Here is a 331889-nt window from a genome sequence, read left to right on the forward strand (position 1 = left end):
TGCATCATCAAACACGGGAATCCTTGTGGATTCGCCATCAAAGAGAATCTCCTCTCCTCCTATCAGGCCGCATTGGCTTGCGATCCTATCTCAGCCTACGGGGGCGTGGTCGCGATCAATGGGGTGCTAGATGAGAGGCTCGCTCTAGAGATCAACCAAATCTTCATCGAAGTGATTGTCGCTGGACGCATCACCCCCGAAGCCTTGGCTGTCTTTGAAACCAAGAAGCGAATCAAGCTCTTTGAGTGCGGCGCAGACCGCCTCAACTTCCCTAGAGATGAGATCGACTTCAAGCATATCGAGGGGGGCTTTGTCTTTCAAGAGGCCGATAGAGTCAAAGATGAGGAGATCCAAGGCGCCAAGCTCATGGGGCAAATCGAGGCGACCCCCGCCCAAAAGCGTGATCTAGAGATCGCTTACAAGGTGGCCGCTTTGGTTAAATCCAACTGCGTGGTCTATGTCAAAGATAGCGCGATGGTGGCCGTGGGCATGGGAATGACCAGCCGCGTGGACGCCTCCAAGGCTGCTCTAGCCAAGGCTAAAGAATCAGGCTTAGAGGTGAAGGGAGCCGTGCTCGCTAGCGAGGCCTTCTTCCCCTTCAAAGATAGCATCGAAGCCGCCCACGAGGCAGGAGTAAGTGCGGTGATTGAGCCAGGGGGGAGCATCCGAGATGATGAGGTGATCCAAGCGGCCAATGAGTTTGGTATGGCGCTCTACTTCACAGGCGTTCGCCACTTTCTACACTAAAGGAGCCAATGATGGAAAGAATCAATAGCATCAACGATTTCAATGAGGCCAAGCAGGTGATTCCCGGCGGAGTCAATTCACCCGTGCGAGCCTTTAGAGCCGTGGGAGGCACTCCCCCCTTCATCAAAGAGGCCAAAGGCTCCTATCTTGTGGATGAAGATGGGAATCGCTACATCGACTTTGTCCAAAGCTGGGGCCCGCTCCTCTTTGGGCACGCCGATTTGGATATCCAAAAGGCCGTGGAGGAGGCCATAAAGCGAGGCCTTAGCTTCGGTGCTCCCACCACCTCTGAGACCCTCCTTGCCAAAGAGATCATCGCGCTTTATGAAGGAATCGAGAAGATTCGCTTCACCAGCAGCGGCACCGAGGCGACCATGAGCGCCATTCGACTGGCTAGAGGCTACACGGGGAGAGATGATATCATCAAGTTTGAGGGGTGCTACCACGGTCATAGTGATGCCCTTTTGGTGCAGGCAGGAAGTGGCCTGGCTACTTTTGGGAATCCAAGCTCTCCGGGCGTGCCTCAAAGCTTCACCAAGCACACCCTCCTAGCCCGTTACAACGACCTAGAGAGCGTAAGGGAGTGCTTCAAAAAGAGCTCTGGTGTGGCTTGTGTGATCCTAGAGCCTATCGCGGGCAATATGGGGCTCGTCCCTGCAACCCAGGAGTTCATCCAAGGCCTTCGCAAGCTTTGTGATGAGCAGGGAAGCGTGCTCATCTTTGATGAGGTGATGAGTGGCTTTCGCGCCTCTTTTGGAGGGGCTCAAGCTCTTTATGGCGTGATTCCCGATATGGCGACCTTTGGAAAAGTGATCGGCGGAGGAATGCCCGTGGGCGCTTTTGGAGGGCGAAGCGACATCATGGCGTGCCTAAGCCCCGAAGGAGCGGTCTATCAAGCTGGAACACTAAGCGGAAACCCTGTTGCCATGGCAGCAGGAATCGCCTCGATTCGCAAGATCAAGCAAGGAGGAGAGGCGCTCTTTTCGCGACTAGAGAGTCTGGCGCTTCGCCTCATGGAGGGCTTTAAAAAGTGTGCCCAAAAACATCAGATTCCCCTCCAAACAACCGTGAGGGGGAGTATGTTTGGCTTCTTTTTCAATCACGCTCCCGTGAGCAACTTTGAAGAGGCGCTCCAATCTGACACCGCACTCTTTGCGAAGTTTCATCAAGCGATGCTAGAGAGAGGCGTCTATCTGGCTTGCTCCCAATTTGAGACGGGCTTTATCTGCGCGAGCATGGACGAATCCCTTGTGGATGAGGTGATCGCTAAAATCGATGAGGCCTTAGAGGAGATTGGGCGTGGCTGAAGAGAAAAAACCTCACGAACCCAAATACAAAGAGGCGGTGATGGGCTTTAGCCAGCTCGCCTTGGGCTTCTCCGTGGTTATCGCCATCGCCATTGGGGTGGGTGTTGGCCTGCTTTTGAGGAAGTGGTTTGGCTATGAGTGGCTCTTGTGGCTTGGAGTTTTTTGGGGGGTGAGCGCGGGAGGACTCAATATCTACAAAGCCTACAAACAGCAATTTAGAGAGATGGAAAAGCTCAAAGACGATCCCAAATATAGCTACAAGAATCCCAAGGATTCCACCCCCTCATGAGAGAGAAACTCCCCCCTCTTCTCCTCTCCCTAAGCGCTAGCTATCTTTTTGGATTGGGCGTGGCACTTTGGGCGTTTAACCTCTCGCCATGGCTCAATTTTAGCATTGGATTCTTTGGCTCACTCCTTGTAATGGTCGCCACCTTTTTGAGTCACTATAGGCGTGTTTTGGAGGCTTCCAAAGAGGAGGAGCTAGTGGCTTTAGAGGAGGCTAAAATAAAGAGGCGTGAAGATCCTTATGATCTCTTTGAAGAGGAGGAATCGCCCCTCCCTCTAGAGAATGAAGAGATCAGCCGCGAGAAACTCAAAGAGTGGGCACCCCCCAAGAGGCGATTCTCCTTGGAGGGGTTTTGGATGGGAACGCGGCTCTCGCTCTCGCTCTATCGCCTTTTAGCCTATTTGATCTTTGTCGCGGGAATCTTTTTCTTGATTCGACATGAGATCCTCAACCCCTTCTCGCTTGCCCTTGGGGTCTTTTGTGTCACCTTGGGATTGGTCGGGGGCGCTCTTTTGGGAGCGAGCGATAAGAAGCTTTTTTAAACCCTCTAGCCGCTAAAGGCCATCGAAAGGGAAAAGACCAACCCCTTTTCTCGCACTTCGATCCCCGCCACGGCACTTCGCTTGATAAACTCCAACGCCTCTTTGTCGGGTCGAAAATCCTCTCCGCTGAGCTCAAGGCGCAAGATGGGATATCGTGCCTCATTCACCACCACAAACTCTCCCACCGCCACTGAGACCTTAGTGGTGATGCGAGAGGAGAAGAGCAGCATCTCATACCCCTTGCGAACCACCTTTAAGAATCCATCCACATCCACATAAAAATCGGGAACGCTGGGATCAAACTCACGGGAAAATTTGGCTTTAGTTTTAGCTGAGATAGAAGAGAGGATGAGGTCAATGAGCACATAGATATTCACCAGCTTTTTTTGTGCCCCTTGCGCAAGCGGAATGCTCTTATGAGCCTCGCGATAGAGCCTGATTCCAATCTCTTCATCGCTCTCATATCCGATGCTCATCCCAAAGAATCGAAAACGCCCCAAGTCGATCTCCATGAGATGGGTGCAAAATCCAGGAGTTTTAGAGGCATAGTCAACCGCTAGGTCAAAGATCGCCTTAGGAGGGATCTTGGTGATCACCTTCTGCCCCTCTTGGTTGGCCATCTTCACATGACCCGCGCTATCAAAGAGAACGAAAGGGTTGTAGTCGTGCTCGATCCAGCGCTCTAAAAAGGTCATCGATCAATCTTCGATGTAGTTCTTGAGCTTTCGTCCCACTTTGGGGTGCTTGAGCTTTTTGATGGCGCTACTCTCAATCTGTCTGACGCGCTCTCTAGTGACATTGAGCTCTTTGCCAATCTCTTCTAGAGTGCGATCGGATTCATCTTCAAGCAATCCAAATCGCATCCGAATGACTGCCTTCTCACGCTCATTGAGCTGATCTAGCACCTCATCAATCTGCGTCTTAAGATCCTCTTTGAGAATATGATCCATGGGACCAACAGAGCTCTTGTCCTCGACAAAATCCCCAAACTTCCCATCTTCATCACTCCCGATGGGTGCCTCAAGGCTGATGGGTTCCTTGGTGATTTTGATCACATTCTTCACCTTATCCACAGGCAAACCTACCTCTTCGGAGATGGTCTCCACATCAGGCTCTTTGCCCTCCTCTTGGAGGTATTTGCGGATGATTTTATTGATTCGGTTGATCGTCTCAATCATATGGATAGGAATCCGAATGGTGCGCGCCTGATCGGCAATGGCTCGTGAAATCGCTTGGCGAATCCACCAAGTTGCATAGGTCGAGAACTTATAGCCTTTTTTATACTCGAACTTATCGACTGCCTTCATGAGGCCAATGTTGCCCTCTTGAATAAGATCAAGAAACGGTAGGCCGCGGTTGGTGTATCGCTTGGCAATGGAGACCACTAGACGAAGGTTGGACTTGGCCATCTTGGTCTTGGCTTTGTCGGCAATATCCTTACCTCGCTTGATCTGTTCCAATATCTCTTTGAGCTTTTCAGGCTCTAAATCAAAGCTCTCTTCACTTGCCTGCTTGGTCTGAAAGAGCTTCTTGATCTCCATATAGGTGGAGACCATGGTCGCTTCAGGCACAGCGCTAGCAATGTCATTTTTGCTCATTTCAGTGATGTTTTCTAGAATCTTTTGGTGATTCTCTAAAAGGGTCTCATTAAAGAGGGGGAGCTTGTATTCAAGACGCTTTAACTCTCGATCAAAGCCCTCATCATTGCGAAGGGTGTTTTCCATCGCCTTGACGAGCTCATTGATCAGTTTGCTGGTGGGTCCAAGATCAAGGAGTCGCTCTTTGAGAGTCTGCTTTTTATAGGCGAGCGTGAGCAGGTGCAAGAGCTCTACAAACTCTCCCTCCTCCTCTTGCGCAGCCCCTCCTTCTAGGGTTTTGAGCCAATCTTTTTTAGCCTTCTCTAGCGCCTTGAAACTCACGAGCACTTTTTCCACGCGCTTTTGATCTTTTTTGCTGATGGGCTTTTTGCTCTCCTCGCCCTCTTCATCAGCCTCTTCTTCGACCTCTTCATCTTCCTCTTCTTCACCGCCCTCTTCATCTTCAAAACTCTTAAAGAGCTCTTTGACGCGGCGTTCACGATTGATAAGCGCCTCTTTGTAGTCCAAAATAAAGTCAATTAGGTAGGGGACAGAGCAGATCGCATCCAGGATGATGTTTTCGCCCAGCTCAATATTCTTGGAGAGCTCAATCTCCTCATCCTTGGTGAGAAGAGGGATTTGTCCCATTTCGCGCAGATACATCCGCACAGGGCTATCACTCCGACTCCACTCTAAAAGCTCGCGCTCCTTCATGAAGTCAAACTCATCCTCTAGCTCCTCATCTAGGAGCCGTTTCTTCTCATCTTCAATTTTCTTCTCTTCTTCGCGATTGAGAAGCTTAGCGACCTCTGAGGCACTAAGGAGCATCTTGTCATATTTGACAGAGAGCTCATGCACCTTCTTGGCTTGCGCGGCCGTCGGTGGCTTGGGGAAGGTCTGGACAATTTTTTCATAGGAAACGTATTTGGCTTCCGATTTCTTGAACAGATTCTCAAGCTCTTGGGTTAAATTTTTGGCGGACATGCGGCAAAACTCCTATCTAGAAGCATGGGTATATTCATTGATAAAGCAATCGGTTTTCATGAAGATCATAGGCCTATCAAAAGGGTTGCATTATACCCATGATTTTATTAATATTTAATTATTTTTATGGTCGTTATCGAAAAGCCCAGCTCCGCCGAATCTCCTCTAAATAGCCTTGATCCAGCTCTCCAAGCAAAAGCTCCTCTTTCTCTCCTAGGCTATCCTCAATTTCGCCATTGGGCTTCACCCAAAGGGTGTCCCCGTAGAATTTCCAAGTGGAGCTCTCCATCTGATACTCACCCACCCTATTGGCGCGCAAAATATAACAACTATTCAAAAAAGCGCGTGTTTTGAGCATCTCTCGCCAACGATTGAGCGAATCAAAAGTAGAGGCAGAGGGGATGAGGGCAAGATCAACATCAAGGCGCTTGAATTTGAGCCAAAACTCATCAAAGTGAGCTTCATAGCCAAAAAGGGGTGCAATCTTGATTCCATCGATCTCAAAAACGGGAGGATTTTTCGGGCTTTTGGGCAGGCTATTGGCAAAAAAGCGTGCCTCATTCCAGTGATCAAAAGGAATCAGTCGTTGCTGATGATAAAACTGCACCTCCCCCTTAGAGGCGATCACTAGGCTCTTATAAAGCTTGCCTTTTTTAAAAATCACCAGAGGTGCGATGAGAATCGTGGAGTAGATTTTAGAAAACTCGCGGATGCTCTCTAGATGGCGCTCGCTCTGCTCTGCCACCATATTAGAGGGGAGATTCTCAATCTCTTTGAAAAAAAGATTGAGCACATACTCGCCCAAAAGAAGAATCTTCACTCCTTTGGAGGCGCATATTCTCCAATAATAGTCAAGTTTGGCATCTCCCAAGGCCATAGAGCCTAGCTGAAGCGCGGCGACTTTCATGAGGGCTCCTCTTGGGTGTTCTTCTCTTGCATCTCCTCATAAAGAAGCTTCGCCTCTTCGAGCATCTTTTGCGCCTCCTTGAGGCTTCCCGCCCCCTCTTTGTAGAGCTTCAAGCTCTCCTCTAGGCTCACATCAGGCTCCAAGAGACGCTCCAAGATGGCTTTGGCCTTTTCTATCTTGGTCTCAAATTTCTCCATCCACTCTCCTTTAGCTCAAGATTTCTCGAACATAATCGCCATACTTTTCCACTTCAACCAAAAAACTGTCATGCCCGTAGTCACTCTCCACCTCATACAAGGAGCACAAATGACCTTTTCCCGCTTCTCTCATGGCCTGCTCAATCTCCCCCATCTCTTCGGAAAAAAACATCCTATCTCCACTAAAAGGGATGAGATGGAGATGGCTCTTGACCCGCTCTAACGCCTCTGCCAAGGAATCAAACCCGAAAGAGAGATCAAAAATACTGATGGCTTTAATGATATAAAGATAGCTCAACGGGTCAAAATATTTGGGAAAATTGTAGCCATTATATTCCAAATAGCGCTCCACTTCAAAACGCCCAAAAAGCTCGTAAAGACCGTCATTTTGGACATAGTTACGCCCAAACTTCTGCTCCATTGCCCTAGGGGAGAGGTAGTGCATGAAGCCAAGCATCCTAGCCACCGAGAGCCCTGCGCACCCCTCTTCTTGAATTTTTCGGGGATCATAATTACCCTCTCTAAAAGCAGGGTCGCTCCGAATCGCCTCTGACATGATTTTGTTCGCAGCAATCACGGCAGGCCTAGTGGCGTGCGTGGTCGCCATGGGGATGATGTGCTCCGCAAAGTTGGGGTAATCGACGGCAAAGACTAACGCCTGCATTCCTCCCATACTCCCCCCGATGATCGCCTTAACACGATCAATCCCTAGCATCCCAAAGAGAATCTTTTGCGCCCGAACCATGTCTCGAATCGTCACCACGGGGAATCGGAATCGATAGGGATTAAGACTTGGATACATCGGAGACATAGGGCCTGTAGAGCCAAAACAACTCCCAATCACATTGACACAGATGACAAAGTATCGGCTTGTATCCACGCTTTTACCCTCGCCAATGAGACTATCCCACCAACCAGGCTTCTTATCCCCCTCATAAAACCCCGCCGCATGGTGCGAGCCTGAGAGGGCATGGGTGATGACGACCACATTGCTCTTCTGTTCATTAAGCTCCCCATAGGTCTCATAAATGAGCTCATAAGGCTCAATGATTCGCCCACTCTCCAGATAGAGAGGGTTGGTGAAGCGCTGGGTTTGGGTTGAGATTTCCACTATTTTTTGCTCTCTCCTTGGCTATCCATCAATGGCCTGTGCCAAATCCTCAATCAAATCTCGATAATCCTCTAGTCCAATACTAAGACGCACAAGCCCCGGTGTCACGCCTGCTTTTTTAAGTCCCTCCGCGGAGACTTGGCGATGAGTGGTGCTGGCTGAGTGGGTGATGATCGATTTGGTGTCACCGATATTGGTGGCAAGCGTGAAGATTTTCACGCTATCAGCGATCTTTTGGGCGAGTTCAAAATCTCCCACTTCAAAGCTTAGCAATCCGCTAAACATCCCCTCATCAAAATATTTCACCGCATTGGCGTGATTCTTGTCGCTCTCTAGGCCGGGATAATAGACCGCTTGAACTTTGGGGTGATTTTGGAGGTAGTGTGCGATCTTCATGGCGCTCAAAGAGTGTTCTCTCATGCGCACGCTCAAGGTCTCGATTCCTTGGATGAAGAGCCAAGAATCAAAAGGAGAGAGCGTCGCACCAATATCTCGAAGAAGTGCGAGCCTCGCCCTTAACACAAAAGGAGGTAGAGGAGCGCTTGCATAAACTAGTCCATGATAGCTAGGATCGGGAGTATTGAAGTGCGGATAGCGAGGATTCCCTCGTAGCTTCTCCGCGACTCTGGCGCTCTCCACCAAAACTCCTCCGATGGCTAGCCCTTGCCCGCCCATATATTTAGAGGCGGAGTGCACCACCACATCCACCCCATGCTCAATGGGTCGGCAGATCGCGGGAGTGGCCACGGTGTTATCCACAATTGAGACGATTCCATACTCATCCGCGATTTTTGCCAGAGTGTCAATCTCGGGCACATCAATGCTTGGGTTGGTGAGCGATTCAAAAAAGAGGGCGCGGCTCTTTGAATCAATCAGCGCTCGCGCCTCTTGGGGGTGATTCCCATCAAAGAAGCGCACCTCGATTCCAAAGCGGGAGAGCGTGTGGGTAAATTGATTGAGCGTTCCGCCATAGAGCTGAGTGGTGGCGATGATATTCTCTCCGCTTTGGGCGAGATTCGCTACTGCATAAAAGATCGACGCCATCCCGCTCGCACTTGCCAAAGCCGCCACTCCGCCCTCAAGAAGCGCCACGCGCTTCTCTAGAACATCTGTAGTGGGATTCATGATGCGAGTGTAGATGTTGCCAAGCTCTTTGAGGTCAAAGAGATTCGCCCCATGCTCGGTGTCATCAAACTTATAGGCGGTGGTTTGATAGATCGGCACTGCGATGCTCTTCTCCCCTTTTCCCTTCTCATATCCCGCCTGAATCGCGAGCGTCTTTGGATGCATCTCTTCCCTCCTTACAGTGATGGATTAAACGTGATAATTGGGGGCTTCTTGAGTGATCACCACATCATGGACGTGCGATTCTCTAAGGCCTGCTGAGGTGATCTCTACAAACTCTGCCTGCTCCCAAAGCGTGGGAATATCTTTGGCTCCAAGGTAGCCCATGGAGGCACGAAGCCCCCCTAGCATCTGATGAATCACATCTCCCATTTTGCCCCGATAAGGAACTCTTCCCTCGATTCCCTCTGGCACAAGCTTATCCGCCGCGGTTCCCTCTTGGAAGTAGCGATCCGTGCTCCCTTTGTTCATCGCGCCAATGCTTCCCATGCCTCGATAGGATTTGTACTGTCGCCCTTGGAAGATCACCATGTCACCAGGAGATTCTTCAGTCCCTGCAAGCAAGCTCCCAATCATCACCGAGCTCGCTCCCACCGCCAAGGCCTTGGCCACATCACCGGAGTATTTGATTCCCCCATCGGCGCACACGGGCACGCCATGTTTTTTGGCCACCTGCGCCACCTCATCAATCGCGCTCACCTGAGGAACACCTACGCCTGCAACGATTCTCGTGGTGCAGATACTTCCTGGCCCAATCCCTACCTTGATGCCATCCGCACCCGCCGCAATAAGCGCCTCTGCAGCCTCAGCTGTAGCGATGTTGCCCGCGATAATATCCACGACCAACTGCTCCTTGACCTTCTTCACGGTTTCGATGATTCCCTTGGAGTGTCCATGCGCACTATCTAGCACTAGCACATCCACACCCGCATCCACAAGCGCCTTGGCGCGATCAAGCTGATTCACCCCAATCGCTGCGGCCACACGAAGACGACCAAAATCATCTTTATTGGAGTTGGGGTATTCGATCCTCTTTTGAATATCTTTAATTGTGATAAGTCCTTTGAGGATTCCCTTTTCATTCACGATGGGAAGCTTTTCGATTTTATGCTGGTGCATGATCTCTCGTGCCTCTTCAAGGCTTGTGCCCACTTTGCCTACAATCAGAGGAGCTTTGGTCATCACTTCGCCCACCAAGCGGCTTAAGTCCGTCTCGAATCGAACATCTCGATTGGTGAGGATTCCAATCAGTATCCCCTCCTTGTCCACCACGGGAACACCTGAGATTTTGTAGTTATCCGTGAGGGCTTTAGCTTGGGCGAGGGTGTTTTCAGGGCTGATATAGATAGGGTCGATAATCACTCCGCTCTCACTCTTTTTAACCTTTTTCACCTGCTCCACCTGAGCCTCAATATCCATATTTTTGTGGATCACACCAATCCCCCCAAGACGCGCCATGGCAATGGCGGCACGATACTCCGTGACTGTGTCCATCGCGGCGGAGATAATGGGAGCGTTGAGGTCAATATGTCGGGTGAGCTTGGAGGAGAGGTTCACCTCCTTGGGTAAAACTTCGGAATACTTAGGTATCAACAGTACATCTTCAAATGTTAGGGCTCTTTTTCTAATCTTCATCGCCGCGTTCCTCCTTTAAGGTTAAATTAAATTGATACTTTTACAGCGCAAAGCCGATGGCTCGCTCCAATGAGAGGGCTCCATCTAGCACGCTCTGCTCACCAAATGCCTTTCCAATGAGTTGCATCCCTACAGGTAGCCCCTCCTCACTCTTGCCCACAGGCAAAGAGAGCGCGGGAAGACCTGCGAGGTTGATGCTAATAGTGTAGATGTCGCCCAAATACATCTCCAAAGGCGTGCTTGTGCTTCCAAACTTTGGCGCAACCGTGGGGGCAACAGGGCTTAGCACAAGATCGCAATCTTTGAAAATCTCATCATATTGATTCTTGATGAGGTGCCGCACCTTTTGGGCTTTGAGATAGTAGGCATCATAGTAGCCACTGCTAAGAACAAAGCTTCCCAGCAGGATTCGCCGCTTCACCTCTTCGCCAAAGCCCTCGGTGCGGCTTTTGATGTAGAGCTCTTTAAGGTTTTGTGCCTCAGCCCTCCGACCATAGCGCACCCCATCAAAACGCGCCAAGTTAGAGCTTGCCTCAGCGGTGCATAGCACATAATAGGCGGAGATGTGATAGGCAGTGTTGAGCATACTCTTTTCAACGATTTTATGCCCCTCGCTCTCTAAAATCTTCACCGTCTCAAAATAGGCCTCTTGAATGGGCTTGGAGGCCTCTTTAAGAAGGTCTGGTAAGATGGCGATGGTCTGTTTTTTGTTAGCGTCTAGCGCCTTGTGCGTCTGGGTGGGTGCCAAGGAGGCACTCGTGCTATCACGCCCATCATGTCCTGAAATTGCATCAAAGAGAATCGCCGCATCTTCGACATTTTGGGTGATGGGTCCAATCTGATCCAAGCTAGAGGCATAGGCCACCAAGCCATATCGACTCACGCGTCCATAGGTGGGCTTGAGCCCCACGCATCCACAAAAAGCGGCTGGCTGGCGGATGGAGCCGCCCGTATCACTTCCCAAAGCAGCGATCGCCAATCCACCTGCCACCGCACTCGCGCTCCCTCCGCTACTACCCCCAGGCACCCTAGAGGAATCAACGGGGTTGAGTGTCTTGCCATGCGCACTGCTCTCCGTGGTGCTCCCCATGGCAAACTCGTCCATATTGGAGCGACCAAAGGCACTCATCCCTTGGGCGTGGAGTTTCTCGATGACCGTGGCGTTGTAGGGGGCGACATAACCCTCTAAGATTTTGCTTCCGCAAGTGAGCTCGCTCCCTTTGACATTGATATTGTCTTTCACAAGGATGGGAATCCCGCCCTCTAGGCTATCTCGAATCTCACCCACATAGGCATTCAAGCTACTTTCGCTCACCTTTTTTCTAATCTCTGTTTTGATTTCGCTAAGTGCCTGAGGAGCTAGCTCCATCGCTTGTTTGAGTGTTATCATCTATCTTCCCTTTCCATAAAATTCTTTCACATCTTGTAGGCGGTTCCCCAGCCTAAGCAGAGCCATATCCGCCAACACAAGCGCCACGAGCGCCTCGCACACCACGCCTCCGCGAATCGCCACGCAAGGATCATGTCGCCCTTTGAGCGCACAGATCACCTCATCGCCCTCTTCATTGAGGGTCTCTTGGGGCAAAAAGATCGAGGGGGTAGGCTTGAAATAGACTCGTGCCACCAGCTCTGATCCATTGCTGATTCCTCCCAAAATCCCTCCAGCGTGATTGCTCTTAAAGCCTTCAAGACGAAGAGGATCGTTGTTCTCGCTCCCCTTAAGCCTAGCTGCACTCAAACCCTCGCCAATCTCCACCGCCTTGACCGCATTAAGCCCCATCAAAGCGCCTCCAAGCGCCCCATCAAGCTTGTGATAGAGCGGCTCCCCAAGACCAATAGGCATCCCCTTGGCCCTCACCTCAATCGCTCCGCCAATAGAATCATGCGCTCCTCTGGCCTTCTCTATCTCCTCTTTGAAAAGCTCCTCCATGAGGGGATCTAAGGCGTTCACTACGCTCTTTCTCGCATGGGCAAAGTCACGCACATCGCTTGTGTGCTCTCCTACCTGAAAAACCCCCGAAAAGATGGAGATTCCAAGCTCCTTCAAAAACATCTTCGCCACCGCTCCACCCGCCACTCTTGCGGCGGTCTCTCGCGCACTGCTTCTTCCGCCTCCGCGATGATCTCTCAGCCCATATTTGTAGTGATAGGTAAAATCGGCATGCCCAGGGCGAAAGATCGAGCGAATCGATTCATAGTCACTGCTCTTTTGATTTTCATTAGGAATAAACATCGCCAGTGGCGTTCCTGTGGTGAATCCCTCCATCACTCCACTTAGAATCTCCACCCTATCGGATTCTTTTCTCGGCGTGGAGTAGAGACTCTGTCCGGGTCGGCGGCGGGAGAGTTCGAGGTTCAAAAACTCCTCATCCACTCTAAGCCCCGCAGGCACGCCATCTAGCACGCACCCAATCCCCGCACCATGCGACTCTCCAAAGGTGGTTAGCACCCAAAGCTCGCCCAGCCGATTCATTCACTCTTTCCTTTCAAGGCGCTCTCTTTGGCCTCTTTCTCTTTGCGATGGAAAATCTCTAAGGCAATTCTTGCCGCCTCTTGCTGTGCCTCTTTTTTGCTGCTCCCGCATGCTCTGGCGTATTCGCTCCCTAGCACACAGACCGCCACTTCAAACTCTTTTTTGTGATCAGGCCCGCTAGAGCCAAGAATCACATACTCTGGAGTCTCGCCAAATTTGGCCTGAGTGAGCTCTTGGAGGGCGGTTTTGTAATCCCTAAAAAGCGAACCAAGATCAATTTTTGGATAAACCTCATCCAAGAGGCGATGGACGACCTCGCGCACCACAGAGAGTCCCGTCTCAAGATAGATTGCCCCCATAGTCGCCTCAAAGGCATTGGAGAGCAAAGAGGGCTTCTCACGCCCCTTGTTATTCTCTTCGGCGTTGGAGATAAAGATATGACGCCCCAAAGAGACTCGCTCTGCAAGCTTAGCAAAGCCCTTCTCATTCACCAGCGAGGCGCGCATTTTGGAGAGCTCTCCCTCATCGGCTTTGGGAAATTTCAAAAACAAAAACTCGCCAATCACCAAATCCAAGACCGCATCCCCCAAGAACTCTAGGCGTTCGTTGTTGTAGGGTTTTTTATAGCTTTTGTGGGTCAGGGCTTCAATGAGCAGATTTTTGTTTTGGAAACGATATCCCAATCTCTTCTCAAACTCTTCAATACTCTCCACGGATGTCCTTATCGTTGCTTTTGGGCTTCACTCTTAGCGATCTCATCGCACCTCTCGTTCTCTTCGTGTCCATTGTGCCCGCGCACCCAAATCGCTTTGACCTGGTGAGGCTTGGAGACCTCCAGATATTCGCGCCAAAGGTCAGGATTTTTCACCTTGGCAAACTCCTTTTTCACCCAGCCCAAGAGCCACTCATTAATCCCCCTTACCACATAAGAAGAATCGCTCACCAACTCCACCACACAAGGCTCCTTGAGTACCTTAAGCGATTCAATGACTGCTTTTAATTCCATGCGATTGTTGGTGGTCTCCCTCTCCCCTCCTTTGATGATTCTCTCCTTCTCTCCATAGCGAAGGATTCCGCAATAGCCGCCTGGTCCTGGATTCCCCAATGAGGAACCATCACAGAAAAGAGAGATTCGTTTCATTTCGACTCTTGCGAATTTTAAGGATAAGGCTCCCGCTCAAAAGCTCACCACAAGAGGGGCAACGCTCAAACTCCACAGGGAAAAGACTCTTGCAGGCGTGGCAGCGATACTCAAAGCTAAGATCGGCCTTCTTGGAGGAGTGAAGATTCATCACCCTTAACACCTCCAACTCAAACTTCTCACACGCCTCCGCGTCCTTTACATAGCCCTTGGCACGATAGATATCCATGAGATTCTTGTCCTTTGAAATTATATCAAAAGGGATGCTCTCCCAAGGGATATTCCAGAGCCAATCCATCACCTCCAAAGAGTAGTCGCTCCCCACAATCTTCTTCCAAAAGAGCGGCAACTCAAAACTCTTTAGATGCCCAAGCACCACACGAAAGAGACGAGGCTCATTTTGGAGAAGCTCAAGCAGCTCTTCGCGCTTGCTCTCCAGAGGAAGAAAAGGGTCAGCCAGCACTCTTTTAGCGCTCAAATAGGCGTGATTGAATTTCACGCGCTCACTCTTCTCTCCTAGCTCCAAGAGGCAATCTAGTGCCTCTAGTGCCTCATCAAATTGCCCTAGATTCTCGCAGGCCTGCATGAGCCAAAAAAGCGCCTTGGGATTTCGGGGGGCGTTTTTGAGCACCTCAAGGAATATCTTCTTGGCGCGCTCCAAGAATCCCGCCTTAAAGTAGGTCTCCCCCAGCGATTCCAAAAGAAGCAGCTTCTCGCCGCTTTCTTGGGTCTGCTCTAGCATCGCGAGGTAGATTTTAATCGCCTTGTCATACTCGCCTGCCTTGCTATAGGTCTCGGCTAGAAATCCAAGCGTAGCACCAAAGTCTGCCCCTCTCTCAAAGAGCGCCTTAGCATCCTTATCCACACTAGAATGGTCAAAAAGTTGGGAGAATTTTTTGAGGGACTGTTCTCTTCTTCTTTGGGCACGAAGATTCCAAAAGTAGGTCACCAAAAAGATCACGGCGATGAGCAGTATGAGGATGATGATGCCAAAGAGGGGGTCACGATGTTCGATGAATAGTTCGCCCATAGGTTTGCTTCTTCTTGGGTTTTCGAGGAATTATAGCAAGAGGATGATAAAAGCTGGGTAATAGAGAGGATAGAGTAGAATCCTCCCCATGATTACCGAAGAATCCATTGAACGACTCAAGCAGATGATCGACATCGCTGATGTGGTCGGCTCCTATCTAGAGCTCACCAAAAGCGGCGCAAGCTTCAAGGCTCTATGCCCTTTTCATGGCGAAAAAACCCCTAGTCTCATCATCCATCCGCAGAAGGGATTCTACCACTGTTTTGGATGTGGAGCCAGCGGTGATGCGATCAAGTTTGTCATGGAGTATGAGAAGCTCACCTACCCCGAAGCCATTGAGAAGATCGCTGGACTCTACAATGTCTCCCTCTCCTACACCGATGTCGCCTCCAATGCCCCTAAAAGCTCCCTCCTAGAGAAGCTCTCTAGCTTCTATCAAAAACGCCTAGAGAGCGAACCAAACGCTCTAGAGTATCTGAAAAGCCGAAGCGTACACACCAACATGATCGAGAGATTCGAAATTGGCTACGCTCCCGCCTCGTCGGAGACCTTGCGATTCTTAGAAGGGGGATTCTTCTCTCAAAACGAAGCTCTAGAGCTGGGGGCGCTCGCCGAGGAGAATGGTCGGCTCTATGCCCGATTCATCGATCGACTCACTTTTCCCATCTATGCTCCTAACCGCAAATTGGTGGGCTTTGGCGGTCGAACCATGGGAAATCATCCCGCCAAATACATCAACTCCCCCCAAACCAAGCTCTTCAACAAATCCAAGCTCCTCTATGGCTATCCCCTCGCCAAAGAGGCGATTCTCAAAGAGGGCAAAATCATCGTCACTGAAGGCTATCTAGATGTGATTTTGCTCCATCAGGCGGGATTCTCCTATGCGGTGGCAACCCTTGGCACGGCTCTCACGCTTGATCATCTCCCCCTCCTCTCCAAGGGCGAACCCAAGATTCTCCTCTCCTATGATGGCGACAAAGCAGGAATCGCCGCTGCGCTCAAAGCCTCTCGCCTGCTCGCAAACCACGGGAAAGAGGGGGGAGTGGTGCTCTTTAGCGGGGGGCTTGATCCAGCGGATATGGTCGCCCAAAAGAGAATCGAGGAGCTCAATCGCCTCTTTTTACGCCCCACTCCTTTTGTCGAATTCGTGCTCCAAAAGAGTGTTGAATCGTATGACCTCAGCTCACCCCTCCAAAAAGAGGCTGCGCTCAAGGAGTGCGGAGGGTTTTTGCGCACCCTCTCCCCCCTCCTCCAAGAGGAGTATAAGCCCCTTCTTGCTTCGTTGCTTAAGATTCCTGCTTCGCTCATTCGCACGGTCAAATCTCCTCGCCACCCCCTCGCACCCCCCAAAGAGGGAATCGGCGCAGGAGGCAGCGAGCTGGCAGAGGCGAGCCTTATTAAGACCATTTTGGAGCAGCCAAGGCTTTTGGAGTTTGTCTTGGAATATCTTGATAGCGAGGTCTTTGGCGTCCATCAGGCGGAGTTTGAGCTTTTAAAGCTGGGAGAGTTTGAACACCCCAAACTCCTTCGAATCCTCCTTCAAGAGCGAATCCACCCCTTAGAAGAATCGGTGCTCAAGGAGCAATTGCGCCTCATGTTGCGCCACTTCTATAGCAAAAAACTCAAAGAGATCGCCGCCAACAAGAGCCTTGATTTCAAGATTCGCGCCTTTTGGCTTGGCAAAATCCGCGTCCACTTAGAAAAACTCGAAAAAGGAGGGTTGGTCCCTTATGAAAGCTTTGGCGCTCTTTAGCGGCGGTTTGGATAGTCTTTTGAGCATGAAGCTCATCCAAGAGATGGGAATTGAGGTGGTGGCACTCCACTTCAACATCGGCTTTGGCGCCAATCGCGACAAGCTCGAATACCTCCAAAACGCCACTGCACAGATTGGCGTAGAGCTTAGAGTGCTGGACATCCAAGAGCAGTTCTTCAATGAAGTGCTTTTTAATCCCGTGCATGGTTATGGCAAATACTTCAATCCCTGTATCGACTGTCACGCCAATATGTTTCGCCATGCCCTAAGACTCCTGGAGGGCGAGGGGGCGAGCTTTATTATCAGCGGCGAGGTGATTGGCCAGCGCCCCAAAAGCCAGCGCCGCGAGGCTCTCCACCAAGTGGAAAATCTCACTCAAACCAAAGGGCTCATCCTCCGTCCCCTCTCCGCCAAGCTTCTTCCACCCACCCTTGCAGAGGAGAGGGGATGGGTGGATCGCGAAAAACTCCTTGATATTCACGGGCGAGGCAGGGATCGCCAGCTAGCGATGGCCAAAAGCTACGGGTGGGTCTATTTTGAGAAGCCCGGAGGTGGATGCCTGCTCACCGATAGCCATGTCGCCCTCAAACTCAAAGATATCACCCAAAGACGAAAACCCGTGATGGAGGATATTGCTTTAGTCAAAAATGGGCGCTATCTCATCCTGCCCGAGGGAGCCAGACTGGTGATCTCACGAAACCAAGAGGAGAATCGCAAGCTAGAACGCCCCCATCCCCTCATGGATTTCATCCATCCCAAAGATTGGGTGGGGCCCATCGCGCTTCTGGACAAAGAGGCCAGCCTCCCTGATAGAGCGCTAGCGGGGTCGCTCACGCTCGCTTATGGGAAACATGAGCCTAACCAAGAGTATGAGGTGATGATCGGAAAAGAGAGGCTCACCCTCCGCCCCTTCCCCTCCAAGTCCGAGGCACAGAGATTCATCTTAGGAATTGCCCAAGATCTCCCTAAAAACCCCTGATTTTGGGATAAAAGCGAAAACTTGGGGGCCTTTGGGGGCTTCTTAGGGTTTTGTCTCTTTTGTCCTAAACCCTCCTTTAAATCCGCCGATAGTAGTTTCGTTTAACCACCACAAAAATAAGGAAAAACTATGGAGAGTTTGAACGCAGTGCAGACCTCCGCTTGGTCTACCCTCCAAGCGATGCTGCAAAAGCCCGTGCAAGGACGCACCCCTACTAGCCCCGAGTCACCCGCCCCTTCACCCAAAGCCACCCAGAGCGCCACCAGCACCTCTAAAGTCGAGCAGGGAGGCACCCTCAATGTCGAAAAGACGATTCTTAGCGCCGTTTTGGGTCGAATCTCTCAGGTGAGAGATGAGATTTTAAAAGAGTTTGATTCTCTCTTTAAAGCCCCCACTCAAGGCACCTCGCAAAGCTCCTCTTTTGAGGCAACCCTAAGCACTTCACAGAGCTCTTACCGAGGTCTCTCCCTCACCCAAGGCGAGGATGGCGCCACCCTCTCTTTAGCCTCCATAGAGAATCGCTCCCTCTCCTTTTCGCTCTCAGGCGTCCTCAAAGATGGCAACAAAGAGGTCTCGGTGAATATCGAGGTGACCCTCCAGGAGAGCTTCATCCAAACCCTGCAACTCAACCAAAACACCTCCACCCGACCCGATTCCATCGGAGTAGCCCCCTCAGAGAAGGTCAAGATGATTGATCCTTTGGTGATTGACTATCTTGGAGTGGGCACGGAGCTCTCAGACAAGAGTTTCTCTTTTGATCTTGATTCGGATGGCACTCCTGATCAGATCTCCACGCTCAAGCGAGGTTCGGGATTCTTGGCCTTGGATAAGAACAACGATGGAGTGATCAACGATGGCAACGAGCTCTTTGGCACTCAAAGTGGTGATGGATTCGCCGATTTGGCGCTTTATGACCTCAATGGAGATGGCAAGATCGACAAAAACGACCCCATCTACGCCAGCCTTCGTATCTGGACACCCAAAGAGGATGGCACCTCCAGGCTAATGGGTCTGGGAGAAGCAGGGATTGGCGCGATCTATCTAAACGCTAAAGAGAGCAAAAAATTGATGCAAGGAAGTTCTGGCAATATCCTTGGTATCCAGCGAAAAAGTGCTGGATTTGAGCGGCTAGATGGCACAGAGGGCGAGATTCACCATATCGACTTTGCCAAGCTAAGCGCCACCCAAGCCAACCAAAATCAAGCCCTCAAAAATCATAATCTCTCCACCTACGCCCACTCCATTCCTCTTGGGCAAAGCGTAAACACAGAAGAGGAAGAGAAGGAGATTTTTTCACTACAACTAGCTGAGCTTTGGCTCTCGCTTGATCGAAGCTTCTCCTCAAGCAAAGAGCTCTCCGCCTATAATCTCCTCAATGAGACGATATTCAAAGGCCAGCTCCTTGAAATGAGCGAGGCCAATTTCATCCAAGGCTCGCTCACTCGCGCCCAAAGCCTACTTCGCTAGATTCTCTTGAGGGCTCTTTTAAGAGTGCTTTTTCTTGGCGTACCACGCGCCAAGAAGAGGCCTTGAGAAGAAAAAGAGATTCTTCGCTAGCCAAAATGCCCCCTTCTTCGCGGCGATTCGCTTGATCGCATCCGTCTTGTTATCAGGGAGATTCACCCCGCGCTCCGTGGTGTAGAGGATCTCATAACCCATCGCTTTGGCGGTACGAATGAGCCCTTGGGTGTATTTACCCCTAGGCCAGCAGAGATGGTGGCTCTCTATTCCAAGCCGCTCTTTGAGGAGATTCTTGGAAATTTCAAAATCCTCATGCCACTCCACGTCAGGAAAGTAGTTGTCGCGATGCGTGTGTGTGTGGGAGTGAATATCAAAAACATCACTCATCTGTTTGAGCTCCTCCCAGTTGAGCATCACCCCTCTAGGATTGGTTGAGATAGCCTCTTTGCACTCATTGTGAGAAAGAGCAGCGAACTCCGCCTCCACGCGGCTCGCCTCCTCCACCCACTCCGTGACCACAAAAAGGGTGGCGCGCAATCCATACTTCTTCAAAATCGCATAGGCATAGACATAGTTATCCCGCCATCCATCATCAAACGTGATCAAGACTGAGCGCTTGGGCGGTTCATAATTCCCCCGCTTGAAAGCCAGAAACTCTTCTGAGGTGAGCGTTTTGTAGCCCTTCTTGGCAAGATAGGCCATCTGTGCCTCAAACTCTTTCGTGCTAGAGGTGATAAAACCACCCTCTGGCAACACATGATGATACATAATCACTGGCACACTTCTCACACTAATCCTTTGCATAACCCCTCTAAAGCCCGATTGTTGGGCTTTGAGGAGTGGATAAAATCACTAACGACACTCCAAGCACTCTCTAGAGGAATCTCTAAAAGACACTCACTCCGCTTGCTCCCCCCACAGCCATCTTGACCGCAAGGAACACACTCTCTAGAATCTTGATAGACTCGATGTTTTCCCATGGTTTGTATCCCAGAGCGGCGCTGATACCCGCTCTCTAGGCACTCATTATCCCAGGGCCCCCAATGAAACGCCCCGCTAGGGCCAAAAAAGGCAAGGGTGGGCGTCCCATTGGCCGCGCTTAAGTGCATGATGGCCGTATCCACTCCAATAAAGAATCGAGCCTTTTGGTTGAGGGCAGCGATCTTGGGCAGAGAGAGTCCTCCAAGAATAAGCAAAGGCTCGCTATGGGCGAATGAGGCAATTCTTTCACATCGCCTCTTCTCCTCCTCATCATCGCTACAGGTGATCACCGATCTCAATCCCCGCTCGTTCCAAAGCCGATCGATGATCTGCGCCACCAAAGAGTCATCCAAGCATTTAAAAAGCCAGCGACTCACGGGGTGGATATGGACAAACTCACTCGGAAGCTCTGGCAATCCCTCCTCTTGAAGGGCTCCTAGGCTCACCCTCTTGCTTTTAATCTCCACCCCTAGCACCCTAAGCGCCTCCAAATTGGAATCGACCGTGTGCTTCATCCCTTGCTTGGGGATGTAGTCATGATAGATTCGCTTCACCCAGCCCTTTTTGGGTTCAAAGCCAACCCTTCTCTTCGCTCCACTTAAAAGGGCCAAAAAAGCACTCCGCTCCCCCTCTGTCAAAGAGATGACTATATCATATCGATGCGCCCTGATCTCTCGAACCAAAGCCACCTCCGCCCGAATCCTCCCCCACAAACCAAGAGAGGCAAGAGCCGCTCTTGGGTAGAGATGATAAAAAGAGAGGAGAGGATGGTCTTGGATGATTCCCTCGCATCCTTGGTTGATCAGCACTCCAATCTCACAATCCTCTCCATAGTGCGCCTTGAGATTCTCAAAAAGCGGCGTGATAAGCAGGACATCTCCGATATGACGAAGCTTGGTGAGCAAGATTCTCATACGCGATTAGCCTCATAGAGTTTGATATATTTCCAAAAGACGCTCTGCGCATTGTAAGCAGAGATGAGAAACCCTGCATACCCATCAAGGAATCCCCTCTTTAAAAGATAGCTCCTCGTAAAACTCCAAAGCGAATGTCCTAGTGCCTTGAGAGGCGAGGAGGATTGGCGAGCTTTGTGCTGTTTGGCATAGAGGTCAGAGTAGGATTGAATCTTTTGGAGAAAGTCTCGCGCCCCCGCAAAAGGATGGTGAGAGATGTGGCCATGAAGCTTCACCTCTTCTAACCTCCCCCCCTCTAGCTTCACCACCTTCTCGTGCACCTCGCTTTCATCAAAGTCGGCCACCCTTTTGTGATAAACCCCAAGGAATCGATCCTCTCCCCATCCACATCCACGAATTCGCCTCCCCTGATAGTGGTTGTGCACATCATAGGAGTAGCCTTTTTGCGGATCCAAAGGCGTGCTCAAAAGCTCATCGACAAGCTCTTTAGAGGCGATTTCATCACTATCAATGGAGAGAATCCAATCATTTCTCGCTAGCTTAGCCCCCAGTCTTTTCATCGGACCAAAGCCTATAAAAGGATGGAAATGGAGCGAAACATTAGAAAAAGAGCGGGCGATCTCTAGCGTCCTATCCACCGAGCCATTATCCAGCACCACCACCTCATCCAGTCGCTCTAGCGCTTTAAGCACGCTTTCTAAAAGTCGCTCCGAATCTTTGACAAGAATCACGGCCGAAATCTTATTCATGGCGATAGATCTCCTCATATTGATTCTTGAAGCGCCGATGAAACCAGAACCAATCATCAGGCTTCTCGCGGATAATTTTCTCAGTAGCCTGAGCTTGGCGTTGGGTGGCCTCTAGAATATCTCGCTCCATATCCTCGCTCCTCTCCACTAAAAAGGGCTCGTCAAAACAGATGGTGTGACGCGTGTAATCTCCGCTGCTCTTCACAAACGCTGGCAAGATATACGCCCCAAATCGCCGCGCCAAAATTGAGGCCGAAGGGGTGTGGCGCACGCGCTTGCCAAAGAAATCAACCAAGATTCCCTCTTGATCGCTCGTATTTTGATCGACTACGATTCCTAGATTCTTCCCTGCTTTGAGCGCACGCACCAGCTCCCTCATGGCGCCATTTTTATTCACCAGCGTGATTCCAAAGCGCTCTCTAGTCTTAAAGATCATCTCATCAATCACCGCATCATCAAAGAGTCTCCCCACGATTGCAAGTGGGAGATAGCGCAGACCAATAAAAAGTGAAGCGAGCTCCCAGCTCCCATAATGAGCCGTGACAATAATCACGGGTCGCCCCTCTTGGAGCACTCTTTGAATCGGCTCTTCACTCTCCACTTCAAGGCTAGAGAGAAGCTCCTCTTGGCTCATCACTCCTAGGCGCAGAAAATCAAAAACATTATAGACGAGGCTCACATAGCAGCGCTTGATGATTCGCTCCTTCTCCTCTTGACTTAGGCTCTCTCCATAAGCAAAATTGAGATTGGCCATGGCATCCTTGCCGCGCTTGTTGTCCAGCCTCGCCAAGAGCGCGCCTATGGCTTTGGCCAACCCCAAAAGCACCTTTGGCGGGAGAAGGTGAAAGAGGCGTGAGGCGAGGAAGAAAAGCCTCTTTAACATCCAATCCCTCATAAAACCTCCTCGATTCTCTCTCTCACCTCTAAAGGGGATATCTTCGCGATGGAGAAGTCTCCCTTGTCATAATCGCTCGCCCCCTCGGCTCGAAGGGCTCGATTCCGCTCCCCCTCTAGGGCGAATCGCTCCAAGGGAGTGTTGCCAAAGAGCGTCACCGAGGCTCTCTCCATCGCCCAAGCCAGATGAGTGACCCCCGTATCGCCTCCCACCACTCCATCCATAAGGCTCACCAGTGCCTTCACCTCATCCAAATTAAGCTTAGGCAACAAGATCGCATCAGAGTGATTGCAGGCGATAAACTCCGCACTCAAAGGGTCATTATGCCACAAAAGATAGACCTCCTCAGGGCATAGCCTTGCAAGCTCCAAGAATCGCTCTTTGGGGTAGATTTTGTTGCTCTTAGAGGCCTCCAAGACCAAAAGAATCTTCTTTTTTGGGCTCACCTTTAATAGCACACGCACACGCTCTAACGCCTCTTTAGAGTATCCAAAAGCCTCTTTGAGGCGCAGAGGCTTGGAGATAGAAATGCCCAAAGATTCGCCCAGTAGTTTGGCGTTGCGCTTTAGGATGTGCTCCTTGTAGGAGATGTTCACTCCATGGTGATAAAAGAGCGCCCCCAAGCCCTCTTTGGCCGAAGCGCGATCAAATCCCCATCGCTCTTTGGCTGGAATAAGTGAGGCAATCAAGGCGGATTTGAGCAGCCCTTGCGCATCGATCACTCTATCAAAGCGCTCCAAGCGCCCTAGAGCTCTAGCCATCTCAAGGAGCGAGCGAACATCTCGGCTCTTCCATGCCCGCTTCAGGGGGAGCGGATAGAGCGTATCAATCCAAGGAGAATTCTCAAGCAAGGGGGCAAAAGCCTCATCCACCACCCAAGTGATAGAGAGCTCGGGCAGAAGCTCTTTTAAAAGCGGGAGAAAAACCCCTAGATGGATGAGATCACCCATCGCGGAAAGTTTGACGATTGCAATTTTCACGGGATTAGGACTTCTCGAAAATCACAGCGATGGGGGCTGGTTTGGCGAGCTTCTTTGCCTCTTCTTTGGCAAGATAGAGGTCATGAGGCGAAGAGACCGTGAGCACCCCATTTTTGTAGCCAAATGCAAACCCCTCTGCGTCATTCCCCAAGCTCAAGCATTCCGCCAACCCAAGAATAAAACTAAGCCACTGAAGCGTGAGCAAAGAGGGCATGAGCGTCTGCACATGGGCAATGGCTGAATCTTTAGGAATTTTCTTGTTGTGATATTCAACCAGTAACGCGATGATGGCGCGATCTTTGTGGGAGAATCCATAGGTGAGGCTGTGGAGCAAAAAGTAGCTGCCGTGATGGTGATGATCGTAGTAGCTAAGTGCTGTGCCAATATCGGCCAAGCGCGCCGCGATTCCTAGATGATATTTGTAGCCCTCATCGATTCGGTGGCGCTCCAAAAGGGCGTCAAAAAGCTCTAGGGCGTTTTTCTTGATACGCTTTCCACGATTCTCATTAAGACAGAATCGATCAATCAGGCTTCGCACGCTGGGATTAAAATTGACGGGAAAGATGAAGTTATGCCCCCGCAACAGGTCGCTTAAAAAAACCCCCTCGCGCACGCCCACGCCACTAGTGACCACCTCTTTGGCGCCAAAAAGCTTCAAAAGAGCGGTGAAGATGAGCGCTCCTCCGCGAATCGTATCGAATCGATCCTCTTTGATGCCAAACTGTTTAAGTTTAAGCACCTCTGAGGAGTAGATCTTGGTGAAGGTCTCCAGATGGGACAAGGTAGGGTATTCAAATCCATGAATCGTATCAATGGGATAGCTAGTGCTCTTCATGATCGCCTTAGAGAGCGCCCTAATCGTGCCCCCAATACCAAAAACCCTCTCGCTTCGGAAGTTCTCAGGAATCTTCTCTAGCTCCTTTTTGACAAAAGCGACCGCCTCTTTGAGTGAACCTTTTTTGTCAAAAAAGAGCTCTTTGAGGCGAATCGTGCCAATGTCTAGGGAGATGAGCTCTTTGATCTTCCCCCCTTTAATCACCGCACACTCCGTGGAGCCTCCGCCGATATCGATGGTGATCCCCTCTCTATAGGGCAGGAGGTTGAGCGTAGCAATGGCCCCATAAAAGGCCTCTTTCTCCCCCTCAATCACCTTGATGGAGACCCCCGCCTCAGCTCTAGCGCGTGCTAGAAACTCCCCCGCATTGGGCGCATCTCTGAGTGCGCTGGTGGCCACACAAAAGATCTTCCTCGCCCCTCGCAGACGCGCGATGGCCATAAACTCCTTAAGCGCTTTAATGGCGCGATCCATCGGAGCGCCTTGGAGCATTCCCCCGCTCTCATAGCTCTCTTCGGAGATTCTCACGCGACTCTTAATCTCCTCCACTAGATGGAATCCAAAGCGACTCGTGCGCTGGAAAATGGCCATCCTCGCGGAGTTAGAGCCTATGTCGATAACGGCGGTGATCTTAGCCATCACTCTTCGTTTTGCAACTGCTCAAACTTATACTTCAGCTCTTCAACACTCTCGACATTGTCGGGATCAGGGATGATCGCATCCACAGGACAAGCCCCCACACAAGAGGGCTCATCATAGTATCCCACACACTCCGTGCATCGATCAGGGTCGATCATATAGGTAGGATCACCCTCATCAATCGCCTCATTGGGGCACTCTTCCCGACACGCATCACAGGCGATGCACTCTTCGGTAATCATCAACGACATATTCGCCCTTTACGCAAAATTTCAAAAGCCATCTTTTAGCCAAAAAATTCTTATTTTTTATTTAAAGGATAGATATCTAAAAGCGCCTGCGTCACATCTTTTTGACGCATGAAGTGCTCCCCGATCAAAAAGGCATCCACTCCAATCCCATGAAGCTCTTCTAGGGTCTTGGGGGAGGAGAGTCCACTCTCAGCGACAATGATCTTGCCTTGAGGGATGAGCGGGATGAGCTCATGGCAGAGATTCATATGCATCTCAAAGGTTTGGAGGTCTCTATGGTTGATGCCAACAATATCCGCTCCAGCCCAGATCGCCTTGGTGAGATCCTCTTTGTTGTGAACCTCTACCAACACCTCAAGCCCCAAGTGTCGGGCGTATTCGAGCAACTCCTTGAGCTCACTAGCTTTGAGCGCGGCAGCGATGAGGAGGATGAAATCCGCCCCATAAACCAAAGCTTCAAGAATCTGATAGGAATCGATGATGAAATCCTTGCGCAAAAGAGGCATAGGAACATAGCGTCGCACCTGCGTGATGTATTCTAGATTCCCTTTGAAGTAATGAGGCTCTGTGAGAATTGAGAGAGCGTCCGCCCCTCCTAGCTCATAGGCCTTGGCAATACTCACGGGCTCAAAATCTTCACGGATGATTCCCTTGCTGGGGCTTGCTTTTTTGACCTCAGCGATGATTCTATAGGGGCGCTCTGGCGTGCTTTGGAGCGCTTTTTTCACATCGCGGGGCATATAGGGGTTATAGGCGAGCGAGCGCCCCAGCCACTCCAGAGGATACTCTTTTTTGCGATTTTCTAGCTCTTCTCTGGTCTTTTGAACAATCTCATCTAATATCATTCATGCCTCTCTATTTGGAACTTTTCTTGGCGCATTTTTGAATCAATCGGTAGTGCTCTAACATCTCCTCTTCGGCCTCAATCTCACTCAAAGGAATCTTCTCCATCTCGCTTAGCGCACGCTTGCACTCTCCTAGACGATAGTAGCCCCAAGCCAAAGAATCTCGATAATGAGGAGAATCGGGAAGTTGCTCTAGCGCCTCTTCTACGAGTTTAATGCCCTCTTCCACCTTCACATTGTGATCGATGAGAAGGTAGCCAAGGAAGTTGAGATAGACATGATCTTGGCGCTCCTGCAGGTAGATTCGGAGCTTTGATTCAATCGCTTCAAGGAGCTTGGGATCATTTTGATTCTTGGCGTTTTCATACTGAAGCATCGCCTCCAACCCCAAAAAAGTGACATCATGCTTGATGGCGTAGAGATGCTCGGCTTGTTTTTGGGCTTTTTGGAGGGAGCCTGTGAAGCGATAGAGGTCTAGGAGAACCTCTGGCTCCACCCCACTCCTCTCTAAGAACAAAATCGCCTTATCATACTCTTTGCGATAGAGGAGAACCTCTAAAAGTGCTTTGGCGTAGCGCTCTTCGCCAAACTCTTCATAGAGCTTCTTGTAGGTCTCCTCTAGTCGTGCCAAGTCCTGCTTTTCACGATAGAGACTCGCGAGTTTTTCGCAGACCATCTCGCTGCAGCCTTTGATTCGAGAGTGAGATTCGAGATAGGCGATGGCTTTGTCTCGATTTTTCAAAAAGAGCACCTGAGTGGAGGTGAGCCGATCTAAAATCGCCTCGTCTTGGTGGAGTGAATAGGCGCTCTCCAAATATTTTTCTGCCTCCACATAATCCTGCTTCACAAAGTAGAGTGAGGCCATAAGCTCATAGTTCTCTTCGCTCTTCTCCACGCCAAGCAATCTCCTTGCCTCCGCCAAAGCCTCAGGAAGCCGATTGAGCGAGGCAAAAACCCCGATGAGTGCTCGCCTCACCTCCATGTCTTTAGGCTCCACCTCCAAATAGATTAGAGCGTCTTCGCGCGCTTTGAGATAATCCCCAATCGCCACATTAAGTGCGATGGCCTCCTTGAGATACTCTAGGCTTCCTAATCTCTTGTAGAGCATCTCAAAAATCTCCACCGCGCGTCTTGGGTCGTTACGATCAAGCGCATCAAAAGCGAGAAGAATATAGCCATCCTCTTCAAAGGTTTGGATCGCCACGGGAGTTTTGGGGTTGCTCTCCAGCGCCACGCCCGCACACCCCCAAAAGAGGGTCAAAACAAGAATTATAAAGGTTCTAAAAAAGGGCATTGCTGGATCACCTCATCAAGATTTTGGCCTCGGTTGGATTCCCAAAAGGGAAAATCGCGGCACTGTTTAGGTCTATGTTCGTATATCATACACTCTTTTGCCTCTTCATCAAAAAAGATACAGGCATACCCCTTGCCCCCCTTCTCTCTCTTCTCAATAAGCGAGTAGCGAGTGCCCACTTTTTTGAGATATAAAGCGCCAAAACGCTCTAGCTCCATTCCCAAAAAGGCGGCGATTCCCTCCATCTCTTGAGGGGTTAGAAAGATATAGCCACTCTCGCCACAGCAGCAAAAGCCGCCACATTTTTGACAAGCCTCAGGGGCAAAAGCAAAAAGAAATCCCTCTTGGATGATTAGAGTTGACATTTGATACTGTGCGTCCTTGCCGCTTTGAAGATCGATTTTGCCTCGCTAGAATAATCCTCGCCCTCATAGACCACTAGGGGTGGGAGAACTTTGAGCGGACTTTTGGAGGAGAGTCTGGCTTGCACCATAATAAGCGTCGCCTCCTTAGTGATTCTAGGGTGAACAAAGCGCACCGTTTCAGGATTAAAACCCTTCTCTTTGAGCTCAAAAAAGACACGATCACTCTGCTTGGCGTCAAAACAGAAGATGAAACTTCCCCTTGGTTTTAAGAAGCGCTTCAACTGCAAAAGGCACTCTTTAAGGGGGAGATTCTCCTCATATCGTGCCGCCAAAATGGAGGGGTTTTGACTCTTTAAAACATTGCGATGGTAAAAGGGGGGATTGGAGAGCGCGAGATCAAAAGGAGCCAACTCCCCTATTTGGAGTGAGAGAAAATCGCGCTCCATCACCTTGGCTTCAATCGCGTTGATTCGAGCGTTCTGCTCAGAGTAGATCGCCATCTCCCTTTCTCGCTCCACCATCACAAGCTCCAAGCCCCTGTCTCTAGCGCACAGAAGTCCAAGGATTCCGCTCCCTGAACCAATTTCAAGCGCCCTGCTCCTCTCCTTGATCAGAGGAAGAGCAAAATGATACAAAAAGAGCGTATCGCTATTGTAAGCGTATCCACAGAGTGGCTGGTAGATCTGCATGCCTAAAGGCGCACTCCCTTCACAAAGAGCTTTTTAGGGGCGTATTGTATCCTATTTCTTGGCAAGGCCCCAAAGGGGGCTCACCCTCTTGAATCGATTCTAAAGCGCTTCTTGCGCGTGCTCTCCAAAGAGAGTTTGGCGACCTGCTCCACCTCATTGGCGATTTGATCGGTGCTCATGGCAACCTGAGCGTTTTGCTCTGTCACCTTCTCTAGCTCTCCTACAGCCTCATTAATCTGTGTGATTCCTTGCACTTGGGAGTTGATGGATTCACTGATCTCGTTCATCGACTGCACTAACACATTGACATTAGCGTTGATCTCGCTGAGGCTCTTTTGGGTGCGCTCAGCGAGCTTTCTCACCTCATCAGCCACCACCGCAAAGCCTCGGCCATGTTCACCCGCTCTAGCGGCTTCGATGGCGGCATTGAGCGCAAGAAGATTCGTCTGATCGGCAATATCTCGGATGATAGTGATGACGCTTTTAATCTCTTCAGACTGCTTGGCAACCTCTTGGGTTTTGTCGGTGACCGAGCCCACCGTCTCATGAATCTCCTCCGTGGAGGCGACGGTTTGCTTGAGGCTTGAAGCCTGTTCATTGACACTGCGGCTTAGTTGGTACATCGATTCTTTGAGAGCCAAAGCACGAGCCATAATCTGTTCGGCCTGAGAGAGCGATTCTCTCAACATCAAAGAGACATCTTCGCCCAACTGATTGACCATCTTCTCTAAACGACCCGAACAAGAGGGAAGAAGGAGGCTAAAATCAAGACGCGAAAAGCCCTCCAACACCCTCAGGATCTCCTCAAGATTGGGACCAATTTGACGCTCTAGCGTCCCTAGGAAGCCATTGAGAAGCTCCATGGCCTTGATGAGTTCTGGGGTGGAACTAAAGGCTTGGATTCGCTCGCTAAAATTCCCCTCGCCCGCCTTTTGCAAAACCTCATTGATATGCTCAAATTGTCGTTTGTCTTGCTCTAGTCGCTCGGAGATGAGGGCGATATTTTGATTGATGATTTTACACATTCCTCCAAACTCATCTCTAGATTCCCAATCAATTAAAGTCGCTGAATCGCTCTCTTTGTTTAAAAAAGAGAAGAAGCCTAGGAGCCCTTTTTGAGTCGCCTCTAGCGGAGCAACCACGCTTCGCACCACCCAAATGCTAAGCGGCAAAACAAGCAAAAGAAAGCTCGCTAGCACCGCCCCCAAAACTCCTTTAGAGATCTGCATCGCCAAGTGATCCGCACGCCCGCCAATCTCCCCTTGAATCTTGGCGATATTGTCAATATAGACCCCCGTCCCAATCCACATTCCACTATCACCAATGGGTGCGGCATAGGAGATTTTAGGCTGAAGCCCCGCTCCGGGTTTCTCCCAAATATAGGAGACAAACCCGCCCCCTTTTTGAGCCGCCTTGTAGAGGTCTTTGATAAGCTCCACACCTTGGCTATCTTTCACGCTCGCCCAATCCGTATTGTTGCGGCTTTTGGCGATAGGGTGGGAGATGGCCGTGGTTCCTTTAAAAACAAAGAAGTAGCCCGATCCATCCTCTTCATAGCGAATCGCATCGGTGGCGGCATGAATGAGCCTCTCCTGCTCGGATGGCTCTAGAGAGCTCAAAGCAAGGGCGAGCGTTTTGGATTTGGCCTCTGTAGAAACCTTGAGCTTCTCTTTGACCTGTGCCTCCAAATAGCGCCCAAAGTCCTCATTTTGACGATCTTTGAGCTTCTCTAGGGAGAACCAAAGCGCTAAAATCAGCACCGCAAGCATCCCCAAAATTAGGGGAATAAAAAAATAGACCCTCGTCTTGATCGAAATATTTTTGAGCATGAGAGCGATTCCTTACGCATGGATTAAATTTTATTCCCAACCTTCTTGGCTAAGTATATCAATTATTTAAGCCTAGAAGCAATTTAGGGTATAATGAGCCCCCAAAGAGCGTTTCAAGCGAACTTCAAAGGAACTTTTTCATGATTTTAATTCCTGCCCGATTGGCTTCCACCCGCTTTCCTCGCAAAATCGTCCAAGAGATTCTAGGCATTCCCATGATTGTACGAGTGGCCAAAAGAGCGATGGAGGTCGATTCCACGGTGGTGGCAAGCGATTCGCTAGAGGTGGTAGAGATCTGTCGGCACCATGGAATCGAAGCGATTCTCACCTCCAAAGACCACGCCAGCGGCACCGACCGAATCGCCGAGGCGGCAAGAATCTTGGAGCTCCCTCCCCATGAGGTGATTCTTAACGTCCAAGGGGATGAGCCCTTTTTGGAGCCCGAAGTGATCGCCTCCCTCAAAGAGAAGATGCAAGAGGCCTCCCTAGGTGATTCACCCCCCTTCATGGCAAGCGCCTACAAAAAAGTCTCCCAAGAGGAGGCAAGCGATCCTAACCTTGTCAAAGTCGTTCTGGATAATCACTCCTGTGCACTCTACTTCTCTCGCTCCCCTATCCCCTTTTGGCGCGATTGCACCGAATCGACTCCCCTTTTTTATCGGGGTCACTTGGGACTCTACGCCTACACAGGTTCAAGCCTCCAAGCCTTTTGCGCGCTTCCCTCTAGCCCTTTAGAAGAGATTGAGAAGCTAGAACAGCTACGCGCCCTCTCCCATGGTCACAAGATTCTCATGATTGAGGTGGAGACTCGATCTTTTGGGATCGACACGCCCCAGGATTTGAATCGCGCCCTTAAAATTTTTGGAGATTCCTAAAGCGCCATCATGAAGGGAATCATCACCGCCATTGACGACCTCAAGCAAGAAGCACTCATCAAAGTAGAGCGCTCCTCGGCCCCCTTTGCTTTCGGCTTTGAGCGCTTTGAAGGGGCGAGGGATGATCTTTTTGTGGGTCTAGAGGTGGAGGTGGTGCTCTCAGCCAAAAAAGAGATCGCCAAAGTCATTCCCGACAAAAACGCCAAAAAACCTGAAAATCTCAAATATCTTGAGCTGACCAAAAGCGTCGAAGATTGCGTGGTGAGCTATTTCAATGATATTAGGGAGCTGCTCTCGCGCTACAAAAGCATCGATGATTCGGCTCCTCAGATCGATTTTTTAAGAATCCGCCGTTTTCTCTTCACTGCCTATAATGACCTCTATGACCTAGACAACTCCGTCTACAACCCAAAACTAGAGCACTTGCGTATCGAGCTGGGGAAGATTCAAAAGGAGTTTGAGCTTTTCAGGAAAAAGACGGGCTACCCCATTAAATACTCGTATGACAAGGTCTTTTTACGACAACAAGGCAACTACCTCAAACTTGAAGAGAAGATTGAAGCCACGCAAGGATTCATCCGAAGCGCTACGCTTAAAGAGCGTCCCTTGGCCGATCGCCTCAAAGAGAAAGAGAAGAAGCTCCTCGCCATTGAGGACAAAAAGAGTCAAGCCTACTTTGACTTTGAAAAGGAGGTGAAAGAGCTTCGCAAGCGCTATGTTGATCTTCTTCACTTCATCTCTCTCCAGCGCGACCTCCTTGCAGAGCTAAGCGCCCTCTCCAAAATGTTTGTCGAGCGCTACTTTCAAGAGTTTGTCGATCTCTACCAGCCTCTCTCTATGGAGCTGGAGCGCAAGCTTTTGTGGCTACTCAACACCAAAGCCTACGAGCTTGATTCCAATCTTTGGGATAGAGCCAAGCAGAGCAAGCTGATTCGCCAATTCTTCATGGATTCTGGAATCACAGGCACCTACAGCTCCAAAACCTTCCTCAAATACTACCTGCGGAGCCTTGACAAAGATAAGTTGCGCAACGAAAACAAAGAGCTCTTTTCCCTGCTTGCCTACCTCGAATCCATCAGCAAAAAGAGCATTTTTGTGATTCGCCATCGCTTTGAGGCGGCGGTGAGATGCAAATATCTTTTAGAAAACTTCGACAAAGAGCTTCAGGTCTCCATCATCAAAGACCCCTTGGATGCCCTCAAAGTCAATGATTCGGTGCGTCCTGATATTATTCTTTTGGATATGGAGCTCGCTGGAATCAACCCTTTTGAGCTAGCCCAAAAGTATCGCCAAATGTTTGACGCCGAAGGAAAAAGCACGCTCTTTTGCCTCTTTGTCAATGACCTCACCAGCGATCTTTTCACTCATGCCAAAAAGGTTGGAATCAAGCACTTCCTCCGCAATCAAGCCACCGATGATGAGTTTATCGATTCGATGAGGACCATTTTATAAAATCACCCCTATAGACTTCTAGCAATCGTCAAAAACTCGCAAGCCATCTTACTCAAATGCTTATCCTTTCGGTAAGCCAAGACCACTGTCCTAGCCAGCAGGGGCTCATCCACATGGAAAAGCACTACTTTGTCCTGCTTATCCTCTTTGATAAATTGAGGAAGCGTAAAACAGGCTCCAACACCTGACGCAACAATCGCATTGGCGATATCAAAAGTCTCCGTCTCACAAAAAATCTTTGGTTCAAAGCCTGCTTTCCTGAAAATCTCATCAAAAATTGGCCGACTTCTTTGAGTGCTCTTGGGCAGAATGAAACGCTCCTCTTTTAGCTCCTCCAAAGAGACGCTAGGAGAATCTTGAGCCTCTCGAATAGCTTTTTGAGAAAGAGGATGCGTGATGGGAAGCGCCAAAAAGGCTTGATTTTCTTTGATGATTTTATAATCAATTTCAGGTGAACTGAGGGGCAAAACGAGCGTCGCAATATCAATATCGCCCTCGCTTAGCATTTTCTCCAGCTTGAGCGTGGAAAAGACTTGCACCACCCTAAGATCGGCACAGGGGAATCTTTTACAAAATTTGGCTAGAGCCGTGGGGATGAATTGATAGCCCGTCTGAGAGAATCCAAGCCGCAATGGCCCCTTGTCCGAGCCTATCACATCGCACATTTGCGTATTGAGATCTTTATAAAGCTCTATAATGGCGTTAGCCTTGGCGACATACACCTCCCCCGCATGAGTCAGCGTGATGGGAAAAGTGCTCCTATCAAATAGTGGCACACCCACTTGCTTTTCCACCGCTTGAATGCTTTGGCTTAAGGATGGTTGAGCCACCTTTAGCTTAGCGGCTGCCTTTGTGAAGCTCCGCAGCTTTGCAACCGCCACCACACACTCCATCTGCTTAAGACTCACGGTATCTTCTCCTTCGCCGTAAATTATGAAAATTATACCATTGATTAATATATACAAAAACCTATGAAATTATACAAAAAGCAAATATAGATTATTAAAGTAAAAATATAATTTTACTATTTTGATAAATTTATATTAATATAATATAAATTTTTATATTTAGTTTTTTATAATAATAGTTAATAAATTTTATTCATTAATTTTTACCATTTTTTAAGCAATAAAATTCAAATTAATTCAAAATTTCCCTATTTTACGAGTAATTATCTTCTATCTTGAAAGATGATACTTTATTACTTTTTACTTAGTCCATGATCTTACTATGGTATTTTCATATTATATTTATGTATAGTGCAGAAACTATATTTATATATATAAAATGTAATTTTACATATTTATAAAAATTAAATAGTATTTTTCGTCATTTAAGACCTATGGCTTTCAGCCCTCTAGAAGCCAAAGCAGAAGTTTAATGGCATGGGGCGATTGTGATGCATGTTCTTTTTGGGGAGTCATGCGCCTATCCTCTGTTGAAGTCGCAAAGGCGATCTTTTAAATGCTGCACAATGTCCGTCATTTCAGCATATCTACCAAATATTGGAGAAAATTTATGAGTGAACAATTTACCCGAAGGGAGTTTCTTCAGTCTGCCTGTATAACCATGGGTGCACTGGCTGTGAGCACAAGTGGGGTTGATAGGGCTTTTGCCTCCTCTTCCCTCCCCATCAATACCTCTGGCATCCCCTCCTGTGATGTCCTTATTATTGGATCTGGCGCCGCTGGCCTCAGAGCTGCTGTCGCAGCAAGAAAAAAAGACCCTAGTTTAAATGTCATCGTGGTGAGCAAGGTTATGCCCACCCGAAGCGCCACCACAATGGCTGAAGGTGGAATCAACGGAGTCATTGATTTTAGCGAGGGGGACTCTTTTGCCCTGCATGCCTATGACACCGTCAAAGGGGGTGACTTTCTTGTTGATCAAGACACCGCAATGAAGTTTGCTGAACATGCTGGAGAGGCTATCCACGAGCTTGACTATATTGGAATGCCTTTCTCTCGTGATAAAAATGGCAAAGTGGACAAGCGATACGCAGGGGGTGCCTCCAAGATTCGCTGTAACTTCTCAGCCGATAAAACAGGTCACATCCTAACTCACACTTGCCTCGATGACGCTCTCAAAAATGGAGTCAAATTCCTCATGGACCATCAACTTCTTGATATCGGCGTCGATAATGGTCGCTGTGAAGGGGTGGTCTTGCGTGATATTCGAACGGGCACTATCGCTCCTGTTCGAGCCAAATCCGTTGTCCTAGCCACGGGCGGCTATACGCGCGTCTTTTGGAATCGAACTTCAACCCCCTATATTGCCACAGGGGATGGGGCGGCTTCAGCCATGAGGGCAGGGGTTGCTTTTAAAGATCCAGAAATGTTGCAATTCCACCCCACAGGCGTTTGTCATGGAGGTGTTTTGATCACCGAGGCGGCCCGTGGTGAAGGGGGTATTCTACTCAACAACCAAGGCGAGCGATTCATGAAAAACTACGCCAAAAAAATGGAACTCGCTCCTCGAGATATTGTCTCTAGATCCATCGAGACAGAGATTCGCGAAGGTCGAGCCTTTGGTAAGGGAATGGAAGCCTATGTATTGCTAGATGTCACCCATCTTGGCAAAGAAAAAATCATGCGAAATCTACCACAGATTCGACACATTGGGCTCCTCTTTGAAAACATGGACCTTGTCGAAAAACCCATTGCCATTCGACCCACGGCACACTATTCCATGGGAGGAATTGATGTGATGGGACTAGAGAGTATGTCAACAGCAATTCCTGGGCTATTTGCCGCAGGAGAAGCGGCTTGCGTCTCCATTCATGGAGCCAACCGCCTAGGCGGAAACTCTCTATGCGACACAGTGGTCACGGGAAAAATCGCTGGCACGAACGCCGCAAGCTTTGCAAGTTCAGCAGGTTTTGGAAGCGGAACACACCTCCATGATCTCACCCTCAAATGGATGAGTCGCTTCAAAGAGGTGGCCAACGGAAAAGGCGAAGTCAATGAGATGTACGCCATTCGCGAAGAGCTTGGAGCAGTCAACTGGGATAACATGGGCGTCTTCCGCACCGAATCAAGATTAGTGGCCTTGGAGGATAAGCACAACGAGCTTCAAGCCCGCTATGATGCCTTACGAATCCCCAACACCAACCCCGTGTTCAATACCGCCTTCACTGAATATGTAGAGCTTGGAAACATCTTGCTTGCCTCTCGCGCCGCCAGAATGGGAGCTGAAGCACGCAAAGAATCACGAGGCTCTCACTACAGGGAAGACTACATAAAGCGTGATGATGCAAACTTTTTGAAGCATAGCATGGTCACCATGGATTCCAATGGCAAGCTACATCTAGGCTGGAAAGATGTGGTGGTCACCCAATTCAAAATTGAGGAGAGGAAATACTAATGAAATTCATCATTGATCGCTTTGATGGCAAGAAAAATTATGAACAAATCTACACGCTAGCCAAAGAGGATATTGAAGCCAAAACCCTGCTTGGTGTCTTACTTTTAATTAAGCAAACCCAAGACATCACGCTCAACTTCACCGCCTCTTGTCGTATGGCTATCTGTGGTGCCTGTGCCGTACGAGTCAATGGGCACTCCTACCTCGCCTGTGACACAAAGATGACGGAGCTTTTTGAAGAATACAAAAATAGCGACACCTTCCGAATCTCTCCTTTGGGAAATCACAGGGTGATCTCTGACCTTGTTGTAGACTGGGAGCCCGCCATTGAGAATCTTCGCAAAATCAAGCCAGGATTGGTGGCCAAGTCCGAATTTTCTGCGAAAGAGGGTTGCCAACAAAACCAAGAAGAGTTTGATCGAATCATCAAGCAGTGGGACTGCATCCTCTGCGGAAGTTGCGTCTCTGAGTGCAATAAATTCTCTGCCGATCAGTCTGATTACATGGAGCCTTTTGTCTTCACCCAGGCTTGGCGTCTTGCCAATGATTCTCGCTCCAAAGATCCCATGATTCATGTAAAACCCGCCGTGGCCAATGGACTATGGAACTGTGTCCACTGCCATGAATGCACCAATCGATGCCCTAAGCACATCAGTGCCGCAGAAGATATCGCCAATCTACGGGTCATGGCCATGAAAAAAGGTCTCAATACAGGCGTTGGTCCTGCTCACGCCAAGGCATTCCATACCGATTTGGTCGAAGGCTCTGGACGCCTCAATGAGATTCGCCTAGCCCTCCGTATCGAAGGGGTTGCCACTGTAGCTAGAACGGGCATGGCAATCACGCTAATGCGCGCAGGAAAGATGAATCCTCTCGAAATTTTTGGTGGACACACCATCAAAGGACACGAGGATTTAGTCAAGATGATTGATGCGGCCAAAGCTGCAACCAAGGAGTAGTTCCATGCAAAAAGAGTTTGCTTTTTTTCCTGGCTGCGTATTATCGCAAGCCGCCATTGAATCCAAAAAATCGATCGAGGCAATCGCCCCTGTGCTTGGAATCAAGCTAAGAGAGATTGAAGGCTGGAGCTGCTGCGGCGCCTCTCAAGCTCAGTGTGTTGATCCTCTTGCCACCCTAGTTGCCAACGCCCGCAATCTCGCTCTAGCCGAGCAGATGAATCTTCCCGTGCTGACCACCTGTAGCACATGCTTATTGATGCTAACTCGTGCCAAAGCCGAGCTAGATCGGGGGGCAAAGGATCAAATCAACTCCTTTCTCGCCAAGGGCAACATGAGTTATCAAGGTACGAGCGAAGTCACCAGCCTTCTTTGGGTGTTAGCCCAAAATGTTGAGGAGCTCAAATCCAAAGTGAAAAAACCCCTTTCCAACCTCAAAGTGGCTGTTTTTTATGGTTGCCACAGTCTAAGACCCGAGAAAGATCTTGGATTTGAGAGCTCCACCAACCCCACTAGTTTTGAAACCATTGTCAAAGCTCTAGGCGCTCAAGTGGTGCCTTTTGAGAAACGCCTCAACTGCTGCGGATTCCACGCTGTCTATCCAGCCGAGAGCTCCGCCATGAAAATGACAAGCGGAATCATCAATACCGCCGCCAAAAGCGAAGCTCATTGTGTCGTCACCCCTTGCCCTCTCTGCCAAATGCAGCTGGACATTTATCAGGAGGACGCACAAAAAATCGCCAAATCCAAAGAGCGCGTGCCCGTACTTCACCTCTCTCAGCTTGTTGGTCTAGCGCTTGGAATTCCAGCCAAAGAGCTCGGCCTTAATCACAATGTAATTGACGCCACCAAATTAGGCTAACCCCTCTCGTCTAAGCCACAAGCCTCTACTTTGTGGCTTAGATAAATCGCCCGCCACAAGGAGGAGGATAAAATGTCTATTTCAAAACAGCTTTTGGTCTTGCTAATCTCTGCTATTTTAGGCTCTTCTATTGTCTTTGGAATCGGGCTGGCAAAAATCAACCAAACCTACTCCATCATGTCTGAAAGCCAAAATAAATCATTGCCAAGCATCCTTTTGCTTGATGACATGCAGAGAGGATTCTATAGAATAAGACTCCTTCTATGGGAACACCTCTTTTTTGATGAGCAAGGTGAGATGCAAAAATTAAATAAAAAATATCGCGACTACAGAGAAGAATTTGAAGAAAATCTAAAGAACTACGCTTCTCTTGTTTTTCTTGAAGAGGAGTCGCAAATCTACGAAAAAGAGAAGGCGCTCTATGCGGTCTATATTGCCATGGCTGATGAGGTTCTCCGACTCTCCTGGGAAGGGAAAAAGCTAGAAGGCAAGGAGTATATGCTAACCAATCGACTCATGTCTAGGCGCTTAACCGATGCTATTGATGAGCACATCACCTACAATGAAAATCTCGCCGAAAAAAACGCCATTCTCGCCGCCAACCTCAAAAAAGAGGCTATCTTGCAGATGAGCCTCGTGATTCTCATCATTTCAAGCTCTATGCTTATCCTTAGTCTTTTGATTCGAAACAGCATCATGCAGGGCGTGCATACACTGCGTGAAAACATCTCTAAGTTTGTGGCCCACAAAGAGCTCAATCTAAGAATCGTCTACTCTAAAAACAATGAAATCAAAGAGATCGTAGAGAGCTTTAATGAGCTGATCTCAACACTAGAACACACCATTGCCGACGCCAAGAATTCATCCCATGAGAACGCGGCTGTCTCCAACGAGCTGAGCGCCACAAGTGTCCAAATGAGACACAATGCCGAACAAAGTCTCACGATTGTCAGGAACTCTTTGGCTGAAATCACCCAAATCAAAAACTTTATTGATGAGACACTCACCTTTTCTGATAGAGCCAAAGACGAACTCTCCAGCGCTGGAAAAAGGCTAGAAGGTGCCCAAAAAGATATGATCATGCTACGCGATGATATCGCCCAAGCCAGCCAAGCTGAAAGCGCACTTGCCAAAGAGCTAGAACAAATGAGCAGAAACGCAGATCAAATCAAGCAGGTCTTGAATGTCATTGCCGATGTAGCAGACCAAACCAATCTTTTGGCTCTCAATGCCGCCATTGAAGCCGCTAGAGCAGGAGAGCATGGTCGAGGATTTGCCGTGGTGGCTGATGAGGTAAGGAAGCTTGCAGAGAGATCTCAAAACTCACTCACAGAAATTAACTCCACCATCAATATCATCATCGAATCGATCTTGAATGCCTCCACCCAAATGAACCGAAATGCCAAAAACATTCAAAAACTCTCGGATGTTTCATCAGAGACAGAGCGTGTCATCACCGAGACAACGCAGACAATGAGCACTAGCATTGACCTTGTTAGCACCAATGCCACCAAATCACAAAAAATATCTCATGACGCCCATAAAATCTTTGAGATGGGTGAAAACATCAATAACCTTGTCTCTCAAAATACTCAAAGCATCCAAGAGATTGTCATTGCCGCTGATCATTTGGCCAAGCTTTCAGAACATCTCAGCCAAAAGCTCAATCAATTCCACTAAAGAAGGGGCTCTCTTCTCTCTATCGTATCAAAAGTTCATTCGAGTGAAACATTTTTGTAAAATCACTCCCCGTTTTATCAATTAGATTTACAAAAATGTATATAATGATCCCTTTGAACTATCCCACCCACTTCAAAGGAGAATCCCTCGATGCCCTATATCCAGCAGACCCTAGAACAACTCCAAAAAACTTTCCCCGCCCAAAAAGAGTTCCACCAAGCCGTCCACGAAGTCCTTGATAGTCTCCGCCCTCTTTTGGCCAAAGAGTCCAAATATGAGCGCTACAACATTCTTCAACGCATCGTTATCCCCGAGCGCCAAATCGGCTTTCGTGTCACATGGATGGATGACGCAGGCCGCATTCAAGTCAACCAAGGCTACCGCATCCAATACAACTCCACTCTTGGGCCCTACAAAGGGGGAATCAGACTCCATCCCAGCGTGAACGAGGGAATCATCAAATTCCTTGGCTTCGAGCAGATTTTTAAAAATGCCCTCACAGGACTAGCGATGGGGGGCGCCAAAGGAGGCTCTGACTTTGATCCCAAGGGCAAAAGTGAGGCTGAAGTGATGCGATTCGCTCAAGCTTTTATGAGCGAGCTCTATCGCCATATTGGCCCTCTCACAGATGTTCCTGCGGGAGATATTGGCACAGGCGCGCGCGAGATTGGCTATCTATTTGGTCAATACAAGAAACTAGTCAATCGCTATGAAGGCGTCCTCACGGGCAAATCCTTGCTATGGGGCGGCTCGCTCGCTCGCAAGGAGGCGACAGGCTTTGGCTCCGTCTATTTTGCCGAAGAGATGCTAAGAGAAAGAGGGGAGAGCCTAGAGGGCAAAACCTGCCTCGTCTCTGGATCGGGCAATGTCGCCATCTATACCGTGCAAAAACTTCTCGAACTAGGGGCAAAACCCATCACTGTGAGCGATTCAACGGGCATGATTCATGATGCCTCAGGAATTGATCTAGATCTCCTCAAAGAGATCAAGGAGAATCGCCGCGAAAGTCTCACCTCCTATGCCAAAGAGCATCCCGGCTCACGCTTTATTTCTGTGGGTGAATACCCCAAAGATCACAACCCTCTATGGGCAATTCCCTGCTTTGCAGCCTTCCCCAGTGCCACCCAAAACGAGCTCAACGAAAAAGACGCCAAGCACCTCCTCCAAAATGGCTGCATCTGCGTCTCTGAAGGGGCCAATATGCCCTCCACTCCTAGTGCCGTGGAGAAGTTTTTGGCCGCGAAAATCTGCTATGGCCCAGGCAAGGCCGCCAATGCAGGAGGAGTGGCGACTAGTGGTCTAGAGATGAGCCAAAATGCTTCGATGACTTCGTGGAGTTTTGAAGAGGTGGATATGAAGCTTCATGGAATCATGAGGGGAATCTATCGTGCCGCCAAAGAGACCGCCAAAGAGTTTGGCGAACCCCACAATCTCGTCTTGGGCGCCAATATTGCTGGATTCCGCAAGGTCGCTGATGCGATGATCGAGCAGGGGATTTAATCTCCCTCTAAAAGCGCTCGCTCCAATCTCCTCAGAGTTGCCTCATCGCTATAGCGTTTGGCAAACTCTAGGGGAGTATAGCTAAAAGCCTCATAACGGCGCAGCCCTAGGGGCTTTTCGAGCTCTTCGATTCGCTCATGGATAAACGCTTCACTTCCCTTGGCGGTCAAGATTCGCTCTAGCAATTCCAAACAACGATTCTTAATCGCGCTCGCATAGAGTGTCTTTAGCTCATCCAAACTCCAATCCATCGAAGCCAGATGAGCGCTTGAGAGCCCCTCAAGGATTCTCGTTTTCTGGTGCAACGCCTCAAGAATCTTCTCTCGCTCCTCGCCTTGGAAATTCCTCTCTAAAAAGGCCACACCCCTCCTAGCCTCTTGCGTATCTCCCAAAGAGATGCACCTTTGCTCCATGAGCTCATCTAGCCGCCCCTCAATCCGCTCTATGGATTCCATGGAGCGAATCTCCTCACCCCACTTCGCCTCCTGCTCCTCCTCTATCGCGCTCATGAGGCGATCCGCATCTTGGATAAGGCGCTCTTGGCGCACCTTGGTCATCACGATTCGATGAGTCTCTTCTTCGAGTGCCTGCGAAGCGAGCTTGATAAAAAGCACTCGCGCCAAAGCCTCCTCTCCTTTGGCCGCCTCTTGAGGGGGGATGGATTCGGAGATAATGGGGCCTGGGAGGGCTTTTCACGAGGAAGAAAAAGGGTCATTAGAAGTTATTTTATTTTTACTAGTAAAAGTATATATAAATAGTAAAAATATAAAACTATTTATGCTATAATTACCTTAATAAGTAAATGAGGCAAAAATGGCAAAAGCTATAGGGTATATTCGAGTAAGCACTGACCAACAAGATTTACAAAATCAACAGCACTCAATTTTAAACTATGCAAATAAAAATGCACTTGGCAAAGTTGAATTTATTGAAGTGAAGATGAGTAGTCGCAAAAAAGATGAAGATAGAAAGATAGATGAACTTTTTGAAACCTTACAAGCTGGTGAACATCTAATCGTATCTGAACTTAGTCGTATAGGAAGAAGTGTTGTAAATGTTGTCACAATTGTCAATCAACTCATAGCTCTTGGCGTAAATCTTCATATCTTAAAAGAACAGCTTTTTATAAAACCAAATGAACAAAATCCATTTACAGATTTTCAAATAAATATTTTTTTAGCTTTTGCACAACTTGAAAGAGATCTTATTAGCAAAAGAACAAAAGAAGCACTACAAGCAAGAAAAGCAAAGGGGATAAAACTTGGCAAACCAGTTGGAACTATTCAAGGAAGCATTTACGATAAAGACAAAGAAAAAATCAAAGAGCTTCATAGTCTTGGTGTAACTCTTACAAATATTTCAAAAAAACACTTAGGTTATGGAACTATTAAAAGTCTAAGTGAATATGTAAAAAATAAACTTGATAAGGAGAAGTAGCAATGGAGCAAAAAGTATTTAGCGTGATGTCAGAAGAATTTACAAAAAACTATGATTTTTACAAAGATTATGATGATATGGTAATCCATAAAGAAACAGAGCAAATATTTAAAAGCAACTTCATAAACGGCATGGTTTAACTAGTACCAGTGAGCAATCAAACAGCTATGGAAAAGATCGAGCAAGAGCTTAGTGAGTTTGCTAAAGAGTTAAAGAGACAGGGGTTTTAAAAGTAAAAAATAACTTTTTTATACAAAATGTGATAATATAAAAAACAATAATATATTAAGAGTATTTAAAGAAGCATTTGAAAAATAAAAAGGGCAAAAAATGGAACAAAACAAGTTAAGAGAAGAGTTAAAACATATACTTGAAAATGAACCTGAAAATTACTCAAAAATTTTAAAATTATCATCTGAGTTATCCAAATATGATCAAGATAGTGTTCGCTTTTCTATAGATGCTGGAATAATAGATCGGCTTGGTAAAGAACTTGTGGCAAGACATGAAACTGCCGTATCTGAATTAGTTAAAAATGCTTATGATGCTGATGCGAAGAAAGTAAAACTAACATTTATTGATTCGTCTGAGATTGGTGGAATTATTGTCATTAATGATGATGGTGTTGGTATGACGAAGGAGCAATTAGTAAATGGTTTTATGAGGTTGGCTTCAAGTGACAAAATTCATTTTCCTTTTTCTCCAATTTATAACAGAAAACGAGCTGGTAAAAAAGGGATTGGTCGTTTCGCGGCTCAAAGGCTTGGAAAACAATTAACTATTACAACTCAGACAGAAGATTCTGAACAAGCCCTTGAGATAACTATAAACTGGAATGATTTCAAAAACGATCAAGATTTAATGTTTATTGACAATAAAATAGAATACAAAAATCGAATGCCTAAGAAAAGAAGTGGTACGAGATTAGTTATAAGAGATTTAAGAGATAAATGGACAGAAGCACAGATCAAAAGGGTTTATCGATATGCATCTGAAATTTTACAGCCGTTTCCACTCGCAAAAGTAAAGCTAAAAACAGAAGATCCAGGTTTTAAACTTATTTGTAAAAGAAAAGATGGTGATTTTAGCGAAATAATTGCAAACGATAATACTATGTTCTTTGAACATGCATTAGCTGAAATAAAAGGTAATGTGGATGATGAAGGTTTTATGAGAATTAGCATCAACAGTCAAAAATTGAATTATAAAATCAAAGATGTATTATTAAATCGAGGTAAACCGTATAAACAAATAAGAAATGTCAATCTAAGAGCTTATTATTTTGTTTATGAAAGTTCTTACTTATCTCCTCAAATCAAATCATTTATCAATGAGAAAGCAAAAGAACAAGGTGGAATAAGACTATATCGAAATGGCTTTAGGGTTCTACCTTATGGAGAAACTCATCAAGAAGTGCCAAATGATTGGTTAGGTCTAGATGCTTCCGTAAGACGAAGAACAGTGTTACCTGTTCATGCAAATATTAACTTTTTTGGTTTTATAGAGATAGATGGACAAGATGATAAATTTGAAGAACTTTCAAGTAGAGAGGGATTATTAGAAAATGATGCATTTAAAGAACTAACCGATTTTGGCTATAAAGTTTTAACAGATGCGGTAACTAAAGTTGGTTCTGAAAGAGGTGTTAAAACTAGAACAAATGAAAAAAACTGGAAAAAAGAGCCAGAAGAAAAAATCGCTGAAATAATCGAAGAATTAGAAAGCATGACATCTTCTAAGGAAGATGAACAAAGCTTTGATCATGAAGAGGACAATGAAGATGTAAAAGAGAAGTTAGGTAGTATCACTCAAAAACTAAAAGAAGCTCAGGAAGAACAAAAGCAGAAACAACAAGAGTTACTCGAAGAAAAAAACTTATTAAGAATATTAGCTGGGCTAGGGCTTACAATAGGAGAATTCATACATGAAATCAAACAGTTTCAAGGAGCACTGTCAGCTGATATTGAAAATATTAGAAACATAGCAAAGAGTCAAGATGAATTGTCGATCATTAGTAGATTAGATCAAAATGTTCAAAGTATAAATGCTTACACTTCTTATTTTGATGAAGCGATTTCTGAAAATATTCAAAGAGAATTAGCTCCTATTGAACTTCGTAGTGTGGTCGAATCTTTAAAAGATAGTATTTTAAATGACTTGCAAAGAAGAAATTTTGAGTTTAATGAAAAGTTTATTGGATACAATTTATTTACATGTCCAATGCATAAATCAGAATGGGCTTCAATATTATTTAATCTCTATACTAATGCAAGAAAGGCAATTAAAAAAACGACTGTACAAAAGGGAAAAATACTTGTGGAAGTGGGGAAAAGTAGGAATATTGTGTATCTTGAATTTTCTGATAATGGAGTAGGAATTCCTCTTGAAAATAGAGAAAAAATATTTACAGCTTTTTTTACTACAAGCGAACCAGTTGGAAAAATTACAAAGAACTATGAAGAAATGACGGGAACTGGATTAGGGTTAAAAATAGTTAAAGATATTATTACAGGATATGGCGGTCTGATTTATGTAAAAGAACCAAATGAAGGTTATAGTACAACTATTAGAATTGAATTACCACATGATAAAAAGGGATATAAAGATGACATATAAATACTTATATATTGATGATGAAGAGAAAAATGTTAGAGAGCCTTTTGCACAGCAGTTATCAGATCAAAATATACAGGTAGATACAAAGCATGTATCTGAAATTGAACTGTCTGATACTCAAGAGATTATTAGGCTTATAAAATACTATGATGGATTATTATTAGATTTAAGACTTGACCAAGTAGCTAGTGAAGATGAAAAGAAAATTAAAGTTCCTTTTACAGCTACAGTTTATGCTCAACACATACGAACCTTAGTAACAAATGGAAATATTGATAAAGATATTCCAATAGTTTTATTTTCTACTGATGATAAATTGAAAAAAGTTTATTTTGTTGATTTGACAAGTCAAGACCTATTTGATCGATATATAGAAAAAACTAGAATTCCAACAAATGCAAAGTTAAAATTAATATCTCTTGCAAATGGCTATAAAATAATAAATGAAGAAAAAGATATTGCAAAATTAATCGGATTAGATTCTCTTATTGAACTAGATGAAAGAATATTTGCACGATATGATGATTCAACAATACCAACACATGAATATGCACAGACAATTTTAAAAGATTTGATTTATGTATCAGGTGTTTTAATAAATGAACTAATGCTGGCGTCAAGATTTGGAATTGATATAGAAAAATCAGATGATTGGGAAGAACTAAAAGAGTATTTTAAAGATACAAAATATACTGGTGTATTTTCGGATGGCTGGGATAGGTGGTGGATGCATTTAATTGATGATATGTTCTCTGCAAAAACTGAAACTTATTTATCATATTTGGATGCTAATGAAAGAGTTGAGCTTTTAAAAAAAATCACAAGTTTAGAAGATCTTGTTGCTGCTGAACCCATTGAAGAAAATAATAGTAATAGATTTTGGACATACTGTAAAGTATTGGAAAAACCTTTAGACCCTCTTGAAGGATTTAAGATCAACACTCCTATAGAGCCAAAACCATGGCAGGAATATGATTATTGTTCATTGTATTCTATATTAACGCAAAAACATAAGTCAAAAGGTGTCACTATACATCCGAGCGATAGAGAAAGACTAGAAATTATAAGAAGTGAATATTAAAATGTTTGATAATTTTAATGAGAAAACATTTATTTTAAATATGGCTAGTGATTTAAATACTTTAAGTCAAATTTTAAGTAAAGAATACACAGTTTGTCTTTCTACGAAACAAATTACAGATATAGCTACACATATTAAAAAAAATGGTTCTTTTGATTATGAATTAAAACCTTTAGAATTTAAATTTGTAGACTATCCTTCTCATTTGTCTCATGAAAATATAGATAATTTAAGATTATTGTTTAGTATGAAGATCAAGGGAGAACATCAAAATATTCCTGAGCTAAAAGATTCATTGAGTCATTTGGAATTTAATATATGGATAACAGGAATAAATCGAAATAATCGAAGTTCTAATCCTTTTTATTCAATACATTTTGACCGACACCAAGAAGGTGAAAATCCTTCAAGTGAAATTCATCCAATTTATCATTTTCAATTTGGTGGAAGAAAAATTAAAGATAAAGGTATTGATCTAGGACAGGTACTATTTATGGATACACCAAGAATAATGCATCACCCTATGGATATATTTTTAGGAATTGATTTTGTCTTATCTAATTTTTTCCCAAAAGTTTGGGAAAGGTTCAAAAAGAATGGTACATATACTAATTTAATAAAAAAATATCAAACATATTTTATTTATCCATATTTTAGAACTATTACAAAACATTTTGAAGAGTCTATTAAACAACCATGGTGCTCGAAAGATATTTATCCTCAATTAATTGAGGTGAAATATTGAATCAAAAAATTTTTAATTATCTAAAAAAATACAATAAAGAAGTCTTTCCTATGAATAGGCTTCTTGTATCTACATACATATATTTAAATAAACTAGAAGTAAAAAAAAATAAAAAAATACTAGACTTACTGATATATGAACAAAATGAAGAAGAATATAAATCTTTAAATGAGTTTATGCTTCTTGTAAAGGAGATTGAGCGTGATTTTACCTACGAAGATCTTCTTGAGCTGTTTGAGTTTGTAATTTCTCCATCAGATAAGCTGGTAAATGGGGCAATTTATACGCCTAAAGATATTCGAGAGTTTATAACACATCAAGCATTTGAACAGCATAGGAATAATCAAAATATATATGATTTTAAAATAGCGGATATATCGTGTGGATGTGGAGGGTTTTTAATAGATGCCACAAAAGTTCTAAAGGAGAAAACAAATAAATCGTATAAGCAAATTTATAAAGAGAATATTTTTGGTGTGGATATACAACCTTATAGTATAGAAAGAACAGAGGTATTACTCACATTACTCGCTATAGAATATGGTGAAGATGAAGAAATATTTGATTTTCATTTATACGATGCTGACTCTTTAGAATTTGATTGGTATAAAGAAAATAGTCAAATAGAAGTGAGTAATGGTTTTGACATCATACTGGGTAATCCTCCTTATGTGTGTTCTAGGAACATGGATGAAAAGACAAAAATTTTAATGTCAAAATGGGACACTTGTGCTACAGGACACCCTGACCTATATATACCATTTTTCCAAATTGGATTTGAACTTTTAAGAGCACAAGGAATATTAGGATACATAACAGTAAACTCATTTACAAAAAGTCTTAATGGTCGAGGAATCAGAAACTATTTTCATGAAAAACAAGTGGAATTAAAAATAATTGACTTTGAAGATGAACAGATCTTTAACTCAAGGATGACCTATACGGCGATATGCTTTTTATCTAACAATCAATCAGATATAGTAAGATATTCTCCATTGAGAAAAGCTCAGTTGAGAGATAATTTTAAATACCAAGAATACCCATATAGCGAATTGTCAATTCAAAATGGTTGGTATCTCAAAAATAAAGATTTAGTTCAGAAAGTTGAAAATATTGGTACTCCATTAGGAAATATATATAACACGAAAAGCGGTATAGCTACTTTAAAAAATAGCATTTACATTTTTACACCAGTAAAGGAATCTACAAAATATTATTATATTGATGAAGATACAAAAGTAGAGAAAGGAATTTGCAAAAATATTGTAAACTCGAATCTTTTAATTAAAAATGACCAAATTGATAGTTTTATTGAAAAGATTATTTTCCCTTATGACTATGATGAAAACAATCAATTTTTTGTAATTCCCGAAGAAAAACTAGCAAAAAAACATCCTATGGCATATGAGTATTTATTAAAAAATAAAGCTGAACTTGCTTTAAGAGATAAAGGGAAAGGGAAAGATTACCCTTATTGGTATGCATTTGGTAGAAATCAATCACTAGAAAAAAGCAAATATAAACTTTTATTTCCACAGTTAGCAAGAAAAGATTTTAAAAGTTGTATTTCTGATGATGAAAATTTATATTTTTATAACGGAATGGCTGCATTGTCTGACAACCTAGAAGAGTTACAGATTTTAAACAAACTGTTTATGACGGAGATTTTTTGGAAGTATGTCTCAAGTATAAGTAAAAATTACGCATCAAACTATTTTTCACTTGGAAGAAACTACATAAAAAACTTTGGAATCTATGATTTTACTCAAGAGGAGAAAGATTATATCATCGGTGAAGAAGATATTGATAAATTAAATGATTTTTTTAATAAAGTATATAAATAATGAAAAATTTTAAAAAGTTTGAAAGTTTGTCAATGGTATGGGACAAGTGCTATTTACTTAAGCAAAATATAAAAAAACATACTTTAGAATTTTGATATTTATTGACATATGATGCTCAATAACGACATGAGGTGAAAGAGCCGTGTACCCCTCCCCAATTTTTAGACCAAGGTCAAGCTGATAATTTCTTGTCCTGATTATGCTTTTGTAAATATTTGATAGGGCTTAAATTTTCCAATGCCTCATGTGGTCTGTGATGATTATAGTCATATTTCCACTCTTTAACTTTTTCCCTCACTTCACTGAGTGATCCAAACACATAGCAGTTGAGCAATTCTCTTCTAAAGCTACCATTAAATCTTTCAACTCTAGCATTCTCGATAGGTTTTCCGGGTCTGATAAAATCTAGTGTGATATTGTGCTTATTACACCATAATTCAAGCTGTGTAGAGATAAACTCTGGACCATTATCAACACGGATGGTATTTGGATACCCTCTATATTCACAAACACGCTCTAGCGCTCTGATTACTCTATGTGCAGGGAGTGATGTATCTATCTCTACATCTAAAAATTCTCTGTTGTACTCATCGATGATATTTAGTAGGCGGTAGCGTTTGCCATACCAAAGAGTATCAGACATAAAATCCATAGACCAAACATCATTGATACACTCCAACTCTTGCAGTGGTGTCTGCACACGTTCTGGCAGGCAGTGCTTTGTTTTAGGGCGCATATTAAGTCCTAAAGACTTGTAAACTCTATATACTCGTTTATGATTCCAATCATATCCTGCATTACGAATTCGAAGATAGAGCTTTTTAAAACCATTACGGATGTGCTTAGTAGCAAAGTGATTGAGCGCATCAATCACCTCTCTATCCTCTTTTGGTGTAGCTTGATAATAAAAACTGCTACGATTTAGTCCAACTATTTTACATGCCTGACGAAGAGAAAGCTCATGTTCTTTATGAAGATGCTCTACAGCTTCTCGTTTACCGTCAGGCGTTAGAGCTTTTTTTCTAAAAGATCCTTTAGTGCGTGATTTTCAAGTGCCATATCTGCAAACATCTTTTTAAGCTTAGCGTTCTCATTCTCTAGCTCTTTGAGACGTTTTATGTCCGAGACGCTCATACCTCCATACTTACTTTTCTACACATAAAAGGTTTGATTACTAACACCATGTTTACGACACACATCAGAAACTCTCATCCCAGCTTCTACTTCATTTAAAATGCCCACAATTTGGCTCTCTGTAAATCTACTCTTCTTCATTCCTAACTCCTGCAATTATTTTAGCAGAAGTTATCAACTCATATTCGGTCTAGTTTTTGGGGAAGGGTACAATAAAAGTATTAAATAGGCTTCTTGATATTGGAAGTGAAAACTTTAAAGGCGATCTTACAAAAAAGAAATATGTAAAAATTGCTGATACTGCTGAAACCAATGCTTCAAGAGATATTGCAGATTTACTTCAAAAGGATTGCATCAAAAAAGTTGAGGGTACGACAGGAAGAGCAACTAGATATACTATTAATCATATAATTTAGCTCTCTTGCTAGTGGCATTAAATTATTTAGTTTTTACTTCTTAATGTTCAAAAACGCCACAAATAAAAAGATGGCAAGTGCAACTTTAGAGATTCCTTGCTTCATGCGCAACCATCAAAAAAGGGGCTCAAAACCTCACCTTCACCCCTAGTGTTCCATTAATCGCTCGTTCCCGCTCTCTCACCTGCCCCTCGGCCGTGGCAAAAAGCTCGGTGAGCCTGAGCACTTTATAGTTCACTCCCAAGTTGGCTTTACAGATTAGGCTTCCTCGATCGAGTGTCGTGCTTCGCCAGCTTCCCGCCTCTGGAGCACTAGAGAATCGCATCACAAGCGGAGTCTCTAAATCACCCCACTCCTTGAAGAATCCTACGCCAATATCCCAAGAGCCTCGATTCTCATAAAAAGACTGGATAAATTTCGCTCCCATGCCCGCTCCATAAAGCTTTGAGCGAAATCCATCGACAGCAAGGCCTGCTCCCCCTGCTCCCCCCTCGCTATAGCTATCTTGCTTGTAGCGATCATAGCGTAGCTCCACATAGGGCTCAATCGCCGAGCCCTGATCTAGCTTGTACGTGTAGGCTCCGCTGATCCAAATCCCCATCGCCTTCGCATCATACTGGGAATCAGCCCCACCTAGAAGCGTCTCCCTCTCGCTATCGGCTTCAATAAAAGCATAATCAATAGCCGAATCGATTCGGAAGTCACCCGCACACCTAGAACCATACACTCCCACTACCTGACTCTTCACCGTGGAGCTCAGCTGGCCATCGTTGGTCTTAAATCGACTCTGCAAAGAGGCAAAGGAGGCTCCATAGACGCTATCATTATCGCTTTTGTCGATTCCTATCTGGGTGCCATAAACATGGGTGTGAGAGGAGGCGATATTTTGAGCGCTATCGCTAGAGCTAGTGATTCTTCCTCCTAGCGCCTTTGCCCACATCGTGTAGTCGTAGGCATAAGGATCAACAATCCCCTTCTCCGTCCAAATTCCCTCCTCTTTAAGAATCTGAGCCAAGAGCATCCCATCTCCCGCATCGGCAAAATAGAGCCCGCCAAGACCTATCCCCGCCCTCGCCTGACTTAAATTCCCCAATCGAGTAGCGATGAGCGTCCCAAAAGGCAAATAGGAAGAGCGAGAGGAAGAACTCAAAGAGGCAAGATCATCTCCTCTTAGACTCAAAAAGGCACTTTGGGCTTGAGAGGCGCCCATGCTATCAATTCGGCTCAAGAGGGGTTGCATGGCGCTATTTGAGCCTACGCCATCCAGCACTGATGCAACCAAGACACCTCCGCCTGTAGCAATATCTCCATAGGTGACGGCGTTTTTAGCGAGTGTCAAATAGGCATGAGTGCTATCGTATGTAACACTTGGAGTCAAAAAAGCAAGATTGGTCGCCACATCCCCAAAAGTCCCACTAAGGCTAGTCGCACTCAAAATGGTGTAGAGGGTGGAGGTGTTCCAACTTCCAGCACTATCGGCCACAACAACGAGTTTGGCACCCCCAAGAGAAGCATTGCCATTCACATCCACCCTCCCCGAAGTGCCATTGGCATAGGCGTTGAGCCGATAGGTGCCGCCACTTGCAAAGTTCAGATTCCCCTCAACCCTCAAAGTGCTCGCCATGGGATAAAGTATGCCCCCATCATTGACGATGAGAGTGTTCACTGTGCCGCCGCCATTGAGAGAGGCTCCATCTTGTATTGTAAAGTTTTCAAAATTGATGATTTGAGAGAGTGAAAAATTGTTTGCGTAACCAAGCACTATAGAGTCCGTGCCACTCCCCCCATCTATGGTGCCATTGACGGTTCCGCCTAAAAGTTGCACGGTATCATCTCCGCTTCCCATATCTATTGCCATGCCATTTTGGCCCGTGATGGTGCCATGGTTAACAAGCGTATCCTCTCCAGCGCCCATCTGTATAGCCGCTGCCGCTGTTGTGCTGCCCACTTCATCAACTTTCACACTGCCACTTCCACCCGTGATCGTTCCGCTTGCATAGTTGGTGATTGTATCATCATAATTTCCTACAAGTCCAATAGCCGCCTTTGTCACCCCAATGATTGTCCCCCTATTTCCAATGATCTGCGCTCCACCCGCCGCTGTTGTCGTGCCTCTACCTGATGCCACAGCCGTTCCGTTTGATCCATCGTCTATGAGTATGCCAATGGATTGACCATAGATGGTGGCTCCTTCATAGTTGAAGAGGCTGCCACCCCCAGCAGCGATGCCCTCTGCACCATTTGGCAAACCCCCAGAGTCCACTCCGCCCGCTCCAAGCCCTTGTATGGTTCCATAATTTCTTATAATAGCCACCCCATCTATATCCACACCATCCCCATCTCCGTTGTTTGCAGTTGATGTGCCTCCATTGGAGGCTGAATGGTCATAAACATTGCCTTCTCCCGCATACGCCCCAGTGATCGTCCCGTAGTTGATGACCGTTCCCGTTCCATCGCTTCCCACGCCTGAGCCGTTATTGCCGATGATGGTCGCTCCCGCTTGATTGACAACATATATCTCCTCATCAGCCGTTATGGCGTGCCTAGAGCCACTAATGATTCCATAATTATCTATTTGAACCCCTGTTTTATCGCCCACATCTATTCCATCATGCGCTTTTGGATCTCCACTGCAAGTGCCCACACACTTTGTGTTAACGGGACCCGTGCTGATAATCGTCCCATAATTTACAATGCTCATATTGTGGCTAGGTCTAATAGCATCATCGCCCTCAGATTTGATCAAAGCGCTAGTGTTGGAGACTGAACCATTGATGATTGTATTCCCCATGGTTGCATTTGAATTTCTGAAATCAAGGGCTTGTCCGCTATCAGCCATCGAACCTTGTTTGATTATGGTTCCTTGGTTGTTGATGATTATGGTTGCTGTGCTATCAGCAATTTTGACTGTATCATCGCCTACAGAAGATAGGGTTCCATTGTTGTTGATAACGATTCGGGATGTTTTGTTGCTTGTATTGTTTCTGACCGCTCTGCCCGTTCCCGTTTGAGAGATAGTTCCATTATTGGTCAGCGTGATTATCGAATTGGTCGTAGTGGTAGGCGTAATCATCACACCAGCCGTGGATCCCGAAGTAGTGACACTCCCCTCGCTTGTCACGACTCCCGTGTTGCCATCATTCAATGTTTGCCCCGAGGTCACTGCCGTATTGACTGTAAAATCAGCCCCCCAAAGAGGAGAGGTGCTTGATAGGGTTGCTGCGAATATCGCCCCATGTATGGTTTTCATTCAAAACATCCTCATAATTTTTGTTGTTATTGTGATAAACATAATTTTTAATTATAAGCCTGCTCTGTTACAAAAAAATTTCCACTCGACTCGCCCTCAAAAGGCTCACCAAAAAATAGAGAATCTCCGCAATACGATATAATGCTTTCGTCACACAAAATCGCACAAGGTCTCATCTGCACATGTTCAAAGAACTGCAAACCCTACTCAAAAGTCGACACACCCTAGCGCACGCGCTGACCAAAAAGCATCTCTATGCGCTTGGATTGCTGCTCATCCTCCTTTTTGTCTCCTACGCGATTCTTCAAAGTGCCATCGCCCAGCAAAGAGATGATGCCTATCTTGTGAATATCAGCGGAAAACAGCGAATGCTCGCCCAGCGGATCGTCTCCCTCTCTCAAAATATCGCCTCAAGAAAATTTCTAGGGCGCGACTATCTTGAAGCGAGCGAGGAGCTTAAGCTCAGCCTCCAAGAGCTTGATTTCATCCACAAAAGCCTCCGCCAAAAGGCGCTTCACACCGAGGGATTCTCGCTCAATCGCCGCTCTCCTCTCTATGAGGTCTATTTTGGTTCATGGAATCTAGCGATTAAGCTGGAGAGTTTTTTGGGCGAGGGGGTGAGACTATTAGAGAGCGAGGAGACTGAAGAGACACTCTTTTTGAGTCAGAATCTCTTGGAGATGTGGGAGGGGGATCAGGGACTTTTGGGGGTGCTAGAGCTTGGCACGCTCACCTTTCAGCTAGAGAGCGAACACCGAATCGACACACTCCAAAAAACCGCGCTAGGAATCATCCTCCTTATCGTCGTGGTTCTTTTTTTGGAGGCACTCTTTGTGATTCGCCCTGCCATCTTGGAGCTCGCCCTTATTGAAGAGAAGTGCAAAAAATGTCTAAACAAGAGAGAATCGACCGAGGATTCCTAGGAGAATCATCGCCGCTAGCCCTGCAAAGAATCCCGCCAAAGCGTCATCTCCCACCACGCCAAGCCCTCCTTTGACCTTTTGGTCGATTTTTCCGATGAGCGAGGGTTTCCAAATATCAAAAAGACGGAAAAAGAGCACCGCCAAAACCACGCCAAGCCCATGAAATCCCACCATAGAGAGCGCGATCCATGTGCCTACAAGCTCATCCACAACAATCTCTTGGGAATCGTGGCTAGCGCCCTCTTGCTCCTCTTTGTCGATCTCACGCACCGCGATCGCCCCCACCAATAGAGCGAGCATCAACACCGTGGAAGCGGGAAGAAGATAGAGAAGTGGGAGGGCTAAAATCGCTGAAACTACCGTCCCAACCGTACCCGGAGCCCTCTTTGAGAGTCCAGCTCCGCCAAGTGTGAGAAAAATTCGTCTTGCATTCATGGATTAAGATTCCTTAGGGTTTAGGTGAGGGAAGAGGTTTGGTACAAATCCATGAGCTTGAGGTAGAACTCCTCATCACTCCGCTCTTCCAGCAAGCCCTCAGAGGGCATCATGTCATAATAGAGTCGCTCTAGATTCTTGAAACGATTGGGGAAGAGCTCGCTTAAAATGATCGCAGAGATCTCTTTGCGCACCAACACCGCTGGAGGCAATAGTCCAAGTCGGAAAAACTCAAAGATCGAATCGGAGTGGTAGGTGATGTGATGGTGGTGTCCATGGGGGCAAGTTTTGGTGCTCACCAGCGTGCGACACATATTGCAATAGACAAACTCGCTCATGATTTTGATGTCGATATCAATCCCTTTGAGCGTGTCAAAAATAGAGCGCATCTGGTTGCGATCATAATACATTGAAAGTCCTGCGTGGTTGGCTCCGGTGACTAGCTTGTCACATCCAAGATTCTGCGCAACAATCGCATCCAAAATCATCTCATTTCCGCCCGCAAAGAGATAGGTGTCCTCTAGGGGCACAATGAGCACGCGGCTTTTGGGGAGGTAGTTTTCCACCAAATACTCTAGCGTCTTGTGGCGCAATGAGTAGTCCATAATATCCGTACGATAGGGCTTGAGCAAAAAGAGCACCAAAAGATCGGTCTCATCGAGCGTGAGGCGGATGATTCGTTCATGCCCTCGATGCAGGGGCTTCGCCGAGAGCATGAGCGCTGCGGTGTGTTTCGCTCCGATGGCCTCTTGCGCCTCTTTAATCTTGCGCTTCACCTCTTTGACATCTTCAAATTCACTCACTACATAGTCACCACAAACCGCATAATTCCCAAGCCGTTTATAGATGGCGTGTGCCTTGGGGGAGGAGAGATCGCCCCCCATGATCTTTTTGAATCGATGCTCCCTGTCAATAGGAAAAACCTCATCCACGACAATCTTCCCATAGACCTTTTTGTCGCAAATCAACTCCAAAACCTCACCTTTGTGAGCGTTTTTGAGCACTTGCTCATTTTTTTGCCCGCTAGGGGAGAGGAGAAAAGGCACGGGGAAGGTCTTGCCCTGATAGATTCCACTCCTATCAACCTCTTGCATCTCTTTAGCATTCATAAGCCCCTTCACAGGAGCAAGCAGCCCCTCTTGGCAGAGCGCAAGGACAGAGAGCGCCTCCTTGTCGATATAAAGAGCCCTATTTTTTCTTGCTGATTCCATATTTTTTCCTCTTTTCCCAAAGGCTCTTTCTGGACATTCCAAGCCGTCTAGAGAGCTCGGTGTCAGGGTATTTATTTTCGTATCGAACGATGATATTTTTGATGTAATCATCCAAAGAGAGAATCTCTCCCCCCAGATCAAGATTTTTCACGCCACTGCTAATATCCACCACCGAGGGGAACTCAATCTCCTCCGAAGAGACAAAAGAAAGAATCACGCAAGACTTGGCAACAATCTCCAAAAGCTCCTTGCGCTCGCTCTTTTTAAGCTCCTCTAAGCCCACGATATATTTGATCTCTCGACATGGAAGCGCCCGTTTGAGTTTGTCACGCCAATGGAATCCCTCTTTGATAGAGAGGAAATCTAGAGGAATGTCTTTATGCTTGGCGTAGGCGATCGCGTAGGCATCAGCGCTCTTTTGGGTGCTGCTTTTAATCACAAAGGGGGTTGTGAGCTTTTGATTGAGGGAGGAGGGAAAGTCCGATAGGGCAAAATCGAGATAGCGGCGGTAGAATTGCACCTCTTTTTTAAGCTTTTGAAAGGTGCGATAGTGCTCTATTTTGCGGATGAGCTCATCAATCATAAAAGGCTTTAGGATGTAGTCCTTGGCCCCCGCTTTGAGCGGCTTACTCACCGTGTCATCGCTCACATAGGAGATCATGAGGATGATAATCGAATCTTTATGCTTTTCGATGATGGGGTAGTAGTTTTGACCTGAAACATTCGTAGAGAGGAGCACCACATCATACTCCTGCTCCCTCAAAGCTTCATTCACCAAAGAGACGATCTCACACTCAAAGCCAAAATCACTCAACTTCGCCGCAATGCTTTGCGCCAAATAGATCTCATTTTCAACGATTAAAACACGCATGCTTTGTCCAATCCAACAGTTTTAAAACCACCTGAGCGCTCACAGCGACCCCCTCTTTTCTTCCAACAAACCCCAGCGATTCTGTAGTAGTGGCCTTCACCGAGATTCTCTGCCTTGAGACCTCCATGACCTCGCCTAGCCTTCGCTCCATTGCCTCTTTATAAGGAGAGAGCTTAGGGGCTTGCGCCATGATGGTGAGATCCGCGTTGATGAGCTCAAAACCTATTCCGCGGATAAACTTTATCACCTCTTGAAGCAGAAGCGTCGAATCGACCCCCTTGTAGGCCAAGTCGCTATCAGGGAACCACTCCCCAATATCGCCCGCCCCCGCCGCACCCAAAAGCGCGTCAATGAGCGCATGGATGGCCACATCTCCATCGCTATGAGCCTTGAAAGTCACGGGAGCGGGAATATTCACTCCAGCCAATCTGAGTCCCTCCCCCTCCATGAAGGCGTGCACATCAAAGCCACTCCCCCCATAACACCCCCCAAAAGGAGGTTCAAACCCCTGAAGAAGCGTGAGCTCGTGGGGATGGGTGAGCTTTTTGAGTCGCTCGCTCCCCTCGACCAAAAGCACCCGCCCGCCACTCTTAGCGATCGCGCTGCTCTCATCAGTGAAATCCCCCTGCCTAAAGGCCAAAAGAAGCGATTCGACATGGCTGAGCTGAGGAGTTTGAATGAGCTTCACTTCACTCCTAGAGAGGTATTCTCCCTGATAGCTCACGGTGTCGCTCACTCCAATGGCAGGAGCCACGCACTCCGCCTCGCCAAGGCGCCCTATCACCCTAGAGATCACCTCCGAAGGCACATCAAAGCGCGCCACATCACTGACTAAAACCCAAGGGGTTTTCACGCTCGCAAGCGCATTTTGGAGCGATTCTTGGCGCGTCCCTCCGCCCTCAATCACCTCAAAATCAACCTGCTTTTGCATATACTTCACCTCTTTAGGCGAAGCGGTGATGATCACCTGATCAAAGCAGGCTTGCTTGGATAGATGCAAAGCGACATGCTTCCAAAGGGGAGTCTCGCCGAGGCGAAGCCACTGTTTCTTGATCGAAAGCCCCTGACGAAAGCGGCTCGATTCCCCTGCCCCCATAACGACTAAAGAGACTTGGCTCAAAAAGCCCTCCTTATAACCCTCTCAATGCTTCAAAGCTAATTCACTCAATGTGTTACGAAATTATACACATCAAAAGCTTGGTTTTATCTTTTTTTGGATAATTTTGCCTTTCCCAAAAAGACCATAAATCACGAGGAAGCGATGCGCCAAAGCTGGATAGAGAAGCGAAAAAACGACTCGGTGAGGACTCAGCTCCACTACGCTAGAGCGGGAATCATCACCGAAGAGATGCAAGCCGTTGCCAATGTCGAAGGGTTAAGCGAAGAGCTTATCCGTAGCGAAGTGGCTAGGGGTCGCCTTGTCATTCCCGCCAACATCCATCACCTCTCCCTCTCCCCTATGGGAATCGGAGTCGCGGCGAGAACCAAAATCAATGCCAACATCGGCAGCTCCTCTTTAGCGAGCTGTATCGAAGAGGAGATCGAAAAGACGCTCGTCTCCATTAAATATGGAGCGGACACCATCATGGACCTAAGCACAGGAGGCGATTTAGACGCGATTCGATGCGCGGTGATCGAGCACTCCAGCGTCCCTATTGGAACGGTGCCCATCTATCAGATTCTTCATGATGTTCAGGGCGATATCAAAAACCTCACCATCGATTCGATGCTGGAGGTGATGGAGCGCCAAGCACGCCAAGGGGTGAGCTACTTCACGATTCACTGTGGATTCCTCCTAGAGCACCTTCCCAAAGTCGCCAAGCGCAAAATGGGAATCGTGAGTCGTGGCGGCAGTCTCATGGCCTCCTACATGATGCACTATCACAAGCAAAATCCTTTTTATGAGGCGTTTGATGAGATATTAGCCATCTGCAGGGAGTATGATGTGACGCTCAGCCTTGGAGATTCGCTTCGCCCGGGCTGCCTAGCCGATGCCAGCGATGAGGCTCAGCTAGCTGAGCTCAAAGTCTTGGGCGAGCTCACTTTGAGGGCCTGGGAGAAGGATGTGCAGGTGATGATTGAAGGACCCGGCCATGTTCCCATGAATCAGATCGAGCGCAATGTGAAGCTTCAAAAAGAGCTCTGCCATGAGGCGCCTTTTTATGTGCTTGGCCCGCTAGTGACGGATATCGCCGCAGGGTATGACCATATCGCCTCCGCCATTGGTGCAGCCATTGCTGCATGGAAAGGGGTCGCGATGCTCTGCTATGTCACCCCCAAGGAGCACCTAGGACTCCCCAATGCCAAAGATGTTCGCGAGGGAATCCTTGCCTACAAGATCGCTGCCCACGCGGCGGATATTGCTAGGGGGAGAATCGGGGCGAGGGATAGAGACGATGCGATGAGCGATGCGCGCTACGCCTTTGACTGGAATCGCCAATTCGAGCTCGCCCTAGACCCCGATCGCGCGAAAGAGTATCATGATGAATCACTTCCTCAAGAGGTTTTCAAGGAGGCAAAATTTTGCTCCATGTGCGGGCCAAAGTTTTGCAGTTATAAAATCAGTCAAGAGATTGTCTCAAAACATGCATCAGGAGAATCACTCACATGAAAAATGAAGCTATTTTAGACCTCCTCAAAGAGGTCACCTACCCCGGATTTGAAAAAGATATTGTCACCTTTGGCTTTGTCCAAAAGGCTCTTTTAGAGAATGATACTCTCCATGTGGCCATCAAGATTCCCTCTGGTGTGCCTGAGGTAGAGCAGAAGCTCCGCGCTGAGATCACCCAAAAACTCGCCCCTCTTGGAGCCAAAAATATTGACCTCGTGATTGAACAACCCCAAGCCCAAGAGGAGCCCAAACCCCAAGGCCCCAAAAACATTGCCCCCCATATCAAAAATTTTGTCATGGTGAGCAGCGGCAAAGGGGGCGTGGGCAAGAGCACCAGTAGCGTCAACCTCGCTATCGCCCTAGCCCAACAGGGCAAGCGCGTGGGACTTTTGGATGCGGACATCTATGGTCCTAATATCCCTCGAATGCTCGGCCTCACCAAAGAGCGCCCCGATGTGAACGCCGAACAGAAAAAACTGATTCCTTTGAGCGCCTATGGCGTGGAGATGATGAGTATGGGCGTGCTCTATGAAGAGGGTCAATCCCTCATTTGGCGAGGGCCTATGATCATCCGAGCCATCGAGCAGATGCTCAAAGATGTGCTTTGGAGCGATCTAGATGTGCTCGTGATTGATATGCCTCCTGGCACAGGCGATGCTCAGCTCACCCTAGCCCAAAGCGTCCCCGTCACCGCTGGAGTGACGGTCACTACACCCCAGCGTGTGGCTTTGGATGATTCGGAGCGAAGCCTGGATATGTTCAAAAAGCTCAAGATTCCCATCGCAGGAATCATCGAGAATATGAGTGGATTCATCTGCCCTGATAGTGGCAAAGAGTATGACATTTTTGGCAAAGGCACCAGCCAAGCGGTCGCTGAGGATTTCAAAACTCAGGTGCTCGCCCAAGTGCCCATTGAGCCTGCCGTGCGAGAGGGAGGAGATGCGGGCAAGCCCATCGTCTTTTTTAGACCTGAGAGCCAAAGCGCTAAAGAGTATATGAAAGCCGCTTCGATTCTTTGGAGCTTCATTGAGCAAGCCAATAGCCAAAAGATCGTTGACAATAGCGAGATTCAGCCTGTGGACGCGGGTAAATCCGCCTGCTCCTCTTAAAAAGGAGCCCTCCTGTCTCCCTCGCACATTCGCTTTAACAACCTCTCCAAGCGCTATGGCGAAGCGCTGGTGCTAGATCAAATCTCTCTTGAGATTCCCAAGGGAACCATCTATGGACTCGTGGGCCATAGCGGTGCGGGCAAATCGACTCTATTGCGTACTATAAACGGACTAGAGGGATTTGATGAGGGAGAGCTTTGGGTGGATGGCGTCGATCTCCAATCACTTCAAGGCGATGCTTTGAGGGTATTTCGTAAAAACATTGGCATGATTTTCCAACATTTTTCCCTCATGGCACGCCAAAATGTCTTTGAAAATGTCGCTCTGCCTTTGCGTTGCTGGAAATACCCTGAGGCAGAGATCCAAAAACGTGTCTTTAATCTCCTCTCTCTTGTGGGCTTAGAATCCAAAAGCGATTCCTATCCAAGCGCGCTGAGCGGTGGACAAAAACAGCGAGTCGCTATCGCTAGGGCGCTCACGCTAGAGCCTCAAATTCTTCTCTCTGATGAGGCAACAAGCGCCCTTGACCCCTCCATGACCCAATCGATTCTAGACCTTTTGCAGACCATCAATCAGGAGCTTGGGGTCACGGTTGTCCTCGTGACGCATGAGATGGAGGTGGTGAAGAAGCTCTGCCACCACGCCGCCTTTTTGGAGGGAGGAAAACTCCTAAGAAGCGGCAACATTGAAGAGCTATTCTTGCAACCCGACCCCAAAATGCGCCATTTCCTTGGAGAGAGTGAAGTGCTTCCCAAGGAGGGGGTCAATATCCGACTCTACTTCCCCAAAGAGGTCGCACAAAATCCTATCATCACGCAGATGGCACGCCAGCTGTCGCTTGATTTCTCGATTGTTTGGGGCAAGCTAGAGCGTTTTGGCGAGGATGTACTTGGATCGCTAGTGATCAATATCCCTGAAGCAAGACAGGAAGAGGCGGAGCGATTTTTAGAATCTAGCGGCGTGCGCTGGGAGGTGTTGTGATGGAAAATTTGTGGTTTAAGATTTTGCTCCCCGCGACTTGGGAGACCCTCTATATGAGCCTAGTCGCCACACTCATCGCCCTAGGGCTTGGAATCTTTCCAGCGATTTTGCTCACCCTCTCTGACCCTAGGGGTCTCCGCCCCAACCCCAAACTCTACCAAGGGCTTGATCTCCTCATCAACACCCTCCGCTCTTTCCCGTTTTTGATTCTCATGATCGTGCTCTTTCCCCTCACTAAATTCCTCCTAGGCAAGACCATCGGCACGACGGCCGCGATCGTTCCACTGAGCATCGGGGCTGCTCCTTTTGTCGCGAGGATTCTTGAAGGAGCGCTCAAAGAGGTGGATAAAGGAGTGATTGAAGCGGCCAAGAGCTTTGGCGCGGGCGACTATCAGATTATCTTTAAAATCATGTTCTCCGAAGCCCTCCCCTCAATCGTCTCAGGACTCACGCTCACACTCATCACTGTGATTGGATTCTCAGCCATGGCGGGAGCCATCGGTGGGGGCGGGTTGGGAGATGTGGCGATCAAATATGGCTACTATCGATTCCAGACCGAAGTGATGGTCTATACGGTGATTCTGCTCATTGTACTGGTGCAGATCATCCAAGCACTAGGTGATTTTCTCTACCGCAAAATCAAACATTAATTTTTTAAAGACTACAATTCGCCCAAGGGAATTTATTCCCAATAAATTCAATAGAAATAGTAAGGAATCAACATGAGGAATCACAAACCCCTCCTTTCTGCCCTCTTCCTTGGCTCTCTTTTGCTCTTTAGCGGATGCTCCGAAGGAAAAAAAGAGGAAGCCTCCAAGTCTCCCGAGGTTCAATCCAAACCTCTCAAACTCGTAGTCGGTGCGACTCCAGAGCCACACGCTACGATTCTTGCTCAGGTGGTTGCGCCTTTAAAAGAGAAGGGAATCACGCTAGAAGTCAAAGAGTTCACTGATTATGTGACCCCCAATATGTCCCTAGAGGATGGCTCGCTCGATGCCAACTTCTTCCAGCACGCCCCCTATCTTGACCAATTCAACAAAGAAAAAGGCACTCACCTGCTTAGCATAGGCAATGTCCACCTAGAGCCCATGGGAATCTACTCCTCTAAAATCACTAAGCTAGAAGAGCTCAAAGAGGGTGATAGCGTGGCGATCCCCAATGACCCAACTAATGGCTCAAGAGCGCTTCGGATTCTTGAAAAAGAGGGACTCATCAAGCTCGCTAGCAAACCCCTCCTCTCCGCTCTAGATGTGGTGGAGAACCCTAAAAAACTTCAATTCAAAGAGCTCGATGCGCCCCAGCTCACCCGCACCCTAGGCGAAGTGGCTATTGCAGTGATCAACACCAACTACGCCCTCATGGCCAACCTCAACCCTCTCAAAAATGCACTTGCGCTCGAATCTAAAGATTCTCCCTACGCGAACATCCTCGTGGTCAAAAGCGGCAAAGAGAATGATGAGCGAATCAAGGCTCTCGTGCAAGCCCTCCAGAGCGAATCGATTAAAAGCTTTATCCTAGAAAAGTATCAAGGGGCAATTCTTCCTGCCTTCTAAAGCCCAGACAGCCCCTTCTCTTGGGGGCTTGTCCATTTTCTCTTGATTCCGCTACAATAAGGTCTGAAAAACCAAGCTTGGAGCGGCAACCATGCAAAACCAAACCCTCTCTCTTTTAAACGATTATATGCCTGAAGTCTCCCAATACAAGTCCCGCTTTGAATCGCTCAATACCCTGCTGAACAAAACCACCCTCACGGGCAAAATCAGCTCCCTTGATATTGCAGAGAATCTCTTCGCTTACATGGAGGAGACCCAGCAGAAATTCTCCCAGCTCCAAGAGCGACTCATCGACACACTCATCGAGCAAAACTTCCTCACTATCCTCTCTGAGGCTGAGCTCAACGCTCAGTCCAACATCGATGTGCTCAACCGCAACCTCTTTGAACGAACCGCTGATATCGCCTTTTTGGCCAAAAGCGAAATGATGAATAATTTTATCACTCATCAATCTGATGCCCTCACCAAAGAAGCTATTGAGACAAGAATGCACGAGTACACGCGCAAATACTCTGTCTATGAGGATATGATCCTCTTTGACAGAGAGGGGCGTATCCTTGCACGACTCAACTCCTCCAATCCCGCGACCCAAACCTCTGAGCCCATGATCGCCCAAGCCCTCTCTCTTCAGGGTGAGTACCTAGAGGTCTTTGGCACGGCTGACTTCATCAACAAGCCCACTCCTTCCCTCCTCTATCTCGCCCCTGTGCAGAGAATCGGCGAGAATGAGCGCGTGGGCGTGGTCGCTCTGGTCTTCAAATTTGAAGATGAGATGGAGCGAATCTTCAAGCGCTTCAGCGATTCCACCCCAGGAAGTCTCATCATGCTTCTTGACGCCAAGAATCGCCTCATCGCCTCAGGTAACCCTAAAGAGTTCCCTCTTGGCTCCACTCTCTCCATCCAAAAAATAGGCGATCACCACTTTGCCCAGACCAACAAGCGCACCTACCTCGTGGCCAAAGCCCAAACCCAAGGCTATTTTGGCTACACAGGCCCCCACTGGAGCACCGCCTTGCTCCTCCCCCTCCGAAGTGCGTTTGATTCCAAGCGTCTTGAGCTAGGCAAGATCCCCCCTGAACTTCTTGAAGAATCCTCTCTCATGACCAATGAGCTAAGGCGCGTGATTGCCGAGGCAGAAAACATCAACGAAGACCTGGGGGATGTGGTGATCAATGGAGAGATCATTGCCTCCAAGAGCCACTCCTACGCACTCAACCCGATTCTCAATAACATCCGTCTCCTCAGCGAAGAGATCAACCATGTCTGCGTCGATTCCATTCGCGGATTGCAGAAGAGTATCCTCGCTTCGGCTCTCAAAGGGGTGAGTTTCTATGCCAGAGTGGCGATTGATCTCATGGATCGCAACCTCTATGAGCGAGCCAATGATTGCCGCTGGTGGGCGCTCACTCATCGCTTCATCACCAATATGCACAAGAGCCAAGAGAACAGTGTTCGGGAGATTTTGATGGGAATTCTCCATAAAATCAACGCTCTCTACCCCATGTATCACAACCTTTTCCTCTTCGATGCGATGGGAAAAATTGTCGCCCTCTCCAATAAAGAGGAGATGAAATTCATCGATGAGCCCATCTCTTCAGAGGATTTCTCTCGAGTAAGGTCCATCCGAGACACCCAAAAATATTATGTCTCCGCGTTTGAACCCACCCCTTTTTATCGCCACAAGCCCACCTACATCTTCTACGCGCCCATCCTCTCGCCTGATGAGAACAAAAGCTTCCTAGGAGGGATTGGAATCGTCTTTGATGCAGAATCCCAGCTCTCCACTATGCTCCATGAAGCCCTTCCTAAGCGCTCTGAAGTGCTCTCCAGTCAGGGCGAGCTCTTTGGCCTTCTAGTGGAACGAAATGGCAAGATTATCGCCTCCACGAATGAAAAGCTCAAAGTGGGCGAGATCCTAGAGATTGATTCAAGATTCCTAGAGATTCGAGGCAATGAAGCCATCGATGAGGTGATCACTTTTCAAGAGAAGCGCTATATGCTAGGCGTCCAAACCTCTGTAGGTTATAGAGAGTTCAAAGTGAGCGATGGCTATAACTGCCCCGTCCTTTGCCTGATGTTTATCGAAGTGTAACTACCCGATCTTGGGTAGTTGCCATCCCCGAAAGTAGCCAAGGAGTCTGAGCGCCAACCCCGCTCCAGCCACTAAAAGAATAGCCCAAAGGGGCAAACTTCCCAGCCACATCTTCGCCAAAGCTAAAAGCACCGCACAAAGAATCGCCACCGTTCCATAAAATTCACTCACCAGCACAAAAGGGATCTCATTCACCATCACATCGCGGATGATTCCACCCCCCACTGCCGTGATAAAAGAGAGCAATATGATTCCAAAAAAGTTAAAACCATAGTCGATTCCCACCATTGCACCTGCAATGGAGAAGGCGACTAGACCGATGGCATCCATCACGATAAAGATGATTCGGCGTTCGATTTGGTCACGCTTGTGCAGTCGAAAAAGAATCGAAAAGGCAAGCGCCACCAAAATCGTGATCACCGGGTAATACTCTTGGAAAACAAACGGGATTCTTCCCGAGATGGCATCGCGAACGATTCCTCCGCCAATAGCCGTGGCAAATCCAGCGATCATCACTCCAAGCACATCCAAGTTGCGCCTCACCCCCGCGAGGAATCCGCTAATGGCAAAGGCGATCAACCCAATCACATCAAAAATCCAAAAGTAGTCCAAAGCCTCTACGCCTCCACTCTTGGGTAACGATTCTGATACTCTACATAGCGCAAAGCACTTGCTTTGATCTCCTCCACCTCGGCATCACTTAGCTCCCTCACCCGCTTTGCAGGCGAGCCAAGGATAAGGCTCCTAGGAGGAAATCGCTTCCCTTTGGTCACGAGCGCTCCTGCCCCTACGATGCTATCCTCGCCAATCTCCACGCCATCCATCACAATCGCTCCCATGCCAATGAGGCAACGATTAGCAATGGTGCATCCATGCAGAATCACCTTGTGCCCCACCGTCACCTCATCCCCGATCAAAAGAGGGTGTCCATCGCTTCGATCGGGCAAATTGTAGTGCTCCACATGAAGCACGCTCCCCTCTTGGATGCTGGTGCGGCAGCCGATGCGAATAAAGTGCACATCTCCACGGATCACCGCCCCAAACCAGACCGAGCTCTCCTCGCCAATCACCACATCGCCAATGATGTAGCTCCCCTCGCACACAAGGACGCTAGGATCGATTTGAGGAATCACACCAAGAAGAGGAATCACCATCCTAGCTCTCCTTGAACATTCGCTTGGCCAAGCGCTTGGCTTTGATATCCTCTTCGTCCTTCTTGAGTGAGGCATAGAGCGTGCTTACATACTCTTCAAAGATTTTTTGACTACTCACATTCTTGCCCTCACCCACGATTCTCTCGTAGCTTCCATCCTCTTTGAGCTCGTAGGATTGGACATTATCTTCGAGCTGGAGTTTGAGGATCCCCAAAAACTTCTCAGCAATTCCCTCATCAAAGACAGGGGTCATAAGCTCCACGCGACGCTCTAGATTCCTTGGCATCAAATCCGCGCTTGAGAAATAGACGCTTGGAGTGCTGTTTTTGAAATAGTAGATTCTCGCGTGCTCCAAATAGCGCCCCACAATGGAGATGACACGGATATTCTCGCTCACCCCCTCCACTTTAGGCCTAAGGCAGCAGATTCCCCGCACGATCATATCGATCTTCACGCCCGCTTGAGAGGCTTTGTAGAGTGCTTTGATCACATCAGTATCCACAACAGAGTTAGCCTTAAGGATGATTCGCCCCTCTGCGCCCCTCTTGGTCTCGTTCTCAATGAGGGCAAGAATCTTGGGCTTGATCTGCAAAGGCGCGACAAAGATAGTGTCAAGGCGCGAACGATGGGAGAAGCCTGAGAGATTATGGAAAAATTTGGTCGCATCTTGCGTGAATTCGCGCTTGGAGCTCATGAAGCTAATGTCGGTGTAGATTTTAGCGGTGGCGGGGTTATAGTTGCCCGTAGAGAGGTGAACATACTCTCTTAGCTCCTTGCCCACCTTTTTAATCACGAGTGCGATTTTGGCATGCACCTTGAGCCCTGGAACTCCATAGATGACATGAGCACCCGCTGACTCCAAGGCTTTTGCCCAGTGGAGGTTGTTCTCCTCATCAAAGCGCGCCTTGAGCTCCACAAGCGCAGTCACCTGCTTGTTATTCTCCGCCGCCTCCATGAGCGCCTTGACGATGGGAGAGTTTTTGCCCACGCGATAGAGCGTCATGCGAATCGAATAGACATCGGGGTCTTTAGCGGCGTTTTGGATGAAAGTGACCACGGGATCAAAGCTCTCATAGGGGTGAAACATCGCCACATCGTGCTGATCAAGCACCGAAAAAATATTCACATTTTTATCCAAAGGAGGAAGCGTACGGGGATTGTAGAGAGGATAGGTGAGAGGGGCAAAGTTTTTGTTGCCCACGATCTGCCACAGGGCATTAAGGTTGAGCGGGATCGCGTACTCATAGATATCTTCAGGCTGAACCTTGAGGTGGAGATTGAGGAATCCAAAAAGCTCTTCATCCGAGCCTCTGCCCACTTCAAGGCGGACGATCTCCCCTTTTTTACGAAGCTTCAATCCCTCCTCCATGAGCTCCATGAAGTCATCCGCCTCCTCCTCTTCAATTTCCATATCGGCATTTCGTGTCACCCTAAAGGGGGCATACTCGAGCGCCTCATAGCCTGAGAAGACCTCTCCGATGAACTCTCCCACCACCGTCTCAATAGGAACATAGGTGTTGTCGCTCATCTCAACAAATCGTGGCAACATTCGAGGAATCCTCACCATGCCAAATTTAATCTCTTGGGGATTCTCACTACTTTGGAGCTTCACCACGATCGCGAAGCTAAGATTATTGAGGTGAGGGAAGGGGTGAGTCGCGTCCACCGCGATAGGGATAATGATAGGATAGAGGTAGGAATCAAAATAGTCTTTTAGCTCCTGTTTTTTTTCATTATCCAATTCTATAAACTCTTTGATAAAGAGTCCTTCTTTTTCTAGCTCGCCTTTGACTTCAAAAAAAAGCGCCTCAAGCTCTTTTTTCTCCTCATGGAGCGAGTCACGAATAGAGGTGAGCTGCTGCAAAGGGGTGAGGCGATCCGCACCACTCTCGCTAATCCCCGCGGTATAGAGGCGTTTGAGTCCCGCCACACGAATCATATAAAACTCATCTAAGTTGGTGCCATAAATCGCGATGAACTTCAGGCGCTCCAGCAAGGGATTTTTCTTGTTATGCGCCTCTTTGAGCACACGAGTATTGAACTGCAACCAAGAGAGCTCTCGATTGAAGTAGAGTTTTGGATCATTTAGGTTCATGCTCTGCCCTTGTGAAGTGAATTATCTATCCCTAATTGTATCCAAAAGAGGGCAACAAAACCATGCCAATTAAGCTACGAATCACTCCTATTATCTTAAATATGGCTTTCTTGATAATATTGAGTGATTTTCTTCAAAAATCAAGAATCATTGTATAATGTTTTTTGTATATCAGTTTTATTTATGTTTTGTTTATATTTCCACCACGCCAAAAAGGATAGCCCATGGGTATCATCGCCAATCTCTCCACCAAGGCCAAACTCGGCCTTCTGCTTCTTCTGCTTCTTCTAGGAATCCTCCTCACAGGAATCTTGGGAATCAGAGCCGCCAACACCATCAATGACAACAACACAAGGCTATACGCGCAAGCCACTGTTCCTTTGGGCTACATTGGTAAGCTCAACGGGAGTCTAGAGGAGGTGAGGGGCTACTTCTATCGCTATGTCTCCGGAGCGATCACCTACGACAAACTCAAGAGTCATGTAAGCAACTGGTTTGCCAAGGATTATGAGGAATTTAAAAAAGCATACGCCAAAGCCATCTCCACCCCCGAAGACAAAGCGCTTTTTGAAGAGATTGTGCGTGAGTTTGAGACCTACAAGAGCCTCAGTCTTAAGCGTTTTGAGCTCCTAGAGGCAGGCAAAACTGAAGAGGCAAAGACTTTTGCTTCACAGGTGGCTGTTCAAGGGCGCAAGTGCGGAGATCTCCTCAATAAGTTTATGGAATTCAATGTTAAATTGGCCGAAACCATCTCCGCCGAAAACGATCAAGTCGCTGCATTGGAAACAAAACTCCTCATCGCTCTTGTCTCTGTCTGTTCTATTCTTGGACTTTTGATCGGATTCCTCATCATCCGCAACATCACCTCCTCCCTCACCTCTATAGAGGAGGGACTTGACTCTTTCTTTGCCTTCCTCTCAAGAGAATCTAGAGAAGCCAAGAAGATCACTTTGAACTCTAGTGATGAGTTTGGAAAGATGGCAGGAGCGATCAATGAGAATGTAGAGAGAATCGAAAAAGAGATTCGCAGTGATAGCGAGCTGATTGAAGAGGCTAAAGGGGTAGCTAGGCGAGTCCAGCATGGCTGGTATAGTCAATACATTGAAAAGAAAACCACCAACCCCTCCCTAGAAGAGTTCAAAAATAGTGTCAACGAAATGATCAAAGCCACTAAAGCTCACTTTACCAATATGAATGTGGTTCTGGAGCAGTATGCCAAATACGATTATCGGGAAGAGCTCCGACTAGAAGGAATTGAGAAAGGAGGAGTATTTGAGATCCTTGTCAATGACATCAACACTCTAAGAAATGCTATTGTTCAAAGCCTAAGAGATTCTCTCCAAGCAGGAGAACGCCTAGAGGAGCAGAGCCGACTCCTCAATGATTCCATGCAGACTCTAAGCCAAGGCACTAATGAACAAGCCGCCAGCCTAGAAGAGAGTGCCGCCGCTATTGAAGAGATGAGCAGCTCTATGCATAGCGTCAATGATAGAACCTCTGAGGTGATCAAACAGTCTGAAGAGATTAAAGGGGTGATTGGAATCATTAGAGACATTGCCGATCAAACCAACCTACTGGCTTTAAATGCTGCCATTGAAGCTGCAAGAGCGGGAGAGCATGGAAGAGGATTTGCAGTCGTTGCCGATGAAGTGAGAAAGCTAGCCGAGAGGACTCAGAAGTCTTTAGGAGAGATAGAGGCTAATACCAATGTTCTAGTTCAATCGATTAATGAGATGGGAGAGAGTATTAAAGAGCAAGCTCAAGGAATCACTCAGATCAATGAGGCTATTGCCCAACTTGACACTGTAACCCAACAAAATGCAGGAGTAGCGGATAAGACGGATGGGATTGCTAGTATGGTGGCAAGCATGGCTGAGGGAATTGTGAAGGAGGTGAGAGGGAAGAGGTTTTAAGGAGCGTCCCACTCCTTAGGATTCTCCCCCTCTTTTCTTGGATCAAGCTCAGGCAGGCGATCTCCCGCGCTGCCTGGAACACTCACATAAACACTTCTTTGCTCTTTGGGCACGATCTCTCTGGTGCTCGCATAGAGCCAAAGAGCGAGAGAAAAGAAGAGATAAACTCCGATAAAACCGCTACTTCCAGCCCACTCCATAGCACCGCCTAAGAGCAGGGGAGCCGCCATCGACCCCACCCCATAGCTAAAGAGCAGACTTCGACTCACCTCGACCACATTGGAGCGATCTGAGATTCGATCGTTCGCACGCGCCAAGCTCAATGAATAGAGGGTGAATATCCCACACCCAAGGACAAAAGCCGATCCATAGAGCACTTCGATTCTCTCATAAAAGAAAAAGGCGAGAAGCGAGGAGAAAAAGGCGAGCGCAGAGGCGAGCATGATCGCTCTTTTTCGTCCATAGGAATCGGAGAATTTCCCCATTGGAATCTGCACCAAAAATCCGCCCGCCATGGCAATCCCCATGAAAGTGGAGACCTCTTTGACCTCCATGCCTCGTTCCAAGATAAACACAGGTGCCATCGTGAAAAATCCCCCCACCAAAACGCCCGCCACAAGACTCCCCACCAGGGCCAAGGGAGCAATGTCGAAGAGGTGAGGCAGAGAGAGTCTAGAAGGCGGAGGGAGGAGTGGCTCTTTGATCTTAGTGAGCGAGACAGGAATGAGGGAGAGGCTTAGGAGAATCGCACTGATAATAAAGAGCTTCTCATGCTCCTTTTCCATCCCCAAAATCAACAATCCAAAACAAAAGGCCACATAAAAGAGCGCGGTGTAAAAGGCTAAGATTCTAGATCGAATCGAAGAATCGCTCTTCTCATTGAGCCAGCTCTCCACCACCATCAAAAGCCCATAATAGGAGAATCCAACCATCACCCGTAGTGCGATCCACGCCTCCACCCAAGGGATAAAGGTGTGAAGCAACACGCCTAGAAGGAGGCTTGAGCCAAAAACGCTGAAGCTTCGAATGTGCCCGACTCTAGAGATGACTTTGTGCGCAGCGATGGCGCTTAAAATCGCACCGAAAAAAAATCCCGCATTGACCACCCCAATGGTGATCTTATCTACGCCTTGAGATTCAAGCATCACGCCTGCGGAGCTGATGAGTAGACTATTGCCGACAAAAAGAAAGAAGATAGAGAAGAATAGCGAGGAGAGCGTAAAGAGGCGCTTCATCTTCTGCTCCTCACGCCCCACTTGGCGATAGGCATCATCGCTCCTTTATCAGGGAGTTTTACGCCCTCATGATAGTCAAAGATTCTTTAAGAGAGTCTACGCCTCGCCACACAAAAGGAGAATCTCCCCCGCCTCCTAGCCAAAGCAGAGGAGAGCGGAAGATTAGAACATATAAGAGAGAGTGAACTTCACATTTCGGCCTGGCTCATAATCCGTGCCATCCGCCGATTGAACCTTGCCATTGACGGAGGCGTGAGAGGCGTAATACTCATCAAAGAGATTGTAAATTCCCAAGATCGCCGTGAGGCCATCATACGCCCCTTTGGGCTTCCACTGAACACTCACATCGTGGACATTGTAGGATTTTTTATCAAAGTTCACTTTGAGGTAGGGGTTGAAGGCCTCAACCTCTTTGACAAAGGTCGATTCCCAGCCAAAACGCAAATTGTAGGGCGCCCAAGAATATCCGAGTCTCAATCCGATGCTATCACCCACATCTTTTCCGATAGCCGATCCCCCCGTGATTCCTTGCGAAATGGCATAGGTGCTTAGATCATCAATCTTGGAGCGTGAACGAGCGTAGGAGACGCCCGTGTCAAAATCTCCCAGACGAGCATTTGCACTCACTTCAAAGCCTTTGATGGTGAGCTCGCCGAGGTTTTGATTGTTGCTAAAATAGTCATCGATATAGTTGTCAATCGTGGTTTTAAAAAGGTTTCCATTCAGCACCAGCTCATCGATTCCTGAGATCGCCTTGGTGCGATAGACAAACCCAACCTCTTGGTTGTTACCCGTTTGGGCTTTGAGATCTGGATTGTAGGTCGAGCTATGAATCACCGTGGAGAATATCTCACTTAGCTGAGGTCCTCTAAAAAGCTCCGTGTAGCTCGCTTTGAGCGTGAGATTCTCGGTCGCCTTCACCTCTCCAGCTAGTGCATAAGTCCACTCAGTCCAGCTTTGAGTCGGTTTGCTTTGGAGTGTGCGCTCATAATCATTGTAGCGCGCCCCAGGAATCAAAGCAAATCGCCCATACTCGATTCGATCTTCAAGATAGAAAGTCTTTAAGAGTCGCTTCTCTTTGGAGTATTGATAGGTCGCAGTGGTTGAAGAGGGTCTAGGCTTGGTCGCCTGCTCTGCCTCCTGCTTTTGATACTCAACCCCATAGGTGAGCCCGTGGGTGAATGCGCCTGTCTCTAGGGTCGATTTAGCCAAAAGGGTCACCCCTTTATTGAGCCCCTCCCCCTCAATATCTGCATCGCGTCTAGCGGCCATCCAAGTCACCCCATTAGAGTTTCCTTCCCATCGAGAGATCTCATTTTTAGAGTGATACAATGTCGTCTCTAGCACCAAGGCTTTGCCCAAATCAAGCTCATGGGAGAGCGTCACCCCTTCTCGGTTATACTCCGTAGGAAAGATAGAATCTCTATTGGAGCCCGTCGCCCAGCCTTGGCTGAAATTAGGCCTAGCGGCATAATCACCCTCATCATGAAATCGATCATAGGTGAGCTCAAGTCGCTGGCTATCCGTGAGATTCGCTCCAAACTTCACCAAAATATTGTCCACATCTCCCTCGTTGGTGGCAAGCTTGTTGCCTTTGCCATCTTTAGGAGTCTCTTGGTTGATATAGTTGCCATAGAGCAAAAAGTCAAACATCTCATTGAATCGACCATAGCCTGCCAAAGAGGCGGATTTAGAGGAGTTGCTGGCGTAAGTGGTGCTCACGCGAGCGCCCGCGCTCTGCCCCGCCCTCAAAAGGTCGTTCGCGCCCATTGTCTTGAAGCGCACCCCTCCTCCTAGGCCATTGTTCACAATCGAATTGTTCCCCACTTGGATGTTTGCCTCTTTGAGAATATCCGCATTAATTCTTAAATCACCAAAATGGTGAAAGAGGTGAATGTCTTGCGGGGCACCATCAAGTCGTACATCTAACGCATCTCCACTAAGCCCCCGAATGTTGATATTTTGATTGAGCGAGTGAGTGCCCGCCACATCCACCCCAGGAATGTCCCTCAAAAGATCACTCAAGTGGCCTGCTTGCTTCACTTCAATCTGATTCTCCCCCAAAGAGACCGAGGAGCTATTAATCGCCGTCCCCCACATCTCTACCCTATCCAGTGAATACCCTGCCCCCTCGGAAGCAAGAAGATTCCCCGCCAAAAGAGAGGCTAGCACGAGCGAACGTGCTAGTTTATTTCTCATAGAGCCACTGTTTGATCTGATCATTTTTCCCAATCCTTTCATTTCGTTTTAAAATGATATTCGTTATCATAATTGTAAGAAATCTCACCCAAATCTCAAATAAGGATTTTTTTGACATCCGAGCACCCCCTTAAGGTTTTAGTCGTTGAAGATGAGACGATCCTAGCCCTCCAACTCAAGCTCTCTCTTCAACGCTTTGGATTCTCTATCAGCGGAATCAAAGCCAAAGGAGAGGAGGCGATTCTTCACGCCAAAGAGCACTCTCCCGACTTGATTCTCATGGATATTCACCTCCAAGGCAATCTCCAAGGCACTCAAGCAGGCGCACTCATCTGGGAGAGGTATCGCATCCCCATCATCTTTTTGACCTCTTATTGCGATGACAAGACGCTCAAAGAGGCGATGGCGTGCGAACCTTACGGCTATCTAATCAAACCCTTTAGAGAGGGGGAGCTCAAAGCCACGCTTCAAGCCGCTTGGAATAAACACTGCCGCCTCCTGCAACACTCCAAAGAATCCACCAAGGCACCGACTGCGCTAGGATTTGGCTATGCCTTTGATTCTCTAGGGGCTCAACTCCTTTGGGAAGGAAAGGCGATCAAGCTCACAGGAAATGAGATTCGCTTTTTTGAGATTCTGAGCGAGCGTCCTGGGCATACTGTGAGCTTTGAGGTTTTGCTTGATCTCATTTGGGGAGAATCGCATGCCGATCCCACAAGACTCAGGAATCTCGTCTATCGTCTGCGCCAAAAGCTCCATCCCGCCCTCATCGAAAATGTTTTTGAAGCAGGTTATCGACTCCATGTTTAAGCGCCCCCCTTCTCTGCCTCTTGGGGTCAAATTCACTTTAGCACTTCTAGGAATCTGCCTCGTTTTGCTCCTTTTGGTGGTGGGAATTCTCGCCCCCAAAATGAAAGAGGAGCAATTCAAAACAGAGACTCACACGATCGAGCGTCTCCTCTCCAAGATGGAACACCAAGTGCGCCTAGCCATCAAGGTCAATCAATTTCATAGCTCCTCCCAAAAAACCAATAACGATTTACGCCTTCAAAATCACCTCCAAAACCTCCACCTTCATGCCCTCTCCCACCCCAGCGCTTCGCTTGAGCAGTGGATCGCAACACTAGATCAAGAGTTTCAAGGGGAGGCCTGCCGCGCCCTTCTTATCAAAGAGAATCAAATTCTTCACTCCACCAAGCCTCTTCCAAGTGCCTCTCCTCTCCTCTCTTCACTCACAGCACTCCCCCAAGGGGAGTGGCACTCCTATCTCCACCCCCGACCCCAAGGCGCCTGCCCCACCAGCGACAAAGAGACGCTCCTATTCAAGCCTCTTGGCACGACGGGCTATCGAGTCGGGGTTCATTGTCAAAGCCAAGACTTCATCTCAGAGAGGCGCGCTTTTGAGAGCGAAATTGGCGTTATCCTCAAAGAGAGCTTTCAATCCATCAAAGAGGGAAATCCTGGATTCGCCTACATGATGTGGGTCGATGGCAGCGAGAGAACCTGCGATCACAACGCCACGCTTCGCACCTCTTTAGAGAGCGAGGCCTCCCTCTACAATCGCGTCTGTTGCGTGAGCGAGACCTCGCCCACCGATCAGCCACTCACAGGCGACCTCAAAGCAGCAGACTATCTGCGCGCCAGCACCACCCAAGAGCCCCTCCGCCATTGGCTCGACAAAGAGGATGATCGGGGAAATCTCATCCATCCCGCCATCACATGGGCAAGAAAATTTGAAACCCCTGCCTATCCACTCATCCTCGCCGTGACGCTTTATGAAGAGGAGATTTACGATTCGCTTGGCTCCGTGCTCCTCAAGCTTCTTCCAGCCATCCTCGCTGCCCTTCTTGGTTCGCTCTTCTTGGGGATTCTTCTTTTTCGCCGATTCACCCAAAGGCTCACCCTCCTCTCTCAAACCGCCAAAACAGTTAAAAGCGGCGATTTGAGTGCCAGAAGCCATATTCGCGGGGAAGATGAGATTGGAGTGCTAGGAGAGACGCTCGATTCGATGATTGAAACCCTTGAGCAGGATATTCAAACGCTTGATTCCAAAGTCTTGGAGCGTACCCAAGCCCTAGAATCGCTTCTAGAAGAGAAGGAGGCGCTTCTTAAAGAGGTGCACCATCGCGTCAAAAATAACCTTGCGGTGATTATCGCGCTTATCGCGCTCAAAACCCCTAAGGCAACGAGCGAAGAATCGAAAACGCTTCTTGTTGAGCTAGAAGAGAGAATCTACACCATCGAGCTCCTCCATCGCAAGCTTTACCAATCCAAAAACCTCAAGCGAATCGAGATGAAAGAGTACATCCAAGAGATTGTCCATCGAATCGGCGAGCTCCATGAGACTGAGCGCCTTGGAATCAGAATCGCACTTCGTATCGAGCCTCTAGAGCTGGATGTGAGTCAGGCTCTAGCCTGCGGCCTGCTCGTCAATGAAGCCCTCACCAACTCTCTCAAACACGCCTTCAAAAAGAGAGGGGGCGAGATCTTGATCCTGTTCAACCCTCGCTCAAAAGAGTGCCATTTGAGGATCGAAGATGATGGAGTGGGATTCCCCAAGGCGTTCTTTTTGGGCCGCGAGGAGACGCTTGGAATGCAACTCATGCAAGGAATCGCCAAGAATCAACTCCAAGGCCGCATGGAGTGTTCAAATCCACCCCAAAGAGGTGCCAGAGTCGATTTTTATTTCCCTCTTTAGGGGGGGTATTATCCTGTAAAACTTAGATTTGAAATTCAGAGTGGAGAACAAAAAGTGACTTTTCTGCCAACACTGTTCACCTTAATGCTTAGTCTGTCCCTTAAGCTTGAATCGATTAAGCAGACTTTGTAGCTGAATGGCTTGAGTGGACAGCACTTCTGACGCACTCGCACTCTCTTCGGCATTGACTGTATTTTGTTGGGTAACACGGTCAATCTGAGCAAGTTCTTGATTTACTTGAGAAAAACCAACGGCCTGTTCATGAGAAGCCGAAGCGATTTCTTTGACCAGATCTGACACCTTTCCCGCATTGTTAAGAATTTCACCAAGTGCGCCTGCCGTTTTTTCAGCGATCTTTGTACCATTTCTAGTCTTTGCTACTGAACTTTCAATAAGATCTGATGTCTCTTTGGCTGCTTCAGCGCTACGAGAGGCCAATATCCTAACCTCTTCGGCGACAATATACTGCCACTAAAATTCAAGACAATAAATTGAAAGGTTTATCTTCCTAAATGGTAGAATTTTCTAAAGATTTAGGAGAGGAAAAAATGAGTAGAAAAAGAAAAAGCTATAGTGCAGAATTTAAAACTAGAGTTGTCTTAGAATTACTAGGTGGCGAAGAGACTGTAGCACAGATTGCCAGTAAATATGAGATTACACCAAAAAGTCTCATTGATTGGAAAAAGCAGTTTTTAGAGAATGCATCACTAGTATTTGATGTAGGTTCGGCTACTAAAGCCTATAAAGATGAGATAGAAGAGCTAAAAACAGAGAATGATGCTCTAGCAAAGAAATTAGGAAAAACAACCATAGAGAGGGATTGGGCAGTGGGAAAGCTAAAGAGCTTGGGCTTATCAAATAAAAAAGATCTTGTCACACCCAAGCTAAAGAATCTCTCCATGGCAAGACAATGTGAAATAATAGATTTAAATCGCTCAACCCTTTATTATGAACCTAAACCCATATCAGACAATGATTTAAAAATCATGAAAAGGATAGATGAGATATATACTGATATATCCTCAACCTATGGCTATCGGTTTATGCATAGGCAGCTTTTGGAAGATGGATTTTCAATTGGTGTAAATAAAGTCAATAAGCTAATGAACACTATGGGGATACAGGCAATCTTTCCAAAAAAGAAACGACACACATCCATTAAAAACTATAAACATAAAATCTATCCATATCTACTACGAGAGCTTGAAATTAACAGAGCCAATCAGGTTTGGAGTGGAGATATTACCTATATCCCAATCAAGGGTGGTTTCGTGTATTTGTGCGCCATTATTGATTGGCACAGTAAAACGATACTCTCATGGAAAATATCAACAACTATGGATACATCTCTTGTAACAGATGTTTTAAAAGAAGCCATTGAAAAATATGACATTCCTGTAATATTCAACTCCGACCAAGGTAGCCAATATACCAGCCATGAACATACAGAACTTCTCAAGAAACACAACATTCAAATCTCTATGAACGGTAAAGGCAGATCCATTGATAATATTGCCATTGAGAGATTTTTTAGGACTTTAAAATATGATGAAATCTATATCAATGAGTATAGCTCTATTTCAGATCTCAGATTTAAGGTTTCAAGATATATCAATTTTTACAATCACAATAGATTTCATTCAGCACTAAATTATCAAAAGCCCATGAATGTTTATCTAGAAGGGTTGAAAAACGTTGCTTAAATTAAAGGCTAGAGGCTGGAAGATGAATTCTCAAAAAGTTGTCTTGACAAATGGTGGCAGTATATTCCGTTAATTTTGGCTCTTATTCTTGGATCTGTTTACTCCATCTATCACACGAAAAGTTCCACTGTTCGTGCCTACAATATCGCAAGCTCTGAGGCAACTCTTCTTATGGAGGAGTTCTTAAAGCTTCGGATTCTTCGTTACCAAGATCAGCTTAGTGGCGGAAAGACAGAGGCGATTCGTCTAGTCATGAAAAAAATCCACCATGATACGGCAGCCCTCCATAAGAAGGTGCAAATCCCTGCCAATAAGGCTCGCCTAGAAGAAAATCTTCAGCTTTTCGCCCGTTATGCTGAACTCTATGAGTTGAGACTTCAAATCCTAGCTGATGGATCGCTAAGCGAAGAGGAAAAAAAGAGAAGAATTGCTGAGACCACCAAGGAGGGAGCCTCAGTGAGTGAGAAGCTCCAAAGCAATCTGGAGCAAACCCTAAAGAGCGCTTCTGAAGCCACTCTAGAGCAATCAGATCTCATCGAAAAAACGATAGCCATCGCTTTTATTCTCGCCTTTGGAGTCTTCTTGGGTTTTTCAATCCTGATCATCAAAAACATCATCTCCTCTCTCTCCTCCATCCAATCCGGCCTCCTCTCCTTCTTCTCTTTCCTCTCAAGAGAATCCAAAGAGGCACAGCTCATCAATCTCTCCTCTAAAGATGAGTTTGGAGAGATGGCTGGAGCGATCAATGAAAACATCAAGCGTATCCAAAAAGGGTTGCTAGAGGACACAGAGACCGTCCAAGAGACTCTTATGGTGGTCAATAGAATCAAAGAGGGTCATCTCAACCAAGCCATCCACTCCCTCCCTGATAATCCTCAGCTCCTCAAACTCAAAGAGCTTCTTAATGAGATGCTTGCCTCTTTGAATCAAAACTTCCAAGGAGTCCTCTCTCTTCTAAAGAGCTACGCTGAGAATGACTTTAGGGAGAGGATGGAAAAAGGAGGACTCAAAGGAGAAGTCGCCTCTTTGATTGAAGGGGTCAACTATCTAGGAGGAGAGATCACTAAGATGCTCCAAAGCTCTCTTGATTCAGGACACTCCATGGAGAAACAGGCCAGACTCCTGCAAGAATCAATGGAGGTTCTCTCTCAGGGAGCCAACGAACAAGCCGCCAGCCTAGAAGAGAGTGCCGCCGCTATTGAAGAGATGAGTAGCTCTATGGGAGGAATCAGCCATAGAGCTGAAGAGGTCTCTAAACAGACTGAAGAGATTCGTAATGTCATCATGATCATTAGAGACATTGCCGATCAAACCAATCTACTGGCTCTAAATGCTGCCATTGAAGCCGCAAGAGCAGGAGAGCATGGAAGAGGATTTGCAGTCGTTGCCGATGAAGTGAGAAAGCTAGCGGAGAGAACTCAGAAGTCTTTAGGAGAGATAGAGGCCAATACCAATGTCCTAGTTCAATCTGTCAATGAGATGAGTGATAGTATTAAAGAGCAAGCTCAAGGAATCACTCAGATCAATGAAGCCATTGCCCAACTTGATACTGTAACCCAACAAAATGCAGGAGTAGCGGATAAGACGGATGGGATAGCTAGAGAGGTCTCTAAGATGGCAGAGGGGATGGTTGAAGAGGTGAGGAAGAAGAGGTTTTAGAAGGTGAAGACTCTCCCCTGGCGGCCTAAAAAGATTCTTCTGTTTGGATTTTCCCCCTGCGATAAGGGGCGACTCTGGCTCTCTCTAATCCATCAAGGCTACCTTCTTTTGGATGCCTTCTCCCTCTCCGAGGCTAAATCCCTCTACTACCAAGAGGGATTTGATGGGGTCATCGCAGACTGCTCCTTGATTCCCAAGGAAGAATCGCTCCTTTTGGAGCTGCACGTTCTCTTTGGGGTGAGAGTGATCCTCCTCCTCTCTCCTCAAGGCTTCAAAAAGCAGGAACGCCTTCTTTTAGGAGGGGCGATTGCTTGCATCCTCAAAGAGGAGCGCTCGGCTTGGATGAGGGAGCTTCTTGGTTTCTTGGCTCACCTCAAAAGTAGCACCCCCAGAGAGATTCTTCTCCTCTCTCCATCCACTTTTTTAGCCAAAAGGGTGCGGGAAGCGCTCCTGCCTAGAGGCTACCATCTGCATACAGAAAAAAGGAGCGAAGAAGCCTTGGCGGTGGCTAGCCAAGGGGGCTTAAGGGTGTTGATTTTAGATTCTGGAGTGGAGGAGGAGAATCCCCAAGAGCTCCTTTGGGACATCAAGGAGACCCACTCCTCCCCTCTACCTTGCCTGATCCTCTCCTCCCATCTTGATCGTTCCCAAGTGGAGAGGCGATTTGGCTCTAGTGGCTATGAGCGCCTCGTGGAGCCTTATGGGTATGGAGAGATGATCAAAAAGATAGAGGAGATGTCCAAAGACTAGAGGGCGCGGATTTTGGCAATCTCATCCCTCAATCTTGCCGCCTCCTCAAAATCAAGAAGCTTGGCCGCTTCATGCATCTTTTTGGTCATCTCTTTGATGATTTTCTCTCGCTCTGCTTTAGGAATTTTCTCCTTCTTTGAGGCCTTTGCGTAGAGATCGCCCACCCCTTCAAGACGCAGCTCTTCATCCAATTTTCTCGTGACGCTTTTGGGGGTGATTCCATGTTTTTGGTTGAATTCCTGCTGTTTGGAGCGGCGATAGTCGGTCACCTCCATGGCTCTCTTCATCGAAGGAGTGATCTTTTGAGCAAAGAGCAAAACGCGTCCATTGAGATTCCTCGCCGCACGTCCCATGGTCTGAATGAGGCTTGTCTCACTCCGCAAGAAGCCCTCCTTATCCGCATCCAGAATCGCCACCAGCGAGACCTCAGGAAGATCCAGTCCCTCTCGCAAAAGATTGATTCCCACCAGCACATCAAACTCTCCCGTGCGTAACCCTCGAATAATCTGATTGCGCTCAATCGCATCGATCTCTGAGTGCATATAGCGCACCTTGATTCCCAAATCGGCATAATACTTGGTCAGCTCTTCGGCCATCTTTTTCGTGAGGGCGGTGATGAGCACACGCTCGCCTCGCGCCACCACCGCTTTGATCTCATCAAAGAGTGCGGCGACTTGATTTTGACTATCGCGCACCTCATAGAGAGGATCCAAAAGTCCCGTGGGGCGCACGATCTGCTCAGCGATCTGCGCTTGGCTTAGCTCAAGCTCCCTTGGCGCAGGGGTTGCCGAGACAAAGAGGTAGTGCGGCGCCTTGGTGATGAACTCCTCATAGGTGAGCGGACGGTTGTCCAGTGCACTAGGCAAGCGGAATCCATGCTCCACCAGTACCTCTTTACGACTTCGATCCCCTGCATACATCCCCCCAAACTGAGGCAAAGAGACATGTGATTCATCCACGATGATGAGATAGGGTTTGCCCTTAAATTCAAAGTAATCCAGCAGAGAGTAAGGAGTTTCACCTACTTTTTTACCCGTGAGATGGCGTGAGTAGTTTTCGATTCCCTTGCAAATTCCTGTCGCTCCAATCATCTCCAAGTCAAATTCGGTGCGCTGTTTGAGCCTAGCGTGCTCGACCATTCGCCCCTCTTTTTGGTAAAACGCCAACCGCTCTTCTAGCTCCGATTCGATGGTTTTGAGCGCCTCGTGAAGTCGATTCTGCCCTACGATAAACTGATTGGCCGCATAGAGAATATAGCTTGGCAGCTCCCCCAAAGCCTGCCTATCCACGCTATCTAGGAGGGCAATGCGTTCAATCTCATCCCCAAAAAACTCCACGCGCACCACTTCATCTTCGCTGTAGGCAGGATAGATATCAATCACCTCGCCATTGACACGAAAATCTCCACGATCAAAAAAGTTGTCGTTGCGCTTATAGCCCATCTCCACCAATCGCAGCAAAAGCTCGCGCTGATGCAGCCGCTCCCCTACCTCTAGCTTTTGGATCATCTGAACATACTCTGCAGGGCTTCCAAGACCATAGTTGGCCGAGACTGAAGCCACCACAATTACATCCTCATGCGCCAGGAGCGAAGTGGTCGCTGAGAGCCTGAGGCGCTCCAGCTCCTCATTGATGGAGCTGTCCTTTTCAATGAAGAGGTCTTGGCGCGGAATATAGGCTTCGGGCTGGTAGTAGTCAAAGTGGGAGATGAAATATTCCACATGATTCTTAGGGAAAAAGCCGCGAAACTCACTGTAGAGCTGAGCGGCGAGGGTTTTATTGTGAGTCATGATGAGCGTAGGAATCTGAAGCTTCTCAATGATCTTAGCCATCGTGTAGGTCTTGCCGCTTCCCGTGACGCCTACAAGCGTCTGATAGCGATGCTGGGTCTGAATGCTTTGGGCGAGCTTCTCAATCGCTTGAGGCTGATCACCTGCAGGCTCATAGGGAGAGTGCACTTTGAAAGGCTGCATGGAGGCTCCGTTGTAAAATGTTCAAAAAATGCTACAATTATACCCAACTTTAAATATTGATAAAAACGCCTTAGAATCGCTCTTTTGTCGATATTTTATCCCCCAAAAGCAAGGAGAAACCCATGGAAGCCCCCCTCACCTTACTAGAGAGACTCAACGAGAAGATTGATACACTCCTCTCTAGGCTTGCCTCTTCCGAGGAGACCCTTGAGATTCTCCGTAAAGAAAACATCATGCTCCGCGCTGAAAACGAAGCCAAAAGTAGCGAAATCTCCAGCCTCTATGAAGAAGTTTCTCTTAAAGAGCGCGAGCTAGAGGGTATGCTCAAAAAGATAGAATCGGCGCTCGTTCGATAGATCATGCCTGAGAAACTCTCGCTCTCCCTTCTTGGCAAGCGCTACGAAATCTCACTAGAGGGGGTGCATCCCCGCACCCATAAGGAGTTTGCTTGGCTTAGCGAGAGGAGTACTCTTGATGTCAAAGAGCTCCTCAAAGCCTATCTAGAAAAGTGCCAAGAGTGTGCCGAGATGCAAGAGGCGCTAGAAAAAATTTGTGACAAGCTTGATCAGCACTAAATCCCCTTGAATCACTACCTCCTCGCCATCCTAGGCTCCAGCGCTCCCACTCTCACCTACGCCTCCCCCAAAGCCATCGAATCAGGCGAAGTGGTGGAGGTGGAGCTCAAAAGCCGCCTCAAAAAAGCGGTCGTCTTGGAAAAGATCGATCCCCCAAGTTTTGATTGCAAAGAGATTCTCCGCCCTCTAGAGGCGCGATTCTCTCCCTTGCAACAAAAGATTGCCCGATTCATCTCCACCTACTACTGCGCCTCTTTAGGCGAGAGCTTTGGACTTTTCATCCCTTTTGAATCGACCCCACCCCCACCCAAAGAAGCACCCCCTCCTCCCCTTCTGCCCCTCTCTTCTCTCCAGCAAGAGGCGTTAGAGTTTTTGCAAGCCAAGCCAAGCGCGCTCCTTTTTGGCGACACAGGAAGCGGCAAAACAGAAATCTACGCTCACCTTATCGCCACCCATCTCTCCAAAGGAAAGAGTGTTCTTTTTTTGATGCCAGAGATCAGTCTCACCCCCCAAATGGAGAGGCGGCTCTGCGGCTATTTCGGGGATTGGGTCGCACTGTGGCACTCTAAAATCTCAGCCAAAAAAAAGCAAGAAACCCTAGAAGGGATCGCTAGCGGCCAGATTCGTCTCATCGCTGGCGCGCGCTCTTCACTCTTTTTGCCCCTCCCAAACCTTGGGCTCATCATCGTGGATGAAGAGCATGATGATGCCTACAAATCCCAAAATCGTCCCCGCTACAACGCGCGTGACCTAGCTCTCCTAGCGGGAGATCGCGGAGGAATCCAGGTGATTCTTGGAAGCGCCACCCCTCTAGCTAGCACCTATTATCGATTCTCCCAAAAAGAGGCGATGTTCCGCCTCAAAGGGCGCCACTTCCAAACCCAAAAGAGCCTCCTTTTCACTCCAGGGCTTGACACCCTCACGCCTCCCCTCCTTCAAGAAATCTCCAAAACCCTCAAGCGAGGCAAGCAGGCGATCATCTTCCTCCCCACTCGCGCCAACTTTAAGCACCTATTATGCACCCAGTGCGGAGAGAGCCTACAATGCCCCCATTGTAGCGTGAGCCTCAGTCTGCACAAAAAAGAGCGAGCGCTCATCTGCCACCACTGCCGCTACAGCTGCCCCATCCCCTCACTCTGCCCCAAGTGTGGTGCTGAGCTAAAGAGTGAGCGCCTTGGCACCGCACAGATTGCCGAGGAGCTCTCCCTCCTCTTTCCTGAGGCTAACATCGAGCGCTTTGATCGTGACCTCATCACCACACAAAGTCGCCTCAAAAAGACCCTAGAGCGCTTCAACCAAGGAAAAATCGATCTTCTCGTGGGCACTCAAATGCTCTCCAAAGGGCACGACTACCACAATGTCGAACTAGCCGCGATTTTGGGAATCGACTACCTTCTTAAGAGCGATGATTATCGGGCTCACGAGAGAGCGATCTCAACCCTCTTGCAGCTATGCGGGCGAAGCGGGCGAAAGGAATCGGGTGGCGTACTCATCCAAAGTTTCCACACCGCCTTTTTAAAAGATCGCCTGGGCGATTATGAGGAGTTTCTCAAAGAGGAGTTGAGACTGCGCCAAGGCCTCTATCCTCCCTTTAGCAAATTGGCGATGATCTGGTTCTCTCACACCGACCCCTCCAAAGCCCAAAGAGCCTGCCAAGAGACCCTAGAGCGCCTCCAAAAAACCCCCGTAGAGATCATCGGTCATGGTCCCGCCCCCATCGAGAAGATCGCCAAGAAGTGGCGCTACTGCATCTTTGTGCGCTCTAAAAGCTCCAAAACCCTCCTCTCTTCGCTCGCCAAAGCCAAGGGCGAGCTTGATGAGATCGACATCGATCCTCTCTCGTTCGTGTAAGCGAGGATGGGCTAAAATAGCGCTAAAATTCGCCAAAGGTCGCCCATGAAGCTAGCCATCATCTGCGATTCTCCTCTTCTTGACCGATGCTTGGAGTACTATTTGAGAGAGCATGTCACCAGCTATCGCCAGTGCGACTTTGTCGTCTCCGATAAGCCCCTAAAGGTGGACAAACCCCTCTGCCTCATCTCCACCAGCCAAGAGGCCTACATCCCCAAGCCCTTCACGCGCACCCAGCTAATTTTGGGTCTGGAGGCCTTTTTCAAATCCCTCAAACTCCGTCCGCCCTTTGATGAAATCTCCGAAGGGCATCAAGACTTCGCCCTCAAAAAGAGAATCGAAGAGGCCACTTCGCGCTTTTCCCAAGAGCTCTACTGGATGATCACGGAGCATCATGAAGGCAAACGGTAAAAAATTGACCCTAAGAGTCATCGCGGGCTCTCTCAAGGGTCGCCCCATCGCGATGGTGCCAAGCGATACCACACGAAGCACCAAATCCATCCTCAAAGAGTCATTTTTTAACACCCTAGGGATAGAAGTGGAAGGGACGCTTTTTGTCGAGGTCTTTGCGGGCACGGGTTCCATGGGGATTGAGGCGCTCTCTAGGGGAGCAAGGCGGGCGATCTTTTTTGAGTATTCTAACGAAGCCTATAAAATCTTGCAAAAAAATCTCCAAACCCTCTCCCTCCAAGAGGCGAGTGAGAGCTTTTTGGGGAATAGCTTTGATCTCTTTCCTCAAATCATGCGATCTCAGAGCCAAAAGGAGAAGATGATCGTCTATCTTGATCCTCCTTTTGCGATTCGAGAGAATCAAGCCGAGGTTTATGAGCGCTGCTATGCTCTCATCCAAACCCTCTCTCCTCAAAACACTCTCTATATTGCGCTAGAGCATATGAGCCAGCTTGAGCCTCCAAGCCAAATTGGGGCGTTTGAGCGCCTCAAGACCAAAAAATTTGGCAAGAGCGCTCTTAGCTACTACGCTACTCTCGCCCACGATTAACGCACCGAATCTCTTACCAAAAATTCCAGACATAGTAAGCCGCCAGCGTCTCTTTGTCATAGGTGAAGGGGCCGTGATTAGAACGATGATGGATATTAGCGTAACTCAATCCAATGAGGGATTTTTGGCTGATCTCATAGGTGAGCCCTAGCTCGTAACGATTCTCCGAATCGTCCCTTTTGGACAAAAAGAGCGTGTCATAGTCTTGATAGCGGCTCTCTTTGCGAACATAACCGACACTCGCGCGAGTCTTTGCCCATAGCTCCTTGGAGAGCTCCGCCTTATAGCTCCACTCATTGAGGTTGACATCGGTGCGAATATTTTCTTTAGCGTTCACATCTCGGTAGCTCACATAGAGGGAGAAGAGCCACGGATTCTTCTCTCCAAGGGCGATTTTTGAGCCAAGATAGGTGAAAATCTCTTTAGAATCTCTCGTGCGATATTTGGAAACATAGTCATTCGCGCGCCCCAAGATTCCCGCTTCGCCCATCCAAGAGGCGCTAAAGGCCTGCTTGTATTTCACGCCTCCTGAGAGGACATCCACATAGCCTTCGCTCCCTAGATAGATTTTATCAAAGCTCACAGGAAAGGAGAGCTTATGCGAACCATGCGCATAAGCGGGCCCTGTGGTGAGTGAGGCGAGTGAGAGATTGTTGGCACTTTGGTCAAAGTAAGATTTGTTAAACGCGCTCAACCCACTCTCCCAAGCCCAGCCCCCTCGCTCTCCGATGTCGTAGGCGTGATTGAGAATCACCCCTTGATAGGAGTTGTAGTCGCTCTTTTGAGTGTTCCCCTCTAGGGGGAGCTGGAGCGAAGGGAGGATGAAGCTTTTGCCGCCAATGTCATTATTAACATTACTGTCATGCTCGATTCCCACAAGCAGTGCCGCACTCCATGTGTGGCGGCTCATGCCCTTTTCGATTCGATCGCGGAAGCTCTGCACGCTCTCTCGTACATTCACGGGAAGCTTCCCTGAGAGAACCAAATCAAGCTCCTTGAGGGCGAGCTCGAAATAACCCCTCTCAAAGTAGACTCTCGCCACCTCCAAACGAGTCCTAGCGTGTGCTGGATCGACCATGAGTACTCGATCAAACGCCGCTATGGCGGTATCATAATCTTTCACCTCCAGCGCACTGCGCCCCAGGTAGAAGTTGAGCTCAGGGTCTTGGGGGTTGGCTCTAGAGAGCTCCAAAAAGCGCTCTTTGGCCTCTTGGAACTGTCCCAAATTATAGAAGCTCATCGCCTCAGCTTTGGCTTTTGGGCTCGCCTCTAGAGAGCTTGCTGCCAAGATTCCTGCCAAAAGAATCGACTTAAAAGTTTTAGATAGACAACGCACTAGGACTCCTTAGGGCTGCTGGTAGAGGGCTTTGAAGACCCCCACGGCTTCATGTTCGTAACCACTCACAGTGCCCTTTGCGCTAAAAGCTCCCGCTACGGCTTCAGCATTACTGCCAAAGAAACTCCCCTTCATCGAGCCCGAATCAATACTGTTACCGCCCACCGTGCCATCCAAAGAGCTAAAGAAAGTTCCGTTACTCACTGGCGCATCACTAGAAGGATTCAACATCCAAGAGTTTCCTCCTGCACTAAAGGCGATCTTGCTTGAATCCAGCAGGGAATTCGCCCCACCCCCAAAATCAAATCTGAGTGTGACGGTTCCATTTAAAATCGGCGAGACCTCCCCCCAGCCATTGGTAACTTGCCCCAAAATGATTCCCTTGTATGTGTAGGAGTTCATATCGACTGAGGCAATCAGGCTATCAATATAACTAGCCGCTAGATCTTTGTCCTTTCCTGCCACCCAATAGTTGACGCTGGGCTTGGTGACATCCCCTGCGTCATACGCACCCCAATACCCCCAAGAGACATAATCCCCCCAAGAGTCATATCCAGTTAATTCTGCGTTACTAGGAATCGCCACGATCCACTTCTCGCTCCCTGAAGTGGTGTCAAGGATGGCAAAATATTCATCCGTGATATAGGCACGATGGGTCGCTGAAGAGAAATTCACACTAGAGAGCTCACTACTCCTGCCACCCATGAGGTCGATATTCGTCCCTGCAGTGCTCCCACCCGAAGATCGCGCCAAGGAAATAGTCACTTCATCTGATATACCCCATCTTAGACCGCTTCCAGGATTATAAAAAGAGACCCCATAACCCTGAAGCTCTAGCTTTCCTGTCGTAGGGACGTTTAGGTAGGGATTTTGATAGGCTCTAGCAGCGTAACTCTCCACACTAACCCCTCCCATTGAATTCATCTGAGACAAGGCTCCCAAGATGTAGTTATTCTCCTCTCCATAGAGTCGCCCTGAGACCGAGGTGCTCTCTTCGGGAAAAAAGAAGTCGGTGTTCACTACCCACGAGAGGCTCTGTCCTACCCGCTTGGTCGAAGAGGCAATCGAGCCATTGGCTCCTATTTTCCCCACCAAGAGCGTTATTCCCCCCCATTCATCCATCGTCACCTCAAGAAGCTCTTTATTGTCATAATTGATCGCTAGATTGGAGCTGAGTCCTACCATATCAGAGCAGTCCCCTCCGTAATAGCAACTATCTTCAGGGTTAAAAAATTGCGCCACCCCCGAGAGAGAAGCGACCTGTGAGGTGGAGAGAGGTGTGCCGCCTGCGACTAGCGAGTCGGTGTGCGCGCGATAGAGCATGAAGTAGCGAAGCACATCATCATTCACATAGCTCTCTTGCCAATCTGGCGAAGAGGCCAAGTCATCGCTAGAGAGTGTCTCGGTGATCTTCCCCCCGTTTCCATCATCATGGCTATAGGTGACATCGATTCGATCAGCGACACTAGCGCCACTGGTCAAGCTCGCCTCGACCTGCTCAATATCAGCCGCTACACCATTCACGGAGGTTTTAGTCAAATAAGAAAAAGTGAGATTGGGCTCGGGTGGATTGATCAAATCAGCGAGCTGCGCCATCCTATCGCCTTGCATGGACTGCAGAGCCATAGACTGCATCAGCCCCGCCTGAGAACCCACTCCTTCAAATCCCGATCCTGCGCCACCCAAAAGGCCAAGAGAGGAGAGGGGAGAAGGGGAGAGTCCTCCCATCCCTCCGCCTGTCTCTAATCCTCTAGATGCTCCTAGCCCCCCACCAAGAGAAGAGTTGAATTGATTCATCTGCTGGGGTGAAATCGGAGCAGGAGGGGAGGGGGGAGAGGCAAAAGCGAGCCTCGTCATCTCTCCGGGATTGAGCACCACCACAGAGGATGATATGCCTGCTGTAGGATGAAGCGAAGCGACTACGATCGAACCATCAAAGCAGTAGAGTGTATCTAGCGGCTCTCCATTAGGAGTGCTCCCTATCTCACCTCCAAGAATCGTCCCCCGTATCCCAATGGTCGCCGTCTTCGTCTCCAGATTGAAATTTTGTGGGGCGACCTTGCCTATCTGCCCTGTGATCGCCTTGAAAGCACCTTGGGTGATAGAGAACTTCGCCTTGGGCGAGGAGGAATCGCTCAGATACTCTTGAATCAAAAAAAGAGAATCGGGTCCTAGCGTGATGACCGTCTTGTCTTTAAAGGTGAGCTGGACTTTAGAGCTAGCCGCGGTGCGGATCGTGTCCTTCTCCTCTAACACCGTGCCCGTAGAGGCTTGGAGTCTCTCTGCTCCCCGCTCTATCTCTGCACTTCCCACAAGCAGGGTGATATTCCCTATCTCCGCCCCTAGCGCACTGAATAAAAATAGGCACGCCATTATGATGCGTGCGATGACCCTCTGCCCCTCCATGAGCTACCCCTTGTTGTTTTGTATGGACGTGGTGATAATGAAACGATTGATTGAGTAGATATTATTGGAGAAATTATTTCAGAGTTTCTTCAAAAAGTCAAAGGAGGCCTCACCATGCGCCCTAAGAGCCCTCCCCTCACCAGTCCATCGCCAAGAAAAAGGCAGAGAGCAGATAATTAGCCCCAAAAATGGTCACTGCGCTAAAGACCACCGCACTAGTGGTGGAGCGCCCCACCCCTCTAGCGCCTCCGCGAGTGTTGTATCCGATATAAGTTCCCACCAAGCTCACCAGATAGCCAAAGACGAATGCCTTCACTAAAGAAATCACCAAGTCGCTCAATTCCAAGTATTGCCTCACAATACTCCTATAACTCTCCTCATTCACTCCCAAGACGTGAATGGAGATAAAATAGGCGGAGAGATTCCCAATAAAGTTAAAAAGAATCACTAACAAAGGGAGTGATAGCGTGGAGGCGAGAATCCTTGGAACAATCAAATAACGCTTCGAATCGATGGCCAATGTGTCGATTGCATCAATTTGCTCAGTCACTCGCATAGTCCCAAGCTCAGCCGCCATCGCTGAAATCGCACGACTCGTGAGCATGAGCGCGGCAAAGACTGGGCCTAATTCACGCGTGATGGCAAGAAAGATGGGATAGCTCATAAAATTTTCGGCACCAAACTGGTGGAATCCCTGATAAAACTGGATCGCCAAAACCATGCCCGTGAATACCGAAGTGAGCACAATCACCCAAAAAGAGCCCACCCCAATACTCTCCATCTGAATAAAAAGCTCTCTTGCTCGAAAAGGAGGCGTGAAATAGGCAGGGATGAGGCGCAGATGGAACATCAAGAACTCCCCAAACTTCTCCAAGCTCTTCCATAGAAGAAGGACGGGTCTTCCAAGGGCTCCAAAAAATGCAGTGACCATTTTTGATCTCACCTATCGTTGGTTTTTCTTTATTTTAGCAAACATTGTATAATAACTGCCTACAACACTCCATCCAAAGGTAGTCGCATGGCAGATGAGAACAAAGAGACCGCACAGGCCGAGGGCAAAAAGAACAAACTGATTATCTTCATCATTGCGGGTGTTATCGCCCTATTGCTCATCATTGGCGGCGTGGTCGTCTATTTCATGCTAAGCAGCAACCCTGAGCCTCAAGCAGCCAGCGCCCAAGCCTCCCAAAGCACCTCAGGCGGAGCCAAGGCGGGTGGAGCCTCTAGAAGCGGCGGGGGTAATTTCCTTAGCGTAGGGCCTATGTATGCACTTGACCAATTCATCGTCAACCTCACCACCCAAAGCGGTCGCCGCTACCTCAAGACCTCCATCAATGTGGAGCTCAGTCAGCCCAATCTCACCGCTGAGCTAGACACCAAAAGAGCCGTGATTCGTGACACAGTGATTTCGATTCTCTCCTCTAAAAGCATCGAAGAGATCTCCACCATGAAGGGCAAGGAAAAGCTTAAAGAAGAGTTGATCGAGCGATTGAATGAGTTTTTAGTGGATGGTCGTATCGTCAATCTCTTCTTTACCGATTTTGTGGTTCAGTAGGGATGATTGGAATTGATTTAGTCTCCATCGAGCGCATCGAAGCCTTTATTGCCAAACATGGACAGAGGGGGCTGGAGCGCTTTCTTTTGCCTGAGGAGATTCTACTGGCGAATAAACCTGAGACAATCGCTGGATTCTGGGCGGCTAAAGAGGCTTGTTCAAAAGCATTAGGCACAGGAATTGGAGCGGAGGTGGGATTTCATGATATTCGACTTTTTAAAAACCCAAAGGGTGCCCCTCTTTTGGAGCTCTCACCCAGAGTTAAAGATCGCTTTGAAATCGATTCTTGCGCGCTCTCCATCACCCACGACAAGGGATTTGCCATCGCTGTAGTGGCAATGGAGAAGAGAAGGGCTTAGGTCTTTTTAGATCAAGACCTCTTTGAGCACCTCTTCGATTCGCGTCACAGGCACAATCTCCAATGCCTCTTTCACCTCATCAGGAATCTCATCCAGGTCTCGCTCGAAGTTCTTCTTGGGGATGAGTGCACGCTTGATTCCTGCTTTGTGGGCGGCGATAAGCTTCTCTTTGAGCCCTCCAATCTGAAGCACTTTGCCCGTAAGGGTGAGCTCTCCCGTCATCGCCACACTAGAGCGCACCTTTTTATCCGAAAGAATAGATGCAATGACGCTCGCCATCGCGATTCCAGCGCTTGGACCATCTTTAGGGGTGGCGCCCTCAGGGACATGGAGGTGGAGATCGTAGCAGTTGTAAATCGCGTTTGACTCCTCCTCTTCGCCCTCCTTGCTTTTGGCTTTTTTGGGAAGCTTCGAGGAATCGATTCGGATTTTCCCCTCATCGATGAGCACTTTCACCACAGAGAGGGCGATTTTGGCCGATTCTTTCATCACATCGCCTAGGCTTCCTGTGAGCTGAAGCGCGCCCTTGCCTTTGATTTTGACCGCCTCAATCTTGAGCACATCGCCCCCCACACTCGTCCACGCCAAGCCATTGACCACACCCACACGATCTTTTTTATCCGCCTCGTCAATCTCAAAGACAATTTTGTCCAAAAACTCAGGAAGGTTTTTGGGCGTGATGCTCACCTTATCTCGCCCCTCTTGAAGGATGAGCCTAGCGCATTTGCGCAAGATTTGAGCGATTCTCCTTCTCAGGTTTCGCACGCCCGCCTCACGGGTGTATTTCTCGATCATCTCCCTTAATGCAGGAAGCGAGAGGCTCACTTCCGCATTTTGGAGTCCATGTTTTTTCATCTCTTGGGGGATGAGATATTTTTTGGCGATCTCTAGCTTCTCTTGAGGAGTGTAGCTACTCACCTGAATAAACTCCATCCGATCGCGCAAGGGAGCGGGAATCTGTCCGATATCATTGGCCGTGGCGATGAAAATCACCTGCGAGAGATCGATATTGAAGTTCGCATAATAATCTCTAAACTCACTGTTTTGCTCTGGATCAAGAATCTCTAGGAGGACCGAAGTAGGATCGCCTCGATGGGAGCGCCCAACCTTATCAATCTCATCCAATACCATGACGGGATTCATCTCTTTGGCATCAATTAGGCCTTGGACGATTCGACCCGGCATCGCTCCGATGTAGGTTCGTCGGTGTCCGCGAAGCTCATTGACATCCTCCAAGCCTCCAAGCGCAATCCTCACCAGCGGTCGTTTAAGCGCCGTAGCAATGGAGTTGGCTAGCGAGGTTTTGCCCACTCCGGGAGGGCCAAAAAAGCAGAGAATCGTCCCTTTAGAATCTTTTTGATCCTTGCCCCTTAATGAGAGGAGCTCGCGCACAGCAAAATACTCAGCGATTCGCTCTTTGGGCTTTTTGAGCGAATAGTGGTCATGATCGAGCTGCTTTTTCACCTCATCGATGGAGAGTTTTTTCGTGGAGATCTTCCCAAAGGGAATCTCTAGCATCCACTCGACATAGTTTTGGAGAAGGTTGGCATCCGCGCTATCAGGGTGCATCCGAGAGAGACGGTCGATCTGCTTTTTGATCTCTTTGTAGGCATCTTTGGGCATTGCCTCTTTGAGCGATTCGAGCTTCTCGTAATACTCTTCAATCTCTTCATCGCGCTGGTTGTCCACCCCTAGCTCTTTTTGAATCTGCTTGAGCTGCTCTTTGAGGAAATACTCCTTGTTGATCTGCTCCATCTTGTTGTGGACTTTGCTCTTGATCTCTTTTTGGAGCTTGAGCGCCTCCACCTCTTCGATGATGTAGTCAATCAAAAGAAGCAGCCTCTCCTCAGCATCCGCCTCAATGAAAAGCCTATAGGCCTGCTCTTTGCGAAGCTTGATGGTGCTGGCGATAAGGTCGATGATTCGATGAGGATCATGATTCTCTTCAATGGTGCGCAAAAGATCGGGAGGGAATTGCGGATTGACACTGGAGAGGGTTTTAATCTTATCTCGCAGAATCGCCAAGACCGCATTGATTCGATTCTCTTCATAGGGGAGGCTCTTGATGAGATCCACCTCCACCATGAGGGGATTCTCTTGGGTCACCTCCAGCACTTTTCCTCGCGCTAATCCCTGGAAAAGGAGCTTCACCCTTCCATCAGGGAGCGCCACTTTACGCATGATACTCCCCACCACGCCCGCTGGATAGAAGCTCTCCTTGGTGCGATTCTCCTCTTCGCCCACCTTGGCGGTGGCAATGAAGATCAACTCGTTGTGATCCATGGCATGGTTGATGGCCTTGATGTTGGCCTCGTCATTGACAAAAATAGGCACGATCATAAAGGGGTAGAGGAAGAGGTCGTCCTCCACTACAACGGGAATATTCATCGGGAATGACCCGTAGTTGCTAAGTTGCATGTTTCTCCTCTAAAAATTTACCAGTTGAAAAGCTGTCGATACCAAGGCATATCAGGCTCCTTGGAGACGATCTCTTTAAGCCAGTGGTGCTTAAAGCGTTCCCTGTAGTTCTCAGCGGCCTCTTCCTTGCCTTGGATGGTGTAGATTCGAGCAATCTCTTTGTTGAGATGGAGATTGGCAAGATGGAGCTTTAAGAGCATCGTATCGGCGTAGGGCTTGTAGCGAGAGTAGGGGTATTTCTTAATATACTCCTCCACCTCATCAATCGAATCAAGAAGCAGTTGCTGATTGAGCGTTTCCCTAGAGAAGGCAAAAAAATTGGCTTGAAGCTTAAGATAGCCGATAAAATCAGCGTTTTCACTCGTTCCAAAACGCTTCAAATACTCCTCGAAGTAGAACTCCGCCAAAACATACTCTCGATCATCCATGTGCGCTCGACCCAAGATGAGCATCGCCTCAGGAACCAAAGGAGAGTTGATGTGCTCGCTCTGCAAAGAGGCAAACATATCATCCGCCTTCTCCAGATCGCTCGCCCTAATCTCACGGAGCATCCTCTGATACCAGTAGTCGGCTGGCTTGTTATACTCCTTGGCCTCATCGCTCTTTTGAGAGCAACCCCAAAAGGTGAGCGCCAAGGCTAGGGCGAGGGATAGATTGACGAGCGGCTTCATCGGACTCCTTTGTTATTGGTTCTATAATAGGGGTGGATTATAGCCTCTCGATTGTTATGCTTTCATAAATTCCGACCTTAGGAAAAATTGCTTTTTATAGCGTAATTCGATAAAATGACCCGATGACTCAGGCAGTTTTGCCGCTGACCCCTGCGCTTTGGAAGGAATGATTGATGGAGTTTGAAGTAAAATCTCCCATACTCGGTTTTGAGTCGGTTAGAGGGATGAGGCTGGAAAAGATTGACGATCTCTTTATGAAGCTCAAAAATGCCGAGGCCGATTCTCCCGTATTCACCTTGGTGAATCCCTTCCTGCTGCGGGAGTATGATTTTGAGATTCCCTTGGCGATGAAGGTGCTTCTTGACCTCAAGGAGAACACCAATCTCTTAGTCCTTAATATCATGATCATTCACACGCCCCTAGAGAGCTCGACCGTCAATTTCCTAGCTCCCGTCATCTTCAACTTTGATAACCACACCATGGGTCAGCTCGTCTTAGAGAGCCATCGATATCCTGCCTATGGACTCGCTGAGACCATCTCTTCCTTTTTCAACTCCGATTCCACGCCCACACAAGAGGCCTAGATGCCCCCCACCTTGACCCTTTATGGCTATGGCAAAATGGCCTTGGCCATCGCTAAAGGTCTAAGCGGCCGCTTCCCCCTAGAGATCACGGGGCGCAACCCCCAAAAAATCGAGGAATTGATTGCCCTGCATGGCCTTAACGCCTCCCCTCTCTTTCCCCACGATTCACCCCTAGATATCACCGATAGACACTTGCTATTATGCGTCAAACCCTACGCCCTAAGCGAGCTCTCTTTTAGCGGAGAAGCCAAGGGCGTCTACTCCATTTTGGCAGGAGTCTCCATAGAGCGCCTGCGCGAGAAGATACCCGCCCAAAGCTACATTCGCGCAATGCCCAATATGGCCGCCTCTTTGGGAAGTTCCTGCACCGCTCTTTGTGGCGATGAGAGCCTCAAAGCCTTGGCGAGTGAGATTTTTGCGCCTCTTGGCACCTCTTTGTGGCTAGACAAAGAATCTAAAATTGACGCCGCGACTGCTTTAGCGGGAAGCGGTCCTGCCTATTTGGCCTTGATGGCGGAGGCTTTGATGGATGCAGGGGTGCGAGAGGGACTCTCCAGAGAAGAATCCAAAGCGCTCACCCAAGGGCTTTTTTCAGGCTTTGCCGACCTTTTGGAAGATCGCCATCCTGCCCTCATTAAGGAGGAGGTCACCTCTCCAGGAGGCACGACCGCCGAGGCGCTCGCGCTCTTAGAATCTAAAGGGCTTCGAGGTATCCTCATTGAGGCGGTTCGCGCCGCCCTGCTCAAAGCCAAAAAACTCTAAACCGTGAAAATTTTTGCCATTTTAGGCGCGAGTGCTTCGGGTAAAAGCGCTCTTGGATTGAGACTTGCCAAAGAGCTTGAGTGCTTCATCCTCTCCCTTGATTCCCTCTCCATCTATCAAGAGATCAATATCGCCTCAGCCAAGCCTTCCAAAGAAGAGCTTTTGTCCATTCGTCACTTTGGAATTGATCTTTTGACCCCCAATGAGCCAAGCAATGCTGCCCTCTTTGCCCACCTTTTTGAAGAGGCGTTAGAGGCGTCCAATCAAGCAGGCAAAAAAGCCCTCCTCCTAGTCGGAGGAACGGGCTTTTTCCTCAAGCGAATTATTGAGGGGCTCTCCCCCGCTCCCACGCTTGATCCCTCTGCCAAGGAGTGGCTCAAAGAGGTCTTGGAAAATCGAAGGGAAGCCTTCAAAGAGCTTGAGAAGATCGATCCTCTCTACACTTCTCGCATCACCCCCAGCGACCTCCATCGATTAAGGCGAGGATGGGAGATCTACCTAGGGAGCGGCCTCTCTCCTTCGCTCTTTTTTGAGACTCATCCCCCCAAGCCCCTAGGCCATGATCTCAAAATCTATGAGCTCACCCTAGAGAGAGAGCTTTTACGTCAAAGAATCACAGAGCGAACGGAACAGATGTTAGAATCGGGGCTCATTGATGAAGTCTGTCAACTCGAATCGCGCTACACTCGCGAGCCTCAGGCGATGAAGAGCATAGGAATCGCTGAAACACTCGCCTATTTAGATGGTGAGATTTCCAAAGAAGAGCTCACCCCCCTCATCTCCACCCACACCGCCCAGCTCGCCAAGCGTCAAACCACCTTCAACAAAACCCAATTCACCTCCATCAGGCACCTAGAAGCCCCTAGGCTCTTTGAGGAGATTTGTCATACAATAACAAAATCGTAATCGCTCTATGCTAGAGTGGTGATAGAACTACTGGGAGTTTTGCATGATCGATCTTGAGAGTGCCCTCAAAGGGGCTTATCCTAAATTTTTCGCTAGTTACCCTCGATTCTTCACGGGAGCCTTCGTTTCACTTTTTAAGAAGCTTTTTTATCAAGATCGCCTCAATGAATTCATCGCCAAAAATTCGCACCTCGAAGGGGTGAGCTTCGCCAATGCGGTACTAGAGCACTTCAATTTCCGCTACCATGTGGACAATGAAGGCCTCCAAAACATCCCCGAGAGTGGCAAAGTGGTCTTTATATCCAACCATCCCCTTGGAGCACTTGATTCTCTTTCACTCATCAGCCTCATTGGGAGCGTGCGCCCCGATGTGAAAATCTTGGCCAATGAACTCCTCTTTAAAATTGAGCCACTTAAAAACACGCTTCTCCCCATTGACAATGTCACCAACAAAAGCGCCAAAGAATCGGTGAAGCTGATCATGCAATCCCTCAAAAACGAAGAGGCGATCATCATCTTTCCTGCAGGCGAAGTCTCTAGGATTCGCCCCTCAGGAATCAAGGATGTAAAATGGAAAGAGGGTTTCTTGCGATTTGCCAAAAAGGCTCAAGCCCCCATTCTTCCTCTCTACATCCACGGGCGCAACTCTTGGCTCTTCTACGCCATCTCCATGATCTACAAACCCTTAGCGGCGCTTCTTTTGGCCTATGAGATGTTTAACAAACGGGACAAAAGCATCCGAATCAAAGTGGGCGAGATGATTCCCTACGAAAACCTCATCCTCCCTGAGATCAAAGCCAAAAATGAGCTCAACCTCCTCAAAAAGCACCTCTATGCCATTGGCAAAGGCAAAAAGGGGGTCTTCAACACCCAAAAATGTCTCATCCGCGCCCAAGACCGCCTTGAGGTGGAAAAAGAGCTCCATCGCTCGCTGCGCCTTGGAAAAACACGCGATTCTAAGAGCATCTATTTAGCCGACTGCAAGAGTGAAACCCCTCTACTTCGAGAGATTGGGCGCTTAAGAGAGCTCTCTTTCCGCAAAGTCGGAGAGGGAACGGGCAAGCGGCTTGATATCGATTCGTTTGATTTTCACTACCGTCATCTCGTTCTTTGGGATGAGAAAGAGCGTGAGATTGTGGGGGCTTATCGCGTGGGCGAGAGCGACTATCTCAAAACCCTCCCCCAAAGAGAGCGCTTCTACACCGAGACACTTTTTGATTATCAAGAGGGTTCGGGCTACCTTTTTGATCAATCTATTGAGCTTGGAAGAAGCTTTGTGCAACCAAAATTTTGGGGAACTCGCGCCCTAGATTATCTTTGGTTTGGAATTGGAGCCTATTTGAGAGAGTATCCCAACACTCGCTATCTCTTTGGCCCCGTGAGTCTGAGCGCAAGCTATCCAAGGGTCGCTAGAGAGATGATTATCTTTTTTTATAAGCGCTATTTTGGTTGCCCACGAGGACTCGTCCTCTCCAAGAATCGCTATCTTCTCACCCGGCAAGAGGAGAGCGAATATGAGGCGATGTTTAGCGGAGGGAGCTATGAGGAGGATTTCAAAATCCTCAAGGAGAATCTCTCCCACTTCAATCTCTCCATCCCCACGCTCTACAAGCAATATAGTGAACTATGCGAAGAGGGCGGGGTGAAATTTTTTGACTTTGGGGTGGATCCTGACTTTGAAAATTGCATCGATGGCTTCATTGTGATTGAGGTGTCCAAGATCAAAGAGAGCAAAAAAAAGCGATACATTTACGGAGAATCAGCCCCTGAAGAGGCTAAAGCCTAGGGAGCGCCTCTAAGAGATAAAGAGTCGCTTTGGCATCTTTGCCAAGCAAACTCCCCCATGGTCTCAAGAGCCAAAGGAGTGGATAGTATTTTTTAGCATACCCAAGAATCTCCCTCCAAAGGGCTGGCTTCGCCCTTTGAGCGTAGGCTCTAGCCGCCAATTCTGCATCCGAGGCTCGCTTAAGAGAGCGAAAAAGAGAGTGCAGGTAGAGGATTGCATCCCTCACGATGGCTTTATGCGCCTCCATCGCTCCCTCTAAATCCTCTTCAAAATCAAGCAGATAGACCCTCCCCTCTTTAAGTGTCATATCCTTAATGGCTGGCCTAGAGTGATAGAGCCCTTGGTTGTGCAAATCGGCTAGTTGCCTTGAGGCCTGCTCCAAAATAGTGGCTCTCTCTGCTTTGGTGATTCCATCAGACTCAAGAGCCCCTAGAAGAGCTTGCCCGCTATCCTCAAGGACGATCGCCTCCTCGCTCTCCCAAAGCACTCTAGGAACATTCACCCCTAGAGCCGCCCACTCCTTAAGACGGTGCACCTCGTGCGCCAAGGAGGCTTTGGGGTCTCTCACCACCGTGGGAGCCAACAGAGGATTTCCCGTCAAAAGATGCAAGAGGGCAAGCAGCGCATGCCAAGAGCTAATCTCCCCCAAGGCTGCCTGTTTAATCCAAATTTTTCTCCCTTGATATTCAAAGGAGAAGATGCGCTTACCCTTTTTTTCTTGGAGCTCGCGCAGAATCGCTTTTTGTAGCGCTTCTATAGCTTGCCTTTCTAGGTTTTTTCTCTTTTTCTTCGCTCTTTTGAAGCTCTTTCATGAATGCGTGAAGCTTGTTGTATTCGCTGCGATTGAGATAGCGATTTTTCCCATCAGGCAGCGCATTGAGCGAGACCCACCCATAGCTCACTCGCTTCAAATCAAGCACCTTGGCTCCAAAATGGGCAAAGAATCGGCGAAGCTCCCGATTCTTCCCCTCTTTGATAGCCACCTTGATCTTGGAGTGAGTTGGGCTATCTTTGGCGACCTCAAAGCCTGCAAAAGGTGAAAAACTCATGCTTTTAATCTCACTCTTCTCATGCCCCCCCGCACTCGCATCCTCCAAAACCAGCCCCTCTTCCATCGCTTTGATCATCTCAGGGCTCACGCGCTTGTCGATCTTGAGGTGATAGACGCGCTCTAATTCACTCTCCATGAGCGCCTTGGCGACTTTTGGAGAATCGGTGAGCAAGAGCAATCCTTCACTAGCAAAATCGAGCCTCCCTACAGGAATGAAATGTTTAAATCCACTGGGTAGAGAATCATAGATCGTCTTTCGCCCTCGATCGTCGCTCTTGGTCACTAGCTCTCCTTTGGGCTTGTGATAGACAATCACCGTGTAATTCTCCTCGCTCTTCTCTTTGAGGAATTTGCCATCGATAAAGACACGCTCGTCCTCTTTGACTTGTGTAGCGAGATTCTCGATCTTTCGCTTTTCGATATTGACGCGCCCCGCCTTGATCAGCTCATCGGCCTCACGGCGAGAGTACTTAGAGTGGTGGGAGATGTATTGGTTGAGTCGCATAGTTGGCTCCTTTGGGTCGATTCTACCCATTTTATCCTTGGAAAAGCGCTTCATGGCTAGAATTCCCCAGTCCAAAGGCTCCCCTAAGGAAGGCTCATGCCCAACTCTCTTGATATAAAAACTCTTCTCTCGCTCCTAAGGCCCCATCGCCGCTCAATTTTGGCGGGCTATTTGGTGGCTCTGCTTGCGCTTGCGCTCTCCATTCCCACGCCCCTTTTTGTCCCCCTCTTGGTGGATGAGGTGATTTTGGGACAAAAAGGATGGCTTACAAATCTTCTCTCTCCACTCTACGCCGATGCGCCGATTCTCTTTTATGTGGGGATGGTGCTTTTGATCGTCACCTTTTTGCGCCTTGCCTATTTCGGTCTTCATATTTGGCAATACAAGATCTTCACCCACCTCTCCAAAGAGGTGACCTTAAAGCTTCGAGAAAAAGTGCTAGAGAAGCTCCAGAGAAGCTCTATTTTTGAGTTTGAGCGCCTTGGAGGAGGGAATATCTCCTCGCGCCTCATTAATGACCTAGAGACGATTGATAGCTTCATTGCTATCACTAGCGGTCGATTCCTGCTCGCGCTACTCTCTCTCTTGGGTATTGGCGTGGTGCTCCTTTTTATTCATGTTTGGCTGGGGCTCTTTATCCTGCTCCTTAACCCCCTAGTGGTGCTGGCGAGTCGACGCATCGGGCAGAGGGTGGGGCTCATCAAAAAAGAAGAGAATCGCGCCATCGAGTCATTTCAGGCACAGATTGAAGAGGTATTCCTCCTGCTCGCCCCTATTCGCGTGAACAACCTGAGTGAGCGATTCTTTGGAAAGATCAAAGAGGAGGCGCATCGAGTTCGCCAAGTCGGAGAGGAGTATGCATGGAAGAGCGAAGCGGCGGCTCGATTCTCAGGAACGGTCTTTTTAGTGGGGTATGAGATTTTTCGTGCGGCTAGCATTCTCATGGTTGCCTACTCCGACCTCTCTATCGGCCTTATGTTGGCCGTCTTTGGCTATCTTTGGTTTATGATGACCCCCATCCAAGAGCTCATCTCCACCCAATACGCCTACTACAACGCCAAAGCCTCGCTGGGAAGAATCAACGAGCTTTTGGATCTCCCCGAAGAGAGCACGCGCTTGGAGGCTAAAGCCTCCTTCCCCCTCTCGCCCCTCCATCTGGAGGTGAAGAATCTCTCCTTTGCCTTTCCCGACTCACCTCTCCTCTTTGAGGGGCTGAGCATGGAGATTAAACCCAAAGAGAAGGTCGCTCTTATTGGAGCTTCTGGTTCAGGCAAGAGCACACTGGCTCATCTTTTGGTGGGGCTCTGCTCACCGCTTAAGGGTGAGATTCTCTACAATGGCAAGAACACTCAAGAGCTTGGTTTTGAGGCCATTAGAGAGCGGGTCTTTTTGCTGCTTCAAGAGCCTAGGCTTTTTAATGACACCCTACACTTCAATCTCACTCTAGGCAAGGAGTGCCCCCAAGAGGAGATCCAAAAGGCGATCGAAATCGCCCAGCTTTCCCCTTTTATCGCCTCTCTCAAAGAGGGACTAGAGACGCCTTTAGGTAGGCTTGGAGCGAGGCTCTCAGGCGGTCAGCGCCAAAGAGTGATGATTGCGCGAATGATTCTGGCTAAGCCTCAGTTTGTCATCTTTGATGAATCAACTTCAGCGCTTGATCTAGAGACTGAAGAGCGCCTGCACGATCTGCTCTTAGAACACCTTCGTGACACCACGGCACTCATCATCGCCCACCGACCCACTACGATCAAAAAAGCGAATCGAATCTACCAGCTCAAAGAGGGGAGTCTGCGGGAATTTTGATCGTAAAGATCGCTCCCTCCTCTCCCTCTTTGGGGCTCTCATAGCATATCTCCCCCTCAAAGCCCTGTCTTAAAATAGAGCGCCCAATATAAAGCCCCATTCCACGACCATGTTTCTCAGTCTTGGTGGAGAAGTAGGGGTCAAAAAGTTTGGCACGCTCCTCTTCTTTGATTCCAATCCCATTATCATAGATTTGGATGAGACTCTGCTCCCCCTCTTGGCGTAAATGGAGGGAGATTTTCCCTTTGATCTTTTTCTGTTCTCGCCGCTTAATGATCGATTCCACGCTATTTTTGATGAGACTTAGGAGCACCTGCTTAAATCCAGCGCTAGGTCCACAGAGTTCCAAGGGCGATTCTTCGTGAATCTCCAGCGTGATTTGATGGGTCTGCATCTCCCCCAAAAGCATGAAAGAGATCTCCTCGATGATCTTTTTCACCCTAAAGCAGACGGGGGCTTCATGGCTTTTAAAGAAATTGCGAAACCCATCCAGCGACTTGGACATCACCTCCACCTGAGAGAGAACCTTCTCCACTGTACTGGCGAACTCCTCCTCGTCAAACCCCTCATGCTCCTCAAACTCTTTGAGATTCTGCACCAAAATCGAGATCGCTGTGAGAGGCTGGCGCCAGTGGTGGGAAATATCCTTGAGAAGATTCCCCATATCCTCTAAGCGTCGTTTTTCAAAGAGAATGCGATCTCGTTCTAGATTCTTGGCCGTCTCAGCCAATACAGCGCTTTCGATTTTCACCTCGCACTCTCGCTGATACTCCTCATAGGCCTTTTTATCGGTGATATCCTTGCCAATGCCTGCAAAGTGGGTGATGCTTCCTTTCTCATCCTTGATGGGATAGATAGTGAGGTAAACCCAGTAGTCTTCACCGTTTTTACGATGATTCTTCATTTCACCTATCCAGACACGCCCCTCCTCCTTCACCATCTTCCACATCTGTTGGTAAAACTCCATCGAATGGTATTGGCTTTTGAGAATCCTAGGAGTGAGCCCGACCACCTCCTCTCTGTCAAAACCGGTGAGCTCTTCAAAACCGCGATTGACATAGAGAATCTTCCCATCAATGTCGGTGAGCAAAATATTGCCCGGAGATTGCTCCACTAAAAGGGAGAGCAGTTTAAGCTCCTTCTCTTTCTCATGCTTGAGGGTCGCATCCCTAAGGGCCGCCACTGCACCAAGAATCCTTCCCTTGTCGATAATAGGCGAGAGGGTGAACTCCACATGCGCCAAGAATCGCTCCTTTTTATATAGCGTTCCGCTCCCCTCTTGGAGGGTCGATTCTCCACAAAGCACTCTCTCCAAGAGCTCTCCCATCCCTTTTCCTTCGGTGTTTTCTAGGGTGAAATAGTGTTGGGGTGTCTTGCCATAGAGCTCCTCCAGCGAGCCTCCTAAAAGCTTCAAGGCTTGAGAGTTGGCATAGGTGATCTGACCTTTGGTGTTCAGACACAACACCCCCTCTTTGATCGAATCAAGCACCCTATCCCTCTGCAAACTCACCTCTTTGAGCTCCCGCTCGTGATAAACTTCATTGGAGAGTGCATCCACATGCATATCCATCGCGGCAAAGTTGAGGGGCTTGAGGATAAAACCATCCACTTTAGAGCGAATGGCCTCAATAAAGTAGTCGCTCTCTTCATAGGCGGTGAGAATCAAAATCTTAGGCCTAAGCCCCATCGCCCTCACCCGCGAGATAAGCTCAAAAGCCCCCATGTCAGGCATACGAATATCGGCGATTAAAATATCGATGGGTCGCTCTTTGAGGATTCTTTGCGCCTCGCTCCCGCTATTGGCCTCAAATGTGTCATAGCCGCGCTTGCGCAAGTGACGCGCCACGCTGCTTAACACTAAAGGATCATCCTCCATGCAAAGAATATTGATTCCCTTCACCCTAAACATCCATCCCTCCTTGCGCCCTATTTTTAGCGTTTCAGCCCAAAGCCCGCTTTTTCAAAAAAAGCGCGCGCCTTCTCTCTCCATTCGCCTTGAAGCTCGATAAATCCACCCTTATAGGTGCCACCACACCCTAGCGAGCTCTTAAGCTTTTTGAGCCACTCTTTCATCTCGCTCTCTTCTAAAAAGAACTCTCCCGCGCAAGTCACGCTCTTGCCTTGGCGCTTCTCTAGGCGAAAGTGGAGCTTGTGCGCTTTGGGTTCTCTTCTCTCTTTGAAAGCGTGGCATCGGCACTCACTCTCCAGCTCTCCGCACTCCTTGCACACCGTATCCACGCTCCACCCCTCGCCAAGCTTGGCTCCAATTTGAAGATTCTCCAATCCCCTCATTTAGCCCACCTCATCCATCCACTCTAGCTCTCCAAGACTCTCTTTGATCTTGGTGTGCACATGAAATCCCGTCACCATCACAATCTCTTGGAGTTTGCCGCGCAAAAGCACCTTCAGCTCGCGCTTGCCCTGATGCGCCATCGCCGCACTTCGGAGGGTCGCGATCACCTCAGGTTCCACATCGCTACTCAAAACCGCCACAAGCGCACCTGAGACATCCTGAACGCTCATCTTGGTCTCGACTTTTGCCCCACGCGCCTCTTCAAAGGTCATGATCTTCTCCACACGCAAACGGGTGTTTTCACCCTCTTTGTTGATGAGGCACTTAAAGGCGATGGGGCGCTCTTTGTCCAGCTTTTCAAGCTCCTCTAGCATCCGCTCAAAAACCATCATTTCGATGTTTCCATGCAGATCGAGGATGTTTAGGATTCCAAACCGATTCCCTTTTTTACTGAATTTGGTCGTCACCTCTTCAACCTTACCAATAAAGAGCGCTGCACTCCCATCCTCAATCTGCTCCATCTGGCTGGAGAGCGTGTAGTTCACCTCGGCAAGCTCAGGGCGAAAATCATCCAGCGGATGGCCTGAGACATAAAAGCCAAGCGTCTCTTTCTCTAGCTCTAAGAGGCGCTTTAGGGGATACTCTTCAAAATTTTCAATCTCCACCCGCGCTACAATCATCTCCTCGCTATCCCCAAAGAGTGAATTTTCCGCCATCCTTTTGGCGCGCTCTGATTCCTTGGAGGCTTCATTGATCGCTTCAATCTGCTCCAAAAGCGCACGCCTTGAGTAGCCAAAACCGACCATGCTCCCACTTTTAATGAGCGATTCGAGCGCTTTTTTGTTCACCTTTTGCGCATCGATTCGCCCAAGAAAATCTTCTAGATTCTCAAAAGGGGCTTTGGCGCGCTCCTCTAGAATCTTGCTAAGAGCGATCTCGCCCGCCCCCTTGATCGCTCCAAGCCCAAAGAGAATCACCTTTTCTCCCTCAATCTCTGCCACGCTAAACTCCAGGAGAGATCGCGAAATATCAGGAGGAAGGACCTTGATCCCTAGACGCTTGGCTTCATCGACATACTTCACGACCTTGTCCGTGTTGTCCTGCTCGGAGGTGAGAAGGGAAGCCATGAATTCGTGGGGGTAGTAGGTCTTAAGATAGGTGGTTTGGAAAGTGACCATCGCATAGGCGGCGGAGTGAGACTTGTTGAATCCATAGCCAGCGAATTTGACAATCAGATCAAAAAGCTCTTCGGATTTTTGGCGATCAAACCCTCTCTTCTCTGCTCCATTGGCGAACTCCCCTTTGAGGCGATCCATCTCCTCTTTGATCTTTTTCCCCATCGCTCGCCGCACCAAGTCAGCCCCTCCAAGGCTAAAACCTCCAATGGTCTGAACGATCTGCATCACCTGCTCTTGATAGACAATCACTCCATAGGTGGGCTTGAGGATAGGCTCTAGCTCAGGAAAAGCATAGAGAATCGGGGCTTTGCCATGCTTTCGGTCAATAAAGTCATCCAACATCCCCGATTCCATCGGACCAGGCCGATAGAGCGCGAGCACCGCGATGATATCTTCAAAGGTGGTGGGCTTGAGGCGTTTGTTGAGATCTTGCATCCCCTTGGATTCCACTTGAAAGAGGCCGATGGTGTTACCGCTCTGGATCGTCTCATAGACCGCTGGATCGTTCACATCCAGCGCGTTAAAATCAATCTCTTTGGAATAGCGCACCTTAATCATATCCATCGCCCCTCGAATCACCGTGAGCGTCTTAAGTCCCAAGAAGTCGAACTTGATAAGATCCACATCTTCAAGGTATTTCATCGAATATTGGGTCGCAATCGTCTCATCGCCACTAGGCTTGTAGAGGGGGGCTTTGTGCCAAAGCTCTTTTTGGCTGTCAATCACCACCGCTGCGGCATGGGTTCCAGCGTTTCGCTTGAGCCCCTCCAAAAGAAGCGCAAATTCCCAAACCTTGCGAGCCTCTTTATTGGAATCGATGAGCTCTTTGATCTTGGGCTCTTTCTGAAATGCCCCCGCCTTATAATCAGGAGTCCCCTCTTTGCCCTTGCCATTGAGCGTGATTCCTAGCTCATCAGGGATGAGTTTGGCCATCGCATCCGCCTCGCCATAGGGCATCCCCATCACTCGGGCGACATCACGAATCACCCCCTTGGCCTGAAGCGTACCAAAAGTGATCACCTGGGCTACATTATAGCGACCATACTTATTGACCACATAGTCAAGAATCTCACCTCGCCGACTCTGGCAGAAGTCCATATCGATATCAGGCATACTCACCCGCTCAGGATTGAGGAATCGCTCAAAAAGCAACGCGTATTTGAGCGGATCAATATCCGTGATCTCTAGGCAAAAGGCAACCAAACTTCCCGCCGCGCTTCCCCTCCCTGGCCCTACAGGGATTCCACGATCTTTGGCCGCGCGCACAAAATCCCAAACGATGAGCATATAGCCGGGGAATTTCATCTTGTTGATGATCTCTATCTCTCGCTCTAGCCGCTCCCGATACTCCTCATGTCGAGTCTCTGGAACCAGTTTTAAACGCTTCTTTAATCCCTCACGACACTTATAGGCAAAGTAGTCATCATCGGTGTGAAAATCAAGCCCTTCGGCTTTGGCGTAATCCTCGGTGAATTTAAAAGTCGGAGGGGTGGGGTTGCCAAGATGAAGCTCCAAATTGCACTTCTCTACAATCTCTTGGGTGTTTAAAAGCGCTTCGGGAATATCGGCGAATAGCTCCTCCATCTGCTCGGGCGATTTGAGATAGAACTCCTGAACGCTATGACGAAGGCGATTGGGATCATTGAAGTTTTTGTTCATCGCGATGCACATGAACGCCTCGTGCGCCTCAGCATCCTCTTGGAGTTGATAGTGAGTGTCGTTAGTGGCGATGATCTTGATTCCCGTCTCTAGGCTCAGGCGAAGAAGGGGCTCATCAATAAAGAGCTGGTCGCCAATTCCATGGCGCATGATCTCTAGATAAAAATCCTCGCCAAAAATCTCTCGATACTCTAACGCCACCTCTTTGGCGCGCTCATACCCCTTGGCGCCAAATTTTACATTACGCTCGCTGTTGGTGTTGAGATGCCACTGCACCTCTCCTTGCAAGCACGCCGAAGAGCAGACAAGCCCCTCGCTATGCTCTCTGAGGAGCTTTTTGTTGATTCGCGGATAGTAGTAGAATCCCTCAATAAAGCTCATGGAGCTCAGATACATGAGGTTTTGGTAGCCAACCTCGTTTTTGGCATAGAGGCAGAGATGGAATCGCTGTTTGGTGCTCTTGTCTCCCAATTCATCGCTATTATGAAGATAGGCTTCGATTCCAATGATGGGCTTGACTCCCTCTTTTTTCATCGCAGTGTAAAAGTCAATCGCCCCAAACATATTGCCATGGTCGGTCATCGAGACGGCACTCATACCAAGCTGCTTGACCTTTTTGGCAAGACTCTTGATCTTATTGGCTCCATCTAGCAAGGAGTATTCGGTGTGCAGATGAAGGTGGGTGTAGGGATAGCTCATGCGCCTTGATCCTTCCATATTTGGATGCTTTTGTTGGCGATTCTAATACGCCTTCCCCCAAATCGTGGTTAAAAGAGAGACCTACTCCTAGAGCTTATTTTGAAGCACTCTATCGCTATAATCTAGCCTATATACAACAAAAAGAGGGGATATGCGCCAAGGCTACAAGATTCTCTTTGGAGGGGTGATGTGGATGGCATTGGCGGCAGGATTTTTACGGCCCCTTGCCCCTGATGTGCATTGGGAGAGACTCCATATTTTCCTTTTGAATCTTTGCGCAGGTGGCACACTTTTACTCTTCTTCACCCAAGGAGAAAAAAGACCCTCTAAACTAGTCCTCACCTTCGGGCTTCTCTCTTTTGGCTATGCCCTATTGGCTTCTTTGGAATACTATACGCCCGCCCTTCTTCTCTCTCTCCTTCTGGCGGGAATCTCTGAGAAAATTCGCTGGCAACGCTTTGGTTCCTGGGGCAAAAAAGTGCTCGACTCCGAAGCGCCTATGGCTGAGCGTTTCCATGCTGCCGCCCTTCTTTTTTTGAGTCTAAGCCTTCTTCTTTTAGCCTTTGTCCTCTTCAATCATGCGTGGCTCCATCTCCCCCTTTGGGAAAAGCTAGAGCTCAACCTCCTCTTTCTCGCCTTCTCTTTCCCCTTGTCCTTTTGGAGCTTCTCTCTCTTCTTCTCTTTTGCATCCAAACTCCCCCAGACCTTTAGCCGCCTCTCCTTCGCAGGAATCATTGGGGGAGTTTGCCTCCTCTTTCTCTTTATTCTTTACGAATCACCCTTCCTTGAGCTTCTTATCGCTCTTTGGCTCACCTTGTTGGTCTTGATGCTAAGTGGGGCTCGTCTTTGGGTTAACCCCAAAGAGCCTTGGAAAAACTTCCTCACCTCAGGAATGGGGCTATTAATCCTCTCTGCCCTCACTGGAGTCGCCTATATTCTTAAGCTCATAAATCCAGAACTTCCCCTGCCCTCTTTAGAAGCCATTCGCCAGCGGCATCGATCCATCGCCCTTTATGGGTGGAATCTAGTGGGCCTTGTGATTCTTCTTAGATTTGCACATTTCCCCTCTTGGCTCAACTCTACTCCCTCCATCACACTCCACTGGATACTCGTCTTGGGGCTTATCCCTTTAAGTTACACCCTGCCCCCTCTAGCGCCCCTCTCTTTGCTTCTTTTTGCCTTCTGGCTCTATAACGCCCTAGCGACCAAAGAGGGTCTGCAGGGCAAGCAGGGGTGAGTCTTGTGTGTAGCTTTTGATGGGCTTGATTCCTGATTGATAGAGTCTTTCCCACTCTTTTTCATCTTCGCTGGCCACCAACCTCATGAATGAGTCGCGCCCTTTGACCTCCATCGCTCCCTCCACCACTTCTCCTTTGGGATCAAAAAAAGCTCCTAGTGGCAAAAGCGGGGGCGATTCTTCGAGATGATCGCGCACGATGAGGGCGTAGCTTTCGCTCAGAGGAGGATTCTTCCAGCCGATAAAAGGTTCGATAAAATCCCCGATCAAAAAGAGAAGGCAAGGCTCTCTTAAAAATCGCCAAACCACGGGGAGGAGTATAGAAGGGGGCGGAGGAAGAGGAGGAAGATTCTCTTTGAGCATCTTCTCCAAGAAGGTTTCAACACGCCAAGGGTCTCGATTCCAAGGCCAAAGAGGCTCCACCCCTCTAAACATCATGACCCTGTCTCCACGCCCAAGAGCCGAATAAGCGAGGATTCCTGCAAGATAGGCGGCTTGCTCTAGCTTGGATCGATCTTGACCAAAAAGAAGCGAGAGGCTTGGCAAAAAGAGAATCACCACAGGAATCGCCTTGGGGGCAAAAGAGCGCCTCACCATCGGGCGATTGAGCTTAGCAGAAGCATGAGCATCCACGCGCCGCCAATCTCCCCCTTCATACTCGGCCATCTCGGCAAACTCACCCCCTTCACCCAAGCTTTCTGAAGGGTGATCCCCAAAATAGCGAAGTCGCTTGGAGAGCTCTTGGCTCTCCAGAGAGATTTGGCGATGGAGGGCGTGATTCCTCATGGAATCTTCACGGCTCCAAGCACCTCCTCTAGAATCGATCTAGGCGTGATTCCTTCCGCCTTGGCGGCGTAGGAGAGGGTGAGTCTATGACCCAGCACGGGAAGCAAAAGCTCCGCCACATCCACGGGCGAGACATAATCTTTGCCTTTTAAAAAGGCTAGCGCTTTGGTCGCCTTGAAAAGGTCGATCGTCCCCCTAGGGCTCGCCCCATAGCGCAGCTTCTCTTTGAGTTTGGGCAATCCATAATGCTCAGGCTCCCTGGTGGCCTGAACCAAATCCACCATGTAGCGCTCCACCTCCTCATCACAATGAATTCTTAGTATCGCTTCTCCAAGACGCATAACCTCTTCGATTCCTAGCAGAGTGCGAGGCTGTTGCCATAGATTCTTAGAGCCAATTTGGGCGATTAAGAGCTCCTCCTCATATCTTCCATACCCCACCTCCACCTTCATCATGAATCGATCCAGCTGAGCCTCAGGAAGCGCGTATGCTCCCTCTTGCTCAATGGGATTTTGGGTCGCCATAACCAAAAAAGGCTCAGGGAGAACAAAACTCTCTGAACCTAGCGTTACCTGTCGCTCCTGCATCGCCTCTAAAAGCGCTGATTGCACCTTAGCAGGAGCTCGATTGATCTCATCGGCGAGAATTAGATGGGCAAAAATCGGCCCTTTTTTAATATAAAAATCTCGCTCTTTGGGGTTATAGACTTCAGCACCAAGAATATCGCTTGGAAGAAGATCAGGAGTGAATTGAAGTCGCTTCAAAGAGAGCCCAAGCGCTCGTGAGAGTGCCTTGATGGCTGTGGTTTTAGCCAACCCCGGCACTCCCTCTAAAAGGATGTGGCCTTGCGTGAAGAGTCCAATAAGAAGCGCGTCCACCACGCTCTCTTGACCGATGAGAGCCTTTTGAAGCTCATTTTTGAGACGGATGATTGCTTCGTGCATTCACAAAGCCTCCTTTCTCTCGTTTTCTCCCTGATTCTAGCGACCGCAGAAGGTGAGAATCGCCGACCCCCAAGTGAGCCCGCCCCCAAAAGCATCTAGAAGAACCTTCTCTCCATTTTTGAGTCGCCCCTCTTCATAAAGAGCGTTCATCGCCATGGGAATCGAGGCGGCGGAAGTGTTTCCGAAGCGATCCACTGTGATAGCGATCTGCTCGGGCGTGAAATCCAAAAGATCACCCACTGCTTTAATAATACGATAGTTGGCTTGATGAGGGATAAAGTGGTGAATCTCTTTGGAGGTGAGATGATTGCGCTCCAAAATCTCTTTGACATCATTAGAGAGGGTCTTAACCGCCAACTTAAAGGTCTCATTGCCTTTCATCTTCATGAACTGCAATCGCTGGTCGATCACCTCTTGGGAAGCGGGATGGCGACTTCCACAGCCAGGTGTCATCAGGAAGTCTTGATATTTGCCATTGGCTGCAATATTGACATCTAGAATCGCCTCTTCTTTGGAGTCTGTCACCCCAATAATCGCGGCTCCTGCTCCATCGCCAAAGAGCACACAGGTGCTTCGATCGGTAAAGTCAGTGATGGCGCTCAGCTTCTCTGCCCCAATCACTAAAATCGTCTTGGCCATGCCCGATTCAATGTAGGCTTTGGCGATAGAGAGGAGATAGATGAACCCACTGCAAGCCGCTGAAATGTCGAAAGCAGGCTTGTCCTCTATCCCCAAATTGTGCGCGATCACACAGGCAGTGGAGGGCATACAGAGGTAATCAGGAGAGATGGTCGCCGTGATGAGCATATCAATCTCTTCAGGCTTCACACCAGCGCGCTCCATGGCGACTTTGGCCGCCTTGGTCGCTAGATCGCTTGTAGCCTCGTTGGCCTCAGCAAAATGGCGCGTCTTGATTCCCGTGCGCTTTTTAATCCACTCATCGCTGGTCTCCACCATCTTCTCCATATCGGCATTGGTGAAGGCTTTCTGGGGTATATAAGCTCCTATGGAGCGGAGTGATGCGTACAAAAGATATTCCTATTCCTTGGAGGGATGAGAGGCAAAAGCCTTGATAATGTTCTCATTGATCTTCTGATCAACGGAAGTGAGCGCTTGAAAAATAGCGTTTTTGATCGCCTTGGCGTTGCTTTTGCCATGACAGATGATGACATTCCCATTCACTCCCAAAAGAGGGGCTCCGCCATACTCTGCATAATCCATCCGCTTCTTGAGTTTTTTAAAGACATTTTTCATGAAAAGCGCCCCCACGACACCCGTGAGAGAGACTTTCACAAAATTTTTGATGAGAGTAGTGATTGATTCAGCCACTCCTTCACTGGTCTTTAGGACGATATTACCCACAAAACCATCGCACACGATCACCTCGGTGCTGCCATCAAAGATATTATGCCCCTCGACATTTCCCACAAATCCTTTAAGAGTTTTAAGTCGTGAAAAAGCAGACTTGGTGAGCTCATTGCCCTTGCTCTCTTCTTCACCATTACTCAACAGACCGATTCTTGGATTTTCATACCCCATCACATTCTTAGAATATTCATATCCCATGAGGGCAAACTCATAAAGGTGTTCGGGTTTGCAATCGACATTCGCTCCTGCGTCTAGAATCAGGCTCTGTTTTCCATCTTGTCTTGGCATAATGGCGCAAATTGCAGGCCTAGAAGCTCCTTCGATCCGACCAATTCGCAGGGTGGCTAGACTCATCGTGGCTCCGCTGTGACCCGCTGAGACCAAAGCATCCACCTTGCCCTCTTTGGCAAGCTCTGTGGCTACATAGATCGAGCTATCTTTGCGACGAATGGCACTAGAGGCGCCCTCCTCCATTTTGATAAAGTCTTTACAGTCGATGATTTCTAATGTTTTTTTGTATTTTTGAGGGATAAGGGGTTCGATAATCTCTTTGTTGCCCACCAAAAAAGGGATAAAATCCTTCTCATTTAAGGCAAGGAGGGTTCCTTCCACGATTGGAGCGGGACCGAAGTCCCCTCCCATGGCATCAATGGCGACTCTTACCATATTTAGTTCTGTTTATAAGCTCCGGTGAACTTATTGGCGCAGTGGGGCATTCTCCATGTTCCATCTTTGTCTTTGATGGGCGCAGGAAGGGTAACTTTGTAGTGAGTTCTTCTTTTTGCTGCTCTTGTCTTACTGACTCGTCTCTTTGGTACTGCCATAGCTTACTCCTTGAAAAATTTAAGTTTTAGGGGGCGGAATCTTCCTTGACATGATAGCTTAGGCGGATCGATTCTAGCTCGCTCGCTAGAAGTTCCTCCATATCAAGCTGCCCGCCAAAAAATTCCATTACATCGAAATCTTCCTCTTCAGACCCTGGGGTGTAGAGGCCATCAGAGACTTTAAGATTAAGCTCTTCGTCGAGCTTTTGGGTGTACTCTTCGCCGCTTCTGTCGCAAATCAGCTCAATTTCGCCGCGAAGCTTAGCATCCACTTGGAACAAGTTCACCTCAATCTTTTGGATTGAGCCCTCCATGTCACACCCAAAGGCGGAGAGAGAGAACTTTTTTGGCTCTCTTGTGATTTTTTTGAAATCGATTCTCATGGGCGGAGTTAGTTGATCTCCCTGCCAGAGAAGAAAAAGGCGATTTCGATCTTGGCATTCTCCAAAGAATCGCTACCATGCACCGCATTGGCATCAATGCTATCGGCAAAATCCGCTCGAATCGTTCCAGGCGCTGCTTTCTTGGGATCGGTTGCACCCATGAGGTCTCGATTCTTCAAGACGGCATTTTCGCCCTCAAGCACCATCGCTACCACGGGACCGCTCACCATGAAATCAACAAGATCTTTAAAAAAGGGGCGCTCTTTGTGAACGGCATAAAACTGCTCCGCATCGGCTCGACTAAGCTGAAGGCGTTTAGCGGCAGCGACTTTAAGACCATTACTCTCGAATCGATCAATGATCTTTCCGACAACATTCTTGGCTACTGCATCAGGCTTAATAATTGAAAGAGTTTGTTCCATAGGGCTTTTATTCTCCTCGTTCATGAATGGGTCTTTATGTCGTTCCCGATTAAATAGGATTACTTTCAAAAGAAAATCTTCGGTGGACGAAAAACAAAACGGAGGTGGATTATACAGAAAATTTGCTGGTTTTTAGATTAATTTTGCTTCAAAGAGAGGGAAAAGAAGGGATTCTCCCCCAAAAGGGGAGAATCTACAAAGAGACGACGGAGATTCTTAGTTGACGCAAGCGACTTTACCGTTTCGCTTAGATGCATCAACTTCGCTTCGACAGGGTTGATCCCCAACACACTCACTCCAAACAATGCACCCCTCAGTCGGACAAGCACTCGCACAAGCAGGCTCATCATGATGACCAACGCACTCTACGCACTTATCAGGGTAAACATAATAGATTCCGTTACCCTGAGGGTTATCGTCATCATCCACGATCGCTTCAACGGGGCACTCATCAATACAGGCTCCACAGGCGATACAGATATCAGTGATTTTCACAGCCATGGTGCTTCGCTCCTTGGTTAAATTATAGCTTCGTGAGCTGGCTGAAGTATATTCCACGAAGGATAAAATCAACCTAAAGCTAAAATTTAACCTTTTATAAAAAACTCACTATTTTAGATTAAAATAGTTTTTAATCAACTCCGCCTTATCCGTCTTTTCCCATGAAAATTCAGGGAGTTCTCGACCAAAGTGGCCATAACTTGCGGTCTTTTTATAGATAGGACGCAAGAGATCAAGACTCTCAATGATTCCTTTAGGAGTGAGGCGGAAGAGCTGGCGTACGCATGTTTCCAACTGGTCATCTTCCACCTTTCCTGTCCCATGAGTGTCCACCAAAATCGAAACAGGCTCCACCACTCCAATCGCATAAGCAATCTGAATGGTTGCTTTGTCGCACACACCTGAGGCCACAAGATTTTTAGCCACATATCGTGCCGCATACGCCCCACTTCGATCCACCTTGCTGGGATCTTTGCCTGAGAACGCCCCGCCCCCATGAGGACAACTACCCCCATAAGAATCGACAATGATCTTCCGCCCTGTGAGTCCCGCATCTCCTTGAGGACCTCCAATGACAAACTTGCCTGTAGGATTAACAAAAAATCGAATGTCGTCTCCAAGATACTCTTTGGGCAGTACTTTATAGACGATCTCTTCAATCACAGCATCCCTCAAGCGCTCTTGGGAGACATCAGGAGCGTGTTGCGTGGAGACAACAATGGTGTCGATTCCTACAGGCTTGCCATCGACATATCGAACCGTGACCTGAGATTTGCCATCAGGACGGAGGAAGGGCAAGGTTCCATCTTTTCTTGCCTTGGCCAATCCTTCGGTGATCTTGTGGGAGAGGAAGATGGGAAGCGGCATAAGGGTCTCCGTTTCGCGGCACGCATAGCCAAACATGAGTCCTTGATCACCCGCGCCAATCTCGCCATCTTCTCGATCCACGCCTTGGTTAATATCAGGACTCTGCTCGCCCACTCCATTTAAAATCCCTGCACTTCGATAGTCAAAACCATAGAGGGCATCGGTGTAGCCAATCTCTCGAATCACCTCACGAGCGATCTCTTGCATAGGAGCATAGGTGGTGGTCTTAAGCTCTCCTGCGATCACACAAAAACCATTAGAGAGGAGTGTCTCGCACGCGACGCGCGCCTTAGGGTCACGCTCAATAATATAATCTAGAATCGCATCACTAATCTGATCAGCCATCTTATCAGGGTGACCTTCGGTTACAGATTCGGATGTGAAGAGAAACTCTTTTCTCATGAATTCACCTTGTGTTTTAATTTTTATGCATTTTAGCCCATCCAACTTTAATCTAATATTTAACTTTTAATGGTTACAATTTCTTTGTTAATAATTTTTATTAACAAACTCGCGATCGCTTTATTTATGTTTTTAAATTCTAATAAATAACATCACAAGGAGTTATCCATGTTGGTCACCAACAAAGCCCCCAATTTTGTCGCCACAGCCGTCCTAGGAAACAATGAGATCGTTAGCGATTTCGAGCTCTACAAGAACTTTGGTAAAAGCGGAACCGTTGTCTTCTTCTATCCCCTTGATTTCACCTTTGTCTGCCCCTCTGAGATCATTGCGTTTGATAAGCGCCTTGAGGAGTTCCAAGCTAGAGGAATCAATGTGATTGGCGTCTCTGTCGATTCTCAGTTTAGCCACTTTGCGTGGAAAAACACGGCCGTCAAAGAGGGCGGAATCGGACAGGTTCGATTTCCTCTTGTAGCCGACCTCACCAAGCAGATCGCTAGAGATTTTGATGTACTCTTCAACGAATCTGTCGCTCTTAGGGGCTCTTTCTTGATTGACAAAGATGGAACCGTAAGACACGCCGTCATCAATGATCTTCCCCTTGGTCGAAACATTGATGAGATGATTCGTATGGTGGACACCATGCTATTTGTCAATGAGCATGGCGAAGTCTGCCCCGCAGGATGGCAGAAAGGGGATGAGGGAATGAAGGCTGACACCAAAGGTGTCGCTGAGTATCTCGCCAAAAACTCCGAGAAGCTCTAGTCTCTCCTAGACCAACAGCCTTTGGCTGTTGGCTATCCTCTCCAATCTCTCTCTCACTTTTTGGCTCAGACCTTTCACATCAAAACCAATCTCCTCCTCCACCTGCTCCACCTTGCCATGCTGAATATACTCATCCTCTAATTCCATTGAGAGAATCTCCACTTCAGCCCCCACTTCGGCTTTCCACTCCAAAAGGGCTGAAGCCACTCCCCCCACTTTAGAGGCATCGCTGAAGACAAGCCAATAGCGATACTCTTTAGAGAGTTCCCAAAGCGTCTCATGGTCAAGAGGCTTGACAAAGCGCAAATCGACCAATCCCACCTCATATTCTGAAGCCATCACTTTAGAGACCTCATAGGCACGCCCCACGCCATTTCCAAATCCCACAAAAAGCACCTCATCTTTTCCTTCCATAAGCCTTTCGGCCTTGCCATAGAGAAAAGGAGATTCGCTAAAAATTCCCTCTTGCAAAACAAAGCTCTTTCGAGGGTAGCGAAAGGCGATGGGGCCTAGAGAGAAATCCTTAGCAAACTTCACCGCCTCTTTAAGCGATTCATTGCTACGGGGCGCCATGAGAGTCATATGGGGAATAAGCCGCAGATAGCCAATATCTAAAATCCCTTGGTGGGTCTCTCCATCCTCTCCCACGATTCCTCCGCGATCAATCGCAAATTTCACAGGAAGCTTCATGATTCCGACATCATGAATAATCTGATCATAAGCCCTTTGCAAAAAGGTCGAATAGATCGCTACAAAGGGTTTGTAGCCCTCTTTGGCCAAAGCAGCCATTGAGGTGACGGCATGTTGTTCGGCAATCGCTACATCCCAAAAACGATTGGGAAATTCATGGACAAGCGCACTCAAACCCGTTCCACTTGGCATGGCCGCCGTCACCCCGACCACCTTCTCATCCTCTTTAGCGAGCTCCAAAAGTGTTCTAGAGAAAATATCAGTAGGAGAGCTGCTACAGGGCTTTTTGAGTGGCTCTCCGCTAGAGAGATCAAAAGGACCCACCCCATGCCAATGCTCCCTGGGCCCCTCGGCGATCTTATACCCCTTGCCTTTGAGGGTTTGAGCATGAATGATGACGGGCTTGTTCATTGCCTTGGCGATTCTAAGCGTCTCGATAATCTCTTTGAGATTGTGCCCATCAATGGGGCCAATATACTCTAGCCCCAGCTCCTCAAAGAGGATTCCGGGCGTGATGAGCTTGAGTGACTCCTCAAAGCGTTTGGCCATATAGCTCGCCCCCTCAGGAAGATGGGCGAGAAGCTTCTCTACTTTGCCTTTAATGGATTGAAAGAATCTCCCCGCAATCGCCTGAGAAAGGTATTTGCTAATCGCACCAATAGGCTCAGCGATACTCATCTCATTGTCGTTGAGCAAAATCACCATCGGATATTTTCGATCGCCAAGCTCATTGAGCGCCTCATAACAAAGTCCCGCACTCATGGAGCCATCCCCGATGAGCACCACGGGCATTCGATTCTTCTCCAAGGAGAGTGAAATCGCCTTGGCCGCACCGACGGCGAGAGAGATAGAGGTCGAGCTGTGTCCCGCGATGAAGTAGTCATGCTCGCTCTCGCTTGGCTTGGTGAACCCGCTCACCCCCTCGAATTGACGAAGTGTGGCAAACTCCTCCCATCGCCCCGTGAGAAGCTTGTGAGCGTAAGCTTGATGGCTTACATCAAAAATGAAAGGATCCCTAGAAGAATCAAAGACGGCGTGCATCCCCACAATCAGCTCTACCGCCCCCAAGGTTGAACTCAGATGCCCCCCATTGTGGGAGACCACCTCAAGGATTCTCTCTCTAATGCTTAAAGAGACCTCCTCTAGCTCCTTGAGGGTTTTACCTTTGAGATTCATTCTTCTCTCCGATCGGCTAAATTTTCTAGAATCGACTTCTTAAGCGTTTGGAATCTTGAAAGAATCGTCCCATCTAGATTGCCATTATCGCTGATTATAACCACCCCGCCTTTGGCAATGGCTTTATCAGGCTGAATTTTGATTCGCTCCTCTCCCTCAAAGTGCTTCACCAAGAGGGCGTAGTCTTGAGGATTGAGCTTAAGCAGCACTTTGGTGGCCTCTTTGAGGGAATCGAGCAAATTCTTCGCCAGCGCGTGCGCCACCTCCGCACTTTTTTCAGAGACCTCTTTGACAATCACCTCTTTGGCAATATCCACTGCGATCGCACTCAGCTCACGCTCCAAAGAACCAATCTGCTTCTCCATCTCTTTAGAGGTGCCCTCCAAGAGTTCGATTGAGGCAATGAGTGCACGCTTTTGCTCCTCCACCTCCTCCTGCATGGCTGCTCTTGCCTGCTCTTGCCCCTCCTTGATTCCAAGAGCCCTCGCCTCTTCTCTTGCCTCTTTGATCAGAGAATCCATCTCTTTTTGCTGTTTATCTAATTGCATCTGCATCTTGGCTAAAGAGCCTGCCAGCTCATCACTCTTTTGCAAAAGTCGCTCGATGAGCTCATTTTCAATGAGGCTTGCAGGAATTGAAGGGGTAGGGGGGGTAGGGGGAGTAGAGGGCGAGGGGGGAAGATTCTCTTGGGGTATATGAGAATCTAAGGGCAAAGAGGAGAGGGGTTCAAATGACTCTTGAGGCTCCTCTTTGGCTAAAGAATCGAGCACTTTAAACTCGTAGCGCTTGATGTTGTGCCGACTTTGTCCTTGCGTGGAGATAACGTTCTCCTGTTGATAGTTATTCAACCATATCCTCTTCTTCGCCGATTTGGATCACGCCCTGCTCCGCAAGCGACTGGACGGTCTCGACAATTTTTCGCTGTGCCGATTCGACATCTTTGACCTTCACTGCACCCAAGAACTGCATCTCCTCCATAAACTGTTCGCCCGCACGTTGCGACATATTGGAGATGAACTTCTGCTTGAGCTCCTCAGGAGCTGACTTAAGCGCCAGCGTGAGCTCTTTTTTGTCTGCGACTTTGAGAATCTCTCGAATCGCGTTGTTGTCAAGCTTCTCAATATCTTCAAAGGTGAACATCATCTCTTTGATGGCGTTGGCTAGCTGCTCATCAATCTGCTCAATGTAGGCGATCGTTGCCTTGGCTGCTTTTTGGCCTAGGCGGTTGAAGACCTCAGCGACCGCTCTTGGGCCACCCACCTCGACCTTGTAGCTAGTGAGCGATTCGAGTTTATTCTCCAAAACAGTGGAGACGCGCTTGACCACATTGGGTGAAATATCGCCAAGATTGGCCATACGAATCGCAATCTCCGCCCTCAAATCATCCGTGAAATACCCCAATGTCTCAGCCGCACTGCTAGGATCCATATGAGCAAGAATGAGGGCAATGGTTTGGGGATGTTCGTTGATAATGAAGTCAGCGAGCTGCTGGGGTCGCACCCTAGAGAGATAGGAGAAGTTTTGCGCTGACTGCATCGACTTGGCGAGCTTATCTAGAACCTTTTTCGCCTCCTCAGGACCAAGAACGCGATAGAGAATCTCTTTGGCATACTCAAAGCCGCCTGTGCTGATGTATTGATTAGACTGGAAGATGGCATAAAACTCTTCTAAAATCGCAGTGGCAATTGCCTTGTCCACGCCATTGCTTTGAGCGATATATTTAGAGATTTCAGTGATGGAATCAAGATCGAGGTGAGAAAATATCTCACCCGTGATCTCATCTCCCATCTGAATGAGCAAGATGGCGACCTTCTCCGCCATACTAAGCTCATCATACTGTGCCTGCTGTCGTGGTCCTAGATTCATGCTCCCGTCCTACTTTCTAGCCTTGGCTTCCGCCATCAACTTTGAAGACATATCATCCAACCCAAGCTCATCACGAATGAGTGTTTGGAAGATTCCCGCCACCTCTTCAGGCTTCTCCATGGCGATATTTTTCATCTTCTCTAGCAACACATCATATTTAATCTCATCTTCGCTTAAGCCACTGCCAAGCCCTAGTTGCTCCTCAACACGCCGCTTCATCTCGTTGAACTTGTTGAGTGCATCCTCATCGTCATCATCAAGCTTGATGAGTGATTCAATCTCCTCGTCCTCATCCTCGTGCACTTCGAGCATTCGCTCGGCAAAAGGCACGATGATTTTTTTGTAGAAGACAAAGAGGATAAGTCCCACAATGACATATTTGAGCATCGGCATGAAGGGGCCCATGAATTTTTCAAGCCCTTGGACAAAACGCTCCACTGGAGTTTTGGGAGCATAGCCAGCACTCTTGGCGTCAAATTCAAAGTTGCTCACGGTCGCCTCATCGCCCCTCGTCCCGCTAAAGCCCATGGCTTGACGCACTAAGCCATTGATCTTCTCCATCTCTTCATCAGAGAGAGGGATATACTCCAAGACCTCATTGCCCTGCTCATTCACGCTAGTCTTATACTTTCCATCCACCACAACAGCGGCCGAGAGTCGCTTAATCGTGGCAAATTCCCCTTTAATGCTTGAGACGGTCTTGCTGATTTCAAAATTGGTGGTGGTTTGAGACTTTTCATATTTATCTCGCACATCTTGGCTATCAAGCCCCTGCACAGGGCCGATATTGCTCACCGCACCGGGCACACCCCCAATCTCTTTGGGCTTAAATCCTTCTCTCTTCTCTTCGAGAGTCTGCTCACTGCGCACGACATTGTTAGGGTCAAAAAGCTCTTGAGTGCTCTGCTTTTGCGAAAAATCAAACTCCGCCGTCACCTTGGCGACCACTCTATCCGCTCCGCCAATAATGGGGGCTAGGATGTTGACAATCTTCTCCTCAACAGAGCGCTCAAAGTTTTGCTTGTATCGCATCTGCACCGCTGCCATCTCTTTAGAGGTGGTGAGCTCATCGCCCTCGCCTAAAGGCTCTCCATTTTCATTGACGATTCGAACATTTTCAGGCTCAAGGCGTGTGATGGCCGCGGCAACTAGATTTTTAATCCCCAAGACTTGAGCGGGGGTGAGCGCCATATTAGGGCGAAGTCGAAGCACAACCGAGGCGGTTGGAGGGGTTTCTTTGCTCACAAAAACCGAATCTTTGGGGATGGCGATATGAACAGAGGCCTTCTCAATGGGGGTGAGACTCTCGATAGTTCGGCTTAGCTCGCCTTCGGTGGCACGGACAAATTTCACCTTTTGATCAAAGTCGGTCGCCCCAAACTCCTGCTTGTCAAAAATCTCAAATCCCACTTTGCTGCTTTTGGGAATCCCGCTACTAGCAAGCTTGATTCGCTCCTCATAGACCTTCTCTTCGGGGATAAGAATCGTGTTGTCTTTGGGGAGCTTGTAGGGAATCTTGGACTGCTCCAGGTGCTGGATAATGAGCGCACCATCTTGGGGGCTCACCCCCTCAAAGAGGACGGCGTAGCCATCTAGGCTCTTGCCCTTGCCTCCGTTATAGACAATCAAGAACGAAACAAAAGCCACCACGCCGACGATCGTCCCAAGGATCACCAGCTTCTGTTTGAGGTTGAGCTTGGCGTAGAGATTTTGTATCTGATTAAAGAGTACCTTGAAGTCCACCTAGCTCTCCGTCCTTGATTGGATTGATTTCATTGAGCTTAGAATTGGTGCAGATATTCTTGCATCAACTCAAAGCAACGATCATTCTCTAAGCTCCTGCCAATCGTGATACGAATCGCATTGATTCCATAGGATTTAAGATTCCTCACGATCAATCCTCGCTCCAACAACCACTGAGAAAACTCCGAGGAATCGACTCGATTCTTCAATAGGAGTGTGATGAAGTTAGTGTAAGAGGGGATAAAATCGATTCCTTGGGCAAGCGCAAACTCCTCATAGCGCCTCATCTCCTTAAAGTTCTCCTTGATGGTCTCTTCCACATAGGCGCTCTCTTTGAGTGCCTCAATCGCCGCTTTGAGCGAGAGTGTGGTGATGTTAAAGGGGGCTCGCATCTTCATGAGGGCTTGGATAATAGAGGGCTGGGCGATTCCATAGCCGACCCTCATGCCACCCAACCCAAAGGCTTTAGAAAAGGTGCCAAGGAAGATAGAGCTAGGGAAGCGCTCGATGAGATCCTTGGGATCGATTCTTTTTTGGGAATCTTTAAACGCGGCGTACTCTTGGTAGGCTCCATCCACAATCACTAGCGTCTCATCATCAATTTTTTGTAAAAAGTCATAGACCTCTTCCCTGTCCAAACACTCACCTAGTGGATTATTAGGGAGGCAGAGGAAGAGGATTTCAGGGCGCTCTTTTTGATAGATTTCCCAAAACTCTCCAAGATGGTGCTGATCACTTGGAGTGCGAAGAATCCTCGCCCCAACCTGCCTTGAATAGACATCATACATCGCAAAGGTGGTCTTGGACATGAGCACCTTGGAGGAGGCGTTGCATTTGGCGTGAACCGCCATCTCTAGAATCTGATCACTTCCTGAGCCAATGATCACATTCTCGCTCTTCACGCCAAAGCGCCCTGCCAGCCCCTCTTTGAGCTCAAACATCGAATCATCAGGATAGCGATGGGCATTCACCGCCTCCTTCGCAATCGCCTCAATCACCTTGGGCGAAGCGCCAAAGGGATTTTCATTGGAAGCCAGTTTGATGACGTTTTGAGGTTTGATGCCATATTCGCGGACGACAAGCTCAATGGGCTTGCCCGCTTCGTAGGTTTTGATCGAATCAAGCGTGGGATTGAATTGCATGGAGTGCCCTATCAACAATGTTTTTCGGTAATCAAACATTTTAACCAATTTTTTCTAAGTTCAGGGTTTAAATTTTCAAGCCTATCTTTAACGACCCCTTGATACAATTTCCTCACGATTCAAAACTTCTTGAGCCACATTTCTAGCTCTGCCCCAAGGAACACAACCATGCAGACCATTTTTCGAGAGTATGACATTCGGGGAATCTACCCCACCGAGCTCACCCAAGAGAGCGTGAGGGCGATTGGCTTTTTGCTAGGGGAGCGCGTGAGGGCTAGGGGTGGAAAATACCTAGCCATCGGACATGACGCCAGAACCCACTCTAGAGAGCTCTTCACTTGGCTCTCTGAGGGGGTCGCAGGAGCCGATATTGAGATTCTTGATCTAGGGCTCATCCCCACTCCCGTGGCCTATTTTTCACTTTTTAACTCTTTTGAAGGAATCACGCCTGATGGCTCGGTGATGATCACAGGTTCTCACAACCCCCCTGAATATAATGGCTTTAAGATCACGCTCTTTAAAGAGCCTTTTTTTGGCGAAGCCATCACCGCTCTTGGAGAAGAGGCGCAAAAACTCATCGAAGCTAAAATCTCCTGCTCCAAACCCCCCAAAATTCACTTTGCGGACGCTTTGGGTCGCTATATCACCTACATGAAAGAGGAGTTCAAGGCGCTCTCATCCCTCTCTATTCCCCTCTCTATTGATTGTGGCAATGGGGTGGCGGGTGTGGCGTTAGAGCCTATCTTAAAGGCCTTGAACCTAGAATGCGAAGTGCTCTATGGCGAGCCTGATGGACGCTTTCCCAATCACCATCCAGACCCCTCCGATCCCCACAATCTAGAGGATTTGCAAGCGCTCCTCAAAAAGCGTGGTGGCCTTGGCTTTGCCTTTGATGGGGATGCCGACCGAATCGCAGTGCTCACCCCTAAGTACATCTTTAAAGGGGATGAGTTGGCGGTCATTTTTGCCAAACAGATGAAAAATCCCCTCGTCATTGGCGAGGTGAAGTGCTCCATGAGTATGTATGAGGAGATCAACAAAATAGGTCAGGCGGTGATGTATAAAACAGGTCACAGCAACCTCAAAGTGAAACTCAAAGAGCTAGGAGCGCATTTAGCGGCTGAAGTGAGCGGACACCTCTTTTTCAATGATCGCTACTTTGGCTACGATGACGCCATCTACGCGGCACTTCGGACGATGGAACTACTCCTTTTGGGAATCAATCTAGACTTAGAGAAAGAGTCGCTCCCCCCTCTCTTCTCCACCGAAGAGCTCAAAGTCAAAACCACCGAGGAGAAGAAATTCCCCTTGATGGAACGAATCAAAGCGCTTCTTTTAGAGAAAAAAGAGAGTCTCCCCCCCATCTTGGAGGTGATTGACGTGGATGGAATCCGAGTGATTTTTGAAGAAGGATGGGGACTTGTGCGCGCTAGTAACACCACGCCTGTGTTAGTGACCCGCTTTGAGGCCAAGAGCCAAGAGAAACTAGCCCTCTATCAAGAATCGCTTGAAGCCCTCATCCACCAAGCGCAACAAGAGCAAAATTAAAAAGGAGAATCCCATGGAGAGACTCACCCTCATCGATCCCTTGGATATGCATCTTCACCTCCGAGAGGGCGAAACCCTAAAGCGCGTCCTCCCCTACACAGCGAATCTCTTTAGCGGGGCAGTGGTGATGCCTAACCTCAAAACACCCCTCTGCACCACCCAAGAGGTGCTCTCCTACAAAAAGAGCATTGAGGAGGCTTGCCCCAAAGAGCGCTTCATCCCCTTTATGACGCTCTTTTTTCATGAGAATCTCACTTTAGAAGAGCTCACTTTAGCCCAAATAGAGGGAATTAGAATCATCAAACTCTACCCTAAGGGCTCCACCACGGGAAGCGAGGCGGGTGTGGCGCAGATTCTCACCCCTAAAACCCTCCAAATCCTAGAAACGATGCAATCTCTTGGTCTCATCCTCTCAATGCATGGCGAGAGCGGAGGGTTTGTCCTAGAGAGGGAGTTTGAGTTTTTGAGTGTCTATGAGGAGATTGCACGCACCTTTCCAAAGCTTCAAATCATCATTGAGCACATGAGCGATGCCCGCTCCTTAGAGCGAATCGAGCGTTTTAGCAATCTCTATGGCACGCTCACCCTCCACCACCTCCTCTACACACTTGATGACCTCCTAGGCCAAGCCCTCAATCCTCACCTCTTCTGCAAACCTGTCTTAAAACTCCCTAGAGATAGAGAGGCGTTGCAAAAGGCGGCATTAGGCGCCCACCCCAAAATCTCCTTTGGAAGCGATAGCGCTCCCCACCCCAAAGAGGCCAAAGAGAGCGCCAAAGGGGCAGCGGGAATCTTTAGCGCTCCCTTGCTTTTACCCCTTTTAGCCGAGCTCTTTGAGCGCCACGGGAAGCTAGAAAATCTTCAGGCTTTTGTCTCTGATAATGCCCATAGGATTTATGGAATCGCCCCCTTAGGCAAAAGGGTGACCCTTCTTCAAGAAGAATCGCTCATAGAGGAGGATTATTCGGGATTCATCCCCCCTGAGGCAGGCAAGAGAGTCCGCTGGAGAGTGGAGAGTTCGTGCTAGAAGAGCTCACTCTGGAGCGATTCTTAAGCCATCGCTCCGCCTTCTCCCTTGTTATCGATGTTCGCTCTCCTCACGAATACCTCGAATCACACCTTCCCGGTGCGCTCAATCTCCCCGTCCTAAGCGATTTGGAGCATGAGAGGGTCGGCACCCTCTATAAAGAATCGCCCTTTGAGGCGAGGATTCTTGGCGCCTCTCTCATCTGTGCCAATATTGCCTCTGCTCTCTCTTGGCTCAAAGATTCGCTTCATCCCTCCCAAAAAGTGCTCATCTACTGCGCACGCGGGGGTCAAAGAAGCCTCTCTTTAGCGCTCATCCTCTCCTCTATTGGCTATCAGATCGCAAGACTCATCGGAGGCTACAAGGGCTATCGCGCCCATGTCGCCGCCTCTTGGCAAGTCCCACGAAAAGAATCTTTTCTCACGCTCGTTGGCCCCACCGGCGGAGGGAAGAGCGAGCTCATTCAATCGCTCTCTTGGAGTCTAGATATTGAAGGATTAGCCCGCCACAAAGGCTCAAGCTTTGGAGCCATCGAGGGGGAGCAGCCCAGCACGAAGATGTTTCAAAACCTCCTCTTTGAGCGCCTTTTAGGGCTAAGAGAGGAGCCTCTCGTCGCCGTAGAGGGGGAGAGCAAGAGACTAGGGAATCTCATCCTCCCTTCCCCTCTTTATGAGCGCTACAAGAGCGCGCCCAAAGTCTTTATCGATTCTCCCCTAGAGGCTCGAATCGACCGAACCATGCAGGAGTATGCCTCTATCTCTCCTGCTTTTTTTGAAGGGGCGATGCAAAAAATTGCCCGATACATGAATAAAGAGGCTCACAAGGCAGCTTCTTTGGCATTTTGGCAAGGGGATTTGAGGCGATGCGCTGAGTTGCTTTTGGTGGAGTATTACGACAAGGTTTATAAGATGGAGCCCTGTGAGTACACGATTCTCCACACCAGCAAAGAATCAACCCTCAAAGAGCTTGAGCGAATCAAAGGGGAGATTTTATCGTCCGTGAGAGAGTAGGTCTTTGAGGCTCTCTTTGGGATTCTTGCCCTGCAAGATGGCGTTCACCTCGTGTGCGATGGGAGCGTGAATGCCCTCTCTTTGAGCAATTTGCGTGATCGCCCTAGCGGTCTTGATCCCTTCAGCCACCTCGCCAAGCTCAATTAATATCTCCTCCAAGCTCTTGCCTTGGGCGAGTCCAAGCCCCACGCGGTAGTTTCTAGAGAGGGTGGAGCCTGAAGTGAGAAAGAGATCGCCCGCGCCAGAGAGACCCAAAAAGGTCTCAATCTTTGCGCCAAAATATTGCCCAAAGCGTGCCATTTCGACCAATCCCCTCGCCACAAGCGAGGCTTTGGCGTTATAGCCTAGACCTAGACCATCGCAGATTCCCCCCGCAATGGCGATCACATTTTTGTAGGCACCGCAAACTTCGCCCCCCACGACGTCATTTTCGACATAAAGACGAATCCATGAAGGAAAAAATTGGCTCATCTCTTGGGCTAACTCTAGGTGATGAGAGTGGATCACCAAAGCACAAGGAAGCCCCTCGCGCACCTCTTTGGCAAAAGAGGGGCCCGCGAGATAGGCGAGATTCTCTCTAGGCAAAAACTCCTCTAAAATCTCGCTCACCAGCGCTCCGCTCCCCTCCTCGATTCCCTTGCAGGCCACCAAAATCTTGGTCTTTGGAGGGAGATTGGCCTCATTGAGCCACCCCCTTAGAGCACTAGAGGCAATCGCTAACACCAAAAATCGCGCCTCTAACGCCTCTTGGAGCGAGCATTGGTGGATTCCTTCGCGCCCGGAGCGGGAGACTAGCGCCACCGAAGATTTTTCTAAGAGCGCTTTATAGAGCGCGCTTCCCCACGCTCCCCCGCCAATGATGGCTACATCCATACAAGCTAACCTAGGCGGCTTTTAAGCAGGTCGTTGACCTTGGCGGGATTGACCCCTTTGGCGCTCTTCATCACCTGCCCGACAAAGAATCCAAAGAGTTTATCTTTGCCGCTTTTATACTCAGCGACCTTGTCGCCATTTTGCGCCAACACCTCATCAATCACACTCAAAATCGCTCCATCATCGCTCACCTGCTTAAGTCCCAAGCGCTCAATGATCGCATCCACCTCTCCGCCCTCCGCCACAAGCACATCGAGCACCTCTTTGGCACTCTTGCCGCTGATGGTCTCATCCTCGATTCGCTTCACCAAGCAAGCGAGTCTCTTGGCGTCCACAGGACTATTTTGCACTCCGCTCTCGCCTTTGAGGCGTCCTAGCAGCTCCACGGTGAGCCAAGTCACGGCTCCCTTAGCCGAAGCTCCCTCGCTTAACATCGTCTCAAAGAATCGAGCCATCTCCAAATCCGCCACAATCACACCCGCATCATACTCTTTGAGTCCAAAATCACGCACCAATCGTGCTCTCTTCTCATCGGGCAGCTCAGGAATCTTCTCCGCCTCTTCCATGAGCGTTGCATCAATAAAAACAGGCAAAAGATCAGGATCGGGGAAATATCGATAATCCGCGCTCTCCTCTTTGCCCCTCATGGAGCGAGTCACGCCCTTGTCCGTGTCAAAAAGTCGTGTCTCCTGCACCACCTCTTTGGCATAGACTCCCTCTTGCCATGCCTCAATCTGTCGCTCTACCTCATACTCAATCGCCTTTTGAATGAAGCGGAAACTGTTGAGATTCTTGATCTCCACGCGAGTGTAGAGCTTCTCATCACCTTTGGGGCGAATCGAGACGTTCGCGTCACATCGAAAAGAGCCCTCTTGCATATTCGCATCACTGATCTCAAGATAGCGCACGATGGAGTGGAGCTTTTTGAGATAGGCGATCGCCTCATCACTATTTCGCATATCAGGCTCGCTCACAATCTCCAAAAGAGGCGTGCAAGCGCGATTGAGATCCACTTTGGAGATTTCGCCCTCGTGGATGTTTTTCCCCGCATCCTCTTCAAGATGAGCGCGCGTGATTCCAATACGGCGCTTCTCTCCATCCACCTCGATATCAAGCCAGCCCTTGCCCACGATAGGAATCTCAAACTGCGAGATTTGATAGGCTTTGGGGAGGTCGGGGTAGAAGTAGTTTTTTCGTGCAAAAATGGAGTTTTGATTCACCTTGGCATTAACCGCCTTGGCAAAACTGACCGCCTTTTTCACCGCCTCGCCATTAAGCACGGGGAGGGCTCCGGGAAGTCCAAGACAGACAGGGCAGACATTTTTATTGGGCTCTTCGCCAAAACTAGTGGCGCAGGAGCAAAAGATTTTGGTTTTAGTGTTGAGCTGAACGTGGACTTCAAGTCCGATGACGGTTTCAAACATCGCTTTTCCTGTAAAGAGAGGGATTGTTTTAGAGCTTTTTATGGGAGAATCTTAACTTTTTTTGCCCTAAAGCAAGTTAAGAGCCTCACCCTCCCGTCTGGTAAAAGGCGCGACCAGAGGTTTTGTTGTCCTCTTCTCTCCACTCATTTTTCTCTGGCTTGTTGGTCACTGCCTGCAAGAGGGCTCGTCTGATTCCCTCTCTATCGCCTTTTTCCATTGCCTCTTTGGCGTCCACTGCGTCCTCAAAATAGAGACAAGGGATGATTTTGCCATCGCTACTGATTCTCACACGGTTGCAACTCTCGCAAAAGTCGTCATTATGGGGTGCAATGATTCCAAATTTTCCTCCACCCTCTAGCTCATAGAGCGTGGCCGGTCCAAAAAACTCTTTCTCGATCTTTTTGTAGGAGAATCGCTCCGCCACGCGCTCTAGTATCTCTTTTTGGCGCAAGCCAGTCGCCCCCTCTTTGGCATGACTATTTTCCATGAATTCAATGAAACGAATGGTCACTTTTTTACTTTGAGCAAAGGCGATAAGGTCGGGAATCTCATCCTCATTGACCCCTTTGAGCGGCACCATATTGAGCTTGACAATGAGCCCCACACTAAGGGCAAGGTCGATTCCCTCTAGGATTTGAGGAAGAACATTTTTTTTCGAGATGAGCGCAACCCGTTCAGGCTTAAGAGAATCAAGCGATACATTGATACGCTTCAAGCCCGCTTCTTTGAGACTTTTGGCGAAATGGCGCAGATAGAAGCCATTGGTAGTGAGCGCGATATCAATCTCAGGATTGTAGAGGTAGATTTGGGCGATAAACCAATCTAAATCCTTGCGGATCATCGGTTCGCCTCCTGTGATACGAATCTTTTTCACCCCTTCATCAATTGCCACTTTCACGAGCTCCAAAAGCTGAGCCAAAGGAATATCCTCCTCTGCATCAAAAAAATCTTCTGGTGTGTCGGGCATGCAGTACTGACAGCGGAAATTGCATCGATTGGTTACAGAGATTCGGATGTAATCCACTGTGCGTCCAAAACTATCGATAAGCATTTTACTCCCTATTTTGTTGAGTTTCAGGACTCTTTTTGGCCTAATAATATCCAAAACGAAGCTAAAAAATAGATATAATTCGAGCGTTAAAAACTGCACATGAGAAGGACAATGAACCCGATCCAAAAATTCTCCACCCCTTGCGTCATTCTAGCGGGCGGCAAAAGCAGCCGTATGGGAAAAAATAAGGCGCTTCTCCCCTTTGGGGGCTGCTCTAGTTTGGCTGAGTACCAGTATCGCCGTCTTCAAGAGATCTTTGAGAGCGTCTACATCTCAACCAAAGATTCCTCTATTTTTGAGTTTGAGGCCGAATTTATCGAGGATGACTCAGAAACCTCCGCCCCTGGAGTGGCAATCAACACGCTCTTTAATGAGCTCTATGCTCACGAGATATTCCTCATCACCGTGGACGCTCCTTTTGTGAGCTTTAAAACCATTGGAGAGATTTTAGAGAGAGGCAAAGAGGGTCATGAGGCGATTTTAGCCAAAACTCCTGCCAAAAAACACTATCTCATTGGCCTCTACAAAGAGTCGATTCTCCCTAGGCTTGAGGAGCTTTTGGAGGAAAAAAACTACAAGCTCTCTGCTCTAGTGGAGAGTAGCGAGACGCTTTTTGTCGATTTTTTAGATGAAGAGGAGTTCTCCAACCTCAACACCAAAGAGGAGTATCAAGCCGCTTTAGCCAAACTTCCCTCAAGGGTCAAGTAGAAACTCCAAAAAAGCCTCAGGGAGCTGGTAGCCAAGCCTCTCCCCCAGCAGCTCGCCTGCGGGAGAAAAGTAGAAGAAACTAGGAACAAACCTCGTCTCAATCGCCTCAGCGAGTCTCTCTTCGTCACGATTCACTTCAAGCCAAATTTTCCCCTCTAGCGCCTTTTGTATCGAAGGTCGAGAAAGAACCTGCTTGTGAGTGCGAATGCAATAGGGGCACGCTCTAGAGCTCACCATCACCACCAAAGGCTTGTTTTGTGCTTTAGCCATCGCCAAAGAATCTTCAAAAGCCCCACCCCATAGAGCGCTCCCTAGCCAAAACAGCCCGATAAAAAGCCCCACTTTCAGTGCCCTCATCCGCTCTCCTTTGGGTTTTTTAAGATAGAATCTTAACCAAAAAACGGCAGGAATCATGGCGGACGAAGAAGAGAAGACCGAAGAACCTAGTGGGAAAAAGATCGAGAAAGCCCGCGAGGATGGCAATGTCCCCAAAAGCCCTGAAGTGGTGGTCTTTTTTGGCCTTTTAGTAGGACTAATCCTCATCTATGTGCTCTTCACCTATTGGGTGGATGGCACAGGCAGGGTCTTTCATCAGGTCACCCCCTATTTTCATGAGGAGATAGGCCGAAAAGATGCCATCTCTCTTGCGATCTCTATCGCTTTAGAATATTTTTTACTCGTGATTCCCCTCTTTATCGCTCTGATGATCATTGGAGTGGCGGGCAATGTGAGCCAGTTTGGATTCCTTCTTAGCTCCAAAGCGATCGAGCCCAAATTCTCCAAACTCAACCCCATTACGGGGCTCAAAAATCTTTTTTCGCTGAAAAAACTACTCGATGGCACACTCCTCACCGTCAAGGTGCTCACAGCCTTTGGGATTGGCTTTTGGGTCTTTCTCTCCTTTATTGGGGAGCTCACCACCGTCTCGCTCTTCCCTCTCTTTGATCAGATGCGGTGGTTTAAGGATAAAGCGCTCATTCTAGCGGCGATTCTCCTGCTCTTCTTTTTTGTGATGGCCTCCATCGACTTTGCCATTAAGCGTTATCAATACTTCAAAAGCCTCCGCATGACCAAGCAGGAGGTGAAGGATGAGTACAAACAGATGGAGGGGAATCCTGAAATCAAGCGCAAGATTCGCCAGCTCATGATGCAAGCGGCAATGAAGCGCATGATGCAGCAGCTCCCTACCGCTGATGTGGTCATCACCAACCCCACCCACTACGCCGTGGCACTCCGCTACAACACCCAAAAAGAGCGCGCTCCAAGGGTTATCGCCAAAGGGGTGGACTTCATGGCGATTCGAATCAAAGAGATTGCCAGAGAGCATGAGATACAGATCGTGGAGAACAAAACTCTCGCCAGAGAACTCTACAAAAACGCCGATGTGGACAAGGAGATTCCTGAGACACTCTTTCAAGCCGTCGCTGAAGTGCTCGCCTATGTTTATAAACTCAACAAGAAGAAAAACTAGCCCCTAATCCTTGGCTAAAGGAGGTTGGGGTACAATCCCAAAACAGTTTTAACGGGGGATTTCTTTGGATTACGCTCAAGTTTGGGAGAGGATTCTATCCTTCAAAAAGATCGTTATCATCACTCACCAAAAGCCCGATGGGGATGCCATTGGCAGTGCCCTCGCGATGCATCATCGTCTCACTCGATTAGGCAAAAAGAGCTATCTTTTCAATCTTGATGCTTCGAGGATTCCTCTAGAGCTTCGATTTTTAAGAGAATCGCAGAATTTCAGCGACAAGGTGCCCGCCAATGCCGATGCGTGGATTTTCCTTGATTGCGCCAATCCAGCGCGCACGGGTGCACCTTGGGAAGAGGAGCGTCCATGGGTGCTCAACATTGATCACCACGAGAGCAACTCACGCTTTGGGGATGTCAATATTGTCGATTCTTCCAAGGTCGCCACAGGCGTCGTCCTTGCCTCTTTTTTAAAGGCTCAAGATAGGCTCAATAAGCCCGAATCTGAGGCCATCTACGCCGCTATTTTGACCGATTCAAACTTCTTCAAAAACGATCGAATCGATGCGGAGCTCTTCAGGCTCTGTGGCGACTTGATGGAATCAGGCGTTGAGCCTGCCAAGATCAATGACTCGCTCACACGCTCAGAGCCCCTAGCCAAAATCCGCTTGCTAGAGCGAATCCTCTCGCGCCTTGCGCTTCACCATGACGCGACACTTGCCTCTAGCTACCTGCTAGAGGAGGATTTCCAAAGTTTAGGCGGAGGCGTTCACATGCTAGAGGGAATGGCTGACTACCCCCTCTCCCTCTCCACGGTTCGCATGGGCATTTTTGCCTACGAGATTGCCCCCAAGCGCTTCAAAGTCTCACTAAGAAGCCAAGCTCCCCACCCTTGCAACGACATTGCCGCCAAGCTTGGCGGGGGCGGACACCCCTATGCCGCAGGCTATATCTCCTCTCACTCCACCCTAGAAAAGACCCTGCAAGAGGCGCTTGACCTCTGCAAAGAAAGGCTATCATGAACTCATCTTCTAAATTCTCCTCATTTCTCTATCTCCTCTTTTTTGGAGCGCTGATTTTAGGAGCTTTTCTCCTCTACAACTCTAAGGCATTCGAGCAAAATCCTCCTGTAATCGATTCCCCTAGTGAGCTCTTTTGGAATCTTAAAGATCCCCTCAAGATTCGCATCGTGGATGACAGCGGCTTGAGAAACTATCGAATCTACCTCCTCAAAGATGGCACCAAGACGCTTCTAGAGAATATGACACTAGAAAAACACCTTCCTGAGGTCTCTTTTGAGCTTCATCCCCCCAAGAATGTGATGTTCAATCGCGAACGACTTTTGGAGTTTGAGATCGAAGCCACCGATTCAAGCAATTGGAGCTTCTTCGCAGGCAACACCGCCAAGAAAAAGATCACCGCCGTGATTGACACCAAACGCCCTATGCTTCAGCTTGTGGCCCACTCCTACAAGATCACCAAAGGAGGAACGGCGCTCGTGGTTTTCAAGGCCGAGGATGAGTTCCTTGATAGAGTGGAAGTCTCTAATGGCTCAGAGAGTTTCAAGCCTCAGCCTTTCTATAAAAAGGGCTACTACGCCTCGCTCATCACTTGGCCTATCACCAATAACGACTTCAACGCCAAAATCACAGCGATAGACATGGCGGGCAACATGGCCATCACCAATGTGAATCTCTTTAAGGTTCAAAAAAACTATCGCCAATCCAATCTCCAGCTCAAAGATGACTTCATTGATGGCAAGATCTCCTCTCTTATTGAGGAGATTGGGGAGCGTCCTTTGGTCTCTTTTAAGAGCAAGGTGGAGATGTTCAAATACATCAACGAAGAGATTCGCCTAAGCAATGAGAGCGTCATCTCCAAGGTGGGTCAGGCCAATCTAGCCATCTTGCCTGCACATGAATTCTCCCTCATCCCCTTCTATCCTCTGCGCAATGGCGCGGCAGTGGCGAGCTTTGGCGATCATCGAATCTTTAACTACGCAGGGCAGTTTGCCAGCGAGTCCTACCATATGGGACTTGACCTTGCTAGCGTCCAAAACGCCCCTATCGTCTCCACCAATGCTGGACGAATCGTCTTCACTGGATTTTTGGGAATCTATGGCAATGTGGTCATGGTGGATCATGGGCTAGGGCTTATGACTCTCTATGCGCATATGTCAGAGATTCATGTCCAAAAAGGGGATACGATTGCCCAAAATAGCGTTATTGGTAAAACGGGCATGACGGGGCTTGCCCTAGGAGATCACCTCCATTTTGGGATCATCGTCCAAGGCCAAGAGGTGAGCTGCGTGGAGTGGATGGATGCCAAGTGGATTAAAGAGAGCATCACCGATGTGATCAAGAGCGCTAGAACCCTCATCGATTCCCAAGGCAACTAACATGGTGCAGGCCAAACAGAAAAACCTTCGCGTTTTTGAATTTGAGGAGACCCCCAAAGAGGATCTCATCTCCTACATCCAAAAAAATGCCGTGCTCCTTAGGGGCTTCATGCTCATTTTCAAAGGTGCTCTAGATGAAGAGGTGAGAGCTTTTTTGCAAAGCGAGGGACTCAATTTTCTCGATTCTTCGATACAATTGCCCCTAAAGAGCCGAGAATCTTCAGGGGAGATTCCCTCCAAAAATATCACAACTCCCACTCTCTCCCCCGCTCCCCTAGAAGAATCGGGCTCCAAAGAGCACTCCCGCTCTTCCACGCTCTGTCTCCGCCGAACCATCCGCAGTGGCGAGGAGATCGTCGCTTCTGGCGATGTCACCATTTTTGGTCGCATCAACAGCGGGGCGATTATCCGAGCTGAGGGAAATGTCCAAGTCTTTGGCGAGATTCATGGGGCGATTGAGTGCGAGGGCGAATATATGATTTTAGGGAAGATCGGCCAAGGAAGCGTGCTCTTTGGAGGTGAGATTCTTGATCCATCCCTGTTTCATGGATCGCTCAAGCAGGTTTTCTTGGAAGAGGGGCGAGTGAGTATCAAGGAGATTGTATGAAACAAAAGACCATCGGCAAAGCGGTGGAGATCGTCGGCATCGGTCTTCACAAGGGTGTCCCTGTCCATCTTGTCCTAGAGCCCCTTCCCGAAAATAGCGGTTTGGTCTTTTTTAGGCGCGACCTTGGAGTGAGCATCCCTCTTGAGCCCAAAAATGTGATCGACACCACCATGGCCACAGTCATTGGCAAAGAGGGCGCCAAAATCTCTACGATTGAGCACCTCCTCTCCGCCATCTATGCCTATGGTATCGACAATCTCAAAATCTCTTTAGACAATGAAGAGGCGCCCATCATGGATGGAAGCAGCATCGGCTTTTGTATGCTTTTGGATGAGGCGGGAATCGTGAGCCAAAACGCCCCCAAGCGCGCCATCAAGATCAAAAGCCCCATCGAAGTCAAAGATGGAGAGAAATTTGTTCGAGTCGAGCCCAGTGAGGTGAGTCTCTTTGATTTCTCCATCGAGTTTGACCATCCTGCCATCCGCGAGCAATCCTATCGCTTCACTTTCTCCACCAAGGCCTACAAAGAGGAGATCGCTAGAGCACGCACCTTTGGTTTTGTCCATGAGGTGCAATACCTCCGAAGCAAAGGCTTAGCCCTTGGAGGCTCACTGGCGAACGCCATCGTGCTGGATGAGACGGGAATCCTCAACAAAGAGGGGTTGCGCTACAAAGAAGAGTTTGTGCGCCACAAGATTCTAGATGCCATCGGAGACATGGCGCTTCTTGGGATTCCCCTCATTGGCACCTATGTCTCTTACGCGGGTAGCCACAAGCTCAATCATCTCCTCACCAAAGAGCTTCTCAAAGAGGAGGAATCCTATGAGATCGTCTCCCTAGAGGATGAGGCAGAAGCTATAGAGATCGAAAAGGTGTACGCTACGGGTGAATGAGCTCCTCCTCTTCTCTGTCGATTCTCCCTTGCAAGCGGGAATTTACCAAGAGAAAAAATTGATCCAAACCTTTGAGCGCCAAGGAAGAGTGGGCGAAGAGCTCTATCCTCTTTTGGAGGAGATTTTGGAGCATTATGAGCTTAGCGCCCTCTACCATCTCCAAGGTCCTGGAAGCTTCACGGCCATTAAGCTCACCCATCTCTTTTTAAGAACCCTCTCCATCGCGCTCAAAATTCCCCTCTATGGCACAGACAGTTTTGCCTTTAATGGGGGGGCGCCCATCAAAGCCTATGGCGATTCCTACTTTATCAAAGAGGATGGAGAAATCAAGGTTATCCGTCTCCCCCCCCCTCCCCCTTTAACCCCATGGAAGCTCCCCTTGGTTTTAGAGGATTCGCTCTTTTCTTTAGCGCCTGAGCCGCTTTATGTTTTACCCCCACTTTAGAGTATAATAGCGCCTCTAAATCGAAATCAAGGAAGATGTGTGACCATTAGCGTGCCAGCCACCAGCGCCAATCTAGGCCCAGGGTTTGACACTCTTGGGCTAGCTTTGGAGCTCAAGAATCGATTCTCCATTAAGCCCTCCAGTCTCTCTAGTATTCAGATTAGAGGAGAGGGCTCAAAGAATCCAAAGCTCCGCGTGGACAACATCTTCGTGCGTATTTTCCAAGAGACTTTCGCCAAACTCACCGAGGAGCGCACCAATTTCCGCTTTCAATTTCACAACCAAATCCCCATCTCTAGAGGCCTAGGGAGTAGCTCTGCGGTCATTATCGGCGCCATCAGCGCTGCATTTATGATGGCTCAAAAAAAGGCCACTCCAGAGGAGATTCTCTCTCTAGCTCTAGCCTATGAGAGCCACCCTGATAACATCACGCCTGCCTGTGTGGGTGGCTTCACTGTCGCGACCACGCGTGAAAATTCGGTCTTTTATATCCAAAAGCCTCTTCCTGATTCCATCAAAGCAGTCGTGGTGATTCCCCATCGCCCCACCTCCACCTCCTACTCGCGCCAAACCCTTCCTAAGCGCTACTCGATGCGCGATTCGGTCTTCAATTTAAGCCGTAGCTCGCTTCTAACGGCTGCCTTTTTTAGCGAGCGATGGGATCTATTGAGAGAGGCGAGCCGAGATCGATTCCATCAAGAGATCCGCATGAAGCAATTCCCCGCCCTTTTTGAGGTTCAACACACCGCGCTCAAAGAGGGAGCGCTCATGAGCACGCTCTCAGGAAGTGGCTCCTCATTTTTCAATCTCTGCCTCAAAGAGGACGCCCCAAGCCTCGCCCAAAAGCTCCAAGATCGCTTCCCCAAGTTCAGAGTTTTGGAGCTAAAATTCGACAACAAGGGCGTTGTGAGGGATGATTGATTTAAGTTCCTTTTTGGTATAATGGACGGATATGTCATACCCCATCAGAATGTGTGTTCATTGCAAAGGCAGATTTAGCAAGCATGACCTACTGCGGCTACAATACATCCAAAACTCCCTTATCCCCTACACCGGAAGCGGAAGAAGTTTCTACCTTTGCAAGGGTTGCATCGAACAAGAAAAAGTCTTAGATTCCCTCTGCCGAGTCGGAAAAATCGACAAAAAAGAAAAAGAAACTATTCGGAATAGCCTAAAGGAGATTGCCCATAATGCAAAAAGTCCGTGTCCATGAAATTGCCCTCGAGCTAGGCATCAAAAGCAAAGAGATCATCGATAAAGCCAAGGATCTTGACCTTGATCTCAAGACCGCCTCAAGTGCCCTCCCCCAAGAGGAGGCCGCCGAGCTCGTCAACTACATTCTCACGGGCAAAAGCTCACGGCTAAAACCCGCCGCTCCTGCCGCTCCTATGCCCAAGGAAGAAGAAATCTCCCCTGCCCCCCAAGAGGAATCTCAAATGGAGCCCAAGGAAGAGCCTCAAAAAGAGGTCAAAGAGAGCGTTAAAGAAGCTCCAGAAAGCCTACCAGAATCCCCTAAAGAGGAGGCTTTTGAGGCTGAGATTCCCAAGGAGAGCGTTAAAGTCACTCCCAAGACTCTCGAGCAAGAACCCCCCAAAGAAGAGCTCGTGAGCATCGAACCCTCCTTGGAGAGTGCTTCTGAAACTTTAAGCGATTCCAATCCCCTCCCCCAAGAAAAAACTGAAACCAAAGAGACCATTGTGGCGACGACCCTAGCAACCCAAACCGATGCAGAGATCCAAGAGAGTGAAGAGAAAAAAGAGACCCTGGCTCAAGCCACCGTGCAAAAGCGTGTGGGGCTAAGAATTGTCAAAAAGCGAAGCGAAGAGCCTGCGCCTAAAGCTGATCGACCCTCCTTGGAGGAGGCTAGAACTCCCTCAAGAACAGCGGGTCTCAAAACCCTTCAATCTCTCCTTGGGGAGAGCGATGAGAGCGAAGCGGCTCTAGCACGCAAAAAGAAAAAAGAGAAGAAAAAGCCCCTCCCCGCCCCCACCAAGAAAAACGAACAAAAGATCGATCTTCTAGGGGATAGAGCCCTAGAAACGGTGAGTAGTTTTGATGATGAACAAGAAGAGATTGTCCTTTTTGATCTCACCATCCGCGATGACATCAACAAAGAGGATGAAGTCGCGAAAAAAGTGGACACTGATCGCATCAAGGTTCAACGAAAAACCCCCTTCCTTGATCAAGGGATTCGTCGTGTGAAAAGACGCAAGCGCCGACCTCAGACTGTGGCCGATAAAGAGTCTATTAGCGGCACCATTGAGATTCCCGAAGAGATTCGAGCCTATGAGTTTGCCGAAAAGACAGGCAAGAGCATCGGTGAAGTGATCAAAGTTCTCTTTAACCTTGGGCTCATGATCACCAAAAATGACTTTCTTGATCGCGATTCCATCGAGATTTTAGCCGAAGAGCTAGAGCTAGATGTGGTGATTAAAAACACCTCTGAAGCGCTTGAGTACACAAGCGAAGAGGAGGAAGATGAGGATGAAGAAGGGCTAGAGGAGCGACCTCCTGTAGTCACTATCATGGGTCACGTTGACCACGGAAAGACCTCGCTTCTTGATAAGATTCGAAACACCAAAGTGGCCGCGGGCGAAGCAGGGGGAATCACTCAGCATATTGGCGCCTACACGGTTGAAAAAGATGGCAAGAAGATCTCCTTTATTGACACCCCCGGGCATGAGGCTTTCACCGAGATGCGAGCCAGAGGGGCTGAGGTGACGGATATTGTTATCATCGTCATTGCCGCTGATGATGGCGTAAAACAGCAGACCATCGAAGCGCTCAACCACGCCAAAGCAGCCAATGTGCCCATCATCATTGCACTCAACAAGGTCGATAAGCCTGACGCCAACCCTGACAAAGTCAAAGCCGAAGCAGCCGATCTTGGCTACTCTCCTTTAGAGTGGGGAGGCGAGTATGAGTTTGTCCATATCTCAGCCAAGACAGGCGAGGGAATCGACCATCTCCTTGAGACCATTTTGGTGCAATCAGAGCTTCTTGAGCTCAAAGCCAACCCCGAAAAAGCCGCCAAGGCCGTCGTTATTGAGAGTAGCCTAGAGAAGGGCAAAGGACCTGTGGCCACCGTGATCGTCCAAAGCGGAACCCTCAAAGTGGGTGATAGCATCGTGGCTGACACCGCCTATGGTCGTGTTCGAGCCCTCATTGATGATTGTGGCAAAAACATCCAGAGCATCGGACCCTCTGAAGTGGCCGTGGTGACTGGACTCAGCGAAACCCCTATGGCAGGAGCTGTTCTTGTCTCTGTGGAGAACGATTCGATTGCCAGAGAGTACGCCGAAAAACGCGCCCTCTATCTACGCCAAAAAGAGCTCAGTCGCTCCACTAAAGTCTCTTTTGATGAGCTTAGCGCCATGGTGGCTGAGGGTCAACTCAAGAGCTTGCCTGTGATTATCAAAGCCGACACTCAAGGTAGCCTAGAAGCGATTCGAGGAAGCCTAGAAAAACTCCGCAACGAAGAGGTGAAGATCAACATCATTCATGCAGGTGTCGGAGGAATCACGGAGAGCGATGTGGTTTTGGCAGGAGCGAGCGATAATAGCGTCATTCTAGGATTCAATGTCCGACCCACCGGAAGTGTCAAGAATCGTGCCAAGGAGCTTGGCGTAGAGGTGAAAACCTACTCTATCATCTACGCCCTGCTTGATGATGTCAGAGCTGTTCTAGGGGGCATGATGTCACCCGTGCTCGAAGAGGAAAACACTGGCCAAGCCGAGGTCAGAGAGACCTTCACTATCGCCAAAGTGGGCACGATTGCGGGATGCCTTGTCACGGATGGCTCCATCCAAAGAGGAATCAAAGTGCGACTCATCCGCAATGGCGTCGTGGTCTTCACGGGCAATATTGCTTCACTCAAGCGCTTCAAAGATGACGCTAGAGAGGTATCCAAAGGTTATGAGTGCGGAATCATGCTAGAGGGCTTCAATGATGTCCAAGTGGGCGATGTCTTTGAGACCTATAAAGAAGTTGAAAAAGCCAGAAAGCTCTAATGAAAGAGAAAAGCGTCAAACTCCAGCGCACCGAATCGCTTCTAAAAGAGGTGATTCCCGAAGCGCTCTCCACCCTCTCTGACACGAGGCTTAACTCCCTAGGCGTGGTCGAAGTGGACTGCTCCAAGGGCAAATATCACGCCGAAGTCTATTTGGATGCCCCCTTTGCCACACCCGAAGAGAAGCGCGAGATCTTGCGACAGCTCCGTTTGGCTGAGGGGACTATTCGAGATCACTGTTTAAGTGCAACAGGGTGGTTTAAGTGCCCTCGTTTCCATTTTAACTTTGACGATTCCACCGACAAGGCCAACCGCCTAGATGCCATATTTGAACAACTCAAAAAGGAGAGAGAGTCATGATTGGACACTCCACCCAAGAAAAGATTGAAAAACTAGTCCAATCGTGCGGCTGCAATCTCTACGATCTGTTGCTTCTCAAAGAGAATGAACGATCGATTTTACGCCTTTATATCACCAAAGAGGTGGGCGTGAGCCTCGATGACTGCGCCATGGTGAGCGATCTTATCTCTCCTTTGCTTGATGTTGAAGACCCTTTGGCGGGAGAATATTTTCTAGAGGTGAGCTCACCGGGTATCGAGCGCCCCCTCAAGCGCCCTGCCCACTATCAGCACGCCCTAGGCGAGCTTGCTAGAATCAAGTTTGCCGATAAAAATGAGATTGAGGGAGAGATTGAAGCCGCCGATGAGACGAGCGTGAAGCTCAAAGGAGAAGAGCCCATCCCCTACTCCCTCATCAAAAAAGCCCAAACTTTCTACCGCTGGTAGCCCCATGTCGCTCCTTTTAGGGGAAGGTCTCCATGAGTTTTATATGGAGCTGGCCCTGCAAGAGGCGTGGAAATACCAAGGCCTCACCCTCCCCAACCCCGCCGTGGGAGCCCTGCTTTTAGGCGAGCACGGGGAGATTCTCTCTATCGCCGCCCACCAGAGGGCGGGATCACCGCACGCTGAAGTGCTCGCACTCCAAGAGGGCTACGCCCGCCTAAGCGGCAACGCTGACATCCTCGCGCTTCATGACTCCAGCCAAATCCACGACTACCTTCTTGCTCATTCCCAAGGAATATTCCGCCATTGCACCCTCTATGTGACGCTTGAGCCCTGCAACCACTACGGCCAAACCCCTCCTTGCTCAGAGCTTCTGGCTAGACTTAAACCCAAAAGCGTCATCATCGGGAAAAGAGACCCCAATCCCAAGGCTAGCGGAGGGATAGATAGGCTCAAAGAAGCGGGAATTGCCGTGCATACAGGAATCAAAGAGGAGGCGTGCCACAAGCTTCTCCTCCCCTTTGAGAGACTCCAAAAACAGGGCTATTTTCGATTCTTCAAATGGGCACAACGGCTCAATGGAACCCTCTCCCCGGGAATCATCAGCTCCTCTTCATCTAGAGCTCATGTGCACGCCCTAAGAGACCGAATCGACCTCTTGGTCATATCAGGGAAAACCGCTAGAGCCGACAATCCATGGCTTGATGCCAGGCTTATAGAGGGGAGAGCGCCCGATGTGCTGATTCTCACACGCTCCCCTGAGCGCTTCCCCCGCTCTCTTCGGCTCTTTAGCGTTCCTCATCGGCGCGTGCGAGTCTCTAGTAACCTTGAAGCGCTCTTGGATTATCGCTGCGTGATGGCCGAAGGAGGAGCGGAGCTCTTTGAAACGCTCTTTGATTCGATGGACGCCTTTTTGAGCTACATCGCTCCTTCGCTTGAAAGAGGCGAGGTCTCACTTGCCTCTAGAGTCCCCCTCTCGCTCCTTCACTCTCACCCGATCGAAGAGGACCTTGTGGCTTGGTATGCCAAAGGGCGACTTTAGATGGCTCCAAGCCTCTCATCAAGCTCCTGCACCACTTTATTGAGCGCCCGATTCATCGCCTCAATCGCCAAACTAGCCTCGATTCTTTCCAAGGGCTCTTGGTGGCGTATCACCCAAGAGTGAGACTTCTCACCCGCCAAAGAAAAAGCCACCTCCGCCACAGCCACAGCCCCGCCTTCAGGCCTAAGTCTCACCTCAAGGGTCAATATCTTGCTCTGAAGTACCAGGGGAGGCAAAACAGCGCTAAATGGAGGCAAGAAGGGCTCAAAGCATGAAGAGCTAAGCGCATCTAAAAGCAGCTTTTGAAGCATAGAGGAGGGAAGATCGACCCAGCGATGCTCCACATAGTAGCCCACCCTAGAGCCTTCATTATAGGGAATCTCCACGCGATCAACCTTTCCCAAGGCGCTTGGAGTGGCGATTCCTAGGCGCTTTTTGGACGCACAGCTTGACTGGGGAGCGCTTGGCTTATAAGTGAGCTCATAGAGTTTGGGAGCTTGGGCCTCTTTGGCGAGACATCCGCCCAAAAGCAGAGGGGCAAGCCAAAGGCTTAAGTGTCGAATCTTTCTCATTCTCCGGGTCCTTTAGGTGAAATCGTTTCGCTAAAGAGGAATCGATAGGGCGAAGCGCGCCACTCTTGCATCACGCCACGGCTCTCTTTGAGGGTGGAGTGCAGCTCTAGCATTAGCTCCTCACTCTGCACCATCCATGGAACCAGAGCGCTGCGGAGATCATATTCACCCCCCTCGATTCGCCTCTGTATCGCACTCCTTAGTTCGCCCGCCCCTCGCAGCTCTTCTTGGGCGATTCTTAGCGTCTCATCGACTCCTCCGAGTGTTTTTTGGGTGGCATTCATCATAAGCGCTCCCGCCTCCATCGCACTTTCAAGCTTTTGGGTGCCTTGGGCGAGGTGGAGCATAACCCTATCGGTGCTCTCTAGAATCGAGGCGATCTTTTGGAGATTCTTCTCCTCCAAAAGCGCATTGATTCGACCCAGCGTGACGCTTAAGTCTTGTGAAATCATATCCGCCCTCCCGCCGATCTTCTCCACGAGTGTCTCGCCAAGGTTTAGAATCGCCTTTTCATCTCTTCCAAAAAGAGGGGAATCTTCACTCCCTTGCTTGATGGCAATGTAGCTGATTCCGCTCAATCCCTGCGATTCGATCACCGCCAAAGAGTCGCGCTTGATAGGAATCTCTTGCTCCACCCAAAGCTCAATCTCAATCCATCCTGAGTGCTCCTTGGAGAAATCAAACCCCCTCACAAACCCCACGGGAATCCCTTGAAATCGAACAGGGGTCTGCTTTTTTATCCCGCTTTGAAGCTCCTTGGTCAAAAGATAGTAGGGGCGATAGGCCTCCCTATCCTCGCCATAGCGACCAATCCACCAGACAAAGAGCGCCATCGCCACCATGCAAGCGATAAAAAAGCCCCCCACTAGCGTATAACTCAAACGGTTCTCCACAGCTTGCCTCCTCGATTGGTCTTATAAAAATTTTTCAGCTCAGGGAAATCCCTCTGCTTGAGTTCCTCTAGCGTCCCCTCCATAAGCACCTTGCAATCATGGAGAATCACGAAGCGATCCATCGCATCCATGACGGTGTCAAGGTCGTGCGTCACCATCACCACCGTGATGCCAAGCGTGTCGCGAAGCTCCAAAATCAGCCGATCAAACTTCTCCGCACTATTGGGATCAAGCCCGCTGGTGGGCTCATCCAAAAAGAGCACTTCAGGACTGAGCGCCAAAGCCCTCGCCAAAGCCGCTCGCTTCTTCATCCCTCCACTAAGCTCTGAGGGGTAGAGGCGCGCGGCATGAGGTGGCAACCCCACTCGATCAATCCACATCATCGCCACGCTTTCAATCACCTCTTTGGGGTATGAGGAGTACTCTTTAAGGAGAATTGAGACATTTTCTAGGACACTCAGCGAAGAGAAGAGCGCCCCAAACTGAAAAAGCACCCCCCAAGAGAGTCGAAGTTTTGCCTGCCTCTCCAAAGGAAGCGCCCATATATCCTCTCCATGGATTCTCACCACACCCGAAGTGGGTCGTTTAAGCAGAATCATCGAGCGCATGAGGGTCGATTTGCCACTCCCACTCCCCCCTAAAAGCCCATAAATCTCACCTTGGCGGATCGTGAGTGAAATATCCTCGTGAATCGCCCTCCCCTCGTAATGAGTGCAGAGGTGCTCCACTTCGATGAGATTCATAACCTATACTCCGTGAAGATGATCGAAAACATCGCATTGAGCGCGATCACCCAAAAAATCGCATTCACCACGCTAATGGTCGTGTAGCGCCCTACGCTCTCTGTGCTTCCTGTGATTTGGAAGCCCCGAAAACAGCCAATTAGCGCGATAATCGCTCCATAAAAGGGTGCCTTGATGAGCCCCACCCAAAGATGGCGAATCTCCACCATCTCATAGAATCGCTCAATATACTGGAGATAGCCGATTCCTAGGTAGGATTTGATGATAAGCATCTCACCCAAAAGTCCCGCCACATTGGAGAGAAAAATCACCAAGGGCATCACCACCACAAGGGCAATCACGCGCGGAATCACCAAAAAGGCGTAGGGGTTGAAATTCATCGTTTTCATCGCATCAATCTCTTCGGTGATCTTCATCACCCCAATCTGCGCGGCATAAGAAGAGGCGCTACGCCCCGCCACTACAATCGCAGCAATCACGGGGCCCAGCTCTCTTAGCGTGAGCATTCCCGTCATCTCCACCACGATGATAGAAGCGCCAAACTTCTCCAGCTGAATTGCCCCCTGATAGGCCATCACGATTCCCACCAAAAAGGAAGTGAGGGCGATGATAGGGACGGCTTTTATGCCTGATTCTTCGATATGGTAGAGCGTGGCTTTGAGGCGGATGAGTCGGCTCTCTTTCAAGGAACGCCCCATGGCAAAGAGCGTCTCCCCAAGAAATGAAGCGAATCGCCCTAGGCCTTTGAGCGATTCTTTGATCTTCTCGCCTAGCCTCAAAAGGGAAGAGAGCGAAGGAGGAGGGGCGGGGAGGTCGCGCTTTGATTCTTTGACGATTCCAAGAATCGGAGCGATCGCTGGAGGGACCCCTTCCCACGCCCACTCGCCCCCTCGCCTCTTGACCGCCATGGAGAGCTCCAACAAAAGAGTCGCCGCCGAATAGTCCAGCGAGCTCACCCCAAGAAGCGAAACAGAGACACGCACACTATCACGCTTGCACGCTAAAAAGAGGCGAGAAATCAGCTCTTTTGGGAGCTCATAGTCCCATTGCCCCCGCAAAATGAGCCGCAACATCAAATCGCGCTCAATGATTTCCAAGGAGGGGGGTTTTAGATTTTCGTTCATGGGACGCGTGCATACTCCAAGTTTTGAGATGCAAAATTGTATCCAAAAAGCCCTCCACCTAGATGAAACGGATGAAAACTACTTAGAATTCTTAAAGGATTTGAAAAAAAAGCTATGATAGAAATATAGCTTGCTCAAAAATCCACCAAAAAGACGGATTCAGCGTATGAAACGCCCCAACCCAACCTCAATTGAGAAAACATTCCGCCCTGATGAGATTATCGTCTCCAAAACCGATACCAAGGGAATCATCACCTATGGCAACGAAGTCTTCATCTCTGTTTCGGGATATAGCGAGAGGGAGCTCATCGGCACCCCGCACAGCCTCATCCGCCACCCCGATATGCCACGCGTCATCTTCAAGCTCCTTTGGGATACCCTAGCCGAAAAGAAAGAGGTCTTTGCCTATGTGAAGAATCTCGCCAAAGATGGCTCTTATTATTGGGTCTATGCCAATGTCACCCCCTCTTTTGATCTCAAGGGTCGCGTGATTGGCTACCACTCCATGCGGCGAAAACCCGCCCCAGAGGCAGTCAAAACCATCGAACCCATCTACGCGCTCCTCTTGGAGGCTGAGAGAGAGGGGGGAATGGAGGCGAGCTCTAAGCGGCTTGAAGCGATGCTCCATCAAGAGGGCAAAAGCTACGAAGAGTTCGTCGCTAGGCTCCATCGCCGCTATCCTGTCACCTAAATGCATCTCATCATGCTTGCCAAAGCCCCTATTTTAGGCTTTGTCAAGACTCGCCTCGCTAGAGAGATTGGTGATGAGGCGGCTTTGGAGCTCTATCGATGGATGCTCCAAAGCCTCCACCAAAGCCTCCAAGAATCAGGCTACTCCTATGAGATCGCCTACACTCCCCTAGAGGGATTTGAAGCGATGCGTGAGGCACTGGGGGGCGAGAGCGCCCTCTCTTTGCAGGGCGAGGGAGATTTGGGGGCGAAGATGGAACAAGCTTTAAGAGATGCTCTCTCTCATCACTCCAAAGCGCTACTCATTGGCTCAGACACCCCCACGCTCACGCCCGAACTCTTTAGGCGAGTCGATGAGCTGCTCCAAAATCACGAGATCGTCATCGGACCCGCCAAAGATGGCGGCTATTACCTCATCGCCTTCACCCAAGAGGGATTCATGCCAGAGCTCTTCCATGCAATGCCTTGGAGCACTTCTCTAGTGCTCCAAGAGACTCTCCAAAGAGCCCGGGGAAAGAGAGTGGCGCTCCTAGAAGAGAGGGAAGATATTGACACACTAGAGGCTCTCGCGAGGGCGGGCTTCTAGATCAAAAGCCCAATCGCTGGAGCTTGCATTGCTTTCGTTCTTCTCCTCTGTCCCAACCTCTTTGGCTAAATCCCCCTCTTCGCTCTTCTCTCCCTTAATCCCATCAGATATCTTTTCGACCGTATAGCCTATAGCGGCTCCGGGAATAGTTCCAATGAGAGCCAACACCGCCAGAGAAAACATTGCGCTTTTCCCGACACAATCACCAACTCCCTCACAAAACGAGGCTTCAGCCTCTCTTGACGGCTCCCCAGAAGTCGCGCATCCACTTGCCAAAAATATCACAAGGGCGGCCGTGAAAATCCTCCTCACTCCCCGCGCCCCTATTCTCTAATGAATGATAGATTTATATTTTCAAAACTAACATCAAGACTTTTTGGAAGTTCTCTGATGATGGTTTGATTGGGGCTTTTCTCTATATTTTTGGACGCTTCATTCCATATGTATCTATAAATCCTATCACCTTTTTTGATCCAAAATTTCACGCCATCATCCATCACATAGAGAGTTTCTTGGTGTGAATATCCAAGAGAGCCTTTTCGTTTGTTAAATAGAATCTCCACTTTATATTGATTGGATTCTAGTGGCTCTATGGCATAGCTTCTTAGCTCATATCTCCCTTTGGCATCGCCAATCAAAGAGTGTTTGATCTCCATATGACCACCCTTGATCACAAAAGAGGCTCCAGAGCCAAAAGAGGAGATCTCTTCGTGGCTAAAACCTTTAGATTCATTTGCAGATAACGACATGACAAGCAGGGCTATACACACGAGGGCGAATTTGATGCGATTCATCCTATTGCTCTCCTTCATGGGGGCATTGATGAAATTCTATCAACTCCTCTCCCCATTTTCAAGGAAGCTCTCGTCTCAATCCCCTAAAGTCGGGTCTAGGTAGGCAAATAAAAAATCTCTCTTCATTGCGCTCGCGATAGAGTTTTTGCAGATAGACAATAGAGGTCTTTCCATCATTGATGCTCACGCCTCCACATCCCCCTATGGCTATAGGCTCATTTTGTGGGAAAAACGACTTCTCCTCAAACGCTTTTGCCGTCTTAACGACAAAGGTTGGTATTTTGTGAAGTTCATTTGCAAAATGGTATGTCATCCAGTTGGTTCCGCTCGCTATAATGGCTATAGGCGTATGCTTTAGCAGACCTAGAGCGTGTCTTAGATTGAGCACGTACTCGGCTTGGTCGCTCTGACTCCCTGTAGCCTCTACAAACTCACCATATATACAGCAATCAAGAGAGTCAAAAAAAGCATCCATCACCTCTTTTGCTCCCTTCATGGCTGAATGGGTCGTGACAATATGGAGTTTTTGAATATCGTATTTTTCTCCCAGCAGTGATATGGCAATAGTGAGAGGCTGGTAGGTGAGTCCGCATTGGATAATAAGCTCTATTTTTTCCACCTCTTTTCTCCTTTATTTCATCCACCAAGCTTAATTTGCAAGAGAGATATTTCTAGCTTTGCGTTCTCTTGCAGAGGCACAAACAAAATCTATTTTTAGCTTGATTAAATTTAAGAAAGGCTTGATGAGTAGAGGGGATGGATGATATTAATTTTATAAAAAATGGGGAAGAAGATCAAAAGAAGTGGTGGCTTGAGGCGGAATCGAACCCTACACCATTTCTTAAGCGTTATATTGATGTATAAAACCCCATAAATACGATATTCTAATTTTATTTTAATTCCTTTTGATTTATAATCTTTCTCAAGAAGAGGACACCCAAAAGGACACCCATAAATGGCTATTAATCTAAATGACTATAAAAGAGTAGCTCAAAACCTCAAAGTCAATAAAAAAAATATGAGAGAGTTTTTATTTGATTTTAGAGTGAATGGAAAACGATACCGCAAAGTTGAAACACTTATAGAGCGTACTGGGTGGAATAAAAAGGACTATGAAAGAGAGGCTCAGCTTTTACTGATTGATTACCGAAAAAAAGTAGAAGCAAACACGGGCAATCTTCAAATCACTTCAAACACAAGGTTAAACGAATTATGGGAGCTTTATTTCCAAACCCTCGATAAATCTACAAGTTGGACATTTACTAAAGAGAGCTTTTATAATCGCTACTTAAAAGAGCCGTTAGGTAAAAAGAAACTTGATAGCATACAAGAGCACCACATAATGGCGATTATAAGACACTTACAAGCTGAGGGAATGGCTACACGCACGGTAAACACCACATTAGAGATACTGCGCCCCCTCTTTGATTTTGCTATTAAAAACAAGGCATTAAGAGACAACCCCACACGCTTTATCGTACTTAAAAAAGACAATACCAAAAAGATTGTTATCAATGGGGCTGAGATGTTTAAACGCATATTTGAGGGCATTAATGACTATTACAGCTCACAGCCTTTTTATAGGGCTTTATTTCTCTTTGGCTTCACGGGTAGGCGTAAAGGCGAGATATTAAAGCTCAAATGGGAAAACATAGACCTAGATAATAACTACTATTGGATAGAAGATACCAAAAACAACGAAAAACAAAAATATGAGTTACCCCACTTTATCAAAGAGGCACTTTTACAGATACAGGACACCCACACGGGATTAGTCTTTAAAAGCCCCGTAACGGGTAGAATGTTAGAGAATACAGATGGACAAATGAATAAGCTTAAGAAGCACCTCAACATGCCCGAATTAACGCTCCATTATATGCGAAATGTTTTAGTAAGTGCTTTAGCAGAACGAGGCACCGAGGCGATAACTCTTAGCGGTATGTTAGGGCATAGAGACGCTACAACGATAAACAAGTATTTATCACTGAGTTATCACAATAGCAGTAAAAAGGGTAACGCAACGATGGGGCAAATCATAGACGCTGAGGTAGTGGAATGAATAAAGAAAGTTTTTGTGATGTACTGAAAGATGCTTATGAGCAAATAATGCAAGAATGTCATTTTGTTGATGAAAAAGGCGAAGAAATAGAATCTTTAATGCGTGGAGAATTAACTCTAGGTGATGCCGATAATTCATGTTTTCAACACCTTGATAATTTTTTTCAAAAGATCCCTCGAGAGGAATGGGAGAATGAAGCATATGAAATAGCCCTAATGCTTGAAGATTTGTCATTGCAAAAAGGTGTCGAACTTTACAATGAAAGAACAAAAAAGCTAAGGACGAAAAAAGGCAGCCTATTAAAAAAAGATGATATTAAAGCACTTGAGAGAGCATTAACGGTTCTTGAAAAATTATTTCACATTGAGTACGATGGCAAAGTTATTAAAAGCGTTGATGATATTCCTAATGATATCTTTGATACATTCCCACCTAACTATCTTAATGGTATAAAAACACTTGATTTTATCAAAGAGACAATGCTAGACATAAAGAGTGGAGAATATAATCAAGGTTTTTATTATGAACAGCGACCACCCGCAAAGCAAGAACTAAAAGACTATTTGGACAACTTGAATAAACAATACAACGCTAAAGGAGGCGGACATATTAAAAAGTTTATTGACGCATTGGACATACTGCAATATGCTAATCTAATCTAACATACTTTATACCTTATAGGTCGCATTATTAACACCTCTCAAATACGGTCATTTGAAATAATTCCATATAAATTCAAAATATGGGAGTATCAAACAAATGGCACAAAACACACACAACGAATGGTTAAGCCCCTCAGGCTTAGAGGCTGAGTACGAAATCAAAAAAAGCACTCAAGCTAAATACCGCATGGAAGCAAAAATCCCTTTTTGCAAGATTGGTAAATTTATCCGCTATAACAGGGCTGAGATTAATGCATGGATAGCCTCGCATAAAAGGGGGGTGGCGTTATGAGTACCTACTTTAAAAGGTCAGTCCTTAGAAGATTTTTGAGAGATTTATTAAGTGGCGAAACTGTAGGGGCTTCGGACGGTGGACGTTATGGCGTTTCTTGGTTAGCGAACTATGCCACAGTATTAAGAGAATCCTACGGGGTTATCATTGAATCAATACCAAAAGGAGCGGGGCTTAAGCATTTCTATCGTATCAAAAACAGGGAACAGGCAAGAAGAGTTTTAGAGAGTTTGGATAGCAATGTAAAAGAGCAGAAATGAAGCCCTTTTGCTTGGAAAATAAGCAATTATCATTCCACGACCAAAAAACAACTTTTAGGGGCAAAAAATGAGTGAGGCTAAAAACCTCACGCCCCCTGAATTGGTGGGGCTTGGGGCTGTTTTTGAAGCGTTGGCAGAATATGCCCAAAATATGGGTTATCGTAATGTAGGTGAAAGTTTCTTGAGATTAGGCATAGATAGCATAAGAGCGACACCTCTAAAAAGTACCATTGAAAAGATACTCTCTCAAACGGGCTGGATTAAAAAAGAGGTGCAAAGTCACTCTAAAATTTCAGCCCATGCCAAAAGAAAAAAGGCTACTAAAGAGACAACCTCAGCATTTTACATCATAACGCACACGGGGTTTAAAAATATCCTACTTGAAACGCCCCACGCACTCAATCAATCAAGTAACTACACAAAGTATAAACTCACTATTTATGGGTTATCTCAACCTAAAAGGCTTTTGAGTAGTGCCACGATTGAAGAGCTACAACGCCTCTTAAAACGCTTAGAGGTTCAAGAGTTAGATATTTGCATAGACAGCAACAACGCTTTAAATTTAGAAGGATTGAGAGCTTTTGGAGTAATAGACCCGTGTTTTACCACATCATACCTACACAACCCTAAAGGCTTAAGCTACATAACAAGGCTATGCTACTATGACAAACAAGCCAAAGACCACTTAAAAGACGCCCTTTATCGCTTAGAATTGACTTGCATAACACGGGGTAAGATCGGAGCGTTATTTGTGCCTTTTGATGAGGTAAAAGCGATTTTAAACACACTATAAAAGGGAAAAGAAATGACAAAACAAAGCTATAAAAAACAAGTCTTAAGAGGCTTTTTAAAAGACGTGGAAACGGTGGGAGCAAATACGGCAAAGCAAGGAAGCTTTACATGTAAAAACCCCATGTGTATTTCATTCACAGAATTAGAGCTCACTCTCTTAGCAAGTTTCAATGTTTATCAGTTTCTTAATGAACAAGAGAGCAAAGAAGAACTCAAAGAAGCCGTTAAGATTCTTATTGGTGCAACGCTAAAAGATACGCCTATCAATAGCCTTTTAATGGTCGTTAATTCTATTCTTGGCGGTACATTCATAAAAGACTTAACAGGCTTACTTTTAGATTATGAACAAGAGAGTGAGGACTTTAAAACGTGTGCAGGTGTCATACTGGATTATCATTCAAAAACTTTAACAGATAAAAAGCTACTTCAAGCAATGTATAAAAGCTTCATGGAATTAGCTCACAGCCAAACAGACGGTAACGAGGCTTTAGTATTAGAAGCGATGGAAAATATCGAAGCGTTACAAGAGCTTTTACATCAAAATTAGGTGATTACTAATGACAGATAAACAAAACAGATTTTTAACCTTACGGGCTGAGGGGTTAAGTTACGATGCCATAGCTAAAGAGCTTAAAACATCAAAGCCCACTTTGATACAATGGAGTAAGCTTTTTGAGAATGAAATCAAAGATTTACAATTTGAAAGCTTTTTGAAGATTAAAGAGGCTTATAGCTACGGCGTAAAAGCAAAGTACGAAATGACACTCAAGCAGTTAAACAAAATTGATGATGCAATCCTTGAAGCTGATTTATCATCATCTAACATTAAAGACCTCTTCACGATTAAAAATAGCCTACTCTTTCAACTCGAAACCATAGAAAAGAAAGTGTCAGTTAATGCACGTATTACCCAAACAGATGAGTTTGGGAATAAAGAAACACTACGCCTCAAGCTCAATGAAGCTGAATAACCTACAACCGCTTAGAGAACTCAAAGAACTTGAGGGCGTACCGTCCTTAAAGGCACTATTGACCAAAAAAACAAGCATTGCAAAAAGCAATCTCTCTCAAATAGAGATTATTTCATACAGCGTGAAGATATGTTTATTTACCGCCCGTATTTTAAGAAATGCAATTACCATTAAAAATAGAGATAAGGCGTTAAGCATGGCATTAAAAGAGGTTGTGAATCTTAATAAGCTTTTAGCAAAAGATAACTATTATGAAGAAACCATTACCTACAAAGAAGCCAAAGAGGTATTTAAACGCATAGGGTTAAAGCCTCGACACATTAAAACCTAAAGTTTTTCTTTTATCGGCTAAAACTATTTATTGATGATTTTTGACTAAAAAAGGACACCTTAGAGGACACCCAAAGAAAACTTAAACGCTGAAAGTGCCTAAAATAGGGGATTTTGTAAGAAATGGTGGCTTGAGGCGGAATCGAACCACCGACACGGAGATTTTCAGTCTCCTGCTCTACCGACTGAGCTATCAAGCCATTCTAGGGTCAAAATGAGACTGCAATTATATACAGTCTCATTAAAAACGAGCTTAAAGAAGCGCGTAGCGCTTGAAGGAATCGCCTCTCTCTTTGTAAGAGGAGAATTGATCCAAGCTTGCCGCGGCAGGAGAGAGCAAAGCCACCTCGTTGGCCTTTAGATTCTGGCGTATTGCCTCCACCGCCTTCTCTAATCTCTCGCACACTTTGCAGGCGATTCCTCGCTCTTTGGCGAGTCGCTCGATCTTGAGCGCATTGCTTCCAATCGCATAGATTTGGAGGCTCCGCCCCTCTAGAAGCTCAAAGAGCGGCGTAAGATCAGCTCCCTTATCATCTCCCCCAAGAATCAGATGGACAAACCGCCCCTCATATCGCTTCACCGCCTCATTGGCCGCATCGACATTAGTCGCCTTGCTATCATCCACCCACAAGCGCCCCAAACCATCGGTAAACTCCTCGATCTTATGCGCCCCAATCTTGAATTCATTGAGCCTCTCATAGGGAATCTCATCAAAGAGAATCTTATAGACCGCCAGCGCCATCACCGCGTCCATCAAAAAAGGCTCCAAAAAGCCAATCTTCTCTCGCTCCATCCCAAAATAGTCTATCAGCTCCGCCGTATCCTCATAGCCAATGAGCGTCCCGCGAGTAGGCGTGCCCAAAAAGCGCTTGGGTATGATGGCCACCTCTTTCTCTTTGAGTGCACCTAGAGGCTTGAGCTTCGCCTTGATGTAGGCCTCATAGCTCCCATGCCACGAGATATGGTCTTCGCTGATGGGCAAGAGGAGGTAGAGGTTGGGCTTGGCCTTTTGGGTGTAGTGGAGCGTGAAAGAGCTGGTCTCTAGCACCCAAATAGGCGCTTTGGGATTGAGTTTGGCCAGCGGCGTGCCGATGTTCCCGCCACACTCCGAGTCTTTGGGCGCGAGGAGATGCTGGATCATCTCTGTCGTGGTGGTTTTGCCATTGGTTCCGCTGATCCAAATACTATAGGGGATTGAATCGGCAAAAAAATCATATTCGCTTTGAAGATGGCGCGCCCTTTGGATGAGGGGGTGATGCGGGGGGATTCCCGGTGTGGTCACCTCTACATCGCTTGACTCTGGGTCAAAGAGGCGAGGGGGCAAGAGGCGATTCCCCAAAGAATCGACCCCCGATTCCTCAAATGAATCATCATAAATATCACAAGGAGCAAAACGCTCCGCAATCGCACGATTGGTCTTTCCGTATCCAAAGAGAGAGAGCTTCATCATCGCACCTTGAGCGTGAGCAGAGCGATGATATTACTCATGAGCGCGATGATCCAGAATCGAACGATGATCTTTGTCTCTGCCCATCCCTTCACCTCAAAATGATGATGAATGGGCGCCATGAGAAAGATTCGCTTCCCGCGCGTTTTGTAGCTCCCAATCTGCAAGATGACTGAGACCGTCTCAATCACAAAAATCGAGCCAATCAAAAAGAGGAGAAATTCGTTTTTGGAGATGATCGCCATATAGGCGATAAACCCGCCAATCGAGAGGCTTCCGCTATCCCCCATAAAGAGTTGCGCAGGATGGCAGTTAAACCAAAGGAATCCGATCAAAGCCCCCACAAGCGCCGCAGAGACGATCACCGCCTCCCCGCTATCGGTGATCTTGGGCCAAAGAAGATAGGAGCTAAGCCCCGCGTGCCCTGCGATATAGACAAAGACCGAGAGGCTCACTAGCGCATAGACCGAAGGGACGGTCGCCAGTCCATCCAATCCATCGGTGATATTGACCGCGTTGCTCGTGGCCACCATCACCAGCGTCCAAAAGAGAATCGCCACGATTCCCATGGAGAGGAGAGGGTTTTTGTTGAAAGGAATATAGAGATCATCCTCCATCCCAAAATAGAAGAGCGCCGCACTCACGCTCGCTCCCGCCAAGACAAGATAGAGCATCTTGACCCTAGAGCTAAGCCCTGCATTGCTATGATTGAGCACCTTCACCGCATCATCTCGTAGCCCGATAAGACCAAAAAGGAGAATCACCGCCAGCCCCGCCAACACATAGAGGTTATTGAGCTTAGCGCAAAGGAGCGAAGCTAGAAGTGTCGCGCCAATAAAGACCAGACCGCCCATTGTGGGAGTGTTTGCCTTGCCTCGGTGCCCTTGGGGGGCAAACTCTGAAATGGGCTGCGCGGCCTTTTGATTCCTTGCCCACTGGATGAAGCGCGGCATGAAGAGCAACGCGAGAAAAAAGGCGATGAAAAAAGCCGCCCCCGCCCTAAAGGTAATATATTGGAAAATATTAATTCCTGCGTGAGAGTAGAGGTAATACATCATGAGTGGCGATCCTGTTCCTTGCTTGGCCTTTGGGAGGTTGGTGAGAGGAGTTCTAATCAAAACTTTGCTAGGATTCTAGCCATAACAATCTTGTAGGCGAATAAAAAATAACGAAGGATTCTCCCTATTCATGGCACAAAAAACCCTCCTCATCATCACTGATGGAATCGGACATAAGCCCTCTTCTCCTCACAATGCTTTCACCCAAGCCAAAAAGCCCACCTACGATTCTCTTTTTGCCTCAGCGCCTCACGCGCTTCTCTCCACGCATGGACTAAGCGTAGGGCTCCCCGAGGGGCAGATGGGCAATAGCGAAGTGGGTCATATGTGCATCGGCGCGGGACGGATTCTCTATCAAGATTTGGTCAAAATCTCGCTCGCCCTCAAGGATGGCTCTTTGGAGAAGAATCCCACGCTTTTAGGATTCTCTTCTAGGGCGAAGCGCATCCATCTCGCTGGACTAGCCAGCGATGGAGGGGTACACTCCCACATGGAGCATCTCTTGGGTCTCGCCCAAATCTTCTCTCGCCTAGGTCATGAGGTGCTCCTCCATCTCATCACCGATGGGCGCGATGTTTCACCGACTTCTTCAAAGGAGTTTATCGCCCAAGCCTTAGCGCTAGAGAGTGACCTCATCAAGATTGCCACGATTAGCGGACGCTACTACGCGATGGATCGAGACAAACGATGGGATCGCATAAAGCGCGCCTTTGGCGTGATCGCTAGGGGCGATTCTCCTACTTCTTTGACCCCCCAAGAATATATCCAAGCCCAATATCAAGCAGGAATCACCGATGAGTTTATCGAGCCTGCCGCTTTGGGCGGCTATCAGGGCTTTGAGCCAAGCGATGGCTTTGTCTTTGCAAACTTCCGAAGCGACCGTGCTAGAGAGATTGTGAGTGCCTTAGGAGGCGCCTCTTTTGAAGGCTTTGATCGAGGAGCCTACCAGCCCCCCAAGACCCTCGCGATGACCTCTTATGATGATTCCTTTCCTTTCCCGATTCTCTTCCCCAAAGAGAAGGTCGAACCCACTTTAGCCCAAGTCATCTCTGAGGCGGGGCTCTCTCAACTCCATGTCGCCGAGACAGAGAAATACGCCCATGTCACCTTCTTTTTCAATGGCGGAATCGAGACTCCATGGGAAAATGAGAGTCGCGTGCTCATCCCAAGCCCCTCTGTGGCGACCTACGATCTAAAGCCTGAAATGAGCGCCCCTGAGGTCGCCGAAGCGACCCTCTCTGGGATGCGCCAAGGGTATGATTTCATCGTGGTCAATTTCGCCAATGGTGATATGGTGGGGCATACAGGCAACACCGAGGCGGCGATTAGCGCAGTGGAATCCGTCGATAGAGAGCTGGGGCGTCTCCTAGAAGAGGCCAAAAAGAGCGGCTACGCCGTGATTCTCACGAGCGATCATGGGAATTGCGAGGAGATGCGAGACGAGAGAGGCTCAATGCTCACCAATCACACCGTAGGAGAGGTTTGGTGCTTTATTCTCGCCCAAGGAGTCACAGAGATTCGTGAGGGCGGGCTCAATCAAGTCGCCCCTACGGTGCTCAAAATCATGGGGCTTCCCACCCCTAAAGAGATGGATTCTCCCCTCTTTTAATCTTCGCCTAGCGCCTCAATCTCATCTTGGAGCTTTTCGCCGCGCTTTCTAGCGCGGATAAGGATGGGTGAGCCCTCAAAATCGAATCGATCTCGCAAGAAATTGACCACATAGCGCTTATAACTAAAGTGGAGGGAGTTGGGGCGATTCATCACAAGGGAGATCTGCGGCGGGCAGACTCCATATTGAGTCGCATAGTAGATGCGAACAATCTTTCCATGGTCGCTGGGGAGAGGGTGACGCGCACTCGCCTCCATGATTGTTTTGTTGAGGATGGAGGTGGGGATTCGCCTAGAGAAGTTCTCATAGACTTTAAGAATCTTCTCTTTGAGCATATCGATATGTCGGCCATTCTGCGCCGAAACGGTCACAAGGGGCGCGTGCTCAAGATATTTGAATCGATGGCGCACCTCTTTTTCCACCTCTTTGAACTCGCGGCTACGGATATCCCATTTGTTGAGCACCACAATAACCCCCAAAGAGAACTTATCCACCAATCCGCCAATCTTCTCATCTAAGTCCGCAAAAGGCAAAGAGCAATCCAGCACCAAAAGCGCTATATCGGCTTTTTCCAGCGCCTTTTGGGTGCGATCTAGGGCGTATTTCTCGATTCCCTCGATCTTGCCTCGCCGCCTGATTCCCGCCGTATCGACAAAAAGCACCTTCTGCCCCTCTATCTCCATGCTCTCATCCACAGGATCAATCGTCGTCCCTGCCACATCCGAGACCACGGAGCGCTCACTGCCAAGAAGGGCATTGAGGAGCGAGCTCTTGCCCACATTCACCTTGCCGATGATTCCCACGCGAATCTCGCTTGGCGCCTCCTCTATCTCTTCAATCTCCTCTTCCTCTAGCGAAACAAGATACTCCTCCAAATCCTCTTCGTCATCTTCGCTCAACACTATCTCTTGGGGCGCTTCAAGTCCTAGCACATCGGCAATCTCTCTCTGTAAAGCGCCCACCCCTCGATTGTGCGAGACTGAAATAAAGAGGAGCTTCTCCGCGCCAAACTCCGCAAACTCCCAGCCACGCTCCTTCTCTTTGTCATTGTCAATTTTATTGACCACCAAAAAGAGGTGTTCATTCTCGCGATGCAGTGCACGAAAAAGGGAGATATCATCATCTTGGGGGCGCATCTTGCCATCCACCATATACAAAACCACATCCGCCTCTTTAGCGGCGCGCAGGGCGAGCTCTCGCACCTTGCCAAATAGCCCCGTCTCTTTAAGCTCGATTCCGCCCGTGTCCACGAGCAAAACCTCATTTCCCTCAATCTCAATCACCTGCTTTTTGATATCGCGAGTCGTGCCCGAAACATCGGAGGTGATGGCGATTCTCTCCTTGGCGAGACGGTTAAAGAGCGAGCTTTTCCCGACATTGGGTTTTCCGATGATGGCGATGGTTTTCATGAAGTGGATGGCTCTCTTTAGATGGTTTTTATCAATTCCCGTATAAGATGGGAGGAAGTCAAAGCGATGCTAGAATCATATCTAACTTCAACTAAATTTAAAGCAAACCATCATGATCCTACGAACGGTTTGGATTCTCCTAGGAGGGGCTCTCGCGCTCTTCTGCCAAGAGGATTCGCTCACCACCTTATCCAAGAGCCTCCACAAACCCATCCCCCTAGAGGGGGCAATTCTTCAGGTGCGCGAGGGCGAAGGATGGCTCTTTTTGGAAGATGAGGGGCTGAGACAATTTGCCAAAGGGAATCTTGAGGGGAGCGAAGAGGAGCGTGACGCCTTTAGAAGCGCGGGACGGGAGACGCTCATTCAGACTCAGAACGAGGAGATCACCTACTACCATCGCTCACCCAGCCACTCCGCTGGCCTCTCTTTGAGGGCTAAATTCAAGACCTATGAGCTAACACCCAAAGGGAATCATCTCTATCGCTTCACTGCCTCCTCTTTGCCAAGCACTCTCACAGATTGCTCTTTAGGAATCAGACTTCCCGCCAAAGAGTGGAATCTCCTGCGCACTCGAGGGGTTTTGATCGACCTTCAAAATCGCCCCCTCTTCTCTTTGCGCCCTTCGCTCTTTTTGGAGTGCCCCTCCTTTGAATAGAATCCCCAAGGGCATCCTCTATATCCTGCTCTCTTGCTTTTTCTTCTCCTTGATGGGGGCAATCGTCAAAATCTTGGGTGAGCGCCTAGGAAGTCTTGAGCTGGTTTTTTTCCGTAATCTTTTTGGAATCTTCATCATTGGCGCCTCCTTGCTTCATCGACCCGCCATAGAGCGTGGCGGTCGAGTGTGGATGCTGATTTTTCGCGGTATTTGGGGCTCCACCGCCCTCTTGGCTTACTTCTACAACATCACCCAAATTCCTCTTGCCACCGCCTTCACCCTCACCCAGACCACCCCTCTTTTCATCGCTCTCTTTTCACTGCTCTTGCTTCACGAATCGGTGAAAAAGGAGGTTTGGCTTGCGATCTTTTTAGGATTTGGCGGGGTTTTGCTCCTCTACCCGCCCACGCTCCCCAGCTTCTCTCCTCTGATTGGCTTCACGGGGCTTTATAGCGGGCTAGGGGCGGCACTCGCCTATCTCTCCATCTCTGAGCTCAAAAACCACTACGAAAATCGCACCATCATCCTCTCGCTCACGCTAAGCGGAACGCTGATTCCTTTTGTGCTGCTCTTTTTTGGCGGAGAAGAGGCGGCTTGGGGTGGATGGGTGATGCCCACCTTGAGGGAGTGGGTCTGGATCAGCGCGCTTGGAATCATCTCCACTTTGGGGCAAATCTTCCTAACTAAGGCCTACGCGAGTATGCAGCCCTCGATTCTTGGGGCGGTAAGCTATGTGACCATTCTCTTTACAACAGGGTGGGGCTTGCTTTTGGGGGATTCCCTGCCCTCCTTGGTGGGGGCACTAGGGATGATTCTTATTGCTTTTGGGGGAATTCTAAGCGCCCATCAAGGCGCTAAGCGCTCCTAGAAGATTAAAGATTCTGAGCTTTGGCACACTCTTTGCAGACAGCAAAGATTCTCATATCATGACTAATGATTTTTGCACCGTGCCCTTTGGCGATCTTCTCTTGAAGCTCCTCCATCTCTTTGCTGTAAAACTCAATGATTTTCCCACAATCCACGCAGATGATGTGGTCATGATGGGTGCCTCCAGCGATCTCATATTTTTTGCCGCTCTTATCGATCTCAATAGAGTGAACAAACCCCTCTTTTTCTAAAAAGCCTAAGATTCGATAGATCGAGGAGATGCTTGCACCACGATAGCTATCTTTAGCGAGCATCAGGATGTCCTCTGGACTTAAATGGCCCCCATTCTCATAGAGCACCTTCAAAATGAATTCGCGTTGCTTGGAATTTTTCAGACCATTTTTGCGGATGGAGAGCCTCAATCGGTCGTAAATAGCGTCCAAGTTCTCTTTTTTCTGTTTCATGAACAGCCTCCCTAGATATTCTTCCCAAATATTATCAAAATTTATCGTTCTCGACAAACAAAATATCACATTTTTGTCTTATATTTTATGAGAATGGTTTCTATTATTGACAACTTGCTCTTTTTTGACTATACTGCCCTCACTTTTACACCATCCACACAAGATCACACCATAGGGGGTATACGATGTCGGTTTTAGTCGTCGGGGGAGATGAGATAACCCCCATCAAAGCGGTCTTAGAAAATCTAGGATGCAAGGATATCACGCACTGGGATGGTCGCAGAGAGAGCATCAATCGCAAGAACATTCCTCAAAACACCGAATGTCTCGTGCTTTTGACCAATTTTCTCAACCACAACACCATGAAAAAGTTTCGCGGCGAAGCCAAGAAGCGAAACATTCCCGTGGTCTGCTCCAAGCGTAGCGTGAGCTGCCTCTACTGTGAGTATTGCAAAATTTTCGGCGAGGCAGCCGCGAAAAACTGCCCCTTGAATTCTTTTGAATAATATTTAAGCTTCTCGTCTTATAATCGCTTCAAAAAAAGGAGCCTTTATGTATGACGTAGCTATCATCGGCGGCGGTCCTGCGGGACTTAGCGCCGCTTTAACCCTCGCCTCCACTCAGGGAGCCAAAGGATGGAATCCTCTCCATATCCTTGTGATTGACAATCAAAAATCAGATCTGCTTAAAGCCGAGCTTCACAATGTTCCCTTTCTTCCTAAGGGAATCTCAGGCAAAGAGGCGCTAGAGAAGCTTTCTTCACAGCTTCTTGGCTACACCAACACCCAACTCACGACAGATGAAGTGGTCAAAATCTCTGGGGAGAAGGGAAGTTTTTGCCTAGAGGGCGCTCACCAAAAATATGAAGCCAAATATGTGATCATCGCTACAGGAGCGCATGGTTTCTCTCTTCAAGGAACCAAAGCCCAAGCCATCCCTCACACCAAAATGCCGCGCGAGGGGATGGTGGCACTAGAGCTTCAGGAGCGCAACCTCATCCAAGAGGGAATCTACGCTGCGGGGCTGCTAGCGGGAGAGACGACTATGTTTGCGTGCGCTTCAGGCTCAGGAGTGGAGAGTGCGTGCGCGATTCTTAGCGATATGCAGGGCAAAGTGACGATCATCCACGATATGCCCGGGTCAAGAGCGTAAAGGGAAAAAGAGTTCAAAAATCGTCGGCTGGCGTGAGTGAGCTAGAGAGATGGAGGCGCCAAAACTCTTTTGGAGAATCTTCCTCGCCAAATAGAGTCCAATCCCCGTCCCTCCCTGCTCGCTTCGGCTAGAATAGAATCGCTCAAAAATCCTCTCCTCATCCCCCTCTTTCACCCCTTCGCCATTATCCCAAAAAATCACCCTAGTCCCTGTCGAATCAATCTCAAGAGATATTTTGATCTCCATCTCAAACGCCCCTTCTTGCCTTGCCTTGGCCAGCAACGCATCGCGCGAGTTAGAGAGCAGACTCAAAAAGACCTGTTTGAGTTCATTGAGGTAACCCATCACCCAAACCTCCTCAGGAGGAATCTCTAAATTCACCTTGATGAGCGAGAGCTGAATTTGCGCCTCGGCGATTTTGATCGCCTCCTTGATGGTTCTGCCAAGCTCTAGGGGCTTCTTCTCTCGGTCGGCTTTGTAGAAATTTCTGAAATCTTCAATCGTCTCAGCCAAGTAATCCACATGCCTTGAAACATCACTCTTGATTCCCGTGAGATACTCCAGCGTGAGCTCGTTGAATCGATACGCCTCCAAAAGGTCTTGGGCTAGAAGCTTGATGGAGCTTAGGGGTTGACGCCATTGGTGAGCAATCGCTCCAATCATCTCTCCCATTTTGGCCATCTTATTCTGCTCTAAAAGCCTTCGATGCTCCTCTTCTTCGCCTTCCAGCGCCCAAGGTGCTAGAAAGATCGCCAAGTAGTGCTCACTCCCCAAAAGAATCTCCTCGATTCTCACCCCCTCTTTTGAAGTGCTGCCCTTCTCATAGCGCTTTCCCACCAGTGTCTCAAAGAGATCCGCTCCATGCCTCTTTGAGATTTCACTCTCCCCAAAGCGCTCTCTAGCCGCCCCATTGAGCCACCAAAGAGAGCGAAAGCGTCCTCCTTTTTGCAAAGAGAAGAGGAGAATCGGCTCTCTAGAGAGTTCTAATAGCGATTGGTAAAGCGAAAGCTCTTTGGAGCCTAAAGCCATCTCTTCTCCCTCCATTCCGCCCTCTAGGGTCGGTCTATTTTTAAGGTTGCACTAATTATAATCAAATCATTTTATGTTTTCATGATTTTCTTTAGATAGCTTCAATCAGGTGGTTTGATGGTGGATAATGACATTCTCGATGGGCTCAAAAATGCCCTCATCCTTGTGGTGGAGGACGACAACGATTTGCGCTTGGCAATTGAGCGACCCCTGAAGCGCCGATGCAAGGCTCTCTATAGCGCATCAAGCGGAAAAGAGGGGCTCAAGCTCTTCCGCGAAAAGCGCCCCCATATCGTCATCACAGATATCAATCTTCCTGAGCTTAGCGGTTTGGATATGGCCAAAGAGATTCGAGCCCTCTCCTCTGAGGTGGCGATTATCATCATCACCGCCTTTGGAAACGAAGAGAATCTCATTCGCTCCTACAACATCGGCGCCTGCTCACTCCTTAAAAAACCTATTGATTTGGATGAGCTCTTCATGATTCTCCTCTCCAATGCTAAAAAAACGCTCGATAAAGGATTCATTGAGATCAATGAGGAGTTCTCCTACAATCCTGAGAATCAGACCCTCTACCATCAGGGCAAAAGCGTAGAGCTCACCAAAAAAGAGACCAAGATTCTTGATCTGCTCATCAAAAACAAGGGCAATCCCGTCCCTTATGATGAGTTCCAAAGTCGCATCTGGGGGGCCACTCCCATGACACTGGATGCGCTTAGGATGCACATCAACAGTATCCGCAAAAAGAGCTTTCAAGAGATTGTCAAAAATTTCTCAGGCGTGGGGTATCGATTCTGCCGAACGCTTAGCGATTAATCGCTTCGAGGGGAATCTTCTTGTATGATTCCCCTTCCATTATCGCCTCTTTTTCCAAGGAGGCAAGGAGCGATTGAGAAATGTATGAGAAAGAGTTAGCGGCGCTAGAATCCTCGCATCGATTGCGCCGACGCGTGCTTTGGGATGAGAGGCTGGTTGATTTTGCCTCCAATGACTATCTGGGGCTCTCCTCCAAATCAAACCTGCTTGAGCTAGCCCACAAACGAGTCAAAAAACTCTCCCATCACTCCCCTAAGGCCTCCCTGCTTGTCAATGGCTACTCTCCTCTTCATGCTGAATTTGAAGAGATTCTTTGCTATTTCAATGGTTTTGAGTCGGGGTTATTGCTGGGGAGCGGATTCTTGGCCAATCTCGCCCTCATCGAATCGCTCGTGCGCCCCAAAGATATTCTCTTCATGGATAGCGACTACCATGCCAGCGGAAAGCTCGCCGCTAAACTTCTTGGGGATAGGGTCATCTTTTTTGACCACAACGATCCCAATCATCTCCTAGAACTCATCGAAAAACACCGCCCCCAAGGACGCATGATCATCGCGATTGAGGGAATCTACTCTATGAGCGGAGCGGTTGCCAAAAAGGAGTTTGCCCAAATCGCCGACTTCTATGGGGCATTGCTCATCGTGGATGAGGCGCACAGTAGTGGCACGCTGGGCGACCATCTCCTTGGGTATTTCGACTATCACGCCCTGCCTAGAGCGCCCCACTATGTCAAAATGGGCACCCTCAGCAAAGCCTACGCCAGCTATGGCGCCTACATCCTCGCCTCCAAGGAGATCATCTCCTTTCTAGAGAATCGTGCTAAAAGCGTCATCTACACCACCGCGCTCTCGCTCCTTGACACCGCCTTGGCGCTAGAGAATTTCCTCTACATCCAAGAGCACAAAGAGCGCCTCTCTCAAAAGCTCCAAGAGCGCCAAGATATTGCCTCTTCGATGCTCGGAGTGACGCTCTCTTCCCCGATTCTTGCCTATCCCATCCCAAGCACCCCGCGCCTCCTTGAAGTGGCCAAAAAATTAGAGGCGGCGGGCTATTTGGTGGGGGCGATTCGCAAGCCGACCGTAGAGACCCCCATTCTTCGAGTCATCCTGCGATGCTCCAATAAAAAATCCCAAGTCACCCATCTGTGTGAAAAAATCCTAGAGTATTCAGAGAGAGAATCATGAAATATCTTTTCGCGCTCCTTGTCGCGCTCTTCCTTGGCGCCGCTTTCATGCTTGCCCGTTTTTACAACGATATTCGCTTTGAGGTGGACAAGATCGTCCACTACGAATCACCCATGACGACTCAAATTCTTGACCGAAAAGGGCGATTAGTCGCCAATCTTTTTGAACATGAGTTTCGATTCTATTCACCCTTTGAGGAGATTCCCCCTAGAATCATCGAAGCCCTAGCCGCCGTGGAGGACACCCTCTTTTTTGAACATGGAGGAATCAACCTTGATGCGATCTCTCGCGCCATGATCAAAAACATCAAAAGCGGTCGCTACACCGAAGGGGGGAGCACTATCACTCAACAGCTCATCAAAAATGTCGCCCTCTCGCGCGAAAAAAGCCTAGAGCGAAAGCTCAAAGAGGCGCTATTGGCCATTCGCCTTGAGACCGTTCTCTCCAAAGAGGAGATTTTGGAGCGCTATCTCAATCACACCTATTTTGGTCACGGCTACTATGGAATCAAAGCCGCCGCTAGAGGCTATTTCAAAAAAGATATGGATCGCCTAAGCCTTAAAGAGGTTGCGATTCTTGTCGGACTCCCCCGTGCACCCAGCTTCTATGATCCCACCAAAAATCTCGAATTCTCCCTAGGTCGCGCCAACAATATCCTCCAAAGGATGCACTCGCTAGGCTGGATCACCGATGAGGAGCTAGACCTATCTATTGGCGAGGTGCCCATCGTCTATAACGAAACACTCACCCAAAATATCGCCCCCTATGTCGTGGATGAGGTGCTCAAGGAGCTTCGCTACATCGAAGACCTTAAAAGCGGCGGCTACACGATTCGCCTCAACATCGACCTAGACTATCAAGAGATCGCCAAAGAGGCGCTCACCTTTGGCTATGAGCAGATCAAGGCGCGCCGCAAAAAGGATGACTCCGATACGCTCAATGGTGCTATCGTGGTGCTAGAAAATCGAACAGGCAAGATTCTCGCGATGGTCGGGGGCGTGGACTACCGTAAAAGCACCTTCAATCGCGCCACTCAATCCAAACGCCAGCCTGGAAGTAGCTTCAAGCCTTTCATCTACCAAACCGCACTCGATTTAGGCTATGCGACCAATTCGCCTCTAGCGGATATCGCTCGCACCTACGAATACACCGCCAATGATGAGGCCAAAGTATGGCAACCCAAAAACTACGGCAACACCTTTAGCGGAATCGTCCCCCTCAAAGAGGCACTCGTCAAGTCGCTCAACCTCGCCACCATCAACCTCGTGGAGGAGGTAGGCTTTGAGCGAATCTATCGCAAAAGCCTCACCTATGGCTTCAACAACATTCCCAAGAACCTCTCCATCGCCCTAGGAAGCTTTGGTGTCTCTCCCTTGGAGATGAGTCGTGCTTACACCCTCTTCTCCAATTATGGCACGATGATGTCGCCCCGCCTCATCGAGAGTATCACCGACTATCGCGGCAAAACCCTCTCCTTTGATCTAGAATCCAAAGTGATCACTCCACCCGAACAGAGCTTCTTGATGATTGATGTCATGAGGGAGGCGGTCAACAAGGGGACGGGTCGAAGAGCTCGCGTGAATGGAATCGAGATTGCAGGAAAAACAGGCTCGACTAACGAAAATGTGGACGCGTGGTTTTGCGGATTCACCCCAACAATCCAAACCGTCATCTGGTATGGCAGAGACGACAACACACCTATTGGCCACAACGAAACAGGAGGGGTTGCCGCAGCGCCCGCCTTCTCCTACTTTTTTGAGAAACTGCTAAAGATCGAACCGGGAATCAAGCGAGAGTTTGATGTGCCACGCAATGTCCATCGCATCATTAAAGATGGAGAGCTCTACTACTACACCGACACCTCCAAGCCCAAAGAGGAGGCGCCGAGTATGAAAGAGGAGAATCTAATCTTTTAGATTCTCTCTCCGCAGGCAATTTTGGCAAAGATTTTAAAGATAGAAGAGGCCTCTTTAGGGCCGGGGGAAGCTTCGGGGTGGTGCTGGACGGAATAGATCACGCCCTCTTTATATTTGAGCCCCTCGATGGTGCCATCAAAAAGGTTGCGATAGGTGACCTCGGCAATCTCTTCAATCTCATCAGGCACAGAGTAGTTGTGATTTTGCGCGGTGATTTCGACCTCTCCGCTTAAGAGATTCTTCACGGGGTGATTCCCGCCATGGTGGCCAAATTTGAGCTTGTAGGTGGGATAGCCATGAGCAAGCGCTAGAAGCTGATGCCCCAAGCAGATTGCAAAGAGGGGCACGCCCGCACTCATGAGCTCTTTGATGCTGGCGACCTCTTTTTCTAAAACTGCAGGGTCTCCCGGACCATTGGAGAGGAAAACGCCTCCGATTTCACCCTGCTTATAACGCTCAATCACGCTCTTTGGATCAAAATCATTAGGAATCACCTCCACCAGTAATCCTGCCTGAACGAGTCCGTTGAGGATGTTGCGCTTGATTCCAAAATCGACTGCAAGAATCTTCTTTTTTGTCTGGGGCTTGGTGTAGTCCATCTCCTCAAAATCAAAGAATCCTTTGTCGTGAAGATAGGGCTCTTTGGTGCTCACCTCATCAATGTAGTTGATCTCTTGGATGTGGGGGGAGGATTGAAGAATCTTTTGAAGCTCCTCCTTTTGGCTCACTTCCGTGGAGGCGACCATCATCATCGCGCCCTCTTGGCGAACCATCTTGGTGAGATAGCGCGTGTCAATTTCGGTGATTCCCATCACGCCATGGCGCTCCAAAAACTCTGAAAGCGATTCTTGAGAGCGGAAATTGGAAGGGGTGTCATTGTAGCGCTTGACCAAGATTCCCTTGCAAAATGCCCCCCTGCTCTCCATATCCTGCTCATTAGTTCCAACGATTCCGATCTCTGGCATCGTGAAGGTGACAAACTGCCCTGCATAGCTTGGGTCAGTGACGATCTCCTGATAGCCGCTCATCGAGGTGTTAAAGACGATTTCGCCCACGCTCGTGCCTGAGGCGCCAAAACTCTTGGCCTCCAAAAAGAGACCGTTGGCGAAGTAGAGATAGACTTTTTTCATAGGAAACCTCGCTTTTTAAGCTCCTCTTCGTAGAGCTTTTCAAAGACCATGTCGTACTCTTCGGTGCCGGCGATGATCTTGCGCTTGTAGTTCTCGATCTTTTCGATCACCACATCCTCAATCGATTCATAGATTTTGACATAACCATCAATCGCTTTAAAGATAACGTTTTTGATGATCGTGTCAGAGACGCCAAAGTCAATCACCTCTTCTTTGATCAGCTCGTCTAATATTTGATGGGAGAGATGGCTATAGCGATCATCCTTGGCAAGAATGAAGCCCTCTTCTTCGGCAAGCTTCTTCTTGGCCATCCAGAAAAATTGCCGCTCATCCACGCGTAAAAACTCGATCTCTTCAAGGTTGGCTTCAAGCAATAGCCTCACCTTCTCTTCGAGTGCTGCCTCTTTTTTGATATTCTCTTCCAAAAAGTGCTTGGCGATTTGGCTAATTTTTTCCATGTTTGACCCAAGCTCGATATAGCCAGAGCTGACAAGGTCTAAGGCGATTTTATTGGCAACGTAGGGAGCGTGCGGGAGTCTTAGCTTCATCGTGTTTAGCCTTGTGTAATTTTGCTGGATTCTACACGACTTTAGGTAAATTTCTAATGAAAGCCCTCCATAGGGGCTTTGAGCGCTAAAGAGAGCCAAAAGCACCAAACCTAGACTATAATAATCCCTATCAAAAACAAAGGCAAAGATCATGCACCGCGCCCTTTTCTCCTCCCTACGACAAGGCACCCAAAGCCCCTATGATGAGCTCAGGCCTCCCTTCCTCATTGATTACGATCGCCTCATCTTCTCCAATCCCTTTAGGCGGCTTTCCAAAAAGACGCAAGTCCACCCCCTCGCCAAAAATGACCATGTCCACAATCGCCTCACTCACTCCCTCGAAGTGGCAAGTGTCGGGCGCACGCTGGGGCTTGGCGTAGGTCATCACATTCTAAGAATCGACCCAAAATGCCCCCACTCCCCCTATGATGTCGCCGCCATCATCCAGAGCGCCTGCCTAGCGCATGATATTGGAAATCCTCCCTTTGGCCACGCAGGCGAAGAGATCATCAAAGAGTGGTTTACCCACCACGCCTCCCCCTACATGGATGAGCTCTCCATGGAGGAGAGGGCGGACTTCCTCGCGTTTGATGGGAACGCCCAAAGCTTCCGTATTATCACCCAGCTAGAAAACCACCCCAAAGAGGGTGGGATGCGCCTCACCCACTCCACCCAAGCCAGCATGATCAAATATCCATGGGAGGCGATTGATCCAAGATCAGGCGGAAAGAAATTTAGCTTTTTCCAAAGTGAAAAAAAGATCGCCAGGGAGCTCTTGGAGGGGTTTGGACTCAAGGAGGCGACAGAGCTATTGCGCCACCCTTTTTCCTATCTCATGGAGGCCGCAGATGATATCTGCTACGCTCTCCTTGATATCAAAGACGCCGTGGAGCTAGGGATGCTCAAGGCCAACCAGATGGAGGAGATATTTTTGCCACTCTGCGGGGAAAAGGAGTATCAAAAGTCGCTCTCATCCCAAGGGAATAGTGACTATGAAAAGGTCTCTAGGCTTTGTGCGATCGCTATTGGTCGCCTCACCCAGCAAGCTCTTGAGAGCTTCATCGCGCATGAGCTCCTCACTCCCAAAAAAGGGGTCAAAGACCTTGTCTCGCTCTTTATCGACAAGAGTCTCCGCGAGGGATTAGAAAAGGCCAAGGCGCTGGGGCATGAGAAGATATTCAACGAGCCTCGCAAAATCGAGCTAGAGCTTGGCGCCTACCGCACCATCGGAATCTTGCTAGAGAATCTTATCCATGCCGCCTACTCCCTCCATAGGGGCGAAGAGAGCTTCAAGACCAAGCACGCCCTCATGCTCATCGGGCACCACGCCCCAAGACGCGAGCAAAGCCTCTATGAGAAATATCGTGCGGTGCTTGATTTTATCACAGGGATGACGGACAACTATGCCACCCATCTAGCGGGACAACTAGGCGGAATGGGGAGGTGAGGATGAAATCGAGAAATATAATATTTTATACTCCAGAGCAATGGGGTGTGTTAGAAAAATTTAGTAACTTCTATAGCGCTACTCATGATTTCAACGATTCTGGTAAAAGAGCAGTGTTGGGAACTATAAGTCACTTTCGTAAAGCTCTAACACTAAAGAATCTTGCGTTAAAACTAGTCCCGAATTTAGAAAATGACGAGGTCGAGTTAAATGAGTATGGTTACTCCAGCGCCATCAATTCCAAAGAGTTATCGGCAGTCATAGAATCAATTATTTTGGAATTATATTCATCTCTTGATTGCTCAATCACAGTAATATGCAAAATATATTCAAAATACCAAGGAATCCCAGATTCTACTCGAAAGTATTTTAAAAATGTCTCTTCTTTAAAAATCGATAAGCGATTCCCTGAGCAGCTAATAATCGCTGTGCAAGAAGCAACTTGGTACGATGATTTTAGAAAAATTAGAGATGAGCTGACGCACCTAGAGACAGGAAATTGTCACAAAAATGATGAAACAGGAAAAATTGTCTATATGCACTCAGGTTTGAAGAGAAAAGGAGTGTCATTAATAATTAATGATATATTTGCAGAAATTGATCAAATGATAGCAGATATAAACCAATTCCTAGGCAGAGTGTTTGCATATTTGTACTCACAGCTTGATGACAAGCCGATATTGCAAACCTGCGGTATTTTTAACGGAAGGGCGTATGCAAGATATGTATCTCCTCATGAGTCCATGGACTTTCATTCAGGTATTTGTGACGCTCGCAGATGGTTTGATCTTGAAGAAAATCCAACATGTATCTTTGCTAGTGAATGTGGGGCTTACAAAAATGCCAACAATGTAGTTCGCAGCAAAATCTCGAAATGAAGCGAAAATAATATTGCTTTCTTTTTCTGCTCGTGTGGATTACTGTCTAGATTTTGGTGGTAGTATATTTTTCTATTTTATACAAACAATCTTAAAGTCTTAAAGAAGATGATATCAGCAGGATTCTAGAAAAGTGGCGGACAGGGAGGGATTCGAACCCTCGGTAACCTTGCGGCTACGCGTCCTTAGCAGGGACGTGGTTTCAGCCAACTCACCCACCGGTCCATCCGCGAATGGAGAAAAGATATTTGAAGAGTTGGAAGTATATCCAAAAGAGTTGAAAAATGCCTTATGCGGGGCGACCCAGCCCCCTAGATCGCATCCGCCGCAGGAGCTCCCGGAGGCGTAGGTGCCACAGGAGCGGTCGGTGCAGGCGAAGTGGCGCCCTCAAAAGGAGGTCCTTTCTGGAGAATCGCCGTGAGTTCAGCGGCGCGCGCGGGATTCATCTTGGCGAGAATCTTGCCCATATCCTTTGATTCTAGGCTAAAGAGGATGGTGGCCGCCTCTTTGTCAGAGAGATTCTCGATGATGGGCGCGGCTTTAGAATCTTTCATCTTGGCGTAGGTCTCAGCGATCTTGTCATCTTTGGCGGCTTTGATCTGCTTGAGAAGCTCCTCGTTTTGCTTGAGTAGCCGCTTCACCCGCGTCTCTTTTTCCTCGACTTGCGCGAGTGTCGCTTGCACCTCTGCCTCGCGTTTTCTAAGAGCCGCCTCTTTTTGATCTAGCATTGCCTGCGTGGCAGATTGAAGGGCTTGCAAGGCTTGCTGCTGCTCATCGATCTTTTCGATTCCGCGCAAAATTTCACTCTTGCGCTGCTCAAAAATCACATTACAATCAATAAGCTCACGCCTCTCCGCAGAGACCAAAGTGGATGCCAAAAGCACCCCTAGCCACAGGATGCTCTTTTTCACGCCTCCTCCTTGAACTGGGATGAGCCATTTCGCGTGTTATAGAGCAACAACGAGACCTCGTCCATCTGCAACTCTTCTTGGCGCTTTTGGAGAGCTAGCATCTTCTGAATCTCCAATTTATCGAGATATTTAGCCTTTTCATGCTCAAGACTCAAGAGCTTGAGTTGCTCTTGCATCCTTTGGCGCTTTTCGCGCAGGTGTGCAAGATCGAGCTTTTTAAATTCAAGCTCATCGATGTGAGCTTTTTTAATCGCTTGGATTTTCAAAAAGTCGGCGTAAGCGCCTGAAGAAGGAATCGCGATGGAAGCAATCTCTCGCAAGATAGAGGCGATCTCCTCTTGCATCTGCTCAATCTCGCGATTCACGACCAAAATCGCCCGTTCCGCTTCATTAAGCGCCTCTTTTTTGATGCGCAGAAACTGGGTGAATTTGGTCTTCACAATCCCTCCTATCGACGAATCGTATCTTTGCGATCAGGCCCTGTGGAGATGATAGAGACTCGCGCGCCCGTGATCTTTTCAATCTCTAGGACATACTCTTTGGCACTCTTAGGGAGCGCGTCAAACTCTCGTATCCCTTCGCTATGATCCCAGCCTGCAAAGCTTTTATAAACAGGGGTCACCCCCTCGCAATCATAGGGGATATAGTCGATCTCTTTTCCCTCGTAGAGATAGGCCACACAGACCTTCACCTCGGGGAATCCATCTAAAACATCCAGTTTCATAAGGGCAAGATTCTCGCAACCATTAAGTCGGCAGGCGTGTCTCACGGCGATGGCATCAAACCATCCGCATCGCCTAGGGCGCCCTGTGGTGGTGCCAAACTCTTTGCCCTTTTCGCGCAGGAGATTCCCCTCGCTCCCGAAATCTTCCGTAGGAAAAGGACCATTTCCCACCCTAGTGCAATAGGCTTTGGCGATTCCCACCACCTCGCCAATATGCTTGGGCGCTAGACCTGTTCCGCTGCAAGCGCCTGAAGCTGTCGTTGTAGAGCTCGTGACAAAAGGATAGGTGCCATGGTCAATATCTAGCATACTTCCCTGCGCACCCTCCAGAAGAATCCTCTGCCCGCGGTCCATTGCATCCCAAAGAAGCTTGGTTGTATCCACAATAAAGGGAAGAAGTCGCTTGGCGTAGTCGCTCATGCGCTCGGTAATCTCTTCACGCCCTAGAAGCTTCACGCCGTAAATATCAGAGAGGTAAGCGTGCGCCTCTTGATACTCCATGATTTTCTCCACGAGTTTAGGAATATCGCGGAGCTCGCCCATACGGATTCCATTTCGAGAGATTTTATCACTATAGGCTGGCCCGATTCCCTTGCCCGTAGTGCCAATGGCGCGCTCTTCCATCAACTTCTCGCGCGCTTGGTCGAGCATCTCATGATAGGGAAGAATCATATGCGCTTTGTCGCTCACAAAAAGCCTCCCCTCTAAGGCTTCAAACTGCTTCATCTCTTTAAGAAGAGCTTCGGGGTTGACCACCACACCATTCCCGATCACATTCTTGCAATCTGCATAGAGAATTCCTGAGGGAATCAAGTGGAGGGCGATCTTCTTTCCATCCACAACGATGGTATGCCCCGCATTGTGTCCCCCTTGATAGCGCACAACCACATCATAAGCGCTAGCCATCGAATCAACAATCTTGCCTTTTCCTTCATCACCCCATTGAATCCCAACAACCAAATCCGCTTTCATTATTTCACTCATCCTTCATTGTGCCTTAGTATTTTTTCAATTAGTTGATCGGTATAGAGCCCAAATCCGCATGACTGGAGCTCATCCATCTCGTAGATTCCTCCTGAGAGGAGCGTGGAGTTTCCTTCGAACATCCGAAAAAAGATTCCATTATAGTAGTCCATCGGAGCATAGTAGAGGGGCGCAAACACGAACCTTGGATACTCTATCCCCTCGGCCAATGCACGCAATTTCTCTAGCTCTTCTTTCAAAAAAGAGGGTACCTTCGAGGTCACCCTTTGGAGGTCTTGGGCATTCTTGATCTGCAAAAGCTCCCCAAGATACTCCTCGCTCGCCATGATCTTCTCCACCTGCATCTTGGCAAAAACCTCAAGCCCCAAACGGCTATGCTCCGCACAAAGAAGGGGGATGCGCATATTGGAGAGTTGCAAGATGGGCTCTAGCTCTAATGAGCGGAAAATCTCAATCGCCACCTTGAGCATCGACTTCGCATCCGCCTCACCGAGAGATTCGGCTCCGATTTGGTGAATCTCATTAGTCGGATAGCTAAAGACGGGCTGGATATAGAACCAGCGTCTATGCTCAGTGCTCCGCCCTAGGCGCTTGGTGATGATTCTCACGACATCTAGTGTTGTGTCGTTACGGAGCGCGATTTGGTGGTTTTTTTCATTACTGAGTCGCAACACCTCGCGACTACTTGTATCCCTCTGATGCTCCAAAAAAGAGAAGGAGGGGGTGATGATCTCTTCAAATCCTGCCGTATAGAGGATCTGGCTTGCCCTCTCTTCGATGCGTCGCTTAAGTCGAGCGCTCTTTCCGAAGTAGAGTTGACTCCCCTGAGGGATTTCATGTTCCAAAATCACGACCATTCCTCAATGATTTTTGTTAAAGAGCGATTATAGCACACTACGCTTGAAGCTCAGATTCCACCAAATCGCCGTTTTCTCCGCTTAAACTCCTCGATTTGAATCGCCAGCTCCCCTGCAGTGAAATCAGGCCAAAGCGTGGGAGTGAAAAAGAGCTCAGCGTAGCTGCTCTGCCACAAGAGATAGTTGGAGAGGCGATAATCCCCGCCCGTCCTCACCAGCATATCCACATCAGGTGCAAAAGCTGTGTCCAAAAAGCGCGATAGATTCTCTTCGCTCACCTCCACCCCTGCCTCAATCATCTTCTGAGTCGCGCGGATGATCTCGTCTTTGCTTCCATAATTGAGTGCTAGCACCTGCGTTAGCCCAGAACATGAAGCGCTCTTTTGGGTGAGCGTCTCTATCTCATCAAGTAGCCGAGAAGAGAATCGACTCAAATCTCCAATCGCTTTGAAACGAATGTTATTCTTGAGATAGACCTCCGCCTCTTTTTTCAAATAGTCACTCAAAAGGCGCATAAGGAAATCGACCTCCGTCTTGGGTCGCTTCCAGTTTTCGGTCGAAAAGGCGTAGAGCGTGAGGAATGAAATGTCACTTTTTGAACAAAACATGGTGATCTCTCGAATCGTCTCTGCCCCTTTTTCGTGCCCTCGCACGCGCTGCTTCCCGCGCTCTTGCGCCCACCTTCCATTCCCATCCATGATGATGGCTAGATGCTTCAACTCGTTCAACTCTCTCAACCCTTTAAATTCAGCAAAGAATCGCCCGCTTCATAGAGGGGAGTGATCCCCTCATCCACGGCAATAGTTGTCTTTTTAATTCCTTGTAGCTCCTCTAGCTCGCCCTCCAAAAGCGCCGCTGTGCTCGCATAGAGCGTCCAGAGATAGAGGTGGGCTCCTTCTCCCTCTTCGGGCTCAAAAATCTTTCCTTTGATCGCCCCCAAATTGGCAAAGATCGAGTAGAACTCAAGCTCGGTGATTCCGCCTCTGGAGCGCTTGGAGCGCATCTGCAATAGAGAATCTTTTTCATTTTCATAACGCAAAGGAAGGGTCAGCACCTTTTGCTGCAAAGAGAGGAGAAGGTTTCCCAAAAAGAGAAACTCCCCGCGATTCTCCGCCATGCTCAAGCGCTCTCCTAGGAGCGCTCTGAGCTTATCCCAAGGATTTGCGCCAGAAGAATCAAGGAGCGATTCCATCTCTTTTGAGGAGAGGCGCCAAGCGCTTTTGGAGAGATTCGACCAAAGGGCGGGCTGAGGGATAAGGTTAGAGAGGAGAATCGAACCCGCACTACTCTTGCCCATGTGCGCCCAATATTTCATCCCGATCTGAAGCTCTTTGAGGCTTTTGGTCTCCAGAGCTGTGTTGCCCACCTTGAGCATATAGCGCATGGAGTGCGTCCGCTCCATCACCTCAAGGCTCACAGGCAAAGAGGCGTTAAACTGCTTAGCGCTCGTAGAGTTTTGCAAGCGATTCTGCACCTCGGCGACTTGGGAGAGCTGCTGAATCACAGGGATTTGACCTCATCTAAGAGGGCTAAGGCCACGCCCAATTTTTCATCTCTTGGAATCTTGATCTCTTTTTGAGGAGTGAGGAGCCAAATCTCATTTTGCTCCGATTCAAGAGGACTCTCTTGGGCGATGAGATTGAGGCAGATCGCCTCCACTCCTTTGCGCTCCAGCGCTTTTTTGGCGTTTATAAAGGCTGTTTCCCCCTCCTCTTCTAGTTTGAATCCAATCGTTTTGAATCCTTTTTTGATGAGGCTTTGGAGGACATCGATATTCTGCACCAGCTCCAAGGAGAAGCGCTCGCCTAGCGCCTCTTTTTTGAGTTTTCCTTTAGCGGGTGTAGCCACCCTATAATCCCCAATCGCGGCAGCCATAAAGAGAAAAGGGGTACTCTTTTGCCCTTGATGAGCCTTTTGCCACTGATGGAGGTGATCAAAATAGTCCTGAGCGCTCCTTGCTCCAATATGCCCGATGGCCTTGGGGAGAGAAGGGGGGGCGAGCGAAGAGAAGAGCGTCACATTGGCTCCGCGATAAAAGAGTGCGCGAGAGAGAGCTTCGGCCATCTTGCCGCTAGAGCGATTGGTGAGGAATCGAACCTCATCCAGCGCCTCCATGCTCCCTCCGCCACTCACCGCCACGCTCCGATTCTCCCAAAAAGGCTCTTTAAGAAGATGGCGCGTCACCTGCTCCACAATCTCTTGAGGCTCTTCAAGCGCTCCCTTGCCCACATCGCCGCACGCCAGCTCTTTAGTGGAGGGCTCAATAACCTCCATGCGAAGCTTTTCTAGCTTGCGGAGCGATTCTTGGGTGAGAGGATTTTCGATCATTTTGGTGTTGGCTGCAGGCGCAATCATCTTGGGTCCATCAAAGGCAAGGAAGCTAGAGAGGAGAAGATTATCAGCGATTCCCGCGGCGATCTTGTTGATCGTGTTGGCGGTGGCAGGAGCGATGAGATAGAGATCAGCCCACGAGGCAATCGCGATATGATTAATGCCGCTTGACCAAGACTCGCTTTGAGCGTGGAGCACGCTCTCTTTGGTGAGCGCCTCAAAGACCAAAGGAGAGATGAAGCGCTTAGCCTCTTCGCTCATCACGACCTTCACGCTCGCACCGCGCTTTTGGAGCAGGCGCACAATCTCAGGCGCTTTATAGACAGAGATGCTAGAGCTCACCCCTAGGGCAATCTTTTTACCAAAAAGCAGGGGGAGCATTTTAGTTTCCTTCGCTCATCGTGATGAGCTCTTCGCGCGTGAGCCATTGGGTGTTTTCCAGCGAATTGTATTCAAAGCCAAGCTCCACTGCCTCTCCCTTTTCTCCGATTCTTGTCTCATGGTAATCGACAAAAGTTTGGAATTGTATCGTGGGCTTGATGATGAAAAAATCCTTAAACTCCACGCTCAAGTGAGAATCATCCTTGGGCACCATCACCTCATGGAGCTTCTCTCCGGGGCGAATTCCAATGATTTTACGCGGAAGGTTGGGGGCGAGCGCCTCGGCGAGGTCGGTGATTCGCATGGAGGGAATCTTGGGGATAAATATCTCCCCTCCATGCATCCGCTCCAAATTTTTGAGCACAAACTCCACCCCTTGATCCAGCGTGATCCAAAAGCGAGTCATGCGCTCATCCGTGATAGGAATCTCGCTCGCGCCCTCTCTCACTAGACGCTTAAAAAAGGGAACCACCGAGCCTCTAGAGCCCACCACATTGCCATAGCGCACCACGCTAAAGCGCGTCTTCTTGCTTCCTCGAATATTATTGGCCGCGATGAAGAGCTTATCGCTGGCGAGTTTGGTCGCCCCATAGAGATTGATGGGGTTGGCGGCCTTATCGGTACTGAGTGCAATCACGCAAGAGACATCATTGAGCAAGCAGGCATCAATCACATTTTGGGCCCCATGAATATTGGTCTTGATGCACTCCATTGGGTTGTATTCAGCGATGGGAACATGCTTGAGCGCGGCGGCATGGATGCAGACATCCACCCCATCCATCGCCTTGATGAGTCGCTCCCTATCGCGCACATCCCCAATAAAGAATCTCATTCGCTTGTCGGTGAAGTGCTGCGCCATCTCATACTGCTTGAGCTCATCGCGCGAAAAAACGATCACTTTTTTGGGCTCATAGCGCTTCAAAACCTCTGCCACAAAACGCTTTCCAAAGCTCCCTGTGCCCCCTGTAACAAGAATCGTCTTACCGTTTAACATTGCCTTTAGCTCCCTTCTCTATGCTCGTATCAATATACCCTAGATCCGATAAAGTATTCGCCATTTTGACCAAGATTCCTCCACTAGCGCTCCCTCCATGCCCCCCGTGCTCCACCATCACCGTAACGGCGTACTGAGGATTTTCATAGGGAAAATAACCCGTGATCCAGGCATGGGAGCGATGAAAGTAGTCCATATCCTCTTCCCTGATTCGCTTTTTGTCCGTCTGGGAGATCCCCACCACCTGAGCCGTTCCTGTTTTGCAAGCGATAGACACTTTGGATGCTCGTGTGTGCCAATAGGCCGTCCCCCCCTCTTCGCTGCACACCTGATACATCCCTAGACGGATAGGGGGAAGTTTGCTTTTTTGAAAAGAGGAGAGTGCCTCTTGGGGCTCATAGATCTTTGGAATATCACCTAAACTCTTGGCAAGATGCGGGGTGGGCAATTTCCCACTCGCTAGAAGCGCCGTGTGTCGTGCCACCTGAAGAGGAGTAACGGCAAAAGAGCCTTGGCCGATGGAGGAGACGATGGTGTCTCCGATATACCAAGGCTGCTTGAAGCGCTTCATCTTCCACTCAGGACTAGGGACAATGCCTGAGAACTCGTTGGGCAGATCGATCCCCGTGGGACGACCAAAGCCCATCTGTTCAATCACCTTGGCGATATTACTCATGCCTGCCCTTTGGCTCAGCTTGTAATAATAGACATCCACACTCCGTTTGATCGATTTGACCAAGTCAGAGCTTCCATGCCCTCCAACCCTCCAATCTCGAAACTTTCGCCCTCCAAATTCAATATATTCGGGCGTCTCAATCACGGTGTGTTCATTGATTCCAGCGTATTCAAGGAGCGCCATGCCAATCCCCATCTTAATGACCGAGCCTGGGGGATAGGTGCCGTTGATGAGCTTATTAAGAAGGGGGTTGTGAGGATCTTCGCGCAGAGCGTTCCACTTGGTGTAAGAGATTCCCCCTACAAAGTCGTTGATATCATATTCGGGGTAACTTCCTGCCGCCAAGACCTCGCCCGTGTGGATATTCATCACCACCGCTGCGCCATTTTTCTCAGCAAACTCTTCATCCATCGCCTTTTGAAGTCTTAAATCGAGCGTCAAAAGGATGTCATTATTTTCGGCGGGACGCTTCTCTTCAAGCAGTTCGATCTCTTGGTTGAAGGCGGTCACTTTGATCTTGCGATAGCCAAGCTCTCCTTGCAAAAAGTCATTATACTGGCGCTCCAATCCACTTTTGCCCACGATTCCTGTGAATTTGGATAGTGGAGTGCGCTCGATGTCTTTCGTATCCGCCCTTCCTGTGTAGCCAATAATGTGAGAGGCAGTAGTTTTATTGGGATAGAATCGCTTGGTGCTGGGAAGAATCTTGATATAGTCGCTCTGCAAAAGCCGAGGATAGAGGCGGTGCATCTCCTCATAGGAGATAAAGTCCACCACATTGATGAAGTCATGATTGTAGGGGGAATCTTGGCGCTTGTAGTGATTGATCGTCTCCTCTTTGTTGAGCGAAGGGAAAAACTCTGCCAAAAGCTCTACTTGATGCTCTAACTCGGCTAGCTTAGAGCGAAGACTCATGCGAGGCGGAAGCGCAAGCGAGAACCCCAGCTCATTCACCGCCAGAGGTTCGCCGTTTCGATCTAGAATCTGTCCGCGAATAGGCACGATAAACTCGGTTTTTATCATGTTTCGCTTGGCAAGCTCTTCATAGTAGGTGTTGGATTTGATACTAATGAAGTAGATTCGCACCACAAGAATCACCCAAACCGAAACAAAAAAAATCAGGAAAAATTTCAGACGACCACTCACAGGAGAATCACCAAAAAGAAGCTCTCCACAATGGCAAAGTAGAGAAGCAGCGTAGAGATAGAGGGGGTTCCGGCCCCAAGAAGCAATCCCATGGCATTAGAGAAGAGATAGAAGCCAAAATAGGCATAAAAGACAAAAAGTGGGATGAGACACTTCTCACATCCAAGCACCTGCTTTACTTTGGGCACAACCAAATAGTAGGAGATCAAGAAGAAGATGATGGAGCTAAGCCACAAAAATCCCTTGGTTGCCTCAAAAAAGAGCAAAAAGATCACGATGGGAAAGAGGTAGTGAATCTTTCCCTTCTCCATGAAATTACAAAAAAGGACAAACGCCACCCCAAGAAGTGGCGGAAGGTAGTAGAGCATATCCGTTAGCGCACCGTAAGAGACGATGAGCACCAACAGAAAGAGGGTCTTTAGAACCTCTTTATAAGCGCTATCTCTTCGCATATGGGAAAATATTTGCATTTAATGCAGTCCGCCCAGATCTTATGATCAGGGATAGCCTCTTTGCTCACCTCAACAAAACCAAGCTTCTCAAACAGAGTGCGCTGATAGGTGAGCACCAGCACCTCTTTAACCCCAAGCCCAAGCGCCTCTTTAAGCGAGACTTCGATGATACTCGTGGCAATTCCCCTTCCTCGATGACTCTCTTTGACGATCAAGCTTCGAATCTCCGCCAAAGAGGGAGAGTGAATATGGAGCGCGCAAAAGCCCACGATCTCACCCTCTTCCCATGCAACATTGTAAGAGCGAATCGCGTTGGCAATCTCATCAGCGGTGCGCTCCAAAATCACGCCTCGCTCCACCTCGGGACGAAGAAGATTCCTCATTGCCCCCACCTCTTTAAGAGTTGGCTTTTTGATCTCTATCACGCCTCTTCCCCTAAAACATCTTTAAGCACTCGCTCGCGCACAGAGGCGATTCCCTCCTTGCCGAGCATCGCCGTGAAACAGGCATCAGGATAGCGCTGTTGCAACTTCTTTTGGTCATTTCGATTGAGCTTGTCCATCTTGGTAAAAACTCGAATCACCTTTTGGTCTCCTCTTTTAATCGCTCCAATCATCGCCCACGCCTCCGCGTCAATCGCCAAATCAGGATGTCTAGCATCAATGAGCTGAACAAAGAGCTTAATGGAGCGTCTCTCTTGCAAAAAATGGATGAGCTTCTCCCCCCAATCTTTGCGCATCTCCTTGGAGACTTTAGCGTAGCCAAACCCAGGAAGATCGACCAGCCATAGAGGAATCCGCTCCTCTCCTCGCTTCCAAATGGTCTCAAAATAGTTAATCAGCTGAGTTTTACCCGGCGTAGAAGAGCTCTTGGCCAATCCCTTGGAATCAACAATGAGATTGATCAGCGTGCTTTTGCCTACATTGCTCCGCCCAATAAAAACCACCTCACTGTTTTTGGGAGGTGGGGTCTGAGAGAGAGCGCTGGCTGAGGTGAGGAAAGAGGACTCAACTACCGTTATCATCCGCACCCTTCTCATTCATATTAGTGGTCGGAGCGGGAGCGGGGCGTTTTTTGGATTCATCCTCTTCAAAGATAAAGATAAGCTTGGCGGGCTTTTGGCTATCCCCGACCACATTAGCAAACCCACTCACACGATTAATGATGATCTTCTCGCCCTTGACGGTATTGCTCTTTCCGATCTCTTCCATGAAAGCATTCCCCAAAAGATGATATTCATTCTTTGGCGCATCATAGAGTGCGTTATTGGAGTAGCCTTTGAGCTTTCGACCATCAGCCAACGTGATGGCGAACTTCACATTGCCTTGCGCCTCATATTTAAGAGGACGATTCTTGTCATCAAAAAAGACGGTGAGCTTATCGGTGATGAGCCGATCGTCTCCGCGAACCACCACTACATCACCCGTAATGAGGGTTGTCTTTTTCGCCTCATCCGCTACGAAATGTTTCGCGGTGATCTCCACTTGATCCTTGGCAAGCGCTAGGCCAACCAGCAACAACAGACTCATCCCCCATTTTTGAAGCATCTTCACCGTCCCATCTCTAGCTTTGCTTTAATCTCTTTGGCCTCTAGTATCCCGCTAGAGGCAGAGTAGTTGATATCATATCCTTGAGCCCTGTCTTGAGCACGTACAAGCCAAAAACGCCCCTCACCCCTAAAGAGCTTTTTGTCCAACTCATACTCGCCCTTTTCGCTCCAAAATCGACTCGCATCATCCTTGATATAGAGCGCGCTTTGAGGGAAGAAGAGCTTTTCTCCTCGCTTGATCGCTAGCGGAGATTCTAGCACCTCTATCCGTTGTTCTTGTTGAAGAAAACGAGAGAGATTGAGATCCTCGATGATCTCCTCCTCATCAAACTTGTATCCCTTTTGACCCAAGGCCAAGACCACCACTCCCTCGGGCGTGATCTCCTTGTAGGTGAAGTCGTATAGCTCCAAGTCGGAGAGATTCTGCTCTTTTTGGAGCGACTTTCCCCCACTCCAAAACTCTTTTGGCTCATAGAGGAGCACCAAAAGCAGACCAAGAAGCAGCGCACCGAGAAAAAATAGGTGGAGGCTATTCCCAGAGCGCAAGGAACTCCTCCATCAAACCCTCTCTCTCTAAGATAGACTCGATCATCTCACGCACCGCCCCCTTGCCTCCATTATGCTCAAGATGGACATCCACTCTTTGGATAATCGACTTCGCGCAATCCCTAGGAGCAAAAGAGAGTCCCACCTCAGAAAACATCTTTAGGTCATTAAGGTCATCCCCAATGCCCGCAATCTGTTCGCTTGTAAGTCCAAGTTCGGCTTTGAGCTCACGAAGCTTGGCGCCCTTATCTTTCACCCCTTGAAAGACCCATTCAATTTTCAACTCACGTGCACGCTTCTCCACGATAGAAGAGCTGCGACCCGTGAGAATCGCCACTTTCTTGCCAAGCTTGATCCAGCCATCAATCGCCAACCCATCACGAACACTGAAGCCCTTTAGCTCCACGCCCTGTGCATCAAAATAGACCGTCCCATCGCTCAGCGTCCCATCCACATCCAGCACGATTAGCTCAATCAAAGGAGTCCCTTGGTGCTAGGAGTGCCGATTCTTGGGTTTTGGGTGCAGGCTCGCCTCATCGCCACAGCCAGAGCTTTGAAAGCCGCCTCAATGAGGTGATGGCGGTTCTTTCCACGCTTTTGGACAATATGGAGGCTCAAACCTGCGTTAAAAGCCAATGCGCGGAAAAACTCCTCGGCCAGCTCCGCGTCAAACTCTCCCACCGCCCCTTCGATCGTCATATCAAAAACCAAAAAAGGACGATTGCTCACATCCAAATCACACTCCACGCAAGACTCATCCATCACCACCGAAGCATTTCCGAAACGCTCGATTCCTTGGGCGGGATAGAGCGATTCTCTTAGCAATAAGCCAAGGACGATTCCGCAATCCTCCACGCTGTGGTGAGCATCCACCTGCAAATCCCCTTCACACGAGATCTCCAAATCCCACAAAGCGTGTTTAGCCAAGCTCTCGAGCATATGGTCAAAAAACCCAATTCCCGTCTCTATCTTGGCCACTCCGCTCCCATAAAGCTCTAGGCTGGCCTTGATATTTGTCTCTTTGGTTGTTCTTGTTATCTCTCTCATTCTCTCACTCCGTGATTACAAATGCGCCACTCACGATCTTCTCTCTAGCGATGAAATCTCTCGCCTCCTCTTCTCCTTTGAATCCTGAGAGCATGACACGATAGATGGGTTTGCCCTCTAGCTCAAACTCCCTAATAACCGCTTTGTAACCTTTCACATCACTGTTTTGAGCCCTAAAGCGCTCGGCTCCCTCTTTGTTTCTAAAGGCTCCAATTTGCACCAAGAATCGGCTAAGCTCAACACTTTTTTCCACCTTGCCCACTTTAAACTCTTTGGAGTTCATCGCCTCTTTGGGGAGCTCTTTGGTCGCATCGCTTGAAATAATACCGCTAAAGCCAAGCACTTCCACCACAACAGGGGCGGTTCCTTTGGTGACCATATCAATCTCTTTAGCTGCCGTGTTGGAGAGGTCGATGATTCTTCCCTCCACAAAAGGCCCTCGGTCGTTGATTCTCACGATGGTGCTCTTGCCATTCTCGCGGTTGGTCACCTTCACGATGGTGTTCATTGGAAAAGTTTTGTGAGCTGCGGTTCGAGCGTACATGCTGTAAGTTTCGCCGTTGGAGGTCTTTTTGCCATGAAAATTGGGGCCATACCAGCTTGCAATCCCCATGGACTTCTCTCCCACATCCACATGACTAGGATAGTACCATTTGCCATCAATCTGATAGGGGCGCATGGTGGCTCGATGCATTTGCGGCGTGTCTTTGATCTCTGTTGAATCGCCTCTTAATGGTCCCTCTCCATAGGTGCGGCTAGGTCCATAGCTGGTTTTAAAAGAGCACCCCGTCCAAAAAAGGAGAGGGAGCAGAAAAAGAAGAATCTTAATGGGCAAGGACAAGCTTCACTCCTGCCTCTAAGAGATTGTGCTGGAGGTTGTTGAGCCTCTTTAAATTCTCGATGGAGACGTTGAAGCGCTTGGAGATCGATTCGACGGTGTCACCCTGCTTGGTCACATACTCTTTGAGATTGGAGGCACTTTTGAGCACGGGGATAATAAGGCGCTGATTGAGAGAGAGTGCGGCACTTTTGAGATCATTGGCGATCTTGATCTCTTGAAGGGTGGTGCCATATCGCTTGGCCAAAGAGGCGAGTGTGTCCCCTTTTTGGACGCTATGGACAATAAACATTTCTGAAGTGCCATGGCTTTCGGGGCGATAGTTCTGCTTGAAAGAGGCGAGTCGATCATAGGGGAGATAGACACTATACTCCTTTTTACCAGGCGGAGTGAAAGAATATTTAAAGTGGCGATTGAACTGCTTGAGCTCCTCAAGGCTCATACCCGCCCCCTCGGCGACCTTGTAGAGGTGAGTACCCGCTTTAACCTTCACCGTCGCGATAGTGGTGGTCGCGCCTCGATTGAGAAAGTGCTCATAGTCGGAGCTTTTCAACATATCCACACTATGAAACATCATCGAGATAGAGAGAATCTTGCGGATGTAGTTGCGGCTTTCGCGGGGGAGATATTTTTTATCAGGATCCAAAAGAACACTAAGCTCATCGCTTCCCGCCTGTGCTATCGCCTTTTGGAGACGACCCTCGCCACAATTGTAGGCAATCGCAGCTAGATACCACTTTCCAAACATCCCATGGAGATTCTTAAGGTAGGTGATCGCCGCCTCGGTGGAACGAATGGGGTCACGCCGTTCATCCACAAACTCATCGATTCGAAGACCAATGATTTGAGCGGTTTTGGGCATAAATTGCCAAAGACCTGAGGCTTTTTTAGGCGAAAAAGCGCGAACCGAAAATTCCGATTCCGCCATGGCGAGATAGAGAAATTCTTGAGGAATCTCTGCTTTGATAATCATCTCTTTGAGCAAGGGCACAAAGTCATACGCCTCATCATAGCGCCTCATGAGGTGATCTTTTTTGAGATCACTCACGAGTGCATTTTTCATATCAAGGAAGTTTTGGTCATAGAGAAAAGAGGGGTCAACGCCAAAAGTCTCCAAGACCAACTCATCGCGATTGTTGTAGGTCGAGTTTTTGAAAGACGCCAAAAGGGTGGAGGCCAGTAGCATCAGGTAAAACAGTGCTTTCAATGGTTTCCTTGTTGGTGGTTTCTAGATAATGGGTGCAGATTTTTCGTAATTTTTGATTATACTTTGGCAATCTTAAATTAACTCGCCAGCTCCTTGAATAGGCATTTAGCGTTCTCATCGGTCACTTTTTGAATCTCCTCCACACTCTTCCCTAAAACCTCCGCCATCTTTTGAGCAACCAAAGGGATGTAGCTTGGCTCATTGCGACTTCCTCGATGGGGATGAGGGGTGAGATAGGGGGCATCTGTCTCCAAAAGAAGTCGATCCAATGGAATCTTAGAGAGCACCTCCAAAAGTCTCCTAGCGTTTTTAAAGGTGAGTACCCCGCCAATTCCATAGTAGAAATCTTGAGGGGCGAGTCCTAGAAGAATCGCATCCGCGTTGTAACAATGCAAAACCCCCCTAAGCCCCTCCTTGTGCTGCCAAAGCATCTCAAAGCTATCGTTTGAGGCTTCTCTAATGTGAACGATGAGCGGCTTTTGATGGGCCTTAGCTAGAGCAATTTGGCGCAAAAAAACCTCTTTTTGGAGTGCCTTTTCTGCCTCTCTCTCTTCGCTCTCGCCCTCCAAGCGATAGTAGTCAAGCCCGCACTCTCCCACGGCGATACATCGGGGATGCTTTAGCGCCTCCACAAGACGCTTCTCATCATACTCTTTGGCATGATAGGGGTGAACCCCTGCAGCAAAATAGACCTCTTTGAAGCGCTCGCTCAAGGCTTGGGCGCGATTTAGGTCTTCAATATCTGCTCCAGGAATCACAAAGCGCTCCACCCCCAAAGAGAGGGCCCGCTCAATCACCTCGGCGATATCTTCTTTATAGCTTGCATCGTCCAAATGACAGTGGGTGTCAATCAAATCTCTACTCTCCTTTTCTTAAGCTTCCTAGCCTCTCGCTATAGTTCAGATTGAGCGCTTCTAGCTCCTCGATATAGCGCTCTAAATACTCTTTATAATCCTCCATCAGCTCTTGCATCACCAAATACTCCGCAGGACTTTTGGAGCTATATTGCAGTTTTAATATTTTGCTCTGCAGGGCGGAGAGCCTCTCATTGAGGCGACATGAGGCGCGGCCAATCTCTTGGGGTATCTGATCGCAAGCATTCATCTTCCCCCCTCCTTCACAAGGCGCGGCATTGAACAGTCTCTCGAATTTAGGCGTTACTATAGCGCACGCTTCTTTTGCCTCCCCTTTGAGAGAATGTGATAGAATCGCTCCAACTCCTCTAGAATCTTTCATAACAAGGAGACTTTTTGTTCACTGGACTCATCCGAGAGCTCGCCGAGGTGGGCTCTCTTCATGACTCTTCACTCAAAATTCGCGCCAACCATACGCCAAAGATCGGCGACAGCATCGCGATTAATGGCGCGTGCCTCACGGTCGTCTCGCTTTTTGATGGGGGTTTTGAGGTGGAACTGAGCGAAGAGACACGCCGCAAAGTCGCCACTCAAAACTACCATGGCAGGGTCCACATGGAGCCCGCCATGAGACTTCAAGATCGCCTTGAGGGGCATATCGTGCAGGGCCATATTGATGGAATTGGAACTCTCACGAAAATTCAAAAACACCCCATGGGTAGCGACTTTTTCATCGAGGCTCCTTCGGAGGTGTTGCGCTACATTATCCCCAAAGGAAGTGTGGCTATTGATGGCGTGAGCCTCACGGTCAATGAGGTTTTAAGTGATTCTTTCCGACTCACCCTCATCCCTCATACGCTCACCTCCACCCTTTTTGGAGACTACTCCATTGGACGCAAGGTGAACATCGAGACCGATATATTGGTTCGCTCCATAGCCCATCTCTTAGGGAGAAGAGATTCTCTTTCGTGGGCAGAGGTCGATTCGATATTGATGAGCTACTAGCCATGCCTCCCCTACCCAAAGCCGCCGCCCTTGCTTATGACTCACAAAAACAGCGCGCACCCAAGCTTCTAGCCAAAGGAAAGGGAATTATCGCTGAGAGAATTATTGAACGAGCCAGAGAGCTTGAGATTCCCCTTTTTCAAAATGAGCTTCTCGTCAACTCTCTTTTAGAGTCGCCGCTAGATCAAGAGATCCCCCCTGCTCTATACAAGGCAGTGGTGGAGGTCTTTGTTTGGCTCTGCAAAAGTGAGCAAAAAGCCCAGCTCTCCTAAAAAGTGGCTACAGGCGTGCGAGTCGTCTCCAAAAAAAGAGAGCCAAAGCTGTCCAAAGAATCATCGGAATCAAAAGGCTCACCTCAGGGTGGATAAACCCGCTCATGGAGAGCCTAGAGAGCGCAAAAAAGAGCCCCCAAAACAAAAGAACTCCAAGAATCGCGGCAAATACGATAATAGCAAGATTCCCATAGCGCATCGTGATGGGCATATAGTAGGCGACTAACACCATGCACAGAGGAGCAAAAAAGGGAAAGAGCACCAAAGAGTAGAGAATTCCACGAATCTTTTGGGAGTTCACCTGTTGCTCCAAAAGAAGCGACATCGATTCGATAGCATCGATGATAGAGACTGCTCCGTGACGCTCATAAATGCTATCAAGAATCCTTGGACGAAACCCCTCCAAAACCTCCATAAAGTCGACTTTCTCCACCTCTAGAGGCGAGCCTCCAAGTGTGAGCTCAGAGGGGATGGTCATCACCATCGCCTCATTGAGGCGCCAATGATTATCCACAAAGCGTGCCTCTTTGGCCTCGATCCATTGGGCGACCCGATCCCCTTCGAGGCGATAAACCTTCACCCCTTCTGCCTTTTGCAAAAGAGGGTAGATTTTATCAAAATAGATGTAGCTGTCATGGTATTTCACAAAGAGCTCTCGCTTGAAGTTGCCCACATAGCCTTGATCAAGGATGGTGTCCACCCTCTCTTTGGCGTAGGCAAAGGGGGTGGCATTGAGCACAATAAATCCGAATGTGAAAAGGAGGGCAATCCCCAAAAGAGGGGTGGTGATTTGGCGCTTGGAGTAGCCAATAGAGAGGAGGGCGGTGAGCTCATTGGTGCGCAATAGCACCACAAAAAGAAGAATCTGCGCCAACACCAATGCGATGGGCAAAATGAAATTGAGTGCATAAAGCGCATCATAGACGACAAAAAGAACAACTAAATTGGCTGAAGGGGGAAGCTCTTCGGCAAATTTCAACAGATCGATTCCGACAAAGAAGGTCTCAAGGGCTAAAAGAAGGATAAAAAAGTATTTAAGATAGAGCGCCCCCAAAAAGCGAAATGCTAAGCTCACACCTTCTCCTTGGGGGTTGAGGGCTTAAGAGAGTAGCGCGAAACCAATCGATCCCACTCCATCTTCCCTTCCAAGAAGCTCTCAATCGCCTCTTTGGCATGGGGGAAAAGTCGCTCTTCTAGCTCCTGCTCCTCCTCTTGGCTAAATCTTGCCAACACATAATCAGCAACCTCCCACCCCAAAGGAGGCTTGCCAATCCCTATCCTCAGTCGATAATAGTCATTGCCTAGAAGCTTATCAAGCGATTTAAGTCCATTATGCCCCCCATTCCCCCCTCCACGCTTCAAGCGAATCGCTCCAAAGGGAAGATCAAGATCATCATGAATAACAAGGATTTTTTCGGGCTTATAGAAAGTGGAGACGGGGAGGGCTGATTCTCCTGAGAGATTCATGTAGGTGGTGGGCTTGAGAAAGAGGTTCTCGCCCTCTTTGTGAAGCTCACCCTTAAAGGTGCTCTTGGTCGCATTCAAGGCCGACCGACGCTCTAAAAGTGCATCGATGACCCTAAATCCAATATTGTGGCGGGTGCTTTCGTATGTTTTGCCTGGATTCCCAAGCCCTACAACTAACACCATCGCGCTGACTTCAAAGCTTACTTCGCTTTGATGACGCCTACGATGGCCACGCTCTCTTTTTCAATCACCTTGACATTAGGAAGCTCAGGTAGATCTCGCACCAAAATCGCATCGCCCACATCCAAATCGCTCACGTCAAGCTCATAGCTTGCAGGAAGATTCTCAGGAGAGCACTTCACTTTCACGCGCTTTTTAGAGAGGATGAGAACGCCTTTGTTCTTAAGTCCTTTAGCGCTTCCTGCTGTCTTAACAGGCACAAGGAACTTGGTCTCAACACCAGGCTGAACCAACATCAAATCAACGTGCAAAAGGTCACTCGTGATGGGGTCTTTTTGATACTCCTGAACCACCACATTAATCTCTTTGCCACCGACTTTCACGGGGAAAATGATATTTGTTTTGCTCTTTACGGCTCGAATAAAATCATTTTTTTTGAAGGCACAATGGGTGTTCTCTTGACCTTTGCCGTAAATGTTGGCAATTAGATAACCATCGTTTCTCAAAGCCTTCACTGCAGACTTGGAAATACTCTCTCTAATTATTCCCTCTAACATGGAAATTCCTTTATTTTTGGTTGTTGATTTCCTTTTTTCATGCAAAAAAAGTCGGTCATTATAGCGAAAAAGCCTAAATATCGCCTAAAATTCAGCTATTTCAAAGAAGCCAAAAGCGAGGTGAACGATTCTTTAAAGAGCGTCAACCCCTCGGAGAGAAGCTCATCACAAAGCGCCTCCATCTCCACGCCCGCCCTTTGGACCTCTGCCCAAAAGCGCTCCTCTTCTTCTAGAGAGGGGATCGGCTGGGGCGTGGGATTGCCCTCCTTGACAAAGGCTTTGATGGTCTCTAACGGAGCGGTGTTGACACTGTGAGCATGAAGAAGTCGATCCACATAGTGACTAGGAGGGAGCACTCCCCCTTTCACGCCCGTGCTAGCAAACAAGGCGCGAACTCCCTTGAGTTGAGCCTTTTGGATGTGGCGATAGATTCTCTGCGCGTTTTTGATTCCCAGCTCCCCCTCACTCATGCCTGCGGCTTTGAGTTTCGCATCCGCCTTACGATCCAATCGAGAGACAAAGATGCTAATCACGGCATAGGGCGCCTTATCGCTCTTGGCGTAGCCTCGGGTAAACGCATCAAGACACGCTTTGGCTTGCTCCAAAGAGAAGATGAGTGTCGCATTGACAGAGATTCCTTTGGCCATCAATGCCTCCATCACCTCATAGCCCGCTTGAGTCGCAGGAATCTTGATCATCACATTAGAATGCCCTATCGCCTGATAGAGTCGCTCCCCCTCTTCAATAGAGCCCTTGGCATCATCACACAAAAGAGGATCCACTTCAATACTCACCCAACCATCTTCGGGGTTTTGAGCATGCAGGGGAGCCAAAAGCTCGGCCGCTCTAGCGATGTCTTGAATGGCAAGTGCCTCATAGATCTTTTTGGAGGGCTGCCCTTTGAGTGCCCCAATAGAATCTTTATAGGCACTTGAGGTGGTGAAGGAGTTTTGAAAAATCGCTGGATTGCTTGTGGCCCCTTTGATGATTCCCTGCTCAATGAGCTCCAAAAATCCCTTCTCCAAAAAGTCTCGCTCGATGAAGTCACACCAGAGCGAAAAGCCGATCTCTTCTAGTTTCATTCTCTCTCCTTGAGGTTTTTAAAGATGGGCAAGAATTTCGCGCAAATCTTTCTTTTCGATAATAATATTGGCCTTTTCCCTAAGAATGGGCTTGGCGCAAAAAGCGACTCTCTGTTTAGCAAAAGGAAACATGGAGGCATCATTAGCTCCATCCCCCACGGCCATCGTGAGCTCGGGAGAGATTCCTAAAAGACGCTGGAGCGTCTGCATCATCTCGCCCTTGGATGACCCAAACATCATCTCGCCCCCCACTTCTCCCGTGAGTTTTCCCTCTTTGTGGTGCAAAATATTGCTGAAATCAGCATCTAGCCCCAAGGTTTCGCGCGCCTTAGAGGTGGCGTTTTTAAAACCTCCGCTAAAGACAACCACCTTATAATCACGCCGCTTTAGCTCTTGAATAAGCTCTTTGGCTCCCTCCATCAAGGTTAGATTGGCGCAAATCTCCTCAACCAAAGAGAGCTCCATCCCCCTAAGAAGTGCCACGCGACGCTTAAGGCTCTCATAAAAATCCAAGCCCCCCTCCATGGCCCCCTTGGTGATTCTATCCACCTCTTCCCCTACGCCATAATGGTGCGCCAAAATATCAATCGTCTCACCATCCATTAGCGTCGAATCAAAATCAAAAACCGCCAATTTCATCAACATACTTTCCTTGTTTTTTAGAGGATTTATTTAGGGATATTGTAGCTATAGGGGGCTGAAGAAAAGGAGAAGAGAGAGGGGAGAGGAGCTAGAATGTCCTCTTTAAAAGCCCCTCGGTTTTGAGAATCGTAATGAGGCGATCCTCTTTTTTGCCGATTCCATAGATGATGTTATCATCCTCGCTAATGGTCTCAGGCGTGGGGTCGATACTCGATTCTTTGATGCGCACCGCCTCGGTGAGTCGATCAATCACAAATCCCGCCACCTCATCATTGTGTTTAATGACAATATAGCGAGTGTCCTCACTCTGCTTCTCTGCGGGCAGGCTGAATTTCAGGCGAAGATTGATAAGAGGAATCACATTGCCTCTAAGGTTGAATACTCCTAGCACATAGTTTGGTGTGCCTGGAACTCTCGTGTACTCCAAAGGCTTAATGATCTCCTGAATGCTCAAAATGGGAACCGCAAACTCCTCTGCACCTACGATAAATCCCACAAGCTGGACGACACTCTCTGCTTCAACGGAGGGCTCTTTGCTCTGCTGCTGCTGTTTAAAAACCTCTTGCATCCTACTCATAGCTTTCGACCTCCACGTTTAGGTTGATGTTACGCTTGACGACGTTCATTAGATATTCGGGCGAATAGGGCTTGGTGATGTATTCCGTCATGCCCGATTCCACGCCTCGCATTCGGTCGGTCTTGCTGGTTCGACTGGTAACCGCAATGAGGGGCATATTTTTGAATTTATTGTACTTGCGAATCTCTGCGGCTAGCGTGTAGCCATCCATCTTGGGCATTTCAATGTCAATGAGAACCGCATCAATCTGCTTGTCGCCCGCTTTGATCATATCAAGCGCCTCGACTCCATTGGCCGCCTCTATCACGGTGACACCAAGAGGTCGAAGGGATTTTTTCATGATGGCGCGATCGGTGGTGCTATCATCCACCGCCAAGATCACATAGTCACTGGGAGCACTCTTTTCTCTGCGAGTCTCTGTCTCTTGGATAAGCTTGTTGATGCTCACCTTCACGCGCTTAGCCATCTGCATCATCGCCGCTACATCCACAATAAGGGTCACTTTTCCATCGCCTCGAATGGTTGCCCCTGCAATTCCCTCTGTGCCCTTGAGGTAGTAACCCAGGGATTTGATGACAATCTCCTCTTGTCCAATAAGAAAGTCAACAATCACCCCGATCTTATTCTCCGCCAAGCCGATCACCACCACATAGGCTTCTTCGGCATTTTCAAAGACGCAATCAACCCCAAAGATATCCGCCAATCTCACCAAAGAGAGCACTTCATCCCTCAAACGAAGGACGCTTTTGCCCTCCACGGTGTAGATCTCATCTTGCCCTACGCGGACGGTCTCAAGAACTGAGGCGAGAGGAATGGCGTAATACTCCTCTTGAACCCCCACTAGAAGGGCTTGAATGATGGCAAGCGTGAGAGGAATCTTGAGCTTTAGCGTGGTTCCCTTGCCTAGCTCACTGTCGATATCGATGATTCCATTGAGCTTTTCGATGTTGGTCTTGACCACATCCATTCCCACGCCACGCCCTGAGACGTTAGTGACCGTTTTAGCTGTTGAAAAGCCTGCCTTGAAAATGATCGCGAAGGCCTCTTTATCGGTCATCATGTCCGCTTCTCTCTCGCTAATCATGCCACGCTCTACCGCTTTGGATTTCAGCGCCTCGGCGTTGAGACCTTTTCCATCGTCTTTGATCTCAATAACGATGTGATTTCCCTCATTATAGGCCTTGAGATAGATTGTCCCCACTTCACTCTTGCCCAATGCAGCTCGATCAGCCGGAAGCTCAATCCCGTGGTCACAAGAGTTTCGAATGATATGCACCAAGGGATCGCCAATCTCCTCAACGATTGATTTATCGAGTTCAGTCTCTTCACCGCTGATCTCAAGCTCGATATTCTTCCCAAGCTCTCTAGAAAGGTCACGAACCATGCGAGGGAATTTATTGAAGACTTTGCCAATAGGCAACATCCTAGTCTTCATGACCGCAATCTGCAAATCGGTCGTAACAATAGAGATAGAGGAGACGACTTGATTAAGCTCTTCAAGGAATTTTTCACCCTCATAGCGCTCCTCAACATCATCATAAATCTTGATGAGGCGGTTTTTGCCAAGAACAAGCTCTCCGATGAGATTCATTAGGTGATCCAATCGCTTCACATCCACCCTGATCGTCTGCTCGACAGCCGTCGCAGGGGTTTTGGCTCCCCCTCCTAATCCATTCTCCTCAGGCTCTTTTTCGCGCTTCATCTTCTTCTCCTCGGGGGCGGCTTTAGGGGTTTCGATCTTTGGAGCTTCAGCTTTGGGAGTGGGATTTGGAATGGGCTTTTCTTCGGGTTCGCCCATCTCAAGGGGAGCCTGAATATCGTCCTCTTCTCCATTCATTCGTTTTTGTTCTCGTCGCTTGCGATCCTCATTTTGGCGCTTTTGCAAGAGCCTTTCGATCTCATTTTCAATCTCTTCGGGGCTCATATTGGCGTAGTCGAGATCTGCTTCCATCTCCTCTGCACTACTCTCTATTCCCGTATCCGAAACCGAATCGACACTCACCTCTTGGCCCTTAGAGACCGCATCCAGCCTTTGGACGATTTTCTCGATGGAAATTCCACTCTTGGCGTCGCTTCCTGTGTCACGAATGGCCGAGAGGAGTGCTTTCATCAAGTCGATAGATTCCAAAACCACGTCCATAATGTCAGGGGTGAGTTTAAGCTCACCGTGTCGCGCTTTATTCAGGACATCTTCCATGTGATGTGTCAGATGGGTGAGTACATCAAAATTCAAAAAGGAGCTAGATCCCTTGATGGTGTGCGCCACACGGAAGATTCGATTCAAAAGATCTAAATCCTCAGGATTGCTCTCTAGCTCGACCAAATCTTGGTCTAGCTGTTCAATCATCTCGAACGCCTCAATGAGGAAGTCTTCCATTATTTCTTGCATCTCATCCATGTGACACCTCTTCTTGGATTGGGTTTACGCTTCGCTGCGTTTTTTTAAGACGCGCTCAATCTCTTCATAAAAGACGTTGGCATCAAACTTGACCAAATACGCCTCACCGCCCGCTTCTTTGCCTCTAAGGGTGCTGAATTTATCGCTGATAGAGGAGCTAAAGATGATAGGAATTTTAGCAAATCGCTTATCTTCTTTGACCTTGGAGGCAAAATGGAAACCATCCATCTGCGGCATCTCTACATCTGAGACAATGATTTTAAGCTCCTCTTGGAGTTTATCACCATAATTCTCATAAAGAGACTCGAGCTTTTGAAGCCCTGCCTCTCCATCGATCGCCTCAACCACTTTAAAGCCCATGCGCTCAAGCGTCTCACGGACGATTTTGCGAGCGATAGAGCTATCATCAAGCACGAGGGCTATCCCTCCAAAACGCTTCTGCTTCTTATCGCTACTCACCTCGGGTTGATAGAATCCAAGCTCCTGCACGATACTCTCAAGGTCAAGCACAAGCAAGACTTGATCGTTCTCAATGCGCGTGATTCCTGTGATTTTATTTCGATCCATGTTGCCATAATTGGAGCTAAAGTGGGCAGGCTCAATATCTTTCCAGCTAATCCTTCGGATACGCTTGGCCTCATGCACCACAAACCCGATGAGGATATTGTTGAACTCCGCGATAATGACGCGAGGTTTGATTTTTTTATTCTTGGGGACTTCAATTCCCATCCATTTGGAGAGATTGATGATAGGGATAACCACCCCCCGGAGATCAAAAATCCCCTCCACATAATCAGGAACCCCTGGAAGCTCGGTCAGCTTAGGGAGGCGGATGATCTCATTAACCTTGGCGACATTGATTCCATAAACTCCTTCATGGACAATGCCCTCTTCGAGTTTGAAAATTCGAAAATCCACCAACTCCATCTCATTCGTGCCGACTTTTAGAGCGTTTTCGTTATTGGCTATGGACACTCAGGACTCCTTGAGAGTGGACTCTTTGATGGAAACTACATTAACGTTCAATTCTACTACAAAATAACTTTCATTGCAAGCGAGCGAAGGGAGCGCTACATAGCTCGTCTCCTGCTCTTTAACCCATCCGCAAGAGTGAAAATGCCCCTCAAAAATCCACTTGGCGTTTTTGCCTTGGTAAAGAGGGAGGCGCTGACGCGAGAGTGCCTTACAAGGGGGACCTACACGCAAGGTTTTGGCTGAAACTCGCGCCTTAACCCACTCAAAAATCTTCCCACCCCTTTTTTGATCCATCTGATTTAATATTTTAAGAATCCATGGATTTCTTATAAGTTTTGTATAAATTTCATACCCCCACCCTATCTTCCAATCCCCATGAGCCAAGAGGGCCCTCTCGCCGCCTAGCCTAAAAAGCGCGGGTTGAGATTCTCTCCCAATCACGGTGATTCCCTCCAAGAAAGGAGAAAGGTTGAAGTCATGATTCCCCTCCAGCCAATAAAGGGGTCGCCTTTGCGCCAAGGAAGAGATTCGTCTCAACAGCTCTGCATGGGGAGCAAAGCTCGCCTCTACCCCTCCAAAGAGGAGGTCAAAAACATCCCCCATCAAAAAGATAGGAGCCTCAGAAGATTGAGCCTCTAAGAATCCCCAGAGTCGCTCTAAATAACCAAAGTGGTCGCTCTCATGAGAATCGGCAATAAAGATCGATCCCGTGGTAATCTCCCCCCAAACCTTCTCACTCATGGAGCATAGGCAAAGCGGGGCAATCCAGCACCCTCGGGCAATCCCAGCATCAAATTGGCATTGGCAATCGCTTGAGAGCTCGCCCCACGCAAAAGATTGTCAATCGCGCTATTGACCCACAAATCCCGCCCTTGACTCATTGCATAGATGTCGCAAAAGTGCGTTCCTGCGACCGCTTTAATCTCCACAGGGGAAGAGCGCAACCTGATAAAAGGCTCATTGGCGTAGCGCTCCCTTAGAATCGCCATCGCATCCACAGGCTCCTTCAATCGCGCAAAGGTGGAGACCAGCATTCCTCTAGTAAGCGGCGTGAGATGGGGGATGAAATTCACTTTTTTGGCTTTTTTACCCCAAAGCTCAATCTTCTCCGCAATCTCTGGTTCGTGACGATGCGAGAGAGGCGAGTAGGCAAAAAGATTCTCGTTAATGGTGGGGTAGTGGGTGTTGTGGGTCAGTTTTTTGCCTGCACCACTCACGCCACTTTTGGCATCCACAAAGAGTGAAGAATCTTCGTCTAGATAGGGGATAAAGGGGAGGATTCCAAGGAGTGTAGCGGTGGGATAACACCCAGGATTGGCGATTAGCCTCGCTTGGACGATCTCCTCTCTTGCCCACTCAATGAGTCCATAGACGGCATGGGAGAGATTCTCTTTGTCAAGATGGGGGCAGTAGTGTGCCTCATAGCGCTCTAAAGAGAGGCGGTAATCCGCGGAAAGGTCAACGACTTTTTTCCCCAAAGAGAGCACCTCTTTGGCAAACTCCATGGCACTTTGATGAGGGAGCGCCAAAAAGAGCAGCTCACATCGCTTCGCCGCCTCTTTGGGATCAGCCTTCTCCACGCTCAAATCTGAAACCCCTTGAAGCGAGGAGTGAAGAGCGCCCACCCTCACACCCCCTTCGGTATTAGCGGCGTAGACTAGCTCCAAATAGGGATGCTCTAAAAGCATTTTCAGAAGCTCCAACCCTGTGTAGCCGCTCACTCCGACGATTCCAACGGGAATCTTTTTCATCTCTCTCCCCCTCCCACAAACTGTAGCAATTCGATTCGATCTCCTGCTTTGGGGATAAATGCTCCCCATTCCGCCTGCTTGATGATCTGCGTGTTCACCGCTGCGGCCATCACCTTCTCCATGATTCCCAGCGATTCAATCATCTCCAAAAGTGTCAATGCGTCAAGAAATTCTCGCTCCTCGCCATTGATCCACACTTTCTTCATTCCATTGACTCCATCACACACAAGCAAAATCCTTTAGGCTCTTTAGCGACATTAAATGCCACGCTAAAAATTTTATTCCCCTCTTGGTGTCTTCCGCCCTTCTCTAGCGCCAAACGCGCCATCTCTTTGAGTTTTTCGTTCTCAACTCCATGTTCCCCTCCTGAGGCAATCGCTCTAGGGTTGACCTTGAGGCACTCCAGCTCTAAATCAAACCAAAAAATCGAAGCCACCTCATTGAGCGCACGAGAATAGACCTCAAACTCTCGTTCCAAACGCTTTTGCATTTCGATTCGTTTGAGATGCATGAGAATCTGAGTCACATCCAAGGGCTTGGTGAGGTATTTATCCACATCCAAATCAATCGCGCGCTTAAAAAGCTCCGCATCTTCAAAAGCCGTCGCCACGATGATCTCCACCGAAGGCTCCATCTCTAAAATCTGTTTGGCCATCTCTAGACCATTAAGCAGAGGCATCTTAATATCAGTGATCACCACATCAGGGCGATGCTCTTTAAAGACCTCCAGCCCCTCTTGCCCATTGGCGGCAAAGTGAATGTTTTTGACTTTGCGCTTGAGCGCGTTAAAGATTCCGCTTCGAGAGAGCTCATCATCCTCCACATAAAGGACGCTCAAATCCACTGCTTCTTCCATGTAGGTCATGCTAAGCTCCTTGGCTACTTTGAAGAGGAGAAGTAGCGCGCAAAAAATCCCGCGATGTTCTCCTGCTTGGCACGGCTTAACGCCAACTCTCCGCTTTTCACATTCTTGGTGATCGTGCTCCCCGCGCCAATGATCGAATCATCTTCGATAGAGACGGGCGCAACGAGCTGCGAATCGCTCCCCACGAAGACATTTTTACCAATTTTGGTCAGATGCTTTTTCTTGCCATCGTAGTTGCAGGTGATCACTCCTGCGCCAATATTGCTCCCCTCGTCCACCTCGCAATCGCCAAGATAGCTTAAATGCCCCGCTTTCACGCCCGTGAGCTTGGACTTTTTGACCTCAACAAAATTCCCAATGTGAGTCTCTGTCACTTCGCACTGTGGTCTGAGGTGCGCCATAGGCCCCACATCGCTTCGAATCACACGGCTCTCTTCAATCACGCTGTGGGCTTTAATGTGAGATTCTTCAATGTAAGAATCGCCCGTGATGGAGACTCCATTCTCAATAAAGCATTCGCCGACAAACTTCACCCCTTCATCAATATAGATGGTCTCAGGGAGGCGCATTCTCACGCCCTCCCTCATCCATCGGCGGCGAATTCGTCCCGTCATGATCGCCTCTGCTTCGGCAAGATCGGCCTTAGAATTCACCCCTTTGAAATTCTCCTCTTTAACAAAGAGCGGAGCGACGATGAGTCGATCTTTTCTAGCCATCTCAACCACATCAGTGAGGTAGAACTCTTTTTGGGCGTTGTCATTCTTGAGTCTCGGAAGATAGCAAGCCAAAAGAGCGCGATCAAAAAGATAGACCCCCGCATTCACCGTGCCAAGAGATTTCTCCTCTCCTGTGGCATCCTTCTCTTCAACGATTCTCTCCACGCTACCCCCGTGAATCACCACGCGCCCATAGCCCGATCCATCCTCTAGATCAAGCACGCTCATCACAAAATCTGACCCCGCCCTCAAGAACTGCTTCAGCTCCTCGGCCTCGACTAGCGGCATATCGCCATTAAGCACGAGAATCTTTTGATATTTAGGCTCTATCCCCATGAGCGCCCCACCCGTTCCAGGATAGTTGACGTGATCTTGAATCACATAGCGAATGTCAGAGAAGTATTTTTCTATACTTTTTTTTACCATTTCACTTTCATGAAACAAAACAACACTCACATCATCGCTCAGCTTCTTCGCCTCTTTGATAACATAATAGAGCATCTCTCTCCCACAGAGAGTGTGAAGGACTTTAGGGGTTTTGGACTTCATTCGGGTGCCAGCGCCAGCCGCGAGAATCACAATGGATAAATTCATCTGTTTAGAGCCTTAGAGTATCGAGAATTTATGAGATTTTAACACAACTGGGTTTAGAATAGATTATTTTACGCTTAGCTTGTGGGGGTTTGATGGATTTAGGCAGTGTCATCGGAATGGTGCTAATCTTCGCACTACTAGGCTCGGCGATGATGATGGGGGTAGGGATTGGCCCTTACATCGACATCCCTTCGGTTCTTATCACGATTGGGGGCTCAGTTGCTGCTCTACTCATCTCTTTCAAGCTAGAGCAGATGAAAAACCTCTTCAAATACCTCGGTGTCGCCTTCAAGCCTCCCAAATATGATGTTCCAGCCTTAGTCAAAAAGCTCGTGGATTACGCCACTCAGGCTCGGCGTGATGGAATCTTGTCTCTGGAACAGACTGCCAATCAAGAAGAAAACGATTTCCTCCGCAAAGGTCTAAGCATGGCCGTCGATGGAGCCGAACCCGACACGATTCGAGAGCTCTTGGAGATTGATATGGAGCAGACGCTCGGACGACACAAGGCCAATGCAGGGATTTTTGACACTTGGGCGGCCCTTGGGGGAGCCTTTGGTATGATTGGAACCCTCATTGGTCTAGTGGCGATGCTCATGAACATGTCTGACCCTAGCACCATCGGACCCGCGATGGCGGTCGCTTTGATCACCACCTTCTATGGAGCGCTTTTGGGGAACGTCGTAGGTGCGCCTATTGCGAGCATTTTGCTCATCCGCGCTGGCGATGAGGCTCTCGTCAAGCAGCTCATCATTGAGGGAATTATGTCCATCCAAGCAGGGGATAACCCAAGAACCCTTGAAGCCAAGCTTCTCGCCTTCTTGCCTCCCACACAGAGAATCAGCCAATTTGAGTAGGAATCCTCTTGGCTGAGGCAAAACGCAAATGTAAGCCTTGTGACTGCGTCAAAGGACTTCCCCTGTGGCTGGGCACTTTTGGCGACCTCATGAGTCTTTTGCTCACCTTTTTTATCCTCCTCCTCTCCATGGCCACTTTTGACGCCAAGAAACTGACCGAAGCCGAAGGAAGCATCCAAGGAGCACTCAGCATTCTGCCCGGAGGGCTCAAGACCGAACCCGGGAAGAATCGTATCCAGCAGCTCGCCGAGATCACCTTCACCCCAGAGAGCGCCGAAGAGATCAATCGCGTGGAGAGTCTCTTCATGGAGTTTCAAGAGATGGCCAAGGTGGCCGAAGGACCCTCTAGTGCGGTAGGAAGCGGAAGCGAGGGCTTCATCGTGCGACTCCCTGCGGCACTCCTTTTTAAAGAGGGGGGAATCGAGGTGGAGAATAGTGATGGTTTCCTCTTTGTCAAACGCATGGCCGAGATTGTCAATCGCCTTCCCAAGGATGTCCATGTTGAAGTCCGAGGCCACACCGACACTCTCCCCCTCCCCGCCCAAGCCCCTCAAGATAAGCTAGAGCTGACCGCCAAACGCGCACTCTCGGTCTCCAAACTTCTTGTCAAAGAGGGGATCGACCCCAAGAGAATCACCACCGTAGGACGGGGCGACCAAGACCCCCTCACGCACGCTAGAACCCCCGAAGCCCAAGAGAGCAATCGTCGCGTGGATATCTATCTCTACCCCAAAGAGACTCAGACACTCGCCCCTGGCAACATTCTCGATAAAACCATCAAACAGGAAAAATAATTTTGTCTTTGAAACTCTCTCTCTGGCTCTTATGGGTAGGATTCTCTTCACTCGCCCTTGGGGCTGAACCAACCCTACCCACGGTCAATCTCTCCATCGGTGCCCCCACGGATCCGGGCGATTTGGTGAGCACGCTCAATATCGTTGTTGTCCTCACGCTACTCGTCCTTGCCCCCTCTTTGGTGCTGGTGATGACCAGTTTCACGCGTCTTATCATCGTTTTCTCCTTTTTACGAACAGCCATGGGAACCCAGCAATCGCCGCCCACGCAACTCCTCGTCTCGCTTGCCATGGTGCTCACCTTTTTCATCATGGAACCTATCGCGAAGCAGAGCTACGAGATAGGCATCAAGCCCTACCTAGCCAAAGAGATTCCCTATGATGTGGCTTTTGTGAAGAGTGTTGGGCCCTTTAAAGAGTTCATGATTCGCAACACCAGAGAGAAAGATCTCGCCCTCTTCTATCGCATCAGGGGCATGGAAAACCCCCAAACCATCGAGGATATTCCCCTCACCATGGTGATTCCTGCCTTCATGATCAGCGAGATGAAGACCGCTTTTCAGATTGGATTCCTCATCTATCTCCCCTTCTTGGTGATTGACATGGTGATTAGCTCCATCCTCATGGCCATGGGGATGATGATGCTCCCCCCCGTCATGATCTCACTTCCCTTTAAGATTCTTGTCTTTGTGCTTGTGGATGGTTTCAACCTTCTTGTGGGAAGCCTCGTGGAGAGCTTCAAATGATCTGTCCTCATCAAGGAACTTGCGGAGGATGCGCCCTAGCTCTCCCCTATGAAGAGCAGTGGAAACTCAAAGAGAGCGAGTTTAGAGAGCTTCTCCCCCTCTCCAAGGATACCCCCACCGATCTCTATCCCTCCGCCCCCCACTCTTTTAGGGCGAGGGCTGAGTTTCGCCTCTATCGCAACGAATCGGGCAGACTCTCCTACGCAATGAGCCAAAAGGGAAGCAAACAGCCCCTCCCCATCCAATCCTGTCCGATTCTTCTCCCCTCCATCCAAGCCCTCATGCCCTCGCTCCTAGAGGCGCTAGAATCCGATGAGATTCTCACGCAAAAACTCTTTGGAGTGGAATTCCTCTCCGGCCTAAGCCAAGAGGTGCTCGTGAGCCTTCTCTATCATAAACGGCTCGATCATGCCTGGGAGGAGCGCGCCCTAGGGTTGCTCTCATCTCTTCCTACACTCTCTTCACTGATTGGGCGATCCAAAGGTCAAAAAATCGTCCTAGGAGAGTCTTTCATCACCGAGACCCTCACGATTGACTCCAAACCCTGGCGATTCCTCCACTATGAAGGCTCCTTCACCCAACCCAATCCCAAGGTGAACGAGAAGATGATCGAATGGATTATCTCAGCCCCTCCCCAAGGGGACCTCTTGGAGCTCTATTGCGGGGCAGGGAATTTCACCCTTCCCCTCTCCTCGCGCTACGCCAAGATTCTCGCCACCGAGGTCTCTAAAACCTCCATCCACGCCGCTAAACAAAACTGCGAGCTCAATAGTGTGCGCCACATCTCTTTTGTTCGCCTCAACGCCCAAGAGACCCAGAGCGCCCTAGAGGGAGAGCGGGAGTTTTATCGCCTACGCGAGCTTGACCTCCCCTCCTATGACTTTCAAGCGGTCTTTGTTGATCCCCCTAGAGCAGGGCTTGGTGCCGAAGTCGCTTCATTTTTGAGACGCTTTGATCAGATTCTCTATATATCTTGTAATCCAAAGACGCTCCAAAGCGACCTAGAAGTGCTACAATTAAGCCATGACGTAGAGAGATTCGCTCTCTTTGACCAGTTCCCCTACACGCCCCATCTCGAATCAGGAGTGATTTTGCGCCAAAGGAGGTGATTGATGTGCTCCTTTCCCTATTTTTCTAGACTCTTCCTCTTTTTAGGAGTCTTTGGACTCCTTCTTCCCCCCATCTACGCTGAGCACACTCCTGATGTCTTGATTCTCAACTCCTATCATCGAGGTTTAAAATGGAGCGATTCCACCATTGAGGGAGCGCAAAAAAAGTTAGGCGAGCTCTCTCCTGCGCCTCGAATTAGGGTGGAGTATATGGACTGGAAACACCACCCCACCAAAGAGAATTTTCGCCTTCTCAAAGAGTACTACGCTTACAAATACATCAACCACCCTTTTGATGTGATCATCGCCAATGACGACGCCGCTTTTGAATTTGCTCTCCTCTACAAAAAAGAGCTTTTTGGAGATCCACCTCTAGTTTTCACGGGGGTGAGTGAGGATAATCTCACCCTCTACTCTCCGCTGCCCCCTGATGTCACGGGTGTCATTGAAAAGGCCGATACCTCTGGCACCATCGCTCTTGCTTCCCAGCTTTTCCCTGATCTCAAAAATCTTTATGTTGTCTATGATTCCACTGAGAGCGGTCTCTCTATGGGCAAAGAGGCAATCAAAGAGCTCTCACAGAGCCACCCATGGATTCGCCTCATCTCCTCCGAGGGCAAGCCTCTCCCTGCGATACTTGAAGAGATCAATGCCCTACCGCCTCAAAATAGCGCGGTCTTACTGACGGTCTTTTATGGAACAAGCGGAGATGAGATCGGTTTTGAGTCCTTTGCAAAATCTTTGGCACAAAAGATCAATAAACCCCTCTTTGTTCTCTATGATTTCAATCTAGGCACAGGAGCCTTAGGGGGCAAGATTTATAGCGGGAAACGCGTGGGTGAAAGGGCTGCGAAGCTAACTGAAGCGATTCTTCAAGGCACACCCCCTTCAAAACTTCCCCTTCAAAACGAGGGGGCGCTAGAGAGCGTGGTGGACTACAATGCGGCCAAACGCTTTGGAGTTGAGGATGTTGGCCTCCCCAAAGAGACGCGATGGACGGGAAAACCCCCTAGTCTTTTGGAGACTCACGCCAAACTTGTCTATGCCACGCTTGCTATTTTAGTTTGGCTGGCCATTTTAGCGCTCTTCTTGGCGTATCATCTACGCAAAACCCATCTCTTCAACCAAGAGCTAGAGCGCAAAAATGAGGAGCTAGAACAGCTCAACGATGAAATCACCGCTTCTGAAGAGGAGCTAGAGGCACAATATGAGGAGTTAAGTGCCACCTATGAAGACCTTCTTAAGGCCCAAAAACGCCTTGACTTCATGGCCTACCATGACACGCTCACAGGTCTAAACAACCGTGCTGCTCTCTCGCTTGAGCTCCACCGCTTTGAGACTCATCGCACTCCCTACGCCCTCATCCTCATGGATGCCGATAACTTCAAGCAGGTCAATGACACGCTGGGACACCAATTTGGGGATCAAGTGATCATTGCCGCCACTCAGCGCCTCGCCTCTATTGGATTTGAAGGGGTCAAGCTCTTTAGGGTGAGCGGGGATGAGTTCATCGCTCTTTTACCTCACGCACAAAACGAGGAGGTGAAGCGTTTCGCCAAAGAGGTGATTCAAGCCTTTTCCAAGCCACTCATTGTAGAGGGTCATTTAGTCTATTTCGCCTTTAGCCTAGGGTCAGCCCTCTGCCCTCAAGATGGAGTGAGAAAAGATGAGATTCTCACCAAAGCCGATGTGGCAATGTATCACTCTAAAACCCATCAAAAAGGAACCCTGACCCTCTTTGAAGACCATCTTCTAGAGCGAATCCGCCAAAAACAGCGCCTAGAGAAACACCTCAAAGGGGCGCTAGAGCGTGGAGAGTTTACGCTTCACTATCAACCCCAGCTCCACCTCCCTAGCGGTACGTTTTGGGGCTTTGAAGCGCTTTTGCGATGGAATAATCCTGAGCTTGGCCCCATTCCCCCTGACTGCTTTATTCCAATTCTAGAGGAGAATCACCAGATCATCCAAGTGGGCACTTGGGTCTTGGATGAGGCATGCGCCTTTGCTGCGTCCCTCCCTCTGGGCACAGAGGAGCGCCCCCCTTGTGTCTGCGTGAACATCTCCTCTCACCAGCTCTTTCATAACGATTTTGAAGAGATGGTTCTCTCCACACTCAAACGCCATCAGCTCCCCCCTGAGCGCCTAGAGATCGAGATCACAGAAAGTGTCTTTATCGATTCCCTAGGATTGGTCAAAGAGAGGCTAGAGCGCTTAAGGAGCGAGGGCATAAGGGTGGCCTTGGATGACTTTGGGACAGGCTACTCCTCACTTAGCTACCTCCAAGCCCTTCCCATCACCACGCTTAAAATCGATAAATCCTTTATTGATGAGATTCCCTCCCAAAGCATTCAACAAGGAATCATCTCCGCGATCATCTCTATTGGCAAGCTCATGAATTTAGAAATCGTCGCCGAGGGAGTCGAAACAAAAGAGCAGCTCGACCATCTTGCCCTCCACTTTTGTGATCGAATCCAAGGCTATCTCTATGCCAAACCCCTCCCCCCTTTAGCTCTCAAAGATTTTATTTCCACCAAGGGCGAGGCTTAATGAGAATTAGAAGAGCTTTTTTATAGAATCTACCCTCACTCAATTCTTGCCAACGAGGTGGATTCATGTCGCAAGCTCTCGCCCTAAAGTACCGACCCACGCGCTTTGAAGACCTCATCGGTCAAGACCCCATCTCTCAAACCCTCTCCCTCGCCCTAGATAGCGGCCGTCTCTCGCACGCCTATCTCTTCTCAGGGCTTCGAGGAAGCGGAAAAACCTCTAGTGCTCGAATCTTCTCTAAGGCGCTCAACTGCGCCCAAGGTCCCTCCAGCACCCCTTGTGATGTGTGCGAAAACTGCCTTGCCGCCAAAGAGGGCAGACACATGGATATCATCGAGATGGACGCGGCGAGCAGTCGAAAGATCGATGATATCCGCGACCTCATCGAGCAGACCAAATATCACCCCGCGATGGGACGATTTAAAATCTTCATCATCGATGAGGTTCATATGCTCACCAAAGAGGCTTTCAACGCCCTTCTCAAGACCCTTGAAGAGCCTCCGCCCTATGTGAAATTTATTCTGGCCACCACCGACCCCCTCAAGCTTCCTGCGACTATTTTAAGCCGCACTCAACATTTTCGATTCAAAAAGATTGCCCATCGCGATGTCATCGCTCACATTCAAAAGATTCTCCATCTTGAAAATGTCCCTTTTGAACCCGAAGCGCTGGAGATGATTGCTCGCAGCGGAGGAGGCTCATTACGTGATACGCTCACGCTTCTTGATCAATCCATCATCTTCTGCAAGGGGAATCTCACCCCCGCGCTCGTGGCGCAGATGTTGGGGCTGGTCGATCCAGAGCTTTTGGAGCGCCTCTTTGATGCGATCTTCTCCCATGATGAGCCAACCCTCTCAGAACTTCTCAAAGAGCTTGAGCTGCACGAAACCGAGATGGTGCTTGAGGAGATCGCCATTTTTCTCAAAGAGAAACTCTCCCAAAATCACCCTCAATATCCCCTGGGGATGCTGGATCGATTCTTCCGAATCATCGCCGATTCCCAGACTCTTCTCTCGCTGGGCAGCCATAATGCCTTTGTACTCACGCTCACGATTTTGAAGATGAAAGAGGCGCTCAAAATCAAAGAGATTGATGGAATGATTGAGGAGCTAGAGCAGGAGCTCTTCTCCAAAAATCCCGCCAAACCCCTTGCCCCCTCCCCCCTCGCGCCTCCCTTGCCCGTGGTGAGCAATCCCCCCTCTGGAAGCATAGCAACCCCTAACAAAGAGGCGCTCTTTGAGCATCTCAAAGCCAAAATCTATGATCGCAACTATGACCTTGGAGAGTGTTTCGAGAAAAACATCCGATTTGTGGATTTTAGCGAGGGGATTCTCTCTTGGAGCAGTCGCGCCGAGGGTGAGTGCAAAGAGCGCCTCAAAGACGCCTACAGCGTTATCAAGCATTTTGTCAAAGAGGTCTATGGAATCGAGGCCTCCATCAAGCAGGTCACCCTCCCCCCTCCCGAGGCCCACGATGAAGAGCCCGCCCCTCCCCCTCTCCCATCACTTGAAGATTCTCCCCCAGAAGAGTCCTTGGAACCCGAAGGGAGTGGCTGCGTCGCCTCAATGCTAGAGGAATCTAGCGCTCCTTGCGAAGATTCTAAAGAGAAACTCACTGAAGCCATCTTGGAGAGCCCCTTGGTAAGTGCAGCCAAAGAGCTTTTAGAGGTCAAAAAAATCATCGTTCGTTCCAAAGTCTAACCCCAAAAGGAGCCTCCCCATGTCCAAAGAGCAGTTTTATCGGCTATTTCGCAATGAAATGAGTTTTGAGGAGGCACAAGCCTTCTTGATTGGCCTTTATCAAAAAGGCGAGGAGGCACAAGACATTGAGGATGCCACGAGCGTGATGCGAGAGTTTCTCATCCCTCTCCATCTTCATCCAGCACTCCAAGATAAGATTTTTGATATCGTGGGCACAGGAGGAGATAAGAGTGGAAGCTTTAACATCTCCTCCACCTCCGCCATCATTCTTGCCTCCATGGGAATCTATGTCGCCAAACATGGGAATCGAAGCATCACCAGCCAATCAGGAAGCGCTGATGTCCTAGAGGCGCTAGGGATCAACCTTTCGCTCTCGCTAGAGGCTCAAGCCAAGATGCTAGAGGAGTGCCACTTCGCCTACCTCTTTGCCGCCAACCACCACCCCGCCATGAAGCATATCATGCCCATTAGAAAGAGCATCCCCCACCGCACCATCTTCAATATGCTAGGACCCCTAGTCAATCCAGCCGGTTCAAAGCGTCAAGTCATTGGGGTTTTTAGCGTGGACTTCATTCCAAAAATCGCCCAAGCCCTCAGCCGTCTTGACACCCACGCCTCTTGCGTGGTGAGCTCTCTGGATGGATTGGATGAGGCAAGCGTGAGTGCGCCCACACGCTACGCCAAGATTCACCATGATCAGATCGAATATGGAGAGATCGACCCCCAAGCCCTAGGAATCCCTCCCCATGCCTTTGAGGAGATCAAAGGGGGCAAAGTCCCCCAGAACGCTGCCATCACGATGGGAATCTTGCGCAACGAGATCAAAGGGGCTAAGCGCGATATCATCCTGCTCAATAGTGGAATCGCCTTCTGGACGAATGGCAACGCGCGTGACGTCAAAGAGGGAATGGAGATGGCCGATGAGGCGCTCTCTAGCCTCAAGGCACTTCATAAGCTTCAAGAGATTCAAAAGGTCTCCTCCTCTCTATGACCCAAGAGATTAGAGCTAAGGCCAGTGAGCTTGAGAGGGTGGTCAAAAGAGTGGAGGAGCTAAGAGGGGAGGGAATCTCCCACTTTCTTCTACGGGGCGATCTAGCCAGTGGCAAAACCACTCTCGTGCAAGCCTATGTGCGCTCCTGTGGAATCCAAGAGCCTGTCACCTCTCCCACCTTCTCCCTCATGCACCGTTATGGCTCCTTCATACACCACTACGACCTCTACAACAAGAGCCTTGAAGAGCTTTTGGCACTAAGTTTGCTTGATGAGCTTCAAGAGGCAGGAATCCACTTCATCGAGTGGGGCGAAGAGCCGCTAGAGAGGCTTTTGGAGAGACTAGGATTCCCTTTGGCCATTATTGAGATCACCCCTTTTGAGGGAGGAAGAAATTACAGGATCACCCATGCATAACCTAAGAGCCGAGAATCTGAGCAAGCGAATCAAAAAGACCCCCATCATCCACAACATCTCCCTAGAGGTCAATAGTGGGGAGGTTGTAGGACTCCTGGGGCCCAATGGAGCGGGCAAAACCACCACTTTCTATATCATTTGTGGGCTTTTGCGCGCCAGTGAGGGGAGGGTCTTTTTCGACAATCAAGAGATCTCTACGCTTCCCTTGCATCGCCGCTCACTCCTTGGCATCGGCTATCTTCCTCAAGAATCGAGCGTCTTTAAAGACCTCACTGTGGAGGAGAATCTGCTCCTAGCCGCAGAGATCGCCCTCAAAGGAGAGGAGGAGCGCCAAAAGAGAATCGAATATCTTCTAGAGGCATTCAACATCGAACCCATCCGAGGACGCAAAGGAATCAGCCTCAGTGGGGGTGAGCGGAGGCGTGTAGAGATCGCTAGGGCGCTCGTGAAAAATCCCCGCTTTATCTTGCTAGATGAGCCTTTCGCAGGGGTCGATCCGCTCGCCGTGATTGACATTCAGAGGATCATTAAACAACTCGTTGATTTTGGCATCGGGGTGCTCATCACCGACCACAATGTCCGCGAAACACTCTCTGTTTGCCATCGCGCCTATGTAATCAAAGATGGCGAACTTCTCGCCCAAGGCAACAGTGAAGAGATTTACGCCAACGAGCTCGTGAGGAAGCACTACCTCGGAGAGCACTTCAAGCCATGAAGCTTAGGCAATCGCTCCAGAACAAAACCAAGCTCTCCGCCACGCTTAAAAGCTGGCTTCCCATCCTGCAAAGCGGTCTATCAGACCTAGAGGAGACGCTAGGAGAGTTCACGAGCGAGAACCCTTACATTGAGGTGCAATCCAAAATAGAGACCAACCTCTCCTCCAAAATCCCCAAAAAAAGCCTAGAGCGAGCACCCAAAAACTCTCTCTCTGAAAAAATCGAAGCCCTCACCATCCAAGAGGATTCCCTCTATGATATCCTCTACGAACAGATCGCCCCACCCCTCTTTCCCACCGCCACCTCGCAAAAAATTGCTCTCAAGATTATTGAGAATCTAAACGAAGAGGGCTATTTTGAGGGCGAAATAGAAAAAATCGCCCTAGAGTGCGAAAGTTCTAGCGAGAGTTGTGAGAAGATTCGCCAGCGCTTCTCTCGCCTTGAACCTCCGGGAATCGGGGCTAAAGATGTGAGGGAATCGTTTCTTTTTCAGCTTGATTCTTCGGAGTGCGATGATGAGCTCTTCTCCTTGGTGCGCGAGCTGATTGAGGAGCTAGAATACCACACTCGCTACAAGAATCACCCCCGCTACGTCGAAGCGATGCGCCTTATTAGAAGCTTCAAAAATCCTCCCGCCATCGACTTTTTTGAAAAAGAGCCTGATATCATTCCTGATCTTTTTGTTCACGATTCTTCTGGACAGATTGAAGTGCGACTCAATGACGCCTACTATCCCACTATCGTTCTAGACACAGCGCGCGCGGACAAAAAACATGAGTATGTCAAAGCCAAAATCAAAGAGGCCAAAGACCTCATCGACGCCTTGGATATGCGCAAAGCGACCCTCTATAAGATTGGGCTCATGATTTTAGAGTATCAGTACGACTTCTTCATGGGAGGAGAGATTCGCCCCATGAAGCTCAAAGACCTTGCCGAAGAGTTCAACCACGCCCCCTCCACCATCTCACGCGCCATCGCCTCCAAATACCTAGAGTGTAATCGGGGAATCTTCTCGCTTAAGAGCTTCTTCTCCACAGCGATTGACGAGGAGACCTCCAATGCCGCGATCAAGGACTACATCGCGGATATGGTCAAAAACGAGGAGAGGGGCAAGCCCTTAAGCGACATCAAGATTCTGCAAAATGTGGAGAACAAATTTGGAATCAAAATGGTGCGACGCACCATCACTAAATATCGAAAACAGCTCAATATCGCCAGCTCTAGCGAAAGGAAAAAGCTCTATGAAATCAGCGTCTAAACTCTGGCTCTCCTCTCTTCTCCTCCTCGTTGCCACCCTCTTTGGTGCCTGCACCTCCAAAGAGCCTAGCTCCCTTCATGTACGTGAGATATTCTATGCGCCCAAAGAGTCTCTAGCGCGCGCCACCTATCTCGCCTACATTCCCACCGAAATATCCACACACTACACGCTCCGATCCTCTTCGTATGAGACGCTCTCTCCTTGGATGGAGCTTCACGCCAAAGAGGTCGCCCAGAGATGGAATCGACTCTTTCCCGCTATCTTAGAGGGAAAAGATATCTCCATTATCAAACATTACCCCTCCTTCTCTAGCCTCTCCTTTGAGGATCGCGCCAAACTTCCTGGGATCTTCTCCTCCAAGATTTTGGCCAGAATCGAGGAGGTGAGCCTCCCCCAAGAGAATAAAGAGATCAAGCGCTCAAGAGTGGTTCTCTCTCTAGAGGCGGAGATGTTCATCCTAGAGCCTGCTAGCCAAGAGATTCTATGGAGCCAAAAGAGTGATTTGGGCGAATTGCTTTTTGATGCTCAAGGCGAGGTCTCCATGAATGTAATAGGGCGTTATCTGGAGGGAGTTTATGGGGATTTAGAGGGGGAGATGATCGCGCGCCTAGAGGCCGCGTCAAGATCATCCATGATCGTCCCCACCGAAGAGGTGAGGCTCATGAAAAGGCTTCCTAAGCGCTAACTTCTCTCATTGGCACAATCCACGCAAATGGTTGCCTCAGGGAGAGCAAAAAGTCGCTTATAAGGAATAGGCTCATCACAAATTTGGCAGATTCCAAAATCAGGGGAATCGATGCGCGTTAACGCATATTCAAGCTTTTTAAGGCGCGCCTCTAGGTCAAGAAGGAGGCGCTTTTGGATGTTTTGATCCGCCAAACTCTCCAGTGCATCCATTTTCTCGGAGACACTCATGAGTGAGATCGGATTATTTTCCTCCTTTAAATGCTGAATATCGTTGCGTACGCTTTCGATCTCAGCGATTATTTTGAGTTTAAGCTCCGATCTCTGTTTTTTGGTCAAGACTTCTCCTTAAGGTTTTTGCTTGGATTATAGAGGCGAGAAGCTTAAAAAGCCCTCCTCATCTAAATTTTTGAGCGATTTTTTCTTTAAGCTTAGAAAAGCCGAGGCGAATCCCGCTATAGCGCATCATCTTTGCCATCCTCTTCCACCACTCTCGCTCATAGCAGGGATGGGGACATTGGCGACAGCGCGGCTTCTCTTCGTGCGGGCAAGCCTGCAAGCGATCATGCGCATACAAAAAGAGCTCTTTGCACTCTTGACACAAAAAGAGCTCTAGCCTCTCTTGTAAATTCTCCCCCTTATAGGAGAGCTCTAAAGAGAGCGATTCCTTGGAAGCATTGGCGTGATTCCCCTCGCAGTAACAACGGGCGAAATCGGCTAAAAGATGAATATCTTTGAGAAACTTCTCTTGGGTCATAGCTGATTTAAGAGCTCTTTAACCATGGCGCTAATGCGCTTGCCATCTGCTAATGCGGAGAGCTTAGAGTTGGCCACCCCCATCACTTTGCCCATATCTTTGGGTGAGCTCGCCCCCACCTCTTTGAGGATAAGCCCTAGCTCCTCTTTAAGCCGCTCATCACTTAGTTGCTCAGGAAGATAGGAGGTAATGATTTTAATCTCCTCTTGCTCCTTGGCATAGAGCTCCTCTCGACCTGCTTCTTTGTATTGAGCGGAGGCTTCCTCGCGCTGTTTACACGCTTTTTTGAGAATCGCAATCACATCCTCATCGCTCAACTCTCTTCGCTCATCCACCTCTATTTGCTTAAAAGCACTATTAATCATTCGCAGGGTATCACGCTTGAAATTGTCTCTATTTTTCATCGCCTCTTTCAACTCTTGGGCGATTCTCTCTTTGAGTTGACTCATGGAAAATCCTTTGTGATTTTTGGGAATATGCTTTGCTTAGGATTATAACCAATTACCCTTCAAAGCAAAGGATGTGCTATGAGAAGAATGTCAGGATTCCTGCTGGTGACGCTTGTAGCGGCACTTTATAGTGGCTGCTCGGTCGCCGACCCCCAAATCTCTTTTAAACCCCCTGAGTATGTCGAAGAGATGCCCGCACGAGAAGTGGAGGAGAGCTTTGGCAACGCAGGCAGTCTCTTTGGTCAAGGCGACAACCCGCTTTTTGCCGATCGGCGCGCCATGAAGCTCAATGACCTTGTCACGGTGATCATCAATGAGACCGCCTCAGCTAGTAGCTCTGGCAAAAAAGATCTAAGCGAGACGAGTAGCAGCACTATGAACGGTCCTTCCGTCACCTTTGGTGGCCCCAGCCAAAGCATTGGCAATGCGGTGAACAAGCTCAACAACTTCACCTCTTTTGGACTCTCCACGGGCAACAATAACTCCACCTTTGCAGGCTCAGGAACTCAACAGCGCCAAGAATCTTTCACCACCACCGTCTCAGCACGAATCATCAAAGTGATGGAGAATGGCAACTACTTCATTGAGGGAGGACGAGAGATTCTCATCAATGGCGAAAAACAGATCATGCGCCTCACGGGCGTGATTCGCCCCTACGACATTGGACGAAACAACACCATCAACTCCCGATACATCGCCGATGCAAAAATCATGTATGAGACCCAAGGCGAGATCAAAAAGAGCACCGAGAAGGGATGGGGCACGAAAGTCTTAGAATCGGTTTGGCCTTTCTAAGATGAGAATCGCGCTCATTCCAGCCCGCGGAGGGAGCAAGCGAATCCCTCATAAAAACATCAAAGATTTTTGCGGTCGCCCCATCCTAGCCTACTCGATTGAGGTGGCGCAAAAGAGTGGTCTCTTCGAGGCGATTGTAGTCTCCACGGATGACGAGAGAATCGCCGCCATCGCCAAGCATCTAGGTGCGCGTGTTCCTTTTTTGAGGCCTGCACACCTGAGTGACGATTCCACGGGCACCCTCCCCGTGATCGCCCATGCGGCTGAACGACTAGAGCTTGGGAGCGACGATCTCCTCTGCTGCCTCTATCCCACCGCTCCCCTTTTAGAATCAAGCTCTCTTATTTTGGGCTTAGAGGCGCTAGAGGGAGAGGTCTCCTACACCTTTGGGGCGGTGCGCTATGACTATCCCCCGCAAAGAAGCTTTATGCTCAAGGAGAATGGCGCTCCAACAATGCTCTTTCCTGAGCACTTCCAGAGCCGCTCCCAAGACCTAAACCCCATCTTTCATGACGCGGGGCAATTCTACTGGGCTAGGGCCGAAACATGGAGGGCTCAAGAGCCGATTTTCACTCCAAGCGCGCGAGCTATTGTGCTTGATCCCCTCAGGGTTCAGGATATCGACACGCTAGAGGATTGGAAGCTGGCGGAGATGAAGTATCGCTTGCTTGAGTCATCATGAGACGCGCCCTTCTCTTCACGGAATGGGGCGAGACCATTGGACTTGGTCATCTGAGGCGCTCTGAGGCGCTTAGGGATCATTTTTTAGCTTCAGGCTTTGAGGCCAAAATATACGCCAACCTTGACCCTAGAGATCACAAGGATTGGCGCGAAGGAGATTGGGGGGTGATCGATTCTTATCTCCTGCCCCTCGAGGCGTATGAGTGGGTGGGTCACCAAACTCAAAAGGCGATCTTCTTGGATGACACCCTGCGCCTTGACTACCCCAAGGGGGTGATTCTTAATGGCGCCATGGGAGCTCAAAATCTTCCCTACCCCCCCAAAGAGGGTCGAGAGTTTTGGCTTGGAGGCGACTATACCCTCGTGCGCCAAGAGTTCTGGAATCTCCCTCCAAAGCCCATCGCCAAAAAGCCGCAACGCCTTCTTATTACTCTGGGCGGAAGTGCGCAGGGACTCAAACTCCAGCAGGAGATTGAGGCATGGGCAAGCGCCCACTTCCCCCATCTAAAGAGGCTCACGCTCAACCCTCACCTCTCCCCCTCTGCAGGAGAGATTCGCTCCATTATGCAAAAAGCCGATATAGCCATCAGTGGCGCAGGAGGCACACTCAATGAGTGTGCGGCTTGTGGTCTGCCTGTGATTGCCATCCAAATTGCTCCAAATCAGCGCACCCTCTTGGAGGGGTGGAGTGAGCTTGGAGCCATAGAGAGGGTGACTTTGGGTGATTGGGAGGCGCTAGGGCAAGCCCTAGAGCGGCTTCATAGCCCTTTTGTGCGTCAAGATCTCTCGTTAAAGGCTTGGCAGATGATGCAAAAGACCCGATGGAAGGAGATACTCAAATGAACGCCTCTTTGCAAGGAGACTTCAAGATCAATGGACTCTCCCTTCGCTCCTTTGTGAATCTCTCGCCCCTAGAGGCAGAGGAGGTGCGAAGGTGGAGGAATCACCCTGAAATTCGACGATTCATGTACAATGACCGCGAGATTGATTCGATAGAGCACATCCAATTTATCGAGAGCCTAAGAGAATCGAGCCACTCAGGCTACTGGGTCGTCCATGAGGAGAATCGCCCCCTAGGCACCCTTTCGCTGACGCGTTTCAACCCTCTCCATCATCACGCCTTTTTGGGAATCTACGCTAACCCTTTTGATTCCACCAAGGGACGCGGAAAACGTCTCATGGAGGCTCTTTTAGCACTTAGCTTCTCCCACTTTGGGCTTCACACCCTAAAGCTTGAGGTGATGGAGGAGAACGAGCGCGCCATCACTCTCTACGAAACGATGGGTTTTGTGCGCGAGGGATGTTGGCGCGACTATATCTTTAAAGAGGGGCGCTACCGCTCCATCCTCCTCATGGGAATCCTCAATGAAACACTCTGACCTTCTCCTCATCGCTGAACTATCCGCCAACCACAACCAAGAGAAGAATCTCGCCCTAGAGACCCTCCATGCCGCCAAAGAATCGGGAGCCAACGCCGTGAAACTCCAGACTTACACCGCCGACACGCTCACGCTCGATTCCTCTAAACCCTATTTTCAGATTCAAAGCGACACCCTTTGGGATGGTGAGACGCTCTATAGCCTCTACCAGAAGGCCTACACCCCTTGGGAGTGGCACGAAGAGCTCTTTGAATACGCCAAGAAATTGGGGCTCCTCTGCTTCTCCACCCCTTTTGACCCAACGGCGGTCGATTTTTTAGAGACGCTAGGGAATCCCATCTACAAAATCGCCTCCTTTGAGATCAATGATATTCCTCTTATTCGCTACGCCGCAAGACTCCAAAAACCGATGATTCTCTCCACGGGAATCGCCTCGCTTGAAGAGATTAGCGAAGCGGTGGAGGCGTGCCGCAACGAAGGGAATGAGGATATCACGCTCCTAGCCTGCACCAGCTCCTACCCCGCCCCTCTAGAAGAGGCGAATCTCGCTCGGATTCCTGACCTAAAGAGGCGCTTTGGAGTCAAAGTAGGGCTCAGCGATCACACCCTTGGCCTCATAGCACCCATAGTGGCAGTGAGCCTAGGGGCGAGTGTGATTGAGAAGCACTTCATCCTCTCTCGCTCCCTAGGAGGCCCCGATGGCGCCTTCAGCCTAGAACCCAGTGAATTCAAAGAGATGGTCTCCTCTATCCATGCCGCCTCTTTGGCGCTTGGGGAGGCCAATTACGAGCTGAGCCCCAAGGTGGCTAAATCAAAAATTTTCAAGCGGAGTCTCTTTGTCTGTGAAAAGATTCAAAAAGGAGAGCGATTCACCCCCAAGAACCTTCGATCCATCCGCCCCGGTCATGGGCTCCCCCCCAAACACCTGAATGAAATTTTGGGCAAAGAGGCGGCGTGTGATATTGAGCGAGGCGAGCCACTCACTTGGGAGATGGTGCGAAGATAGGCTCTCCCTTTTAGAGCCCTCAAACTCAAATCCTGCTAAAATACTCTCCATCCATCCTCCCCACAAGGAAGCAACCGTGCTCATCGAGACCAGAGGGAACGATTCCCAAAAGCCACTAAATGTCGAATTCAGCCACGCCATCCTCAATCCTGATGCCAGCTTTGGCGGACTCTACGCACCTGAGGCACTCCCTATTTTAGGGCAAGAGGCGAGAATGCGCCTTAAGGATCTCTCCTACGCCAAACTAGCCAAAGAGATCTTTGCCCTCTTGGGAATTGAGCTTGAAGAGGAGATTCTTCATGAGGCTCTCTCGCTCTATGACCATTTTGATGACCCTGCCCACCCTGCGCCCTTGGTACCGCTAAAGAGAGACTTGAGCGTCCTAGAGCTCTACCATGGACCCACGCGTGCCTTTAAAGATATGGCGCTTCAGCCCTTTGGCCGTATCCTCTCCCGTCTCGCTCAGCAAAGAGGAGAGCGCTACCTCATCCTCGCCGCCACCAGCGGAGATACAGGCCCTGCCACACTAGAGAGCTTCGCCAACCAAAAAAATATCCAAGTCGTCTGCCTCTATCCCCAAGGGGGCACCAGCGATGTTCAGCGCCTCCAGATGACCACACAAGAGGCGGAGAATCTCAAAGTGCTGGGCATCCATGGAGACTTTGATGATGCCCAAGCTGCGCTCAAAAGCCTTCTTAAGGATGACCATTTTAGGGCCTCTTTGACCCAAAAAGGGATTTCGCTCTCCGCGGCCAACTCCGTCAATTTTGGCCGAATCGCCTTTCAGATTATCTACCACGCCTACGCCTCTCTAAGGAGCGATTCTCCCATTGATGTTATTGTTCCTAGCGGTAATTTTGGGAACGCTTTGGGCGCTTTTTACGCCAAGCTTATGGGCTTTGGGATTGGCAAAATCATGATCGCTAGCAACGCCAACAACATTCTCACTGAGCTCATCACCACAGGAATCTACGATATTCGAGGAAAAACCCTCAAAAAAACTCAATCTCCTGCCATGGATATCCTCAAAAGCTCCAATGTGGAGCGTGTTCTCTTTGCACTCTTGGGTGCGCAAAGAACCAAAACCCTCATGGAGAATCTCGAAAAAGAGGGCTTTTATGCCTTAAACGCTTCGGAATTAGAAAAGCTTCAAGAGCACTTTGTAGCGCTCTTTTGTGAGGATAGCGAAGGGGAGAGAATCATCCGTGAATACGCCAAAGCAGGCTACCTTATGGATCCCCACACCGCCACAGGAATCAAGGCCTACGAAGACCTAGAGAGCGACTCTCAAACCCTCAAGGTGCTCTGCTCGACCGCGGAGTGGACGAAGTTTGCCCCCACCGTCGCCAAAGCCCTAGGCAAAGAGGGGGTGCGTGATTTAGAGGCACTCCACTATGTGAAAGAGGCGCTAGGGGTGGAGATCCACCCTGCCATCAATTCTCTCTTTGCCAAAAAAGAGATTCATACCGAAGTGATCCAAAAAGAGAAGATCAAGGAACAGATTCTCGCGTGGCTAGGAGCCTAGAGGATTTTTCCTCGCTCCTTTTTGGCCAAATATCCCCAAAGCACTAAGCAGGGAATCGCCATGGCGAGCGAGAGGAGCTGCCCCATCGTCACACCCCCCACTAGATACCCAATCTGAGCATCAGGCTCCCTCCAAAACTCTGCCACAAAACGCGCTAGGGCATAGAGAATAAGATACATGATTCCTAGCTGTCCCGTGAATTTCACCCTTGATCGCCACGCATAGAGAATCACAAAAAGGACGATTCCCTCCAAAAAGGCCTCATAGAGCTGCGAGGGGTGGCGAAGCACGCCTGCGACATAGATCCCCCAAGGGACTTCAGTCACTCGGCCAATCAGCTCTTGGTTGAGAAAGTTACCGATGCGTCCAAAAACATAGCCAAGGGGGACAGAGATTCCCACCAAGTCCATCAGCATCCAAAATTTCACCCCGTGTCTTTGGGCGAATAGAAATGAAGCGATCAAGAATCCAATCACCGCACCATGGTAGCTCATGCCTCTAATGCCGATGAATTCCCCATTTTGAAAGGGATTGAAGATCTGCCAAGGATGCGTGAGATAGTAGGCAGTGAAGGGATCATAAAAGAGGATATACCCTAGTCGCGCGCCCAAAATCACTCCAACCTCCACCCAAATAAAATAGCTCTCTAGCTGCTCATTGCTCAAGGGGTAGGCGTCTTTTTTGGCGATCCATTTGGCCACCCAAAGCGCCACTAGAAGCGCCAAAACATAGGCGATTCCATACCAGTGGACTTTGAGCCCCCAAAGGTCAAACGCTACAGGGTCAAAGTGATTGTAGAGATAGTTCCATTCCATCGTGTTTCCTGCGAGATTTAGAGATTTAAATAAGAGAGGTGAAAAGCCTCTGCGAGGCTCAGCTCATGAAAAAGGCGAAAGAGTCTATCATCTCCCACCTCAATGACCAATTCAATTTTATCTTTATGGATCAATTTCAAAAAATAGCCCAACACGGAAGAGGTGATGCTCGTAGCATCCAAAATCTTAATCTCTAGATTCTTGATTCCACCCTCAAGCATGGGGGCAACATGGCGCTTGATCTCTTGGTAGTCGATCTCTTTTTTGATGCTCCCTTTAATGACAAGCGTCTTTTCATTAAGCCTAGCGATTTCCAAAGAGTGCCTCCCTAGCTACCACCGTGAATTGCGACACGCGCCCTCCTTTTTTGAAACAGAGATGATCCACCAAGCCTTTGGTGAGGCGAATACCCCTGCCACTTGTGAGCGTCTCTGGCTCATTACGGAGATTCTGAAGGAGCGTTTGTGTATCGAACCCCCGCCCCTCATCCTCAACCTCACAAGTCAAAAGTGTCGCTTCGCCCTCTTCATAACGCCTCAATCGGACGCGAATTCTCCGATGGGGTTTCGATTCTTTGGCGAGATATTCATCATAAGAACCCTCTTGAATCAATTGATCCTTGGTGAGTCTCTCCACCCCTAGGCTCCCATGTTCATAGGCATTCATGAGCATCTCCGTTAACGCGGTCATAAAGCGAGTGGAAGCCTCTAAGTCAAAAATACCAAAACTCTCCAGCCCCTCTTCAATCGTGTCAGAGAGTCGATGCACCTCCAAAAGAGAGCTTTTGATCTCATACGAGCGTGAGGCGCTTGGATTTTGGGGGACCCTTCGCACCCAAAAGGCGGTGATGTCATCATCCACATCTTTCACTCGACTCCTAAAGCGTCGATTCATCTCCGAGAGGAATCGATTCCAAAGCAACTCCTCCTCCAAAATCTCTCCATAGATCGTCTCTTCATCCAGCAAAGCCTCATTAAGCCCATCGCTATAAAGTAGAATCTTCTCCAAATCTTGGATGCATATCTCCTGTGGCAAAGGCGGAAGGGAGTATTTCATGAGCGGGGGCGAAGAGGATTTGATACGCTCGCACTCCCCTTGGCTATTAACCCATAGCATGGAGGGCATTCCAAAAGTAATGTAAGAGAGGCGCTCTCTCTTGAAATCAAAGTCGTAAAATCCCGCGCTGATGATCTCCTCTTCAAGAAGCTCTTTTTGAATGAAGCGTAAGTAGTCCCCCACCAAAGAGCCAAGCTCCACCCTCGCCCCTTGAGCGATTCTCTCATCGATGAGGTAATTCAAAAAAGCGATAGAGAGGGTGGTGGTGACCGAGGCGGAGAGTCCCTTGCCCATTCCATCCACAATAAAAAGCAGCGCCCTCCCCTCATCTAGGCCTCGCACCGAATAGCTATCCCCACTCAAAATCTCCAAGGAACGGTGAAGCGCGTCCAGCACCCACTCCTCTCCCTCTTTTCCTTGGATGGTCTGGAGGTAGTGATCATTTTTGATGAGGTTTCGCTCTTTGCGTCTGGCTGATTCTTGCTGGAGGGAGTGGTAGCGATCTTGAAAGCGCAGCAGTTCAATCTCCTGCTCTTTGGCTTTGCGGGTCAGGTTATCCAGCACCACCCGCTGGATGGCCATTTGGATGGCATTATGAAGAAGATCCATGGAGATGGGCTTGGCCACAAATTGGGTCACCCCTAAATTGATCGCCTCCATCAGATAGTCGGTATCAATAAAGGCGGTGGTGAGGATGATGGGGAGCCTAGTATCGACACGGCGAATCTCTCGAATCATCTCGATTCCATCCATAAAGGGCATGATATTATCTGAGATAACGAGATCAATCCCTCCTTGAAGGAATCGCTTCAATCCTTCCTCGCCATTGGCGGCCTCTGCGACCACCCCAAATATCTCCTCCAAGCGCCGCTTTAAAAAGCGTCTTGTGGGAATGTCATCCTCGACATAAAGGAGCGTAAGGCGCTTGGCGACCCCAGCAATCTCTTTGAGCTCGGTGCGACTATCCAAAATCTCTTAGACCTTGAAGCGCGATAGCTCTTTATCTAGCTCAATGGTCTTATCCACGATTCCTTTGGCAATACGATCGAGTCCCTCGCCCACCTCTTTGGTGTCCTCAGAGAGCAGAACGATTCGACCCATCATCTCGATGAGCTCTTTGGTGCGTGTGGCAATAAGGGTGCTTTTCTGGACGACACTAGAAGAGGTCTCCATTGTATGATCAAGCTTTTCTCGCGTCTCATTGGCACTCTCAATCAGTGTAGAGGCTCGATTAGAGACCTCCATGATGTCACTGGAGGCATTTTTAATCTCCTCGCTCACATCATCAATGCTCTGCGTGATCACATTGGTGGTGGCACGAATCTCACTCAGGCTCTTTTGAGTGCGCTCGGCCAGCTTTCTCACCTCATCGGCCACCACGGCAAAGCCTCGGCCATGTTCCCCCGCTCTAGCCGCTTCAATGGCCGCGTTGAGCGCAAGAAGATTCGTCTGATCAGCGATATCGGCAATGACGGTGAGCACCTCTTTGATCTGATTGGCCTGAGCGATAAGGGAGTGAATTTTCTCCACCAGCTGCCCCTGATTAGAGCTGTCTCTAGCGATCATCTCAACCACTTCGGAGAGATGGGAAGCAAAGCCCTCTAAGGTTTTACGCGTCAAATCGAGGTCTTGGGTGGTGGAGACGGCATACTCCTCGGTGATATCAAGATTTCGGCCGATCTCTTTGGTGAGGGTCTCTATCGATTCAATGAAAGCGAGCTGCTCTTTAGAGTTCTTGGCCAAAACAGTGGAGTTTTTCTTTAGCTCATTACCCATATCAAGATTTTGCCCCGAGGTCTCTTTGGTGATGGCAACGGTGCTTTGAATCTTTTCGATAAAGGTGTTGATAAACTTGGAAGCTCGCCCCACCTCATCCTCGCTCTTGATTTTGAGGCGCTTCGTGAGATCCCCCTCTCCCATCGCCAAATCCGATGCCATAAGGATAAGGTTGTTGAGCGGAGTGATAAGCTCTTTGGTGAAAAATATCCAAAGACCAAGCATTCCAAAGACTACGGCCGTGATCATCGAAAGGAGAATCGAGCGTTTGGAGCTCATGATCTCATGGTCGGTCTCATTAAGAGAGAGCTCCAAGTCCATCACCCCAAGCACCTCTCCCTCTTTGGAAGTGGCATGACAGGAGAGGCAACTCTCATCCGCCTTGAGCGGTTTAAGGAGTCGGATGAGATGTTCATTGCCCTCATAGACCTCGTTGATCTCTTGATTCTTTTTTTCAAAGATTTGCTTGATTTCGGGCTTATTGGTAAAGGTGTCATTGAGCCCAAAAAAGGAGATCACCTCTTCGGATTTATAAACCTCTATAGATTTAACCCCATCAATTCCCTTGGCGTCATGAATCACACCTGCCACAATCTCTCGATCACCAAAGTTCATGCTGAGTCTTAGCGTCTGAAAAATCGAATCACTCAGCATCATAAGAGACTTGTTGGCATTTTTCTGGGACATTCGCTCATAATCATGCGAGAGAAAGAGGTAGAGCCCTAAGGTTCCAACGGAAAAAAAGACAAAAAGCGTGAAAATGGCCTTGGCACGAAAAGACTTCAGAAACACCCCCGACCCCTTATTGTGGCTAATTTCTTCGATTATATTATTATTTCTTTAAAATAATTTTTATATTGGCTATTTCAATAAAGAGAATTCCCTAGGAAGGGTTGATTCGATCTCATAACCCAGCAGAGCGATTTTTCTGGCGTGGAGGAGAATCCGCTTCGCATTCTTCCCTCCATAGAGTGTATCTCCGATAATGGGATGGTTGATGCTCGCTAAATGGACTCGAATCTGATGCGTTCGACCCGTCTTGATGATCACTTTGAGTTGGGTCTGCTTCCCCTCATAGGCCAAGGGCTCGATCTTGGTGTAGGCGCTCTCCCCCTCTTTAGAAATTTTGCTTTTAGCAAAATGCCCCTTAGTGGTGAGGATAGGCTTGGTGATCTCTCGCTCCTCAGGAATCATCCCCTCCACAATCGCTACATACTCTTTATAGACCTTCTGCGCCTTGAATTCCGCCTTGGCACTCTTTTGAAACTCGCTCCCCTCTTGGACAAGCAAAATCACCCCACTCGTCTCTTTGTCCAGTCGATGGAGGAGCGTCCACCCCTTCTCTTTGTGCTCTTTGAGAAGCTCCTCAGAAGCGATAAAAGGGGGTTTGTCAATCGCTAAAAGATTCTCATCTTGCATCAAAATTTTGGGCTTAGGCGCCTCTTGGATGGAGAATTTTGTCCCCAAAGGAAAAAGTCCGCGTGCGATCTTTACCTTCATCCCCCCCACGCTCACCATCCCTCGATCAATGAGAATTTTTGCCTCTCGGTGAGAGATTCTTTGTTGGTGGCTGAGTAACTTATAGGCTTTTTCCATCGATTTCACACTCCTTTTTATAGTGAAGAATCGCATCAAGTAGCGGCTTTGGTCCCATTTCACCCTTAACAAAAGAGCGAGGGAGAGCAGGCAGACGCTCTAGATACTCCAAGAGCTCGCGAGGCTCCATCAAATAATAACCCTCAATGTTTTCAAAGAGAGCAAACTGGTTATGGATGTGAATTCCGCTCAAAATTTTGCAACCAAAGTAGGCGGGCTCTAGCGGATTATGCCCCCCCACAGGAACAAATGCCCCACCCAAGATCACTCCCTCGGCTATGGCATAAAGATCGATAAGCTCTCCCATGGAATCGACTAAAGTCACCTCAGCACTCCACCACTGGCTCTGCTGGCTTCGCCGAATGATGCTTCGATTCTCCCGCGCACTCCATCGCTCTAGAAGCTTCCAAACCGAATCAAATCGCTCAGGGTGCCTAGGAACGATCGCTAGATAAAAGGGGTAGCTCAAAGAGGCCACCGCCTCAAGGATCATCTCCTCTTCGCCCTCGTGCGTACTCGCCGCCACGATAAGAGGCTTGGGAGGCTTGGGAAGGAGCTGCTTGGGAACAGGAGTGGAGAGGAGCTTTAGATTCCCCTTCACACTCACCTCTTTGGCGCCCAAAGCCAAGAGTCGCTCTCTATCCTCTTCTCTTTGGGCAAAAAGCTCATCGACCCACTCAAAAAGCCTCTCGTAAAAGAAGCGGAATCGAAGATAGCGAGGATAGGAGCGATCGGAGATTCGAGCGTTGAGGAGCATCGTTTTGGCTCCTTTTTTCTTAGCCGATTCAAAGAGTGAAAACCAGAGTTCCGCCTCCACCACCACCAAGCTCTTGCACCTAGGTGCCCAAAAACCCAAAAAGGGCTCAAAAGGCAAAAAGGTGACCCTCGCCCAAGGGTAGAGCCTCTTGGCCTCATCCAAGCCTGTCGCTGTGATGACGCTAAGGAGCACTCGCTCGCCCCGAAGCTCACGCATGAGGGGTTCTAGCGACTTCACCTCGCCCAAAGAGCAGGCGTGTATCCAAACATCACACTCTTTAATCCTAGGGTTTTTGAAAAGAAAAAAGCGCGCGGGGATAGAGCGACGGTATTTAGGTTTAGTGATAAGAAAGAGAAGAAAGGGGAGAGATAGAAGATACAAGAGGAGGGAAAGCCCCTTGTAAAATCCTCTAAAAAGAGGCTTTCCCATCCAATGATCTCTTAGGCTTGAATCTCAGCGTAGAGGATTCGGCCGCAGTGAGGGCAAGTGACAATATCTTCGCTCTTGATCACTTCGGCATAGATTTTATCATTGATTTTGATAAAGCACCCTCCGCAAGCCTGCTTTCGTACAGGAACAACGCTCGCGTTTTTCGCCCATTTACGGATCTTCTCATAGAAAGCGATGATCTTTTGATCCATCTTTACCACGAGCGCCTCTTTGGCCTTGAAGACCTTGGTGCGCTCCGCTTCAATCTCTTCAACTTGGCTCTGCACCGCCTGTTCAATGTTCTTTTGCTCTTCACTCAGGATAGAAATCTGCTCTTCATAGCCTTTGATCTCCTCCTCTTTGCTCTCTTTGAGCTTCTCTAGGCGCGCAATCTCTTCATTGGCAAAGGTGACCTGCTCTTTGGCAATCTCCTCTTCGAGGCTAAGCGCTTTCATCTCTTTCTCGGTCTTGATCGCTTTGCCCTTCTTGGCGATCTCTTCAAGTTTGCTGGAGAGCTCTTCAAGGTGGAGTTCATTCTTTTGAGTCTTTAGCTCAATGTCTCGCCTGTCATCCCCTAGGATGGCGATCTCTTTGGTGAGCTCCTCTTTTTTGGCGAGCACCTTATTGAGCTCCTCGCGGATTTTGGTGATTCTTGGCTCAAAAGAATCGATCTCTTTATCGATGTTGGCGATTTCGATCAAGTGGTTTAGATGTTTTTTCAAAACGGAAGCGAGAATCTCCCCGAAAAATCGCTCACTTTCATAATGCCCGATGTCAAAGAGGTTAATCCCTAGGCTCTTGGCAATCATCGCGTCATGATATTTGATGTCCCCTGTCAAGAGAGCATCGGCCTTGATGGAGGGAGCTAGAGAGCCTCCGCTTCCTGTGATGATGGCTCCGCGCTCCAAGTAGCGCTCTTGGCCCACTGTGGCGATTCTTTCTAATCCCAAGGCTCTTTTGAGATGAGAGGCGAGCTCATGGGTGCTCATCTTGAGAGGGAAATAGCCCACATATCCCTCCATCTCCACGCCCGAAAATCCCAAAACCTCCGAAGCGACATAACGCCCTAGATGCGTCTGGTCAAAGTTCGTGTGGAGAGCGATGAGGGAGAGATTCTTTTGGATGAGGGCTCTCAAAATATTGGCGGGGTACTCCTCCCAAAGAAGCGCCTTGAGGGGCTTAAAAAGAAGCGGGTGGTGAGTGATGAGGAGAGAGTGAGGGGGAAGCGATTCCACTAGCTTTAGTGTGGCCTCTAGCGCTACATAAATAGAGTTGACCTCCTCGCCCCCAGAGCCCACCAAAAGTCCACTGTTATCCCATGGTTCTTGGAGTGCAAGAGGAGAGATCTCCTCTAAAAACCCCAGAACCTCAGCGATTTTTGGCACGCGCTAGCCTCGCTTCTCGCTCCTCTTCTTGGCCCTTGTAGAGCTCCGCGCACCCTTTGGCAAGCTCTCGAATTTTGAGGATGTAGTTTTGTCGCTCCGTGGCTGAAATCGCCTTCCTAGCGTCAAGGACATTGAACATATGGCTTGATAGCATCGTCCAATCATACGCTGGCAGAGGCAGAAGCGCCTCAAGACAACGCTTTGATTCCCCTTGCGCCTCTTCAAAAAGAGTCAAGAGGCGCTGCGTATCCGCCACCTCAAAGTGGTATTTAGAAAACTCATACTCGCCCTCTAAGTGAACATCCGCATAGCTTACCCCTTGGCTCCACTCTATATCAAAGACATTCTCTACCTCTTGCAGATACATGGCTAGCCGCTCTGTCCCATAAGTGATCTCCACCGCCACAGGGTCGCAAGCGATTCCGCCAACCTGCTGAAAATAGGTGAACTGCGTCACCTCCATCCCATCGAGCCAAACCTCCCAGCCAAGCCCCCACGCACCGAGCGTTGGAGATTCCCAGTTGTCTTCTACAAACCGAATATCGTGCTCTTTGAGGTTGAGCCCAAGATATTCAAGGCTTTTGAGGTAGAGCTCTTGGATATTGTCGGGGCTAGGCTTGATGATCACCTGAAACTGGTAGTAGCTTCCTAGACGGTTGGGATTCTCACCATATCGACCATCGGTGGGACGGCGACTTGGAGCAACATAGGCGACACTCCACGGCTTAGAATCAAGACTCCTTAAAAGAGTCGCAGGGTGAAAAGTCCCCGCACCCGCAGGAATATCATAGGGTTGGACGATCAGACAACCTTGCTCTTTCCAGAATGTCTGGAGTTTTAGCAGAAGATCGGAGAATGTAATCATGGCTGGCCTTTATTTGAGATAATGGATATTGGGTTGTTTAGAAAAGAGAGGGTGAATGGGCAAAAACCAACCCTCCCAAGGGAATTCCTAAATGCTTTGCCACCACTTCGCACTTGACCTTAAAAAGCATAAAGAGGCGTGGATCTTTAGAATCTTCGAGCACCTCAAAATTCCCCATCCCCTTGGAGAGAATGAGATCAGCTTCATCATAAAGCCCCTGCGCCTCTTTGGTGGCAAGCGCATAGATAAACCCAGGACTTGGAACGCCGCTGTCCACCAAAGTGCAGAGCGATTCCATCTCGCATCCTTTGGCCTCCTCATAGGTGAGGTCGTTAATGATGGCTCGTCCTCTTGTGAAATAGTGAATGGAGGCTTGGGGATTGAGGCGCTTCATTTCGCCAAGAAGAACTCTATCAAAAATATTCTCCCCTGCATTATCGCCTAGATAGACGATTCGTTTGGCGCCTAAAAGCTGCTCATAAAAGAGCGCAATCGCCTCCTTGGCCCAAGGGGTCTCAAAGAGAGTCTTGGATTCCTCTTGGACACAAAAGCTCTCCTGTGCCCCATAATCAATCACATTTCCAAGCACCGCGATTTTGAGCGCCATCGCTAGGCGCTCGCAAGGAGAGAGCTCCTCAGGAATCTCACCCAAGCGCGCTACCATCTCTCTGGCAATCTTTATGGAGTGCGCCTTGATGGCGGCATAAGGATCGCTCTCATTAAGCATCTCTCCTATCCTCTCATACACCTCGACCGCTAAAAGCGGAGGTGTTCCTTCAGGGTCTAGAGAGTGGAGAATCGAAGCGACGCTTAGAACAACCCCTTTGGTCTCTTCTTCGTTCTTGCCTGCGATTTTGGCCGTAGCGTGCGCCTGTTTGAGCAGACAGATGAAACACTCACTCCTTGCCTTCACCCGCCCCCTTTGGACTGAGATCGGCCACTTTTCCCCACATGAGCTTGTATTTGCGCCTCATGAACTCAATCTCCTCTTGGGCGATTTTGAGCTGTTCACGGAGCGCTTGGATCGTTTTTTTGTCCTCATCGTAGACATCTTGCATCGAAAAGAGCGCCTCTTTGAGGAATTGATTCTCCCCTTTGAGAGAGCCTATCGACTCATCCTTGGCCTCTAGCACCTTTTCGTGCAGGCTTAGAATCGTCCCGATAGTCTTCTCCACAAAGGTGGTGTCTAAGGGAGCCGAGGCGGCAGAGATTACACTGGTTTCAACCTTAGAAATGACGGCGTTAGCGCCACTGGAAGCCTCAATGAGCGTCTTTCCCTCTTGGGTTTTGCTCCTAAGCGTTCCCTCTTTGGCCATCTCTTCCACGCGCTCGCGAGAGAGATTGGTCACACGACAAAACTCTTCGATCTCTAACCATGTATCCATCTTCTAACCCCCTCGCCCTCTGCTTGGTTGCTCTAGAGCAAAACCTCAATCTCTGCGGAATCAAGCTCCACATTTTTGGCCTTCATCACGCGATCCTCTTTGAGTTTGCCCGCTAGCTCATCATTGCCAAGGGCCAAAATCTGCATCGCCAAATAGGCACTATTCACTGCTCCTGTCTTTCCAATAGCGACTGTTCCCACGGGCATCCCTGAGGGCATTTGGACGGTGGAGAGTAGCGCATCCAATCCTCCAAGCGTCCCTCCGCCCATGGGCACACCAATCACGGGCTTGGTGGTCATAGAGGAGATGGCTCCCGCCAAGTGAGCCGCCATGCCCGCAGCAGCGATAAAGACTTTTGCTCCCCTGGCCTCAGCTTCCAGCACATACTCTTTGGTGCGCACAGGACTTCGGTGGGCGGAGCTGATGATCATCTCATAGGGAACATCAAATTTTTTGAAAATCTCCGCACACTCTCTCATCACCTCGGCATCGGACTTACTGCCCATTAGAATCGACACAAACTGCATGCTTAAACTACCTCCTCTTGGATTCTTAAGAAACTAAACGGCGGAAGAGCGCTTGGCAAACAGATCGCATTGGTGTTGCCGCTGTGGACCGCGGGGAGCTCTTTGCCACTCTCTGTCAAAATCTTGTCAAAGGAGATAAAGAATCGCCCCTCACGCTCATAAATCTCGCCGATCTCACTTTTAGAGGGTGAGACTCTAGCCCCTAATGGGACGACAATCTCATGCTCTTCGCTAGGCTTGATCGTGAATTTACAAAAGAAGGTGCGCCCATCCTCTCTCACCTCGCCACTCACCTGAAAACTTCCCTCGCTGATAGCGGTTTCGTGATTTTGGGTGTCTAGGCGCTGAAAAGGACGATGAATCAGGTAGCCATCGGTGAAGCCTCGATTCTTCAATGTATCAAGCTCCGCTCCATAAAGCTCACTCCTAAAGCAGCCCGCGTAAAAATCATCAATCGCTTTCCTGTAGGTGCGCGCGGTGATTCCTGCGTAGTAGTTGGATTTTGTCCGCCCCTCGATCTTGAGAGCACTGATCGCTCCTGTCTCTAGTATCTCTCCTATGTGAGAGGAGAGATTAAGGTCTTTGGCATTAAAGATGTGCGTCCCCACACCCTCTTCTTCTTCTAGACGGAGCATCACGCCCGTATCGGGATTCTTGACATAGTATTCATAATCAAAGCGGCAGTCATTGGCGCAACTCCCTCGATTAGGAACGCGGCCGTGTTGGAGAGCGCTAATGAGGCATCTTCCCGAAAAGGCAAAGCACATACTCCCATGGATGAAAATCTCAATCTCTAGATCGGGGAGAGCACGCTTGATCTCTTGGGCATCCTTGAGACTCATCTCCCTGGCTGCAACGATGCGTTTCACGCCCATCTCATAAAAGACCTCTGCGTCCATCACATTGAGCACATTGGCCTGAGTGGAGAGGTGCAAGGGGATTTGAGGGGCTACGCGCTTGGCCATCTTAATCACGCCAGGAGCAGCCACGATAAAGGCATCAGGCCCAAGCTCTGCCATTTGGGCAATGTGGCGCTCTAAAAGCTTTAGCTGAGAATTGAAAGGGAATCCGTTGATCGTCACATAGACGCGCTTCCCGCGCTCATGAGCGTAAGCAATCCCCTCTGAAAAGCTCTCAATATCAAACTCTTTACCAGAACGATTACGCAAGGAGAAGTGACTCACCCCTCCATAGACCGCATCCGCCCCATACTCTATGGCAATCTTCAGCTTTTCAAAATTGCCCGCGGGTGAGAGAAGTTCGGCTCTTTGGATCAACTGCTCTTCCCAAAAGAGGCGATGAGCGCCTCAATATCATCTTCATTCACCACATCTTCCGTGGAGGTGTCGCCATGGATATGAGTGGCAGAGGAGACGCGCTTTGTATCGTCCAGCTTGCCCTCAAAGAGGGAGTTCATGTATTTAGAGAGCGCTCGCATGACATTGATGACCCGTTCAATCTTTTGGCGATGAATATCTTGATACTGCATGATATCCATCGCACTCATTACCGCATCTCCCGCATTGAGCGAAGAGTTGATGATCGATTCAAGCCTAACATTGGCCTCTTCGATGTTCCCAAGTCCCACCTTGAACGCCTCAATCATAGGAAACTTCTCGTTGAGCTTCTCAAGCAACTCTTTTTGATTCTTGAGGAATTTCTTTAGCTCATTGGCGTCACTCTCGATGCTCATGGCTTCGTTGCTGACGTTCTCTAGCTTATCAAACACCTCATTGGCCTTCACCTCGGAATCACGAGTCACGTCATCGAGCTGATAGACCACTTTGTGGTCTTCGGTGGGGGGAGGGGGCGGCCACGCTCTATTGGCGGTCAGGCGATAACCTGAAGAATCGTACTCTTCCTCATCCGATTCTTCTAGCGCGAGGGGTTCCCCTTGTCCATCTGAAGGAGAGGTTAGCGCCCCCAAGTCGAGCTCATCGCTCACAAGGGGTGTCTCTTCATCAGTGCTGAACTCTTCGGACATCAACAGGGAATCTAGCTCTTCCTGTGTCATGGTGCTCTCCCGGGAGTGGCTTATTAAGAGCCCTCATTATAGAGGTTTTTTATTATATTTTAGATAAAACCTCACCGCTTCAGAGGGAGCTACAAAATTGTATAAAAAATAGGCAACCCCGCGTGGGGCTTCCAAAGGTTGCTGTGTTAAAATGCCCGCATCAGTTTACATTTTCGATAAGACAATCATCATCCCATTCAAGGAGAAAAGACATGGCTGATCAATCCAAAGTGAAAGAGTTTTTCCGTTTTTGTCAGGAAAATGAAGTGGAGTTTGTGGATTTCCGCTTCACCGACATCAAGGGAGTGTGGCATCATGTGAGCTACTCCATGGCCTCAATTGATGAGGAGAGCTTCAATGGTCTTCCTTTTGATGGTAGCTCCATCCCTGCATGGCAGCCCATCAACCGATCGGATATGCAACTCATCCCCGATCCTGTCTCCTACTTCCTCGACCCCTTCACAGCGGACACCACCGTGGTCGTATTCTGTGATGTTTGGGATATTTACAAAAATCAACCCTACGAGAAATGCCCCCGAAGTATCGCCAAAAAAGCGCTTAAATACCTCGAAAGCACTGGTCTTGGTGATGTAGCTTACTTTGGACCTGAGAATGAGTTTTTTGTATTTGACTCCATCAAAATCCAAGATTCCATCAACTGCCAATCCTACGAAGTGGATGTTGAAGAGGGTACATGGAACAGCAATCGCGCCTATGAGAATGGTTACAACCTCGGACACCGACCTGGAACCAAGGGTGGCTATTTCCCCGTTGCTCCCGTTGATTCTATGGTTGACATCCGCGCTGAAATGGTCAAAGTCCTCAATCAAGTCGGCCTAGAGACATTCGTGGTTCACCACGAAGTAGCCCAAGGGCAAGGCGAGATCGGAGTTCGATTTGGAGATCTCATCAAGGCTGCTGACAATGTCCAAAAGCTCAAATATGTTGTCAAGATGGTCGCTCACATGAATGGTAAAACCGCCACTTTCATGCCCAAGCCCCTCTATGGAGACAATGGTAGCGGTATGCACACCCACATCAGCATCTGGAACAAGGGCGAAAACACCTTCGCTGGCGATGCCTACCAAGGCCTAAGCGAAACCGCTCTTCACTTTGTAGGGGGCGTCCTCAACCATGCCAAGAGTGCGGCGGCTTTCACTAACGCCTCCACCAACTCCTACAAGCGACTTATCCCTGGCTTTGAAGCACCCAGCATTCTCACCTACTCCGCTCAAAACCGAAGCGCTAGCGTGAGAATCCCCTACGTTCAAGGCGCCAAAGCCAAGCGTGTTGAGTTCCGATTCCCCGATAGCTCGGCCAACCCCTACCTCGCTTTCTCAGCACTTCTTATGGCAGGAATCGATGGCATCCAGACCAAAGCCAACCCTGGAGAGCCTATGGAAATGGATCTCTTTGAGCTCTCTTTGGACGAAATCAGAGAGAAGGGAATCAAGCAGATGCCCCACACTTTGCGAAGCGCTGTTGAAAATATGCTCGCGGACAAAGATTATCTCAAAAAAGGCGATGTATTCTCTGAGGATTTCCTTCAAACCTATAAAGCCTATAAGTTTGAGACTGAAATTTGGCCATGGGAAGCAAGACCCCATCCTTTTGAGTTCATCTCTACCTACTCTTGCTAATTTTTCCCCTTTCACACCTTTTGACCCAAAGAGGCCTCTTCCTCCTCTTTGGGTATAATCCTCTGTTTTAACCTCCCTGTAACTTCACCCCTTAAAAAGGTCTTACCATGATGAAACCCGTTGCCCTTATCACTGGTGCCTCCTCTGGCTTTGGAGAGGCAAGCGCAAGGCTTTTGGCTCCTCACTATCGCTTGATTCTAGCGGCTCGCCGTCTTGAGAGACTCACTCATCTCCAAGAAGAGCTTCAAGCCCTCACCGAGGTCTATCCTCTGGAGCTGGATGTGCGCCATCAGGCGGATGTCTCTAAAGCGATCGATTCTCTTCCTGATTCCTTCTCTGCGATTGATCTTCTCATCAACAACGCAGGGCTAGCACTAGGGCTAGAGGGGGCATGGGAGTGCGATTTGGAGGATTGGGAGAGGATGGTGGACACCAATATTAAAGGGGTGCTCTATTGCACGCGCGCGATTCTTCCTCAGATGGTGGAGCGCAACTGCGGCTACATCATCAATATTGGCTCCATCGCGGGCAACTGGCCTTATGCAGGTGGAAACGTCTATGGAGCGACCAAAGCTTTCATCGAGCAGTTTTCACGCAATCTTCGATGCGACTTAGCAGGCAAGAGAATCAGGGTCACCACTCTTAAGCCCGGAATGGCGGAGAGCGAATTCTCTCTTGTGCGTTTCAAGGGCGATGAAGAGCGCGCCAAAAAGGTCTATGAAGGAATCGAGCCTCTCACTCCTGAAGATATTGCCGCGACCATTCTCTATCTAGTCTCGCTCCCTGAGCGGATTAATGTGAATGAAATTGAGGTGATGCCGCTTTGCCAAAGCTTTGGCCGCACGACCATCACCCCCGTGAAAGAGTGAATTAGAGCTGGAGCTTGAGCGCCTCATTATCCATGATGGAGATTCCTCGATCAAGAACAGTTCGCGCGATCTCTTGCGCCTCTTTGAGCGAGTGCATGCAGGCGGTGCCGCACTGGTAGATGTTGAGCTCAGGAATCTCCTCCTCGCTCTTTAGCGTCAGAATATCTTCCATTGATCTCCTCCATGCCTCCAGGACTCTAGCGTTCTTGGGCACCCCAATAAGACTCATGTAGAAGCCCGTTCGGCAACCCATGGGTGAAATATCGATAATCTCAATTCCTTCTCCATTGAGGTGCTCTCTCATGAATCCAGCGAAAAGATGCTCAAGCGTATGGATTCCTTTTTCGCTCAAAATCTCCTGATTGGGACGACAAAATCGAAGGTCAAAAACCGCGATCTCATCCCCTTTGGGGGTGGTCATAGTTTTGGCTAGCCGAACCGCAGGGGCGGGCATTTTGGTGTGATCCACTTTAAAGCTATCTAGTAATGGCATATTCTAGGCTCCTTTTTTGACGCGCATTATAGCGCAGGTAGCTCAAGGGTGAACTCCGCCCCGCCCGCGATGTTCCTCGCATGGATGGAGCCCCCCATCTCGCGTTCTAAAATACTTTTGACCATAAAAAGCGACAGCCCCACCCCTTCGCCCTGAAACTTGGTCGTCGAATAGGGCTGGAAGATCTTCTCCACCATCTCCTCATCAATTCCACCTGCATTATCACGAATGATGATGAGCGCCTTTTGCTTAAGGCGTCTTGTCTCCACTTCGATTCGCTTAGGCTCCGACCCCTCTTTGATTCCCTCAAACGCCTCAATTGAATTCTGAAAAAGACTCAGAAGATTTTGGATGAGCTCTTTTTTGTGCTGCATGAGCACAATCTCCTCCCCGCGAATCTCTTTTTGAATCTTCCCTGCCAAAAGAGAGTTCTCCAAGAAGGAGAAGGCTTCTCTTATCGCCTCTTGAAGCATGAAACGCTCTTTAGTCCGCTCTTTTTTAAAAAAGCTAGAGAATTTGGAGATGGTCTCTGAGAGAGAGTGGATGGAACGTTCCATTGAGTTTAGATACCCCAACCACTCTTTGGCGTTGCCACTCCCGCTCTCTAGTGAATCTTTGAGCAAAGCGATCTGAAGTCCAAGACCATTAAGGGGCTGTCGCCATTGATGGGCGATACTGCTTAGGAGCTCCGAAGTGGCCGTGTATTTTGACTGACTGATGGTGAGTCTAAAAAGGGCGTTGACCTCTTTAAGAATCAACTCCTTGGCGGTGAAAGCGGCTAAACCAAACGCCACTAGAATCATTGCCACCAAAAAGCCAAAACTCTGCCAAAAAAAACGGCTCGCCTCAAGCTCAATCGCCTTGGCGTCTAAAATAGCAATAATCTCAAGACCTTGTGAATTTTCCAAAAAAAGAATCAGGCGATCCCCCTTGGAGCTTCTCCCCTCGAGCCACCCTATTCCCTCGCTTAAGACACCTCTTTTGAGGCTCTCCCAGTTACCCTTCTCACCCAAAGGCTTGCCAAGCAGGGTCGCATCATAAGGATAGACCCCAATAACACTCTCCTTGGAATCGACAATATAGAGAGAGGAGTGCTCGCTCAGATTTTGCCTCATTGATCTCTCATTGAACCACTCCAAGCTCCCTCCCCCCATCAAAACCCAAGAATCCTCACCTTTAGCGGGCTCTAGCGGAAGGGCAAAAGGAATGATAGGGCGCTGATGATTAGAGGAGACCACCGCATCCCCTGAGACGAATCGTCCCTCTTTTTGAGCTTTTTTCATCACCGCCATCGCCTCTTGAGAGACTTTTTGAAGGGGCATAAGGGAGCAGATCAACTCTCCTTGAGCGTTGGCTACCCCTAGATTGACATAGGCAGAGGAGAGGGCTTTAAATTCACGCAAAAGCTCTCGACACTCAGGGTTTCTCGCCTCTTTAATCGCTTCGATCTTCGAGAGTAGCGTCATCTCTTTTTGGGCGGAAAAGAGCATCGTCTCATGTGCTTTGGCCAGCGTATCAACATAGAGCACCGTCTTTTCAACCACGCGATCTTTGGCGCTTTGGCGGGCGTTCCAATTTTTATAAAAATCGAGGGCAAAAAAGGGGAGGAAAGAGAAGAAGATAATCAGGGCAATGCGATTCTTGTAGCTGTTCAGCAACAACGAGACATTCATCCGCACGCCCTTTGAAGAAGAGGGGAAGAGAGGAGATTAGACCCTCGCCTCCTCCCTTTTTTGGAGATAGACCCATCTAGCATCGACCTCTTTTTGCCACTGCTCGATGATATGTTCATTCTCTTTTTTAAAGAGGTGTTTAAATCGTCCTTGAGCGGCAAGGTAGTCTCTCACAGGAACAATATTTTTAGGTCGATAGGTGATATTAAGCTCGGTGCCATTGATGATCTCATAAAGAGGGAAGACCAAAGAATCAACCGCCAAATCGCTCACTTCTACGGTCAAGTTGGACTCAAATTTCCACTCCGTGGTGCAAGCACTCATCGCATTGATAAAGGTAGGACCTTCGGTTTCAAGCGCCATTTTAAGTTTTTTGGCCATGTCCTTCCACTTGTTGGGAGCGACTTGCGCCACATAGGGAGCACCATGAGCAGCCATAATTTGGAGAATGTCTTTTTTCTTGTCTTTCTTTCCATAGCTCACACGACCCGCTGGGGTGGTGGTGGTACTCGCGCCAATAGGGGTCGAGCCGCTTCTTTGTCCTCCCGTGTTGGCGTAGACTTCGTTATCAAGACAGATATAAGTCATATTGTGACCGCGCTCAAAACAGCCGCTGATGTACTGAAACCCAATATCATAGGTCGAGCCATCTCCACCAAAGGCGACAAATTTGGGCTTTTTCTCGGAGTAGAGCTTGCCTTTGCGCTCCAGCGCCTTATACATCGCCTCGGCTCCTGCGACTGCGGTGGAGCTATTTTCAAAGCCAATGTGAATCCAAGGCACATCCCAAGAGGTGTAGGGGTAAACGGCGGTGCTCACTTCAAGACACCCTGTGGCGCTACTGAGAATCAAAGGATCGTCGGTGGCGTTGAGCACTTCGCGGACAATCATGCCGTGCGCACAACCAGGGCAAAGAAGGTGGGCTCCTTCGAAACGCTCCGCGGCTTTGGAGTATTGTTTAAGATTCTTAATCTCGTTCATTATCTTTCCTTGCTAGGGCTTAATTGAAGCCAAGTTTAGGTCCGCGAAGACCAATAAACTGCTGGGTGGGAACGGTGAGCTTGCCTGCATCGGCGTTTTGCTTCTGCTCTTTGTAGATCTGCAAAAGGTCTGACTGCTTCATATCGCGTCCGCCCAAGCCATAAATATAGTTGGTGAGGATAGGCCTTTTAGAGCCCTCGAATTGATAGAGAGCGGCGGCACACTCGTTAAAGAGCATTCCCATCGCTCCAGCAGGAAGACTTCGATCAAGGAAGGCCGCGGCTTTGCAATCTTTGAGTGCCTCAGCAATCATTTTGTAAGGAAAGGGGCGAAGCACGCGAAGTGAAACCACACCCGCTTTGATTCCCCCAGCTCTAGCCGCCTTAGCCGCGATTCTTGCCGATTCAACAGTGGTGCCAAGTGCGACGATAGCCACTTCAGCATCTTCCATGTCATACTCCTCAATCACCTTATACTCTCGCCCCGTAAGCTCCTTAAACTCTTTAAAGACCCGCTCAATCACAGGGAAAGCATTCATAAGGTCATTATGATGGCGTGCTTTGTGCTCGAAATGCCAGTCTTCTTCAGTTTGCGCCCCATAGGTGGCAGGCTTGCTGAAATCAAGCATAGGATTCTTGGGTTTATAGTCCCCAATAAAGGCATAAGCCTCATCATCTTGCAAGGGTCGCACGGTCTGTGCGGTGTGAGAACAGATGAATCCATCTTGATGCACCATCACAGGCAGTCTCACATCATAATCTTCAGCGATTTTAAACGCCATGAGATTGAAGTCGTAAGCCTCTTGAGGGTTATAGGTGCAGAGATTGACCCATCCTGCATCTCGACCCAAATACATATCAGAGTGATCACCATTCACGTTGAGAGGGGCAGCTAGAGCGCGATTCACAACATTCAGTACGATAGGAAGGCGCATCCCTGAAGCCTGATAGAGCACCTCCACCATGAGCGCAAAGCCCTGGGAGCTTGTCGCGGTGGCGACCCGACCTCCCGCTGCGGCTGCACCCACACAGCCACTCATGGCTGCGTGCTCTGATTCGACCATCACAAATTCACCATCAATGTAGCCATCCGCCAAGAAGCTACTGTAGTTCATCACAATAGGCGTGGAGGGCGTGATAGGATACGCCGCCACTACATCGATTCTCGCTTGTCTCATGGCGTGAGTCGCCGCCATGTTGCCATCCCACACCTCTATTTCGTGCAATTCCATCTTTTCTGCCATGGGGTATCCTTACTTTTTCTCTTCTTTTTTAGGCCAAGAAGCAAGGGCTGCCTCCTCGCTCTCGTGATCGTTAAACATCAAAAGGGACTTAGGGTTGGTGGGGCAGACGCTCACGCAAACACCACAGCCTTTGCAATGCACATAATCGACGCCTGTCATCTTCTCGCTTCTCACCAAAATTGAAGAATCGGGGCAGTAGAGCCAACAGAAGTAGCAGTGAATACAGCCCTCAGGATTGTAAACAGGCTTCTCTACGCGCCAGTGCGCTGTGCTTGCCGTGTAGGAGTTATCGGAGTTATAGTCTCTCTCTTCGGCGTGCTTTTCGACATTTTTCTCACCCTCTTTCTCAAAAGGAAAGAGTAGAGAACCAATTTCAAATTCATTCCAGCCTTTGTAGTTCACAATATCTCCTTACTTCACTTCATCATAGGCGCGCTTGATGGCGACCATGTTGGCATCAATCACTTTTTGGGGAAGCTTTTTGCCTAAGACTTTTTTGAAGGCGTTCAAAAAGAAGTCAAGCTCAAGCGCTCCAGAGACCTTGATGAAAGCGCCAAGCATCGGAGCATTAGGAATCGCTTTGCCCAAGGTGTCGAGCGAAATCTGAATACAGTCTAGCACATAGACCTCTTTGCCTGCCAAATCGGGCTTCTTAGCGAGGAGCTCCTCTTTGCTTAGGTGGGTGGTGATAATATATTTGGTGGAGGACTTTTCGTTGGCACAGATGTCGGTGATATAGGTTAAACCTGGATCAATCACCAAAACATAGTCGGGATTCATGAATTTTTCGTGGTTAAGAATCGCTTGATCATCGATTCGATTGTAGGCCGTCATGGCCGCCCCGCGCTTGGCCGAACCATAAAACGCAAACGCTTGAACCTCTTTGCCTGTTCCAGCGATCACGTCAGCCAAACCTTTTGCTCCCGTCACCGCGCCCTGACCAGCGCGGCTATGCCACCTTATTTCTAGCATTTCTCGGATTCTCCTAAATGTTTAAGCTAAAGCTTTTCAATTTTAGAGAAGCGGGACTTAAAACCCCCTTTGTTTTTCAAAAAGTAACGATTTTTCTTAAGCTTGAGTTACCCTTTGGATGTAGTAAACCGCCTCAAGCGCGTCTTTAGAGACATTAAGCGTGTATTTGCGTAACATCTCCTCTTCGGCATAGCCACTAAGCACTGCCACGCTCTTTATTCCCGCCTCTTGGGCCGCCAAAAGATCCAATGGGGTATCTCCCACCATCCAAGCACTCACTTCCTTGATTCCAATCTCGCTAAGCGCCTTAAATATGGGCTCTGGATGAGGCTTGGCATTCGTCACATCCTCGCGACCGACAATGCTTTTAAAGAAGTGGAGCACCTCAAAATACTCCAATAGCTCCCTAGAAAATCGTCCTGTTTTAGTCGTAACCACTCCAAGTGTTGCAAATTTACTCGCTTCAAGGATGGCTTCGCGCGCCTTAGGCAAAAGATTAGTCTTGGGCTTGGAAATAATCCGATAGTGCGCCTTGTAGTCAAGCACATGCTGAGTGATATTGACTTCGGGGACCCCAAGCCTCAAAAACATATCCTCTAAAGTGTGTCCAATGAGCTCTACTACCTTCCCTTGAGAGGGGATGGCTCCTCCGTTTTTCTCAAAGGCGACACAAAACCCCTCATAAACTGCTTCCGTCGAATCGATAAGTGTTCCATCTAGATCAAAAAGAATCACAGGGGTGTTTTGCATAAAGGCTCCTTAGTTTGAATTTTTCTCTCCCTAGCGATCACCCAGAGCACCAGCAAAAAGCCTGAGATCATTGCCAATGGATAGCTCAGCCAAATCCCCTGCAATCCGAAGAATCGAGGTAGTAGCTCCAGCCAAAAGAGGATGAAAACGAAATTATACGATAGCGAAATGACAAAGGAGACCAAAGAACGCCCGATGGATTGAAAAAAGACGGCACTAAGAATATTCAATCCCAAAAAAAGATAGCCCGCGTAGTAGATTCGCATCGCCTCCGCGCTCTCTTTTGCCAAAGGGGCGTCCAAAGGGAAAAAGAGCTCTGCTAAAAAAGGAGCAAAGCTCCATGACAGGGCGTAAAGCACGAATCCAAGGACAAGCGTGATCCCAAAAGAGAATCGAAAAACAGCCCTCACTCGATCATAAAATCCCGCCCCATGGTTGAAGCTTGCAATAGGTTGAAGCCCCTGCGAAGCAGCCACGAGTGCGGTCACCGCCATCACGCCAATGTAACTCACCGCGCCAAAGATCGCCACCCCCTCCTCTTTGGATATCTCCATGAGCTTGAGATTGAACAAAACCACCACAATTCCTGCGGCCGCCTCTGATAAAGCGGGAGCAACCCCATTGGCAAAAGCGCGAAAGACATAGGAGAATCGAAGCCTCAGCGAAGAAAAATAGATATTACCTCGCTTCAAGTAGAAGTGCCCCCCTAAAATCAAAAGCCCAATAAGATGCCCCAAAACCGTAGCTAGCGCCGCGCCAAAAAGCCCCCACGAAAAGATAAAGATAAAGAGATAATTGAGCACAATATTGCTCAAAGAGCCCACGACCATTGAGCTCATCGCCAAATAGGGCGCGCGGTCGTTGCGCACAAAAGCCTCTAGGAGTGGCTGCACCATCATAATAGGCGCAGCAAGAACAATCACCCCCAAATACTCCTTCACATAGGGTAGCAGCTTCTCTCCTGCCCCCAACCAAAGCGCCAAAGAATCGCGATAGGCAAAAAGCCCTAGGGCTAGCAATGAGGAGAGAAAGAGCATGAAAAGCGCCACCGAGCTAAAAATCTCTCTCGCCTCCTCATCATCCCCCCGCCCTAGCGCCATAGAGGCGAGAGCTGAGCCCCCGAAGCCAAAAAGAACCTCTAGGCTCATAAAGAGATAAAAGAGAGGGACACAGAGATTCACCGCCGCCAATCCCAAAGGTCCTACGCCACGCCCCACGAAAATTCCGTCAAAGAACACATAGGTGGAGAGGATGAAGAGCCCAAAGAGCGCAGGAAAAAAATAGGAGAAGAAGAGTTTAGGGATAGAATCGCGTGAAAGATCGATGGATGACATGAGAAAATACCTTTTGAATGATTGCCCAAAAAGAGAAGAGGGGGAGAGCGAGGAGAAAAAAGGAGAGGAGAGCCCCCTCCTTGGATAAGATTCTTATCTCTTGGAGAACTGGGGGCTTCTTCGCGCCTTTCGCTTTCCATATTTCTTTCGTTCGACCACTCTGGAATCTCGAGTCAAGAGGCCTTTGGGCTTAAGAATCGCTCTAAAGGCAATGTCATAAGCAGAAAGTGCCTTGGAGATTCCATGTCGCAAAGCCTCAGCCTGAGCAGAATATCCGCCGCCAAGTGTTACAGAGACGATATCGACGCTCTTCTCTTGTTTGGTAAGAAGAAGGGGTTGCATGACCTTCATTTTGATCGCTTCATGTCCGCCAAGCCAGTCATTGAGAGTGGTTCCATTGACGGTTAGCTTGCCGCTACCTGGGGTGAGCCATACTTTAGCGATCGCTGTTTTTCTTTTTCCGGTTGCATAAATCTTTGCCATTTCTCTCTATCCTTACTTCGTTACTTGTGCGGTATGGGGATGCTCAGCACCAGCATACACTTTGAGCTTTTTGAGCATCGCTCGACCTAGCTTGGTCTTGGGCAACATCCCTCTAGCCGCGAGTCGGAAAAGCTTCTCAGGATTCTTCTCCAAAAGCTCTTGAAGAGTTTGAGATTTAGTGCTACCGAAATAGCCAGAGTGCGTGAAGTACTCTTTCGCTTCGAGTTTCAAACCGCTGAAAACCACCTTGGATGCGTTGACGATAACGACGAAATCGCCGCAATCCACATGAGGGGTATAGTCAGGTCGGTGCTTGCCTCTAAGAAGAGTAGCCACTTGAGTCATGAGACGACCGAAAGTCTTGCCTTCGGCATCCAGCACGACCCATTCGCGCTTGATTTCATTAGCTTTCGCCATTTTTGTCATGTTCATGATTATGCCTCTTGGGTATATTTGCCTAGGCGAAGGAGAGCCTTGCCAAAACGTGGGGGAATTGTAGGGGAATTTGACTTTATTTAGACTTAAATTAAGGTTTTTCTAAAAATTAAATTTCAACTGGAAACTCTAGGGTTTTTTGAGAGGATTCTCAATCTTCCAGCCCCGCTCATAGTGCTTCTCCTGCTCTTCTAGGAGGCGTTTTTTGGGATCATCAAGCTCCCAAGCCTCATCAAACTTTTTTTTGATGATATCCTCAATCGATTCTTCGCTCTCGCCCACCACGCCATCAGACTCAAAAATCTCTCGAATCACCGCATAGAGCTGAATGTCTTGAGTGATAATCTCTAATGCCTTTTGACGATCGGTGATATACTCCTCATAGCTCTTTTGATACTCCTCTAGCCGCAATTGAATACGATCAAAGACACTATCGGCAAGATTTTGAGGCTCGATTCTCTCTCGCAGGATTTTTTGGGCTTTTTTGAGCTCCTCTTCATGCACCTGATGATCAAAATAGATCGCCACGGGCAAAATCACCATCAAGCGCTCGACCCCGATTCCAAGGGAGCGCGTCTGCCAGTAGAGAAAAAGACGAGAGAGAAGCGAATCCATTCCTAGTCTCGCAAGATTTCCGTGCCAATTCCCTCGCTAGTGAAAAGCTCCAAAAGAAGCGAGTGTTCGACACGACCATCGATGATGTGTGCCTTCTCTACGCCTCCTTTGACGCACTCCACGCAAGCGTCCACCTTGGGAATCATCCCGCCATTAATCACGCCTGAGCGCTTATTCTCCTCCACCTCGCTGAGTGTTAAGCTCTCCATCAAGCTCCCCTCGCCATCAAGCACTCCTTGGGTGTCGGTGAGAAAGATCACTTTGCGTGCTTTGATTGCCTTGGCAATCTCGCTCGCAGCCGTGTCGGCATTGATATTGTAGCCCGGATGTCCCGCCTCTTCGCCCTCGGCCACAGGCGCGATCACGGGAACAAAGCCCTTCTCAAGGAGGTTATAGATGATCTCTGCTTTCACCTCTTTGACTTCGCCCGTGTAGCCAAAGCGCCCTCCATCTTTAGGCTCGGCTCGTAGCAATGAAGAATCTTTGCCGCTGATTCCCACCGCCTTGACTCCGTGATGATTCAAAAAGGAGGTGATCTCTTTATTGATATCGCCGCTTAGCACCATCTCCACGATCTTCATTGAATCAATGCAGGTGATTCGATGCCCCTCCACAAACTTGCTCTCAATTCCTAGCTTTCCCAAAAGATCCGTGATCTTCTTGCCTCCGCCATGCACAATCACAGGCTTAATTCCGAGCATATAGAGGAGGACGATATCGATGGCAAACTGCTCTTTGAGCGTGGGATTAATCTGGGCGGCTCCCCCATATTTGATCACCATCGTGCTGCCGCTAAAGAGCTTGATATGAGGAAGAGAATCCAGGAGGATACTGACGATTTTGGAACGCTTTTGCATGATTTGACTCGCTTTGCTAAAGGGGCAATCCCCTTGTTATAAGCCCGACAAAAAGCCTTGAGAAGGGGGATTTTGCAGGGTAAATAGAGGGACTATTATAGCAGGTTTACAGGGGAATTGAGCCGCTCCCCTCAAAGAGGCTCTGGCGCTATCACCCCTTGGCAACTAGAGCCAAGCCCCGCGGTGCAAGCATAACAGTGCTCACCAAAAACCACACGGCGCTTTAGCGACTTTTGGATAAGCATCTCCTCTAGACTCTTCGCCCCTTGCGCCTCCAAAGAGAGCATCTGGTTAAAGTCGCAATCATAGATTCGCCCCTCATAGGAGACGGAGATTTGAGAGCGGCACATGAGGTGGGGGGTGGCGCTTGGATTGAAGTGGGTTCTAAGAAGCGTCTCATATTCTAGGAGCTCACCTGACCTCTCTAAAGAATCACGGAATCGTCCGATGGGAATATTGTTCATGCTCAAAAGCCGATGGAAGAAAATCTCCTCTTTTTCAAAGAGCTGCTCCTTGTAAAGGCGCTCTAGCTCCATCACCCTAGGGGGTAAAAAGGGACCGCTTGGATTGTAGACAAAATCGAGCTTCAAGTCGGGATTTTTCCCATAACCCAGCGCATTGAGCCGTTTGATCACTTCAATAGAATCTCCATAAACCCCCCTTCCTCGCACCCTATCCACCTCCTCCTCGCTCACCTCAGGAAGTGATGCGACGAGTTCGACTTTGTGTTTGGCATAAAACTCCGCCAAATGCTCCCATGGCGACTCTTTTAAAATCACCAAATTGGTGCGCACAATGAGGCGAGAGGCGACCTTGGATCCCTCATGGATGAGCCACTCAAAGTGCGGATTCATCTCAGGTGCTCCCCCTGTAATATCCAGCGTCTCAAAGCCGTGTCGAACAAAAAGCTCTAAAGCCTTTTTCATCACTTCTTGGCTCATCTGCTCCCTGCGGTTGGGCCCTGCTTCCACATGGCAGTGGCGACAGGCAAGGTTGCACACTTTGCCTAGATTGAGCTGCATGGTGTGGAGCTTTTGGGTCTCTTTCAAGGAATCAGAGATTCGCTCCCCAAAGGGAGTGGAATCGGAATAAGAGACCACCAAGGCTTCCTTGGGGGTGGCGGGATTTCCGCGCTCTATTCGCTCTCCATAGGAGAGAAAAGCAGGAGAATCCTCCCCCCAGATGGCGCGAAACTCTTTGATGAACGCCTCTGAATCGTAATTTAGCTCGATGGCATCAATGAATAGCCCCTCAAAATAGGTGCCATAGAGCCTTTGAAAAGGAGCTTTTTGAGTGGAGATGCGCGTAATAACTCCCGAACCAAGCGAGGGGAAATTGGGTAACCCCGCAGCCCCATTGTTGATCACCACGCCATGAGGAAGGGCTAGCAAAGCCGCCCCGCAAGTGTGCGAGGAGGCCAAAATGCTCACTTCATTCTCTTTGAGCCAATCCTCTAACTCCCTCTGTCGCTTGGGGTTTTGAAGATTCTCTTTGGAGCACATCCAGCCCGCTAGACTCTTTTCATCCCCATGCGTCACCGCCACCTTTTTGCCTCCGACCCAAAGCCCAATATTCTTAGCGCGTGCACCCAAACGCTCTTTATACCCCCTCAAAGAAGAATCGACCCTCTCGCGCAACCTTTCATGAATCGCATTCGCCCACTTAACCGTAAGCGAGGAGGTCCAAGAAGGATAGAAGCAGCCACACCCTGCCTCACTCTTCTCTTGGCGCGCCAGCTCCACTTCAACATTGCCATTGAGCAGAATATAGTCGGCGATTCCCTCTTCGATTCTCACAAATGACTCAACGCTTGCATCAAACCAGTGAATGTCTCCATTAAACACCACCAGAGCCTCAGGCTCAACAAGGGATTTAAGGGCTTGAAGCGCCTGAAAATTCCCATAAAGCCCTCCGACCACATAGAGCGTCTCACACGAGGGCGATTCTTCCCAAGAAAATTGAAGAGCGTAGTCGCTAGGACAGTACTCCATCATCGATTTTTCCAAAGCGAAGGGAGCCAATAGGCAATCACGCAGAGAATCAGTCCATAAAAATTGACCCCCAAAAGCATCGCCGAATCTCCCTCTCCGATCTTAAGAAACTCAGGCAATCCCCCCAGCACTAGCCAGATTCCAAGGGCAATACCCAGCCAAAAGCTCAAATGAAATCCAAGAGGCGTAGGACGAATCCAGCCATGCAGCATGAACACTGGCGCTAGCCCGATCACCATCGTCCCGCTAATCGTGGTCGCTTTTAAAATATCCGTCCCCAAGAACATAGGAATATTCCCAAAAATCGCAAAAATGACCATGGCGATCATCCCCACCCCAATAGCCTTAGCGCCTAGATTCTTCCCTAAAAGCTCTGCCAAATCCCTGCCCACAAGCTTAGAGAGACTAGAGAAGGTCGAATCAAGAGTCGATCCCGCCGCAATCACCATGACGACAGTCATCACTAAAAGCGCCCCCGTCCCCATCGAACCCGCTAGTGCGGCTGGAACATTTCCGCTGGCTGTAAGCCCGATAAGCTTGGCATGAATCCCTACAAAACTAAAAAGCACGATGGCGATAAATCCTAAAATCCCCGAAATCACAAACGCCCTCAACATCGTCTTTTCTTCACAGATGAACCCTCGATCCGTGAGCACGGGATCATGAAAAGGGTAACTAAAGAGCTGAAGCGCGGCCACAAGGAGCAGATCGACTCCCGCCTCCAATCTCCAATCCCCTGTGCCAAGAAGAGTGGGGAGAGTGTTTTGAGGCAAAATATCACCCATCACCCAGGCTAGGAGCAGGATAAAGATGAGCGCCTGCGCGACATCCGTCATGATAGAGCCTCTAAGTCCTCCCCTTAGAGAGTAAAGGAGTGTGATGAGTGTGAAAAGAAGCGCGGCGATGATGAATCCTTGGCTCCCGCTTGCCCCATAATAACCCCCCACTACCGCTGTGTTGCTCCAAACCTCATTAAAGAGGCGAATAAGAATCGCGGCACTGAAAGCAAATGCAGCCCACTGCCCATAGTGGGTCGTCAAAAATTCGACCAGCCCTCTAGCGCCAAACTTGGTGCGCAGGCGATAGATGGCTAGCCCAGCGATGGGAATGCAAAGCCAATAAGTTGCATAGGCGATTCCACCCACAATCCCATACTTCGCACCCAAGTTGGCCGCATTGGTGATGGACTTAGCAAAAATCCAACTAATAAAAATACTGCTTGTAAGCAGGGGCATAGAGATGCTTTTTCCAAGGGCACTCTCGCCATTGAAAAAGCTTCCAATGGTTTGCGCGCGCGGAGAGAGGAGATACATGACGATTCCATAAATCGCCAAGAATCCCCAAAAATAGAGACCGTAGTGTTCCATTGAGTGAATTTCCTTTTTGATTGAGTCCGCTTGAGGATAAAAGGGTGTTTTCTAAACCTAGAAACTAAAGCAAAGAGAGCAAAGATCGCCCCTATGCCCTTAAAGATGGTGTATTATAGACAAATCCAATTCCTAAAATCAATCGAAATCCAAAAGGAGTCTCATGAAAATAGCGATTTTAGATGCCCTCACCCTGGGGGGATGCGACCTAGAATCTCTCTCTAAGTGGGGTGAGTTGACCCTCTATCCCACCACCTCCAAAGAGGAGCGCCTAGCGCACTCTCAAGGCCAGACGATTCTCATCACCAACAAGGTGGTGCTAGATGAAGAGATTCTCTCTCAGCTTCCCGACCTCAAGCTCATTTGCATCTCCGCCACAGGGATGAACAATGTGGATCTTGCCTACGCAAAAAAGAGAGGAATCGCCGTCAAAAATGTCGCGGGCTACTCCACTAGCGGCGTAGCTCAGCACACCCTGCTCCTTGTCCTTGCGCTCCTAGGGAAGCTCCCCTACTATCACCAATACACTCAAAAAGGAGCATGGATGGAGAGCCCCATTTTCACCCATTTGGATGAGGAGATGCATGAATTGAAGGGGAAGAAATGGGGAATCATCGGCATGGGAGCCATCGGGCAAAGGGTCGCTAAGCTCGCCACTGCCTTTGGAGCGATTCCTTCCTACCACTCCACTAGCGGCGCCAACACTCACCAGCCCTATCCTGCACTCACCCTAGAGGCGATTCTTGAAGAATCGGACATTCTCACCATTCATGCTCCTTTGAATGAAAAAACGCATCACCTGCTGAATGAATCGCGCCTCAAAAGGGTTAAAAGGGGGGCGATTCTAATCAATGTAGGGCGCGGAGGAATCGTGGATGAAGAGGCGCTTTCTCGTCTCATGCTGGAAAGGAATCTTTGGGTGGGACTCGATGTGCTAGAGAGCGAACCGATGCAAAAAAATCACCCCCTCCAAAATCCAGCACTAAAGGAGCGTCTCATCATTACTCCTCACATCGCTTGGGGCTACAAGGAGAGTCGAGAACGCCTCATAAAAGGCGTGGAGCAAAATATCCAAGAGGCCTTAAGGGAGGGTCTTCTCTAGGCGACTCGTTCGCGTATCACCGGGGAGTCGATAATAGATCGCCTCCCGCCCCTCATAGAGAATCTCCACCTCCCTTTTTTCCCCGTTTTTGAGCGTCAAACTCACCCCTTTTTGATAGAAGAGAATCTCTCCTATGCTCCGACCAACAGGAGGGAAAAAGGCAAGAAGCGCAAAAAAAATCATTGCAAGGTAGGCCCCCCTAAAGAGATTGGATAAAGGCGCGTAAAGGAGGAGATATCCCACAAAAAAAGAGGAGAGGAGATAGCCCCAGCCATTAAGAGTGTAGGCGAAATAGGGATTGAAATATTCATGGATTCCGTGATATTTGAGGTAGCTCTCCATCACCCCCGCCAAAAGAATCGCCGTAGGAATGAGCGCGAAAAGCAGTCCAAAAAAGAGCACCGAAAAGAGTTTGGCCATTGCACTACCCTCGAAGTTTGCGGCGCCTAGAGCGTCCTAGTCGCCATATTTTAGAGGGTTGCCCCTCGCATAATCCCGCCTCATCTAACACCATTATATCGCAAGCCCTCTCTCCAAACTCCAAAGAAAAAACCCCTCCGCTTGGATTGGCCGAGGTGGAGTAGAGGTAACCAAAACGCTCTAAAAAACGCCGATGCCTAGGCTCTTTGACCACACGAATACCCGCTCCATTGGGATAGACAAAGGAGCTTTTATTGCTCCTTCGAACAAGGTTTCTAAAGAGTAGGGGCACACGAGAGAATCGCTTGAGGGCGGAGAGAGAATCGAGCGTGAGCAAGATAGGCTTTTGAGAAGGGCGGGACTTGAGAGCAGCCAAGCGATGGGGGTCTTGGCTCAAAAGCCCCACGGTCGTATCGGTTTGAACCAGATAGACCGATTGGGGATTCATCGAGGCTAACCTCGGAGGTAGTCTTGGATCGCCACCGCGCTATTCACCTCGCCCTCTCGCATCTCTTTAATGGCGAGTGCCGCGGCATTAGCGGCAGCCAGCGTGGTGAAATAGGGGACATTGCTCCGCAAGACTTGATGGCGAATGCGCTTGGCATCATCTTTGCTCGATTTGTTGTCGCTAGTGTTGATCGCCAGCGCCACATCGCCATTGGTGAGCATATCTTCGATATTGGGTCGCCCCTCTGAGATCTTAAGCACCACTTGCGCCTTCACGCCTGCCTCCAAAAGCGCCTTGTGCGTGCCGCCTGTGGCCAAAATCTCAAAGCCCAGCGTCTCAAACTTTCGTGCGATTTCCACGCCATGCGCCTTATCCAAATCGGTGAGCGAGATGAAGAGCTTCCCTTTTTGGGGGAGAGAGTTTTTGCACGCAAGCTGACTCTTGGCAAAGCTGATTCCAAAGCTGTGGCTAATTCCCATCACTTCGCCCGTGGACTTCATCTCAGGCCCCAAAATCAGATCAGCTCCGCTTAGCTTGGTGAAAGGAAAGACCGATTCTTTGACAGCGATATGCTTTGTGGGTTTGGGCTTATAGATTCCCTCCTCTTCCATCACCATATTGAATCGATCATAGAAGGAGAGAGCTTCGAGCAAATCGCCCTTCCACATGACACGCGTGGCGACTTTGGCTAGAGGGATTCCCGTGGCCTTGCTCACAAAAGGAACGGTTCGGCTGGCGCGAGGATTGACTTCGATAAGATAGATCATCCCCTTGTGAATGGCGTATTGGGTGTTCATGAGACCCTTCACCCCAAGAGCTAGGGCGATTTTGGCGGTGAGGTGCTCCAACTCCTTAAGCAAAGCAGGCTCAATGCTCACCGCAGGGAGTGAGCAGGCGCTATCGCCTGAGTGGATTCCTGCCTCTTCGATGTGTTGCATAATTCCTGCGACATAGACCTTTTGGCCATCACTGATCGCGTCCACATCCAGCTCAATGGCGTTATCAAGAAACTTGTCAATCAATACAGGCGATTCGTTGCTCACACTCACCGCCTCTTCCATGTAGAGCTTGAGCTCCTCTTGGTTGTAGACGATTCGCATGGCGCGTCCTCCAAGCACATAGCTGGGGCGCACAAGCACGGGGAATCCTATGCGATTGGCGATCTCGTGGGCCTCTTCCTTGGTGAAAGCCGTCCCATTTTCGGGTTGTTTGAGACCATTCTCCTCCACAAAACGGGAGAACTTCTCTCGATCCTCCGCCACATCAATCACCTTGGCGCTCGTTCCGATGATATTGGCTCCGATTCGCGTGAGATTCTTTGCAAGCTTCAAAGGGGTTTGACCTCCAAAGTGGACAATCACACCATCGGGCTTCTCGCGCTCAATGACACTTCGGACATGCTCAAAATCGATGGGCTCAAAGTAGAGAACATCGCTGGTGTCATAATCGGTGCTCACTGTTTCAGGATTGCAGTTGTACATGATAGAGGTGATTCCCATATCTTCGAGTGCAAAGGAGGCGTGAACGCAACAGTAATCAAACTCGATACCCTGCCCGATACGGTTAGGCCCTCCGCCAATAATCATCACCTTTTTCTTAGAAGAATTCTCCTCTAGTGCTCTCCCTGCACCCGCAATCTCCATGATATTGGTGCTGGAGTAGAGATAGGGAGTGAGAGCCTCAAATTCAGCGGCGCAGGTGTCTACCTCCTGATATTCTAAAACCACTCCAAGACGCGCTCTCGCCTCATAGACCTCCGATTCACTTAGCTCTATGCCCTCTTTTTTGCTGATGAGAGAGGCGATCATCTTGTCGCTAAAGCCCTGCGCTTTGATCGCCCTAAGCCGCGTCTTGTCCGCCAAAAGCTCCAAATCGATGCTCGATTCGGACTTGATGATCTGCTCAATCTGTTCCAAAAACCATGGGTCAATCTTGCAAAGCTCATGAATCTCCTCTCGGCTCAAGCCAAGCCTAAAGCCCTCTGCCACATAAAGGAGTCGCTCCGCATTGGGTCGGCGAATCTCTTTTTTCACCAGCTCCAAATCGTTGCTAATAGGATTAAAGCCAAAGATTCCCGTCTCCATGGAGCAGAGCGCTTTTTGGAGCGATTCTTGGAAGGTGGCGCCAATGGCCATCACTTCGCCGATACTCTTCATTGAAGTGGTGAGGGTGCTATCGGCCTGGGGGAACTTCTCAAAGGTGAATCGGGGAATCTTAGTGACAATGTAGTCAATGGTCGGCTCAAAAGAGGCGGGAGTGCCGGTGATATCATTCTTGATCTCATCAAGCGTGTAGCCTACCGCCAAAAGGGTCGCGACCTTGGCAATGGGATAGCCTGTCGCCTTAGAGGCAAGCGCAGAGCTTCGAGAGACTCTAGGATTCATCTCAATCACGATCATGCGCCCCGTTTCAGGATGAATGGAAAACTGCACATTGCTTCCGCCCGTATCCACGCCAATCTCGCGTAAAATCGCAAAAGAGGCATCCCTCATGCGCTGATACTCTTTATCCGTGAGGGTGAGCGCAGGAGCAATCGTGATACTATCACCCGTGTGCACGCCCATGGGATCGAGATTTTCGATGGAACAGACAATGATGCAGTTATCCGCCCTATCTCGAATCACCTCCATCTCATACTCCTTCCAGCCAAGGAGCGATTCTTCGATAAGAATCTCATGGATAGGGCTGATCTCTAGTCCATTTTGAGCCAATTGCTTGAACTCTTCGATATTGTAGGCGACCCCACTGCCTCCCCCTGCAAGCGTGAAACTGGCACGAATAATGAGCGGGAATCCAATCTCTTTGGCCGCAATCATCGCCTCTTCCATATTGTAGGCGTAGCGAGAGAGGGGGAGATCCATCCCGATTTTTTGCATCGCCTCCTTGAAGGCTTGGCGATCTTCACCTTTTTTGATCGCCTCAGGCTTGGCCCCTAGAAAGACCACATCCTCTAGCATTCCTTTATTGTGCATACTCATGGCGATATTAAGCGCCGTTTGTCCACCCATCGTAGGAAGAATCGCATCCACTTTCTCTTTGCGGATGATGTCTTGAACGATCTCTTCGGTGATGGGTTCAATATAGGTGCGATCGGCAAACTCAGGGTCGGTCATGATCGTCGCGGGGTTGGAGTTGATGAGGACGACTTTGTAGCCAAGGCTTTTGAGGGTCTTGGCGGCTTGGGTGCCTGAGTAGTCAAACTCGCACGCCTGACCGATGATGATAGGGCCTGATCCAATCAAAAGGATGGTTTTGATGTCTTCTCGCTTGGGCATGATTCAACCTTAGAGTTTTGATGTCGTTCCAAAAGGGGCAAAATTGGGCGATTCTAACGAAAAAGCACTTAAGAAAAAGCATTAAAAAATCAGATAACCTCCCGATAGAATGCCTCCAAAGCCCTTCTTTACTTCCTTTTTAACTTTTTTAGGCTACAATCCCGCCTCACTTCCAAGAAGTAGGCACTGAGTCCGCTAGAGCGCGGATTGAGTGCCTCCTTTTAGACCTGTGCAATGGGCCCTTGGAGCAATGCTTCAGGGTGGGAACACAGCAGAGCCCTCCAGAGGTTCATGTGCCGCAGGTATCTGAAGGGGGGTCTTGCCAATTTTATAACTTGCTTTAAACTCTTTTCCTCTACAATCCCCTCCAATCCAAAAATCAGACTCTCGCCAAGTCGCCCAAAATTTAGCGACTCTAGATATCATTAAACAAGGAATCAACGCCATGTGGGTGACACGACAAGATAGTGTGAATTTCCAGCAAGAGTATCTCATCGAAAACAAGATTTTGGATGCCCGAAGCGAAAAGAATACGCTAGAGATATTCAAAAGCCCTGCCTTTGAAGAGATCGCGCTCCTCAATCAAAAACAGCTTCTTCTTAAAACCCTGCTCTCCCAAGAGAGCGAGCTTTTAGCGCATGTTCCGCTTTGCGTTCACCCCACTCCAAAGAGGGTGCTTATCGCGGGAAGTTTCAATCTGGAGGTCGCCTTTGAAGCATTGCGCCACGAAGAGACCCAAGTGGATTTTCTCCAAAAAGATGAGAAGATTCTTCACTCTCTAATCAGCTTTTTTCCTCACTTTCAGGAGACCCTTCATCATCCGCGATTTCGCGTGATTGAAGAGATCGATTCTTTGAAAAGCTATGAAGTGATCATCCATACTTCACTCCTCTCTCTGGAGGAGATTGCTCCGCTTTTTGCCTCCCTCTCTTTGGATGGAATCTTTATCACTCGCCTTGAAAACCTCCTCCTCCACACCGAATCAATGCGTCGCTATCTCCTAGGAATCGCTCACCACTTTAGCATTGCGATGCCTTTTGTCTCTCCTTTTTCGCTCAATGCTGATAGCCATTTCCTCTTCGCCTCACGCCGCTTCCACCCCCAAGCCGACCTCCTGCTTCAGAGGGCTGATATGCTAGAGGGTCTGCACTGTTACCATGCAGAGCTTCATGAGAGCGCGTTTGTGCTTCCTAAGTTTTTAGCCGATTCCCTCCAAGGTTCGATCAAAAACTGACATGGAATCTTTACACTACGCCATCGCCCTAAGTGGAGGAATCGGGACAGGGAAGAGCACCGTGGCTTCATTGCTTCGACTCTATGGGTTTGAGGTGATTGATGCCGATTCCATCGCCCACCGACTCCTCAAAGAGAAGCAAAAAGAGGTCGTGGATCTCTTTGGAGAGGGGATCTTAAAAGAGGGCGAAATCGATCGCAAAAGCCTAGGAGCAAGGGTTTTTGGGGATCCCAAAGAGAGGGCTAGACTCGAAGCACTCCTTCACCCCCCTATCCGCCAAGAGATTCTCCAAAAAGCCCAAAAGCTTGAAGCCAAGGCGTTTCCCTACTTCATTGATATTCCTCTCTTCTTTGAAAAAAGAGACGATTATCCAATGGTTAACCAAACTCTTTTAATCTACGCTCCAAGAAAGCTTCAAGTGGAGCGAATCAAAAAGCGCGATTCTCTCTCCATGGAGGAGATTGAGGCGCGTCTAGGGGCGCAGATGGACATCAAGGAGAAGGTTCCCATGGCTCACTACATCCTCTCCAATGAGGGGAATTTAAACGACCTGACCCAAGAGGTGGAACGCCTCATAGAAACCATCAAGAAGGATTTTCATGTATAGCGCCAAATATTGCGCCAGCGGGAATGACTTTATCCTCTTTCATGCCCTAAAAAAGAGTGACAGGAGCGCACTAGCTCAAATCCTCTGTGATCGTCACCGAGGAATCGGAGCCGATGGACTCATTGTCCTTTTGCCTCACTCTCTCTTTCATTTTGAATGGGAGTTCTACAACAGCGATGGAAGTGGCGCCGATATGTGCGGCAATGGTGCCAGAGCTGCGGCGCTTTATGCCTATCATCAGGGACTCGCCCCCAAAGAGCAACGCTTCCTCACAGGAGCGGGTCCCATTAGCGCCACCGTGGAAGACAAAGAGGTGGAGATTGAGCTCACCGAGGCCTCCATCCTCCAAAAAGAGATAGAGCGAGCTGGGCACACTTGGTGGCTCATCGACACAGGCGTTCCCCATCTTGTTAGCTTTGCTGCTCAAGGAATCGATCTTGATTCGGCAGAACTCTCTAAGCTTCGGTGGGAGTTTAACGCCAATGTCAATCTCGCCAAACTCACTCCCGATGGAATCGCTCTACGCACCTTTGAGAGGGGTGTAGAGGCAGAGACGCTTGCTTGCGGAACAGGCATGGCAGCCACTTTTTGGCGTGCCAAAGAGGAGGGGTGGGTCAAGGAGAGTGCCACCTTGATTCCAGCCAGTCAGGAACGGCTTTCCTTAAGGATTGATAAATCTAAAATCTTTTTCAAAGGAAAAGTCAACAAAGTTTGCGATACCATTACGTCTTTAGAAAGTCTTAATTTCAGCACAAACTAAGGAGTATATTTGAGAAAAAGCCTTACCCAAATCCTTCTCTTCCTCTCTTTGGCGTTCTCTAGCGTCTATGCCTATGAGTTCCCTGAAAATTTCCATCAAATTGAAGAGCCTGAACAGAAAAAAGAGGAGTTCTTAAAAACTCTCCTTCCCGTTGTTATCGCCGAAAATCAAACCCTTATCGAAGAGCGAAAATTTGTTGAAGAGTACTTTTCCCGTGATTTTCTCCTCACCTACAACCAGCGAATCGGAAGCAAAAACCACCAAAAACTTGCTAAACTTGCCAAGAAATATCAAATTTCTAATCTCTATGACAAAGAATCCTACCTCAAAAAAATTGACGTGATACCTATCTCTTTAGCTCTATCTCAGGCTGCTTTAGAGAGCGGATGGGGAAGCAGCTACTATACAAAAAAATATAATAATCTTTTTGGTCATTATACTTTCTATAGTGGAGTTCCCAGCCGAGCAGTCACGGGGAAAAGGGAGCGCATTCGCGTCTTTGATTCCCTCCAAGAATCGGTTCACAGCTATATGCACAATCTCAACACCCATTGGGCCTATCGCGAATTTCGAGAGGCAAGGCAGAAGGCTAGGAAACAAAACGGCATCCTAAGCGGTAGCGAGGCGGTTGCCTACCTTAAAAATTACTCAGAAATTGGCGATCGATACGGTAAATTACTGCGCCATCTCATCAGCGCCAACAATCTTGATTACTATGACTACGCTCTTCTTGGGACGGGCAGAGTCGCTTCTGTTGCCCAAAATTATCCTCTCTCTTCATCCTTTCTTGGACGCTAGTCCAAGGAGCTGGCTTGAGTTAATATATAACTTTTTCTTATTTCAACTCTAAAGTTAAAACTTCCTTTACTGCTATAAACTACAATTATATTTAAGCCGAGTTTGAATAAAATGCCCCCGACTTTGAACAACAACACTGAATTGAAGGGGAAGATGAATGTCAGAGAACATGAACCGACGTGATTTTCTGGGAATGGCCCTTGGCGGTGTGGCGGCTGTAGGTGCGGGCGCTACACTCGTCGCTATGAAGGGTGCCTGGGATCCACTGCCTAGCGTCATCTCTGCGGGCTTCACCACGGTCGATTTGAGCGGAATGGCCGAGGGAGAGTTTAAAACCGTAGAGTGGAGAGGAAAGCCTGTCTATGTCTTAAAAAAGACGGCGGCTATGAAAAAGTGTGAAGATCGAGATGTGGTGGTGGGCAATGCCGACTACTCTTTGGGAATCCAAATCTGCACCCACTTAGGATGCATTCCCTCTTATGACAAGGGAGAGATGAAATTCAAGTGCGCTTGCCATGGTGGAGAGTTTGATGCCTGTGGCAAAAATACCTTTGGACCGCCCCCTACTCCTATGGAGATTCCTCCTTTTAGAATCGATGGCGAAAAGCTGGTTCTAGGCGAAGAAGGCCCCGAGTACAAAAAACTCTCGGGCAAAGCATAAGAAGGAGGAGGGAAAATGGCACAAATTAAAAAAGCTGAGGGCTTCATCGACTGGCTAGACCAGCGCCTCGCGGTCAAAAAATTCATGCAAGTCATGATGACGGAGTATTGGATTCCCAAAAATATCAACTTCCTTTGGGCGATGGGTGTCGTACTCATCGTTCTCTTTGCGATTCTCTTTGTCTCGGGAATCTTCTTGCTCATGTACTACAAACCCGATGTGAAACTCGCCTTTGATAGCGTCAACTACACCATCATGCAAGAGGTGAAGTATGGCTGGCTCTGGAGACACCTGCACGCCGTAGCGGCTTCAGCCATCTTTCTTGTCATCTACATCCATATGTTTGTCGCCATCTATTATGGTTCCTATAAACAAGGAAGAGAGGTGATCTGGATTGGCGGTATGCTTCTATTTATGACCTTCTCAGCCGAAGCTTTCAGCGGATATATGCTTCCTTGGGGTCAAATGAGCTATTGGGCGGCGGCCGTTATCACCAACCTCTTTGGAGGGATTCCAGTGATTGGACCTGAGCTTGTCGTTTGGATTCGGGGTAACTTTGTGGTTTCTGATGCAACCTTAACTCGATTCTTTATGCTTCACGTGGTTCTTCTTCCTGTAGTGATCATGGCGCTCATCGCTTTCCACTTCTATACACTTCGTTTCCCTCACGTGGGCAACGAACTTGGAGAAGAGATCGACTTTGACAAAGAGGCAGAAAAATACAAAGCGGGCAACAAAAAAGAGGCGAAAGTGATTCCTTTTTGGCCTATGTTCCTCTCTAAAGATATCTTTGTTGTCTGCGTCTTCATGGTTGGATTCTTCTATCTCACCTTCTTCCATTTCAACTTTGCAATGGATCCCATCAACTTTGAGCCTGCCGATTCGATGAAAACGCCCCTCCACATCTATCCTGAGTGGTACTTCTTGTGGAGTTATGAGGTGCTTCGAGGATTCTTCTTTAGCTCTGATTTGGGTCTCATCGCCTTTGGTATTGCCAATGGTATCTTCCTCTTTATGCCCTGGCTAGATCGAAGTCCTGTGGTAGCCCCTGCGCACAAGCGACCCATGTTCATGATTTGGTTCTGGGCACTGATCGCCGACTTGATCGTGCTCACCGTCTATGGCAAACTTCCTCCCACAGGTGTCAATGCCTATATCGGCTTTGTCGCTTCCATCGCATTCCTTGGGCTTTTTGCGGCACTGCCTTTCATCACATCCATTGAAGCCAAAAAAGCAGGGAGAGCATCATGAAAGATTTCAAACTACTATTGATCGTCGCTGCCATCACGGGCATCCTTTATTGGGGTGTGGAGCCCCTCGCCCACAGCGTGATGCACCCCGCTGTGGCTCCCGCAGACTATGGCTTTAGCGACCTAGAGAAAATAGATAGCTCCAAGGGCAATGCCGCCAAAGGAGCGGAGCTGGTGATGGCTAACTGCGTCGCCTGCCATGGCATTAAATCTCAGGGCTTTGATGCGCCCATGGATCACGAGAGCGCTAGCGCCTCTTATGGAGTGGTTCCCCCTGATCTTTCAAGTGCAGGGCGAATTTATGAGAGCAACTATTTGGCCAACTTCATTAAGAATCCAACCAAAGCGGCTCATCTCACTCATAAATTCAATGAGAGCAAGCCCTATCCTATGCCCGCCTATGATTGGATGAGCAACGAAGAGATTGCTGATATCGTGGCTTACTTCGCTAGTATCGCGCCAGAAAAAGTGAGCAATCAAGAGGTCTTTGTAGACGCTTGTCAGCGATGCCACAGTATGAAGTATGACAAGCTTTTGGCCGAGACTCCCGAAGAGACCCTCAAAGACTACATGGGCTCCAAAGCTCCCGACCTCTCCATGATGATTCGAAGCAAAGGAGAGCACTATCTTCACACCTTCATCAATGAGCCTCAAAAACTTCTTCATGGCACCGCTATGCCTAGAGTGGGCTTGAACGAAGAGGCGGAAAAGCAGGTGGTGAGTTATATTGAGAGTATCGGAGATAGCAAGAAAGACGAGAGAGAGAGCCTTGGAATCAAAGCGATTCTCTTCATGATGGTCCTCTCTGTACTCGCCTATCTATGGAAGCATAAAATCTGGAAAGAGGTGGAGTAATCCCCTCTCTCTTAAATAGAGCGAGCGAGCGCAAAAAGCGCCGCCGTTTCGCTCTTTAGTATTAAATTCTCTCCGCTAGAGTAGCGCTTTTGTCCCACTAGCTTCTCTCTCTCTTCTTGGCTAAATCCTCCCTCAGGCCCCACCATAATGGCTTGGCAAACTTTAGGCTGGAGAATCTCCCCGCCAAAATCCATCACCCCAAAATCGCTATAACACTCCAAAAGCTCTTCGAGATTCTTGAAGCACTCTATCACGGGCAAGCGCGTGCGACCCGATTGTTCGCATGAATGGATCAAAATGCGCCCAAGCCGTTCCATATCCAGTCTAATATCCCTCTGGCTATAGCGCGCATAGAAAAAGCTGATCTTGCCCACGCCTAGCTCATTGAGCATCGGGAGGCTTTTCTCGATCGTCTTTGCATCCACCACCGCCCACAACAAGTGGAAGAAGGCACAAGGAATCTTCTCCTCCTCTTTGGCCTCTAAAAGCTCAAGATCCGCATGGCGCTTGGCGATCTCCGCTGCCTTGTAACGGTAGAGTTTGCCATCCTCAAGATTGCGAAAGAGGGGAAGCTCCTCGGATTTGGTTCGTCGAACCTTAAAGAGGTAGTGAAACTCCTCCCCCTCGATTCTGAGGCGAGGAGCGCCCGATTCTTTGAGATAGAGAAACTGCATGGAGATTCCTTAGTTTTAGAAAAATTTCAATCCCAGCCCTAATGCCAAAAGAAAAAGAAGAAGGTCAAGGAGGTATTTGCGCTTCGCCCAAATCACAAAGTGAGCCTGCATCTCCTCTTCATGGCTAGAGATGGGCTTTTGAAGCTTATGGCGCTTGATCTCGCCTATAAAGATTCCAAGCCACGCCACGACCATCATCCCAAGCCCTAAGCTCAACTCCCCTAACATGGTCAAAAGAATGATTCCACTAAAAAGGGTGACCGCCATTAAAAAATAGTAGGCGGGTGCTATGAGTTTGATCTTTTTAGCCAATCTCACAAAGCGGCGCTCCGTGAAAAGAAAATAGAGATTAAGAAGGGGCGGCAACGCCAAAAAAGAGGCGAAAAAAAGATGAACCGCTAAAGAATCAGAAATCACGCTTGGAGGCATAAGAGAACCCCTCCCTTATAAGGTTTTTGATTTCCTTTATTGTAACATCATTGAGTTTATGCCATCATAACCGCCCTAGAGCCAAACCTTAAGGAGCTACATTAGATGAAAAAGGCCGTCATTCTTCTCAATATGGGTGGCCCCAGCTCTCTTCTTGAAGTGGATATGTTCCTCAAAAATATGTTCAACGATCCGAGAATCCTACCCATCAAAAGCCCCTTTTTTCGCTCTTTGGTGGCAAGCTTTATTGCCAATAGGCGAAGCGAGACCGCCAAAGCCAATTATCGAAAAATCGGAGGGAAATCCCCTCTTATTGGCCATACCTTCAACCTAATCCAAAAACTCCAGTCCCTTGATCCCTCGCGATTCTACACTTATGCCATGCGTTACACCCCTCCGATGACCGACATGGCCGTGAGGGAGCTAGCTCAAAAAGAGATTGAGGAGGTGACCCTCTTTAGCCTCTATCCTCAATACTCGACCACCACCACACTCTCCTCCATCGAGGAGTTTCACAAACAGTGCGCCCTCCTCTCCTACTTCCCCAAAACCAAAGAGATTGATCGCTACTTCGAGGATTCCAACTACAATGAAGCCATCATCGATCGAATCCTTGAGGCCTTAGGAGGAGATAATCCCGAAGAGTTCACGCTCATCTTCTCGGCTCATGGGCTCCCTCAAAGCGTGATTGACGCGGGTGACCCCTACGAAAAAGAGGTGCACGCCAACATCCAAGCCCTCACCAAGCTTCTAGAGGAGCGCGGAATCACCTTCAAAAAGATCACCCACGCCTATCAATCCAAAGTCGGACCGATGAAGTGGCTAGAACCCTCCTTAGATGAGGTGCTCAAGCTCCATGCCAAAGAGAAAATTCTTCTCTACCCCATCGCCTTCACGCTGGATAACTCCGAAACCGACTTTGAACTTCGCATTGAGTATCAAGAGAAGGCGACCCATCTAGGAATCACCGATTATCGAGTCGCCTCCTGCCTCAATGATTCCACACGTTTTGCACACGCCATTATTAAACTTATCTCCCAAGGAGAAATCTCATGACCCTCTCTCGTCTCTCTCTTTTATGCCTTCTTCTACTTGCTGCGCTCTTTGGAGGGTGCGATGATTCCAAGGTTGATGCAAGCGTCATTAGCCAAGGAGCCAAAATGTCCCCCAAGGAGCTAGAGAAGCTAGACAATCTCGATAAGGCCTCCTACGCTGAGCTGGCTGATCTCTTTTTGGACAACAAAAACATCGATCCCAAGGGGAAGTATCTCCTCCTTGTCTTTGGTTCCAATGGTTGCATCTATTGCGAAAAACTTAAACAGGAGATCAAAGAGAATCCTGAGATCAAAGCTTTCATCCAAGAAAACTTCAGCCCCTACTACATCAACGGAAGCTACAGCAAGCCTCACCAACTCATCACAGCCCAAAAGAGCGTAGAGATGATGACCGAAGAGCTAGTTCGACTCTATGGAGTTCGACCCACCCCTACCCTCATTTTTGCCACACCCGAGGGGAAAACCATCCTCACCTATCCAGGCTATATGCCCAAAGATCGTCTCCAAGCGACCCTAGGCTTCATCACCCAAAAGAGCTGGGAAGGGGCAAATGACGAGAAAGAGATTCTCCACCGACTCAACGCTCTTTACAAAGAGAAAAATCTCTAAAGTGGCGTGGTTTACGAAAGGTTTACTCCTATTTCCTACCATGTCACCATCCAAAAATCCTACCTCAAAAGAGAATCCGTAATGAATTGGCTCAAAAACACCTTTGGCTCCTTTTGGCTCACCCTGCCCCTTCTTTTCCTCTATGCGCTCGCCTGTGCGGTGGCAACATTTATCGAAAATGACTACGGAACGGCCTCAGCCAAAGCGCTCATCTATTCAACTCGCTGGTTTGATGCGCTTCACCTCCTGCTCACACTCAACCTCATCGCCACGCTCTTTTTAAGTCAAGCTTGGCAGAGGAAAAAGTGGGCGAGCCTGCTCTTTCATAGCTCTTTGATAGTGATCGTCATAGGCGCGGGGATCACGCGCTATTTTGGTTTTGAAGGCACACTTCATATTCGCGAAGGGCAAACCCAAAACCGCATGACCTCCCAAGAGCCCTATCTCATTGTAAGGGCATTAGAGGGAGACCAGAAATACTACGCCGAATTCCCCCTCCCCATGGCGCCCTTGGGCAAAAAGGATTTTGACTACAAGGTGCTCATCAATGGCGAACCTCTTCATCTCATCTATCTAGATTATCAGCCCAGCCAAAACCCCAAGAGCTCTGAGGCAACCCTAGAGATCAAAGCCCACTACAAGGGCGAGACGCAGACTTTGGCCTTAGAGGGGGGAAATGATCTTCGAGGAATCACCGTGCCCGCCGATATAGGAGGGGCAAAATTTTTAATGGAGTGGGGAATCAAGGAGATTCCCCTTCCTTTCTCTCTTAAACTAGAGCGCTTTGAGCTAGAGCGCTATCCTGGTTCCATGAGCCCCTCCTCCTACGCCTCAGAAGTGATCGTCATTGATGAAGGAAAAAACATAGAGATGCCCTATCGCATCTACATGAACCACACGCTTGATTATGGCGGCTATCGATTCTTTCAATCTTCCTATGATCGCGACGAGAAGGGAACGATTCTCTCTGTGAACAACGACCCTGGCAAACTCCCCACCTACATTGGATACGCTATGCTCACCCTTGGACTTCTTTGGAATTTCTTCGCCAGAAATGGTCGATTCTATCGGCTTGGACGCTTTGTGCGCTCCCAAAATATAGGGGCTTTTCTTGTGGCGATTCTCTTGGCCCTAGCTCTCCACCCCTCCTCTTTGAGTGCGGATGAGAACACCTTGAGGATGCTAAGCAATCTCCAAGCTCACTCCAAAGCTCACGCCAAGGAGTTTGGGAATCTTTTAGTGCAGGATTTTGGGGGACGAATCAAACCCATCGACACCCTAGCGAGCGACTATGTTCATAAAATCACCAAAAAAGAGAAACTCTTAGGGCTTGAGCCCACCCAAATCTTCCTTGGGATGCTCATGTACCCCAATGAGTGGAAACAGGTGAAGATGATCAAGATCACCACCCCCCGCCTTAAAGAGGTGCTTGGTGTGCCTCTAGAGGATGGCTATATCGCTTTTGAAGATGTCTTTGAGGGAAATCGTTACAAGCTCTCCAATTATGTCGAAGAGGCGAACCGCAAAAAGCCTGCCATGCGGGACAAATTTGACAAAGATGTGCAAAGCGTGGATGAGCGCCTCAATGTGGCCTATCTCATCTACACTGCCCAAGCCCTCCGGCTCTTTCCTGATATGGAGGGCATGACCGACAAGTGGCACTCCCCCATCGAGGCGATTCAGACCTTTAGCGAGCGAGATGCCTCCTTTATCCAGGGAATCTTGCAAGAGTACTTCATCGCCTTTGACAAAGGGGTGGAGGACAATGAGTGGGGAGATGCCACCAAAGCACTAGGAAACTTTGTCGCTCTGCAAACCCGCTATGGAAGCAACCTCATCCTTCCCCCCTCTCGAATCAAAGCCGAAATCTGGCTCAACCACTCCCAAATTTTTGCAAGACTCAGCTACGCCTACATCCTCCTTGGCTTAGCCCTCTTTGGGGTGGTTTTCATAGGAATCATTCGTGCCAAAAGCGCCTCTTCTTGGCTCTCTAAAGGCCTCTTTTATCTCATCCTTTTCACCGTGCTTTTGCATACCTTGGGTCTTGGATTGCGCTGGTATGTCGCGGGTCACGCCCCTTGGAGCAACGCGTATGAATCGATGATCTACATCGCTTGGGCGGCCGCTATCTCAGGGGCGCTCTTCTTTAGACGCTCCTCTCTCGCCCTCTCCACCGCTTCGATCCTCGCAGGAATCTCGCTCTTTGTAGCGCATCTTGGATTCATGGATCCTCAGATCACCAATCTTGTGCCCGTGCTCAAATCCTACTGGCTCAACATCCATGTCTCAGTCATCACCGCTAGCTATGGATTCCTTGGGCTCTCTTTCATGCTCGGATTCATTGCACTGCTAATGTTTGCCTTGCGCCATCCTCAAAAACCTCAGCTGGATGCCTCGATTCTCTCCATCACCGCCATCAACGAGATGAGCATGGTAATTGGCCTAGCGATGCTCACCGTGGGCAACTTCCTAGGGGGTGTTTGGGCTAACGAATCGTGGGGGCGCTACTGGGGATGGGATCCTAAGGAGACTTGGTCGCTCATCTCTATTGTTCTTTACACGCTGATTCTTCATGTGCGCTTTATCAAGGGGGGTGATAAGCCCTATGTTCTCGCCTCGCTTAGCGTGCTTGGGTTCTACTCGATTCTCATGACCTATTTTGGGGTGAACTTCTACCTCTCAGGGCTTCACTCCTACGCCGCAGGCGACCCCCTGCCCATCCCTAGCTTCCTCTACTACCTCGTGGCGCTCACCTTTGCGCTCATCCTTCTTGGAGGAAGAAAAGGCGATCTAGAGGCTCCAAAGCTCCCCTAAGGGGGCTTAAGCCTCAATCACATACTGCTCTTTGGCGCTTTTAGGAATCGTCTTGGTCGCAGGAATCTGAAGCACCCTATAGCGCTTGATCTCCTCCAAATAGCGAATCTCAATCACATCCCCCACTCTCACCTCACGACTTGCCTTCACCGCGACCCCTTGGATGAAAACCACCCCGCTTGCGATCATATCTTGGGCAATAGTGCGGCGCTTGACGATATTGACGCTATTGAGAAATTTATCGATTCTCATGCTTTTTCCTTGCTCTTTTGAGGCGGATTTTACTCACTTTGATACGCTTTGACAAGTGTCGATGGGAATTAATCTCTTTTTCCCAATGAACCTTAAAACATCTTGAAGTATCATTCCTCTAGCAAGCCAAAATCCCAAAGACGGAGTGTTCATGTCCAAAGCCTCAATCACCCAATCCATCAAACTCATGCTGTTTGCTTCGCTCACCATCTCAACGCTCATCGGAATCGTCGCCTTCACTTTTAGCCAAAAGATTCACCAAAACAACGATGATTTTATCGACAATGCCGTGCAGGGGAAGATGCTCATTCTAGAGATCAATGCCGACCTCAACCTCGTGAGTCGAAACACTCGTGAGATCATGCTAGGATCGAGCTTTGAGAACAACATGAAATCCCTTACAGAGACACGCCAAAGAATCGAGGAGCGATTCGCTGGGCTTTTCACAACGATTCAACCAGGAGACAAGGAGAAGCTTCAAGCCCTAGAGCACTCTAGATCTCAAGTCCTCGCCTTCATTGATCATGGCATCCAAAAGGTTCAAAGCATCAAAGAAGATCCTTCGCTTGAACACCGCATGGCACTCTACGCCGAGTATCGTACCGAGGCGACCCCTCTAGCCACCGCCTCAAGAGAATCGTTCAAAAAGATTGTTGATCTCAAAAACGCCGAGTTTGAGGCCAGCCAAAAGGAGCTTGATTCCACTCTAACTCTCTTGGATTGGTTCCTGGCGGGCATGGTGACGCTCATCCTCCTCTTTATCGCCCTTCCGCTCTTTTTCCTCAATCGAAGAATCGCCAACCTTGAGGTGATCAAAGAGGGGCTCCTCTCTTTTTTCTCTTTCCTCAACAAAGAGAGCCAAGAGGCTCGCCCCATCGCCCTAGAGAGCCATGATGAGCTGGGAGAAATGGCGCGCTCTATCAACGCCAACATCGCTCAAATCCAAGCCAAAATCCAAGAGGATGCAAAATTCATCGAAGCAGTCAAGCGCTTTGCAAAAAATCTAGGTGAGGGCGATTTGCGAGCTACGCTTAATGCCTCTAGTCGATCGTCTGAACTAGAGGAGCTGGCTAAGATTTTGCTCCAGACCCGGCAAAGCCTAGAGCAAAATATCACCCACAATATCCCAGAGCTCCTCTCCCTCCTGGAATCATTCCGCCGCCAAGACTTTACGCCTCGCTTCAAAGAGGCCGAGGGCAAGGTCGCTCAAAGCCTCAATCTTCTAGGCGACACCATCGCCTCCATGCTCAAAGAATCACTCCAAACGGGCGAAATGCTCGAATCGCAAGCCAAAACACTTCACGATTCGATGGATGCGCTCTCCAAAAGCGCCCAAAATCAAGCCGCCAGCCTAGAGGAAAGCTCCAGCGCCCTTGAAGAGATGAACGCCTCCATGCACGCTGTGAGTGAAAAAACCTCCGAAATCATCCGCCAAAGCGAGGATATCAAAGGGGTGATCGGAATCATTCGTGACATCGCCGATCAGACCAATCTTCTTGCGCTCAATGCCGCCATTGAAGCCGCCAGAGCAGGAGAACATGGCCGAGGCTTTGCGGTGGTGGCCGATGAGGTGAGAAAGCTCGCTGAGCGCACCCAAAAAAGCCTAGGAGAGATTGACGCGAGCACCAACACCCTCGTCCAATCCATCAACGAAATCGGAGAGAGCATCAAAGAGCAGAGCACGGGCATCGCCCAAATCACCGAGGCGATCTCCCATATCGATTCTCTTACGCAAGAAAACGCCGATGTGGCAGAGCGAAATGATGGAATCGCTAAAGAGGTTTTCCAAAAAGCGCAAGAGCTCGTCTTAGAATCAAAAAAAAAGCGCTTTTAGTTAACCGTTTTTTTGGTAGAATCGTCCAAATTCTTGCTTGTAAAAGGTTACGGTCATGTCCAAAAAAATCAACAAAATCGTCCTTGCCTATTCGGGAGGTCTTGACACCAGCGTCATCTTGAAATGGCTTCAAGAGCAGTATCAGTGTGAAGTGGTCACCTTCACGGCGGATATCGGTCAAGGCGAAGAGGTCGAGCCTGCACGCGCCAAAGCGAAACTTCTTGGAATCAAAGAGGAGAACATTTTCATCAAAGATCTCAAAGAGGAATTTGTCCGCGACTATGTTTTTCCCATGTTTCGAGCCAATACCCTTTATGAAGGCGAATACCTTCTAGGTACCTCTATCGCTAGACCCCTTATCGCCAAGCACCTCGTGGAGATCGCCAAAGAGGTCGGAGCGGATGCCATCTCTCATGGCGCCACAGGCAAAGGAAACGACCAAGTGCGATTTGAGCTTGGAGGCTATGCGCTCATGCCCGATGTCAAAGTGGTCGCCCCCTGGAGAGAGTGGGATCTAAACTCTCGTGAAAAACTCCTCGCCTACGCCGAAAAACATGGGATTCCCATCGAGAAAAAGGGCAAAAAATCTCCCTACTCTATGGACGCCAACCTCCTGCATATCTCCTATGAAGGGGGAATCCTCGAAGATCCCGCCAGCGAACCTGAGGAGGATATGTGGAGATGGAGCGTCTCTCCTTTGGACGCACCCGATGCTCCAGAGAGGATCACCATTGAGTTTGAAAGGGGCGATGCCGTAGGGATTAATGGCGTGAAAATGTCTCCCGCCACCCTCCTAGCCGAGCTCAATCGCCTAGGAGGCAAACATGGAATCGGGCGGCTTGATCTTGTGGAGAATCGCTATGTCGGAATGAAATCTCGCGGATGCTATGAAACTCCCGGAGGCACGATTCTTCTCAAAGCTCACCGCGCCATCGAATCGCTAACCCTAGATCGAGAAGAGACTCACCTCAAAGATGAGATGATGCCACGCTACGCTAGCCTCATCTACAATGGCTACTGGTTCTCTCCTGAGCGCCGCGCCCTCCAAGCCCTCATCGATGAGACACAAAAAAATGTCACGGGCAGCGTTGGGCTCAAACTCTATAAGGGCAATGTCATCCTTGCGGGCCGCACCTCCGAGCGATCGCTCTTCAACACCGCCTACTCCACCTTTGAAGAGGATAGCGTCTATAACCAAAAAGATGCCGAAGGCTTCATCAAGCTCAACGCTCTACGCTTCATCATCGCAGGCAAGGCGAATCCATCATGAGTCAAAACCAAACAACGCTCAGCTACAAAGAATCGGGGGTTGATATTGATGCGGGAAATACGCTTGTGGAGCGCATCAAACCCATCGTAAAATCGACCTTTGATTCCAATGTGATTGGCGGAATCGGCTCTTTTGCGGGCGCTTACGCGCTTCCCCTAGGCTTTAAGGAGCCCGTGATTCTTGGAGCGACCGATGGCGTGGGGACTAAGCTGAAACTTGCCATTGATAGCGGTCGTTTTGATAGCGTGGGAATTGATCTAGTCGCCATGTGTGTCAATGACCTCATCTGCAACCATGCCACGCCCCTTTTCTTCCTTGACTACTACGCCACGGGCAAACTCGAAGTGGAAAATGCCCTGCAAGTCATCAAGGGGATTGCCGAGGGCTGTAAGCAAGCAGAGTGCGCACTCATTGGCGGAGAGACCGCTGAGATGCCAGGAATGTATCACGCCAAAGATTTTGACCTCGCTGGCTTTGCTGTGGGGATCGCTGAGAGAAGCGATGTGGAGAGGGAGACCCAAACTCAAAAGGGTGATCTGCTTGTCGCGCTCCCCAGCAGTGGGGCTCACTCCAATGGATACTCGCTGATTCGAAAGATTCTCTTTGAGACACGAGGCATGAAATTTGAGGATGATTTCTTGGGTCGTCCCCTCATCGAGACGCTCCTAGAGCCCACCCGAATCTATGTCAAAACCTACAAAGCGCTTCGTGGAAAAATCCACTCTCTCGCCCACATCACAGGGGGCGGGATCGTGGAGAATCTTCCGCGTGTTTTTGGAGAGAATCAGCGCGCTCTTATCCAAAAAGAGAAGCTCCCCTCTCATCCTCTTTTTGACCTTCTTAAAGAACATGTGGAAGAGAAAGAGGCCTATCGCACCTTCAATATGGGGACAGGGATGATTCTTTGCGTGCCCCAAGAGCACCTCAAAGAGGTGCTTGAGAAAAGCGGAGGAGTGCTGGTGGGCGAAGTGGTCGAGGGAGAAAAAGGGGTCGAGTTAGTCGGATGAGTCTCTTTGGGGAAGCCAAGCAGCTCTTTGCCGAAAGCGCCAGCACTAACGACTTCATCTCGCTTGATGCCAATATTCGTATCAAGGAGAAGCTCAAAGAGCATATCCTGCACAAGCCTTTTCAGATTCTCCTGCTCACAGGAGCCCCAGGCGTGGGTAAAACCTATGTTGCCGAAAATCTTACCGAGGAGCTTGGTTCTAGCAAAGCCTACTTCCAAAAGTTTCCCTTTGCGACCACGGTGGGCTTTTTAAGTGCTGTTCACTCCCACTTTTTGCCCCATGTCTCACTCCCTGAGCCCTGCCATCGCGAGAGCTTGCTTGCCTCCTTCAAGGAGCACCTAGCAGGCTCTTATATTCCCGCCATTATCGTGGATGAGATTCAGCTCTACAAAGACGAAGAGCTAGAGATCATACGGATGCTTTCAGACACGCGACTTTTTCGCTTTATCTTCATCATCCACAAGTTAGAGCGCCAAAATCTTTTAGCTCAGAGTTACTTTGTCTCACGCACTTGGGGGAGCTTGGAGCTAGAGGGGCTCACTCCTTTGGAGAGCAAGCTTTTTATTACTCAAAAATTGACCCAAAATGGACTAAAAGAATCGCTTCCTTGGCTCAAAAATAGACAATATTCGCTATTATATAAGCTTAGCGAGGGAAATTTGAGGGTGCTTTGCAAGCTCTGTTACACGATGTTTGAAATTTGCGAACATTATGAGAGTCATGCCCCTTCCCTGTTGGCTAATGATACCGTGCCGCTCCGCTTTATCGAGATGGCGGCGTTAGATTTGGGAGTCCTGCATGAATGAAGCGATCTATAAGATCTTGCGTTTTTTCAAAATCTACTCTTTGCCCTTTCTGACGGTGGTGTTGGCCTTTGGAATCTATTATGTCATCTTTGAAGTCACCCACGCCCTCAAAAAAAAGGAGGAGGCGAACCTCAGCGATAGGGACAAAATCGCCCTCATTGAAGAGGATAAAAATCCTGAAGCACCCCCTCTTGTTCCTATTGAGATTCCCCAACCTGAAGCTCCTTTGCCTGAGGTGCCGCTTGCTCCAAACCTGAGCGAGGAGAGAGATTCCTCCGCCTCTAGCACCAAAACGCTTCTTTATAGCGTCAACACCGAGGTGCTCAATATTCGAGAAAATCCCTCCACCACCGCCCCCATCACGGCGAAAAAAGAGCGCGGAGAAGTGGTTGAGGCGAGCGAAGTTAGAGGAGATTGGGTGAAGATCAAAGAGGGTTGGGCTTACCTCAAGCTTCTCACTCCCCTTAAAGCGACCCCCGCCCCAAGACCCAAGGCTTCCACTCCTGATGTCAAAGTTATTCGATATAGCGTCAACACCGAGGTGCTCAATATTCGAGAAAATCCCTCCACCACCGCCCCCATCACGGCGAAAAAAGAGCGCGGAGAAGTGGTTGAGGCGAGCGAAGTTAGAGGAGATTGGGTGAAGATCAAAGAGGGTTGGGCTTACCTCAAGCTTCTCACTCCCCTCCCTTAGCGATGCGCCAATACGCTGTCTTTGGCGATCCTATCGCCCACTCCAAATCCCCCCTTCTGCACAATCGGGTCTTTTTGGAGCTTGGAGTTCCCGCCTTTTATGGGCGCTACCACCTCAAAGAACCAAGCTCTCTCCTAGAGCGTTTTCATGCTTTGGGCTTGGAGGGGGCCAATATTACCGTTCCTTTTAAAGAGGTGGCTTTTGAGCAGTGCGATGAGGTGAGGGGAATCGCCCAAAAAATTGGCTCGGTCAATACTATGGTGAAAGAGGGAGAGCGGGTCATTGGCTACAACACCGATGCTGAAGGATTTTTCCAAACCCTAGAGGGCAAGCTCCGCCCCCAGAATGTTCTCATCCTTGGGGCGGGTGGCACAGCCAAGGCGCTGGCTATGATTTTTGATCTCCATCAAATCCCTGTGACGATTCTCAATCGCACCCCTGGGCGCCTCAAACCTTTGGCCGAGCAGGGCTTTAAAACTCTCACCCACGAGGAGTTCGCTCCCGATTCTTATGATCTCATCATCAACTCCACCAGCGCTGGATTGAGCGATGATTCTCTCCCCCTTCCCGCCCCTTGGCTAGAATCACTCCTCCATTCAGGCGTGCTCGCCTATGATGTGATTTATGGCAAAACCACCCCCTTTTTACGCCTTGCCAAAGCCCAAGGAGCTCGATTTCAAGATGGTAGAGAGATGCTCATTTCCCAAGCCGCTCTCAGCTCCCTGCACTTCACTCAGCACCACTTTTCCCTCTCCACTCTCCACTCTCTCATGCGTCTCGCTCTCCCTCAATAACCTCACCTCCTTTGATGGAGCCAACGCTCCCAAGCTCCTTGGATACGCCTAAGCTTTGCTCTGCTACAATCAATCACATCTCAGATTTAGGAGGTTCATCATGAACATTAGTATCGTCGGAAGACACTTCGAATTGACCGATCCTATCAAGGAGCATATTGAGGGCTTGTTCTACTCCCTAGAGAAATATAACCTCGATATTTTGCACTGCAGGGCGATCATTTCCGGCGAAGAGAAGCGTGGCAAGAAGGGCTTTGTAGTGGATTTCACCATCTCTTTGGCCAAGACCAACACCGTGGTGATTCGACAGCGAGACAAAGATGTCTATGCCGCCGCTGATTTGGCGATCGAACGCGCCCACAAGGTGCTCCGCCGCCATCATGACAAGATCAACTACAAACACGCCACCCCCATCGAAGAGATGGGCGCCGAGCAGATTCTAAAAGATGAAGCTTTTGAGGCGTATGGGAGCGATGATGAGATCGTCCCTATGGATCTTGACCTCCACAAGCCCCTTGAAATTGAGGATGCTTTAGAGCGACTCAAAAGTAGCTCTCAGCAATTCTTTGTCTTTAATGACATGGATGGTCGCATGAGGGTTCTCTACAAAAGAACAGATGCCAAATACGGTCTTTATTGATTCTCTTTAGGCGGGCGAGACTTCTCGTCTGCCTACCCCTTCTTGATCCTCAAACTATTTCCCACTACCAAAAGAGAGCTAAATGACATGGAAGCCGCCGCCACTAGGGGGATCACATATCCCATGGCCGCCAAAGGAATCGTGAGGGCGTTGTAGGTGAGCGAGAGGGCGATATTTTGCTTGATAAAGCGATAGGTGCGATGCGATAGTGAAAAGGCCTCTTGGAGAGCCAAAAGCGAATCATCCAGCACCACCACATCACTCACCGCAATCGCCACATCCGTCCCCTGCCCCATCGCCACGGCAATATCACTCTTAGAGAGGGCGAGGGCGTCATTGATCCCATCACCTGCCATCACCACAACACGTCCCCTTTGGCGCATCTTTTCCACAAAATCCGCCTTCTCTAACGGATTCATCGCTGCATGAAACTCGCTAATCTCGAGAGTTTGGGCGACTTTTGCCGCAATGGCAAAATGATCTCCCGTGAGCATCACCACCTCTATCCCTTGCGCCCTAATTCCCTCTAGGGACTCTTTGGCATGAGGCTTGAGCGGGTCTTCAAGCTCTAAAACTCCTCTAAGCGCTCCTTGGAATGCCACGGCAAAAAGCGTCCTCTCGCTTGGCTCATACCCTCCTAGCGCCACCCCATGCTCTCTTAAAAACTCTAGACTCCCCCCCAGAATCTCTCCCTCTTCCAAAACTCCTCTAAGCCCCTTGGAATCGATCTGCTCAAACTCTAGAAACTCCCTTATACCCGTGATTCCTTGCATTTTGAGATAGGAGGCGACCCCAACACTCACGGGGTGAGTGCTCTTTTGCACCAACGAGAGCCAAAGAGAGCGATCCATCTCGCCCCATTGCTGCTCTCTCACCACCTGAGGGCGTCCCAAAGTGAGCGTGCCCGTCTTATCCACGAGCAGAAGATTGGCCTTGGCCATCGTCTCTAGGAATCGCGCCTCTTTAAAGAGGAGCTTTTTCTTGATCGATTCGGTCAATCCCACTAGCGAAGCAATAGGAGTGGCGAGCGCTAGAGCGCATGGGCAGGCAATCACTATCACTGAAATAGCCACCACCAAGGAGCGCTCAAAACCCGCTTCTATCGCCCCATACCAGAGGGCAAAAGTGAGAAGTGCTAGAGAGAGGATGGTGGTGGAAAAACGCCTAGAGAGCTCATTGGCACGCTTTTCAATCTGAGGTTTTTTGCCCAAAGAATCTTCGACCAAGCGAATAATGCTAGATAAGAGCGAATCATTGAGGCTCTTACTTACTCGGTACTGCACGGCGTATTGAAGATTGATGGCGCCCGAGAGGAGCATCTCGCCCATGCTTTTTTGAATAGGCAGGGATTCTCCGCTTAACGCACTCTCATCCATCAAAGCCTTGGAGCTCAAAAGCATCCCATCCAAAGCCAAGCGCTCTCCGGGAAGAATCTCGACCACCTCCCCTATCTCCACCTCTTCAGGAGCTAAGGAGATTCGTTCCTCCCCTCTCACCACGATGACCGCCTCAGGAATCTGTGAATTGAGGCTATCTAGCGCATCCACGGCGCTCTTTTTCCCCTTAACCTCTAGAAATTTACCAATGAGCACAAAGGTGATGATCATCGTCACCGATTCAAAATAGGTCTCTCCAATCCCACTCAATGCCGCATAAATGGAGTAGAGGTAGGCAAGCGTTGCCCCAGAGGCAACCAGCAAGTCCATCGTCACAAAGCCATGTTTGAGGCCAAAGTAGGCCCCTCGATAAAAAATCCAGCCACTATAAAAGAGCGCAGGCGTGCAAAGCACGAAAGAGGCAAAGTTGAGAATATGGCGAACGGTCGCATCCATTCCACTAAAGTAACCTGCGTATTGCGCCACGGCAATCCACATGATATTCATGGTGCAGAAGATTCCCACTACCATACGCGTGTAATACTCCCTGCGCTCGCTATTGGCACGCTCCTCTTGGAGCCTTGGATCATAGGGATAGGCGTCATAGCCAATGGAGCGGATGCTATCAATGATTTCAGAGAGCTTGATTCTCTGAGGATCCCAAAGAATCGACGCTTTGTTGTTGGTGTAGTTGATAGAGACCTCGATCACTCCCTCACGCTGATAGAGAACCTTTTCATTAAGCCAGACGCACGCCGCGCAGTGAATCCCTTCCAAAATAAGAGAGATGCGCCGCATCCCCTCCTCTTCTTTGACATACTTGCGCCCAAAGGCCTCACTATCAAAGCGACTCGATTCGAGAAAATTCTCTTTAGGGGGGGCAAGCTTTCGATCTCCCACCTTTTCGTAGAAATTCTCTAGTCCACTGGAGCGAAGCAGATGATAGACCCCTTGACACCCCTTGCAACAAAAGTAGCGTTTTTGCCCCTCTATCTCTTCGCTAAAGAGCGCCTCTTCCTCATACTCTAGGTGGCAGTGATCACAAAGCCGCTTCAACGCTCTCTATCCCCGCTCAAGGAAATTTTTGAAAATCTCATGTCCATAGTGGCTCATGATCGATTCAGGGTGAAACTGCACGCCATAGATAGGATAGCCCCTCACCTGCAACGCCATGATTTCGCCATCATCCGTGCTGTAGGCGGTTGGCTCCAAAATATCAGGTAGGTTCTCCTTTTTGACAATGAGCGAATGGTATCGAGTCGCTGTAAACTCTTCGGGCAATCCTTCAAAAATAGGCGTAGGTACAACAATCTTGATCGTGGAGGTTTTGCCATGCATCATATGAGCAGCCCTCACCACCTCCCCGCCAAAGGCTTGACCAATCGCTTGATGCCCCAAACAGACCCCAAGAATCGGGACGATTCCCTTGAGCTTTTCAATCACTTCCAGCGTCACCCCCGCCTCATTGGGGGTGGAAGGTCCAGGGGAGAGGATGATTTTTTGCGGAGAGAGCGCCTTAATGGCTTCTACGCTCATCTCATCATTACGAATCACCCTCAAATCTGCGCCTAATTCTAGGCAATACTGAACAATGTTGTAGGTGAAGGAATCGTAGTTGTCGATCATTAATACCATGATTTTTCCTTGAAAGGGGGAGCTCTTTTGGGGGCTATTTTATCCAAGAGTTGGTTTGCTTTCCCCTGAAGCGCTCTTTTATCTTCCCCCCTAAGCGCGTTATAATACGCCCCAAAATTGATTCCAACCCAAAGGAGCAGAGGGATGCTTGAGAATGCGGGACTTTTTTTGGGCGGGTTGTTACTGCTCATTTTTGGGGCTGATTGGCTAGTGAGGGGAGCTTCAAAGCTCGCCTTCAAACTAGGCATCTCCCCTTTGGTGGTGGGGCTCACCGTTGTTGCCTTTGGCACAAGTGCCCCTGAGCTAGCGATCAACATCCAATCCTCCCTTGGAGGCCAACCTGATCTCGCGCTAGGGAATGTGGTCGGGAGCAATATCTTTAATGTCCTTTTCATTCTAGGACTCTCCGCACTCATCACGCCCCTCTTGGTGGATAGACAGCTGATTCGCCTCGATGTTCCCCTTATGTTAGTTGCCTCTTTAGCGGTCTATCTTCTCGCCCTAGATGGGAATCTAAGCACTCTTGAGGGAGGCTTGCTCTTTGGTTCCATGCTCTTTTACCTCATCTTCATCATCCGACAAAGCCGCCACGAAAATCAAGCCAACGATTCCCAAGAATCTTCTCAGTCCTCCCCCATCCCCTCCAAGCTTGATCTACTCCCTTTTCAACTCCTTCTCATTCTCGCAGGATTAGCGGCTTTGGTGCTTGGATCAGGATGGTTGGTGGGGGGAGCGGTGGCTTTTGCGCGCCACTTTGGAGTCAGCGAGCTCATCATCGGTCTCACCATCGTGGCAGCAGGCACCTCCATGCCTGAAGTGGCCACCTCCATCATGGCTGCCCTCAAAGGAGAGCGAGATATCGCTGTGGGCAATGTGGTCGGGAGTAACATCTTCAACCTTCTCTCCGTCCTAGGTCTCACCTCACTCCTCGTCCCCGGCGGGATTCCCATCTCCACAGCCGCCCTAGGCTTTGACCTCCCCGTGATGGTGGTGGTTGCTTTTGCGACACTCCCTATCTTCTTCACAGGACAAATCATCGACCGCTGGGAGGGGGGAATCTTCCTCTTTTACTACATCGCCTACACACTCTATCTCATCATGGATGCGACCTCACACGACCTCTTGCCCCTTTTTGGCACCACGATGCTCTATTTCATCGCCCCTCTCACCCTCATTACGCTCTATCTTCTCTTTTATCGAGAAAAGCGCCGCTCCAAAGGGCGCTAACTCGAAAAGTTAAATTTTTTTTGGGGTTAAGCGCAATACAATAGACGCTTTTGATAACAACTCTCATTTAGAAAGAGGTTCATGCTGCTTTTTCCTGCTGATATCGAAGCGATTCTCACCCAGCGCCACTTTGGATGCGAATACCAACCCATCATTCAGCTCTCCAATGAGAGTATTCTTGCTTACGAGGCTTTGGCGAGGTTTCGCTTCAAAGAGAGTCTTGTGCCCCCCGATATTGTCTTTGATGCCGCTCACAAGGACGAGTGGCTCTTCTTTGCCCTAGAGGCTGCAGTGAAGAGCTTCCAGCTAGAGCATCGCCCTGGGAATACCACCCTCTTTCTCAATCTCGACCCCCACCTTTGCATCAAACGCGCGCACATCAATCACTGGGAAAAGCTCTTCAAAGATGAAAAGATTGTCGTGGAGATTATCGAAAACACCGATTCCTCCAATGTTGAGCTAGTGAAAAACTTCGCCTCACTCCTCCTTAATATCGATATTCCCATCGCCCTAGATGATATAGGGAATCCCTTCTCTCTCTTCTCTTTTTCGCTTCTTGATTACGCCAAGGTGATGAAGTTTGACCGCCACTGGCTCACGCTCAGAGAGAGCGATCCGAGCTATCTTATCCTCATGAAGAGCTTCATCGAGTTTTGCGATCACAAAAGGATTTTGACGGTTTTAGAAGGGGTGGAGAACGAAGACCATCTGCAATTTGCCCAAGAGATGGGAGTGAAGGCGGTACAAGGATTCTTCTATCGCCCCAAATTCATCAAGCATAACTGTTAGCAGGGAAAGGGGCGCCCTTAGCGCTCCTCTTTGGGGGCAAGGATATCCACCTCCCAGAAAAATTCGATCCACTCCGTCGCCTCACGAATATAAAAATCGGGCGTATAGATCGCGGTGGGCTTATGAAAAAGCACCGCTGTTTTGAACTCTACATCAGGGTTGATCTCGGTGAGCACCTCTAGAATCTTTCTCATGCTCTTCCCGCTATCCACAATCTCATCGACAATGAGCACCTGCTTGGCATCGCCTAGATTGGGAATGTTGAAAATCTTGATATCCTCATCTTGCTGTTTGTTGAAATAGGAGACGGCATTGATCGTGTAGACTTCGCGCATATCCATCGCAATACCCAAAAAATGCGCCATCGTGAGCCCACCTCGCGTGATTCCAAGCACCGCTTCGGGTTTATAATCAAGTCTTGTGACCAACTCTTTCATATCATCGCGGAACATCTCATAGCTATAATAGAGCATCGCTTCTCCTTAGGCGTGGAATACAAAGGGGATGAGACTAATGAGCGCCAAAAAGAGCAGCCCCCCGCTTAGCTCTTTGAACTCTCCCTTGATGAGCCTCATGAAAAAGTAGAGCAGCAATCCTGCAGCCAACCCATTGGTGATGGAGTAGGTGAGTGGCATAAAAAGAACGATCGCAAACGCTGCCACCGAGATAGAAAAGTCACTAAAATCGACATGTCTTAGCTCGGCAAACATCAAGATTCCCACCGCTACGAGCACGGGATAGATCGCATTATCAGGAATCGCTCCAAATAGAGGGAGCATGAAGAGCGTGAGGATAAAGCAAAATGCCGTGAAAATAGCGGTTAAGCCCGTTCTGCCTCCCTCCTCAACTCCGCTGGCGCTCTCTAAAAAGCTCGTGGTTGTGGAGAGCCCAAGGAGACTTCCGCCCACCGTGGCCACCGCATCCACTTGTAGCGTCTTCTCTAGCTCTTTGCTCCCCTTCTCCCTAAAGATTCCCGCTCGATAGCCCACACCCGCAAGCGTCCCTAAAGAATCGAACATATCCGTGATCATAAAGGCCAAAATCACAGGGAGCATGGAGAGTGTGAGTACCTCAAGAATATTGAGCTTAAACATAATAGGAGCGATAGAAGCAGGCATAGAGAAGATTGCCTCGGGCATCGCCTTGATTCCTAAAATCCAGCCAAGAATCGAAGTGATCGCTACAGAGAGGATGAAGGCGCCCTTGATTCTCCAAGCGCTCAAAGCCAAAACCACCAAAAGCCCAAAGATTCCTACAAGGACATTGGTATCAGCTAGGTTCCCAAGTCCCACGAGTGTGGCGGGATTATCCGCGATGATTCCCATCTGCTTGAGTCCGATAAAAGCGATAAAAGCGCCAATCCCTGCACTAATAGCGCGTCTTAGGTCATGAGGAATACTCTCCATGATCCAGCGCCTAAAGTTAGTGAAAGAGACCACCAGGAAGAGAATCCCTGAGAGGAAAACAATCCCCAGGGCATTCTCCCAAGGAATCTTCATCCCTAGCACCAAGCCAAAGGTGAAGTAGGCATTCAGCCCCATCCCTACGCTCATTGCCACAGGCGTATTAGCCCAGACTCCATTAAGGAGCGTGGAGAGAATCGTGATGAGCGCCGTGGCAGTAATGAGCGCATCCATGGGCATCCCTGTCTGGCTCATAATGATGGCATTCACTGGCACGATATACATCATCGTCAAAAAAGTGGTGAATCCCGCCAGCGCCTCGGTTTTGACGTTTGTCTGGTGCTCCTTGAGCTTGAAGAATCCTTCTAGCATCGCTTCCTCCCTATGAATTTAAGCATAAATTTGAATTTCGTTGTAGAGACTATCGCGCTCCACAGGGATAAAACCCGCGTCTTTGATCTGAAAAATAAGCTCCTCTTTGCTCACGCCATGTCCGCTGCCTGAACCTGCCGCACTCTGAATAGACTCTTTTTGGATGGTGCCATCAAGATCATCCGCTCCAAACTCTTGAGCGACCATCGCCAAATTGAGCCCAAGAGTTGCCCAATAGGCCTTAATGTGAGGAATATTGTCCAGCAAGATTCGAGAGATAGCCAAGGTCTTGAGAATCTCCTGACCCGTAGGAAAACGCTCGACCTTGAGAAAATTGTTCTCTTTTTGATAGAGAAGAGGGATAAAAGCATTAAAGCCGCCATAGCGATCTTGAAGCTCACGAAGGCGCAGCATATGGTCGATTCGATGGGTGCGATTCTCGATGTGACCAAAGAGCATCGTGGCGTTACTCTGTTTGCCCAAAGAGTGCCAATAGCCATGAATCTCCAGCCAGCGCCCAGAGCTCACCTTGCCGCCGCAAAGGCGCGCACGCACCTCCTCATCAAAGATCTCCGCCCCTCCTCCTGGCATGCTATCCACTCCCCACAAGAGCATATCTTCAAGGACTTGCTCATAGGGTTTCTCAAAACGCCTAGAGAGAAAATCGACCTCCGCTGCGGTCATGGCCTTGAGATGAATATGGGGGAGCGCCTCTTTGATCGTCTTAAACATCTCCCCATACCATTGGTAGCCATAGTTGGGGTTATGGGCGCTCACCACATGAAGCTCGCGCGCGCCAAGCGCAGTCGATTCTTTGGCAATCTCTAGAATCTCATCAATGCTCATGGCATAGGGGTTGGGGTTTTTGCGGTGAGAGGAGAAGGCGCAAAATTTGCAAATATCTTGACAGATATTGGTGGGGTTAATGTGGCGATTGGAGTTAAAAAAGACCTTTTTGCCATGCTTTTTGACCCGCCTCCTATCCGCCTCACGCCCAAGCGTGAATAGGTCGAGATCATAGAGAGCTTCACCCTCATTTTGGGTGAGTCTCTCATGATCATGCAAGCGATTCATCAAGGTTTCAGGAAGGGAACTCATGTTTTTCCTTGGAAAGTGAAGAGATTTTGGGTGACATTATAGAATAGCCGCACTTAGCTAGAGGACGCAACCAAGAAATAATAGGGTCTATTTAGCCAATCGCAAATCAATCTCCAAATCGCTAGGGGCGTCAATCTCCCCCCATCCCCCCTCAATGAGCACGGGCAAAACATTATCAAATGTTTCGATCAACCCCTGCAATAGGCTGGTCATATACATATTGGAGTAATCTTTTCCATCATAGAGCCGCTCCCTATCTAGCCCCTCATAATAGCAAATGAGTCGTGGCAAAAACTCCTTGGAGAACTTGAGCAATCCCATGTACTGCCCCTCAATCTCCTCTAAAGTTTGGGGCTTTTTGCCTATCTCTTTGATTCGCCCCTCCCTTATTTTTAGCGTCTCGGCATCCTCTAGCGGATTCTCAAATCTCTGCTCCCACAGCTTTTGCCATGCCTTATCAATCACCACATTCACTTCGCCCTCTGATTTTTGGAGGGCTCGCACGATGGGGGGAGAGTATAAGATGTCTGAGTAAGAGAGGATAAGCTCCTCATCCAAAAAATCGCGTGCACAGAAAAAAGTGTGCACCATATTGGTCGAGCTGTGGAGCTCATTGAAAAAAAAGCTGAAGTTTGCTTTTTTGGAGTAGTTTTTCTCTATGTAGTGCTTGAGCACCTCAAAACGATACCCACCTACGATTCCAATCTCATCAATCCCGCACTGAAGAAGAGAATCAAGCTCATACTTCAAGATAGGCTCGCCCTGATATTGGACAAGGCATTTGGGCACATGATCGGCTAGGGGAGCCAATCGGCTTCCTCTTCCTGCGGCTAAAATCAATGCTTTCATGGCTAATCCCTTTTTTGGAGTGCTTGGCTGAATAACTCCACCATTTTTAGTGTTCCTGCGCTCCTTTTGTCTTGACGCTCAGGGTGCCACATCATGCCAAAAAGAGGGGCTTCTTCTCCTCTAAATGCCTCTACTAAACCCTCGCAGGAGCGTGCTAGAGGAATCAATCCTGCCCCCAACTCCTTAATGGCAAGCTGGTGCTCAGAGCCGATTATCTCGCCTTCGCCCTCTTCCCAAAAAATCTCATGTCTCCCCACATGGCCCTCGCAGAACTCAAGAAGAGAGCCCCCTTCATAAGCAATCATCTGAGCCCCACGACAAACCCCAAGCAGGGGAAATGCATACTGCTTTGCATATCGAAGAATCTCTTTCTCATACGCATCGCGCTTCTTATTAAGGGGTGAGGAGACGAAATCATTCAGATCATTCCCTCCGCTTAAAATCACCCCTTCTAGCGCGAATTCCTTGATATAGACCTCCAAAGGCACCGCATAACTAAGAGGAATCATCCCCCAAGAGAGATGATAAAAAAGCTCCCCCCATCGAACATCCAGCGCCTCTCTTGTCTCAATATATTCGCGAGTCTCCAAAAGTCGCTGCGTGATTCCTATGCGCCTCATAAAATCTCCACCTTGCACGAAGCGCTATCAAGCTCTAAGAATCGAGCCCTTCTCCATCTCTCAAAATACTCTTCACCCGCTCCAATCACGGCGCAGATTCCAGCCTCAGCGCATCGTATCGCCATATGGGAATTGACTCCTCCATAGCAGGTGATAAGCCCCGCAATTCCCTTGGTAAAGAGAAAATCATAGCCGGGGTCAGCCGACTTGACGCAGACGATTTTACCTTCCAGCTCTCCTCCTAATCCCTCCATGCTCTCATCCACCACCTCTGCTTGAACTCTACCCGAACCAATAAAGTTAGGATGGGATGAGGGTAGAACATAGGAATAGATATCCTTTGAATCTAAAATAATAGGCGGAAGTTTGAGCAGCCTAGCCAGGGCAAACTCCTCTTTGTGGAATAAAATATCCTCCAAAAGCCTCTCTTTAGCCGTGATTCCCTCAAGATTGGCATAGAGCCCTAAAAGAATCTTAATATCAAGGTGAGCCATCTCCTCTTTGGGGATTTCAAGTCGCCCTCCAAAGGCCTCAACCATCTCAAGCACTCGGCTCAAAACCTTTGTAAAACCAAACTTCACCAGCTCTCGCCCCTCTATGGCCTCTTTGATAAAATCAAAAAGCCCTTGGGCGCTGATTCTTAGGCCATGCTCCACAAGAAGATTTTCCAAAATCTCTTTTTTCTCACAAGAGAGGCAAAACTCCTTTTTCAAGGGAGATTTGCACGCTTTTATATCCCCAAAATAGCTTTCAAAAGCCTCTTTATAGGAGGGTGAAAGAATCGAGTAGGTTCCCGCGCGCAAATGCCCATACTCTTTTAAAAATTCCTCTTTGGAGATTTTACCCGATGAGAGTTCGTGGATTCTCTCGCTCAGTTTTTTAGAGACCGTATTTAAAGAGGCCAAGAAATCCTCTTTTTCTTGGGAGTTTAAAAATCCTATCTGAACAAGAGAATCTAATATCTGCACCGCGACAAAGGCCGCCCTAGCGACCCCAGCAAAAGGAAGCGTGCCATAGCGCTTACAATACTCAATGCCCCAATAAATTTTGTCGATGTCGGCTAACTCGCTTGATTCGATAGATTGAAACTTCTCTTCTAGTTTTTTGATCTTCTCCAAATCTTTTTTATAGAGCCCTCCAATAGGATCAATCATGGCATTGGTGAGTTCAAGCAGAGCAAACTCCAAGCGCTTGAGCTCCTCTTGACTAAAGCCCTCTTTTTGCAACTCACCGAGCTTTTGGGGAAGATTAAAATGATAGCAAGAGAGGATGATCTCAAACTCGACTTTATCGTGATTTTCAGGGCTATTGGCGAGCTTGTCCAAGTAAAAATTGGCCAATTTGGTGGCAATTTTGCTGTTAAGGTTTTCGGGAATAAAGGAGTTAAAAGAGATTCGAGTATCGATGTAGGGAATCCCCACAAAGCTCACTAAGAGCGGGTGAGAGCGCAAATTTCTGTATCCATAGTTACTGCGCTGATAAGCCCAAACGCTATCGGTGACCAGCTCTTTATAGAGAGAGAGCGCCAAGTAGCGAGGTTTGATTCCGATGATTTCGGCAGGATTCCAATCGGGCATCACTCCAAAAATCGTCCGATTGCCTAGCAGATTGGGATGGGGGCGATTGAGCTTCTCAAACTTGATTCGAATCTTCTCCAGCGCTTCAAAAACCTCTTGGTGTAAAATCTCTGCCCTCTTGGCAATAGGGCGCACCTGAAGGATGTAGAGCTGCTCACTCTCCCCCTCTTTGGCAAAGGCGAACTCTACATCAAGGTATTCACAATCAAAAATGGCTTCCAGCTCAAAAATAGTCTCTATGAGCGCCCTCAATCGAGGTTGATCAGGGAGAGAGGCGTGGCGAAAATGGTAGAAGGTTTGATGCTTGGTGCTAGAACCGCTCGTGATTCCATCACTTTTAGCGCTCTCTTCAAAATTGACCACCACATAGGGAGCCGAATCCTCTTTATCCACGCTCATGACCACGCCGCCTAGAGTGATCCCTTGGAGCATGGGCTGCACCAAAAGCTCATGCTCTCCCTCGCCCATGCTCTCTGAAACTCGCTCTAGCGCCGATAGAAGAGAATCGATCGCTTGGGAGTGGATGCAAGGAATCGTGAGAAATGCCCCCGCATTGGAGGCCGATTCTTCATCTTCATTTTGCGCTGCACTGCGGATAATCACCTCATCGCTAAAAGAGGCAGTGATGCTCTTGGCTACACTTAGCGCATCGCGCTTGATCTCGGATGTTTTAAAAATGAGCAGATCCAAAATCTTGGCACCCCGTAAGATACCCTGCAGATTCTGAAGATTCCTCGCTTTGCCCTGAAAGCCCAATCCACCCATACACTCTCCCCTTGCTCTATCCTACTTTTTGCGCACTCCAGGCTCTAATTTTATAAGGCACCGAAATGGTTTCTAATTTCTCTATTTTAGCTTCAATCATCATCAGTACATCCTTCCATCTCTCCCCTGCCTGCACCTGAATATCATTGACCGATTTCCAAGCCCCCATATATCGCTCTTTGCTCATATGTTCAAAATAGGGAATCTCCATAAAAAAACACTCTTTAAAGTGTCCTGTTGATTCTAGAATCTCTGTCCAATTCTTAGTGTTTTGAGCTCCACTTGAGACGCGATTAAGTGATGGAATCATCTGCTTAATCTCATCCTCAATCTCCTGAAAAATAGAGCCTTCTTTGATATCACGAGGATTCCATATAGCCGTAAAATATCCCCCCTCTTTGAGTATCCTAGAAAACTCTGGTAGAGATTTGGCAGGATCAGTCCAATGGAAAGAGCTCGCCATCATAACCCAATCGTATGCACTCGATTTCAGCCCCGTTGCCTCCCCACTTCCTTCGTGCCACTGCACAGCACAATCTTTGGTGTAAGCCACTCCCTCAAGACGCATATTTTCATTGGGCTCGACAGCATCAACCCCAAGACCCATATCACAAAGCATCTTGGTCAACTTTCCTGTTCCAGCCCCAACTTCAGCCACTCGAAAATCCCCTCTACTCCGCCCTTGACTGTTCACGCAAGCGAAGAGCTTTTCCAGCAGAATATCACTATAGGCGGGGCGATGGTGATAGTGTTTCGCCACTTCAGTAAAATCACCTTGCTTCATCTAATTCCTTGAATATAAATTTCTGACAAGATTCGATCTCGCTTCTCATCAATACTCCCCCAAAGAGTGTTGTCAATCACTACATGGGCAGATGGCTCATCAAAAGCAATATCAACTCCCACCACCTCTTGGATCTCCCCTTTAAGTGCCTTGGTGTAGAGATTCTTTTGATCGCGCCGTATCAGCTCCTCCATCTCGCACTTCACATAGACCTCTAAATAGCGAGGGATGTTTTGGCGATTGAGCCTATAGATTTCATCAAACATCGAGATGGCTGTGGCCACCACATGAATCCCTTGAGAGGCCAAAAAGGCACACAAAGCCGAGCGCTTTTTGGAGATTTCGATTCTTGATTCTCTGTCATACCCACTATGTCCAAAAATCTCTCTAAAACCATCTCCATCTAAATAGACCACATGGGAAATCTCTCTTCTTAGGGCCTCATAAACCGCCCTTCCCAAGGTTGTCTTGCCGCTACCTGCTAATCCCGTGATCCAAATCACCCATCCTTGGGGCGATTCTCCCTCTAGAGCCACAAAATTCCTATCTTAAAGGAATCATCGCTTTTTTGGTGCACGCCCGCCTCTAATATCTCTCTCCACGCCTCTTTCATCCCCTCGCTCCAAGTGATATCATCAAATGCCATCACTCCCCTAGGCGCCATAAAGGGAAGAATCTGCCTAAAGTAAGCCAAAGTTGCCTCTCTATCGTGATGCCCATCAATAAAAACAAAATCAATCGGCGCGATGGCAGGAAGCAGGTCGGGCAACACATCGACAAATTTCCCCACCTTTTGAACCACACTAGAACATCCCAAATCTTCCCTCGTTTGGATAGCGATTTTGGCTAGCTCAGGAGAACCTTCGATAGTGTAGATTTGGGCATTAGGAGCAGCATGGCTCAAATAGGAGCTAGAGAATCCGCAACAAGTTCCAAGCTCTAAAATCACTTTAGGTTCTCCCTTGGAGACGATTTCAAAGATTCCCTTCGCTCGATCTCCTTTGATTCCCACCGCCGCCACAGAACGCGTGGTGGTCGTGACCCTCACGCCTTGCGCCATCTCCTCTTCACTTCGATTCGAATCGGGTGACCCCGCCCCAAAATCGATCACCTCTGTGGCTTGATCCTTGTCCACAAGAGCCCCTCGATACGCCTCAATCTTTGACTCTACCTCTAAAAATTTCTGTTGGCTCATGCGCCCTCCTTCTCTTTGAGTATCTCATCCACCATGGAGCCCACATCAAACTCCATCCGATCAAAAATCTGCTTAGCGTAGCCATTGCGATTGCCAATGATTCTCTCCGCCTTAATGATCAACTCCTCTATGCTATCCACCTTATCCATGAGAGCCAAATCCATCAAAAACTTATCATAGTGCGAGACAAAAGAGCGCGTGGAGATCGTCGGTGTCCCAAAGAAACAAGCCTCAGAATTGAGCGTCCCACCCCCTCCGATAAAGAGATCGCAGTAGGCCAGAATATGCTGAATAACTATCTTCTCTTTGAGCACCTTCGCAAAAGGAAGAAGCTCCGCAACGGCTTCAGGCTCATACCGAGGAATCACAAGAATATTAGCCCTCAAGCGCTCCTTGAGCACCTTGAGCCCCTCATAGAGAATCGGGTATTTCTTCATCACATAGCTCGCCTTATACTCCTCTTCTCTCACCACAATCGTAGGCAAAGAGGTGTCTAGACCGTAATCCTTGAGCACTTTCTCGTAAAATTCTCTTGAGGGCTGAAAATCTCGGAGCCACGCCACCACATCCAAAAATCCATACTCAAAAATCTGATCGTGCTCTAATCCAAAGCGAAAGAAGATCTCCTCAGGCACCATGAAAGGGCGAAAGGCCTTGTTGGAGAGGGGAAGCGTGAGTCGTGCCTGAGGGAGCGCACGCCGAAAATCGGTTTTGTAGTCCGAGAGGGGAATGTCATAAAAATTGACGATAGGTATCCCAAGCCCAAAAGCGACACGATTGGCGTCCACACTGCAAAGGCAGACCAAACGCTTGATGCTGTGCTGCTCGATAAACTCCATCAGCTCAAGCTGGCGATGGATCGAGGCTTTAAGCTTGTCACAAAGCTTCGCCCCGCCAAAACCTCCCCGGTTGAAAAAGGGAATCTTGTAGAGATTGAGCAGCTCCACCACCTCGCTGTACCCCTCTCCCTCTCGCGCTGTAACCAACACCTCTCTATCGCGCCGTTTTAGCTCCTCAATGAAAGGCTTAAAGAACATGACGCTCTTGGGCGTCACCAGATCAAACCATGTCATTCATCCGCCTTTTCTCAAAAAATCACCCACAATGGATCAAAAACCATCGAGAGAAGAGAATCATCCCCCAATTTTGCGATTTATATTCACCCATTCTACCTTTTTCATACAAAAATTTGAGATACGAATCCTCAAACCATCCAAGCTCTCTATTGACGCGCTGATAATCTTCCAAGATTCTCCCTTGATACGCCTCAAAATACCACTCAAACATCGGCGATGAGAATCCTTTCTTACGCCGATTCACAATCGAATCGGGGAGGTAGGCCAAAGCTATCTTTTTGAGAAGATTCTTGGTGATCTCTCCGGTGCGCAAAGAGGAGGGGAGGGAGAGGACAAAATCGACTAGCTGATAATCCAAAAAGGGAGCGCGAGATTCCAAAGAGTGCGCCATGCTCATTCGATCCATCTTACTCATGAGCACCTCCGCCATCCAGTGCTTCAAATCAATATAGCTATACCAGCCCTCCCCCTCTTTGGAGGGAAAATCCTGAAAAGTTTCCAAAATAGGGTCCCTCCATGCGGGCTCTTGTTTGAAAAGTCGCGCTCTTTGCCCAGGAGTCCATGACTCATTAATTCCCCTAAAATAGGGTTTTTCGTCCATCAAAAGCCTTCTTAGGCGCTCCCACTCTTTCCCCCCATGCTCGCTTTTGCGATGGTAGTCAAGAAGAATGGCCTTCTCTTTGAGCCCTAGAGAGTTTTCAAGCCATAAAAGCTTCAGTGAGTCAAAATATCCATCGTATCCAAAGAATATCTCATCACTCCCCTCACCGCTCAGAACGACCTTAAAACCGCTCTTTGCCACCTCTTTAGAGAGGAGATAGGTGGGAATGATCGCTGGGTCGCCTAGGGGCTCATCCAGTATAGGTAAAACCTCCTCAAATGCCTCCAGAAAATCCTTTCGAGTCGCGATCTTTTCGTGATGAATCGAGCCAATATGGGAGGCCACCTCTCTAGCATAAGGAAGCTCATCATAGTGTTTGTATTCATCATATCCAATGGAGAAGGTCTCAATAGAGCAAGGAGAAAGCCTCGCGTATAGCGCACTAATGAGGCTCGAATCGATTCCTCCAGAAAGGAATGAGGCCACAGGAACATCGCTAAGAAGTCGATAGCGCACGCTCTCCACAAGAAGCTCTTCGATCTTCCTAAGCGCCTCCTTTTCTTCTATATTCTCGCGGCTAGGAGCGGAGGGAAGAGAGTAAAAAGAGGATTTCTCAAGCCTCCCCTCGCTCAAGCTAAAACGCGCCAAACAACCTGCGGGGAGCTTATGGATGGTCGGAAAAAAGCTCTTCTCTCCGCAAGGCGCAAGGTAGCTTAAGTAATCGAGCAGAGCGCCTTGATCAAGAGCCCCCTTCTCGCCCAAAATAGCCCTGAGCGCCTTGATCTCCGAAGCCACTCCTAGCTCTTTGCCTTCATGGAAGTAAAAAAGAGGCTTCTTTCCAAAGCGATCCCTCGCCATGAGAATCTCGCCTTTGTGCCCATCATAGAAAAGAAAGGAAAACATCCCATTAAGACGGGGTAGAATCCTCTCTCCCTCAAGAATGAGAAGCCTCCAAAGCACCTCTGTATCGCTTGAGCTTTGAAGTCTCAAACCATAGTCGCTGGAGAGCTCTTGGAAGTTGTAGATTTCACCATTAAAGATCAAGCGGTAGCGCTCATCCCCAAAAGGCTGATTCCCCGCCTCACTCAAGTCCAAAATCGAAAGGCGATTATGCGCTAGCGAGATTTTTCCATCGCTCCAAAAACTCCTCGCATCAGGCCCACGATGCCTCATAGTGTCGGAGGCTTTTTGGATGAGGCTTGGCTTAATCGTCCCTCCGCAAATAGAACACATCGCTAAAAACACCCCCCTATATACTCCATCTCTTCCTCGCTCACATAGGGATTCATGGGCAGACTCAATATCTCCTCACTCACTTGCTCCGCCACAGGGAAATCCCCCTTTTGATGCCCCAAATAGGCAAAGCACCCTTGAAGATGCAAGGGCATAGGATAGTGCACTGCCGTGGGGACTCCCGCCTCCTTGAGTCTAGCCTGCACTCTAGGGCGCTCTTTAACCCTTATGGAGTATTGGGCAAAGGCTGAGGTGCGATTTGGCTTAATTTGGGGGAGGATGATTCCCTCTTTAGAAGAGAGAGCCAAAGAGTAGCGTTTGGCCACCTCCACCCTTTGGGCAAGATCTTTAGAGTAGTGACGCAATTTCACCCTTAGCACGGCGGCTTGAATCGTATCTAGCCTCCCCCCAATTCCAATATATTGGTGATGATACCTTTGGGTTTGACCATGGATTCTTAGGCTCTTGATTTTGGCGGCAAGCTCTTCATTGGAGGTGAAGAGCGCCCCCCCATCTCCATAACATCCAAGGGGTTTGGCGGGGAAAAAGCTCGTGCAGGAGATATCTCCCAAAGCACTATCGCTCACCCCCTCATAGGTGCTCCCAAAGCTTTGGGCTCCATCAATAACCACCCTAAGATCATGCGCTTTAGCGACCTCCATGATCTCTTTTAAGTCGCTTGGCTGACCATAGAGATGGACAGGAAGAATCGCTTTGGTCTTAGGGGTGATCTTCTTCTCTAATTGAGTGACATCAAGATTGTAGCTCTCCTCTTCAATATCCACAAACAGAGGCTTGGCTCCTAAAAGAGCAATCATCTCTGCGGTGGCAATGAAGGTGAAGGGAGTGGTAATCACCTCATCTCCTGCTTTGATTCCTAAGGCCATGAGAGCCAAAAGGAGGGCATCTGTTCCGCTAGCGCAGGTGATGGCATGCTTTGCACCCGTGAAGGCTTCTAGCTCCCTCTCTAGGAGTTCGACCTCCTCTCCCATGATGAAATTGCACTTTGAGATCACCTCATGGATGGCCGATTCGATCTCCTCTTTGTAGAGCTGGTGCTGCAGAGCTAAATTGGCAAAGTCTATTTTCATACGTTAATCTCCACGATTCTCCCCTCAATCTCTCTATAGAGGGTTCCATCAAAGCTATCTCTAGCCACTCCACTCTCATCAAAACAGAGGCGCTCTCCCCCCTTGTCCACCCAGCCAATCCTTCTAGCAGGCACCCCCACCATTAGGGCATAAGCAGGGACATCTTGCTTCACTACCGCTCCTGCTCCTATGAGGGCATACTCACCAATGGTGATTCCACAAACAATCGTGGCGTTGGCCCCAATAGAGCAGCCTCGCTTGAGCAGAGTCTTTTGAAATTGATCCCTTCGAACGATGAAAGCTCTAGGATTATAGACATTGGTAAAGACCATCGAAGGACCCAAAAAGACCTCATCTTCAATCTCTACCCCTTCATAGACGCTCACATTATTTTGGACTTTGACTCCATTGCCAAGGCGCACCTTAGGGCCTATGACACAGTTTTGCCCCAAAGAGCAGTTTTTTCCTATGACCACCCCAGAGAGAATATGACAGAAGTGCCAAATCTTTGTCCCCTCGCCAATCTCTGAGCCCTCATCCAGATAGCTTGATTCATGGAGGAAGTAGGTCATCCAAGCGCCTTCTTGCAGAAAGGGTGATACTCTCCCACCAAGCCTAGAGGAGTCTGCGTGCGAATAGCATGCACAATCTCAATACTTCTTCTCGCCTCCTCCAGTCCAAATCCTCCCCCTCTTAAGATATCCATGTAGCTTTGAGTGTGCAAATCAGTGAACCCTTCAGAGAACTCAAATGCCTCACCATCCACACTAATACTCCGATAGGTTCGTTTGCCGCCTCTTTTGACCTCTTCGGGCAGGTAGTCGGCATTGACAGAGAGAAACCATCGCACTCTAGCGTGCTCTAGCTCTAAAAATCCTCCTGCACTATGGGCATTGAGCAGATGAACCTGATTGAGTCTTGGGGCACCAAATATCCAAGTGAGCATGTCATAGAAGTGAACTCCGATATTCGTAGCCACTCCTCCGCTCTTGGTGATGTCTCCTTTCCAAGAGGTGAAATACCAGTGTCCCCTAGAGGTGAGATAGGAGAGATCAATATCATAGACCCTCCCTGGATGCTCTTTAAGCTCTTGCTCCACCTTGGCTTTGAGGGCAATGATGCTCTCGTGGAGTCGCAATTGAAGAATGTTATAGACGCGCTTGCCATAATCTCTCTCAAACTCTTTGAGGGCGTCAATATTCCAAGGATTGAGCACCAAAGGCTTCTCGCAAATCGCATGAGCTCCACTGCGAAGAGCAAAGCGAATATGAGAATCGTGAAGATAGTTGGGAGAGCAGATTCCCATATACTCTACTCCCTTTCCTTGACGGCGCAGCTTATCCACATGGCGATCAAATCGCTCAAACTCAATGAAAAAGTCGGCATTAGGAAAATAGCTATCGATGATTCCTACCGAATCATTAGGATCAAGAGCGCAAACCAGCTCATTGCCACTCTCTTTGATGGCTTTCATGTGACGAGGGGCGATGTAGCCAGCGGCTCCGATGAGGGCGAAGGGAATCATGGGGTCTCCTTAAAAAAATTTAAGAGGGCATCAAGAGCCCTTTGGCTCGCCTTGCCCCCTCCATAGATATCAAGATCAGGAATGATGGAATCCTCTAGGTGCTGATGCAGCGCTCCAAGAATCATCTCTTTGTTGCTTCCAACAAGAAAATTGGCTCCCTGCGCCATCAACTCCACCCACTCCGTCGAATCACGGAGCGTAAGACAAAGCTTGCCAAAACAATAGGCCTCCTTTTGCACCCCTCCACTGTCAGTCATCACGATTTTGCAATGCTCCAACAACCACAGCATCTCCAGATATCCCACAGGATCAATCACTAAAACTTTGGATTCATCAAGCTTCAACCCCTCGTGCTCCAATCGTGCTCTCGTGCGAGGATGCAGAGGCAAAACCACAGGCATAAGCTCTCCTGCCTCTTCTATCGCTCCAATGATCTCCATCAAACGCTCTTTGTTATCGCTATTTTCTTGACGATGGAGGGTGCAAAGGATGAAATTCTCTTTAGGGATCCCCTTGGGAGGGGTAGAAAAGGGCCTAAAGTGCAGTAGGCTATCAAGCATCACATCGCCAATCCAAGTGATTTGAGAATCAAAGCTTTCAAAACCCTCGCGAGCCAAATTCTCTTGGGCAGCTTGGCTTGGCACAAGAAGAAGCGAAGAGATTCGATCGGTCAAGATTCGATTGATCTCTTCGGGCATCTTCATATCAAAACTCCTCAGCCCCGCCTCGATGTGAACCACAGGGATGTGCAGCTTGCAGCTAGCCAGTGCACCCGCTAGAGTCGAGTTGGTGTCCCCATACACCACCGTAAAATCGGGTCGCTCCAGAAGTAGAATCTTCTCAATCTCCTCCATCATTCTGCCTGTCATCGCCCCATGCGAGAGGGAGTGAATATCCAAAAAATAGTCCGCCCTTTTTAGGTTCATCTGCTCAAAAAAGATTTGGCTCATCGAGGCATCAAAATGTTGTCCTGTGTGAATCATCACCTCTTGCACTCCGCGCCGTTTCAACTCTAGGCTCATGCAAGCTGATTTGATGAATTGGGGCCTAGCCCCAAGAATCGTCATCCCCTTCATTGATCTTCCTTTAGGACTTTCTCCATCACCTCTTGCAGAATCTTCTCATTCTCCTTGGCATTATAAATCTTAGCGGCACGATCGGCGTTTTGCTTGTAGGCAAGAATCTCTTCATGGGTGAGTTGATTGAGCGCCTTGGCCATACTTAAAGGAGTGAAATCTTTAGAGATGATTCCTAGATTCTCCTTTTGGACGATTCTAGCCATCTCAAGAGAGGGGCCAATGGCAATGGCTAATCTTGCTTGGATAAATTCAAAGAATTTATTGGGGAGGCAGAGCTCTAGATTGAAGGTGGTGGGCGGGCACAGGAATAGACCTATGTCGTAGGCATTGGTGAATGGGACAATCTCTTCGGGTGCCACGGGAGGGATGAGACGCACATTTTGGCGCTCCAAGGTCATCTTTTCAAGCTTTTGATAATACTCTTTGTTGGAGTTCACAAAAACTAGCATCAAATCAAGCACAAATCGACCATCGACATGATCCATCATCTCAATCATGAGCTCAATTTGGCGATCGGGATTGGCAAGTCCATGGTGAATGAGACGAATCGCAGAGCCAGAGAGAGGGGCTGGCTTGATCTCAAAATATTTAGCCGCATTGCTCCACACTTTAGGATTCACCCCAAAATTCTTTTGATACTCATGAGCGATTCCCTCGCCAATGGCCAATACCACCCCAGCCTTTGGCAGATAGCGCTTGCATAGATAGCGCTTGTAGGGGGCAAAGTAGAATCTCCACCAAAAATCATGCTCAAACTCTCTTGGCGCATACTCGTGCATATTGGCCACCACCTTTGCCCCTTTGCCATATCGCAATGCCACAGGAATCGCTTCGGCATCATGGGCAATAATAAGGTCAAAAGAGCGTTCATGGAGGGCTACGATGGCCTGCTTCACTTGAGGAAGATTCCAATAGACTCGTTCATACTGGCGCAATAAGAGCCAAAATCGCTGAAGCAGGCGCTTGGCCAATCCCCATTTTGGCTTTTTGAGAGCGACAAACTCGATCCCTTCAAAATCCCCTCTCTCATATCCCATGCCCTCTAGCTCATAAAGCCCCCGCAAGGCCTCATACTCTCGATAGGCTCTTGGCTGGGTTTTGTGACTATGAAAGTGGAGGATTAGGATTTTTGACACAACGCCCTCTCCATCACCTCTTGCAGAATCTTCTCATTCTCCTTGGCATTATAAATCTTAGCGGCACGATCGGCGTTTTGCTTGTAGGCAAGAATCTCTTCATGGGTGAGTTGATTGAGCGCCTTGGCCATACTTAAAGGAGTGAAATCTTTAGAGATGATTCCTAGATTCTCTTTTTGGACGATTCTAGCCATCTCAAGAGAGGGGCCAATGGCAATGGCTAATCTTGCTTGGATAAATTCAAAGAATTTATTGGGGAGGGCGTATTTGGTGTTAAACCCAGTGGGTGGAAGGAGGTAAAGCCCGATGTCATATTGGTTGATGAAGGGGATAATCTCTTCAAAAGTCACGGGGGGGATGAGACGCACATTTTGGCGCTCTTTGACTCGCTCCATCAGGCTTTCGTAGTAGCTCTCTCGCCCACTCTTCATCAGCATCAAATCAAGCACAAATCGATCATCGACATGATCCATCATCTCTATCATAAGCTCAATTTGGCGATTAGAATTGGCCACTCCATGGTGAATAAGCCGAATTTTCTCCCTCTCTCCCCTTAAGGCAGGCGAACAATGACTTAAAAGTGGCAAGCTCATGAGGGTCGACATCTTTACCCCATACTCTTCCCCATACTTTTGAGCGATTCCCTCGCCAACCGTGTAGGCACAATCCACCTCTTTTAAAAAGGTTCGGCAGAGCCAATCATTAAAATCGGCAAATAGAATCTTCCAGCGCCAATCATCTTCGCACTGCTTAGGATAAAACTCCCTCGCATCAAAGATCACTTTGGCGCTTTTCTTGTGAGCTAGCACTATAGGCAAAAGTACCAAATCATGACAAAAGATGAGATCAAACTCCCTTTGATCTAGATATTCAGCGATTTTGAGCCTAGTGGGGATAAAAACCAGACGCTCATAGCGCCTCAAAAAAACATCTCGATAAAGTCCGATCTCCTGCCAAAAATTCCGCTTCTTCGGACTATCATAAGAGAGGACTTCAACGCCTTCTATCTGGGTGGCATGGCGACCTATGGCGGTGAGCTCATGATCCTTTTGGAGCGCTTGAATCACTCGATTGGGTCTTGGGTTTTTGGCGGGATTAGCCTCGCAGACAGTCGCCACCCTCAATCTGTTAAAGTTTGACATTAAACATCTTCTCCCATTTGGCTATGCTAAAAAGCTTCCACAAAAAATCATCTCTCCGAATATCAACCTTGAAAAAAATATCCCTAATAATCTCCGAGCCTTCAATGACTTTCATCATCTCGAATCTATATCGGTCGATCCAAAGTTTTTGAGGGCTTTCAAAGCCCATCTTGTTGTATCGCCATACAATACTCTTGGGCAACAGCCCAGAGATCTCCAGTGCCTCCCTTAGAGCAAACTTCAAGTAACCCTGCTGAAATTTCACCTCCGTGGGCAAGGCTAGCACCCACTCTACAATTCGATAGTCCAAATAGGGCAATCTCGTCTCAATGCCAAATCGCATCGAATCTCTATCTTCGTATCGAAGGAGTGAAGGCAAATGATTATAAAAAATTTCTCTTTTTTGAAATTCTTGTATCGTCTTTACGGGAGCAATATACGAATCAAGCCACTCCCTGCAAAGATACCTTGAGCAAATATTCCCCCGATTCTTAATAACATCCCAAGCCACCCCTGCGTCATCTGCTTTTTTTAACTCTTCTAATATTTGCTCTTTTGTATATCGAAAAGTTTTCAAATCTTTAAAAAAATCATTTTCTAAAAAGAATTTTCTATCTCTCAAGTCTTTGAAAATATTGTGAAAATAGTGCTCATATCCTAAAAAAACCTCATCAGCCCCCTGCCCATCCAGCATCACTTTACACCCAAGCTCCTTGGCCTTTTTCATGACAAAATATTGCATGAACATAGAGGTGCTACCAAAAGGCTCTTCTTGGGTGTAGAATAGATCATCCAAGCTCTCACAAAAATCTTCAAAGCTAGGCTCGACCATATGCAAATCCAACCCCAAATGGTTAGCCACCTCGATTGCATAGGAGCTCTCATCACTCTCTTTAAGACTTGATTTGGCGTGAATGGCCACAAGCTTCTCACCAAAATCATATTGTTGGCTCGCCAGTGCCGCCACCCCAGAGCTATCCAATCCTCCGCTCAGGCACGCTCCCACACGAACATCCGAGCGCAAGCGCAGGGAAACCGACTGCCTCAGCAGTGACAAAAGCTCTTTGGCACTACTTGGAATCTCTCTCTCTTTGGCAGATAATGGATTGAGGAGAATCGAGTAGTAGGTCTGAAAACTCTTCTGCTTGCCGCGCAGATCATAAAACAAATTAGAAGAAGCCTCAAGACGATAAACTCCGTCAAAAAAGGTTTCACTGCCTCCATCTAGAAAACCTCTCGCTAGGTAGGGAAGAATCACTTTAGGATTGAGTTTGGCCTCCTTAAAGAATGGCAATAGGGCTTTGATCTCTGAAGCAAAAACAAAAATCTCCTCATTTTCATAGAAATAGAAAGGTTTCACCCCAAAACGATCTCGACTGCAAAAAAGGCTGTGTCTCTTTTTGTCGTAGATGGCAAAAGCCCACATTCCATTGAAATGCTCTACGCAAGTCTCTCCCCAAAAGTCATAAGCCGCTAAAAGCACCTCTGAATCGCTTTGAGTGGCAAAGCCATACCCCTGAAGCAAAAGCTTCTCTTTGAGCTCTCTGTAGTTATATATCTCACCATTGAACACCAGAAGATAGCGATCCTTAAAAAGCATCGGCTGGGAGGCCCTCTCATCCAAATCAATGATTGAGAGTCGAACATGCCCTAGATAGAGCTGATACTCTGGCTCATTAAACCACACAAAATCTTGATGATCTGGACCACGATGGGCAATCTTTGAGAGGATTTGATTGAATTGTTCACAAGAGAGCTGACTTTGTCCAGCCGAACCCTTCCTAAGATACCCTAAGATTCCACACACACCCTCTCCTCTATTGAGCCGCCACAAGCCATTGTTTGATTTTTCTAGCATATCCTTTCTTGTAGAGCCACAAGATAGCTAAGCTTGGCAGGAATCGAAGATATTTTGGCAAAATAAAATATCTTGTCTCAAAAAGCGTCTGCTCCGCGTAATAGTCCCCAAAAATAAATTTCACAGGGGCAGCCTTTCGGCTAGAGTCATACAGAGAACAATTACGGCAGTAGGAGCCAAATAGCGAATCTCTCTCATACAGATCATCAAGTATTCTCGCAGATTCAAAAATAGTATGATTAAAAATATTTGGGATTTTCTCTCCAAGCTTAGGGTAAAAGTAAAACGCCCCGCAACAAGGGAGCACGGTGCCATCTGTCATCACGATAGGACTCCCATACGCCTTGCATTTGCCATGAGTATACTCCAGCTTCTCCACACCTATATGCCCGATTCCATCCTCGCCCGTGACAAACATCTTTTTTAGAGATATTTGGTTTAGCCCCTTATCTTTATAAAAATCTAGCACCCCTAGGGCTTCATGGGGAAATTCGGGCTGCTCTGTAATTTGAATTTGGACATAGATTGAATCGCCTCCATATTTCTTGAAGTAGAGTGGAGCATGAATCGCTCGCTCAAAGGCTAGCTTTGTAGCTGGTTTTCGTATTTTTTTATAACTCTCATAGCTCAGACTATCCACGCTGATGACGATGTGATCAACCCCAACCTCACAAGCTCTCTTTATATCTTCCTCGCCCAAAAGACCGCCATTGGATGTGATCATTATCTTAAGACCAAACTCTTTGATAAGAGACAAAATTTGATACCACTGCTTATGGGTAAAAAACTCTCCATTGGGAGTCAAATCTATCCATTCAAATCCCTCCATAGAAGCTTTTTCTAAAATCAATTTAATTTCATCAAGCGACATATCCCGTCGAATCGTAGGTCTCTCATCAAAATACTCCCCACTATATCCATCGCCATGAAAAGGGCACATTCCGCAAGCATAATTGCAGCTGGAAGTCACTTGAATATTCAAGACTTTCATCTCACGCTCGCGAATTGCCTTAAAAATGGCCTCCTGTGTCACAACATCTTCCTTATTTCTTATAGTTTTTCAAAAAGGTAGCATCCATCATTTCCAGCCACATGTCCCCTGTAGTAGGGAATTCCTCGATTGTCAAATGTTAAATTACTCAAAAACTCGCGATGTTCCTTATCCAAATTTCGATCCTTGATTGCCTCAAAACGCCTTGGTAGCCACATGAGCTCATCAACAGATATGGCGACCCCCTGAAGGCCTCCTTTGAATCCATGCCTTTCCATTGTAGCCACAAAATCATCCGTTTTAAAACATGTTGATACAGGACAATGCTCCCCATCCGTGGTATATTTATAAACATCCAAGGCACGCATTCCTCTATACTTTGGATTTTCCATCGGAAAAATATACGCAGCATAGAGATGTAGCCAAATACTATCATAATGATACACCATGATCGAGGCTCTACCTTTTGGCTTTAACACTCGATAAAACTCTTTTAGCACAGCGTCCAAGTCGGAGACATTCATCAAAACACCAGGGCAATTAATATAATCCACACTATTGTCTTCGAGATCGATTCGATTCGTCTTCTCATCAATTAACAAAAATTCTGCTGTTTTTCCATGCAGGGCGATTCGCTTCTTGGCACGTTCAATAGCAGGGGCGGACACATCGGCACCAATGAGACGTTTAGGGGTTGAGTGGGTTAAGATTCCCGTCATTTCATTGCCCGGACCACACCCATAATCAAGCACCACCTTGCCATCAAGTCCACTCACAGAAATATATTTTCTATAATCAACATACAAGTCATTACAATGTTCAAAAAATTTTAATGATTCTTCTGCAGTCTCAAAATTATTGCTAGCAATCATGTGCGCGCTCCAGTATCCAGCAACTCCCTTGGAGGCAATTTCTTTCATTTTTTTATCATGAAATTCGATTCCATTAACATAGTCTTTGATTCCATGCAGAAGCAAGTTGTTGACCAGTTGATGAAAAAATTTCTCTGAGGCTACCATGATCTCACCGTTCCCCAATCCTCGCGCCAAGAGTAGTTCAAGGGAAATACTTGGGTCAAAATCATCAATGAACTCATATGAATATTTCACTTCCCCTTCAAGACTACTCAAATAGTCCAGCAAAGTGGCAATCTCTTGCCCAAATGCCCCTTTTGGATAGATATAGTAATGCATACAACGACTCCCTTTAATTATTTTATATGATTAAACAAAAATTCTGCAATTTTCTCAGAAGAAGATAAAAAGTTTAGAAGCTCTTCTTTTCGATAGCGCCCAATGGATTCATTCCAGTGCCTTAACTCTTTTTTGATGCATCCAACCTGATGCACAACTTCTGTATCTTTGCTGCAAACAATATGTATATTTTCATCAAAAAACTTAATTTTTGAGCCATAACCATCGTATTGGATAAATTCTCCATAGGGGTCAAACAAAATAACTGGCTTTAGTGTAGTAAAGGGGTAAGAATAGGCCAAAGAAGACCAGTCACTGATCAAAGTAATGCTCCTTGCCAAGAGCTCAGCACTTAGTGTTGGCATTTTATCTATAAGCACCCTCTCGTTTCCTTTGTATAGTCTTTCCATATCATAAACCGTCTTACTATCCAAATCTAGCGGGTGTGGGCGAAAAATAATATTCATCCCTATGTTCAAAAGAGCATCAAACAAACTCGTCAATATCTCTGTTTCGGCATTTGCGGTGACAATAACATCGGTGGAATTAATAGAGTGATTTTTTAAATAATCTTCATAATCGAGAATCTGCAAATCCAAACTTGGATATCCTGCTTCGACAACAAGGGGCGAGCCAAGACCCCTCTCCTCTTTGAGCTGTTCATAAAATCGAGCCACTCTTCGAGTAGGCGCCAATAAGATGTCATAATTTGCCATAAGGGCTTCCACGGCTGCATTCATTTGAAGGCGATACTGCCCAAAGTACATCATCAAAAGTCCGCAACAGGCATGCCCGGTGTATGCACTTATGGTTTTGTGACCAGAGAGAAAGTCTTTTGACCCCAAAATCAATGGAAATTCTAACTCTGCAATCAAATCATAGTTGGCCACAAGGTGGGGATGTTTGGCTACACGATCTCTATTTTTCTCCAAGGCTTCTTGACTCAGACAGATATAGACCACCTGCGCACCCATTTGGAGGAGATGCTGATCAATGTCACCCAGGTGCTTTTCTTTGGCAAATCCCCCCAAGATATACCCCACAAGGGGTGGCATTCCCTTGATTCCTTCACGAAACTCAATATCCCATCGACTTTTCAAATACTCCTTAAGTCGCTCTCCATAAAGCTTCACTCCATTTTCAATCCGAGTGATTCCTTGGCTTTGAAGTTTATCCTTCAGCTGATCATGCAGCCAATTGGAGGCGATCAAAACGGTTGCCTTCTCTTCCTGTATCTGCTTGGAGAGTTGAATCAAGGAACGTGCACTATCCGAATCATCAATAAAATCAGCCTCTTCTTCACCCAAAAACTTTCTCGCCTCTTGCAGAGCAAGCCCATTGCGCCCTTTGGGATAAATATAAGTTTTATTCTTCATGGGTTACAAATTAGCAAAAACGCTCAAGAGATCTTGAGACAGTTTTCGAGCGACCACCTGACGATATATCCTCATCCAGTAGGCTTTGTTATCTCGAATATTTTTTGAAGAGCCCTCGTTGATCGACCAGTGGATCGCCTCTATATACCCCTTGGTGTCCAAGGGCTGGATTCTCTGCTCTGATTCTATGAATCGATAAAGCCCTTCTACAGCAGCACCCCTATTCTCGCAGACCTCCATGGCAACCCCTCGATACTCCTCAAGCCACTCTTCTAACTCTGCAGATCGTTCTACGCGAGAAAGTCGAATTAATCTAACCATCAAGGGAGCTTCGTGCTTAGCCGTATACTCCCTCGCGCTCTCCCCTTGCTCTAGTGGAAAAGTATCACACCACAAATCAATAATATGCCCATAGAGATGCGGATCGACCCAGCCCGGCATATAGAATCGATCCGAGATTCCGAGCTTCTCCACCTTGGCGCGAATCGATTCGGCATTGCCACTGCCCGCTGCGATAAAGATCGTTTGAGGATTTTGGCGCATCACTTGAGCAATGGTCTCTAGATACTCATCGCTATCCACCTTGATCAGCCTCCCAATGACCCCTAGCACAAAAGCATCTTTGGGGTATTTGGCGCGCTCGGCTTCGATTTTGCTTTTTGCTATAGGCGGATTATAGAATCGCTCCCTATCCATGGGCACGGCAAACTTCTCAAAAGAGAATCCATACTTATCCACGCCACAATGACTGATTCTCTTATCAATCCCTTCCACATCATAGACATAGTTTCCATGACTCCAATAGACTTGAGTGGGTGCGGCACGAGAGATGAAAATAAAGTCGCTGATATCATAGCCATTGTTGGGCGAGATGAGGATATCGACCCCATCACGGACGATTCTCTCTCGGATGGCGAGGGCTTTTTGGAGATGCGAGTGATAGTAACCTGCCCCCTGTATCAGAGGCGTGACCACATCGACCACCTCTATGCCAATCTCCCTATAGCTCTGAAGAATTCGGGGGTCATCATCGCTCTTCTCCACATACCCCATCAAATAGAGTTTGACTTCATACTTTTCTCTAAATTCCTCGTTTTGCATAAGCGCCTTAAGGAGCGACCACTCCACCTTGTAGGGCGAATTCTCCACTACTCGATCGCGCAAAAACCCAATGAGCCTCTTACCACTCCCCCCAGTATGCTCCTTGCAAGAGGGAAGCGCAGCAGTGCAAGCTTTATAGTGAGGCTCAGCGACCTTCACGATCTCCTCGTTGAAACGCTTCCACTCCTCTTGGCTTTGGAAGTGATTCCCCATCTTATGATAGATATAGAAGTGCACATACATCGCCTCATCCAGCTCACCCCGCCCAAGATGCGCCTCAAAGATCGCTCGCCACAGGGGATAAAGCTCCATCCAGCGAGGATTATTATAGAAGCTTGGGATATTCCAAAAGATATGGAGTGACCAGTTAAAAATTGAGCGTCTTGCAACAAAATCAAGCGAAAGGTAGTGCTCTAGGGTTAGGCTCTCACTCAATGCCTCAAAAAGCTCATCCATAGATATGGAGAAAAATTGGCAAAAATCCTTCACAAAAACATCGACTCCAACATTGGCTGCTTCGTGAATATGGAGAGTGGAGAGGACTTTGAGATGCTCTTTAATAGCCTCTTGGGGCTCGCCTTTGAGAATGAGGGCGGTGGCTTTGAGCTCAGAGAGAAGAATCTTCTCTACGATTCCAAGCTCTGGAGAGCAGAGATATTGATCCGCCAATGTTACATAGCCATCAAAACGCCCCTCTGGCTCAATCTCCAATTCCTCCATAAGTCCATAGAGATAGAGGTAGGCACGATCAGCTACATCCCCTTTAGAAAAAATGAGCTCCAGCACCTTTTCGCGGATCACATTGGCCAAATCAGCCCTTGATGGTTTGCTCGCCTTTTTAAGTGCCTCTAGCGTCTCCCTTTGAGAAAAACGACCTATAAATCGATCTAGCTCGTGCTTGCTTTTGCATTGTTCCGCCTGCTCTTTTAGCGCCTCAACCAAGCCTCTTTCCTTTATTTTTTGCTTCTTTGCATTATACAAGAAACTTCTAGCTTGGCACTAAATCGACCAAAAAACCTTTGATTAAAATTGGAACACCATTTGCTTTATTGACCATTAAGAAATTTAGCAAAGGATGCGAAATGGGTTACAGGATTAACACAAATGTGGCCGCCCTCAACGCTCACGCGATTGGAGTGCAAAACAACCGTTCTTTAAACAGCTCTTTAGAGAAGTTGAGCTCAGGTCTGCGAGTCAATAAGGCCGCCGATGATGCTTCAGGTATGGCCATCGCTGATAGTTTGCGATCGCAAGCCGCCTCCTTAGGGCAGGCCACGCGAAACGCTAATGATGCCATTGGCATCATCCAGACCGCCGACAAGGCGATGGATGAACAGATCAAGATTCTAGACACCATCAAAACCAAAGCGGTTCAAGCCGCTCAAGATGGACAGACCACCGAAACAAGAAAAGCGCTCCAAAGCGACATCCTAAGACTTCTTGAAGAGTTGGACAACATCGCCAACACCACAAGCTTCAACGGTCAGGAGATGCTCTCTGGCTCCTTTGTCAATAAAGAGTTCCAAATCGGTGCCTACTCCAACACTACCATTAAAGCCTCCATTGGAGCAACTTCATCCAATAAAATAGGCCATGTTCGTCTTGAAACCTCCTCCATCTCAGCCTCCAGTATGCTTGCCTCTGCAGGTGGCTCTAATCTCACTGAGGTTGCTTTCAAGGTGCTTCAGGTGGATGGCAAAAACAGCTTCCAGCTAGAGACCGTCAAAATCTCCACTTCCGCAGGAACAGGAATTGGAGCGCTTGCCGAAGTGATCAACAAAAACTCCAACGTCTTAGGGGTGCGAGCCAGCTATGAGGTCATGGGAACGGGTTCTCTCCCTATCCAATCAGGGACTGTCAACACGCTTGTTATTAACGGCGTCACGATCGGAACCATCAACGATATCCAAAAAAATGATGCGGATGGAAAGCTCATCAATGCCATCAATGCCGTCAAAGAGGCAACAGGGGTTGAAGCCTACACTGACATTAGCGGCCGATTGACCTTAAAAAGCACCGATGGAAGAGCCATCAGCGTCTCCACAGTAAGCGGGGCGGGTGTGCTTGGAGGGGGAAGTTTTATTGGAACTTCTGGCTCTTCTCATGCCATCGTGGGACGACTCACTCTCACTCGACTCAACGCCAGAGATGTTCTCATTAGCGGAACCAACTTCAGCCACGTAGGATTCCACTCTGCCCAAGGAATCGCCGAATACACCGTCAACCTTCGTGACCTTCGAGGGGAGATGAATGCCAATATCGCCTCTGCCGCAGGAGCCAACGCCAACCTTGCCATCGCAAGCGCTAACGCCAATGGAATTGGAGCGGGCGTCACTAGCCTCGCAGGGGCGATGATTGTCATGGATATGGCCGAATCGGCTCGAATTCAACTTGATAAAATCCGTGCCGACTTAGGTTCGGTTCAAGCCCAGCTCACCTCCACCATCAACAACATCACCGTCACTCAGGTCAACGTCGCTGCGGCTGAATCAGAGATTAGAGATGTGGACTTCGCCGAGGAATCAGCCACTTTCAGCAAACACAACATCCTCGCTCAATCGGGAAGCTTTGCCATGGCACAAGCCAACACCGTCCAACAAAACGTTCTCAAACTCCTCCAGTAATCAAGCTCCGCCCCTCTTTTGGGGGTGGGCTAAACCAAAAAAAGCTATCCTTACTCTCCAACCAACCCTACTCATGAAGGTCACGGGATGAACAACTTCTTTGAAAAAAACCTCCAAGCCCTCGACAAAGTCGATCCGATTCTAGTCGCCAAAATGCGCCTTGTTACCCCTAACCAATTTTTTGAAGTCTATGCCGACGAGGATCCCGCCAATGTGAACATCATCGATAAGCGCCACAACAAACCCCTCTACACCTCCAAGCCCGTAGAGGAGACGCTAAAGAAGATCGAGGCCATGACGGAGTTTAGTTACTATCCCTACCTCTATTTTTACGGAGCGGGCAATGGAATCTTTTATAAACTTCTCCTTGGCAACGAATCGCTCAAGAGGGTCTTGGTGATTGAGCCTGATCCTGAGATTCTCTTCGTCGCACTCCACTTTGTTGACTTCTCCAAAGAGATAAGCGAGAGAAGAATCATCTTTGTGCTTAGCATTGATCTGAGCGCCCCTAGAGCCATGAGTTATATTGGCTATCAAGACTCTCCACTCTATTGCAAGCTCTATGATTTACACCTCTTCACCCCCTATTACAATGCCTACGCCGAGGACTATCTGAGGGTGAACAAACTCTTTTTGAGGGCGATTGAGCACTCCATCATCTCCATTGGCAACGATTCTAGGGATGCTCTTTTGGGTCTAGAGCACCATGTCAAGAATCTTCCTGATATGCTTCAAGGGCCCCATGTGGTCGAGCTCGTTCGCAAAAGCGCCAACACCGACACCGCTATCATCGTCTCTACGGGCCCCTCTCTCTACAAACAACTCCCGCTCCTCAAAGAGATCGCCCCCTATGTGACGCTGCTTTGTATCGATGCCTCTTTTCCAATTCTCCATGCACATGGAATCAAACCCGATATTGTTTTGAGCCTTGAGAGGGTCAAAGAGAGTGCGAAGTTCTACCAAGAAACCCCCCTAGAGGCGCAAGAGGGCGTAGTTTTTGCCATCACTTCCATTGTCCATGAGGACCTCAAAAAAGCCATCACTAGAGGAATCAAACAATTTAGTATGCGCCCTTTTGGCTACACCAAATACTTTGACCTAAGCCCCTATGGCTATTTGGGGATTGGAATGAGTGCGGCTAATATGGCCTATGAGCTTGCCGTCCACTCAAGGTTCAAACGATGTGTTTTTATCGGACAAGACCTTGCCTTTGGCGAAGATGGCACCAGCCACTCCAAAGGGGCGGTCTATGGCGAGGAGGAGATCAAGCCCTCCACCCTTGGCGATCGAGTGCTCGTGGAGAAGTATGGCGGAGAGGGAGAGGTGGAGACCACCACTATCTGGAAGATGTTCCTCAACTTCTTTGAGCGTGATATTGCCGAGACTCCTTACAAGATCGAGGTGATCAACTGCACCGAAGGGGGAGCGAGAATCCATGGCACGATTGAGATGCCTTTTATTGAGCTCGCCCAAAGCCTTGATAGAAGCCAAGCAAAGCAGCCCATCACGCTAGAGCTTCCCACCCCAAAAGAGAGTGAAGAGAATCTCACCAAGGCGCGCCAAAAGATTCTCGATCTCTTAGAATTTGGCCACACCAAAAAGGCCGAAGTGGAGCGAGTCTTTTTGGGAGTAGTCGGGATGACGGAGGAGCTTGAACGCCTCAACAAAGAGAATCGCCTTGAAGAGATCGACTTTGCAGCCATTGGCAAACTCTTGGAAGAGATTGACAACATCAAAGACTTCTTCCATGAGCCTCAGTTTTTGCAAATATTCCTAGACGCGGTTCAATCTTATATCGTCCACCAAGAGCTAGAGATTGCCAAAATTGTCGTGAAATTCACCACTGAAGATATCTACAAAAAAGCCAAGCAGATCGATTGGCTCTACGCTCACAAATATTGGCTCTTCTCCCTTGCAGGCGGAATGAACGCCGTCCTAGAAGTGGTCAAGCGAGGGGCGGCAGAGTGGATGGAGATCCCAAAGCATTTTGCAGAAGGAGAGGATAAAGATCTAGTGTGATCTTCGTCCCTCTCTCTTTTTGAGAGCGAATTCTCACCTTGATTCCATGACTTTGGGCGAAGCGCTGAACCAGCGCCAGCCCCACCCCATACCCTTCAGAAGAATCATCCACTTGAAAATATCGATCAAAGACACGCCAAATCTGCGACTCCTCCATTCCAATCCCCTCATCTTCGATACTCAAATATCGCCCCTCTTCAAGCCTCACCCACACCTCTCCCTTGGAGGAGTATTTGAGGCTATTGGCGAGGAGATTCTCTATCACTTTGACGAAGAGGAACTCATCGCACACCCCCCAGACGCCAGAGGAGATCTCGCTCCTTAGCCTTTCGCCTCCAGACTTCTCTAAAAAGAGCTCAATGGCCGATTCGACTATACTTTTGAGCTCCACCCTCTCTCGCCTATCTTTGCCAATCTCACGGCGAATCAAGGCATCCACTACACGAAACTGCCGATGAATCTGCTTGGAAGCAAGCTTGATTCGCTCTAGCCTCCGTCGCTCTTTCTCCTCGCGTGCTTGATTCTTGCTCAGAAGCTCAATATTGGCTTCAATGGTCGCTAGGGGAATATTGAGCTCATGAATCGTCTCTTTGAGTAGTCGATCTAGCGCCTCCTCTCTCTCTTGACTCTTTTTCAAAAAGCTCCCCGCCAGCCAATACCCCGCACTTCCTGAGAGAACAAAAAAGAGCGGAAACCAAAAAATGGCGTTTTTTGTATGGAGAGAACCTTGCAAAAAGAGCATGGTGAAAAGAAGGGCGCTAAGTGAAGCAAGGGCGAGACTCAGCCACAGCCCTACCCTCTCGTTCCAATGCTTAGAGCTCAAAGCGATACCCTACTCCGCGAATATTGTTGATGCTCCCCTCACCCAAATATTTTTTGAGCGCATTGACATAGACACGAAGCGCTCCCCCGCTTGGTTCCTCCTCTGGCCACAGATGGTCATAGATCTCTTCTTTGCCCACCACTCTCCCTCGGCTCTCCACCAAAAGCTCCAAGAGCTTTGATTCCTTAAGCGGCAAGACGATCTCTTCTCCTTCGATGATGAGCCTCGATTCCTTGGGAAAGAAGAGCCTCTTAGCATCAATCTTCACCCCTGCAAAATCTCCTTTGGAACGCCGAAGAATCGCTTGGATTCTCCAAAGGAGCTCCTCTAGATTGAAGGGCTTGGTGAGATAGTCATCACACCCGCTTAAAAAACCTTCGCGGAGCGATTCTCCATCGCTTAAAGAGGTGATGAAAATCGCTGGCGTGGCGTCAAATTCGCTCTTCAGATGTTTAAGGAGCTCAAACGCGCTCCCATCAGGAAGTTTCACATCCATGAGATAGAGATCAAAGCTCCTCTCGCCAGTGAAGCGCTCAAACCCTGCTCTATCCAAGGCCCACTCCACTCTAAAGCCCTCCTCCTCCAAAAACTCCTTGACCGTCTCGCCCAAAAGCGCATCATCCTCTAGCAATAGTAGCGAGCTCATCCTCTAGAACCATCCTTCTTTTATTGGCGACTTTAGAAGAAAGATTAACACAAAAATTTCACTTTAACGCTCCATTAACACTCAAATCCTACAATCTCACTTATCAAATCTTTAACACTAATCAAGAAGGAGAAGAGGTGAAGAAGGCACTATTTTGGATGTTTGGAGCGCTGCTTGCTATGCTTTGGGCTGCACCCCCTGCGATGTTTCAGAGCGTTTCCAAAGAGGAAGCGACTCTGCTACAAAAAGGCCCTGAGGCTCAATACTGCCCCAATTGCGGCATGGATTTGGTGAAATTCTATAAAACCAACCACGCTGTGAAGCTCAAGGATGGCGAAGTACGTCAATACTGCAGCCTTCACTGCCTTATCGAAGAGCAAGGGAGTGGCTATCTTAAAGACAAACAAGGACTCATCGATCAGATTCTAGTGGTTGATGTGGAGAGTCTCAAATTCATCCCCGCCCAAGAGGCTTTTTATGTCGTGGGTAGCCAAAAACCCGGAACCATGACGATGACCAGCCAATACGCCTTCAAAAATCGTACCAAAGCCGAAGCATTCGCCAAAGAGAACGGGGGCGAGGTGATGGACTATAAATCTGCCTATGCCGTAGGTGAGGCGGAGTTTGCCAAAGATATTGCAATGATTAAAAACAAACGCGAAACAGGGATGTACCCCAAGGGCGAAAAACTCTATAACGAATCGTGTGACAAATCTCGCCTAGAGAAGCTCCATGTTCACACCATTGCCGAATTCAAAGCGATGGTGAAAAACAGCGATATCTGCGGAAAAGATCTAGACGATTCTTCACTTCAAGCCATCTCCCTTTTTGTTTGGGATAAAAAGCTCGCCAAAGCTAATCACTCTCACTAAGCCTAACGGAGACAAACTCGCCAAAAACCTTGGCGAGCCTCCCCAAGCTTCCCTCGCGTCGCACCTCGTAGAAGTGGCGCCAAAACTCCCTCCCGATGATCTCCACCCTAAAGAGCCTCCCCTCTTTTATCTCCCTTTGAACACTAAGAAGTGAGAGGCAACCCAGCGCTCCATGGCTTTGGATGAGTCTCTTGATCGCTTCACTTCGATCCAATTCCAAAAAAAGAGGGAACGATTCCTTCACATCCACCACTTCCCTCAAAAAAGCATCCCTCATGCCCGAACCCTTCTCTCGCAAAATCCACGGTCGATCAAAAAGCTCATCAATATAGCGCGCTCTAGCGGCCAATCCTTCATCTGAGGTGACCACAGCGAGCTCATCCCTTCGCAAGAATCGCTTCATAACCCCTTGATTATCCTCTGTCTCTCCCTCAATGAAGGCCTGCTCCACCTCACCCCCAAGAAGCGCCTCTAGACACTCGGCGGTATTATGAATGCGTGCCTGGAGATGGACTTTGGGGTGGGTTTGGCGAAACTCAAAGAGAATCTCAGGGAGAAGATACTCCCCGATGGTATGCGTGGCAGCGATTCTTAGCTCTCCGCATAAAGAGCTTTGATCAAGAAGCTCCTCTTGAGCCTCACGCCACAGTCTCACAATCTCTTTAGCCCTAGGCTCCAAAAAGAGCGCTGAAGAGAGGGGCAAGAGTCTTTTACCCGAACGGTCAAAGAGCTTCGAGCCTCCTTTCTCTTCAAGCTTAGAGAGCAGATGGGAGGCGTTTGGCTGGCTCATACCCAGTCGCTCTGCGCTCTGCGTGAGACTCTTTGTGGCTAAAAGATCCAAAAAAAGCTCCAGCTCCCTTAGTCGCATATCCACTCCAAATCGAAATATTGAATGATTTTACTTCAAATCATCTATTTTACTTATTATATTCGCTTGGAGTATCCTTTCGAGCAAAAAAGGAGTCCCTTTTGAAGCTCTCCATTCGCCCTTTTGTGCTTGGAATCGCCCTCTGCACCCTTATTGGAATCGTCGCCTTTGGGCTGGCCAAAATCCCTTTTTTCCTCTCGCTCCACCTCTCCCCCTTGATTCTCTCTGTGTTGGTGGGCATGGCGCTTGCTCCTTGGTATAAAAAGAGTGGACAGATCGGAATCATAGGGGTCTTGTGGTGCGGTAAACGACTCTTGCGCCTAGGAATTGTCCTCTTTGGATTTCAAGTCACCCTCCAATCCCTGCTAGGAGTTGGAGTGGAGGGCTTTTTGATCGCCCTTTTGGTCGTGGCAGGAATCTTCACCCTGGGAAGCTATTTGGGCGTGAAGCTCTTAGGCTTAGATAGAGAGACCTCTATGCTCATTGCCTGCGGGAGTGCGGTGTGCGGAGCGGCAGCGATTCTTGCTCTAGAATCACTCTCTAAAACTCCTGCTCACAAAACCGCCATCGCCGTGGGCGTGGTGGTGCTCTTTGGGCTCCTCTCAATGTTCCTCTACCCCCTTGTCTATGAGGCAGGATTCATCCCTCTCTCTCCTTTACAAGAGGGAATCTACACGGGAGCCACCCTGCATGAGGTGGCCAATGTGATTGGAGCGAGTGCCAACCTCCCCAAGGAGGCGCAAGAGGCGGCGGTGATCGTGAAGATGATTCGCGTCATCCTCTTGGTGCCTCTTTTGCTCCTTCTCTCTTTCACGATTCTAAAGCACAGAGAAAAGGGCTCTAACGAGGTGGCGATTCCTTGGTTTGCCTTACTCTTTTTAGGAGCGATTCTTCTAGGGAGTCTCTTTTTTTTTCCCTCTTGGCTCCGCTCTCTTCTTCAAAGTGGCTCACTCTTCTCTCTGACGCTTGCCATGGGAGCTTTAGGGCTTGTGAGTGATTTTTCTAAGCTTCAAGGCGTAGGAGCCAAGGCGCTCGCCTTGGGGGCGATTTTGTGGGGAGTGTTACTCTTTGGAGGGTTAGGGCTAGTGAAGCTCCTAGCCTAAGAGGCTAGGAGAGAAAATCAAACAGGGAAGACGCGAATGGAGCTATCAAGCTTTTGCTGGAGCACCGATTCAATGGCAAAAAGAGTACCCGTGGAGCTACTTGCGCATCCTGCGCAAGCCCCTACATAGCGGATGTAGATGTCGGTATGCCCATCGCTAGAGCTTCGAATATCAATCACCTCCATATTACCCCCGTCCATCATGAGCATCGGTCGGATATTGTCATCGATCACTTTGTCGACCGCCTTGACCTTTTGCACCATGCTCATCTCATTAAAGCCAAGCTCTCCGCTGGCACTCTTGTCCGCTTGAGTTTTGAGCTTCTCATCATCCATCTCAGCACGAGTTTGCGCCAAAATATCGACCAAATAGTATTCGCGCTCTTCGTGGCCTCCAGGTTTCACACAGCTTTTGCAGAAGGCTCCTGCTTTGGTGTAGGCCGTCACCTCTTCGACGGTTTTAAGGTCGTTGATTCTAATCACCTCTTTGAGGGTTCCAAGGCTCACTCTAGCACACTCACAGACGATAATCTCATCCTCAAAGCTCGCCATATCCACACCCTTGTAAAGGGAAGCGGCCTTTTTGATCACATCATAAGCCATCACCGAACAGTGCATTTTTTGTCCAGGCACGGCGGGTGTTTCAGGGTCATCACGGAGGGCTTTTTCGACATCAATGTTGGTGATCTTGATCGCTTCATCAACCGTCTTGCCAAGGCAGAGCTCCACCATCATATCTGAGCTCGCAATCGCTGTCCCACAGCCAAAACTCTTGAATTTAGCATCGATGATTCGATCGGTTTTAGGATCGATAAGCCAATAGAGTCGCACCGCATCCCCGCACGATTCGGCGCCATAATCAGCGATGATGAGCTTGGCTCCTTTAGCGTCTGCATCCTCTTGAGAGAGGGTTCCTAGATATTTGGGATTGTCCATGCGCGCGGCCACTTTATTGGAGTAGGCATCCCAAAGTGCGCCGCCCAAAAGATCATTTTTTGCCATAATTTTTTCCTTCCTAATCCTAGTAGCTGCTAGAGATGCTTCTTAGCCTCTCTGCGGACTTTTTAAACACTTCAATGGTGTAATCGATTTCAGCCTCCGTGGTGAATCGAGAGAGTGAAAGACGAATCGCTGTGTGAGCCAGCTCCTTATCCGCGCCAATAGCGATCATCACGGGGTTGGCCTCTAGGTCTTCACTCGCGCAAGCGCTTCCAGTGCTCGCGGCGATTCCTGCCTTATTGAGGTCCCAAAGCATCGCTTCGCCCTCCACTCCTTTGACGCTGATGAGCACCGTGTTGGGAACACGATTCTCCCTAGAGCCCACAACAAAGACATCAGGAAGCTCCAGAAGGGCATTCTCCAGCCTATCTCTTAGCCGTCTAACATTGCTTTTTTCAAAATCAAGATACTGCACCGCCAGCCTCATTGCCTCGCCCATGCCCACGATTCCTGCAACATTGAGCGTGCCAGAACGCCTTCCGCTCATGTGCTCGCCTCCATGAAAAAGCGGAGTGAGCTCAACTCCTTTGCGAATATAGAGGGCTCCCATGCCCTTAGGTCCATGGAACTTATGGGCAGAGAAAGAGAGGAGATCGATCTTGGCCTTTTGCACATCCACAGGAATCTTGCCTATGGCTTGCACCGCATCGGTGTGAAAAAGGATTCCTCTCTCTCTGCATATCTCTCCAATCTCTTGGATGGGGAAGATCATCCCTGTCTCATTATTCGCCCACATCACACTCACTAGCGCCGTTTTCTCAGTGATCGCCTCTCTCACTTGCTCAGCACTAATCGTGCCTTGATCATTGATGGGCAGGTAGGTCACCTCGACTCCAAGCGTCTCCAAAAAAGCGCAGGTGGCGCGCACAGCGGGATGCTCTACATCGGTAGTGACGATGTGGTTTTTCACGCCATGGCGCAGGATATCAAAATAGACTCCTTTGATCACCCAGTTGTTGCTCTCGGTGGCGCAGGAGGTGATGATCACATCATCCTCATCGGCGGCGTTGATTCCCTCATAGAGATCATCAAGTGCCTTTTTAATGGCAGGATGCGTCTCTGTTCCGAATCGGTGGAGGGAGTTTGGATTCCCATACATCTGACAGAAGTAGGGATCCATCAGCTCCTTAACCTTGGGATCGACCAAGGTCGTGGCATTGTTGTCGAGATAGACCGACATCTTAGGCTCTTGCATCATAGCTCCTAGCATCGCGATAATTTTTGAAAGTTTATTCGATTTTTAGTAAATGAATCGATATTAAAAGTAAACAAAAATAGTTAAAAGATAATTTTTATCTTTAGTCTATTTTTTCAAGGAATTTACTCTAAAAAACTTTGAAACAAATTAAACCCTATCCCATGAGCGTCACCAGCTCACTGACGCTCTTTTCAAACTCCCAATTCTCATCGAAGTTCTGCTTTAGATAACCCTCCATCCTCTCTTTTTTCTCAATCGCCTCATCCAACTCTCTATCATTGCCCTTTTGATAGGCGCCGATTCGAATCAAAACCTCATTCTCCTTGAGGAGCGAATAGAGGCGTCGAAACTTGCGAGCGGCTAGCACATGATCTTTGGTGCTCACGTCATTCATGAGCCTGGAGGCGGAGTTGAGGATATTGATGGGAGGATAGATTCCAAAATCAGTCAGCTCCCTAGAGAGGACAATATGTCCATCTAGGATGCTTCGACTCTGATCAGCGATAGGATCGCCCATGTCATCCCCCTCCACCAGCACGGTGAAAAAAGCAGTGATCGAACCATGCCCCTCCTCTTTGCCCGCGCGCTCCATGAGCTGAGGCAAAAGCGTGAGGACAGAGGGAGGATAGCCCTTGCTCGTGGGGGGCTCGCCTAGAGCTAGACCGATCTCGCGTTGCGCCATGGCGAATCGAGTGACCGAATCCATCATAAAGAGCACATCCTCTCCGCGTGCTTTGAAATACTCCGCCACGCTCATCGCACTAAAAGCTCCATATTTACGCATAAGAGGAGAATCGTCACTAGTGGCCACCACCAAAACCGTGTTTTCTAGATTCCCCCCTAGATTCTTTTCAATGAACTCGGGCACCTCTCGCCCACGCTCTCCAATGAGGGCAATCACCTTGATGGGTGCACTCGCTCCTTTGACGATCATCCCCATAAGTGTGCTCTTCCCCACGCCGCTTCCCGCGAAGATTCCCAATTTTTGACCTTTACCGCAAGTGAGGAGCCCATCGATGCTCTTCACCCCCACGCTAAAGACCTCATCGATCATTCCTCGCTTCATCGCGGCAATGGGAGGTTTGATGATGGGGGCATATTCCGTGCCAAGAATCTCCCCCGCCCCATCAATAGGTCGTCCCAATGGATCAACCACCCTTCCAAGAAGTCCCGCTCCCACAGGAATCTGAAGACCTCTATTATTCAGATAGACTCGATCACCCACCTTGCTCCCCTCGATAAAGGAGAAAGGCGAGACGGTGAAGCTCTCTGATTCCACCACCGTCACCATGCCCATGCTTTCGTGGTGATTCTCGCCCTGAATGATTCGCACAATGTCTCCCACTGAGGGCCTGAGCCCCACCACCACAATCGCCCCCGAAGAGACTTTGACAACTGTTCCAAAGGTGGGAGAGAGGGACTTTTTCCCCAATTTCTCACGAAGGGCATACAAGGGCATAGAGGACAAGCTCCTAGGGAGTGAAGATGAAATTCAAGAATAACACTCCTTTGCTTGCCAAGGCATAAAGGAGCGCCATCCTCCTATGGTTTATAAAGAATTTTTTTGATACCATCTAGCCAATTTTATTGACCTAATTTTACCCTTACAAGGAATTTTATGAATCTTCAGACGCAAAAAATCAACAGTGCCAACGCCACGGCGAAGGGAACCCTAGAAAAAGCCCTCCTTGAGGAGAAGCTTGATAAGCTATCCAAGGATGCCGCCAAAAATCTTAAAGTCGATGGTTTTAGAAAAGGCAAAGTCCCCGCGGGCGTCATCAAAGCTCGATATGGCGAAAAACTCCAAGAAGATGCCGAAAGAGAGGCACTCCAAGAGCTCCTAGATGCCGCGCTTAAAGATCTCGGTGCAGAGCCTAGCCAACTCATTGGCGACCCTAGAATCACCGAATACAACAAGCACGACAATGGAATTGATGTAGAGGTCAAAATCGGTCTAGCGCCTGAGATCACCCTCCAAGAGAGCCTCACTTATGTCCCTGGTTTCGAGCTCCCTAGCGTGAGCGAAGAGGAGATCAACACACGCCTTATGGAGCTTGCCAAAGCCAAAGCCCCCCTTGCTCCCGCTCCTGAGGGCAAAGCGCTTGAAAATGGAGATTTTGCCAAGATCGATTTTGAAGGATTCTTAGGTGAAGAGGCGTTTGAAGGAGGAAAGGCGGAAGATTATATGCTTCAAATTGGAAGCAAATCTTTCATTCCTGGCTTTGAAGATCAACTCATCGGCATGAAAGCGGGTGAAAAGCGCGATATTCAAGTGAAATTCCCTGAAAACTATGGCTCTGAAAAACTCGCGGGTCAAGAGGCAACCTTTAAAATTGCCCTCAAAGAGATTCAGGTCAAAGCCCCCCAAGAGCCTAGCGATGAATTCGCCAAGAGCGTGCTCCCCGAAGAGCCTGAGGCCAATTTGAATCTCCTCAAAGAGAAGATCAAAGAGCAAATTGCAACAGAGAAGAAGGTTGAGCTCTACAACAGCGAGCTTAAAACCAAACTCGTGGACAATCTTGTGGAAGCCCTCGCTTTTGATCTTCCTGAGCTTGTAGTGGAGCAAGAGATCGACCTCGTCTTTAGAAACACCCTCTCTTCTCTCTCCAAAGAGGAGATCGAAGCCCTTCGTAACGATCAAGAGGCGGTCAAGGCTAAACGAGAGGAGCACCGAGAGAGCGCAACTAGAAGCGTGAAGGTGACTTTCATCGTGGATGCACTGGCTAAAAAAGAGGGAATTGCGGTTCAAGACAACGAACTCATCCAGACCATCTACTACGAATCAATGGCAATGGGTCAAGACCCTAAAGCGATGCTTGAGTACTATAAAAACAACAACCTCCTTCCTGCCGTCAGAATGGCGATGCTAGAGGATAAACTACTCACTCATCTTCTCGATCAAAAAATCAAAGGCTAAGCCATGAACTATATCCCTTATGTCATTGAGAAGACAGGCAGGGGCGAGAGAAGCTATGATATTTACTCACGACTTCTCAAAGATCGAATCATCATGCTAAGCGGCGAAATCAACGATGGAGTGGCCTCCTCCATCGTCTCGCAAATGCTTTTTTTGGAGGCAGAGGATCCTGAGAAGGATATCTATCTCTACATCAACTCCCCTGGCGGTGTGATCACCAGCGGTATGAGTATCTATGACACCATGAACTATGTTAAGCCCGACATCTGCACTATCTGCATCGGTCAGGCCGCGAGCATGGGCGCCTTTTTACTTAGTTGTGGCACCAAAGGGAAGCGATTCTCCTTGCCCAACAGTCGAATCATGATTCACCAACCCCTAGGAGGTGCACAGGGGCAGGCAACCGATATTGAGATTCAAGCCAAAGAGATTCTGCGCCTCAAAAGCATTCTCAATGGAATCTTGGCCAGCAATACGGGGCAACCCCTAGAGAAGATCGCTAAAGACACCGATAGAGATTTTTTCATGAGCGCCCAAGAATCCAAAGAGTATGGACTCATCGACAATGTCCTAGAAAAAAGTTTTAAATAGTCCCCTTAAGGAGCGTTCATGGTTCATCTCCAAAAAGACGAGGGCTTTAAAACCAAGCTCACCAGCCTTAGCTCCCTCTCGTCTAAAAGCGACTCTCCCTCTCTAGAAAAGCTCCTAGCCGATGATTTCTCCTTTGGCTCGGAGGCTCCCCATGACTATGAGAGCGACTTCACTACGCCTGATGCTTTGGATGCCCCCAAGGTGGACACCCTTGAATCCTTCTCCAAAGAGGTCTTAAGCAAGCTGGAGGAAGATAATATCCCCCCCATTCCCAACAACTTTCAGCTCTACTTTGAGCGCCTTTTAGAGGAGAAGCCTGAGGCGTTTAAGAAGAGTATTCTTCATGTTCTTGACCTCGAAAACAATAGCGACGATGAGCGTCGAATCGACTTTGAGAAAAGAATCAAGGACAGCTTCAAAAACATGAAGAATATCCTTCAGCACGTGGCCGTCCTCTACAAAAACCTCACCCTCCTTCAAAACATCATCCAAAAGCGTCTCGGAGATGCCCAAAAAGCGGAAAATTCGATGGTCTTTCAAAGTATTCTCAATCTCTTCTTGCAAGAGGTGAGCAAGCTCAACGCCATCACCCAAAAGCAGACACTCCAGCTTAAAGAGTTTTATCAAGATAGCGCCAAAATCGTCAATAGCATTGATAGTGAGACCATTTTTGATTCCCAGTTCGGTATCTACAATCGCCGCCACCTCCTCTCACAAATTGACAAAGAGGCCAAAATCATGGATCAATTTGGCCACTCCTCCACCGTTTTGTTAGCTAGACTTCCCGATAGTAAGATTCGCAAGATTCCGAGTGAAAAGGCGCTTTTGCTCGTGACGCGCACCATTTCCCGCCTGATTCTTAAAACCTCTCGAAGAAGCGACATCATCGCTCACTACGGTGGTGGAACCTTTGCGCTAATCCTTAAGCATTCTGATCTATTTAGCTCTAAAAAGGCTTGCGATCGTTTGGTGGAGCTGATCCAGTCAACCAATATCTTCATCGGGGAGACCGAAGTCAACTTAGGCGTGGTTATCGGAATCGCTAAGATCCTTCCCGATCGAAGCGCTGAAGAGACACTCAATCTCGCCCTAAATGCCATGGAAGCGGCCAATTTAGCTCAAATCCCTTACACCGTGTGCCGAGAAGACGAAGAGAATTAGGAGTCCTCTGGAATGTTGCCCATCATCACCTATCCCCATCCCCTGCTTAAAAAACGCTCCGAGCCCGTGACTCTCTTTGACGAAGAGCTTCGGCAATTCCTTGATGAGATGTATATCACGATGCTTGCCAAAAATGGTGTCGGACTCGCCGCCGTCCAAGTGGGCAATCCCATCCGTGCGCTCATCGTCAATATTCCCGATGAAGAGGGGAATCAAGAGCGAGAGAATCTCCTAGAGATTATCAATCCTGAGTTCCTCTCCAAAGAGGGGGAGATTCAATTCAATGAAGGGTGCTTGAGTGTTCCTGAGTTTTACGAAGATGTGACACGCTTTGACCGAGTGCGCCTCACCTATCAAGATCGCTACGGAGAGCGGCACGAAATCGAAGCAGAGGGCTACCTCGCCGTGGCTTTACAGCATGAGATCGACCACCTCAATGGCATTCTTTTCATTGATAAGCTCTCCCTCATCAAGCGAAAAAAATTTGAAAAAGAGCTCAAAAAACGACAGAGAGCCTCCCTCTAGCGCTCCCATGAGACTCCACCAAATCCACTCCGCCACCCTCTTAGGATTGGATGCGAAGATCATTGAGGTGGAAGCGGCTTTCAACAAAGGCCTCCCCTCTTTCACCATTGCAGGGATGGCACAAGCCTCCATCCAAGAGGCTCGCCACCGCTCCCAATCCGCACTTTGCGCTATTGGGTTTCACTTCCCTCCCCTAAAAATTGTCATCAATCTTGCCCCCTCTGACCTCTCCAAGCAAGGAAGTCACTTCGACCTCCCCATCGCCCTTCTCATTGCCCTCTATGATCGAGAGATTCCTCCAAACTCAAGACGCTCTTGGTTTGCCCTGGGGGAGCTAGGACTAGAGGGGCGCGTGAAGGAGAATCAAAACATCTATCCCATCCTCCTCTCCCTAGCCGAGCAAGGTTATGCGGGTGACATCCTCCTTCCCAAGGAAAATGAGACGCTCTATCGCTCTATCCCACGCCTCAAACTTCACTTTATCAATCACCTCCAAGAGGGAATCAACCTCATCCTCTCCCCCCAAGAATCTCCTCTTGAAGTGGCGAATCTCCCTTTTAGCTCTTTAGAGATTGGCGGGATTCCCTACTATTACGAGGAGCGATATGAGCTTGATTTTTTGGATGTTAAAGGTCAAGAGATCGCCAAAAGAGCTGCGCTTATCGCTGCGGCTGGCTTTCACAATCTTCTCATGGAGGGGAGCCCTGGAGTGGGCAAAAGCATGATCGCCAAGCGCCTCCGATATATCCTCCCCCCTTTGAGCCTAGAAGAGGTTTTAAAGAGTGCCAAGGCGAGGCTTCATGAACAAGGAGAACTTCGCTATGAGGCTTTGCGAAATGCCCGAACTCCTCATAATACCTCTAGTAAGGCGGCGATTTTGGGAAGTATTGGAGCAGGCGGCGAGCCAAAACCAGGAGAAATCGCTCTTGCCCATGGAGGGATTCTCTTTCTTGATGAGCTCCCTCACTTTCAAAAGAGTGTTTTAGAAGCACTGAGGGAGCCTTTGGAGAATCAGAGCTTTGTCGTCTCTAGGGCTCAGGCCAAAGTCGAATTTGAGGCCTCGTTTTTACTCGTGGCCGCCCAAAATCCCTGCCCTTGCGGAAATCTTCTCAATCCCCTCCAAGAGTGCCGCTGCAACGAAAAAGAGGTTACTCGCTACAAAAATCGCCTCTCAGAGCCCTTTTTGGATCGAATCGATCTCTTTGTAGGAATGCAAGAAAACGAGGGGGAAGCCCAAAGCACTCAAAGCTCCAAGGAGCTCCATGCACAGGTTCTCAAGGCTTTCAAGGCTCAAAAAGAGCGCGGTCAAGAGGTCTTGAATGGCAAACTTAGCGAACGCGAGACAGAGCGCTTCTGCCCCCTTCAAAAGGAGGATAGCGAGACGCTTCTGGAGGCCGCTAGACGCTTTGGACTCTCCTCGCGCGCCATGGATAAAATCAAGCGAGTCAGTCGCACTCTAGCCGATCTTGAAGGCTCAGAAGCGATTCAAAAAAAGCACCTCCTTGAGGCGCTCTCCTATCGCCGTCGCTAGGCTTCACAAAGCGCTAGTAGCTTTTCCCCTGACTCTCCATATACTCTTCGTAGGTTCCTCGGAAATCGATGACCTCGCCTCCTTCTCGCATCTCAATGATTCGATTGGCAAAAGCATCAATGAGCTCACGGTCATGGGTCACGCAGATGACATTCCCTTTGAAGTTGTAGAGCGCCTCACCCATAGCGATAATCGCCTCAAGGTCAAGGTGGTTGGTGGGCTCATCCAGCACGAGGAAATTCCCTCCCTCTAGCATGAGCTTGGAGAGAATCATACGGTGTTTCTCGCCCCCACTTAGCGCGCTCACGCTCTTCTCCTGCTCCTCTCCGCTAAAGAGCATCCGTCCCAAGCAGTTGCGAATCTCGCCGCTATCCGCTCGCTTATCAAAACTCCTCAGCCACTCATAGAGCGTCTCTTCGCCCTCAATCGTCTCAGCCGCATTTTGAGGAAAGTAGCCCGATTCCACGGTTGCACCCCACTTGATGGCTCCTGTGTCGGGTTTTAGCTCTTCCATGATGATCTTGCAGAAGGTGGTCTTTCCGATTCCATTGGGGCCAATGAGCGCGATCTTATCCCCGGGAAGAATCTTTAGGCTAAGCTCGGCAAACACCTGATGATCCCCGTAACTTTTGGAGATCTTTTCCACCTCTAGCGCCTCATTGCCAATCTCGCGTCTAGGCTTGAACATGATACTAGGATCGCGTCTTGAAGAGACTTTGAGCGATTCGATATTGAGCTTTTCGAGCTGCTTTTGGCGGCTTGTGGCCTGCTTGGCCTTAGAGGCGTTCGCAGAGAATCGCCGAATAAAGGATTCAAGCTCCTCTTTCTCTTTGAGCTTTTTGTTACGATCCGCTTCTTGTTGCTTGGAGATGAGATTGGCCGCGATATACCAGTCGTCATAGTTGCCCGTGAACTCTCTTAGTGTCTGGAAGTCAAGATCAAGGATGTGCGTGCAAACGGCGTTGATGAAGTGACGGTCGTGAGAGATGATGACCATGGTCCCTTCGTGTCGTTTGAGATTCTCCTCTAGCCAGCCGATGGTGTGAATGTCCAAGTTGTTGGTTGGCTCATCAAGGAAAAGAATATCGGGCTTAGGAAAGAGCACTTGAGCAAGCAAGACTTTGAATTTATCCCCGCCTGTGAGCGTACTCATGGGCTCTTGATGAGAAGAAGAGGGGAATCCTAGGTCTTCAAGAATCTTCTCAATAATCACATCATACTCATAGGTGGGATCCTCTTCAGCACAAATCATCTCTAGCTCACCCAAACGCTCATTGACTTTATCATCGCTCAAATCACCCTCACTATAGAGACGCTCCTTCTCCTTGATAGCATCATAGAGGCGTTTGTTGCCCACGAGCACTGCATCAAAAATGCTCAAGTGTTCAAAGGCGTATTGATCTTGCTTAAGCACTCCTAGGCGCAGACCGTTTTCAATAATAATATCCCCGCTAGTGTGCTCAATCTCGCCAGAGAGAATCTTAAGAAAAGTCGATTTTCCCGCGCCATTAGCTCCAATAAGCCCATATCGCTTGCCCTTATCTAGCTTGACGGTGACACTTTCAAATAGTTTTTTGGTGGCATACTGCATGCCAAGATTGATCGTTTGTAACAAAATAGCTCCTTGAGAATTGAATCTGTGGCTAAAAGAATCGAAGGTGTTTTAAAAGTGTAATAGTAGCTAAATTAGAGCGATTCATGGAGTCACGAAAGAAGAAAAGCAAAGAAAGAGCCCAAAGAGGGGGCTCACCCCTCAATGGCTTGAAGTTCGACTTTGATCTCTATCTCCTCACCCACTAAAACTCCGCCACTCTCTAGAGCTTTGTTCCATGTGAGTCCGAACTCTCGGCGATCAATCTTGCCTTCAAGCTCGATTCCAATGCGCTTCTTGCCGCCCATATCAGCGATTGGGCCGGTGATTTCAGCCTTTAATACGACAGGCTTGGTGATTCCCTTAATCGTGAGGTCACCATGAAGTTTGCCTTCACCTTCGCCTTTGCTCTCAAATTTGGTCATTTTGAAGCTAAGCACAGGGAATTTTGCCTCATCAAAAAAGTCTGCGCTCCTTAGATGATCATCCCGCTTACCATTTTGCGTGTCAATACTTTTGACCTTAATGTTGCCCTCTAGAGCGAGAATCTGCCTCTTTTTCTCATCAAAGGCAAGCTTTGAATCATAGTCTGCAAACTCCCCTCGAACCTTTGTGATCATGAGGTGCTTGGCAGAAAAGCCCACATAGGAGTGCGCTTTGTCCACGAGATACTCTTGTGCGCTCAAAGGAAGAGACACCACCCAAAGGGCGGCAATGGATAGAAGAATTTTTTGAATCATATCAGACTCCTTGTGTTTTGGATGGTACACACCCGACCAAAGATGAAAAATCTTCATCTCCCCCAAAGGCAGTATAAACCAACCCAACTGAAATTAAAATTTTAATTCCTATTCTTGAAAATTTCAGAAGCTTTTTGGATTCGAGCCATACTCTCCTCTTTTCCAATGGCCGCCATAATCTCAAAAATCCCCGGACCTCCACCTTTTCCGAGGAGAGCAAGGCGCACACTCTGGAAAAGTTTGCCGCTTTTAAGCCCGTGAATATCAAGGAAAGCCTGTGTCTCCTCTTCAAGAATCTTGGGATTCTCTCCCGCGCTCTCTAGACTCTCCAAAAAGAGGGCGTAGTTCTCTAAAATCTCGCCATTCTCGCTATTTCCTACCTTTTCTAGCATCTTGGTATCAAGCTCGCTTGGGGTCTGCACAATCTCTTGGAGCATTTGCGCCAACTCCGCTAATGTCTTGGCCCGCTCCTTGAGGGCAGGGTAGAGAATTTCTCTCACCCCCAAAGAGAGGGGTTGGCAGCCAAACTCCAAAAGCAACTCTTCTAAGCGCTCATTTGGGGTTTGGGTGATGTAGTGGTGGTTGAGCCAAAGGAACTTCTCTTGATTGTAGGCGGAAGCGGAGCTATTGAGATCCTTGGGATCAAAGAATCGCAACATCTCCTCCATCGAAAAGATCTCCTGATCCCCATGGCTCCACCCAAGCCTCACAAGGAAGTTGAGCACTGCCTCAGGCAAATAGCCTGCACGCTTATAATCCATCACTCCCATCGCTCCATCGCGTTTGCTAAGCTTGCGCCCTTCGGGGTTTAAAATCATCGGCACATGATAAAACTTAGGAATCGGAAATCCAAGCGCTTGATAGACGATGATTTGCTTGGGTGTATTAGTGAGGTGATCATCCCCTCTAATCACATCCGTCACTCCCATAAGTGCATCATCGATGCTCACCACGAAGTTATAGGTGGGGGTGCCATCACTCCTAGCAATGATATAGTCATCCATCTCTTTGGCGCCGATTTTCATCTCCCCTTTCACGCCATCTTCAAACTCAATGTATCCCTCTAGCGGCGCTTTGATTCTCACTACAGGCGCAACCCCGCTAGGAGGAGTGCCCGTGAAATCTCTATATCGATTGTCATAGCGCGGCGTCTCTCCTCTAGAGCGCTGCTCCTCCCTCAAAGCATCAAGCTCCTCTTTGCTCATGTAGCAATAGTAGGCCTTTCCCTCTTGGATGAGGCGATCAATATACTCTTTATAGAGAGGGAATCGCTCCGATTGGTAGATGGCTTCGCCATCATAGCTGAGCCCCACCCAATCAAATGCTTCGATGATGGCTTTAGTGGCATCATGAGAGTTGCGGGCTAAATCGGTATCTTCGATTCGTAACAAAAATTTTCCACCCGTTTTTCGGGCATAAAGATAGCTAAAAAGAGCGGTTCTCAAGCCGCCGATATGGAGATTCCCCGTAGGAGAGGGGGCGAATCGTGTGACGATCATCATAGAATCCTTAAAGAAAATTAAGCGCATTTTATCCAATTTTTCCCCTGCCCTCGCCTAAAAAGCGAGGAATCCTTTGCTATAATCCAAAATCCAACAATCACACAGGAGTGATGCATTTGAGACTGATTTGGCGTTTGGGCGGGATGGGTTTGATTCTTTTGGCGCTGGCTGGATGTGCCGACAAAAATCAATACACCGAGCGCAATGTCATCATCCCTCCTCTCAAAGAGGAGAAACCCAAGGTCGATCCCCTTGCTCTCTCACTCGATCGCTACCTCAACAAGCGGGATGGTAAAGATTGCTCAGGGTTTGTCTCTCTCATCAATAAAGAAAATGGGAATCTCTATTTTGATGAGGCACTCCTAAACTCCTTTTTCACGACCAAAAACAAGTCTCAAGCCATCTACAACCTCTACAAGAAAAATGGCAAAACCTTCACCGAAGGAGTCCCCCAAAAGGGCGACCTCGTCTTTTTTGTCAATACCTTCAAGGGCACCTTCAATCGTAAAAAGAGCGACCAGAACATCACTCATGTAGGAATCGTGCGAGAGGTCGCCGAGGATGGCACGGTGAGATTCTTTCACAACAGTGCAGGAATCAATCAAGAGAGCTTCATGAATCTCCGCCTTCCCAACCTTCACAAATTAGGAGAAAAAGAGGTCAACAGTTACATTATTCGTTGCCCAAAAAACGCCAATCCCCTCTCCTGCCTCACCTCCACTCGCTTCATCGGTTATGGGAAAATCCCCCTAGGAACCACTCTAGGCTCCAAATAGCCCCCAAGGTGCTCCCAATAGAAAATTTATCAATCTTTGAGTAATATTGGCTACACCATTTCCCCATTAACAAGGAAAAGCGATGTTTAGCTACGAAAACCTAAGGGAATATTTCTTCAAACTCGACCCTGAGCACGCCCACGCCATCATTGAGACACTCTTTAAGCTGGGTGGGGCTTGGCCAATGAGCCTAGAGCCTATCGCCAAGAGGGCTTGCGTCATCGATCCAGCCCTCTCTCAGGAGATTGAAGGACTCACCTTTTATAACCCCGTCGGTCTTGGCGCGGGATTTGATAAAAATGCCACCATGATTCGCGCTCTCACCGCCCTTGGCTTTGGGCATCTAGAGCTTGGCACCATCACGCCCAAGCCTCAAAGTGGAAATCCCAAGCCTCGACTCTTTCGCCATGTCAAAGAGGAATCGATTCAAAATGCCATGGGCTTTAACAACGATGGAGCGCTCGAGGTCGCTAAACGCCTTAAAAAGCTCTATCCCTATGCGATTCCTTTGGGAATGAACATCGGTAAAAATAAGCTCACCCCTCAAGAAGAGGCGCTCAAGGATTACGAGATAGGGCTCAAAGAGTTCAGCGATATCGCCGACTATATTGCTATCAACATCTCTTCTCCCAACACGCCCAACCTGAGAGATTTGCAAAATGAGGCATTCATCCATGATCTCTTCACTCTTGCTACGGAGATCACCTCTAAGCCCCTCTTCCTCAAAATTGCGCCTGATATGAAGCCCCAGGAGGCAATCAAGCTCTGTTCTAGAGCGATTGAGAGCGGCGCTAAGGGGATCATCGCCACCAACACCACCATCGACTACTCTGTAGTGGAACACCCCAAAGAGGTTGGAGGAATCAGTGGCAAAGCACTCCAAGAGAAGAGTTACGCACTCTTTAAAGAGCTTGGCAAAGCCTTCTATGGAAAGACCACGCTCATCTCCGTGGGGGGAATCGATTCGGGTAGAGAGGCCTATCGACGCATCAAGGCAGGCGCTAGCCTTGTTCAAATCTACTCGGCGATGATTTTCAAAGGCCCTTTTATTTGCCAAAAAATCAATGAGGAGCTTTTAGAGTGCCTCAAAGAGGAGGGTTACTCTCACCTCACTCAAGCTATCGGATCGGATCTGAACGCGTGAAGATTCTCCTTTGGTTTTCTATCTTCCTTTCAGGAGTTTTAATGGGAAATTCACTCCCCGCCTATCATGAGCAGACCCTTCAAAATGGTCTAAAAGTTGTCGCCATTCCCCTTCATAACGGCACGGGAGTCATCACGACAGATATCTTCTACAAAGTGGGAAGCCGCAACGAAACAATGGGCAAGAGTGGAATCGCCCATATGCTGGAACACCTCAACTTCAAATCGACTAAGAATCTCAAGGCAGGTGAGTTTGATGAGATTGTCAAGCGCTTTGGCGGCATGACCAACGCCTCCACGGGATTTGACTACACCCACTACTACATCAAATCAAGCGAACTCAACCTAGAGAAATCTTTGGAGCTTTTTGGAGAGTTGATGGAGCACCTCTCACTCCAAGATGAGGAGTTCCAGCCTGAACGCAATGTGGTCGCCGAGGAGCGCCTCTGGAGAACCGACAACAACCCAATGGGCTATCTCTACTTCCGCCTTTTTAACAGTGCCTATGTCTACCACCCCTACCACTGGACGCCCATTGGCTTCATGGAGGACATTAAAAACTGGAGCATCGAAGACATTCACGCCTTTCACAAGACCTACTACCAGCCCCAAAACGCTATCATCATCGTAGCAGGTGACATTGAGCCTGAGCGCGTTTTTCAGGCAGCCAAGGAGCGTTTTGAGAGGATAGAGAATTGTTGCGAGATTCCCAAAGTGCACACTCTAGAGCCCAAACAAGACGGGGCAAGACGCGTCATTGTCAAAAAAGAGAGCGAAGTGGAGATGCTGGCCCTCGCCTACAAGATTCCTCCTTTCACCCACGAAGATCAGGTGGCACTAAGCGCCATCAGCGAGATTCTAAGCAGTGGCAAGAGCAGTCGATTGCAACGAAACCTCATCGACAAAAAACGCCTCGCCAATCAGGTCTATGCCTACAGTATGGACTTGGTGGATGAGGGGGTCTTTCTCTTCATGGGAATCGCCAATGAAGGAGTGAGCGGCGAAGCGCTAGAGAAGGAGCTCCTCAAGCAGATTGAGAAGATCAAAGAGGGCAAAATCAAAGAGAGTGAAATTGAGAAGATCAAAATCAATGTCAAAGCCGATTTTATCTTCCAGCTTGAGAGCAGTAGCAGCGTTGCAAGCCTCTTTGGAAGCTATCTCGCTAGAGGCGATCTATCGCCATTATTGGAGTTTGAAGAAAAATTCTCTACACTTACAAAAGAGAAGATTATCGAAGTGGCGAATCGCTACTTCCAGCCTGATAATTCCACCACACTCATTCTCAAAAAATAGGGGAGGCCCTCTTCATGAATACTGTAACGGGTGCGATGAGCGCCCTAATCACGCCCTTTAGAAATGGGCGACTGGACACTGAAACCTACGAAAAATTAATACAGCGACAGATCCGCCATGGCATGGATGCTCTCGTTCCTGTGGGAACCACAGGCGAATCAGCCACTCTCTCGCACTCAGAGCACAAAGAGTGCATTGAGATTGCCGTGAAGGTCTGCCAAGGCACAGGCATCAAAGTTCTCGCGGGTGCAGGAAGCAACTCCACACTAGAGGCAATTGATTTGGCCAAATTTGCCGAGAAGATGGGGGCTGATGGGATTTTGTGTGTCACACCCTATTACAACAAACCCAGTCAAGAGGGGCTTTTCCAGCACTACAAGGCGGTCGCTGAATCCGTTGGAATTCCCCTCATGCTCTACAATGTCCCTGGACGCACGGGGGTCAATCTAGAGACCTGCACCATTCAACGACTCTTTAATGAAGTCAAAAATATCTACGGAATCAAGGAAGCCTCAGGCTCGATGGAGAGGATTGTCGAGCTTAATACCAAGATTCCCGACTTTGCCATTCTTAGCGGCGAAGATGCGATCAACTACCCCGTCCTTGCCAATCACGGCGTAGGCGTCATCTCCGTGATAGGGAATCTTCTCCCTGATAAAATCTCTGCGCTCGTTCATAAAGCGCTCCAAGGGGAGCTAGATGAGAGTCGCCGCATCAATAACTCGCTCTACAAAATCAATAAAGCCCTCTTTGTGGAGAGCAACCCCATTCCCATCAAGGCGGCCATGTATTTAGCGGGGCTCACCCCGACCCTAGAGTATCGTCTCCCTCTAGTGTCCCCCAGCCAAGAAAATATGAGAATGATTGAAGAAACTTTAAAAGATTATGAGGTGAAAGCGTGAAAGGAAAAACTCTAGTCATCAGTGGAGCCACTCGTGGTATTGGCAAGGCAATTCTCTATGGATTTGCTCAAAAAGGGGTCAATTGCGCCTTCACTTACAATAAAAATGCCGAAGAAGCACAAAAGATCGCCAAGGAGCTAGAAGAGAGCTATGGAATCAAAGCCCGCTGCTATCCGCTGGATATCCTAGAGCCTGAGCAATACAAAGAGCTGTTTACCAAGATCGATACGGATTTTGATCGAGTCGATTTTTTCATCAGCAACGCCATCATCTCAGGTCGCTCTGTCGTGGGGGGATTTGCCCCCTTCATGAGACTCAAGCCCAAGGGTCTTAACAACATCTACACCGCCACTGTGCTCGCCTTTGTCGTGGGAGCCCAAGAGGCGGCCAAGCGAATGAAGGAGAGCGGTGGAGGCAGCATCATCTCGCTTAGCTCCACAGGAAATCTTGTCTATACTCCCAATTACGCGGGCCATGGAAGCTCCAAAAACGCGGTCGAAACCATGGTCAAATATGCGGCTAGCGATCTTGGTGAGTGGGGAATTCGCGTCAACTGCGTGAGTGGCGGACCTATCGACACCGATGCACTCAAAGCGTTTCCTGATTACGAAGAGATCAAAGCGATCGTGGAGAAACAATCCGCCGTGGGTCGCATGGGGCAGCCTCAAGATCTTGTGGGTGCGTGCCTCTTCCTCTGCGATGAGAGTGCTAGCCCTTGGCTCACAGGACAGACCATCATCATTGATGGGGGAACGAGCTTCAAGTGAGACTGGCTCCAAACCTCCTCACCCTCTCTCGAATCGTCTTCTCCTTTTTGCTCCTTGTCGTGATTCTTTATGGCGGGATTCTCTTCCCTCCCCCTATTCATCCGACATGGATCAACTACACCGCTTGCGTGCTTTTTCTCATCGCCAGCATCACCGATTTTTTTGATGGATTCATCGCTAGAGAGCATCAAATCACCTCCACCTTTGGAGAAGTTTTTGACCCTTTGGCGGACAAAATGTTGATGCTAGCGGGATTTGTCGGTCTTTTAGTATGGGAGCGCGCCAACCCTTGGGCGGTCTTCCTCATCCTCTCTAGAGAGTTTTTCATCACAGGGCTTCGCGTGGTGGCCGCAAGCCAAGGGATGAATGTTGCAGCGAGCTCCCTTGGCAAATGGAAGACAGGGCTTCAAATCACCGCGGTCGCTTTCTTGCTGATGGATTACTTCCCCGGAGAGATTCTGCTTTGGCTTGCCACTCTCATCACCCTCTATTCGGGATATGACTACACCAAAGCCTACATGGAATCTTCCAAGGCCTAAAAAGGAATCACATGGGCTTTCTTGTCTCCCTCTTAGTTCTCTCTTTTCTCATCTTCTTTCATGAGCTAGGCCACTTCCTTGCGGCACGATGGTTTGGGGTGAAGGTCGAAGTTTTTAGCATCGGCTTTGGTCACAAAATCTACAAAAAGGTCTATGGCGACACCGAATACGCACTAAGCGCGATTCCGCTAGGGGGCTATGTAAAGATGAAGGGACAAGATGATGCCAATCCCTCTCTCCTTAGCCACGATCAAGATAGCTACAACGCCAAAAAACCATGGCAGAGACTCATCATCCTTGCCGCTGGACCGCTAGCCAACCTCTTTCTCGCCTTCTTGCTCTATGTTGCCATCGCCCTTCTTGGTTCCCAAGCGCTTGCCCCCATTATCAATGAGCCCGATCCCAGCCTGAGTGCCGCTAAAGCAGGGATGCGCTCAGGTGATGAGATCATCCGAATCGATGGACAAAAAGTCCGCACATGGGGCGAGATGAGCGAGCTCATCTCCAAAAGCCAAGGAGAGATCGAGGTGGAGTTTTTGCGAGGAGGTCAAGAGAGAAGCCTCATGCTTCTTCCCACCTTAAGAGAATCCAAAAATATCTTTGGAGAGACTATCCTTCGCCCCATGATTGGAGTGAGCGCTCTTGGAGAGGTGAGAATCGTCTCCTACTCGCTTTTTGAATCGCTACCCAAAGCCTTGAATGAGACGATCCGCTCCAGCCAGATGATCGTTTTAGGAATCCAGAAACTCCTCAGCGGGGTGGTGCCCAGCAGTGAGGTGGGCGGAGTGATCTCTATCGTGCAGATCACCTCCAAGGCAAGCGAATCAGGAATCATCACCCTTTTTGCCCTCACCGCCCTCATCTCCGTCAACCTAGGAATCTTAAACCTCCTCCCCATTCCCGCCCTAGATGGAGGTCATATCCTCTTCAACCTCTATGAGATGGTGACCAAAAAGGCTCCAAGCCTCGCCGTATTCACCAATCTCACGATCGCTGGGTGGGTCATATTGGCGGGTTTAATGGGACTTGGTCTCTACAACGATCTCTCTAAAATCGCCCAAGGAGTGATGCCATGAATCTCGCCCAAAATCTCGATCAAGCGATCAAACGGATTGAACAGGCTCGAATCGCCTACAGTCGCCACCATATTGTTAAAATCGTAGCCGTGAGCAAATACTCTAGCAGCGATGCGATTCAGACGCTCTATGAGTGCGGGCAGCGAGCCTTTGGAGAGAATCGTGTCCAAGATTTGGCACAAAAATCAGAGCTTTTGGGCGATTTACCCCTTGAGTGGCACTTCATTGGCACCCTTCAGAGCAACAAAATCAACGCCCTTCTCTCGCTCAAACCCGCCCTCATGCACTCACTCCACTCCCTAGAACTCGCCAAAGAGCTTCACAAACGCCTAGAATCAAGGAATCAAACCCTTCCCGCCCTTCTCCAAATCAACAGCGCCAAGGAGGAGAGCAAAAGCGGCGTAGAGCCCCAAAAGGCGGTAGAGACTTATCATAAGATTCTAGAGGAGTTCCCCCAAATCAAGCTCCAAGGAGTGATGACGATTGGAGCCCATGTGGAGGATAGAGCCATCATCCAGAAAAGCTTTGAGACCACTCAGGTGATTTTTGAGCAGCTAAAGCCCCATGGCGCAGAGATTCTCTCTATGGGCATGAGTGGGGATTTTGAGCTGGCCATTGCCTGTGGGAGCAACCTCGTGCGGCTAGGTTCCACGCTCTTTAAGGCCTAGAGAGCGTTTACTCTTGATTTACCCTCAAGGATTATAGTTTCATCTAAAGAATCACCCATCTTAGGAGGAAATCGATGAATCTCAGACTCTTCTGTTTAGGCTCCCTCTTCATGACCTATGCTCTAGCCTTTAGCGTGAGCGAAGCCCCTGCAATCGAGCGGCGTGTAGCTCCCGATGTATCGAGCGGCGTGGTCTACTCCTACTATGATTCCATCAAAGACGCTAAACGCGGTGTTGTGAATATCTCCACTCAAAAAAAAGTCAAAGGCGCCTCAGGAATCGACCCCTCACACCCCCTCTTCAATGACCCCTTCTTCAAACAGTTTTTTGGTGATATGTTTGGGCAGGTCATCCCCAAAGATCGAATCGAACGCTCCTTGGGTAGTGGGGTCATCATCTCCAAGGATGGCTACATCCTCACCAACAACCATGTGATCGATGGGGCGGATAAAGTGATCGTCTCCCTGCCTGATAACAGTAAAGAGTATGAGGCCAAAGTGATTGGCAAAGACCCAAGGAGCGATCTAGCGGTCATTAAAATCGAAGGCAAAGATTTCCCCTTTGTCATTTTTGGCTCTAGCAATGATTTGCGCGTGGGCGATGTGGTATTTGCGATTGGAAATCCCTTTGGCGTGGGCGAAACGGTGACACAGGGAATCGTTTCAGCCCTCAATAAGAGCGGAATTGGAATCAACGACTATGAAAACTTCATCCAAACCGATGCCTCCATCAACCCCGGAAACTCTGGAGGGGCACTGGTGGATAGCCGAGGGGCACTGGTGGGAATCAACACGGCCATCCTTTCTCGCACGGGAGGGAATCATGGCGTAGGCTTTGCTATCCCCTCGGACATGGCCAAAAAAATCGCCATCACCCTCATTGACAAAGGAGTGATTGAGCGAGGCTATATGGGAGTCTCTATCCAAGATGTCACCCAAGATTTGCGCGATCTCTATGGGGACAAAGAGGGGGCAGTCATCATCTCCACCGAATCAAGCTCTCCAGCCGCCAAAGCGGGTCTAAAGGTGTGGGATTTAATCACTAAAATCGATGAAAAGCCCGTGAAAAATGCCGCCGATTTAAAAAATATCATCGGATCTTACTCTCCCAATGATAAGGTCAAGGTGACCTACATCCGGGACAAAAAAGAATCCACCGCCACTCTCAAGCTCATCGAAGCCCCAAGCAATGCCAAAACAAGTGGTGCTGGGGTGAGCAACAGTGCGATTGATGGGCTGATGCTAAGCGCGATTGATGATCGTATACGACAGCGCTATAGACTTGCCATTGATACGAGTGGCGTGCTAGTCATTGGCGTGCAGGCAGGAAGTTATGCCGAGGAGATCGGCTTTAGCGAGGGAGATATCATCCTTCAGATTGAGAACTATCCCATCAAAGACATTGCCTCTTTCAACGAAGCGATGAAACAACACAAAGGTAAAGCCAAGCGACTCCTTGTGAGCCGTGGCGGAACCATCTTCAGCGTGGTTGTAAAATAACCCTCTACAAAATCCCTTTTAGAGAATCCTAGAAAAACTCTAGGATTCTCACCAATAGAGCGCTTTAGCCAAAATCACAATCAAAATCATGATTCCAAAGAGAAGGTAGTGAGCGATGTCATGCGCCCTCATCTTGTTTTTAAAGAGTCTCATGAGAAGAGGCATAAAGAAAAAGGCGGCGATGGCGATGATTCCTAGAAGGGCTTTAAGGCTCAATCCATAGGCATAAAAAGTATCAAAATCCTTCAAAGCCGCATGGCGATGATAGAAAAGCCCAAGACCGCTTAGGAGAAGAATCGTCACATTCACGCTCATGATCGGACGCAAGCGCCTCGAAAAAAGAGTCTCTGCCTCGTCTAAATCGATCTGGGGATAGCGATTTCTCACCCAGTCGATAATGAATGTCCAAAAAAAGACCGTCCCAATAAAGAGGGTCGCACTAAAGAGATGGAGGGTTAGAAGCCAAATATCGAGGTTTCCCATGGGAACTCCTTTTTATTTGGATTATAGAGATTCCCCTATCTTTTGACATTGATTCTTATCAATCACCCCTCTTGATTCAGACAAAAGAGGTAGCGATGCTCCTTTGGAAGTGCTTCATGGAGAGTTTTAGCCAATTTTCTAATTTCCCAAAGCGCGCTCTTTGAAGAGCGGAGCGTGAGAAAATTCTGGAGTGCTCTAGCGTTAATCGTCCAAGTGAGCTCTGTTTTATAACTCTCAGGGAGACAATATTTAGCCATATCATTGCTTATGCCCAAAAGAAGAACTTGACGGAGATTCTCTAGTGCTTTTAAGGAAGCGAGATTGACCGCCTCACTCTCTGTTTCGACAAGATAGCGCTTTGCTCTCTCCCAATCTCCCTCTTTAAACTCCTCTTCGGCTTTGAGCTCTTTAAGCGTGTAGCGAGAGCTCTTCACCGATAAAGAGGCGATTCGATGGCGTGCAAGCTCTTGGAGGCAAGCGCGAGAGATTCCTTGGATGTAAAAGGTGTAGACGAGATGCTCTAGCGTGCTGGCGTGTTTGTTTTTATTTCCCACTCGATCAATCAGCTCTCTATCTTTTTCTCCTCCTCCATCACTCTTCTCAAAGCTTTGCCAGCAGGTGCGAATGGCGTGAGCGCAGATGGTGAGTGAGGTGTGTTGCATCAAGGTGACGGTCATGTGGGGATTCCTCCTAGTTTGATTCGTTGAGAGTGCGTGATGGCCACGGCGATGGCATCGGTGATATCTAAAGGTTTGATCTCTCCCTTAAGCCCTAAAAGACGCTTCACCATGAAAGCGACTTGGCTCTTGTCGGCCTTGCCATGACCTGTGAGAGCCTTTTTCACTTGTAAGGGAGTGTATTCATAAAAATTCCCCAAATCTTGCAAAATTTTGAGACTCAAAGCGCCACGAAATTGAGCGAGTTTGATAACAGTTTTTGGATTGTAAGCATAAAAAATATCTTCAATGGCGACTTCATCAATCGAATGATTTTTCAGCACGAGGTCGATTCCCTCCACAAATTCCAAAATCTGGTGTTGCAAAGTGCGCTCTTTGATTTTGATGAGTCCCGCCTCAACGAGGCGATTTCCTTTTTTTGGATCATGGTGCAAGATCGCGTAACCGCAATTTCGACTTCCGGGGTCGATTCCTAAAATATTCACAGTTTGTCACACCTTTTTCACATCGTGAAACTTATAAAAAATTTCGGATTTTAATGGATTCCTAGCGGGAAGTTCGTTATTATTCACGGACTTATTCACAGTGTGAAAAACTTTTTCAAGGTAAAAAA

General features: G+C 48.6%; 326 protein-coding genes, 2 tRNA genes, 1 other RNA gene and 3 pseudogenes (1 of these 332 running past the window's edge). 143 read left to right on the forward strand and 189 right to left on the reverse strand.

Features of this window, described 5'->3' with window-relative positions:
• The 4 genes in view from purH to WS_RS08870 are tightly spaced (at most 11 nt apart) and all read left to right on the forward strand, a layout consistent with a single transcriptional unit that may run on beyond the window.
• Positions 1–747, forward strand: the final stretch of a protein-coding gene (gene purH / locus WS_RS08855; RefSeq protein WP_011139678.1) for a bifunctional phosphoribosylaminoimidazolecarboxamide formyltransferase/IMP cyclohydrolase. Its footprint begins 786 nt before the window's first position; the window shows 747 of its 1533 coding nt (coding positions 787–1533); its start codon lies beyond the left edge, outside the window; it ends in the stop codon at positions 745–747.
• Positions 748–758: 11 nt separating this feature from the next.
• A complete protein-coding gene (hemL, locus tag WS_RS08860) occupies positions 759–2054 on the forward strand; it encodes a glutamate-1-semialdehyde 2,1-aminomutase (protein ID WP_011139679.1) in 1296 nt (431 codons plus the stop codon).
• Complete coding sequence (locus tag WS_RS08865; protein ID WP_041571895.1) at positions 2047–2343, forward strand: AtpZ/AtpI family protein; 297 nt, start codon at positions 2047–2049, stop codon at positions 2341–2343. The genes hemL and WS_RS08865 overlap by 8 nt, the downstream gene beginning before the upstream one ends.
• Positions 2340–2882 carry a hypothetical protein gene (locus tag WS_RS08870; protein ID WP_011139681.1) on the forward strand — a complete coding sequence of 181 codons (543 nt, stop codon included), beginning with the start codon at positions 2340–2342 and terminating at the stop codon, positions 2880–2882. Before WS_RS08865 ends, WS_RS08870 begins: the two co-directional genes overlap by 4 nt.
• A gap of 5 nt (positions 2883–2887) precedes the next feature.
• Here WS_RS08870 and WS_RS08875 read toward each other — a convergent pair whose 3' ends face one another.
• The 12 genes from WS_RS08875 to WS_RS08930 all read right to left on the reverse strand — a co-directional run bounded on the left by WS_RS08875 (position 2888) and on the right by WS_RS08930 (position 15062).
• Positions 2888–3577 carry a hypothetical protein gene (locus tag WS_RS08875; RefSeq protein WP_011139682.1) on the reverse strand — a complete coding sequence of 230 codons (690 nt, stop codon included), beginning with the start codon at positions 3575–3577 and terminating at the stop codon, positions 2888–2890.
• 3 nt (positions 3578–3580) lie between these two features.
• Complete coding sequence (gene rpoD / locus WS_RS08880; RefSeq protein WP_011139683.1) at positions 3581–5443, reverse strand: RNA polymerase sigma factor RpoD; 1863 nt, start codon at positions 5441–5443, stop codon at positions 3581–3583.
• Between the two features lie 133 nt (positions 5444–5576).
• Entirely contained in the window at positions 5577–6350 is a 774-nt protein-coding gene (locus WS_RS08885) for a carbon-nitrogen hydrolase family protein (RefSeq protein ID WP_011139684.1), read from the reverse strand.
• A complete protein-coding gene (gene xseB / locus WS_RS08890) occupies positions 6347–6547 on the reverse strand; it encodes an exodeoxyribonuclease VII small subunit (RefSeq protein ID WP_011139685.1) in 201 nt (66 codons plus the stop codon). The genes WS_RS08885 and xseB overlap by 4 nt, the downstream gene beginning before the upstream one ends.
• A gap of 10 nt (positions 6548–6557) precedes the next feature.
• Positions 6558–7658, reverse strand: a complete 1101-nt coding sequence (gene metX, locus WS_RS08895; protein ID WP_011139686.1) for a homoserine O-acetyltransferase MetX — start codon at positions 7656–7658, stop codon at positions 6558–6560.
• Between the two features lie 21 nt (positions 7659–7679).
• On the reverse strand, positions 7680–8948 hold the full coding sequence (locus WS_RS08900; RefSeq protein WP_011139687.1) for an O-acetylhomoserine aminocarboxypropyltransferase/cysteine synthase family protein: 1269 nt from the start codon (positions 8946–8948) through the stop codon (positions 7680–7682).
• A gap of 24 nt (positions 8949–8972) precedes the next feature.
• Entirely contained in the window at positions 8973–10418 is a 1446-nt protein-coding gene (guaB, locus tag WS_RS08905; protein WP_011139688.1) for an IMP dehydrogenase, read from the reverse strand.
• 40 nt (positions 10419–10458) lie between these two features.
• Entirely contained in the window at positions 10459–11808 is a 1350-nt protein-coding gene (gene gatA, locus WS_RS08910) for an Asp-tRNA(Asn)/Glu-tRNA(Gln) amidotransferase subunit GatA (RefSeq protein WP_011139689.1), read from the reverse strand.
• Positions 11809–12891: a chorismate synthase gene (gene aroC / locus WS_RS08915; RefSeq protein WP_011139690.1), complete on the reverse strand. Its 1083-nt coding sequence runs from the start codon at positions 12889–12891 to the stop codon at positions 11809–11811.
• Entirely contained in the window at positions 12888–13604 is a 717-nt protein-coding gene (rnc, locus tag WS_RS08920) for a ribonuclease III (RefSeq protein ID WP_011139691.1), read from the reverse strand. The genes aroC and rnc overlap by 4 nt, the downstream gene beginning before the upstream one ends.
• Positions 13605–13612: 8 nt before the next feature.
• The gene (rnhA, locus tag WS_RS08925) at positions 13613–14032 is read right to left on the reverse strand and encodes a ribonuclease HI (protein WP_011139692.1); all 420 of its coding nucleotides are present in this window, start codon (positions 14030–14032) and stop codon (positions 13613–13615) included.
• Positions 14007–15062, reverse strand: a complete 1056-nt coding sequence (locus WS_RS08930) for a tetratricopeptide repeat protein (protein WP_011139693.1) — start codon at positions 15060–15062, stop codon at positions 14007–14009. The genes rnhA and WS_RS08930 overlap by 26 nt, the downstream gene beginning before the upstream one ends.
• A gap of 88 nt (positions 15063–15150) precedes the next feature.
• On the opposite strand from WS_RS08930, the gene dnaG reads away from it, so the two are divergent.
• The 3 genes from dnaG to WS_RS10750 all read left to right on the forward strand — a co-directional run bounded on the left by dnaG (position 15151) and on the right by WS_RS10750 (position 19261).
• Positions 15151–16815: a DNA primase gene (dnaG, locus tag WS_RS08935; RefSeq protein ID WP_011139694.1), complete on the forward strand. Its 1665-nt coding sequence runs from the start codon at positions 15151–15153 to the stop codon at positions 16813–16815.
• On the forward strand, positions 16793–17794 hold the full coding sequence (locus WS_RS08940; RefSeq protein WP_011139695.1) for an argininosuccinate synthase domain-containing protein: 1002 nt from the start codon (positions 16793–16795) through the stop codon (positions 17792–17794). Before dnaG ends, WS_RS08940 begins: the two co-directional genes overlap by 23 nt.
• Positions 17795–17923: 129 nt before the next feature.
• Positions 17924–19261 carry a VCBS repeat-containing protein gene (locus WS_RS10750; protein ID WP_011139696.1) on the forward strand — a complete coding sequence of 446 codons (1338 nt, stop codon included), beginning with the start codon at positions 17924–17926 and terminating at the stop codon, positions 19259–19261.
• Between the two features lie 18 nt (positions 19262–19279).
• On the opposite strand, the gene WS_RS08950 is transcribed toward WS_RS10750, so the two are convergent.
• From WS_RS08950 to WS_RS11315, 13 genes and pseudogenes are all read right to left on the reverse strand, one after another.
• On the reverse strand, positions 19280–20044 hold the full coding sequence (locus WS_RS08950) for a polysaccharide deacetylase family protein (RefSeq protein WP_232013722.1): 765 nt from the start codon (positions 20042–20044) through the stop codon (positions 19280–19282).
• The gene (rfaQ, locus tag WS_RS08955) at positions 20041–21150 is read right to left on the reverse strand and encodes a putative lipopolysaccharide heptosyltransferase III (RefSeq protein WP_011139698.1); all 1110 of its coding nucleotides are present in this window, start codon (positions 21148–21150) and stop codon (positions 20041–20043) included. The genes WS_RS08950 and rfaQ overlap by 4 nt, the downstream gene beginning before the upstream one ends.
• Positions 21147–21899, reverse strand: coding sequence for a glycosyltransferase family 2 protein (locus WS_RS08960; RefSeq protein ID WP_011139699.1), 753 nt, complete (start codon positions 21897–21899; stop codon positions 21147–21149). Before WS_RS08960 ends, rfaQ begins: the two co-directional genes overlap by 4 nt.
• The gene (locus WS_RS08965; protein WP_011139700.1) at positions 21892–22794 is read right to left on the reverse strand and encodes a lipid A biosynthesis lauroyl acyltransferase; all 903 of its coding nucleotides are present in this window, start codon (positions 22792–22794) and stop codon (positions 21892–21894) included. The genes WS_RS08960 and WS_RS08965 overlap by 8 nt, the downstream gene beginning before the upstream one ends.
• Positions 22791–23774 carry a lipopolysaccharide heptosyltransferase I gene (waaC, locus tag WS_RS08970; RefSeq protein WP_011139701.1) on the reverse strand — a complete coding sequence of 328 codons (984 nt, stop codon included), beginning with the start codon at positions 23772–23774 and terminating at the stop codon, positions 22791–22793. The genes WS_RS08965 and waaC overlap by 4 nt, the downstream gene beginning before the upstream one ends.
• A gap of 4 nt (positions 23775–23778) precedes the next feature.
• Complete coding sequence (locus WS_RS08975) at positions 23779–25248, reverse strand: Ppx/GppA phosphatase family protein (protein ID WP_041571896.1); 1470 nt, start codon at positions 25246–25248, stop codon at positions 23779–23781.
• The gene (locus WS_RS08980) at positions 25248–25499 is read right to left on the reverse strand and encodes a YfhL family 4Fe-4S dicluster ferredoxin (RefSeq protein WP_011139703.1); all 252 of its coding nucleotides are present in this window, start codon (positions 25497–25499) and stop codon (positions 25248–25250) included. The genes WS_RS08975 and WS_RS08980 overlap by 1 nt, the downstream gene beginning before the upstream one ends.
• A 50-nt stretch (positions 25500–25549) precedes the next feature.
• Complete coding sequence (gene trpC / locus WS_RS08985; RefSeq protein WP_011139704.1) at positions 25550–26344, reverse strand: indole-3-glycerol phosphate synthase TrpC; 795 nt, start codon at positions 26342–26344, stop codon at positions 25550–25552.
• Positions 26345–26354: 10 nt separating this feature from the next.
• On the reverse strand, positions 26355–27638 hold the full coding sequence (locus WS_RS08990; RefSeq protein WP_011139705.1) for a tetratricopeptide repeat protein: 1284 nt from the start codon (positions 27636–27638) through the stop codon (positions 26355–26357).
• Entirely contained in the window at positions 27614–28003 is a 390-nt protein-coding gene (locus WS_RS08995) for a YkgJ family cysteine cluster protein (RefSeq protein ID WP_011139706.1), read from the reverse strand. Before WS_RS08995 ends, WS_RS08990 begins: the two co-directional genes overlap by 25 nt.
• Entirely contained in the window at positions 27991–28692 is a 702-nt protein-coding gene (locus WS_RS09000) for a tRNA1(Val) (adenine(37)-N6)-methyltransferase (protein WP_011139707.1), read from the reverse strand. The genes WS_RS08995 and WS_RS09000 overlap by 13 nt, the downstream gene beginning before the upstream one ends.
• 80 nt (positions 28693–28772) lie before the next feature.
• Positions 28773–29255: pseudogene (locus tag WS_RS11310) on the reverse strand (methyl-accepting chemotaxis protein); the annotation flags it as partial.
• Positions 29256–29972: 717 nt separating this feature from the next.
• Positions 29973–30521, reverse strand: a pseudogene (locus WS_RS11315) (cache domain-containing protein); the annotation flags it as partial.
• A 140-nt stretch (positions 30522–30661) separates the two neighbouring features.
• Between WS_RS11315 and kdsB the strand changes: the two are divergent.
• Positions 30662–31396, forward strand: coding sequence for a 3-deoxy-manno-octulosonate cytidylyltransferase (kdsB, locus tag WS_RS09010; protein ID WP_011139709.1), 735 nt, complete (start codon positions 30662–30664; stop codon positions 31394–31396).
• 9 nt (positions 31397–31405) lie between these two features.
• Positions 31406–32848 carry a hypothetical protein gene (locus WS_RS09015; protein ID WP_011139710.1) on the forward strand — a complete coding sequence of 481 codons (1443 nt, stop codon included), beginning with the start codon at positions 31406–31408 and terminating at the stop codon, positions 32846–32848.
• 8 nt (positions 32849–32856) lie between these two features.
• Here the strand turns inward: WS_RS09015 and WS_RS09020 are convergent, their stop codons facing one another.
• On the reverse strand, positions 32857–33756 hold the full coding sequence (locus WS_RS09020) for a LysR family transcriptional regulator (RefSeq protein WP_011139711.1): 900 nt from the start codon (positions 33754–33756) through the stop codon (positions 32857–32859).
• Positions 33757–34366: 610 nt separating this feature from the next.
• Between WS_RS09020 and sdhA the strand changes: the two genes are divergently transcribed.
• The 5 genes from sdhA to gdhA all read left to right on the forward strand — a co-directional run bounded on the left by sdhA (position 34367) and on the right by gdhA (position 41206).
• Positions 34367–36208 carry an 8-methylmenaquinol:fumarate reductase flavoprotein subunit gene (gene sdhA, locus WS_RS09025; protein WP_011139712.1) on the forward strand — a complete coding sequence of 614 codons (1842 nt, stop codon included), beginning with the start codon at positions 34367–34369 and terminating at the stop codon, positions 36206–36208.
• A complete protein-coding gene (sdhB, locus tag WS_RS09030) occupies positions 36208–37167 on the forward strand; it encodes an 8-methylmenaquinol:fumarate reductase iron-sulfur subunit (RefSeq protein WP_011139713.1) in 960 nt (319 codons plus the stop codon). The genes sdhA and sdhB overlap by 1 nt, the downstream gene beginning before the upstream one ends.
• Before the next feature lie 4 nt (positions 37168–37171).
• Positions 37172–38026, forward strand: coding sequence for an 8-methylmenaquinol:fumarate reductase membrane anchor subunit (gene sdhE, locus WS_RS09035; RefSeq protein ID WP_011139714.1), 855 nt, complete (start codon positions 37172–37174; stop codon positions 38024–38026).
• Between the two features lie 72 nt (positions 38027–38098).
• Positions 38099–39706 (forward strand): methyl-accepting chemotaxis protein, encoded by a 1608-nt coding sequence (locus tag WS_RS09040; protein WP_011139715.1) that lies wholly within the window; start codon positions 38099–38101, stop codon positions 39704–39706.
• A 150-nt stretch (positions 39707–39856) separates the two neighbouring features.
• On the forward strand, positions 39857–41206 hold the full coding sequence (gene gdhA / locus WS_RS09045; protein WP_011139716.1) for an NADP-specific glutamate dehydrogenase: 1350 nt from the start codon (positions 39857–39859) through the stop codon (positions 41204–41206).
• Here the strand turns inward: gdhA and WS_RS09050 are convergent.
• Positions 41203–41829: a hypothetical protein gene (locus WS_RS09050; RefSeq protein ID WP_011139717.1), complete on the reverse strand. Its 627-nt coding sequence runs from the start codon at positions 41827–41829 to the stop codon at positions 41203–41205. The genes gdhA and WS_RS09050 overlap by 4 nt on opposite strands.
• 190 nt (positions 41830–42019) lie before the next feature.
• On the opposite strand from WS_RS09050, the gene WS_RS09055 reads away from it, so the two are divergent.
• The 6 genes from WS_RS09055 to WS_RS09075 all read left to right on the forward strand — a co-directional run bounded on the left by WS_RS09055 (position 42020) and on the right by WS_RS09075 (position 48929).
• A complete protein-coding gene (locus tag WS_RS09055) occupies positions 42020–42643 on the forward strand; it encodes a recombinase family protein (RefSeq protein WP_011139718.1) in 624 nt (207 codons plus the stop codon).
• Positions 42644–42645: 2 nt separating this feature from the next.
• Positions 42646–42783: a hypothetical protein gene (locus tag WS_RS11010; RefSeq protein ID WP_158305213.1), complete on the forward strand. Its 138-nt coding sequence runs from the start codon at positions 42646–42648 to the stop codon at positions 42781–42783.
• A gap of 190 nt (positions 42784–42973) precedes the next feature.
• Positions 42974–45259, forward strand: coding sequence for a sensor histidine kinase (locus tag WS_RS09060; protein ID WP_011139719.1), 2286 nt, complete (start codon positions 42974–42976; stop codon positions 45257–45259).
• Positions 45249–46340 carry a hypothetical protein gene (locus WS_RS09065; protein WP_011139720.1) on the forward strand — a complete coding sequence of 364 codons (1092 nt, stop codon included), beginning with the start codon at positions 45249–45251 and terminating at the stop codon, positions 46338–46340. Before WS_RS09060 ends, WS_RS09065 begins: the two co-directional genes overlap by 11 nt.
• Position 46341: 1 nt before the next feature.
• Positions 46342–47085 (forward strand): hypothetical protein, encoded by a 744-nt coding sequence (locus WS_RS09070; RefSeq protein ID WP_041571897.1) that lies wholly within the window; start codon positions 46342–46344, stop codon positions 47083–47085.
• On the forward strand, positions 47082–48929 hold the full coding sequence (locus WS_RS09075; protein WP_011139722.1) for an HsdM family class I SAM-dependent methyltransferase: 1848 nt from the start codon (positions 47082–47084) through the stop codon (positions 48927–48929). The genes WS_RS09070 and WS_RS09075 overlap by 4 nt, the downstream gene beginning before the upstream one ends.
• A gap of 172 nt (positions 48930–49101) precedes the next feature.
• Here WS_RS09075 and WS_RS09080 read toward each other — a convergent pair.
• A pseudogene (locus WS_RS09080) lies at positions 49102–50204 on the reverse strand (IS3-like element ISWsu1 family transposase).
• A 402-nt stretch (positions 50205–50606) separates the two neighbouring features.
• A complete protein-coding gene (locus tag WS_RS09090; protein ID WP_011139724.1) occupies positions 50607–53729 on the reverse strand; it encodes an autotransporter outer membrane beta-barrel domain-containing protein in 3123 nt (1040 codons plus the stop codon).
• A 182-nt stretch (positions 53730–53911) separates the two neighbouring features.
• Here WS_RS09090 and WS_RS09100 point away from each other — a divergent pair, with 182 nt between their 5' ends.
• Positions 53912–54652, forward strand: coding sequence for a type IV pili methyl-accepting chemotaxis transducer N-terminal domain-containing protein (locus WS_RS09100; protein WP_011139725.1), 741 nt, complete (start codon positions 53912–53914; stop codon positions 54650–54652).
• Here the strand turns inward: WS_RS09100 and WS_RS09105 are convergent.
• From WS_RS09105 to WS_RS09120, 4 genes are read right to left on the reverse strand one after another with little or no spacing between them, the layout of a single operon-like run.
• On the reverse strand, positions 54620–55087 hold the full coding sequence (locus WS_RS09105; protein ID WP_011139726.1) for a phosphatidylglycerophosphatase A family protein: 468 nt from the start codon (positions 55085–55087) through the stop codon (positions 54620–54622). The genes WS_RS09100 and WS_RS09105 overlap by 33 nt on opposite strands.
• 20 nt (positions 55088–55107) lie before the next feature.
• Complete coding sequence (locus tag WS_RS09110) at positions 55108–56298, reverse strand: sulfate adenylyltransferase (protein ID WP_011139727.1); 1191 nt, start codon at positions 56296–56298, stop codon at positions 55108–55110.
• Entirely contained in the window at positions 56276–57169 is an 894-nt protein-coding gene (locus WS_RS09115) for a response regulator (RefSeq protein WP_011139728.1), read from the reverse strand. Before WS_RS09115 ends, WS_RS09110 begins: the two co-directional genes overlap by 23 nt.
• The gene (locus WS_RS09120; RefSeq protein WP_011139729.1) at positions 57150–58289 is read right to left on the reverse strand and encodes a bifunctional 2-C-methyl-D-erythritol 4-phosphate cytidylyltransferase/2-C-methyl-D-erythritol 2,4-cyclodiphosphate synthase; all 1140 of its coding nucleotides are present in this window, start codon (positions 58287–58289) and stop codon (positions 57150–57152) included. The genes WS_RS09115 and WS_RS09120 overlap by 20 nt, the downstream gene beginning before the upstream one ends.
• A 141-nt stretch (positions 58290–58430) precedes the next feature.
• Here WS_RS09120 and thiC point away from each other — a divergent pair, with 141 nt between their 5' ends.
• The 6 genes from thiC to WS_RS09150 all read left to right on the forward strand — a co-directional run bounded on the left by thiC (position 58431) and on the right by WS_RS09150 (position 65515).
• On the forward strand, positions 58431–59780 hold the full coding sequence (gene thiC / locus WS_RS09125; protein WP_011139730.1) for a phosphomethylpyrimidine synthase ThiC: 1350 nt from the start codon (positions 58431–58433) through the stop codon (positions 59778–59780).
• Positions 59777–60889 (forward strand): Mrp/NBP35 family ATP-binding protein, encoded by a 1113-nt coding sequence (locus WS_RS09130; protein ID WP_011139731.1) that lies wholly within the window; start codon positions 59777–59779, stop codon positions 60887–60889. The genes thiC and WS_RS09130 overlap by 4 nt, the downstream gene beginning before the upstream one ends.
• Positions 60890–60958: 69 nt before the next feature.
• The gene (locus WS_RS09135; protein WP_011139732.1) at positions 60959–61870 is read left to right on the forward strand and encodes a methionine ABC transporter ATP-binding protein; all 912 of its coding nucleotides are present in this window, start codon (positions 60959–60961) and stop codon (positions 61868–61870) included.
• On the forward strand, positions 61870–62520 hold the full coding sequence (locus tag WS_RS09140; protein WP_011139733.1) for a methionine ABC transporter permease: 651 nt from the start codon (positions 61870–61872) through the stop codon (positions 62518–62520). The genes WS_RS09135 and WS_RS09140 overlap by 1 nt, the downstream gene beginning before the upstream one ends.
• Positions 62521–62592: 72 nt before the next feature.
• Positions 62593–63423: a MetQ/NlpA family ABC transporter substrate-binding protein gene (locus tag WS_RS09145; RefSeq protein ID WP_011139734.1), complete on the forward strand. Its 831-nt coding sequence runs from the start codon at positions 62593–62595 to the stop codon at positions 63421–63423.
• A 91-nt stretch (positions 63424–63514) separates the two neighbouring features.
• The gene (locus WS_RS09150; RefSeq protein WP_011139735.1) at positions 63515–65515 is read left to right on the forward strand and encodes a cache domain-containing protein; all 2001 of its coding nucleotides are present in this window, start codon (positions 63515–63517) and stop codon (positions 65513–65515) included.
• Here WS_RS09150 and WS_RS09155 read toward each other — a convergent pair whose 3' ends face one another.
• From WS_RS09155 to WS_RS09165, 3 genes are read right to left on the reverse strand one after another with little or no spacing between them, the layout of a single operon-like run.
• The gene (locus tag WS_RS09155; protein WP_011139736.1) at positions 65516–66127 is read right to left on the reverse strand and encodes a trimeric intracellular cation channel family protein; all 612 of its coding nucleotides are present in this window, start codon (positions 66125–66127) and stop codon (positions 65516–65518) included.
• Positions 66128–66132: 5 nt separating this feature from the next.
• Complete coding sequence (locus tag WS_RS09160; protein ID WP_011139737.1) at positions 66133–66669, reverse strand: gamma carbonic anhydrase family protein; 537 nt, start codon at positions 66667–66669, stop codon at positions 66133–66135.
• Between the two features lies 1 nt (position 66670).
• Positions 66671–68764, reverse strand: a complete 2094-nt coding sequence (locus tag WS_RS09165; protein WP_011139738.1) for an RNA degradosome polyphosphate kinase — start codon at positions 68762–68764, stop codon at positions 66671–66673.
• A 224-nt stretch (positions 68765–68988) separates the two neighbouring features.
• Between WS_RS09165 and WS_RS09170 the strand changes: the two genes are divergently transcribed.
• Positions 68989–70677, forward strand: a complete 1689-nt coding sequence (locus tag WS_RS09170) for a HAMP domain-containing methyl-accepting chemotaxis protein (protein WP_011139739.1) — start codon at positions 68989–68991, stop codon at positions 70675–70677.
• Here the strand turns inward: WS_RS09170 and WS_RS09175 are convergent.
• Both WS_RS09175 and WS_RS09180 read right to left on the reverse strand, forming a co-directional pair.
• Positions 70674–71912, reverse strand: coding sequence for an MFS transporter (locus tag WS_RS09175; RefSeq protein ID WP_011139740.1), 1239 nt, complete (start codon positions 71910–71912; stop codon positions 70674–70676). The genes WS_RS09170 and WS_RS09175 overlap by 4 nt on opposite strands.
• 162 nt (positions 71913–72074) lie before the next feature.
• The gene (locus WS_RS09180; RefSeq protein WP_011139741.1) at positions 72075–74135 is read right to left on the reverse strand and encodes a TonB-dependent receptor domain-containing protein; all 2061 of its coding nucleotides are present in this window, start codon (positions 74133–74135) and stop codon (positions 72075–72077) included.
• Between the two features lie 87 nt (positions 74136–74222).
• Between WS_RS09180 and WS_RS09185 the strand changes: the two genes are divergently transcribed.
• A complete protein-coding gene (locus WS_RS09185; RefSeq protein WP_011139742.1) occupies positions 74223–74921 on the forward strand; it encodes a response regulator in 699 nt (232 codons plus the stop codon).
• A complete protein-coding gene (locus WS_RS09190; protein ID WP_011139743.1) occupies positions 74815–76809 on the forward strand; it encodes a histidine kinase dimerization/phosphoacceptor domain -containing protein in 1995 nt (664 codons plus the stop codon). Before WS_RS09185 ends, WS_RS09190 begins: the two co-directional genes overlap by 107 nt.
• A gap of 81 nt (positions 76810–76890) precedes the next feature.
• On the opposite strand, the gene WS_RS09195 is transcribed toward WS_RS09190, so the two are convergent.
• Positions 76891–77271, reverse strand: coding sequence for a methyl-accepting chemotaxis protein (locus WS_RS09195; protein WP_081454396.1), 381 nt, complete (start codon positions 77269–77271; stop codon positions 76891–76893).
• Positions 77272–77321: 50 nt separating this feature from the next.
• Between WS_RS09195 and WS_RS09200 the strand changes: the two genes are divergently transcribed.
• From WS_RS09200 to WS_RS09210, 3 genes are all read left to right on the forward strand, one after another.
• Positions 77322–78512 (forward strand): IS3-like element IS1302 family transposase, encoded by a 1191-nt coding sequence (locus WS_RS09200; protein WP_011138235.1) that lies wholly within the window; start codon positions 77322–77324, stop codon positions 78510–78512.
• A 171-nt stretch (positions 78513–78683) separates the two neighbouring features.
• Positions 78684–80171 carry a methyl-accepting chemotaxis protein gene (locus tag WS_RS11255; RefSeq protein ID WP_011139745.1) on the forward strand — a complete coding sequence of 496 codons (1488 nt, stop codon included), beginning with the start codon at positions 78684–78686 and terminating at the stop codon, positions 80169–80171.
• Positions 80172–80174: 3 nt separating this feature from the next.
• Complete coding sequence (locus WS_RS09210) at positions 80175–80921, forward strand: PleD family two-component system response regulator (protein ID WP_011139746.1); 747 nt, start codon at positions 80175–80177, stop codon at positions 80919–80921.
• Here the strand turns inward: WS_RS09210 and uvrB are convergent.
• The gene (gene uvrB, locus WS_RS09215; protein ID WP_011139747.1) at positions 80918–82894 is read right to left on the reverse strand and encodes an excinuclease ABC subunit UvrB; all 1977 of its coding nucleotides are present in this window, start codon (positions 82892–82894) and stop codon (positions 80918–80920) included. The genes WS_RS09210 and uvrB overlap by 4 nt on opposite strands.
• 122 nt (positions 82895–83016) lie before the next feature.
• Here uvrB and WS_RS09220 point away from each other — a divergent pair, with 122 nt between their 5' ends.
• Genes WS_RS09220 through rsmD form a run of 5 tightly spaced genes read left to right on the forward strand, consistent with a single transcriptional unit; the run spans position 83017 to position 86320 of the window.
• Positions 83017–83250: a hypothetical protein gene (locus tag WS_RS09220; RefSeq protein ID WP_041571903.1), complete on the forward strand. Its 234-nt coding sequence runs from the start codon at positions 83017–83019 to the stop codon at positions 83248–83250.
• Between the two features lie 3 nt (positions 83251–83253).
• Positions 83254–83469: a hypothetical protein gene (locus WS_RS09225; RefSeq protein ID WP_011139748.1), complete on the forward strand. Its 216-nt coding sequence runs from the start codon at positions 83254–83256 to the stop codon at positions 83467–83469.
• Positions 83470–83475: 6 nt separating this feature from the next.
• On the forward strand, positions 83476–85320 hold the full coding sequence (locus tag WS_RS09230) for a primosomal protein N' (protein WP_011139749.1): 1845 nt from the start codon (positions 83476–83478) through the stop codon (positions 85318–85320).
• A gap of 45 nt (positions 85321–85365) precedes the next feature.
• Complete coding sequence (locus WS_RS10755; RefSeq protein WP_011139750.1) at positions 85366–85731, forward strand: hypothetical protein; 366 nt, start codon at positions 85366–85368, stop codon at positions 85729–85731.
• Entirely contained in the window at positions 85715–86320 is a 606-nt protein-coding gene (rsmD, locus tag WS_RS09240) for a 16S rRNA (guanine(966)-N(2))-methyltransferase RsmD (RefSeq protein WP_041571904.1), read from the forward strand. Before WS_RS10755 ends, rsmD begins: the two co-directional genes overlap by 17 nt.
• A 13-nt stretch (positions 86321–86333) precedes the next feature.
• Here the strand turns inward: rsmD and WS_RS09245 are convergent, their stop codons facing one another.
• The 3 genes from WS_RS09245 to WS_RS09255 all read right to left on the reverse strand — a co-directional run bounded on the left by WS_RS09245 (position 86334) and on the right by WS_RS09255 (position 90993).
• Positions 86334–87656, reverse strand: a complete 1323-nt coding sequence (locus WS_RS09245; protein WP_011139752.1) for a tetratricopeptide repeat protein — start codon at positions 87654–87656, stop codon at positions 86334–86336.
• 9 nt (positions 87657–87665) lie between these two features.
• Positions 87666–90062, reverse strand: coding sequence for a FecR family protein (locus tag WS_RS10760; protein WP_011139753.1), 2397 nt, complete (start codon positions 90060–90062; stop codon positions 87666–87668).
• A gap of 136 nt (positions 90063–90198) precedes the next feature.
• Complete coding sequence (locus tag WS_RS09255) at positions 90199–90993, reverse strand: MlaE family ABC transporter permease (protein ID WP_041571905.1); 795 nt, start codon at positions 90991–90993, stop codon at positions 90199–90201.
• Between the two features lie 87 nt (positions 90994–91080).
• Here WS_RS09255 and fliL point away from each other — a divergent pair, with 87 nt between their 5' ends.
• The gene (fliL, locus tag WS_RS09260) at positions 91081–91617 is read left to right on the forward strand and encodes a flagellar basal body-associated protein FliL (RefSeq protein WP_011139755.1); all 537 of its coding nucleotides are present in this window, start codon (positions 91081–91083) and stop codon (positions 91615–91617) included.
• 2 nt (positions 91618–91619) lie between these two features.
• Positions 91620–91976 carry a holo-ACP synthase gene (gene acpS, locus WS_RS09265; protein WP_011139756.1) on the forward strand — a complete coding sequence of 119 codons (357 nt, stop codon included), beginning with the start codon at positions 91620–91622 and terminating at the stop codon, positions 91974–91976.
• Between the two features lie 6 nt (positions 91977–91982).
• Here the strand turns inward: acpS and lon are convergent, their stop codons facing one another.
• Positions 91983–94394, reverse strand: a complete 2412-nt coding sequence (lon, locus tag WS_RS09270; protein ID WP_011139757.1) for an endopeptidase La — start codon at positions 94392–94394, stop codon at positions 91983–91985.
• A gap of 17 nt (positions 94395–94411) precedes the next feature.
• Positions 94412–95065 carry an outer membrane protein assembly factor BamD gene (locus WS_RS09275; RefSeq protein ID WP_011139758.1) on the reverse strand — a complete coding sequence of 218 codons (654 nt, stop codon included), beginning with the start codon at positions 95063–95065 and terminating at the stop codon, positions 94412–94414.
• 173 nt (positions 95066–95238) lie between these two features.
• Here WS_RS09275 and fliW point away from each other — a divergent pair, with 173 nt between their 5' ends.
• Genes fliW through olsF form a run of 4 tightly spaced genes read left to right on the forward strand, consistent with a single transcriptional unit; the run spans position 95239 to position 99103 of the window.
• On the forward strand, positions 95239–95649 hold the full coding sequence (fliW, locus tag WS_RS09280) for a flagellar assembly protein FliW (RefSeq protein ID WP_011139759.1): 411 nt from the start codon (positions 95239–95241) through the stop codon (positions 95647–95649).
• Positions 95650–96411, forward strand: coding sequence for a pyrroline-5-carboxylate reductase (locus WS_RS09285; protein ID WP_011139760.1), 762 nt, complete (start codon positions 95650–95652; stop codon positions 96409–96411).
• A 3-nt stretch (positions 96412–96414) separates the two neighbouring features.
• Positions 96415–97317: a tRNA (adenosine(37)-N6)-dimethylallyltransferase MiaA gene (gene miaA, locus WS_RS09290; protein ID WP_011139761.1), complete on the forward strand. Its 903-nt coding sequence runs from the start codon at positions 96415–96417 to the stop codon at positions 97315–97317.
• A gap of 43 nt (positions 97318–97360) precedes the next feature.
• Complete coding sequence (gene olsF / locus WS_RS09295) at positions 97361–99103, forward strand: bifunctional ornithine lipid synthase OlsF (protein ID WP_011139762.1); 1743 nt, start codon at positions 97361–97363, stop codon at positions 99101–99103.
• Here olsF and WS_RS09300 read toward each other — a convergent pair.
• Positions 99093–99752, reverse strand: a complete 660-nt coding sequence (locus WS_RS09300) for a BUD32 family EKC/KEOPS complex subunit (RefSeq protein WP_011139763.1) — start codon at positions 99750–99752, stop codon at positions 99093–99095. The two genes, olsF and WS_RS09300, sit on opposite strands and share 11 nt — an antisense overlap.
• 55 nt (positions 99753–99807) lie before the next feature.
• Entirely contained in the window at positions 99808–100659 is an 852-nt protein-coding gene (locus tag WS_RS09305; protein WP_049770683.1) for a pseudouridine synthase, read from the reverse strand.
• Positions 100660–100755: 96 nt separating this feature from the next.
• Here WS_RS09305 and WS_RS09310 point away from each other — a divergent pair, with 96 nt between their 5' ends.
• A complete protein-coding gene (locus tag WS_RS09310; RefSeq protein WP_011139765.1) occupies positions 100756–102462 on the forward strand; it encodes an ABC transporter ATP-binding protein in 1707 nt (568 codons plus the stop codon).
• Here WS_RS09310 and WS_RS09315 read toward each other — a convergent pair.
• Genes WS_RS09315 through dnaE form a run of 3 tightly spaced genes read right to left on the reverse strand, consistent with a single transcriptional unit; the run spans position 102434 to position 108291 of the window.
• Complete coding sequence (locus WS_RS09315) at positions 102434–104371, reverse strand: PAS domain S-box protein (protein WP_011139766.1); 1938 nt, start codon at positions 104369–104371, stop codon at positions 102434–102436. The two genes, WS_RS09310 and WS_RS09315, sit on opposite strands and share 29 nt — an antisense overlap.
• Positions 104372–104394: 23 nt before the next feature.
• Positions 104395–104754, reverse strand: coding sequence for a translation initiation factor (locus WS_RS09320; RefSeq protein ID WP_011139767.1), 360 nt, complete (start codon positions 104752–104754; stop codon positions 104395–104397).
• Complete coding sequence (gene dnaE, locus WS_RS09325; protein WP_011139768.1) at positions 104755–108291, reverse strand: DNA polymerase III subunit alpha; 3537 nt, start codon at positions 108289–108291, stop codon at positions 104755–104757.
• Between the two features lie 151 nt (positions 108292–108442).
• Here dnaE and WS_RS09330 point away from each other — a divergent pair, with 151 nt between their 5' ends.
• Positions 108443–109528 carry a hypothetical protein gene (locus tag WS_RS09330; protein WP_041571907.1) on the forward strand — a complete coding sequence of 362 codons (1086 nt, stop codon included), beginning with the start codon at positions 108443–108445 and terminating at the stop codon, positions 109526–109528.
• On the opposite strand, the gene WS_RS09335 is transcribed toward WS_RS09330, so the two are convergent.
• The 9 genes from WS_RS09335 to metK all read right to left on the reverse strand — a co-directional run bounded on the left by WS_RS09335 (position 109490) and on the right by metK (position 116025).
• Positions 109490–110314 carry a DUF58 domain-containing protein gene (locus tag WS_RS09335; protein ID WP_011139771.1) on the reverse strand — a complete coding sequence of 275 codons (825 nt, stop codon included), beginning with the start codon at positions 110312–110314 and terminating at the stop codon, positions 109490–109492. The genes WS_RS09330 and WS_RS09335 overlap by 39 nt on opposite strands.
• Positions 110311–111258: an AAA family ATPase gene (locus WS_RS09340; protein ID WP_011139772.1), complete on the reverse strand. Its 948-nt coding sequence runs from the start codon at positions 111256–111258 to the stop codon at positions 110311–110313. Before WS_RS09340 ends, WS_RS09335 begins: the two co-directional genes overlap by 4 nt.
• Before the next feature lie 36 nt (positions 111259–111294).
• Complete coding sequence (locus WS_RS09345) at positions 111295–112287, reverse strand: beta-ketoacyl-ACP synthase III (RefSeq protein WP_011139773.1); 993 nt, start codon at positions 112285–112287, stop codon at positions 111295–111297.
• Between the two features lie 9 nt (positions 112288–112296).
• Positions 112297–113292 carry a phosphate acyltransferase PlsX gene (gene plsX / locus WS_RS09350; RefSeq protein ID WP_011139774.1) on the reverse strand — a complete coding sequence of 332 codons (996 nt, stop codon included), beginning with the start codon at positions 113290–113292 and terminating at the stop codon, positions 112297–112299.
• A gap of 2 nt (positions 113293–113294) precedes the next feature.
• Complete coding sequence (gene rpmF / locus WS_RS09355) at positions 113295–113450, reverse strand: 50S ribosomal protein L32 (RefSeq protein ID WP_041571908.1); 156 nt, start codon at positions 113448–113450, stop codon at positions 113295–113297.
• 26 nt (positions 113451–113476) lie between these two features.
• Entirely contained in the window at positions 113477–113737 is a 261-nt protein-coding gene (locus WS_RS09360) for a YceD family protein (RefSeq protein ID WP_158305214.1), read from the reverse strand.
• A 104-nt stretch (positions 113738–113841) separates the two neighbouring features.
• Complete coding sequence (gene ndk / locus WS_RS09365) at positions 113842–114255, reverse strand: nucleoside-diphosphate kinase (protein WP_011139776.1); 414 nt, start codon at positions 114253–114255, stop codon at positions 113842–113844.
• A 216-nt stretch (positions 114256–114471) separates the two neighbouring features.
• On the reverse strand, positions 114472–114756 hold the full coding sequence (locus tag WS_RS09370; RefSeq protein WP_041571909.1) for a DUF362 domain-containing protein: 285 nt from the start codon (positions 114754–114756) through the stop codon (positions 114472–114474).
• A gap of 108 nt (positions 114757–114864) precedes the next feature.
• A complete protein-coding gene (gene metK, locus WS_RS09375; protein ID WP_011139778.1) occupies positions 114865–116025 on the reverse strand; it encodes a methionine adenosyltransferase in 1161 nt (386 codons plus the stop codon).
• A 168-nt stretch (positions 116026–116193) separates the two neighbouring features.
• On the opposite strand from metK, the gene WS_RS09380 reads away from it, so the two are divergent.
• Positions 116194–116790 carry a peroxiredoxin gene (locus tag WS_RS09380; RefSeq protein WP_011139779.1) on the forward strand — a complete coding sequence of 199 codons (597 nt, stop codon included), beginning with the start codon at positions 116194–116196 and terminating at the stop codon, positions 116788–116790.
• A gap of 6 nt (positions 116791–116796) precedes the next feature.
• On the opposite strand, the gene dxs is transcribed toward WS_RS09380, so the two are convergent.
• From dxs to hisC, 5 genes are read right to left on the reverse strand one after another with little or no spacing between them, the layout of a single operon-like run.
• Positions 116797–118656: a 1-deoxy-D-xylulose-5-phosphate synthase gene (dxs, locus tag WS_RS09385; RefSeq protein ID WP_011139780.1), complete on the reverse strand. Its 1860-nt coding sequence runs from the start codon at positions 118654–118656 to the stop codon at positions 116797–116799.
• Positions 118653–119504, reverse strand: coding sequence for a flagellar assembly protein FliH (gene fliH / locus WS_RS09390; RefSeq protein WP_011139781.1), 852 nt, complete (start codon positions 119502–119504; stop codon positions 118653–118655). Before fliH ends, dxs begins: the two co-directional genes overlap by 4 nt.
• Positions 119497–120522, reverse strand: coding sequence for a flagellar motor switch protein FliG (fliG, locus tag WS_RS09395; RefSeq protein WP_011139782.1), 1026 nt, complete (start codon positions 120520–120522; stop codon positions 119497–119499). The genes fliH and fliG overlap by 8 nt, the downstream gene beginning before the upstream one ends.
• A gap of 9 nt (positions 120523–120531) precedes the next feature.
• Positions 120532–122265: a flagellar basal-body MS-ring/collar protein FliF gene (fliF, locus tag WS_RS09400; RefSeq protein WP_011139783.1), complete on the reverse strand. Its 1734-nt coding sequence runs from the start codon at positions 122263–122265 to the stop codon at positions 120532–120534.
• Positions 122266–122303: 38 nt separating this feature from the next.
• Positions 122304–123407 carry a histidinol-phosphate transaminase gene (hisC, locus tag WS_RS09405; protein ID WP_011139784.1) on the reverse strand — a complete coding sequence of 368 codons (1104 nt, stop codon included), beginning with the start codon at positions 123405–123407 and terminating at the stop codon, positions 122304–122306.
• Positions 123408–123575: 168 nt separating this feature from the next.
• Between hisC and WS_RS09410 the strand changes: the two genes are divergently transcribed.
• Genes WS_RS09410 through mnmH form a run of 3 tightly spaced genes read left to right on the forward strand, consistent with a single transcriptional unit; the run spans position 123576 to position 126992 of the window.
• Complete coding sequence (locus tag WS_RS09410; RefSeq protein WP_011139785.1) at positions 123576–124955, forward strand: phosphomannomutase/phosphoglucomutase; 1380 nt, start codon at positions 123576–123578, stop codon at positions 124953–124955.
• Between the two features lie 13 nt (positions 124956–124968).
• Positions 124969–125982, forward strand: a complete 1014-nt coding sequence (gene pyrC / locus WS_RS09415) for a dihydroorotase (protein WP_011139786.1) — start codon at positions 124969–124971, stop codon at positions 125980–125982.
• Positions 125976–126992, forward strand: a complete 1017-nt coding sequence (mnmH, locus tag WS_RS09420) for a tRNA 2-selenouridine(34) synthase MnmH (protein ID WP_011139787.1) — start codon at positions 125976–125978, stop codon at positions 126990–126992. Before pyrC ends, mnmH begins: the two co-directional genes overlap by 7 nt.
• On the opposite strand, the gene WS_RS09425 is transcribed toward mnmH, so the two are convergent.
• From WS_RS09425 to moaA, 3 genes are all read right to left on the reverse strand, one after another.
• Positions 126972–127865, reverse strand: coding sequence for an NAD(P)H-dependent glycerol-3-phosphate dehydrogenase (locus WS_RS09425; RefSeq protein ID WP_011139788.1), 894 nt, complete (start codon positions 127863–127865; stop codon positions 126972–126974). The genes mnmH and WS_RS09425 overlap by 21 nt on opposite strands.
• Before the next feature lie 5 nt (positions 127866–127870).
• Entirely contained in the window at positions 127871–129289 is a 1419-nt protein-coding gene (gene gatB, locus WS_RS09430) for an Asp-tRNA(Asn)/Glu-tRNA(Gln) amidotransferase subunit GatB (RefSeq protein ID WP_011139789.1), read from the reverse strand.
• Between the two features lie 85 nt (positions 129290–129374).
• Positions 129375–130340 (reverse strand): GTP 3',8-cyclase MoaA, encoded by a 966-nt coding sequence (moaA, locus tag WS_RS09435; RefSeq protein WP_011139790.1) that lies wholly within the window; start codon positions 130338–130340, stop codon positions 129375–129377.
• 111 nt (positions 130341–130451) lie between these two features.
• On the opposite strand from moaA, the gene mobA reads away from it, so the two are divergent.
• Positions 130452–131048, forward strand: a complete 597-nt coding sequence (gene mobA, locus WS_RS09440; protein WP_011139791.1) for a molybdenum cofactor guanylyltransferase MobA — start codon at positions 130452–130454, stop codon at positions 131046–131048.
• Here the strand turns inward: mobA and WS_RS09445 are convergent.
• Positions 131034–131405: a thioredoxin family protein gene (locus WS_RS09445; RefSeq protein WP_041571910.1), complete on the reverse strand. Its 372-nt coding sequence runs from the start codon at positions 131403–131405 to the stop codon at positions 131034–131036. The two genes, mobA and WS_RS09445, sit on opposite strands and share 15 nt — an antisense overlap.
• Positions 131406–131460: 55 nt before the next feature.
• Here WS_RS09445 and flhB point away from each other — a divergent pair, with 55 nt between their 5' ends.
• From flhB to ribD, 12 genes are all read left to right on the forward strand, one after another.
• Positions 131461–132519 carry a flagellar biosynthesis protein FlhB gene (flhB, locus tag WS_RS09450; protein WP_011139793.1) on the forward strand — a complete coding sequence of 353 codons (1059 nt, stop codon included), beginning with the start codon at positions 131461–131463 and terminating at the stop codon, positions 132517–132519.
• Positions 132520–132583: 64 nt separating this feature from the next.
• Positions 132584–133537 (forward strand): DHH family phosphoesterase, encoded by a 954-nt coding sequence (locus tag WS_RS09455; protein WP_011139794.1) that lies wholly within the window; start codon positions 132584–132586, stop codon positions 133535–133537.
• Complete coding sequence (locus WS_RS09460; protein WP_011139795.1) at positions 133534–134913, forward strand: M23 family metallopeptidase; 1380 nt, start codon at positions 133534–133536, stop codon at positions 134911–134913. Before WS_RS09455 ends, WS_RS09460 begins: the two co-directional genes overlap by 4 nt.
• 1 nt (position 134914) lies before the next feature.
• Complete coding sequence (minC, locus tag WS_RS09465) at positions 134915–135520, forward strand: septum site-determining protein MinC (protein ID WP_011139796.1); 606 nt, start codon at positions 134915–134917, stop codon at positions 135518–135520.
• Positions 135517–136413 carry a UDP-3-O-acyl-N-acetylglucosamine deacetylase gene (lpxC, locus tag WS_RS09470; protein WP_011139797.1) on the forward strand — a complete coding sequence of 299 codons (897 nt, stop codon included), beginning with the start codon at positions 135517–135519 and terminating at the stop codon, positions 136411–136413. Before minC ends, lpxC begins: the two co-directional genes overlap by 4 nt.
• On the forward strand, positions 136406–136858 hold the full coding sequence (locus WS_RS09475; protein WP_041571911.1) for a hypothetical protein: 453 nt from the start codon (positions 136406–136408) through the stop codon (positions 136856–136858). Before lpxC ends, WS_RS09475 begins: the two co-directional genes overlap by 8 nt.
• 39 nt (positions 136859–136897) lie before the next feature.
• The gene (thrB, locus tag WS_RS09480; RefSeq protein ID WP_011139799.1) at positions 136898–137779 is read left to right on the forward strand and encodes a homoserine kinase; all 882 of its coding nucleotides are present in this window, start codon (positions 136898–136900) and stop codon (positions 137777–137779) included.
• 49 nt (positions 137780–137828) lie between these two features.
• Positions 137829–138071, forward strand: a complete 243-nt coding sequence (locus WS_RS11280; RefSeq protein WP_331852778.1) for a DUF448 domain-containing protein — start codon at positions 137829–137831, stop codon at positions 138069–138071.
• Complete coding sequence (infB, locus tag WS_RS09485) at positions 138049–140868, forward strand: translation initiation factor IF-2 (protein WP_011139800.1); 2820 nt, start codon at positions 138049–138051, stop codon at positions 140866–140868. The genes WS_RS11280 and infB overlap by 23 nt, the downstream gene beginning before the upstream one ends.
• Entirely contained in the window at positions 140868–141227 is a 360-nt protein-coding gene (gene rbfA, locus WS_RS09490) for a 30S ribosome-binding factor RbfA (protein WP_011139801.1), read from the forward strand. The genes infB and rbfA overlap by 1 nt, the downstream gene beginning before the upstream one ends.
• On the forward strand, positions 141224–141652 hold the full coding sequence (locus WS_RS09495) for a ribosome maturation factor RimP (protein ID WP_011139802.1): 429 nt from the start codon (positions 141224–141226) through the stop codon (positions 141650–141652). The genes rbfA and WS_RS09495 overlap by 4 nt, the downstream gene beginning before the upstream one ends.
• A gap of 43 nt (positions 141653–141695) precedes the next feature.
• The gene (gene ribD, locus WS_RS09500; RefSeq protein WP_158305215.1) at positions 141696–142691 is read left to right on the forward strand and encodes a bifunctional diaminohydroxyphosphoribosylaminopyrimidine deaminase/5-amino-6-(5-phosphoribosylamino)uracil reductase RibD; all 996 of its coding nucleotides are present in this window, start codon (positions 141696–141698) and stop codon (positions 142689–142691) included.
• Here the strand turns inward: ribD and WS_RS09505 are convergent.
• The 4 genes from WS_RS09505 to WS_RS09520 are packed head-to-tail and all read right to left on the reverse strand — an operon-like array spanning position 142688 to position 146023.
• Positions 142688–143263 (reverse strand): ABC-type transport auxiliary lipoprotein family protein, encoded by a 576-nt coding sequence (locus WS_RS09505; protein WP_011139804.1) that lies wholly within the window; start codon positions 143261–143263, stop codon positions 142688–142690. The genes ribD and WS_RS09505 overlap by 4 nt on opposite strands.
• Complete coding sequence (locus WS_RS10765; RefSeq protein WP_011139805.1) at positions 143260–144156, reverse strand: MlaD family protein; 897 nt, start codon at positions 144154–144156, stop codon at positions 143260–143262. Before WS_RS10765 ends, WS_RS09505 begins: the two co-directional genes overlap by 4 nt.
• Positions 144141–144899, reverse strand: coding sequence for an ABC transporter ATP-binding protein (locus tag WS_RS09515; protein WP_011139806.1), 759 nt, complete (start codon positions 144897–144899; stop codon positions 144141–144143). Before WS_RS09515 ends, WS_RS10765 begins: the two co-directional genes overlap by 16 nt.
• A complete protein-coding gene (locus WS_RS09520; protein WP_041571912.1) occupies positions 144896–146023 on the reverse strand; it encodes an ABC transporter permease in 1128 nt (375 codons plus the stop codon). The genes WS_RS09515 and WS_RS09520 overlap by 4 nt, the downstream gene beginning before the upstream one ends.
• Before the next feature lie 166 nt (positions 146024–146189).
• On the opposite strand from WS_RS09520, the gene WS_RS09525 reads away from it, so the two are divergent.
• Positions 146190–146714: a PAS domain-containing protein gene (locus tag WS_RS09525; protein WP_011139808.1), complete on the forward strand. Its 525-nt coding sequence runs from the start codon at positions 146190–146192 to the stop codon at positions 146712–146714.
• 12 nt (positions 146715–146726) lie between these two features.
• A complete protein-coding gene (locus tag WS_RS09530) occupies positions 146727–147299 on the forward strand; it encodes a TIGR04282 family arsenosugar biosynthesis glycosyltransferase (protein WP_158305216.1) in 573 nt (190 codons plus the stop codon).
• Here WS_RS09530 and WS_RS09535 read toward each other — a convergent pair.
• The 3 genes from WS_RS09535 to WS_RS09545 form a co-directional block, all read right to left on the reverse strand.
• Positions 147270–147482 carry a hypothetical protein gene (locus WS_RS09535; protein ID WP_041571913.1) on the reverse strand — a complete coding sequence of 71 codons (213 nt, stop codon included), beginning with the start codon at positions 147480–147482 and terminating at the stop codon, positions 147270–147272. The genes WS_RS09530 and WS_RS09535 overlap by 30 nt on opposite strands.
• Positions 147483–147622: 140 nt before the next feature.
• Positions 147623–148093: a hypothetical protein gene (locus tag WS_RS09540; protein WP_041571914.1), complete on the reverse strand. Its 471-nt coding sequence runs from the start codon at positions 148091–148093 to the stop codon at positions 147623–147625.
• A gap of 58 nt (positions 148094–148151) precedes the next feature.
• The gene (locus tag WS_RS09545) at positions 148152–148712 is read right to left on the reverse strand and encodes a hypothetical protein (protein WP_011139812.1); all 561 of its coding nucleotides are present in this window, start codon (positions 148710–148712) and stop codon (positions 148152–148154) included.
• A gap of 336 nt (positions 148713–149048) precedes the next feature.
• Here WS_RS09545 and WS_RS09550 point away from each other — a divergent pair, with 336 nt between their 5' ends.
• From WS_RS09550 to WS_RS09585, 8 genes are all read left to right on the forward strand, one after another.
• Complete coding sequence (locus WS_RS09550; RefSeq protein ID WP_011139813.1) at positions 149049–150152, forward strand: tyrosine-type recombinase/integrase; 1104 nt, start codon at positions 149049–149051, stop codon at positions 150150–150152.
• Complete coding sequence (locus WS_RS09555; protein WP_011139814.1) at positions 150149–150814, forward strand: hypothetical protein; 666 nt, start codon at positions 150149–150151, stop codon at positions 150812–150814. Before WS_RS09550 ends, WS_RS09555 begins: the two co-directional genes overlap by 4 nt.
• Before the next feature lie 97 nt (positions 150815–150911).
• Positions 150912–151106: a helix-turn-helix domain-containing protein gene (locus tag WS_RS11020; protein ID WP_011139815.1), complete on the forward strand. Its 195-nt coding sequence runs from the start codon at positions 150912–150914 to the stop codon at positions 151104–151106.
• Positions 151103–151366, forward strand: coding sequence for a hypothetical protein (locus tag WS_RS09565; RefSeq protein ID WP_041571915.1), 264 nt, complete (start codon positions 151103–151105; stop codon positions 151364–151366). Before WS_RS11020 ends, WS_RS09565 begins: the two co-directional genes overlap by 4 nt.
• A 67-nt stretch (positions 151367–151433) precedes the next feature.
• Positions 151434–152159 (forward strand): hypothetical protein, encoded by a 726-nt coding sequence (locus WS_RS09570; RefSeq protein WP_011139816.1) that lies wholly within the window; start codon positions 151434–151436, stop codon positions 152157–152159.
• Positions 152160–152171: 12 nt separating this feature from the next.
• The gene (locus WS_RS09575) at positions 152172–152705 is read left to right on the forward strand and encodes a hypothetical protein (RefSeq protein ID WP_011139817.1); all 534 of its coding nucleotides are present in this window, start codon (positions 152172–152174) and stop codon (positions 152703–152705) included.
• A 10-nt stretch (positions 152706–152715) separates the two neighbouring features.
• A complete protein-coding gene (locus tag WS_RS09580) occupies positions 152716–153129 on the forward strand; it encodes a helix-turn-helix domain-containing protein (RefSeq protein ID WP_011139818.1) in 414 nt (137 codons plus the stop codon).
• Positions 153116–153460, forward strand: a complete 345-nt coding sequence (locus WS_RS09585) for a hypothetical protein (RefSeq protein ID WP_041571916.1) — start codon at positions 153116–153118, stop codon at positions 153458–153460. Before WS_RS09580 ends, WS_RS09585 begins: the two co-directional genes overlap by 14 nt.
• A 123-nt stretch (positions 153461–153583) precedes the next feature.
• Here WS_RS09585 and WS_RS09590 read toward each other — a convergent pair.
• The 3 genes from WS_RS09590 to mraY form a co-directional block, all read right to left on the reverse strand.
• Positions 153584–153659, reverse strand: a tRNA-Phe gene (locus tag WS_RS09590).
• Positions 153660–153712: 53 nt separating this feature from the next.
• A complete protein-coding gene (gene murD / locus WS_RS09595; protein WP_011139819.1) occupies positions 153713–154906 on the reverse strand; it encodes a UDP-N-acetylmuramoyl-L-alanine--D-glutamate ligase in 1194 nt (397 codons plus the stop codon).
• The gene (gene mraY, locus WS_RS09600) at positions 154906–155964 is read right to left on the reverse strand and encodes a phospho-N-acetylmuramoyl-pentapeptide-transferase (protein WP_011139820.1); all 1059 of its coding nucleotides are present in this window, start codon (positions 155962–155964) and stop codon (positions 154906–154908) included. The genes murD and mraY overlap by 1 nt, the downstream gene beginning before the upstream one ends.
• A gap of 130 nt (positions 155965–156094) precedes the next feature.
• Here mraY and gpmI point away from each other — a divergent pair, with 130 nt between their 5' ends.
• The gene (gpmI, locus tag WS_RS09605) at positions 156095–157573 is read left to right on the forward strand and encodes a 2,3-bisphosphoglycerate-independent phosphoglycerate mutase (RefSeq protein WP_011139821.1); all 1479 of its coding nucleotides are present in this window, start codon (positions 156095–156097) and stop codon (positions 157571–157573) included.
• Here gpmI and der read toward each other — a convergent pair.
• Positions 157570–158982 carry a ribosome biogenesis GTPase Der gene (der, locus tag WS_RS09610; RefSeq protein WP_011139822.1) on the reverse strand — a complete coding sequence of 471 codons (1413 nt, stop codon included), beginning with the start codon at positions 158980–158982 and terminating at the stop codon, positions 157570–157572. The genes gpmI and der overlap by 4 nt on opposite strands.
• Positions 158983–159094: 112 nt before the next feature.
• On the opposite strand from der, the gene WS_RS09615 reads away from it, so the two are divergent.
• Positions 159095–159637 carry a hypothetical protein gene (locus WS_RS09615; RefSeq protein WP_011139823.1) on the forward strand — a complete coding sequence of 181 codons (543 nt, stop codon included), beginning with the start codon at positions 159095–159097 and terminating at the stop codon, positions 159635–159637.
• Positions 159630–160505 (forward strand): DMT family transporter, encoded by an 876-nt coding sequence (locus WS_RS09620; RefSeq protein ID WP_011139824.1) that lies wholly within the window; start codon positions 159630–159632, stop codon positions 160503–160505. The genes WS_RS09615 and WS_RS09620 overlap by 8 nt, the downstream gene beginning before the upstream one ends.
• A 4-nt stretch (positions 160506–160509) precedes the next feature.
• Here the strand turns inward: WS_RS09620 and fur are convergent, their stop codons facing one another.
• A complete protein-coding gene (gene fur, locus WS_RS09625) occupies positions 160510–160968 on the reverse strand; it encodes a ferric iron uptake transcriptional regulator (RefSeq protein ID WP_011139825.1) in 459 nt (152 codons plus the stop codon).
• A gap of 185 nt (positions 160969–161153) precedes the next feature.
• Between fur and WS_RS09630 the strand changes: the two genes are divergently transcribed.
• Both WS_RS09630 and WS_RS09635 read left to right on the forward strand, forming a co-directional pair.
• A complete protein-coding gene (locus tag WS_RS09630; protein ID WP_011139826.1) occupies positions 161154–161474 on the forward strand; it encodes a DUF2325 domain-containing protein in 321 nt (106 codons plus the stop codon).
• Between the two features lie 46 nt (positions 161475–161520).
• Positions 161521–162120, forward strand: a complete 600-nt coding sequence (locus tag WS_RS09635; protein WP_011139827.1) for an NAD(P)/FAD-dependent oxidoreductase — start codon at positions 161521–161523, stop codon at positions 162118–162120.
• On the opposite strand, the gene WS_RS09640 is transcribed toward WS_RS09635, so the two are convergent.
• Positions 162109–163149: a sensor histidine kinase gene (locus WS_RS09640; protein WP_158305217.1), complete on the reverse strand. Its 1041-nt coding sequence runs from the start codon at positions 163147–163149 to the stop codon at positions 162109–162111. The two genes, WS_RS09635 and WS_RS09640, sit on opposite strands and share 12 nt — an antisense overlap.
• 117 nt (positions 163150–163266) lie before the next feature.
• Between WS_RS09640 and WS_RS09645 the strand changes: the two genes are divergently transcribed.
• The 3 genes from WS_RS09645 (at position 163267) to WS_RS09655 (ending at position 167065) form a co-directional block, all read left to right on the forward strand.
• A complete protein-coding gene (locus tag WS_RS09645; RefSeq protein WP_041571917.1) occupies positions 163267–163965 on the forward strand; it encodes a response regulator transcription factor in 699 nt (232 codons plus the stop codon).
• Positions 163966–164045: 80 nt separating this feature from the next.
• Positions 164046–165149 carry an aminotransferase class I/II-fold pyridoxal phosphate-dependent enzyme gene (locus tag WS_RS09650; RefSeq protein ID WP_011139830.1) on the forward strand — a complete coding sequence of 368 codons (1104 nt, stop codon included), beginning with the start codon at positions 164046–164048 and terminating at the stop codon, positions 165147–165149.
• Positions 165143–167065 carry a transglycosylase domain-containing protein gene (locus tag WS_RS09655; RefSeq protein ID WP_041571918.1) on the forward strand — a complete coding sequence of 641 codons (1923 nt, stop codon included), beginning with the start codon at positions 165143–165145 and terminating at the stop codon, positions 167063–167065. Before WS_RS09650 ends, WS_RS09655 begins: the two co-directional genes overlap by 7 nt.
• Here the strand turns inward: WS_RS09655 and carA are convergent.
• Positions 167062–168195 (reverse strand): glutamine-hydrolyzing carbamoyl-phosphate synthase small subunit, encoded by a 1134-nt coding sequence (carA, locus tag WS_RS09660; protein WP_011139832.1) that lies wholly within the window; start codon positions 168193–168195, stop codon positions 167062–167064. The two genes, WS_RS09655 and carA, sit on opposite strands and share 4 nt — an antisense overlap.
• On the reverse strand, positions 168192–168743 hold the full coding sequence (locus WS_RS09665; RefSeq protein ID WP_041572251.1) for a DUF507 family protein: 552 nt from the start codon (positions 168741–168743) through the stop codon (positions 168192–168194). The genes carA and WS_RS09665 overlap by 4 nt, the downstream gene beginning before the upstream one ends.
• A 151-nt stretch (positions 168744–168894) precedes the next feature.
• Here WS_RS09665 and WS_RS09670 point away from each other — a divergent pair, with 151 nt between their 5' ends.
• Together WS_RS09670 and WS_RS09675 are read left to right on the forward strand one after the other, a co-directional pair.
• Positions 168895–170190, forward strand: a complete 1296-nt coding sequence (locus WS_RS09670) for a deoxyguanosinetriphosphate triphosphohydrolase (protein WP_011139834.1) — start codon at positions 168895–168897, stop codon at positions 170188–170190.
• A 2-nt stretch (positions 170191–170192) separates the two neighbouring features.
• Positions 170193–171068, forward strand: coding sequence for a hypothetical protein (locus WS_RS09675; RefSeq protein WP_041571919.1), 876 nt, complete (start codon positions 170193–170195; stop codon positions 171066–171068).
• Between the two features lie 134 nt (positions 171069–171202).
• On the opposite strand, the gene WS_RS09680 is transcribed toward WS_RS09675, so the two are convergent.
• From WS_RS09680 to WS_RS09780, 21 genes are all read right to left on the reverse strand, one after another.
• Positions 171203–171293 (reverse strand) — tRNA-Ser (locus WS_RS09680).
• A gap of 86 nt (positions 171294–171379) precedes the next feature.
• Positions 171380–171979, reverse strand: coding sequence for a MotE family protein (locus WS_RS09685; protein WP_011139836.1), 600 nt, complete (start codon positions 171977–171979; stop codon positions 171380–171382).
• Positions 171976–172419, reverse strand: a complete 444-nt coding sequence (locus WS_RS09690) for a flagellar export protein FliJ (protein WP_011139837.1) — start codon at positions 172417–172419, stop codon at positions 171976–171978. Before WS_RS09690 ends, WS_RS09685 begins: the two co-directional genes overlap by 4 nt.
• An 8-nt stretch (positions 172420–172427) precedes the next feature.
• On the reverse strand, positions 172428–173678 hold the full coding sequence (locus WS_RS09695) for an adenylosuccinate synthase (RefSeq protein ID WP_173355318.1): 1251 nt from the start codon (positions 173676–173678) through the stop codon (positions 172428–172430).
• A 5-nt stretch (positions 173679–173683) separates the two neighbouring features.
• On the reverse strand, positions 173684–174544 hold the full coding sequence (locus WS_RS09700; protein ID WP_011139839.1) for an ATP phosphoribosyltransferase regulatory subunit: 861 nt from the start codon (positions 174542–174544) through the stop codon (positions 173684–173686).
• Between the two features lie 50 nt (positions 174545–174594).
• Positions 174595–175281: a di-trans,poly-cis-decaprenylcistransferase gene (locus WS_RS09705; protein WP_011139840.1), complete on the reverse strand. Its 687-nt coding sequence runs from the start codon at positions 175279–175281 to the stop codon at positions 174595–174597.
• Complete coding sequence (locus tag WS_RS09710; protein ID WP_011139841.1) at positions 175278–176048, reverse strand: hypothetical protein; 771 nt, start codon at positions 176046–176048, stop codon at positions 175278–175280. Before WS_RS09710 ends, WS_RS09705 begins: the two co-directional genes overlap by 4 nt.
• Positions 176045–177256 (reverse strand): bifunctional phosphopantothenoylcysteine decarboxylase/phosphopantothenate--cysteine ligase CoaBC, encoded by a 1212-nt coding sequence (coaBC, locus tag WS_RS09715; protein ID WP_011139842.1) that lies wholly within the window; start codon positions 177254–177256, stop codon positions 176045–176047. Before coaBC ends, WS_RS09710 begins: the two co-directional genes overlap by 4 nt.
• Position 177257: 1 nt before the next feature.
• Positions 177258–178250, reverse strand: coding sequence for a UDP-N-acetylglucosamine 4,6-dehydratase (inverting) (pseB, locus tag WS_RS09720; protein ID WP_011139843.1), 993 nt, complete (start codon positions 178248–178250; stop codon positions 177258–177260).
• Positions 178237–180072, reverse strand: a complete 1836-nt coding sequence (gene mrdA / locus WS_RS09725) for a penicillin-binding protein 2 (RefSeq protein WP_011139844.1) — start codon at positions 180070–180072, stop codon at positions 178237–178239. The genes pseB and mrdA overlap by 14 nt, the downstream gene beginning before the upstream one ends.
• Complete coding sequence (locus WS_RS09730; protein WP_158305218.1) at positions 180069–180542, reverse strand: hypothetical protein; 474 nt, start codon at positions 180540–180542, stop codon at positions 180069–180071. Before WS_RS09730 ends, mrdA begins: the two co-directional genes overlap by 4 nt.
• Complete coding sequence (locus WS_RS09735) at positions 180491–180949, reverse strand: N-acetyltransferase (protein ID WP_011139846.1); 459 nt, start codon at positions 180947–180949, stop codon at positions 180491–180493. The genes WS_RS09730 and WS_RS09735 overlap by 52 nt, the downstream gene beginning before the upstream one ends.
• Positions 180946–181548 carry a ribosome biogenesis GTP-binding protein YihA/YsxC gene (gene yihA / locus WS_RS09740; RefSeq protein ID WP_011139847.1) on the reverse strand — a complete coding sequence of 201 codons (603 nt, stop codon included), beginning with the start codon at positions 181546–181548 and terminating at the stop codon, positions 180946–180948. Before yihA ends, WS_RS09735 begins: the two co-directional genes overlap by 4 nt.
• A complete protein-coding gene (lptA, locus tag WS_RS09745) occupies positions 181532–182071 on the reverse strand; it encodes a lipopolysaccharide transport periplasmic protein LptA (RefSeq protein WP_041571922.1) in 540 nt (179 codons plus the stop codon). The genes yihA and lptA overlap by 17 nt, the downstream gene beginning before the upstream one ends.
• Positions 182072–182073: 2 nt before the next feature.
• The gene (locus WS_RS09750; RefSeq protein ID WP_011139849.1) at positions 182074–182619 is read right to left on the reverse strand and encodes a hypothetical protein; all 546 of its coding nucleotides are present in this window, start codon (positions 182617–182619) and stop codon (positions 182074–182076) included.
• Positions 182603–183097 carry a KdsC family phosphatase gene (locus tag WS_RS09755; protein ID WP_011139850.1) on the reverse strand — a complete coding sequence of 165 codons (495 nt, stop codon included), beginning with the start codon at positions 183095–183097 and terminating at the stop codon, positions 182603–182605. The genes WS_RS09750 and WS_RS09755 overlap by 17 nt, the downstream gene beginning before the upstream one ends.
• Positions 183094–183666: an imidazoleglycerol-phosphate dehydratase HisB gene (gene hisB / locus WS_RS09760; protein WP_011139851.1), complete on the reverse strand. Its 573-nt coding sequence runs from the start codon at positions 183664–183666 to the stop codon at positions 183094–183096. Before hisB ends, WS_RS09755 begins: the two co-directional genes overlap by 4 nt.
• A 4-nt stretch (positions 183667–183670) precedes the next feature.
• The gene (locus WS_RS09765; RefSeq protein WP_011139852.1) at positions 183671–184507 is read right to left on the reverse strand and encodes a septal ring lytic transglycosylase RlpA family protein; all 837 of its coding nucleotides are present in this window, start codon (positions 184505–184507) and stop codon (positions 183671–183673) included.
• Entirely contained in the window at positions 184491–185711 is a 1221-nt protein-coding gene (locus tag WS_RS09770) for a lytic transglycosylase domain-containing protein (protein ID WP_011139853.1), read from the reverse strand. The genes WS_RS09765 and WS_RS09770 overlap by 17 nt, the downstream gene beginning before the upstream one ends.
• Before the next feature lie 77 nt (positions 185712–185788).
• Positions 185789–186565, reverse strand: coding sequence for a TatD family hydrolase (locus tag WS_RS09775; RefSeq protein WP_011139854.1), 777 nt, complete (start codon positions 186563–186565; stop codon positions 185789–185791).
• 4 nt (positions 186566–186569) lie between these two features.
• Positions 186570–186815 (reverse strand): hypothetical protein, encoded by a 246-nt coding sequence (locus WS_RS09780; RefSeq protein WP_041571923.1) that lies wholly within the window; start codon positions 186813–186815, stop codon positions 186570–186572.
• Between the two features lie 146 nt (positions 186816–186961).
• On the opposite strand from WS_RS09780, the gene WS_RS09785 reads away from it, so the two are divergent.
• A complete protein-coding gene (locus WS_RS09785) occupies positions 186962–187570 on the forward strand; it encodes a riboflavin synthase (RefSeq protein ID WP_011139856.1) in 609 nt (202 codons plus the stop codon).
• 2 nt (positions 187571–187572) lie between these two features.
• Positions 187573–187842 carry an EscU/YscU/HrcU family type III secretion system export apparatus switch protein gene (locus WS_RS09790; RefSeq protein WP_041571924.1) on the forward strand — a complete coding sequence of 90 codons (270 nt, stop codon included), beginning with the start codon at positions 187573–187575 and terminating at the stop codon, positions 187840–187842.
• Between the two features lie 7 nt (positions 187843–187849).
• On the opposite strand, the gene WS_RS09795 is transcribed toward WS_RS09790, so the two are convergent.
• From WS_RS09795 to glmU, 13 genes are all read right to left on the reverse strand, one after another.
• Positions 187850–188917 (reverse strand): LptF/LptG family permease, encoded by a 1068-nt coding sequence (locus tag WS_RS09795; RefSeq protein ID WP_011139858.1) that lies wholly within the window; start codon positions 188915–188917, stop codon positions 187850–187852.
• Positions 188914–189492 carry an aminoacyl-tRNA hydrolase gene (gene pth / locus WS_RS09800; protein ID WP_011139859.1) on the reverse strand — a complete coding sequence of 193 codons (579 nt, stop codon included), beginning with the start codon at positions 189490–189492 and terminating at the stop codon, positions 188914–188916. The genes WS_RS09795 and pth overlap by 4 nt, the downstream gene beginning before the upstream one ends.
• Before the next feature lie 17 nt (positions 189493–189509).
• Positions 189510–190046 (reverse strand): 50S ribosomal protein L25/general stress protein Ctc, encoded by a 537-nt coding sequence (locus tag WS_RS09805; protein WP_011139860.1) that lies wholly within the window; start codon positions 190044–190046, stop codon positions 189510–189512.
• Positions 190047–190141: 95 nt separating this feature from the next.
• Entirely contained in the window at positions 190142–191128 is a 987-nt protein-coding gene (locus WS_RS09810; protein WP_011139861.1) for a transaldolase, read from the reverse strand.
• 18 nt (positions 191129–191146) lie between these two features.
• Positions 191147–191767, reverse strand: a complete 621-nt coding sequence (serB, locus tag WS_RS09815; protein ID WP_011139862.1) for a phosphoserine phosphatase SerB — start codon at positions 191765–191767, stop codon at positions 191147–191149.
• A 91-nt stretch (positions 191768–191858) separates the two neighbouring features.
• Positions 191859–192338 (reverse strand): chemotaxis protein CheW, encoded by a 480-nt coding sequence (locus WS_RS09820; RefSeq protein ID WP_408646041.1) that lies wholly within the window; start codon positions 192336–192338, stop codon positions 191859–191861.
• A gap of 1 nt (position 192339) precedes the next feature.
• Complete coding sequence (locus WS_RS09825; protein ID WP_011139864.1) at positions 192340–194745, reverse strand: hybrid sensor histidine kinase/response regulator; 2406 nt, start codon at positions 194743–194745, stop codon at positions 192340–192342.
• 24 nt (positions 194746–194769) lie between these two features.
• On the reverse strand, positions 194770–195672 hold the full coding sequence (locus WS_RS09830) for a chemotaxis protein (protein ID WP_049770719.1): 903 nt from the start codon (positions 195670–195672) through the stop codon (positions 194770–194772).
• Between the two features lie 48 nt (positions 195673–195720).
• Positions 195721–196461, reverse strand: a complete 741-nt coding sequence (locus WS_RS09835) for a UDP-2,3-diacylglucosamine diphosphatase (RefSeq protein WP_011139866.1) — start codon at positions 196459–196461, stop codon at positions 195721–195723.
• The gene (argC, locus tag WS_RS09840; protein WP_011139867.1) at positions 196458–197471 is read right to left on the reverse strand and encodes an N-acetyl-gamma-glutamyl-phosphate reductase; all 1014 of its coding nucleotides are present in this window, start codon (positions 197469–197471) and stop codon (positions 196458–196460) included. The genes WS_RS09835 and argC overlap by 4 nt, the downstream gene beginning before the upstream one ends.
• Positions 197468–197677: a sulfur carrier protein ThiS gene (thiS, locus tag WS_RS09845; RefSeq protein WP_041571925.1), complete on the reverse strand. Its 210-nt coding sequence runs from the start codon at positions 197675–197677 to the stop codon at positions 197468–197470. The genes argC and thiS overlap by 4 nt, the downstream gene beginning before the upstream one ends.
• The gene (locus tag WS_RS10770; RefSeq protein WP_011139869.1) at positions 197674–198336 is read right to left on the reverse strand and encodes a response regulator transcription factor; all 663 of its coding nucleotides are present in this window, start codon (positions 198334–198336) and stop codon (positions 197674–197676) included. Before WS_RS10770 ends, thiS begins: the two co-directional genes overlap by 4 nt.
• Positions 198337–198350: 14 nt before the next feature.
• On the reverse strand, positions 198351–199646 hold the full coding sequence (gene glmU / locus WS_RS09855) for a bifunctional UDP-N-acetylglucosamine diphosphorylase/glucosamine-1-phosphate N-acetyltransferase GlmU (protein ID WP_011139870.1): 1296 nt from the start codon (positions 199644–199646) through the stop codon (positions 198351–198353).
• 92 nt (positions 199647–199738) lie between these two features.
• Between glmU and WS_RS09860 the strand changes: the two genes are divergently transcribed.
• From WS_RS09860 to WS_RS09910, 11 genes are all read left to right on the forward strand, one after another.
• A complete protein-coding gene (locus WS_RS09860; RefSeq protein ID WP_011139871.1) occupies positions 199739–200503 on the forward strand; it encodes a motility protein A in 765 nt (254 codons plus the stop codon).
• Between the two features lie 8 nt (positions 200504–200511).
• Complete coding sequence (locus WS_RS09865) at positions 200512–201297, forward strand: OmpA family protein (protein WP_011139872.1); 786 nt, start codon at positions 200512–200514, stop codon at positions 201295–201297.
• Between the two features lie 8 nt (positions 201298–201305).
• A complete protein-coding gene (gene fliP, locus WS_RS09870; protein WP_041572257.1) occupies positions 201306–202043 on the forward strand; it encodes a flagellar type III secretion system pore protein FliP in 738 nt (245 codons plus the stop codon).
• A complete protein-coding gene (trmA, locus tag WS_RS09875) occupies positions 202040–203152 on the forward strand; it encodes a tRNA (uridine(54)-C5)-methyltransferase TrmA (protein ID WP_011139874.1) in 1113 nt (370 codons plus the stop codon). Before fliP ends, trmA begins: the two co-directional genes overlap by 4 nt.
• Before the next feature lie 3 nt (positions 203153–203155).
• Positions 203156–205699, forward strand: coding sequence for an ABC transporter substrate binding protein (locus WS_RS10775; protein WP_011139875.1), 2544 nt, complete (start codon positions 203156–203158; stop codon positions 205697–205699).
• 65 nt (positions 205700–205764) lie between these two features.
• Complete coding sequence (locus WS_RS09885; RefSeq protein ID WP_011139876.1) at positions 205765–207399, forward strand: DNA polymerase III subunit gamma/tau; 1635 nt, start codon at positions 205765–205767, stop codon at positions 207397–207399.
• A 19-nt stretch (positions 207400–207418) separates the two neighbouring features.
• Entirely contained in the window at positions 207419–208390 is a 972-nt protein-coding gene (trpD, locus tag WS_RS09890; protein ID WP_011139877.1) for an anthranilate phosphoribosyltransferase, read from the forward strand.
• Positions 208387–208806 (forward strand): tRNA (adenosine(37)-N6)-threonylcarbamoyltransferase complex ATPase subunit type 1 TsaE, encoded by a 420-nt coding sequence (tsaE, locus tag WS_RS09895; protein ID WP_011139878.1) that lies wholly within the window; start codon positions 208387–208389, stop codon positions 208804–208806. Before trpD ends, tsaE begins: the two co-directional genes overlap by 4 nt.
• Positions 208799–209521, forward strand: coding sequence for an LPS export ABC transporter ATP-binding protein (gene lptB / locus WS_RS09900; RefSeq protein WP_011139879.1), 723 nt, complete (start codon positions 208799–208801; stop codon positions 209519–209521). The genes tsaE and lptB overlap by 8 nt, the downstream gene beginning before the upstream one ends.
• On the forward strand, positions 209518–210780 hold the full coding sequence (locus WS_RS09905; RefSeq protein WP_011139880.1) for an RNA polymerase factor sigma-54: 1263 nt from the start codon (positions 209518–209520) through the stop codon (positions 210778–210780). Before lptB ends, WS_RS09905 begins: the two co-directional genes overlap by 4 nt.
• Positions 210764–211465: a hypothetical protein gene (locus tag WS_RS09910; protein WP_011139881.1), complete on the forward strand. Its 702-nt coding sequence runs from the start codon at positions 210764–210766 to the stop codon at positions 211463–211465. Before WS_RS09905 ends, WS_RS09910 begins: the two co-directional genes overlap by 17 nt.
• Here WS_RS09910 and WS_RS09915 read toward each other — a convergent pair.
• From WS_RS09915 to WS_RS09925, 3 genes are read right to left on the reverse strand one after another with little or no spacing between them, the layout of a single operon-like run.
• Positions 211462–211803: a TraR/DksA family transcriptional regulator gene (locus tag WS_RS09915; RefSeq protein ID WP_011139882.1), complete on the reverse strand. Its 342-nt coding sequence runs from the start codon at positions 211801–211803 to the stop codon at positions 211462–211464. The two genes, WS_RS09910 and WS_RS09915, sit on opposite strands and share 4 nt — an antisense overlap.
• Before the next feature lie 58 nt (positions 211804–211861).
• Positions 211862–212221, reverse strand: coding sequence for a nitrous oxide-stimulated promoter family protein (locus tag WS_RS09920; protein WP_011139883.1), 360 nt, complete (start codon positions 212219–212221; stop codon positions 211862–211864).
• Positions 212218–212670, reverse strand: a complete 453-nt coding sequence (locus tag WS_RS09925) for a GatB/YqeY domain-containing protein (RefSeq protein ID WP_011139884.1) — start codon at positions 212668–212670, stop codon at positions 212218–212220. Before WS_RS09925 ends, WS_RS09920 begins: the two co-directional genes overlap by 4 nt.
• Before the next feature lie 78 nt (positions 212671–212748).
• Here WS_RS09925 and flgH point away from each other — a divergent pair, with 78 nt between their 5' ends.
• The 6 genes from flgH to thrC all read left to right on the forward strand — a co-directional run bounded on the left by flgH (position 212749) and on the right by thrC (position 218056).
• On the forward strand, positions 212749–213465 hold the full coding sequence (gene flgH, locus WS_RS09930) for a flagellar basal body L-ring protein FlgH (RefSeq protein ID WP_011139885.1): 717 nt from the start codon (positions 212749–212751) through the stop codon (positions 213463–213465).
• 1 nt (position 213466) lies between these two features.
• Complete coding sequence (gene pseF, locus WS_RS09935) at positions 213467–214147, forward strand: pseudaminic acid cytidylyltransferase (protein WP_011139886.1); 681 nt, start codon at positions 213467–213469, stop codon at positions 214145–214147.
• Complete coding sequence (locus WS_RS09940; protein ID WP_011139887.1) at positions 214144–214989, forward strand: hypothetical protein; 846 nt, start codon at positions 214144–214146, stop codon at positions 214987–214989. Before pseF ends, WS_RS09940 begins: the two co-directional genes overlap by 4 nt.
• A complete protein-coding gene (gene pseH / locus WS_RS09945) occupies positions 214986–215525 on the forward strand; it encodes a UDP-4-amino-4,6-dideoxy-N-acetyl-beta-L-altrosamine N-acetyltransferase (protein WP_011139888.1) in 540 nt (179 codons plus the stop codon). Before WS_RS09940 ends, pseH begins: the two co-directional genes overlap by 4 nt.
• Complete coding sequence (gene pseI / locus WS_RS09950; RefSeq protein WP_011139889.1) at positions 215512–216531, forward strand: pseudaminic acid synthase; 1020 nt, start codon at positions 215512–215514, stop codon at positions 216529–216531. Before pseH ends, pseI begins: the two co-directional genes overlap by 14 nt.
• A gap of 76 nt (positions 216532–216607) precedes the next feature.
• Entirely contained in the window at positions 216608–218056 is a 1449-nt protein-coding gene (gene thrC, locus WS_RS09955; RefSeq protein WP_011139890.1) for a threonine synthase, read from the forward strand.
• Here thrC and lgt read toward each other — a convergent pair.
• The 13 genes from lgt to WS_RS10020 form a co-directional block, all read right to left on the reverse strand.
• Positions 218053–218871: a prolipoprotein diacylglyceryl transferase gene (gene lgt, locus WS_RS09960; RefSeq protein WP_011139891.1), complete on the reverse strand. Its 819-nt coding sequence runs from the start codon at positions 218869–218871 to the stop codon at positions 218053–218055. The two genes, thrC and lgt, sit on opposite strands and share 4 nt — an antisense overlap.
• Before the next feature lie 17 nt (positions 218872–218888).
• On the reverse strand, positions 218889–219188 hold the full coding sequence (locus WS_RS09965; RefSeq protein ID WP_011139892.1) for a hypothetical protein: 300 nt from the start codon (positions 219186–219188) through the stop codon (positions 218889–218891).
• Positions 219175–220896, reverse strand: a complete 1722-nt coding sequence (locus tag WS_RS09970) for a SpoIIE family protein phosphatase (RefSeq protein ID WP_011139893.1) — start codon at positions 220894–220896, stop codon at positions 219175–219177. Before WS_RS09970 ends, WS_RS09965 begins: the two co-directional genes overlap by 14 nt.
• Positions 220897–220902: 6 nt before the next feature.
• A complete protein-coding gene (locus WS_RS11260) occupies positions 220903–222495 on the reverse strand; it encodes a methyl-accepting chemotaxis protein (RefSeq protein ID WP_011139894.1) in 1593 nt (530 codons plus the stop codon).
• Positions 222496–222564: 69 nt separating this feature from the next.
• Positions 222565–223299 (reverse strand): pseudouridine synthase family protein, encoded by a 735-nt coding sequence (locus WS_RS09980; RefSeq protein WP_011139895.1) that lies wholly within the window; start codon positions 223297–223299, stop codon positions 222565–222567.
• A complete protein-coding gene (gene waaA / locus WS_RS09985; RefSeq protein WP_011139896.1) occupies positions 223283–224485 on the reverse strand; it encodes a lipid IV(A) 3-deoxy-D-manno-octulosonic acid transferase in 1203 nt (400 codons plus the stop codon). Before waaA ends, WS_RS09980 begins: the two co-directional genes overlap by 17 nt.
• 11 nt (positions 224486–224496) lie before the next feature.
• On the reverse strand, positions 224497–225870 hold the full coding sequence (locus tag WS_RS10890) for a Nif3-like dinuclear metal center hexameric protein (RefSeq protein ID WP_011139897.1): 1374 nt from the start codon (positions 225868–225870) through the stop codon (positions 224497–224499).
• Complete coding sequence (glyQ, locus tag WS_RS09995; protein WP_011139898.1) at positions 225854–226735, reverse strand: glycine--tRNA ligase subunit alpha; 882 nt, start codon at positions 226733–226735, stop codon at positions 225854–225856. Before glyQ ends, WS_RS10890 begins: the two co-directional genes overlap by 17 nt.
• A 37-nt stretch (positions 226736–226772) precedes the next feature.
• Positions 226773–227648, reverse strand: coding sequence for a damage-control phosphatase ARMT1 family protein (locus WS_RS10000; RefSeq protein ID WP_011139899.1), 876 nt, complete (start codon positions 227646–227648; stop codon positions 226773–226775).
• Positions 227632–228120 carry a DUF3972 domain-containing protein gene (locus WS_RS10005; RefSeq protein WP_011139900.1) on the reverse strand — a complete coding sequence of 163 codons (489 nt, stop codon included), beginning with the start codon at positions 228118–228120 and terminating at the stop codon, positions 227632–227634. Before WS_RS10005 ends, WS_RS10000 begins: the two co-directional genes overlap by 17 nt.
• A 32-nt stretch (positions 228121–228152) precedes the next feature.
• A complete protein-coding gene (purE, locus tag WS_RS10010) occupies positions 228153–228647 on the reverse strand; it encodes a 5-(carboxyamino)imidazole ribonucleotide mutase (RefSeq protein WP_011139901.1) in 495 nt (164 codons plus the stop codon).
• Between the two features lie 2 nt (positions 228648–228649).
• Entirely contained in the window at positions 228650–229921 is a 1272-nt protein-coding gene (locus WS_RS10015; protein WP_041572261.1) for a peptidase U32 family protein, read from the reverse strand.
• Positions 229921–230661, reverse strand: a complete 741-nt coding sequence (locus tag WS_RS10020; protein ID WP_011139903.1) for a hypothetical protein — start codon at positions 230659–230661, stop codon at positions 229921–229923. Before WS_RS10020 ends, WS_RS10015 begins: the two co-directional genes overlap by 1 nt.
• A gap of 212 nt (positions 230662–230873) precedes the next feature.
• Here WS_RS10020 and glnA point away from each other — a divergent pair, with 212 nt between their 5' ends.
• Together glnA and WS_RS10030 are read left to right on the forward strand one after the other, a co-directional pair.
• Complete coding sequence (gene glnA / locus WS_RS10025; protein WP_049770685.1) at positions 230874–232301, forward strand: type I glutamate--ammonia ligase; 1428 nt, start codon at positions 230874–230876, stop codon at positions 232299–232301.
• Positions 232302–232408: 107 nt separating this feature from the next.
• Positions 232409–233170 (forward strand): SDR family oxidoreductase, encoded by a 762-nt coding sequence (locus WS_RS10030; protein WP_011139905.1) that lies wholly within the window; start codon positions 232409–232411, stop codon positions 233168–233170.
• Position 233171: 1 nt separating this feature from the next.
• Here WS_RS10030 and luxS read toward each other — a convergent pair whose 3' ends face one another.
• The 14 genes from luxS to WS_RS10100 all read right to left on the reverse strand — a co-directional run bounded on the left by luxS (position 233172) and on the right by WS_RS10100 (position 246364).
• On the reverse strand, positions 233172–233663 hold the full coding sequence (luxS, locus tag WS_RS10035; protein WP_011139906.1) for an S-ribosylhomocysteine lyase: 492 nt from the start codon (positions 233661–233663) through the stop codon (positions 233172–233174).
• Between the two features lie 26 nt (positions 233664–233689).
• On the reverse strand, positions 233690–235336 hold the full coding sequence (locus WS_RS10040) for a sensor histidine kinase (RefSeq protein WP_011139907.1): 1647 nt from the start codon (positions 235334–235336) through the stop codon (positions 233690–233692).
• A 36-nt stretch (positions 235337–235372) separates the two neighbouring features.
• Positions 235373–236317 carry a thiamine pyrophosphate-dependent enzyme gene (locus WS_RS10045; protein ID WP_011139908.1) on the reverse strand — a complete coding sequence of 315 codons (945 nt, stop codon included), beginning with the start codon at positions 236315–236317 and terminating at the stop codon, positions 235373–235375.
• A gap of 19 nt (positions 236318–236336) precedes the next feature.
• On the reverse strand, positions 236337–237560 hold the full coding sequence (locus WS_RS10050) for a 2-oxoacid:ferredoxin oxidoreductase subunit alpha (RefSeq protein WP_011139909.1): 1224 nt from the start codon (positions 237558–237560) through the stop codon (positions 236337–236339).
• A 9-nt stretch (positions 237561–237569) separates the two neighbouring features.
• On the reverse strand, positions 237570–237962 hold the full coding sequence (locus WS_RS10055; RefSeq protein WP_011139910.1) for a 4Fe-4S dicluster-binding protein: 393 nt from the start codon (positions 237960–237962) through the stop codon (positions 237570–237572).
• A 9-nt stretch (positions 237963–237971) separates the two neighbouring features.
• The gene (locus WS_RS10060; protein WP_011139911.1) at positions 237972–238532 is read right to left on the reverse strand and encodes a pyruvate flavodoxin oxidoreductase subunit gamma; all 561 of its coding nucleotides are present in this window, start codon (positions 238530–238532) and stop codon (positions 237972–237974) included.
• A 96-nt stretch (positions 238533–238628) separates the two neighbouring features.
• The gene (locus WS_RS10065; RefSeq protein WP_011139912.1) at positions 238629–239282 is read right to left on the reverse strand and encodes an HAD family hydrolase; all 654 of its coding nucleotides are present in this window, start codon (positions 239280–239282) and stop codon (positions 238629–238631) included.
• Positions 239264–240616, reverse strand: a complete 1353-nt coding sequence (locus WS_RS10070) for an MATE family efflux transporter (protein ID WP_041571928.1) — start codon at positions 240614–240616, stop codon at positions 239264–239266. Before WS_RS10070 ends, WS_RS10065 begins: the two co-directional genes overlap by 19 nt.
• Before the next feature lie 93 nt (positions 240617–240709).
• Positions 240710–241099 (reverse strand): 30S ribosomal protein S9, encoded by a 390-nt coding sequence (gene rpsI / locus WS_RS10075; protein WP_011139914.1) that lies wholly within the window; start codon positions 241097–241099, stop codon positions 240710–240712.
• Between the two features lie 12 nt (positions 241100–241111).
• Positions 241112–241525, reverse strand: coding sequence for a 50S ribosomal protein L13 (gene rplM, locus WS_RS10080; RefSeq protein WP_129545409.1), 414 nt, complete (start codon positions 241523–241525; stop codon positions 241112–241114).
• A gap of 138 nt (positions 241526–241663) precedes the next feature.
• On the reverse strand, positions 241664–242149 hold the full coding sequence (locus WS_RS10085; protein WP_011139916.1) for a hypothetical protein: 486 nt from the start codon (positions 242147–242149) through the stop codon (positions 241664–241666).
• Positions 242150–242151: 2 nt separating this feature from the next.
• The gene (gene argB / locus WS_RS10090) at positions 242152–243006 is read right to left on the reverse strand and encodes an acetylglutamate kinase (protein WP_011139917.1); all 855 of its coding nucleotides are present in this window, start codon (positions 243004–243006) and stop codon (positions 242152–242154) included.
• Between the two features lie 131 nt (positions 243007–243137).
• Positions 243138–245000 carry an arsenosugar biosynthesis radical SAM (seleno)protein ArsS gene (arsS, locus tag WS_RS10095; protein ID WP_232013723.1) on the reverse strand — a complete coding sequence of 621 codons (1863 nt, stop codon included), beginning with the start codon at positions 244998–245000 and terminating at the stop codon, positions 243138–243140.
• Positions 244997–246364 carry an SLC5/6 family protein gene (locus WS_RS10100; RefSeq protein WP_011139919.1) on the reverse strand — a complete coding sequence of 456 codons (1368 nt, stop codon included), beginning with the start codon at positions 246362–246364 and terminating at the stop codon, positions 244997–244999. Before WS_RS10100 ends, arsS begins: the two co-directional genes overlap by 4 nt.
• A gap of 163 nt (positions 246365–246527) precedes the next feature.
• Between WS_RS10100 and WS_RS10105 the strand changes: the two genes are divergently transcribed.
• Positions 246528–247466 (forward strand): D-2-hydroxyacid dehydrogenase, encoded by a 939-nt coding sequence (locus tag WS_RS10105; RefSeq protein ID WP_011139920.1) that lies wholly within the window; start codon positions 246528–246530, stop codon positions 247464–247466.
• Here WS_RS10105 and WS_RS10110 read toward each other — a convergent pair.
• Genes WS_RS10110 through carB form a run of 3 tightly spaced genes read right to left on the reverse strand, consistent with a single transcriptional unit; the run spans position 247446 to position 251609 of the window.
• Positions 247446–247886: a hypothetical protein gene (locus tag WS_RS10110; protein WP_011139921.1), complete on the reverse strand. Its 441-nt coding sequence runs from the start codon at positions 247884–247886 to the stop codon at positions 247446–247448. The two genes, WS_RS10105 and WS_RS10110, sit on opposite strands and share 21 nt — an antisense overlap.
• Positions 247887–247890: 4 nt before the next feature.
• A complete protein-coding gene (locus WS_RS10115) occupies positions 247891–248334 on the reverse strand; it encodes a Sua5/YciO/YrdC/YwlC family protein (RefSeq protein ID WP_011139922.1) in 444 nt (147 codons plus the stop codon).
• Positions 248335–248339: 5 nt separating this feature from the next.
• Positions 248340–251609, reverse strand: coding sequence for a carbamoyl-phosphate synthase large subunit (gene carB / locus WS_RS10120; protein ID WP_011139923.1), 3270 nt, complete (start codon positions 251607–251609; stop codon positions 248340–248342).
• A 218-nt stretch (positions 251610–251827) separates the two neighbouring features.
• Between carB and ffs the strand changes: the two genes are divergently transcribed.
• The 8 genes from ffs to WS_RS10155 all read left to right on the forward strand — a co-directional run bounded on the left by ffs (position 251828) and on the right by WS_RS10155 (position 257774).
• An RNA gene (gene ffs / locus WS_RS10895) (signal recognition particle sRNA small type) lies at positions 251828–251925 on the forward strand.
• A gap of 129 nt (positions 251926–252054) precedes the next feature.
• Positions 252055–252843 (forward strand): spermidine synthase, encoded by a 789-nt coding sequence (locus WS_RS10125; protein ID WP_011139924.1) that lies wholly within the window; start codon positions 252055–252057, stop codon positions 252841–252843.
• A 1-nt stretch (position 252844) separates the two neighbouring features.
• On the forward strand, positions 252845–253450 hold the full coding sequence (gene coaE, locus WS_RS10130) for a dephospho-CoA kinase (RefSeq protein WP_011139925.1): 606 nt from the start codon (positions 252845–252847) through the stop codon (positions 253448–253450).
• Positions 253443–254210 (forward strand): diaminopimelate epimerase, encoded by a 768-nt coding sequence (dapF, locus tag WS_RS10135; protein ID WP_011139926.1) that lies wholly within the window; start codon positions 253443–253445, stop codon positions 254208–254210. Before coaE ends, dapF begins: the two co-directional genes overlap by 8 nt.
• 9 nt (positions 254211–254219) lie before the next feature.
• On the forward strand, positions 254220–255008 hold the full coding sequence (locus WS_RS10140) for a glucosaminidase domain-containing protein (protein ID WP_011139927.1): 789 nt from the start codon (positions 254220–254222) through the stop codon (positions 255006–255008).
• A 157-nt stretch (positions 255009–255165) separates the two neighbouring features.
• Complete coding sequence (gene petA, locus WS_RS10145) at positions 255166–255669, forward strand: ubiquinol-cytochrome c reductase iron-sulfur subunit (protein WP_011139928.1); 504 nt, start codon at positions 255166–255168, stop codon at positions 255667–255669.
• A gap of 15 nt (positions 255670–255684) precedes the next feature.
• The gene (locus tag WS_RS10150; protein ID WP_011139929.1) at positions 255685–256920 is read left to right on the forward strand and encodes a cytochrome b; all 1236 of its coding nucleotides are present in this window, start codon (positions 255685–255687) and stop codon (positions 256918–256920) included.
• Positions 256917–257774 (forward strand): c-type cytochrome, encoded by an 858-nt coding sequence (locus WS_RS10155; protein WP_011139930.1) that lies wholly within the window; start codon positions 256917–256919, stop codon positions 257772–257774. Before WS_RS10150 ends, WS_RS10155 begins: the two co-directional genes overlap by 4 nt.
• An 11-nt stretch (positions 257775–257785) precedes the next feature.
• Here the strand turns inward: WS_RS10155 and WS_RS10160 are convergent, their stop codons facing one another.
• Positions 257786–258448, reverse strand: coding sequence for a 16S rRNA (uracil(1498)-N(3))-methyltransferase (locus WS_RS10160; RefSeq protein WP_011139931.1), 663 nt, complete (start codon positions 258446–258448; stop codon positions 257786–257788).
• A gap of 15 nt (positions 258449–258463) precedes the next feature.
• Positions 258464–258877, reverse strand: a complete 414-nt coding sequence (locus WS_RS10165) for a hypothetical protein (protein ID WP_011139932.1) — start codon at positions 258875–258877, stop codon at positions 258464–258466.
• Positions 258878–258982: 105 nt separating this feature from the next.
• Here WS_RS10165 and hemH point away from each other — a divergent pair, with 105 nt between their 5' ends.
• The 3 genes from hemH (at position 258983) to WS_RS10180 (ending at position 263355) form a co-directional block, all read left to right on the forward strand.
• Positions 258983–259933: a ferrochelatase gene (gene hemH / locus WS_RS10170; protein WP_011139933.1), complete on the forward strand. Its 951-nt coding sequence runs from the start codon at positions 258983–258985 to the stop codon at positions 259931–259933.
• The gene (locus WS_RS10175) at positions 259930–260541 is read left to right on the forward strand and encodes a SoxW family protein (RefSeq protein WP_011139934.1); all 612 of its coding nucleotides are present in this window, start codon (positions 259930–259932) and stop codon (positions 260539–260541) included. Before hemH ends, WS_RS10175 begins: the two co-directional genes overlap by 4 nt.
• Positions 260542–260622: 81 nt before the next feature.
• Positions 260623–263355, forward strand: a complete 2733-nt coding sequence (locus WS_RS10180; protein WP_041571929.1) for a cytochrome c biogenesis protein CcsA — start codon at positions 260623–260625, stop codon at positions 263353–263355.
• Between the two features lie 6 nt (positions 263356–263361).
• Here the strand turns inward: WS_RS10180 and WS_RS10185 are convergent, their stop codons facing one another.
• Positions 263362–263607: an RNA-binding S4 domain-containing protein gene (locus WS_RS10185; RefSeq protein ID WP_011139936.1), complete on the reverse strand. Its 246-nt coding sequence runs from the start codon at positions 263605–263607 to the stop codon at positions 263362–263364.
• A 151-nt stretch (positions 263608–263758) separates the two neighbouring features.
• Here WS_RS10185 and WS_RS11265 point away from each other — a divergent pair, with 151 nt between their 5' ends.
• The 7 genes from WS_RS11265 to hpf all read left to right on the forward strand — a co-directional run bounded on the left by WS_RS11265 (position 263759) and on the right by hpf (position 270652).
• Entirely contained in the window at positions 263759–265441 is a 1683-nt protein-coding gene (locus WS_RS11265) for a HAMP domain-containing methyl-accepting chemotaxis protein (RefSeq protein ID WP_011139937.1), read from the forward strand.
• 55 nt (positions 265442–265496) lie between these two features.
• Entirely contained in the window at positions 265497–266711 is a 1215-nt protein-coding gene (locus WS_RS10195; RefSeq protein ID WP_011139938.1) for an argininosuccinate synthase, read from the forward strand.
• Positions 266708–267718 (forward strand): phosphoribosylformylglycinamidine cyclo-ligase, encoded by a 1011-nt coding sequence (purM, locus tag WS_RS10200; protein WP_011139939.1) that lies wholly within the window; start codon positions 266708–266710, stop codon positions 267716–267718. The genes WS_RS10195 and purM overlap by 4 nt, the downstream gene beginning before the upstream one ends.
• The gene (locus WS_RS10205) at positions 267715–268524 is read left to right on the forward strand and encodes an ATP-binding protein (RefSeq protein WP_011139940.1); all 810 of its coding nucleotides are present in this window, start codon (positions 267715–267717) and stop codon (positions 268522–268524) included. The genes purM and WS_RS10205 overlap by 4 nt, the downstream gene beginning before the upstream one ends.
• On the forward strand, positions 268517–269218 hold the full coding sequence (locus tag WS_RS10210; RefSeq protein ID WP_011139941.1) for an SH3 domain-containing protein: 702 nt from the start codon (positions 268517–268519) through the stop codon (positions 269216–269218). Before WS_RS10205 ends, WS_RS10210 begins: the two co-directional genes overlap by 8 nt.
• A complete protein-coding gene (locus WS_RS10215) occupies positions 269182–270012 on the forward strand; it encodes a shikimate dehydrogenase (RefSeq protein WP_232013724.1) in 831 nt (276 codons plus the stop codon). Before WS_RS10210 ends, WS_RS10215 begins: the two co-directional genes overlap by 37 nt.
• Positions 270013–270112: 100 nt before the next feature.
• On the forward strand, positions 270113–270652 hold the full coding sequence (hpf, locus tag WS_RS10220; protein ID WP_011139943.1) for a ribosome hibernation-promoting factor, HPF/YfiA family: 540 nt from the start codon (positions 270113–270115) through the stop codon (positions 270650–270652).
• 32 nt (positions 270653–270684) lie between these two features.
• Here hpf and WS_RS10225 read toward each other — a convergent pair whose 3' ends face one another.
• Both WS_RS10225 and WS_RS10230 read right to left on the reverse strand, forming a co-directional pair.
• On the reverse strand, positions 270685–273084 hold the full coding sequence (locus WS_RS10225; protein WP_011139944.1) for a heavy metal translocating P-type ATPase: 2400 nt from the start codon (positions 273082–273084) through the stop codon (positions 270685–270687).
• A gap of 6 nt (positions 273085–273090) precedes the next feature.
• Positions 273091–273663 (reverse strand): anthranilate synthase component II, encoded by a 573-nt coding sequence (locus WS_RS10230; RefSeq protein WP_011139945.1) that lies wholly within the window; start codon positions 273661–273663, stop codon positions 273091–273093.
• A gap of 144 nt (positions 273664–273807) precedes the next feature.
• Between WS_RS10230 and WS_RS10235 the strand changes: the two genes are divergently transcribed.
• Together WS_RS10235 and WS_RS10240 are read left to right on the forward strand one after the other, a co-directional pair.
• Complete coding sequence (locus WS_RS10235; protein WP_011139946.1) at positions 273808–274890, forward strand: calcium/sodium antiporter; 1083 nt, start codon at positions 273808–273810, stop codon at positions 274888–274890.
• Between the two features lie 81 nt (positions 274891–274971).
• Positions 274972–275679 (forward strand): EAL domain-containing protein, encoded by a 708-nt coding sequence (locus WS_RS10240; RefSeq protein WP_011139947.1) that lies wholly within the window; start codon positions 274972–274974, stop codon positions 275677–275679.
• Positions 275680–275696: 17 nt separating this feature from the next.
• On the opposite strand, the gene WS_RS10245 is transcribed toward WS_RS10240, so the two are convergent.
• The 22 genes from WS_RS10245 to WS_RS10350 form a co-directional block, all read right to left on the reverse strand.
• Positions 275697–276152 (reverse strand): phosphoribosyltransferase, encoded by a 456-nt coding sequence (locus WS_RS10245; protein WP_011139948.1) that lies wholly within the window; start codon positions 276150–276152, stop codon positions 275697–275699.
• Between the two features lie 9 nt (positions 276153–276161).
• Positions 276162–277454, reverse strand: coding sequence for an NCS2 family permease (locus WS_RS10250; RefSeq protein ID WP_011139949.1), 1293 nt, complete (start codon positions 277452–277454; stop codon positions 276162–276164).
• Between the two features lie 18 nt (positions 277455–277472).
• Positions 277473–278528: an aminofutalosine synthase MqnE gene (mqnE, locus tag WS_RS10255; RefSeq protein ID WP_408646044.1), complete on the reverse strand. Its 1056-nt coding sequence runs from the start codon at positions 278526–278528 to the stop codon at positions 277473–277475.
• A 111-nt stretch (positions 278529–278639) separates the two neighbouring features.
• Positions 278640–279401, reverse strand: coding sequence for a phosphocholine cytidylyltransferase family protein (locus WS_RS10260; protein ID WP_011139951.1), 762 nt, complete (start codon positions 279399–279401; stop codon positions 278640–278642).
• A gap of 2 nt (positions 279402–279403) precedes the next feature.
• Complete coding sequence (locus WS_RS10265; RefSeq protein ID WP_011139952.1) at positions 279404–280021, reverse strand: type 1 glutamine amidotransferase; 618 nt, start codon at positions 280019–280021, stop codon at positions 279404–279406.
• Positions 280018–282363, reverse strand: a complete 2346-nt coding sequence (locus tag WS_RS10270; protein WP_011139953.1) for a PEP-utilizing enzyme — start codon at positions 282361–282363, stop codon at positions 280018–280020. Before WS_RS10270 ends, WS_RS10265 begins: the two co-directional genes overlap by 4 nt.
• Before the next feature lie 16 nt (positions 282364–282379).
• Complete coding sequence (locus tag WS_RS10275; protein ID WP_011139954.1) at positions 282380–283147, reverse strand: class I SAM-dependent methyltransferase; 768 nt, start codon at positions 283145–283147, stop codon at positions 282380–282382.
• Positions 283144–283683, reverse strand: coding sequence for an adenylyl-sulfate kinase (locus tag WS_RS10280; RefSeq protein ID WP_011139955.1), 540 nt, complete (start codon positions 283681–283683; stop codon positions 283144–283146). The genes WS_RS10275 and WS_RS10280 overlap by 4 nt, the downstream gene beginning before the upstream one ends.
• The gene (locus WS_RS10285; RefSeq protein ID WP_011139956.1) at positions 283674–284342 is read right to left on the reverse strand and encodes an O-methyltransferase; all 669 of its coding nucleotides are present in this window, start codon (positions 284340–284342) and stop codon (positions 283674–283676) included. Before WS_RS10285 ends, WS_RS10280 begins: the two co-directional genes overlap by 10 nt.
• A complete protein-coding gene (locus WS_RS10290; protein ID WP_011139957.1) occupies positions 284339–285415 on the reverse strand; it encodes a DUF354 domain-containing protein in 1077 nt (358 codons plus the stop codon). Before WS_RS10290 ends, WS_RS10285 begins: the two co-directional genes overlap by 4 nt.
• 22 nt (positions 285416–285437) lie before the next feature.
• The gene (asnB, locus tag WS_RS10295; RefSeq protein WP_049770686.1) at positions 285438–287264 is read right to left on the reverse strand and encodes an asparagine synthase (glutamine-hydrolyzing); all 1827 of its coding nucleotides are present in this window, start codon (positions 287262–287264) and stop codon (positions 285438–285440) included.
• Positions 287255–288343 (reverse strand): DegT/DnrJ/EryC1/StrS family aminotransferase, encoded by a 1089-nt coding sequence (locus WS_RS10300; protein WP_011139959.1) that lies wholly within the window; start codon positions 288341–288343, stop codon positions 287255–287257. Before WS_RS10300 ends, asnB (WS_RS10295) begins: the two co-directional genes overlap by 10 nt.
• The gene (locus WS_RS10305) at positions 288340–288915 is read right to left on the reverse strand and encodes an acyltransferase (RefSeq protein ID WP_011139960.1); all 576 of its coding nucleotides are present in this window, start codon (positions 288913–288915) and stop codon (positions 288340–288342) included. Before WS_RS10305 ends, WS_RS10300 begins: the two co-directional genes overlap by 4 nt.
• Positions 288912–289868 carry a Gfo/Idh/MocA family protein gene (locus tag WS_RS10310; RefSeq protein ID WP_011139961.1) on the reverse strand — a complete coding sequence of 319 codons (957 nt, stop codon included), beginning with the start codon at positions 289866–289868 and terminating at the stop codon, positions 288912–288914. Before WS_RS10310 ends, WS_RS10305 begins: the two co-directional genes overlap by 4 nt.
• The gene (gene wecB / locus WS_RS10315) at positions 289865–290944 is read right to left on the reverse strand and encodes a non-hydrolyzing UDP-N-acetylglucosamine 2-epimerase (RefSeq protein WP_011139962.1); all 1080 of its coding nucleotides are present in this window, start codon (positions 290942–290944) and stop codon (positions 289865–289867) included. The genes WS_RS10310 and wecB overlap by 4 nt, the downstream gene beginning before the upstream one ends.
• On the reverse strand, positions 290941–292083 hold the full coding sequence (locus WS_RS10320; RefSeq protein WP_011139963.1) for a glycosyltransferase: 1143 nt from the start codon (positions 292081–292083) through the stop codon (positions 290941–290943). The genes wecB and WS_RS10320 overlap by 4 nt, the downstream gene beginning before the upstream one ends.
• On the reverse strand, positions 292068–293225 hold the full coding sequence (locus WS_RS10325; RefSeq protein ID WP_011139964.1) for a glycosyltransferase family protein: 1158 nt from the start codon (positions 293223–293225) through the stop codon (positions 292068–292070). The genes WS_RS10320 and WS_RS10325 overlap by 16 nt, the downstream gene beginning before the upstream one ends.
• Positions 293212–295083, reverse strand: a complete 1872-nt coding sequence (gene asnB / locus WS_RS10330) for an asparagine synthase (glutamine-hydrolyzing) (protein WP_041571930.1) — start codon at positions 295081–295083, stop codon at positions 293212–293214. The genes WS_RS10325 and asnB (WS_RS10330) overlap by 14 nt, the downstream gene beginning before the upstream one ends.
• Positions 295043–296116 (reverse strand): radical SAM/SPASM domain-containing protein, encoded by a 1074-nt coding sequence (locus tag WS_RS10335; protein ID WP_011139966.1) that lies wholly within the window; start codon positions 296114–296116, stop codon positions 295043–295045. Before WS_RS10335 ends, asnB (WS_RS10330) begins: the two co-directional genes overlap by 41 nt.
• 17 nt (positions 296117–296133) lie before the next feature.
• Positions 296134–297267: a class I SAM-dependent methyltransferase gene (locus WS_RS10340; protein ID WP_011139967.1), complete on the reverse strand. Its 1134-nt coding sequence runs from the start codon at positions 297265–297267 to the stop codon at positions 296134–296136.
• 17 nt (positions 297268–297284) lie between these two features.
• Entirely contained in the window at positions 297285–298574 is a 1290-nt protein-coding gene (locus WS_RS10345) for a hypothetical protein (protein WP_129545330.1), read from the reverse strand.
• A 72-nt stretch (positions 298575–298646) separates the two neighbouring features.
• Entirely contained in the window at positions 298647–300686 is a 2040-nt protein-coding gene (locus WS_RS10350; RefSeq protein WP_049770687.1) for a tetratricopeptide repeat protein, read from the reverse strand.
• Positions 300687–300826: 140 nt separating this feature from the next.
• On the opposite strand from WS_RS10350, the gene WS_RS10355 reads away from it, so the two are divergent.
• Positions 300827–302368 (forward strand): flagellin B, encoded by a 1542-nt coding sequence (locus WS_RS10355; protein WP_011139970.1) that lies wholly within the window; start codon positions 300827–300829, stop codon positions 302366–302368.
• A gap of 87 nt (positions 302369–302455) precedes the next feature.
• Positions 302456–304387 carry a motility associated factor glycosyltransferase family protein gene (locus WS_RS10360; protein WP_011139971.1) on the forward strand — a complete coding sequence of 644 codons (1932 nt, stop codon included), beginning with the start codon at positions 302456–302458 and terminating at the stop codon, positions 304385–304387.
• Here WS_RS10360 and WS_RS10365 read toward each other — a convergent pair.
• Positions 304314–305210, reverse strand: a complete 897-nt coding sequence (locus WS_RS10365) for a sensor histidine kinase (RefSeq protein ID WP_011139972.1) — start codon at positions 305208–305210, stop codon at positions 304314–304316. The two genes, WS_RS10360 and WS_RS10365, sit on opposite strands and share 74 nt — an antisense overlap.
• Entirely contained in the window at positions 305200–305856 is a 657-nt protein-coding gene (locus WS_RS10370; protein ID WP_011139973.1) for a response regulator transcription factor, read from the reverse strand. Before WS_RS10370 ends, WS_RS10365 begins: the two co-directional genes overlap by 11 nt.
• Before the next feature lie 137 nt (positions 305857–305993).
• On the opposite strand from WS_RS10370, the gene WS_RS10375 reads away from it, so the two are divergent.
• On the forward strand, positions 305994–306728 hold the full coding sequence (locus WS_RS10375; protein WP_049770688.1) for a nitrous oxide reductase accessory protein NosL: 735 nt from the start codon (positions 305994–305996) through the stop codon (positions 306726–306728).
• Here WS_RS10375 and WS_RS10380 read toward each other — a convergent pair.
• Positions 306712–307596, reverse strand: a complete 885-nt coding sequence (locus tag WS_RS10380) for a LysR substrate-binding domain-containing protein (RefSeq protein WP_011139975.1) — start codon at positions 307594–307596, stop codon at positions 306712–306714. The two genes, WS_RS10375 and WS_RS10380, sit on opposite strands and share 17 nt — an antisense overlap.
• Before the next feature lie 101 nt (positions 307597–307697).
• Here WS_RS10380 and WS_RS10385 point away from each other — a divergent pair, with 101 nt between their 5' ends.
• The gene (locus tag WS_RS10385; protein WP_011139976.1) at positions 307698–308699 is read left to right on the forward strand and encodes a YeiH family protein; all 1002 of its coding nucleotides are present in this window, start codon (positions 307698–307700) and stop codon (positions 308697–308699) included.
• 17 nt (positions 308700–308716) lie between these two features.
• Here the strand turns inward: WS_RS10385 and WS_RS10390 are convergent, their stop codons facing one another.
• The 3 genes from WS_RS10390 to fliI all read right to left on the reverse strand — a co-directional run bounded on the left by WS_RS10390 (position 308717) and on the right by fliI (position 312354).
• Positions 308717–309700, reverse strand: coding sequence for an iron-sulfur cluster assembly scaffold protein NifU (locus WS_RS10390; protein ID WP_011139977.1), 984 nt, complete (start codon positions 309698–309700; stop codon positions 308717–308719).
• 19 nt (positions 309701–309719) lie between these two features.
• Complete coding sequence (locus WS_RS10395) at positions 309720–310892, reverse strand: NifS family cysteine desulfurase (protein ID WP_011139978.1); 1173 nt, start codon at positions 310890–310892, stop codon at positions 309720–309722.
• A 157-nt stretch (positions 310893–311049) separates the two neighbouring features.
• Positions 311050–312354, reverse strand: a complete 1305-nt coding sequence (fliI, locus tag WS_RS10400) for a flagellar protein export ATPase FliI (protein WP_011139979.1) — start codon at positions 312352–312354, stop codon at positions 311050–311052.
• Between the two features lie 159 nt (positions 312355–312513).
• Between fliI and tig the strand changes: the two genes are divergently transcribed.
• The 5 genes from tig to WS_RS10425 are packed head-to-tail and all read left to right on the forward strand — an operon-like array spanning position 312514 to position 317620.
• Entirely contained in the window at positions 312514–313812 is a 1299-nt protein-coding gene (gene tig / locus WS_RS10405; protein ID WP_011139980.1) for a trigger factor, read from the forward strand.
• A gap of 3 nt (positions 313813–313815) precedes the next feature.
• A complete protein-coding gene (clpP, locus tag WS_RS10410) occupies positions 313816–314403 on the forward strand; it encodes an ATP-dependent Clp endopeptidase proteolytic subunit ClpP (RefSeq protein WP_011139981.1) in 588 nt (195 codons plus the stop codon).
• Positions 314404–314421: 18 nt separating this feature from the next.
• Positions 314422–315564, forward strand: coding sequence for a GGDEF domain-containing protein (locus WS_RS10415; protein ID WP_011139982.1), 1143 nt, complete (start codon positions 314422–314424; stop codon positions 315562–315564).
• Positions 315565–315576: 12 nt separating this feature from the next.
• A complete protein-coding gene (def, locus tag WS_RS10420; protein ID WP_011139983.1) occupies positions 315577–316089 on the forward strand; it encodes a peptide deformylase in 513 nt (170 codons plus the stop codon).
• A gap of 7 nt (positions 316090–316096) precedes the next feature.
• Complete coding sequence (locus tag WS_RS10425; protein ID WP_011139984.1) at positions 316097–317620, forward strand: YifB family Mg chelatase-like AAA ATPase; 1524 nt, start codon at positions 316097–316099, stop codon at positions 317618–317620.
• A gap of 13 nt (positions 317621–317633) precedes the next feature.
• Here WS_RS10425 and WS_RS10430 read toward each other — a convergent pair whose 3' ends face one another.
• From WS_RS10430 to gltX, 3 genes are all read right to left on the reverse strand, one after another.
• Positions 317634–319235: an ABC-F family ATP-binding cassette domain-containing protein gene (locus tag WS_RS10430; protein ID WP_011139985.1), complete on the reverse strand. Its 1602-nt coding sequence runs from the start codon at positions 319233–319235 to the stop codon at positions 317634–317636.
• Between the two features lie 131 nt (positions 319236–319366).
• On the reverse strand, positions 319367–319951 hold the full coding sequence (locus WS_RS10435; protein ID WP_011139986.1) for a YceI family protein: 585 nt from the start codon (positions 319949–319951) through the stop codon (positions 319367–319369).
• 101 nt (positions 319952–320052) lie between these two features.
• Positions 320053–321450 carry a glutamate--tRNA ligase gene (gene gltX, locus WS_RS10440; RefSeq protein ID WP_011139987.1) on the reverse strand — a complete coding sequence of 466 codons (1398 nt, stop codon included), beginning with the start codon at positions 321448–321450 and terminating at the stop codon, positions 320053–320055.
• Positions 321451–321569: 119 nt separating this feature from the next.
• On the opposite strand from gltX, the gene WS_RS10445 reads away from it, so the two are divergent.
• The 9 genes from WS_RS10445 (at position 321570) to WS_RS10485 (ending at position 330116) form a co-directional block, all read left to right on the forward strand.
• Complete coding sequence (locus tag WS_RS10445; protein ID WP_129545332.1) at positions 321570–322229, forward strand: NlpC/P60 family protein; 660 nt, start codon at positions 321570–321572, stop codon at positions 322227–322229.
• Positions 322230–322311: 82 nt separating this feature from the next.
• Positions 322312–323373: a quinone-dependent dihydroorotate dehydrogenase gene (locus tag WS_RS10450; protein ID WP_011139989.1), complete on the forward strand. Its 1062-nt coding sequence runs from the start codon at positions 322312–322314 to the stop codon at positions 323371–323373.
• A 41-nt stretch (positions 323374–323414) separates the two neighbouring features.
• Positions 323415–324665 (forward strand): M16 family metallopeptidase, encoded by a 1251-nt coding sequence (locus WS_RS10455; RefSeq protein WP_011139990.1) that lies wholly within the window; start codon positions 323415–323417, stop codon positions 324663–324665.
• Positions 324666–324679: 14 nt separating this feature from the next.
• Complete coding sequence (gene dapA, locus WS_RS10460; protein ID WP_011139991.1) at positions 324680–325567, forward strand: 4-hydroxy-tetrahydrodipicolinate synthase; 888 nt, start codon at positions 324680–324682, stop codon at positions 325565–325567.
• The gene (locus WS_RS10465; RefSeq protein ID WP_011139992.1) at positions 325564–326334 is read left to right on the forward strand and encodes an enoyl-ACP reductase; all 771 of its coding nucleotides are present in this window, start codon (positions 325564–325566) and stop codon (positions 326332–326334) included. The genes dapA and WS_RS10465 overlap by 4 nt, the downstream gene beginning before the upstream one ends.
• On the forward strand, positions 326331–326873 hold the full coding sequence (gene pgsA / locus WS_RS10470; RefSeq protein WP_011139993.1) for a CDP-diacylglycerol--glycerol-3-phosphate 3-phosphatidyltransferase: 543 nt from the start codon (positions 326331–326333) through the stop codon (positions 326871–326873). The genes WS_RS10465 and pgsA overlap by 4 nt, the downstream gene beginning before the upstream one ends.
• An 11-nt stretch (positions 326874–326884) precedes the next feature.
• A complete protein-coding gene (gene rseP / locus WS_RS10475; RefSeq protein ID WP_011139994.1) occupies positions 326885–327949 on the forward strand; it encodes an RIP metalloprotease RseP in 1065 nt (354 codons plus the stop codon).
• Entirely contained in the window at positions 327946–328617 is a 672-nt protein-coding gene (locus WS_RS10480; RefSeq protein WP_011139995.1) for a YggS family pyridoxal phosphate-dependent enzyme, read from the forward strand. The genes rseP and WS_RS10480 overlap by 4 nt, the downstream gene beginning before the upstream one ends.
• Before the next feature lie 74 nt (positions 328618–328691).
• The gene (locus tag WS_RS10485) at positions 328692–330116 is read left to right on the forward strand and encodes a Do family serine endopeptidase (RefSeq protein WP_011139996.1); all 1425 of its coding nucleotides are present in this window, start codon (positions 328692–328694) and stop codon (positions 330114–330116) included.
• A 48-nt stretch (positions 330117–330164) separates the two neighbouring features.
• On the opposite strand, the gene WS_RS10785 is transcribed toward WS_RS10485, so the two are convergent.
• The 3 genes from WS_RS10785 to ruvC all read right to left on the reverse strand — a co-directional run bounded on the left by WS_RS10785 (position 330165) and on the right by ruvC (position 331761).
• A complete protein-coding gene (locus tag WS_RS10785; protein ID WP_011139997.1) occupies positions 330165–330599 on the reverse strand; it encodes a CopD family copper resistance protein in 435 nt (144 codons plus the stop codon).
• Between the two features lie 62 nt (positions 330600–330661).
• Positions 330662–331276: an FAD-dependent thymidylate synthase gene (gene thyX / locus WS_RS10495; RefSeq protein WP_011139998.1), complete on the reverse strand. Its 615-nt coding sequence runs from the start codon at positions 331274–331276 to the stop codon at positions 330662–330664.
• Positions 331273–331761: a crossover junction endodeoxyribonuclease RuvC gene (gene ruvC, locus WS_RS10500; RefSeq protein WP_011139999.1), complete on the reverse strand. Its 489-nt coding sequence runs from the start codon at positions 331759–331761 to the stop codon at positions 331273–331275. The genes thyX and ruvC overlap by 4 nt, the downstream gene beginning before the upstream one ends.
• Positions 331762–331889: the final 128 nt, after the last annotated feature.

It is taken from the genome of Wolinella succinogenes DSM 1740 (assembly GCF_000196135.1).
Classification (GTDB): domain Bacteria; phylum Campylobacterota; class Campylobacteria; order Campylobacterales; family Helicobacteraceae; genus Wolinella; species Wolinella succinogenes.

Coding starts and splice junctions, on each gene's coding strand:
- WS_RS10160 (WP_011139931.1), bottom strand. CDS start 258,448: ATGCAGTTTCTCTATCTCAAAGAATCGGGCGCTCCTCGCCTCAGAATC.
- WS_RS10275 (WP_011139954.1), bottom strand. CDS start 283,147: ATGAAGCAAGGTGATTTTACTGAAGTGGCGAAACACTATCACCATCGC.
- lgt (WP_011139891.1), bottom strand. CDS start 218,871: ATGGAATGGAACTATCTCTACAATCACTTTGACCCTGTAGCGTTTGAC.
- WS_RS09700 (WP_011139839.1), bottom strand. CDS start 174,544: ATGGTCGTGATTTTGGAACATGAAATCCCTCAGGGGAGTCAACTCTAC.
- WS_RS11280 (WP_331852778.1), top strand. CDS start 137,829: ATGTGTGTTCATTGCAAAGGCAGATTTAGCAAGCATGACCTACTGCGG.
- WS_RS08975 (WP_041571896.1), bottom strand. CDS start 25,248: ATGGCTAAGATCACCGCCGTTATCGACATAGGCTCTAACTCCGCGAGG.
- WS_RS10340 (WP_011139967.1), bottom strand. CDS start 297,267: ATGCATTACTATATCTATCCAAAAGGGGCATTTGGGCAAGAGATTGCC.
- WS_RS09665 (WP_041572251.1), bottom strand. CDS start 168,743: ATGAAGCTAAGACTCCCGCACGCTCCCTACGTTGCCAATAAAATCGCC.
- WS_RS09790 (WP_041571924.1), top strand. CDS start 187,573: ATGCCTCCCCTACCCAAAGCCGCCGCCCTTGCTTATGACTCACAAAAA.
- WS_RS09825 (WP_011139864.1), bottom strand. CDS start 194,745: ATGGATGAGATGCAAGAAATAATGGAAGACTTCCTCATTGAGGCGTTC.
- WS_RS09100 (WP_011139725.1), top strand. CDS start 53,912: ATGTTCAAAGAACTGCAAACCCTACTCAAAAGTCGACACACCCTAGCG.
- WS_RS09330 (WP_041571907.1), top strand. CDS start 108,443: ATGCGCCAAGGCTACAAGATTCTCTTTGGAGGGGTGATGTGGATGGCA.
- rnhA (WP_011139692.1), bottom strand. CDS start 14,032: ATGAAACGAATCTCTCTTTTCTGTGATGGTTCCTCATTGGGGAATCCA.
- WS_RS10270 (WP_011139953.1), bottom strand. CDS start 282,363: ATGGGTGGATTGGGCTTTCAGGGCAAAGCGAGGAATCTTCAGAATCTG.
- uvrB (WP_011139747.1), bottom strand. CDS start 82,894: ATGCAGCCTTTCAAAGTGCACTCTCCCTATGAGCCTGCAGGTGATCAG.
- thiS (WP_041571925.1), bottom strand. CDS start 197,677: ATGAAGAAAGTGTGGATCAATGGCGAGGAGCGAGAATTTCTTGACGCA.
- WS_RS09675 (WP_041571919.1), top strand. CDS start 170,193: ATGAAATCGAGAAATATAATATTTTATACTCCAGAGCAATGGGGTGTG.
- WS_RS10250 (WP_011139949.1), bottom strand. CDS start 277,454: ATGCTAGAAGGATTCTTCAAGCTCAAGGAGCACCAGACAAACGTCAAA.
- WS_RS08900 (WP_011139687.1), bottom strand. CDS start 8,948: ATGCATCCAAAGACGCTCGCGATTCAGGCGGGATATGAGAAGGGAAAA.
- WS_RS09370 (WP_041571909.1), bottom strand. CDS start 114,756: ATGGCTGTGAAAATCACTGATATCTGTATCGCCTGTGGAGCCTGTATT.
- murD (WP_011139819.1), bottom strand. CDS start 154,906: ATGAAGCTCTCTCTCTTTGGATACGGAAAGACCAATCGTGCGATTGCG.
- WS_RS10205 (WP_011139940.1), top strand. CDS start 267,715: ATGAGTCTCTTTGGGGAAGCCAAGCAGCTCTTTGCCGAAAGCGCCAGC.
- infB (WP_011139800.1), top strand. CDS start 138,049: ATGCAAAAAGTCCGTGTCCATGAAATTGCCCTCGAGCTAGGCATCAAA.
- rfaQ (WP_011139698.1), bottom strand. CDS start 21,150: ATGAGAATCTTGCTCACCAAGCTTCGTCATATCGGAGATGTCCTGCTT.
- WS_RS10070 (WP_041571928.1), bottom strand. CDS start 240,616: ATGTCATCCATCGATCTTTCACGCGATTCTATCCCTAAACTCTTCTTC.
- WS_RS10240 (WP_011139947.1), top strand. CDS start 274,972: ATGCTGCTTTTTCCTGCTGATATCGAAGCGATTCTCACCCAGCGCCAC.
- WS_RS09410 (WP_011139785.1), top strand. CDS start 123,576: ATGCAGACCATTTTTCGAGAGTATGACATTCGGGGAATCTACCCCACC.
- WS_RS09140 (WP_011139733.1), top strand. CDS start 61,870: ATGGAAAATTTGTGGTTTAAGATTTTGCTCCCCGCGACTTGGGAGACC.
- fliG (WP_011139782.1), bottom strand. CDS start 120,522: ATGAATCTAGGACCACGACAGCAGGCACAGTATGATGAGCTTAGTATG.
- carB (WP_011139923.1), bottom strand. CDS start 251,609: ATGCCCAAGCGAGAAGACATCAAAACCATCCTTTTGATTGGATCAGGC.
- WS_RS09980 (WP_011139895.1), bottom strand. CDS start 223,299: ATGGAAAAAGCCTATAAGTTACTCAGCCACCAACAAAGAATCTCTCAC.
- WS_RS08960 (WP_011139699.1), bottom strand. CDS start 21,899: ATGAATAAGATTTCGGCCGTGATTCTTGTCAAAGATTCGGAGCGACTT.
- WS_RS09320 (WP_011139767.1), bottom strand. CDS start 104,754: ATGAGGGGATTGGAGAATCTTCAAATTGGAGCCAAGCTTGGCGAGGGG.
- WS_RS10425 (WP_011139984.1), top strand. CDS start 316,097: ATGAGACTCCACCAAATCCACTCCGCCACCCTCTTAGGATTGGATGCG.
- WS_RS10175 (WP_011139934.1), top strand. CDS start 259,930: ATGACCCTCTCTCGTCTCTCTCTTTTATGCCTTCTTCTACTTGCTGCG.
- WS_RS10050 (WP_011139909.1), bottom strand. CDS start 237,560: ATGGCAGAAAAGATGGAATTGCACGAAATAGAGGTGTGGGATGGCAAC.
- WS_RS08995 (WP_011139706.1), bottom strand. CDS start 28,003: ATGTCAACTCTAATCATCCAAGAGGGATTTCTTTTTGCTTTTGCCCCT.
- WS_RS09160 (WP_011139737.1), bottom strand. CDS start 66,669: ATGGTGATTCCTCTTCTTGGTGTGATTCCTCAAATCGATCCTAGCGTC.
- hisC (WP_011139784.1), bottom strand. CDS start 123,407: ATGCAATTCAATCCCACGCTTGATTCGATCAAAACCTACGAAGCGGGC.
- WS_RS09285 (WP_011139760.1), top strand. CDS start 95,650: ATGCCCCCCACCTTGACCCTTTATGGCTATGGCAAAATGGCCTTGGCC.
- carA (WP_011139832.1), bottom strand. CDS start 168,195: ATGAAAAAAGTCTATCTCTACTTCGCCAACGGTCTCTTTTTGGAGGCC.
- WS_RS10185 (WP_011139936.1), bottom strand. CDS start 263,607: ATGAGAATCGATAAATTTCTCAATAGCGTCAATATCGTCAAGCGCCGC.
- WS_RS09630 (WP_011139826.1), top strand. CDS start 161,154: ATGTCGGTTTTAGTCGTCGGGGGAGATGAGATAACCCCCATCAAAGCG.
- WS_RS09645 (WP_041571917.1), top strand. CDS start 163,267: ATGGTGGATAATGACATTCTCGATGGGCTCAAAAATGCCCTCATCCTT.
- WS_RS09905 (WP_011139880.1), top strand. CDS start 209,518: ATGAAGCTTAGGCAATCGCTCCAGAACAAAACCAAGCTCTCCGCCACG.
- WS_RS10150 (WP_011139929.1), top strand. CDS start 255,685: ATGGCACAAATTAAAAAAGCTGAGGGCTTCATCGACTGGCTAGACCAG.
- WS_RS09040 (WP_011139715.1), top strand. CDS start 38,099: ATGTCTATTTCAAAACAGCTTTTGGTCTTGCTAATCTCTGCTATTTTA.
- trpC (WP_011139704.1), bottom strand. CDS start 26,344: ATGATATTAGATGAGATTGTTCAAAAGACCAGAGAAGAGCTAGAAAAT.
- sdhB (WP_011139713.1), top strand. CDS start 36,208: ATGAAATTCATCATTGATCGCTTTGATGGCAAGAAAAATTATGAACAA.
- WS_RS08930 (WP_011139693.1), bottom strand. CDS start 15,062: ATGGGCGAACTATTCATCGAACATCGTGACCCCCTCTTTGGCATCATC.
- WS_RS09340 (WP_011139772.1), bottom strand. CDS start 111,258: ATGCACGAAGCAATCATCCGTCTCAAAAATGAGCTTCAAAAGGCTCTC.
- aroC (WP_011139690.1), bottom strand. CDS start 12,891: ATGAATCGGCTGGGCGAGCTTTGGGTGCTAACCACCTTTGGAGAGTCG.
- WS_RS09130 (WP_011139731.1), top strand. CDS start 59,777: ATGAAAAATGAAGCTATTTTAGACCTCCTCAAAGAGGTCACCTACCCC.
- arsS (WP_232013723.1), bottom strand. CDS start 245,000: ATGATGGAGTACTGTCCTAGCGACTACGCTCTTCAATTTTCTTGGGAA.
- clpP (WP_011139981.1), top strand. CDS start 313,816: ATGAACTATATCCCTTATGTCATTGAGAAGACAGGCAGGGGCGAGAGA.
- WS_RS09445 (WP_041571910.1), bottom strand. CDS start 131,405: ATGAGGGCACTGAAAGTGGGGCTTTTTATCGGGCTGTTTTGGCTAGGG.
- WS_RS10085 (WP_011139916.1), bottom strand. CDS start 242,149: ATGGATTCGCTTCTCTCTCGTCTTTTTCTCTACTGGCAGACGCGCTCC.
- WS_RS10750 (WP_011139696.1), top strand. CDS start 17,924: ATGGAGAGTTTGAACGCAGTGCAGACCTCCGCTTGGTCTACCCTCCAA.
- wecB (WP_011139962.1), bottom strand. CDS start 290,944: ATGAAGGGGATGACGATTCTTGGGGCTAGGCCCCAATTCATCAAATCA.
- WS_RS10310 (WP_011139961.1), bottom strand. CDS start 289,868: ATGATTCCCTTCGCCCTCATCGGAGCCGCTGGCTACATCGCCCCTCGT.
- WS_RS09225 (WP_011139748.1), top strand. CDS start 83,254: ATGCCTGAGAAACTCTCGCTCTCCCTTCTTGGCAAGCGCTACGAAATC.
- WS_RS09110 (WP_011139727.1), bottom strand. CDS start 56,298: ATGGAATCAGCAAGAAAAAATAGGGCTCTTTATATCGACAAGGAGGCG.
- WS_RS09105 (WP_011139726.1), bottom strand. CDS start 55,087: ATGAATGCAAGACGAATTTTTCTCACACTTGGCGGAGCTGGACTCTCA.
- WS_RS09820 (WP_408646041.1), bottom strand. CDS start 192,338: ATGCAAGAGGTTTTTAAACAGCAGCAGCAGAGCAAAGAGCCCTCCGTT.
- WS_RS09520 (WP_041571912.1), bottom strand. CDS start 146,023: ATGAACGAAAATCTAAAACCCCCCTCCTTGGAAATCATTGAGCGCGAT.
- WS_RS11020 (WP_011139815.1), top strand. CDS start 150,912: ATGGCACAAAACACACACAACGAATGGTTAAGCCCCTCAGGCTTAGAG.
- WS_RS09920 (WP_011139883.1), bottom strand. CDS start 212,221: ATGACCCAAGAGAAGTTTCTCAAAGATATTCATCTTTTAGCCGATTTC.
- hisB (WP_011139851.1), bottom strand. CDS start 183,666: ATGAGAGAGATAACAAGAACAACCAAAGAGACAAATATCAAGGCCAGC.
- WS_RS10290 (WP_011139957.1), bottom strand. CDS start 285,415: ATGACATGGTTTGATCTGGTGACGCCCAAGAGCGTCATGTTCTTTAAG.
- argC (WP_011139867.1), bottom strand. CDS start 197,471: ATGAAAAAGATTCCCGTTGGAATCGTCGGAGTGAGCGGCTACACAGGG.
- dxs (WP_011139780.1), bottom strand. CDS start 118,656: ATGAATCTCAAAGGTAAAACCCTCAAGGAGCTAGAGGAGGTCTCTTTA.
- WS_RS10115 (WP_011139922.1), bottom strand. CDS start 248,334: ATGAATCCCCAATCGGTCTATCTGGTTCAAACCGATACGACCGTGGGG.
- WS_RS09925 (WP_011139884.1), bottom strand. CDS start 212,670: ATGAGTCAACTCAAAGAGAGAATCGCCCAAGAGTTGAAAGAGGCGATG.
- WS_RS10065 (WP_011139912.1), bottom strand. CDS start 239,282: ATGCAAAACACCCCTGTGATTCTTTTTGATCTAGATGGAACACTTATC.
- der (WP_011139822.1), bottom strand. CDS start 158,982: ATGAAAACCATCGCCATCATCGGAAAACCCAATGTCGGGAAAAGCTCG.
- WS_RS09305 (WP_049770683.1), bottom strand. CDS start 100,659: ATGCGACTCAACCAATACATCTCCCACCACTCTAAGTACTCTCGCCGT.
- WS_RS10395 (WP_011139978.1), bottom strand. CDS start 310,892: ATGCAAGAGCCTAAGATGTCGGTCTATCTCGACAACAATGCCACGACC.
- WS_RS09555 (WP_011139814.1), top strand. CDS start 150,149: ATGAATAAAGAAAGTTTTTGTGATGTACTGAAAGATGCTTATGAGCAA.
- pyrC (WP_011139786.1), top strand. CDS start 124,969: ATGGAGAGACTCACCCTCATCGATCCCTTGGATATGCATCTTCACCTC.
- WS_RS09730 (WP_158305218.1), bottom strand. CDS start 180,542: ATGCAAATATTTTCCCATATGCGAAGAGATAGCGCTTATAAAGAGGTT.
- WS_RS10125 (WP_011139924.1), top strand. CDS start 252,055: ATGTGGGTGACACGACAAGATAGTGTGAATTTCCAGCAAGAGTATCTC.
- pseH (WP_011139888.1), top strand. CDS start 214,986: ATGAACGCCTCTTTGCAAGGAGACTTCAAGATCAATGGACTCTCCCTT.
- trmA (WP_011139874.1), top strand. CDS start 202,040: ATGATCTGTCCTCATCAAGGAACTTGCGGAGGATGCGCCCTAGCTCTC.
- WS_RS09090 (WP_011139724.1), bottom strand. CDS start 53,729: ATGAAAACCATACATGGGGCGATATTCGCAGCAACCCTATCAAGCACC.
- WS_RS09165 (WP_011139738.1), bottom strand. CDS start 68,764: ATGAACCTAAATGATCCAAAACTCTACTTCAATCGAGAGCTCTCTTGG.
- WS_RS08990 (WP_011139705.1), bottom strand. CDS start 27,638: ATGCCCTTTTTTAGAACCTTTATAATTCTTGTTTTGACCCTCTTTTGG.
- gpmI (WP_011139821.1), top strand. CDS start 156,095: ATGGCACAAAAAACCCTCCTCATCATCACTGATGGAATCGGACATAAG.
- WS_RS09115 (WP_011139728.1), bottom strand. CDS start 57,169: ATGCGTGTTTTAATCGTTGAAAATGAGATCTATTTGGCGCAAAGCATT.
- pseB (WP_011139843.1), bottom strand. CDS start 178,250: ATGTTAAACGGTAAGACGATTCTTGTTACAGGGGGCACAGGGAGCTTT.
- WS_RS10285 (WP_011139956.1), bottom strand. CDS start 284,342: ATGAGCCAACAGAAATTTTTAGAGGTAGAGTCAAAGATTGAGGCGTAT.
- dapF (WP_011139926.1), top strand. CDS start 253,443: ATGTATAGCGCCAAATATTGCGCCAGCGGGAATGACTTTATCCTCTTT.
- WS_RS09425 (WP_011139788.1), bottom strand. CDS start 127,865: ATGGATGTAGCCATCATTGGCGGGGGAGCGTGGGGAAGCGCGCTCTAT.
- WS_RS10450 (WP_011139989.1), top strand. CDS start 322,312: ATGTTTAGCTACGAAAACCTAAGGGAATATTTCTTCAAACTCGACCCT.
- WS_RS09200 (WP_011138235.1), top strand. CDS start 77,322: ATGGTAGAATTTTCTAAAGATTTAGGAGAGGAAAAAATGAGTAGAAAA.
- WS_RS10265 (WP_011139952.1), bottom strand. CDS start 280,021: ATGAGGCGCATAGGAATCACGCAGCGACTTTTGGAGACTCGCGAATAT.
- WS_RS09810 (WP_011139861.1), bottom strand. CDS start 191,128: ATGAAACTAGAAGAGATCGGCTTTTCGCTCTGGTGTGACTTCATCGAG.
- WS_RS09055 (WP_011139718.1), top strand. CDS start 42,020: ATGGCAAAAGCTATAGGGTATATTCGAGTAAGCACTGACCAACAAGAT.
- WS_RS09640 (WP_158305217.1), bottom strand. CDS start 163,149: ATGGCTTTAGGCTCCAAAGAGCTTTCGCTTTACCAATCGCTATTAGAA.
- rplM (WP_129545409.1), bottom strand. CDS start 241,525: ATGACAAAAATGGCGAAAGCTAATGAAATCAAGCGCGAATGGGTCGTG.
- WS_RS09220 (WP_041571903.1), top strand. CDS start 83,017: ATGGAAGCCCCCCTCACCTTACTAGAGAGACTCAACGAGAAGATTGAT.
- def (WP_011139983.1), top strand. CDS start 315,577: ATGTTGCCCATCATCACCTATCCCCATCCCCTGCTTAAAAAACGCTCC.
- WS_RS09505 (WP_011139804.1), bottom strand. CDS start 143,263: ATGAGAAAGATTCGACACTTAAGCCTTTGGCTTGCCCCTCTGCTTTTG.
- WS_RS10755 (WP_011139750.1), top strand. CDS start 85,366: ATGAAGCTAGCCATCATCTGCGATTCTCCTCTTCTTGACCGATGCTTG.
- pseF (WP_011139886.1), top strand. CDS start 213,467: ATGAGAATCGCGCTCATTCCAGCCCGCGGAGGGAGCAAGCGAATCCCT.
- rpmF (WP_041571908.1), bottom strand. CDS start 113,450: ATGGCAGTACCAAAGAGACGAGTCAGTAAGACAAGAGCAGCAAAAAGA.
- WS_RS09530 (WP_158305216.1), top strand. CDS start 146,727: ATGCTTGCCAAAGCCCCTATTTTAGGCTTTGTCAAGACTCGCCTCGCT.
- lpxC (WP_011139797.1), top strand. CDS start 135,517: ATGAAACAAAAGACCATCGGCAAAGCGGTGGAGATCGTCGGCATCGGT.
- WS_RS09635 (WP_011139827.1), top strand. CDS start 161,521: ATGTATGACGTAGCTATCATCGGCGGCGGTCCTGCGGGACTTAGCGCC.
- fliL (WP_011139755.1), top strand. CDS start 91,081: ATGGCAGATGAGAACAAAGAGACCGCACAGGCCGAGGGCAAAAAGAAC.
- WS_RS09335 (WP_011139771.1), bottom strand. CDS start 110,314: ATGAGGAATCACGCCCTCCATCGCCAAATCTCTCTGGAGAGCCAAGAG.
- tig (WP_011139980.1), top strand. CDS start 312,514: ATGAATCTTCAGACGCAAAAAATCAACAGTGCCAACGCCACGGCGAAG.
- mraY (WP_011139820.1), bottom strand. CDS start 155,964: ATGATGTATTACCTCTACTCTCACGCAGGAATTAATATTTTCCAATAT.
- WS_RS10300 (WP_011139959.1), bottom strand. CDS start 288,343: ATGAAAATAGACTTTGCCAATTTAGCTCTGCAGCACCAGCTCTACAAA.
- WS_RS08940 (WP_011139695.1), top strand. CDS start 16,793: ATGAAAGCTTTGGCGCTCTTTAGCGGCGGTTTGGATAGTCTTTTGAGC.
- WS_RS09070 (WP_041571897.1), top strand. CDS start 46,342: ATGTTTGATAATTTTAATGAGAAAACATTTATTTTAAATATGGCTAGT.
- WS_RS10235 (WP_011139946.1), top strand. CDS start 273,808: ATGCTTGAGAATGCGGGACTTTTTTTGGGCGGGTTGTTACTGCTCATT.
- WS_RS10105 (WP_011139920.1), top strand. CDS start 246,528: ATGAAAATAGCGATTTTAGATGCCCTCACCCTGGGGGGATGCGACCTA.
- WS_RS09585 (WP_041571916.1), top strand. CDS start 153,116: ATGAAGCTGAATAACCTACAACCGCTTAGAGAACTCAAAGAACTTGAG.
- WS_RS10360 (WP_011139971.1), top strand. CDS start 302,456: ATGAACAACTTCTTTGAAAAAAACCTCCAAGCCCTCGACAAAGTCGAT.
- WS_RS10245 (WP_011139948.1), bottom strand. CDS start 276,152: ATGCTCTATTATAGCTATGAGATGTTCCGCGATGATATGAAAGAGTTG.
- plsX (WP_011139774.1), bottom strand. CDS start 113,292: ATGGTAAGAGTCGCCATTGATGCCATGGGAGGGGACTTCGGTCCCGCT.
- WS_RS09670 (WP_011139834.1), top strand. CDS start 168,895: ATGCACCGCGCCCTTTTCTCCTCCCTACGACAAGGCACCCAAAGCCCC.
- purE (WP_011139901.1), bottom strand. CDS start 228,647: ATGCAGTTTGTGTCGATTCTAATGGGCAGTAAGTCCGATGCCGAGGTG.
- hemH (WP_011139933.1), top strand. CDS start 258,983: ATGAAAAAGGCCGTCATTCTTCTCAATATGGGTGGCCCCAGCTCTCTT.
- tsaE (WP_011139878.1), top strand. CDS start 208,387: ATGACCCAAGAGATTAGAGCTAAGGCCAGTGAGCTTGAGAGGGTGGTC.
- fliW (WP_011139759.1), top strand. CDS start 95,239: ATGGAGTTTGAAGTAAAATCTCCCATACTCGGTTTTGAGTCGGTTAGA.
- flhB (WP_011139793.1), top strand. CDS start 131,461: ATGGCGGACGAAGAAGAGAAGACCGAAGAACCTAGTGGGAAAAAGATC.
- olsF (WP_011139762.1), top strand. CDS start 97,361: ATGATCGATCTTGAGAGTGCCCTCAAAGGGGCTTATCCTAAATTTTTC.
- WS_RS09615 (WP_011139823.1), top strand. CDS start 159,095: ATGATCCTACGAACGGTTTGGATTCTCCTAGGAGGGGCTCTCGCGCTC.
- WS_RS10040 (WP_011139907.1), bottom strand. CDS start 235,336: ATGAATGTCTCGTTGTTGCTGAACAGCTACAAGAATCGCATTGCCCTG.
- WS_RS09580 (WP_011139818.1), top strand. CDS start 152,716: ATGACAGATAAACAAAACAGATTTTTAACCTTACGGGCTGAGGGGTTA.
- pth (WP_011139859.1), bottom strand. CDS start 189,492: ATGGTGTTAGTTGTAGGGCTTGGGAATCCAGGCAAAACATACGAAAGC.
- WS_RS10110 (WP_011139921.1), bottom strand. CDS start 247,886: ATGGCCAAACTCTTTTCGGTGCTCTTTTTTGGACTGCTTTTCGCGCTC.
- WS_RS09540 (WP_041571914.1), bottom strand. CDS start 148,093: ATGAATCGCATCAAATTCGCCCTCGTGTGTATAGCCCTGCTTGTCATG.
- WS_RS10390 (WP_011139977.1), bottom strand. CDS start 309,700: ATGGCAAAAAATGATCTTTTGGGCGGCGCACTTTGGGATGCCTACTCC.
- WS_RS11010 (WP_158305213.1), top strand. CDS start 42,646: ATGGAGCAAAAAGTATTTAGCGTGATGTCAGAAGAATTTACAAAAAAC.
- WS_RS10100 (WP_011139919.1), bottom strand. CDS start 246,364: ATGGAACACTACGGTCTCTATTTTTGGGGATTCTTGGCGATTTATGGA.
- WS_RS10380 (WP_011139975.1), bottom strand. CDS start 307,596: ATGCGACTAAGGGAGCTGGAGCTTTTTTTGGATCTTTTAGCCACAAAG.
- metK (WP_011139778.1), bottom strand. CDS start 116,025: ATGAGAAAAGAGTTTCTCTTCACATCCGAATCTGTAACCGAAGGTCAC.
- glyQ (WP_011139898.1), bottom strand. CDS start 226,735: ATGATTACATTCTCCGATCTTCTGCTAAAACTCCAGACATTCTGGAAA.
- WS_RS09650 (WP_011139830.1), top strand. CDS start 164,046: ATGTATGAGAAAGAGTTAGCGGCGCTAGAATCCTCGCATCGATTGCGC.
- fliI (WP_011139979.1), bottom strand. CDS start 312,354: ATGCCCTTGTATGCCCTTCGTGAGAAATTGGGGAAAAAGTCCCTCTCT.
- flgH (WP_011139885.1), top strand. CDS start 212,749: ATGAGAAGAATGTCAGGATTCCTGCTGGTGACGCTTGTAGCGGCACTT.
- rpoD (WP_011139683.1), bottom strand. CDS start 5,443: ATGTCCGCCAAAAATTTAACCCAAGAGCTTGAGAATCTGTTCAAGAAA.
- WS_RS09275 (WP_011139758.1), bottom strand. CDS start 95,065: ATGAAGCCGCTCGTCAATCTATCCCTCGCCCTAGCCTTGGCGCTCACC.
- WS_RS09885 (WP_011139876.1), top strand. CDS start 205,765: ATGTCGCAAGCTCTCGCCCTAAAGTACCGACCCACGCGCTTTGAAGAC.
- dapA (WP_011139991.1), top strand. CDS start 324,680: ATGAATACTGTAACGGGTGCGATGAGCGCCCTAATCACGCCCTTTAGA.
- WS_RS08885 (WP_011139684.1), bottom strand. CDS start 6,350: ATGAAAGTCGCCGCGCTTCAGCTAGGCTCTATGGCCTTGGGAGATGCC.
- WS_RS10210 (WP_011139941.1), top strand. CDS start 268,517: ATGAATGAAGCGATCTATAAGATCTTGCGTTTTTTCAAAATCTACTCT.
- moaA (WP_011139790.1), bottom strand. CDS start 130,340: ATGCTTATCGATAGTTTTGGACGCACAGTGGATTACATCCGAATCTCT.
- WS_RS10435 (WP_011139986.1), bottom strand. CDS start 319,951: ATGATTCAAAAAATTCTTCTATCCATTGCCGCCCTTTGGGTGGTGTCT.
- WS_RS09525 (WP_011139808.1), top strand. CDS start 146,190: ATGAAACGCCCCAACCCAACCTCAATTGAGAAAACATTCCGCCCTGAT.
- WS_RS10165 (WP_011139932.1), bottom strand. CDS start 258,877: ATGCCTCCAAGCGTGATTTCTGATTCTTTAGCGGTTCATCTTTTTTTC.
- WS_RS10415 (WP_011139982.1), top strand. CDS start 314,422: ATGGTTCATCTCCAAAAAGACGAGGGCTTTAAAACCAAGCTCACCAGC.
- hemL (WP_011139679.1), top strand. CDS start 759: ATGGAAAGAATCAATAGCATCAACGATTTCAATGAGGCCAAGCAGGTG.
- sdhA (WP_011139712.1), top strand. CDS start 34,367: ATGAGTGAACAATTTACCCGAAGGGAGTTTCTTCAGTCTGCCTGTATA.
- ndk (WP_011139776.1), bottom strand. CDS start 114,255: ATGGAACAAACTCTTTCAATTATTAAGCCTGATGCAGTAGCCAAGAAT.
- WS_RS09570 (WP_011139816.1), top strand. CDS start 151,434: ATGAGTGAGGCTAAAAACCTCACGCCCCCTGAATTGGTGGGGCTTGGG.
- kdsB (WP_011139709.1), top strand. CDS start 30,662: ATGATTTTAATTCCTGCCCGATTGGCTTCCACCCGCTTTCCTCGCAAA.
- WS_RS09315 (WP_011139766.1), bottom strand. CDS start 104,371: ATGTTTAGGGTGAAGGGAATCAATATTCTTTGCATGGAGGATGATCCT.
- purM (WP_011139939.1), top strand. CDS start 266,708: ATGAGTCAAAACCAAACAACGCTCAGCTACAAAGAATCGGGGGTTGAT.
- WS_RS10775 (WP_011139875.1), top strand. CDS start 203,156: ATGTGCTCCTTTCCCTATTTTTCTAGACTCTTCCTCTTTTTAGGAGTC.
- yihA (WP_011139847.1), bottom strand. CDS start 181,548: ATGATAACGGTAGTTGAGTCCTCTTTCCTCACCTCAGCCAGCGCTCTC.
- WS_RS10180 (WP_041571929.1), top strand. CDS start 260,623: ATGAATTGGCTCAAAAACACCTTTGGCTCCTTTTGGCTCACCCTGCCC.
- WS_RS09190 (WP_011139743.1), top strand. CDS start 74,815: ATGCCGATCCCACAAGACTCAGGAATCTCGTCTATCGTCTGCGCCAAA.
- WS_RS09575 (WP_011139817.1), top strand. CDS start 152,172: ATGACAAAACAAAGCTATAAAAAACAAGTCTTAAGAGGCTTTTTAAAA.
- WS_RS09310 (WP_011139765.1), top strand. CDS start 100,756: ATGCCCAACTCTCTTGATATAAAAACTCTTCTCTCGCTCCTAAGGCCC.
- WS_RS10455 (WP_011139990.1), top strand. CDS start 323,415: ATGGGAAATTCACTCCCCGCCTATCATGAGCAGACCCTTCAAAATGGT.
- WS_RS09860 (WP_011139871.1), top strand. CDS start 199,739: ATGGATTTAGGCAGTGTCATCGGAATGGTGCTAATCTTCGCACTACTA.
- WS_RS08870 (WP_011139681.1), top strand. CDS start 2,340: ATGAGAGAGAAACTCCCCCCTCTTCTCCTCTCCCTAAGCGCTAGCTAT.
- WS_RS09175 (WP_011139740.1), bottom strand. CDS start 71,912: ATGAAGCGCCTCTTTACGCTCTCCTCGCTATTCTTCTCTATCTTCTTT.
- WS_RS09255 (WP_041571905.1), bottom strand. CDS start 90,993: ATGGTCACTGCATTTTTTGGAGCCCTTGGAAGACCCGTCCTTCTTCTA.
- dnaG (WP_011139694.1), top strand. CDS start 15,151: ATGATTACCGAAGAATCCATTGAACGACTCAAGCAGATGATCGACATC.
- WS_RS10195 (WP_011139938.1), top strand. CDS start 265,497: ATGTCCAAAAAAATCAACAAAATCGTCCTTGCCTATTCGGGAGGTCTT.
- WS_RS10760 (WP_011139753.1), bottom strand. CDS start 90,062: ATGGAGGGGCAGAGGGTCATCGCACGCATCATAATGGCGTGCCTATTT.
- WS_RS10485 (WP_011139996.1), top strand. CDS start 328,692: ATGAATCTCAGACTCTTCTGTTTAGGCTCCCTCTTCATGACCTATGCT.
- WS_RS10480 (WP_011139995.1), top strand. CDS start 327,946: ATGAATCTCGCCCAAAATCTCGATCAAGCGATCAAACGGATTGAACAG.
- WS_RS08965 (WP_011139700.1), bottom strand. CDS start 22,794: ATGAGGGATTGGATGTTAAAGAGGCTTTTCTTCCTCGCCTCACGCCTC.
- WS_RS10305 (WP_011139960.1), bottom strand. CDS start 288,915: ATGACCTACTTCCTCCATGAATCAAGCTATCTGGATGAGGGCTCAGAG.
- WS_RS09150 (WP_011139735.1), top strand. CDS start 63,515: ATGCAAAACCAAACCCTCTCTCTTTTAAACGATTATATGCCTGAAGTC.
- WS_RS08875 (WP_011139682.1), bottom strand. CDS start 3,577: ATGACCTTTTTAGAGCGCTGGATCGAGCACGACTACAACCCTTTCGTT.
- gatA (WP_011139689.1), bottom strand. CDS start 11,808: ATGATAACACTCAAACAAGCGATGGAGCTAGCTCCTCAGGCACTTAGC.
- WS_RS09380 (WP_011139779.1), top strand. CDS start 116,194: ATGTTGGTCACCAACAAAGCCCCCAATTTTGTCGCCACAGCCGTCCTA.
- WS_RS09565 (WP_041571915.1), top strand. CDS start 151,103: ATGAGTACCTACTTTAAAAGGTCAGTCCTTAGAAGATTTTTGAGAGAT.
- WS_RS10155 (WP_011139930.1), top strand. CDS start 256,917: ATGAAAGATTTCAAACTACTATTGATCGTCGCTGCCATCACGGGCATC.
- WS_RS09065 (WP_011139720.1), top strand. CDS start 45,249: ATGACATATAAATACTTATATATTGATGATGAAGAGAAAAATGTTAGA.
- asnB (WP_041571930.1), bottom strand. CDS start 295,083: ATGCTAGAAAAATCAAACAATGGCTTGTGGCGGCTCAATAGAGGAGAG.
- hpf (WP_011139943.1), top strand. CDS start 270,113: ATGAACATTAGTATCGTCGGAAGACACTTCGAATTGACCGATCCTATC.
- rsmD (WP_041571904.1), top strand. CDS start 85,715: ATGAAGGCAAACGGTAAAAAATTGACCCTAAGAGTCATCGCGGGCTCT.
- WS_RS09460 (WP_011139795.1), top strand. CDS start 133,534: ATGAACTCATCTTCTAAATTCTCCTCATTTCTCTATCTCCTCTTTTTT.
- WS_RS10045 (WP_011139908.1), bottom strand. CDS start 236,317: ATGAACGAGATTAAGAATCTTAAACAATACTCCAAAGCCGCGGAGCGT.
- WS_RS09060 (WP_011139719.1), top strand. CDS start 42,974: ATGGAACAAAACAAGTTAAGAGAAGAGTTAAAACATATACTTGAAAAT.
- gatB (WP_011139789.1), bottom strand. CDS start 129,289: ATGTTTGAAACCGTCATCGGACTTGAAGTCCACGTTCAGCTCAACACT.
- WS_RS08980 (WP_011139703.1), bottom strand. CDS start 25,499: ATGTCGTTGATGATTACCGAAGAGTGCATCGCCTGTGATGCGTGTCGG.
- WS_RS09910 (WP_011139881.1), top strand. CDS start 210,764: ATGAAATCAGCGTCTAAACTCTGGCTCTCCTCTCTTCTCCTCCTCGTT.
- WS_RS09495 (WP_011139802.1), top strand. CDS start 141,224: ATGATTGGACACTCCACCCAAGAAAAGATTGAAAAACTAGTCCAATCG.
- WS_RS09830 (WP_049770719.1), bottom strand. CDS start 195,672: ATGGAGTTGGTGGATTTTCGAATTTTCAAACTCGAAGAGGGCATTGTC.
- WS_RS09145 (WP_011139734.1), top strand. CDS start 62,593: ATGAGGAATCACAAACCCCTCCTTTCTGCCCTCTTCCTTGGCTCTCTT.
- WS_RS10370 (WP_011139973.1), bottom strand. CDS start 305,856: ATGAGCTCGCTACTATTGCTAGAGGATGATGCGCTTTTGGGCGAGACG.
- WS_RS09515 (WP_011139806.1), bottom strand. CDS start 144,899: ATGAATCTCATCGAAGTGGAGCACCTCTGCACTCATTACGAGGGGAGG.
- WS_RS10355 (WP_011139970.1), top strand. CDS start 300,827: ATGGGTTACAGGATTAACACAAATGTGGCCGCCCTCAACGCTCACGCG.
- mqnE (WP_408646044.1), bottom strand. CDS start 278,528: ATGAATCGCTTGCATGATCATGAGAGACTCACCCAAAATGAGGGTGAA.
- fur (WP_011139825.1), bottom strand. CDS start 160,968: ATGAAACAGAAAAAAGAGAACTTGGACGCTATTTACGACCGATTGAGG.
- acpS (WP_011139756.1), top strand. CDS start 91,620: ATGATTGGAATTGATTTAGTCTCCATCGAGCGCATCGAAGCCTTTATT.
- coaE (WP_011139925.1), top strand. CDS start 252,845: ATGGAATCTTTACACTACGCCATCGCCCTAAGTGGAGGAATCGGGACA.
- WS_RS09550 (WP_011139813.1), top strand. CDS start 149,049: ATGGCTATTAATCTAAATGACTATAAAAGAGTAGCTCAAAACCTCAAA.
- WS_RS10230 (WP_011139945.1), bottom strand. CDS start 273,663: ATGGTATTAATGATCGACAACTACGATTCCTTCACCTACAACATTGTT.
- WS_RS09000 (WP_011139707.1), bottom strand. CDS start 28,692: ATGCAGATCTACCAGCCACTCTGTGGATACGCTTACAATAGCGATACG.
- WS_RS09015 (WP_011139710.1), top strand. CDS start 31,406: ATGAAGGGAATCATCACCGCCATTGACGACCTCAAGCAAGAAGCACTC.
- gltX (WP_011139987.1), bottom strand. CDS start 321,450: ATGATCGTCACACGATTCGCCCCCTCTCCTACGGGGAATCTCCATATC.
- luxS (WP_011139906.1), bottom strand. CDS start 233,663: ATGCCATTACTAGATAGCTTTAAAGTGGATCACACCAAAATGCCCGCC.
- waaA (WP_011139896.1), bottom strand. CDS start 224,485: ATGGGAAAGCCTCTTTTTAGAGGATTTTACAAGGGGCTTTCCCTCCTC.
- mobA (WP_011139791.1), top strand. CDS start 130,452: ATGAACCCGATCCAAAAATTCTCCACCCCTTGCGTCATTCTAGCGGGC.
- glnA (WP_049770685.1), top strand. CDS start 230,874: ATGGCTGATCAATCCAAAGTGAAAGAGTTTTTCCGTTTTTGTCAGGAA.
- WS_RS09180 (WP_011139741.1), bottom strand. CDS start 74,135: ATGATCAGATCAAACAGTGGCTCTATGAGAAATAAACTAGCACGTTCG.
- glmU (WP_011139870.1), bottom strand. CDS start 199,646: ATGAATTTATCCATTGTGATTCTCGCGGCTGGCGCTGGCACCCGAATG.
- WS_RS10060 (WP_011139911.1), bottom strand. CDS start 238,532: ATGCTAGAAATAAGGTGGCATAGCCGCGCTGGTCAGGGCGCGGTGACG.
- argB (WP_011139917.1), bottom strand. CDS start 243,006: ATGCAAAAGCGTTCCAAAATCGTCAGTATCCTCCTGGATTCTCTTCCT.
- rpsI (WP_011139914.1), bottom strand. CDS start 241,099: ATGGCAAAGATTTATGCAACCGGAAAAAGAAAAACAGCGATCGCTAAA.
- WS_RS10030 (WP_011139905.1), top strand. CDS start 232,409: ATGATGAAACCCGTTGCCCTTATCACTGGTGCCTCCTCTGGCTTTGGA.
- lptB (WP_011139879.1), top strand. CDS start 208,799: ATGCATAACCTAAGAGCCGAGAATCTGAGCAAGCGAATCAAAAAGACC.
- gdhA (WP_011139716.1), top strand. CDS start 39,857: ATGCCCTATATCCAGCAGACCCTAGAACAACTCCAAAAAACTTTCCCC.
- rseP (WP_011139994.1), top strand. CDS start 326,885: ATGGGCTTTCTTGTCTCCCTCTTAGTTCTCTCTTTTCTCATCTTCTTT.
- WS_RS11265 (WP_011139937.1), top strand. CDS start 263,759: ATGTCCAAAGCCTCAATCACCCAATCCATCAAACTCATGCTGTTTGCT.
- lptA (WP_041571922.1), bottom strand. CDS start 182,071: ATGCTTCAAAAATGGGGGATGAGTCTGTTGTTGCTGGTTGGCCTAGCG.
- WS_RS11255 (WP_011139745.1), top strand. CDS start 78,684: ATGGAGGAGTTCTTAAAGCTTCGGATTCTTCGTTACCAAGATCAGCTT.
- coaBC (WP_011139842.1), bottom strand. CDS start 177,256: ATGCTCCCCCTGCTTTTTGGTAAAAAGATTGCCCTAGGGGTGAGCTCT.
- ribD (WP_158305215.1), top strand. CDS start 141,696: ATGGAGCTGGCCCTGCAAGAGGCGTGGAAATACCAAGGCCTCACCCTC.
- thyX (WP_011139998.1), bottom strand. CDS start 331,276: ATGACCGTCACCTTGATGCAACACACCTCACTCACCATCTGCGCTCAC.
- dnaE (WP_011139768.1), bottom strand. CDS start 108,291: ATGAGCTATCCCTACACCCACCTTCATCTGCACACCGAATACTCCTTG.
- pseI (WP_011139889.1), top strand. CDS start 215,512: ATGAAACACTCTGACCTTCTCCTCATCGCTGAACTATCCGCCAACCAC.
- WS_RS09805 (WP_011139860.1), bottom strand. CDS start 190,046: ATGTTAGAGGGAATAATTAGAGAGAGTATTTCCAAGTCTGCAGTGAAG.
- WS_RS09835 (WP_011139866.1), bottom strand. CDS start 196,461: ATGAGTGAGAAGGTTTGGGGGGAGATTACCACGGGATCGATCTTTATT.
- WS_RS09170 (WP_011139739.1), top strand. CDS start 68,989: ATGGGTATCATCGCCAATCTCTCCACCAAGGCCAAACTCGGCCTTCTG.
- WS_RS10005 (WP_011139900.1), bottom strand. CDS start 228,120: ATGGATACATGGTTAGAGATCGAAGAGTTTTGTCGTGTGACCAATCTC.
- WS_RS09780 (WP_041571923.1), bottom strand. CDS start 186,815: ATGAATGCTTGCGATCAGATACCCCAAGAGATTGGCCGCGCCTCATGT.
- petA (WP_011139928.1), top strand. CDS start 255,166: ATGTCAGAGAACATGAACCGACGTGATTTTCTGGGAATGGCCCTTGGC.
- WS_RS10260 (WP_011139951.1), bottom strand. CDS start 279,401: ATGAAAGCATTGATTTTAGCCGCAGGAAGAGGAAGCCGATTGGCTCCC.
- xseB (WP_011139685.1), bottom strand. CDS start 6,547: ATGGAGAAATTTGAGACCAAGATAGAAAAGGCCAAAGCCATCTTGGAG.
- WS_RS09535 (WP_041571913.1), bottom strand. CDS start 147,482: ATGTTTTCTCTGGCGGTGTTGGCTCTCATTGGAACTATTCCCGGAGCC.
- WS_RS10770 (WP_011139869.1), bottom strand. CDS start 198,336: ATGACCTACATGGAAGAAGCAGTGGATTTGAGCGTCCTTTATGTGGAG.
- WS_RS10325 (WP_011139964.1), bottom strand. CDS start 293,225: ATGTCAAACTTTAACAGATTGAGGGTGGCGACTGTCTGCGAGGCTAAT.
- WS_RS09940 (WP_011139887.1), top strand. CDS start 214,144: ATGAGACGCGCCCTTCTCTTCACGGAATGGGGCGAGACCATTGGACTT.
- minC (WP_011139796.1), top strand. CDS start 134,915: ATGGTGCAGGCCAAACAGAAAAACCTTCGCGTTTTTGAATTTGAGGAG.
- trpD (WP_011139877.1), top strand. CDS start 207,419: ATGTCCAAAGAGCAGTTTTATCGGCTATTTCGCAATGAAATGAGTTTT.
- WS_RS10020 (WP_011139903.1), bottom strand. CDS start 230,661: ATGACACAGGAAGAGCTAGATTCCCTGTTGATGTCCGAAGAGTTCAGC.
- WS_RS10785 (WP_011139997.1), bottom strand. CDS start 330,599: ATGGGAAACCTCGATATTTGGCTTCTAACCCTCCATCTCTTTAGTGCG.
- serB (WP_011139862.1), bottom strand. CDS start 191,767: ATGAAATTGGCGGTTTTTGATTTTGATTCGACGCTAATGGATGGTGAG.
- guaB (WP_011139688.1), bottom strand. CDS start 10,418: ATGAAGATTAGAAAAAGAGCCCTAACATTTGAAGATGTACTGTTGATA.
- lon (WP_011139757.1), bottom strand. CDS start 94,394: ATGCAACTTAGCAACTACGGGTCATTCCCGATGAATATTCCCGTTGTA.
- rbfA (WP_011139801.1), top strand. CDS start 140,868: ATGAAAGAGAAAAGCGTCAAACTCCAGCGCACCGAATCGCTTCTAAAA.
- sdhE (WP_011139714.1), top strand. CDS start 37,172: ATGCAAAAAGAGTTTGCTTTTTTTCCTGGCTGCGTATTATCGCAAGCC.
- thiC (WP_011139730.1), top strand. CDS start 58,431: ATGCGCCAAAGCTGGATAGAGAAGCGAAAAAACGACTCGGTGAGGACT.